This is a genomic window from Nostoc sp. DSM 114161 (genome assembly GCF_052692665.1).
The window spans coordinates 1908160-2369532 of sequence record NZ_CP195141.1; the positions used below are offsets into that span (position 1 = coordinate 1908160).

The 461373-nt window shown below is 41.2% G+C and carries 385 protein-coding genes, 4 tRNA genes and 13 pseudogenes (2 of these 402 cut by a window edge); 214 read left to right on the plus strand and 188 right to left on the minus strand.

All coding sequences use genetic code 11. From position 1 onward, the window contains the following. A protein-coding gene (locus NSTC745_RS08075) for a PAS domain S-box protein (protein ID WP_445636690.1) crosses the window boundary here: on the plus strand, nt 1-3408 show its 3' portion. 342 nt of this gene lie to the left of the window's left edge; the window shows 3408 of its 3750 coding nt (coding positions 343-3750); its start codon lies beyond the left edge, outside the window; it ends in the stop codon at nt 3406-3408. Nucleotides 3409-3602: 194 nt separating this feature from the next. Further along, nucleotides 3603-3980, plus strand: a complete 378-nt coding sequence (locus NSTC745_RS08080; RefSeq protein ID WP_445636691.1) for a response regulator transcription factor — start codon at nt 3603-3605, stop codon at nt 3978-3980. Nucleotides 3981-4130: 150 nt separating this feature from the next. Here NSTC745_RS08080 and NSTC745_RS08085 read toward each other — a convergent pair whose 3' ends face one another. Next, nucleotides 4131-7079 carry a GAF domain-containing protein gene (locus tag NSTC745_RS08085; protein WP_445636692.1) on the minus strand — a complete coding sequence of 983 codons (2949 nt, stop codon included), beginning with the start codon at nt 7077-7079 and terminating at the stop codon, nt 4131-4133. A gap of 136 nt (nt 7080-7215) precedes the next feature. Between NSTC745_RS08085 and NSTC745_RS08090 the strand changes: the two genes are divergently transcribed. Beyond that, complete coding sequence (locus NSTC745_RS08090) at nt 7216-8178, plus strand: alpha/beta fold hydrolase (protein WP_445636693.1); 963 nt, start codon at nt 7216-7218, stop codon at nt 8176-8178. Between the two features lie 167 nt (nt 8179-8345). Continuing rightward, nucleotides 8346-9485, plus strand: coding sequence for a quinone-dependent dihydroorotate dehydrogenase (locus NSTC745_RS08095; protein ID WP_445636694.1), 1140 nt, complete (start codon nt 8346-8348; stop codon nt 9483-9485). A gap of 28 nt (nt 9486-9513) precedes the next feature. On the opposite strand, the gene NSTC745_RS08100 is transcribed toward NSTC745_RS08095, so the two are convergent. Next, nucleotides 9514-10236 carry a hypothetical protein gene (locus NSTC745_RS08100; protein ID WP_445636695.1) on the minus strand — a complete coding sequence of 241 codons (723 nt, stop codon included), beginning with the start codon at nt 10234-10236 and terminating at the stop codon, nt 9514-9516. Nucleotides 10237-10821: 585 nt separating this feature from the next. On the opposite strand from NSTC745_RS08100, the gene NSTC745_RS08105 reads away from it, so the two are divergent. The 3 genes from NSTC745_RS08105 to NSTC745_RS08115 all read left to right on the plus strand — a co-directional run bounded on the left by NSTC745_RS08105 (nt 10822) and on the right by NSTC745_RS08115 (nt 12774). Continuing rightward, nucleotides 10822-10951, plus strand: a tRNA-OTHER gene (locus NSTC745_RS08105). Between the two features lie 60 nt (nt 10952-11011). Further along, a tRNA-OTHER gene (locus tag NSTC745_RS08110) sits at nt 11012-11135 on the plus strand. 37 nt (nt 11136-11172) lie between these two features. Continuing rightward, on the plus strand, nt 11173-12774 hold the full coding sequence (locus tag NSTC745_RS08115; protein ID WP_445636696.1) for a TROVE domain-containing protein: 1602 nt from the start codon (nt 11173-11175) through the stop codon (nt 12772-12774). Between the two features lie 362 nt (nt 12775-13136). On the opposite strand, the gene NSTC745_RS08120 is transcribed toward NSTC745_RS08115, so the two are convergent. After that, nucleotides 13137-14981 carry a helix-turn-helix domain-containing protein gene (locus NSTC745_RS08120; RefSeq protein WP_445636697.1) on the minus strand — a complete coding sequence of 615 codons (1845 nt, stop codon included), beginning with the start codon at nt 14979-14981 and terminating at the stop codon, nt 13137-13139. 80 nt (nt 14982-15061) lie between these two features. On the opposite strand from NSTC745_RS08120, the gene NSTC745_RS08125 reads away from it, so the two are divergent. Both NSTC745_RS08125 and gorA read left to right on the plus strand, forming a co-directional pair. Then, nucleotides 15062-15328, plus strand: coding sequence for a hypothetical protein (locus tag NSTC745_RS08125; protein ID WP_445636698.1), 267 nt, complete (start codon nt 15062-15064; stop codon nt 15326-15328). 525 nt (nt 15329-15853) lie between these two features. Then, nucleotides 15854-17200, plus strand: coding sequence for a glutathione-disulfide reductase (gene gorA, locus NSTC745_RS08130; protein ID WP_445636699.1), 1347 nt, complete (start codon nt 15854-15856; stop codon nt 17198-17200). Between the two features lie 240 nt (nt 17201-17440). Here gorA and NSTC745_RS08135 read toward each other — a convergent pair whose 3' ends face one another. After that, nucleotides 17441-19792: a CHASE2 domain-containing protein gene (locus NSTC745_RS08135; protein ID WP_445636700.1), complete on the minus strand. Its 2352-nt coding sequence runs from the start codon at nt 19790-19792 to the stop codon at nt 17441-17443. Nucleotides 19793-20534: 742 nt separating this feature from the next. Between NSTC745_RS08135 and NSTC745_RS08140 the strand changes: the two genes are divergently transcribed. The 3 genes and pseudogenes from NSTC745_RS08140 to NSTC745_RS08150 all read left to right on the plus strand — a co-directional run. Continuing rightward, the gene (locus tag NSTC745_RS08140; protein WP_096535107.1) at nt 20535-21056 is read left to right on the plus strand and encodes a LabA-like NYN domain-containing protein; all 522 of its coding nucleotides are present in this window, start codon (nt 20535-20537) and stop codon (nt 21054-21056) included. 91 nt (nt 21057-21147) lie between these two features. Beyond that, on the plus strand, nt 21148-22752 hold the full coding sequence (locus NSTC745_RS08145) for a 2-isopropylmalate synthase (protein ID WP_445636701.1): 1605 nt from the start codon (nt 21148-21150) through the stop codon (nt 22750-22752). 194 nt (nt 22753-22946) lie between these two features. Continuing rightward, a pseudogene (locus NSTC745_RS08150) lies at nt 22947-23282 on the plus strand (SnoaL-like polyketide cyclase); the annotation flags it as partial. Between the two features lie 17 nt (nt 23283-23299). On the opposite strand, the gene NSTC745_RS08155 reads toward NSTC745_RS08150, so the two are convergent. Next, nucleotides 23300-23746, minus strand: coding sequence for a GNAT family N-acetyltransferase (locus tag NSTC745_RS08155; RefSeq protein WP_445636702.1), 447 nt, complete (start codon nt 23744-23746; stop codon nt 23300-23302). 147 nt (nt 23747-23893) lie between these two features. On the opposite strand from NSTC745_RS08155, the gene NSTC745_RS08160 reads away from it, so the two are divergent. Further along, complete coding sequence (locus NSTC745_RS08160; RefSeq protein WP_445636703.1) at nt 23894-25336, plus strand: RecQ family ATP-dependent DNA helicase; 1443 nt, start codon at nt 23894-23896, stop codon at nt 25334-25336. A gap of 369 nt (nt 25337-25705) precedes the next feature. Here NSTC745_RS08160 and NSTC745_RS08165 read toward each other — a convergent pair whose 3' ends face one another. Then, on the minus strand, nt 25706-26038 hold the full coding sequence (locus NSTC745_RS08165) for a hypothetical protein (RefSeq protein ID WP_445636704.1): 333 nt from the start codon (nt 26036-26038) through the stop codon (nt 25706-25708). A gap of 316 nt (nt 26039-26354) precedes the next feature. Here NSTC745_RS08165 and NSTC745_RS08170 point away from each other — a divergent pair, with 316 nt between their 5' ends. After that, nucleotides 26355-28244, plus strand: coding sequence for a S9 family peptidase (locus tag NSTC745_RS08170; RefSeq protein WP_445636705.1), 1890 nt, complete (start codon nt 26355-26357; stop codon nt 28242-28244). Between the two features lie 140 nt (nt 28245-28384). Here the strand turns inward: NSTC745_RS08170 and NSTC745_RS08175 are convergent, their stop codons facing one another. Both NSTC745_RS08175 and NSTC745_RS08180 read right to left on the minus strand, forming a co-directional pair. Beyond that, a complete protein-coding gene (locus tag NSTC745_RS08175; RefSeq protein ID WP_445636706.1) occupies nt 28385-28771 on the minus strand; it encodes a hypothetical protein in 387 nt (128 codons plus the stop codon). A 102-nt stretch (nt 28772-28873) separates the two neighbouring features. Beyond that, the gene (locus tag NSTC745_RS08180; RefSeq protein WP_445636707.1) at nt 28874-29194 is read right to left on the minus strand and encodes a DUF4926 domain-containing protein; all 321 of its coding nucleotides are present in this window, start codon (nt 29192-29194) and stop codon (nt 28874-28876) included. 209 nt (nt 29195-29403) lie between these two features. On the opposite strand from NSTC745_RS08180, the gene NSTC745_RS08185 reads away from it, so the two are divergent. Then, entirely contained in the window at nt 29404-29694 is a 291-nt protein-coding gene (locus NSTC745_RS08185) for a hypothetical protein (RefSeq protein ID WP_445636708.1), read from the plus strand. On the opposite strand, the gene NSTC745_RS08190 is transcribed toward NSTC745_RS08185, so the two are convergent. From NSTC745_RS08190 to NSTC745_RS08200, 3 genes are all read right to left on the minus strand, one after another. Further along, nucleotides 29650-30237, minus strand: coding sequence for a Uma2 family endonuclease (locus NSTC745_RS08190; RefSeq protein ID WP_445636709.1), 588 nt, complete (start codon nt 30235-30237; stop codon nt 29650-29652). The genes NSTC745_RS08185 and NSTC745_RS08190 overlap by 45 nt on opposite strands. A gap of 168 nt (nt 30238-30405) precedes the next feature. Further along, nucleotides 30406-31398 (minus strand): phenylalanine--tRNA ligase subunit alpha, encoded by a 993-nt coding sequence (gene pheS, locus NSTC745_RS08195; protein ID WP_445636710.1) that lies wholly within the window; start codon nt 31396-31398, stop codon nt 30406-30408. A gap of 13 nt (nt 31399-31411) precedes the next feature. Continuing rightward, nucleotides 31412-31546, minus strand: a complete 135-nt coding sequence (locus NSTC745_RS08200; protein WP_445636711.1) for a hypothetical protein — start codon at nt 31544-31546, stop codon at nt 31412-31414. Between the two features lie 160 nt (nt 31547-31706). Between NSTC745_RS08200 and surE the strand changes: the two genes are divergently transcribed. From surE to NSTC745_RS08240, 8 genes are all read left to right on the plus strand, one after another. Then, complete coding sequence (gene surE, locus NSTC745_RS08205; RefSeq protein WP_445638556.1) at nt 31707-32504, plus strand: 5'/3'-nucleotidase SurE; 798 nt, start codon at nt 31707-31709, stop codon at nt 32502-32504. Nucleotides 32505-32802: 298 nt separating this feature from the next. Further along, entirely contained in the window at nt 32803-33699 is an 897-nt protein-coding gene (locus NSTC745_RS08210; RefSeq protein ID WP_445636712.1) for an MBL fold metallo-hydrolase, read from the plus strand. A 190-nt stretch (nt 33700-33889) separates the two neighbouring features. Further along, nucleotides 33890-34969, plus strand: a complete 1080-nt coding sequence (locus tag NSTC745_RS08215) for a bifunctional riboflavin kinase/FAD synthetase (protein WP_445636713.1) — start codon at nt 33890-33892, stop codon at nt 34967-34969. 139 nt (nt 34970-35108) lie between these two features. Further along, a complete protein-coding gene (locus tag NSTC745_RS08220; protein WP_445636714.1) occupies nt 35109-36017 on the plus strand; it encodes an AAA family ATPase in 909 nt (302 codons plus the stop codon). A 260-nt stretch (nt 36018-36277) separates the two neighbouring features. Then, nucleotides 36278-37075, plus strand: a complete 798-nt coding sequence (locus NSTC745_RS08225; RefSeq protein ID WP_445636715.1) for a class I SAM-dependent methyltransferase — start codon at nt 36278-36280, stop codon at nt 37073-37075. Between the two features lie 358 nt (nt 37076-37433). Next, nucleotides 37434-37691: a type II toxin-antitoxin system RelN family antitoxin gene (locus NSTC745_RS08230; protein WP_445638557.1), complete on the plus strand. Its 258-nt coding sequence runs from the start codon at nt 37434-37436 to the stop codon at nt 37689-37691. Further along, a complete protein-coding gene (locus NSTC745_RS08235) occupies nt 37681-38043 on the plus strand; it encodes a type II toxin-antitoxin system RelE/ParE family toxin (protein WP_445636716.1) in 363 nt (120 codons plus the stop codon). The genes NSTC745_RS08230 and NSTC745_RS08235 overlap by 11 nt, the downstream gene beginning before the upstream one ends. 199 nt (nt 38044-38242) lie before the next feature. After that, nucleotides 38243-38839 (plus strand): cytochrome C, encoded by a 597-nt coding sequence (locus NSTC745_RS08240; protein ID WP_445636717.1) that lies wholly within the window; start codon nt 38243-38245, stop codon nt 38837-38839. Between the two features lie 50 nt (nt 38840-38889). Here the strand turns inward: NSTC745_RS08240 and NSTC745_RS08245 are convergent, their stop codons facing one another. After that, on the minus strand, nt 38890-39075 hold the full coding sequence (locus NSTC745_RS08245; RefSeq protein WP_445636718.1) for a hypothetical protein: 186 nt from the start codon (nt 39073-39075) through the stop codon (nt 38890-38892). 102 nt (nt 39076-39177) lie between these two features. Between NSTC745_RS08245 and secA the strand changes: the two genes are divergently transcribed. Then, complete coding sequence (gene secA / locus NSTC745_RS08250) at nt 39178-41970, plus strand: preprotein translocase subunit SecA (protein WP_445636719.1); 2793 nt, start codon at nt 39178-39180, stop codon at nt 41968-41970. Between the two features lie 137 nt (nt 41971-42107). On the opposite strand, the gene atpC is transcribed toward secA, so the two are convergent. The 4 genes from atpC to NSTC745_RS08270 form a co-directional block, all read right to left on the minus strand. After that, nucleotides 42108-42521 carry an ATP synthase F1 subunit epsilon gene (atpC, locus tag NSTC745_RS08255; protein WP_445636720.1) on the minus strand — a complete coding sequence of 138 codons (414 nt, stop codon included), beginning with the start codon at nt 42519-42521 and terminating at the stop codon, nt 42108-42110. A 227-nt stretch (nt 42522-42748) separates the two neighbouring features. Continuing rightward, nucleotides 42749-44197 (minus strand): F0F1 ATP synthase subunit beta, encoded by a 1449-nt coding sequence (gene atpD / locus NSTC745_RS08260; protein ID WP_445636721.1) that lies wholly within the window; start codon nt 44195-44197, stop codon nt 42749-42751. A 277-nt stretch (nt 44198-44474) separates the two neighbouring features. Then, the gene (locus NSTC745_RS08265; RefSeq protein ID WP_445636722.1) at nt 44475-45173 is read right to left on the minus strand and encodes a PEP-CTERM sorting domain-containing protein; all 699 of its coding nucleotides are present in this window, start codon (nt 45171-45173) and stop codon (nt 44475-44477) included. Nucleotides 45174-45518: 345 nt separating this feature from the next. Continuing rightward, nucleotides 45519-45758 carry a hypothetical protein gene (locus NSTC745_RS08270; RefSeq protein ID WP_445636723.1) on the minus strand — a complete coding sequence of 80 codons (240 nt, stop codon included), beginning with the start codon at nt 45756-45758 and terminating at the stop codon, nt 45519-45521. A gap of 538 nt (nt 45759-46296) precedes the next feature. On the opposite strand from NSTC745_RS08270, the gene NSTC745_RS08275 reads away from it, so the two are divergent. After that, nucleotides 46297-47121, plus strand: coding sequence for a SirB1 family protein (locus NSTC745_RS08275; protein ID WP_445636724.1), 825 nt, complete (start codon nt 46297-46299; stop codon nt 47119-47121). Between the two features lie 87 nt (nt 47122-47208). On the opposite strand, the gene NSTC745_RS08280 is transcribed toward NSTC745_RS08275, so the two are convergent. Next, nucleotides 47209-47652 (minus strand): SRPBCC family protein, encoded by a 444-nt coding sequence (locus tag NSTC745_RS08280; RefSeq protein WP_445636725.1) that lies wholly within the window; start codon nt 47650-47652, stop codon nt 47209-47211. Nucleotides 47653-48346: 694 nt separating this feature from the next. Between NSTC745_RS08280 and NSTC745_RS08285 the strand changes: the two genes are divergently transcribed. Continuing rightward, nucleotides 48347-50005 (plus strand): mechanosensitive ion channel, encoded by a 1659-nt coding sequence (locus NSTC745_RS08285; protein WP_445636726.1) that lies wholly within the window; start codon nt 48347-48349, stop codon nt 50003-50005. Nucleotides 50006-50222: 217 nt separating this feature from the next. Here the strand turns inward: NSTC745_RS08285 and NSTC745_RS08290 are convergent, their stop codons facing one another. Continuing rightward, nucleotides 50223-51677, minus strand: a complete 1455-nt coding sequence (locus NSTC745_RS08290) for a GTP-binding protein (protein WP_445636727.1) — start codon at nt 51675-51677, stop codon at nt 50223-50225. A gap of 38 nt (nt 51678-51715) precedes the next feature. Further along, complete coding sequence (locus tag NSTC745_RS08295) at nt 51716-52180, minus strand: hypothetical protein (RefSeq protein ID WP_445636728.1); 465 nt, start codon at nt 52178-52180, stop codon at nt 51716-51718. Nucleotides 52181-52277: 97 nt separating this feature from the next. On the opposite strand from NSTC745_RS08295, the gene NSTC745_RS08300 reads away from it, so the two are divergent. From NSTC745_RS08300 to NSTC745_RS08330, 7 genes are all read left to right on the plus strand, one after another. Then, nucleotides 52278-54407, plus strand: coding sequence for an SPFH domain-containing protein (locus NSTC745_RS08300; protein ID WP_445636729.1), 2130 nt, complete (start codon nt 52278-52280; stop codon nt 54405-54407). An 87-nt stretch (nt 54408-54494) separates the two neighbouring features. Continuing rightward, complete coding sequence (locus NSTC745_RS08305) at nt 54495-55109, plus strand: hypothetical protein (protein ID WP_445636730.1); 615 nt, start codon at nt 54495-54497, stop codon at nt 55107-55109. Nucleotides 55110-55188: 79 nt separating this feature from the next. Then, the gene (locus NSTC745_RS08310; protein WP_445636731.1) at nt 55189-56529 is read left to right on the plus strand and encodes an ATP-binding protein; all 1341 of its coding nucleotides are present in this window, start codon (nt 55189-55191) and stop codon (nt 56527-56529) included. A gap of 193 nt (nt 56530-56722) precedes the next feature. Then, nucleotides 56723-62068, plus strand: coding sequence for a WD40 domain-containing protein (locus NSTC745_RS08315; protein WP_445638558.1), 5346 nt, complete (start codon nt 56723-56725; stop codon nt 62066-62068). Between the two features lie 47 nt (nt 62069-62115). After that, nucleotides 62116-62829: a Uma2 family endonuclease gene (locus NSTC745_RS08320; RefSeq protein WP_445636732.1), complete on the plus strand. Its 714-nt coding sequence runs from the start codon at nt 62116-62118 to the stop codon at nt 62827-62829. Then, nucleotides 62830-63444, plus strand: a complete 615-nt coding sequence (locus NSTC745_RS08325; protein WP_445636733.1) for a hypothetical protein — start codon at nt 62830-62832, stop codon at nt 63442-63444. Between the two features lie 213 nt (nt 63445-63657). Further along, the gene (locus NSTC745_RS08330; protein WP_445636734.1) at nt 63658-64560 is read left to right on the plus strand and encodes an alpha/beta fold hydrolase; all 903 of its coding nucleotides are present in this window, start codon (nt 63658-63660) and stop codon (nt 64558-64560) included. Nucleotides 64561-64634: 74 nt separating this feature from the next. Here the strand turns inward: NSTC745_RS08330 and NSTC745_RS08335 are convergent, their stop codons facing one another. Next, nucleotides 64635-64997 carry a BON domain-containing protein gene (locus NSTC745_RS08335; RefSeq protein WP_445636735.1) on the minus strand — a complete coding sequence of 121 codons (363 nt, stop codon included), beginning with the start codon at nt 64995-64997 and terminating at the stop codon, nt 64635-64637. Between the two features lie 273 nt (nt 64998-65270). Here NSTC745_RS08335 and ilvN point away from each other — a divergent pair, with 273 nt between their 5' ends. From ilvN to NSTC745_RS08385, 10 genes are all read left to right on the plus strand, one after another. Next, entirely contained in the window at nt 65271-65789 is a 519-nt protein-coding gene (gene ilvN / locus NSTC745_RS08340) for an acetolactate synthase small subunit (protein ID WP_096535064.1), read from the plus strand. A 706-nt stretch (nt 65790-66495) separates the two neighbouring features. Continuing rightward, a complete protein-coding gene (locus NSTC745_RS08345; protein ID WP_445636736.1) occupies nt 66496-68535 on the plus strand; it encodes a polysaccharide biosynthesis protein in 2040 nt (679 codons plus the stop codon). A 53-nt stretch (nt 68536-68588) separates the two neighbouring features. After that, nucleotides 68589-69575 (plus strand): glucosamine inositolphosphorylceramide transferase family protein, encoded by a 987-nt coding sequence (locus tag NSTC745_RS08350; RefSeq protein ID WP_445636737.1) that lies wholly within the window; start codon nt 68589-68591, stop codon nt 69573-69575. 166 nt (nt 69576-69741) lie between these two features. Then, nucleotides 69742-70611: a hypothetical protein gene (locus tag NSTC745_RS08355; protein WP_445636738.1), complete on the plus strand. Its 870-nt coding sequence runs from the start codon at nt 69742-69744 to the stop codon at nt 70609-70611. Between the two features lie 3 nt (nt 70612-70614). Then, entirely contained in the window at nt 70615-71976 is a 1362-nt protein-coding gene (murJ, locus tag NSTC745_RS08360; protein ID WP_445636739.1) for a murein biosynthesis integral membrane protein MurJ, read from the plus strand. Between the two features lie 53 nt (nt 71977-72029). Next, complete coding sequence (locus NSTC745_RS08365; protein ID WP_445636740.1) at nt 72030-73154, plus strand: glycosyltransferase family 4 protein; 1125 nt, start codon at nt 72030-72032, stop codon at nt 73152-73154. A 294-nt stretch (nt 73155-73448) separates the two neighbouring features. Next, nucleotides 73449-74597 carry a hypothetical protein gene (locus NSTC745_RS08370; protein WP_445636741.1) on the plus strand — a complete coding sequence of 383 codons (1149 nt, stop codon included), beginning with the start codon at nt 73449-73451 and terminating at the stop codon, nt 74595-74597. Then, nucleotides 74598-75755 carry a glycosyltransferase gene (locus NSTC745_RS08375; protein WP_445636742.1) on the plus strand — a complete coding sequence of 386 codons (1158 nt, stop codon included), beginning with the start codon at nt 74598-74600 and terminating at the stop codon, nt 75753-75755. After that, nucleotides 75727-76947, plus strand: coding sequence for an O-antigen ligase family protein (locus NSTC745_RS08380; RefSeq protein ID WP_445636743.1), 1221 nt, complete (start codon nt 75727-75729; stop codon nt 76945-76947). The genes NSTC745_RS08375 and NSTC745_RS08380 overlap by 29 nt, the downstream gene beginning before the upstream one ends. Continuing rightward, the gene (locus NSTC745_RS08385; protein WP_445636744.1) at nt 76944-78098 is read left to right on the plus strand and encodes a glycosyltransferase family 4 protein; all 1155 of its coding nucleotides are present in this window, start codon (nt 76944-76946) and stop codon (nt 78096-78098) included. Before NSTC745_RS08380 ends, NSTC745_RS08385 begins: the two co-directional genes overlap by 4 nt. Nucleotides 78099-78226: 128 nt before the next feature. Here NSTC745_RS08385 and NSTC745_RS08390 read toward each other — a convergent pair whose 3' ends face one another. The 3 genes from NSTC745_RS08390 to NSTC745_RS08400 form a co-directional block, all read right to left on the minus strand. Then, nucleotides 78227-79675, minus strand: coding sequence for a PQQ-dependent sugar dehydrogenase (locus NSTC745_RS08390; protein ID WP_445636745.1), 1449 nt, complete (start codon nt 79673-79675; stop codon nt 78227-78229). A gap of 234 nt (nt 79676-79909) precedes the next feature. Beyond that, complete coding sequence (locus NSTC745_RS08395) at nt 79910-81259, minus strand: hypothetical protein (RefSeq protein WP_445636746.1); 1350 nt, start codon at nt 81257-81259, stop codon at nt 79910-79912. Nucleotides 81260-82138: 879 nt separating this feature from the next. Continuing rightward, nucleotides 82139-83956: a hypothetical protein gene (locus NSTC745_RS08400; protein WP_445636747.1), complete on the minus strand. Its 1818-nt coding sequence runs from the start codon at nt 83954-83956 to the stop codon at nt 82139-82141. 1106 nt (nt 83957-85062) lie between these two features. Between NSTC745_RS08400 and NSTC745_RS08405 the strand changes: the two genes are divergently transcribed. The 6 genes from NSTC745_RS08405 (at nt 85063) to NSTC745_RS08430 (ending at nt 91459) form a co-directional block, all read left to right on the plus strand. After that, complete coding sequence (locus tag NSTC745_RS08405) at nt 85063-86706, plus strand: glycoside hydrolase domain-containing protein (RefSeq protein WP_445636748.1); 1644 nt, start codon at nt 85063-85065, stop codon at nt 86704-86706. 176 nt (nt 86707-86882) lie between these two features. Continuing rightward, nucleotides 86883-87482 (plus strand): hypothetical protein, encoded by a 600-nt coding sequence (locus NSTC745_RS08410; RefSeq protein ID WP_445636749.1) that lies wholly within the window; start codon nt 86883-86885, stop codon nt 87480-87482. A 112-nt stretch (nt 87483-87594) separates the two neighbouring features. Further along, nucleotides 87595-89382: an OmpA family protein gene (locus tag NSTC745_RS08415; RefSeq protein ID WP_445636750.1), complete on the plus strand. Its 1788-nt coding sequence runs from the start codon at nt 87595-87597 to the stop codon at nt 89380-89382. 18 nt (nt 89383-89400) lie between these two features. After that, nucleotides 89401-89901 (plus strand): Rab family GTPase, encoded by a 501-nt coding sequence (locus tag NSTC745_RS08420; protein ID WP_445636751.1) that lies wholly within the window; start codon nt 89401-89403, stop codon nt 89899-89901. After that, complete coding sequence (locus NSTC745_RS08425; RefSeq protein ID WP_445636752.1) at nt 89902-90291, plus strand: hypothetical protein; 390 nt, start codon at nt 89902-89904, stop codon at nt 90289-90291. It begins immediately after the preceding gene. 46 nt (nt 90292-90337) lie between these two features. Further along, the gene (locus tag NSTC745_RS08430) at nt 90338-91459 is read left to right on the plus strand and encodes a sensor histidine kinase (RefSeq protein WP_445636753.1); all 1122 of its coding nucleotides are present in this window, start codon (nt 90338-90340) and stop codon (nt 91457-91459) included. 119 nt (nt 91460-91578) lie between these two features. Here the strand turns inward: NSTC745_RS08430 and NSTC745_RS08435 are convergent, their stop codons facing one another. Further along, a complete protein-coding gene (locus NSTC745_RS08435; protein ID WP_445636754.1) occupies nt 91579-92766 on the minus strand; it encodes a chromate transporter in 1188 nt (395 codons plus the stop codon). A 141-nt stretch (nt 92767-92907) separates the two neighbouring features. On the opposite strand from NSTC745_RS08435, the gene NSTC745_RS08440 reads away from it, so the two are divergent. Further along, complete coding sequence (locus tag NSTC745_RS08440) at nt 92908-93333, plus strand: fused DSP-PTPase phosphatase/NAD kinase-like protein (protein ID WP_445636755.1); 426 nt, start codon at nt 92908-92910, stop codon at nt 93331-93333. A gap of 137 nt (nt 93334-93470) precedes the next feature. Here NSTC745_RS08440 and NSTC745_RS08445 read toward each other — a convergent pair whose 3' ends face one another. Beyond that, nucleotides 93471-93773 carry a PadR family transcriptional regulator gene (locus NSTC745_RS08445; protein ID WP_096535044.1) on the minus strand — a complete coding sequence of 101 codons (303 nt, stop codon included), beginning with the start codon at nt 93771-93773 and terminating at the stop codon, nt 93471-93473. Between the two features lie 627 nt (nt 93774-94400). Here NSTC745_RS08445 and NSTC745_RS08450 point away from each other — a divergent pair. The 10 genes from NSTC745_RS08450 to NSTC745_RS08495 all read left to right on the plus strand — a co-directional run bounded on the left by NSTC745_RS08450 (nt 94401) and on the right by NSTC745_RS08495 (nt 105976). Further along, nucleotides 94401-95681 carry a nucleotide sugar dehydrogenase gene (locus NSTC745_RS08450; RefSeq protein WP_445636756.1) on the plus strand — a complete coding sequence of 427 codons (1281 nt, stop codon included), beginning with the start codon at nt 94401-94403 and terminating at the stop codon, nt 95679-95681. 10 nt (nt 95682-95691) lie between these two features. Further along, a complete protein-coding gene (locus NSTC745_RS08455; protein ID WP_445636757.1) occupies nt 95692-96753 on the plus strand; it encodes an NAD-dependent epimerase in 1062 nt (353 codons plus the stop codon). Further along, nucleotides 96753-97910, plus strand: a complete 1158-nt coding sequence (locus NSTC745_RS08460; protein ID WP_445636758.1) for a glycosyltransferase family 4 protein — start codon at nt 96753-96755, stop codon at nt 97908-97910. Before NSTC745_RS08455 ends, NSTC745_RS08460 begins: the two co-directional genes overlap by 1 nt. 207 nt (nt 97911-98117) lie before the next feature. Continuing rightward, complete coding sequence (locus NSTC745_RS08465) at nt 98118-98753, plus strand: sugar transferase (protein WP_445636759.1); 636 nt, start codon at nt 98118-98120, stop codon at nt 98751-98753. Between the two features lie 45 nt (nt 98754-98798). After that, nucleotides 98799-99680, plus strand: a complete 882-nt coding sequence (locus NSTC745_RS08470; RefSeq protein WP_445636760.1) for a hypothetical protein — start codon at nt 98799-98801, stop codon at nt 99678-99680. Nucleotides 99681-99765: 85 nt separating this feature from the next. Beyond that, nucleotides 99766-100626, plus strand: coding sequence for a hypothetical protein (locus NSTC745_RS08475; protein WP_445636761.1), 861 nt, complete (start codon nt 99766-99768; stop codon nt 100624-100626). Between the two features lie 48 nt (nt 100627-100674). Beyond that, nucleotides 100675-101748 (plus strand): FemAB family protein, encoded by a 1074-nt coding sequence (locus tag NSTC745_RS08480; RefSeq protein WP_445636762.1) that lies wholly within the window; start codon nt 100675-100677, stop codon nt 101746-101748. A 56-nt stretch (nt 101749-101804) separates the two neighbouring features. After that, complete coding sequence (locus NSTC745_RS08485) at nt 101805-102983, plus strand: DegT/DnrJ/EryC1/StrS family aminotransferase (RefSeq protein ID WP_445636763.1); 1179 nt, start codon at nt 101805-101807, stop codon at nt 102981-102983. A gap of 319 nt (nt 102984-103302) precedes the next feature. After that, nucleotides 103303-105501, plus strand: a complete 2199-nt coding sequence (locus tag NSTC745_RS08490) for a GumC family protein (protein WP_445636764.1) — start codon at nt 103303-103305, stop codon at nt 105499-105501. Next, complete coding sequence (locus NSTC745_RS08495) at nt 105446-105976, plus strand: hypothetical protein (protein WP_445636765.1); 531 nt, start codon at nt 105446-105448, stop codon at nt 105974-105976. Before NSTC745_RS08490 ends, NSTC745_RS08495 begins: the two co-directional genes overlap by 56 nt. A gap of 10 nt (nt 105977-105986) precedes the next feature. Here NSTC745_RS08495 and purT read toward each other — a convergent pair whose 3' ends face one another. The 4 genes and pseudogenes from purT to NSTC745_RS08515 all read right to left on the minus strand — a co-directional run. Further along, on the minus strand, nt 105987-107150 hold the full coding sequence (purT, locus tag NSTC745_RS08500) for a formate-dependent phosphoribosylglycinamide formyltransferase (RefSeq protein WP_445636766.1): 1164 nt from the start codon (nt 107148-107150) through the stop codon (nt 105987-105989). Between the two features lie 177 nt (nt 107151-107327). Then, nucleotides 107328-107807 (minus strand): pentapeptide repeat-containing protein, encoded by a 480-nt coding sequence (locus NSTC745_RS08505; RefSeq protein WP_445636767.1) that lies wholly within the window; start codon nt 107805-107807, stop codon nt 107328-107330. 286 nt (nt 107808-108093) lie between these two features. Beyond that, nucleotides 108094-109854: an ABC transporter permease gene (locus NSTC745_RS08510; protein ID WP_445636768.1), complete on the minus strand. Its 1761-nt coding sequence runs from the start codon at nt 109852-109854 to the stop codon at nt 108094-108096. A 45-nt stretch (nt 109855-109899) separates the two neighbouring features. Next, nucleotides 109900-110817: pseudogene (locus tag NSTC745_RS08515) on the minus strand (ABC transporter ATP-binding protein); the annotation flags it as partial. Between the two features lie 112 nt (nt 110818-110929). Between NSTC745_RS08515 and NSTC745_RS08520 the strand changes: the two are divergent. Beyond that, the gene (locus NSTC745_RS08520; protein WP_445632291.1) at nt 110930-112237 is read left to right on the plus strand and encodes an NF041680 family putative transposase; all 1308 of its coding nucleotides are present in this window, start codon (nt 110930-110932) and stop codon (nt 112235-112237) included. Nucleotides 112238-112681: 444 nt separating this feature from the next. Here the strand turns inward: NSTC745_RS08520 and NSTC745_RS08525 are convergent, their stop codons facing one another. From NSTC745_RS08525 to NSTC745_RS08540, 4 genes are all read right to left on the minus strand, one after another. Further along, nucleotides 112682-113536: a mechanosensitive ion channel family protein gene (locus NSTC745_RS08525; protein WP_445636769.1), complete on the minus strand. Its 855-nt coding sequence runs from the start codon at nt 113534-113536 to the stop codon at nt 112682-112684. 325 nt (nt 113537-113861) lie between these two features. Further along, a complete protein-coding gene (locus tag NSTC745_RS08530) occupies nt 113862-114251 on the minus strand; it encodes an alr0857 family protein (protein WP_445636770.1) in 390 nt (129 codons plus the stop codon). A gap of 150 nt (nt 114252-114401) precedes the next feature. Beyond that, nucleotides 114402-114602, minus strand: a complete 201-nt coding sequence (locus NSTC745_RS08535; protein WP_445636771.1) for a hypothetical protein — start codon at nt 114600-114602, stop codon at nt 114402-114404. Between the two features lie 80 nt (nt 114603-114682). After that, the gene (locus NSTC745_RS08540; protein ID WP_445636772.1) at nt 114683-114931 is read right to left on the minus strand and encodes a hypothetical protein; all 249 of its coding nucleotides are present in this window, start codon (nt 114929-114931) and stop codon (nt 114683-114685) included. 71 nt (nt 114932-115002) lie between these two features. Here NSTC745_RS08540 and NSTC745_RS08545 point away from each other — a divergent pair, with 71 nt between their 5' ends. From NSTC745_RS08545 to NSTC745_RS08555, 3 genes are all read left to right on the plus strand, one after another. Continuing rightward, entirely contained in the window at nt 115003-115338 is a 336-nt protein-coding gene (locus NSTC745_RS08545) for a hypothetical protein (RefSeq protein WP_096535028.1), read from the plus strand. A gap of 876 nt (nt 115339-116214) precedes the next feature. Then, on the plus strand, nt 116215-118233 hold the full coding sequence (locus NSTC745_RS08550) for a GAF domain-containing protein (RefSeq protein WP_445636773.1): 2019 nt from the start codon (nt 116215-116217) through the stop codon (nt 118231-118233). Between the two features lie 8 nt (nt 118234-118241). Further along, nucleotides 118242-118844, plus strand: coding sequence for an SRPBCC family protein (locus tag NSTC745_RS08555; RefSeq protein ID WP_445636774.1), 603 nt, complete (start codon nt 118242-118244; stop codon nt 118842-118844). 92 nt (nt 118845-118936) lie between these two features. On the opposite strand, the gene NSTC745_RS08560 is transcribed toward NSTC745_RS08555, so the two are convergent. Continuing rightward, nucleotides 118937-119009: transfer RNA gene (locus NSTC745_RS08560), tRNA-Glu, on the minus strand. A 327-nt stretch (nt 119010-119336) separates the two neighbouring features. Between NSTC745_RS08560 and NSTC745_RS08565 the strand changes: the two genes are divergently transcribed. After that, nucleotides 119337-121256 carry a cation:proton antiporter gene (locus tag NSTC745_RS08565; protein WP_445636775.1) on the plus strand — a complete coding sequence of 640 codons (1920 nt, stop codon included), beginning with the start codon at nt 119337-119339 and terminating at the stop codon, nt 121254-121256. 134 nt (nt 121257-121390) lie between these two features. Here the strand turns inward: NSTC745_RS08565 and NSTC745_RS08570 are convergent, their stop codons facing one another. After that, nucleotides 121391-121987, minus strand: coding sequence for a cytochrome b N-terminal domain-containing protein (locus tag NSTC745_RS08570; RefSeq protein WP_445636776.1), 597 nt, complete (start codon nt 121985-121987; stop codon nt 121391-121393). 102 nt (nt 121988-122089) lie between these two features. Continuing rightward, the gene (locus NSTC745_RS08575; protein ID WP_445636777.1) at nt 122090-122785 is read right to left on the minus strand and encodes an esterase/lipase family protein; all 696 of its coding nucleotides are present in this window, start codon (nt 122783-122785) and stop codon (nt 122090-122092) included. Nucleotides 122786-123398: 613 nt separating this feature from the next. Here NSTC745_RS08575 and NSTC745_RS08580 point away from each other — a divergent pair. From NSTC745_RS08580 to NSTC745_RS08595, 4 genes are all read left to right on the plus strand, one after another. Beyond that, nucleotides 123399-125012, plus strand: coding sequence for a hypothetical protein (locus NSTC745_RS08580; protein ID WP_445636778.1), 1614 nt, complete (start codon nt 123399-123401; stop codon nt 125010-125012). A gap of 257 nt (nt 125013-125269) precedes the next feature. Further along, nucleotides 125270-125473: a hypothetical protein gene (locus NSTC745_RS08585; RefSeq protein WP_445632650.1), complete on the plus strand. Its 204-nt coding sequence runs from the start codon at nt 125270-125272 to the stop codon at nt 125471-125473. A gap of 19 nt (nt 125474-125492) precedes the next feature. After that, nucleotides 125493-125765, plus strand: a complete 273-nt coding sequence (locus tag NSTC745_RS08590; protein WP_445632651.1) for a winged helix-turn-helix domain-containing protein — start codon at nt 125493-125495, stop codon at nt 125763-125765. A 52-nt stretch (nt 125766-125817) separates the two neighbouring features. Then, nucleotides 125818-126354, plus strand: a complete 537-nt coding sequence (locus NSTC745_RS08595) for an IS630 family transposase (RefSeq protein ID WP_445632652.1) — start codon at nt 125818-125820, stop codon at nt 126352-126354. Between the two features lie 228 nt (nt 126355-126582). On the opposite strand, the gene NSTC745_RS08600 is transcribed toward NSTC745_RS08595, so the two are convergent. The 5 genes from NSTC745_RS08600 to NSTC745_RS08620 form a co-directional block, all read right to left on the minus strand. Further along, nucleotides 126583-127305 (minus strand): M48 family metallopeptidase, encoded by a 723-nt coding sequence (locus NSTC745_RS08600; RefSeq protein WP_445636779.1) that lies wholly within the window; start codon nt 127303-127305, stop codon nt 126583-126585. Nucleotides 127306-127374: 69 nt separating this feature from the next. Next, entirely contained in the window at nt 127375-127980 is a 606-nt protein-coding gene (locus NSTC745_RS08605) for a hypothetical protein (RefSeq protein WP_445636780.1), read from the minus strand. A 17-nt stretch (nt 127981-127997) separates the two neighbouring features. Next, a complete protein-coding gene (locus tag NSTC745_RS08610; RefSeq protein ID WP_445636781.1) occupies nt 127998-131129 on the minus strand; it encodes a type I restriction endonuclease subunit R in 3132 nt (1043 codons plus the stop codon). Continuing rightward, nucleotides 131126-132439, minus strand: coding sequence for a restriction endonuclease subunit S (locus NSTC745_RS08615; protein WP_445636782.1), 1314 nt, complete (start codon nt 132437-132439; stop codon nt 131126-131128). Before NSTC745_RS08615 ends, NSTC745_RS08610 begins: the two co-directional genes overlap by 4 nt. Before the next feature lie 24 nt (nt 132440-132463). Then, nucleotides 132464-134011 carry a type I restriction-modification system subunit M gene (locus tag NSTC745_RS08620; protein ID WP_445636783.1) on the minus strand — a complete coding sequence of 516 codons (1548 nt, stop codon included), beginning with the start codon at nt 134009-134011 and terminating at the stop codon, nt 132464-132466. A 338-nt stretch (nt 134012-134349) separates the two neighbouring features. Between NSTC745_RS08620 and NSTC745_RS08625 the strand changes: the two genes are divergently transcribed. From NSTC745_RS08625 to NSTC745_RS08675, 11 genes are all read left to right on the plus strand, one after another. After that, a complete protein-coding gene (locus tag NSTC745_RS08625) occupies nt 134350-135333 on the plus strand; it encodes an AAA family ATPase (protein WP_445636784.1) in 984 nt (327 codons plus the stop codon). Between the two features lie 48 nt (nt 135334-135381). Beyond that, nucleotides 135382-137862: a S8 family peptidase gene (locus NSTC745_RS08630; protein ID WP_445636785.1), complete on the plus strand. Its 2481-nt coding sequence runs from the start codon at nt 135382-135384 to the stop codon at nt 137860-137862. Between the two features lie 364 nt (nt 137863-138226). Beyond that, nucleotides 138227-138523 (plus strand): hypothetical protein, encoded by a 297-nt coding sequence (locus NSTC745_RS08635; protein ID WP_445636786.1) that lies wholly within the window; start codon nt 138227-138229, stop codon nt 138521-138523. A gap of 253 nt (nt 138524-138776) precedes the next feature. Next, nucleotides 138777-139088, plus strand: coding sequence for a hypothetical protein (locus NSTC745_RS08640; RefSeq protein ID WP_445636787.1), 312 nt, complete (start codon nt 138777-138779; stop codon nt 139086-139088). Then, complete coding sequence (locus NSTC745_RS08645; RefSeq protein WP_445636788.1) at nt 139081-139365, plus strand: helix-turn-helix domain-containing protein; 285 nt, start codon at nt 139081-139083, stop codon at nt 139363-139365. Before NSTC745_RS08640 ends, NSTC745_RS08645 begins: the two co-directional genes overlap by 8 nt. A gap of 104 nt (nt 139366-139469) precedes the next feature. Beyond that, nucleotides 139470-140777, plus strand: a complete 1308-nt coding sequence (locus NSTC745_RS08650) for a hypothetical protein (RefSeq protein ID WP_445636789.1) — start codon at nt 139470-139472, stop codon at nt 140775-140777. A gap of 679 nt (nt 140778-141456) precedes the next feature. Next, the gene (locus NSTC745_RS08655; protein WP_445636790.1) at nt 141457-142017 is read left to right on the plus strand and encodes a Tn7 transposase TnsA N-terminal domain-containing protein; all 561 of its coding nucleotides are present in this window, start codon (nt 141457-141459) and stop codon (nt 142015-142017) included. Then, nucleotides 142010-144181 carry an integrase gene (locus NSTC745_RS08660; RefSeq protein WP_445636791.1) on the plus strand — a complete coding sequence of 724 codons (2172 nt, stop codon included), beginning with the start codon at nt 142010-142012 and terminating at the stop codon, nt 144179-144181. Before NSTC745_RS08655 ends, NSTC745_RS08660 begins: the two co-directional genes overlap by 8 nt. A gap of 2 nt (nt 144182-144183) precedes the next feature. Then, nucleotides 144184-145389: an AAA family ATPase gene (locus NSTC745_RS08665; RefSeq protein ID WP_445636792.1), complete on the plus strand. Its 1206-nt coding sequence runs from the start codon at nt 144184-144186 to the stop codon at nt 145387-145389. After that, nucleotides 145379-146944 (plus strand): TniQ family protein, encoded by a 1566-nt coding sequence (locus tag NSTC745_RS08670; RefSeq protein ID WP_445636793.1) that lies wholly within the window; start codon nt 145379-145381, stop codon nt 146942-146944. The genes NSTC745_RS08665 and NSTC745_RS08670 overlap by 11 nt, the downstream gene beginning before the upstream one ends. Nucleotides 146945-146965: 21 nt before the next feature. Continuing rightward, entirely contained in the window at nt 146966-148345 is a 1380-nt protein-coding gene (locus NSTC745_RS08675) for a TniQ family protein (protein WP_445636794.1), read from the plus strand. 186 nt (nt 148346-148531) lie between these two features. Here the strand turns inward: NSTC745_RS08675 and NSTC745_RS08680 are convergent. From NSTC745_RS08680 to hisF, 3 genes are all read right to left on the minus strand, one after another. Then, nucleotides 148532-148604 (minus strand) — tRNA-Ala (locus NSTC745_RS08680). 92 nt (nt 148605-148696) lie between these two features. Beyond that, nucleotides 148697-148888 carry a hypothetical protein gene (locus NSTC745_RS08685; protein ID WP_096535022.1) on the minus strand — a complete coding sequence of 64 codons (192 nt, stop codon included), beginning with the start codon at nt 148886-148888 and terminating at the stop codon, nt 148697-148699. 99 nt (nt 148889-148987) lie between these two features. Then, the gene (gene hisF / locus NSTC745_RS08690; RefSeq protein ID WP_445636795.1) at nt 148988-149761 is read right to left on the minus strand and encodes an imidazole glycerol phosphate synthase subunit HisF; all 774 of its coding nucleotides are present in this window, start codon (nt 149759-149761) and stop codon (nt 148988-148990) included. Nucleotides 149762-149984: 223 nt separating this feature from the next. On the opposite strand from hisF, the gene ruvB reads away from it, so the two are divergent. The 3 genes from ruvB to NSTC745_RS08705 all read left to right on the plus strand — a co-directional run bounded on the left by ruvB (nt 149985) and on the right by NSTC745_RS08705 (nt 153408). Beyond that, complete coding sequence (gene ruvB, locus NSTC745_RS08695) at nt 149985-151085, plus strand: Holliday junction branch migration DNA helicase RuvB (protein WP_445636796.1); 1101 nt, start codon at nt 149985-149987, stop codon at nt 151083-151085. Nucleotides 151086-151226: 141 nt separating this feature from the next. Continuing rightward, nucleotides 151227-152036, plus strand: coding sequence for a tetratricopeptide repeat protein (locus NSTC745_RS08700; protein ID WP_445636797.1), 810 nt, complete (start codon nt 151227-151229; stop codon nt 152034-152036). Nucleotides 152037-152124: 88 nt separating this feature from the next. Further along, nucleotides 152125-153408, plus strand: a complete 1284-nt coding sequence (locus tag NSTC745_RS08705) for a glycosyltransferase (protein ID WP_445636798.1) — start codon at nt 152125-152127, stop codon at nt 153406-153408. A 47-nt stretch (nt 153409-153455) separates the two neighbouring features. Here NSTC745_RS08705 and NSTC745_RS08710 read toward each other — a convergent pair whose 3' ends face one another. The 5 genes from NSTC745_RS08710 to NSTC745_RS08730 all read right to left on the minus strand — a co-directional run bounded on the left by NSTC745_RS08710 (nt 153456) and on the right by NSTC745_RS08730 (nt 159118). After that, complete coding sequence (locus NSTC745_RS08710) at nt 153456-154226, minus strand: phytanoyl-CoA dioxygenase family protein (RefSeq protein WP_445636799.1); 771 nt, start codon at nt 154224-154226, stop codon at nt 153456-153458. 95 nt (nt 154227-154321) lie between these two features. Next, nucleotides 154322-154846, minus strand: a complete 525-nt coding sequence (locus NSTC745_RS08715; protein ID WP_445636800.1) for a cupredoxin domain-containing protein — start codon at nt 154844-154846, stop codon at nt 154322-154324. 86 nt (nt 154847-154932) lie between these two features. Beyond that, nucleotides 154933-157632 carry a M16 family metallopeptidase gene (locus NSTC745_RS08720; protein WP_445636801.1) on the minus strand — a complete coding sequence of 900 codons (2700 nt, stop codon included), beginning with the start codon at nt 157630-157632 and terminating at the stop codon, nt 154933-154935. A gap of 358 nt (nt 157633-157990) precedes the next feature. Continuing rightward, complete coding sequence (locus tag NSTC745_RS08725; RefSeq protein WP_445636802.1) at nt 157991-158419, minus strand: VOC family protein; 429 nt, start codon at nt 158417-158419, stop codon at nt 157991-157993. A gap of 189 nt (nt 158420-158608) precedes the next feature. Then, a complete protein-coding gene (locus tag NSTC745_RS08730; RefSeq protein WP_099068094.1) occupies nt 158609-159118 on the minus strand; it encodes a TIGR02652 family protein in 510 nt (169 codons plus the stop codon). A 301-nt stretch (nt 159119-159419) separates the two neighbouring features. On the opposite strand from NSTC745_RS08730, the gene NSTC745_RS08735 reads away from it, so the two are divergent. The 3 genes from NSTC745_RS08735 (at nt 159420) to NSTC745_RS08745 (ending at nt 161875) form a co-directional block, all read left to right on the plus strand. After that, nucleotides 159420-159947 (plus strand): gamma carbonic anhydrase family protein, encoded by a 528-nt coding sequence (locus tag NSTC745_RS08735; protein ID WP_445636803.1) that lies wholly within the window; start codon nt 159420-159422, stop codon nt 159945-159947. 250 nt (nt 159948-160197) lie between these two features. Next, a complete protein-coding gene (locus tag NSTC745_RS08740; protein WP_096535012.1) occupies nt 160198-160323 on the plus strand; it encodes a photosystem II protein Y in 126 nt (41 codons plus the stop codon). Between the two features lie 211 nt (nt 160324-160534). Continuing rightward, the gene (locus tag NSTC745_RS08745; RefSeq protein ID WP_445636804.1) at nt 160535-161875 is read left to right on the plus strand and encodes a bifunctional folylpolyglutamate synthase/dihydrofolate synthase; all 1341 of its coding nucleotides are present in this window, start codon (nt 160535-160537) and stop codon (nt 161873-161875) included. 426 nt (nt 161876-162301) lie between these two features. On the opposite strand, the gene NSTC745_RS08750 is transcribed toward NSTC745_RS08745, so the two are convergent. Continuing rightward, complete coding sequence (locus tag NSTC745_RS08750; protein WP_445636805.1) at nt 162302-163600, minus strand: ABC transporter substrate-binding protein; 1299 nt, start codon at nt 163598-163600, stop codon at nt 162302-162304. A gap of 201 nt (nt 163601-163801) precedes the next feature. Here NSTC745_RS08750 and pilM point away from each other — a divergent pair, with 201 nt between their 5' ends. The 4 genes from pilM (at nt 163802) to NSTC745_RS08770 (ending at nt 169296) form a co-directional block, all read left to right on the plus strand. Then, nucleotides 163802-164908 (plus strand): type IV pilus assembly protein PilM, encoded by a 1107-nt coding sequence (gene pilM / locus NSTC745_RS08755; RefSeq protein ID WP_445638559.1) that lies wholly within the window; start codon nt 163802-163804, stop codon nt 164906-164908. Nucleotides 164909-165059: 151 nt separating this feature from the next. Further along, nucleotides 165060-165836 carry a PilN domain-containing protein gene (locus NSTC745_RS08760; RefSeq protein WP_445638560.1) on the plus strand — a complete coding sequence of 259 codons (777 nt, stop codon included), beginning with the start codon at nt 165060-165062 and terminating at the stop codon, nt 165834-165836. Beyond that, on the plus strand, nt 165833-166600 hold the full coding sequence (locus NSTC745_RS08765) for a pilus assembly protein PilO (RefSeq protein ID WP_445636806.1): 768 nt from the start codon (nt 165833-165835) through the stop codon (nt 166598-166600). Before NSTC745_RS08760 ends, NSTC745_RS08765 begins: the two co-directional genes overlap by 4 nt. A 248-nt stretch (nt 166601-166848) precedes the next feature. Continuing rightward, nucleotides 166849-169296, plus strand: a complete 2448-nt coding sequence (locus NSTC745_RS08770; RefSeq protein ID WP_445636807.1) for an AMIN domain-containing protein — start codon at nt 166849-166851, stop codon at nt 169294-169296. 143 nt (nt 169297-169439) lie between these two features. Here the strand turns inward: NSTC745_RS08770 and NSTC745_RS08775 are convergent, their stop codons facing one another. From NSTC745_RS08775 to NSTC745_RS08805, 7 genes and pseudogenes are all read right to left on the minus strand, one after another. Then, the gene (locus NSTC745_RS08775; RefSeq protein WP_445632652.1) at nt 169440-169976 is read right to left on the minus strand and encodes an IS630 family transposase; all 537 of its coding nucleotides are present in this window, start codon (nt 169974-169976) and stop codon (nt 169440-169442) included. A gap of 52 nt (nt 169977-170028) precedes the next feature. Beyond that, nucleotides 170029-170301: a winged helix-turn-helix domain-containing protein gene (locus tag NSTC745_RS08780; protein WP_445632651.1), complete on the minus strand. Its 273-nt coding sequence runs from the start codon at nt 170299-170301 to the stop codon at nt 170029-170031. Between the two features lie 19 nt (nt 170302-170320). After that, entirely contained in the window at nt 170321-170524 is a 204-nt protein-coding gene (locus NSTC745_RS08785) for a hypothetical protein (RefSeq protein ID WP_445636808.1), read from the minus strand. 144 nt (nt 170525-170668) lie between these two features. Next, nucleotides 170669-171229, minus strand: a complete 561-nt coding sequence (locus NSTC745_RS08790; protein ID WP_445636809.1) for a hypothetical protein — start codon at nt 171227-171229, stop codon at nt 170669-170671. Nucleotides 171230-171446: 217 nt separating this feature from the next. Continuing rightward, entirely contained in the window at nt 171447-172670 is a 1224-nt protein-coding gene (locus NSTC745_RS08795; protein ID WP_445636810.1) for a type II secretion system F family protein, read from the minus strand. A 124-nt stretch (nt 172671-172794) separates the two neighbouring features. Next, nucleotides 172795-173925, minus strand: a pseudogene (locus NSTC745_RS08800) (type IV pilus twitching motility protein PilT); the annotation flags it as partial. Nucleotides 173926-174058: 133 nt separating this feature from the next. Beyond that, complete coding sequence (locus NSTC745_RS08805; RefSeq protein ID WP_445636811.1) at nt 174059-176071, minus strand: GspE/PulE family protein; 2013 nt, start codon at nt 176069-176071, stop codon at nt 174059-174061. A 164-nt stretch (nt 176072-176235) separates the two neighbouring features. On the opposite strand from NSTC745_RS08805, the pseudogene NSTC745_RS08810 reads away from it, so the two are divergent. The 12 genes and pseudogenes from NSTC745_RS08810 to NSTC745_RS08865 form a co-directional block, all read left to right on the plus strand. Further along, a pseudogene (locus NSTC745_RS08810) lies at nt 176236-176346 on the plus strand (IS982 family transposase); the annotation flags it as partial. Between the two features lie 235 nt (nt 176347-176581). Next, nucleotides 176582-177793 (plus strand): RNA-guided endonuclease InsQ/TnpB family protein, encoded by a 1212-nt coding sequence (locus tag NSTC745_RS08815; protein ID WP_445636812.1) that lies wholly within the window; start codon nt 176582-176584, stop codon nt 177791-177793. A gap of 203 nt (nt 177794-177996) precedes the next feature. Continuing rightward, complete coding sequence (grpE, locus tag NSTC745_RS08820) at nt 177997-178746, plus strand: nucleotide exchange factor GrpE (RefSeq protein WP_445636813.1); 750 nt, start codon at nt 177997-177999, stop codon at nt 178744-178746. Between the two features lie 322 nt (nt 178747-179068). Next, a complete protein-coding gene (gene dnaK / locus NSTC745_RS08825) occupies nt 179069-181027 on the plus strand; it encodes a molecular chaperone DnaK (RefSeq protein WP_445636814.1) in 1959 nt (652 codons plus the stop codon). A gap of 640 nt (nt 181028-181667) precedes the next feature. After that, on the plus strand, nt 181668-182798 hold the full coding sequence (gene dnaJ, locus NSTC745_RS08830) for a molecular chaperone DnaJ (protein ID WP_445636815.1): 1131 nt from the start codon (nt 181668-181670) through the stop codon (nt 182796-182798). Beyond that, nucleotides 182798-183055: a sulfurtransferase TusA family protein gene (locus NSTC745_RS08835; protein WP_096534996.1), complete on the plus strand. Its 258-nt coding sequence runs from the start codon at nt 182798-182800 to the stop codon at nt 183053-183055. Before dnaJ ends, NSTC745_RS08835 begins: the two co-directional genes overlap by 1 nt. After that, nucleotides 183052-184188: a small ribosomal subunit biogenesis GTPase RsgA gene (gene rsgA / locus NSTC745_RS08840; RefSeq protein ID WP_445636816.1), complete on the plus strand. Its 1137-nt coding sequence runs from the start codon at nt 183052-183054 to the stop codon at nt 184186-184188. The genes NSTC745_RS08835 and rsgA overlap by 4 nt, the downstream gene beginning before the upstream one ends. Nucleotides 184189-184238: 50 nt before the next feature. Beyond that, the gene (locus NSTC745_RS08845) at nt 184239-185021 is read left to right on the plus strand and encodes a Uma2 family endonuclease (RefSeq protein WP_445636817.1); all 783 of its coding nucleotides are present in this window, start codon (nt 184239-184241) and stop codon (nt 185019-185021) included. Nucleotides 185022-185115: 94 nt separating this feature from the next. Next, nucleotides 185116-185853 (plus strand): annotated as a pseudogene (locus tag NSTC745_RS08850) (Uma2 family endonuclease). Nucleotides 185854-185898: 45 nt separating this feature from the next. Then, the gene (locus NSTC745_RS08855; RefSeq protein ID WP_445636818.1) at nt 185899-186468 is read left to right on the plus strand and encodes a Uma2 family endonuclease; all 570 of its coding nucleotides are present in this window, start codon (nt 185899-185901) and stop codon (nt 186466-186468) included. Nucleotides 186469-186836: 368 nt separating this feature from the next. Next, on the plus strand, nt 186837-188426 hold the full coding sequence (locus tag NSTC745_RS08860; protein ID WP_445636819.1) for a glycoside hydrolase family 57 protein: 1590 nt from the start codon (nt 186837-186839) through the stop codon (nt 188424-188426). 74 nt (nt 188427-188500) lie between these two features. Then, the gene (locus tag NSTC745_RS08865; protein WP_445638561.1) at nt 188501-188605 is read left to right on the plus strand and encodes a DUF6888 family protein; all 105 of its coding nucleotides are present in this window, start codon (nt 188501-188503) and stop codon (nt 188603-188605) included. Nucleotides 188606-188765: 160 nt separating this feature from the next. Here NSTC745_RS08865 and NSTC745_RS08870 read toward each other — a convergent pair whose 3' ends face one another. The 4 genes from NSTC745_RS08870 to petC form a co-directional block, all read right to left on the minus strand. Beyond that, the gene (locus tag NSTC745_RS08870) at nt 188766-189452 is read right to left on the minus strand and encodes a Uma2 family endonuclease (protein ID WP_445636820.1); all 687 of its coding nucleotides are present in this window, start codon (nt 189450-189452) and stop codon (nt 188766-188768) included. Nucleotides 189453-189468: 16 nt separating this feature from the next. Next, complete coding sequence (locus NSTC745_RS08875; protein WP_445636821.1) at nt 189469-189828, minus strand: cupin domain-containing protein; 360 nt, start codon at nt 189826-189828, stop codon at nt 189469-189471. A 125-nt stretch (nt 189829-189953) separates the two neighbouring features. Further along, on the minus strand, nt 189954-190955 hold the full coding sequence (gene petA / locus NSTC745_RS08880) for a cytochrome f (protein ID WP_445638562.1): 1002 nt from the start codon (nt 190953-190955) through the stop codon (nt 189954-189956). 119 nt (nt 190956-191074) lie between these two features. Continuing rightward, nucleotides 191075-191614, minus strand: coding sequence for a cytochrome b6-f complex iron-sulfur subunit (gene petC, locus NSTC745_RS08885; protein ID WP_190955442.1), 540 nt, complete (start codon nt 191612-191614; stop codon nt 191075-191077). 229 nt (nt 191615-191843) lie between these two features. On the opposite strand from petC, the gene NSTC745_RS08890 reads away from it, so the two are divergent. After that, nucleotides 191844-192152: a DUF3067 family protein gene (locus NSTC745_RS08890; RefSeq protein ID WP_445636822.1), complete on the plus strand. Its 309-nt coding sequence runs from the start codon at nt 191844-191846 to the stop codon at nt 192150-192152. Between the two features lie 76 nt (nt 192153-192228). Here NSTC745_RS08890 and NSTC745_RS08895 read toward each other — a convergent pair. Together NSTC745_RS08895 and tatC are read right to left on the minus strand one after the other, a co-directional pair. Continuing rightward, a pseudogene (locus tag NSTC745_RS08895) lies at nt 192229-192564 on the minus strand (tRNA-binding protein). A 105-nt stretch (nt 192565-192669) separates the two neighbouring features. After that, the gene (tatC, locus tag NSTC745_RS08900) at nt 192670-193464 is read right to left on the minus strand and encodes a twin-arginine translocase subunit TatC (RefSeq protein ID WP_445636823.1); all 795 of its coding nucleotides are present in this window, start codon (nt 193462-193464) and stop codon (nt 192670-192672) included. A 401-nt stretch (nt 193465-193865) separates the two neighbouring features. Here tatC and NSTC745_RS08905 point away from each other — a divergent pair, with 401 nt between their 5' ends. From NSTC745_RS08905 to NSTC745_RS08920, 4 genes are all read left to right on the plus strand, one after another. Continuing rightward, nucleotides 193866-194093 (plus strand): hypothetical protein, encoded by a 228-nt coding sequence (locus tag NSTC745_RS08905; protein WP_445636824.1) that lies wholly within the window; start codon nt 193866-193868, stop codon nt 194091-194093. A gap of 157 nt (nt 194094-194250) precedes the next feature. After that, nucleotides 194251-195111: an SDR family oxidoreductase gene (locus NSTC745_RS08910; protein ID WP_445636825.1), complete on the plus strand. Its 861-nt coding sequence runs from the start codon at nt 194251-194253 to the stop codon at nt 195109-195111. A 411-nt stretch (nt 195112-195522) separates the two neighbouring features. Further along, a complete protein-coding gene (locus NSTC745_RS08915) occupies nt 195523-196854 on the plus strand; it encodes a P-loop NTPase fold protein (RefSeq protein WP_445636826.1) in 1332 nt (443 codons plus the stop codon). After that, entirely contained in the window at nt 196830-201995 is a 5166-nt protein-coding gene (locus NSTC745_RS08920; protein WP_445636827.1) for a WD40 domain-containing protein, read from the plus strand. The genes NSTC745_RS08915 and NSTC745_RS08920 overlap by 25 nt, the downstream gene beginning before the upstream one ends. Before the next feature lie 6 nt (nt 201996-202001). Here NSTC745_RS08920 and NSTC745_RS08925 read toward each other — a convergent pair. Continuing rightward, nucleotides 202002-202232: pseudogene (locus NSTC745_RS08925) on the minus strand (hypothetical protein); the annotation flags it as partial. 386 nt (nt 202233-202618) lie between these two features. Between NSTC745_RS08925 and NSTC745_RS08930 the strand changes: the two are divergent. Continuing rightward, a complete protein-coding gene (locus tag NSTC745_RS08930) occupies nt 202619-205474 on the plus strand; it encodes a tetratricopeptide repeat protein (protein WP_445636828.1) in 2856 nt (951 codons plus the stop codon). Nucleotides 205475-205531: 57 nt separating this feature from the next. Here NSTC745_RS08930 and NSTC745_RS08935 read toward each other — a convergent pair whose 3' ends face one another. Beyond that, nucleotides 205532-206197, minus strand: coding sequence for a hypothetical protein (locus NSTC745_RS08935; RefSeq protein ID WP_445636829.1), 666 nt, complete (start codon nt 206195-206197; stop codon nt 205532-205534). Nucleotides 206198-206522: 325 nt separating this feature from the next. Between NSTC745_RS08935 and NSTC745_RS08940 the strand changes: the two genes are divergently transcribed. Then, on the plus strand, nt 206523-206723 hold the full coding sequence (locus NSTC745_RS08940; protein ID WP_445636830.1) for a hypothetical protein: 201 nt from the start codon (nt 206523-206525) through the stop codon (nt 206721-206723). Nucleotides 206724-206999: 276 nt separating this feature from the next. Then, nucleotides 207000-207125 carry a hypothetical protein gene (locus NSTC745_RS08945; protein ID WP_445636831.1) on the plus strand — a complete coding sequence of 42 codons (126 nt, stop codon included), beginning with the start codon at nt 207000-207002 and terminating at the stop codon, nt 207123-207125. Here NSTC745_RS08945 and NSTC745_RS08950 read toward each other — a convergent pair. The 5 genes from NSTC745_RS08950 to NSTC745_RS08970 form a co-directional block, all read right to left on the minus strand. Beyond that, nucleotides 207112-209496 carry a single-stranded-DNA-specific exonuclease RecJ gene (locus NSTC745_RS08950; RefSeq protein WP_445636832.1) on the minus strand — a complete coding sequence of 795 codons (2385 nt, stop codon included), beginning with the start codon at nt 209494-209496 and terminating at the stop codon, nt 207112-207114. The genes NSTC745_RS08945 and NSTC745_RS08950 overlap by 14 nt on opposite strands. Nucleotides 209497-209614: 118 nt before the next feature. Further along, entirely contained in the window at nt 209615-210256 is a 642-nt protein-coding gene (locus NSTC745_RS08955; RefSeq protein ID WP_445636833.1) for a GNAT family N-acetyltransferase, read from the minus strand. Between the two features lie 157 nt (nt 210257-210413). After that, complete coding sequence (locus tag NSTC745_RS08960) at nt 210414-211214, minus strand: PD-(D/E)XK nuclease family protein (RefSeq protein ID WP_445636834.1); 801 nt, start codon at nt 211212-211214, stop codon at nt 210414-210416. A gap of 59 nt (nt 211215-211273) precedes the next feature. After that, on the minus strand, nt 211274-211507 hold the full coding sequence (locus tag NSTC745_RS08965; protein WP_445636835.1) for a hypothetical protein: 234 nt from the start codon (nt 211505-211507) through the stop codon (nt 211274-211276). Between the two features lie 115 nt (nt 211508-211622). Beyond that, nucleotides 211623-211862 carry a hypothetical protein gene (locus NSTC745_RS08970; RefSeq protein ID WP_445636836.1) on the minus strand — a complete coding sequence of 80 codons (240 nt, stop codon included), beginning with the start codon at nt 211860-211862 and terminating at the stop codon, nt 211623-211625. Between the two features lie 938 nt (nt 211863-212800). On the opposite strand from NSTC745_RS08970, the gene NSTC745_RS08975 reads away from it, so the two are divergent. Then, nucleotides 212801-216346, plus strand: coding sequence for a WD40 domain-containing protein (locus NSTC745_RS08975; protein ID WP_445636837.1), 3546 nt, complete (start codon nt 212801-212803; stop codon nt 216344-216346). 63 nt (nt 216347-216409) lie between these two features. On the opposite strand, the gene NSTC745_RS08980 is transcribed toward NSTC745_RS08975, so the two are convergent. Then, nucleotides 216410-216613, minus strand: coding sequence for a hypothetical protein (locus NSTC745_RS08980; RefSeq protein ID WP_096534973.1), 204 nt, complete (start codon nt 216611-216613; stop codon nt 216410-216412). Nucleotides 216614-216623: 10 nt separating this feature from the next. Next, nucleotides 216624-217187 carry a peptide deformylase gene (gene def, locus NSTC745_RS08985; protein ID WP_445636838.1) on the minus strand — a complete coding sequence of 188 codons (564 nt, stop codon included), beginning with the start codon at nt 217185-217187 and terminating at the stop codon, nt 216624-216626. Nucleotides 217188-217436: 249 nt separating this feature from the next. Here def and NSTC745_RS08990 point away from each other — a divergent pair, with 249 nt between their 5' ends. From NSTC745_RS08990 to NSTC745_RS09000, 3 genes are all read left to right on the plus strand, one after another. Next, a complete protein-coding gene (locus NSTC745_RS08990) occupies nt 217437-218339 on the plus strand; it encodes a cell division protein FtsX (protein ID WP_445636839.1) in 903 nt (300 codons plus the stop codon). Nucleotides 218340-218427: 88 nt separating this feature from the next. Further along, a complete protein-coding gene (locus NSTC745_RS08995; RefSeq protein ID WP_445636840.1) occupies nt 218428-219234 on the plus strand; it encodes a DUF3598 family protein in 807 nt (268 codons plus the stop codon). A gap of 100 nt (nt 219235-219334) precedes the next feature. Then, nucleotides 219335-219550, plus strand: coding sequence for a hypothetical protein (locus NSTC745_RS09000; RefSeq protein ID WP_445636841.1), 216 nt, complete (start codon nt 219335-219337; stop codon nt 219548-219550). A gap of 68 nt (nt 219551-219618) precedes the next feature. Here the strand turns inward: NSTC745_RS09000 and NSTC745_RS09005 are convergent, their stop codons facing one another. Both NSTC745_RS09005 and aat read right to left on the minus strand, forming a co-directional pair. Then, a complete protein-coding gene (locus tag NSTC745_RS09005; protein ID WP_445636842.1) occupies nt 219619-219777 on the minus strand; it encodes a type II toxin-antitoxin system HicB family antitoxin in 159 nt (52 codons plus the stop codon). A 44-nt stretch (nt 219778-219821) separates the two neighbouring features. After that, nucleotides 219822-220397: a leucyl/phenylalanyl-tRNA--protein transferase gene (gene aat, locus NSTC745_RS09010; protein WP_445636843.1), complete on the minus strand. Its 576-nt coding sequence runs from the start codon at nt 220395-220397 to the stop codon at nt 219822-219824. A gap of 86 nt (nt 220398-220483) precedes the next feature. Here aat and NSTC745_RS09015 point away from each other — a divergent pair, with 86 nt between their 5' ends. Beyond that, complete coding sequence (locus NSTC745_RS09015; protein WP_099066465.1) at nt 220484-220813, plus strand: hypothetical protein; 330 nt, start codon at nt 220484-220486, stop codon at nt 220811-220813. 97 nt (nt 220814-220910) lie between these two features. Here NSTC745_RS09015 and rpsN read toward each other — a convergent pair whose 3' ends face one another. The 6 genes from rpsN to NSTC745_RS09045 form a co-directional block, all read right to left on the minus strand. After that, nucleotides 220911-221213 (minus strand): 30S ribosomal protein S14, encoded by a 303-nt coding sequence (gene rpsN / locus NSTC745_RS09020; RefSeq protein WP_445636844.1) that lies wholly within the window; start codon nt 221211-221213, stop codon nt 220911-220913. Between the two features lie 205 nt (nt 221214-221418). Beyond that, entirely contained in the window at nt 221419-222117 is a 699-nt protein-coding gene (gene nth, locus NSTC745_RS09025) for an endonuclease III (protein ID WP_445636845.1), read from the minus strand. Next, complete coding sequence (gene rseP, locus NSTC745_RS09030; protein ID WP_445636846.1) at nt 222114-223214, minus strand: RIP metalloprotease RseP; 1101 nt, start codon at nt 223212-223214, stop codon at nt 222114-222116. The genes nth and rseP overlap by 4 nt, the downstream gene beginning before the upstream one ends. 184 nt (nt 223215-223398) lie before the next feature. Beyond that, entirely contained in the window at nt 223399-224679 is a 1281-nt protein-coding gene (gene serS / locus NSTC745_RS09035; RefSeq protein ID WP_445636847.1) for a serine--tRNA ligase, read from the minus strand. A gap of 161 nt (nt 224680-224840) precedes the next feature. Next, a complete protein-coding gene (locus NSTC745_RS09040; RefSeq protein ID WP_445636848.1) occupies nt 224841-225041 on the minus strand; it encodes a hypothetical protein in 201 nt (66 codons plus the stop codon). Nucleotides 225042-225286: 245 nt separating this feature from the next. Continuing rightward, the gene (locus NSTC745_RS09045; RefSeq protein ID WP_445636849.1) at nt 225287-225865 is read right to left on the minus strand and encodes a DUF3611 family protein; all 579 of its coding nucleotides are present in this window, start codon (nt 225863-225865) and stop codon (nt 225287-225289) included. A 793-nt stretch (nt 225866-226658) separates the two neighbouring features. Here NSTC745_RS09045 and NSTC745_RS09050 point away from each other — a divergent pair. Together NSTC745_RS09050 and NSTC745_RS09055 are read left to right on the plus strand one after the other, a co-directional pair. Further along, a complete protein-coding gene (locus tag NSTC745_RS09050) occupies nt 226659-227006 on the plus strand; it encodes a PadR family transcriptional regulator (protein WP_445636850.1) in 348 nt (115 codons plus the stop codon). A gap of 52 nt (nt 227007-227058) precedes the next feature. Beyond that, a complete protein-coding gene (locus tag NSTC745_RS09055; protein WP_445636851.1) occupies nt 227059-227589 on the plus strand; it encodes a cofactor assembly of complex C subunit B in 531 nt (176 codons plus the stop codon). Between the two features lie 448 nt (nt 227590-228037). Here the strand turns inward: NSTC745_RS09055 and NSTC745_RS09060 are convergent, their stop codons facing one another. After that, the gene (locus tag NSTC745_RS09060; RefSeq protein ID WP_096534956.1) at nt 228038-228355 is read right to left on the minus strand and encodes a DUF3155 domain-containing protein; all 318 of its coding nucleotides are present in this window, start codon (nt 228353-228355) and stop codon (nt 228038-228040) included. 287 nt (nt 228356-228642) lie between these two features. Between NSTC745_RS09060 and NSTC745_RS09065 the strand changes: the two genes are divergently transcribed. Next, complete coding sequence (locus tag NSTC745_RS09065; RefSeq protein ID WP_445636852.1) at nt 228643-229992, plus strand: GAF domain-containing sensor histidine kinase; 1350 nt, start codon at nt 228643-228645, stop codon at nt 229990-229992. Between the two features lie 69 nt (nt 229993-230061). Here the strand turns inward: NSTC745_RS09065 and NSTC745_RS09070 are convergent, their stop codons facing one another. Together NSTC745_RS09070 and NSTC745_RS09075 are read right to left on the minus strand one after the other, a co-directional pair. Further along, nucleotides 230062-231303 (minus strand): S-layer homology domain-containing protein, encoded by a 1242-nt coding sequence (locus tag NSTC745_RS09070; RefSeq protein WP_445636853.1) that lies wholly within the window; start codon nt 231301-231303, stop codon nt 230062-230064. A 456-nt stretch (nt 231304-231759) separates the two neighbouring features. Beyond that, the gene (locus NSTC745_RS09075; protein WP_445636854.1) at nt 231760-232443 is read right to left on the minus strand and encodes a conjugal transfer protein TrbI; all 684 of its coding nucleotides are present in this window, start codon (nt 232441-232443) and stop codon (nt 231760-231762) included. 499 nt (nt 232444-232942) lie between these two features. Between NSTC745_RS09075 and NSTC745_RS09080 the strand changes: the two genes are divergently transcribed. Both NSTC745_RS09080 and NSTC745_RS09085 read left to right on the plus strand, forming a co-directional pair. Next, nucleotides 232943-233122 (plus strand): hypothetical protein, encoded by a 180-nt coding sequence (locus NSTC745_RS09080; RefSeq protein WP_445636855.1) that lies wholly within the window; start codon nt 232943-232945, stop codon nt 233120-233122. Between the two features lie 2 nt (nt 233123-233124). Further along, on the plus strand, nt 233125-233412 hold the full coding sequence (locus NSTC745_RS09085; protein WP_445636856.1) for a hypothetical protein: 288 nt from the start codon (nt 233125-233127) through the stop codon (nt 233410-233412). Nucleotides 233413-233586: 174 nt separating this feature from the next. On the opposite strand, the gene NSTC745_RS09090 is transcribed toward NSTC745_RS09085, so the two are convergent. Then, nucleotides 233587-234030, minus strand: a complete 444-nt coding sequence (locus tag NSTC745_RS09090; protein ID WP_445636857.1) for a hypothetical protein — start codon at nt 234028-234030, stop codon at nt 233587-233589. 151 nt (nt 234031-234181) lie between these two features. Here NSTC745_RS09090 and NSTC745_RS09095 point away from each other — a divergent pair, with 151 nt between their 5' ends. Then, on the plus strand, nt 234182-234379 hold the full coding sequence (locus NSTC745_RS09095; RefSeq protein ID WP_445636858.1) for a hypothetical protein: 198 nt from the start codon (nt 234182-234184) through the stop codon (nt 234377-234379). Between the two features lie 64 nt (nt 234380-234443). On the opposite strand, the gene NSTC745_RS09100 is transcribed toward NSTC745_RS09095, so the two are convergent. Then, nucleotides 234444-235409, minus strand: a complete 966-nt coding sequence (locus NSTC745_RS09100) for a class I SAM-dependent methyltransferase (RefSeq protein WP_445636859.1) — start codon at nt 235407-235409, stop codon at nt 234444-234446. 28 nt (nt 235410-235437) lie between these two features. Between NSTC745_RS09100 and NSTC745_RS09105 the strand changes: the two genes are divergently transcribed. Both NSTC745_RS09105 and sbcC read left to right on the plus strand, forming a co-directional pair. Beyond that, complete coding sequence (locus NSTC745_RS09105) at nt 235438-235707, plus strand: hypothetical protein (RefSeq protein WP_445636860.1); 270 nt, start codon at nt 235438-235440, stop codon at nt 235705-235707. A gap of 340 nt (nt 235708-236047) precedes the next feature. After that, nucleotides 236048-239074, plus strand: a complete 3027-nt coding sequence (gene sbcC, locus NSTC745_RS09110; RefSeq protein WP_445636861.1) for an exonuclease subunit SbcC — start codon at nt 236048-236050, stop codon at nt 239072-239074. A gap of 62 nt (nt 239075-239136) precedes the next feature. Here the strand turns inward: sbcC and NSTC745_RS09115 are convergent, their stop codons facing one another. The 10 genes from NSTC745_RS09115 to NSTC745_RS09160 form a co-directional block, all read right to left on the minus strand. After that, complete coding sequence (locus tag NSTC745_RS09115; protein WP_445636862.1) at nt 239137-240540, minus strand: peptidoglycan-binding domain-containing protein; 1404 nt, start codon at nt 240538-240540, stop codon at nt 239137-239139. A 242-nt stretch (nt 240541-240782) separates the two neighbouring features. Continuing rightward, a complete protein-coding gene (locus tag NSTC745_RS09120; protein WP_445636863.1) occupies nt 240783-241292 on the minus strand; it encodes an SH3 domain-containing protein in 510 nt (169 codons plus the stop codon). A gap of 252 nt (nt 241293-241544) precedes the next feature. After that, nucleotides 241545-243056 (minus strand): AAA family ATPase, encoded by a 1512-nt coding sequence (locus NSTC745_RS09125; RefSeq protein ID WP_445636864.1) that lies wholly within the window; start codon nt 243054-243056, stop codon nt 241545-241547. A gap of 499 nt (nt 243057-243555) precedes the next feature. After that, nucleotides 243556-244077 carry a YceD family protein gene (locus tag NSTC745_RS09130; protein WP_445636865.1) on the minus strand — a complete coding sequence of 174 codons (522 nt, stop codon included), beginning with the start codon at nt 244075-244077 and terminating at the stop codon, nt 243556-243558. Between the two features lie 182 nt (nt 244078-244259). Further along, nucleotides 244260-244775, minus strand: coding sequence for a Jag family protein (locus NSTC745_RS09135; protein WP_445636866.1), 516 nt, complete (start codon nt 244773-244775; stop codon nt 244260-244262). Continuing rightward, the gene (gene yidC / locus NSTC745_RS09140) at nt 244772-245992 is read right to left on the minus strand and encodes a membrane protein insertase YidC (RefSeq protein ID WP_445636867.1); all 1221 of its coding nucleotides are present in this window, start codon (nt 245990-245992) and stop codon (nt 244772-244774) included. Before yidC ends, NSTC745_RS09135 begins: the two co-directional genes overlap by 4 nt. Before the next feature lie 202 nt (nt 245993-246194). Then, complete coding sequence (locus tag NSTC745_RS09145; RefSeq protein ID WP_445636868.1) at nt 246195-246587, minus strand: PH domain-containing protein; 393 nt, start codon at nt 246585-246587, stop codon at nt 246195-246197. Further along, nucleotides 246574-246996, minus strand: coding sequence for a ribonuclease P protein component (gene rnpA, locus NSTC745_RS09150; protein WP_445636869.1), 423 nt, complete (start codon nt 246994-246996; stop codon nt 246574-246576). The genes NSTC745_RS09145 and rnpA overlap by 14 nt, the downstream gene beginning before the upstream one ends. A gap of 17 nt (nt 246997-247013) precedes the next feature. Continuing rightward, nucleotides 247014-247148, minus strand: coding sequence for a 50S ribosomal protein L34 (gene rpmH, locus NSTC745_RS09155; protein ID WP_073642693.1), 135 nt, complete (start codon nt 247146-247148; stop codon nt 247014-247016). A 218-nt stretch (nt 247149-247366) separates the two neighbouring features. Continuing rightward, nucleotides 247367-247879, minus strand: a complete 513-nt coding sequence (locus NSTC745_RS09160; protein WP_445636870.1) for a DUF2808 domain-containing protein — start codon at nt 247877-247879, stop codon at nt 247367-247369. Between the two features lie 760 nt (nt 247880-248639). Between NSTC745_RS09160 and NSTC745_RS09165 the strand changes: the two genes are divergently transcribed. The 3 genes from NSTC745_RS09165 to NSTC745_RS09175 all read left to right on the plus strand — a co-directional run bounded on the left by NSTC745_RS09165 (nt 248640) and on the right by NSTC745_RS09175 (nt 251675). Then, the gene (locus NSTC745_RS09165; protein WP_445636871.1) at nt 248640-249815 is read left to right on the plus strand and encodes a Re/Si-specific NAD(P)(+) transhydrogenase subunit alpha; all 1176 of its coding nucleotides are present in this window, start codon (nt 248640-248642) and stop codon (nt 249813-249815) included. Between the two features lie 163 nt (nt 249816-249978). Continuing rightward, a complete protein-coding gene (locus NSTC745_RS09170; protein WP_190955495.1) occupies nt 249979-250272 on the plus strand; it encodes an NAD(P) transhydrogenase subunit alpha in 294 nt (97 codons plus the stop codon). After that, nucleotides 250269-251675: an NAD(P)(+) transhydrogenase (Re/Si-specific) subunit beta gene (locus NSTC745_RS09175; protein WP_445636872.1), complete on the plus strand. Its 1407-nt coding sequence runs from the start codon at nt 250269-250271 to the stop codon at nt 251673-251675. Before NSTC745_RS09170 ends, NSTC745_RS09175 begins: the two co-directional genes overlap by 4 nt. A 125-nt stretch (nt 251676-251800) precedes the next feature. Here NSTC745_RS09175 and NSTC745_RS09180 read toward each other — a convergent pair whose 3' ends face one another. From NSTC745_RS09180 to NSTC745_RS09200, 5 genes and pseudogenes are all read right to left on the minus strand, one after another. Then, nucleotides 251801-252433 carry an alpha-ketoglutarate-dependent dioxygenase AlkB family protein gene (locus NSTC745_RS09180; protein WP_445636873.1) on the minus strand — a complete coding sequence of 211 codons (633 nt, stop codon included), beginning with the start codon at nt 252431-252433 and terminating at the stop codon, nt 251801-251803. 198 nt (nt 252434-252631) lie between these two features. Next, nucleotides 252632-252919, minus strand: coding sequence for a hypothetical protein (locus NSTC745_RS09185; RefSeq protein ID WP_445636874.1), 288 nt, complete (start codon nt 252917-252919; stop codon nt 252632-252634). A gap of 172 nt (nt 252920-253091) precedes the next feature. After that, nucleotides 253092-253190 (minus strand): annotated as a pseudogene (locus NSTC745_RS09190) (type II toxin-antitoxin system PemK/MazF family toxin); the annotation flags it as partial. A 230-nt stretch (nt 253191-253420) separates the two neighbouring features. After that, a complete protein-coding gene (thiS, locus tag NSTC745_RS09195; protein WP_445636875.1) occupies nt 253421-253633 on the minus strand; it encodes a sulfur carrier protein ThiS in 213 nt (70 codons plus the stop codon). Nucleotides 253634-253792: 159 nt separating this feature from the next. Further along, nucleotides 253793-254857 (minus strand): thiamine phosphate synthase, encoded by a 1065-nt coding sequence (locus tag NSTC745_RS09200; RefSeq protein ID WP_445636876.1) that lies wholly within the window; start codon nt 254855-254857, stop codon nt 253793-253795. Between the two features lie 1249 nt (nt 254858-256106). On the opposite strand from NSTC745_RS09200, the gene NSTC745_RS09205 reads away from it, so the two are divergent. Together NSTC745_RS09205 and NSTC745_RS09210 are read left to right on the plus strand one after the other, a co-directional pair. Continuing rightward, complete coding sequence (locus tag NSTC745_RS09205) at nt 256107-258044, plus strand: DUF1565 domain-containing protein (RefSeq protein WP_445636877.1); 1938 nt, start codon at nt 256107-256109, stop codon at nt 258042-258044. Beyond that, the gene (locus tag NSTC745_RS09210) at nt 258045-258254 is read left to right on the plus strand and encodes a hypothetical protein (protein WP_445636878.1); all 210 of its coding nucleotides are present in this window, start codon (nt 258045-258047) and stop codon (nt 258252-258254) included. Here NSTC745_RS09210 and NSTC745_RS09215 read toward each other — a convergent pair. Next, the gene (locus NSTC745_RS09215; protein ID WP_445636879.1) at nt 258239-259468 is read right to left on the minus strand and encodes a TetR family transcriptional regulator; all 1230 of its coding nucleotides are present in this window, start codon (nt 259466-259468) and stop codon (nt 258239-258241) included. The genes NSTC745_RS09210 and NSTC745_RS09215 overlap by 16 nt on opposite strands. Before the next feature lie 172 nt (nt 259469-259640). Here NSTC745_RS09215 and NSTC745_RS09220 point away from each other — a divergent pair, with 172 nt between their 5' ends. From NSTC745_RS09220 to NSTC745_RS09235, 4 genes are all read left to right on the plus strand, one after another. Then, nucleotides 259641-260510, plus strand: coding sequence for an acyl-CoA desaturase (locus tag NSTC745_RS09220; RefSeq protein WP_096534925.1), 870 nt, complete (start codon nt 259641-259643; stop codon nt 260508-260510). Between the two features lie 194 nt (nt 260511-260704). Next, on the plus strand, nt 260705-261514 hold the full coding sequence (locus NSTC745_RS09225; protein ID WP_445636880.1) for an Rpn family recombination-promoting nuclease/putative transposase: 810 nt from the start codon (nt 260705-260707) through the stop codon (nt 261512-261514). A gap of 115 nt (nt 261515-261629) precedes the next feature. Next, the gene (gene dusB, locus NSTC745_RS09230) at nt 261630-262685 is read left to right on the plus strand and encodes a tRNA dihydrouridine synthase DusB (protein ID WP_445636881.1); all 1056 of its coding nucleotides are present in this window, start codon (nt 261630-261632) and stop codon (nt 262683-262685) included. A gap of 50 nt (nt 262686-262735) precedes the next feature. Further along, the gene (locus tag NSTC745_RS09235; protein ID WP_445636882.1) at nt 262736-263290 is read left to right on the plus strand and encodes a Uma2 family endonuclease; all 555 of its coding nucleotides are present in this window, start codon (nt 262736-262738) and stop codon (nt 263288-263290) included. A 15-nt stretch (nt 263291-263305) separates the two neighbouring features. Here NSTC745_RS09235 and cydB read toward each other — a convergent pair whose 3' ends face one another. From cydB to NSTC745_RS09250, 3 genes are all read right to left on the minus strand, one after another. Continuing rightward, a complete protein-coding gene (gene cydB, locus NSTC745_RS09240) occupies nt 263306-264319 on the minus strand; it encodes a cytochrome d ubiquinol oxidase subunit II (RefSeq protein WP_445636883.1) in 1014 nt (337 codons plus the stop codon). A gap of 128 nt (nt 264320-264447) precedes the next feature. After that, the gene (locus NSTC745_RS09245; protein WP_445636884.1) at nt 264448-265893 is read right to left on the minus strand and encodes a cytochrome ubiquinol oxidase subunit I; all 1446 of its coding nucleotides are present in this window, start codon (nt 265891-265893) and stop codon (nt 264448-264450) included. Nucleotides 265894-266654: 761 nt separating this feature from the next. After that, on the minus strand, nt 266655-267476 hold the full coding sequence (locus NSTC745_RS09250; protein WP_445636885.1) for a DUF1838 family protein: 822 nt from the start codon (nt 267474-267476) through the stop codon (nt 266655-266657). A 196-nt stretch (nt 267477-267672) separates the two neighbouring features. Here NSTC745_RS09250 and NSTC745_RS09255 point away from each other — a divergent pair, with 196 nt between their 5' ends. Beyond that, nucleotides 267673-268944, plus strand: coding sequence for a HEAT repeat domain-containing protein (locus NSTC745_RS09255; RefSeq protein WP_445636886.1), 1272 nt, complete (start codon nt 267673-267675; stop codon nt 268942-268944). A gap of 66 nt (nt 268945-269010) precedes the next feature. Here the strand turns inward: NSTC745_RS09255 and NSTC745_RS09260 are convergent, their stop codons facing one another. The 5 genes from NSTC745_RS09260 to NSTC745_RS09280 form a co-directional block, all read right to left on the minus strand. Next, nucleotides 269011-269796 carry an FHA domain-containing protein gene (locus NSTC745_RS09260; protein WP_445636887.1) on the minus strand — a complete coding sequence of 262 codons (786 nt, stop codon included), beginning with the start codon at nt 269794-269796 and terminating at the stop codon, nt 269011-269013. A gap of 55 nt (nt 269797-269851) precedes the next feature. Next, the gene (locus NSTC745_RS09265; protein ID WP_445636888.1) at nt 269852-271627 is read right to left on the minus strand and encodes an ATP-binding protein; all 1776 of its coding nucleotides are present in this window, start codon (nt 271625-271627) and stop codon (nt 269852-269854) included. Beyond that, nucleotides 271624-272688: a substrate-binding domain-containing protein gene (locus NSTC745_RS09270; RefSeq protein ID WP_445636889.1), complete on the minus strand. Its 1065-nt coding sequence runs from the start codon at nt 272686-272688 to the stop codon at nt 271624-271626. The genes NSTC745_RS09265 and NSTC745_RS09270 overlap by 4 nt, the downstream gene beginning before the upstream one ends. A gap of 282 nt (nt 272689-272970) precedes the next feature. Next, the gene (locus NSTC745_RS09275) at nt 272971-275670 is read right to left on the minus strand and encodes a PAS domain S-box protein (protein ID WP_445636890.1); all 2700 of its coding nucleotides are present in this window, start codon (nt 275668-275670) and stop codon (nt 272971-272973) included. A gap of 541 nt (nt 275671-276211) precedes the next feature. Then, the gene (locus NSTC745_RS09280; protein ID WP_445636891.1) at nt 276212-277387 is read right to left on the minus strand and encodes a DNA double-strand break repair nuclease NurA; all 1176 of its coding nucleotides are present in this window, start codon (nt 277385-277387) and stop codon (nt 276212-276214) included. Nucleotides 277388-277479: 92 nt separating this feature from the next. Here NSTC745_RS09280 and NSTC745_RS09285 point away from each other — a divergent pair, with 92 nt between their 5' ends. Further along, nucleotides 277480-278175: a Uma2 family endonuclease gene (locus NSTC745_RS09285; protein WP_445636892.1), complete on the plus strand. Its 696-nt coding sequence runs from the start codon at nt 277480-277482 to the stop codon at nt 278173-278175. Between the two features lie 69 nt (nt 278176-278244). On the opposite strand, the gene NSTC745_RS09290 is transcribed toward NSTC745_RS09285, so the two are convergent. Next, the gene (locus NSTC745_RS09290) at nt 278245-279030 is read right to left on the minus strand and encodes an HAD family hydrolase (RefSeq protein ID WP_445638563.1); all 786 of its coding nucleotides are present in this window, start codon (nt 279028-279030) and stop codon (nt 278245-278247) included. A 402-nt stretch (nt 279031-279432) separates the two neighbouring features. Between NSTC745_RS09290 and NSTC745_RS09295 the strand changes: the two genes are divergently transcribed. Further along, nucleotides 279433-281121: a peroxidase family protein gene (locus NSTC745_RS09295; RefSeq protein WP_445636893.1), complete on the plus strand. Its 1689-nt coding sequence runs from the start codon at nt 279433-279435 to the stop codon at nt 281119-281121. An 81-nt stretch (nt 281122-281202) separates the two neighbouring features. Here NSTC745_RS09295 and NSTC745_RS09300 read toward each other — a convergent pair whose 3' ends face one another. From NSTC745_RS09300 to NSTC745_RS09315, 4 genes are all read right to left on the minus strand, one after another. Continuing rightward, nucleotides 281203-281739: a hypothetical protein gene (locus NSTC745_RS09300; protein WP_445636894.1), complete on the minus strand. Its 537-nt coding sequence runs from the start codon at nt 281737-281739 to the stop codon at nt 281203-281205. Between the two features lie 21 nt (nt 281740-281760). Then, a complete protein-coding gene (locus NSTC745_RS09305) occupies nt 281761-283041 on the minus strand; it encodes an acetyltransferase (protein ID WP_445636895.1) in 1281 nt (426 codons plus the stop codon). Nucleotides 283042-283349: 308 nt separating this feature from the next. Next, the gene (locus tag NSTC745_RS09310) at nt 283350-283571 is read right to left on the minus strand and encodes a hypothetical protein (protein WP_445636896.1); all 222 of its coding nucleotides are present in this window, start codon (nt 283569-283571) and stop codon (nt 283350-283352) included. 403 nt (nt 283572-283974) lie between these two features. Next, complete coding sequence (locus tag NSTC745_RS09315; RefSeq protein WP_445636897.1) at nt 283975-284907, minus strand: hypothetical protein; 933 nt, start codon at nt 284905-284907, stop codon at nt 283975-283977. A gap of 34 nt (nt 284908-284941) precedes the next feature. Between NSTC745_RS09315 and NSTC745_RS09320 the strand changes: the two genes are divergently transcribed. After that, a complete protein-coding gene (locus tag NSTC745_RS09320) occupies nt 284942-285448 on the plus strand; it encodes a hypothetical protein (protein WP_445636898.1) in 507 nt (168 codons plus the stop codon). A gap of 7 nt (nt 285449-285455) precedes the next feature. Here the strand turns inward: NSTC745_RS09320 and NSTC745_RS09325 are convergent, their stop codons facing one another. Together NSTC745_RS09325 and NSTC745_RS09330 are read right to left on the minus strand one after the other, a co-directional pair. Beyond that, nucleotides 285456-286301, minus strand: coding sequence for a metal ABC transporter permease (locus tag NSTC745_RS09325; RefSeq protein WP_096534908.1), 846 nt, complete (start codon nt 286299-286301; stop codon nt 285456-285458). Nucleotides 286302-286385: 84 nt separating this feature from the next. Beyond that, nucleotides 286386-287213: a metal ABC transporter ATP-binding protein gene (locus tag NSTC745_RS09330; protein WP_445636899.1), complete on the minus strand. Its 828-nt coding sequence runs from the start codon at nt 287211-287213 to the stop codon at nt 286386-286388. A gap of 185 nt (nt 287214-287398) precedes the next feature. Here NSTC745_RS09330 and NSTC745_RS09335 point away from each other — a divergent pair, with 185 nt between their 5' ends. The 3 genes from NSTC745_RS09335 (at nt 287399) to NSTC745_RS09345 (ending at nt 289715) form a co-directional block, all read left to right on the plus strand. Next, nucleotides 287399-288322, plus strand: coding sequence for a metal ABC transporter substrate-binding protein (locus NSTC745_RS09335; RefSeq protein ID WP_445638564.1), 924 nt, complete (start codon nt 287399-287401; stop codon nt 288320-288322). 170 nt (nt 288323-288492) lie between these two features. Further along, on the plus strand, nt 288493-288825 hold the full coding sequence (locus NSTC745_RS09340) for a hypothetical protein (protein WP_445636900.1): 333 nt from the start codon (nt 288493-288495) through the stop codon (nt 288823-288825). Between the two features lie 152 nt (nt 288826-288977). Beyond that, entirely contained in the window at nt 288978-289715 is a 738-nt protein-coding gene (locus tag NSTC745_RS09345; protein ID WP_445636901.1) for a hypothetical protein, read from the plus strand. 81 nt (nt 289716-289796) lie between these two features. On the opposite strand, the gene NSTC745_RS09350 is transcribed toward NSTC745_RS09345, so the two are convergent. The 3 genes from NSTC745_RS09350 to NSTC745_RS09360 all read right to left on the minus strand — a co-directional run bounded on the left by NSTC745_RS09350 (nt 289797) and on the right by NSTC745_RS09360 (nt 294331). After that, nucleotides 289797-293612, minus strand: a complete 3816-nt coding sequence (locus tag NSTC745_RS09350) for a beta strand repeat-containing protein (protein ID WP_445636902.1) — start codon at nt 293610-293612, stop codon at nt 289797-289799. A gap of 160 nt (nt 293613-293772) precedes the next feature. Then, complete coding sequence (locus NSTC745_RS09355) at nt 293773-294054, minus strand: type II toxin-antitoxin system RelE family toxin (RefSeq protein WP_445638565.1); 282 nt, start codon at nt 294052-294054, stop codon at nt 293773-293775. Nucleotides 294055-294058: 4 nt separating this feature from the next. After that, complete coding sequence (locus NSTC745_RS09360) at nt 294059-294331, minus strand: type II toxin-antitoxin system prevent-host-death family antitoxin (protein WP_445636903.1); 273 nt, start codon at nt 294329-294331, stop codon at nt 294059-294061. 592 nt (nt 294332-294923) lie between these two features. Between NSTC745_RS09360 and NSTC745_RS09365 the strand changes: the two genes are divergently transcribed. Then, complete coding sequence (locus NSTC745_RS09365; RefSeq protein WP_445636904.1) at nt 294924-295109, plus strand: hypothetical protein; 186 nt, start codon at nt 294924-294926, stop codon at nt 295107-295109. A 34-nt stretch (nt 295110-295143) separates the two neighbouring features. Here the strand turns inward: NSTC745_RS09365 and NSTC745_RS09370 are convergent, their stop codons facing one another. Continuing rightward, nucleotides 295144-301392 carry an ATP-binding sensor histidine kinase gene (locus NSTC745_RS09370; protein ID WP_445636905.1) on the minus strand — a complete coding sequence of 2083 codons (6249 nt, stop codon included), beginning with the start codon at nt 301390-301392 and terminating at the stop codon, nt 295144-295146. Between the two features lie 450 nt (nt 301393-301842). On the opposite strand from NSTC745_RS09370, the gene NSTC745_RS09375 reads away from it, so the two are divergent. Beyond that, nucleotides 301843-303198, plus strand: a complete 1356-nt coding sequence (locus NSTC745_RS09375) for a GTP-binding protein (RefSeq protein WP_445636906.1) — start codon at nt 301843-301845, stop codon at nt 303196-303198. 330 nt (nt 303199-303528) lie between these two features. Beyond that, nucleotides 303529-303789: a Calvin cycle protein CP12 gene (locus tag NSTC745_RS09380; RefSeq protein WP_445636907.1), complete on the plus strand. Its 261-nt coding sequence runs from the start codon at nt 303529-303531 to the stop codon at nt 303787-303789. A gap of 160 nt (nt 303790-303949) precedes the next feature. On the opposite strand, the gene NSTC745_RS09385 is transcribed toward NSTC745_RS09380, so the two are convergent. Continuing rightward, on the minus strand, nt 303950-304768 hold the full coding sequence (locus NSTC745_RS09385) for a TlyA family RNA methyltransferase (protein WP_445636908.1): 819 nt from the start codon (nt 304766-304768) through the stop codon (nt 303950-303952). A 70-nt stretch (nt 304769-304838) separates the two neighbouring features. Beyond that, nucleotides 304839-305282 (minus strand): DUF29 family protein, encoded by a 444-nt coding sequence (locus NSTC745_RS09390; protein ID WP_445638566.1) that lies wholly within the window; start codon nt 305280-305282, stop codon nt 304839-304841. A 369-nt stretch (nt 305283-305651) separates the two neighbouring features. Here NSTC745_RS09390 and NSTC745_RS09395 point away from each other — a divergent pair, with 369 nt between their 5' ends. Then, nucleotides 305652-305885, plus strand: a complete 234-nt coding sequence (locus NSTC745_RS09395; protein WP_445636909.1) for a Nif11-like leader peptide family natural product precursor — start codon at nt 305652-305654, stop codon at nt 305883-305885. Between the two features lie 390 nt (nt 305886-306275). Here NSTC745_RS09395 and NSTC745_RS09400 read toward each other — a convergent pair whose 3' ends face one another. Further along, nucleotides 306276-306689: an ISAs1 family transposase gene (locus NSTC745_RS09400; protein WP_445636910.1), complete on the minus strand. Its 414-nt coding sequence runs from the start codon at nt 306687-306689 to the stop codon at nt 306276-306278. Nucleotides 306690-306841: 152 nt separating this feature from the next. Between NSTC745_RS09400 and NSTC745_RS09405 the strand changes: the two are divergent. Beyond that, a pseudogene (locus NSTC745_RS09405) lies at nt 306842-307186 on the plus strand (cation:proton antiporter domain-containing protein); the annotation flags it as partial. A gap of 28 nt (nt 307187-307214) precedes the next feature. On the opposite strand, the gene NSTC745_RS09410 reads toward NSTC745_RS09405, so the two are convergent. The 6 genes from NSTC745_RS09410 to radC form a co-directional block, all read right to left on the minus strand. Continuing rightward, nucleotides 307215-308894: a patatin-like phospholipase family protein gene (locus NSTC745_RS09410; RefSeq protein ID WP_445636911.1), complete on the minus strand. Its 1680-nt coding sequence runs from the start codon at nt 308892-308894 to the stop codon at nt 307215-307217. A 111-nt stretch (nt 308895-309005) separates the two neighbouring features. After that, entirely contained in the window at nt 309006-310946 is a 1941-nt protein-coding gene (locus tag NSTC745_RS09415; RefSeq protein WP_445636912.1) for a GMC family oxidoreductase, read from the minus strand. Nucleotides 310947-311122: 176 nt separating this feature from the next. Beyond that, on the minus strand, nt 311123-312034 hold the full coding sequence (locus NSTC745_RS09420; RefSeq protein WP_445636913.1) for a hypothetical protein: 912 nt from the start codon (nt 312032-312034) through the stop codon (nt 311123-311125). A gap of 136 nt (nt 312035-312170) precedes the next feature. After that, the gene (locus NSTC745_RS09425) at nt 312171-313934 is read right to left on the minus strand and encodes a peroxidase family protein (protein WP_445636914.1); all 1764 of its coding nucleotides are present in this window, start codon (nt 313932-313934) and stop codon (nt 312171-312173) included. 149 nt (nt 313935-314083) lie between these two features. Beyond that, the gene (locus tag NSTC745_RS09430) at nt 314084-314215 is read right to left on the minus strand and encodes a hypothetical protein (protein WP_445636915.1); all 132 of its coding nucleotides are present in this window, start codon (nt 314213-314215) and stop codon (nt 314084-314086) included. 469 nt (nt 314216-314684) lie between these two features. Beyond that, complete coding sequence (gene radC, locus NSTC745_RS09435; RefSeq protein WP_445636916.1) at nt 314685-315416, minus strand: RadC family protein; 732 nt, start codon at nt 315414-315416, stop codon at nt 314685-314687. A gap of 171 nt (nt 315417-315587) precedes the next feature. Here radC and NSTC745_RS09440 point away from each other — a divergent pair, with 171 nt between their 5' ends. The 3 genes from NSTC745_RS09440 to NSTC745_RS09450 all read left to right on the plus strand — a co-directional run bounded on the left by NSTC745_RS09440 (nt 315588) and on the right by NSTC745_RS09450 (nt 317177). Next, nucleotides 315588-316160: a hypothetical protein gene (locus NSTC745_RS09440; protein WP_445636917.1), complete on the plus strand. Its 573-nt coding sequence runs from the start codon at nt 315588-315590 to the stop codon at nt 316158-316160. A 562-nt stretch (nt 316161-316722) separates the two neighbouring features. Further along, entirely contained in the window at nt 316723-316917 is a 195-nt protein-coding gene (locus NSTC745_RS09445) for a hypothetical protein (RefSeq protein ID WP_445638567.1), read from the plus strand. Continuing rightward, complete coding sequence (locus NSTC745_RS09450; protein WP_445636918.1) at nt 316914-317177, plus strand: ParE family toxin-like protein; 264 nt, start codon at nt 316914-316916, stop codon at nt 317175-317177. The genes NSTC745_RS09445 and NSTC745_RS09450 overlap by 4 nt, the downstream gene beginning before the upstream one ends. Nucleotides 317178-317247: 70 nt before the next feature. Here NSTC745_RS09450 and NSTC745_RS09455 read toward each other — a convergent pair. From NSTC745_RS09455 to NSTC745_RS09480, 6 genes and pseudogenes are all read right to left on the minus strand, one after another. Continuing rightward, nucleotides 317248-317394 (minus strand): annotated as a pseudogene (locus tag NSTC745_RS09455) (phosphoribulokinase); the annotation flags it as partial. Between the two features lie 385 nt (nt 317395-317779). Then, nucleotides 317780-318715, minus strand: a complete 936-nt coding sequence (locus tag NSTC745_RS09460; protein ID WP_445636919.1) for a phosphoribulokinase — start codon at nt 318713-318715, stop codon at nt 317780-317782. A 365-nt stretch (nt 318716-319080) separates the two neighbouring features. Then, nucleotides 319081-319500 (minus strand): CoA-binding protein, encoded by a 420-nt coding sequence (locus NSTC745_RS09465; RefSeq protein WP_445636920.1) that lies wholly within the window; start codon nt 319498-319500, stop codon nt 319081-319083. Nucleotides 319501-319577: 77 nt separating this feature from the next. After that, nucleotides 319578-322310 carry a tetratricopeptide repeat-containing S1 family peptidase gene (locus NSTC745_RS09470; protein WP_445636921.1) on the minus strand — a complete coding sequence of 911 codons (2733 nt, stop codon included), beginning with the start codon at nt 322308-322310 and terminating at the stop codon, nt 319578-319580. Nucleotides 322311-322383: 73 nt separating this feature from the next. Beyond that, nucleotides 322384-322902, minus strand: a complete 519-nt coding sequence (locus tag NSTC745_RS09475; RefSeq protein ID WP_445636922.1) for a COP23 domain-containing protein — start codon at nt 322900-322902, stop codon at nt 322384-322386. Between the two features lie 156 nt (nt 322903-323058). Continuing rightward, on the minus strand, nt 323059-324450 hold the full coding sequence (locus tag NSTC745_RS09480) for a protein kinase domain-containing protein (protein WP_445636923.1): 1392 nt from the start codon (nt 324448-324450) through the stop codon (nt 323059-323061). Nucleotides 324451-324793: 343 nt separating this feature from the next. Here NSTC745_RS09480 and eno point away from each other — a divergent pair, with 343 nt between their 5' ends. Next, entirely contained in the window at nt 324794-326083 is a 1290-nt protein-coding gene (gene eno, locus NSTC745_RS09485; RefSeq protein WP_445636924.1) for a phosphopyruvate hydratase, read from the plus strand. Between the two features lie 192 nt (nt 326084-326275). Here the strand turns inward: eno and argC are convergent, their stop codons facing one another. Then, nucleotides 326276-327334: an N-acetyl-gamma-glutamyl-phosphate reductase gene (gene argC / locus NSTC745_RS09490; RefSeq protein WP_445636925.1), complete on the minus strand. Its 1059-nt coding sequence runs from the start codon at nt 327332-327334 to the stop codon at nt 326276-326278. Between the two features lie 53 nt (nt 327335-327387). Next, nucleotides 327388-327543 (minus strand): hypothetical protein, encoded by a 156-nt coding sequence (locus NSTC745_RS09495; protein ID WP_445636926.1) that lies wholly within the window; start codon nt 327541-327543, stop codon nt 327388-327390. 114 nt (nt 327544-327657) lie between these two features. On the opposite strand from NSTC745_RS09495, the gene ribBA reads away from it, so the two are divergent. The 3 genes from ribBA to NSTC745_RS09510 all read left to right on the plus strand — a co-directional run bounded on the left by ribBA (nt 327658) and on the right by NSTC745_RS09510 (nt 331499). After that, on the plus strand, nt 327658-329331 hold the full coding sequence (gene ribBA, locus NSTC745_RS09500; protein ID WP_445636927.1) for a bifunctional 3,4-dihydroxy-2-butanone-4-phosphate synthase/GTP cyclohydrolase II: 1674 nt from the start codon (nt 327658-327660) through the stop codon (nt 329329-329331). 192 nt (nt 329332-329523) lie between these two features. Then, nucleotides 329524-330828, plus strand: a complete 1305-nt coding sequence (locus NSTC745_RS09505; RefSeq protein ID WP_445636928.1) for an AAA family ATPase — start codon at nt 329524-329526, stop codon at nt 330826-330828. Between the two features lie 5 nt (nt 330829-330833). Then, a complete protein-coding gene (locus tag NSTC745_RS09510; protein WP_445636929.1) occupies nt 330834-331499 on the plus strand; it encodes an RloB family protein in 666 nt (221 codons plus the stop codon). A gap of 101 nt (nt 331500-331600) precedes the next feature. Here the strand turns inward: NSTC745_RS09510 and NSTC745_RS09515 are convergent, their stop codons facing one another. Next, nucleotides 331601-332470, minus strand: coding sequence for an N-acetylmuramoyl-L-alanine amidase (locus NSTC745_RS09515; RefSeq protein WP_445636930.1), 870 nt, complete (start codon nt 332468-332470; stop codon nt 331601-331603). A 442-nt stretch (nt 332471-332912) separates the two neighbouring features. Between NSTC745_RS09515 and NSTC745_RS09520 the strand changes: the two genes are divergently transcribed. Continuing rightward, the gene (locus tag NSTC745_RS09520; protein ID WP_445636931.1) at nt 332913-333554 is read left to right on the plus strand and encodes a class I SAM-dependent methyltransferase; all 642 of its coding nucleotides are present in this window, start codon (nt 332913-332915) and stop codon (nt 333552-333554) included. A 184-nt stretch (nt 333555-333738) separates the two neighbouring features. Then, a complete protein-coding gene (gene htpG / locus NSTC745_RS09525) occupies nt 333739-335721 on the plus strand; it encodes a molecular chaperone HtpG (protein WP_445636932.1) in 1983 nt (660 codons plus the stop codon). On the opposite strand, the gene NSTC745_RS09530 is transcribed toward htpG, so the two are convergent. Continuing rightward, nucleotides 335711-335833 (minus strand): hypothetical protein, encoded by a 123-nt coding sequence (locus tag NSTC745_RS09530; RefSeq protein WP_445636933.1) that lies wholly within the window; start codon nt 335831-335833, stop codon nt 335711-335713. The genes htpG and NSTC745_RS09530 overlap by 11 nt on opposite strands. Nucleotides 335834-335924: 91 nt before the next feature. Between NSTC745_RS09530 and rpmB the strand changes: the two genes are divergently transcribed. From rpmB to NSTC745_RS09550, 4 genes are all read left to right on the plus strand, one after another. Next, the gene (gene rpmB, locus NSTC745_RS09535; RefSeq protein ID WP_099071802.1) at nt 335925-336161 is read left to right on the plus strand and encodes a 50S ribosomal protein L28; all 237 of its coding nucleotides are present in this window, start codon (nt 335925-335927) and stop codon (nt 336159-336161) included. A 555-nt stretch (nt 336162-336716) separates the two neighbouring features. Then, on the plus strand, nt 336717-336893 hold the full coding sequence (locus tag NSTC745_RS09540; RefSeq protein ID WP_445636934.1) for a hypothetical protein: 177 nt from the start codon (nt 336717-336719) through the stop codon (nt 336891-336893). 2 nt (nt 336894-336895) lie between these two features. Then, nucleotides 336896-337408 (plus strand): flavodoxin FldA, encoded by a 513-nt coding sequence (gene fldA / locus NSTC745_RS09545; RefSeq protein ID WP_445636935.1) that lies wholly within the window; start codon nt 336896-336898, stop codon nt 337406-337408. A gap of 185 nt (nt 337409-337593) precedes the next feature. Beyond that, nucleotides 337594-338349 (plus strand): alpha/beta fold hydrolase, encoded by a 756-nt coding sequence (locus NSTC745_RS09550; protein WP_445636936.1) that lies wholly within the window; start codon nt 337594-337596, stop codon nt 338347-338349. Between the two features lie 88 nt (nt 338350-338437). On the opposite strand, the gene NSTC745_RS09555 is transcribed toward NSTC745_RS09550, so the two are convergent. Together NSTC745_RS09555 and NSTC745_RS09560 are read right to left on the minus strand one after the other, a co-directional pair. After that, the gene (locus NSTC745_RS09555; protein WP_445636937.1) at nt 338438-338716 is read right to left on the minus strand and encodes a DUF2442 domain-containing protein; all 279 of its coding nucleotides are present in this window, start codon (nt 338714-338716) and stop codon (nt 338438-338440) included. Nucleotides 338717-338722: 6 nt separating this feature from the next. Continuing rightward, nucleotides 338723-338983 carry a DUF4160 domain-containing protein gene (locus tag NSTC745_RS09560; RefSeq protein WP_445636938.1) on the minus strand — a complete coding sequence of 87 codons (261 nt, stop codon included), beginning with the start codon at nt 338981-338983 and terminating at the stop codon, nt 338723-338725. Between the two features lie 271 nt (nt 338984-339254). Here NSTC745_RS09560 and NSTC745_RS09565 point away from each other — a divergent pair, with 271 nt between their 5' ends. After that, nucleotides 339255-339485: a DUF433 domain-containing protein gene (locus tag NSTC745_RS09565; RefSeq protein WP_096535342.1), complete on the plus strand. Its 231-nt coding sequence runs from the start codon at nt 339255-339257 to the stop codon at nt 339483-339485. A 74-nt stretch (nt 339486-339559) separates the two neighbouring features. Here the strand turns inward: NSTC745_RS09565 and NSTC745_RS09570 are convergent, their stop codons facing one another. Further along, nucleotides 339560-340915: an ABC transporter ATP-binding protein gene (locus NSTC745_RS09570; protein ID WP_445636939.1), complete on the minus strand. Its 1356-nt coding sequence runs from the start codon at nt 340913-340915 to the stop codon at nt 339560-339562. 158 nt (nt 340916-341073) lie between these two features. Here NSTC745_RS09570 and NSTC745_RS09575 point away from each other — a divergent pair, with 158 nt between their 5' ends. The 8 genes from NSTC745_RS09575 to NSTC745_RS09610 all read left to right on the plus strand — a co-directional run bounded on the left by NSTC745_RS09575 (nt 341074) and on the right by NSTC745_RS09610 (nt 349840). Then, a complete protein-coding gene (locus NSTC745_RS09575; RefSeq protein ID WP_445636940.1) occupies nt 341074-342330 on the plus strand; it encodes an FAD-dependent oxidoreductase in 1257 nt (418 codons plus the stop codon). A gap of 34 nt (nt 342331-342364) precedes the next feature. Then, a complete protein-coding gene (locus NSTC745_RS09580) occupies nt 342365-342538 on the plus strand; it encodes a hypothetical protein (protein WP_445636941.1) in 174 nt (57 codons plus the stop codon). A gap of 298 nt (nt 342539-342836) precedes the next feature. Further along, the gene (locus NSTC745_RS09585; protein ID WP_445636942.1) at nt 342837-343400 is read left to right on the plus strand and encodes a single-stranded DNA-binding protein; all 564 of its coding nucleotides are present in this window, start codon (nt 342837-342839) and stop codon (nt 343398-343400) included. Nucleotides 343401-344174: 774 nt separating this feature from the next. Next, a complete protein-coding gene (locus NSTC745_RS09590) occupies nt 344175-346061 on the plus strand; it encodes an ABC transporter ATP-binding protein (RefSeq protein WP_445636943.1) in 1887 nt (628 codons plus the stop codon). A gap of 1074 nt (nt 346062-347135) precedes the next feature. After that, a complete protein-coding gene (locus NSTC745_RS09595) occupies nt 347136-347324 on the plus strand; it encodes a hypothetical protein (RefSeq protein ID WP_445636944.1) in 189 nt (62 codons plus the stop codon). Nucleotides 347325-347840: 516 nt separating this feature from the next. Then, the gene (locus NSTC745_RS09600; protein WP_190959630.1) at nt 347841-348353 is read left to right on the plus strand and encodes an inorganic diphosphatase; all 513 of its coding nucleotides are present in this window, start codon (nt 347841-347843) and stop codon (nt 348351-348353) included. 183 nt (nt 348354-348536) lie between these two features. Next, a complete protein-coding gene (panD, locus tag NSTC745_RS09605) occupies nt 348537-348920 on the plus strand; it encodes an aspartate 1-decarboxylase (RefSeq protein ID WP_096535350.1) in 384 nt (127 codons plus the stop codon). Between the two features lie 11 nt (nt 348921-348931). Beyond that, nucleotides 348932-349840 carry an MBL fold metallo-hydrolase gene (locus NSTC745_RS09610; RefSeq protein WP_445636945.1) on the plus strand — a complete coding sequence of 303 codons (909 nt, stop codon included), beginning with the start codon at nt 348932-348934 and terminating at the stop codon, nt 349838-349840. A gap of 29 nt (nt 349841-349869) precedes the next feature. Here NSTC745_RS09610 and NSTC745_RS09615 read toward each other — a convergent pair whose 3' ends face one another. The 3 genes from NSTC745_RS09615 to NSTC745_RS09625 all read right to left on the minus strand — a co-directional run bounded on the left by NSTC745_RS09615 (nt 349870) and on the right by NSTC745_RS09625 (nt 353759). Beyond that, nucleotides 349870-350664 carry a class I SAM-dependent methyltransferase gene (locus tag NSTC745_RS09615; RefSeq protein WP_445636946.1) on the minus strand — a complete coding sequence of 265 codons (795 nt, stop codon included), beginning with the start codon at nt 350662-350664 and terminating at the stop codon, nt 349870-349872. A 287-nt stretch (nt 350665-350951) separates the two neighbouring features. Then, nucleotides 350952-352175: an HhoA/HhoB/HtrA family serine endopeptidase gene (locus NSTC745_RS09620; protein WP_445636947.1), complete on the minus strand. Its 1224-nt coding sequence runs from the start codon at nt 352173-352175 to the stop codon at nt 350952-350954. A gap of 261 nt (nt 352176-352436) precedes the next feature. Further along, the gene (locus tag NSTC745_RS09625) at nt 352437-353759 is read right to left on the minus strand and encodes a D-alanyl-D-alanine carboxypeptidase (RefSeq protein ID WP_445636948.1); all 1323 of its coding nucleotides are present in this window, start codon (nt 353757-353759) and stop codon (nt 352437-352439) included. A gap of 745 nt (nt 353760-354504) precedes the next feature. On the opposite strand from NSTC745_RS09625, the gene NSTC745_RS09630 reads away from it, so the two are divergent. Next, a complete protein-coding gene (locus NSTC745_RS09630; protein ID WP_445636949.1) occupies nt 354505-355119 on the plus strand; it encodes a Uma2 family endonuclease in 615 nt (204 codons plus the stop codon). A gap of 77 nt (nt 355120-355196) precedes the next feature. Here NSTC745_RS09630 and NSTC745_RS09635 read toward each other — a convergent pair whose 3' ends face one another. Both NSTC745_RS09635 and NSTC745_RS09640 read right to left on the minus strand, forming a co-directional pair. Further along, nucleotides 355197-356267 carry an LOG family protein gene (locus NSTC745_RS09635; RefSeq protein ID WP_445636950.1) on the minus strand — a complete coding sequence of 357 codons (1071 nt, stop codon included), beginning with the start codon at nt 356265-356267 and terminating at the stop codon, nt 355197-355199. Nucleotides 356268-356803: 536 nt separating this feature from the next. Next, nucleotides 356804-358573, minus strand: a complete 1770-nt coding sequence (locus NSTC745_RS09640; RefSeq protein ID WP_445636951.1) for a pentapeptide repeat-containing protein — start codon at nt 358571-358573, stop codon at nt 356804-356806. Nucleotides 358574-359074: 501 nt separating this feature from the next. Here NSTC745_RS09640 and NSTC745_RS09645 point away from each other — a divergent pair. The 3 genes and pseudogenes from NSTC745_RS09645 (at nt 359075) to NSTC745_RS09655 (ending at nt 362969) form a co-directional block, all read left to right on the plus strand. Continuing rightward, nucleotides 359075-362065 (plus strand): zinc-dependent metalloprotease, encoded by a 2991-nt coding sequence (locus NSTC745_RS09645; protein WP_445636952.1) that lies wholly within the window; start codon nt 359075-359077, stop codon nt 362063-362065. A gap of 161 nt (nt 362066-362226) precedes the next feature. Beyond that, a pseudogene (locus NSTC745_RS09650) lies at nt 362227-362646 on the plus strand (XisH family protein). Continuing rightward, entirely contained in the window at nt 362634-362969 is a 336-nt protein-coding gene (locus NSTC745_RS09655) for a XisI protein (protein ID WP_445636953.1), read from the plus strand. Before NSTC745_RS09650 ends, NSTC745_RS09655 begins: the two are co-directional and overlap by 13 nt. Before the next feature lie 19 nt (nt 362970-362988). On the opposite strand, the gene NSTC745_RS09660 is transcribed toward NSTC745_RS09655, so the two are convergent. Further along, nucleotides 362989-363534: a histidine phosphatase family protein gene (locus NSTC745_RS09660; protein ID WP_445636954.1), complete on the minus strand. Its 546-nt coding sequence runs from the start codon at nt 363532-363534 to the stop codon at nt 362989-362991. Between the two features lie 107 nt (nt 363535-363641). After that, a pseudogene (locus NSTC745_RS09665) lies at nt 363642-363830 on the minus strand (DUF1995 family protein); the annotation flags it as partial. A 144-nt stretch (nt 363831-363974) separates the two neighbouring features. On the opposite strand from NSTC745_RS09665, the gene NSTC745_RS09670 reads away from it, so the two are divergent. Continuing rightward, the gene (locus NSTC745_RS09670; protein WP_445636955.1) at nt 363975-364415 is read left to right on the plus strand and encodes a BP74-related protein; all 441 of its coding nucleotides are present in this window, start codon (nt 363975-363977) and stop codon (nt 364413-364415) included. Nucleotides 364416-364478: 63 nt separating this feature from the next. Here NSTC745_RS09670 and NSTC745_RS09675 read toward each other — a convergent pair whose 3' ends face one another. Continuing rightward, complete coding sequence (locus tag NSTC745_RS09675; RefSeq protein ID WP_445636956.1) at nt 364479-365213, minus strand: DUF1995 family protein; 735 nt, start codon at nt 365211-365213, stop codon at nt 364479-364481. 136 nt (nt 365214-365349) lie between these two features. On the opposite strand from NSTC745_RS09675, the gene NSTC745_RS09680 reads away from it, so the two are divergent. Beyond that, nucleotides 365350-366024 (plus strand): DUF1294 domain-containing protein, encoded by a 675-nt coding sequence (locus tag NSTC745_RS09680; protein WP_445636957.1) that lies wholly within the window; start codon nt 365350-365352, stop codon nt 366022-366024. Nucleotides 366025-366042: 18 nt separating this feature from the next. Here NSTC745_RS09680 and NSTC745_RS09685 read toward each other — a convergent pair whose 3' ends face one another. Together NSTC745_RS09685 and NSTC745_RS09690 are read right to left on the minus strand one after the other, a co-directional pair. After that, the gene (locus tag NSTC745_RS09685) at nt 366043-366261 is read right to left on the minus strand and encodes an antitoxin (protein ID WP_445636958.1); all 219 of its coding nucleotides are present in this window, start codon (nt 366259-366261) and stop codon (nt 366043-366045) included. Between the two features lie 341 nt (nt 366262-366602). Further along, complete coding sequence (locus NSTC745_RS09690; protein WP_445636959.1) at nt 366603-367772, minus strand: cysteine desulfurase family protein; 1170 nt, start codon at nt 367770-367772, stop codon at nt 366603-366605. 215 nt (nt 367773-367987) lie between these two features. Here NSTC745_RS09690 and NSTC745_RS09695 point away from each other — a divergent pair, with 215 nt between their 5' ends. Then, nucleotides 367988-369412, plus strand: coding sequence for a phospholipase D-like domain-containing protein (locus NSTC745_RS09695; RefSeq protein WP_445636960.1), 1425 nt, complete (start codon nt 367988-367990; stop codon nt 369410-369412). A gap of 524 nt (nt 369413-369936) precedes the next feature. After that, nucleotides 369937-371355, plus strand: coding sequence for a sensor histidine kinase (locus NSTC745_RS09700; protein ID WP_445636961.1), 1419 nt, complete (start codon nt 369937-369939; stop codon nt 371353-371355). 187 nt (nt 371356-371542) lie between these two features. On the opposite strand, the gene NSTC745_RS09705 is transcribed toward NSTC745_RS09700, so the two are convergent. Then, entirely contained in the window at nt 371543-372124 is a 582-nt protein-coding gene (locus tag NSTC745_RS09705; RefSeq protein ID WP_445636962.1) for a hypothetical protein, read from the minus strand. Between the two features lie 583 nt (nt 372125-372707). Here NSTC745_RS09705 and NSTC745_RS09710 point away from each other — a divergent pair. Then, nucleotides 372708-373382, plus strand: coding sequence for a response regulator transcription factor (locus NSTC745_RS09710; RefSeq protein WP_445636963.1), 675 nt, complete (start codon nt 372708-372710; stop codon nt 373380-373382). A 364-nt stretch (nt 373383-373746) separates the two neighbouring features. Here the strand turns inward: NSTC745_RS09710 and NSTC745_RS09715 are convergent, their stop codons facing one another. Together NSTC745_RS09715 and NSTC745_RS09720 are read right to left on the minus strand one after the other, a co-directional pair. Beyond that, nucleotides 373747-374403: a pentapeptide repeat-containing protein gene (locus NSTC745_RS09715; protein WP_445636964.1), complete on the minus strand. Its 657-nt coding sequence runs from the start codon at nt 374401-374403 to the stop codon at nt 373747-373749. Between the two features lie 198 nt (nt 374404-374601). Further along, nucleotides 374602-375096, minus strand: coding sequence for a hypothetical protein (locus NSTC745_RS09720; RefSeq protein WP_445636965.1), 495 nt, complete (start codon nt 375094-375096; stop codon nt 374602-374604). 1105 nt (nt 375097-376201) lie between these two features. On the opposite strand from NSTC745_RS09720, the gene aroF reads away from it, so the two are divergent. After that, nucleotides 376202-377074, plus strand: coding sequence for a 3-deoxy-7-phosphoheptulonate synthase (aroF, locus tag NSTC745_RS09725; protein ID WP_445636966.1), 873 nt, complete (start codon nt 376202-376204; stop codon nt 377072-377074). 114 nt (nt 377075-377188) lie between these two features. On the opposite strand, the gene NSTC745_RS09730 is transcribed toward aroF, so the two are convergent. Both NSTC745_RS09730 and NSTC745_RS09735 read right to left on the minus strand, forming a co-directional pair. Continuing rightward, the gene (locus NSTC745_RS09730; RefSeq protein WP_445636967.1) at nt 377189-377689 is read right to left on the minus strand and encodes an MAPEG family protein; all 501 of its coding nucleotides are present in this window, start codon (nt 377687-377689) and stop codon (nt 377189-377191) included. A gap of 189 nt (nt 377690-377878) precedes the next feature. Further along, nucleotides 377879-379186 (minus strand): NF041680 family putative transposase, encoded by a 1308-nt coding sequence (locus tag NSTC745_RS09735; RefSeq protein ID WP_445632291.1) that lies wholly within the window; start codon nt 379184-379186, stop codon nt 377879-377881. Nucleotides 379187-379349: 163 nt separating this feature from the next. Between NSTC745_RS09735 and NSTC745_RS09740 the strand changes: the two genes are divergently transcribed. From NSTC745_RS09740 to NSTC745_RS09750, 3 genes are all read left to right on the plus strand, one after another. Then, on the plus strand, nt 379350-379970 hold the full coding sequence (locus NSTC745_RS09740) for a helix-turn-helix transcriptional regulator (RefSeq protein ID WP_445636968.1): 621 nt from the start codon (nt 379350-379352) through the stop codon (nt 379968-379970). A 629-nt stretch (nt 379971-380599) separates the two neighbouring features. Beyond that, the gene (locus NSTC745_RS09745; protein ID WP_445636969.1) at nt 380600-382003 is read left to right on the plus strand and encodes an efflux RND transporter periplasmic adaptor subunit; all 1404 of its coding nucleotides are present in this window, start codon (nt 380600-380602) and stop codon (nt 382001-382003) included. Between the two features lie 74 nt (nt 382004-382077). Further along, nucleotides 382078-385434, plus strand: a complete 3357-nt coding sequence (locus tag NSTC745_RS09750; RefSeq protein WP_445636970.1) for an efflux RND transporter permease subunit — start codon at nt 382078-382080, stop codon at nt 385432-385434. A gap of 237 nt (nt 385435-385671) precedes the next feature. On the opposite strand, the gene NSTC745_RS09755 is transcribed toward NSTC745_RS09750, so the two are convergent. The 3 genes from NSTC745_RS09755 to modA form a co-directional block, all read right to left on the minus strand. Beyond that, nucleotides 385672-386973 carry a sensor histidine kinase gene (locus NSTC745_RS09755; RefSeq protein ID WP_445636971.1) on the minus strand — a complete coding sequence of 434 codons (1302 nt, stop codon included), beginning with the start codon at nt 386971-386973 and terminating at the stop codon, nt 385672-385674. 148 nt (nt 386974-387121) lie between these two features. Next, nucleotides 387122-390346 (minus strand): PAS domain S-box protein, encoded by a 3225-nt coding sequence (locus tag NSTC745_RS09760; protein WP_445636972.1) that lies wholly within the window; start codon nt 390344-390346, stop codon nt 387122-387124. 31 nt (nt 390347-390377) lie between these two features. Next, the gene (gene modA / locus NSTC745_RS09765; protein ID WP_445636973.1) at nt 390378-391163 is read right to left on the minus strand and encodes a molybdate ABC transporter substrate-binding protein; all 786 of its coding nucleotides are present in this window, start codon (nt 391161-391163) and stop codon (nt 390378-390380) included. A gap of 344 nt (nt 391164-391507) precedes the next feature. On the opposite strand from modA, the gene NSTC745_RS09770 reads away from it, so the two are divergent. After that, nucleotides 391508-391738, plus strand: coding sequence for an MbtH family protein (locus NSTC745_RS09770; protein ID WP_445638568.1), 231 nt, complete (start codon nt 391508-391510; stop codon nt 391736-391738). 578 nt (nt 391739-392316) lie between these two features. Here the strand turns inward: NSTC745_RS09770 and NSTC745_RS09775 are convergent. Further along, nucleotides 392317-393276: an aldo/keto reductase gene (locus NSTC745_RS09775; protein WP_445636974.1), complete on the minus strand. Its 960-nt coding sequence runs from the start codon at nt 393274-393276 to the stop codon at nt 392317-392319. A 90-nt stretch (nt 393277-393366) separates the two neighbouring features. Between NSTC745_RS09775 and NSTC745_RS09780 the strand changes: the two genes are divergently transcribed. Beyond that, complete coding sequence (locus NSTC745_RS09780; RefSeq protein ID WP_445636975.1) at nt 393367-393960, plus strand: DUF1802 family protein; 594 nt, start codon at nt 393367-393369, stop codon at nt 393958-393960. Nucleotides 393961-394118: 158 nt separating this feature from the next. On the opposite strand, the gene NSTC745_RS09785 is transcribed toward NSTC745_RS09780, so the two are convergent. Next, nucleotides 394119-395345 carry a calcium-binding protein gene (locus tag NSTC745_RS09785; protein WP_445636976.1) on the minus strand — a complete coding sequence of 409 codons (1227 nt, stop codon included), beginning with the start codon at nt 395343-395345 and terminating at the stop codon, nt 394119-394121. Nucleotides 395346-396012: 667 nt separating this feature from the next. Between NSTC745_RS09785 and NSTC745_RS09790 the strand changes: the two genes are divergently transcribed. Next, nucleotides 396013-396804, plus strand: a complete 792-nt coding sequence (locus NSTC745_RS09790) for a hypothetical protein (protein ID WP_445636977.1) — start codon at nt 396013-396015, stop codon at nt 396802-396804. Nucleotides 396805-396899: 95 nt separating this feature from the next. Here NSTC745_RS09790 and NSTC745_RS09795 read toward each other — a convergent pair whose 3' ends face one another. Further along, complete coding sequence (locus NSTC745_RS09795; RefSeq protein ID WP_445636978.1) at nt 396900-397292, minus strand: hypothetical protein; 393 nt, start codon at nt 397290-397292, stop codon at nt 396900-396902. A 209-nt stretch (nt 397293-397501) separates the two neighbouring features. On the opposite strand from NSTC745_RS09795, the gene NSTC745_RS09800 reads away from it, so the two are divergent. From NSTC745_RS09800 to NSTC745_RS09810, 3 genes are all read left to right on the plus strand, one after another. Next, entirely contained in the window at nt 397502-397636 is a 135-nt protein-coding gene (locus NSTC745_RS09800; RefSeq protein WP_445636979.1) for a hypothetical protein, read from the plus strand. Nucleotides 397637-397996: 360 nt separating this feature from the next. Next, nucleotides 397997-398290: a DUF433 domain-containing protein gene (locus NSTC745_RS09805; protein WP_445636980.1), complete on the plus strand. Its 294-nt coding sequence runs from the start codon at nt 397997-397999 to the stop codon at nt 398288-398290. Next, a complete protein-coding gene (locus NSTC745_RS09810) occupies nt 398287-398655 on the plus strand; it encodes a DUF5615 family PIN-like protein (RefSeq protein ID WP_445636981.1) in 369 nt (122 codons plus the stop codon). Before NSTC745_RS09805 ends, NSTC745_RS09810 begins: the two co-directional genes overlap by 4 nt. Before the next feature lie 173 nt (nt 398656-398828). On the opposite strand, the gene NSTC745_RS09815 is transcribed toward NSTC745_RS09810, so the two are convergent. Then, complete coding sequence (locus NSTC745_RS09815) at nt 398829-403301, minus strand: NB-ARC domain-containing protein (RefSeq protein ID WP_445636982.1); 4473 nt, start codon at nt 403299-403301, stop codon at nt 398829-398831. A 168-nt stretch (nt 403302-403469) separates the two neighbouring features. Between NSTC745_RS09815 and NSTC745_RS09820 the strand changes: the two genes are divergently transcribed. Both NSTC745_RS09820 and NSTC745_RS09825 read left to right on the plus strand, forming a co-directional pair. After that, complete coding sequence (locus tag NSTC745_RS09820) at nt 403470-403697, plus strand: hypothetical protein (RefSeq protein WP_445636983.1); 228 nt, start codon at nt 403470-403472, stop codon at nt 403695-403697. A 102-nt stretch (nt 403698-403799) separates the two neighbouring features. After that, nucleotides 403800-404414, plus strand: coding sequence for a hypothetical protein (locus tag NSTC745_RS09825; protein ID WP_445636984.1), 615 nt, complete (start codon nt 403800-403802; stop codon nt 404412-404414). A 188-nt stretch (nt 404415-404602) separates the two neighbouring features. Here NSTC745_RS09825 and NSTC745_RS09830 read toward each other — a convergent pair whose 3' ends face one another. The 3 genes from NSTC745_RS09830 to NSTC745_RS09840 all read right to left on the minus strand — a co-directional run bounded on the left by NSTC745_RS09830 (nt 404603) and on the right by NSTC745_RS09840 (nt 408260). Next, nucleotides 404603-406534 (minus strand): ABC-F family ATP-binding cassette domain-containing protein, encoded by a 1932-nt coding sequence (locus tag NSTC745_RS09830; protein WP_445636985.1) that lies wholly within the window; start codon nt 406532-406534, stop codon nt 404603-404605. Nucleotides 406535-406729: 195 nt separating this feature from the next. Next, a complete protein-coding gene (locus NSTC745_RS09835) occupies nt 406730-407143 on the minus strand; it encodes a DUF1824 family protein (RefSeq protein WP_445636986.1) in 414 nt (137 codons plus the stop codon). 268 nt (nt 407144-407411) lie between these two features. Further along, a complete protein-coding gene (locus NSTC745_RS09840) occupies nt 407412-408260 on the minus strand; it encodes a prohibitin family protein (protein WP_445636987.1) in 849 nt (282 codons plus the stop codon). 226 nt (nt 408261-408486) lie between these two features. Between NSTC745_RS09840 and NSTC745_RS09845 the strand changes: the two genes are divergently transcribed. From NSTC745_RS09845 to NSTC745_RS09865, 5 genes and pseudogenes are all read left to right on the plus strand, one after another. Beyond that, nucleotides 408487-410307: an ABC transporter ATP-binding protein gene (locus NSTC745_RS09845; protein ID WP_445636988.1), complete on the plus strand. Its 1821-nt coding sequence runs from the start codon at nt 408487-408489 to the stop codon at nt 410305-410307. A gap of 37 nt (nt 410308-410344) precedes the next feature. Further along, entirely contained in the window at nt 410345-410773 is a 429-nt protein-coding gene (gene ccmS / locus NSTC745_RS09850) for a beta-carboxysome assembly chaperone CcmS (RefSeq protein WP_445636989.1), read from the plus strand. 175 nt (nt 410774-410948) lie between these two features. Beyond that, nucleotides 410949-411194, plus strand: coding sequence for an AbrB/MazE/SpoVT family DNA-binding domain-containing protein (locus tag NSTC745_RS09855; RefSeq protein ID WP_445636990.1), 246 nt, complete (start codon nt 410949-410951; stop codon nt 411192-411194). Further along, a pseudogene (locus NSTC745_RS09860) lies at nt 411181-411590 on the plus strand (PIN domain-containing protein). Before NSTC745_RS09855 ends, NSTC745_RS09860 begins: the two are co-directional and overlap by 14 nt. Beyond that, a complete protein-coding gene (locus NSTC745_RS09865; RefSeq protein ID WP_445636991.1) occupies nt 411587-411727 on the plus strand; it encodes a hypothetical protein in 141 nt (46 codons plus the stop codon). The pseudogene NSTC745_RS09860 and the gene NSTC745_RS09865 overlap by 4 nt, the downstream one beginning before the upstream one ends. 594 nt (nt 411728-412321) lie before the next feature. On the opposite strand, the gene NSTC745_RS09870 is transcribed toward NSTC745_RS09865, so the two are convergent. Then, on the minus strand, nt 412322-413947 hold the full coding sequence (locus tag NSTC745_RS09870) for a protein kinase domain-containing protein (RefSeq protein ID WP_445636992.1): 1626 nt from the start codon (nt 413945-413947) through the stop codon (nt 412322-412324). 414 nt (nt 413948-414361) lie between these two features. On the opposite strand from NSTC745_RS09870, the gene NSTC745_RS09875 reads away from it, so the two are divergent. The 3 genes from NSTC745_RS09875 to NSTC745_RS09885 all read left to right on the plus strand — a co-directional run bounded on the left by NSTC745_RS09875 (nt 414362) and on the right by NSTC745_RS09885 (nt 415900). Further along, nucleotides 414362-414562, plus strand: a complete 201-nt coding sequence (locus tag NSTC745_RS09875) for a type II toxin-antitoxin system VapB family antitoxin (RefSeq protein WP_445636993.1) — start codon at nt 414362-414364, stop codon at nt 414560-414562. Continuing rightward, on the plus strand, nt 414559-414969 hold the full coding sequence (vapC, locus tag NSTC745_RS09880) for a type II toxin-antitoxin system VapC family toxin (protein ID WP_445636994.1): 411 nt from the start codon (nt 414559-414561) through the stop codon (nt 414967-414969). Before NSTC745_RS09875 ends, vapC begins: the two co-directional genes overlap by 4 nt. 193 nt (nt 414970-415162) lie before the next feature. Next, nucleotides 415163-415900, plus strand: coding sequence for a DUF3598 family protein (locus tag NSTC745_RS09885; RefSeq protein ID WP_445636995.1), 738 nt, complete (start codon nt 415163-415165; stop codon nt 415898-415900). A gap of 118 nt (nt 415901-416018) precedes the next feature. On the opposite strand, the gene NSTC745_RS09890 is transcribed toward NSTC745_RS09885, so the two are convergent. Continuing rightward, entirely contained in the window at nt 416019-418112 is a 2094-nt protein-coding gene (locus NSTC745_RS09890; protein ID WP_445636996.1) for a BamA/TamA family outer membrane protein, read from the minus strand. 635 nt (nt 418113-418747) lie between these two features. Here NSTC745_RS09890 and NSTC745_RS09895 point away from each other — a divergent pair. Beyond that, entirely contained in the window at nt 418748-420109 is a 1362-nt protein-coding gene (locus NSTC745_RS09895; RefSeq protein WP_445636997.1) for a lipid-A-disaccharide synthase-related protein, read from the plus strand. A gap of 131 nt (nt 420110-420240) precedes the next feature. Here the strand turns inward: NSTC745_RS09895 and NSTC745_RS09900 are convergent, their stop codons facing one another. Next, entirely contained in the window at nt 420241-420966 is a 726-nt protein-coding gene (locus NSTC745_RS09900) for a response regulator transcription factor (protein ID WP_445636998.1), read from the minus strand. A gap of 1626 nt (nt 420967-422592) precedes the next feature. Between NSTC745_RS09900 and NSTC745_RS09905 the strand changes: the two genes are divergently transcribed. After that, nucleotides 422593-423927, plus strand: a complete 1335-nt coding sequence (locus NSTC745_RS09905; protein WP_445636999.1) for an ATP-binding response regulator — start codon at nt 422593-422595, stop codon at nt 423925-423927. 36 nt (nt 423928-423963) lie between these two features. Continuing rightward, a complete protein-coding gene (locus tag NSTC745_RS09910) occupies nt 423964-425100 on the plus strand; it encodes a hybrid sensor histidine kinase/response regulator (protein ID WP_445637000.1) in 1137 nt (378 codons plus the stop codon). A 95-nt stretch (nt 425101-425195) separates the two neighbouring features. Here the strand turns inward: NSTC745_RS09910 and NSTC745_RS09915 are convergent, their stop codons facing one another. Continuing rightward, the gene (locus NSTC745_RS09915) at nt 425196-425654 is read right to left on the minus strand and encodes a response regulator (RefSeq protein WP_445637001.1); all 459 of its coding nucleotides are present in this window, start codon (nt 425652-425654) and stop codon (nt 425196-425198) included. A gap of 3845 nt (nt 425655-429499) precedes the next feature. On the opposite strand from NSTC745_RS09915, the gene NSTC745_RS09920 reads away from it, so the two are divergent. The 3 genes from NSTC745_RS09920 (at nt 429500) to NSTC745_RS09930 (ending at nt 431915) form a co-directional block, all read left to right on the plus strand. Beyond that, nucleotides 429500-430369, plus strand: coding sequence for a CmcJ/NvfI family oxidoreductase (locus NSTC745_RS09920; protein WP_445637002.1), 870 nt, complete (start codon nt 429500-429502; stop codon nt 430367-430369). 321 nt (nt 430370-430690) lie between these two features. Further along, the gene (locus NSTC745_RS09925) at nt 430691-431224 is read left to right on the plus strand and encodes a GNAT family N-acetyltransferase (protein WP_445637003.1); all 534 of its coding nucleotides are present in this window, start codon (nt 430691-430693) and stop codon (nt 431222-431224) included. Next, nucleotides 431205-431915 carry an HAD family hydrolase gene (locus NSTC745_RS09930; RefSeq protein ID WP_445637004.1) on the plus strand — a complete coding sequence of 237 codons (711 nt, stop codon included), beginning with the start codon at nt 431205-431207 and terminating at the stop codon, nt 431913-431915. Before NSTC745_RS09925 ends, NSTC745_RS09930 begins: the two co-directional genes overlap by 20 nt. Here the strand turns inward: NSTC745_RS09930 and NSTC745_RS09935 are convergent. Both NSTC745_RS09935 and pyrE read right to left on the minus strand, forming a co-directional pair. Continuing rightward, entirely contained in the window at nt 431840-433267 is a 1428-nt protein-coding gene (locus tag NSTC745_RS09935; protein ID WP_445637005.1) for an amidase, read from the minus strand. The two genes, NSTC745_RS09930 and NSTC745_RS09935, sit on opposite strands and share 76 nt — an antisense overlap. Before the next feature lie 30 nt (nt 433268-433297). After that, the gene (gene pyrE, locus NSTC745_RS09940) at nt 433298-433849 is read right to left on the minus strand and encodes an orotate phosphoribosyltransferase (protein WP_445637006.1); all 552 of its coding nucleotides are present in this window, start codon (nt 433847-433849) and stop codon (nt 433298-433300) included. Between the two features lie 215 nt (nt 433850-434064). On the opposite strand from pyrE, the gene NSTC745_RS09945 reads away from it, so the two are divergent. Continuing rightward, the gene (locus NSTC745_RS09945; RefSeq protein WP_445637007.1) at nt 434065-434766 is read left to right on the plus strand and encodes an HAD family hydrolase; all 702 of its coding nucleotides are present in this window, start codon (nt 434065-434067) and stop codon (nt 434764-434766) included. Nucleotides 434767-434776: 10 nt separating this feature from the next. Here the strand turns inward: NSTC745_RS09945 and NSTC745_RS09950 are convergent, their stop codons facing one another. Continuing rightward, nucleotides 434777-435394, minus strand: a complete 618-nt coding sequence (locus NSTC745_RS09950) for an arsinothricin resistance N-acetyltransferase ArsN1 family B (RefSeq protein ID WP_445637008.1) — start codon at nt 435392-435394, stop codon at nt 434777-434779. A gap of 216 nt (nt 435395-435610) precedes the next feature. On the opposite strand from NSTC745_RS09950, the gene NSTC745_RS09955 reads away from it, so the two are divergent. Then, nucleotides 435611-436501 (plus strand): DUF1932 domain-containing protein, encoded by an 891-nt coding sequence (locus tag NSTC745_RS09955; protein WP_445637009.1) that lies wholly within the window; start codon nt 435611-435613, stop codon nt 436499-436501. A 32-nt stretch (nt 436502-436533) separates the two neighbouring features. Here NSTC745_RS09955 and NSTC745_RS09960 read toward each other — a convergent pair whose 3' ends face one another. Beyond that, entirely contained in the window at nt 436534-437973 is a 1440-nt protein-coding gene (locus NSTC745_RS09960) for an RtcB family protein (RefSeq protein ID WP_445637010.1), read from the minus strand. A gap of 349 nt (nt 437974-438322) precedes the next feature. On the opposite strand from NSTC745_RS09960, the gene NSTC745_RS09965 reads away from it, so the two are divergent. From NSTC745_RS09965 to NSTC745_RS09975, 3 genes are all read left to right on the plus strand, one after another. After that, entirely contained in the window at nt 438323-438517 is a 195-nt protein-coding gene (locus NSTC745_RS09965) for a heavy-metal-associated domain-containing protein (protein ID WP_099071202.1), read from the plus strand. A gap of 165 nt (nt 438518-438682) precedes the next feature. After that, the gene (locus NSTC745_RS09970) at nt 438683-441007 is read left to right on the plus strand and encodes a heavy metal translocating P-type ATPase (RefSeq protein ID WP_445637011.1); all 2325 of its coding nucleotides are present in this window, start codon (nt 438683-438685) and stop codon (nt 441005-441007) included. 23 nt (nt 441008-441030) lie between these two features. Beyond that, entirely contained in the window at nt 441031-441264 is a 234-nt protein-coding gene (locus tag NSTC745_RS09975; protein ID WP_445637012.1) for a hypothetical protein, read from the plus strand. An 89-nt stretch (nt 441265-441353) separates the two neighbouring features. Here the strand turns inward: NSTC745_RS09975 and NSTC745_RS09980 are convergent, their stop codons facing one another. Together NSTC745_RS09980 and NSTC745_RS09985 are read right to left on the minus strand one after the other, a co-directional pair. Beyond that, entirely contained in the window at nt 441354-442472 is a 1119-nt protein-coding gene (locus tag NSTC745_RS09980) for a hypothetical protein (protein ID WP_445637013.1), read from the minus strand. 270 nt (nt 442473-442742) lie between these two features. Beyond that, nucleotides 442743-443174 carry a nucleoside deaminase gene (locus NSTC745_RS09985; protein WP_445637014.1) on the minus strand — a complete coding sequence of 144 codons (432 nt, stop codon included), beginning with the start codon at nt 443172-443174 and terminating at the stop codon, nt 442743-442745. Between the two features lie 20 nt (nt 443175-443194). Here NSTC745_RS09985 and NSTC745_RS09990 point away from each other — a divergent pair, with 20 nt between their 5' ends. Then, nucleotides 443195-444118, plus strand: a complete 924-nt coding sequence (locus NSTC745_RS09990; protein WP_445637015.1) for a nucleoside hydrolase — start codon at nt 443195-443197, stop codon at nt 444116-444118. A gap of 29 nt (nt 444119-444147) precedes the next feature. Here the strand turns inward: NSTC745_RS09990 and NSTC745_RS09995 are convergent, their stop codons facing one another. From NSTC745_RS09995 to NSTC745_RS10005, 3 genes are read right to left on the minus strand one after another with little or no spacing between them, the layout of a single operon-like run. Beyond that, complete coding sequence (locus NSTC745_RS09995; RefSeq protein ID WP_445637016.1) at nt 444148-444408, minus strand: hypothetical protein; 261 nt, start codon at nt 444406-444408, stop codon at nt 444148-444150. A 19-nt stretch (nt 444409-444427) separates the two neighbouring features. Continuing rightward, on the minus strand, nt 444428-444751 hold the full coding sequence (locus NSTC745_RS10000) for a flavoredoxin (protein WP_445637017.1): 324 nt from the start codon (nt 444749-444751) through the stop codon (nt 444428-444430). Between the two features lie 24 nt (nt 444752-444775). Beyond that, nucleotides 444776-445327: an NUDIX hydrolase gene (locus NSTC745_RS10005; protein ID WP_445637018.1), complete on the minus strand. Its 552-nt coding sequence runs from the start codon at nt 445325-445327 to the stop codon at nt 444776-444778. Between the two features lie 117 nt (nt 445328-445444). Between NSTC745_RS10005 and NSTC745_RS10010 the strand changes: the two genes are divergently transcribed. Both NSTC745_RS10010 and NSTC745_RS10015 read left to right on the plus strand, forming a co-directional pair. Beyond that, nucleotides 445445-446497, plus strand: coding sequence for a dipeptide epimerase (locus NSTC745_RS10010; protein ID WP_445637019.1), 1053 nt, complete (start codon nt 445445-445447; stop codon nt 446495-446497). Further along, complete coding sequence (locus tag NSTC745_RS10015) at nt 446481-447527, plus strand: DUF1611 domain-containing protein (protein WP_445637020.1); 1047 nt, start codon at nt 446481-446483, stop codon at nt 447525-447527. The genes NSTC745_RS10010 and NSTC745_RS10015 overlap by 17 nt, the downstream gene beginning before the upstream one ends. 249 nt (nt 447528-447776) lie before the next feature. On the opposite strand, the gene NSTC745_RS10020 is transcribed toward NSTC745_RS10015, so the two are convergent. Beyond that, on the minus strand, nt 447777-448922 hold the full coding sequence (locus NSTC745_RS10020) for a glycosyltransferase family 4 protein (RefSeq protein WP_445637021.1): 1146 nt from the start codon (nt 448920-448922) through the stop codon (nt 447777-447779). Nucleotides 448923-449046: 124 nt separating this feature from the next. Further along, nucleotides 449047-450216 carry a glycosyltransferase family 4 protein gene (locus tag NSTC745_RS10025; RefSeq protein WP_445637022.1) on the minus strand — a complete coding sequence of 390 codons (1170 nt, stop codon included), beginning with the start codon at nt 450214-450216 and terminating at the stop codon, nt 449047-449049. A gap of 449 nt (nt 450217-450665) precedes the next feature. Here NSTC745_RS10025 and NSTC745_RS10030 point away from each other — a divergent pair, with 449 nt between their 5' ends. Together NSTC745_RS10030 and NSTC745_RS10035 are read left to right on the plus strand one after the other, a co-directional pair. After that, the gene (locus NSTC745_RS10030) at nt 450666-452855 is read left to right on the plus strand and encodes a hypothetical protein (RefSeq protein ID WP_445637023.1); all 2190 of its coding nucleotides are present in this window, start codon (nt 450666-450668) and stop codon (nt 452853-452855) included. A 178-nt stretch (nt 452856-453033) separates the two neighbouring features. Further along, nucleotides 453034-453489 (plus strand): hypothetical protein, encoded by a 456-nt coding sequence (locus NSTC745_RS10035; RefSeq protein WP_445637024.1) that lies wholly within the window; start codon nt 453034-453036, stop codon nt 453487-453489. 192 nt (nt 453490-453681) lie between these two features. On the opposite strand, the gene NSTC745_RS10040 is transcribed toward NSTC745_RS10035, so the two are convergent. After that, the gene (locus tag NSTC745_RS10040) at nt 453682-454560 is read right to left on the minus strand and encodes an aspartoacylase (RefSeq protein ID WP_445637025.1); all 879 of its coding nucleotides are present in this window, start codon (nt 454558-454560) and stop codon (nt 453682-453684) included. A 289-nt stretch (nt 454561-454849) separates the two neighbouring features. On the opposite strand from NSTC745_RS10040, the gene NSTC745_RS10045 reads away from it, so the two are divergent. From NSTC745_RS10045 to NSTC745_RS10055, 3 genes are all read left to right on the plus strand, one after another. Beyond that, nucleotides 454850-455758, plus strand: coding sequence for a LysR substrate-binding domain-containing protein (locus NSTC745_RS10045; RefSeq protein ID WP_445637026.1), 909 nt, complete (start codon nt 454850-454852; stop codon nt 455756-455758). Nucleotides 455759-456081: 323 nt separating this feature from the next. Beyond that, on the plus strand, nt 456082-457260 hold the full coding sequence (locus tag NSTC745_RS10050; protein WP_445637027.1) for an AGE family epimerase/isomerase: 1179 nt from the start codon (nt 456082-456084) through the stop codon (nt 457258-457260). Between the two features lie 64 nt (nt 457261-457324). Then, a complete protein-coding gene (locus tag NSTC745_RS10055) occupies nt 457325-457912 on the plus strand; it encodes a Uma2 family endonuclease (protein WP_445637028.1) in 588 nt (195 codons plus the stop codon). Nucleotides 457913-458002: 90 nt separating this feature from the next. Here the strand turns inward: NSTC745_RS10055 and NSTC745_RS10060 are convergent, their stop codons facing one another. The 5 genes from NSTC745_RS10060 to NSTC745_RS10080 form a co-directional block, all read right to left on the minus strand. Further along, on the minus strand, nt 458003-458644 hold the full coding sequence (locus NSTC745_RS10060; RefSeq protein WP_445637029.1) for an MOSC domain-containing protein: 642 nt from the start codon (nt 458642-458644) through the stop codon (nt 458003-458005). Between the two features lie 178 nt (nt 458645-458822). After that, a complete protein-coding gene (locus NSTC745_RS10065) occupies nt 458823-459203 on the minus strand; it encodes a type II toxin-antitoxin system HicB family antitoxin (RefSeq protein WP_445637030.1) in 381 nt (126 codons plus the stop codon). Then, nucleotides 459169-459444: a type II toxin-antitoxin system HicA family toxin gene (locus tag NSTC745_RS10070; RefSeq protein WP_445637031.1), complete on the minus strand. Its 276-nt coding sequence runs from the start codon at nt 459442-459444 to the stop codon at nt 459169-459171. Before NSTC745_RS10070 ends, NSTC745_RS10065 begins: the two co-directional genes overlap by 35 nt. 111 nt (nt 459445-459555) lie before the next feature. Beyond that, nucleotides 459556-460884: an ATP-binding protein gene (locus NSTC745_RS10075; RefSeq protein WP_445637032.1), complete on the minus strand. Its 1329-nt coding sequence runs from the start codon at nt 460882-460884 to the stop codon at nt 459556-459558. 457 nt (nt 460885-461341) lie between these two features. Then, a protein-coding gene (locus NSTC745_RS10080) for a tellurite resistance TerB C-terminal domain-containing protein (RefSeq protein ID WP_445637033.1) crosses the window boundary here: on the minus strand, nt 461342-461373 show its 3' end. It continues 1303 nt past the right edge of the window; the window shows 32 of its 1335 coding nt (coding positions 1304-1335); its start codon lies off the right edge, out of view; its stop codon occupies nt 461342-461344.

Below are 461373 nucleotides of genomic sequence, written 5' to 3' on the forward strand. Positions count from 1 at the left end.
ATTAGCGACCTCAAGGGTGTCCACCAAGAACGCCAAGAGTCGGAAAAAATCTTGAAACGGAGCGAAGCACGATACCGTTCTTTAGTAACAACTAACACCCGAATTATTTGGGTCAGTACGCCAGAAGGAATTTGCTTTGAACTGGCAAGCTGGATTGCTTATACAGGTCAAAGTTTAGCGGAAGCTGAAAATGGAGGTTGGATTGATGCAATTCATCCTGGCGATCGCGCCCACACCGCCCAACTCTGGAGTGTTGCCTTCGCCAACCGCAGTATTTATGAAACTGAATACCGAATTCGTGGCAAAGACGGTAATTATCGTTACTTTTGGGTCTGCGCTGCCCCGGTGATTGAAGAAGACGGTAGCATTCGGGAGTGGATTGGCACCTGCACTGATATTCACGATCGCAAGCTGAAAGAAGCTGAAAATCAGCGTATTAAAGAACGATATCGTACTTTAGTAACTACCACTTCACAAATCATCTGGGGGGCTACTCCAGATGGGCTGGGAATCAGTAGTGAAATGCTCACTTGGATAGCCTACACAGGTCAGACGGAAGAGGAAGTCGGAGGTTTGGGCTGGTTAGATCCAATACATGTTGATGATCGCGCCCACAGTGCAGAAGCTTGGAATACCGCTGTGGCAAACCAAGGCATCTACCAAACCGAATACCGACTCCGCGGCAAAGATGGTATATATCGCTACTTCTCTGTTTGTGGTGCCCCTGTCCTAGAAGAAGATGGTACTATTCGGGAATGGATTGGTACTTGTACTAATATTCACGATCGCAAACTAGCAGAACAAACTTTGCAACAGAGCGAACAACGTTTTCGCTCTCTGGTGACTACTATCTCACAAATTGTCTGGGTCGCTACACCTGACGGATCGGGAGTTCCCAGCGAAATGCTCAGCTGGATGGCCTACACTGGTCAAACTGAACCAGAATTTCAAGGATTGGGCTGGCTCGATGCTATTCATCCCGATGACCATGCCCATACCGCAGAAGCTTGGAATACGGCTATGGGAAACCACAGCTTATATCAAACCGAATTCCAATTACGTGGTAAAGATGGTACATACCGCCATTTTTCTGTTTGTGGTACCCCTATTTTGGAACCAGACGGCAGCATCAGAGAATGGATTGGCATCTGCACTGATATCCACGATCGCAAACTCGCAGAAGCGGAAAATCAACGGCTGATGGATATGTTGAATCATTCCAGTGATGCCATCATCGTCCGCGACATGACAGATAAAATCTTGTACTGGAATCAAGGCGCACAAAAGCTTTACGGCTGGACGCGTGAGGAAGTTAAAGGCCAATACATTCACACATTTTTGAACACCACTTTTCCAAACCCTTTAGAAGAAATCCTGGCAGATTTCTTACACCAAGGGAATTGGGAAGGAGAACTCCAACACATCACCTCCAATGGAAGACTCATCGCGGTTCAGAGCCGATGGACTTTGCAACGGGATACCTTCGGCGAACCCTGCGCCCTGCTGGAAATTAATACCGATATTACTGTCCGCAAACAAGCAGAAATGGCTCTGCGACAACTGAATCAAGAACTAGAAGCCAGAGTTGCAGAACGGACTGCTGCCTTGGAAAATACCCTAGCAGAAGCCCAGGGTTTAAATGCCATTTTAGACAACCTAGCAGATGGTTTGTTAGTCACAGACATCACCGGACAAATTAGCCACTTCAATCCTGCTTTTTTAGCTATGTATGGATTGACAGCCAACGCGGTCAAAGGTAACTATCAAGAACTACCGATATTTGGTTTAGCAGATTTAGTAGAAAAAACTCAGTCCCATCCCAGCGATGTGTTTGCTGCTGAAGTTAGCTTAGCAAAGGAACGTATCGGTCAGGCAGTAGCCACCGCCATCTTTAAAAGAACCACTGACAATGAACCTCAAGCCTGCTTTGGTTCGGCATTGCTGATTCGAGATGTGACTGCGGAAAAAGAAATCGACAAGATGAAGACCGATTTCATCTCTACAGTTTCCCACGAACTGCGGACACCGCTAACTTCTGTTCTTGGTTTTGCATCCATTATTAAAGAAAAGCTAGAAACCGATGTGTTTCCTATGCTTACTAGCGAAGACCGCAAGCTTCAGAAAACAATCAAAAGGGTAGGTGACAATCTCAACATTATTGTGTCTGAAGCAGAACGGCTGACATCTTTGATTAACGATGTTTTAGATATTGCCAAGATGGAAGCAGGGAAAGTGGAATGGCAAATGCAACCCCTCGATCCAACTGAGTTAATAGATTGGGCAACTACTTCCACGGCAGCGTTGTTTGAAACCAATGGCTTAGAGTTAATCATCGACATTGAACCAGAATTACCTCAAGTAATAGGCGATCGCAACCGTCTACTGCAAGTCTTGATCAACTTGATTTCCAATGCCATTAAGTTTACCGAATCCGGTTCTATCACCTGCCGCATCAAACAACAGAACAGCGCCATTTGCATTAGCGTTATCGACACAGGCCTTGGCATTGCGCCCGAAGACCAGCCGAAAGTGTTCGAGAAATTCCGGCAAGTTGGCGACACCCTCACCGACAAACCCAAAGGCACAGGCTTAGGACTGCCCATTTGCAAACAAATCGTTGAACATCACGGCGGTAGAATCTGGGTAGACAGCGAACTTGGCAAAGGTAGTACATTTTCGTTTATCATTCCCATTTACACCAGCGATCGCAAAAGCAGTGCCAAACTGAATCTAGATGCTTTAGTAAAACAGCTCAAAGAACACGTCATCACCACAGCTGCTGTACTCAACGAAAATCGCAAAACCATTTTGGTGGTAGATGATGATGCCAACATTCGAGAATTACTGCGTCAACAGCTAGAAAACGAGGGCTACAACGTTCGGGAAGCCAAAGACGGTATGGATGCGATTCATCAAATCAAAACAGATCGTCCCGATTTGATTCTTTTGGACGTGATGATGCCTCAAATCAACGGCTTTGACGTAGCAGCTGTACTGAAAAACGATCCGCATACCGCAGATATTCCCATCATCATTTTGTCGATTATTGAAAACAAAGAACGCGGTTACCATATTGGCATCGATCGCTATCTCACCAAACCCATTAACACAGAAAAACTCCTTGTTGAAATTGGCTTGCTACTTTCTCAAGGCACTTCTAGTAAAAAGGTATTGGTAGTTGATAAAAATGCCTCAACTTTAAAAACACTATCAGATGTGTTACAAACTCAGGGATACAACGTAATTGAAGCTTCTAATCCTCAAGAATGCATCCATAAAGCTTTGTCAGTTAAACCTGACATGATCATTATTGATTCTATATTTTCTCAAGAAGCCGATTTGGTGAAAACCCTACGCTTTGAGAAAGGCTTGGAGAATGTATTCTTCATCATGCTGTCCGATCGCTAATTAAGGGAATGGGGAGATGAGGGGCAGGGGACGCAGGGGAAAAGGTTAAAGGGAAAACGAATAAATTTAATCTTTCCCCTTTTCCCCTTACCCCTTTCCCCATACCCCATGCCCCATGCCCAATACTTCTCTGCGAGAGGCTGCGCCAACGACTTCGCTCAGTACAAATGCCCAATGCCCCAAACTCCAATCCTATGACTCAAAAAATTCTCATTGTTGACGATGAACCCAATATCTTGATTTTGATGGAACAAGCTCTAGAAGATTTAGAAGATGAGGGCGTTGAACTTTTAACTGCTAAAAATGGTGAAGAAGCTCTGGAAGTTATCAAAACTGAAAAACCAAACCTGGTTTTTCTCGATGTAATGATGCCCAAAATGAATGGTTTGAAAGTTTGCCAGATTGTAAAACACGAACTACAAATGACTGACATTTATATCATAATTTTGACAGCCAAGGGACAGGAATTTGATAAACAAAAGGGAATTGAGGTTGGTGCAGACTTATATCTAACTAAACCATTTCGTCCTAAAGAAGTACTTGAAAAATCAATGGAAGTGTTGGGTTTTTGATAGCCAGATAATTCAGAATTCAGAATCAATAAGTGGGAATTTAGATACACTTCGTTGACTGCTGACGGTTAACTGTCAACTGTTAAAAATCTCAGGCTATGCCAAAGAATGTAGAAACCCCTGGCTCAAACGAAGTTAGCCAGGGGTAGTTCATGAGTCATTACTTGCTAACGGCAAAAGCAATCGACTAACTACCCGATTATCGGGTAATTGATAAAAATTCAACTCTCCTCCTAGTTCCTGCATGAGGTTTTGGCAAATTAGCAAGTGTAAGGCTGGTGGTTGGTTCAGGTTAGAGGTAGCAAGGACATCTTTGAGTGGATTTTTATTTAACTCTGTTAGTAGCTGTGGTTCGATCGCACCATTGTGTGTAATCGACAGTTCTAGGGATGTCTGATGAGTAGCACCTACTCTCACACCGGAATCTAGCCGAAGTTCCGATGGATTTTTCTTTGGTTCTGTGGGTTGATTATCAGTTAAACGCCGACACCAAATGTCAATTCTGCCGCCGCTTGGAGAACGGTTACAGGCATTAACCAACAATTCATGGATTACCAATTCAATTTTCATGATATCGCCTGCGATCGCCATTGCCGGTTGAGCGTTGGCGTTAGGAGCATTTCTGGGTAATAAACAGCTTTTTGGCGATTCTCCATCCTCAATTGGTTGTCCCAAACCATGCACGCCAATCCAGAGTTTTTGTTGTTTGAGTAAATTGTCGATGCGTTCGAGCGATCGCTTTAATAAACTGGCTATGGGCATAGTTTCCCAACTCTTATGTAGTTGCCATTGCTCTAGTTTTAGCAATCCACTCATGGAGGTGGCTGTGTGGTCTAACTGTCGTAGCAGCAACTGGTAGCGCATCTGAGCTAGTTCGTTTGCAGGAATGCCTAAATCGCGTATTTGATTGAGAGACACCGCTGTTATTCTTTGGATTTCTTCTAGGCGGCGATGTTTGTACCAGTTAAGTTGTCGTAATTCCTCGGTTGTGGACTCTAAAAGTTGATTAATTTGCTTTTGGCGACGCCACCAAGCTAATTGAGAAATCAAAGTTGCTGTGGTATTCAGGCTTTGTTCTGACCAGCGCCGCTCTTGAGTGTCTGCCAACAAAACTACACCTGTGGTTGCATTTTCAGTATTAGTACGTAAAGCCATAATAAAAATTTGACCTTTATCTGGCACATTTAACCATTTCCGAGTTTCTGGTGGTAGATCGTCAACTTTCAGCGACAGGTAACCTTCTGTATCGAGTGCCCAGTGAATTAGTGCCTCACTACGGGTGGAAATTGATGCACCAGCAAAAATTCCGAATTTGCTACTGGCTGTTACTCCAGGTATAATTTCTGCCCAATCTTCACCAGGCGACCAAGAAAAGAGTACCGCTAGCGGACAGCCCAAAATTGTTGCTATTTGTTCTAGTACCGTAGATTCTAGCTCCTTTTTTCCACCCTCGATTTTTCTGTTGTAAGATTGTGGCAAAATCTGTAGGCATCGCTCAAATGCTTGGGAAATTTTTTGCTGGTGCTGGGTGCGGTTTTGCAATTGCCACTGACGAACAATTACACCTATTTGTTGGCTTACAGCCCAGAGCAATTCTTTTTCTTGAGTTGTCCAACACCGATGGCTGTCGTGAGCGATGATTAAAATTACTGGTGGTATTTGACCCTGGAGGCATTTACAAATAAGTAGCGATCGCATCCCATTTTCTAATAACAAAGCACGCCAATTAAAGAACCGTAAATCTTCGTCTAAGTTTTCAATTTCTACCGCTTCATTTGAACGTTGTAAAAGTTGTCCATCTAGTTCTTTAAGAGGATCGAGGACAAATTTGAACGGTCGGCGATTATGGGGCTGACTTTGATAAATAAATTGATAATTATTCTGTTCTGAGTCATACTGCAATAGCAAAAATCGGCTAGCAGAGAATCTAGCTAAAACTTTTTTGGCACAAGTTTGTAAGGTTTCTTGAAGCTCATATTCGCTATAAATACCTTGGGCAACCTGACTAGTAAGTTCAGCATCTTCTTGAATTTGTTTGATGGTGGTTTCGCTGTTTTCAGTGGGAGCAATTAACGAGATTAATCCAGCTGCACCTTGAACAAAATTTTTATCTGTTTCTGTCCAGATGCGGGGTTCATTACTTTCCACTGCCAAAAAACCCAGCAAATTTTTTTGCCAGATAATTGGAGCAGCCAAGAGCGATCGCACTTTCAAACGTTGTAGCAATTTTGCTGTAAAATGACTTTTTAAGGAACTGCGGGCATCACCAATGGAAACAATTTGGTTAACCGACAAAGCATAATAAAAATCGCTCAATTCCTGTACTGTCATTCCTGCTGCTGCCTGAGTACTAGAATTAGGATCGATTTTTACAAGTTGATTGCTCATCCGACACCAAAAATAGCGTCCTTCCCGCTCAAACCAATAGATATTTGTACGGTTGGGAGAAACAAATTTATGGGTTGCTTGCACCGCTGCTTCTAGTTTTTGATTTAATTTACTGAGGTTGCGTAAATTTTCTAGCAATTCTAATAATGGCTCATCAGTTCGCTTTGCTTGCTTTTGCTGCAACTGTATTTCATGTTGATAAAGCACTGCCCCAAGTTCGCCTAAAACCATCATCAAACGCGCTTTTGCTTCCCCTGCCAGCAGGTAGCCCCAGCGTTCTGAACCCATTAACAGCAAACCTAAGCAACGGTCTTTATAGCGAATAGGGATAATAATCGTTCCTTGAATTTGGAACTTTTCTGCAACTTTTCGCCATTCAGCAGCGCGGGTTTCATCTCGCAAATCAGCTACGCCCAAGGGATGCTGTTCAATCACTACTTGCTCTAATAAATCCCCAGGACTAATAACAAATTTTTGGTGTAGAAAGCTTGTATCTTTGCTAGGAATTATACCGCCTTTCCCAAATAATACGTGATTCAGGCGATCGTAAAGAGCAATCCAAATTAGTTTGTAGTCAAACTGTTCTTGAAGATAAGAAATAATAATTTCAATCAGAACATCAACATCATCTTCTTCCCTGAGGCTCTGAAGGACGCGCCCCAATGAAAGGATCTGCTGTTCAGCGGCTATAGTTTTTTGCGGCTGCCCCATCTGATTTATCGTTTTACATAACTTGTAATATATAAGATGCCCAGAAAAGCACTCTGAATAATATTGGCACAGGTATTAAACTAGTTACGAAACCAGTTATTAACAGCTTAATAGTGAAATACAAAAGGTTTTAATTATGAAACAACGTAACTTTCGTACTATCGAGACAAACGGAGTTAGTCTGAGGACAGTTGTTGAGGGTGAAGGGCCTCTAGTAATTTTGCTTCACGGTTGGCCTCAATGCTGGTATTTGTGGCGTCACCAAATCGACCCCCTTGTGGAAGCAGGCTTTAAGGTGGCTGTTCCCGACCAACGAGGTTATGGTGGTAGCGATGCCCCAGAAGAAGTCACCTCTTATGACATCATCCATTTAACTGGAGACGTTGTTGGCATTGCTGATGCCCTTGGATATGCAACCTTCACTGTTGTCGGCCATGACTGGGGTGCGCCTGTAGCTTGGAACACAGCATTGTTACACGAAGAACGAGTAAATGCCGTTGTTGGTATGAGCGTCCCCTACTCTCGTTACCCAGTGGGAGCATTGACGAAACAAGAAAATTTTGGAGATAACTTTTGGTACATGGTATATTTCCAAAAGCCTGGGATTGCCGAAGCTGAATTTGAAGCCGACATCCGCCGTTCGCTGCGAATGATTTATGGTATTGGTAGTGGCTCTAATGCTCAAGAAATTTTCTTCAAACCTAAACCATCAACCTCCGGTTTTCTAGACGGGTTAATCGATCCTGAGGAGGAACCTTCAGGGGTAACCCAAGAGGATCTAGATTATTATGTAGAGCAATACAAACGCAGCGGTTTCCGTGGGGGATTAAATTGGTATCGGAATATTGACCGGAACATGGAAGTTACCCCTCAACTGGAAGATAAAAAGATATCACAACCCGCATTGTTCATTGCTGGTGAAAAAGATGTGGTACTCAAGTTTCCTGGAATGAATCTCGACGAAATTAGCAAGTGGGTTCCTAACTTGAAAAAACAAATTATCATTCCTGGTGTCGGTCACTGGGTAAGCGTAGAGTCTCCCGAAGTAGTTAATGAAGCCTTACTGAGCTTCTTAAAAGATTTGCGTTCTCAAAACTAAATCCTTTAAAACCGTAACTGATTCCAAACAAATTGCTACTTGGGTGAGGTGAAGACGCGATTCATCGCGTCTCTACAAGATGGTGTATTTGTCGCATTGTAGTTTTTAAATTCGTATAAATTCAGAATTCAGAATTCAGAATTCTGAATTCTCTCTAAATAAAGCTAATGGATATTTATCAATTTGCAATTCGTCCACTATTTTTCAATCTGGTAAAAGCAGACCCTGAGTGGTTACACCAGCAGACAATTCGCAGTTTGAATTGGCTATCACAAACAGGGACTTATCCGCCTGGAAGTTGGGTAAATCATCGTTTAGAAAAATCTTTGTGTTTGTATGATTCACGCCTAGAACAAAATTTGTTTGGGCTAAAGTTTCCCAATCCTGTAGGTTTAGCCGCTGGGTTTGACAAAGATGGCGTTGCTGCTAAGATTTGGCCTAGCCTGGGTTTTGGCTTTGCAGAATTGGGAACTGTAACTTTTCATCCCCAGCCAGGAAATCCTCGCCCCCGTTTGTTTCGCTTGCCGTTGGATAAAGCTGCTCTCAATCGTATGGGCTTTAATAATAGCGGTGCAGCGGCAATGGCAGCAAGATTGTCACTAGAAAAACAGGAGCTAAGGTTAATACCCATAGGAATCAATTTGGGAAAATCTAAAATAACTCCTCTGGAAGCAGCCGCACAGGATTATCTTGATAGTTTTCGCCTACTCAAGGATTTGGGAGATTATTTTGTTGTTAATGTCTCTTCCCCAAATACTCCAGGACTACGATCGCTCCAAGATGCTGCCATGCTCGGTGCCATTTTAGAATTATTACAAACAGAAAACACTTCACAAAAACCGATTTTTGTCAAGATAGCGCCAGATTTAGAATGGGAAGCGATCGCTGACATTATAATTCTTGCTAAAACCTACCAACTAGCCGGAATTATCGCCACTAATACTACTATCAGTCGCGATAAACTCAAAACTCAGGTAATCGAGCAAACTGGGAAATCACCCCAGTCAGAAGCTGGCGGAATTAGCGGCGAACCATTGCGCGATCGCTCTACTGAAGTAATTCGTTTTATTTGGCAGCAAACTCAAGGAGAAATCCCTATTATTGGCGTTGGTGGCATTTTTTCCCCAGAAGATGCTTGGGAAAAAATTATTGCTGGTGCTAGCTTGATCCAAGTTTATACAGGCTGGATTTATGAAGGCCCACTGATGGTAAGCCGGATTCTTAAAGGTTTGCTTTCCCATTTAGAACAAAGCGGATTAAATTCCATCAGCGAAGCTGTGGGTTTAGAAGCAAAAAGTAAAGCTTGAAACTTCTTTACTTTTGCCTTTTGCCTTCCTATTCTTCCAGAGGGAAAAACTCTTTAGTTTTTTCGGAATACGACCAGGCGATACCATCAGGGTCTCTGCTACGACTCCACTCTGGAAATTCCGGGTCATTTCGGCGTTTATAAACTGTACTGGAATAAACATTTAGCCGCTTGGCTAGTTCAGATTGAATCAGAGAGCCAAAAACTAATTGTTTTTCTAGCGTTCGTGTAACTTCGTTATGGGTTGGCTGTGGGGGTGCTTCAGTTTCTGGTTCTTCCTCCTCTGCTATGGGTGGCGGTGGTGCTAAAAGCGATCGCGCAGTTTTGGTTACTGGTTGGGCAGGAAGTTGCTTGACAGGCTCACTACTGTCAAGAATATTGCCCAAAATACTGCCAGTTATAAAGTAATAATACTGACTATCGTCTTCAGAATTTACGATACTAGCGCCAAATTCCTGAGCTTTAGAATCTAAGTAGCGTTTTGCCGTTGCTCCAGGAAAATTACCTCTGATTGCCAAGTCCATTGGCGTCAGTTTGCCCTGATTTTCCCGAACCAACTGATGAAAAATGGGGTTAACTCGACGAGTCCACTGTTGCCATTGATATTCCTGCCAAAGCCTGAAGCCAATTACCAGCACAATTGCTGCTAGTAAAATTCTCCACGTGGCAACCAGGAAAATAATCAAAAACGAGAGGGGCAAAAGTATAACGAGAAAAGCCTTACCGTTACCTTCTATGGATTTTTCACTCATGCCGATTTTTGCCAAGTGAATTTTGGAAAATTAATACTATCTATCTTGGCAAAAATTTGGACTTTTTTTGTATCCTTTGGCAAATTTTTTGGCAAAAACTTTCTTTGATAAGTGTTTTAGTTACCAAAACCCGGCAAATCGAACGCTATAAGTGAAAAATCCGGCAAAAATTGTTTGCCTGATGTAATGAAGTGTGGCGATGCCTGCGGTGGTCACTGAGCTTTGCCGTTCGCGGAGCGTCTCGTAGAGAAGTGCGGGCTACGCTTACGCACCTGGGTAGACTAATACAAATAAATTAGTTTGCCAAACACTTGACATCCTATAATACAAATACTACATTAATAATACAAGCGATGTTCATCAAGGAGTTAGCTTTCCTTAGTAGTGGATAGCTCAAATAATAGAGCGCCCCCCTTGCCTGTAAAGGCCGACACATCGAGAGTTATCGCATACATATAACTAAAACACCCTTGATACAACTTCTGGAGATGCAGGTGAAAATCCTGCTCCGCTACACCAAATCTAGTGCTGAAATTTAAATTTTGAATACTTCGGCTACGCTCAGTACAAGTTTTCAATTTTTATGTGGTGGATAGCTCAGTGGATAGAGCACCTAAATATCCTTATTCACCCCTTGCCTGCAAAGGCCGACGAATTGAGGGTTATCGTTTGCCAAACGGGAGGTCGCGGGTTCAAATCCCGCTCCACTACACCAAATCTAGTGCTGAATTTTGAATACTTCGGCTACGCTCAGTACAAGTTTTCAATTTTTATGTGGCGGGTAGCTCAGTGGCAGAGCGCTAAAACATCCTTGTTCACCCCTTGCCTGCAAAGGCCGACGAATTGAGGGTTATCGATTAGGGTTCGAGAGGTCGCAGGTTCAAATCCTGCTCCGCCACCTTTCATTTTTGCCTGCAAAGGCCGGGAGATGAAGCGATGAATTACAACTTTTTTACTAAAAAGAAAACAACTACACCACAAAATCAGCCTATCCCCGGACGGGAAGCCGAGATGATTCAAGGACGTTCCGGCGGTTGGATGTTTGATGCTGGCATTTGGAAAATGCTGCGCCGTTGTCTTTTGGTTGGCACAGCAAAAAGCACTTACTATGCTGGGAAACAAGAATTAACTGACGATTTTGTGGCAGTTGTCAGACAAGCTGTTGCTGAAAATCCCAGCCGTGTGGCAGAAGAAATTCTCTATGCCAGCGATGGACGCGCCATCAATAACAGTGCGCCTATCTTAGCTTTAGTTTTGCTGTCAATGGGTGAAACACCAGAAGCAAAACAAGCATTTGGTGAAATTTTTCCCCAAGTTGTCCGCACAGGTAGCCACTTCTACGAATGGCTGAACTACACCAAATCTCTGCGGGGATTTGGCAAAGTCGTGCGTGAAGCTGGTAAAACTTGGCTCTCACGGGAAGATGTCAAAAGTTTAGCTTATCAACTGTTGAAATATCAACAGCGTCAAGGCTTTACCCACCGAGATGCATTGCGGTTATTCCACGTCAAACCGCCTACAGAAAATCACCGTCAACTATTTGAGTGGGTGGTTAGAGGCTGGGAAGAATTGCCAGCAGACATTCCCTCAGAAGCGTTGGCGCAGATTTGGTGGTATGAGTGGCTGAAGCGAAACCCTACCCAAACCCATCAAGCTATTTTGCAAGGACGCCTAACCCACGAAATGGCTGCACCCGTAGGCAAAATGGACAAAGCTGCTTGGCAGTTGTTATTTCAGGAAATGCCAATAGGTGCAATGTTGCGTAACTTGGGTTCTTTGACCGAACTGGGTGTGTTGCGAACTGACGAAACCGCCAATTTAGAGCGAGTGCAAGCAGTTCTCAACAACAAAGAACATCTGCGTAAAGGTCGTATTCATCCGATTGATGTTTTGAAAGCACTCAAAACATATCAATCTGGTGGTAGATTAGGACGCAGCCAGAAGACTTGGAACCCAGTTTCTCGAATTGTGGACATCTTAGAAAAGGCGGTTGAACTGTCTTTTGATGTTGTGCAACCCACAGGTAAAGTCTTCATGCACGCTGTAGACGTTTCTGGTTCTATGGGTAGCTTAGTTGCAGATATGGGACTGAGTTGTTGTGAAATTGCCACCACAATGGCATTAGTAACAGCAAAAGCAGAGAAAAACTACATGATTCGCGGCTTTGCTACGGAATTCCGGGAATTGAATATCACAGCTAAAGATAGTTTTAGTTCTGCTGTAGCGAAAGCTAGGAATCAGAACTTCGGCGGAACAGATGCCTCTGTGGCTTACGACTGGATGATTAAGAATAAGTTCAAAGCAGATGTTGTCTGCTTTTGGACTGACAGCGAGTCATGGGCTGGCTATAAGCATCCAAGTCAAGCACTGAAGGAGTACCGCAAAAAGGTAAATCCTCAGGCTAAGGCGGTGTATGTCACCCTGACACCTTACCAGATTACCTTGGTAGATCCTGAAGATCCACTGTCTTGGGATTTGGCAGGATTCGATCCGGGTACGCCTCGCATTATCCAAATGCTGGCTACAGGTGAATTGTAGAGATTGCTGGAGGATAAAGGAAAACTTTATCCTTCATTATTTCATGGCGGGTTACCCTTGTTCGCAACTTGCCTTTCGGGGACGATGAATTGAGGGTTATCGGTTACATCTCCACCATTTTGGGGATTAGCGGGTTCAATTCCCGCACCCGCCTTTGTTTTTTCGCACGATTCCCAAACGAATGGAATTCGCAGCTATACAAACGAAGCCTGCCTTCGCAAGCAAGCTACAGGACGATCGCGCAAGCTAATCTTAATAAACAGAGTTATCGCCTTACTAAGATTATGTAGTCTGAAACTCCATTATCTATATTTCTAAGCTTATACATAGTAGTATTCAAACTCACTCAAGAAAATATTGGTTTAATTTCCTAATCTATCTAATTTAAATTCCACAGCAATAGATAAAGCTTTTCGCATCAATTTCTGGCTAGCTTCTAAACATCTTTGCCAATATTCAAATCCCTGTTTACTTTGTTGAAAATTAAATTCCATCTGATCAATTAATGCTATTTCAAATGTAGACTTTCCTAATTCATAAATGCTTTTAGATAGGTTTTTACGCCATTCAACACACTCAAAAATAAGTTGCACAAAAAATAATATACCGGAATTATCTGAAAGGCTTGTCTGTAGAATTAATTCTTCTAAAGAATCTAAATTATGCAAACATAATAAATGATAAAATATTTCAAAAGCTATAATTTCTTCTGGGTAGTTTTCCTCTTTAGCAACCAATTCTAAATAATCTATGAGCAAATATAAATATTCTTCATAGCTTTTTACTTGATTTAAATCTATCATTTGAATTTTTAATTGTTCACTTTTCACTATTTGTGAAAAATTTATACTCCAAAAAGAAGCTGCTTTTTCGTGAGTTTCCCTCCATTCAAATGTTTGCTTGAGTCTTTTGATTGCCTCTGAGCAAATCATAGGATGTAACCAGTATTCTCTATTTTCACACTCGACTAAAGACCTATCTTGCAAAGATTTAACCACCCTCCACTGCTGAGATTCTGGTACATCCCACAGCAAACATAAAAGTCCTTCGATGCTTACAGAAGGAAAAGTTTGATAGCGATAGCATCCCAAACGGTAGAGAAGTCGATACGCATCACGATCAATTTCTTCCAAACGCTCGAATTGACTTATAACTAAATCTTCTAAGCTTTTATCCTTTAATAGTTCACTCTGATTTTCTTGCCAATACTCCTCTAAATTGCTTGAATAATCTTCTTTGATGATACCGCAGAGGATTTCCATTACTTTGGCATTGCCACCGTAGGCGTTGTGCATTATACTCAGCGAAGAAGTGTCTGTCTTAATGTAGCGGCTGTTAAAAAACTCCTGCCATACTTCGACAGCTAAACCTTTTAAGCGATAGTCATGAATTTTGACACTAGATTCATGCAAGCGATCACGGCTAGTAATTAGCGTAACAGATTTCACTCCTTCATCAGCTAAAACTCTCAATAGCTCTACATAAGAGCGATGAGCCTTAATAAATTTACCATTCCCATCTAAGGCAGGTTCAAGATTATCAATCAACACCCCAATCCTTTTACTTGAGTTTCGCAGATGCTGCCTCAATCGTTCTAGGGTAATGCTAAACTCCTGCCCTGGATCTTCGTTAAATTTTTGCCTTAGCCATTCCTCAATAATGCTGTTAGCTGAACAGATATTTTGAGTTTCCTTTGCCATCCGAAGTTCTAGCACCAAGTCGAACTGCTGGATGTACTCCCAGGCTAGCTTTGTCTTACCAATACCACCTTTTGCATAAATCAGGATTATCTTCACACCTTGCTTAATCACGTTGTTGAGGTGTGCGATCGCTTCCTCACGCCCCACAAAATCAGGATTTGTGGATATTGGCATATTAGAGATTGACTCTTGAGGCTTAGGGTTTGCGGCTGCGTGCTGAGATTGTACATTTGATTGAGCAAATATCCTTGTTAGTTCACCCAGTTCAATCTTTAATACAGTTGCTATCTTTGCAAGTGTTGTTGGTTCAGGAGCAGCAATTTCACCACTGGCAATCCGGCCAATATGATCTCTACCTAGACCCGTTTCTTTTGCCAATTTGTACTTTGTGATTTTTTTTTGTATAAGTAATTCGTTAAATGCTTCTCCAGCTTGCTTGTTCTTTTTAGCTCTTGCCACTGTGAATAAACCTCTATGTTCAACGGTTGCACGTTCAACTAGTTGCACAACTACAACTATTCAAATTTTAGAAGACAAACAAAACTAGTTAATAGCAACTAAATCCATCAGTTTAAGGAAGATTTGATATGAGTCACAATAACTTACAGCAAGAAGCAATTCAACTTGAGTTACTTAAAAAAACTTTGCACGGTTGGCAGCCAGCTTTTCCAGTAGTTGAAAGCTATGAATGGTCAACCGATCGCCTAGAACATCACTTCGGCATTTCACGCCAAGAGTTATACAAAATCAGGAGTCAACCCCATCCTTGGCGTTCCTCAACTTTGATTTTTTTACATCTTGGAAAAAATAAATGGCGGGTTTACAGCCTCAACCCAATACAAATTCCGGGATAAGGTAAAAGTCGTTGCCTAAAAATGCGATCGCATTCTTCTTTGTGGAATTAAGCGATCGCCCTTCTCATAGATTTAATGTATAAAAATATACTAAAAATATAAATACAAAAATCTTTATTAAAAATTCCGAAGTTTTAGTCAGAATAGGTTATCCGTAATTTGAGTAATATTAGTAACAGCATTTTTTGAAAATGATTTTGAAGATAAGGCTGTTATTTCTTGTGGAGGGGATAGGCTACGCCTTGAGAAAAGCGATCGCCAACATCGACCTCTTGTAGAATGAGTATGTTGTCTGTTCCACAACAAAATGTCATGTAACTTAGCAATAATGGGGCGATGCCTAGGTTGGGCTGCGCCTACGCTGTTATTTTTGTAGTAATTGCAGTTAAAGCGGCAATCTGCTACATATTAGCGTGTTTCAGTATCGATTTGTCCACCCAAAGACAGTAGATCAAGTTTTGTCTGAATAACTATAAGGGATTAAATAGCTCTGCTTTCCAAAAAGTTGAAAAGGAACAGATTTTTATGACATTTGATTATGATTTGTTTGTCATTGGTGCTGGGCCTGGGGGATTGGCAGCAGCTAAAAAAGCAGCTAGTTATGGCGTGCGTGTTGCCATTGCCGAACAAGAAGCCCTTGGTGGAACTTGTGTAAATCGTGGCTGTGTTCCCAAAAAACTGATTGTTTGTGCTGCTGACTTCGCGCTGCAAAATAAAATGGCGCAAACTTATGGGTGGAGTGATTGTCCAACATACTTTGACTGGACATTATTTATTAAATCTGTATACAAGCATGTTGACAGCATCAACGAATCCTATTTTCAGCAATTGCACAAAGCTGGAATTGAAATAATTTCTGAACGTGCCAGTTTTATCGATGCCCATACTATCAGTGTTGGTGGACGCCAAGTTACAGCAGACAAAATTTTAATTGCTGTGGGCGGCCAACCCCTCAAGCCGAATATCCCCGGTATAGAATATGCCATCACATCCCGTGAGATGTTTCAGCTACCCTATCTGCCGAAACGTTTGACCATAATTGGCGGTGGCTACATTGGTGTAGAATTTTCCAGCATGATGCACGCTTTTGGCTGTCAGGTGACGCTAATTGAAAAAGAGAAGATGATTTTATCAGGGTTTGATGATGGCATTCGCTCTAATGTGCAACAGGCTTTGAGTAAACGCCCAATTAAGTTATTCACCAACACCACCGTTCAAAAAATCAAATATTCAGAAGAGTGTTTGTTGTTGACTATTAATAGTGAAAGCCGAGAAATAGTTGCAGCAGATACCATCCTAGCTGCCACAGGTTACGCGCCAAATACTAAAAATTTAGGCTTGGAAAATGCCCATGTCGAAGTTGGCGAACATGGTGCAATCAAAGTAGATGAATACAGCCGCACCAACCAAGAAAATATCTTTGCTGTCGGTGACTGTACCAACCGCATCCAATTGTCTCCTGTGGCTAAGGCAGAAGGTATTGCCTTTGCAAATACAGTTTTTGGTAACAAGCCACAAAAACTGAATTACGATTATGTCCCCTCTGCTGTTTTTTGTCGTCCAGAAGCGGCTAGTGTGGGGATGACTGAAGCCAAGGCACGGGAAAAATTTGGTGAGTCTGTAAAATGCTACTACAGTGAATTTCAACCACTGTTTTATCAGCTAACTGAAAAAGATAAACAGGCAAGCATCAAGTTAGTAGTAAATGGTGATTCTGAGGAAGTTTTGGGCGCTCATATGGTAGGTGAAAATGCAGCAGATATCATTCAAAGTCTTGGCGTTGCAATTCGCAAGGGCATTACTAAGCAGGATCTAGATGAAACAATAGGCATTCATCCCACGGCAGGAGAAGAATTCTTTTCTTTGAATTGAAAAAGAGGTTTAAAACAAGAATTGAGAATCAATTAGTAAATCTTAAGTCTAGTAGGGTGCGTTAGGCTAAAGCCGTAACGCACCGCCATAGCATACAAGATGGTGCGTTAGACGCTCATATCATATTTTTCGTGACAAATAATGTCGAAATAAGCGCCCAACACACCGGACAATAATCATATTTTTACTTTGTAAATAGTCTCTCAATCCAAAATCTAAAATTTAAAATCTAAAATTCCTTCAAGTTGTTTCTGACGATTTTGCTGGGTAAGATTTTGTCGTCACGTTTAATTCGTCTAAAGTACTCATCGATGAGTCATGTTGTAGCATCGGGTATCCGCTGTGGGGATTTAGCAAATCGCCACAAGCAATAATTTCCACAGCTTTGAGAGCCTCTAATGCAGACTGATATCGCTGTCTGAAGTCATCTTGCACCATTTTACTGAGAATCTGAGCTAAAGGCTGACTCACCTGCACTCGATCGCTCCATTTTACCTGTCCATCAGCATCTCTCTCTAACTCGCGCGGTGTGATACCAGTTAAGGCTTTAATCCCAAGCATACCCACTGCATAGATATCACTACTGTATTGTGGACGACCAAAACATTGCTCGGTTGGTGCGTAACCTTGAGTCCCAATACCGATGGTAAAGGCAGTTTGGTCTTGAGGTTCTAATTGTGTGGCGGCAACTTCTTTAACTGCGCCAAAGTCAATTAGTACTAGTTTTCCGTCTGAGTGTCGCCGGATGATATTGCTAGGTTTAATATCTCGGTGAATCACGTTGTTTTCATGGACAAATGTTAATGTTTGCAATAAGTCTTTGATAATTTTGATGACTGCAATTTCTTCAATTGCTCTGCCTGGTGGCAATTCGTGGCTCAGAGGATGACCAAGTATGTATTCTTGTACTAAATAAAATTCTTCATCTTCTTCAAAATACGCCAAAAGTTGCGGAATTTGAGGATGAGTTCCCAATTTTTCTAGTGTTTGTGCTTCGGAATTAAATAAACGTCTGGCAAGTTGCAATCCTCCTGGTTTGGTGTTGCTTGGTTTTAGTTGCTTGACAACACATCGCGGGTTACCAGGACGTTGGGTATCTTCAGCAATGTAGGTTTCACTAAATCCACCTGCACCAAGAACTTTCACAATTCTGTAGCGTAGAGCCAACATTTTACCTGATAAAGCTAAATCTCGTTCATCAATTAGGTCTTGCAGGTCATCTTGTTGGCTGATAATTTCTTGGACAACAGGAGAAGTTTTATATTTCTGAAATATGTCTACTAATTGGCGTTTTCTAATGTTTTCTCTGAGTGCTGAAGTTCCCAGGTAACTCAATCCGCAACAAGCGATCGCCACCATTGGTATGCTAGTAGGAAAAATTAACCCATCGTGGACAAATACCCCATAGCTAATTCCTAACCAAGTACCAGATAAAACTAAACTATAAAGAAATCGATTCAAACTATGCTTATTTCTACTAATAATTAATGCTGAAGTACCTACTAAAACTAACACAAACAAACCACGCAATGGTAGAGTTTGAATTTCTTCAGCGATCGCTTTACCTGTCATTAAAGTTGCGATGGCATTGGCATGAATTTCTACCCCCGACATTGGTTCGGGACTCTTACTAGCTGCTACTGCATAATAATCATTGTTTAACTTATCTGTTGAACCGATCAAAACAATCTTGTTTTTGAATACTTTTCCTTGCTGTAAATAAGTGTTCCAATTTTCTGGATCGAGTACGTGCCAAAAGGGTATTTGTTCAAACGTTCCCGCAGGGCCCCAAAAATAAATGCGATCGCCTTTTGGTCGCGGATAATTTATTTGTGCTGCCCTCAATGCTGCTTCATCAAAGGAAGGTAGCCTATTTGTAAATAAATTTTCTTCATCTAATAATTTGGGAAACTCACTTGCCAATCGATGAACTTTACCATCCACCTCCACAGGAAAATTAACTGAACCAATGGACACCGATCCTATGTGAAACATCTGTTGTGGCGGTGTCAGTTGGGTAAACGACCCTTGGTGCGTCTCGAAATTTTCATAAAGGGCTGCTAAAGCAACTTTGCTACCATATTTCTTCAGTGCTGCTTGCAGTTGGCGATCGTCATTAGGCCCATAACTACTCGGTGTATCAAAAACAAGACCTACTGCTACAGAACGAACGCCTGCTTTCATTAATTTTGTAATTACCTGGGCATATGCAGCACGTTTATAAGGAAAAGATTTCAGTGTTTCTAGGTAGGCATACTGTTGCGGATCTGTTTTATAGTACTGTTCTGGAACTGATATTGACTGATCGTCTATTGCTAAAATTACGATGTCTTCTGGAGGAACAATCGGCCCGCGCACTTCAAAAAAGTGAGAAAGTACCTGATTCTCCATCAATTGAACTAAATCGCAACCAGAAGCAGTTAGTAATGCTGCGCCTATTGCCCAAGTGCCAGCCAGTACATGACCTAAGCGAACTATCCACCTAGACTGTCGTGCCGCTGCTGTAGATGTAACTTTCGTAGGTTTACTGGGTAGTCTGTTGGCAGCAGAGACAGGGTTTTTGGTTAAGGTAGATGTAGATTCTTCTGCCATATCGTGTTACTGATTGATTTAAGTCCAACATTTTTATTTATTCAAACCACCTTCTTACTACAAGCACATTGAAATAAGACTTAAAATGTTAATCTTATACATTTGTAAAGTATCTTCTATTATTCGAGAAACTTCGCTTGGCAAAGTTAGCCCCCAAGAGATTATTTCTCAGGCACTGCCTAAGTTATTTCTCGTCTGTTGAGTGAGTTATAACTAGTGATTGTCCCACAGATCTGAACTAATATACTCTGCCTGTACACTTTTTTGCTGTGAGATTTTACTCCAACCTAACCAACAGGTATACTTTCAACTGGTTGCTTTACCAGAAAGTGTTACAAGTCTGTCTTCTGCCTTTAGCGCAACTATTAGTATTCTCTAGAAAGTATGTCCTGATACTAAAAGCTTTACTTATAGATAGGTATCAACTTATATTCTCCCATGAGCTTATGCCATACCTCTTTAGGAGTAAACTTTAGTGTTATACAGCTATGAATGCTGTTAATGGGACAATTTTATTGGTAGATTTTGATTACAGGGTGGCTCTTGCAGTACCGGAGGTGAATAAGGCTTAGCACCCAAGTTCTCAACTCTAATGTTGCAGCCGTTTTTATGCTTTGAAACAGGTAGCATTAAAGCTATAGATGAAAAGCTACTTTATAGATATTAGCAAACAAGGGATTTGAAAATTGCTATAATCTATTGTTCCATCTAAATTCATTTATATTATTAGGTGTAAATTTGTATGGGTTCTCCAATGAATCGTCTGTCTATTTTTGTAGACGGAAACAATATGTTCTATGCTCAACAAAAAAATGGGTGGTTTTTTGACCCGCGACGAGTCTTAGAATACTTCAAACACGAGCAGTCAGAAACAACATTAATCAATGCATTCTGGTACACTGGCTTAAAAGACCCACAAGATCAACGAGGTTTTAGAGATGCTCTAATTAGTCTGGGATATACAGTTAGAACTAAAATTCTTAAAGAATACTATGATGATACTTCTGGTCGTTACTCGCAAAAAGCTAATTTAGATATTGAAATTGTTGTCGATATGTTCAATACAGTAGACCAGTACGATCGAGTGGTATTATTTAGTGGTGATGGTGATTTTGAAAGAGCAATAGAACTATTACGTTCCAAAAATACACATATTACAGTAGTATCAACAGAAGGAATGATCGCGAGAGAACTACGGAATGCTACGGATAGATATATAGATTTAAATGATATCAGAGATCAAATAGAAAAAACCGATGGCTAATAGATTTAACAATTATTTACAAAGGTAAAGTAAAAATATAAGTTTGAAGATATTTTGCTCGATAACTAAAAACTAAACAAACAAAGTGCAAATGACAACTAAAACTGATAAAATCCTGATTTTTGACACTACATTGCGAGATGGAGAGCAGTGTCCAGGAGCAACCCTGAATATAGACGAAAAATTAGTCATTGCCAAGCAATTGGCAAGGCTGGGTGTCGATATAATCGAGGCGGGGTTTGCCTTCGCCAGTCCTGGAGATTTTGAAGCAGTTAGCAAGATTGCAGAAATTGTAGGAACAGAAAATGGGCCTGTAATTTGCAGTTTGGCAAGGGCCATTAAGGCAGATATTGAAGCTGCTGCCCAAGCATTAAAACCAGCAGCTAAAGGTAGAATTCACACATTTATTTCGACTTCAGATATTCATTTAGAATATCAGTTGCGGAAGTCACGGGCAGAAGTTTTAGCGATCGCCCAAGACATGGTAGCTTATGCTAAATCCTTCATGGCAGATGTGGAATTTTCGCCGATGGATGCAGCTCGTTCCGATCCGGAATTTCTGTATCAAGTTTTAGAAGCTACCATCGCCGCTGGTGCAACAACAATTAATATCCCCGATACAGTTGGTTACATCACACCCAGTGAATTTGGAGCGATTATTAAAGGCATTAAAGAAAATGTCCCCAACATCGACCAAGCGATTATTTCAGTTCACGGTCATAACGATCTAGGCTTAGCAGTTGCTAACTTTTTAGAAGCCGTAAAAAATGGCGCACGGCAACTAGAATGCACGATTAATGGCATTGGCGAACGCGCCGGAAATGCATCACTAGAAGAATTGGTGATGGCGTTGCATGTGCGGCGACAATATTTTAATCCTTATTTGGGAAGACCAGAAGAATCCCAAGAATCCCTGACAAATATTGACACCCGTGAAATTTACAGAACTTCACGCCTAGTTTCTAATTTGACAGGAATGCTAGTGCAACCAAATAAAGCGATCGTTGGTACAAATGCCTTTGCCCATGAATCAGGCATTCACCAAGATGGCGTATTAAAAAATAAACTCACCTACGAAATTATGGATGCCCAATTGATTGGCTTAACAGACAATCAAATAGTTTTGGGCAAACATTCAGGCAGAAATGCTTTTCGTACCCGATTAAAAGAATTGGGTTTTGAATTGTCGGATAGCGAATTAAATAAAGCATTCGTTAGATTCAAAGAAGTTGCAGATAAAAAGAAAGAAATATCCGATCGCGATTTAGAAGCGATCGTTAACGACGAAATCCAACAAGCGCCAGATTTGTTCCGTGTAGAACTCGTGCAAGTTTCCTGTGGTAGCAACGCCCGTCCCACCGCTACAGTTACCCTGCGTACCCCAGAAGGGCAAGAATTAACCGATGCAGCGATCGGTACCGGGCCAGTGGATGCAGTTTACAAAGCAATCAACCGCGTGGTGAATGTGCCCAACGAATTGATAGAGTTTTCTGTGCAGTCAGTAACAGCAGGTATTGACGCCATTGGCGAAGTGACAATTCGTTTGCGTTATGAATCGAGAGTGTTTTCTGGTCATGCGGCGAACACAGATATCATCGTCGCATCAGCGCAAGCTTATGTAAATGCCTTAAATAGGTTGTATGCAGCATTGCAAACTCAACAAAAACCAGAAGAAGTATCTGCACAGAAAGTCTAAAAAACTTCTGTCTTGATTTGCAGTTAATTGAAAAGCGTAAATAGGGTAGCACAGTTAGCTGTGCTACCCTAGTTATTTTATGTATCCTGAATTCCTAGCTATTATGAATATTCTTTAATTTATATATTTTCTGATTTATTTAATATCCAGAGAATTTTATTCTAAAAAGCGATGTTTATTATCAATCAAATTGTATGGTTAGCGAGAAAACCCCAGGATTGCCACTTTGGGTACAAGATAGAGATGTAGTCATTGCTAATGATGAAGAAGTACAGTGGCGAGAAGGGAAACGTCCAGATTATTCCCTCAGTAATGAAATTCTTGAACAAGAGAAAAAATTTCACCATCCCGAAGGTTCTTTAGAAGCGATCGCTCAAAATTTAGTCCGCACTTTTGAAATGGAAGCTTCCCATAAATCTAATCCCCAACAGTGGCTTTCTATTGTTATTGATAAATTTAAAATGAGTAGTAATGGCGGACAACAATACACTGCTCAAGATGTTGCAGAACAAGGTACTTATAACTTATTTTATTGGTATAAGCCTTATTAATTCTGGCTTCTGAATTCTTCCTTAGGATTTAAACGCATCATGATTCTTTCCGGCTCACTCAAATTTTTAAACCCGTAACGCCGATAAAGTCCATGAGCATCTCTTGTACCTAACATCCATCTTTGAACATCTTGCAATTCTGGGTATTCTAAAATATATTCTACAAACCATTTGCCTAAACCCTGTCCTCGGTAAGGCTCCAAAATAAAAACATCTTTTAATAACGCAGAAGTCGCATAATCAGTAATGACTCTTGCAAAGCCAACTTGTTGTTCGCCTTCATACAATCCAAAACATAAAGAATTTTTGATTGACTTTTCTACAATCGCTAATGGGATGTTTTTAGCCCAATAAGAAGTTTGTAAAAAATCATGAATCATTTGAATATCTAATTTAGTCTTATCAGTATTTATATAAAACCTATGTTTTAAGTCTTCGTTCATATCTGACTCTAGTAAATAAAAAATAATTATAATTTATTGTTGCCCTCAATGGGTTGCACTATTCAAATGATGAAATTACTGAACCATTAGCTGTAAAACAAAAGCTATATTCAGTGTTCAAACATATGGGTGCATCTAGTATTGATTATGAATCAGCCAACAACAAAATCTTGGCAAGAAGTTCTCGCTACTTTTAAAAAAATTTGGGGTTATGAAGATTTCCGTCCGCCACAGGGAGAGATTGTCAGCAGTTTATTAGCCCAAAAAGATGCGCTGATTATTATGCCCACAGGGGGAGGTAAGTCGATTTGTTTTCAACTTCCCGCACTCCTACAAACAGGATTAACTTTGGTAGTTTCCCCCTTAGTGGCGTTGATGGAAAATCAAGTACAAGAATTACGAGAAAACCACCAAAAGGCAGCACTTTTGCATAGTGAATTACCTTCATCTCAACGCCGTGCAACTCTGCAAGCTTTGGAACGCCAGCAGCTAAGATTACTGTATTTATCGCCAGAAACGTTGTTGAGTGCGCCAGTTTGGGAAAGATTATCTCATCCGCAATTGCAAATTAATGGTTTGATTTTGGATGAAGCCCATTGTTTAGTGCAGTGGGGTGATACTTTTCGCCCAGCTTATCGCAGATTAGGGGCGGTACGTCCGGCGTTGCTAAAATCAAAACCACCAGGAACAAAAATCTGCATTGCAGCTTTCACCGCTACTGCTGACCCCTTGGCGCAAAAAATTATTCAAACAGTTTTACAATTACAGCAACCAGAGATTTTTCGGTTGAATCCATACCGTTCAAATTTGCATCCCAGCGTTCGCATTGCTTGGACGCCACGAAGCAGGAAACAACAATTATTAAAGTTTATTCAAAATAGGCCGCAACAATCGGGCTTAGTTTACGTTCGCACTCGGCGAGATAGTGAAGATTTAGCCCAATGGTTAGCAGACATGGGTTATGCTACAGCGAGTTATCATGCAGGTTTGGGCGCAACAGAACGCCGTGCAGTGGAAGCTAGCTGGTTGAGTGGGAAAATGCCGTTTGTGGTTTGCACCTGTGCGTTTGGGATGGGGATTAACAAAAGTAATGTTCGCTGGGTTGTTCACTTTCAGCCGCCACATCTGCTTTCAGAATATGTGCAAGAAATCGGCCGCGCCGGAAGAGACGAGAAACCAGCCGAAGCGTTAACCCTGGTGAGCGAACCTACGGGGTGGTTAGATCCTGAAGATAAGCAAAGACAGCAGTTTTTTGAACAACAAATGCGATCGCAACAACAAATGGCGCAGCAACTTATGAAAAAATTACCAAAGCAGGGAGAAGTGAACGCAGTAACTCGACAATTTCCCGAAGCCGCCACAGCCTTAGCTTTACTCCACAACAACGGTCAGTTAAACTGGCTTGACCCTTTTCATTACACCATTGAGGAAAAAGCGAAAAATCAGTCAACGACGCAATTACACGCCGCCAAACAAATGCAACAATATTTTACAAGCAAGCAGTGTCGCTGGCAGTTTTTACTAAACGCCTTTGGTTTTGGCAAAGAAGCAGCCAACTGGCGTTGCGGACATTGCGATAATTGCCGCTAGCCTAGACTTTGTTTTGTGCCGCCTATCCAGCGCTTGGTTGAGGGTTGCTGTTATAAAGTTAATTACGATTACTAAGAAATTAATTATCCAATCTTGTGGGGTGGACATCCTGTCATTGGTGTCAACTTAAGTTAGAACTGGCTTAACTGTTGGCTTCCTCACCCGCCTAGAACTAAAGTTCCAGGCTAAAAGTTAAAGTCATCTAAAGATGACTAAAAATTTTTGGGTATACCCAGTCATCTTCAGATGACTTTCGCTATAAGCAAGGAACTTCAGTTCCTTGCGGGACATCGGTTCTACGTTAAGTTGACACCAATGGCGAGACGCCCACCCCACAAGAAAAGCTGAATATTTTTTTATTTAGAAGTGTCATAATTTACTATTCACGAGTATCAAAGACTCATCGCCGAGTATCAAAGACTCGTTCACGAGTATCAAAGACTCATCGCCGAGTATCAAAGACTCGTTCACGAGTATTAAAGACTCGTTCGCGAGTATTAAAGACTCGTCGCCGAGTATCAAAGACTCGTTCACGAGTATTAAAGACTCGTTCGCGAGTATTAAAGACTCGTCGCCGAGTATCAAAGACTCGTCCGCGAGTATCAAAGACTCGTTCACGAGTATCAAAGACTCGTCGCCGAGTATCAAAGACTCGTCCACGAGTATTAAAGACTCATCACCGAGTATCAAAGGCTCATTCACGAGCGAACGACTACGTTAGACTTGACATTATAATGCCCACCCTACAAACAATTCATCTAAATTTAAAGATACAAATCATTTTTCCATCTTTGTTTACCTCTTTTATTTCCCAGCTAGGTTCATCCAATAGGATGAATTGTCATTTTCAGCAGCAAGTAACAATGGGGTAGTTAGCATAATTCGTAATTGCTACCTCACTGATAAATCCGTTTCCTCGAAACTAGGAAAAATATTTGTCTTTTTCTCTAAATTTATTTAGAGGCATGAAACCTGAATAAATTAATTACGAATTATTCACTCAAGTAGAGGATCAAATATGCCATCTGCAACAGCAACCTCATTGCCACCACTAATTCCGCGTGAAATTCTCTTTGGAAACCCCGAAAAAACTAGCCCAAGACTATCGCCAGACGGCAAATATTTGGCATACATCGCTCCCAACGAACAAAATGTCTTGCAAGTATGGTTGCGAACTGTGGGACAAGAAGACGACCAAATACTAACTGCGGACAAAAAACGCGGTATTCGCGTTTTCTTTTGGACTTATAACACCAACGAGTTGATTTACATGCAAGACTCAGACGGTGATGAAAACTTTCACCTCTACTTAGTTAATATTGAGTCAAAGATTGTCCGCGATTTAACACCATTTCAGGGTGTAAAAGTAGGCTTTGTAGATATAGACCCTAAATTTCCAGACCAAGTACGGGTAGGCTTAAACTTAAACAATCCGCAAAAGTTCGACGTTTACCGTATTAACTTAAAAAATGGTGCGGTGGAGTTTGACACTGACAACCCCGGTAATATTATTAGCTGGACAGCTGATGCTGATTTCCAAGTACGTGCAGCAACAGCTAGCACCCCTGATGGTGGTTACGATTTGTTATTACGGGAAACCACAGATAAAGAATGGGAAATTCTCCGCCACTGGGGGCCAGAAGAAGAAGGAAGTCCTGTTAGCTTTTCAGCTGATGGCAAAACACTTTATATCGAAGCCAATCACGATGCTAATGCTCAACGTCTGCTAGCTGTGGACTTAAACACCCGTCAAGAAACTGTCATTGCCCAAGATGAGCAGTACGATCTTGTGGGTGTAGTAATTCAGCCAGTGACGCGAGTTATTGAAGCAGTTTCTTTCTACAAAGACAAACAGGAATGGCAGATAATTGACCAGAGTATTGCTGCTGATTTTGCAGAAATCGCCAAGGTGCGTCCTGGGGAGTTCTCCTTAGTTAGCCGCGACTTAGAAGATAAAAACTGGCTAGTGGCTTATAACACTGATGATGGCCCAGTTTATTACTATGCTTACAACCGAGAGTCAAAAACTAGCACTTTCCTGTTTAGTAACCAACCCAAACTCGAAGGCTTGCAGTTAGCTTCAATGCAACCGATTTCCTACGAGGCGCGGGATGGTTTGACTATCCACGGTTACCTGACTACCCCTGTGGGAATACCTAGCCAGAATTTACCAACAGTACTGCTGGTTCATGGCGGCCCTTGGGTGCGCGATACCTGGGGTTTAGATCCGGAAGCGCAATGGCTAGCTAACCGTGGTTACGCTGTTTTGCAAATCAATTATCGGGGTTCCACTGGTTATGGTAAGGCTTTCGTGAATGCTGGAAACCGGGAATGGGCTGCCAAAATGCACGATGATTTGATTGATGGTGTTAATTGGCTAGTGGAAAAAGGTATTTCTGACCCGCAAAAGATTGCAATTATGGGCGGTTCTTATGGTGGTTATGCGACCTTGGTGGGGTTGACTTTTACACCAGAAATTTTTGCTGCGGGTGTGGATATTGTGGGTCCTAGTAACTTGATTACTTTAATCCAAACTATACCGCCTTATTGGGAACCACTTAAGGCAATGTTTTATCACCGTGTTGGTAATTTAGAAACAGAAGCAGAGTTTTTGAAATCGCGATCGCCTTTATTTTTCGCTGACAAAATTCAAAAACCTTTACTCATCGGTCAAGGTGCAAACGATCCGCGAGTCAAACAATCAGAAAGCGACCAAATTGTCAACGCAATGCAACAAGCTGGTTTACCAGTAAAATATGTACTTTACCCCGACGAAGGACATGGTTTTGCTAGACCAGAAAATCGCTTGCATTTTTTTGCGATCGCTGAAGAGTTTCTCGCTCAATATTTAGGTGGAAGATTTGAGCCTTTGACAGAGATTCCAGGTCATTCAGGAATAGTTAAATAAAACCTCATGCATGGTGGTTAGTGTAATTCACCGACCACCTGAATATTTTTAATTTGGTAAGCACAGATACGAAAGAAGTCACTGTGGCAAACACCACGGTTAGTCATTTATATTTTGTGAAATTGGCTGCGATCGCAATTTTACGAAATCCAATTTTCTCGTTGTTCGCCCTGAATTGACTGTAGAATTCCAAACCTTTCTTCAATTTTGCGCGGCAGAGTATGTATACCAAGAAGATAAACGCAAGATTCTTCCGGGTGGTCTGTCAAAACACGAACTCTGGCTTCGTCATCTTGCAAACGCTCGATGAGAATAGATGCACAAATTTCAACATCTTCAGGAATCTCATATACTTCCTTTGAAAATTTGAATCTCTTCTCTAAACTCTTTGCAATTTCGTCAATAATGTTTTGTTCAGGCAATGTATTAGTAAAGCGATAAAGGTATGTTCGGCAGCACTTTCCATCTTCTAGCTGCTCTAATTGAGGGATATTTATCACCTTAATTTGACTCGCATCATACTTCATTTAGTGTCACCATTAACCTGAAAGCACTATCGATAAATAGCTTATTGAGATGTTGAACTACAAATTAAAAAAAGTTAAATAATTTTATAAAATAGACTCATGTTAAATCTGATGTTCAAATTTTTCCTGTTGTAAGAGAAAATCGAGATACTCTTGTAATTGCAACAGCCTTGCTCCAGATAGCTGCCGTAACTTAGCTAAAATCATTTCTTCTTGCTGCCACTGGGCAATGGGGATAATTTGAGATGATACTTCGATCGTCACATGGGGTAAATCAAAACCTTCCAGACTATACCCGTCCTCTTCCCCTTCAGGCATGGGGTAATGTTCCACAATTGTTGCAATATCCCCTCGTTTTAGGTTGTATTCTGGTAAATCCTGCGTTAAGGCAACTTTGGAGAATAGGGGGTGTTGTACCTTCATTAGTTGGCTCCTCGATCTGGCACTGGGGTGACAAATTTGGTTATATCGTTGACAACCATCCAAATAGTTAAAATATTAAGTTCAACGCCATTAATCCCTCACAGACACGCACGAATGGCATATTTTTGTCCATAGCGAGTTGTTTCGATTGCCTCGGCAGGTTGCGTTAAAACTTGAGTGCGTAGATCCCGTTCCAGTTGTTGCCAAGTGTGTACCCAGCCATAGCCAAAAATTTAGATTTATCGTCTTTTGGCAACGGCATAAACAGATATTTGGTTAGCTTTTCTTCTGCTATTATTGCATCCTGCGGTAAAAAGTCCATCGCCGAATGGCATGAATTTTGGCTAGTAATTATTGACTACATTTTACTCTGGAATACTGGTCGTCTAACTGTTCGAGATGATGAAAGTTTTGATAGCGATCGCACCTCTCAAATCTCTTCCTCTATCTACCTTTTAAATATTACTTTCTCCAACATGAAGTACTTGCTCTGCGGTTAGCTGTAATTCTGGGAAGATAGTAGATGCGATCGCAGTATTTCCTGTAAATCTGGTTTCTTCATAAAACCCGTCAACTAATATTAATACAGTAATTATGTTCCTTTGTGGATCGACAATCCAATATTCAGCAATTCCCCTTGCGGCATACTCGGAACGTTTGTAGCGATAGTCCCGGTCTTCGTTAACTTTGCCAGGAGAAACAACTTCAACAACTAGTGCCGGGGGTGGCATATCTAAAGTGATTGTCGATCGCGTTGCGCCTTCTAAGATTGTTGCAAGTTCATCTGTCAGCACAACTAAGTCAGGAATGCGAGTTGTCGCACGAGAACCAGCAACAACAATTTCAACTTTATTACTCAACCAATTAATGGGAACAAACTTCAGGAAATTTACCAGTAAAAACAGAGATATCTGAACATTTTTTGGGCTTTCAGGTGGCATTGCAACTAACTTACCTGCTACCAGTTCATACTGACTATCCGTGCCATCGTCATACTTTAAATATTCCTCAAGCGTTAGATATTTGCCAGCGATCGCAGTCATATTACGTCAACAAAATTTACGTACTGATAGTTTACCAAATTCATCAATCCTAATTTATTATTTAAAACCACAGATAATTCATCAGTATTTATCTGTGGTTCCATTTTCATCCTATTAGCTATTGCAATAGCTGTAGTAAGTGCTTGATTATTTAAAGCGATCGCTTACTTAAAATTGTTGCAAAAATCGCAAATCGCTGGCATACAAACGACGAATATCATCGATTTGATGTAATACCATTGCAAAGCGTTCTACACCAAATCCGGCAGCAAACCCAGTATAAATTTCTGGGTCATAGCCTACGGCTTTGAGTACATTTGGATCGACCATACCGCAGCCCATTACTTCCAGCCAGCGCCCATTCCACTGCAAATCTACTTCAGCGGAAGGTTCGGTAAAGGGGAAATAACTGGCGCGGAAGCGAATCGGTAAATCGCCAAATATTGATTGTAAAAATACCTTAATTGTGCCCTTGAGGTCTGTAAAAGTTAATCCCTCATCAATGGCTAAAAGTTCTATTTGATGGAAAACTGCTGAGTGGGTGGCATCTACATTATCTCGCCGATAAACTCGCCCTGGAGCTACAACCCGAATTGGTGGTTCCTCTCTTTCCATGTAGCGAATTTGCACTGAAGATGTATGAGTCCTCAAAAGATTGCCGTCTGGCAGGTAAAAAGTATCCTGCATATCACGCGCTGGATGGTCGGGCGGAGTATTCAGCGCCTCGAAGTTGTAGTAATCTGTTTCCATTTCTGGCCCTTGAGCTACGGTGTAGCCCATACCAACAAAGATATCCAGCGCCCGATCGATGATGCCATTTAGAGGATGAATGCGACCTTGGGGGCGGTAAATTCCCGGCATAGTGACATCGAGAGTTTCAGCCTCTAGCTGGGAACGGATTTGCGCGGCTTCCAAGGCGGCGCGTTGTTGGTCTAGACTAGTTTGCAGGGACTCTTTGACTGTATTGGCGATCGCCCCAATTTTCGGTCGTTCCTCTGCGCTCAGCTGCCCCATACTCCGCAACAGCGCCCCCAGTTCCCCTTTCTTGCCCAGATAGCTAACTCTAAGTTCTTCTAGACGTTCTAGGGTATCAGCGGCGGCGATCGCTTGTTCTCCTTGGTGCCGCAGTGCTAAAAGTTGAGCTTCTAAATTGCTAGTCATTAGTTATTAGTCATCAGTCATTGGTCATTGGTGAGCCAGTGGGATCTTGGGGGTTTCCCCCATGAGCAACTGGCGAACCCGAAGGGTCATTAGTCATTAGTCTATAGTCAAAAGCTGTGAACTGCTCGATAAATAAAGTTATACCCATACATTAGCTCAACCAAACAAACCAAACCTCTGTCTATTACTTCGAGAACATAGGATAAATAAATGTGTTTTTTTGCTTGATACTTGTGACGACTGTCATTGACAAACGACTAATGACCAATGACAAATGACTAATGACTAGTGACCAATGACCAATGCCTATGAAATTATTAATTAGCAACGATGATGGTATTTCTGCTATGGGTATTCGTACCCTAGCTAACTATTTAGCACAAGCAGGGCATGATGTGACAGTAGTTTGCCCAGACAGAGAGCGATCGGCAACTGGGCATGGATTAACTATGCACCAGCCAATTCGCGCGGAAATTGTGGAATCATTTTTCGATCCGGCTGTGAAAGCTTGGGCTTGCGATGGTACACCTTCAGATTGCGTCAAATTGGCGCTGTGGGCTTTGCTAGATACTCCCCCAGATTTTGTTCTCTCTGGCATCAATCAAGGCGCCAATTTGGGAACTGAAATTTTATATTCTGGGACTGTTTCCGCGGCAATGGAAGGTTTAATTGAAGGCATTCCCAGTGTCGCCATGAGTCTTACCAGTCATACCTCAAAAAACTTTCAACCTGCTGCTAAGTTTGCCAAAATTCTCTTAGACCAGTTAGCCCAAAAACCACTACCAGATTTGATGTTGCTTAATGTCAATATTCCTGCTGTTGAGTGGGAAGAAATTGCTGGAGTGACTCTCACGCGTCAAGGAGTGCGGCGTTACATAGATGTATTCGATAAACGAGTCGATCCTCGTGGAAAAACTTACTACTGGTTAACTGGAGAAGTCATTGAAGATGTGGAACCACCAATGGGGTTAAATTTACCGGAAAATGTACCCATAGATGTACATGTTGTACGTAATAACTACATCAGTATAACTCCCTTACAGTACAATCTGACCTACGCAACTGGACTAGAGAAATTATCTCAATGGGAATTCAAATTTCCCTGAATCATTGAATTATTAGGAAAGAATTGGAATTAATTAAATGCATCACATGAAAATGTAGGCTATAACTTAGGGGCACCCTTGAGATAACGGATACACATACATCTGAAAAAGTTAAAAATGATAGCTTAGAGTACCTCATCGATATTTACACAATCAGCCGGAAACAGGGTATGCTGTTTTACCAAGAAATATTACCTTCGATCGTCTCGCTAACAAATTCGGCCAGACAGCATAAACTGAAACCACACAAGTAACAATTTTTTCATTTATCGCCCGCTCAGTCCAGCAAGCAACACCCATGTCTAGGATAGAGAATCAATTTACCGTGCAATTTTGGGGGGTTCGCGGCAGCATCCCCAGTCCAGGACCACACACCGTTCGCTACGGCGGTAATACCCCTTGCGTTGAGATGCAAGTGGGCGGTAAACGCTTAATTTTCGATGGTGGCACGGGACTACATGTATTGGGGCAATCTTTATTGCGCCAAATGCCGTTAGAAGCTCATATATTTTTCACCCACTCCCACTGGGATCACATGCAGGGTTTTCCCTTCTTTGTTCCAGGGTTTGTGAGGGGGAATAACTTTCATATTTACGGCGCGATCGCTCCTGATGGTTCTACCATAGAACAGCGCCTCAACGACCAGATGCTCCACCCGAATTTTCCCGTGCCTTTACAAATCATGCAAGCCAATTTAAGTTTCCATGACATTCGATCGGGGCAACCAATAGATATCGATGATATTACCGTGGAAACAGCACCTTTAAATCATCCAGGTGAAGCCGTAGGATACCGCGTCAACTGGCGCGATGGTGCTGCTGCTTATATTACTGATACCGAACATTTTCCCGACCGACTCGACAAAAATGTGCTTTGGCTGGCTCGTAATGCTGACATTCTAATTTACGATTCCACCTACACCGACGAGGAATATCACTCGCCAACATCCCCGAAAATCGGCTGGGGACATTCAACCTGGCAAGAAGCTGTGAAAGTGGCACAAGCAGCTAATGTCAAAACTTTGGTGATTTATCACCACGACCCAGCCCACAATGATGACTTTTTGGATCGTGTAGGAAAACAAGCAGCTGCAAAATTCCCTGGTGCTATCATGGCACGGGAAGGAATCGTACTCCAAGTTTCCACCTCAGCTTCCTTATCAGAATCTTTTCCTGTTAGCAAGTTTTCTGTCTAAAGGTTGCGATTGCAGCAATTGTAGATTTTAGATTAGATTGGCGATCGGAAGCTATCAGCAGGAAATTATATTGGGCATGGGGCATGAGGCATTGGTTATTCACTTTGGACTAATGACCTGTTTGACTAATGACCAATGACCAATGACTAATGACTGATAGCTAAAATAAACCTAAAATCTCAAAATCCACGTGCTAAATTTGTCTCAAAATGGGTGTTCTGTGTGGGTTGCTTCTTCCAGCGAAGGGCTACTAACGCCGACTGCTGTTGCACTTGGCAAATTTGATGGCGTACATCTTGGTCATCAAAGGGTAATTGAGCCAGTATTGCACGGTGGTGGTCAGTTGTCAGTAGCTGGTAGTCCACAGTCTAATGAAAGTCAACAACTGACAAATCAACAACATATTTACTCGACAGTTGTCACCTTTCATCCCCACCCACAGGAATTTTTTACGGGGCAACCCCGGACTTTGTTAACGCCACTCGATGAAAAAGTCCAGCAATTGCGATCGCTTGGAGTAGAACAACTGGTATTATTACCCTTCGGCAAAGAATTATCTGCTTTGACTCCTGAAGAATTTGTCGAAAAAATTCTCGTCGAGCAACTTCAATGCCAGCGAATTAGTATTGGGGAAGATTTTTGTTTTGGCAAAAAACGCAGTGGTACTGCTAAAGATTTGCAATTCTTCGCCGCCAAATACAATATTCCTGTCACCATCGTTCCCTTACAAACTTATACAGGTGACTCACCTACCCAAAGCAGTTTCACCAGTGATGCTTCAAGTCAGGATGCCCGCATTAGCACTTCATTCATCCGGCAAACCCTTGAATGTGGGGATATCGAAAACGCAAATCTGCTACTAGGACGCCCCTACACTCTCCTTGGTTTAGTCGTTCAAGGACAGCAACTAGGCAGAACCATTGGTTTTCCTACCGCTAACCTCCAGCTACCAAAAGAAAAGTTTTTGCCCCGCCAAGGAGTTTACGCTGTGCGAGTTTTCGCTCTCAGTGAAACACCAGATGTATCTCCAAGTAAGAACTTAGGCGTTATGAATATCGGTAACCGCCCAACTGTAAACGGTGTTTCTCCATCCGTGGAAGTACACTTGTTCGATTGGTCTGGTGATTTGTATGGTAAAAAACTGGCTGTAGAACTAGTCAAATTTTTACGTCCCGAACAAAAATTTCCTTCTCTTGAAGCCCTGAAAACACAAATTCAACTCGACTGTATAACAGCTAGACAAGTTCTTAGTGCTGAGTGGGAACAATAGATAGGGCATTGGGCATTGGGCATTGGGCATTGGGCATGGGTTATTAATTCATCTGTTCCACTTCCTTATCTCCCCCACTCCTCACTTCCTATTCCCCATGCCCGATGCCCGATGCCCCATTCGCCATTCCCCACACTGCATGAGAGAAAAAATTGACGCTTTAACACAAAATCTGACTCTTACCATTGTTGGTAAAAGTGAGGCAATACGCTTAGTGCTAGTAGCGCTGTTAGGTGGTGGCCATGCCCTTTTAGAAGATGTCCCTGGCGTTGGCAAAACCCTGCTTGCTAAATCTCTAGCTCGTTCAGTTGATGGTAAGTTTCAACGGTTACAATGCACTCCCGATTTATTGCCAACTGACATCACTGGTACAAACATTTGGAACCCAAAAAGCGGCGAATTTAGTTTTTTACCTGGGCCAGTGTTTGCCAATGTACTACTTGCTGACGAAATCAACCGCGCCACACCCCGCACTCAGTCGGCTTTGCTGGAAGTTATGGAAGAACATCAAGTAACAGTCGATGGTGTCTCTCGTGTAGTTCCCCAGCCGTTTTTTGTGATTGCTACTCAAAACCCTATCGAGTATCAAGGCACTTTTCCTCTGCCGGAAGCGCAAATGGACAGGTTTATGCTGTCGTTGAGTTTGGGCTATCCTTCCGAAGCAGAAGAACTCCTGATGCTGCAAAATCTCCAAAATGGTGTCAAGGTTGCTGATTTGCAGCCTTGTATTACTTTGGCAGAAGTACAAGAATTGCGTAGTCTTTGCTCGCAAGTCAAAGTGGCAACCTCTTTGCAACAATATATCCTCGAATTAGTGCGGGCGACACGTCAAGATGAGGAAATCGCCCTTGGCGTTAGTCCCCGTGGCACTGTAGCATTACAACGAGCTGCCCAAGCCTTAGCTTTTCTATTAGGGCGCGATTATGCCATTCCCGATGATGTGAAATTTCTTGCCCCTTATGTTATTTGCCATCGGCTCATTCCCAGAGGAGGGCGTAATTCTAGAACTGTTGTTGAGCGATTATTGCGTTCAGTTCCTATTCCTTAAAAACAATTCTACAGATACCTTTGTAACTGTATTTATTGGTGTGAAGGATATTTATTTGCGCTACTTCATAACAGTCATCCTTCGCACCTTGTTTACCAGGAAAAGCCAGCTACAAAATTGCGATCGCTTTCATAATTTACCGATCGCCTTTAGATTTGAGCGTGTTAGGATCTCTTACACAATGAGGTGGACAAGAGATGAAAGCGAACAACTGAGTATAAAATATTAAACACAGCAAATTATGGTATGACAACCAATTCATGACAGATGATAGAAGTCAGTTAATAACCACTTTTAATCAAGTGGCGCTGCTGTACGATCGAGTACGACCAGGATATCCAGAAGCGCTTTTTGATGATGTGGTGTCTCTATCAAGAATCAATCCAGGAGGAAGGATATTAGAGATTGGTTGTGGTACTGGTCAAGCAACTGTACCTTTTGCACGTCTGGGTTATCAAATAGTCTGCATTGAGTTGGGTAAGAATCTCGCTACAGTTGCCCAAAAAAACCTGGCTGCTTATTCGCAAGTAGAAGTGCGTAACACCGCTTTCGAGGATTGGGTAATAGAAGAAAATGCTTTTGATTTAGTGATTTCGGCAACTGCTTTTCATTGGCTTGACCCAACTATTGCTTACAAAAAAACCGCTCTTGCCCTCAGATCTAAAGGAGCGATCGCGCTATTTTGGAATGAACATGTATATAGTGACGCTAGTAATGGCTTCTTTGAAGAAGTACAAAAGCTATATCAAAGTTTAGCTCCTGAACTGGTTAAAGACGATGAGCCTCCTTTGCGTGAGAAGAAAGTTCCTAATAAAACAGGTGAGATTGAGCAAACAGGTTTGTTTGGTGAGGTAACATATCGCTCTTATCAATGGGATGCAACGTATAACACTGCAAATTATCTCAACCTTTTAAATACTTACTCAGGTCATTTAAATTTAGATAGCCTGAAAAAGGAGCGTTTTTTTGATGCGATCGCCCAATTAATTGATACTAAATTTAATGGTGAGATTACCAAAGGTTACTTAACTACTTTATATGTAGCTCATCGATTGTAATCTTATTAAATACTAAATCATATTTGCAAATATAAATATCTTAAAATAACGGAAAAAGATACTTTTTTATTTGGACGATTCGCTCATTTTCGAGGTGGCAATCATTCAATATTAATATCCAAAAAGGTAAAATTTATGGTTATCGATTAATTTATAAACTTGAATCATCTACAAGTATTTTGCTATTAACAATTTATTGCAAGTCTGACAGAGAGGATATTGGTATAAATGAAATCCGAGAGATTTTAGCTAGTTTTGATAATGAGATCGAGTTAAAAACTTGATGAAAACTTTGGTTTCCGCATCGTGCTTAAATTTAGGCGTGTTAGAATTTCCTACAAAATCAGGTGGACGAGAGATGAAAGCGATCGAAGTTACTGGCAAAATTGACTCTCAGGGAAACTTAGTTTTAGATGAGCCGATTCAAGGAACGAATTATCCCGATCGGGTTCGGGTAATTGTGTTGGTTCCAGAAGCAACAGACCTAGAAGAAGTTGACCCTGACGATACGCCTATTGAAGAGATTAAAGCTAGTTTGAGAAGAGCCTTGCACCAAGCAAAAACGGGGCAAACTAGACCAATTAGTGAGCTATGGGACAGGATTGATGCAGAGTAATAATCCGGTTTCAATTCGATTTGCTGATGAATTTGAAGAAGAACTTTACAGACTTTCCAAGAGATTTCGCAATATTCGCTCTGATGTTCAGCCAATTATTGAGCAATTACAGCAAGGAAATATTCTTGGAGATAGAATTGCTGGTATCGGCAAAGACTATGTTGTTTATAAGGTCAGAGTTCGCAATAGTAATATCCAAAAAGGTAAAAGTGCTGGTTATCGATTGATTTATCAAGTTGAGTCAGCTACAAGTCTTTTGCTATTAACGATTTATTCCAAGTCTGATAGAGAAGATATTAATGTAAATGAAATCATAGGTATTTTAGCTGAATTTTCTAGCGAGTCAGGTTAAAACTACCAAGAAATTTTTTATTGCATAATCAGCAGTAGTATGCTCTAGAAAAATTTATATTAAATTTGATGTACCCCAAAAAAAGCGATCGCTATATTCCTGAGCAAAACTACTTACACGTAATTTGAAACACTTCTAATACTCCGTAAGTCCTATGATTAACACAAGCGCCACTTCTAAAAATCTGGGAATGTGAGGAATGTCAATTTTTGTAAAGCAGAAATCTCGTGATGGCGAAAAGCGATCGCCAAAGAGCGATCGTCAAGTGCTAAGACAAAGCGCCGAACGCGAATTCAAACGTCAATTTTTCGGTTTACTTTTGGTAATTATCACCTGGAGTTTAGCTATGGGCTGGCTTTTAGCGTTGGTAACTAACGCCCAAAGTGCCACTCCTCCCGCCGAAATTGGCACAGTTGATGTCATACCTCCACAATATCAACTGGGGCAAGAACTGTATTTAGAAAATTGCTCCACATGCCACATTGCCTTGCCACCATCCGTTTTTCCCACCCAAACTTGGAAAAATCTCTTAGAAGACTCCCAACACTACGGCGCACAACTCAGGCCTTTGGTCGATCCGCCTCGAATTTTAGTCTGGAAATATCTTTCGACTTTCTCACGCGTTAAACTCAACGATGAAGAAATACCCTATCGCCTGAATAATTCCCGTTATTTCAAAGCTTTGCATCCTGGAGTTAAACTACCACGCCCTCTCGAAATTGGTAGCTGCGTGAGTTGTCATCCCAGTGCTAGCGACTACAATTTCCGCCGCCTTAGCCCAGAGTGGGAGAAATGAGGCGGATGAGGAGTGTGGGGAGTGTGGGGAGTGTGGGGGGAAAGATTTTTTCACCATCCTCCCACACCTCCCACACCTCCCACACCTCTGACACTTCCTGTTTGCCCAATCCCCAATGCCCCATCTGGAGGCAAAATGATACTATGAAGAAAGAGTAAATATAAGATAAGAGTTAAAACCAATCGTTTAAGAAACTGATTGATTAGTTTTTCTCCTGTTTTTGAGCGAATTCTCATTTTATACCCATCCACAACTAAGACTGTTGAGTGGGTTAAATGTTTATAATCAATGCCAAATCTTTAATTGCCATCCCCTTTGATTCAGTTCGATAACCTGCCATGCTAAAACTTTTGTTGGGCGATCCCAACGCTCGTAAGCTGAAAAAGTACCAGCCTTCCGTTACTGAAATTAACCTTTTAGAGGAAGAAATTAACGCTCTTTCTGACGAGGAGTTAAAAGGTAAAACCGCAGAATTTAAACAAAGACTCGCTAAAGGCGAAACTCTGGATGATATTTTGCCAGAAGCTTACGCCGTTGTCCGAGAAGCAGGACGCCGAGTCTTAGGCTTACGGCATTTTGATGTCCAACTACTTGGCGGTATCATTTTGCACGTAGGGCAAATTGCTGAAATGAAAACGGGTGAGGGTAAAACATTAGTAGCCACCTTGCCGAGTTATTTGAATGCCCTGACTGGTAAAGGCGTACACGTTATTACCGTGAACGATTACCTGGCTCGTCGGGACGCTGAGTGGATGGGACAAGTGCATCGCTTTTTGGGGTTGAGTGTGGGGCTAATTCAGGCAAGCATGACTCCCACCGAACGCCAGAAAAACTATAACTGTGATATCACTTATGTGACGAACAGTGAAGTCGGCTTTGACTACCTGCGGGATAATATGGCCACAGATATGAAAGATGTGGTACAGCGCCCGTTTAATTACTGCGTCATTGACGAGGTAGACTCGATTTTAATTGATGAGGCGCGGACACCTCTGATTATTTCAGGACAGGTGGAAAGACCTACAGAAAAATATCTGCAAGCTGCTGAAATAGCACTGACCCTCAAAAAAGATGAGCATTACGAGGTGGATGAAAAAGCTCGTAACGTGCTATTGACAGATGAAGGGTTTGCAGAAGCAGAAAATCTTTTGGGAGTGACAGATTTATTTGACCCGGAAGATCCTTGGGCGCATTTTGTTTTTAATGCCATCAAAGCCAAAGAACTTTTCCTCAAAGACACAAACTACATTGTCCGCAATGGAGAAGTGGTGATTGTGGATGAATTTACCGGTCGGGTACTACCCGGACGGCGCTGGAGTGATGGACTGCACCAGGCAATTGAAGCTAAGGAACACGTAGAAATTCAGCCAGAAACTCAAACTCTAGCGACAATTACTTATCAAAACTTGTTCTTGCTGTATCCCAAATTGGGTGGAATGACGGGAACGGCAAAAACTGAAGAACCAGAGTTTGAAAAAATTTACAAACTTGAAGTTACAGTAATTCCCACTAACCGCGAACGAAGACGCGAAGACTTGTCTGATATGGTCTTTAAGAAAGAAACAGGCAAGTGGGGAGCGATCGCCAGAGAATGTGCCGAAATGCACGAACTCGGTAGACCAGTATTAGTAGGAACCACGAGTGTAGAAAAGTCTGAATATCTCAGCCGATTACTGAAACAGCTAGAAATTCCCCACGAGTTACTTAATGCCCGACCAGAAAACGTGGAACGGGAAGCAGAAATCGTCGCCCAGGCGGGACGGAGAGGTGCTGTAACTATTGCGACCAACATGGCAGGAAGAGGTACAGATATCATCCTGGGTGGGAACTCCGAATACATGGCGCGTCTGAAGTTGCGCGAATATTTGATGCCTCGCATCGTGATGCCAGAAGATGAAGATGCATTTGGCGTTCAAAGGGCAGCTGGATTGCCTACAGGACACGGCGGCGGTCAAGGTTTCGTCCCTGGTAAAAAAGTTAAAACCTGGCGGGCTTCACCAGAAATTTTCCCCACCCAGTTGACAAAAGAAACAGAACAGATACTCAAAGACGCAGTAGAAGTTGCAGTGCGCGAATATGGCGATCGCAGTTTATCGGAACTGGAAGCTGAAGACAAGGTAGCTGTAGCCGCGGAAAAGGCTCCCATCGACGACCCCGTAATTCAGAAATTGCGGGGAGCTTATAAGCGTGTTAAGCAGGAGTACGAACAATTCACCGAGCGAGAACATAATGAAGTGGTAGAACTCGGTGGTTTGCACGTCATTGGTACAGAACGCCACGAATCGCGGCGGATTGATAACCAATTGCGGGGACGCGCTGGCAGACAAGGCGACCCCGGAACCACAAGATTCTTCCTCAGCTTAGAAGATAACTTACTGCGGATTTTCGGTGGCGATCGCGTTGCTGGATTGATGGAAGCCTTTAACGTCGAAGACGATATGCCCATTGAATCGGGGATGCTAACTCGCAGCTTGGAAGGCGCACAGAAAAAAGTTGAAACCTACTACTATGACATCCGCAAGCAGGTGTTTGAGTATGACGAGGTGATGAATAATCAACGTCGTGCTATTTATGCCGAACGCCGTCGGGTGTTAGAAGGTCAAGATTTGAAAGAACAGGTAATCAAGTACGCTGAAAAAACGATGGATGACATCGTTGACTACTACATCAACGTAGATTTACCTTCCGAAGAGTGGGAGTTAGAAAAGTTAGTTGAAAAAGTCAAAGAATTCGTCTATTTGTTATCAGATTTGCAGGCTAGTCAGTTGGAAGATATTTCTGTGACTGAGATTAAAGCCTTCCTCCACGAACAGGTACGAATTGCTTACGACCTCAAAGAAGCGCAAATCGACCAAGTTCAACCAGGACTGATGCGTCAAGCCGAACGTTTCTTTATCTTGCAACGCATTGACACACTCTGGCGAGAACACCTGCAACAAATGGATGCTTTACGCGAATCAGTGGGGTTACGCGGTTACGGTCAAAAAGACCCGCTGATTGAATACAAGAGCGAAGGTTACGAGCTGTTCTTGGATATGATGGTGAATATTCGCCGAGATGTGGTGTATTCGTTGTTCATGTTCCAGCCGCAGCCGCAACCAGTGGTACAGACTTCCTCAGAGATGGTGTAATTAAGAGCGTAGAGACGGCGATTTATCGCGTCTCTTGATTGATTTAACGCACAAAAGACGCAGAAGCAGTAAAAATGCTTTTGCGTCTTTGTTTTTTATTACTTTGGATTTTGGAACAAATCTTAAATCCAAAATTACTAGATCAAACCGCCAGCGGCTTGAAAGCGAGCGCGGGCGCGTTTGAAGGCTTGAGTTGCTTGGATTTGTGCTTGGCGATCGTCTGCTGCCACTTGGCCCAGACGTGCTTCTGCTTGGTTGTAGGCAGCACGGGCTTCTTCAAGGTTAATTTTGTCACCGCGTTCTGCACCATTAACGAGAATAGTGACTTCATTCTCTTCCACTTCAGCAAAGCCACCCAAAAGAGCGATCGCTTCCCAATTTTGGTTTTTAGCAGCACGAACTCGCATTACACCTGTATCCAGGGCAGTCAACAGAGGTGCGTGTCCAGTTAAAATACCTAACTGACCGGTAGTACTAGGCAAAACTACTTCTTCAGCTGGGGCATCCCAGACTGTTTTATCTGGGGAAATTACGCGAACGGTTAATGTCATTTGTCTTTTGTCCTTTGTCCGTTGTCTTTTGTCTTTTGTCTGTTGTCATTTGTCCTTTGTCTTTTGTCCATTGTCAGTTGTCATTCGTCCTTTGCCTTTTGCAATTGCCATTAGTCATTAGCAGTTAAACTAATGACCAATGACCAATGACTAATGACTAATGACTAATGACTAATGACTAATGACCAATGACCAATGACTAATGACCAATGACCAATGACTAATGACTAACCTTTGAGTTTTTCAGCTTTGGCGATCGCTTCGTTAATATCGCCCACCAAGTAGAAAGCCTGTTCTGGCAGGTCATCCAACTCACCAGACAGAATCTTTTGGAATCCTTTGATGGTGTCTTCCAACTTCACGTATTTACCAGGAGAACCGGTGAATACTTCTGCCACAAAGAACGGCTGAGACAAGAAGCGCTCAACTTTCCGCGCCCGTGCTACCACTAAACGGTCTTCTTCAGATAATTCATCCAGACCGAGAATGGCGATAATGTCTTGCAGTTCTTTATAACGTTGGAGAGTTGATTGCACAGCGCGGGCAGTATTGTAGTGTTCTTCACCTACAATTCCTGGCTGTAGCATGGTGGAAGTTGAACCCAGGGGATCTACCGCTGGATAAATTCCCTTAGCAGCCAAACCGCGAGACAGTACTGTTGTTCCGTCCAAGTGAGCGAAGGTGGTTGCAGGTGCGGGGTCGGTGAGGTCGTCCGCAGGTACGTAAACCGCTTGAATTGAGGTAATAGAACCCTCTGTAGTGGAGGTAATCCGTTCTTGCAGTTCGCCCACGTCAGTACCTAATGTAGGCTGATATCCTACCGCTGAAGGCATCCGACCTAGCAGCGCCGATACTTCCGAACCTGCTTGCACAAATCGGAAGATATTGTCAATAAACAGCAGCACGTCTTGTTTGTTGACATCGCGGAAGTACTCTGCTACTGTCAAGCCCGACAGACCAACCCGCATTCTTGCTCCGGGTGGCTCGTTCATCTGACCGTAAACTAGAGCAATCTTCGATTCGTTGAGGTTGTCTTTGTTAATAACCCCAGATTCAATCATTTCGTTGTAGAGGTCATTGCCTTCACGGGTACGTTCGCCCACGCCAGCAAAAACTGATACTCCACCGTGCTGAGTAGCGATGTTGTTAATCAACTCCATCATGATCACGGTTTTACCAACACCAGCACCGCCGAACAGACCAATCTTACCGCCGCGTCGATAGGGAGTCAGGAGGTCAACAACTTTAATCCCAGTCTCAAATACCGAAGGTTTGGTTTCCAGGTCAGTGAATTTGGGAGCAGAACGGTGGATGGGTAAGCTGGCCTCAGCATTTACAGGCCCTCTATTGTCCACGGGTTCGCCAAGGACGTTGAAAATCCGACCCAAGGTGGCTTTACCAACTGGTACGCTGATGGGAGCGCCTGTATCGACGACTTCCAGACCGCGCACTAAACCATCTGTGGAACTCATAGCAACAGCCCGCACTTGGTTGTCGCCCAGCAATTGCTGTACTTCGATGGTGAGGTTGATTTCCTGTCCAGCTTCGTTGGTGCCTTTGATGGTCAAAGCGTTGTAGATTTGAGGCAATTTCCCGCCGGGAAATTTAACGTCTACAACTGGACCAATGATTTGGGTAATGTAGCCTATGTTTGTTTTTTCTGCGGTTGTGACCATGCTGCGCCTAATGATTGAAGCTATATTTCAGATAAGGTCGTTGAAGACATAAGAATAAGCAATGTCATCTTTCAGGTTAGCACTGAACGCCCCCCCTCTACGCCATAAATTGATTCTTAAGACTGAGGTTGGGGATCGAGAATTCGCCTCGGTTGTAAAAATGGTTCGGAGTGGACAGAAAATACTTGAGATTGCAACTTTTTTAAGTATGAGAATCAAAAATGCCACGTCAACTCACTATTGACATGGCAGCGATTAAATTAATTTAACGATAAATTTATACTTTAACTGCGGGTTGCTGTTGTTTGCGCTTGCAAACAGAGGTAACGCCAAAAGCACCTAGTCCTAGTATACCAATGAGAGAAGCAGGTTCGGGAACCGACTGACTTGCAGGAGTAAAGGAAAGATTGTCATACACAAACGCATTATCCTCTCCTATTCCAGTGAGGACGACTTTGCTAATGTTACCTAAAGATGAAGAAAAGCTCAACTGTCCCCACTCTGCAACTGCTGTAGTAATAGTGTCAGTACCTAGTAACGAGTTGTTGATATCAAATGCTTGTAACTGGAAAGTATTAGGTTCACGTCCTCCAGAAGCAAAAATAGAAAAATCACTTATCAGGTCAGTAAAAGTGACTGTTTCTGGATCTGTGGGTATACCACCGTTTGATAATATCGCATCGCGATTGAATGCTAGAAAGTTAGAGCCACTGAGTGCGTTCACTCCAAAATTTCCAGACTGATCTGCTATTGAGCCACCGCTCAGTTGACCTGGGCCACTAAAGTTTACACCCAAGGGTGCATACAAGTCAGTGAGGGCAGTGCTGTCAATGAATAATAAACCATTTACAGCATTGCCATTGGCATCAATGTCAAAGTTAATGAAGCCAGCCTGCGCCGCACTAAAGGTTCCCAACGTTATGAACCCTGTGGCGATGGTAGCTATTGATAACTTCATTACAGATAAGGTAGCCATAAAACTTATTTCTCCAAAAAGGTGTATCTCAACAGTCAGTAAGCTCCAAACTGCCTAAGCAGAGATCAAAAACGAAATTGCACATGAAAATTCTGCTAAGACTGTCTATGAGTAAGGCAGTCACAGCGATCGCACATACAAGCAATAATGGAAATAATTTAATTCTTGAATTTCGCTCTAATTAGCAGGTTGATAGCATTTTACTACCCTGATTTTATTGTCTGGTATAATTACGAGTATTATTATGAAATACAATTAAGAAAATAAATATTATTACTTAAATTTATCTAAAATTCACAATAAAAGTTTGTATACGCTTATACATAATATTTTAAAAATCTCATTCTATATACGTCGTATCGCAACTGTTAAGCTATCAGATTCATAATCAGAATCAAAAACTGTATGAACTTTTAGTAAAGTTATATACAAATATATAAGTATTGTGTTGTATGCTTTGCGTAGGCGCAGCCCGTCACAGACATCGCAAACACAGCAGTCTGGAAAGTTGGGATTAACCCGACTTAAATAAAAAATCTGCCCTTCCCAGCGATCGCCACAAAGAGCAGTACCATGCCATTTCATTTAAATAGTTAATACAAATGCTCTCAATCCCGTTTCGGAATTGAGTAAATCAACAATTGATAATTTTTAGTTTGATACTATAGCCTGTCCTTGTCTGCTGAGGTACAAATCTCTGCGTACCTCTGTCTTGAAAAGTTCCGATCGCCGGAAGCCGGCGCTCAGACTTTTCGCTGTCCTTTACTCCGCGTTCCTGGAGCGTTTCAAAATATTATCTGTAACTTACTTAACTGGGAATTGCTATATACATTTTTATACTGAAAAAAACATAGTTAGCATAAATACTTACTATGAATATGTATTTTAGTCAATAGTAAAGAACTATACTAAATTATTTTCATACCTTCGATAGATCGATTTCGTGAAATCTATGTACAAATTACATTTCCAAATTTCGTGAATATTCATAAGATAAAAATATGTACAAAAAGCGGAAAGTCCGAGCAACTGGCTTTTGGCAAACATAACTTTTCAAGAAACTGTTTTTAGTTCAGCCTAGCCACTTTCGCTTCATCCCCACACCTCCACCGAGCAATAGCTTATGAATTTCTCGTTAGCGCGACAATATTTTTATCAAGAGATTCAGCAGTCTGACGAGGAAATTGATTTAGCAAAAGCAGCTTTGTTGATTGCACAAGAAGAATATCCAAACCTAGACCCAGAGGAATATCTCAACGCCCTTGATACAATGGCATGGGAACTGCAAGAACGTCTGCCTCAAGAGCGATATCCTCTGCGGGTGATTCAAACTATTAATCAATATTTATACGAAGATTTAGGATTTTCTGGTAATAAAATTGACTACTACGACCCACGCAACAGTTTTTTGAATGATGTAATTGATAGAAGATTGGGGATTCCCATTACTTTAGCGTTAGTTTACTTAGAAGTTGCGCGACGGATTGACTTTCCGATGGTGGGTATAGGAATGCCGGGACATTTCTTGATTCGCCCAGATGTTGCAGATATGGAGATTTTCGTCGATGCCTTCAATGGTGGTGAAATAATATTTCCCGAAGATTGTCAAGAAAGGCTATCTCAACTTTATCAGCAACCGATAACGCTACAACCAGAATTTTTAGCTGTGGTAACTCATCGGCAAATTTTAGCAAGGATGCTAACAAATTTAAAGTTTATTTATTTAAAACAACAAGAGTTAGAAAAAACACTAGGAGCAGTTGAAAGAATTTTACTGTTGTTTCCCGATTTAACTTTAGAATTGCGCGATCGCGGTTTGATCTATTATCAACTAGGCCACTATCCCCAAGCCACAAACGACTTACAAAGTTATTTAGTAAAAGTTCCTGATGCCAAGGATGCACCAGTGATTCGGCGGCTACTTGCGGAGTTGGGAAAGGATGGGTAGGGAGCACAGGAGGCAGGGGGGCAGGGGGGCAGAGGGGCAGAGGGGCAGAGGAGAAATGACTAATGACTAATGAGTAATTACCAATGACTAATTTTGTTCTTCTGCGACTCGTTTGAGGCGGCGTAACTGAGCTTCCATGTCTTGTTTTGTCCAAGATGCAGCAAAGGTTTTAAAACCCCAACTTACTAGGGGGTTAGGAATATCGAACTCAAAGCGATTGAGTAGGAGTGTTCCTTTTTGTGTTGGTTGACATTCCCAGCGATCGCGCCCTTGAAAAAATCCCTCGAATTTCCAGACTACCAAACCCGGCTGTCGTTCTACAACTACGCTTTTCAAAGTTGGTTGGAGTAGAGGAATTTGAATGATAAAACGACTTTGACTGCCTACATCCGTACTCCAGACTTCGCCCACAGGTTCGCAACGAAGGACAGGGTTTAGCCAACGGTGCATAAGTGCTAAATCGGTAATACAGCGTTCGACTACCGTGGCTGTAGCGTTAATTTGAATCGATTGTTCCAGTACTTGGGACATTCCAGATTTTTTAAGCTGTTGCTGCAATTAGAGTAACGCAATTCAGGGGGTATTGGGCAAACAGGAGGTGTGGGAGGGGTGGGAGGTGGGGAGATGGGGAGATGGGGAGATGGGGAGGTGTGGGAGGTGTGGGAGGATGGGGAAGAAATCTTTCCCCGTCTCTCCCCACACTCCCCACACTCCCTTGTCTCCCCTGCTCACCCTGCCCCTCTACTCGCCACTTACTTTTTGACATTTTTTTTGAAAAAACCAAAAAATTTTGACTATATCAAACAGACAGTGAGTTTACGGGTAATTTGCTGGTAAATTGATAAGCAAAACACTAGTAAACTTACTGGGATGCAGAATTATGCAACGGGTGACGCCGATTTCGTCCCAATTTCAGTACAACGAGTTGGGGAGGAATGGGCGTTATGGAGCTGGGTATTGGCTACTGGGTACTGGCGAAGAAATTGTTTTACAGTAATTTTCAGTAAATACACCCCGCTTACTGTAGGGGCACAGCATTGCTGTGCCCATACAACAGATGTGGTTTAAATACATGAAAACTACTGTCAGGTTTGGTTCAGATAGAAATCAACATACTTATTTTCACAGTACCTAGTCCCCAATTCCCATTCCCTAGTTCAAATCTAGCCTCCCGATAAGTATTTCAAGCGTTTTTGGCGAATTAAAAGCTTAATACTGGAAAACCATGAACACAACTTGGCAAGGAATAACCCAGTTGATAGATATTGGTTTATCGATGAGGGGACAGCAATTTTTGGCACAATCGCCCAGTCTGCAAACAAGTCAAGCAGTAAACGAAGGCGTCGCTAATGTGCAAGGAATTGTCGAACAGTTGATTTTGTTTATGCCCCGCGTGCTGGGGGCTGTGGTAATTTTGTTTGTAGGTTGGCTAATTGCAGCGATCGCAGCCACAGTAGTACAGAAAATCCTCAACCGCACAAACATAGATAACCGGATTGCAGCAGGCATAACTGGTCGTCAGGATGTTCCTCAGGTGGAGAAGATAATCTCCGACTTGGTTTTTTGGAGCATTATCTTACTGACGGCGGTAGCTGTTCTACAAACACTGAATTTAGAGATCGCATCTCGACCGCTAAATACTTTTCTTGAGCAACTGGTTGGCTTTTTGCCAAAGTTAGTTGGTGCTGGAATCCTTTTGGCAGCTGCTTGGGTATTAGCCAGTATTGTCAAAATTGTTACTCTGCGTTTATTACAGACATTTAATCTGGATGAGCGTTTGAATCCACAGCCTATTGATAGCGCCCCAAGTCTCAATCAATTGTCTCTAAGTGAAAGCATTGCCAATGCTCTGTATTGGTTTATATTTTTACTATTTCTGGTTCCGATTCTGGATACTCTCGGACTCAGAGAAGCTCTACAACCAGTACAAGCTTTAATTACAAAGATTTTGGTAATTCTGCCAAACATTTTAGCAGCAGTGGTGATTGCCGCAGTTGGCTGGTTTATAGCTAATGTGGTGCGGCGAATTGTGACGAACTTGCTAATAAGTACTGGTGTTGACAATTTAGGTAATCGATTTGGATTATCTTCGACTGCGGGAGTGCAATCTTTATCGAGTATCATCGGTACGATTGTCTATGTTTTGATTTTGATTCCTGTGGCGATCGCAGCCCTTGATGCTTTACAAATTGCTGCTATCTCGCAGCCGGCGATCGCTATGTTACAACAGGTTCTCAACGCTGTACCTGCCATCTTTACAGCTATAGCAATTTTGATTATTGCCTATTTCCTGGGACGGTTTGTAGCAGATTTGGTTACAAGTATCCTGACTAATTTAGGCTTTAATAACATTTTCACTGTATTGGGTTTGGCAACACCTACTAGACGAATTGTCATTTCCACAGAATCAACAGAATCAACACCTCCTCCAATTCCCACCCGTACTCCATCAGAAGTTGCAGGCATTGTTACCTTAGTAGGTATTATGCTATTTGCAACGGTAGCGGCGGTAAATATCTTGAATATTCCAGCCTTGACAGCCTTAGTGTCTGGTATTTTGGTTATATTTGGGAGGATTTTGGCAGGTTTGGTAATATTTGCCATTGGTTTATTCTTGGCAAATCTGGCTTTTAACATTATTACCAGTTCTGGCGATCGCCAAGCACAGATTTTAGGACAGGTAGCGCGGATTTGCATCATTACTTTAGTATCAGCAATGGCACTACAACAAATTGGAGTTGCTAGTGATATTGTGAATTTAGCCTTTGGACTGTTATTAGGTGCGATCGCTGTTGCTATTGCCCTAGCTTTTGGTTTGGGAGGTCGCGATATTGCCCGCGAACAAGTTCAAGAATGGCTCAATTCTTTCAAAGGTAGAAACTAAAATTTGATGAAGGCGCAATTTCGTCCCGTAAGTATCAATAGTGGAGAAAATCTATCGATAATTTTGGCTAAAAGGTTGAAAGTTAAAGTTTAGAAGCTCGGAGTTTGAGTGTAGAACTTGAGATTTTAAGTTCCACACTCAAGTTCCGAAGAAATTGTCCGGCATCTGCAATTATTGGCGTTGCGCTGTCGCAGAGCGCACCCTACATTTCAAGGCGTCACTTTCTGAGTTTTACTTTGTGGAGTAATTCATCTTTAATGCGGTTGAGAATTGAAGTTTCATCAAGGTTTGTCAAAATCCGATTAATTACTGCTTTTGGCCCATCAGGCCCCCAAGTCGCACCGTTGGCTAAATAAACTTTGGTAACTTGTCCAATACCGTAAGAAGAAACACCAGCGACTCCTGCTTGGGTGAGTGCTACGGATATATAAGGAGCAAGGGCAATACCAGCGGTAGCAGTTGCAGAGATGCCAAGTAAAGTTTTTAATCCACTCAAACCCAAGTTTGCTAAAAGTTCGCTGGCTCCGATGCCGCCCATACTGAGGGCGATTTTTTGTAGTAATTGTACGGCTCCTGCTTCGGTCATGGAGAAGCCATAGAGTTTAGATAAACCTAAAATTAGAGCAATATCAATTACAACACTACTAAGAATATCTACCACAGTTACGGGATTAAGAGCGATCGCCACCGCCTTAGCCATCACTGCTCTCCAAATCAATTGATTGGCATTTTCCTCACGAATCATCAATTTTCGCTCTATCAATTGCTCATTTACGGTGTCAGCATAAAGCATAGTATTGAGAGCAACTAAGGCTTTACCTTCACGGTGCAAAATCTCCAATATTTTCAGCTTCAGTTCCTCGACTTGGGCATTACCCGGACGCAATTGTATGCCCCTAGTACCATCAGGGCGAACAACGGCCGTCTTCACCATTGGCGATGCTGCTGCCATGACAATTTCTAAAGGTGTGAGTAATTCCCGCACCCTTTCATCGCGGATTTTGTGATAAATTGCCATGCGATCGGCTTCTGGATATTGGTCTACTTTGTTAAATACCAGAATTATTGGTTTACCCGCTTCCCGCAATTGAGAAAGCGCAATGTGTTCTATTTTTGTCATATCGCCGGATATAACAAACAAAATCAAATCCGCTTGTTTGGCAATCTGTTCAGCCAGTGCAGCGCGGGTTGCCCCGTCTACCTCATCTAAACCAGGAGTATCAATTAATTCCACTTGTGATTGACCAACACCAGGGAGGGTGACTCGCAAAGCGCGTTCAGTTTCCCCAACCGCTTCTTCGCTAATAGTCCAATTCACTCTTTGTGCAGCACGGGTAACACCATGCAGCGGCCCGGTTTCAAATACTGTTTGTCCAACCAAAGCATTGAGTAGCGAAGACTTACCACGTCCCACCATACCAAAAGCCGCAATCTGCACTACCATGCGGTCTAACTTGCCCAGCATGGTTTCCAAATCAGTAATCTCCACCTCCAGCCCCGCTTTTTCTTGGGGACTGAGGTCAAGATTAGTCACCAAATTTCGTAGCGCCGTTTGTGCTTGTTTATAATTCAGTTCCGTTTGAATATCTTCAAAACTGAAAATGGCACTATCTAGTTCTTCCTCCCAACTGGGTGAGTTGCTGTGATGAGGTTCGGGCAATGTGGAAGCCATAATTTAGATTCTTGGTTAACCTCGCTATTCGATCCTAGTTATTTTTTACAGGGAATGGGGAATGGGGCATTGGGAATGGGGCATTGGGAATGGGGCATGGGGCATTGGGCATTGGGTATGGGGTATGTGGAAAGGCGAACTCTATTAATGAGTATCCAAGACTCATTCACGAGTATCAAAGACTCATTCACGAGTAATAAAGACTCGTCGGCGAGTATTAAAGACTCATTCACGAGTATTAAAGACTCGTCGGCGAGTATTAAAGACTCATTCACGAGTATCAAAGACTCGTCGGCGAGTATTAAAGACTCATTCACGAGTATCAAAGACTCGTCGGCGAGTATTAAAGGCTCATTCACGAGTATCAAAGACTCGTCAGCGAGTATTAAAGACTCATTCACAAGTATCAAAGACTCATCGGCGAGTATCAAAGACTCATTTTTGCATTCTACAAAATATATCTCCCATCCCTCATGCCCCATGCCCAATGCCCCATGCCCCATACCCCATACCCAACTTTTGAAGCCAAGTTTAAGAAATCGAGGTCTGGGTTGGTGAAGTGTTAACTTAGCTAATTAGTTGCCCAAGTGGGCAAAAAATATGAAAAGTCTTCAATCTTGCCTTGGTAAGCGTAAACAGAATAAAATAGCGCGTTTTGCAGCATCTGTAGCAGCAGCGTTGGCGATCGCTGCGCCAATGTCTTTGACAAACGCAGGCAGTATTAATTATGCCAGTGCTACTCCCATAAAAATCACTACTGCAAAAGAATTAACTTCGACATCACCCCATTTAACTCCAACTAAACCAAGTATTGCCCAGTTACAAACTAATCAAACTCAATATCAAGCTGCTGGAATCGATCCTTTTGTACTGGTTCCCATCGTACTTGTTGGTGGTTTAGTTATATTTGTCCCTCTGTTCTTTGGCGGACTGGTGGTCATTGGCGAACGGGAAGTTGGTATTGTTGTCAGAAAGTTTACCCTTTCTGGACGCGGGCTTCCGGCTGGAAGGTTAATTGCTCTCAACGGTGAAGCTGGCTTACAGGCAGATACTCTTGCCCCTGGCTGGCACTGGGGCTATTGGCCTTGGCAATACTCGGTTCGTAAAGAATCTGTAGTTGTTGTTCCCCAAGGTGAAATCGCTTTAATTGTCGCCGCAGATGGCGAACCCAACCCACCGCAGCGCATTCTGGGGAAAATTGTCGATTGTGACAATTACCAAGATGCGCGGAAGTTCCTCACCCAAGGTGGTGAAAAAGGTCGGCAAATGGGTTTTCTCACAGCTGGAACTTACCGGATTAATACTGCTCTGTTTAAAGTTATCACCGCTGCCAATGCTACAACTCACGGCATGACTCCAGAACACTTGCGGGTTTATAGCCTAGCTTCTGACAAAGTTGGCATCGTCACTACTTTAGATGGTTTACCAATTTCCGACGGTGAAATTGCAGGGCCGATAATTGAGGGACACAACAACTTTCAAAATGGTCAGAAATTTATTGATGGCGGTGGACGACGAGGTTTACAAGAACAAATTCTACTTTCTGGTTCTTGGAATTTAAATCCCTGGTTTGTTCAGGTGGAACAAGTGCCAATGACAGAAATTCCCATTGGCTATGTAGGTGTGGTGATTTCTTTCGTGGGTAAAGCGCATCAAGATGTCAGTGGCGCTGCTTTCACACATGGTAACTTGGTGAATCAAGGACACAAGGGCGTGTGGGTGGAACCACTGTATCCTGGGAAGCACCCGATTAATTCGCGGATCATGAAAATTGAACTGGTGCCGACGACCAATATTGTATTAAACTGGTCAGACCGCACCGAACGTCACAGTTATGATGCTCAACTAGCATCCCTGACAGTCCGATCGCGTGATGGATTTGCCTTTGATTTAGAAGTAGCGCAAATTATCCATGTGGGTGCTTTGGATGCGCCGAAGGTAATTTCCCGCGTTGGCGCAATGCAAAACCTCGTAGACCACGTACTAGAACCAACTATTGGTAACTATTTCCGCAACTCAGCCCAAGATTATACAGTACTAGACTTTTTGACAGCTCGCAGCGAGCGACAAACTGAGGCTGCTGAGTATATTAAAACAGCACTGCGGGCTTATGACGTGCAAGCGATCGATACCCTGATTGGTGATATTCAGCCACCAGCGTCGTTAATGCAGACACAGACAGACCGGAAAATTGCGGAAGAAGAACGCAAAACTTATGAAGTCCAGCAGTTAGCGCAAACCCAACGCCAACAACTTGTTCGGGAAACAGCCTTGGCTAATATTCAGCAAGAAATGGTGAAATCAGAGCAAAGCGTACATATAGCTGACCTGAAAGCCCAAGCCCAAATCAAGGAAGCCACAGGTGAAGCCGAGGGAATAAAACTCCGGGCAATTGCGGAGGCTGAAAGTATTCGCGCCACAGGTAACGCCAAAGCTGAAACCTACCGCACTGGTGTGGAAGCCTTGGGTTCGCAAGGTTATACAGCAATGCAACTGATGCAAATTATCGGCGATCGCCATGTCCGCTTGATTCCAGATGTTCTCGTTGGCGGTAACGGTAGTAATAACGGCTTAGTAGATGGTTTACTATCTTTGATTTTATGGAATCAAACTGGTAAAAATGGCGATTTAACAGCAACGCCTTTGCATCCACAACCGATAGCCCCAACCCAACCAACCTCAGAAAATGGTATTCCACCAATAATTGTGAATTTTCCGACAGATAAATAACATAATCTCACAGTAGGGGCGTACAGCTGTACGTCCCTACCCATACATCTGTCGCATTCTTATTATTTGCTTGATTGGAGGAATTCAATGAGCCGCCCACCATTGTTAGATCCAAATCGCTCCTATACTTTTAGTAATTACTTTGAATTAGGGTTTCCAGTTGATGATTTAGTAGCTGAATTTGGTTATTCATTCGAGCGAAAATTTATTGAATTCCCACAATATTCAGGCACATTAGATAGGCTTGCCGACCTGAAACAACGGATTGAAGAAGTATTACCTTTTGTAGATTTAGAGAATGAAGCTACACGTAGAGAAATTTTAATTGCGCCGATTGTGACTGATTTAATCCATTATTCACACGCTAAATTACGAATAGAATACAGTATTAAAGTTGATAACAAACTCCAAGGTAATTTAGATTATTATCTGCGAACAACAACCAACTTAATTGTGATTGAAGCCAAGCAAGCAGATATAAATAGGGGATTTATACAACTAGCGACTGAGATGATAGCCCTTGATAAATGGACTGACTCTACTCAATCTGAAATATTGGGAGCAGTAACGACAGGTAATGTTTGGCAATTTGGTATATTATACAGACAAAAACAAAGTATTCAACAAGCAATTAACCTTTATCGAGTGACTGAAGAATTAGAAGTTGTGGTCAGAACAATGCTTGCTGCACTGATGAATTAATCGGTAACTTGATATAAAAACTTGTTGAATTTTGAAATGCGATCGCATTGCTATAAAAGATAATCATATTACTAGCTTTATGTCTATAGATTTACGAGCATTTTTTCAGGCCACAGACCCCAGTAGAACCCTGTTCGCCAACAATCTGTCAGATGTCAAATACTACATTGATTTTTCTGGGGTGCGAGGCGGAGATATTATTGGTAAGCTGAAGCAAAAAATTACTTTTTTCAAGCCAAATGAAGCTACCTGCACCCTGTTTACTGGTCATATTGGCTGTGGAAAATCGACGGAACTATTAAGGCTACAGGCAGAACTGGAAAGATCCGGCTTTCATGTGGTATATTTTGAGTCCAGCGAAGACTTGGAAATGACTGATGTAGATATTGCTGATGTGCTGCTGGCGATCGCTCGTCGCGTCAGTCAAAGTCTGGATAAAATTACACTGGAGGAAACTAGTAAGTTTAACGATCTACTCCAAGGTGCGTGGAAGATCTTAAACTCCGAGGTGACGGGGGCAAAACTCAAGCTGGGTGGTGTCGATGTTGGTGTTGACCAAGAAAAGTTGTCTTTGGCTTTTGGTATTGGCGAAATCACCACCAAAATGAAAAGCGACCCGACGCTACGCACAAAACTTAATCAATATCTAGCGCCGCAGAAAACTAATTTATTAGAAGCGATAAATCGGGAATTATTGGAAACAGCGATCGCTAAACTAAAACAGCAGGGTAAACAAGGTCTAGTAGTAATTGTAGATAATCTTGACCGGATAGATAATCGTGCCAAAGCTTGGGGTCGTCCGCAGCAGGAATATTTATTTGTAGACCAGGGTGAATTTTTGACAAAGCTGAATTGTCATTTAATTTATACCATGCCTTTATCTTTGAAATTTTCTAACGATTACGGAATGCTTACCCAGCGTTTCCCCGAAGACCCCAAAGTATTGCCGATGGTGCCACTACAATGGCCTGATGGTAGCGTTCACGAACAGGGAATGGCACTCATGAAACAGATGGTGCTAGCTAGAGCCTTTCCTGACTTGGAAGCAGATGAACGTTTGAGTAAGATTACTGAAATTTTTGATAATCCCGCCACCCTAGACCGCTTATGTTTATTGAGTGGCGGTCATGTGCGAGACTTACTCAGACTGCTGAACACTTGGATTATGGAAGAAATGGCGCTTCCTCTTACCCGTGAAACTTTAGACCAAGTTGTTCGCGCCCGCCGTAACGAAATGATGATGCCAATTTCCGATGAAGAATGGCAACTGCTACGTCATGTCAAGCAAAACAAAAAAGTCAGCGATGACCAAGGATACCAGAAATTAATCCGCAGTCGCTTTGTTTTTGAATATCGCGACAGCGGCGAATCTTGGTTTGATGTCAACCCGATTTTGGCAGAAGCCAGAGAGTTGCAGTGAAGTTTTTGCTTATCCGCTCACCCGCCAAGGATTAAAATCCCTGGCTAATAGCCAAAGTCCTCTAAAGAGGACTAATAATTTAGCTCCAGTCCACTTGAGTGGACTTTAGCTATTAGCCTTGCACTTGAGTGCAAGGCGGGATATGTTGACTCAACGTCAAAATCTGCACACAACTCTAGATTTATGTCAGTTTATGACAGACTCGCAACCGTTAGAAGCTCGCCTTGTAAACAACGATCGCTCTTTGCAACAATTAGCATGGGCGATCGAATCTTCCGTAGGACAATTTAAGCTGATTTTGGCACGGTGTAATTATGCCAAACTGCGCGATCGCTTAATCCAAAAATTGCAGGAAATCTGCCAAGTTGAAATTCATCTGTTGGTAGTGCAGCAATCTCACAGAACTCTTTATACAGCCATTCGGGACGAATTTGGCGAGAACCTACAAGGCTGTGTCATGGTTGTGGGTTTAGAGACAGTGCCAAATATAACTGCGATGTTGACTTCTGCTAATCAGGTGCGCGAAGAGTTTCGCAAGAATTTTGCTTTTCCTTTGGTGTTGTGGATTGATGATGAAATTTACAAACAATTGATGCAAGTAGCTCCAGATTTGGAGAGTTGGGCTACTACGAGAAATTTTGCGATCGCTCAGGATGACCTAACTAATTTACTTCAACAACTTGCACAGCAATACTTTAACAATGACCTCGATTTAAGTTTAAATGATTATGGAATTTTACAAACAGAATTAGCAGCAGCCCAGAGAGATTTACCACGTGAATTCCAAGATTCTCATCTAGAAGTCAAAGCTAATTTATCATCTTTATTAGGTTTGGTCAAACAAGTTAATAATCAAATCGATGTAGCTTTAGAACATTATCAACTAGCTTTAGCGATTTTTAAACAACTTAATTATATACAACAGCAAATCAAAATCCTTGGCGATATTGCATTTTGCTATTATCTCAAAGCCTTTAAAACTCCAGATGTTAATCATCCAGATTGGCAAAGCACTAGGAATTATATTCAAAAATATATCAGTTTAATTGGGGAAAATAAAAGATTAATTGCAAATTCGATATTTAAATTTGGTGTTGTTCTGCGCGATTTACAAGAATGGGAACACCTAAAAAACTTTGCCGAACAAGCATTAAAAATACATCAGGCTGATAATCAGCCAACAGAAATAGCAAAGGATTACGGCTTTTTAGCTGAAGTTGCTTTAGCTCAAGAACACTGGCTTGAAGCAAATAAATTCGCACAGCAAGCCATAAATATTGTAGGGGCGCACAGCCGTGCTACCCTACCACCACAACAGGTTATTCTATCAAATGATTTGAGTCTCTATCGATTTATTTTGGCTCGTTCTCAATATCATTTAGGTGACTATCAACAGGCAATTTCTAACTTAGAAACTGCAAAATATATCAGCAATCCGCAGGTAGATTTAAAGCTTTATCTCAACATTCTCGCTCATTTGCAAAAGCTTTACTTTGAGCAAAAAGCATATCTCGCAGCATACGAAACCAAACAGCAACAGCGTTCAGTGGAACAACAATTTGGTTTGCGGGCGTTTATTGGTGCTGGGAGATTACAGGCGACAAAACAGTTAGCAGCCACAGGACTTGCACCCCTGCGGGTTGATAAGAAAGATAGTATTGCCCCAGAAATTGCTGCATCTGGTCGTCAATTGGATTTAGAACGTTTAATTGAACGCATTGGTCGCCCAGATAAAAAGTTGATTGTAATTCATGGGCCATCAGGTGTAGGTAAAAGTTCGCTAATAAATGCGGGACTGGTGCCAGCTTTAAAGAATAAAGCGATCGGTATTCAAGATAATTTACCTGTAGCCATGCGGGTTTACACCAACTGGGTAGAAGAGTTGGGGCGGGTTTTGGGGAGGTGGGAAGATGGGGAGGTGGGGAGATGGGGAGATGAGGGAGAGTTAGAAAGTCAAAGTTCACTCTCAGAAGGTCAACGTTCATCTTCAGAAGGTCAACTTTCATCTTCAGAAGGTCAACGTTCATCTTCAGAAGGTCAACGTTCATCCTCAGAAGGTCAACTTTCACCCTCAGAAGGTCAACTTTCATCCTCAGAAGGTCAACGTTCACCCTCAGAAGGTCAACTTTCATCCTCAGAAGGTCAACGTTCACCCTCAGAAGGTCAACTTTCACCCTCAGAAGGTCAACATTCACCCTCAGAAGGTCAAACTACGCAATATTTTGTATCCAGATTCAAAGAAAACGAACGGCGTAACCTCCGCACGGTGTTAATTTTCGATCAATTTGAGGAATTTTTCTTTATTTACACCGAACCAGCGCAAAGGAAGCAATTCTTTGAGTTTCTGGGAGAGTGTCTGAATGTTCTATCGCTGAAAGTTATCTTATCGCTGCGGGTGGATTACATCCATTACTTGCTAGAGTGCAATGATTTGCCCAGCCTGAAGATTATAGGCAATGACATTCTCAGTAATAACGTGCTTTACAAGTTAGGCAACTTCTCGCCTGATGATGCCAAGTCAATTATCCAGCGTTTAACTGAAAATACTAGTTTTCGGTTGGAACCTGGTTTAGTGGAACAACTGGTGCAAGATTTAGCCGCAGAATTGGGTGAAGTGCGTCCCATTGAGTTACAGGTTGTAGGGGCGCAGTTGCAAACTGAGAACATTACAACTCTGGCAGAATATCAGCAACGCGGCACAAAAGAACAACTGGTTAAGCGTTATTTGGATGAAGTTGTTAATGATTGCGGCGTGGAAAATCAGCAGGTGGCTGAATTATTACTTTATTTGCTGACAGATGGCAAAGGAACTCGCCCGCTAAAAACTCGTGCTGAATTGGAACGGGATTTACAGGAGTACTTTTCGGAGATCCCCCCAATCCCCCTTAAAAAGGGGGGCTTAATTTCTTTCACCCCCTTATTAAGGGGGTCGCCGAAGGCGGGGGGATCGGAATCTAGGGCGGAACAAGCCTCTCAAACCGGCAAATTAGATTTGATTTTAGAAATTTTTGTCCAATCTGGCTTGGTGGTTTTGTTACCAGAAAACCCAGCTGACCATTATCAACTGGTGCATGACTACATCGCCGGGTTTATCCGCCAGCAACAGGAACCGAAGTTAAAGCAGGTGATGGCGCAACTGGAAAAGGAACGAGAACAAAGAAAAATTAGTGAGACGAAACTGAATAAGTTTCTTAGACGCGCCCTTTTTGGTTCCGTCGCCGCAGGTTTAGGATTTGCTGCTTTAGCAGCGGGAACATTCCAGTGGGCAGTAGAGGCAAATGTTAGTCAAATTAATGCCATCAATAATTCTTCAGAAGCGTTTGCTATTTCCGGACAATATCCAGATGCTTTAATAACAGCCTTAAGGGCAAGTAGCAAACTCAAGCATACACTTTGGGCACAGCACGAAAACGATACTCTAATGCACGCTGTGTTAACTTTACAGCAAGCGGTTTATTTAAAGCCAAATGAGAAGAAAGAAAATCGAGCGATCGAGGTTAATTCCTTAGAAGGGCATAGCAGTTCGGTCATTAGCGTCGGCTTCAGCCCCGATGGCAAGACACTGGCTTCTGGCAGTTTTGACAAGACCATCAAACTCTGGGATGTCAGCACGGGCAAAGCCATCAAAACCCTGACTGGGCATAGCAGTTCGGTCATTAGCGTCGGCTTCAGCCCCGATGGCAAGACACTGGCTTCTGGCAGTTTTGACAAGACCATCAAACTCTGGGATGTCAGCACGGGCAAAGCCATCAAAACCCTGACTGGGCATAGCAGTTCGGTCATTAGCGTCGGCTTCAGCCCCGATGGCAAGACACTGGCTTCTGGCAGTTTTGACAAGACCATCAAACTCTGGGATGTCAGCACGGGCAAAGCCATCAAAAACCTGACTGGGCATAGCAGTTCGGTCATTAGCGTCGGCTTCAGCCCCGATGGCAAGACACTGGCTTCTGCAAGTTTTGACAAGACCATCAAACTCTGGGATGTCAGCACGGGCAAAGCCATCAAAACCCTGACTGGGCATAGCAGTTCGGTCAGAAGCGTAGTCTTCAGCCCCGATGGCAAGACACTGGCTTCTGCAAGTGATGACAAGACCATCAAACTCTGGGATGTCAGCACGGGCAAAGCCATCAAAACCCTGATTGAGCATAGCACTTGGGTCATTAGCGTCGGCTTCAGCCCCGATGGCAAGACACTGGCTTCTGGTAGTGCTGACAAGACCATCAAACTCTGGGATGTCAGCACGGGCAAAGCCATCAAAACCCTGACTGGGCATAGCAGTTCGGTCATTAGCGTCGGCTTCAGCCCCGATGGCAAGACACTGGCTTCTGCAAGTTTTGACAAGACCATCAAACTCTGGGATGTCAGCACGGGCAAAGCCATCAAAACCCTGACTGGGCATAGCAGTTCGGTCAGAAGCGTAGTCTTCAGCCCCGATGGCAAGACACTGGCTTCTGCAAGTGATGACAAGACCATCAAACTCTGGGATGTCAGCACGGGCAAAGCCATCAAAACCCTGATTGGGCATAGCAGTTGGGTCATTAGCGTCGGCTTCAGCCTCGATGGCAAGACACTGGCTTCTGGTAGTGCTGACAAGACCATCAAACTCTGGGATGTCAGCATGGGCAAAGCCATCAAAAACCTGACTGGGCATAGCAGTACGGTCATAAGCGTAGTCTTCAGCCCCGATGGCAAGACACTGGCTTCTGGCAGTTTTGACAAGACCATCAAACTCTGGGATGTCAGCACGGGCAAAGCCATCAAAACCCTGACTGGGCATAGCAGTAGGGTCTATAGCGTCGTCTTCAGCCCCGATGGCAAGACACTGGCTTCTGGCAGTGATGACAACACCATCAAACTCTGGGATGTCAACACGGGCAAAGCCATCAAAACCCTGAATGGGCATAGCAGTTCGGTCTGGGGCGTAGTCTTCAGCCCCAATGGCAAGACACTGGCTTCTGGCAGTTTTGACAACACCATCAAACTCTGGGATGTCAGCATGGGCAAAGCCATCAAAACCCTGACTGGGCATAGCAGTACGGTCATAAGCGTAGTCTTCAGCCCCGATGGCAAGACACTGGCTTCTAGCAGTGATGACAACACCATCAAACTCTGGGATGTCAGCACGGGCAAAGCCATCAAAACCCTCACTGAGCATAGCAGTAGGGTCTATAGCGTCGTCTTCAGCCCCGATGGCAAGACACTGGCTTCTGGCAGTAATGACAACACCGCGATTTTATGGGATTTGGATTTCGATAATTTATTACTCAGTGGTTGCAACTTGCTAAATAATTACCTCATTGCCCATGCAGAAGTGTTAGAAGAGTTGCAATCATGCCAAACTCCAACGCGGTTGGTGCAAGGGGCGACAGTGTTAGTCATCCAAGGTGAGAACTTAGCGCGAAAAAATGATATTGATGGCGCTGTTGAAAAGTTCAACAAAGCACAGCAGTGGAATAATAAATTAAAGTTTGATTCCTACGCGAGGGCAAAAGAGTTGGCGAATCAAGCTAACCTCGAATCGCAGTCAAACTCACGCTAAAAGGGCGGTTAGGGACTTCCAAATAAAAAAATATCCAATTAACTCTTGTGGGGTGGGCATCCTGCCCGCCCTATGGACTGGGCGGACAAGATGTCCACCTCACAAGTAGTATTAATTTATTTGTTGGAAATGCCTTATTGCATAGAATAGCTGTATTGAGTCATCAATTTGCTATGACTGCAACCACTAAAAAACTGACTTTTGCAGAGTATCTCAAATATAAAGATGGCACGGATACCCAATATGAATTGGTAGATGGAGAATTAATCCCCATGAGTCTTGGCACTGGCAAGCACGGTGGCATCTCCAAGTTTTTAGAACGCAGCTTTGATGACGAAAGTGCAAAAATGGGCAGCCATTGGACAGCACAAAAGTTTTCTGTAGGAGTCCGTTCCCCCCGCTCTGGACGTTGGGACACTTCACGAATTCCAGATGTGGTAGTATTATTTACACAGCAATGGGAAGCACTTTCTAATAGAGAAGCTGTAATAGAACTCAACGAAACTCCTCCCATATTAGTAGTAGAAGTGGTCAGCGAATCTACACAAACCACAGACTACCGCAGTAAACGTTCTGAGTATGCAGTTCTCGAAATTCCTGAATACTGGATTGTTGACCCGATTCAAGAGGTGGTAACAATATGCACCTTAGTAGAAGGGTTCTATGATGCTGTTGCATTCCGAGGACAAGAACGCATTATCTCTTCGATTTTTCCAGACTTGGATTTGAGTGCTGAACAAATTTTGGCAGGACACAAGTAAATGGCATACAGCGATTTTAGTCTCGCTAAGGTCAAAAAAACTTTTAACTTAACCCTCGATGAAACTCGGAATTTATTTGTTGAGACAAAACCTATTACACCATCAGAAACTCTGAGAACAATTTTAATAGATTACATTCCTTTAGCAACTGCAATTTCAACTGAAAAAGCTAGATCGGAGTTTTTAATTGCACCAATCCTGGCAGAGGTAAGACGATTATTAAATAATCAAATCTCACTGTTTTCTGGCAACGAATTTAATGTTGATGCAACTCAAGGCTTGCAAGGCTTTTGCGATTACATCATCAGCAATTCCCAGGAGCAATTATTTATTTCTGCGCCAGTAATGTTTATTTTTGAGGCGAAAAAAGAAGATATTATCGGCGGTCTTGGTCAATGTGTAGCCGCCATGATTGCAGCGCAGTTGTTCAATCAAAATCAAGGTAATGAAGTCGGGCGAATTTATGGCTCGGTTACTAGTGGAACTAACTGGAAATTTTTATTTATAGAAGAGACGACTGTTTATATAGATTCCACGGAGTACTATATTAAAGAAGTTGATAAAATTTTGGGTATTTTATTGCAACCTTTCCAGCCTGTTTTAACTGCTGTTTAAATAGTCATTCTGCATTGCAATGTAGAGACGTTGCATTGCAACGTCTCTACAAGGATTTTGATATCATACACATTTCGGTAATTTTTTTATAATAGTATTTCAAGGCTAAAAAATTACAGATAACTGTGACCAAAAACAAAAAAGATACAAGCCTCATTATTATTCGAGATTATTAATTTTAAATTTTGAATTTTCAATTCGGAGCGAAGCAACGTGACCACTACACTACACTGGCAGGAAAGAGTTGGTAATCAAAGAGATTGGGTTTGGCGGGGCTGGCAAACTCGCTATACTTATATTCGCTCTGCCAAAAATGACGAAAAAACACAACCTCTAATTCTGTTACATGGCTTTGGCGCTTCCATTGGTCATTGGCGACATAATTTAGAGGTGTTAGCCGAACATCACACAGTTTACGCCCTAGATATGCTGGGTTTTGGCGCTTCGGAAAAAGCCGCAGCTAATTACAGCGTGGAACTTTGGGTAGAACAAGTTTACGATTTTTGGCAAACGTTTATCCGCCAACCAGCAATATTAATCGGCAATTCTAACGGTTCGCTGATTTCTCTAGCAGCGGCGGCGGCTCATCCTGACATGGTGCAGGGTGTGGTGATGATGAGTTTACCAGATCCTTCGCTGGAACAAGAAGCAATTCCTCCTGCGCTGCGACCGGTGGTGAGAGGAATCAAAAATATTGTTGCTTCGCCGTTTATTCTCAAACCTGTGTTTAACTTTGTGCGTCGTCCGGGGGTGCTGCGTCGCTGGGCGAGTCTCGCCTACGCTAACCCAGAAGCGATAACCGACGAATTGATAGAAATTTTAGCCGGCCCTCCCCAAGACCGGGGTTCGGCGAGGGCGTTTAGCGCTTTATTTAAAGCGACAATTGGAATTAATTTTAGTCCGAATGTCAAGGAGTTATTACCAACCTTAACAATTCCCATGCTGTTAATTTGGGGACAAAAAGATCGCTTTGTTCCGCCAGCTTTGGCTAGCCAATTTGCCCAATATAACGAGAAATTGGAAGTGCTGAATTTAGAAGACGTGGGTCATTGTCCCCATGATGAATGTCCCGAACAAGTCAACCAAGCGATTTTAGATTGGATAAATAGGAGTTAGGAGTTAGGAGTTAGGAGTTATTTTCCTTGTCTCCCCATCTCCCCATCTCCCCATCTCCCCATCCCCCTGATTGCCTAGCCGACGGTAGTTTGGCTGCTGTCAACGTTTGTGGCGCCGTTGACAGTACGGGCGACAGAAATCATTCTGTCGAGGATTTGTTGGTTGGGAACTTTACCTTTTAAGACTACAGTGCTGCCTGTTTGAGCAACCCAAAGGGTATTAACATCATCAAGTTGGTCGTCTTGGTCGAATGCTAACGCTACTCGTTTGGCTAGACCGCTTTGGTCATATTCTCCATTTAATCCTAGACGTTCTGGCGGTATTGTTTGTGTAGCGGTAGGCGCAGCAGTAGGAGTTTGGGGTATTGCCTGTGGAGTAGGGTTTACTTCAGCATTTTGAGGTTTTTCCATTCCAAATAGTCTTTGTAACCAACCCATAACAACTTATCTCCGATTAAATGTTCGATCGGATTTTAATATATAAGTTTTGCCAACGTTTAACATCTGCCGATGAAAAGAGATGCGATCGCCGAGAATGCTGCTTGCGAAATAATTTCTGGACAAATTATCTCTATCAATTGAAATGAGTGCGGCTATTAAGTTTAAAATAAAAGGTCTCACTTATTATTTTTTAGTGGAGCAGTACGTCTAGCGTAGTCTTTAGCTAGTGTCTGCGTTACTCAAATCCTGCTCTAGCCTCTGTTGGCGAAGATGAAACATACTCTTTCTGTTCTCGTAGAAGATGAGGCGGGTGTTCTGTCCCGCATTTCTGGTTTATTTGCCCGTCGTGGTTTTAATATTGAAAGCCTTGCTGTTGGCCCGGCTGAACAGGGAGGTGTTTCACGAATTACGATGGTTGTACCTGGTGACGATCGCGTCATCGAACAACTCACCAAGCAATTATACAAGTTAGTCAATGTCCTCAAAGTACAGGATATTACCGAAACTCCTTGTGTGGAACGAGAATTGATGCTGTTAAAGGTGAATGCTACTAGCAGCAATCGTTCTGAAGTTATCGAACTGTCTGGGATTTTCCGGGCGCGAGTTGTGGATGTGGCGGAAGATTCTTTGACTTTAGAAGTTGTGGGAGATCCAGGTAAAATGGTGGCGATCGTGCAGGTGTTACAAAAATTTGGTCTTAGAGAAATCGCCCGCACTGGCAAAATCGCCCTAACTCGTGAATCGGGTGTGAATACCGAGTTACTCAAATCTTTGGAAGCAAAGGTTTAGGAGTTAAGAAGAAGTCAGAAGTCAGAAGTCAGAATTCAGAATTCAGAATCCAGAATCCATGAATAGGTAGTAGGTTATGGTAGCTGTGCTACCTTGCTGTAATTTAATCAATTTCGTTTTGGACTAACGAAAAATTTTAACCCGCGCAGGCGGGTTTTGTTTATTTAGCTCTGAATTTTATTCATCAGGGCTTAAGTTGGACTTTGATTTTCTTTGAAGTTGCAAATTTGACGTTGTTGAGTAGCAACAATTACTAACATACAAATAAGCATAGGCTGTTATGTCTTTTTATATGCACAACTTACGCCAAGTTGGCATGACGCAACAACTTAAAAACTGCTACAAAATGGTTAGAAAGATAAAACATTAAAAGCAAGTTTTCATAGTCTTATAATCTGACTATTACTTGTTATGAAGTGTTGAATTAGAAAAATCAGTGTATTTATTTAGAGCCAAAATACTTTCCTGAGATAAATGATAATGCTCAATAATATATACACTCAAGTGTGAAATTGAAAAAATTAATTTTCTAAACAATTAATACTTTAATGTAAGTTAGGCAACCGCTTACATTCCCAAACTACTGAAATTTTGATTTACAGGGTAACTCTACACTATACAAATCCTTTTTTGAGGATAAACGGCTATATTTGATTGTCTAATGGAACCGATGATTATTTAGATTATTCTAGAGGTTTTGACAGGCATGAATTTATCATTGTTACTTGTTTCCAATTGGCTACCTCAAAAATTAATTAGCAAAATATTAAATACTTTGCTGAATATCAGAAATAGGCATTTATTTGTTTTTGATATTATTGTTTTTTTGACAACAACTTTATTAGCTTTAAACCTATGCCTAGATGGGAAATTGTTCCTCGAAGAATATAAATTACAACTAGGAACTGTCACAATAGTTTTTTTATTAGTCAAACTGACTGTATTGTGGAATTTTGGTTTTTATAGACTTTACTGGCGCTATGCCAGTATTGAGGAACTTTTATATATAACTATACTGATGGGGATTGCGGTATTAATCCAAGCTGTATTCTTTGATGGTATGGGATTTTTAGCATATTTAAGATTGGATATACTGCCGCGATCGCTACCTTTAATCGATGGTTTACTTTCGTGTATTTTCATTGGAGGATTGCGTTTTAGTATTCGGATTGTAGAGAGAATTAGTCAGCAGCGTCCAGTATTTAATCCCCAAGAACGCGTGTTGATAGTTGGTGCTGGAAATGCTGGAGTTTCTCTGGTACAAGAAATGCAAAGAAATCCGCAATTAGGGTTTTATCCTGTTGCTTTTATTGATGACGATCCTCGCAAATTTGGAGCATACATACGTGGGATTCGTGTAGTTGGCGATCGCTATCAAATTCCTGATGTTTTAAAATCTCTGCAAATCCATAAAGTTATCATTGCTATGCCGACAGTTGCAGGTGCAGTTATTCGAGAAATTGTAGATATTTGCAAAGCAACCGGCACTCAAACTAGCACTTTACCAGGTATACATGAAATCCTCAATGGTCGCGTGCGAGTTGACAGCATCAGGGATGTGAGAATTGAAGATTTGCTCAGACGAGAACCCGTACAAATAGATTTTGAAAAAGTTTCCCAATTTCTTCAAGGTAAAACAGTATTGATTACAGGTTCGGGTGGATCGATTGGTAGCGAACTTTGCCGCCAGATTTTTAAATGCAATCCTGCCAAAATGATACTTATGGGACATGGAGAAAACTCCGTTTTCAATATTCAACAAGAATTAGAACAACTCGTTCAACTGCTTGAAAACGAAGGCAAATCATCAATTAATCCTACTGAAATTTCTAGCTTTATTGCTGATATTCGCTTCAAATCTCGATTAGAACATGGATTTGAAACTTTCCAACCAGATGTAATTTTTCACGCTGCGGCTCATAAACATGTCCCACTAATGGAATTAAATCCAGTAGAAGCAATCACGAACAATGTAATGGGAACAAAAAATTTATTAGAACTAGCCTTGCAATATGATGTAAAACATTTCGTGATGATTTCTACAGATAAAGCAGTTAACCCTACTAATGTGATGGGTGCTAGTAAAAGAGTTGCTGAAATGTTGGTGCTGCAAGCTGCGAGAGAAAGTGGGAAGCCTTATGTCACAGTGCGTTTTGGCAACGTTTTAGGCAGTCGAGGTAGTGTAGTTCCTACTTTTAAAAAACAAATTGCAGCAGGCGGCCCAATAACAGTTACTCATCCAGATATTTGTCGTTATTTCATGACTATTCCCGAAGCAGTTCAACTAGTTTTGCAAGCTGCGGTACTTGGTCGTGGTGGCGAAGTTTTGATGCTGAATATGGGTAAACCTGTAAAAATTGTTGACTTAGCAAAGGAATTGATTCGCCTTTCTGGATATGAAGTTAACCAAGATATTGATATTGTATTTACTGGTTTGCGTCCAGGAGAAAAACTATTTGAGGAATTATTTATTCCTGGCGAAGAATATGAACCAACCGAACACCAAAAACTGTTAGTAGTAAAAAATGCTAGTAAGATTATTCCAGAAAACTTGGATGTTACTGTGGCTACTTTGTGCCAAGCAGCAGTGAAAAATGATATTAGTTTTATTCTATTTTTACTAGAACAATTAGTACCAGGATATAAACCCAAACATTTAAATAATTATCTGGCATCAAGTATTTCTAGCAATACTTCACTCAGAGTTAAGCCAAACATGAATATGCTCGCACAGGTGAAATCTTAAAAAACACCATCAGCTTGAGTAATTTAGCATCTACCTTAATTTCAAGAATAAATATGTACAAAACCTCTAATATCAACAGTATTTCGCAGGTATTCGATAGAGTTTATAGGCGCAATAATAGATATTTGGCTGGGATTAAAAACATCGTCAAGGTTTTTGTCACCAGAAGAAGTGAGTGGTCGATTGGAATTTATATAGGCGAATCTCCTTTTGATTTGGTTTCTCCAGACAAAATTATTAATCCAGTATTAACTGCCAAAGACATAACAGATGTTCCAGCACACTTTGTTGCTGACCCATTTATGATTTGTGAGGACGGCATTTGGTATATGTTCTTTGAAGTTTTGAATGGTCTACAAAATAAAGGAGTAATAGGACTGGCAACTAGCAGTGATGCATATAACTGGAATTACCAACAAATTGTACTTGATGAACCGTTTCATTTATCTTATCCGTATGTATTCAAATTTCAAAATGACTATTATCTGATTCCAGAAACTTCTGAAGCTAGTTCTATTCGTTTATATAAAGCAATTAATTTTCCAACACAATGGTCTTACGTCAAAAGTTTATTAACCCAAAGTGATTTTGCAGATACTAGTATTTTTCAACACAATAATTTTTGGTGGTTATTAACTGCAACATCAGAATCAAGAAATACATTACGTCTTTATTATTCTGAAGGTTTAATGGATGGTTGGGTTGAACATCCGAAAAGTCCTGTAATTCAGGAAAATAAAAGTATAGCAAGGCCAGCGGGTAGAGTTATAGTATTCGATGACAAAATTGTGAGATATACCCAGGATTGTGAGCGAATATATGGTCATCAAGTTCGAGGGTTTGAAATAACTGAATTGACAACAACGAGTTATGAAGAGAAGGAAGTTAAAAATAATCCAGTTATTAAAGCTAGTGGAATCGGTTGGAATCAAATAGGTATGCACCATATTGATGCTCACCAAATTGATAAAAACAAATGGGTTGCATGTGTGGATGGAAAGCGTTATCGATTAGTTTTTGAGCCAAGATTCAATAAGTGAAAGTTTGGTTAAGGCTAATTTGATTTTGATTTGTGAAGCTTTTTACGTAGACGCGCAGCGGCTTGCCGCAGGCTACCGCAGAGACGCAGAGTACGCGGAGAGAAGAAGATGCGAGCAATCAAACTTCAATAAATTTATTTGAATAAAATAGCGAGGAATAGAAAAGATGTTAATTGTTACAAAGAAGTTTATCTTTTCAGTAGGAGAAGTCTGGTTTGATGAAAATTCAGAAAAATTAAGCAATGTCGATGTAGTGCATTATAGGCAATTGTTACACCCCATTAAAGGCGGTCAGTCTGATGAATTTTACACGAGATTGATTAATTTAACTAAAAGTCAAGATGAACTTTGGGAATGTATCAGCAGTAATGATAGATACAAAATTAGACGAGCAGAGCAAAAAGACCATATTATTTATGAATATTGGGAGAAAATTGACTCTGATACTCTAAATAATTTTTCTGATTTTTATGATTCATTTGCTTCACAGAAAGGTTTGACTAAAATTAATAGGATTCAACTAAAAAATCGTGCTGATGCTGGTGTAATTGATATTTCACGAGTTAAGTTAAATGATGAGTCTTTAGTTTGGCATGTTTATTATCGGACTAAAAATAGAGTTCGTCTTTTACATTCTGCATCTTTGAAAAAGAATGATGATACTTCTTATCAATCAATTTTAGGACGAGCAAATCGTTATCATCACTGGCAAGACATTGTGAGATTTAAAAATTTGGGTCTTTCCATTTATGATTTTGGCGGTTGGTATACCGGAAATACAGATCGGGAAAAATTGGGTATTAATCAATTCAAAGAAAAGTTTGGTGGAGAAGTTATCAAGAATTTTAACTGTGTTTATGGAATTACTTTGAAGGGAAAATTATATTTACGTTTGCTGAATATATATATGAGGTTATCTCAATTATCTTTACTGCGTAAACCTTACTTTTTCTCTCACACACCGACGCACTCGAAAGTCGAAGCGCCAGCTTCCAGCGAAGTTGAATTTTCAATACCAGAAGCGCAGAGAGAGTGAGAAATGCAAAGCTTAGTTAATCGCTGGAAGAAGCTGACAAGTGGCTCTATCAATCGCCAAATTTTTGGTGCGGCGATGATAGTTGGTTTATTGACAGCGTTAGTTAAAGTGGCGGCTGTTGGTAAAGAATTAGTTGTTGCTCAGAGGTTTGGCACTGGCGATGACATCGATGCTTTTTTTATTGCTTTGCTGATTCCTTCTTTTATTATTAATGTCATTGCTGGTTCTTTTAATACTGCTCTCATACCTACTTATATGCAGGTACGAGAGCAGGAAGGTAAAAAAGCTGCTCAAAGGCTTTTATGTGGAGCCACAACTAGTGGCTTGGGACTGTTAACAATTACAACAATATTGATGGTAGTTCTAGCACCTTTTTATCTACCACGAATTGCGACGGGATTTAGTTCTGAAAAATTAGAGCTAACTTTTCATTTGCTTTGCGCGATCGCACCTTTTATTCTCTTAAGTGGAATAATTGTTATCTGGGGTGCTGTATTAAATGCAGGAGAGCGTTTTGCTTTAGCAGCATTCTCACCAATTATTACTCCTACTGTTACCGTCGTATTACTTTTAACGCTGAAATCTTGGGGTATTTTCGCTTTAGCTGCTGGCTTAGTCTGCGGTGCAGCACTAGAAATCATTCTGTTAGGAATAGCATTGCACCGACAAGGCATTTCATGGCTTCCTAAATGGTATGGATTTGATAGTAATCTGCGTCAAGTTGTTCGCCAGTATTTCCCCATGATTGCAGGGGGACTTTTAATGTGTAGTACAAATTTGGTAGATCAATCTATGGCAGCAATGTTGTTACCAGGTAGTGTAGCAGCACTCAACTACGGGAACAAAGTAATAGCATTTCCCATGTCTCTGGCTACTACAGCATTGAGTACTGCTGTGATTCCTTATTTTTCTAAAATGATAGCTGCTAACAATTGGATAGAAACGCGTCGCACGCTTAAGCGATATATACAAATTATCTTTGTCACAACTATTTTGCTATCAACATTTTTATTTATCTTTTCTGAATCTATAGTCAGAATACTCTTTCAAAGAGGTTCATTTACGGCTGATGATACTCGTTTAGTAGCTCAAATTCAAAATTGTTTTGCTCTGCAAATTCCTTTCCACGTAGCAGGAATTTTGGTTGTACGTTTAATTTCAGCAATGCAAGCCAATCATATATTAATGTGGGCTTCTGCCTACAATCTTATCAATAATATTGTTTTAAACTATTTATTTCTCCACTATTTTGGCGTTGCGGGTATTGCTTTATCAACAGCCTGTGTTTCTGCCTTAGCATTCTTATTCTTATCATATTTCGCTCATAAAAAACTCAAACAAAACTCTCTTACCTTAACAATCTAATTTTCAAATCGCTCTTATTTGCGTCTCTGCGTGGTTTTAAATATTTGCACGCTATGAAAATAACATTAATCATTCATTCCCTTACCTATGGGGGTGCTGAACGTATTATGTCAATCATGGCAAATTACTGGTCAGCTAAAGGATGGAAAATTACTCTACTAACATTTGATGACAATAAAATAACGGACTTTTCTTTAAACTCCGATATAACTTACATTCCCTTGGCTATAGCTGAAAAATCTCTCAATGCAATGATTGGCATTTGGAATAATTTAAAACGTATCCAAATTTTACGAAATGCAATTATTAATAGCGACCCAGATGTTGTAATTAGCTTCATGTCTAGAGTTAATATCACTACTCTATTAGCAACGCGGTGGTTGAACATCCCAGTAATAGTTTCTGAACGCAGCAATCCTGAAAAAAGCTATTTAGGTTGGAATTGGCAACAACTACGAAAATGGACTTATTCATTTGCAGATAAAATTGTTTTTCAAACTCAGCGAGCAAGAGATTATTTTCCAGTAAAACTGCAAAATAAGAGTTGTATCATTCCTAATATGGTTATATTGCCAGCAATAAAAAAGCAGTCAGTAGAGAAATTTTCAATAGAGCGATCGCTCATTGCTATGGGACGTTTTGTACCAGAAAAAGGCTTTGATTTATTGCTACAAGCTTTTGCCAAACTCAAAGATAATTACCCACAATGGACATTGACGATATTAGGAGACGGAAAACTACGTCCAGAATTAGAATCTTTGCGTAACGAACTCGGATTAAGCGATCGCGTTTATTTTCCAGGCATGGTAACTGATATTTATGCTTTTTTACAACAAGCAGATATTTTTATTATGTCTTCTCGATTTGAAGGTTTTCCAAATGCTATTTGTGAAGCAATGGCATGTGGTTTACCAGTTATATCCACAGATTGTCCTAGCGGCCCGCGAGAAATTATTCGTGATGGAATAGATGGAATTTTAGTTCCCAATGAAGATGTTTCAGCATTAGCCGCAGCAGTACAAAGGCTGATATCTAACGAACAAGAACGCAATTCTTTAGCTGTTCGTGCAATAGAAGTAACCGAACGATTTAGTGTCAAAAAAATCATGGAAATGTGGGAAGACGTGTTAATTCAAGTTACTCAAAAAGAATTCAGAATCAAAAGCAGCAAAATTTAAATTATTGAATAGGACGAGAAAATATATTTATTTCTTGGCGCTCTTGGCGCTCTTGGCGGTAGCCTGCGGTAAGCCGCTCCGCGTCTACGTTTTTTCATAACCAAATATTTAACAATGAACATCAGAAAACATCTTTACTTCAGTTATGCTTATTGCCGAAAATATAATTTTCCTCAATTTTATAATAAATTTCTCAAAGAAAGTTCGTCTAATATTTCCATTGATACGACTAGAAATTTACTAAAAAAGCTACTACTTCACTGCAATAAATCTGTTCCATATTATGCAAACTTAATGAATAACTTCTCCATTGAGAGAATTATCCATGAAAAACGAGAGCTATATCTTTATCAATTACCAATCCTCACAAAAGATATTATTCGTGCCAACTTTGAACAGCTAAAATCTCTAGACTTAGCACGGCGTCATTGGTATTTCAACACATCAGGTGGTTCAACAGGAGAACCAATTGTTTTAATTCAAGATGCTGAATATAACGATAAATCTACAGCAATTAGCTTACTTTTCTCTTATTTAGTTGGACGAGAACTAGGAGAGCCAGAAGTGCGTTTATGGGGTTCCGAAAAAGATGTTTTTGATGGCACGATGGGATGGAAGGCAACCTTTTTTAATTTCTTGAGAAATACCACATATATGAATGCCTTTCAGATGACTCCTGAAAGAATGAGGGATTTTCTGAAATTGCTGAATAAAAAGCCACCAAAGTTAATTGTTGCCTACGCTCAAGCCATTTATGAATTAGCAAAATTTGCTGAAGATGAAAAAATTACACTTGTTCCTCAAAAAGCAATCATAACTTCTGCTGGGACACTTTATGCTTGGATGCGGCAGAAGATTGAGAGTGTATTTCAGTGTAAAGTATTTAATCGTTATGGTTCTAGAGAAGTCAGCGATATCGCTTGTGAAAGACCAGGAGAGCAAGGATTATGGGTAGCTCCTTGGGGTAATTATATTGAGATTGTAGATGACGATAATAATCCTGTGCCGGCAGGAGTTGAAGGTAATATTTTAATTACTTCTCTAACAAATTTTGCTATGCCATTGATTCGTTATAAAATTGGCGATCGCGGCATTTTATCTCCTGAATATAAATCTGGACAAATACTTGAACAAGTTTCCGGTAGAAATGTCGATATTTTTAAAACTCAAAGCGGAACTTTAATAGATGGAGAATATTTTACTCATCTTCTCTACTTCAAAGATTGGGTACATAAATTTCAAATCATCCAAAAAAGTTACCTAGAAATCACCATCAAAATTATTAAATCTAATTCTGATTGTCTCACTGAAGAACTTGATGATATTGTCAGCAAGTGCAAGCTGATGATGGGCAAAGATTGTGTAGTTAATTTTGAATTTGTCGAGCGTATTCCTGTAAGTAATTCTGGTAAATATCGCTATACGATTTCTGAGGTTATTTAAATGAAGAAAAAAATTGTATTTTTGATTCGAGATTTGAATTATGGAGGAGCAGAAAGACAATTAGTCACACTTGCAAAAGCTCTAAATAAACAATGTTTTGATGTTACAGTTTTATGCTTTTACGCTGGTGGTTCATTATCTTTAGATAAAGATTTAAAAGATAATGACATCCCAATAATTTATTTAGAAAAACAAGGAAGATGGCATTTATTGAGCTTCTTTTGGCGTCTTGTTCAGCATCTCCAGCGCATACATCCCGATGTCTTGCATGGATATGGTGGAACGCCAAATTTACTGACTATTTTTTTAAAACCGTTTTTCCCCTCAACCCAGATAGTTTGGGGATTACGTAATTCTAATAGTGATTCTAATTTTTATGATTGGCTAGGACGTTTAATCTTTCGCTTAGAGTGTATTTTAGCTAACTTTGCTGACTTGATAGTGGTCAATTCTTATGCTGGAAAAACATACTATCTCAATCATGGATTCCCCGCTAAGAAGATGATGGTAATTTCTAATGGTATTGATATCGAACTTTTTCAGCCTGATTTAGAAGCTAGGAAAAAAGTGCGATCGCACTGGGGAATTCCCCACACTACAATTTTAATTGGTTTAGTGGGACGGTTAGATTTAAGAAAAGACCATCCGACATTTTTGAAAGCAGCAGCATTACTGTGTAAAGATAGCCAGAATGTGCATTTTGTTTGCATAGGTGGTGGTTCAGAAAACTATGCACGGGAGTTGGATCGACTAGCTTATCAACTAGGAATTTCTGAAAAAGTTATCTGGGAAAAAGCGCGTGCAGATATGCGTGCAATCTATAACGCATTAGATATTGTTGTTTCTTCATCTTATACAGAAGGATTTCCCAATGTAATAGGAGAAGCAATGGCCTGCGGTGTTCCCTGTGTAGTGACAGATGTAGGCGATTCAGCTTTGATTGTTGGTAATCCAGATGTAGTAGTACCTCCTAAAAACCCAGAAGCTTTGAAAACTGCGATGGAGAAATTAATAGAAAGATTGAGTATTAATGGTTGCGATCGCACTGAAATTAGACAGCGAATAATTGACCATTTTTCAGTAGCTGAATTAGTCTTGAAAACCGAAGTTGCTTTACTTGGATTATGTCATGAATCAATCAATAAATGCAAATTTTGATTTTCTCTTTTATTATCAATGTGCCCTAGCCGTAGCTGCTATTTTGACATTTTTTACAGATATTAATTCATATTTATATACATCAGGTATTGTTTCTCAACCTCCTTTATTTTGGATTTTAGGTTTTGCTGTAGCTTCTATTCCCTTAGCTTTTTCACGATCCAAGTACATTCCAATATCTGTAATTCTTTGGTGTTTTGGTTTTATTTTTGTCTCATTACTGTGGTTTGTACTATTTCCCTCATCTGGAGAACTTGCTTTTGAAGAATTAAGAAAACGGCTTTTAGCATTGATTTTTATCATTGCAATGACTTTAATCTTTTCTGGAAATAAAAAAATTCATTACTTAGCTAGGTGGGCGATATTTTTAGCAGTATTAGTTACTGTATTTAACAGCATTTATGAGTTTTTTAACCCTGGTGCTTTTAATGCATTAGGTAATGGCGGCCGAGTGACTGGATTTTACTTGAACCCGAACAGTAATGGCTGTGCATTGATACTTGGGATGATTTTTAGCGTTACTATATTACAGCCAATATATCGTTTACCTTTCGTCTATCTTGTCGGTATTGGAGTTTTCTTGACATTTTCACGAGGTGCTATTCTTGGCTGGTTAGTTACAGTTATTATTTTTACCATTACCCGCGTGCTTCATTTCAATAAATTACTTTATTGGATTTTTGGTATAGGAATTTTTATTATCGCTCTAGGCTCACAATGGTGGGAAGAATTATTGCAAAATTTTGATTTGAATGCCAACTCATTAGAAAGAATTGCATGGTTTCAAAACATCTCAACTTCTGATTCAGAAAATTCCGCGGATTCGCGTTTAGAAGTAGCTCAATTAGCTTGGCAGATGTTTATGAAACATCCATTTTTTGGCAATGGAATTGGCTCAACTTTAATTTGGAATCTGGAAATATCTACGCACAATATTTACTTATATTATATGGCAGATCATGGAATTATCGGTGCTTTCATTCTACCTATATTAGTATATGCAGTGACACAGCACGCGCGTGGAGAAACTAAATATATTGGCTTGGCTTTTGCTGTTTTTATCCTTTTGTGGGGACTATTTAGCCATAACGTTTTAGAAGAACGTTATATCCTCATTACGTTTTCATTCATGGCAGCCATGACTGGAACAAGTCGATTAGAGCAAAAGTTAAAATTAGGATATCAATTATGAAAATTGTTTATATCATTACCGGACTCTCCACTGGTGGTGCTGAAGTCATGCTTTATAAACTTCTTTCTAAGATAAATAGACAACGTTTTAGTCCGGTTGTTGTTTCTTTAATGGATCGTGGAACATGGGGCGATCGCATTGCAAATTTAGGCATTCCTGTTTACACCATCGGTATGAAACCAGGAGCGCTTAAACTAACTAATATTTGGCCAATAATTCACATAGTACGCCAACTCAAACCTGACTTAATCCAAGGTTGGATGTATCATGGAAACTTAGCTGCACAGTTTCTTAGGTTTTTTATATTTAGACAAATACCTGTTTTCTGGAATGTACGCCATTCACTTCATTCTTTAGAATTAGAAAAGCCGAGAACAACTATTATTATTAAACAATGCGCCATATTTTCTCACTTGCCGACAAAAATTATTTATAACTCTCAGAATAGTTCTAAACAACATGAAAAAATTGGGTATTGTCTTGAGAAAACCTGTGTAATTCCCAACGGTTTTGAAACTGAAAAATTTACACCGTCAACACAAGCTCGTCTCAGTGTCCGTTCAGAACTAAATACCCCTGAAAATGCATTATTGATTGGCTTAATTGGTCGTTATCATCCCATAAAAGACCATTTTAATTTTCTTCAAGCTGCGGCATTACTACTCAAAACTTATTCCAACGTCGAATTTGTTCTTGTTGGCAATAAAGTTGATTGGGAAAATCAAATTTTATCCGAACTAATCCATGAATTAGGGCTTGTCAAGCACATACATCTATTAGGCGAACGTCATGATATACCCCGTTTAACTGCTGCTTTAGATATCGCCTCTTCCTCTTCATCTGGAGAAGGATTTCCCAATGTAATTGGCGAAGCTATGTCTTGTGGTGTTCCTTGTGTAGTCACAGATGTGGGAGACTCAGGCTGGATTATCGGTGATACCGGAAAAGTCATCCCCCCAAAGAATCCAGAAGCCTTAGCTAATGCTTGGCAAGCATTAATCGATATAGGAAAAGAGGGCAGAGAAATGTTAGGAAAAGCTGCACGCGCAAGAGTCATAGAATGCTTTTCTTTAGACTCCATTGTGGCTGAATACGAGGCACTGTATGACAATATTTTGGCTCAAAAAAATACTAGAACTCATATATTGTAATTTTAATAAGTATACATATTGGTAGGGGCACAGCAATGCCGTGCCCTTACACAAAATCTCTATGTCTCAGAGTTTTAGTGAAATGATATTACGAGCCATAATTCAAGATTCAGAACCCCAAAATTGCCTCACTTAGCAGGTATAGTAACTTCCCAAATTCCTTGATTTCCACCGTATTCCAAAACATAAATTTTATTGCCGATAATTTCAGCATCAATAGGATTGCTGAAACCTTGAACAATGCGTGTAGCTTCAAGTTTATAATTGGTAGTTCCTACTTTAGTCAAGTTTAAATGCAACAGATCTTGGCTGGGGTCTTTAAAAGGGCCTGCTACTGTTTCGCCAGTGGCATCGCCTGGAGTCCAACCCAATACAAATCCATCTCTGTTGAATTCTGGACTCATTGCTCCTTGGGTGTCAAAAACTAAACCTAAAGGAGAACGATGTGTTGTAAAAGTACTCACACTTTGTCCAAGAAAGCTAGCATCTTTGATTTGGCCATTTTGAGGATCGCGGTAACTATCTGCATCCGGCCCAAAATTAGGAATTGGTTCGGTCAAGGTGGTATTAGGCTTAGGCGGAAAGGTCGGGTCGTTATAATAATAGCCTTTTGTAACTGCGCCAAATTTGGGATTTAATAAACGGTCATTGGCAGGATTATAATTTGGGTATTGTTGTGGATTATCTGTCCCGCCAATACGCCAAGGAAAGCCGTAATTAAAACCTTGACGCAGCCAATTTAATTCTTCTGACATATCCCTATCTGGCCCATTTTCTGTGCCAAATAAATCTCCATTAGGCGCGAAAGCCATATCAAAAGTATTGCGTATTCCTTCTGCAAAAATATAGCCAGCGCTCTTTAAAGTTGCTCGATTGTTTGCAAGAAATAAATTTTGTCCATTAGTAGGAAGACGAATTATACAGGCCGTTAATCCTACTTCGCGAGTATTGGGATATAACCCGCCAGCAGTTTGAACTTCACCATGATCTGTACGAGAACCGCTATTTATATAAATATAATTACCATCTAGGCTAACAACTACGCCGTTGAAACGATGGTCGTAGGCTGTTTTGCTTTTAGGATACGCTGCACTTTTAGCCAAAATAGACCAAATTCGCTGTCCTGTACTTGGATTAATTACACCTTTAACAATAACTGCTTTGGTCTGATCGTTTGCAACGTTTCCATTACCAACTAAATAAATAGTACCGTTAGGGCCAATGGCCATACCTTGAGTTTCACTGACCTTATGATTATTAAAGTTGTAGACCAGTGTAGTAGTAGATGAAGCTAAATTAACTCGATAAATCTCACCATTACGTTTGAGATAATAGAGCGTATTATTTCGCGGATCTTTTACAATCCGAACAGAAGGAGAAGTCGATTGAGTATTTACAATATTCCGAATCTTAATATCAGAACGCAGGGCTTCAGGTGCAGCATGAACTACTGTAGTTCCATAATTTAATAGAACTATTGTTAATAAAAGCGTTTTTGACCAAGAAAAGCAGCTTTTGAGAGCAAATTTATAACTAAATTTGCGTTTAGCTGGCTCAGATAATTTAATACTACTCATTATTTTCTCCATAAACAAAGTCAGATGATTTTTCTCGAAATCTTCTAAATTAACAAAAAAACAACAGATGAATTCACAAAATTCTAAATACTAAGTAGGTGGACACAATTATTTATAAGACGCATTTCGAGTTCGCTCAATGCTCGATAGCTTGACTCAAAGAGGGTTGAGCGAAGTCGAAACCCGGCAATGTCAAGTTAGGTTTAATTTAGTCCTTCTACTTATTATTCGTCCCTATGCCAAACTAACTTCTAAGGTATAAGGAACGGAGAGGGTGTCACTTTCGCCAGAGAAAGTTCCACCATTTTGAGGAAACAAAGCATATTTACTCACTGAAATCGAGTATGTCCCCGCACCTAGCGAAGCGGTAATTAATGACCCAAAATCTGATTCATTCCCACTATCATCATTAAATTGCAGCAAAGTTCCAGCATTGTTAAACAGACCGAGAATCGTATCATCAAGTGTCACTGTTTTGATAGTTACAGTTGCTGAATTTGCTATGGAAAATTTAAAGAAGTCAAAATCAGGATTATCTCCAGGTTGAACTGATACTAATTCGCCTGAAATATTCACATCTGACCCTGATGATAAAGAACCTAATCCTTCTGCGCTGGACAGTGTATTATTTGTAGCTTGTCCAGCATTTTCTCGCTCATAGAAAAGGAAGTCGTCACTATCAAGTCTGAGATTGGTTCTTCCCTGTACAATACCTACGATCTCATCTGGTTCTGTTCCCGGTTTGTCTAAGAATATTTGTGTGTTCCCTGCAACAACTTGCAGCCGATAGTTCTGTACAGATCCTTTGAGTTCAATTCGATCTTCACTAGAGTTGAAGTCAGTAATGGTGGCTAAATCTCCAAAACCTGCGTTGTTAGTGTTGTTATCGTCGTAGAAAATATTTGTAGCGTTCCCAAGAACAAATCTATCTACCCCAGTCCCACCAGTCAGAGTATCAATCTCTCCCGTTCCTGCTGAAAGCAGATTACCAGGGAAAACACCAATCAAGACATCGTTTCCAGATCCTCCATTGATTCTGTCATTACCAGGCCCGCCCTGTAGGCTATCATTACCATCCTCACCATTAAGGATGTCATTGCCCAAATTGCCGTCTAGGGTGTCATTGCCTGCTCTACCATTGAGAGTGTTGTTAGCACTATTACCAAAAAGGAAGTTGCTAAGAGTGTTACCTGTGCCATTGATGGCGCTAGTTCCTGTCAGCGTCAAATTCTCCAAATTCGCTAGTAATGTGTAGCTGATAGAAGACCTGACGCTATCTGTGCCTGAATTAGCAGCTTCGGTAATAATATCAGTAACGCTGTCAATTATGTAAGTATCGTTACCTAAACCGCCGTTCAATGTGTCAGTACCGATACCACCATCAAGAGTGTCGTTGCCATCTCCACCGATTAGACTGTCGTTTCCCGTCCCACCAAACAGATTATCGTTACCAGCCGCACCATTTAAGGTATCGTTACCGGATGTACTACTGGCATTACCGCCATTAGCCCAACCATATATCGTGTCATTTCCCGATGTTCCGTTTCTGATATCAGAACCTGTCGTGCCGAAAATAACTGCCATATTTATTATTTCTCCTGAATTTTTAACTAATGCCTAAGAGTTGTTTGAAAAGTCATTTTGAATAGTCCGTTTCTCGCTTTTAGGAGTAGGGAGTGGGAAAAAACAAAATCATTGATACTTTTCAAACATTCTTTAACTTTGACATTAGCCAAATAACTCTTTATCAGTTAGATATAGATTACTTACCATTTGCGTAATCCGATTTTGGAAAATAGAAATACAAATATCCAACCGCTGATTGTAGCTGGGTTAAAAGCCATTCCTCTGGTTAGAGGCAACGAGGCGATCGCCATACAAAAACATTAGATAATTTATTTTTTTTAATTTCCTTAATCGATTACGCAAATGGTAAGTAATTGGCAAAAAAATTTATTTATCTTGGTTGATTTGGTAAATTTTTATCATTGCCATAATTATTAATTATCATGAGTCAAAGTATACATGCTATGCTTTAACAAATCTTCAAAATGCCAATCTATGCCATTTATAATAGGTTGACCAAAAATGTAAATCTTAATGAAGCTTTTTTTCAAAAAAAATAATTTTTTTAGTAAAACTTGCGATCGTTTTTCCTGAAAAGCATCATCTTGGTTAAGTTACGTATCAAGATCGGATATTTTGTAAAAAAAACTATTATTTTTAACTACAAAAAATACTTTTAGATTAAAGCAATCTTTTGAAAATTGGATAAGTTAAATTGATATATCGAACAAGAAAAGTTTTGTGCTTAATAGAAGTTAAACTTTACATAAATTTTATCGACGCAGCATTCAGTTGGCTGTTGCAGTATTACTGGCTGGTGAATCAAGAGTAAAACATCACCAAATCATTGATTTAGTGATGTTTAGATATCAGTAGTTTATCAAGTTAACAAAGCCCTTAAGCAACAGTGACTTTGAGCGTATAAGAAAAATCAGGATTAGATACGTCACCTCCTGAGAAAACTCCGCCATTTTCAGGAAAGAAATCAAATTTACTCACTGCGATCGAGTAGGTACCTGCACTTAGAGAAGTACTGATGAACGAGCGTAAGTCTCGGCCAAAATCATCATTAACTTCCAGTAAAGTTCCAGCATTGTTAAACAGTCCGAGAACTGTGTCTTCTGATGTCAGCGTTTCAATAGTGACAGTTCCTGCATTTGCTAAAGAAAATGTAAAAAAGTCAAAATCAGGATTACTTCCTGGCTGAATTGTTGCTAACTGAGCTGAAAGATTAACATTCGATCCTGATGATAACGAACCCAATCCTTCAGCGCTGGCTAGTGTATTGTTTGTACCTTCTCCAGCATTTTCCTGCTCGTAGAAAAGGAAGTCGTCACTATCAAGTCTGAGATTCGTTCTTCCTTGCACAATACCTAAGATCTCATCTGGTTCTGTTCCTGGTTTGTTTAAGAATATTCGTGTATTGCCTGCAACAGATTGCAGCAGGTAGTCTTGTACGGCTCCTTTGAGTTCAATTCGATCTTCACTAGAGTTGAAGTCAGTAATAGTAGCCAAGTCACCAAAACCAGGATTGATAGTGTTGTTATCGTCGTAGAAAACATTCAAAGCGTCTCCCAGGATAAATCTATCCACCCCAAGTCCACCAGTCAGAGTATCAATTTCTCCTAATCCCGGTGGAAGCAGACTGCCAGGGAAAGTACCGTTGAGGATGTCGTCTCCAGATCCTCCATTGATTCTGTCATTACCAGGCCCGCCTTGTAGACTATCATTGCCGTCCTCACCATTGAGGATGTCATTGCCCAAATTACCGTCTAAAGTGTCGTTGCCTGCTCTACCATTAAGAGTGTTGTTAGCGCTATTACCAAACAGGAAGTTGTTAAGAGTGTTACCCGTGCCGCTGATGGCGCTAGTTCCCGTTTGCCTCAGATTTTCCACATTAGCAGCGAGTGTGTAGGTAATAGAAGACCGGACGGTATCTGTGCCGGAATTAGCAGCCTCGATAATAGTGTCAACAGCACCGTCAATGATGTAAGTGTCATTACCTGCTGCTCCATTCAATGTGTCAGTACCTGAACCACCATTGAGTGTGTCATCGCCATTTCCACCGTTTAGACTATCGTTGCCACCATTACCCGATAATTGGTTGTTTTGGTTGTCACCAACAATGGTGTCATTTGCGTTTGTGCCGATGACGTTATCAAAGTTAATTGCAGTAAATGATAATGTTCCCAAACCAGGAACGTTATTAGCAGCCAAACTTTGAGTTTGGAGGTTAACGGTAATAAATACCCCAGCCAAAGATGCAGATGCATCTATGGTGTTGTTGGCAACGTTAGCATTAGCAATAACTTTTTCTACTTTAAAAAGTTGATCTTGTCCCAACGCTCCTTTTTGAATGGTTCCGACACCTGACAAGGTAATGGTTTGATTTAGTTGACTGTAGTCTGCGGTATCAATGCCATCTCCACCATTAATGCTGTCGCTACCCTGGCTACCTCTGAAGGTGTCAGTACCTGCACTACCTATGAGAGTGTCGTTTCCTGTACCCCCATCAAGTGTGTCATTGCCATCTCCACCTATCAAACTGTCGTTCCCCGTCCCGCCTGCGAGGGAATCGTTACCAGCTGCACCATTTAAAGTATCGTTACCAGAGGTACTATTGGCATTACCACCAAGGGCCCAACCAACTATAGTGTCATTTCCTACAGTTCCAGTGAGACTGTCAGGATTTGTGGTGCCGAAAATAGATGCCATGTTATTTCTCCTGAATTTATGACTAATACGTAAGTTCAGCCTCAGCCAAAGAACTATTTATCAGGAACTATTCATCAGTTGAATGTCGATCGCTTGCCATTTGCGTAGTATTAAGTTAGAAAACATTAAATTGTTTGCTTAGAAACTTCTAAACAAAAAATATCCAACTAATTATTGTCGGCAAGCCACAAAAGCCTGCCTTAGATTGTGCGCTAAGCAGACGCCTACTCTACAAAATTAGATAATTTATGTTTCTAAAAATTACTTAATTACCAAATGGTAAGTAGTTAGATCGATAATTTTGATTTTTTGTAAAATTGTCAAATTTTTTGAGCCAAGCTGTAACTATTTACTTATCACGAACGATAGGTTAACGAAATTTCTTTACAAAATCTTTAAAATTTTGATCGATGCCGCTAATAATAGATGGTAATGTAACTATTAATTTTAATTAAATATTTTTTAACCCTGAGGATTTTTTGGCAAACGTTAATAGCTTTTTTAGCTTAAAAGACTTTTAGTTATTAACTTATGTTTCAAAAGCGGTTTTTTTTGTTAAAAATAATTTTTTTTATTTACGATCAAAACTTTTGTAATACAGATAAGAATTCAAAAAAATATAAATTAAATTTATATTTTGACTGTAAATTTTTTACCTTAAAAAACCTTTAAGCTTTACATAAACTTTATATAGTTAGCTGAAAAATTTTCGGTACAGTAGCAGTTAATACAAATATTAAATACATTACTGAGAAAAATTTTTCCACCTTTTGTGGATTTAGGGGGATCTAAAAAGTTAGGAGGCTAAACAAATAGTTTGAAAACACGCCCTACGCCCCGCCGGAGGAGATCGCACATCTCTAAAAGCGTCTAAGTAAATAATAGACCTCTTGCATAAATCGAAAATAAGAACCCCAAAGAGCCTTTCGCTAAGCTTTGTCTCCCCTCCCCAAAGCATCGGGGTGGGATGTTAGGGACTTTTGCAAGTTGCATAGCTCTTAGAGAAAGCATCATGAAATGGTAAATTGATATTTCAGGCATTTAATAATCTCCAAGTGTAAAAGTTATCTCTCGCTTCAAGAAGATTTGAATCAGGAGAATTTGAAGTGTCTTTTTTAAATAGAAAGCTCAGGTTTGTTAACAAACTCAAACTTATCTTTGGGATATTGGGGACAGTATTTACTTTATTTGCTTGTTCAAATATCGGATTATTAGCTAATAACCCATCCTTAGGCGATCGCCCTTTTGTATGGGTAGCTCCAAGCCTAGAAAGAATAAAGCAAACAGACCCACCAGGAAATAAAACCGAGATTGATTTGTATGCGGCGCGGGGAGAATATGAACCTTTTCAGATAGCAATTCGCGCACCTAATAGCGGTCTTAAAAATGTAAATGTTGTAGTTTCAGATTTGTCTGCTGCAAACAATCGAGTAATTTCCAACACAAACATTACACTCTACCGCGAACATTATGTTCGTGTCACCCATTCCAGCCCTAACAAAAAAGGTAGTAGCAATCCATCTTTAGGTACTGGATGGTATGCTGATGGACTAATTCCGTTTATTAATCCTGAAAGCAAAAAAGATATTATAGGTGCTGAATTAGACGCTGTTCCATTCACCTTAAAAGCTGGGAATAACCAACCTATTTGGGTAGACATTTTTGTACCCCGCAATGCCGCGGCTGGTGACTATCGAGGTACTTTTACTGTTAGTAGCGATCGAGGGGCGATCGCAGGTAAAATTCGCTTGAAAGTTTGGAATTTTGAGTTACCGATCGAACCATCGCTGAATTCTGAGTTCACATTTTACGAACATGAAGATAAAAGCGAAATGATCGAACTTCTCAAACATAAATTAATGCCTGACGCTCATTTTAATCCCGCATATGAGCCAGAGTTAATGAAGCAATGGGGGTTGCGTTCTCGGAGTCTTCCTTTTTGGAGTGGCGCTAATGTTAGTACTTGCAAAATGGCTCCAGCACCTTCTATTAAAAAGATAAAAACTATTGCTGATAAACATGAATCGGGTTTATTTCTCTACGCCAGATATGCTGATGAAATTGATAACTGTTCAAATTTAATTGAACCAGTAAAAGAATGGGCGCGAAATTTTCATCAAGCTGGAGTTGCAACCGCTTTAGCAATGACTCCTACACCTGCACTTTATGATGATGGTTCTGGAACTGGACGTACAGCTATAGATATATGGATAGTATTGCCAGAAGTCTATGATGAAGCTCGCGATCGAATTAATGAAGTTTTGCAAAAAGGAGATAAAGTTTGGTCTTACAATGCTTTAGTGCAAGACGGATACTCTCCTAAATGGCAGATAGACTTTGAACCAATAAACTATAGAATTCATCCAGGTTTTATTAGCCAAAGTCTTGGGCTAACGGGGATTTTATACTGGCGAGTCGATCTATGGACAAAAGATCCTTGGAAGGACGTTCAAACTTATTTTCAGAAGAAATACAAACACTATTTTCCTGGGGAAGGAATGTTGTTTTATCCAGGGAAACAAGTAGGCATCAAAGGAGTTGTTCCTTCCATGAGGCTAAAGTGGCTTAGAGAAGGGGTAGAAGATTACGAGTATCTGGAAATACTTAAAAATCGCAGTCGGCAACAGTGGGCGCTTTCATTAGCTCGGCGTGTCGGACTTGACTGGCAGCACTGGACGCGGGATACAACTGTGCTGGAATCAACCAGGCGACAGTTGGGCGAGGAAATACATAGACTCTCTTCTCAATAGGTTATTGAGAAATTCATCATTACTTTGACTAAAATTTAGATATTTTTTAATATATCCAAGTGGATATATTTTTTTAATGTATAAATATCCTTTATACTTAATTATTGTCTAGACTATGAATATAGTATCAAAGCTAACAACCAAAGCCAGATTTATTTTGAAAAGGAATTAAAAATATGAACCCACCAGAAGAATACATCAATCATAATTCATTTAAAGTAGAACAAGATGTATCGAATTCAGCAAGCAACGATCTCCAATTTAGTAATGGGATTAGCGAAAGTAGGAATTTAGATAAAGTTAGAGAAATTCTTGTTGGAAATCAAATTCGAGATATGGAAAAAAGATTTACCCGCTTAGAAGAACGATTAATTCAAGAATTTAATACCGTGCGAGATGAAAATAAAAAACGTTTAGATGCTTTAGAAAATTATGTAAAACAAGAAGTTGATTCCTTAACACAACGTCTAAAAAACGAGCAGCAAGAACGCGATATTCAGGTGAAAGGAGTTGCAGAAGAAAATAAAAATATAAATATATCTCTAGAAAAGAAGTTGACTCAAATTGACGAACAAGCTACCAATAGTCAACGAGAGTTACACGAGAAAATTTTTAACCAATCTAAAAACTTACAAGATGATATTCAAAAAAAATCTCAAGAAATTTTAGTTTTACTAGAGCGGGAAGTTCAAGAGCTTCGTAGAGACAAAACAGACCGTTCTAATCTTGCAGCTATGTTCGCAGAATTAGCTGTGCGCCTGAAAACAGAAAACTAATCTTAAACTCAAAATTTAGGAAACATAAAGTTGATTGCTTGAGCGTTAGCACAGTTCTTCTGTTAACAAAAAATGTTACTTCCTAGCAATTAGGGACTAAGGGATTTTGGTAATGAGTGACTCTCCGATTAATCAAATACCAAAAGTGTCTCCTGAAGGTTTGAAAAGCAATAGCCAAACCTCCGAAATCAAAGATGAATTAATTTTACTCCGTAGTTTGTTGCTAGATATTGAGCCGACTAAACTTGAAAGACTTTATGAGCGACTAGAAAATCCCGAAATTCAACCAGAAGATATTAGCAAAATGCTTCCAGAAGCTGTTGTTCTGCGCTCAAAGCAAGATAAACAACTTGGAGAGGTAATGGTATCAACTGTTGAAGAAGCCATTCAAGTTTCTGTTAAACAAGACCATAATGTGTTGGCAGATGCATTATTTCCAATAATTGGGCCAGCTACGCGTAAGGCGATTTCTACAGCTCTTGAAGAAATGATTCAATCTTTGAATCAAACCCTAGAACATAGCTTGTCTCCACAAAGTTTTCAGTGGAGATTGGAAGCGCAACGCACGGGAAGATCGTTTGCAGAAATTGTGCTGCTACGGACGCTAGTTTACCGAGTGGAACAAATATTTCTGATTCATAAAGAATCTGGATTATTACTTCAACATTTAGTAACAAAGCAGGTTACGATTCAAGATCCAGATTTAGTAGCTGCTATGTTGACAGCTATCCAAGATTTTATCAAAGATTCGTTCAACGTTCAAAAAGGAGATGGGATAAAAAGTTTACGTTTTGGAGAAGTCATAATTTGGATTGAAGAGGGGCCGCAAGCATTAATAGCGGCAATGATTCGGGGAAATCCCCCCCAAGAATTAAGGTTAGTTTTACAAGAAGCGATCGAAAAAATTCACCTGAAGTTTAGTAGAGAAATTAAAGATTTTGCCGGAGATACAGAAGTATTTGATGTCAGTAAGCCTGATTTAGAAGATTGCTTGGTAGTTAAATATAAATCTGCTGCTAAAAAAAATTATACCTATGCTTGGATTTTCTTAGGTGTAATGGCGATCGCTTTTGGAACTTGGGGCTTTTTTACTATTAGAGAACAACTCCGTTGGCGGGCCTATCTCCAAAAACTCAACTCTCAGCCAGGAATTGTTGTAACTAACTCCCAGCAAAGTTTTGGCAAATACTTTATTAGGGGAATGCGCGATCCTCTAGCAGTAGATCCTAATACACTTATACAACAAACAAATCTTAATCCCAAAACAGTAACCAGTCAGTGGCAACCTTACTTATCTTTAGAACCACAATTTACTACCAAAAGAGTTAAACAATTGTTACATCCACCCCCAACTGTATCACTACAAGTCGATAAAAACGGTATTCTCAACGCCACAGGTTATGCATCCCGTCAATGGATTTTACAAGCCCGGAAATTATGGAATTTTATTCCCGGAATCACTCAATTTCAGGATAAAAATATTGTAGAAATAGAACTTAGTCAATTGGAGGAGTATAAAAAACAAATAGAACAAAAAATATTGTTTTTTGTTGAAGGTAGAGTTGAACTTAGCTCTGGTGAAGTTACTAAGCTACCTAATTTAACTATGTCAATACGCAATTTTCTGAATATTGCTAAATATTTAAATATAGACGTGCAAATTCAAATTATTGGACATACCAATAACACAGGGACAGAGCAAACAAATATGCTCCTCAGTCAAGCTCGTGCTGAGAAAATTTTATCTTATTTCAAATCCCAAGGAATCAATACAAAACAACTTCAACCAATAGGTGTAAGTTATAACCAACCTTTGCAGCCACAAGTAACACCAGAAGCTCAAAATCTTAGTAGCCGTCGAGTATCTTTTAAAGTATTTATAGCTAAGAAATCTGACTAAAAATATACTAATTTATTTATGGTTTTTCAAAAAAAAATTTGTATGATAGGTGCATTTGCTACAGGTAAAACTAGTTTAGTATCGAGGTTTGTTCGCAGTATTTTTTCTGAAAAATACCATACGACTGTAGGTGTAAAAATTGACAAGAAAACTATAGATATCGAAGATAATAAGATAAATCTGATTCTTTGGGATCTTTACGGAGAAGATGAATTTCAAAAAGTGCGAATGTCTTACTTACGTGGTTGTGCTGGTTATTTATTAGTCGCAGATGGTACGAGGCGTAATACTTTAGAAAAAGCTTTCGATCTACAAACAAGAGTAGAAGATGCTATTGGCAAAGTTCCATTTATTTTGGTGATGAACAAATACGATATTACAGATGAATGGGAAATTGAACCTACTGAACTAGACGAGGTGATACAAAAGGGTTGGACTGTGATTAAAACAAGTGCTAAAAATGGACTCGGTGTAGAAGAAATTTTTCAAACTCTTGCTAAGAAAATTTTGGATTCCTAAATGCTAGATGTCCCTAATTCTGTGATTACTTATCTTATAAATTTTCTAACAGCAGAACGTTCTCTTGCCTATCTGTTGGTGAACAAAGATGGTAGCTTATTGGATTGGGGAGGTAAATTGGCAGAATATGGAATTACTAACCTCACTAAAGGAGAAAATATTAAAGAGCAAGTTTGTTTTCTAGAGGGTTTACTACCACTGGATGATACTTCTGTATTTCTACCATTTATAAAAACAGAGTATGGCAGCTGTGCAGATGTTCATATGTTCCCCACTGAAGAAGGAGATTGGGTGTTATTGTTAGATAGTACCTCCGATGAAAGCTATCTCTTTGCTACTCAACAAAAAGCTAATGAATTTAGTCTTTTACAAGAAAAATTAAATAAATAGTTCTATTAGTCAGGTGAAATCCAAATTAATCGTCCAGAATGAAAATATGAATACATCTATTACAAACGATGTGCTGGCTGCTTTAAACATTTTAACTCTAGAGTATATTAATACAGGCTTATTTAAAATTATTGGTAATACTCCTGATTGGTTAAATCAATTTTGCGATCGGAAATTAACCTCAGGTATGAATATATCAGTACCACACGAAACATTTTGTTTTTTAAAAAACTTTTTAATTGATGCTGAAGAATTTTGGCTGAGTAATAGCGGTAAAAAACTCAGTTCGGGTTTATGGACTGAAGTAGATACAAATGGACAAGAATATCAATTTGAAGCTTATGCGCTTTTTGTAAAAAATAAAAAAATTTTATTGATTGAGCTTTTAGAAGAAACTTATCAAGATAAGCAATATCTTATACAGAAAGGTAGAGAATATGAATTAATTTATTATCAATTACTCAAAGATAACCAAAAAAAAGATATTTTGCTCCATTGTATTATGCATGATGTAGCAGGTCAATTAAGTGCTATAAATGGCTGTTTGTCACTACTAGAATATGAAAATTTAACGCTCAAGGGAAAAGAATATTTAGAAGTTGGCAGACAGCAATGTTTAAAGCAGCAGGAACTAATTAAAGATATTTTAGATATTTTCTCTACTGAAGTAGTATCATTAGAAAATTCTAGTACTGATATTCAAGAATTACCTAATATTTTAACTTCTATACAAGAAGTAATTGAATTTTTAAAACCCACTTTTTCCCAGAAAAATATCCAATTAGAGCTTGGTAACCAAATTGACACCAAAATAGACTGGAGAGTTATCGGAGAAAAATCTCGTTTAGATAGAGTGATTTCTAATTTAGTAGAGAATGCTTATCGTTATAGCGTTGAAAATTCTATTGTTACTATTAGTCTCCAGTTAGATGGAGAATATGTTTTAGTTAATGTAGACGATCGCGGTTCCGGCGTACCACCAGAAATGGTCAAAAATTTATTTCAAAAGTTCTCCCAAGGCAAAGATAAACCAGGCAGAGCCGGTCTAGGCCTTTATTTTTGTAAAATCACACTAGAACGCTGGGGAGGTAGCATTGGTTATTTACCCCGCGCCGAAGGTGGTTCTAGATTTTGGTTCCGCTTGCGAAGAAGGGCGATAAGGGGATGAGGGAGTGTGGGGAGATGGGGGGATGGGGGAGTGTGGGGAGTGTGGGGAGTGTGGGGGGAAAGATTTCTTCTCCATCCTCCCACACCTCCCACACTTCCCACACCTCCCAATGCCCAACACTATATGCGTGAAACAAATCCGATCGCTCCCCCTGCTAGCACTAACCAAGCAGAGTTTATTTTGAATCGAAACACAGCGATCGCGCTTACAATTGCCAGAGTAATTGTTAACCAATCCACTAGTGCGGCTCGTCCTAATGTGTAGGTAACTCCTGCCATTAATCCTAGAGAAGCCGCATTCACGCCATCTAAAAATCCGCTTGCCCAAGGAGATTGGCGCAACTTAGAAACCCAAGGATTAACTATCCACACCAGCACAAAAGCTGGTAAGAAAATACCAATTGTACCGGCGATCGCTCCCGCATTTCCCGCTAATAAATAGCCGATAAATGTGGCGGTAGTAAAAACGGGGCCTGGTGTAAATTGCCCGATGGCTACAGCATCTAAAAGCTGCTGTGACGTAAGCCACTGATTGCGCTCAACTAATTCTCGTTGCAGAAATGCCAGCAATACGTAACCACTGCCGTAGAGAACACAGCCAATTTTGAGAAAGAAGAAAAACACATTAATCCAACTAAGTGATGTGACTGCTGTGGTACTACCAACCTGAGCCAAAACACCTGAAAATGGCAATAGGAATGCTCCGGTTATATTTCCTCTACTTTGCCAATTTTTCAGTAGCATCACTGCCACACCTAGCAAAATCAGCACCAAAATTTCATTTAGTCCAGCAAAGTAGGTGGCGATCGCCCCAACTCCAGCAATAATTGTCGGTACATCTTTGGCTGCCTTTTTTCCCAGATTCCACACAGCCTGAAGCACCACAGCAATAATTACAGGTTTAATTCCATAGAGCAGCCATTCCACCTGGGGAACAGTTTGATAGCGGGCATATATGGCGGCTAATATCCATACGATCGCCATTGCAGGGAAAATAAAACAAGTGCCTGCAACGAGTAAACCACGCCACCCGGCTCGTTCGTAACCAATGTGAATTGCTAATTCCGTTGAGTTGGGGCCTGGAATCAAATTCGTAATTCCTAGTAAATCTAGCAATTTCTCCCGGCTCATCCACTGACGGCGATTCACCACCTCATTGTCCATCATGGCAATATGGGCAGCAGGGCCACCAAAGGCGATCGTCCCCAATCGCAAAAACACCATTGCCAGTTCCGTTAATCGCTGCTTCTGCTGTCTGGGAGTCAGAGCATTTTCGGATTTTTGGATATCCTCAGCTTCCTGAGTCACTCTGATTTTCCTGATTTAATGATGTTGATAGCATCAATATATCGAATTTCGATATCGTAAATCTATATATTAGAAGTTAATTCATGCTACCATGCCTTTGATTGATAAATACGGTAAATCAATCGATATTATGGAGTATATATGAGTGATATTAAAAAAGTAAGCGATGAGTATTCCGCAGGTGGACAGCCAACCCCAGAGACATTGAAACAGCTTGCAGACGAGGGGTATAAGTCCGTGGTTAATTTGCGATCGCTTGATGAAACTGGAGCATTAGCAGACGAACAGCAACAGGCTCAAGCCGTAGGGCTTGAATATGCCAACGTTCCACTCAAGCCAAGCCAAGCAAACGACAGCTCAACTGCAAAAGTTCTCTCAGAACTACAGCAATTGCCGACTCCGGTATATTTTCACTGTGGTGCAGGCGGACGAGCCAGCGCCCTAGCACTCATAGCCTTTGCAACTCAACATCAACTCAACCGCGAACAAGTTTTAGCAAAAGCAAAAGAACTTGACATCAATTCAGAACAAGCTCATCTCAAACAATTTTTAGAAAATTTGGAATAGGGCATTGGGCAGAAGAGGCGGAGGGGCAGAGGTGCGGAGGGGCAGAGGGGCAAAGGAGAAAGAACTTGTACAAAAACTCTCCTCTGCTCCCCTGCTCCCCTGCTCCCCTGCTCCCCATCCCCCCATCTCCCCATACCCTACTCCTCAAACAACTCCCCAAATAATTCTCGTACCTTTTCTTTAGCATCCTCTAAGGTCATTTTTCCCAAATCCGTAGCTCTGTAGAGTCGTCGGTTTTGGCGTCCCGATCTTTCCTCGACTGAATAGAGATATCCCTTACGCTCCATATCGTGCAGCATTGGGTAGAGCGTACCAGCACTGAGTTTATAGCCGTGACGTGCCAATTCTTCAATGATGCCCAGCCCAAAAATTGGCTCCTGAACTGCATGATGCAGAATGTGAAGTCGAATTAAGCTTGAGTAGAACTCTCTTCCATCCATTGGCCAAGGCTTTTGCAATACTTATTTTGAATTTTAGATTTTGCGGAACACCAATGCTTCCTCCGTGGAAACTAAAAACACTGCATTGGCTTGGTTAGATATAAATTTAAGTGTACAGATTTTTTTAAAAAATTAAATAAAAATCCTATATAAGAATAACTACTTTCAGACAGTTACGTAGATGTGGTTATGTCTTTTTATTTGTATAAGCTGCGCCAAATTGGCATAACTCAAACAAGAAAACAGTGCTACAAAAGTGAGATAGAAATCAAAAAGCAACAATAGCTAATATTTAAAATTAGCTAATACCAATTCTATATGAAGATGCACAGAATATTAAACGAACCGCCAAGTACGACAAGAATAGAAAGTTACTCATTTAGTGCAGCTTCACATTAAAGCGGTATAAAACACATATTGATTGCACAATTACTCAATTTCAGAATTCAGGAGTCAGGAGTCATGATTCAGAATAAATATAGCAATTTTCTAGAATTGCTATATTTATTTATCAAATATTTGTCTAAATTTTTAACTATTCTGAGTTCTTGTGAATTGTTACCAAAAAATTTGCCAAAGACAGAAAAAAAGAATAATGACATATTCTAAATCTATTCCTATTGAAATATGAGCAACCGTATTGCAGTTATTGGTCTTGGCTACGTTGGTCTACCTGTTGCCCTGGCATTTGCTAAAAAATTTCCTCATACCATTGGATTTGATATCAATTTAGAGAAAGTTAAAAGTTTAAAGCAAGGCATCGATCGCACCAATCAAATTTCCAGCGAAGATTTAAAAAATTCAAGTTTAATCGTTACTTCGGAACTCTACGATTTAGTAGACGCAAACTTTTTTGTAATTGCTGTACCAACACCAGTTGACCGCAACCATAATCCCGATTTGAGTTTACTAGTTAAAGCTTCTGAACTTGTTGGCAAAGTGTTACAACCTGGAGCGATCGTAGTATATGAATCTACTGTTTATCCAGGAGTTACTGAGGATATTTGCAAAACAACTTTAGCTAAAGTATCAGGCTTGCAACCTGGTATTGATTTTAAATTAGGCTATTCTCCAGAACGGATAAATCCGGGTGACAAAGCTCATACACTAGAAAAGATTGTCAAAATAGTAGCTGGGGAAGATGCAGAAACTCTCGAACGAGTTGCAAGTGTCTACACAGCGATTATTGATGCTGGCGTTTATCGCACCTCGTCAATTAAAGTAGCTGAGGCTGCCAAAGTCATTGAAAATACCCAGCGAGACTTAAATATTGCTTTGATGAACGAACTCGCGTTAATATGCGATCGCCTTGGTATCCGCACCCATGATGTTTTGGCAGCTGCTGGTACCAAATGGAACTTTTTACCATTTACTCCAGGACTTGTTGGTGGTCACTGCATTGGAGTTGACCCTTACTATCTAACTACCAAAGCAGAAGAATTGGGATATCATCCCGAAGTCATCCTAGCTGGTCGTCGAATTAACGACAGTATGGGTACTTACCTCGGTCAGCGTTTTGTCAAACTCCTAGTTGAAGCTAACCTCTCGATTAAACAAGCACGGGTAGGAATTCTCGGTCTCACCTTTAAAGAAAACGTACCCGATATTCGCAATAGTCGCATACCAGATGTGGTGAAAGAGTTGCAGCAATTTGGTATTGAACCACTCTTACACGATCCTCTGGTAGATCCTGACGAAGCACAGCAAGAATATGGGATTGATTTAGTTGATTGGCATAACCTATCTGATTTAGATGGGTTAATACTTGCAGTCAGCCATCAGGCCTATTTAAATATGCCTTGCGAACAACTTCTTAAGTGTTTGCGTCCAGGTGGAGTATTGATGGATATCAAATCTATTTTCAGTCAAACTACAATACCATCCCATATTCATTACTGGAGCTTATAGGAGAAACATCATGGTCAAGGTTTTAGTGACTGGTGCTGCTGGCTTTATTGGATTTCACCTCAGCCAACGTCTATTGACCAGAGGCGACGAAGTTGTTGGTCTAGATAACCTCAATGATTACTACGATGTCTTTTTGAAAAAAGACCGTTTAGCTCAATTACAAGAAAGACCGGGTTTTAGTTTTTATCAACTGGACTTGGCAGACTCGGTAGCTATAGCCCAACTCTTTGCCGAACAACGCTTTGATGTGGTGGTTAACTTAGCAGCACAGGCTGGCGTTCGATACTCCATCAAGAACCCTCATGCATATATAAACAGTAACTTAGTGGGCTTTATTAACATCCTCGAAGGTTGCCGTCATTCAGGCGTTGAGCATTTAGTATTTGCTTCTTCTAGTTCTGTTTATGGCGCTAATACTAAAATGCCTTTTTCTGTTCGCGACAATGTAGACCATCCAGTTAGTTTATATGCTGCTACTAAAAAAGCTAACGAATTAATGGCTCATAGTTATAGCCATTTATATAATCTACCAACAACTGGACTCCGCTTTTTTACTGTTTATGGGCCGTGGGGTCGTCCTGATATGGCGATGTTTTTATTCACTAAAGCAATTTTGGCAAAGCAGCCGATTGATGTGTTTAATTACGGAAAAATGCGCCGAGACTTTACTTATATTGACGACATTGTAGAAGGTGTTGTGCGAGTTATGGATAAAATTCCTGAGTCAAATCTTGCTTGGTCAGGAGATGCACCAGACCCAGGAACAAGTAAAGCTCCCTATAAGATTTACAACATAGGTAATAATCAACCAGTTGAATTAATGCGCTTTATAGAAGTATTGGAAAATTGTTTGGGAGTAAAAGCACAAAAAAATTTACTACCCCTGCAACCAGGTGATGTCCCTGCTACTTATGCAGATGTTGATGATTTAGTCAAAGATGTAGGCTTTAAACCCAGCACACCTATCGAAGTAGGAATTCAACGTTTTGTAGCTTGGTATTGTTCTTATTATCAAAAAGCTAGTCATAGAACACCCCAAAATTCTGGGGTGAGGGTAGGGATTAGGGAATAATGAAAATACTACATATTTGTGCAATTGGTGGCACTGTTGAGGCGCTTTTACGACCTCAAATAGATTATTTTTTGTCTCAGAACCTATCAGTTGAAATAGCTTGTTCTCCAGGTGCAGAAGTTGAAAAGCTCCAACAACAGGGTTATATAATTCACCCAGTTCAAATTGACCGCCGGATTTCTCCTTTGAGCAATTTGAGAAGTATTTATCAACTGACACAATTGATCGGGCGGAATCAGTATGACCTCGTTCACGTACACACTCCTATTGCTGCTGTCTTAGGTCGGATTGCTGCTAAATTAGCTGGTGTGAAAAGAATTGTCTATACTGCTCACGGCTTTCCCTTTCACGATCGCTCTTCACCTCGTGAATATCGTTTTTATTTTACCGTTGAGAAACTGACTGCTTTGATAACTGATTTGATTCTCACCCAAAATTATGAAGATATTGCCACAGCTAAAAAATTAAATCTTTGTCCGCCGGCAAAATTGCGTTATTTGGGTAACGGTGTAGATATTAATCGCTTCCAACGCGATCGCCTCAATCCCACTCATCAAATTGAATTACGAAAATCTTTAGGTATACCCGATTATACCGACTTAATCATTGGCACAATTGGACGTTTAACTCATAAAAAAGGTAGTGGATATTTAATTGAAGCCGCAGCCAAACTACTTCCTTATTTTCCGAACTTACAAGTTTTAGTAATTGGCTCTCAACTTAGTAGCGATCCTGAGCCTTTCCAAAAAAAATTAATTCAAAAAATTCATGAATTGGGAATTGAAAAAAATGTTATTTTAACAGGAGAACGCCAAGATATTCCGGAAGTTTTAGGGTTATTAGATATCTTCACTTTGCCTACATTCACTCATGAAGGATTACCGCGTTCTATCCTTGAGGCAATGTCAATGAATTTACCAGTCGTCGCTACAGATATTCGCGGCTGTCGAGAAGCAGTAATTCATGGAAAAACAGGTTTAATTGTACCACCTAAAAATAGTGAAAAATTAGCTGAAGCTTTGGGAATATTATTGTCTAACTATCAATTGCGACAAAATTATGGTCAAGCTGCTCGCAAACGTGTTGAAGCTGATTATGATGAAGAATTAGTTTTCAAACGGCTGAATAAGTACTATCAAGAGTTAGGAATTTATTGATTATAGGGATTCGTAGTTAAGTGAAATAGAGATATTAGGCTTCTTGCAAAAGTCATTCTTTGGGTACTATTCTCTGCGCCTCTGCGTGAGACAAAAAATATTTATGCAAGAGGTCTAATGTTTTGAAACGCATAGGGACGCAAAATAAAGCGCAAAGGTACGCAGAGAGAAAGAATGAGAAGGATTTTGAGATTGGAGGGTGTACCGATGAATGGTAATAATTTTAAGAGATATAGTAGAGGAATTAAATTTCTATTGGATAGAGTTGTGGCAGCGATCGCCTTAATTTTGCTTTTCCCTTTACTCTTGGGTGTCGCGATCGCCATTTATTTGCGGATGGGTAATCCAGTGATTTTTATCCAACCTCGTCCTGGTAAAAATGCTCGGATTTTTAACTTTTACAAATTCCGCACTATGACGAATGAATGTGATGCCCAAGGCAATCTTCTTGCTGATGAAAAACGCCTCACAGGCTTTGGTAAATTTCTACGTCAAACGAGTCTTGATGAATTACCTCAACTTTGGAATGTCTTGAAAGGAGACATGAGTTTTGTTGGGCCTCGTCCATTATTAGTAAAATATCTTGACCGCTACACACCTCAACAAGCACGTCGTCATGAAGTGAAACCGGGTATTACTGGCTGGGCGCAAGTTAATGGTCGCCGCACATTAGATCGGTTTTGGGATAAAAAATTTGAGTTGGATGTTTGGTATATCGATCGCTGGAGTTTGTGGCTTGATTTGAAAATTTTATTGATTACTATCTGGCAAGTAATTCAGCGAAAAAGTATCAGCCAGGAAGGTCACGTTACTTCAGAAGAATTCACAGGTCAAGTTAAATAACAATAGGGTTTCCATTGGCTATAAAAGCACAGGAAATAAAAAAGTATGAGTCTTCAACAGACAGCAGATGTATCCGCTGCGGTGTTAACTTCCATGACAGAAGAAGAATGCGCCAATTGGTACTTACAACGCGGAATACATGTGATTTGCCATCGCGATCGCTACTGGAAGGAAACAGTACGGGGTTTTTATCAACCGTTGCATTGGTTAGCGCGTTTGAGTGCCCAACAAGCAAACTCCCCGACGCCCTTATCTTGGGGATTCCAAACAACATTATCTGAAGTTGATGCAACCGCGGCTAATGCTTCAATGCCAATTCATTGGTTACCCAACTTAGAAAACTATGATTTCCACAGTCTGACATCAAATCGCCGAAATCATCTGCGTAAGTGCTACAAGCGAGTCAATATCGTGCATCTAGATAAACCTAGGCTTTTGCAGCAGCAGGGATATGAAGTCTTGATGTCAGCATTGAAGCGAACAGCTTATCGTCAAATACCCTCAAAAAAAGATTATTTAAAAGGACTTGCCGATTATCCTACTCCTGAGAGGCGATTGATTCTTGCAGGTGTCAACGGCGAACAGCTTCTCGGCTATATCACAGGATACGCCGTCAACAGTATTGCTTATATTGATGAAGTAATCATCGCTACTGAGGCATTGTGTACCAATATCGGTACGGGATTGCTATTTGAATTTGCACAAGTCTGTCGTCGGTCTGGGTTAATTCGCGAACTTGTTAACGGTCTGCACTCACGAGAAGATGAAAACCTCTGTGTCTTCAAAGAAGGAATGGGTTTTCAAATCAAGCATATTCCTGCAAAGGTGCAGATTAACCCCATCGTCGAGCAATTCATCCAGTGGCGATATCCACATAAGTATTATCGCTTAGTCGGTTGTCAGTTGCGTAGGCGTAGCCCGTCGTAGCGGCGGCTTCCGCCGATCTGAACTTTTCAAGACAGACATCGCACTAAATTTTCACCAGTACTCAAAATACAAACAGTAAATGAGTATGAGTTTTCAACAAATGCGAGATGTATCTGAAGCACTGCTAACCTCAATGACTGAAGAAGAATTTGCCAGGTGGCGCTCCCAGGAAGGTGCAAACGTTGTCTTTCATCGTGGGTGCTATTGGGAAGAACGACGTTTTGGTTTCTATCAGCCAATCCATTTGTTAGCTCGCTTACAGATTCAACAAGTAACTCGTCCGCTGCAACTTTGCTGGGGATTCCTAGCATCTTTGTGTGAAGATGATGCGGTCAGTGCTAACGGGTCAATTCCTATTCATTTATTGTCTAATATTCCAAACTACGATTTGTATAGCGTCAACAAAAACAGCAGACAAAATATCCGCAAAAATCGCCATCTGTTTGATATTGTGGAGTTAACTAACACACAGCTACTACAAGAGCAGGGATATGATGTTTTTCTCTCAGCAACTACACGAACGCGATGGAAATCATCGCTTTCTAGAGAGAAATATCTGGTGAATCTTGTAGACTATGTTGTGCCAAAACGTCGCCTAATTCTTGCAGGACTTAGCGATAAAAAACTTTGTGGTTATATCACAGGTTATGCTATCAACAGCACTGCATACGGAGAGGATCTCTACATTACAACTGAGGCATCAGAATACAATCTTAACAGGATATTGCTTTTTGAATTTGTGCAAGTTTGTCGTCGTTCTGTTGGAATTTATGAATTTGCCATCGGTCAGCACTGGCGGGAAAAGCCGGGAGTAGTGGAATTCAAAAAAGGAATGGGTTTTCCTATTGTATATATACCCGCCAAAGTGCAGATCAATCCCGCCGTTGAGCAATTTATCCGTTGGAAGTATCCACATCAATACTATCGCTTAACGGGGCACGATTGAAATTGAAGAAATGTCCATTGAACTAAATATTCAATATAGGGGAAATCAATGGATTATAAAATAATTAGTTTGTCAGATCGCTTGTGGGTGCAAACTTTAAATCAATTAAAACATGATATTTATCATCTACCGAAATATGTAGATTTAGAAGCTAAAAGAATTAATGCAATTCCAGAAGGTATATTAATATTTGAAAATGAAAAAATATTTTTTTTACCTTATTTATTACGTTGTGTCAATAATTTATTTGAGACCAAGATTGAAATTCCATTGATTTGGGATATTGTCTCTCCTTATGGCTACCCTGGAATATTATTGAGTCAAGCCGCAGCAAATACGCCGGAGTTTTTGCAATTGGCAGTAAATCAGTTAATATTCGCATTACGCGATCGCCAAATTTGTTCGGCATTTTTAAGGCTACATCCAATACTAAACCAAGGATTAAATGAAGTTTTACCCTTTGGCTTATGTCAAGTCAGTGGAGAAACTGTGTCGATAGATTTAAGCCTATCTACATCAGAAATTTGGCATCAAACTAGACCAGAACATCGCAATCATATCAATAGATGTAAACGTCATGGTTTTACCGCCAAAATGGTTAGGTTAGAAGAATATATAGATAAATTTATGAGTATATATCATGAAACAATGAATCGTGTGGAAGCAAAAACGTATTTTTATTTTGATTATAATTATTTTGATAATTTAGCCAAATTACATAACAATATTTATTTATGCCTCATAGAGTTGAATAATCAAATTGCTTGTGCAGGAATATTTACCGAATGCTGTGAAATAGTGCAATATCACCTGGGAGGTACAAAAAGCGAGTTTTTGAAACAAGCTCCTAGTAAGTTAATGTTTGATTACGTTAGATTTTGGGCTAAAGAACGGGGAAATAAATTTTTGCATTTAGGTGGTGGTGTTGGTTCAGCTAAAGATAGCCTTTACAATTTCAAAGCAGGGTTTTCTAAACAAAGACATCTATTTTTAACACTACGGTTAATTACAGATACAGAAAAATATAATTCTTTAGTTGAATTACGAGCAAAATCTTTAAAAACCGAAGCAAAAAATTTATTTGAGTCAAATTTTTTCCCTGCTTATCGTTCTTTGAATTAAGTGGAAACTAGCAAATCTGCAAGTTAATCAATAGCAAACCGATTCAGGTAATGTGCATGAATAAACCAATTCTGCTTTCAACACCCCACATGGGCGATCGCGAACTAGAATTAGTGAAAGAAGCTTTTAAAACAAACTGGATTGCTCCTGTCGGCCCCCATGTTGACGCTTTCGAGGAAGAATTTTGCCAAGTAATTAATGCTCGTTATGCTGTTGCTTTAAGTTCGGGTACAGCGGCTTTACATTTAGCTTTACGATTAGTTGGTGTTGAGGCTGGAGATGAAGTTTTTTGCTCTACCTTAACGTTTATTGCTAGTGCTAACCCAATTATTTATTTAGGAGCAAAACCAGTATTTATTGATAGCGATCGCACTTCGTGGAACATGAATCCCGAATTGTTAGCAGAAGCATTAGATAACCGTGCCAAAATAGGTAAATTACCTAAAGCCGTTGTACTTGTACATTTATATGGTCAAAGTGCAGATATTGAGCCAATTTTGCAAGCTTGTAATCACTATGGTATTCCTTTAATAGAAGATGCTGCGGAAGCTTTAGGAGCCACCTACAAAGGACGTGCTTTAGGAACTTTTGGACGCATTGGTATTTATTCATTTAATGGTAATAAAATTATTACTACTTCTGGCGGGGGGATGTTAGTTTCTGATGATTTAGAATTAGTAGAAAAAGCACGTTTTCTCGCAACCCAAGCACGCGATCGCGCTCCTCATTACCAACATTCACAAATAGGCTATAACTATCGTCTTAGTAACGTTTTAGCTGGTATTGGTCGCGGTCAATTAAGTGTTTTAAATGAACGAGTAACAGCTAGACGATGTAACTTTGAAATTTATTCCCAGGCGTTGAAAAACTTACCAGGAATAGAATTTATGCCAGAAGCTAATTATGGATATGCTACTCGTTGGTTGACCTGCATAACAATAGATCCTGAAGCTTTTGGTGCAAACCGAGAACAACTCCGCCTAGCACTTATTGAACAGCAAATTGAATCTCGTCCCGTCTGGAAACCTTTGCATATCCAACCGATTTTTGCTGAGTGTGAATGTTTTGGTAGTGCAGTCGCTGAAGATTTATTTACACGCGGTCTTTGCTTACCTTCTGGCTCTAATCTCACAAATGAAGATTTAAAAATAGTAATTACCCAAATTCAAAAATTCCATTATGAAAATCTAAAAAATAATACAAAACTTTTCAATTCTTCGCTTGCCATAATTTAGATAAATAATTACGAATAAATACAAAATTTTTTCTAATTTTTGCTGAGTGAGCCAGTTTAAGACAAACATAACTCCTGAATTCTTTTTTGAATATATAGCAGCCCTAAATCATTTTTGAAAATTATATATCTCTTTCTTCTTTCTTACTTTGCGTCCTTCTCTAACGAGACGCTGCGCGTTCGCGAAGCGTTCCGCAGGAAAGGCGTTCTTCTCTTCTCTACGAGACGCTACGCGAACGCGTTGGCGGAAGCCTCTCGTAGAGAAGGCGGTTCGTTATTCTCAACCTCAAATCCAAAACCATCTAAGTTTTAATTATTTTATGAAAACACAAGAGTCTTCTATAAATTTTGATAGCTATTGGCAAGCTATAAAGCGCCGTTGGCCTGCTGCCTTAAGTGTTTTTGTTTGTGTATTCATAATTTTACAGATAGCTACATTTTTCAAAAAACCTTACTACTTGGCAGAAGGAAAACTAAAATTCCAAAGAACAAACACTACTTCTTCTTTAACAGGGGTAGGAACAGAAATTGGTAAATTAGAACCATTAGTGAGTGATAAAAGTAATCCTCTCAATACAGAAGCAGAAGTTATTCGTTCTATTCCAATTGTTAAAGCTACTATCAATCAACTCAATCTCAAAGACAATAAAAATCTACCTTTAACAACCAAACAATTTCTGCAAGATCTGACAGTTAAGGAAACAAAAGGAGCCGATATTCTGAGTGTTGCCTACAAAGATACAAATCCAGAAACAGCTGCACAAGTTGTTAATACTGTAATAGAAATTTACTTAGAGAACAATATATCTGGTCATAGAACTCAAGCTGCCACTGCTCGTAAATTCATAGAAAAACAACTACCAAATGCAGAATTAGTAGTTAGACAAGCAGAAGCGGAACTAGCAGTATTTAAAGAAAAAAATAAAATTGTCTCTCTACAAGAAGAAGCAAATAAATCACTAGAACTTCTCACTGCATTACAACAGCAAATAAGTGAGGCTCAATCTAGGTTTGCTGATACTGAGGCACAAAGTCAAGAAATCAAAAAACAGTTAAAAATGAACTCTCAGCAAGCTATAATTATGACTTCTCTGAGCCAAACCTCAGGGGTGCAAGATATTCTTAAAGAAATCCAACAGTTAGAATCACAGCTTGCGGCTAGGCGGACTGTTTTACAAGATAACCATCCAGAAATTATTAATTTGGTATATAAATTAGAGTCTTTAAACAATTTACTACAACAACGAATAAAAAATGTTGTAGGAACAAATTCAGTACAGCCAGAAAATAATTTGCAACTAGGAGAGTTAGAGCAGCAACTTTCTGCAAGACTTGTAGATTTAGAATCAACTCGTCTGGGTTTAGCAAGCCAAATCACCACTTTATCTAATTTACAAGCTGCTTACAAACAACGCTTGAACAATCTCCCAAGATTAGAACAGCAACAGCGACAATTAGAACGTAAAGTACAAGCCGCTCAATCTACCTACTCGCTTTTATTACAAAAACTCCAAGAAAGCCGCATAGCAGAAAATCAAAGTTTAGGTAATGCTAGCGTGATATCCCAAGCTGAAGTTCCAGAAGAGTCAATTTCTTCTCCAATGTTTTTGTATTTGAGTACAGGTTTATTGTCTAGTTTAGCTGCTTTGGCAATTGTATATATTTTGGAAAAAATAGATAAATCAATTAAGACCACTGAGCAAGCCAAGGAATTATTAAATTTTACTTTATTAGGAGTTATTCCTGCTTTCAATAAGCCGAAAAAGTCTCTTCGTGGCAATGAAGAAATGGAGTTATATAGTAACAGGCTTATTGTTCGAGATGCACCGCGATCGCCTATTAATGAAGCATACAGGATGCTGCGGGCAAATCTCAAGTTTCTGAGTGCTGATAAGGAACTAAAAGTTATAGTTATCACTAGTTCTGTACCCAAAGAAGGCAAATCCACAGTAGCAGCTAATTTAGCGATCGCAATGGCTCAAATGGAGCGAAAAATCTTATTAGTCGATGCAGATATGCGCCGTCCTGTTCAGCATAAAATTTGGGAATTAATTAATAATGAAGGTCTTAGCAATTTGATTGTTGGGCAAGTTGAAATTAATACAGCTATCAAACAAGTAATGGATAATTTGTATGTCCTCACTTGTGGAGTTATACCTCCTAATCCGGGTTCTCTCCTTGACTCCAAAAAAATGGCTGCATTAATTCAAACCTTTTCTGTTTACTATGATTTCGTAATTATTGATGCTCCATCATTAAACGTTGCGGCTGATGCTGCTACTCTAGGGCAAATGGCTGATGGTGTATTATTTGTGGTTCGTCCGGGAGTAGTTGATTGTGTTAGTGCCATTATTGCAAAAGAGCTTTTAGAAAAATCTGGTCAAAATGTCTTGGGACAAGTTGTCAACGGAGTTGTTCCCCAACACGAACGCTACAGTTATTACTACTCTAATGAAGAAAATAATGAAGAATTTACAACCAAAAAATCACCTGTCAGACTTCAATTACCTGGTTCATAGCTCACAACAAAATAACACTCTTAATTTCAATAATTTTCCGATTCCAAACGAACTATTAACTAAATTTAGCTTAATATCCAGTGATGAAAACCAAAACAAATATTATCAATTAAATGCTACCTTTAGCTATCCAACCATTGTAAACATTACAGCTACAAAAAAATGCGCGTCTCAATTTGGAGACATTGGTGAGTTTGTAATTACTCGTAATGGCGATCCAACTCAAGATTTAATAGTGAAGTACAACATCGAGGGAACAGCTAAGTATGGAGTAGATTACCAGCCAATTGCTAATTTTGCGATCGTTCCGGCTGGAGAAAATGAGGTAGCAATTATAATTCAACCCCAAAAAAGCGACTCTCAGGGCACAAAAACAATCTTGCTAAGTTTAGAAAATTTACCCCATAGTAATCGATATATGCTTGGAAAAAATTTTCATGCAGTGGTAAATATTCTTGATTCCTCTACTTTTTAAGATTCCAAAATTAAATAATTTGAATTTTACTTGCAGCTTTTGTAGCTTTTTCCCTAGCCTCTTTGACATTCACACCTTTTGCTAAAGCTACTCCCATTCGTCGATATGGATGGGCATTAGGTTTGCCAAATAACCGAATATCTACGTCTTTTTCTGACAAAGCATTAGCGACGCCAGCAAAAGCAATAGAATCAGATTTTTCTAAAGCTAAAATTACCGCACTAGCTGATGCTCCTAATTGTTCTATATGAGGAATTGGCAAGTTTAAAATAGCTCTTAGATGTAATTCAAATTCGTTGAGATTTTGGGAAATTAATGTCACCATACCTGTGTCATGAGGTCTAGGAGAAAGTTCAGAAAAAATTACTTCATCTTTGGTAATGAAAAACTCAACACCAAAAATTCCGGCTCCTCCTAAAGCGTCAGTGACTTTAATAGCTATTTCTTGGGCTTTTAATATTTTATCTTCAGAAATTTCTGCCGGTTGCCAGGATTCTTGATAATCGCCTCTTTCTTGGCGATGACCAATAGGAGAACAGAAAATTGTTGGGGCACTCCACTGTTTAATAGTAAGTAAAGTTATCTCGATTTCAAAATTAATAAATTCTTCTAGAATTACCTTTTGACTATCACCTCTAGAATTAGCGATCGCATAATTCCAAGCTTTCTCCACCTCAGTCTTATCCTGCACCACAGATTGACCTTTTCCTGATGATGACATCACAGGTTTGACAACATTTGGAAACCCAATTTCATCAGAAACAGCAATCAATTCTTCTAAACTTACTGCATAACCATATTTAGCTGTTCTAATGCCTAATTTTTGATGTGCCAGTTCCCTAATTCTGTCGCGGTTCATTGTATAATTAGTAGCAGCCGCAGTCGGTATAACTGTAATCCCCCGCTGTTCAAATTCGATAAGTTTTTCTGTTCTGATTGCTTCAATTTCTGGTATAATAAAATCAGGTTGATGTTTATCAACTATAGCTTCTAAATCATAGCCGCTAAGCATAGAAATCACTTCAAAACAGTCAGCAACTTGCATCGCTGGAGCATTAGGGTAACGGTCAACAGCAATGACATAATTACCAAGACGCTGAGCAGCGATGGTAAATTCTTTGCCTAGTTCCCCAGCACCAAGCAACATCAATTTTTGGGGCAGTTTAATAGTCATTAATTTATCCAAGTTAATTTCAATCTCATAATTTTATAACTTTTTGTATTTGAATTATCTTTTTTTCAAGATACATCAATGAAAGTTCGCGCTTGGGAATGCAAACATTTATCCCACATTCCCCACTCCTTACTCTCGCACAGACGCGATTAATCGGGTCTCTACTCCCTTTTCCAGCTAATTAAATTTAGCTCCACGCAATTGTAAATCTTGCCGTTGCAAATGAGTTAAACCAGTACCTGCACCAAACTGGCATCTATCTACTAAAGTATCCAACCAAATAGTCTCATTCAAAGTTGCACCTCTCAAATCTGCATTCCTCAAATCAGCTTTTGTCAAATTTGCAAATAAGAGGTCGGCATTAACTAAACTGCTACCTTGCAAATTGGCTGCTGATAAATTTGCTCGAATGAAATTGAGTCCATCTAAAATTAAACCAGATAAATCTGCTTGTTGAAGATTAGGAAATTTTAAGCTGCTTGGATATTTTAAAAACCGCATTATACAAATTATATTTGCTTCATTGAGACGTATTTTAGTTAAAACTTCATAACGAGCTATGCCCAATTCCCTGAGAATTTGCAGACGTTGTGGAGGGCTTTGTTCTAAAAACTGGATAGCTATACAGCGTAGGTCTTCGGCAGAAGGATCTAGCATGATTTTTAAATTCTCTACTAGTTATATTGATGAAAAATTTCAAATTATTTAATTAAATTCCTACTACAGATAGATGAAGAAATATTGCAGACTATTTATTGCCAATATTTTTGAAAATGCTACGAGTTTCGATGCCAGCAACTAATTAATGATATAGCAGAAACAAGATCCCCAACTTATCAAATAAGTCGGGGATCTAACGCGTATAAATTAAGCAAACCCCAGCTATAAACCGTATTTTACTTGTGAATTCAGAATTCAGAATTCAGAATTCTGCTTTATCAAACTAACGTCCTGCTAACAATGCTTTTGTCGCAGATTCGCCTGCTAATCTCACCTGTTTTCTTAACTGTAAGTTTAACAATGCAAGCACACTCACCTGGGCTAGGAATGCCATAAAAATTGTTGTCGCCTCAGAATTTGATATCGCTGACCACGGAAAAGTTGAAAATAGCCACACAGTGGGATTTTTCGACGAAGGGATACCGAGCAATTCTAAAATGACTGGAGGTAGGAACATTACTCCACCAACAGTTCCAATTGCCCAGAAAGAACGTTTAGGAGTTTTGAGCAACAAAACCAATTGAGCGATGGTAGCATAAATCAAAATCATGCTGATAGACAAAGCTAGGGCTAAAAGAAATTTCAACCTATCAATATTGTCACCCGTCCAATTTGGCGTAGTGTCTGTATTGAAAGTAGATGTAAGTGAAAGCCAAACTACCCAAGGGATACTAACGATTATAAGATTAATGGCGATCGCCACTAATGCAGGACTTTTTTCGCTCGCTATTAAATCCCACCAAATACTCTTCTTGCTATCTTGATGTCTATATCTTGCCCAATCTTGTACAGTTTGACGATGAGGCGTAAGAATTGCAATCAAACTTACAAGCAAGCCCACATTATATAATGCCATCAAAGAAAAATTTTGCTCAATCTGTCGATCTAAATCAAAAATTTTGCCACTATGTTGCAAGGTAAATCCCCATATCATCAACTGGGAAAAGGCTACTATTATATAACTTTGTCCCTTGCTGATTACTGTAGCTTGAGGATTGTGGAAACAACGTTTCAGTGCTTTGAAAATTCCATAAGTACACACACCATAGTTGAACAAATGGAAGCCGACAACGCTCACAATATTTGTTCCCAATGGTATATAGAAAAACTCCAAGCTTTTCAACGGAGAACCATTGTGTACGCGGAACAAGTTCGGGAACAAATAATTGGTTACATCCCAAGGATTAAAAAGTCTCAACCAAGCGCCTGAATAATTTAAACTGTTGCCATAATACGACGCTATTAGCATCGTCATAAACAAGAAAAATAAAACAGTACCGCTACCTAACCACGGCTGAAAACCACTGAACCAGCGAGTAACTAATCCAAAGAGTAACGCACCACTGTAGAAGAACATACAGCTACTAACAACAATAGCGTAGTAACTAAAAATCTGACTAAAAGCTATGTTGGCAGAACGTCCAGCCCACAAATGTAAAGGAAGGGCTACTAAGATTATGAGATAAATAAAGCTCGGAACTCCTAGCAATTTGCCAGTCAATATACTTGTTTCTGATTGTGGACTCAGACGAATGAAATTCAAAGTACCGCGACGTTCTTCTTTGGCTAAATCATTAATCAGTAAATAAGTTCCTGCAACTAATAGTGTAAATATAAAAATTACACTCAAAGACAGGAATATATATTCCCAATGGTCTCGCCACCACAACTGCCAATTAATTTGGTTTTCGGGGCAGAAATTATTGGACAGGAAATTACTGAATTCATTAATTATAGATTGGTTTGATTGCCGATAAACCTCTCTTTGTCGCTGTTCATATATTGGACGCAAAACACAGTATGTGCCAGTTAGCGAATATGTATCATCAGGAAATTCGCGAAACTGAAATAAATAAACTACTAGTTGCAGTAGGAGGGAAATTGCAACAGCGATCGCCACATTAAAAAATTTCAGGCGTCCTTTTAATTCCCGCAATAGTTGGGGATTTGCATCGCCGATTTTGTCTATCAAATTGAGCATCATAGGAAAAAAATTCTCCAAAAATGGGGAGCAATAGTTATTGACGAATCAAGATGCTTGTTTGTGACCTAGTTTTAAGAAAATGGTTTCTAAGTCTTCTTGCGTGCAGTGGAAATCACTCAAAGGAATGCCTGCTTGAATGAGCGATCGCAAAAGATCCGCACAATCTTCCTGCGTTCCTGCAAAATTCACCCGCACGCTGTTTTTTCCTGGTATTACCTCCCACTGTTCTACTAAAGGATGATGTTTCAATTCACTCAAAAGTGCCTCTATTTTTCCCAAAGTAGATAACACAATTTGTTGGTGCGAAAGACGTTGATAAAGTTGCTGTAGGGAAGTACTTTCTACCAAAAAGCCAAGTTCCATAATTCCCACAGAAGTACACAATTCCGCTAAATCGCTAAGAACGTGGGAAGAAATTAATATAGTCATCCCAGCTTCTCGTAAAGCCTTAATGATTTCGCGGAAATGCATTCTCGCAATGGGGTCGAGTCCAGAAACAGGCTCATCTAGTAATAGTAAAATCGGTTCGTGGATAATGGTTCGCGCTAAACTCAAACGCTGTTTCATCCCTCGTGAGAGAGTAGAAATCATGCTGTGGCGTTTGTTACCAAGTTGAATTAATTCTAAAACTTCATGTAGCCGTTGGGTGCGGCGGGGTTCCCGCAAGCGATACAAACGCGCAAAATAATCTAAGTAGTCCCAAACTGTTAAATCTTCATACAGTGGATAGTCATCGGGTAAGTAACCAAGACGACGCTTGAGTTTCGGGTTACTCTTATCGCGTAAAAGGCGATCGCCATTAATATAAATCTCACCCGTAGTTGGTTCCTCAGCAGTCGCCAACATGCGGATGAGAGTCGTTTTACCTGCGCCATTGGGGCCAATTAGTCCATATACTTCACCCGCCTGGATTTCTAAATCAACATCATTGACAGCAACATGTCGGTCAAATTGCTTAGTTACTGGAGTTTAGACTAAAGAGCCGACCTCAAAGGAAAAAATAAGGGGTGTGATTGAACACAGTCCCCCTATTAGCAGAAGCTGAGAGAAGAACCACCAACTCTCACCTGCCAATATGAAAAGTGCCTTACTAGAAGAATTTCGTCAAGCAGCGTACAGATATCTAGGTAGAGCGCATGATGTGACTTTTGAACTGACGGATGCAATATTGCTGACTCGTAACGCCTACAGTTTGGCAGATTTATCGCTATCACCAGTATTTAGACGTAAGTGGCCAAGCATCTACGAGGCATTACAAGATAGCAGACCACAGCGACAAAAATTGATGCAGTTATACATCAAACAGATGCCAACGCAGAGCCGTCCGTTGTTAGCAGGCGACCACACAGCTTGGTCACGCCCAGATGCGGTAACTTTGCAGGAGAGGACAATTGAACACAGCAGTGTCACCATAGCCGGAAACAAACCAATTACTGTTGGTCAGGGATATAGTACCATTGCTTGGATACCAGAGGATTCGGGCAGTTGGGCGTTACCTTTGAGACATGAGCGAATTAGCAGTTGGGAAAACCCGATACAAAAGGCAACCTGGCAACTACAGCAAGTGTGTGAACATTTACCAACTAGACCAATTACAGTTTGGGATAGTGAGTATGGCTGCGCTCCTTTTGTGTTGAAGACGACCAATATCAAAGCAGATATTCTGGTACGTTTGCGTTCAAATCTTTGTTTATGGGGCGCACCACCACCATATTCTGGCAAAGGGCGACCCAGGAAACATGGTGACAAATTCAAACTCAATGAACCACTCACATGGAGTGAAGCCAATGAGAGTATAGAAGTCAACCATCCTAAACTGGGACGGGTGAAGGTGAGCTTGTGGTTTAATTTACACTTTCGTCAAACTGCGACACGCCCAATGTCCCTGATTCGAGTTGAGCGTCTGGATGCAGAAGGCAACCTACGTATATCAAAACCTTTATGGTTGGCTTGGGTGGGGGAAGAAATGCCACCACTAGAAGAAGTTTGGCAACTCTACCTCCGACGTTTTACTGTTGACCACTGGTATCGTTTTTTGAAGCAACGCTTGCACTGGACATTACCTAAATTGAGTAGTCCCAAGCAATGTGAGCGTTGGAGTGACCTCATGCCTGTGATGACTTGGGAATTGTGGTTGGCTCGTGATATCGTTGCTGATAACCCTTTACCTTGGCAGAAATCATTAGATAATTTGACTCCTGGCAGAGTTGCTCAAGCAATGGGGAGCATTTTTGCGGTGATTGGTACTCCTGCCCGTTCGCCTAAACCTCGCGGAAAGTCTCCAGGCTGGAAACCAGGAAAACCACGACAACGTAGAATTCGCTATCCCGTAGTCAAAAAAACTACAACTAAGCCCCGCAAAAAGCAACCAGAATCTGCTTAGTACCTTAGATTTTCATCTTTAAAGCCTGTTTCTTTTCAACTCAGCGTTGCTGGGTCGTTTCTTGTTGCTTAGTCTAAACTCCAGTTAGTTAGTCCGCGAGTGCAAATTGCTAATTCTTTTACCATCGCTGCTGGGGTGCCGCTTGTGATTAACAGTTAAGCTAACCTTTTTCTACACCATTTGTCAGGCTGGTTTCGGAAATTGAAACTGGTTTTTCCGAAAATTTACGATATCAAAAAGTAGCTAAGGCATTTCCCCTAACTACTTTTTAATTTTGACATTACATTTCCACAAAAGCGAATTACACAACCAAAGTCTTGCAGAGGTGATTCATGGCGTCTCTAGATAAATACTTTTAGGCTGAACTAAACTGTATTCAACTATAAACCCTCTTTGAATTCATGAATCCTGACTCCTGACTCCTGAATTCTGAATTCTGATTTGTTAAGTGATTTCCGATAGTGGTGGGATAACATTACTAATCTCATTGCCAGATGAAGCGCTAATTGCATAACGGTATTCGGGAATTGGATACCCAGCTTCACCGAAGGTTTCACGTATAGTTTTATTAGTGTCGAAGTAAACCTGCCAGTAGTGGTCATTATTGCAATAAGGACGTACTGCTAGTACAGGCCCTGCAAAATTAAAATCCAGAATTTCTATGTCCGGTGCTGGATTTTGCAGAACATTTGGAATTTGGCTAATTTTCGCTTTCAAAAGTGCGATCGCTTCATTATGTTTGACATCATGATGGATTTGAGCCACCAGATCGACCCGACGGTAAGGGTTGGCAGAATAATTCTGAATATTATCAGCAAATATCTTGTTATTTGCAACAATCGTTAACACGTTATCGGGTGTATTGATATTGGTTGTGAACAGTCCAATTTCTGTAACAGTGCCCGTGACACCTCCAGCTGAGATAAAATCACCAACTTTGAAGGGTCGAAAAACTATTAAAAATGCGCCTGCTGCAAAGTTCGCCAGTAATCCACCCCATGCTGCGCCAATTGCCACACCAGCCGCTGCTAGCAATGCGGCAAAAGAAGTTGTTTCAATGCCGAAAAAGCCAAGAATTGCCACAATTAGAACAATTCTCAGCGTCACCCCAATGATATTCAGAAGATAGTTAATTAATGTCGGATCGACTTGTTGGCTTCGGAAAGCACGCCGTAGTAGCTTTAATCCAAAATCAATCAAGCGTTGAGCAATCAGCCACAGAGCGATCGCACCTAAAATTTTCAGTCCAAACAGAGTTAAGAGTGAACTAGCAACCTCACCAATCTGCTTAAAATCCATAATTTTTTTGATTGTGAATTATTAAACACAATCAACATACAAGAAATTGAATCAAAACCACATATCAATACTTTTTTTTAATTTTTATTTGATTCTGCCTTGAAAATAGGGAGTAAAGAAAATAAATTTTTATTACTTAAACACCAAACTGACCAATTTGTGGGAATTCCCAAACTTTGAGAAATATAGCAGTTGCCAAGTAGATTAGGACATCAACCTAGCCTAAAACCCAAACACAAAAAGATTTTCAAGCCTATTGCCTATTGCCTCTTGCCTGCTATAAAACAACAAAGGGCAAGAAATTTAACTCACCCTTTGATTGCATTTATTCACTCATCACAGAAGCACAAGCTTGAGCTTCCTGCCAAAGTTTGTGCAAAAAGAACTCAGCGCGATCGCTCATTGTGGTAATAAACACACCCGCAGCATCCTCAGACCCATCTGATAGCCAAGAACCCCGCAAGGTGACTTCCACATATTCCGAATCGCAGACAGACAAAGCAATAATTTCTCTGTCATCTCTTTTCACCTCAGCCTTCAACACTTCTACTCCCCGTAAATCAACAGGAAGCAAAAAGGAAGCTGTACTGGGTTCAACGCTCAGAGTTTGGCCGACTCGCAGTGCCAAAATCACTCGTTGCGCTACCCATTCTTCTAGCGACTGAGTGAGAAATTCTAAATAAAAGCTGTTTTCAGTGTAAGTTAATTTCAGCATTCCTTATGCTCTCCTGTTGTTCCAGGTTTGCTTGCACATCTATCCAAAATTCAGCCTGTAGATCGCGGTATCAGATAATCTAAAGTTAAATGTCTGCTGCTACCGCAATCTTGGTAAATGCAATCCCCTTGTGGTAATGCTTTACGCCAATTAGCTGCTGGAAGTTTCCACATCCGCTCCCAGGTGGAGTGAGTGAATTAGGCATTCACTTCCCGTGGTAAAACCCAGTGCAAGAGTTAATTTTGTTACTAATAAAACAATCGCCCGCTTGATATTGATCTGACATAGTGGTAAATAATTCTGATAAAACATCACTACGGATTGCTCTAACACTTGCCTTGCAGTCGTCACAGCTTCACTCCTTATAAAAAACCCCCGCTTCTTCTTTACCTGAAGCGGGGGTTGGAAATTGACCGAAAGTTTTTCTGGTCTTATATCGGTACAGAATTCCTTCGCCTGTACCCCCCGCTTTCTTTATCTAGTTGTGGTTTTGCGATCGGCCCACTAATGCTCAGATATCTAAACTCATGATTACCCTCTGTGATTTGCCCATGATTTCGGCTACTACCGCCCATAAATAAATACTCCACTCCCACAGCAGCTGATTCCCAATCGGCTCGGCAATTGGTAGCGCATAAGGAAGTAGAGATGGGGTAAATGGATTTCACAGAAAATTTCACCTATTGAACATTCCTTTAAACATACTACACTTGTATTACTATCCTGTCTATACCTTTAAGGAGAAAAAGTCATGCATACAATCGCTCGCACCCCAACCACCGATATGGAAGTTACCAGCATCCGCCTAGAACGCGAACTCAAAGATAAACTCAAAGAAATCGCTGGCAATCAGGGATATCAAGCTCTGATCCGAGATATTCTTTGGAACTATGTCCAGCAAAAATCAGGTGAGTGGAAGCCGCGATTTTCGCGATCCGATATTCGAGCTAGCATAGCGGCCACAGCCCAGCAAGAAGAACGTTGTGTCCTCACAGGTCAACTCATCCAACCCCAACAGCCGATGTTGTTAGGACTGACGAGAAATGGCGATATGGTTCCTCTGAGTGTCGAAAGTTTGGCTGGATAGCCTTATATCCAGGCGAATGCAGCTCGGTTCTTTTGATTAAAATCATCGGGCTGCATTCAAAATTTAGCTCTATTTTCTCTGGCGATTCAATACATTGTTAAAGCTTATAGTTTATTTATTTATCTTTATTTATAGTTATAATTGGGAAGTTGGTAATGGATAACCGCCAATGTTTAATAATTTCTTTCCAATTACCAAAACCAAAGGCTACACTGCCTGATATACACTGAGACTTTACTGAAAACTTGGGCGATCGCTCTGAAAAAAACGAAGTTTAGCGATCGTCCCTAAGTGTTGTCAAAAGTTACCGTTCAAGATCCCATCTCATAGAAAGCACTTTGCGTCTAAATTCCACTTTGCCGGATTCTGCATGAGAGCTTTAGGATCGTTTATATGTCTATTTTTTATAGCTTTAGCTTTTGTATATCCTTTTGACACTAACACAGAGTCAAGGACAGCTTGTAAATATACTAATAATTAAATAAATTTTACAAATAAGTTAAATTATATTAGGTAATCTTACGGGTAAAACTACCGATAGTAGGGGTTTGATTCCAGAGAAATTACGGTTTATGTATACTTACAGACAGGATATTCTAAGTCAAAGTTAGTTAATCATATCAATATAAAGAAAGCAAAAATAATCTGGCTAAGGGATTTTAGCATATCTTAATTATCTAAGTATCCATGTAGCAATTTGCTTAATATATTTGGAAACTTGGCCATCTGCCATAGAAAAGGGCTATAACAGGTGAGAGAAAGTATTCATACAAAATTTGTTAATTATCAGGGTGGAGCAACACAACTAACGGTGAACAATATGCCAAAAGGTTGGGTGCAAAAACAGCGGATTTATTATCCAAGGGCGTGCCAAGAATGAAAAAGCCTTTATCGTCGCCGCCACATTACTTAAATGATGTCGATCGACTACAACCTTACCAAGCGAAGCTGATGCAGCATCAGGAAGAACCAGCCCGCCAGTTGGTACACAAAATTAACCAAATCATTGCTAATAGCTCGGCAACGGCATTGATGCTGCAAGATATTGCCCGATTGCTAGGAGTTACTTTTCAAGTAGATTGCTGTTGCTTGGTTTCAGTAACAGGCGAGATCTCCGACGAACCAACTGCTACTAATTGGTGTGCTGATGATTATTTAGGGTTACCACACCCAGAAGAGATATTTTCGATGGAACAGTTGCTGATGCACTCCCCAGTGCTGCAATGTGCTGCTGAACCATTGACTATTGAAGATATTTCCATCATTCAGAACAGTCTGGTAATTGGGTGTCAATATCTGCCACTACCGATAAAAGCAGTTTTGGCAATTCCTACGCGGTTTGGTGGCAATAACAATGGAGTGATTTGTCTGATTAAATTCCAACCATATGATTGGAGCGAATCAGAAAAACAACTGCTCAAAGAAGTAGAGTCATCTTGCGCCATCGCTTTTTCTAGAGCCGCACAAGCCCAGCTAATTGCTAGTCAACAACAAGATTTGCAAAAAAGCAACCAGCATCAAAACTTGATCAAGCAATTAACTATATTAAGTCGCAGTAACTTGGAACTTAATCAAATGTTCCAAGTAGTTATTGCCTCTACTGCTGAATCTCTACAGGCAGATCGGGGGTTGCTGATTTTGTTGAAATATACAGATCCACTATTTAGAACTCAAGCTAAGAAACAAATACCCAAAGCCAAAGCTACGGTAGTTGGGGAATGGACAAAGGTAACACAAAATTCCCGCACCAGTAAACCAGAGATCTTAAACCAGTCTTTTTCGCTTTCCGAGTGTGGTTTATGCCAGCGTGCCTTCATAGATTCTGGAAAACCAGTAATTTTCGATGACTATACAGCCCAAAACGATATTTCCTGTGGTGTTCCATTATTTGCACTAGAGGAATTGCCTGCGGTACTGTTAATGCCACTAGAAAGTCAAGGTAAAATCTTAGGATTTTTGGTATTACAGCAATCTTTTACTCGCAGTTGGCAGCCAGCAGAATTAAACCTTGTGGAAATGGTTTGCGCTCAAGTGAGTAATGCCATCATCCAGTCACAGACTTTGCGTCAAGTGCAAACTTTGGTGGATGAGCGAACGGCAAAACTACAGAGCAGTCTAGAACTTCAAGCAAAGTTGCATGAAAGAACCCGGCAATATGTTGAGCAGTTGCGGCAGCTTAACGAACTCAAAGATGAATTTTTGAGTAATATGAGCGATCGCCTACGCTACCCCCTGACAAACATGCTACTGTCAATTCGCAACTTACGTTTCCCAGGAATAACACCAGAGCGTCAGGTGAGATATCTGGATATTCTAGAACAGGAATGTACAAAAGAAATTAACTTAATTAATGACTTGTTGACACTCCAGAAGCTAGAGTCGCCTCACGAAGCTCCACAATTAGAAACTATAGATTTAAATAGCAGAATTGAGCATATAGCGGCATCTTTTGAGAAAAAACTTGCCGAGAAGGGATTAAACATTTCCTTAGAGTTACCACAAGAGTCGCTAAGACTGCAAACCGAACTAGAAAGTTTTGACCGCATTCTCCAAGAATTGCTCACCAATGCATGTAAATACTCAGAGCATGATACTATAGTTCACCTACACGCCTTTCATCAAGTCGATGAACAAATAGATCGAGTTATCATGAAGGTGAGGAACATCGGACGTGCCATCTCTGAAGAAGAAGCGACCTACATCTTTGACAAGTTCCGTCGCGGAAAAGGGCGCTGGACTCCGGGAACGGGCTTGGGACTTGCTTTAGTCAAGTCTTTAGTGCAGCATCTCAATGGAGCGATCGCAGTTGAAAGTCTACCAATACCGGATTCTCAACAGAGCGAAATTTGCTTCACTCTGAATCTGCCGCAATTTTCTGACGAAAGCAAACCATAATTCGGAAAGTGACTCAAGAATACAACACAACAGAGAACCTCGATCTTCAGTCTTCCACTGATGACACTAACTTAGAAGCTGATTTGTCTGCTGATGCACTTGCCTTATTGGCTAAAGTTGAAGTTCAAATTGAAAAACTAGCACAGCGGCAACGACAAATCAGTGCTAAAGTTCAAATTCCCCAGCCAGTGGAACAAATTTGGAAGGTTCTGACTGATTATGAAGCTTTGGCTGACTTCATTCCCAACCTTGCCAAAAGCCGTCTTATCGAGCATCCTGATGGCGGTATTCGACTCGAACAGGTAGGCTCCCAGCGTTTTTTAAATTTCAACTTTTGTGCGCGGGTGGTTTTAGACCTGGAAGAATACTTTCCTAAAGAAATTAATTTCCGCATGGTAGAAGGAGATTTTAAAGGCTTCTCTGGTAGCTGGTGCTTAGAGCCTTATTCCCTTGACGAGCATATAGGAACCAATCTCTGCTACACAATTCAAGTTTGGCCTAAGCTCACTATGCCAGTGTCAATTATTGAAAACCGCCTGAGTAAAGATTTGCGGTTGAATCTTATGGCTATCTACCAACGTGTAGAAGAACTAGCTATTCAAAAAAGTTGAATTTCAGTAATCTATCATTCAGAATTAATTCTGAGTGATAGTTGTTACTAAAAATTTCTCTTCAAAAACATCTTTGATTTTCGCTTTTTTAGTACCCCCAGGGGAATTCGAATCCCCGTTACCTCCGTGAAAGGGAGGTGTCCTAGGCCTCTAGACGATGGGGGCATCGGACTCAGACCTTTTATAAATTAACGAATTTTCTCAAGGATGTCAATAGGTTTTGCCAAAAAAAGTTGGTGGCGGCTAAACTGGGTGGAGGCGAAAGTTTGAAAAGGATACACAGATATGGATACACAAAAAAAAGTCCGTAGGCCCTTGTCCGGCTTTGGGCAGAGTGGCTCAACGTTCAGAGCAGCCAATTCTAGTGGATGCCTAAATAGAAAAAACGCAAAATTCGCCAAAGGAGAAAGGGTATGATGTTGTACCCTGTAGAGTTAATACCTACAGTTTTTTTACAAAAGATTTTGAAATAAATGGCTCAAAATCTACAACATGGAAGCATCTTTTGAAATCACTCTCCAGATGGCGATCGCTGTGCTAGCGGGTATTAGCGCCCAAGTCTTGGCTGCATACTTGCGAGTACCCAGCATTGTCTTGTTATTGCTATTGGGCATTCTGTTTGGCTCTGATGGTCTAGGGCTGTTGCACCCCCATCTGCTGGGTACTGGGCTAGAAGTTATTGTCGCCCTAGCAACGGCAATTATTTTGTTTGAAGGTGGACTGAATTTAGATCTGCGAGAGTTAGGCAGAGTTTCACTTAGCCTACAATTGCTCGTCACTCTTGGAACCCTAATCACACTGCTTGGTGGGAGTATGGCTGCTCACTGGCTGGGTGAATTCCCTTGGAACATAGCTTTTCTCTATGCTTCCATAGTCGTGGTTACAGGCCCGACTGTCGTTGGCCCCCTGCTCAAACAAATCAATGTAGACCGACAGGTGGCAACACTTTTAGAAGGCGAAGGAGTTTTAATTGACCCTGTAGGGGCGATCCTGGCTTTCGTTGTCCTCGATACGATTTTGAACGGCGATGCTCAGCCAATCAATGCGATGGTTGGTCTACTGATGCGGTTGGGTGTTGGTGCGGCAATTGGCGGCGCTGGCGGTTATCTGATGAGTTTAATTTTTAAACGCGCCAGTTTTCTGTCATTCGAGCTGAAAAACTTAGTGGTGCTGGCGATACTTTGGAGCCTGTTTACCTTATCGCAAATGATTCGCAGTGAATCGGGAGTAATGACGACAGTAGTCGCCGGAGCGGTGTTTGCTAACTCCTCAGTTCCAGAAGAACGTCTGTTAAGAAGCTTTAAGGGTCAGCTGACAATTCTCAGCGTTTCGGTACTGTTCATCCTATTAGCAGCTGACCTATCTATCGCCAGTGTGTTTGCTTTGGGCTGGGGTAGTTTACTCACTGTTTTGGTACTAATGTTCGTCGTTCGCCCAATTAATATCCTGTTCTGTACCTGGAACAGTGACTTAAACTGGCGACAAAAATTGTTTTTGAGTTGGGTTGCTCCGAGAGGAATTGTTTCGGCGTCTGTTGCTTCTCTATTTGCGATTTTGTTAACACAGCGGGGTATTAATGGCGGTGACTCCATTAAAGCTCTAGTATTCCTGACAATTATCATGACTGTCGTCTGCCAGGGGCTAACGGCTGGGTGGGTTGCTAGGTTCCTAGAAATTACCTCAAAAGATGCAACTGGAGCAGTAATTGTAGGTTGTAATCCCTTGAGTCTTTTGATTGCCCGATTCTTTCAAGAACGGGGGGAAAATGTCGTGATGATTGATACTGACCCCCAATGTCTTCTGCAAGCCGAGTCCCAAAATCTCCGGGTGATTGCTAGTAGTGCCTTGGATGCGGCTGTTTTGGAAGAAGCTGGACTTGCCTCGATGGGTACTTTTTTGGCAATGACAAGTAATGGTGAGGTGAATTTTGTTTTGGCTCAACGAGCAGCTGAGGAGTTTAATCCGCCGCGTGTGTTAGCAGTTTTTCCCCGCGACCCCCAAGCGAGTAGCTCAGCCCATAATAAAGTTAATCAAGCTTTTATCCCAGATTTAGCCATTAAGACTTGGAATGAATATCTCAATGATGGGCGAGTCAAGCTGGGAACAACGACGCTTAATGAGTCGGAATTTTCCACTCAATACGATCGCATTCAAGAGAAAATTCGGACTGGGGTATTAATACCCTTATTGGTAGAACGAGAAGAACGCTTACAGGTAATACCAGCTAACCAAGAATGGGAAGTAGGCGATCGCATTATCTACCTTTTGCATGACCCCAGACCTAGCCTTTTAAAACGTTTATCCGGTGTCACCCAATCCACTCCCCTATCTCTAGAAAAGTTACCAGAAGTTGAAGACTTACCTCTGGCGCAATTATCTGAGCTTTCCACCACTGAGAGTGCTGGCAGATGAGGGAAGAGGAAGAGGGGCAGGAGGGGGCAGCGAGTAGGGGGAGCAGGGGAAAAGGTTAAAGGGAAAAGGAATACATTTAATCTTTCTCCTTTTCCCCTTACCCCATGCCCCATGCCCAATGCCCAATGCCCCATTCAACATTCAACACTCTGTTGCCGCTCTTGCCACAGTAAAGCAGATAAATGCACTATGGCCAGAATTAGTGTTGTTGTAGCAATCAGATAAGTGTGTATTGTGTAAAGGTGTTCAACAGTAACTGTGCTAATGGCTCCACCACCCGTGAGGATGTCTCGCAGATGCCCACCGATTAGAGGAATCGCTTCGATGGTTCCTAGCTCAATGCTAAAACGCCAGTATCCTTCTTGAGTCCAGTCTAGAATCATCCCCGTCCAATCTAGCCCGATGGCACTGAGGGTCAACAAAATCCCGCTAATCCAAGCAGTCAGCCAACTCTTGCGAAATTGGCGACTCAAAAACATGACTACAAGTTGAATTAAAGCGATCGCAATTATGCCGTTACCAGCAAGCTCGTGGGATCTCCAAAACAACCAACCGTATGACAGTTGTGTATTAATCGTCTTCAAAGAGTTATAAGCACCGCCGGCTGTCGGCTCGTAGTAAAAAGAAAGCAAAACTCCGGTAGAAACGTAAACTAAGCACAAAGTCAGAATTACAACTGATAATATCGTCGCTACTCGTCGCAAAATCCTATCGAACTGGGTGCTTTGCATGGCTCACCCCTCCTGTTCTTAAGTAGGTATTTATTCTTATACGATTATTTTAGCTAAGAAATTTTAAGAAATTTTGCTTTTCTTATATAAAAATAAAGTTTTTTAAATTAAATATTGTACCCAAGTTTTCAATGGTTCTGGTGAGCCATACCAGATTCCAGGGCTTCTGGGAGAATGCTTTACACCTTCAATCACTAGATTTTCTGCACCTTCCAGGCTAGCTGCTTCGATGGGTGTGATTCCATCTCCCCAAGTGTTACCTTTACCACAGGTTAATTTGTAACTACTGTAAGCAAACCAGCTACCACGCCGCCTTTCTCCAAAGATAGTTTTGCCCGCCACGCAAACGTAACGAACATTTTTATAAAAAGCTCCGGGATAGTTATTGGTGACAAAATCGAGATTGAAGCGCGTCCAGCGTTCTTGGCTAATGTGGGGTGTACCCAAGGTGATGAGAGTTGCAACCAAGGGGTGAGCTTGCCAGAGGAATGGCTTGACATCGCCACGTGCCAAATAGGGTTTTTCTCCCATGTAGATACGCGATATCCAACCGCCAGCTGAGTGACCAATCAGATTAATTTGAGTAGCGTTATATTGCTGCAATATCTGTTTGACAGTGCGATCGAGTTGTTGCAAAATCGGCGTTACAGGTCTGCCGCCAATGGTGGGTAGCCAGTCACGGCGTCGTAGTGGTACTGTGACGGTGGGAAAATTTAACTGTTGTAAAGATTGTTCTAGTTGGCGGTAAGCGATCGCGCTTTCTAGATAACCAGGGACAATAACTGTCGGTAACGGCATTTAAAATTTTGGCTGCAAGGACTTAAAGTTTAGAATTTTTTAACAAAGAAATAGTCAGAGTTAGAGGCTAAACCTAGCCATTGTTTGACTCAATTTTGGAAGCCCCAAATACATGTTGATGGGTTTTAGGGCCGCAGTGTCAAGAAAATGGTACATTTCACAACAGTTTTAGGGTCGGCTGATGTGGTAACATTGTCACAAAGGGAGTAATCTATATCATTTCAGCGTGCCATTTTTTACGCGATCTTTGTAAAAAAAAGGCAGTATAAAAGACCAAAAAATAGATCGAATGTTCCGAATCTATTGGAAATTATCAAAAAGATGAAATTGATAAATCTCCGAAATATTACTTTTAAGAGTGCGCTTTATAACAATAAAAAATCAAAACTAGCAATTGTTTAAAAATTTTTTTAGCAAGCCCAAGTTAACAATATGATAGAGCATCATTAAGAAATTCAAAAGTTAAAGAAATGGTAATCTTGGCGTCTGGATTGCCAGCATAGGAAGTAATTATTTCCTTAGAGGGACGCATCTCTTGGAATATATTGCAATATAGTCACCAAAGAGAAAATTGTCAGCCAACTGCAACTGAGTCGAGTGAACGATAACAGCCATGTCTTACGTCTCCCTGCTGAAAAATATACCAGAAATTATTACCCAGCCAATTGGGATAGCGGCTATAGCTTCTGTTGGTATCCACGGTGCGATCGCCATGATTGTACCATTGATGCCCATAGACTCTAGCAAGCCTCAGGAAACGGCATCATCAAAAACGGTGGGACTTACGGAATTGAGTCAAGCCGACCAAACCCGTTTGCCCCAAAGCACACCCCAAAGCCAAATAGGTTTACAACAATTAACACCAATAGCGCCACTTTCCGCACCGAATTTTAACGCCCAGACTGTATTACCTCCATTGGGAGCGCCGCCAACAAGTCAGCTAGTACTGCCTCCCCTACCTCCATCAGCTAACAGCTATCGGGTTTCCTCTGTGCCTACAAGACAGTCTCTGCGGAGGATTCCCAATTATAATTTTGGGTTTGACGCTTCTAAATTTGACAGTTCTAAATACAATAGCACCCCGAAATTCTCACCATCAGTTCCTCCAGCTCCTCGTTTGAGTCAAAGCGCGAGCAAATACGAGTCACCTCAACCGCTGGCTGTAAATAGGTTGCCACAATTGCAATCGCAGAACATACCTGATGATATTCTGCAAAATGCCCAATCTCGCAACCTTTCTGATATTCCCCCCGTTACGACACCACAGGAAAATTTAACTCCCCAAATGACGCAACCAACTGATAATGCGTCTAGAACTACTCAAAACTCCTTGATAAGTTCTCTAAAACAAGGTCGAGCAAATAGCAATACTTTAATGGGAACTAGGGGAATTGTATCGCAAACAAGCGATTTATCCGCCAAAGGAACTCAACAAACAATCGCACAACTGGATTCTTATGATGCTCTCAGAAAAGAAGTCCAGAAAGAATACCCCAACGCACAACAAAAACCAGTTATTCGGCAAACAGTAGCTACAGATAAGCAGAATGTGGAAGGGGCTGTTTTGGGAGTATTAGTGGTAGATCCTGATGGCAAAGTCTTAGATATCAAGTTCCAAGACAAGTCACTCTCCCCGGAATTGCGGACAAAAGCAAGGGAATACTTTAATAAACAATCCCCCAAGGGAGATAAAAAGATTAGTTCTTATCCATTCAACCTAGTCTTCCAAAACAACGGTAGCAATACAATTGGAACGACTCAAGACCAAAAGCCCTTTCCTTTAGCACCAGCAGGTAACAGCAATCAGCTAACACCATCGCCAGCGACTAGTTCTAAACCATTTTCACAAGCACCAATCAGAACTAATCAGTCTGCACCTTTACCCGCACGTACTCTCAAACCGTTAGTTGTGCCAGGAGTCAATAACAACTCACCGACGGATGATGCAAAATCATCATCAGAAGTGCAAATCAAGAATAATCAGCCTGCTTCCTTACGCACAAATACCCTCAAACCATTAGTTCTGCCAAAAATAAATACCAATCAAACTCAGCCTTTACCAGCAGCTACTTCTAAAACATCATTACCAGCAGCTAGTAATTCTTCTGAACCGCTATTAACGCCAAGAGTTAATAAAAATCTGCCGACTCCTGAATCGGAGCAAGAATTACTACAAAAGTTACGCCAAGTAAAGGGAGACAGACAAAACTCTACTCCAGAAAAATAGCCGCTTCTTTGGCATAGTAAATTTAACTCTGGTTAGTAAATTCGCAATTACAAGTTTGAGCAATTTGTCTCGTAGGTTGCTAGGGCTAGATAAAACACCAGTTAAGGTAAATCCAAAGAAAGATAAATCCCAAGTGAAACTTTTTCACTTGGGAAACTCCAATAAATAAATTATCTTTCTTAAAGTTATACCAATTCTGTATGAAGATGCGCCAAACTAGGTCAAACTTATAGATGGGTGCATTGAGTAACTTTGTGATGAGTCGTCCATTCCAAATTGAGATTTCAGAAAGCCAAGAAGAATTGGAGAAAGCTGTCAAACATGCCACCACGGCAAGCAGTAAAGAAAGATTACAAATGCTCTATTGGCTCAAGAGTGGTCAAGTTAGCAGCAGGCGATCGCTTGCAGAACGTTTAGGACGCTCTGGTAGCAACCATAACTCGTTGGGTAAGGAAGTATAAAGATCAAGGAACAAGGGGCTTGCTTGAAGTCAAACATGCACCCGGAAAAGCTCCGAGCATTATTGGTTCAGACTTAGAACGCTTGGAACAGCGGTTACAGGAGCCATCTGGGTTTACTAGCTATGGCCAAATTCAACAATGGCTCAAGAGCGAATTAGGGGTTTCACTTGCCTACAAAACAGTCTATGAAATTGTTCGCCAGCGTTTGGGTGCGAAGTTAAAAGTGCCTCGTCCTCAAAGTACCAAACAACACCCACAAAGTCTATCTCACTTTAAAAAAAACTGCCTTTAGCATTCAAATTCTTGCAGGAGGAATTTGGAGCGGGGAAACGATTGAGGTACTTGTGCGGAGCCGGAGACGCTCCGCCTCCGGTCAGGATGAAACACGTTTAGGATTAAAGACAATTGCAGGACGTTTGATTACAGCTAGAGGAGTTAAACCTGTGGGCTTAAGTCAATGGCAACGTGAAAATTTTTATTTATACGGAGTTGTAGAACCTCTAAGTGGATACAGCTTTTTCTATGAGTTCCCCTACCTGAATGCTGATTGTTTTCAACACTTTTTGAAGTTGCTATCTGCTGATCTTGGTGATGATATTGCGGTTATCCAGTTCGACCAAGGATCTTTCCACAAAGCTAAAGCTCTCGATATCCCAGATAACATTATCCCGATTTTTCAACCTCCTCACTCTCCTGAACTCAACCCAATTGAGCGGTTTTGGGAATTTCTCAAATCTCAACTCCAATGGGAAAATTGTAAAACTCTCACACAACTACAGCACAAGTTAACTGATGTCCTCAAAGAAATTACACCTTCGATGATTGCCTCTCTCACTTCTTACGACTTTATTCTTGAAGCCTTATTTAGCGCAGCTTCATAAAGAATTGGTATTACTGACAGTTGACTTTCAAGCCACAAACTGTCCCTGGAACCATAATATTTCCGTCACTGGAAGCATAAGCTTTCCGTCAACAGTGCTATAAGCCTTATTTCCACGTTAGGCGATCGCTACCTTAATTGGGATACTGGAAGCATAATATTTCCGAAAGTCCAAATTGGAAGCATAAGCTTTCCGTAAGTCATTGTTAATTTTTATAAAAATTTTCAGCTAAGATGGCAGCCAATCAGCTTCCCATGACTCCAGAGTAATCTTACGTTCTCTCCAATCTGGCATTACAGTACCTAGCACTTCCCAAAAGGCATCACCGTGATGGCGGTGTAATAAATGGACTAATTCATGAGCAACTACATATTCCAGAACTGCTACAGGAGCATCAATTAATTGCCAGTTAATGCGGATTATCTTGTCTTGGCCACAACTTCCCCAAACACGCTTTTGCTCATAAAGTTTAATATCGACTGGCTTGACACCTAACTTACGGGTATAAACTCTGGCGAAATGCTGAATGTCCTGTAAAACGCGATCGCGTTTCCAAGCAATTAAAGCCTGCTCAATCGCATCTTGTTGTTCATCTTTGCTCAACTGCTGTGGTACTTGGATATAAAAGCGGCTTTTGCAAGTAATCATTACCTGTTCTACGTCGGCTGACTCTACCTGCAACATTAAGCGTCGGCCTCGGTACATCACTTTTGCGCCACTCACGTAACGCTGGGGAATTTCTGGGGGATGCTTTGGGCGACAATCTTCTACAGCATTAAATAACCAGCGCCTTTTGCTATCGAGAAAAGCGGTAATTTTTTCAGAGGGAGTATCGGGTGGTGCGACAACTTCTACAGCTTCAGGAGTAACAACGATGCGCTGGTTTTTGATGCCCTTACTATAGCGCACCGTGTAGGGGATGCTGGTTTGACCGATTTGTAGGATAGGCATAACAATTAAAGGCAACAAACCGGAGGCTGCTAGCGGTTAGACAGACTCAAACCCTTTATTATTAGCATTTTAAGAGCAACCCTTCTTCCTGATGCAAGAAGAATTTGTTTTTGGGCGAATGCAAGTTTTACCTACCTCGGCTGAAGAATTAGCTAACACCTTTTTGTAAATGCACAGTAAATTTTCTAGATGATCGCCGCTTAACTTGTTAAAGGGTGCCGGAAATTCTTCTACAGGCATGATATCTCCATCCTTGACATTAAAGCCTAGAGCGCGAGCGCCAATTGTAACACCTTTATGAAGATAGACTTCCTGAAGTTCTAAATCCAGATATTTAGCAATACGGAGTGCGACATCATAAGTGGCTAATGGGCCGAAGTGTTTTACTTCAGCACTAACAGACTCAACAAATTGGTGAATGGTATCAAAGCTGTCAAAACTGCTGATTCCGAGATTATCAAATCGTTTTAAAGCAATTTCAGTCGCTTCAGCTAAACACGCCCGACCAACAAGGCATTGATGACTATTGACTTTTCCGCATTCGTCTTCACTGCGGAAGGCTTTCTTGACAGCATCTCTTAAATTATCAGCTTTCTTATACCAAGAATATTCCTCCTCTGCATGGGGATAAACATCGGCCATATAGTCTTTATATACGTCGGTGTAGGATTTCATACCTGTAAACTCATCACTCAAGTTCTGCTGTAATGTTTTAGAGCATACTCATCAACCTTACTAGGTATATCTTTCCAATTTTCCAGCTTTAAATTAAACACCAAAGTACGAATTTTTTGCCGCAGTTCTTTACGTAACTGTTCTTTCAAATGCCAGCCAGGAGGCGCAGTTTCATCACTTGAGTAAAGTTCGTCAATCGCTTGTGCTGCTTTCTCTAGGGGATTTGGCTCATTATCAGAGTCAGCACTGTGAGAATCACTCTGGCTGCTATGGCTTTCACCCTGATTTTCTGGCAAGAAGGCTTCTAAAATTTTGAGGACACCGTAAGCTTTCTGGTTCAAACTCGTTTGTTTATGGGCTTGTTCCGCCGCTTGCATATCGCACACAATTTCCTCATATCGCTTGAGGGTTTCGGCGGCTTCCAGTTGACCTTGTTCAAACTGGCGTAAAACTTCTAAAACTCTCTCAGAAAACGTGCCGTAATATAAGGGATTTTCATCAACTTTCTGCTGCATGACTTTGCGGAGTTCTGCACTTTTGCGTACCGCCGCAGTTTTTATTTCTGGTTCGGGCTGATTTACTGCAAAATCCTTCCAGAAATCTGGGTCGGTGATATCATGTAACTTGCAAAGTGTGGTGATGCCTGTAATATCCAGGTGTTCGTTGAGCATTTCTCGGATTTTGGCACTGACATCACGAGTTAGGGTAGATTCTTGTTTCTCAAAGGTCAGTTTTCCCAAAGGTAAAAATCCAGCTACCCATTTTAGGTCATTTCTGTAATCCAGAATCAACGGGTCAGGGCTAAGGGCATCGTAAGCTTTAATAAAGGTTCTGGCGAGACGGTGAAATTCGTACCATTTATCCTCACTTCCCAATTGTTGAATCAGCGTGTCGTATTCTTGGCGGATGTCTCCTGTGTTGCGGGGGATAGGTTTAATAATTTTCATCACCTCAGAGTGGGCGGCTTTGAGTTGGTTGCGTTCCACATCTAGGTCTTTCATGGCGTTTTTCACGTCAGCTTGGCGGTAGGTGGCTAATGCTTCGGTGAGGTTTTTGGTAACGCCGATGTAGTCAACAATTAGCCCAAATTCTTTGTGAGAACCATAGACGCGGTTGGTTCGCGCGATCGCTTGCAATAAGTTATGTTCTTTTAAGGGGCTATCTAAATACATGACGTTTTCGCGGGGTGCGTCAAACCCAGTCAGCAGTTTGTTGCAAACGATGAGGAAATGCACAGGCGGTACTTCCCGACTCTGAACTTTGGCTTCGTAGTCGGCATTTTCCCCCAGAAATTTATTAATTGCAGCCACTTCGCCATTTTTATCCAATGCGTATTTTCTGAGGTCTTGGCGCAGTGCATCAATATATTTATCTTCGCTGGGTTTTGCGTCTTCTTGGTTGCTGGAATAAATGGGGACACTCATCGCTTCCGCCCAGGTTTGTGCTGTGTCCGGGTCAAAACCTTGTTTGGTTAAGCTTTTGGCAATGATTTTATCTAATGCCCGTTTGTAGAGAATTATTGCTTCCCGGTCGATGGCGACAATTTGTGCTTTAAAGCCTTCTGGGGCTGCATGATAGGAGAAATGCACCCAAATGTCATAGGCTAGTAGTTCGATCCGATCGCGGTGTTTGACTAAATCCTCAACTTTTACGCCTCGCGCTTTGATTTTGTGAACAATTTCTTCTGGTTCATTCTCAAACCAACGGTCAAAGAGGATATCTAGCTTTTTCTCATCTACTTGCCATTCTGCTTTGCGGCTGGTGTAACGGATGGGAACGGTAGCACCATCTGCCACCGCGTCGTCTATGCTGTAACGGTCGAGATAGTCTTCACTGGGAAGGCTGAAGTTTTGATAAGTGTCTTTGTCTGTGGTTTGGATGGGTGTACCTGTAAAGCCAATAAAGCAGGCATGAGGTAGAGTTTTTTCTAAATATGCACCTAAATCTTTTTCTTGGGTGCGGTGACATTCGTCTACCAAAATAATCCAGTTGTGGCTGTTGGCTGCGGCTGTGGCTGACTGGTCAAATTTAAAAATGGTGGAGAGTAAAGTTAAGCCGATAGGGTTGCGGTGGATGGCTGTTTGTAGTTCCTCACCAGAGGTAATGTGAGTGGGGTTAGGTAGTCCGCAGGCTTTAAAAGTTTTGTCTATTTGCTCATCTAAGTCGATGCGATCGCTCAGAACTAAAATGTTAGGATTTTCTAGAACTGGGGAGTTGAGAGTTAGGTGATTTTTGAGTTTGAGGGTTGCAAACACCATTGTCAAGCTTTTACCTGAACCTTGGGTATGCCAAATCAGTCCTTTGCGATATTTGCGCTTTGGGTTTTTGGGGTCTGGTTTGAGGGGTGCAATTACTCGGTCTACAATTTTGTTGACAGCACGATATTGCTGATAGCGACAGACTTTTTTAATGACTTTCTGTTCTCGTTTCTCGAAGATAATGAAGTGTGCCAGGATGTCGAGTAGGCGAGAAGGTTCTAGTAAATACCAAAGTTGTTTCTCTAATTCGTTTCTAAAGGTGATTGTTGCCGTTTTCTCCTCTTCGTTCCAGGTTCCCCAATAAGCTGAGGGTGCGCCTGTTGCACCGTAGAGAACATTTACCCCATTGGTGATGATGTTGAAGGCGTTGGAGTAGAACAGGCGGGGAATATCCCGTTCGTATTGTTTAATTTGCTCAAATGCTTCTCCGGTTTTGTCCTTGGCGGTAAAGGGTTTTTTGGCTTCGATAACGACGAGGGGAATACCGTTGATGAAGATGACAATATCAGGTTTACGGGTTTGCTGGGATTGAACTGTAAACTGATTGGTAACTGTGAAGGTGTTGTTTTCGGGGTGGAGGAAGTCTATGAGGCGGATGGTTTTTTTGGTGGCTTCACCGGGAACGTTACGGCTATAGTTTCCCCGCAGCAGGTTTGTCCATTGTTCATTATCGGTGACTGCCAGCATATCCTGGTAGGTAGCGCGGGCGACTTCTGGGGGGATATTGTTGATGTGTTGGATGGCGGTAATGAAGATGTCGCGTAAGATGACTTGGTTTAAGCTGTCTCTGGCGGTTTGGTTTTGTTGCGGTGATAGCCAGGTGTAGCCGAATTTTACTAAGGCATCTATGCAGGGTTTTTCGACTAGGGTGTATTCGGGGCCTTTGTTCATGGCGTAACTCCGACACGAACGCGACCTGTGAGGAGGTCTTGCATTAGACCTTGTTTAACATTTACAAGGGACAAGAGTGATTCATTCTCTGTATGAATTTGAAAATCTATCGACTCAAGATGTTCTACAATTTGGTATTGTTCCGATAAAGATGGTAAAGGAACTGGTAGTTCATTGCATAACTGAAGAGTTAAGTTTTGTTGGCTTGTAGTTTTTTTGGATCTGCACAGAAACCAATCTAGTACCTGTGGTGTTTGAAGCCAATATGCTAGTAATTTATTGTTGTAATTAGAAGAAGTTCTAAATATGGCAATTGCTTGATTAATATTCCATTCTGGATATTCTGAAGTCACCATACTAATTTTTCCCAAAGGTGGGCCGACAATATTAATAAGAACATCACCGGGAAATGTTCGAGAACGTTTTAATTCTCCATTATGTATTTCACTGCTAATAAATGCTGGGTTGACATAAAAATTTAGCCTCCCGTCAAATGTTAAATTTTGAACTCTAAGATAAGGCACATCTCCCAATTCTTTTGAAAAATTACCGTCACGAGGCGTTGTTCCTTTTGTAATTAATTGGCAAACTTCTCCAGCAGTTTTTACTTCCCACGCTTCCGGAATTTGACCGATCGCACTCTCTTTAAACCGAGTATGACCAATACCGCAAGTGAGGAGTTGCTGGAGTAGTCCCTGCTTGACTTTGCGGGTTTGGTCGATGACTGCTTGAGTGGATGCGATCGCTTCATCCACACTGCTCAAAATTTCAGCAATTTTCTTTTGTTCAGGTAGAGGCGGTACAGGAATTTTTACCTGCTTCAAACCTCCAATTGGAATCTCACGAAGTGCCGAACCATTAACTCGAAAAAGTATTTCTGAACGAACCATTGGAGAGCGAATTGCCCAAAGCAAAAACTTAGGTTCAATCTTTTCATTAGGTGCAATCAGAGCAACTCCTCTAGTTAGATTTGCACCAACAAGGGATTTATCAGCTATAACAACATGACCAATTTCTCCTCGAAGTGCAAAAATAATATCATTCTCTTGAAGAACAGTGCGGCGATAGCTTGAGCTAATTTCTGGTGTTGTTGTAATTAAATCCTCAACCGAAATTTTTGGTTTGACGATATCCACAACTCGGATGCAAGGAATACCTTTTTCTACAGGCTCTCCAGTCTGAACAATTCCATATGATATTCCTCTATTAGGTTGTACAACTTCTGCCAGGTTACGCACCTGCCACTCTTCTGGAATTTTGCCAAGCTCAGTTTGTTTAAAGCGGGTATTATTTTTTTTAATTTTAGACATAAATGACACACCTTGAGAAACTGCCTACTCATACCCAAGCTCTTCTAAAAATCCCAACATCTTCGCTTCAGCGAGATTCCGTTTCTCCAACAACTCCTTTAAAACCTGCACTTCCGCCACCACATCAATCTGATCCTCTTCCTCAGCCGTCTGCACATATCGGGCAATATTGAGATTAAAATCATTCTTCTCAATCTCAGCTAAATCAACCACCCGCGCAAAACGTTCTTCATCCGCAAACGCCAAAAATGCCTTAGCCAACTTTTCCACATTCGCCTTAGAAAGAGTATTTTGGTTTTTCCCCTCCACCATTTCCTCAGCGCCATTGACAAACAGCACCTTACCCCGCCGCTTGGCTTCTTTCTGCTTGTTAATAATCAACACACAAGCCGGAATACCTGTGCCATAAAATAAATTCGGTGCTAACCCAATCACCGCCTCAATCAAATCATTTTTCAAAATTCCCTCGCGGATTTTCGCTTCCGCACCCCCGCGAAACAGAATCCCGTGCGGTAAAACTACGCCCAACTTACCAGTTTCATTCAAACTAGCAATCATGTGCTGCACAAATGCCAAATCACCATAGGATTTTGGCGGACAACCATAAGTATCTCGGCTAAATTTATCCCCGTTTTTCCAAGCTTCATCTCCCCAATTCTTCAGAGAAAACGGCGGATTTGCCAGCACTCGGTCAAATGTTCGTAATACCTTACTTCCCTCCGCCACTAAATGCTTGGGTTCCCGCAAGGTATCACCCCGCAAAATAAACGCATCATCAATATCATGGAGAAACAAATTCATCTCACAAATAGCCCAAGTGTTGAGGTTCATTTCCTGACCGTACAACTGCAACGACTTGGGATTTTTCCCCTGACGCTTGAGATAATTCACTGCCTCCAGTAACATACCCCCAGAACCACAAGTAGGGTCATAAATGCTCATCCCCTCATCTGGTTGTAAGCACATCACTATTAAGCGAGTCACCATCTTGGGAGTGTAAAACTCGCCTCCCTTCTTCCCCGCATCATCCGCAAATTGAGAAATGAGATATTCGTAAGCATCCCCCAGAATATCCGCCTCAACATCACAATTCCGCAGGCGATGCTTGCTAAAGTGCTGCAACAATAACTCTAATGTCGCATCGGGGAAGCGTTCTTTATTGTTAAAGTCCACATCCTGAAATACTCCCCGCAGCCGAGTATTTGCATCTTCAATTGCCCGGAAAGCAGCGTTAAGATGTTCACCAATATTCGTGGAATGCTTCCTGATGTCATTCCAAAACGCCCCAGGTGGAATGTGAAAGCGATGTTCCTCTGGATCGGCGGCTAATTCTGCATCTTGATAAAGTTTCAGCCGTTCCTCATATTCTTCTTCCCAGACATCACACAACCGCTTGAAGAACAACAAGCCAAAAATATAGTGTTTGAAGTCTGCTGAGTCAATCTTCCCGCGTAAAATGTCCGCCGCATCCCACAGATGCTTTTCTAGCTGCTGCTGGGTGATTTTGCCAACATAGGTCAGGGGTAAATTAATAGAGGTAGCAATTTCAACCTTGGATATTTTTCGACTCACCTTTGACGATTTCTCCGAGACTTCAGACACGTAAACTTACTTTAGAGGTAATAACTATTTATACAGCAATTAAACTCTTTTAGTACAAGTGATTTTCTTTAAAAAACCAATATAAACCAAAAAATGATTTCAGAATGATTTCAGTAAGCGTAAATTATTTTACATACATTAGTAATATTCCAAAATTAGTTAGTTAGTAGTACAATTGTTCTTACAAGGACTTTATAAAACTATTGTGCGTAATATAAATCTCTACTACAGGCAACTTGTAAAGTTGTAAAGAGAGATATTGACTTTATAAGAAAGAGTTTAAAATACCTGTCCAGATTAAATGCCTTATGTCAACAGCCCGCCATGTTATTGCGCTCTTAAAGAGCTATCTGGAAGGTGAGGAGCAGCAATTTTTCTCAGTTGCGCTTCAGATGGCTGCACATGAAGCACGGCAAGGACACACCAAAGTTGCTCAAGAAATTCAAAATCTCATTGATAAAGCGAAAGAAAATAAAACTGTTATTGAGCGTAAAGCCTCCCCTGTACCACTCGTTCAACCCAAAGGAGAACTACTAAACCTTGTATCTGTTCGCTATTCAGATACAAGGCTGATTGATATGGTTCTTCCTCCAAACTTAGAAAAAAAATTACAGCGTATTTTAGTAGAACATATCAAGCAAAATCGGTTGGCTGAGTATAATCTCAAACCTCGCCGCAAAATACTTTTAGTTGGCCCACCTGGTTCAGGCAAGTCAATGACGGCTGCGGCTCTTGCTAGAGAACTACAACTTCCTCTTTTTACCGTTCTTTACACCAGCTTAATTACAAAATTTATGGGTGAGACAGCTAATCAACTAAAACTTATATTTGATGCAATGGCGGTAACAAGAGGTGTTTATTTTTTTGACGAATTTGATGCTATTGGTTCAGAACGTGCTGCTGCTAATGACGTTGGAGAAATTCGTAGGGTGTTAAACTCTTGCCTACAATTTCTAGAAAATGATGAGAGCCAAAGCTTAATTATCGCTGCGACTAATCATCCTGATTTATTGGATAAAGCTCTTTTCCGACGTTTTGATGACGTTATCGAATATGAGCTACCAAATCAAAATCTTGTTCGGAAGTTACTGGAAACACGCTTAGTTTGTTTCGATATTCAGTGGCACAATTGGCAGAATATTATTGAAAGTGCGGAAGGTTTAAGCCATGCAGAGCTAGTTAGGGCAGCAGATGACGCAGCTAAAATAGCTGTGATCTCAGACCAAGACTCTATATCTGAAGAAAACATGATTTCTGCAATTGTAGAACGGAAAAACACCATTTTTAAGTAATTGAGTTATGCTCCTTTAAAGAGGTATTTAATGTAACTTCAGAGTCCAATGCCTGACAACCAACGAAATCTTCCTAATTTTTACATAACGGCAAATGGAGTTAGTGAAACTTACACACGTCCGCCAAAGGGTGGAGGGAACAAAACCTACCCACAAAGAAATCGCATAGAACACGCAGAAGCATTACGGCAAGCCTTTGAACAAGTTCTTGAAAACTATCAGCAACAAAAATTATTGCGCGAACCAGAACTTGCAATTGGAGAATCTGGTTTTTATGTAGAATTCCAGATACAAGAAAGTGAACTTGAAGCAGTTGAAAAATTAGAGAATAGCCCCAAGCACATTGAACTGGTTGCCGTTCGACCTTCCGATCTAGCAGATGAAACTGTACTAGCTACTGTATTTGTACCAGATAAGGCATCAGATTTTTTTCCATCAAAAATAGAAGCTTATCGCGATCGAGATACAGAAACAGGTAAACCTAAAAATGAATCTTTAATTACACGTCTTGATGATGTTCACTTGGCTACAGTGCGTTCTCTCTTCACGGACAATATTGCACTGTTTCCACAAGAAGACCAAATAATTTGGTGGGAAGTTTGGTTACGCCGCGGTCGTAGAGAAGATTTTATTCAAGTAGCTCAGATACTAAATATTCGCGTAGAAGACAATGTAATTTCCTTTCCAGAAAGAGAAGTCGTATTAGCATTAACTCATGTAACAAATCTTTCCAAGTTAATTAACAATACTGACATAATTGCGGAACTCCGCCTAGCGAAAGATTCACCATCCATATTCTTTGATCCGGATATGGATATGCAAGAACAGATAGCCTGGGTGAATGACCTCGCACAAAGAACAATCATACCACCGTCTGATGGTAATTTAGCTATTTGCCTGTTAGATAGCGGCGTTACTCGGATTCACCGTTTAATTGCACTAGCACTAGCCCCTGAAGATATGTTAACTTGCGATCCTACTTGGGGGGTTGCAGACAGTAAATATTGGCATGGGCATGGTACTGAAATGGCTGGTATCGCACTCTATGGCGACCTTTACAACGCATTAGCAACGTCAAAACAAGTACATTTAACTCACATATTGGAATCGGTCAAAATACTTCCAGACACAGGAGTAAATGATCCTAAACTTTATGGAGCAATTACAAGGGAAGCTGTTTCTCGTATTGAGATTAACAAGCCTAAGCGTCAACGTGTATTTTGTATGGCTATCACTAGTGGGGTAGATACTAATGCAGGCAAACCTTCGTCTTGGTCAGCAGCAGTAGATCAAATTACCATTGAGTTTCAGCGACTCATGGTGATTCCAGTTGGAAATATCAGAGATGCTATTATATGCGATCAGTACCTCGATCTCAACGACGTAAGTGCTGCTGAAAATCCATCTCAAGCATGGAATGCGATCGTTGTTGGGGCTTATACCGATAAGGTAAACATAGTTGATCCCAAATATACAAAATGGCAAACTGTTGCGCCTGCTGGAGACCTGTCCCCTCGAAGTAGAACTTCTATTTTATGGTCTGAGCAATGGCCAGTTCGACCAGATGTAACATTTGAAGGTGGCAATCTAGCAACAGATGGTCAGTCATCGGCATTAGAAATTGATGATTTACGGCTTTTGACAACTTACTTTCAACCCAATGTTAGACAATTTAATATATCTGGCGACACGAGTGCCGCAACTGCTTTGTGCTGTAATATGGCAGCACGTATTTGGGCTAAACACCCTAGATATTGGCCGGAAACAGTTCGCGCCCTCATAGTCCACTCCGCAGAATGGACTCCTGCTATGTACAGTCGCATACCTAAAAAAGCTTCACAAACTCAAAAGCTATCTATTTTATTACGTCGCTATGGTTACGGTGTTCCTAATTTGCAGAGAGCGCTCTTTAGTAGCAAAAATGATTTAACTATAGTATTTGAAGACCAGTTACAACCTTTTCATAAAGCTGATGATGGCAGAATAAAAACGAAAGAAATGAACCTTCATGTGCTTCCCTGGCCAAAAGAAGAGCTGGAAAATTTACGTGAAGCAAAAGTAGAAATGCGAGTCACACTCTCATATTTTATTGAACCTAACCCTGGAGAACGTGGATGGCAACGTAAACATTCTTACGCCTCACATGGTTTAAGACTGGCCGTTAAACGTTCTTTAGAAAATTTACCTGATTTCAGAAAGCGCATTAACAAGGAAGCACGAGAAATCGAAGAAGATAAAGCTTCTTCAAGTAGTTCAGAAACCGGATGGTTTTTAGGAAGCAAAATATGGAATCGCGGTTCCATCCATTCTGATATTTGGCAAGGAACTGCGGCTGAATTGGCGGAAAAAGATGCGATCGGTATATATCCTGTTGGGGGTTGGTGGAAATATAATCCAAGTTTAGAAGGATGGAATAAAACCTCAAGATATGCTCTAATTGTTTCAATTCGAGTGTTAAGTGAAGTCAATGTTGATATTTACGCTCCAATTGCCAATAAAATTCAGCAGACTGTGCCTATTAATATGTAGTTAAAAAAACAAAAAAATAAACTTGCTTATTTTTGTTTCATTGTTTACTGCCCCTTACCTCTAACTGTACGCAAAAGTTATTTTGTTTAAAACAGTCTCTAAATACTATTTACCCAAAAAGTCTGTATCCGGGTTAGTAAATCTCTAGCAAACCCAGCATTCAATTATTTCTTCCAAACTCATTCTACCTGAACACCGTAATTAATAAACAACGGAGGATAGAGATATGTTTAAGGCATTTATGAGCTTGTCAATGGTTTCCAGCAAAGGAAAATTTGTTTGAATAAATACCATTTTAAATGGGTATTTTTAAGGCACTACAGGCGACAAAATCATTAATTGACGTAATCAGAAGAAACCGTCAATGGAACCATTGGAATACTGCCGTTTGTACGTCAAAAGCCCAAAGCCAGAAAAAAGAGGGTATAGAGCTGCGTGCGTGCGAACGCTCACACAAGCAACCTTTGGGGTCTATTCGTACCAAACAATAGATAAGAACTGGGGTTCTCAATTTGAGAAACGACCAGATACAGTGCTACAAATTCTCGAAGTCGCTCATACCATTAACGTTATAGCCATCAGGTTAGAGGAAATTCAACCAGCAATTACAGAGCTTTTAGAACAAGTATCAGCAGTAGCGCCCTACAAGAAACATAAGTAAATCATAAATTTCCATGTATATAGCTAGAGTTTACCATTAAAAACGAGTAAACTATGATTGGTCGCAACAAGCAACTCTAGTATTGACTTGCAATCAAGCTAACAGGGCTTAGTTTAGCGCTCTAAAAAAACAGGTAAGATTCTAAGCTTGGCATGGGTAATTATTTTTCACCATGCTGGTAAATTTCCATTTACAAAAGGGAATTCTCCCTATTTTTGCTGTTCTTGGTTAATCTGCAACTAAGTAGATTTTTATGCCTGATATTTTTCCTCAAATACCACCAGTAGCAATGCCAGAGGTTATTCCCAGCGAATTACCTCAACAAAAATTTCGTCTCGGTGAATGGGTACGCTGGTTTCAAGTACCCAACGGTGACTTTGGCCGTGTCATCGGAGTCATCTACACACAGCAAGCTAGTTGTATTGCTACTGGTTTACACTATTTAGTTTTTTTAGATGAGCGCAGCCCCTCTCGTGACACTTGTACCTACGACTTCGCTTTCGAGGAAGATATCGAAATCTTAGATAAATTATCTTTGGAAAGGCTTCAGGACAATCATGCCTGAAGCTCAAATACCTGAGCAGTTACTAGAACTGCATAACCAAATGTTCATGTCCCCCCAGGACTTTAGTTACCGTTGGGGATTGGGTTACGAAGAATTAGCAAAAATCTGTGCCATCTCTAAATCGACAGCTTATCACTGGTTAGGCGGACAAGCTAGCCGCCGAGAAGCTGGATTACCTTACCAGAGAATTATGGCTGTGGCTGATTTTCTTTTCGCCAATGCCGAAGTAATTAATCCCCTCTTGGAACAATGGCATAATTCTCAACCACGAAATTAATTCTTCAGTTTTTGCAAATTGACAAAACTTTTCTCCATCACCTTGACCCACATAAAAAATAGGTAGTAGGGTGCAATTTATCGTCACCAGCCTATTTACTGTTCATGAACCCCTCCACTGATGACTCCTATTACCTACCCTCCAATATTGAATTAACCCAAAGTCATGTCCTAATTTATCGCTTGGCAATCCCTCTCAAAAATGGCATCAGCTACTTACAACAATTTCCTCAGTCAGAATACGAGGATATTTGCCTGGATGCTTTTGAGCTAGGATTTCTTTGCTTGCAAACTGCTCAAACTCGTCATGGCAATGAATTAATTAAACAACAGATGGAATCTTTACTAGTGGAGTTTCAGCAAGCAGTCAAAATAATTGCTGAGTCTTTTGGGCAGGAATTAATTAATCAAGTAGGGACAGACAATGGACAATTATTAGCTCCACTGCAAACTCAAATTAATTTGACTTCAGCCGTCCTCACTGAAAAACTGAATAACGTCAGCACCTTACTGACACAGGAAATAGATCCTGCCAGGGAAACTTCTGTTGTTGGCCGCTTTCTAAATTCATTACGTCAACTCTTAGATGCCAAACGTTCTGATTCTATTCAGGGGGCATTTAAAGCAGCATTAATAAATGCCACTAAGGAAAATGGTACTTTGGCTGCGGCAGTTAAAAATGTGGTTTCCGATTCGGTCAAACCGCTAGCAGAACAGGTGGAAAAACTGACCAGGGAAATTCGAGATCAACAGGTAAGACAACAAGTACTTGAGCAGACAACTGCAAAAGGCATAACTTACGAACAATTAGTTGTTGCTGAATTACAACACTGGTCGAAGTTAAGTGGAGCAGAGGTGGAGCATCTTGGTCAGGATGGAGATACTGGCGATATTCTGGTTAAGTTAACTAATAAATCCCTTGTAGCAATAGAACTGTCAATAGTGATTGAAGTTAGAAGCCGACCCTCAAAACCTTTTGGTCGTCAAGCAATCGCTCAACATTTACAATCAGCAATGCTACGGCGTTCTGCAAATTCGGCAATTTTTTTAAGTTATTCGCGTGAGGGATTAGCCCAGGAAATCGGTGATTGGGCAGAGGGAGTTTCTGAGTCAGGTTATTGGATAGCCACAACTCATCCATTTTTAATTATTGCTATCCGGTTTTTGGTCATCCAGCAAAGGTTGAATAAATTGCGTACCTTTGAATCAGAAATGGATGTGGCTGCTGTTGAACAACAGATTCAGCAAATCCGCACAGCTTTGGGACGAATCAGAACTATCAAAAAATCTCTGACAGAAATTGGGAAGGGTGTGTCTGTAATTAAAGTTGAGGCAGAGGCGCTGAGTGGAGATATTCAATCTGCACTGAAATCAATTGAGCAAGCCCTGAGTGTTCTTTCAGCCACAGGCTAGTTCAAAACACAGCAATGCCAGTTAACAATTAATATTTGGTTGGTATCCATTAAATATTATTAGCCATAATCATATAAATAAACAAAATATGAATAGATTAATATGAATTAACTTAAAGTTTTATAAGTTTATATACATTGTTTTCAATTAATAAAATTAGGGAGGTATATCGTATGGCAGTATATCATTTCTCTGTTGAAATGATATATTTTTCTATAGAAAAACAAGACTATATCATTTAAATAGAAAATATACAAACTGTTTTTAATAAAAAAATATATCGTTTTAACCAACAAATAATAACCGTATTAGCTTTGTATTTATTATGAAAGTTTTTTATAAAAAATCCAGTATTTTTCCTCTATGCAACTGTAATTAGATGCTTATTTAATACTTTTATAGCCGAAAGTAAAAGGAGAAATAATTTATTTGGGACTTGAACCGAATTTTTGTAAAAAAACCTTTTACGTAGGTTATATTTGCTAGATTTATTTAGATATACTAAACAATACTAGGCAATAAATTTAGCTATTTAATCTTGCTATATAGCTTACTGGGTAAAGATTTACTTTATTTTAAATAATTTAATTTATCAGCGTAATATATTGTGCTTGCTAATGATAATTGCTCAATTTTAGAGCGTTCTTGGTTGGCATAAAAAATCAAACAAGGAGCTTTAATGCTTACTGATGAAAAATTTAATGAATGGTTTTATAGCCTTAATTTCTCTGAACAGTCTCGAAAGGTTTTAGAACAAATCCGATCCTCTGAACCATCGCGTCGTGTAGGAGGAGGTAAAAAGAATGTTTCTGGTCGCTATCCTAGTCGCAAGATGGGAGTAACAATCCAATTTGAGTCTCACAAGGTCGAGCTTCCTTTTATTTACCAGGTGGAACATGATGAAGATGTCTTAGAGTACTACGATCAACCACCTTCTATCAAGATTAGCTATCAGTCAGACAAGGGACGTAATTTAGCTTTTTACATAACTCCAGACTTTTTTATTATTCGTAGAAAATCGGCTGGTTGGGTAGAGTGTAAAACTGAAATTAAACTGCAAGAACTGGCTAAAAAAAGCCCTAATCGGTACTATCTAGGAGAAGACGAACAGTGGCACACTCCGCCTGGAGAAACCTATGCCAAAGAATTTGGGTTTTTCTTTAGACTTTGGTCAAATGCAGAAATTAATTGGATTTTACTTCGCAACATAGAGTTTTTAGAGGACTACTACCGTGCTTGATATATGTCCAGTTAAAAAGTCTGTACAAAATACGGTTTTGTCTTTAGTATCTGGTCAACCTGGAATTACTTTGGCTGAGTTAATTCATCATGCAAAGGGAGTTACCCCAGATGAAATTTACTTTATGATTACTCATGAAGTAATTTATGTTGATTTAGCTGCTGTACCCTTAGTTGAACCTAAACGTTGCCTTGTATTTGTTGACCAATTAACAGCCAAAGCTTATATCTCTTGTGAGGAATCACAAGCAACAGATAATACCATAACTTCACCAGTGATAGATATTGTCCCTGGCACACAAGTTTCTTATGATGGAAATACTCTAACTATTCTTCTAGTTGGAGAGAATTCTATTTTGCTTGAAACTGAACAAAAAGAGCAAGTTGAATTTGAGTGGAATACTTTTGAAAAGCTAGTACGTTTAGGAAAACTAAGCAATATTAGAAACGAGTTTAAAATTCAGTTGCGCGTTGAAGAAATAGAATTATTGAGTAAAGCAAGTGAGCAAGATTTAAAAGATGCTAACGAACGTTATTTGAAAATAAAGCCCTATCTGAATGGACAGCCAATCACAGCAAATACAGAACAAGAACGTTCCTTAAGAAATTGGATTAATAAATATCACAATGCTCAACAAAAATATGGTTATGGATATCTGGGATTAATACATTTTACAAATCGGAAGGGCAATCGAACTCGCAAATTAAATGAATTCCTAATAAACAAAATAGACGAATTTATTACAAAAGACTACGAAAATAATAAACAAAAGCAAAAGCAAGCAACTTATGATGCGTTTGTTAATTTCTGTTCCAAAGCTGGAATTACTGAGAGCCAAATTCCTAGTTATAAGACTTTTATTAGTGAGATAAAACGGCGTTCAGGTTATGAACAGACTCAAAAGCGTGAAGGTTCCCGTGCTGCTTATCCACTGGAGTCTTTCCACTGGGAATTAGAGTTAACTACTCCTCGTCATGGAGACTTTCCCTTCCATATTGGTCACATTGACCACACTGAATTAGATATTGATCTTAGGTGTTCTCGTACAGGTCAATATCTTGGGAGACCTTGGGTAACATTTTTAGTGGATGCCTTTATTCGACGTATTTTGGCCGTGTACCTCACCTACGATCCACCTTCATATCGTAGTTGCATGATGGTATTGCGGATTTGCGTCAAGCGTTATGGAAGAATACCTCAAATTATTATCACTGATAATGGCAAAGAATTTCACAGTACTTATTTTGAGACTCTTATGGCTTTGTGTGAATGCACATTAAAGCATCGCCCAGCAGGTAACCCAAGGTTTAGCGCAATCTGTGAACGCTTGTTTGGAACAGCTAACACTCGATTTGTTTATAGCTTGCAGGGTAATACTCAAATTAAAAAGAAAGTCAGACTTATGACTAAATCAGTAAATCCTGAAGAATTATCTTTGTGGCCATTGGGACTTTTTTATTTATATATTTGTGAGTGGATTTATGAAATTTATGATACTACTGAACACTCAGCTTTAGAAGGACAAAGCCCACGGGAAGCATACATAGCAGGAATTGCTCAATTTGGCAGACGTGACCACAAGAGAATACCCTATGACGAAAATTTTCGTCTTCTTACGTTACCAACTACAAAACGAAGAAAAGCTAAAGTTCATCCAAGTAAAGGAGTGAAAATTAACTATAAATATTACTGGGCTAATGCCTTTCGAGATCCCGAAGTAGCCAACACTTATGTCAGTGTTCGTTTTGAACCTTTTAATGCTGGAATTGCTTATGCCTACGTTAGAGGAATGTGGGTTGAATGTATTAGCGAATATTATGCTCTTTTTCAGGGACATTCTGAAAAGGAGATTGAGCTTGCTAGTGCTGAGTTGAGAAAACGTCATAAAAATTATGCCAGTAAATATAAAATCCGAGCGAGGCATTTGGGAGAATTTATCGCTAGTGCAGAGGCTGAGGAAAAATTGCTAAAACAACGTTTGCGTGATGAACAAAACCAAGAAGTATTTCGGGTGATGGAAGGTGGATTACCAAACCTTTATCCATATAATAAATCGCAAGAAGCTCACGAAGATATTGACTATGAGAGCAGCCAATTGCCTATTGAGTCAGTATTTAACCAGCCAGTTGATCCAAGCAAGCTTACACTCTTTAAAAGCTATTAATTATGCCTCAGAATAGAGAATTTCCAGAGGAATTACTCAATCAATCCAAAGACGAACGGCTTAATTTCTTTAAGAACGAATATTTCATACCCCATCCGCATCTCGATAATGCTTTTACTAGTTTGAAACGACATATCCAGTGCTGCGGAGATTCACGCATAGTTTTAATTACTGGCCCAACTGGAGTAGGTAAGACAACATTACTAGAGCTTACAAAAAATTGGGTAAATGAAATGGCATTACCAACTTTAGAAGTTGATAAAGGATGTATTCCGGTTGCTGATGTTGAGGTAACTCTCCAAAAATCTGGAATTTTCAATCCTAAAGATTATCTAAAACGTTGTTTATATGCTCTCCATGAACCTAAAAATCTTATTGAACATAAAATTAATTATGGTGTTCGCGGTATTTCTCGAAATGAAAAAGGAGAAATTGTTATCGAGCCAAAAATTATAGAGACCGAACTGGGATGGGCATTAGAACAAGCACTTAAACAACGACATCCTCATATTTTCCTAATTGACGAGGCACACCATCTGCTTTCAGTAGGTAGTGGACGTAAACTAACTGATGTGCCAGAAGCCATTAAGTCTTTAGCAAATAGAACAAAGATTTTACATGGATTATTTGGAACTTATGAATTGCTAACTCTACAAGATATTGGGGATCAATTAAGCCGACGTAGTGTATATATCCACATTCCCCGATATCGTGCCGAATTTATAGAAGATATACAAATATGGCAGAGTATAGTTTGGAGCTTCCAGCAGCATATTCCAACTCATGAAGAGCCTGATTTTTTATCTCATTGGAAATATCTGTATGAACGCAGCCTCGGATGTGTAGGAATTTTAAAAAATTGGGCTAGTAATGCTCTTGGCGATGCTTTAAACGACAATGCTAAGACTATTACACTCAAACATTTAGAACAGCGCGCGCTATCAGTAGGTCAATGCCAAAATATACTCAAGACAATTACACAAGGTGAAAAAAGATATTCATATATAGAAGGAGATTTAAATCAATTACAAACAAAACTGGGTTTAAAAGACAAACCCCAATATAGAGCTAATTTAAAATCACCTACATCTGATGGGGCAGAAGCAGCACAAGAACAAGAAACTACAAAACCACAAAAAAGTCGCAAAAGTGCCGGTCAGCGTAATCCTAAGCGAGATCCAGTAGGAGTTCCAAAAAATGCTGAATAAAGAAACTTTAACTATTTACAAGCCGTTGAATTTGCAAAAGCCTGCTATCCCGCCACGTAGTGACTTATATTCCTTAGAACCTATTGGTGTAGGAACGCCTTATATTGAAAGTTTAACTAGTTATATTACCCGCCTTGCAGAAGCTCATTGTGTTCCTACAGGCCGCTTAATTTCTGCTGTAATCATTTCACCTTATCGAGAAGAAGATTTGTCGAATACCAAACAAAAAAATACATATAATTTAATAGGTTCTCCTCAACACCATAGAGCTTTAAACGGAATTGGCATAATAGCAAACCGCTTAATTGATGCTTTGGAAAGCCTAACGTTACGTAGTGACTTACGCTTCTTAACAATGGCCACTTGGAGTGAGGTAATCTCTAATCGCAGTTTATTTCGACCTTCTAGGGCTTGGTGTCCAATATGTTACGAAGAATGGCGTGAAACAGGAAAGTTAATATATGAGCCTTTAATTTGGGGACTAGAACTAGTTAAAATCTGCCCAATTCACTATCAATTTTTACAAATATTGTGTCCTCATTGTGGCAAAAAACTATTGTCATTAGAGTGGCACTCTCGACCAGGATACTGCTCAAAATGCCAAAAATGGCTGGGAATTAACTCAAAATTACAATTCTCTATCAATAACGTTTTATCAGAAGAAGAATTATTTTCGCAACAATCAGCTATATATAATATAAAAGAATTAATTACTAATGCACCTGAGTTTTTATTTCCTGTTAATAAAGAAAGGATAAAAAATTTCCTAACAACCTTAATAAAAAATTTTTTTAATGGGAATTTACAATTATTTGTAAATGATATTGGAATTTCTTATGTCACGGTATATAAATGGTATAAAGGCACTACTGTTCCTGAAATTAGCTCTATTTTAAAAATTTCTAATTTTCTTGGCATTTCTCTTTCTGATTTTTTAATTAAAGAGTTAAATGCAGTTAATTTTACTAGTTTTACACAAAAGTATAAACAAAAACAATTAAAACGTTCTTATAATATAAAATCTATTGATTTAATCAAAATGCAGCAATTACTAAATAAAGCCTTAAATGAGTATCCACCACCAACGTTACAAGATTTAAAACTACGTTTAAATATTAAATTAACAAAATATTTTTATCAATATTTTCCTACCTTGACTCTTGAAGTGTTAGCTCGACATCACCAATATAAAATAAATAATTTAGAAAAAAGATTATTAAATTTTTTGATAGAGCAAGAGAAAAACAATAATCCTCCATACTCCATCACATCAATTGCAATCCAACTAAAAATTTCTCCGAAAACTTTGTATAAATATTTTCCAAATATCTACAATGATATTGCAAAAAAATATATACAGTATAAAATTCAAATATTAGAAAAAAACCGTCGTCATATTCGTGAGGCAGTACTTGAACTACACAATAAAGGTATTAAACCAAATAAATTTAAAGTAGAAAAACTTATTGGTAATCCAAAGATATTTTGCAATCCTATTAATTGTTTAACTTTAAAAGAAATTTGGCTTGAACTGGGTTATTTAGAATTACTTTAAAAGAACTATTTATAATTAAGTATGCAAATTGAAGGACTAACTATATATAAATATTGCAAATTAAAAAAGCCCCTTATTCCATTACGCAGCTATCTTTACTCACTGGAACCTATTGGAAGTGGAACACCATTAGTAGAAAGCTTAACAAGTTATATAGCAAGATTGGCAGAGGCTCATTGTGTAGCCCCAGGAATTTTGATGGAAAGGGAGTTAGCCTCAGTAGTTAATAAGGTTTACGGAGGGGCAAACTTACATAGAATATATTCTTTTACACGAGCATTTAATGGCACAGGTGTAATGGCACACGATCTAATTCAAGCTCTCCAAAGCCTGACCCTGCGTGATGACCTAGAGTTATCAACGATGATAAGTTGGTCTGAGATATTCCCGTCTAGAAATCTACTTCGTTGTGTTAAAGCTTGGTGTCCATTTTGCTATGAAGAGTGGCTTACAAGTGGACAACAAGTTTACGAACCTTTGCTGTGGTCACTAGATGTGGTTAAAGTTTGCTCAGTTCACCAGCAACGCTTAAGTCAGAAATGCCATCACTGTCATCAAGAAAATATTCCGTTAGCTTGGAAATCTCGGCCAGGATACTGCTCAAAATGCGGACAGTGGTTGGGCTACTCAAGCAATACTAAATTTTCAGATAAAAATAATGTAGGGGAGCAGGAACTAGATTGGCTTTTATGGGCAGCAAACAACGTTGGGGAGTTGCTTGCTGCTTCCTCAGACTTAAAGTTTGTACCCTTGAAAAATACAATAGCAGCATCTTTAAGAAATTACGCGGACTATTTCGCTCAAGGAAATATCGCTGAATTTGCTCGTTATCTTGAATTACCTCGAAATTCGCTTTGGCTTTGGTGTCAAGGTACAAATCAGCCCTCTTTAAACACACTTGTTAGAATTTGCTACTACTTACAAGTATCGTTACTAAATTTTTTAACACAACAGGAATTGTTTTCAGAGCAACCTCAAAAAACGGCTTTGTTTCCAACAAAACTTTTACTTAAACCAAGAGCGACTATTAAACCATTTGAATTTAATAGAGTGAAATATTATTTAGAAAATATATTACTAAGTAATGAATTTCCACCACCATCAATGGAAGAAGTAGCAAGACGCTTAGGTTGCGATAGGCGCACTATTTACAATCACTTTCAGGATTTATGTAATTCGATTTCAGACAAATATGTTAGTTACCGGAAGGCAAGGTATTTAGAAAGCGTAGCTCAATCCTGCAAAGAGGCACGAGAAGCTGCTCTGAAGTTACATCAAAATGGTGAATATCCTTCGGAAGCCCGTGTTTTAAAATTAATATCGAAACCAGGATTTTTTCGATATAAAGAAGTTCGTGCTGCTTTAAGCGAAACGCGACGCGAACTAGGTTTAGATTCTTGATCTATTAAATTTTATTTAATCAGAGGTATGAGACGCCCGTAAATGTATTACTTTATGGTAAATTTGTCAAGCCCGAAAAATTGGAAGCATAATATTTCCGAGGTGTATTGGAAGCATAAGCATTCCGTCACGGAAAAGTTATGCTTCCAGTGACACAAACTGGTGGGTAGATTTTGTGAATTTAAATGGAGCTAAGCGGGTTCGAACCGCTGACCTCTGCAATGCCATTGCAGCGCTCTACCAACTGAGCTATAACCCCTTAACTGCCTGAACTAGTTTAGCCTAGTCGTAGCTGCTTTGTCAATATTTTGAGATTAAAATTTAATTATCTCTCATATTACTGAGCAATGGTTAAGATACTTGCAACAAATAAGCCATACAGTGACCCATTAAAAAGTAAACTACTAACATAGCAGCCGCCGCTAGTGCGACCAATGTACCAGCCAACATCAAAGAAAATTCTTTATTCTCGTAGGCTCTTTCCATGAGGTGCAGCGACCATGCAACTAGGGCTACATCAAAAATTAAAATAGGAAGCAACATATTTCTTAATATTTATTAATAGATGTAAACTTATATTAACATCCTTTTGTGGAACTGTGTCTAACTAAAGATAGATGCAATTGATAGATAAATACGCACTTATTGAAACAAACGTACTGGCACCTGGCGATCGCGTAAATAATTTTTGATTTGAGCTACGCTTAGTTGACCGTAATGTAAGAGCGATGCCAGTAATGCCGCTTCAGCTTTGCCTTGGGTTAGCGCTTCGTATATATGTTCGCAATTACCTGCGCCACCAGAAGCAATGACTGGAATTTCCACAAGTTCAGCAATTGTCCGGGTTAACTCTAGGTCATATCCGGCTTGGGTTCCATCAGCATCCATACTTGTGATTAGCAGTTCTCCGGCCCCCCGTTTTTCAACTTCTTGTGCCCAGAGTAGGGCATCTAAGCCTGTATTTTCCCTGCCACCGCGGACATAAACGTCCCAGCCTGGATTTTCTGGGTTAACTCTGCGTCTGGCATCAATGGCAACAACTATGCATTGATTACCAAAGCGATCGCTTGCCCGATTAATCAAGTCTGGTTCGCGCACTGCCGCAGAATTAATACTAACCTTATCTGCTCCAGCTCGTAACAAAGCTTTAACATTTTCTAAGGATTGAATACCACCACCCACAGTCAATGGAATGAAGACTTGTTCGGCAGTGCGGTAAACAACATCTAAGATTGTAGCTCGGTCTTCATGAGTGGCTGTAATATCCAGAAATACTAACTCATCAGCACCGGCTTCGTTGTAAACCTTTGCCAGTTCTACAGGATCGCCTGCATCTTGCAGATTAACAAAATTAACTCCTTTTACAACCCGTCCCGCCTTCACATCTAAGCACGGTAAGATTCTTTTAGATAACATAGTAATTTTTGTACTTCTAGGTAATTGACCGGAATTTAAATTTTAAATTGGCGCGGGTATTCGCAAACGAAAATTTTCAAATATGGGGAATGGGGCATGGGGCAAGCGGGGAGTGTGGGAGGATGGGGAAGAAATCTTTCCCCCCACACTCCCCACACTTCCCCCTCTCCCTTGTCTCCCCAGTCCCCAGTCCCCAGTCCCCTAAAAAGTAGACAGCTGAATTATGGCGATAATCTCCTCGAAAAAACAGCCTCCAGAACCCAACGGAGAACCAAAACAGCGTCGGGAATCGGCGAAAGCAGCATCGACGAACAATATTTTGCAGCCTGAAGCTGCTATTGATGAGCAAGACAGACAGGAAGAAAGTATTCGACCGCAGCGATTTGCCGATTACATTGGGCAAAAAGATTTAAAGGATGTACTAGACATTGCCATCAAAGCAGCTAAGTCTCGTGGTGAAGTGCTGGATCACTTACTGCTTTACGGGCCGCCAGGATTGGGTAAAACCACAATGGCAATGATTTTAGCATCGGAGATGGGGGTAAATTACAAAATAACTAGTGCGCCAGCCCTGGAACGTCCGCGAGATATTGTCGGGCTACTAGTAAACATGAAACCAGGTGATATTTTATTTGTCGATGAAATTCATCGGCTCTCCAGAATGACAGAAGAAATTCTCTATCCGGCGATGGAAGATTATCGGTTAGATATTACTATTGGTAAAGGTTCGAGCGCTAGGATTAGAAGTTTGCCGCTGTCAAAATTTACCTTGGTGGGAGCTACAACCCGCGTAGGTGCTTTAACTTCACCACTGCGCGATCGCTTCGGCTTAGTTCAAAAGTTACGATTTTATGAAGTTGATGAACTGAGTAAAATTGTACTGCGAAGCGCAGAATTACTTAAAACCCCAGTTACAGAAGATGGTGCCGCAGAAATAGCCCGGCGATCGCGCGGAACACCACGTATTGCTAATAGACTACTGAAGCGAGTACGCGATTATGCGGAAGTAAAATTATCTGGAGAGATTACTGAAAGCGTTGCATCTGAGGCATTGCAACTATTCCAAGTAGATCCTTGTGGTTTAGATTGGACAGATCGTCAGATGCTCAGTGTAATCATCGAACAATTTAATGGGGGACCAGTGGGGTTAGAAACAATGGCAGCCGCAACAGGTGAAGATACCCAAACAATTGAAGAAGTGTACGAACCTTACCTGATGCAAATTGGTTATTTAACTAGAACTCCCCGTGGCAGAATGGCGACAAAAGCAGCATACAAACATTTGGGATTTACGCCGCCTAGCGAACAATTATCGTTATTGTAATTACGATAAATTGGGCATTGGGCATTGGGGATGGGGCATGGGGAGCACGGGAGAATAACTCCTAACTCTTAACTCTGCACTCCCGATGCCCAATTCCCCATGCTCCATGCCCGACTCTCGACTCACTTACGGTAAATCCAGATGATGAAGTTGATTTGTATTTTTCTGAGTTTGTTACTTATGTTTGGCTGGGGTACGCCAGCAGCGATCGCAGAATCTCAATTGCCAAGTATTACTCAAGAGCAATTAAAACAAGGTGATGAGTGGGCAAATCAGGCTTTTATTGCTACAAATAAGGGTGATTTTGCCACGGCTGAAACATATTGGACAAAGATTATTGAGCAATTTCCCACCAATGCGGGGGCGTGGAGTAACCGAGGAAATTCGCGCGTGAGTCAGAATAAATTACAAGAGGCGCTGGCTGATTATAACAAAGCTATAGAACTTGCCCCAAATGCTACAGATCCTTATTTGAATCGGGGTGCGGCTTTGGAAGGATTGGGAAAATGGGATTCGGCGATCGCAGATTATAATCGTGTCATAGAACTCGATCCTAACGATGCGATGGCATATAACAATCGCGGTAATGCCGAAGGTGGTTTAGGAAAATGGGATGCGGCGATCGCTGATTATAAAAAATCAGTGGAAATTGCCCCAAATTTTGCCTTCGCCCGCGCTAATTATGCCCTGGCGGTTTATGAGACTGGTCAAATAGACCAAGCAATCAAAGAAATGCAAAATATCGTCCGCAAATATCCCAAATTTGCTGATATGCGTGCTGCCTTGACAGCTGCCTACTGGGTGAATGGAAAACAAGGCGAAGCTGAAAGTAACTGGGTGGCAGCTTATGGACTGGATAGCCGTTATAAGGACATCAACTGGGTAAAAAATATCCGTCGTTGGCCTGCGAGTATGGTAGTAGCTTTAGATAAGTTTTTGAAACTCCAGTAGGCAATTTAAAGTCAATAAAATTCCGTTTTTTTGCTTTTATGTACTGTTTTCTGGTATACATCATTGTAATTAACCAGAAGCAGGAATTATGACTCATTTTGGCCTGATTTGTCCAGCATCAACTGGCCATCTCAATACTATGCTTCCCCTTGGTAAAGAACTACAAAATCGGGGTCATAACGTTACTTTATTTGGCTTTTGTGATGCTCAACCACAGACACTAGCGGCAGGATTAGAATTTAGAGCGATCGCCGAATCTGAATTTCCTTTTGGAGAAAGGACAAAATCCTTGGCTAAGTTAGGTCAAATGAGTGGACGTGCAGCATTGCAATACACCGTCAATCTCCTCAAAGAAGGGGCAGATGTTCTACTCAGGGATACACCGCGAGCAATAAAAGAAGCGGGTGTGGAGGCACTTTTAGTAGATCAAGTAACGCCAGAGGGCGGAACTGTTGCAGAATTTTTAGGAGTTCCCTTTATTAGCGTTTGCAGTGCTGTAGTACTTAATCGAGAAGAGAGTCTCCCCCCATTTATGACAAACTGGGGCTATAACCTAGCATGGTGGGCACAACTACGTAACAGAGTGGGTTATCAGTTGTTGGATAGGATTGCCAAACCCATTAGAGAGGTAATAAATGGCTATCGCCGAGAGTGGAACTTACCGCCACACTTTACTGCCAATGAAAGCTATTCCCCACTAGCACAAATTAGTCAACAACCTGCCGAATTGGAATTCCCCAGACAGAATTTGCCCAAGTGGTTTCATTTTACAGGCCCTTATCATAGTCAAACTGGTCGGCAAGTTCCTGATTTTCCCTATGAAAAATTGACAGGGCAACCATTAATTTACGCTTCAATGGGGACTGTACAAAATCGTCTGCTAGGAATTTTCAAATCCATTGCAGAAGCTTGTAATGATTTGGATGCCCAACTAGTAATTTCGTTGGGTGGTTCTACAAGTCCAGAATCTTTGGGAAGTTTGCCGGGAAATCCTCTAGTTGTTGGTTATGCGCCTCAGTTAGAATTGCTGCAAAAAGCCAATCTCACCATTACCCATGCGGGAATGAATACCACTTTGGAGTCCTTAAACAATGGAGTACCAATGGTTGCCATTCCCGTTGCTAACGATCAACCAGGAATAGCAGCCCGTATCGCTTGGGCTGGGGCTGGCGAGGCCGTACCCCTGAGTCGTGCAAATGTTGCAAACCTGCGAACTGCTATCCAAAAGGTGTTGACGCAAGATTCTTACAAAAAGAATGCTTTGAGACTACAACAAGCAATTCAACAAGCTGGAGGTGTGAATCGAGCCATTGATATTGTTGAACAGGCTGTATCTAGAGGTAAGCCTGTCTTGTCTCAAATATCACAATAAATAGCTTTTTTGCGATCGCGACAAATTATTCTGTGGCTGATGCCTAGTTAATTCCAATTTCCTGAACGAATTCTCTGGACATCTGCAAAAAGGGCTGACTGAAATTCAAACCCCAGTAACTGTTTAAGTTTAGGGCTAGCACGATCTAAAACTTCCTGCTGTATATCATACAATGGGTTTTCTAGGGGACGGACATACTTAGGAGCATAGTTCCCAAGGATTGACACTCTTGGCTTATCGCTAGAATTAACCGAGGTATCATGCCAGCAAAGACCGTGAGAAATAACCACTGAACCAGCTTTGCCAGTAACTTTTTCAGCTATTTGTGAAAATTTTTCTAAGTCAGGCGGGCTGCAAAGCTTTTGACTGCCCGGAGCAAAGACCGGAGCGCCATTATTTTCCGTAAAATCCTCAGCCATCCAAATTACTTGAATTTCCATCACTGGATAAGCTGGAAAGGGTGGTTTCATAGTCCAATAGGGATAATCTACGTGTACTCCCATATTTGTGGCATCAGGATTAATAATATGAGCCGAAAAACCACCGAGAGTCGCATCTTTACCCAAAATGGCTTCAATGATTGCGATGACTGTTGGGTGCTCTACCATCAACTCAAAAATTTCACCCTTGTACACTAAGCCATAGACTCGCTCTTTGAGTTCGTCAAGCAAAACTTTTCCTTGCAACTTCTCCTTCTTTGCAAGTTCGAGAACAAGCGATCGCACTTCATGTGCTTGTGTTGGATTTAACACTTCAGGAATCACAACATAACCTTTTCCTGCAATAATTTCATCTACTAGACTTGCAACATTTTTCATGGTAAATGCCTCTGTAGCAATCGCTATTGAAAATTTGGTGGTCTACAATCACCTGTAACGATCGATCCCGCACTGATTAATTTTGAATTCTTCTTCTAGTTACTAATAACAATATCCCCAATCATACCCGCTTCTGTATGTCCAGCTATTGGACAACGTAAACCATAAGTGCCAGATTTCAAAGGCACAAATACCCACTCTGCCTCGGCACCTGGCTTAAGTTCTACTTCGTGAATTGCTCCTTTAATTTCTACTTTCCCTGCTTCAACTTTTTGTGTCCAGATTCCATCGGCAAAATCTTTAGCAGTAAAATAATGTTTGAGTTGGCTGGGATTGGTTAGCCGTAAATTGTAGCGTTTGCCAGCTAGCAATTCTAGATGATTTGGTTCAAATTTGAGTTCGTTAGCTGCATTACCCAAGCTAACTTTAATTTCTGTAGCTGGTTGCTTGAGCAAATCATTAGACAAATTCGCCGCAGCTGCTGGAGTTGCATTGATGAAATTCAAGCACAAAAGCAAAGTTAATATTACGAAGTTTCGCTGTGGTGCTTGTAGGCAAGCAGAAGCAGTGAAAGCCAGAATTGTTGTTAAAAATTGGTATAAATATTTGCAAACTTTCATTGGTAGTTGTTAAAGGTAAAGGTAATGATGGCGATCGCCAAGCCAATAAATATAATCGGATAATTCAGCGAATAATTTACCTACGACTAAATACTTTGCTTTGCCAAGACAACAGGGCCAACACTGACAACTACAATCTTATCGGGGTGGATTAACTCTCGCGCCGCTTGATTTACTTCCTCAAGGGTGACTTGCTGGATTTTTTGAGTAAAGGAGTGCAATTCTACTCGGTCTAGTCCGTAGACTTCATTCATCAGAATTGTATCTGTTAATTCCTCTGAATTTGCTAAGGAAACATTATAGTTACCGATGAGGGTGCATTTAGCTGTTTCTACTTCTAGCTCAGTGACGCCTTGGTGATGGATTTGTTGCAATATTTGGCGGGTACTGGCGATCGCTTTAATGCTATCTTCAGGACTAGTTTGCATTTCTATTAAAAATGTCCCCGCATTTTTACCGACTAGGAAGTAGCTATAAATTCCATAGCTCAAACCTTGGCGATCGCGCACTTCTGTTCCTAGTCTACTGGATAGAGTATCGCCTCCCAAAATTTGATTTACCAGCAAAACTGCATAAAACCGAGGATTGTAACGGTTAATACTGGGATGGCCTATATAAGTCACAGCTTGAGCCTTATCTGCTAAGACTCGGTTAACACTGACTATTTTTTCTGGCAGTGACACTGTAGGATATTTTAATGTCGGTGGTTGACCGCTAACTTCCCAGTCAGCAAACTTCGACTCAATGAGCGATCGCACTGACTCCACCTCAAAATCTCCTACTATTACCAGCACCATTGTGTCAGGACGATAATATTTGGCTTTGAAATCAATCAAATCCTGGCGTTTAATCCGCTGTAAACTCTTCTCTGTAGGAAAGGTGTTTAGGGGGTGTTTTTGCGGATAAATTGACTGAACAAATATTCTTCTAGCTACTTCTGATGGTTCGTCTAATTCTATTTGCAGATCTATTAAAGTTTGTTGGCGATGCAGTTCTAATTCTTTGACTGGAAATGTACTATTTTTCAGAACATCTGCTAAAATTTCGATGAGTATCGGCAAGTCTGGTGCTAAACTATCACCTTCAATCTGCACGCCTTCGGGATATGCATGAAAATCTAGACTTGCACCTCGTTCTGCCAACGTTTTAGCAATTGTTAAGGCATCTTTCGTTTTTGTGCCACTAAGCAAATTTTCTGCCACAAAAGCAGCTAGTCCAGCTTGCTCATTTGAATCAAATTCTGTTCCCGCTTGAATGTAGCCGCTCAGGGTCACAGTAGGAGTGCTACGATCGCTTAACATCAATAGCCGCAGCCCATTGTCAAATTGGAATTGCTGTGGTAGTGTTTGGGCGATGTCTTCTCCACCAGAGGCTTGGCCGACCACGGCAAGCAACCCATCTCTTACCAAATCCACATTTGGTAAGTACTTTACCACTTCAGTAACAAGTACAGGTGCGACAGCAGAGAAATTTTCTGTGGTTTGGGTTAAATCTGGTTTATGACCAACTTCTGTTGTTTGCTTGTGAGTTGGTTCAAAAAAGCCGACTGTACGTGCTTCTTTTGTCAGATATTTATTAATTACAGCGACAACATCCGTTGGCTTAACCAAACGCACAGCGGCTAAATAGCGGTCTGTATAGCGATAATCATCAGCAGTGGTTTCATCGTGACCTAATTGCATCCCTTGAGAAGTGATATCACGGTTACTCAAAATGACATCTGCTGTTAATTGAGTTTTGGCTCGTTCCACTTCTTCTAAAGTCACACCTTTTTTTGCTACATTGGCGATCGCACTATTAAGCGTTGAGTCAATTTTTTTCAAATCTTGTTTAGATGCAGCCGTCACAAACACCTCATACCAGCCAAATTCCCGCAAACTGGTAACTGATGCTGTAACTTCACGAGCTAGACCTGATTCTACCAAAGCCTGATAAAGACGAGAATTCCGCCCCTCAGTCAAAATATAATCCATCACATCGAGGGCTGGTACATCCGGTTGGTTCACATCTGGTAATGGATAAACCGCCTGCAACAAACGCCCTACTCCTGGTTCTCGTAATATTATGGGACTGGAAAGTGGGGAGTGGTTACTAGGGAGTGAGGGAAATGAAGGAGAAATAAATCTTGCCTCTTGCCTGTTTGCTAATTCCCCAAACACTTCTTTAACCATTTCCAGAGTATTTGCAGTTTGAAAATCTCCAACAATTACTAAGACGGCATTATCGGGAGTGTAAAAATCGCGGTAATATTTCTCTACTTGCTCAAGTTCAAATTTTTCAACATCTGCCTTCATACCACCTACAGGCAATCCATAGGCATGATTGGGAAACATTCCTTGCATTACAGCGCGATTGAGGCGATATTCTGGGCTATTTTCGTAACCTTGCAGTTCCGAAATTACCACCCGCTTTTCGCTTGCTAGTTGCTCTGGTTCAATCTGGGAATTTTGCATTCTGTCCGCTTCCAGCACCAAAAGTGCTTTGAGCTTGCTTCGTTCCACAGTACCGTAATATGCAGTTTGGTCATAGCTAGTAAAAGCATTAGAGTCACTACCCAAAGCACTAAACAAACGTCCAAATTGAATCGGACGATTTTTTGTGCCTTTAAACATCATGTGTTCCAATTGGTGAGCAATACCATTGACTCCCGGTTCTTCGTTGCGCGAACCAATCTTATACCACACCTGCACCGTTACTACTGGCGCAGTATGCACTTCCTTGGTGAGGACAATTAAACCATTTTCTAATACTGTCTTGCGGACGTTTTCTGTCAGTGTTGAGGTCATTATTATTTTTGCTAGCAAGCAAGAATTATAATTTGAAATTTTATATTTTAGATTTTAGATTGATAATTTATTTATCTTAAAAGCTTTTGTTAATTTATTTGTCGCAGTTAGAGCAGCAGGCAAGAGACAGAAGGTAAAACTATTTCTAGCATTCACACTTTAAAAATGTCCTAAGCTATGTGACTACCGTTATATTTTTTAAATTGATATTATTTTGTATGACGACATAAGTTGAATTTGGCAAATAAATCTTTTTGCTCGTCAACATTATAAAAATTCAAGCACACTTTAAGACATAAACCACTTATAAAATCCCTACATTCACAAACTTTCTTTGACTATTGCCTATTGCCTTAAATTATGAAAGTTTTGCTAAAACGCGAATCAATTCCAAAGGTAAGCCATCGGTATCAGCGATAAAAGCGACTTCATAAATGCGATCGCCTATTTGCTGTTGTGTTGGTTCTAATAATACCTTTAACGGTTGCAATTCTTCTGCTTTTGATACACGTTCTTGTAAATTTGTCAACCATTTAGGTAGATCTGCCGCGATCTCGGTTAAGTCAAAAGAGAGATGATAATATCCCACATAATGTTCGTCAGCAAAAGCATCTGGCGCTGGTTTTGGTTCGGGAATTTGGATCAGTTCAATTCTGCCGCCCAATCCTTCCATCCAACAAGCTAGGGTGTAGCCTGTAGTAAAGCGTTCTGAAATTGTAAACCCCAAATGTTCGTAGAAAGCGATCGCTCGATGAATATTCGCCGTCCGAATAGAAGCGTGGTGCATATTTGTCCTTTGTCCTTTGTCAGTTGTCCTTTGTTACAAAGTTCTGATTGGAAGTTTCCGACCATCAGAACTTTGTACTTTGTCCTTCGTTGTTAGCTAATGACAAATGACCAATGACCAATGACCTTTGTGCTTTGTCCTTCGTTTTTAACTAATGACCAATGACAAATGACCAATGACAAATGACCATTACTCAAATAACCTGAAATAAGGGTAGCGTACAGGGACGCCAGGTTCTTTTTCCAAGTCAAAATTAATTACTTCCCAGCAGGGATCTTCTGGAGGGTCAGGACTAAACTCTACCGGTAAACCGTAGAGTCGCGCGGCTGATGCTTCCGGTTGTCCAGACCGCCAAGGAGTACTGCGTTCCAAGTAGCCACTCATCAATTCCTGATAGCGTCGAGCAATAATAACTCGTGTTGCTCGATAGCCTTGGGTATACAGCTTGTCTAATGCTTCATGGATTTCAAACCGGATACCATCAGGATGAGTATGCTGTCTATACCATTCATTATTCCACCTCCGCCAGTGACGCCCAGACTGTAAATGGATTAACTCTCCATTTTTCGGGTTAGCTTCAAAAGCGCCATGACGCGGACATAAATAGGTATCTGTTAGTGTCAACGCCGGAATAGTCTGGCGACAATGGGGACACTGTATTTCAGGGCCAAATATTGGGTACTGCAAGCCTGGATTCATCATGAAGTGCGTACAAACATAATTTTGCTTTACCAGCACTAGGCACTAGTAGGTTGGGTTATACACTTCGACTCCGCCACTTTGGGATATTTTCTCACTGCTAACTCAACAAGTAAGTTCTGAGTTATGAGTTTTAAGTTTTTCATGAAAAACTCTCCTATAACTCAACACTCATAGTATTTAGTTAAGCACTCAGCACTCGTGAATTTAGAGGCTTGACGCTGTGATATCCTGGTTGTGCAACCAGCCTCAAAGGTTGGAGTTTCTCCAGTGTTCCTGGGTACCATATTAATATTCTATCGTGTCTACCGCTTCTTACTGGACATCTGTCGATTTTTCTCAAGCTGCCTTCATTGCACCCAACGCTGTTGTTATAGGTTCGGTAAACATAGCAGCAGGAGCAAGCATTTGGTACGGGGCAGTGGTTAGGGGAGATGTTGAACGCATTGACATTGGCGAATGTACGAATATTCAGGATGGCGCAATTTTACATTGCGATCCTGGTTTTCCCACAATCATAGAAGATCGTGTCACCGTAGGGCATCGTGCTGTGGTACATTCTGCTTACATTGAGCGTGGAAGTTTGATTGGCATTGGCGCAGTAATTTTAGATGGTGTACGAGTGGGCGCTGGTAGCATTATTGGCGCTGGCGCAGTCGTAACTAAAAATATACCCCCCTTATCCCTGGTTGTCGGTATTCCTGCCAAAGTACAACGCCAAGTAACAGAAGTTGAAGCCGCAGAACTCATCGAACACGCCAAGCGTTACGAAAAGTTAGCTTTAGTTCATGCAGGTAAAGGGACTGATATCGGCTTTAGTAAGGGTTAGGGAGTGGGGTATGGGATGAGGAGGCTCTTGAAGCAAGGGAAAAGGTTAAAGGTTAAAGGGAAAAGGAATAAATTTAATCCTTCCCCTTTTCCCCTTACCCCTTTCCCTTTCCCCATGCCCTGTTTGCCCCATGCCCAAAATTTAAACATTCTTTACATATAAGCTAGGAAAAATTGCCCACTTCAGCTAAAAATAAAAATGAGAGCAGTTGACAAAACTTTAATTTCTTCTTAAAAGAGGGGTTCTAGATATGGATATCGATTTTCGTTTAGCGATCGTTTTAGCTCCAATTGCTATTGCCGCTGGCTGGGCAGTGTTTAATATTGGTGCTGCGGCTTTAAGACAAATTCAAGGCTTTTTGGATAGAGAAGCCTAATTTAGGCTTAATATCATTACTTTTCAACCGACTGTTTCTTTTTGCTTAGGACAGTCGGTTTTATTCTTATTGAGCATTGAGCATTGGGCATCGGGCATTGGGCATTAGGCATTAATTATCTATTCTGTCTTCCCCTGCTCCCCTGCTCCCCTGCTTCCTTGCTCCCCTGCCCCCTTGCTTCCCCTGCCCCACACTCCCCACTCCCCTCTTTGTGGATATCGATTCTGTAATCCAACCTCTTCAACGCTTTGGCGTCCATCTCGGACTCGATCGCATTCTCAATCTCTTGGCAAATCTTGGCAATCCCCATCACCAAATCTCAGTAATTCACGTTGCTGGTACTAATGGCAAAGGTTCAGTTTGTGCTTATCTTTCCTCGGTACTTACTGAGGCTGGTTATCGTACAGGACGCTACAGTTCGCCCCATTTAGTTGATTGGACGGAACGTATTTGTCTCAACGAACAACTAATTTCTTCTGAAGAATTAAGCCAATTATTTCAACAAGTACAAGCGGCGATTCCTCCCGATGAACAGCCAACTCAATTTGAAGTAATTACTGCCGCAGCCTGGTTATATTTTGCCCAAGCTAAAGTCGATGTCGCAGTGGTAGAAGTGGGACTAGGGGGGCGCTTGGATGCTACCAATGTCTGTTTGGAACCTTTAGTTACGATTATCACTTCTATCAGCCGGGAACATTGGCAACAATTAGGCCCCACTATCGCTGACATTGCCAGAGAAAAAGCAGGTATTCTTAAACCGGGGTGTCCCGTTGTAGTTGGGCAATTGCCACCAGATGCCGAAAACGTGGTGCGATCGCGTGCCTTAGAATTACAATGCCCAATTTTTACGCCTCAACCTGCCCGCCAAATCGCTACAGGCTGGGCGGAGTATGGGGGAGATGGGGAGATGGGGAGATGGGGAGACGGGGGGATGGAAGAATTACCTCATAAGTCCATTAAATATCCTTTGCCGTTAGCGGGGCAAATTCAGTTACATAACTCAGCTTTGGCTTTAGCTGCTTTAGAGATTCTCCAACAACAGGGGTGGCAGATTTCTGAAGCAGCCATAATTAACGGCATGGCGAAAACTAAATGGCCGGGGCGGATGCAGTGGGCTAGTTGGAACAATCATAAATTACTAATTGATGGCGCTCATAACACAGCAGCAGCCCAAGTCCTCCGCCAGTATGTTGATAGCTTAGACACAGTAAAACATAAACCTGTAAATTGGATAATCGGAATGTTTGCTGATAAAGATCATGCCGATATTTTTGTTGCTTTATTGCGCCCAGGCGATCGCCTTTTTTTAGTCCCAATACTAGTAGAACCTTGGCCTGGTAGAACTTCTGCTAATTTAGACGAACTAGCCAATTTAGCTTACAACGTCTGTCCACAATTAAGCGATCGCCAAATATATCCAGACTTATTCACAGCCCTAGAAACCGCAACCTCAACCGCCACCAAAGACGATTTAATTGTTGTGTGTGGTTCGCTTTATTTAGTCGGCGATTTTTTGCAAAGGCGAAATAGGGAGCTAGGAGTTAAGAGTTAGGAGTGAAGAGTTAGGGATTTCCAAGAAATAAATTACTACTACTCGTGGGGTAGGCATCTTCCCTGCCCTTGATTATGGAGCTATACAGTTCAGTTGACCAATAAAACCCTCATGTAGAGACGCGATTTATCGCGTCTTCTGTTGACCAATTATCTATACCAATAACCCTCAAGTGAACCTTATTAGATTATGGGGGGCGAGACTCCATCCCACAATAAATAATTGGATATTTTTTGATTTGGAAGTTTTTAATTCCTCACTCCTCACTCCTCACTCCTAATACCAATTTGAAAAAAGAATGCAACAGATGGGTAGGGGCACAACATTGTTGTGCCCTTACGGATAATTGATGTGTCGCAAACATTATTTGAATTGGTATAACTCCCCACTCCTCACTCCCCACTCCCGACTCCCCACTCCCCAAATTTACCTTTGATCCCACTGTTGCGCGGCATCTTCTACAGCTTTATCTACTGTTTTTTCGCCTAACATTGCTGCTTGCAAGTTCTCGTAAATTGCTTTTTGCAATTTATTAGAATCCTTCAAAGTAGGAGTTAATATTTCTGCTTGTTGGAGTTGTTTGGCAGTGATAACTCGCGCTTTATCTATGGTTGAAGCATTAGCTGGAACATCTTTAAAGTAGCTGTCAGACAATGCTTTCACTGTAGAAGGTAGAACATTTGCGGCTTTTGCAAAGGCTAACTGATTTTCGTCATTGGTGACAAATAAAGCAAACTTTACGGCGGCGTCTGGTTGTTTGCTGTCACGGGGAATAACTATGTTCATCACTGCGACATTTTTCTTGCCTGTGTCGCCGGTGAGTTGGGGTGCTATTTCTGAAGCTTGAGCAATTTTCGGGGCATTATTAGCGATCGCTTTGAGAAACTCTGGCCCAGAAGCGAGAAAAGCCGTTTCTCCAGATTGGTATAAATCGATCGCGTGCCGATGTCCTTGAGTCAATGCCTCTTTAGGCAGCAAACCTTTTTTATACAAGTCTACCCAGTATTGAAACGCTGCTTTGCCTTGTGGCGAATTAAACGCGGCTTTACCTTGAGCATCTATTAAAGTCACTCCCATTTGCACAAAAGATTCCAACACTTCCCCGGAATCTTGCGGTACAAATGTCACAAAAAAGGCATACTTCCCAGTCTTATCTTTAATTTGTTGCGCTGCTTGTGCCAATTCTGCGTAGGTTGTAGGTGCTTTATTTATACCTGCCTGTTTTAATAAATCAGTGTTATAAATGGTTAACCTTGTGGTGAGATACCAGGGAATTCCAAAACTCTTACCATTAAGCGTGCTTGCTTTCCAGATATTCGGTAGATAGGAGGAACGTAGATCATTTGACACCTTTGTGTCCAAATCTAACCAAGCATTTCGCCCTGCAAGTTGAGAAGCAAAACCGGGATTGAGGTTAACAACATCAGGTGGCGTTTTCCCAGAGACAGCTGTTAATATTTTGTTCTCCATTGCTGCCCAAGGTACATCAACCCAGTTAACCTTTATACCTTGATTTTGTGATTCAAAATTCGCAATCAGGCTTTTGAAGTAGTCAGTAAATTGAGGTTGCAGTTGCATCGTCCAAAACTCAACAGTTGCTACTCCTGAAGTAGTTTGTTTTGTATTTGTGCCAATATTACCTGTACCACAACTTACAATCCAGCTAGTTAATAAGCCAAGTAGTACTAAAGCAGTAAGTTGTTTAAATTTTCGCAATTGAATCATCTTCCCAGTATTTTTACGCTTGTTCGTGGTGAAAATCTTATGCAGAATTGACGAGATTATAGGCTAAATCAATTACCAGTAGTAAACATAACTAGGCAATAGGGAATGGGGAATAGGGAATAGATCGAAATGCCCAATGCCCAATGCCCAATGCCCAATACCCAATACCCAATTCAATTTAGCAGTCCAGCGGGCACAACTGTGGTGAAAAGCTTCAATAGTCTGTTTGGCAAATCAAATAAAGGGATCGGCATTGAACTTGCTCCCGAACGAATAAATGTAGTTCAGCTACGCAAACAGCGTCAAGGCTTGAAACTAGAAATTTTGACATCGGTAGCAGTTCCCGAAGGTATAGTTACCGATGGTCAAATCACCGACCCTCCAGCAATGGCGCAGTTAATTCAACAAGCGCTAGCCCAAAGCAAAATCAAAGCTTCTCATGTTGCTACTGGTGTACCAGGGCGAGATTCTATCGTCCGTTTGATACCAGTGCCAGCAGAGTTAGATGACAAGGAACTGCGGGAAATGGTACTAAACCATGAAGCAGGTCTATATTTACCCTATCCTCGTGAAGAAGCTGATGTAGATTATCAGAAACTTGGGTACTTTGTAGATGAAGATGGCATTGAAAAAGTACAGGTACTCTTAGTTGCCACCCGCAAGGAGGTAACAGATACCTATATCAGTACATTCGAGCAAGCAGGATTACAAATCGATGTTTTAGAAATTAACAGTTTTGCTCTCATTCGGACTATTCGCGACCAATTGCGACAATTTGGTCCGCAAGAAGCAGCAGTACTAGTTGACATAGAGTTCGACAGCACAGAAATTGCCATCATTGTTAACGGTGTACCGCAATTTTCCCGCACGGTACCCATAGGAACTTATCAAATGCAAACTGCCCTCGCTAGGGCAATGAGCTTACCTGCATCACGAGATCTGGAAATGTTATATGGGATGGTCATTACCCCAACTCCCATAGACGGGGGCAAAACTGGCGTCACCGAACTCAATCCTGGGATGGCAGCCATATTGAGAGTATTGGGCGAACTAACAGATGAACTGCGCCGTTCCATCGATTTTTACCTCAATCAAAGTGAAAATTTGGAAGTAGCACAGATTTTATTAGCTGGGCCCGGAGGTGGACTCCAACAGCTTGATGAATTCTTTACTCAACGATTAAGCTTGCCAACTGTCCAAATAGATCCAATCGGTGCTTTGTCTTTGGAAGTTGACAGCAACAAATATCCACAAGTACAACGCTCTGGGTTGGCAGTCGTACTTGGTCTAGGAATGCGGGAGGTCTAACTAATTTTGGATTTTGAGAAAACTTTGAGCTAGGGCTTTATTAGATCGAAGCTTTTCAAGAAGGATTTTAAATTTTGGATTGTCTGTTTTGACAGTCACGCTGTTTGAGAGTTCTCAAACCAGAATATTTATCTCTAGTTGGTGTGAGAAAATGTACAGTTTGGATGTTAACTTTCTTAAAGACCGCCCAGCATATCAGAAAAAGCCTGACAAAAAGGGAAAAGTATCCCTTAGCCTTCCTGGAGGGAATTTAACACCAATATATGTGGGAGTTGCACTTGGTGTAGGTTTGCCAGGTTTATTAGGAGTCGGTTGGTGGTTGTTGCAAGGGAAGATCGTTGAGCTAGATGGCACAATAGCACAACTAGATCAGGAAAGCAAGAGGCTAGATACAGAAATCGGAAACTTGAATAAAATCAAAGCCGAGACTAGTGCAGTTAAGGGGGAAACCCAAGCTTTAGTCACTGTATTCGATCAAATTCGCCCTTGGTCAGCAATGCTGCAAGATTTACGCGATCGCATTCCCGTAGCAGTGCAAATTGAGAACATCAGGCAAATCCCACCTATTACTGTGGCGGAAGGTAAACCCCCAAGTAATCCAGCAGGAGGATTAGAAATTACCGGATTGGCTCGTTCTTTTAACGATGTCAATGATTTTTTATTGAGCTTGCAACAGTCCCAGTTCTTGAAGTCTTCAGAAAGCAGAATTATTACCGCAACGTTAGTAGATGCTCCTATAAAATCAGGTGCTACTCAATCAGTTTCTGGTGTAACAATTAAGCCTCCACAAGTCGTTAAATACACCATTCAATCGGCCATGAATGATGTTCCTGCTTCGGAATTAATTCGAGAGTTGGAGAAAAAAGGCACAGTGGGACTAGTGGCTCGAATTCGTAGTATGCAACAAACGGGAGTCATTTCAAAATGACACTGAGTGATGATTTAAATTTTGCCGACCAAGCCGGAGAATTCGATGCAGCAACCCCAGCGCATCCGGTACTATTTGGCATCGCTTTCACACCAAAAATCATTGGTATTTTGGTAGGGGTAATTGGTTTAGCAGGAGCAGGTTATATAGTATTAAACCTGTTGATGCCAGCTTGGGAAAGCTATCAGCAACAGCAAGCAAAAGTCTTAGAACTTCAAGGGCAAATAGACCAAAAGAAACTTAATATCAAACAGATTGACAAAGTTAAAGAGGAACTAGCACAGGCAAAACAGCAAAAAATTCAAGTTTTAGCTTTATTTGCTAACGAGAAAAGTTTGGATACATTGCTGTTGGATCTGAACCGCTTAGTCGAGTCTGGCAATGCTCAAACTCCCATTAATGGAGTCAGAGCCAAACTCAATAAGTTCGTGCCAATTTCCCAACAACCAGAACCAATTATTGATGGAAGTCTAGGAAAACAAGTTGATGGCAAACTGCAACGCAGCAGTATCAGTGCCGAAATTACAGGAACCTATGAACAAACTCAATCGATAATTCGTAACATTGAGCGTTTACAACCTTTGTTGATAGTTAAAGATTATCAATCAACTTTAGCTCCAGCTGAGTCAAGATCCGCAACAGATAAAACACCCGTAAGAGTTGGGCCACCAGGTATTAATACATCATTTCAATTACAGGTATTGATGCCACTAAGTCCAGAACAAGTAGCAGCCGCAGCAGCTAAAGCTGCGCCGAAAAAGTAGTTATGAATTATGAGTCATGAATTATGAGTTATGAATTATGAGTTATGAATTATGAGTTATGAGTTATGAATTATGAGTTATGAGTTATGAGTTATGAGCTACTATTAACTCCTAACTCCTGACTCTTAACTCCTAACTAATTGCTCTTAACTCCTCATTCCTAACTAATTGCTCTTAACTTCTGATTTTTTAACTAACTACTCAAAAATTGATTCTAAACAAGGTTTTATTTAGGTGAGGAATGAACTGTGAAACAGGTTCACGGTAATAGTCTTATATTAGGCACTGCTGCTTTTGTGTTTTTGGCAGCTCAACCAGTTTGGGCGCAAATTGCTCAAGTTACTAACGTACAGTTAAATCAAGCTAATGGTGGAGTTAGCGTTGTTTTAAAAACTTCTTCAGGGTCGCGTCCCCAAGTTTTTACCACTAAAAGAGGTAAGGCTTTAGTTGCAGACATTATTAACACTCAATTACGCTTGCCACAAGGTAATAGTTTCCGTCAAGATAGTCCAGCACCGGGAATTGCTTCGGTAGAGGTTAATCAACTTGATGCCAATAGTGTTCGGGTGACGGTAACTGGCAGCAATAATGTACCTGGCAGCGAACCGATAGTGCGATCGCCAAATGGAATTACACTCAGCTTTAGCCCATCTGCTGGCACTAGTGCATCAACACCCACGCCAACAACGCCAACATCCACAGCGACAGCGCCCCCTGCTTCTACTCCCGCCCAAACAGGTCAAAAGCCAGACGTTCTCGTTCCCAACCCCCAAGTCACCATCGACGGACAACCAGCACAAGCAGCTGGGCCGGGTCAGCCCGTGAGCCAAGCTCCACCTTTCTTACCGAGAGCCGTTGCTCCACCAGTGGGAGATATTGCTATTTCTGCTACCGATGCTTCTCCTAGCACCATCGACTTAGCAACACAAGAACGCGTACCCCGTTTAGTACTACGAGATGCACCGGTGCGTGAAGTTTTGTCATTGCTTGCCCGTGCAGCTGGTTTGAATCTGGCTTATGTAGGAAGCGAACAAGGTGGTGCGGGTCAGCAAGGTGCTACTGCACAAGCAGCCTCTCAAACAATCTCGTTAGATATAGAAAATGAGCCAGTGCAAGATGTGTTTAACTACGTCTTGCGCCTGAGTGGTTTAGAAGCTAACCGTAGTAATCGCACAGTCTTCGTAGGGCCAAAATTACCCAATGCGACCCGTGACATGGTTATGCGTAGCCTCAGACTCAATCAGGTAACGGTAGGAGTCGCCCTGAATTTTTTAGTCGGCTTGGGGGCAGAAAGCGCCGTCAGCCGAGAACGACAAGTTACAAGCGTTAGTGCTGTTCCTGTGGGTAGTGGAGCTGCCCCAATCACCCAAACTCAGACGACTACAGAAACCAGGCTTGAAACTCAACGCGCTGAATTTAAAGACTCGAACCCATTACTCAGAGGTTTACAGGCATTGGGAGACGAGCGCACCAATTCTCTGACTTTAATTGGGCCTCCCAGACTAGTTGAGATGGCAATGTCTCAACTAACTCAGTTGGATATCCGGCGTCGTCAAGTGGTAGTCAACGTCAAGATTATCGATGTTAATCTGTTAAATACCCAAGACTACAACACGAGCTTTTCTTTTGGGATTGGCAACAACTACTTTACAAATGATGGTGGTGCAGCATCCCTTAATTTTGGAGGTTCGAGACCAGCTACTAGAGCTGAGGCCTCAAGTAGTGTGACTAGTACACCAGTCATCCAAAATCCTGTAACAGGAACGCCTTTTCTTGACCCGAACAGTAGCGTAGCTATTCCAGGAACAACTCCAGGTACAGTAGTAGTAGATGCAAACGGCAACATCACTAGAGTTGCAAATCCAGGAAGTGGCAATTTCTATCAACCGGTTGCACCTAGTAATACAAACCCCCTACAACCAGGTTTCACTAATATCACTCCAGCAACCGATAACATCATTACTAGGAACGCAGATGGTACATCAAGTATCACACAAGGTACTCTTGGAACAGCTACTACAGCTTTGCCTTCTCTTTTCCAATTCCCTAAACGTCTGCTCGCTAGCTTGCAGGCTCAAGTCCAAAATGGCAATGCCAAGATTTTGACAGACCCAACCTTAATTGTCCAAGAAGGTCAAACCGCTAATGTTAACCTGACTCAAGAAGTTGTAGGCAATATTAAAAGGGAAATCGTTCGCGATGATAATCTTGCTACAGAAACGATTTCAGCGGAAAAAGACCGAGTAGGTTTAACCTTAGCTGTCAAAGTCGAACGGATTGACGACAATGGCTTTGTGTCCCTATCAGTAGCTCCTGTCGTCAAGGCGCCCCAAGCTCCAGCTACTATCAATGTTGGAGGTGGTGGTAGTCAACAAATATTCTTGGTATCTGAGCGCTCTCTCAATTCCGGCTCGATTCGCTTGAGAGATGGTCAAACGCTAATTCTCTCAGGTATTATTCAAGATTCAGACCGGACAAGTGTCTCAAAGATTCCTATTTTAGGAGATCTGCCGTTAATTGGTTCGCTGTTTAGAAGTACAAACAGATCCAACCAGCGCAACGAGGTAATTGTGTTGCTCACTCCTCAGATTATGGATGACTCTGAGAACTCCTCCTACGGCTATAACTACACCCCCAGCCCACAGGTACGCCAAATGCTTGAGCGTCGAGGCTTGAAGCTTCCTAGTGGCCAGTAAAAAGCATAATACCCAAGGTGAGTCACTTCTGGTAAAGGCTCAGCTCCCCGATTTCTTTAAGAAGTCGGGGAGCTTTTTGTTCACAAGTAAGATTAAATGTAATTCTAAGTTTCTATTTTTGATTTATTGGTAATACCAATTCTTTATGAAGCTGCGCTAAATAAGGCTTCAAGAATAAAGTCGTAAGAAGTGAGAGAGGCAATCATCGAAGGTGTAATTTCTTTGAGGACATCAGTTAACTTGTGCTGTAGTTGTGTGAGAGTTTTACAATTTTCCCATTGGAGTTGAGATTTGAGAAATTCCCAAAACCGCTCAATTGGGTTGAGTTCAGGAGAGTGAGGAGGTTGAAAAATCGGGATAATGTTATCTGGGATATCGAGAGCTTTAGCTTTGTGGAAAGATCCTTGGTCGAACTGGATAACCGCAATATCATCACCAAGATCAGCAGATAGCAACTTCAAAAAGTGTTGAAAACAATCAGCATTCAGGTAGGGGAACTCATAGAAAAAGCTGTATCCACTTAGAGGTTCTACAACTCCGTATAAATAAAAATTTTCACGTTGCCATTGACTTAAGCCTACAGGTTTAACTCCTCTAGCTGTAATCAAACGTCCTGCAATTGTCTTTAATCCTAAACGTGTTTCATCCTGACCGGAGGCGGAGCGTCTCCGGCTCCGCACAAGTACCTCAATCGTTTCCCCGCTCCAAATTCCTCCTGCAAGAATTTGAATGCTAAAGGCAGTTTTTTTTAAAGTGAGATAGACTTTGTGGGTGTTGTTTGGTACTTTGAGGACGAGGCACTTTTAACTTCGCACCCAAACGCTGGCGAACAATTTCATAGACTGTTTTGTAGGCAAGTGAAACCCCTAATTCGCTCTTGAGCCATTGTTGAATTTGGCCATAGCTAGTAAACCCAGATGGCTCCTGTAACCGCTGTTCCAAGCGTTCTAAGTCTGAACCAATAATGCTCGGAGCTTTTCCGGGTGCATGTTTGACTTCAAGCAAGCCCCTTGTTCCTTGATCTTTATACTTCCTTACCCAACGAGTTATGGTTGCTACCAGAGCGTCCTAAACGTTCTGCAAGCGATCGCCTGCTGCTAACTTGACCACTCTTGAGCCAATAGAGCATTTGTAATCTTTCTTTACTGCTTGCCGTGGTGGCATGTTTGACAGCTTTCTCCAATTCTTCTTGGTTTTCTGAAATCTCAATTTGGAATGGACGACTCATCACAAAGTTACTCAATGCACCCATCTATAAGTTTGACCTAGTTTGGCGCATCTTCATACAGAATTGGTATAAGATTTTATTGCAGAGCGATCGCCTTTAGTCTGAAGTGGAGTTAGTTGGCGATCGCCTTATAGCCAATTATGATTAAGCTGGTGGAGCTTCTCGATAAAAAGCGTCTGTAGAATTCTCTTCAAATAAAAAATTTGATGCCTGGATGATAAATGGAAGTTCTGCTCCTACAAGACCCCGTTGGATGCGTTCTGATGTCTCAGGAAAAACGACAAATAAAGGATATATGCTATTAGCTCCCTCGCTCAAAATATGGCTGTGGCGGAGAGGCATCAACCATTCATAATCATTGTCTAAAATAACTTGGGATTGTCGCCAACGTCCTAACAAATCAGAAAAGTCTTCATGGGGACGATGGATAAAGATTAAAATCTCTACTCCCGTTTTAATTTTCCACTCTGGATCGCACATCAAAATTGCCACATCGCAAGGCAGAGAAATTGTTTGTGAAACTGTTGTAGCAGTCTGACGAAGACGAACAATTGGTAAAGGTATAGAGATTACACTGTCATCTGGACGCCTTAGACTCGGAATCATTTCCAAGTATGGACGGTGTTGTTTTAGTAAGGCGATCGCAGCCTGATGATTACTGTACTCTGCCAAGCTCGCTTCGTATTGAGATTTTTGCACAGTCATAATAAATTAGTTAGGAGACGCGATGAACCCTTGTCTATACAAGAGTAAGGAGTGAGGAGTTAAGAATATAAAATTAGTTAGTTTATAGTTGGAGTTGAAGAGTTAAGAATAAAATTAATTATTTAATAATTAAAAATCAGAAATTAAGAGCTTTAACTCTTAACTCTTGTACAGACGCGATTCATCGCGTCTCTCCTAACTCCTAACTCTTAATCCCCTATCCCAGTTTTTCAAATACTTTAAACATCGGTAAATACATTGCCAGCAAAATTGTACCAACCATTCCCCCTAGAACCAAAATCATAATTGGTTCTAAAACACTGGTAAGTGCTTTTACTGCTTGCTCAACTTCATCTTCATAAAAATCAGCAACTTTCATCAACATTCCATCTAATTCTCCAGTTTCTTCGCCGATGCTAATCATCTGAATTGCCATAGCTGGAAAAACTTTATCTCTTTGCAAGGCAATACTAATCATGCCTCCTTGTTGAATCTCTACGCGGGCTGCATCTATAGCATTAGCAATTACTTGGTTTCCTGATGTATCTCGGACAATTTCCAAGCAAGTTAAAATTGGCACACCCGAACGAGTCAAAGAACCAAAAGTCCGGCTAAAACGTGCAACAGAAGATTTTTGAATCAAGTCACCAAATAAAGGCATTTTCAGAGAAAGGCGATCGATTGTTTGGCGACCAACAGGAGTTTTAGCGTATCGTGAATAAGCAATTTTCAATCCTACAAGTCCACCGATAAGTCCGAAAACCTTAGGACTTCTCAAAAAGAGACTAGCATCCATCAAAAATTGGGTTAGAGGTGGTAATTCAGTTCCGATTTCTGTAAAAATCTTTGCAAAAACGGGAATAAGAAAAATGGTCATACCGAGAAAGATAGCAACTGCTATAAAACCCACGACCGTTGGATAAGATAACGCTGATTTAATTTGGTTTTGTAAGCGAGCAACATCTTCTAACAACTTGGCTAAACGATTTAATACTTCGTCTAGAACACCGCCAACTTCGCCAGCTTGAATCATACTCACATATAATCCATCAAAGCACTCAGGATGCTTCCGCATTGCTTCTGAAAGATTCATTCCAGTTTGAACATCGTTACTAATCTCTACAAGAGCTTGTTTCAGTTTAGTATTACTACACTGTTCAGAAAGTACTCCCAGACTTCTAACGATCGCAACTCCCGCATTCATCAAAACAGCAAATTGACGAGAAAAAACTGCTTTGTCTTTAACAGACACTTTCACAAAGGAGTTTTGGAATTTCTTTATATCCAATCCTGCTTGAAAGCCTTTAGATTCTTTAAGTTCTTGGACTACAAAACCTTGTTCTCTGAGACTAGTACGAGCTTGCGCCAAGGATTCGGCACTAATTTTTTCTGTTCGAGATTTTCCTTGAGAATCCCGAACACGAGCAACAAATGTTGGCATAAACAAATTCAAAATAGTTGTTAGTGATTGGGTGTTGGGAGTTAGGAGTTAGGAGTTAGGAGTTAAGAGTTATTCTCTTTGTCTCCCTTGTCTTCCTCATTTCCTTCATCTCCCCATCCACCGATTAATGTGCTTTAACAGCCCCGGCTCCTGGTTTTGCACCTGCTGGTGGTGGTGTTGAAGTACCAATGAGACGTTGGATTTCATCTGGTTTGGAAGTTTTAGACATTGCTGCTTCAAAGGAGATTGTTCCTGCTTTGTAATAGTCGGCCAAAACTTTCTCCAGAGTTTGCATACCCAATTTCCCGCCCGTTTGAATAGCTGAGTAAATTTGTGATGTTTTGCCTTCTCGAATTAAGTTAGAAATAGCTGGAGTAACAATCAATATTTCTTGAGCCATCACCCGACCATATTCGCCGGGTTTTGGATTTTTCTTAGGTACTAATGTTTGGCTAAATACTGCTACTAAAGAGTTTGATAATTGCACCCGCACTTGGGTTTGTCTTTCATGGGGAAAAACGTCGATAATCCGGTCGACAGTTTGTGCAGCGGAACTAGTGTGTAGCGTACCGAATACTAAGTGTCCTGTTTCTGCTGCGGAAATCGCCAACGAAATGGTTTCCAAATCCCGCATTTCCCCAACCAGAATAATATCTGGATCTTCCCGTAAAGCTGCTTTCAAAGCATTAGCAAAACTCTTGGTATCTTCGCCCAATTGCCGTTGGTGAACCAAGCTTTTAATTGGTTCGTAAACGAATTCAATGGGGTCTTCTACTGTCAAAATATGCTCTGCTTTAGTGCGGTTAATTAAGTCAATCATTGCCGCCAGAGTTGTTGTTTTCCCGGAACCCGTAGGGCCTGTCACCAAAATTAGTCCTCTGGGCTTATCGGACATTTCCCGCACTACATCAGGCAGACCTAATTTTTCAAAGTTAGGAATCTTAGAACTTAATGCCCGTAAACAAGCAGCATAAGCACCACGCTCTTTATAGACATTCACCCGGAAGCGAGCCAGACCTTTAACACCATAAGAACAATCTAATTCCCAGGTTTGCTCTAAGGTTTTACGCTGGGTATTGTTGAGCATACTAAAAATCAGCCTTTGACACTGATCTGCTGTCAATACATGCTCACCTATGGGAGTGAGTTTGCCACTGATGCGGAAGTAGGGAGGTAAACCTGCGGATAAATGCAGATCTGAACCTCCCATTTCAATCATCTGCTCCATCAAGTCTTCAATCATCATTTCCATAGTTTTGCTTCCTTTTAATCTTTGTTATTTGTCTTTTGTCATTTGTCAGTTGTCCTTTGTCTTTTGTCATTTGTCAGTTGTTTTAAGTTACTAAGCATTAACCAATGACTAATGACTAATGACTAATGACGAATGACTAATCTTGAAAACGAGATGTCAGACAGTAGGGACAATCTAGCCATTCTGGTTTCAAGGTGGCATCACAAGTCCGACAGGTAAGGCCTGTCTTGCGTTTGGCTTTTAATTCTGCTTCCAAACCCGTATCTGTAAAGGTCACCCGTTCTACTTCTTCGAGGGTAGTGGAGCCTTGTCGTACTAAGTCCAGACTGTAAGCCAGCAAAGTTTTCATGCCTTCTTCTACCGCCACTTCTTTGATACGTTCTGTGGGTGCTTCTTCGTTGATTAGGGTTTGGAGGTTTTCGGTGACTCGCATGACTTCATAAACGCCACAACGCCCTTTGTAGCCGACACCATTACAGGTTGGGCAAAGCTGATTTTTGGTTTTGGCTTCTGCGATCGCTTCTAATGTCAAAGTGTTAGCTTTGTAGAAAGTGACTTCCACTTCAGAGGACGCTGACAGACCATAACGTGCCAATTCCTCAGTTGTGGGAGTGTAGGGAATCCGACATTCAGAACATACCCGCCGTACCAAACGTTGAGCCAAAACGCCAATTAAGGAACTAGAAACCATGAAAGGCTCAATCCCCATTTCTCCCAAACGAGCGATCGCTCCTGGGGCATCATTGGTATGTAAGGTAGTTAATACTAAGTGACCGGTTAAAGCAGCCTCAATCGCTGTTTTTGCTGTTTCCTTGTCCCGTGTTTCACCCACTAGTAATACGTCTGGATCTTGTCGTAAGAAAGCCCGCAATGCTGTGGCAAAATCCAGCCCTTTTTCTCGAATCACCTGTACTTGAGTAATCCCTGGAAGACTGTATTCGATCGGGTCTTCTACAGTACTAATATTAATTCCGGGATCGTTCTTTTCCGCCAGCGCCGAATACAGCGAGGTTGTTTTACCGGAACCAGTCGGCCCAGTCACCAAAATTAGACCAAAGGGACGGCTAACCATATCCTGGACAATGTGTAAAGTCTCTGGATCGGTGATTAATTTATTCAATCCGAGTTGGGTAGAAGAATTATCCAAAATCCGCAGCACCACCTTTTCCCCGTAGCGACTGGGTAAGGTATTTACACGAAAGTCTACTTTGCGTCCCTCAAACATCCGGCGGATGCGTCCATCTTGGGGTAAACGCCTCTCGGCAATGTCTAGATTGGAGATAATTTTAAACCTAGCTGTCACTGCCGGGATGATTTTTTTCGGCATCAGCGGGAAAGCTTCACGCAGCACTCCATCTTTACGAAAGCGAATGCGTAAGCTTTCTTCTTGTGGTTCCACATGAATATCGGAAACTTTTTCATGCAGCGCTTTAGCTAGGATTCTGTTGACAAGGTTAATAACTGGGGCATCTTCAGCGCCCTTCATCGCTGCCCCTAGATCCGCCTCCATCTCCTCAGGGGCATCTTCAATGTCGAGATTTCCGAGATTTTCTAAATCCTGACTAATATCTGTAGAGCTTTCTCGTTCTAAGTGCTTTTGCCGAACAGCCAGGTCATCCAAATATTGGTTGATTACCTGTTGATAATCTTCCTGTGTAATCACCATCCGCTGCAATGCCAAGCCTTGGGGGCGCAAGATGCGATTCAGATCGTCGCAAGCCTCCAGATTATCTGGAGCAACCATCGCCACTAAAACTGAAGGCGGGGTTTGGTCTTCGTGTTTGGAAAGTGGCACCAAACGATGGCGACGGCAGATATCCACTGGAATTAAGGTATCAATCAGGTTGCCCACCATCGTACCGGCAAAGGAGTTGACTTCTGGATCGAGGAACTCAACACCGTAGAGTATTTTTAGTTCAAATAACTGTTGTTTTTTGTATTGCCTGAGCAGTTCGGGTGATAGTTGTTGGCCAGTAATTGACTCTAATACTTCCGTTAGCGGTCTACCGGATTTACGGCTTTCAATTAGTGCCTGTCTCATCTGTTCGCTATTAACATAGCCAGATTGCACTAGCTTGTTGCCAAAGGGCGAAAACTCTGTTCTAGTAGTTAGAGCGGTACTGCGCCGTTGTGGTGACGATTGAGTCATAAAGGGAGCAATTGATTTGGGAAAACCTCTGGTTAGAGTATTCCCAGCATGTGAGGCAGAATTCTCATCGCTCAAAAAACTTCTCACCAGAAGAAGACAAGAGAATGGAATTTCATGTTGATGGTTGACTATTGACGATTAACTTGAAAATATTGGTTCTTTGCGATGGCTTTTGTGTACACATTGCTGCCAAAATTGCATCTCACACACTACGTTTATTGCTTCGTCGTCGTTTTGGTATTAATGTTCTCACTTTCCAATCTCAACCTATTTAATTCACATTAGGTGTGAATCGTTAAATTTTAAGTAGTAACCCATTAAAAACCCGATCCATAAATTCATAAGAGGGGTGAATCAAATTCAGCGCCACTCTTGCAAAATACTTACTCCCGGAGTTACCCTAGCGAAAAACTGGGGTTAGAGCCTCGCCCGCTTACGGGGGATTTTATTCTACTAACCGAGCAAGCGATTTTTAGAATTGTAGTAAAATAGAGTCAGGAGGCAACAAGCGTGTTTAACCTGACTTACGAATTCAAGCTCAAACCAACACAAAAACAAATATTACTGTTTGAAGAATGGATAGAAACTCATAGACGGGTTTACAACCATGCTTTAGCTGAACGCAAGGACTGGTATAAGTCCCGTAGTTGTCAGGTAAACGCTTGTAGCCTCCATAGCTGCCATATCATTCCTGCTGAGGCATCGCGCCCAACATTTGCAAGCCAGTGCAAATCTTTAACTGCTGCACGTCAAGAAAATGAATATTTAAAACGAGTTAATGCTCAGTCTTTACAGCAAACATTGAGGCGACTTGAAAAAGCTTTTGTGAGTATGTGGGAACAAAATCATGGGTTCCCAAGATTTAAAAAGCCAGGACGGATGCGGTCTTTTTGTTTCCCGCAATTAGGGCAAAATCCGGTAACCAATGGTCAGGTAAAATTGCCTGTAATTGGTGCTGTAAAAGTGCGTCAATCACGAAGCATTCCTGATGGTGGAATCATCAAGCAAGCGCGTGTGGCAAGAAAAGTTTCTGGATGGTATGTGATGTTAACCATTCAATGGGATGTATCCATACCAAAAAGGTTGCCACACGGGGAAGCGGTAGGAATTGATGTAGGTTTAACTAATTTTGTTGCAACTTCTAATGGTCTTTTAGTTAAACGTCCAAAGTTTTTTGTTGATGCCGAACGCAAGCTTAAATTGCTGCAACAGCGCATTAACAGAAAATGTATAGGCTCGAACAATTGGCGTAAAGCCCAAACGAAAGTTGCTTCACTGTATGAATACGTTGCCAACTGCCGCAAGGATTGGCACACAAAGCTATCTCATCAAATTTGCAACGATAGTGGGATGGTTTTTATTGAGGACTTAAACCTTGTCGGGCTATCCCGTGGAATGTTGGGCAAGCACTGTCTAGATGCAGGATTTGGGCAATTTTTCAGTATTTTGGATCGGATTTGTTTTAAGCGTAGTGTCTATTTTCAAAAAGTAGATGGCCGTAAAACAAGCCAAATCTGCCCAAACTGCCAAAGTGTGACAGGCAAAAAAGATTTATCAGAGCGTATTCATAATTGCTCAAATTGCGGCTATACAACCCATAGGGATGTCGCCGCTGCACAAGTAGTTCTCCAGAGGGGACTTGCAGCCGTGGGGCACACGGTCAAGATGCTTGCTGAGGGTAAATTCGTCGGAATCCCTGTGAAGCAAGAATCCCTAGCATAATGGCTCAGGAGTGTCAATCGTTCGGGTTACCGCACTAGGAGTGTTTCAACTAGCGCGTTCACCATTTGTCACAATAAGATGACGGTGACATAACTCCAGGAACTTGTTGGCAATAAAATCAGCCTCAGTTGCAAGTCGTCAATGACGACAGTTGCAAACTATGGGGATGTAGTGCCATAAAAAGCATCTGGAATCATTAGACAATGATGGATGAAAATAAACAGATAAACAATACAAGCCAGCAATTGGGTGAACCAACAGAGGTAAAGCAAGCAATGAAAAGCGACTCCCCAGCCCCAATCAATTCCAATGAATCTGGCAGCGAAGTTAATGAGCAAGTGGCAGCCCAAACCAATGTAACGGTGGATACGGCTACTCTTGATCGAGAAAATGGCGTCGCTACCAGTGAGAAAGCTGAACTACAAACAGCAGCTTTGGCAGAACTGACTCAACAAATCGAGTCTCTCAAAGCACAAGTAGAAGAACGTAGCACTCAATATATGCGGATTGCCGCTGATTTTGAGAATTACCGCAAACGCACTAGTAAAGAAAAAGAAGAACTAGAGGCGCAGATGAGGCGGAACACGATTCTGGAGTTGCTGCCAGTGGTCGATAATTTTGAGCGGGCGCGATCGCACCTCAAACCGCAATCCGAAGGCGAGATGACTATCCATAAAAGTTACCAAGGTGTTTATAAACAATTAGTAGATACCCTGAAACGCTTAGGTGTTTCACCAATGCGTCCTGAAGGTCAAGAATTCGATCCCAACCTGCACGAAGCAGTAATGCGGGAACCTACGGATGAACATCCTGAAGGAACAGTGTTAGAAGAGTTAGTGCGCGGATATTACTTGGGCGATCGCGTGCTGCGCCATGCAATGGTCAAAGTAGCTGCTCCCAAGGAAGATACACCTGCCGCACCAGACGATCAGTCGAGTCAAGCCTTCAGTTAAACTGTAACCGCTCGCCTCGCTGACCAAAAGTGCCAGGTTCTAGCAGAGGCGAGCATCATTACTGAGTATTGGAAGATGAGGGGAATGAAGAAGCAGGGGAGTGTGGGGAGTGTGGGGAGTGTGGGGAGTGTGGGGAGTGTGGGGGGAAAGATTTTTTCACCATCCTCCCACACCTCCCACACTTCCTGTTTGCCCCATGCCCTATGCCCAATTCTCCATTTCAAGATGCTGAAGTTTTGAGCTAGCCTTGGTTCGGAGTAACAAAAATTAATCCGCAACATCATAATTACAGCATAAAAACTCAGTAAAAATACTGGTAAATATGGGAAAAGTTATTGGGATCGATTTAGGCACTACTAACAGTTGCGTCGCAGTTTTGGAGGGCGGTCAACCACTTGTAATCTCCAATTCTGAGGGAGGACGAACTACTCCAAGTATTGTGGGATTTGGCAAGAGTGGCGATCGCTTGGTCGGTCAACTGGCAAAGCGCCAAGCCGTAACCAATGCTGAAAACACAATTTATAGTATTAAAAGATTCATCGGGCGGCGTTGGGAAGATACTGAAGTAGAACGCGATCGCGTACCCTACAACTGTGTCAAAGGTCGAGATGATACCGTTGATGTTCAAATTCGCTCAAAAAATTTTACACCACAAGAAATATCTGCCATGATCCTGCAAAAGCTCAAGCAGGATGCGGAAAACTTCTTGGGCGAAACTGTCACTCAGGCAGTGATTACCGTACCAGCATATTTTACAGATGCCCAAAGACAAGCAACTAAAGATGCCGGTACTATTGCTGGATTGGAAGTCCTGCGAATCATCAACGAACCAACGGCTGCGGCTTTAGCTTTCGGATTAGATAAACAAGAGCAAGAGCAGTTAATTTTAGTCTTCGACTTGGGAGGAGGCACCTTCGACGTGTCGATTCTGCAACTTGGGGATGGCGTTTTTGAAGTTAAGGCAACTTGTGGTAATAACCACTTGGGTGGAGATGACTTTGATAATGCGATCGTGCGTTGGATGATCGAACGCTTCCAGCAGCAGGAAAAAATCGACCTTTCCCAAGATAAGATGGCACTCCAACGCTTGCGGGAAGCAGCAGAAAAGGCAAAAATTGAACTCTCCAGTATGGTCAATACCTCCATCAATTTGCCTTTTATCACCGCCGATGAAAGCGGCCCCAAGCATCTGGAGATGGAACTGAGCCGATCTAAATTTGAAGAACTTTCAGGGCAATTAATCGAAGCTACCATCGAACCGATGATCCAAGCCCTCAAAGACGCAGCTCTCAAACCACAAGACATAGATCGAATTATTTTGGTAGGTGGTTCTACACGCATTCCCGCAGTCCAAAATGCGTTGATCAAGTTTTTCAATGGCAAAGCTCCCGATCGCTCTATCAACCCTGACGAAGCTGTGGCACTAGGAGCTGCTATCCAAGCAGGGGTATTGGGTGGTGAAGTCGATAATCTCTTACTATTGGATGTCACCCCCTTGTCTTTAGGGATTGAAACCTTGGGTGAAGTATTCACTAAAATCATTGAGCGCAACACCACAATCCCTACTAGTAAGTCACAAATATTTTCCACAGCCGTTGATGGACAAACCTCGGTAGAAATTCACGTCCTCCAAGGCGAACGGGCAATGGCACGAGATAATAAAAGTCTCGGTAAATTTCTCTTGGCAGGAATTCCCCCGTCACCCCGCGGTGTACCGCAAATTGAAGTATCTTTTGAAATTGATGTCAACGGCATTCTCAAGGTTGGAGCGCAAGACAAAGGCACAGGTAGAGAACAAAGTATCAGGATTACTAATACAGGTGGTTTAAGTAATAACGAAGTCGAACGGATGCGCCAAGAGGCGGAATTGTTTGCCGAAGAAGACAGGAGACGTAAAGAACTGGTTGAACTCAAAAACCAAGCAGATAACCTGTTGTTCAGTTACGAATCCACCATCAAGGATAACGGAAACTTTATCGGCGAGCAGATGAAAACCTTGGCTAGTGAAAAAGTAGCCCAACTCCAATCAGCAATGATTGACTCCACTATCTCCACAGCGGAATTTAAGCAGCGCTTAGACGACTTCCAACAAACCCTATTTGCCATTGGCGCTGATGTCTACAACCGAGCTAACAGCCAAAGCGACGAAATTAGCGAACCTTCAACTAGTGCATTTACCCCAGAAATAGACTCAGCTATGAACGGTACACTCATACCCCAATTCAACTTTGATTTTGACGAAGAAAGTACCGCACAAGCTGATTATGAAGCGATAGATTAAAAGTTGGGCATGGGGCATGGGGCATTGGGAGTTATGAGTTATGAGTTAGGAGTTAGGAATTTTCCCCTCTCCCTCATCTCCCCAATGCCCAATGCCCACTCCCTAATTTTGAGATTTTTATTAAAACGCTTTAATATATCTGAATATATTGATGCTAAATTTAGCGAAGTTTCACAAAATCCCAGCAGTTTGCTAGATTGTAGAAGCAAATTAGTGTGGGCTAAACGGTGTGCTAGTTGAGATGCGATCCAAAGCATATGGGTGGTTTTCCACACCTGATGGTGCGGCTAGCCCCTCTGGTTGATGAGCGGGGTTTTCCTCTCCTACGTAGCACAATTGTAAAAGAGACAGCAAACTCGGCAGTCAGAAGTTTGAGCAGGGTTTTCTCTGTTTGCAACTATTTCTGTAATTTTTGTCGTCTCACACGAGGAAAGCGCCTGTTGCTCAAGATTTGTCGGTGATTTTTGTAAAGGGTAAAGGGTAAAATCAATTATTAACAAAAATTAATTTTACTTCTGCCTGTCCTCCGGCAAGCCGCCCTCCTAAAGACGCTTTGTAGGCAAAACTTTTGTAGGGTAGCAAGTAACCGTAACGTTCTACTGCCTCCTGCTTTGTTCCTTCTAACTTTTACCTTTGCTATATGGCCCGCGACTATTATGAAATCCTGGGTGTCTCTCGTGACGCCGACAAAGAAGAAATTAAACAAGCTTACCGCCGTTTAGCCCGGAAGTATCACCCAGACGTGAACAAAGAAGCCGGGGCGGAGGAACGCTTTAAAGAAATTAACCGCGCTTATGAAGTACTCTCGGAACCAGAAACCCGCGCTCGTTACGATCGCTTCGGGCCAGAGGGTGTGTCAGGAGCCGGTGTAGGCTTCCAAGATATTGGCGATATGGGTGGCTTTGCCGATATTTTTGAAAGTATTTTTAGTGGGTTTGCTGGGGGTATGGGCGGCCCGGCGCAACAACAAAGACGCCGCAGCGGTCCCGCACGAGGTGATGACCTACGGCTAGACCTGAAGTTAGATTTTCGGGAAGCAGTATTTGGCGGTGAAAAAGAAATCCGCATTTCCCATTTGGAAAATTGTGAAGTTTGTAACGGTTCTGGTGCAAAACCAGGAACGCGTCCGCGTACTTGTTCAACTTGTAGCGGATCGGGTCAAGTCCGTCGCGTTACCAGAACGCCCTTCGGTAGTTTCACTCAAGTCTCGACTTGTCCCACTTGTAATGGAACAGGGATGGTAATTGAAGATAAGTGTGATGCCTGTGATGGTAAGGGCGCAAATCAAGTCACAAAGAAACTCAAAATCACCATTCCGGCTGGGGTGGATAATGGCACGCGCTTGCGGATTTCTAATGAAGGGGATGCCGGTCAACGTGGTGGCCCTCCTGGGGATTTGTACGTTTACTTGTTCGTCAATGAAGACGAGGAATTCCAACGGGATGGCATCAATATTCTCTCGGAAATAAAAGTTAGCTACTTGCAAGCAATCTTAGGTTGTCGGTTAGAGGTCGATACGGTAGACGGCCCAGTGGAACTAATCATTCCTGCGGGAACCCAGCCAAACACGGTGATGAAGTTGGAAAATCGCGGTGTACCGAGATTAGGAAATCCCGTAAGTCGGGGCGATCATCTGCTGACAGTATTAATTGATATTCCCAATAAGGTGACACCAGAGGAGAGGGAATTGCTGGAGAAGCTGGCTAAAATTAAAGGAGATCGTACTGGTAAAGGCGGTTTAGAAGGATTCTTGGGAAATCTGTTTAAGTGATGAAGTCCTCTTCTGTTTCAACTCCTGATGCTCAACTTGATTTACGCGGCACCCCGTGTCCAATTAATTTCGTGCGGACAAAACTACGTTTAGAGAAAATGCCATTGGGGAGTTTGCTAGAAGTCTGGCTAGACCCAGGAGAACCAATTGAGCAGGTTCCCGATAGTTTAACAATGGCAGGTTATCAGGTGGAAAAAATTACAGATTGTAGTAGTTATTTTTCCCTGTTAGTGCGTCGTCCAGTTAATAACCAATGACAGCGGAAAGTTTTGCCGCAACTGGACAGTTATTGGGCACTGTGCTGGCCGTGCAGGCTAATTTTTATCGGGTACAGCTAGATCGAGAGGATGGGGAGCAGAGGAGCAGGGGAGCAGAGGAGAAATTAGAGTTAAATACTCCCTTGCCCTTCTGCCCCTCTGGACCTCTGCCCCCCATGCTACTTTGTACTCGCAGAACGCGGCTAAAAAAAATCGGACAACAGGTGATGGTGGGCGATCGCGTTGTTGTAGAGGAGCCAGATTGGGCTGGAGGACGGGGAGCAATTGCTGAGGTTTTACCCCGCGAAAGTGAATTAGATCGTCCGGCGATCGCCAATGTTAACCAAATTTTATTAGTATTTGCTGTTGCCGATCCACCTTTGGAACCTTATCAATTGAGTCGGTTTTTGATTAAGGCTGAGTCTACTGGTTTGGATGTGCTTTTATGCTTGAATAAAAGCGATTTAATTTCACAACACGAACAACAGCAAATTAGCGATCGCCTGCTCAGTTGGGGTTATCAACCGTTATTTATCAGCGTCCAAAATGGCATAAATATAGATCGAGCAGCCAACTATCTCAGCAATAAAATTACTGTAATTGCTGGGCCTTCCGGTGTGGGCAAATCTAGCCTGATTAATTGGCTAATTCCCAACGCCAACCTGCGAGTGGGGGAGGTTTCTGGCAAATTAGCTCGCGGTCGTCATACTACCCGCCATGTAGAATTATTTGAATTGCCCAGTGGTGGTTTATTAGCAGATACTCCGGGTTTTAATCAGCCTGATATGGATTGTAATCCAGAAGAATTAGTACATTATTTTCCAGAAGCAAGAAAACGGTTAGCAGTTGCTAAGTGTCGGTTCAGCGATTGTTTGCACCGAGATGAGCCTGAGTGTGCAGTGCGCGGAGATTGGGAACGATACGAACATTATTTGGAATTTTTGGATGCAGCGATCGCTCGTCAAACACAGCTTCACCAACAAGCCGGCCCTGAATCTACTCTCAAGTTAAAAACTAAAGGTAAAGGGCAGAGTCAATACGAACCCAAACTGGAAACTAAAAAATATCGTCGTGTTTCCCGAAAGACTCAGTTACAGGACTTGCAACATCTCTATCAAGAAAGCGAAGAATAGGAGAACAAGCTGTCACGATAGCATAGATAGAAATAAAAAGATTCTGTTGTATGTCTCAGCCCCTTGCCACCACCCCTAGTGTAGAAGATGTCACTGAGAGTATAATTTTCCCACCAGGTGATATCTATAGTGACGAACCTCCCTTGGAATCTGATTTACACCGCGAACAAATCGATTTACTCATCCGCTTGATAAAGTGGTGGTGGCGCGATCGCAACAATTTTTATGCTACTGGCAACCTGACTATTTATTTCAGCCCTAACCAAAAAAAGTCAGAAGAATTCCGAGGGCCGGATTTTTTTGTAGTTTTAGATGCAGAAAAAAAAGACCGCAAAAGCTGGGTTGTGTGGCAAGAAGATGGCAAATATCCCAACGTGATTATAGAACTGCTATCTGATTCCACAGCCTCAGTTGATAAAGGTTTGAAAAAGCAAATATACCAAAATACGTTTCGGACTCCGGATTACTTTTGGTTTGACCCAGTGAGCTTGGAATTGCGAGGATTTCACTTAATTGATGGTCAGTATCAAGACCTTGCGCCCACTGAGTCAGGTAGGTTGTGGAGTCAGCAATTAGAGCTTTATTTGGCAGTATATTTGGGCAAATTACGCTTTTTTACACCAGATGGGGATCTCGTAATGTTGCCAGAAGACGAAGCCAACCAGCAACTAGAACAAACAAGCCAGCAACTAGAGCAAACAAGCCAGCAACTAGAGCAAACAAGCCAGCAACTAGAACAAACAAGCCAGCAACTAGAGCAAGAACGTCAACGAGCTGCAATATTAGCAGAACGCTTGCGAACCGCAGGTATTGACCCTGAGCAAATATTCTAAAAATCAAACTTTATCCTTGTTAAGGTGCATTAGCGTAGCCCAACCCAGGCATCGCTCAGTCACGATAGGATAAAGACAAAAAAGTGCGAACGCTATGTCTCAATCTCTTGCCACTGCTTCTACTGCCGATGTCACAGACAGTATAATTTTTCCACCAGGCGATATTTATAGTGACGAACCCCCCTTGGAATCTGATTTACACCGCGAACAAATCGATTTACTCATCCGCTTGATAAAGTGGTGGTGGCGCGATCGCAACAATTTTTATGCTACTGGCAACCTGACTATTTATTTCAGCCCTAACCAAAAAAAGTCAGAAGAATTCCGAGGGCCGGATTTTTTTGTAGTTTTAGATGCAGAAAAAAAAGACCGCAAAAGCTGGGTTGTGTGGCAAGAAGACGGCAAATATCCCAACGTGATTATAGAACTGCTATCTGATTCCACAGCCTCAGTTGATAAAGGTTTGAAAAAGCAAATATACCAAAATACGTTTCGGACTCCAGATTATTTTTGGTTTGACCCAAATAACCAAGGATGACAGGGATTTCACTTAGTTGATGGACAATATCAAGAAATCGAAGTTACTGCTAAAGGCTGGTTATGGAGTCAACAGTTAGGACTGTATTTAGGAGTTGAGTCTGGAAAATTGCGCTTTTTTACACCAGATGGGCAATTGGTAATGTTACCAGAAGAAGAAGCAAACCGACAGTTACAGCAAGCTAACCAGCAGTTACAACAAGCTAACCAAGAACTAGAACAAGAACGTCAACGAGCTGGAATATTGGTAGAACGTTTGCGAGCCGCAGGTATTGACCCCGAACAAATATTCTGAAAAGAGAGAATTTTATTTCTCAACTAAGCATGAACAAATAGTGTTATGAACCAAACAATACCTGATAGAGTTCGTTGGACAATCTCAGATTTAGAATTACTCGCAACTGATGAATGGAAGCGCTATGAGATTATTGACGGAGAACTATTTGTGACTAGAGCGCCTCACTGGAAACATCAGCGAACTGGTGGTAATGTTTATTTGGAATTAGAAATTTGGTCTCGCTCCAGTAAACTAGGTGAAGCGATCGCAACTCCTGGGATAATTTTTACAAATGCTGATAATGTCATACCCGATATAGTTTGGATAAGTAATGAGCGTTTAGCACAATTGCTGGATGAAGAAGGACATTTGAGAGGAGCGCCAGAACTTATTGTAGAAGTGCTTTCTCCTGGGACAATCAACGAACGTCGAGACCGAGAGGCCAAACTTAAACTTTACTCATCGACAGGAGTACAAGAATATTGGATTGCAAATTGGCAATTACAGCAGTTAGAAGTTTATCGCCGAGAAACTGCCCAATTAAAACTGATAGTGACTTTGTTGGCTGATGACGAAATTACATCGCCACTTTTGCCAGGTTTTAGCGTTCGAGTTCAACGCTTTTTTGTATAACTTTGATTTTGGCGTAGGCGTAGCCCGCCTTAGGCATCGCTCCTGAAATTCAACCTCACCAAACAAAGTAAAAGTAAAATTTTTCTGGAGGCAGATACTAACGGCATCTGGTCAAAAAATAATTACTAAACTCCAAAGGCAAAAAGTTTACAAAAGGATTGTAAGTGAGAAACCCGATTTTTGTGCTGCAACAAGTCAACCCACAACCGGAGTAGGAATGGCCAAGAGTTCAAATATTGGTACAAAGCTTTTAAATTAATTGAAAACTCCTATAAACCTAACTGACGATCCCCATAAAGTCTTAAAATATTGTTAATTTCTGGCAAACCCCTCCACCTTCAACTTACAAGTATCACCCCAAAATCACTATGGCTATTGGCTATGTCGCGCTTGTCCTTCATGCACATCTGCCCTTCGTTCGTCACCCAGAAAGTGACTATGTGTTGGAGGAAGAATGGCTCTATGAAGCCATCACAGAAACTTACATCCCATTATTGAAAGTATTTGAAGGCTTAAAGCGAGACGGTATCGACTTTAAAATCACGATGAGTATGACACCACCTCTAGTGTCGATGCTTCGTGACCCTCTGCTGCAAGAACGCTATGACGCCCACTTAGCGCAACTAGAAGAACTTATAGAGATGGAGGCCGAGCGTAACGTCCATAATGGACATATTCGCTACTTGGCCGAACATTACGCCACTGAGTTTAACGAAGCGCGTCAAATATGGGAACGCTACAAAGGTGACTTGGTGACGGCTTTTAAGCAGTTCCAAGATAGTAATAACCTAGAAATTATCACTTGCGGCGCTACCCACGGCTACTTGCCATTAATGAAAATGTATCCGCAAGCAGTGTGGGCACAAATTCAGGTAGCTTGCGAACATTATCAGGAAACTTTTGGACAAGCACCCAGAGGTATTTGGTTACCTGAATGCGCTTATTACGAAGGTGTAGAGCGAATGCTGGCAGATGCTGGTTTGCGTTATTTCCTCACCGATGGGCATGGCATTCTTTACGCCCGTCCCCGTCCGCGCTTTGGTACTTATGCCCCGATTTTCACAGAAACTGGTGTTGCTGCCTTTGGGCGAGATCATGAATCTTCTCAACAAGTATGGTCTTCTGAAGTCGGCTATCCTGGCGCGGCGGAATATCGAGAATTTTACAAAGATTTGGGTTGGGAAGCAGAATATGAGTACATCAAGCCCTACATTATGCCCAATGGTCAACGAAAAAACACGGGCATTAAATATCACAAAATTACTGGACGTGGTTTAGGGCTGTCAGATAAAGCACTCTATGACCCTTATTGGGCCCGGGAAAAGGCAGCGGAACACGCCGCTAACTTTATGTATAATCGGGAGCGGCAATCGGAACATCTCTATGGTATAATGCAACGTCCGCCGATTATCGTTTCGCCTTACGACGCCGAGTTGTTTGGACATTGGTGGTATGAGGGACCTTGGTTCATTGATTTTCTATTCCGTAAGTCATGGTATGACCAAGGAACTTATGCGATGACTCACTTGGCGGATTATTTGCGATCGCATCCAGTACAGCAAGTATGTCGTCCTTCCCAGTCAAGTTGGGGTTTCAAAGGTTTCCACGAGTATTGGTTGAACGAAACAAACGCCTGGATTTATCCACATTTGCACAAAGCTGCTGAGCGAATGATTGAAATATCTCACTTGGAACCAGAGGATGAATTGCAGTGGCGAGCATTAAATCAAGCAGCGCGCGAGTTGTTATTAGCACAATCTTCTGACTGGGCTTTTATTATGCGGACGGGAACGATGGTACCATACGCAGTGAGAAGGACGCGATCGCACCTAATGAGGTTTAATAAACTCTACGAAGATGTGAAAGTTGGCAAAATTGACAGCGGCTGGCTCGAAAAAGTCGAGGTAATGGATAATATTTTCCCTAGCATCAACTATCGCGTCTATCGTCCGTTGTAGTAGTAGGGTGGGCAATGCCCACCTTATATTATTAGTAGTGAGGAGCGTTTACTTCGGCAAAGCTCAGTACAAGTATTTTACCAACAACAGAGCAAGCCTTAGCCTGTGTACGGGTTTGTCAAATGTTGTCAAATTTGTATAAGGATATCCGCTTATTTCGATTTGACGAGAGAACTTGACAAATTTACATCCTAGCTGGAGACGAACTCCAAATCAAAAGTTGCAATCTATCCACGGGTGTGTATGCCGATAGACTAAGTACGGTATTCCACACTGAAGAGTACCAAGTGGTGAGTATTGACTCAAACAATAAGATGGAAGTAACGCTAAACTAATATGTTAGAGGCTATCTGGGTCAATATTTAATTCTCGGAGTTTAGCAGCTAATCTTTGCGCCTTTTCTTCTGCGGCTTGTCTTATCGCTACTTCTTCTTCATGAGTTAGAAGTATTCGATCTGTAGCTGGATCGTAAAAACGCAATTTCCCCTGTTCTAAACGCAACTCCAGCCCTAAAACTTCGCTGGGTAGGGATACGGTATCATTTGATAAGTTATTGGTTGGTACTGGAAAATAATTGTTTTCGACCAAACGTAAACCTTGGAGTCGCGGATTAAGATAATCGCCTGTAGGATCGTACTGAAAATATTCACGCACCCCTAGAAAGGCGTAGATTCCTTTTTTTGCACCTTGGTCTTTGCTACGGGTGGTTTTTGAGGTAATCTCTAGAACAAAATCTGGGATTTTGTCGTTTTCTTCCCAGGTTTTGTAAGAACCGCGATCGCGTTTTTCTACTCCAAACACCACGAATACATCTGGTGCGACAACTGATTCCGGATTACCTTTTTCGTAATAGATAAATAAATTACCAGCTACGTAGACATTTAGACGATTTTGGAAATAAATATCCAGCACAGTGGTAGCGTATACGAGACACTTGCGCTGTAAATCACCTTCAGTCATTGGCTTACCGTCTTCATCTGGATATTCAATTGGCGTAACGGGGATATACTCAACTGAGGCTGTCATGGGCAAATCCCTCAACTCAACTAGGGCTAGATTCAATAATATCGCTCAAAATTCTGTCGCCATGACTAGGAGGCTGTGAAATCACCAAAAATTCCAAATTATCTGGAGATTCATTGAGTATCTGATGAGGAATATTAGGCGCAACTTCTACACCTTCGTGTTGATAAATTACTTGACGGGAACCATCGATTTCTAAAGTTGCTTTTCCAGATAAAATAAAGAAAAACTGGTGCGATACTTGGTGATAATGTTTAACTTCAAAAGTCCCTGGTGGCATTAGTTCGTGAATCACACTCAATTCTGGTTGCTTAACAAGATGCCAACCATGACAATTATTACCCCATATATAATGCTCGGCAGTTTCTTTACTAATCATTTGGTGTGCGGTTTAAGTTTTACTAGCGTTAGCTATATTTAATCGCTGTTTAATCCTCATAATGCCTTTTAAAAAAGACAGGCAAGATGCCTGTCCTACAAACAATCAATAATTTAGCAAAGAATTTAGAAATTCATCTCAGCAGCTTGGACTCTCTCAACCTGCTTCTTCTTCAGCACTAGCATAACTTGAGCCAGCATTACAAGAGCGATGAATGCAATTAAACCTTTGACTCTGCCAGCATCTTGCAGTACGATCTCTGCATCTTTTTGACCGAATCCGCCGACGTTGGGGTTATTGGTCAAAGCATCACCAGACTTAACAGCTTGTCCTTCGGAAACAATCAATTCTGGGCCTGCGGGAACTGTATCAACGACAACATCGCCAGACTCTGGTTGGATGTTAACCTGATATTTGACGTTACCGTCTTCATCTTCCTCCTTGGCAATTTTGGTAATTGTGCCAGTAGCGGAAGCATTGTAAAGGTTGTTATTGCTCTTTTCGCCGGTGGGATAAACTTGTCCGCGCCCGCGATTACCACCTACGTGAACTGAATATTTTCCGAAGTGGATGTTTTTGTCGGTTGCGGGGTTAGGAGAAAGAACTGGGAAGACGATTTCTTGGTACTGTTCGCCAGGTAACGGGCCGACGATGACAATATTTTCTTTCTCTTCGCTGTAGGGTTGGAAGTAAGTATCGCCGATTTCTTCTTTAAGCTCCTCGGAAATGCGGTCTTCGGGAGCAATCTTAAAGCCTTCGGGTAACATCAGCACAGCACCGACGTTTAAGCCGGTTTTAGAACCATCAGCACCAACTTGCTGAACGCTGGTATCGTAGGGAATTTTCACTACAGCTTTGAACACAGTGTCAGGTAGCACCGATTGGGGAACTTCCACTTCTGTCGGCTTGGCTGCTAGGTGACAGTTCGCACAAACAATCCGCCCGGTTGGTTCGCGGGGGGTTTCAGGATAGGTTTGCTGTGCCCAAAATGGATAGGCAGCAGCAGATTGGGGAAGGGCGAGATCGCAACTGAAGTAGAATGTCACAGTGGCGATCGCTATGAGCAATGTTTTTACAATTGCTCTAGCACTGCGAGTTAACCTCGCTGTTACAGAAGCATTTCTCATCTCTATAAGGACAATGATTGAATTAGTCATTGGTCATTGGTCATTGGTCATTAGTCATTAGTCATTGGTCATTAGTCGAAAGACTAAGAACAAAGGACAGATGACTAAGGACAAAATTATTAAGTCCACCAAGGTGCATCGCCGGTGCGGAAGTCGGTTTCAGTCCAAGGACTTAAGACAATTTTGTCGTCTGTTGTGCTGGCGTGGGCTAAAGCCAAAGACAGTGGTGCTGGACCCCGAACAACTTTACCAGTTGAGTCATACTGAGAACCGTGACAAGGACACTTAAATTTGTTCTCAGCAACATTCCAAGGGACAACGCAACCTAAGTGGGTGCAAATAGCGTTAATGCCATAATCTTTGATGGCTTCTTTGTTTTCTACCACAATATAGGTGGGGTCACCCTTGAGTCCTTGAACTAAAGTGCGATCGCCTGCGTTACGGTTTTCCAGAAATTTGGCGAGACTGACATCGTTACCCAACTCGTCTTTTGCTGTGGTTCCACCACCAGCACCACCGCTAGCTGGTGGAATAAAGTACTTGACAACGGGATACAATGCACCCAGAGCTACTCCAGTGACAGTCCCAAAAGTGAGCAGATTCATGAACTGACGACGCCCCATATCTGGCACGTCTGCTGATTCCGAAAATTGAGCCATAATCTACGCGCTCTTTGTGTATTTTGTTAAGCATTTTGACAAGAGTACTTGTACTTGAGCAACTCTTGTCTAAGTCGAAATGCTAACGCTTACGACGATGCCATATTTCTCTGTTCCAAGATATGTTTAGCATCTTTTCTGTTAGCATTACATTTCTTTATATCCTTATCATACTGGAGTTACGGAACTTAACATCATAACTAAATGTAAAATCTGATTGAGAAAAGCTATGACAGGACAGGAATTACGTCAACTGCTGGTTGAGAAGTGGGGATACTCTTACGATGTCCAGTTTCGGCGGACACAGGGCAAGATATTTTTACAAGTCATGTGGAAATATCTGGAGCAAGCTTCTTTTCCCTTAACTGAGGCAGAGTACCAAGAGCATCTTGATAGCATCGCTAATTATCTTCATGCTTTGGGTGGAACAACGCAAGTGCAAACATTTATCACCCAAACACGCGATCGCCCCCGACTCGGCAAAGCTGTTAGTATTCCTCTAGATTTGGGCGATCGCGCTTCAGAATGGATCTTATGACCTGTTACTAGTTGAATATTAATTTCTCAGTCATTACATTTTTTGTATATAAATAAGTTTATGGACTAAAAGTATGCTATAAAATTCTCTTGCCAAGGACTGCATCTCTATTTGGCTGAATTAACACAACCTCTCCATCGTCTAAAACTACTCCCAAGACTAAAACTGCCGAAATGAAGTCCGCAATTCTATCGGGTAGAAAATTAGTTACAGCTAATATTAATCTACCGATTAATTCGGTTGGTTGATAAAGTTTTTTAATTTGGGCACTAGATTTTTTGATGCCCAAATTACCAAAATTTATCCACAATTTATAAGCAGGCTTTTTAGCTTGAGTAAATTATTCAAACTTGATGATTTTGCCAACATGAATTTCAACTTTTTCAAAATCGTCAAAGTTAATTTGTGGCATTTAATTTTGGATTTTAGATTTTTAATCCAAAAGCCAAAATTAAAAATCTAAAGTTCGGTGAGTTTGGATTTAAATATTTTAATTTTTTATTCAGCTTGGCGATCGCTATTTTCCTGTGAGCTTCACTAAACCAATGCCGCCAAAGTAGAGTCCCAGCACTGCACCAGCTAGAAGGCTTTGGGTTAAGGGGTCAGTAGAAGGTGTGAGAACCGCTCCTAAAACCACTGCTCCCATAATCACGTAACGCCAACCAGAAACCATCTTCTCAGAAGATACAATATTCAAGTTACCGAGTAATAGTTGAATGATGGGAATTTGAAATGCTAAACCAGTGCTGAATAAAAGTAGCAGCACAAATTCAAAATATTTGTCAATTGACCAAAGTTGTTCGACGACATCTGCTCCGTAGCTGATGAAGAACTTCAAAGCTGCGGGAATGAGAAGTAAATAAGCAAATACTAAACCTGCTGCAAATAAAACACTCGACCCTAAAACCACAGGCCCTAATAAGCGGCGTTCGCGGCGAGTCAGTCCGGGAAGCACAAACTGGATAATTTGGTAAAGAATGAAAGGGCTAGAAAGTACCACGCCAGTGTAGGCTGCGACTTTGAGGGAGACAAAGAAATATTCTCCAGGTGCAAGTTGAAGAAATTTGACTCCCTGTGCTGGAACCTCAAGTAGTTGGACAATGGGCTTAACGGCAAAGAAACAACCGATAATGGCTATTGCTACAGCAATTAGCGAATAAAAAATTCGTTGTCGCAACTCTTCTAGATGGTCGAAAAGTGACATTTCGACTTCACCTGGCAACTCATCTAAAGGATCGGTTTGGGAGTTGCCATCTGCTTCTGTATTTATATCAGGAACGTTTACAGTATCTACGTCTTGTGAAGGCGTCATGAGTCAGTTAGTAGGCAACATTTATAATATGGTTATGGGGCATTGGGCATTGGGCATTGGGCATTAGTTTTTCTTTGCGTCCACGCGTCTGCCTCATCTGCTTAGTCAGCATTGTTAACTATTTTATCTGGCGATCGCAGCCACCAAGATATGTTTTTGAATGCTGGGAGTTTTTTGTCCTGTTTTTTTAGGGTTGCATGTGCATAAGTTAGTAGGAAGCCATCTTTAGGCAATGCCTAACCTAAAATGGGTGGAACCGATAATTTGTAAATCACGTCTCTGCGGCTATTAGGACTGAGTAACTCAACACAACATCAATATACAATGCTCAGTTTTTCAATTCCGGTTCATCAAGGTGGCATCTAAGTTTAGCGTATTTAGAAATTTTTAGCTGAGGTTGTATGAACCGGACAATTTGCATTGGTTTGATGGCATTGCCCATGTATTTATCCAATGCTGAGCTAGGCAATGTTTATAGTAATGTGTCGATTGTCAAAAATCAGCTTTCTACCGTAGCTGCTCTGATGGTTTACAGCACAAAAGCTCCCTCAGATATATTGCCGTGGGATATATCAGCTAGAGATGACCAAACCGAAGATTGTCTTCGTTCTGGTATCTGCAAGGATTGATACTAAGTTTGTCATTTGTCATTTGTCATTTGTCATTTGTTTTTTAGTCATGATTAATGACGGTTTTGAGGACAAAATGCAACATTTAGGTGCGTTGGCTTAATTTAATTAGGACACATAGAGAAATATTACAGCAGTTTCATAATCAAAAAAACTAATGGTTGTAGGAAATTATCAAGGTACAGTCCTGATTACAGGAGCGTCAACAGGAATTGGTCAGGCCTGTGCTTTGCTTTTAGACCGATTGGGATTTTCTGTTTTTGCTGGCGTGCGTCAAGATATTGATGCTCAAGCACTCCAACAAAAAGCTTCACAAAGACTGATTCCAATTTTTTTAGATGTTACTGATGCTGAATCTATCGCTTCTGTAGTTGATAAGGTAACAAATACAGTGGGTGATGTTGGAATTTCAGGTTTAGTAAATAATGCCGGAATTGCTGTTCCCGGCCCTTTAGAATTATTACCGATCGCAGAATTTCAACATCAGATGAATGTGAATGTCACTGGACAATTAGCGGTGACACAAGCATTTCTTGGTTTATTACGCCAAGGTCGCGGTCGAATTGTCAATATGGGTTCGATTGCTGGTAGAAGTCCTACCCCATTTTTGGGCGCTTACAATGCTTCAAAGTTCGCCTTGGAAGCACTCACTGATGTGATGCGTATGGAGTTAAAACCGTGGGGAATTTCAGTTTCAATTATTGAACCTGGTTCTATTGCTACGCCTATTTGGAATAAATCTCTAACTCAAGCTGAAATCGGACAAGATAGTTTACCAGAATCGGCACTGGATCTTTACGGTCAGGCGATGAATACTGTACGTCAAAAAATGCAGACGATCGCAGCTAGAGGAATTTCTGCGGATATTGTCGCTCAAGCTGTTGTCCACGCGCTGACTGCAAAACAACCAAAGACACGCTATCTGATTGGACAAGATGCCAAAATCCAAGCGGTGCTAAAACATATTTTGCCCGATCGCCTCCACGATCGCCTAATTTTATATTCAATGGGTTTGTAGATTATACGATTTGGGATTTTGCATTTAATTCACCAGAGATTAAACCCCCGATTTAAAGAAGTCGGGGATCTCTACACCACGAATTCTCACCAGTCAAATAGAATTGCTATATGTTCAAAAACACTACAAAATTGTACTTAACGGTACTTTTTTTGTATGGGATATTTTTAATATTGATAAAAGTAGCTTATTTAATATTAGATTTTATAGTTATTTATACTTATAAGAGTATTTCTGCTTAGTTAAAATTAAATATCAGCATTACGGTGTGCTAGATGAAACGTAGATATGAAAAATCAAGCGGAATGCTGTTAACTTAGTTAGTAATTTAAGTCAGATGTACTTAAATTAACTGATAAATTCCCAAATATAAATTTTGTCATCCCTATTCGTGAATGAACTCGATTAGTTATGCTCCTAGATTTAGAAAGATTTTATCAGGCTTGCAATCCCAGTAGACCTCTAATGATAGGAGATGCAAGCGATCGCCGATATTATATCGATTTTGCAGCGGTGCGGGGTGGCAAAATCATTGAGGCTTTGCAGCGCACCATCACTCGCATATCGCCAGATTCGCCAACTTGTCAGCTTTTTACGGGACATCTCGGCTGTGGAAAATCGACGGAATTGTTGCGCCTGAAAGCTGAGTTGGAAGTGCAGCAATTTCATGTGGTTTACTTTGAGTCCACCCACGTCTTAGAAATGGCAGATGTGGATGTGACTGATGTTTTATTAGCGATCGCTGGTCAAGTAAGTGAAAGCTTGGAGGCGATGAAAATTAAACTCAAGCCTAGTTATTTTACCAAATTATTTGGCGAAATTGTCGATTTTTTACAAACACCAATTGAACTGGGAGTTGAAGCCGAGTTATCTGTGGGGATTGGCAAAATTACAGCTAAAACCAAAGAAAGCCCCCAATTGCGGCGGCGGTTAAGGGACTATTTGGAACCGCGAACGGCGAATATTTTACAGTCAATTAATCAAGAACTATTAGAACGCGCCAACAAAGAACTTAAAGCCAGGGGTAAAAAAGGACTGGTAGTAATTGTTGATAATTTGGATAGAGTAGCAATTCGACCTTTACCATCGGGGCGATCGCTACCAGAATACTTGTTTATTCAACGGGGCGAACAGTTACGCAAACTAAATTGTCATGTTGTCTATACTATTCCCCTAGCTTTAACTTTCTCCAACGATAGCGCCGAACTTCAGCATCGTTTAGGCGGAGGAGTAGCACCAAAAGTTTTACCGATGATACCTGTGCGTTTGCGCTCTGGAGAGGTTTTTCCCCAAGGGCTAGCATTGATGCGACAAATGGTGCTAGCGAGGGCTTTTCCCGACATTTTACCTAGCGATCGGTTAGGCTTAATTACAGAAGTGTTTGATAATTTGGAGACCTTAGATCGGTTGTGTTTGATTAGTGGCGGTCATGTGCGCGACTTGTTGGGGTTGCTGTTTGATTGTTTGCGGGAACAAGATCCACCCTTCGAGCGGGAGTGTGTCGAATTGGTGATTCAAAGACAGCGGGATTACCGAGCTAATGCCATTGACCCGCATGAATGGGAACTCATCTTTCAGGTGGTGCAACAACAGAGGGTCAGAGGTGATATTGAATACCACACTCTATTGCGGAGTTTATTTGTATTTGAATACCGCGATCGGGAGGGGGCTTGGTTTGCCGTCAACCCGGTTTTAGCAGAAACGCAGAGATTTAAATCATGGTTGAACGACAATCACAAGTAGATATAAGAGCAAATAACGAGCGGGCGTTGAGGACTTTGGGGAGAGCGATCGCACTTTCTAACGGTCAATTTTCCCTAGTTTTAGTATCCTGCAATTATCGAGTTTTGCAAGAGGAAATGTTGCAACGACTTGAAGAAGTTTCTTCAGGATTATACCACATTCAAAAAGTAGTTTTACCGCATAACGCCAGAAGTCTTTACACAACTATTCATTTACAATTAGTTACCGAAAATCAACCGCCATCGGCGTTGATGATTTTGGGTTTAGAGTCCGTAGATGGGCTGGATGATTTCTTAAGGTCTATTAATCATATTCGTGATGAATTTCGCAAGCGCCATCCATTTCCGATAATTGTGTGGATGAATGATGAAGTTTTGCAAAAAGTGGTACGTTTAGCGCCAGATTTTGCGAGTTGGGCGGCGACACCGATTCATTTTGAAATGACAACTAGTTCGTTGCTGCAATTTCTCCAACAAGAAACTGATTCTTTGTTTGCTAGAGTTTTACCCAAAAATAATGCACAATCCCAAACATCGAAATTTGCAGAAAATTATTCTACTCTAGGGCAAGTTTGGGAACATAACTACGAACTCCACTTTGCCATCAGAGAATTACAAGATCGTGGTATTACTTTAGAGCCAGAATTGCACGCGAGTTTAGAATTTGTTTTTGGCTTAGATAATTATGTTAGCGATCGCATTAATCCGGCTTTAATTCATTTTCAGAAAAGTTTACAAATTTGGCAGAAATTGGGGGACAAGGGAGATGAGGGGATGGGGAGATGGGGAGATGGGGAGGAAGTTTCACCCCATCTTCCCAGCGCCCCACCATCCCAACACCCCAATACCTCCTTATCTCCCTTTTCTTCCTCATCTCCCCCATCTCCGCCATCTCCTTTATTTTTAAGACAGGGAATTTTGCTGTTTTATCTAGGGTTATGTAGTTGTCGTTTAGCTGAGCAAAATCAAGTAGAAAATCGCCGTCACTGGTTAGCAGCAAAATCTTATTTTCAGCAATGTTTAAATATTTTACAAATAGCTGGGTGTCTAAATATAGTTGCTGAATTTATTGGTCAACTGGCTGAAGTTTTGCAAAACCTCCACGACTGGGAACAATTGCAAATTGTTGCTCAAAGGTCTTTGGAGTTGCATCAAATTTATGGCAATCAAATTCAACTTGCTTGCGACTACGGCTTTCTTGCTCAAGTAGCGGTACAACAATCGCGTTGGGTACAGGCGAGTATCTTAGCGCATGTATCGCTGCTGAAATTAGCTGAGGCGCAAAAGCAAAATGACCCTTATGACTGTTTATTTCCTTTATTATTGGCGCAAATTTATTATTTGATATTAGCGAAAGCACAACGCAATATAGGCGAGAAAGAAGTTGCGCGTGAATATTTAGAAAAGGCGGCAAAAGAACTGCCGGAAGCGTTAGAATACAGCGCTCATCAATATGATGCCCATCGTTATATTCGCTTGTTGCGGACATTGCGATCGCTTTATTTTGAAGAAGGACGATATTTAGAAGCTTATTACATTCGTCAAAAACGCCGTTCTGTGGAACAGCAATATGGTTTTCGGGCTTTTATCGGTGCAGGACGTTTGCAACCCCAAAGACAGGTAACAAACCCAGCATTAATGTCACCTGCTGGGAGTAGTAGTGTTGCTTTAGAAATTGGGGCTTCTGGCCGAGAACGAGATATTAATGATTTAATTGGCAGAATTAGTCGTGCTGACCAAAAGTTAACAGTAATTCACGGTCAGTCGGGAGTTGGTAAGAGTTCTACGGTAACTGCGGGTTTAGTTCCAGCACTGCAAAATAGAGCTATTGGCGATCAAATTGCGGTGCCTGTGGTGCTGCAAGTTTATAGCGATTGGGCTAAGGAATTAGGTAAATCTTTAAGTGAGGCCATGTCTCAGATTAAAGGAGAAGCAGCCATTGAGCCGGAGGTTTTACCTGAGTCGATTACGCCTAGCACCATTGTAAATATTTTACAGCAATTAGAAAAAAATGCTGATAATCATTTGATAACAGTTTTAATTTTTGACCAGTTTGAAGAATTTTTCTTTGGATATAGCGATCGCCATCAAAAGCAAGCATTCGATAAATTTATTAGCGACTGTCTTAATATACCTTTTGTTAAAGTTATTCTTTCTTTAAGAGAAGATTATTTACATCGTTTATTAGACTTCAAACATCTTTCTTCACTAGAAGCCATTAACAACAATATTCTGGATAAAAATATCCGCTACCAGTTAAATAACTTTTCGCCAGAATATGCAAAAGCAATTATCAAAAAATTGACAGAGCGTTCCCAGTTACACTTAGAGCCTGCTTTAATTGATGCCCTAATTGCAGATTTATCCACAGAATTTGGAGAAGTCCGCCCCATTGAATTGCAAGTTGTGGGAGCGCAAATTCAAGATGAACGAATTACCACCCTGGAACAATATCAGCCATATAGACCCAACAAACTAATTGAGCGATATATCAAAGAATTAATCAAAGATTGCGGCCCAGAAAATGAACGAGCCGCTTTACTCGTTTTATATTTGTTAACAGATGAAAGCAACAACCGACCTTTTAAAACTCGCGCTGAATTAGCGGCACAATTAACAGAGTTAGAAGATGCTAGCAAACTAGAATTAATTTTAGATATTTTAGTCCGCTCTGGGTTAGTAGTTCTTTTTCCCGACGTACCAGAACGCTATCAATTAATTCACGATTATTTAGTAGACTTAATTCGCTATTTGCAACAACAGGAATCAAGCTTACAAGTCCAACTCAACCAACTACGCCAAAAAGTAGAACAAAGTCAAGCTGAAATTGAGCGGCTCAAAAGCGAACTCAGCCAAAAAAAGCAGCCAACAAAATTAATAGATAGTCATCCGCAACAGGGATTGGGTTTATTAACAGAATTGCGGGAGTTACAAAAACGCGAAGAATTAAGTCAGTTAGAAATTGAGCAATTGCGAGCTGAACTCAAAGAAAAAGAGTTAACAGCTAAACTAGCAGAAAGCCAAGAGAAACAAAGACTCAGCGAAGCTAAATTAAATCGTTCTTTAAAAATTGCTTTGACTGCTTCTGTTTTGGCGATATTTGGTTTAAGCGTTTCCATCGTTACAGCAATAGATAGCGAAATTAAAACTTTGAGCGTATCCAGTGAAGCTTTATTTGCCTCACAAAAAGGTATTGATGCTTTAAAAGAAGCTTTAAAAGCAGGGAAAAAATTACAACAAACAATCTGGGTAGATTCTAATACTAGAGAGCAAGTACTGACGGCTCTTTATCAAGCGGTTTCCGGGGTAAGAGAATATAATCGTTTCGACGGGCATATATCTGGGGTAAATAGTGTTATATTTAGCCGCGATAGCCGTTTAATTGCCTCAGCCAGTGCAGACACTACAATTAAAATCTGGGGTCTTGATGGTAGCGCGATCGAAACTTTGTCAGGACATGAAGATGTAGTCAATAGCATCAGTTTTAGCCCCGATAGCCAAATTATTGCTTCCGCCAGTCAAGATAAAACAGTGAAACTGTGGAACCTTCGGGACGGTCAACTCCTAGCCACTCTATTAGGACATCAAGCTGTGGTGAATAGTGTGAGTTTTAGTCCTGATGGTCAACTTATTGCTTCAGCGAGTACAGACAAGACGATAAAACTTTGGACTCAGGACGGTAAATTACTCAAAACCTTAGACGGACATAACAGTGCGGTTTTGGCTGTTGCTTGGTCGCCCGACGGACAAACCATTGCTTCCGGGAGTGCTGACAACACCATCAAGCTTTGGAGTCGAGACGGTGAGTTGCTGAGAACCTTTCCAGGTCATGATGATGCAGTTTTAAGTGTCGCTTGGTCGCCTGATGGTAAAACAATAGCTTCCGCTAGTTTAGACCAGACTATCAAATTGTGGAGTTTAGAAGGTAACCTCCTGAGAACCTTATCAGGGCATAGTGCAGGAGTTACCAGCGTTAGTTTCAGCCCCAATGGTAACATCATCGCCTCTGCAAGTACCGACGAAACCCTCAAACTTTGGAGTACTGAAGGTGTGTTGCTCGGTACCCTTAGGGGACATAATAATTGGGTGAATAGCGTTAGTTTCAGCCCAGACGGTCGCACCCTCGCTTCTGCAAGTCGGGACAAAACCGTCAAACTCTGGCGTTGGGACGATGTGCTACTGCAAAAACCCAAAACCGATAACAACGATTGGGTGACTAGTATCAGTTTTAGCCCTGGAGGTCGCACTTTAGCCGCAGCCAGTCGAGACAAAACTGTAAAACTTTTCAATCGAGAAGGTAAATTATACCGTACTTTCACTGGACATCAGAGTCAAGTTTGGGGTGTTAGTTTTAGCCCTGATGGTAAAATAATTGCCTCAGGGAGTAAAGATAAAACAGTAAAGTTGTGGAGTCGGGCTGGTGAATTGCTCCATACATTACAAGGTCATACTGATACAGTATTGGGTGTAGCTTGGTCGCCTGATGGTCAAGTAATTGCCTCAGCCAGTAAAGATAAAACGGTGAAGCTTTGGAGCCGTAACGGTATACTGTTGAACACTTTGCAAGAACATCAAGATGCAGTGAATTGGGTAAGTTTTAGTCCTGATGGCAAATTCCTAGCCTCGGCTAGCGATGACAAAACAGTGAAACTATGGAGTAAAGATGGTAAATTGATACAGACATTAGCCGGACATAGCCGTCGAGTAAATGGGGTAGCTTGGTCGTCTGATAGTCAAATTCTCGCCTCAGTTAGTATTGATAGCACAGTCAAGATTTGGAATCGAGGCGGTGAGTTGCTAACTAATCTTAGTGGGGATGGTGATAGTTTCATCAGCGTCAGCTTTAGTCCAGATGGTAAAACTTTAGCAGCCTCCAGCGATGACAAAGTGAGAATTTGGAACCGCGATGGAACATTGTTAATTGCTTTGAAAGGCTATAAAGACGAGTTAACCAGCATCAATTTCAGCCCTGATGGCAAGACTTTAGCTGTGGGAAGTGCCAATGGTACGGTGATTTTCCAGGATTTAGCAGATATCAAACTAGATAAATTGCTCGCACGGAGTTGCGATTTGCTGCATGATTATTTGCAGACTAACCAGAAAGTGATGAAGGGCGATCGCGCTTTGTGTTCTGATAGGTAATGCTTAGGAAAACATTCTTTGTGCAAATGTTTCTTTTGATTTAGCCTGAATTTCAACATGAATCAATAACCAAATTTCTTCTCCTTGAATTTGCCAAACTTTAACTAATTTATCTGCGTATCTCCGTCCAATTTATGCATTGCGGTCTATTTGTTGGAATTCCTTATCCAGAAATTCATGGGGACGTTCCCAATCAATTAATGCAGCAGTCTGAGGAAAGAAGAATTCCATTGCTTTGAATTGGTAGATGGTACTGATGTTTTAATTATCAAGCTTAGTGCCATCGCACCTAGCACCAACCTGAATGAAGTGCGATCGCAGGCGAAAACAGTACAAGGTTACTAGGCACAGCAATATTGCTTTTTACAATGAAAAGTTAAATATTTATTTTATATGGTGAAATATAAAATATTAAGATATAAACTTTTTCTTAGCTCAATTATGTTTATAAAAATATGAATCTTTGTAAACGGATACAGTCTTTTTTTTATGATTTGCGATCGAGTAAAGATTCAGATACTAAAAAGCTTACTAAAAGGCAAGTTCACGATTTACTGCTACTTTCAAATTTGACAAATCCTAGAAAAAACTCTAGAGAACTTAAGAAGATCCTCAATCAGTGTTTGAATGTATCTGATTCTGAAGATAAAAAACAAGAAATAAATTATGTGATTGAAGAGTTAGGTAATCGATTAGAAGATTTAATTGCTCACTACATTTCTGTAAAACGAAAACAAGAAACTATTAAAAGATTTCAAAATTTTAGATCTTTTGGTATTTTATTTTTGTCGGTAGTTATTGTATTAATAGCTAGTCAGTTTTTAATTGGTGATATCAAATGCGAGCAACCAACAGGGTGTTTAGAATTTGCACCATGGGGAGTAAAATGGAAAATTCCAGGCGAATCCTTAACTATTTCTCTTATTTTTTCTGCCATTATTGGCATATTTCCACTATCATACATTGCTTACAGTTACTATAAATCTGAAATTCAAAAAGAACGTTTAGCAGATGATTTAAAATTATTAGGATTAGTTTCCAAGGAAAATATTGATGAAATTTATCAACTTTATAATACAGTGTATAATCCATTTCAATTTGGGGTTTATATAATTTTATTTGTATTTTTGTCATTTATTATTTTTGTTTCTTACTACAAAGTTAGTACTGGTACTGAATACACATTTATCCAATCAAGTACGGTTAGGATTATTTTTTATGCCTTTCTTGGCTCTTACTTCTTTGGGATTCAATTACTTGTTAGAAGATATAATACTTTTGATTTACAACCTCAAGTTTACAGTGCTGTGATACTGAGAACTCTGTTATCAGCAGTTATAACCTTTAGCATAGCATCATTGATTGGTGGTATTACTACAGAGCCTCTATCATCTGAAAAATCAAGCAATTCGCCGACTTCTCAAGCAACTTCTTCATCATCTGAAAAATCAAGCAATTCGCCGACTTCTCAAGCAACTTCTTCATCATCTAGCCCTTCAAATAAAGATGTATATAAATCTAATGATAAAAGTTCGATACCTTGGCAAGTACTAGCTTTCCTAATTGGGATATTTCCAACAAGTGGTATTAGATGGATTACTTTTGTGACTAATCGTTCACTAAGCGCACCAATCGATCAATACAATGAAAGTCCCTTGAAAAATATTTCAGGTATAAATACATGGCATGAAGCTCGCCTGTCTGAATTAGGTATTGACAGTGTTCAAAGTTTGGCTACTACCGATATATGTAAATTACTTTTATCTACTCAATTTGATACACAGCAAATTATTAACTGGGTCGATCAAGCTATCCTATACATGAAGTTAGGCTCTAAAACACCTCGCTTACAAGAAATCAATATAAATACTTTTCATGAAATGCAGATATCTTTAAATAAATTGCAAAGAAGTCAAAAGACTTCAAATAAATTACAATTAAACCAAAATTTGTTACAAAATAATTGTTCTCCTAATTCTAATGATGAATATAGTCGAATCTTAACTATTCTTGGGTTATCATCAGCTGAACAAATAGAATTTTTAAAAGACTATTCTAATTATCCAAACTATACTCATATTCAAGCTTATTATATGAATGCTGCTGAAAGAGCTCGTCAAAGGGCAGATGAAGGTAGACAATCTGTATTAAACTCAGGAAAACAGTTTGCTCTTCCGGATAATCTTTTGGCTCAAAATGAGGAAGAGGAATCAGAATCTATATTTAATAAGAATATTGTAACCCTAAATATTCTAAATCAAGAAATTAAAGAACTTGAGATACGTTTAAAATTTAAACCTAATGCGAAAGACTATGTTAATTTAGGGACTGGTTATTATCTAATCTCTTGTATGGAAGATGCTGAAGAGGCTTATGATATGGCTATTAGTTTGGATCGAACTCTAGCAGAAGCTTATAATAATATAAGTGTTATATTTATATATAAAAAACAATATGAATTAGCACTTAAAAATATTGGGGAAGCTTTGAGAATTGATTCTAATTTTGTTGAAGCTTTGTTGAATCTAGGGCTTGTTCATTTACGTGAAAATGATGTGTCATCAGCAATTGATAGTTTTAGTCAAGCTCTCACTATAAATCCTCGAATTGGGGCAGCATATTGTAATCGAGGCATCGCTTATAATACTATATCCAAAGGTCCAGATGAATTTAAAAAAGCTGTTGCAGATTTTGAGAAAGCATATTTGCTGGGATATGATGATAGCGTAGCTTTGTGGAATGCTTGGGGATTGTCTCTCAGTGGCTTAGAACGATACCAGGAAGCAATTGAAAAATATGACCGGGCGATACAACTTTCACGGAACAATTCAGCTCTGCTACATGCTCGACGTGCTCATACTTATGCATCCTTAGGTAGAAAGTACTTTGTTCAAGATAATCAAACAGAAGTGATAAATTGTTATTTAAGAGCAGATTCTGACTTTATAAAAGCTACCAAAACTGAAAACACGCCAGCTATTGTATTTGCTAACTATGGGCTGCTTAAGGTATCTGAAGGTGATTTTAAATCTGAGCAGGGAAGAAATGATGAAGCTAAAAGACTATATGAAAAAGCTATCGAACAATATCTAAAAGCTAAAAATATTTTAGAACCGCAAGATAAAAATACTCAGAATAATTTTTCAACTTCATCATCAATTGAAACAAATTTTTTGTCATCAATTGAAACAAATTTAGCAGGAGCTTATCAAAGAGTAGGAGAACATGAAAAAGCCTTAGAATGCTTAGAAAGTGCAATTAAGTATGGGGATAATTCGGTAACAACGCTTTACAATTATGCTTTTTCTCTTTATGTAACAGAAAAAAACCAAGATGCGCTTAAAAACTTAGAACAAATCAAAAAATTGCTAGAAGTTATAGAGAAAAATTCACCTGTAAAAAAATTGGAAATAAAAGTTGAAGAGTTAATTACGAATATTCAAACAAAGATGAATCAAAATAATACCGCGCCTCAATAATGACTAACTAATAAGCAAGAAAACAATTATTAGAAGTATAAATTACAATCACCTCAGTTAAAGTACTGTATCATCGTGCTTGTTACTTTCCACTTCGTTTGGATTTATGCTCAAAATTTGCACATCTTCGATAGGGAACCCATTGACTTCACTTATTTCTCCTAATTTGAAACGAGATATCAACCGTTTTATACCTTCTTGAGAAACTTCTACGGTTAATATAACACTGCCTTCTTTAATATCAGTAATTACTATCGTATCACCTGAAAAATTTTCTAATATTAATTTTAGAGATACTAATAAATCATTATTAATTGAGTTAATATCACCTTTTAAGATGATAACAGCTTTTCTTGTTTTACTTTGTTTATCTATTACGGTCACTTGACGACAAAGCGGTTGAATTTTTTCTACTTCCTCATTAGTATTAGAGTTAGTGCAATCTTTTTCTTTTAGTCGTTCCAATTGTTCTTCTGGTATTAGCGCAATTTCTCTCCAATCTAACTTTAGTGCTTCGCATATTCTTTTAAATGACTGAAGCTGAATAGGCTGACCCTGAAAAAATTTTGTAACTGTAGTACGAGCTAAAAGTTGAGAATTAGCAAAGTTGGCTTTTGACCCAAATCCTAGTCTTTTTAAAGCCATTTCTGCTATATTTATAGCTTCTGGAGAAGCTGTGTAAGTTATTTTCTTTTTTTTTATTACTTGGTCAGAGTCTGCCATGTTTTGGTTAGGTTTGTTTGTAACCGATATCTCTACAGTCAAAAGTTAAGCATAAATCTATCATAAAAAATTCAAAATAGCGTTGCAAAAGACAAGCCAGTACCAGTATTAATTACCTAGCTCAATTTTACATACAAACATAAATTAGTCATAAAATAGCCAAAAAACAATCATAAAGTAGTCAATTATATGGTTATTTAACCGTAGATTTAGATTAAATGGGGCAAAATATGTCTTGAATAAAGAGTAACTATGAAATGAATAAGTGTTAAGTATGAAAAATGAAAAAGCTAAAAATCCGTTTTATTCAACCGTAGAAAATACAATGAGTGTAGGTGTATCTACGGTTATCGGTACTTTGGGATTTTCAGACATGTACAGCACGAATAAACATCATGCAACTAGTGTCGAAATCCCGAATGGTATTTACGTTGGTGGCGATGTTGCCATAGGCGGGGGTGAAGTAATAGGTATTGACTCTTGGGTTGCTGGTGGTGTTTCTCGTAAAAAGACAGCTAACTCATAACTTGCAAGCTATTTTGAAAGGACAGGTTTTCTAATTAACGTAATCAGGAAGACAAAGGTGGATGAACAAACAACTTCAAAACTGGCAATGTGAAGTTAAGTTGATTGTTCCTCGTTGTCTGTTTGAAGTTCTGAGCGCACAAAGGCGACGCTCAGACTTTTTTTGCACCTTTTGACCATCAGTGGGTCGCTAGATGATAGTTGAATTGTTAACGATGCCGTACCTCAGCAGTAATGCACCCTAGATTTAAGTTTTCTAACATAGCTTGAAATATTAGTGCCGACTTACTTAGAGTTAGTTAATGGTACTAAAAGCTGCTACCAGTTCAGGACTAGCGATCGCACTTCAAAAAATCCTAACCTGATAAATATTAAAAGCGATCGCCGCATTACTGACTATTAATCATGGCAACAATGGTAGATAAAGGCACCTCTGCAAAGTAATTTTGCTGGAATTGTTCTTCGCTAACAGCGGCTACAAATTCTCTAACAGCCGCATCACCCTTAGTTTCAAAAACATTACTAGGATTCCACGTAATTTGCAAATCGCGGTTTTCTCTTGTAACTGTAAATCCGTAATATTTTAAAGCTTTGATTCCTAAAAATAAGGTGCGATCGCTAATCCCAAGTTTATCTAAAAGTTTTACGCGAGTAACTAATTGATTGGTACGGCTGAGATATTTGGCAACACCAACCAAGGTCTGCCAAATTTGTTTTGGTGATTGGTGGTTGGGTTTAGACCAAGCGATCGCTAGTTGTTTTTGGTTATCAACGCTACTATTTAAACATCGTCGCAACCATGCACGTAAATCATCCCAGTTCGTCGGACAATGTTCAAGCACGAGTGAGGGAGTGGGGAGTTGGGAGTGGGGAGTTGGAAGGTTACGGCAGTCGAGGATGAGTGGTGAATATTGAGTACTGAATGCTGAGTTTTCACTTGGACGGACGGCAATTAATCTAATTTCATAGCGTTTTTTAAAGGTGTTGTAGTCGAGTTCTGCGATACAATCACACCTGCCTATAGGCAATTCATCTTTGTAGTGTCCCCACCAAATACCAGGAAAGGGACTTCTAGTTGAATCATCCCGAATATCAAATTCAGTTTTAATATACTGTACCTTTTTTCCTCGCCAATCTTGCTGATTGCGATGCCAACTATTTTCAAACCAACAGTTTTGAATTAGCAATTTGGGCACGGGGTTACCCATTCCACAAGGTTCTAACAATTTCAGTTCTAAAAATAATTCTTTCCCTAAATCTGCAACTTTTACCACTATGTCTGCTTGCACCGTTGGCGTGAGAGTCGTACCGCCTAAAGATTGCCGTAACTGCTGATTAATTGCTGCTGTAAATAAAGGAATATTCTCAACAGGCAAACTCAAACCCGCTGCAAAGGGATGTCCGCCAAAGCGGTGCAACAGATGTGCTTGATCCTTCACCAGTTGATACAAATCGACGGAATTCACCGAACGGGCGGAACCCCTTGCAAGCGCGGGGGATGAGGGGGACAAGGTAGACAAGATAGAAAAGGTAGAATTTTCTCCTCCCTCTCCCTTGTCTCCCCCCAGCCCCTCTGTACTCAACAAAATCGTCGGGCGTCCTGTTTCTTGTGCTACTTGTCCGGCGACTAAGCCCAAGACACCGGCAGGCCATTGGGGATCTTCCAGGACAATGACGCTGGTGGTTGATAAATCTAATTGAGTAAGTTTTTGTGCTACTTGGGCTTGTACATCTTTTTGCAAGGATTTGCGGCGAGTGTTTGCCAGTTCTGTAACTTCGGCTAATTCGTTACAACGTTTGCTATCGCGACTGGTTAATAATTCGACGCAGAAACTAGCATCGCCTTGGATGCGGCTAACGGCATTGATTCTAGGCCCCAAACCGAAGGAAATATCTGTGGGGCGATCGCCACTTTTTTGGCACAATTCTAATAATCGCCCGACGCCCGGTCGTCGTCGCGCTGTCGGTGGCTGTTGAAAATCTGCTTGCAGTCGTTGAATTCCCAACTGTGCCAAATAGCGGCAATCTCCACTCAACTGCACTAAGTCGGCAATTAATCCTACTGCTACTAAATCTAATAAATCCTCTAATGGATGTTGGGGAATATCAGGCAAACTTTGATAAAGTGCTTCCACCAATTTATAAGCTACCGCCACCCCAGAAAGATTAAATAGCCGATGTTCCTTTGGCAGATATCGCGGATTAATAATTGATATTACTGGCGGGCGTTCTTCAGGTAATGTGTGATGATCGGTGACTATGACATCGATACCTAATTCTTTAGCATAAATAATTTCGTTAATATTTGTGCTGCCCGTATCGCAAGTGACTATTAATTTACAACCTTGTTTTGCTAAATTCTCAATTCCTCGATCGTTCAACCCGTGAGATTCTTTTAAGCGATTGGGAATGTAATAACTTAACTCGATATTTTGAATAAAAAACTCTCCCAATCCATCCCAAAGTACGGCGGTGGAGGTAATCCCATCAGCGTCAAAATCTCCCCAAATCGCAACTTTTTCGCCAGCTTTACGCGCTTTTTGTAAGCGGGCGATCGCCAGATGCATTTCTTGTCCAAACTCAAACGGGCTTGCTGCTTGATAAGCTTTATGGTAGATAAAAGCTAATAATTGCGATTTTTCTTTAATTCCCCGTTGCCACAACAATTGTGCTGCATACACTCCATTTGATGCAGGCGTATGCTGTTTGACCGCTTGGACGAACCACTCTGGCGGTTGTTCTGTTGTTGCTAGAGTCCACTGTTGTTCTGGCATATAAAGAAGCTCAGGAAAGTAATAAATTAAGTTTTATAGTTTTTTAATTTGTGTTTTGTTGAAAGCAATTTCTCTGTTAAATCTTGTAGATACGCGATTAACAACGTCTCTAGTTTTATTAAATTGGCGATTGATCTTCCGTGGTTTGAGATTCATTCACTAAGGGATTAAGTAATATTTCATTAGCAGCACTATCGGGTTTACGGGCGCGAATTGCTGGACGCGATCGCCTGTAACCTGCTCTTTCTGCTTTTTGATGTTCGTAATCAATTAATCTGCCATAATATTCATGTTTGCTTAAATTCATCGACAAGAAAATATGCTGACGAATATTACCAAAACCTTTGCGATTAAAAAACTTTAATGCTGAAACATTGGTGGGGTCAGTATCTACTAACATGAACCGCGCCCCATCTTCAATCATGCGGGCGACGACTTTATCAACTAACTTGTCAGCTACTCCCCGACGCTGAAATTTAGGACTTACTCCCAGCCATAAAATATAACCATAAGTCCAAGATGCTTTGGTAATTATGGTTCCCAAAACAAAGCCTGCTAGTTCTCCGTCTCTTTCAGCCACCAGGCAATATTCTGGATCTGTATTGTAAAGTCCAATTACTTCCCATTCATCCCAAGTGCGGTATAAATAAGGATATAAATCACTGGTAAATAATTCTTCACCCAAATGATAAACGGGAGAAATGTCATCAATTCCTAATTCGCGAACATAAATCGCTTCAGTTTCGTCAAAGCTGGACATACATTTAGAAGTTGTAATTTATTTATATTAGATGATTCCGAAATTTTAGCTAAATAAACCAGGACTTTAGATTTAAAAAATGATATATTAATTTTTAATTTTCCCACATCTACAATTATTAAGAATATATTTTAGCAACACAATTGTGCAGATAAAATCAAAGTGATACTTCTTGAATGCTATCAATATTTGGCAAAGAATCGTTAGTAGTTTCTTCAGTGACTCCTGTGCGATCGCATCGCTTGACGAACGTACAATAATTACAACTTTTACTACCCTCCGCAACTTGCGGAAACTGTATGTTATTTTGGTAATCTTCCAACCAATTAGTTAATTGATTTAACAGTTGATTAAGTTTTTTTGCTATTTTTGTATGTTGAGCAGTATTGTAATTAAATTTAATATTTTGTGGCTTGCCTTCAGATTGCACAAACCAGTAAGTCATGGAAATATTTTCTGGCGAATACGCGCTGGTTTCAGCTAAAACATACATATAAAGCCGTGTTTGCCAGTTGGATTCTAACTTGCGTTTATGAGGTGGTTTCGGATAAGTTTTCCAGTCGAGAATTTGTGCTTGTTGGTTATCTGCAATCAATAAATCATAGACAACCGTCAACAAATAGTTCTGAACTTGCAGAGTGCGGTAGTGTTCGCTTTCACGAAAAGTTTGATTGTCAGTTGCAGACATTAAAATTTCTGGTGCTGCATCAGCAAAACCAGCCATCCAGCTTTGTAGTTGAGGATCTGCTTGGAGGAAACTATCAATTGGCAAACCCATTTCTCGCTGCTGCATCAGCAGGTGAAAGCGACTACCTAAAGTTTGCCGTTCTTCGTGTTCGGGATTTGTCGGCGAATTGAGTTGTTCTAAGTATGTGTGTTGGAATTTACGCGGACAAGCTTCTAGTAAATTGAGTTGTCCTTGAGAAAGTCGTAGTAGTTGAGTGGTAGTTGATAGCATCCTTCTATTGTAGAAGCAATGTTTAACAACAACCCACTCCAAATTCAACTTTTATAGAGTTATTTTTTACTACCGTCCTCATCGTTCTCCAAATCGTTCTGCTTCTCAGAATCTTGAGTTTTTCCCTGAGATTTAATCGAGCCAAAGCTATAGGCCATAGCTATTTTAACTATGTCGAAATATGCAGGGTGATTATCTTTGTTAATAATTGCTAAAGAAATTGACCCTGCGACTAAGATGACTAAAACAGGCGAAAGAGTTTCTTTTAGACTGCTGTTGCTGTTGTTTGGCATGGTATAATTCCCTTTGAATAAGCCTTTGGCTAAAGTAAAAGATAGCCAAAGGCAATTGATTAAGTTCCAACATGAGATGCGATTCCTACTGTTTCCTAAATCAGAAAGTAAATAATTAACGCCAAGATTCGATAATCATGGCGATCGCAAACAAACAAAACAAAATAACTGCTATCCGAAACAACCATTGCCATAAAGCTGCGGATAAAATTATCCCTGCGATGGAGACAGCGCCAAGCACCTTAGATAGAATCAAGGCAATTCCCAAACCTAGTAGAGTATAGAGAAAAAACCTCAGCCCTTTAGTAGCCCACTTAAATAAGCGGTTTTCATCGTTTTTGAGATTGGTATTCATAGTTTTTGTCCTTTTTTGACAGTTGAATCTTGCTAGCCAACACATACCCGACTTCAGGAGCGAATAGTTATAAAATTGCTCCTAGCAAGTTAAGGAAAACTACGGCCATACTCCTAAATCGAGTTAGCTTGGTATTTGTAGATAATGAAAATTAAGCCCTGAGATTAATACAGGTGAGTCAAGGAAATTTATGTTTGAAGGCAAGTAGAGAGAAAAAAGGTTAATCTCAACGCGATTAACTTTTATACCATTTCTCTATGAAGTTGAGCTTAATTCTACCCCCCTGTAGTCCCCCCTTGGTAAAGGGGGACGCCGAAGGCGGGGGGTAATCATTAAGCGCATTGTTGCAGAGAATTGGTATTAGATAAATTGCAATGGCAATTTGAAAATTCATATTAGGCGCTAAATGCTCGTGATGGCGCAGAACGCAGATTACGCGCATCAAGCCCTAGAATGACAACATACTTGGAATACTTGCCTTTTTGACAATATTCAGAATCGAGGCATTACTCACTAAGTTTCATGGAGTTACCTGTAAACTTACTAAGTTACTCAATTAACTAGTGTTAAACTCACTATAAAGTAACTTAGTTACTTAGTCAAGATATAAAGTGAGAAAATTGTCAAACAATCACCAAAGTTTAGCCGTAGCCACATAGGTTAGGACATAATGACAAGCGTGAATGCTAGGAATGGTAATAGTTTTACCTCCTGCCTCACTTCGGCTTCGCGGAAATCGAGCGTACCCCTCCGGGGAAGCAAGCTACGCGTAGCGTCTCGTAGAGAAGTCGAGATTCAGTGACCCACCTGCCTCCTGCCTTCTGCCTCTGGCCATAATAGACAGGAACTATAGACAGTTAGCTTAACCGTCCTGTTTGAGAGATTGGTTTCTCACATAGTGAGCTAACATTGGGAGTGTAGTTTGCATTGGTGAGAGCATGAGTGCGATTCCCCAAGATTTTGTCGTGGCTTTAGCCCAAGAACGAGGCGTATCTAGCAGCGAGCTAGAGGTGTTGTTAGGTGTGGTTGAGGATAAATCGCCAAACGCGATCGCTAAAGAATTGAAAATTAGCGCCGAGGCAGTACGCAAAAGATTAAGCGAGGTTTATAAAAAATTTCATGTCAGCGGTGTCGGGCCGGGAAAGCTCACTAAGTTACAGCAAGTAATTGAAAGTGAGTATCGAGCATCTTCAGTTAGTCTGCACATTGCCAGCAAGCCTCCAGATTGGGGTGAAGCACCTAGTATCAGTGGTAGCTTCTACGGACGAGGAGTAGAACTGTCTCGCCTCAAGCAATGGATTGTCCAGGATAAATGCCGATTAGTAGCATTATTAGGCATGGGAGGAATTGGCAAAACCACTTTGTCTGTAAAGTTAGCTGAGGAAGTGCAATATGATTTTGAATACCTGATTTGGCGATCGCTCCGCAATGCCCCACCTCTCAAAGAACTTTTGGCTGAGGCGATCGTATTTTTATCTGATGAAAAAGAAATTGATTTACCAGAAACTGTAGATAGTCAAATAACTTTACTGATTAAATATTTACGAAAACAGCGTTGTCTTTTAGTTTTAGATAATGCCGAAACGATTTTGCAAGGAGGAGAGCGTGCCGGAGAATATAAAGAAGGATACGAACCTTACGGCCAACTACTCAAACGAATCGGGGAAGAAGCGCATCAAAGTTGTTTGGTATTAACTTCTCGCGAAAAACCCAAAGAATTTGCACCTTTAGAGGGAGAAACATCACCAGTCAGAACATTATTATTACCTGGCTTAGGCGAAATAGAAGGGCAAGAAATTCTTAAAGATAAAGGTATATTTGGCTCAAAGCAAGATTGGACAAAGCTAGTTGAAAAATATTCAGGTAATCCCTTAGCACTAAAGTTAGTTTCTGAGCCGATTCGGGAGCTATTTGCTGGTGACATCGCCGCTTTTCTCAATGAAGGAGAAATAATTTTTGGCGACACCCGTAATTTATTAGAGCAGCAATTTGAGCGTTTGTCAGAGCCAGAAGCAGAAATTATTTATTGGTTAGCAATTAAGCGCGATCCTGTTTCTTTAGAGAAATTGTTAGATGATATTGTGCGTTTACCAAAAAGAGAATTACTAGAAGCACTAGAATCTCTACGACGGCGTTCTCTAATTGAAAGAGCTACAGAAGGAATTAATTCTGTTGCTACTTTCACACTCCAACCTGTAGTAATGGAGTATATAACAGACCGTCTATTAGAAGATATTTGTCAAGAAATTGCTAATGGGCAAATTGCAATATTTAAAAGCCATGCTCTCATTGAAGCTACAGCCAAAGATTATATTAGAAATACTCAAATTAGTTTGATACTTAAACCAATTTTAGATAGGTTAAAAACTATTTTTCTCAATCCTAACGATCTAAAAAACCAATTAATCCAAATTGTATCGAAACTCCGAGAAACATTTCCACCAGAACCGGGCTATACAGTCGGAAATGTCTTGAATATGCTTTGTCAATTACAAGTTGATTTGAACCGTTATGACTTTTCTGGTCTGATTATTTGGCAAGCATATTTGCAAAATGTAAATTTGCAAAATGTTAATTTTACTGGTTGCAATCTTGCTAAATCCATTTTTGCCGAAACCTTGGGTAGTATTTCATCGGTAGCATTTAGTCCTGAAGGAAAACTTTTGGCTACGGGTGATGTTGATGGTAAAACTCAGTTATGGCAGGTTGCAGATGGTAAATCACTTTTGACTTTGATAGGGCATAGCAGTCCAGTATGGTCAGTGGCCTTCGGCCCTGATGGTCAAATCGCTAGTGGTAGCGACGACAAAACGGTGAAATTATGGAACATCCATGATGGGAAGTGTCTCAAAACCTTGCAAGGGCATACTAGTAGGGTACGGTCAGTTGCATTCAGTCCCGATCGCCAAATTCTCGCTAGTGCCAGCGAAGATCGAACAGTGAAATTATGGGATGTTCGTAACGGCAAGTGTCTCAAAACCTTGCAAGGGCATACTGGTTGGGTATGGTCAGTCGCCTTCAGTCCTGATGGTGAAATTCTCGCTAGTAGCAGCGACGACCAAACGGTGAAGTTATGGCATGTTGGCGACGGCAAATGTTTTAAAACTTTCCAAGGGCATAGCAATTGGGTACGGTCAGTTGCTTTCAGTCCCAATGGTAAAATTCTCGCTAGCGGTAGTGAAGACCAAACGGTGAAGTTATGGGATGTTCGTAACGGCAAGTGTCTTAAAACCTTGCACGGGCATACCAATCGTGTCTGGTCAGTTGCTTTCAGTTCTGATGGTCAAACTCTTGCTAGTGGCAGTGACGACCAAACGGTTAAGTTATGGGATGTTGCTGGCGGCAAGTGCCTCAAAACCTTGTACGGGCATACCAATCGGGCATGGTCAGTTGCCTTCAGTCCTGACGGTCAAACTTTGGCTAGTGGCAGTAAAGACCAGACGGTGAAGTTATGGGATATTCGTGATGGCAGATGCTTTAAAACTTTGCAAGGGCATACCGATAGAATACGGTCAGTCGCCTTCAGTCCCGATCGTCTAACTTTGGCTAGTGCTAGTGAAAACCAAACGGTGAAATTATGGGATGTTCGTGACGGAAACTGCCTTAAAACCTTCCAAGGACACACTAATCGAGTCTGGTCAGTTGCTTTCAGTCCTGATGGTGAAACTTTGGCTAGTTGCAGCGAAGACCAAACAGTGAAATTATGGAATGTTCGTGACGGAAACTGCTTCATAACCTTACACGGGCATACTCATCGAGTGCGTTCAGTTGCTTTCAGCCCCGATGGTCAAACTTTAGCTACTGGCAGTGACGACCAAACAGTGAAATTATGGAATATTGCTGACGGAAATTGCCTCATAACCTTTGAAGGGCATACTAATCGGGTGTGGTCAGTCGCCTTTAGTGCTGATGGTCGAACTTTGGCAAGTGGCAGTGACGACCAAACAGTGAAGTTATGGGATATTCGCGAGGGTAAGTGTATCAAAAGCTTGGAGGAGCATACCAATTGGGTTTGGTCAGTCGCCTTTAGCCCTGATGGTGAAATTCTCGCAAGTGGCAGTGAAGACCAAACGGTGAAGTTATGGAATGTCCGCGATGGTAAATGCCTAAAAACTTTACAAGAGTATACCAATCGGGTACGGTCGGTAGCCTTCAGTCCTGATGGTGAAACTTTGGCTACTGGCAGCGAAGACCAGACAGTGAAGTTATGGAATGTCCGTGATGGGAAATGCCTCAAAATCTTGCACGAGCATTCTAGCTGGGTAAGGTCGGTAGCCTTCAGCCCTGATGGTGAAACTTTGGCTAGTGGCAGTGAAGATGAGACGATTAAATTGTGGGATATGCACACTGGTGAGTGCTTAAAAACACTGCGATCGCCAAAACTCTACCAAGGAATGAAGATCGCTAAAGTCACAGGCTTAACGGCAGCACAGTTGATGACGCTCAAAGCCTTGGGAGCAGTAGAAGATACAGAACAAAAATAAAAGGTAAAAGGATGAAGTTAGTACTCTTAGTTCATCCGTTTACCTTTTTTATGTACCTGATGCTTATTTCATGTTAGCCCTTGCGTCCCTCACTGCGGCAAAGAAAAATAAACCTGTGAGTGGAATGCTTAATGCGAGGATAATTGCTGTGGTTGTGACGCCGAAATCTGGTTGTCCGTAACTGAGTTCAAAAATCGAACCGACAGCTGCGATCGCACTTACACAACAAGCACCCAGAAACAAACCGCTTTTTGGAGTTAAATACACTACTAGCCCCCTATGCTACTGGTTTCACCGCTTGATACGAGAAGCCATTTTTAGATAGCTCCTGGGCCAAAGTCAAGGAGTTTTCTACACGGTCTACAAACACCACGCCATTGAGATGATCCATTTCATGCTGAATGCAGCGTCCCAATAGGTCGTTAGCCTTTAAACTTTGGGGACGACCATATTCGTCTTTATAGGCGATTTCCACGACTTCAGGGCGCTTTACATCCAGGTATACATTGGGAATACTTAAACAGCCTTCTTGGGCAACGGAGATGTCGCGGCTGACTTGTTTAATTATGGGGTTGATCAACACCAAAGGTTGATTCGCTGCGTTGTCTGGTTCCAGGTCAATGACAATTAATTGTTTGTGAATTCCCACTTGGGGAGCAGCCAAACCAATGCCATCTTTACTGTACATAGTTTGCAGCATTTCGCGCACCAGTTTGCGGAGTTCGTCATCAACTTTAGAAATCCGCTTTGCACCTTGACGCAGCACGCGATCGCCTAAATAATGAAGCTCCAAAGGTGGATTTTTTAACTTTTTTTTCTCGACAGCAATTTCAGAGGGCATGAGTCTTGATGGCTAGATGGTGAAAATTCCTACTTCAATTCTATCAACCTGGGGAGTGGGGAGTGGGGAGATGGGGAGGTGGGGAGGTGGGGAGATGGGGAGATGGGGAGGTAGGGAGTGCTGAATTCTAAATTCTGAGTTATAAATTCTGAATTCTGACTCCTGAATTCTGACTCTTGAATTCTGACTCCTGAATTCTGAATTCTGACTTCTGACTCCTGAATTCTAACTTTTTGCCTGGGGTGATTTGTGTTGAAATCTCTCACGAAACTTGACTATCTGCTCAAAGAAACTTTCCTTGGTTTACTGCGGGGAGGTTGGATGAATTGGGCAGCTGTCAGTACTGTGACCGTATTGTTATTTTTATTCGGCTTGAGTTTGCAAACTTCTTGGCAAGTCGAAAAACTTCTCTACCAGTTCGGTAGCCAGCTAGAAGTATCAGTTTATCTCGAACCGGATATGCAAGTTCAAAGCATTGAGCCTCTGATAGCAAAAATGCCACAGGTAACAGCGATACAAACAATTACTAAGGAGGAAGCCTGGAATAAGTTAGTTAAGGAAATGAGAATTTCGGATATTGAAGGTGTTACGCAACAGCTAGGCGAGAATCCTTTAGTTGATGAAATTAAGGTGAAAGCGCGTAATTCCCAAGTCGTACCAACTTTAGCAACCCAGTTGGCTAAGTTACAGGGAGTTGAAACGGTGCAGTATATCGATGAAGCAGTCAAACGAATTGCCCAGTTGCACCGGGGTTTGAACTGGATTACTTTAACAATTACAATTATTTTGACTGTAACAGCGATCGCCGTGACTACCACTACAATTCGCCTGATTGTCATGGCGCGACGCCAGGAAATTGAAATTATGCAACTAGTCGGAGCAACTTCTATTTGGATTTATCTCCCGTTCATTTTACAAGGAATTACTTTTGGTTTAGTCGGTGGTGCGATCGCTTGGAGTTTCATTTCTCTGATTCAACAGTTTCTCAGTAAATTGCTAACCAATCAACCTGAGTTTATTCAAGTAATCACTAACGGAATACAACTCACTCCAGCCCAAATTTTATTATTGCCTCTAATTCTCTTGAGCTTCGGTGCCACGGTAGGATTAATTGGAAGCTTATTTGCTGTCAGACGTTTTGCTAAAGGATAGTCATTAGTCATTAGTCATTAGTCTTTTGTCCTTTGACCAAAGAAAAATAACAAATGACCAATGACAAATGACAAAGGACAAAATCACTATGAAATCACAATGGGAATGTTTTTTAGAAAATCTCGGTGTTTGGGAAGGTTCATTCACTAATTTTTCTCCCCAAGGTACACTTTTGAGTGATACTCCTAGCCGTCTTTCCCTAGAACAATTGAATGGTAGCCAGAAAGTGCGTTTAACTCTGAGCCGTTCGGGACGAGATTTAGTCAGAGAATTTAGTTCTGTGGGAGGAGGTTTGCTGTTTTTTGAAAATGGATCGTTTTCTGAAGGTTTAATTCAGTTAGGGCCATTTTCCGAATTCGGTGGAGAACTCGCTTTTGTTCGTGAAAATCGCCGCTTGCGTCTGGTGCAACTATTTGATAAAACAGGTAATCTCAGCGAACTAACCCTCATTCGAGAACATCTAGCTGGAACCCCAACAACAGAACGTCCACCTTTGCAGTTAGATGACTTGTTAGGAGAATGGCAAGGTCAAGCAGTGACAATATATCGAGATTTGCGATCGCCAGATATTTACTCTACAACTCTCAAATTACAATTAGATAATACTGGGCGATTAATTCAAAATACTTCTTTTGCAGAACGCACAATTACCTCAACTGCTACGATCAAAGGTTCCATTGTTCTGTTTGATGAAAATCCCGAAAAGCAGATACAAGTATTATTCCTACCTGATGGTGCTTCTGCAACTTCACCACTCAAAGTGCAATTACGTCAACCTTTATTTTTAGAAGCCGGTTGGTTAATCCAACCAAACCTCCGCCAGCGAATGATTCGCAGCTATAACGACAAAGGCGAATGGGTTAGCCTAACTTTAGTTACCGAACAAAGGGTGTAAAGGATTTGTTCTGCATCGCCAATCAAGCTCATCTAACCACAATCAATGACGATTGCCAATAAACTAGACTAATTAACAGCCTTTTCATTCAGCATCCGCTATGCAAATTAAAGATTTAACAACTGATGAACTCAAAACCTTGATTCGAGAAACTGTGATGGAGGTTATACAAGAACTTCTACCAGATCCAGATGAAGGTAAGACAATCAATGAGAATTTAAAACAAGAACTGTTAGAGATTCAAAAGCGCAGGGAAACAGGTATTCGAGGTATTCCTCAAGAAGAAGTTATGCGACGGCTGGGTTTGGATACCTGATGAGTTACTTTGTCGAGTATGAACCAGTAATCATTTATTTTATAAATTCAAAAATTTTACAATAATAATTAGGCAATTTCTAATGTATTGGGTTCTGGGATAGATTCACCTTCTAATTGCCAAGCTTCCAAGTACATTTCAATCACTTCTTCACCATTATGAATAGCTTCTTCACGAGTTCTGCCGTGAGTGCAAGGCATAATAACGCGATCGCTAAACTTAAACATTATTCTTATACAGCAGAAAAAACTATGTTAAAAAGTTTAAAACTTTATACCAAATTACAATGACGGTGCAAAGCTTTATTAAGTAAACCTTGATATTCTTCATCCCCAACCCGATAAGCCCCAAACCTTTCTAAGTGCGGATTCATCATTTGGGCATCAAAAAAGACAAATTTCTTCTGGCGCAATCTTTCTACCAACTTAACCATCGCTACTTTTGAACCATCGGGAATGCGGTAAAACATTGACTCGCCAATGAAAGCACCACCAATAACAATTCCCAAAATTCCGCCAGCTAGTTCGTCACCTTGCCAAGTTTCAAAACTATAAGCATAACCAGTCTGGTAAAGTAGCCAGTAAATATCTTGCAATTCTGGTGAAATCCAAGTTACTTCGCGGTTAGCACAGCCAGCCACCACAGCTTGAAAATCCCGATTAACCGCCACACTAAAACGTTCTTGATTGAGAACGCGCTGTAAAGATTTGGGGTAACGAAACCTCTCATCCAAGGGAATAAAAGTCCGATCGCGACTTCCGTACCAACTCAGGCGATCGCTATCATCAGCCATGAGAAAATAGCCTTGAGCATAACCTTGAACAATAGCAGCGATATCATATTGCATAAATATAAAAAATACAAAAAGAACGCAATTTGATACTAGCAGTCATTCTCTGCGTTCCCTTGTAATCCCCTTTGCGTATAAAAAATATGACTGAACCAATTCCAGCAATTACTCTACCACGCCCTCAAAATCCGCAACTCGAAGGTGAATGGTTGCGAGAACGTCTACTGCGGTGGCTAGATACAGAATTTATCCCCGAAGCAGTTAACCAAAAGATTGCTCAACGAGCCGCACAGATTTTTGTGCGTCAACGCATGGAAGGAGAAAACGACCTTGGTTCTCTGGTAATTGCCATTGTCACAGAGATGCAGTCGTATGATTTTTCCAATAGCTTTTATGGAGAGTTTGCGATCGCCAACGCTGTTAGCGATCTACTCTTAGAAAGTCTGGGAATTGATAAGTGTTGCGGTCAATAATATTTGTTTTTTGTCTTTTGTCATTTGTCCTTTGTTTTTTGTCAGTTGTCCTTTGCATAAAACTAATGACCAATGACCAATGACCAATGACCAATGACTACCAACTAGACTTAACTACTCCAGGCAAAAGGCCTTCATGCGCCCATTCCCGCAGCACATTCCGAGATAACCCAAAATCGCGGTAAACACCTCTAGAACGACCAGTCAACCAGCAACGGTTACGGCGGCGGTTGGGCGCACTGTTCCGTGGTAGCTGTTGAATTTGCCGATGGATTTCTAGCTTATCAAGGGGAGATTCTGTAGCTCTAAACTCTTCCAACAGAGCTTCCCGCTTCTGGGCATATTTTTCTACCAATCTGGCGCGTTTTTTCTCGCGCTCAATCATGCTCTTTTTTGCCATATACTCTCTAACTTACATTTAAAGACAGCATTTTCCATTCTACAGTCTTCTTTTCAATTCTAGATTACTTGTGTTCCCCACTAGTCTGTCAAATTGAAATTTATAAACACGGAAAAGGACGCGAGGACATGGGAACATGGGACAAAGAAGATTTTTCTTTGCGTCCCCGCGTCTTTCCCTCTTTGCGTCCTCTTCTTGACCAACACTACCCTACGACCGTTGGCTTATTTGCAGAAGGACATAAATCCGCTAGTTCGCAAGCAACGCAGACGGGAGAACGGGCTTTACAAATGGCACGACCGTGATAAATCAGTCGAATTGACCAGTTTTCCCAATCTGGTTGCGGTAATAAAAGCATCAAATCTTTTTCAATGCGAATGGGGTCTGTATGCTCAGTTAAACCCAAACGTTGACTGAGGCGGCTAACGTGAGTATCTACCGTCACGCCAGCATTAATGCCATAACCATGAGCGAGGACTACATTTGCTGTTTTCCGCGCCACGCCTGGAAGTTTTAACAACTGTTCCATTTGGTTGGGAACAACAGAGTTAAACTCGCTAACAATCATCCGACAGGCGGCTTGAATATTCTTGGCTTTGTTGCGATAAAATCCTGTGGAACGCACCAAATTTTCTAACTCATCTAAGTCGGCGATCGCTAAACTCTCAGCATCAGGAAACCGACTAAATAATGCTGGCGTTACTTTATTTACTCGCTCATCAGTACACTGAGCCGAGAGAATCGTTGCCACCAACAATTGTACTGGTGTTGAGTAGTTCAAAGAGCAAGTCGCATCTGGATAAAGACGCTTCAGGCGAGAGAGAATTTCTACCGCCCGTTGCTTTAAAGATAAAACTTTCTTTTCCCTACTCCCCACTGCCAATTCTCCACTCCCTACTTTCACTGGAGTAACTTTTGTACCCACTCTAATTGACTAGTTAATTGGGTAGTTTCTTTCACTATTAGAAAAATCCCTAGTCCTAAGAGTAGCACCAAACCTGTTTGCATTACACCTTCTTGAATTCGAGGAGGCACAGGTTTACCGCGCAGGCCTTCAATTAGTAGAAAAGCGAGTTGTCCGCCATCCAAAGCTGGTAAAGGCAAAATGTTAATAATCGCCAAATTAATGCTAATAATTGCCGCAAAAGATAACAAATTTGTGCTATTATCAGCAGCTAATTGTGCCCCGATTTTGACAATATTAACTGGGCCAGAAACTTGTCCTACAGTTTGTTGAAAATTGGTAATTAACTGGCCAAAACCGCTGAGTGTTCCCACAAATAATTGTTGAAACCTGTTAGCAGCAATGCCAAAAATTTCAAAAGGACTATTAGGACGACGATAAACGGCTGTAGCATTTGGGCTAAGTGCTACACCTACAACACCTTTACCATCTGCTCCTAGTTTTGGTGTTAATTTGAGCGATTGTTGTTGATTTTCGCGCTGAATTTTGAGTTCTATTTGCTGATTGGGATGAGTTTGAATTTCTTTAGTCAGCAAAGCAGTTGATTTATCAGAAGCGGGAAGTTCCTGACCGTTGACAGCCAGAATAATATCTCCTTCTCTAATTCCTGCTTGGTAGGCAATAGATTCTTGATTAACAGGCTGTACGATGACACCAGCTTTATAGTTTAATTTTTCAGGAATACCCACAATACCCAATTGCAGAGCCAGTACTAAGTAGGCAAATATTAAATTTGCGATCACCCCGGCACTGATGACGATCGCCCGGTCTAAAATTGGACGGTTACGCAGCAGATTTGGGTCATTGGGTGGAACATCGCTATCTGGGTCATCATCCGGGAAGCCCACAAAGCCACCCAAGGGAAAAGCGCGGACAGCATATTCAGTTTGCGATCCTTGATACTTAAAAAGAACCGGGCCAAAACCCAAAGAAAAACGGTTAACGAGAATACCTTGAGAACGTGCTGCAACAAAATGTCCCAACTCGTGTACCAAGATCAGAACAGCCAAGACTGCGATCGCTGCTAAAACTGACATAAAGCAAATTAGTGAAGATATTAAGCTATGGTTATCTCCATTCTAATTGGGCATTGGGCATAGGGCATGGCGCGGAGGAGACAAGGAAGACAAGGGAGACAAAGGAGACAATAACTCCTAACTCCTAACTCCTAACTTAGAACTCCCCATATCCAATGCCTAATGCCCAATGCCCCATGCCCAATTACAGCACTTCCCGCCCCAAGTACGGTTGCAGCGCTTCTGGTATCCTCACTGTTCCGTCGGGTTGTTGATAATTCTCCAAAATTGCTGCCATCGTTCGTCCCACTGCCAAGCCCGAACCGTTGAGAGTATGCACAAACTGGGTGCCTTTCTTCCCCGCCTCTTTGAAACGAATATCAGCCCTTCGCGCCTGAAAGTCTACAGTATTAGAGCAGCTAGAAATTTCACGGTATTTGCCAGAAGAAGGCAACCAAACCTCTAAATCGTATGTTTTAGCAGAAGCAAATCCCAAATCTCCACTACTGAGATTCATCACTCGATAAGGCAAATGCAAAGCCTGTAAAATTGATTCTGCACTCCCCACTAATTTTTCTAGTTCATCAAAAGAACTGCTGGGTTCGACAAATTTCACCAGTTCCACTTTGTTGAATTGATGCAGGCGAATTAAACCCCGCATATCGCGCCCATAACTACCAGCTTCCCTACGAAAACAAGGCGTATAAGCACAGTGGTAGATAGGCAAATCTTCAGCGGTGAGAATTTCGCCCCGATAGAGGTTAGTAACTGGAACTTCGGCTGTAGGAATCAGCCACAAGTCGTCATCAGCACATTTAAAGCTTTCTTCTGCAAACTTAGGTAACTGACCAGTCGCCGTCAATGAGTTGGTATTCACCAACAGCGGTGGACTAATCTCCACATACCCAGCTTGAGTATGAACGCGCAGCATAAATTGAATTAATGCCCTCTCCAGCGCTGCACCAGCACCTATCAATGTCACAAAGCGGCTTTGGGCAACTTTCACAGCTCGCTCAACATTGAGAATACCTAGCTTTTCAGCTATTTCCCAATGAGGAAGAATATTCGGATTTTGGGGAAGATACTCATCACCCCAACGCCGTACTTCTACGTTATCTTGTTCACTCTTGCCAATGGGTGTAGAGTCGCTTGGTAAGTTGGGAAGTGCTAAAACAAGCTGGGCAATTTCAGCTTTGAGGTCTTTTTCTTGGGGTTCTAGTTCGCTCAATCTAGCTTTGACAGAGTTACCTTCATCGCGCAAAGCTTGGATTTCTGGGTCTTGAGCATTGATACCAGACTTGAGCTTTTGCCCGACAATTTTACCAATTTCGTTGCTACGGGCTTGCAGTTGACTGCGCGTCCCCTCTAATTCCCGTTGTTGTCGGTCTAACTGTAATATCGGTTCAATGTCGTATTTACCACTACGACTGTTCAATCTTTCTTGAACTAATTGCGGATTTTCCCGTATTTGCTTGATATCCAGCACAGATTTTTCTCAGTTTTTAGCCTATTATCTTCATGCCAACACCCCAGCATATACTGATTTTGCCTTGCCATGAGCAGAAAAGCAAACATAAAAATTTTGCCCTGCCAATCTTGCCAGGGCAATAAAAATTTAAATCCAAAATCTTAAATCCAAAATTAGTGTTAATCCTCTGATTTTCTAGACTCCCCAGCACTGGCAGGTGAAGGTAGCCAGTAGGCAAGTACACCGGATAAACCACTCCAGTACACTGCTTGGTTTTGGCTATTCTGGCGCTCCATAAATATTAGGGAACTACACAATCCAATCATTAGGGTACTAAAAAATACTTGTATGCCAAATTTCCAAATTTCTAATCTTTTCATAGTGCAAGACTTCCAATCCAGATTAATTTCATCCGATCGCAGTTCAGATATCATCTTGTAGGTGGATGTTAATATGAGCAACTGGTGTTAGTCTTCACGTTGTATTTTGAAAATTTCGGAAAAGCACTAGGAATACATTTGAATTATTTGGTATGTAACCTCCTAAGAACGGAAGAAACTCATATAAAAAATTAGTAAACACGAGTATGGATTTTTAGCTGAATTTTTGGTATAACTCGCCTCGATTACGGTTTGTTGATGCGATTAAGTAGCCAAAGGGACGCCACAAGACCTGCAAAGTGGGCTGAGACAGTGTTAGTGTTTGCCTGTACAACAAGCATATCTAGACCGCTAATAATTCGAGTTGGGTCAAAAAATTGGGTAGTTATCGCTTGGGGAGATATAGATCTTGCCACCAGCGTCCCAACAATAGCTTGCGCCCCCAAAAGAGTCACCAGCGTTCCCCCTAAATTCACCCACAGTCCTAAGCGTAACACTTGCACAGTCTCGCTTTTCCGAGGGCGGTTGCTGGGATTGGAGGATTCCAGTTGCCTACCAATTCTGGTATAACGGTAAGCTAAGTAAATTCCCACACCTAAAATCACCAATCCACAAACGGCTAAAAATACGCCAAAGCCAGTCCCAGGATTATTACTAGGACTGCCAGCTCTTTGACTAAAGATGCCAAACAGCAGCACAATTATGCCAGAAACAACACCTAGTACTAGCTGAATCCAAAAGCTAATCCAACCTGCAAGGCGAAAGGTTTGGGCAATTGCCCTGAGATTAGAGGAAGAAGATGGGGTATCAGGAGTTTGTGACATACTAAATCACCAATGTGCTAGGTGCTTTTAAAGAAGGCAGGGAATAGGGAATGGGAAAGTAGGGAGATGAAGGAGCAGGGGAGCAGGGAGCAGGGAGAAAAGAGGTCATTTACGACGAAATATCAAGAATTATCCGTCCTCTAGAGATGTTGCAATGCAACGTCTCTACAACTAATCCACATCATGCATAATTTTTAATTCTTCCCCTTGCCCCCTGCACCGTCCCTCTGCCTCTTGTGCCTAATACCCAATGCCCCATTTTTTTTAAGGAATTTACTATCACATTTACCAGATACCGCAAGAGGATCTCAAGCCTAAAAAATTATTAATAGTTACTACCCAGGTATGTTTACAAATTTAGGAGTTTGAACTTAAACATATCCTCTAGCTGAAGTTTTTAAAATTTGCATTGGGAAAATCACTGTAAAAAAAAGTGTTTATTAAGTTCTACAGACAAAATAGCATTTTACCTGTAAAATTTCTTCGATGGCATCTTATTGCTTAAGCAGTTCTAATAAACTCGGCATCGCTTAACACCAAAACAGTGACTTCCCCACTGTCTGTTCCCTCCTCACCATACCTGATTTAGCTTGGGTCGGAGCATACTATCTTGTACCCTGAAACTCACGAACTATTCCCACAACTTTAAAGGCGTGGGTAATTATTTGGTGTTTTCGCTTTGGAAATCTAGCTTAAGTAGCTTTATATATTACTCATTTAAGAGTAGCAGTATATACTGACTACGAGGATTGTAGACCTTACCCTAAGGCATTTTTTTAGCCATTCCCTAACCATGAAACTTGAGGATATATATCAATTCTTTGAAAATCCTCCGCCAACTTACCTTTGTCAGGAATTAGCAGTTTGTTACATACTGTCTATTTTGTTAGAAGGTGAATCCTACGGCACCGAGTTAATTCAACGATTAGAAACTGAATATCCTACCTATCGGCTTTCGGATACTGTACTTTACAGTGCAATCAAGTTTCTGGAAGACGAAAGGGCAATTAATGGATATTGGAAAAAACTCGAAGGACGGGGACGCCCCAGGCGGATGTACCAAGTTTCTCCAGAATGGCAAGTTCAAGCGCAGAATTTAGCTTTTCTTTGGCAAGACTACATCAACGGGCGAATAAAGTAACGAATCATTGATAATGAATAAGTCTCCTCCAGTCAAACAATAACAATTAGTTATGGATACTCCTATTCTGCCATCTACCTTGCTGCTAACCTTGTTGTTATCGGTTGGGCTGTTTTTCTTTATTCGTGCTTCGACTAAAGACCGTACAGAGACAGCGCACTTAGTATCCGAACAAGACGAAGCAGCTTTCATGTCTCAATTAAGAGAGTATTTTCGATCGCGGTCTTACCGAGTGGCAGCGGTAGACCGAGAACAAAACCAAGTGACTTTTGAAGGTAATGTTCGCCCTAGCTGGTTCTTAGCTATATTTCTCACCCTACTGGCAGCTACTGGTATTGTTTGCCTGTCACTAGTGGTATACCTACTTTTTCCTAACCTGAGTAGGTTTATTCTAGCTCTGGTGCTGCTGTCACCTTTGAGTGGTGTTTTTTATTGGAAAAAATCTGGAAGACTTGAGAAGGTGTTGCTCAAAGTGGAAACAACTCAGAGCGAACAAACCCCCTCAAGTAAGGTTACTGTAGTTGCCCATCGAGATGAACTCACCCAGTTACGGAGGACTCTACAGTTAAAGGCTGGTGAATAATTGTTGGTTTTTATGACCATCTCTTAACTTATGAGGTGTTCCCTTTCTGACCTGACCTACTCTTGAGGCAATGAAAAGTGGTAAGGAGTAAATCAAGAATGCTGCTTTGCCAATTTTATCCATAACTTGTGTTGTGGCTAAAAATTTGAATTCATTTCAATTCTTTGACAGAGCTTGTCTTCCAATGTATTTGGATAAGAGCGCAACTTCACTAGCGCTTTTGGATGCGCTTGGCTCTAATATCCGCTCCTGCGTACATCTTTTAAACAAGTACCAAACCATGCAAACTAGCGTGGTTTGACACATATTGACTTTTCAAATGCCCAGAATAGGTTGACTGGCAAATCACCTACAAACTAAAAAAAAATTAAATTTTGCATAAACTTAGCAATTTTGCCAGTTAATTAATAGTCAAGGGCCACATTCAATGCCTGAGATGACCAATTTCTTATCGAGCAGTTAAAGCAAGGGTTTCTTGACCTGTGGGAGCCTCTAAAGTCCTCAGGCTAGGAAACAAGAAATGGTTTTCCTCTACGTATTGGGCACCAAACAGTCCCTTTTCTGCCCAGAAATAGCGGTCTGTGGTGTGTTCGTTTCGCTTTACGAGTAGAAGTGCCGGTGGCAAGATACCTTCAGCTTGAATGAACCTTCTCGCTGCTGTCACAGGTTTTTCTTCACCACTCTCGATGCTATATTGAGGCACATGTTCCAGAATGCGCCGTCCTTCCTGACGACGACGACTTTTTCTTTTGCGTCTCCTTGCCAACCTATTGTCCTCCTCTTTCAAGCTATAGATTGTAGTGATAGCTACAAAATCCGTCGTAATTATAGAAGTTCTAGTTCAAAAAATCAATAGTTTTTTAACTTTCGAGCCAATAAAATTAATATCTTTAGAGGTATAGATAAAACAAAAGTTTCTCAGGATAATAATCCGCTGGTACAAAACATCACTCAAAAGATTTCAGTTAAGCTGTATTAAAACAATGAGGTAAAAACTAGCCATCCTCTCTTAATCATGCCTCATAATCTGTAATCTTGAGCAAAAGCTAAAAAATGTTAATGTCTGCCAGTTCTGATTTTCTTGCTCTATGCCGAGAGCAAATAGCACTGCTGGCCCAAGGGCTGGGAGCAACTTTAAGTATTGTGTACCTAACACAAGAATTAGTAGAAACTCCCTCTGGTGAGGCAAAACTGATTCCTGTAATGATTTATCCGGAAACAGCATTATTACCACAAGCAGAGGAAAGTGCCGCCACATTACCTAAGCAGCTTCGAGTTGGTAATGCATTGGTATTACCCAACGATCGCCAAAGGTTATTAACACCAGGATTGGATTCTTCAACTTCGTCGCCGGAATATGAGATACCGGATGCGTCCGGGCCTCATTTACAAGAGGAATATTTACTCAGTGGCAACCAAATTGTTTTACCTTTGGTCTATGAAGGTGTGATGATGGGGTTGCTAGTAACTGGTAGAAAAGACCGAGAATGGAATGAACGCGAGCAAAGTCAGATTCAACACATAGCCCAAACACTAGCGATCGCTTGCATTTTAGATCAGCGACGAGCATGGTTACAACACCAACTCCACGAACAACAAATTCTTCAAGAAAAACAACAGGATTTGTTAGATAACCTGTTGCATCAGTTTCGTAACCCATTAACAGCATTACGGACTTTTGGTAAACTTTTATTAAAGCGATTGCGACCGGCAGATACTAATCGGGATGTGGCAAGTAGCATCGTGCGAGAAAGCGATCGCCTACAAGAATTACTCCAACAATTTGAGCAAGTAATTGACTTAGCAGGCACAGATTTAGAACCACTACATCTGCCAGATGAAGTATTTTTAGAAGCAACTGTGCAAAAAGATGCCAAGCCGCCCCTTTTATTGCCGGGAACCGGAGATAAAGCTGTTGATTGCTCGGTAGCAGATATATTAGAACCATTATTAATATCAGCTAAAGCAATAGCACAAGAGCGCAAACTAAAACTGATAACCGAATTTAAGCACAATTTACCCTTAGTACGTGCCAACATCAAAGCATTACGAGAAGTGTTAAATAACATCATCGATAATGCATTGAAATACACTCCTAGTGGTGGTAGAATTTTGATTCGGGCTGGCCAACAAAAAGGTAATTTTCAAGGAATTGTTATCAGTGACAACGGCCCTGGCATTCCGGCTGAAGATTTAGAGCATCTTGGAGAACGACATTACCGGGGCGTACAAGCGCAAACAGAAATTCCCGGTACAGGTTTGGGGTTAGCGATCGCTAAACAGTTAATCGAACAAATGCAGGGCGAAATCGAGGTTTTCAGCCCTGCAATCAACTCTAAATTAACTTCACCGAATAGGCCGGGAACTACATTTATTATTTGGCTACCAGAAGTTGAGAGTTAGTCGTTTGTCCGTTGTCCGTTGTCATTTGTCCTTTGTAAATACTAATGACCAACGACTAATGACAAATGACTATTTGAGTGAAACCAACAAGTTTTGATTGATTGTCATTTGTAAATCGGTATTTGGGTCGATTGCGATTAAGTCAACACTATTTCTACCGAAGAATAGACCAATCAACGCACCGATGCCAGCACCACCCAGAACTTCTTCTGTGGCGATGGCGCGATCGCCCGTGACAGCAGACACCGCAGCGGCGGCTCCTGCGCCCAAGACAGTATCCTTAATAATCGATCCGGCACTAGTACCCTTTTTGACGGTTTCAGTCTTGGTAATCACTTCAGAACTAGCGTTAAGTTGATATTCTTGACCTGTGGTCAAAACTAGTTTTTCAGCAACGAATTGAGAACCGCCTGTAGCAGGTTTGAGTTGACCGATAACTTGGCTACCAGCAGGAATCACCACAGATCCATCTTGGGTAACCACGCTTTGGGATACAGTCAGCGTCAAAGGTGCTGTTTCGTCCTTGGTGACCAGAATTTTTTCTGCCTTGTCATACTTAACAGGGATAGCAGTTCCTTGAGGAATGGTCACAGATACAGGCGTTGGGGTAGTATCTCCAAGAGCTACGATGTAGGGCGAGTTAATTGCTGAGGCTTGATTAGAACTAACCAATGCTTGGTAAATAAAAGCTGCTACTTGGGCGCGAGTCGCGGTTGCAGTTGGATTCAGGAACTTCACATTTGGATAGTTGACTACGATTTGCTTCTCAGTTGCCGCTGCAATTGGGCTGCGGGCGTAGCTAGCAATGTTAGAAGCATCGTTGAAGTATTGCAGAGTGCTTTCGGTATTACCGCTAGCACTATATTCCAAACCGTTAGCGAGGGAAACTAAAACCTGTTGGCGGGGAATAGCTTGGTTAGGCTCAAAGCGATTGCCGGGATATCCTGATAAGAAACCAATGGTATAAGCTTGCTGAATGGCGCTGTATGCCCAATAGTTGCTAGGCACATCAGTAAAGCTGATTGGCGATCGCTGTTGTGATTTTTGGAAAGCTTTGTTCACCATAGCAGCAAATTGAGCGCGTGTTACTGCTTCTTCAGGGCGGAAACTACCATCAGGAAATCCGGCAATTACACCTCGTTGTGATAATTGTTGAATAAATGGTGCTGCCCAGTAATTAGATGAAACATCAGAAAAAGTAGTTTGAGCAAAAGAAGGTGCAGCTGTCACAAAGGGTGCTACAGTTCCAACTGTGACGCTTAAAGCCATAAGTGCTGCTGTTCCAGATTGCCAACGATTTAAAGTAAACATTGCTTTTTTACTCCATTAAATTTATTTTTTTACTGTTAATTTATTAGACAATTTCTGAAGTTTGATGTTCCCATTAATTTAGATTTTTTCTAAACAATATTCCTTGAATAATACGACTAAAATCAAAAAGATCTGTCAAAATATCTAGACAGTAGATAATAGACTAATTAGCCTTTTAGCTATTAGCTCCGACCGCTAAAGCAAGTTTCAACGAAGTGAAGTATACAACGGTTCGTCTGAGATGTATGTGGAAAGCTTGTTTAACTTCTAGAGCCTGAATTATGCTGTAATTAGTCCCAAAAGTCTAGATAGTTGTTAAGACGATGCAGAGATAGAATAGTTGCACGGAAATAGATTTTTTGAGGTTAAAAATGAAGGCGATCGCACACTATAGTTAGAGTGGCGATCGCCTATTGATTGATGATTAAATTCACAACTTAAATCAAGTTAAACCTATTAACGGTATAAGGTTAAGTTAGAATTCAGCGTCAGCCTCAAATCTTGTGCAGGTCTAATAACAAACGCATTCGTTTCTTTTTTCCGCAACAGGACGCTTGCTCCTGCACCCGCAGCCGCACCAATCACAGGTTTTAAATCATCAACTCTGTTATTACCAGTAATTAGTGAACCCAAAAGACCAGCACCCGCACCAATACCTGCATCAGTTAACACTTGACCTGTGCTAGGCCCTTGTTTCACTCTTTGAGTTGTGGTGTATGTCCGAGAAGTTGCATTAATCGACTGACGGCGACCATTAGAAAATTCTAATTCTTGGGCTACAAATCGCACGCCTTTTCCTTGGTTATCATCATCTCTTGAATAACCATCTAAATCGACAGGTTCTAGGCGTCCAATTACTTTGGTACCAGCGGGAATTAAGACGTTTCTATTCCTGTCAGTAATGTTAGAGCTGATTCTCAAGGTTATAGATTTACTTTCTCCAGGAGCAATAGTAATTGTTTCTTTTTCGTAGTTAACAGGAAGATTCACTCCAGAAGGAATTGTCACGTTTCCATATTGCCCAACATTGTATTGTGCATTAGCAGGAGCAAAGGGAATCATTGGGGCAACGACGGTGGTGGTAACAGCCATTGCCATGAGTGCAGCAGTTCCAGATTTCCATCGATGTAGATGAGCCATAGGTGAGTTGACCTTTATGTATGTGATATGTGTAATGACGAGGGTTTACTGAGTTTGTTTCAGACTATTCTTGAACATGACTTTAGTCATATTCCGAAGGTAAAACCACTTAATTTGACTAGAAGTATGTGCGTAAGCGTAGGCATTCGGAAGTGTAAATTGTCATAATTTTTACTCTCCTAATCTGCGTTACTAAGTAGGAGGCAAGATACTCTCAATGACGCTAAATTAGTTTAATTGTTTCCCGACTTTGTTTTATTGCTTACGTCCAGATACTTAACGCCATTGCGAACTATTACTTCCATTATATAAGACTTGTATTTGCTTTTTTATCACTCGAAAAGCTTCTTTTCCATTCCCTATTTCCTATGACTTACTCGCTACTAAGCCAAGCAAGCTCAAAAATGAAAGCCGATTACTATATATTATTTACTAGGGCGTGGAAAATACTTTCTCTTTCCTTTAGAATTGCGAGAGCCAATTTGTAGAGTAATTCCTGATGGAACCGAGTCAAGCGCAATATTTAATTATTAACGCATTGACTACCCTAGATTTACTCGGTAATAGATTCTATGATGAAGATAGTGGCAATTGGTATATAAATACGCCCACCCAAGTCTTGCCGATTGCTATGATTTTGCAAAATTGTGATATTGTTCCGACTAATTGGGACTTGTAATTATGGCAAATTGGACTGAAGAGCAAAAACAAAAGTATGCAAGGTTCCAAGAAATTTTAGAAATTGGTAAGCAGCGTTATGTAGAAGCTGGTGGTAATCCTAGACATTATCGAGCAGGTTTCAAAGGTCAGGATTACTTGACAGATGAAGAGAGGAAAGAAGCAACCAGAATCATGCGACAAATGTTTGGTATCTCTATCGCCAATGGTTATGTTTATTGTCAAGGGCGTTCTTGGCAGTTACCTGAGAATTTAGCATTAGATAAAAAGCAAGTGGAAGCTGATTCTTAAATTAGTAGTTTTAGCAACTGATGTAATACTTGAATTATCTGTGAAAGACAAAAATAAACTATCTGCTAAATGAGTGTTTAAGATAGCTGCTGGCGCTGTTTAATCTCTGCGATCGGTAATAGCAAAGTATCTTCTATTTTTTGTCGCACTTCACGGCTAACATAACAATCACTATTACTGTTGCAATAATTCATCTATTCCCAACCTTTGTCGCCCAATGATTTTTTCCAAAATATTAACGCTAGTGTAAATGTCATTCAAGCCGATGGGTTGAGCCATATCTAGTACCCGCATCGCGCCGCACCGTTCTTGAATGCTAGGTTTTATCTTTTCGCGTACTTTTTGGACAATCGCATCAATATTAATGCTCTTCTCTTGATTTACCTCTGATTCACTGGCTGGTTCAGCAACTATTTCTTCCCACTCTAAATCTAGCCTGTCACAAATTTGGATAAAGAGATTGCGGTCAACAGGTTTACCTGTAAAGAATTTTCCTACTGGCTGGCGAGTTACTTCTAGCTCATCAGCTAATGCTTTTTGAGTTAAGGAATAACGAATTAAAGCTCTTTTTGCTTTTTGGATACCTTCTGGAGAACAGCAAAGCGATCGCCCACTCATAACCTAACAATTACACTTTTGCTGATTTTAACTGCCAATTTGGCAATTCATCCTCATCGCATACACAATTCACTCATTTTGCAAGCTTGTAAGCAATCAGGCGGCTGCAAAGATACTGGTGTGACAATTCAAATAATTTGGGGAATCTATAATGTTGTCTAAAAAATTTCCTTCAAGAGATGAAGTACTGGCTGCTGTGACTTTGATTATGGTAATTGGCTCTCTAACACTTGCAGTCATTGACGAAAAGAGTCGGCCACAATTTTTAGATTTAACAAAACTTGCTGTGGGTACGTATATTGGACTGTTGATACCTCGATCTAGGTCAAGCGATCGCGATCGCCATTAACCACTTCACAACAGTAGGACGGGCGATTTACCCATCCCATCAAGATATTCTTAGGATTTGCTAATCAGTAGCGTTCCTGGGGTTTCTTTTTGGCGATCGCCTGTTTTAACATTTGTGGCAGCCAAGAAAGATAATAATATAGTTGGTCTGCGTGACTATACAGCGATAATAACTTTCCTTGATTTAATAAAGTATTTGCTCGGACTGATTTGAGTATTTTTCCAGATTTATCTTGCGTCCAATTTGGGATTGAACCGCTAACAGAATACTTTTGTAAATGTGGAGGTAAGCGCCAGTTAATTTCAGGATCTGGTTGATGTATTACCGGTTCAACATTTCCCCGCCATGCAACTCCCATGATTTGCATAGTTTGATATACCATTGTCTTCCAGCCTTTGTTTTTCAAATAGTCCAATCCTTCACCAACATCGGGAGAAGCTAAATCGTGAAATAAAATTAATGCATCTGGTTCGGCAAATTGTTCGCAAATCATTACATCATTGAGTGGTGCTGGTGTTTCGTGGTGACCATCTATAAATATCAATGACCATTTACGTTGAAATTTATTTGCTAATTCTTCTACTGCTTGGGGACTATATCCTGGTATGAGATTTACAGATTCCTTGACGCCGGCCGACTTGAGCGAATCTGTGACGCTTTCATAAAATAATTCTGTGGATAGCATCGGATCGATAACATCTAGCTCAACTCCTCCTAAAGCTAGATGACAAGCTGACCAACCCATCCAACAGCCTATTTCTAAAGCTTTCTTACCCTGAAATTTTAAGGCTGTATTGTAAAGAATATGAGCTTCATCTCTGCTAACAAATCCTGTACCCGGCTGTCGCCGATCTACGTACCAGTTGTGAGGAATATCACGCCGCAGATAAAACCAAAAACTATCGTATGTATTTCCCAAAATCATATTAGGAAAACATGAATCTGGCTGAATAATGGAAAATCCTGGTGAAACATAATCTCCCTCTGGCAATAATTCGCCTTTTATTACTTTTACTGTTTTTTCAATCATCGGATTACTGCCTGAGCTTTTGAAATTTTTGGATTTTTACGCAATACAACTTCACCAACTTCTCGAAAAGCAAACGCAAAACGTTACTAATGATGTGGCTGGTTTAGCAACTTGGAAAACAGCAAAGCGATCGCCAGGATATCATCTCAGCACTACATTTGTGCTGATTTTTACTGCCAATGCGGCGATTTATCCCCATCGCATATTGAGCTTCCTCATTGCTCTAGGTAAATATATTGGACTGTTGATACATCGTCAAGTAATAGTTAAGGGAGTTGGAAGTAGGGAACCCAGTTGAGAACGAGTTAGTTCAAAAATCAAATAGAAGTTCCATATACTAAGTTGGTTCAGATATAGCATCTAGCAATAAAGAATATGGCTAACTAATATCCTCCTTATCTCTTGATTTTTTATTCTCCGTCAACACGAGAAAATAAAGGGGAGTTTCCAAGACTGTTTAATTTTTTCCGAATAGAGCAAAAATTATTCATGCAACAAGAAAAATTCACTCATAAAATTGTAAATTTTTGTAAATTTGATGTCTTCAGGACTAGAAACCTGATATCTAGATAGCTAAACTAACAAACAGTGCATCTGTACTCTTAATGATTAAAAGTAGATGTGGCGCCATAGCGTGAATGATCCCAGTACAACTTATCCTCAAAAACTTCCTTAGTTACCGTGATGCAACTTTAGATTTTCGTGGTTTGCATACGGCTTGTATTTCTGGTTCCAATGGTGCGGGTAAATCTTCTCTTTTAGAAGCAATCACTTGGGCAATTTGGGGTGAAAGCCGCGCCAGTGCTGAAGACGATGTTATTTATTCTGGTGCGAAAGAAGTCCGAGTTGATTTTATTTTCCAAAGTAACCAGCAAACCTATCGGGTGATTCGCACTCGAATTCGGGGAGCTAGTAGCGTCCTGGAATTTCAAATAGAAACACCTTCTGGATTTCGCCCGCTCACCGGCAAAGGGGTAAGAGCAACCCAAGATTCGATTTTAGAACACATTAAGCTCGATTACGATACTTTTATTAATTCCGCCTATCTGCGTCAAGGTCGTGCAGATGAATTCATGCTCAAACGGCCTACCGAGCGCAAAGAAATTTTAGCAGAGTTGTTGAAACTCAATCAATACGATGATTTGGAAGAACGGGCAAAGGAATCTTCTCGTCAATTCAAAGCACGGGCGGAGGAATTAGAGCGTTCTTTGGATTCGATTAAAATTCAGCTGCAACAACAAAAGACAACCGAGGCGCAAAGAGAACAGTTAGAAGCTGAACTCAATCAATTACAACAAGTACAAGCTTTTGACAATATTCAATTACAAAGTTTGCAAGTTGTCCAGCACCAGCGCCAAAACTGGGAACAACAACTGAACTTTGTCAAGCAGCAATATCAAAATCTTAATCAAGATTGCGATCGCCTCCAACAAGAACAGTTAGCGGTTGGCTCTCAGCTATCACAGATAGAAAAAATCTTACATCAAGAAGCTGAAATTAAGGCTGGATACGCCCAATATCAAAGTCTGCAATCTCAAGAAGAAGCGATGAGCGCCAAATTTGAAGAATACAGCCGCGCTGGGCAAAGTCGCCAACAAAAGCAACAACAGCTTACCAAACAAATTCAGGAAATCGAACGCCAACTGCAACAAGCCCAAGCCCAACTCGAAGCTTTGCAGCAACAAGAGCGAGAAGTTCAGCAAACTCTCACCAAATCCGGTGAAGTTGAAGCTGCTTTATCCCAACTAGGCGCAGCACGTCAGCATCTCGCTCATTTAGACCAGTTGCAAATGCAGGTGACTCCTTTGTTGCAACAACGAGCAGCTTTACAAAGCCAATTAGATCGGACTCATGTCGGTTTAGTGGCACGGCTCGAACAATTGCAAAATACAGAAAACCAATTGCAACGCCAGCAACGACGCCAACCACAATTGCAACAAGCGGTGATGGATGTCGCAATCCAAATTGAAGAATTGGATAAAAAGCGGGTTTATTTGCAACGAGTCCAGGAAAAAGGGCAAGAAAGGCGTCATTTTCTCGAACGTCTGCAAGCTCATCAACGCGATTATGAAAAACTGCTGGGAGAATTAGAGCAAAAATTGCAAATGCTCCAAAATCCCAATGCTCTTTGTCCCTTGTGCGAACGTCCACTAGACGAACATCATTGGAGCCGGGTGGTAGAAAAAACCCAAAATGAGTTGGATGATACTCAAGGGCAGTTTTGGGTCGTGCGGGAACAAATGGCTGTTTCAGATAAAGAAATTCAGGTTCTCAGGCAGAAATATCGGGAAATTTTGCAGGAATTGGCGATTTATGACGGTTTGCGCGAACAAAGGGGACAATTGGCGGCACAGTTAGAAGCGACAACTGATGTCCAACATCAATTAGAACAAATTGCCGCTGAAAAACAACATTTAGAGCGATCGCTACAAGCTGGTGATTACGCTCCCGAACAACAAGCCGAACTGCGAAAGTTAGACCAATATCTGCAACAAGTTAATTATAATGAACAAGACCACGCCCTAGCTCGCAGCGAAGTTGAGCGCTGGCGTTGGGCGGAAATTAAACAAAGTCAGATTAAAGACGCTACTAAGCGACAAGCACAGCTAGCAGCCCGGAAACCAGAAATACTAACTAGTATTGCCGAATTACAAGCCAGAATTCAGCTAGAACAAACTAACTCTGAATGTGCCAAACAAATTGCGGCTCTGGAACGGCACATTGTTGAAATTGGCTACAGTTCGGAACTGCACAACAACCTCCGTATAGGTGTTAAGCAAGCTCAATCTTGGCATTTGCGGTATCAGCAACTTTTAGCAGCCAAGCAGCAGTATCCCCAACTCCAGGGGAGATTGCAAGAACTAGAAGAATCTAGAGGTGTCAGAATAACGGAGCGACAAAAACTTGCCAACCAAATCGAAAGCATAATCGAGCAACTACAAGCAACAGCCAACCCATCTGTCCAAATTCAAGCCCTAGAGCAGCAGCTAGCAATACGCAGGCGCCAACTCGACGAGCAAATTGCCAAGTTGGGGCGTTTAGAACAGTTGGCGCATCAACTCCAAACGCTGCAAATTCAATACGAACAACAGTACAAACAATTACAATCTTGCAAGCACGAACAGCGCGTTTATCAGGAATTAGCGCAGGCTTTTGGTAAAAATGGCATCCAAACATTGATGATTGAAAATATCTTGCCGCAACTAGAAGCTGAGACAAATCAATTACTTTCGCGTTTGAGTGCGAATCAATTTCACGTACAATTTATTACTCAAAAAGCTGGGCGTCATGGGAAATCAACTAAGAAAAATGCCAAGTTAATAGACACCTTGGATATTTTAATTGCCGATTCCAGAGGAACGCGGGCTTATGAAACTTATTCTGGTGGAGAAGCTTTTAGAATTAACTTTGCTATCCGTTTAGCCTTGGCGAAATTATTAGCGCAACGGGCGGGGGCGGCGTTGCAATTGTTGATTGTGGATGAAGGTTTTGGAACGCAAGATGCTGAAGGATGCGATCGCTTAGTTGCAGCGATTAACGCGATCGCTTCTGATTTTGCTTGCATTCTCACTGTCACCCACATGCCCCACCTCAAAGAAGCTTTCCAAGCTAGGATTGAGGTGAATAAAACTCAGCAAGGTTCGCAATTAAGTTTGTCAATTTAATTGGTTGACTGTTGACGGTTGTTAATGCACTATGCACTTGATTTTGAATTCTGACTCCTTCTTCAATTGTATTTAACTCGTGCATCCAAACCATAGGAGCGGAGAATTTTTGTTACTCTTTCGGCTTCGGCGCGATCGCTATATGCTCCAGCATTCACATAATCTCCCAGGTTTGATTGCTCTGCCACAGCATGAGGTATATATTGTTGTACTTTAGTGAGAGTATCATTACTGAAAATTGGCACGATAACTGTATAGCGAGGGTTACCAGCTAAGATGTTACCGTTAGTTTCAGATGAGAAATAGCCATTAGTAACGGGTACTACATTGCGGTTGGTTTCAGTATAATTACTTACATTTGAGTTATTCAATCCTAATGCTTCCCAAGTTTGCCAATCTACATTTCCAGTAGAATTGAGCCGAGAAGATTGCTGGAATGCCATTACAGAGTCTCTAGTACGATCGCTGTAATAGCCATCAGAATTGGCATCAAAAAAGCCCAATTGCCATAAACGGTCTTGAACTAATCTGACATTATCAGAGCGATCGCCAACAGTGAGATAATTTCTTGCTGGTTGTTGAGTAGCATATCCACCAGCTGAGGCTCTACGTACTGCTGCCAAAACTTGGGCATTGGCTGTGCCATTGACTGGTAGTTTATAATCTTGTTGAAAGTTGGCGATCGCTTCTCTGGTAATTGGGCCAGTAGTCCCGGTGGGATTAGCTTTAAAATAACCTAGTTGTCGCAAACGCTCTTGCAGTTCTCTGATTTGTTGAGCCGAAAGACTCGATTTAGCTTGAGTCTGAGAAGAACCTAGTAGTGCGTTCCAAGTTTGCCGATTAACAGTTCCAGTAGCAGATATACCGGCATTCCGCTGGAATGCAATCACAGCATCTTTAGTAATTCGCCCAAAATTTCCTGTAGGATTAGCATTAAAATAACCGCGCTGCTTGAGACGCTGTTGCAACTTGGTCACGGCTGCACCAGTGCTACCTTGAGAGAGAGTAGGATATTGATTTACTGCCGATGGCGAATTTCGACTAACATTCCTACTAGAGGTTTTACTCTGACACGCTCTTTGCAACGCTCTTTGAGTACTAGGCCCTATAAACCCAACAGCAGGTAATCTATTGGCTTGCTGAAATTTTATGACAGCATTCTGAGTCAAAGTAGCAAACTTGCCTGTCACCGGGCCTTTAAAGTAGCCTAACTTTTTTAAACATCTTTGGCTATTGGCAACTTGTGAATTATTACTTCCAATTTTCTGAACTGCTAAAACTTCCCCAGCAACGCTAATAATTCCCATAGCCAATGCTACAGACAACAGACGCATCGCAGCAGAGCTAGGTAAATTTTTCCAATTCAAAAATTTTAAAATAATCGGCAGATGAACAACCTTGATACTTTTAGATGCCTCAAAGGCTGAGGCTCGCTCAGTTAAAGAGCTATCTACCCCTGTTTTCACTTGTTTTGTTCAAGTTATGACCATACAAGATTATACCATTTACTCTGTGTAATATTTATTTTTGTATGATTCTTTACAACTAATTGATATGGGGAGTGGGGAGTAGGCAGTGGGGAGGTGGGGAGACAAGGGAGACAAGGGGGACAAGGTGGACAAGGTAGCCATCTTTCTTCCTTGTCTCCTCCCTCTCCCCTGTCTCTCCATGTCCCATGCCCCATGCCCAATGCCCAATGCCCCAATACCTATTGTTCATCAGTTTTTTCAGTATTACCTGCTTTCACCCAACCTTCTTGTCCGCTATCTTCCAAACGGATTTTTTGCCAAGCTTTATCTTCGCTTTCTTCCAAGACAATAATTTTTTGATTAAAAGCAACGCCACCAATGCGTTCGCCGTCTTGATTTGGTTGTGCCCGCAAACTTAAACCTTCAGCCCAGCTCACACGCCCTCGGTAAGCTCCTGATGGCAATGGTGTTGGGGATGGGGTAGGTTTAGGTGATTCAGTAGGGGTGGGTGTGGGAGTTGCACTGGAAGGTGATTTAGTGGTGCTTGGTGTAGGGGTGGGTTTACCTCCAGGCTCAGTTGCTTTTGGAGCTTGGGCTTTCACCGAAGGGCTGTCATTGGAGAAAATCGGTTTGGCAGGGGGTATGCCGGTGCGATTCATGAAATAGAGTGCAACTGCAACACCACCACCAATTAATACAGCGATCGCTAAGAAAAAGCCAAGTATATACTTTATCAAGCCAGAAAACATAATTAATACCTGATTATCTAGGGGTCAATCAATTTTAGATTTTGGATTTTGGATTTTGGATTGTAAAGAGACCACAAAGGGATGCAGTGTGGTCTATTCCAATCGATTATTCTAGCTGCCACTCTGTTATACCAATTTGCAAAATGAATGCAACAGATGGATTGATAGAACCCTTTAATACAGAGAAATCCCTAATCCAAAATCGTTCGACTGAGCGTAGCCGAAGTCTAAAATCTCAAATCCAAAATCGCATCAGCGTAGCTTGCCGAAGGTATCGCTTAAAGGACTGTGTTTCGATGCTAAACGCGCTCTCCCCGCAGCAGCCCATTCTTGAAGTTGCTGAATTTGCTCTACAGCGGTTCGTGCTAAGGGGATAATTTGACTGGCAGCCTCTAAAATATCGTCTTTAGTAAAATCGCGGTTTTGGCTAAATCCAATGTGCATAGCTTCAATTAAAGTTTGCTCAATTTCTGCCCCAGAAAAATCCGGTGTCTCATAAGCTAACCTATCGATGTCATAACTTTTTAAGTTGTGGGGGCGCAAGCGAGATAAATGAACGTTAAAAATTGCTTTTCTCTCTTCTTGGGTAGGCAAACCGACAAAGAAAATTTCATCAAATCGACCTTTCCGCAGCATTTCTGGCGGTAGGGCTTGGATATCGTTGGCGGTGGCGACGACAAACACAGGTGAGGTTTTTTCGGCTAGCCAGTTAATAAATGTGCCAAACACGCGGCTAGTAGTGCCTGCATCACCTTTGCTACCAAGCCCCGAAAAGGCTTTATCTATTTCATCAATCCATAAAATACATGGGGCAAGGGCTTCAGCTACCTGAATCATTTGGCGGGTGCGAGATTCCGACTCGCCCACCAAACCACCAAATAACCGCCCGACATCCAGACGTAGCAGGGGTAAATGCCAGTGATGAGCGATCGCTTTTGCTGTTAACGATTTGCCAGTTCCCTGAATACCCACCAACATTAAACCGCGGGGGTGCGGTAATCCGTACTGCCTTGCCCGTTCGCTAAATGAGCCTCCCCGACGGATCAGCCAATCTTTCAAGTTATCCAGTCCGCCGATATCAGAAATTTGCTCTGTGGCGGGGTAGAAGTCCAGGATTTGGGTTTGGCGGATAGTTTGGCGTTTTTCTTCCAAAACCAGATCTACGTCTTCTGGCTGCAATTCTCCGTGGCTAGCGATCGCTCTTGCCAAAACCCGCCGAATTCGTTCCATCGAAAGTCCTTGACAAGAGCGCACCAAGTCATCTAAAACTTTTCCAGAAAGTGAGTTCCCAGTAGCTTGCAGCAAGCGTTCTACCTCAGTTTTAATTTCTGGGGCATTGGGTAAGGGAAATTCGACGACTGTCAGCACTTCGGTTAAATCGTCAGGAATGGCGATGCGCGGCGACAGCAGTACAATATTTTTTGGTTGCGACTTCAGGAGTCGGGCGAGGTTGCGGAGTTTGCGGGCGATCGCCACATCTTCTAAAAAGCGATGATAATCTCGTAAAATCAAGACTGCTGGTGCTGAGGCTGGTAATTTTTCCACAAATTCCAAAGCTTGCAGCGGATTACGCCGCCCAAACCCCGCATCATTAGGATTTCCCTGGTAACCATCGACAAAATCCCAAGTATACACTGGGCGATTGCCTTGGTTTGCTGCTTCTTCTCGGATAGATGCTTCTACTCGTTCCTCTTCGTATGTAGGAATATAAATCAAGGGGTAGCGGGCGCGTAGTAGTAGTTTAAACTCATCACGGAAACTCATAGACTCACTCCTATCAATCTGATGGACTCCAGTTTTTTAAAATTTAAAAATAAAATACAAAAGTTTTTTCAACTTTAATTACTGTACTAATTCCTACTGTCTCTATTGTTTAAATTTATCCAATAATTTACCTACACAAGAAAACCCTCCAAATAGGAGGGTGTGAATTAGAATTTACCGATTTAACAAGCTTATTCCTGGTCTCAGTGTAAACCAAAAGCTTTCCAATCAGTATGACTAAACTGAAAATGTCAGATAAGCTAAACTGCGTCTACTTTGAAACCTCTAGTTTTTCAGAATCGGATTTTATTCCCAAATCCTACACTTTTCCCTGTTCCCTCAACTCTATTGCCTTTTAAAAAACTTCAGTTCTTTGGATGAGGTTTAACTTCAATTATAAAAAAATAATTTGCAAAAACATAAATTAGAAACCCGATTTCTTGAAGAATTCGGGTTCTATATAAATCTCATGAATTAATTGAGAAAAATATTAGATAACTTACTGTCCGGGAAGTTGCTTTTTCAATGCTTCCAAACCAGCCCAACGATTATCAACTGGAGTTTCAGAAGTATCACAACTATCAACAATAGTACTTGGAGGAATACCTGGACAATTGCGATCGCACAATTGGCGTTGAGGTATTGCTAGGCACATCTGCTCGTACAGCCATTCGCTGGGATAAAAATAACCATCTGGTGGTAAACTTTCTACCAAATCTTCCATAGTTACTTCCCTTTCTAAAGGCAAGTCTTTTACCTGATTTGCAGTTTCATCTAACCAGATGATTTCTTTAGTATCAATCCCCAAGCGTTGATTATATTGCTGCAAACAGCGGTTGCAGGTACAAGTAATAATAGTTTCTGCCTGACCTGACACTTGCAAATAATTACCATGATGCTGCACGCGTACACGACCGCGAACTGGCGTCAAAGTTTCCAGACCAGGCAGAAATTCCTTAACTTGAACTTCCTCTGTCCGCTCCGATGCTCTAGTTAGCTGCGGAATATAAATTGCGTCCATAGGATTTGTGAGACATCCTCACGAAAATTTATCTTGATTATCAGCAATTGGTCTGATAGTACGTTTTTTATTTTATCTCTTAGGGATAATAGAAATTTTGAAATTATGTCGTTAGAGTTCTCGATTAACTCCTAACCCATGTACAGACGCGATTAATCGCGTCTCTACTCCTAATCCCTAACTTACTCCAACGCAGCCGGACGCACAACCAAATGACGATGTGGTTCTTTTCCGCGACTGAAGGTTTCCAAATCTCCAAAGTCTTTCAAGAAAGTATGAACTTGACGCCGTTCCGCAGAACTGAGAGATTTAATTTCCACTTCTCTACCAGAAAAGCGCACTTCATCGGCTGCTGCTTCTGCTAATGCGCGAATTTCGGCTTGTCTTTTGACACGGTAGCCATTCAACTCAATGGTGTAAGATGCTTGTCCTTCCTGGGATTGGCTCAAGTTGAGAACCGAATTTGCTAGATACTGAATTGCATCTAGCGCAGAACCATCGGGGCCAATTAATACCTGGATTTGTTCTGGCGTCAAATTCGTTTCATCAATTGTCAACCAGTAACTATCTGATTCTGGTAAATCATCGTCTTGAGGTTGGGCAGCTTCTAAACTACCGTGAATCTCAGTAGATATCCCACTGAGTTCCAGCAGTGTTTTTAACCACTGCTGACCTCGCTGCATGGAAATATTGCTCATGAACCCCCTGTAGCCTTTTTCTTAGAACTTTTCGGCTCAGTTTTCTTAGAACTTGCTGGCTCAGTTTTCTTAGAACTTGTCGCCTCAGTTTTTTTGGAACTTGTCGGCTCAAACGGCAATGCTTTTTGTTCTTTACCTGCTTCTTTTTCTTGAGCGTCTACGATTTTTTGCAGTTCTTCTGGTAATGGTTCGCGGGAGAGAATGTAGGTTTGCAATGTCTGGAAAATATTACCAATCACCATATACATCAGTACCCCAGCTGGTAGGGGGAAGAACAAAAACATTCCAGAAAAAATGACTGGAGTGATTTTGTTAACTGTATCCTGGTTGGGATTGCCACCGCTGGAATTTTGCCCGGAAAGCATTTGGCTGACATAAAGGCTGATTCCAAAGAAAACAATCATGGCGACGATATCCCAGTGGATTGTGCCATCTGGATCTTGTGCGCCAACTCTACCTAAAGCATCAATAAATAAAAACCCTTTATCAGCTGCTAGCCCAGGAATTGTTCCTTGAATGGTCACTTCTCCAGGCTGCAAGGCTTCTAAATTGCCTTGGGCATCGATTTTTACCCTTTCTTCGCCTTTGGTGACTTTCCACTCAGGAATCAGCTTAGTTTCTGGGTGTTCTGCTAAAAGTACCTGAAATGGTTTGCCCTCAACGGTCTGATATTGTATTTTGGTTTGTTCGCCCACAGCGAGTTTGTTACCGCTGGGAAGAATTGCAGTTACCTTAACGTGTTCGCCATCAGCAATGTAGATATTTTGAGGAGGAGTGGCAAAGGCTTGCGGTTGAATTTGTTCGATTTGTTCTGCGGGAAAGACTTGCAAGTTAACGCTGTAGTTCGCACCTGCAAAAGGCGAACCGCGCAAAGTGGCGAACAGCGCTAATAAAACTGGCATTTGGATCAGCAACGGAAAACAGCCAGCCAAAGGATTGCCAAATTCTTTTTGGACATTGACCATTTCTTCCTGCTGCTTTTGCGGATCGTCTTTAAAGCGCTCTTTGATTTCTGCCATCCGCTTTTGCATCAGAGGTTGTACAATTCGCATCTTCCGCATATTGCGAATTGAGCCAGCACTCAGGGGATAGAGCGCAAAGCGGACTATCAGTGTCAAAGCAACGATCGCCAATCCATAGCTAGGAAAAATACCATAGAAAAAATCTATGATTGGCAGCATCACGTTGTTCGAGAGAAAGCCGATACCAAAATCCATTATTCTGAATTTAACCTGAGTTACTGTAAACTGACTGAATCTAATTTATCTAAATCATGACTTATGTGCGACTGTCCTTTGCTACGGATAGCCGCACAATTTTTTTGGGCATTGGGCATAGGGCATTGAACATAGGGCATTGGGCATTGATTATTCCCCGCGTCCCTGTGTCTCCCCATCTCCCCATCTCCCCATCTCTCCATCACTTATTAGCAGCAGCGCTATATTGGGGATTTTTCGCAGCAATTTTTTCATTAATGTAGTCATACACTTCCCGAAAATTGGGAATCGCACGCAGTTCCAGACGGCTGCCATTTTTCAGGGTTAGTACCATATCTCCCCAAAGACCTATGCCGCGTGGGACTTTGACAACTTTGACAATTTCTGAGTAAATTACGTCAGTGCGATCGCGTCCCTGCCAACCTCCTGTTACGGTAACTCGGCGATCGGTGATGCGGAAGCGCAGCCATAATGCTCTGACAATTGCCCCGACTGTCAAGGGTATGCCAACAACGGTTAGCCCAATTAGCAGGTTTATAATTAGATCCCCAATATGGGGGCCGCCTTCATAATAAACTTCTTCACGAATGCCCATCGAACACCTCGGCTTGTGCCAACAACTGCTCTAATTCTTGCAGAAATTGTGGGCTTACGCACTTAGATTCTGCTGCTGTAGGTTTAACAACCACCACTAACCGCCATCCTGGTGACAATTTCGGCAGTAAGTCATACAAAGCAGCAGTAATTTGCCGTTTTATCCGGTTGCGAACCACTGCTCTTTTGCTGACTTTTGTGCTAATCGAAATGCCAATTTTTATGCTGGCAAGATGCCCTGAGTCAATTGCTTGTTTAGTCTCAGTGGCGGCATCCAAAGAAGGATTTATTAAAGATAAAGGTTTTAAGGCTCTCAATGTTAAATAAGAGCCATGACGCCGAATTCCTTCGCGGAAAACTGCCTGGAAATCTTTTCGGGATTTTAACCGATTTGCTTTGGGCAAAGCCACAGATACTGTATACCGCCCTAAACGCTCAGACGATGACGCCCCTTTCTTCTCCTAGCCCTGATTACATTTCTGCCATCTGGTGTCCGCATCCGAGCGCGAAAACCAGAGGTTCTTTTTCTCTTGCGACAAGTACCGCCCAGCGTTCTTTGCATACTATCCTCCTGTTGGCTGATTTTTAGAAAAACTCACAATCTCTAATTTTATCACTTTAACAGGGAATGGGAAATAGGAAATGGGGCATTGGGCATAGGGAGAGGGAAAGGGAAAGGGGAAAGGGGAAAAGTTAAATTTATTCCTTTTCCCTTTAACCTTTAACCTTTTCCCCTGTCTCTCCTGTCTCCCGTGTCTCCCTTCTCCCTACTCGCCAAAATTAACTGATACTCAAAATCCAGGTTCCCATGTATCGCAGTAGTGGAACGTCGCCAGGGGAGAGAACTTGGCAATTGAAATAATACATCCCACCAAAGGAGGGGTTTTTGACGTTAGAAAAAACTAACTCAACTCCACTACCTGCTGGTACAGGTTCTTCGGGAAAAATACTAATTAGCTTACCTTCTTTGTCCCACTTGACCTCAGAAAGCTTAACTGATTTACCTTTGACTCGCACCTCAATTTTTTTGGGGTCAAAAATTCCTTCGTAATAATCAGGATAGGTGATGGCAAATTGAGCAACTGCCAATTTCATTCTTTGACCTGGAATCCTCAATCTATAACGATCCCAACCATTAGTTTGTCCGCCAAAATCTAACCGGAAGGGCAGCTGATTTTCCCCTTTGACACCGCTAAAGAGCGTAAATCCAGGTAAGCTTTGTGCCAAACTCACAACTGGAAATCCAGTTAGCAAAAAGCTAGTTACGGCTAAAGCAGAAAGTAAACGTCGCATATTTAAGCTCCCTCCACCAAAATATAAACTCTGTTATCTAAATAACTGTATGTTAGTATTCTTTACTAAACTTTACTACGGACTTCCTGACAATAGACGTTGAATAGGAAAAAAAGTGCCATTTTTGGTGACTTTTAGCTAAAAGTAATTTTGCTTAGTCAGATATTTAACTTTAAATCAATTCACTTCATTATTCTTACAGAGACTTGGTTTGATTGCTAGGTTAGTCGAATTTGAAACTAAATGAAAACACAGCTGAGATGAGATTGTGTTTCCGAATATGTATAAGTGTATCTAAATTTAAGATTTTTGTTATAAAAATTGAGCCGTATGATTAGCGATCGCCAGTGAACTTGAGATAAATTGATTAAAATAAGCTTGAACGAAAGTCGGAATTATTAAAATTTGATTTGAAAATTATCAAGCTTCCAAAATTTGGTCAATATTACTCTATAAGAAAGGATATAGCCAATTTCTGAATCCCGAAAATAAGCTGAAGATAAAGATGCAAAATTTGGGAATTAACTTAGCATGTGCAATACGTAACCCTATTTGCAAATATCTGAAAATGTAACATCTGCAAGCCGCAAAGTGAGGCTTTGCGCGGAGAACGAAGAGTGGGAGAGGAAAGATTCAAGGTTCAATCTACTAGAAAAAGTCATGGCTGATGTTCCTGCCTCAGTATTAAAAGTGCGAAATATCCCTCATCTGAGCGATCGCTTACTTGGCAGAGATTAAGTATTTATCTTCAGGAGATTTCATGAGAATAGCAGTTGCTAAAGAAATTGAAGTTTGCGAACGTCGTGTGGCATTAATTCCTGACGTTGTTGCCCGATTGGTAAAGCAAGGCTTAGAAGTTTGGGTGGAATCGGGTGCGGGAGAACGATCCTTTTTTAGCGATCCTGCTTATGAAGCAGCAGGAGCCAAAATTATTAGCGATTCTGTCAAATTATGGAGCGAAGCAGACATTTTGCTCAAAGTCAGCCCACCCCAAGAACGAGAAGATGGACGTTCAGAAGTTGATTTGTTAAAGGAAGGAGCTGTATTAGTAAGTTTCCTGAATCCTTTAGGAAATCCTGTGGTGGCGCAGCAATTGGCAAATCGCAAAGTCACAGCCTTGAGTATGGAAATGATTCCCCGTACCACCAGGGCGCAAAGCATGGATGCTTTGTCCTCGCAAGCTTCACTAGCAGGTTATAAATCAGTATTGATTGCCGCAGCTGCATTACCAAAATATTTCCCGATGCTGACAACAGCCGCAGGCACCATTGCCCCAGCGAAAGTATTTATTATGGGTGCTGGCGTGGCTGGATTGCAAGCGATCGCCACCGCTAGACGCTTGGGAGCAGTGGTAGAAGCCTTTGATATTCGTCCGGCTGTGAAAGAAGAAGTGCAAAGCTTAGGGGCAAAATTCGTCGAAGTCAAACTCGAAGAAGAAACCGTCGCCGCAGGTGGCTATGCCAAAGAAATTTCTGAGGCTAGCAAACAACGTACCCAAGAAGTTGTCGCCGAACACGTGAAAAATGCCGATGTGGTGATTACCACTGCTCAAGTACCCGGCAAAAAAGCACCACGACTCGTGACAGAAGAAATGGTGGCACAGATGAAACCCGGTTCAGTAATTGTAGATTTAGCCGCCGAACAGGGTGGTAACTGCGCCTGCACCGAACCCGGCAAAGATATTGTCTGGAATGGTGTGACAATTATCGGCCCCATCAATTTACCATCCTCGATGCCAGTCCACGCCAGCCAATTATATGCCAAGAACGTGACATCGTTAATCCAACTGCTGATTAGCAAAGAGAAAGCTTTGCAAGTGGACTTTAGCGACGACATTGTTGAGGCAGCTTGTGTTACCCACGCAGGTGAAATTCGCAATCAACGAGTGCGTGAGGCGCTACAAGCTTTGAATACTCAAGAACCGGCGGTTAATTAGGGACTGGGGACTGGCGACTGGGGACAAGGGAGACAAGGAAGTGTGGGGAGTGTGGGGAGAGAGGGGGGAAAGATTTCTTCCCCATCCTCCCACACCTCCCACCCCTCCCACACTTCCTGCTTGCCCAATGCCCCATTCCCACTTACAAAAGGAGTTTTATTTCATGACAGAGGCCTTACTTGCTGCTTTGTTTGTATTTGTTCTGGCGTCTTTTATCGGCTTTGAAGTGATCAACAAAATACCACCGACGCTACACACACCTTTAATGTCAGGCTCAAACGCAATTTCTGGCATTTCGGTACTTGGGGCAATTGTGGCCTCAGGTGCTAGAGAAACTAGCGTGTCAGTGATTCTCGGTTTAATTGCTGTGGTACTGGCTACAGTCAACGTTGTCGGTGGGTTTCTCGTCACAGACAGAATGCTGCTTATGTTCAAGAAAAAGGAGATTAAGGCGTGAGCGACTTTTTACCAACTGGCATTCAGCTGACATATTTAGTCGCTGCATCCTTATTCATTTTTGGTTTGAAAAAGCTGGGTTCGCCAGCGACAGCACGGAACGGTAATGTCATCGCAGCGGTGGGGATGCTGCTGGCAATTGTGGCAACAATGTTGGATCGGCATGTGTTGAACTATGAAATGATTTTGTTAGGCTTGGCAATCGGATCGGGAATTGGTGCGATCGTTGCCTACAAAGTCCAAATGACGGAAATGCCCCAAATGGTGGGTTTGCTCAACGGTTTGGGCGGTGCAGCTTCGGCTTTAGTCGCCGTTGCCGAATTCTGGCGGTTATTGGATTCTGGCGCACCCGTACCCCTAGATGTGAACATTTCCATGCTGCTGGATGTGTTAATCGGTGGCGTTACCTTCACGGGTAGTTTTCTCGCCTTCGCCAAATTGCAAGGTTTAATCAGCGGTTCCCCGATTACATTTCCATTCCAGCAACCATTTAACTTGGTGCTTCTGGGTGCTTACGTAGCTGGCAGTGTTTACTTAATCATCACACCAGATAGCCTACCCATATTCTTAGGAGTAGTTGCTGTTTCCTTGGTGCTGGGTGTGATGTTCGTCATCCCCATTGGTGGTGGCGATATGCCAGTGGTAATTTCGCTGTTGAACTCCTTGTCAGGTGTAGCGGCTGCTGCTGCTGGTTTTGTGGTGATGAACAATATGTTAATCATCGCTGGAGCGTTGGTGGGAGCTTCTGGTTTAATCCTCACCGAAATTATGTGTAAGGCAATGAACCGCTCCCTCTTCAGCGTGCTGTTCAGCGCTTTTGGTACGGGTTCTACCTCTGGCGGTGGTGCTGGTGGTGGTGGTGCGATCGATCAAACTGTCCGCAGTATCGATCCCGAAGAAGGGGCGATGATGTTGGGATACGCTCGTTCCGTGGTAATTGTACCTGGTTATGGGATGGCAGTTGCCCAAGCACAACATAGCGTCCGCGAATTGTCAGATCAACTAGAACGGATGGGCGTAGATGTCAAGTATGCCATTCACCCCGTTGCTGGAAGAATGCCGGGGCACATGAATGTGTTGTTGGCTGAGGCAAATGTGCCTTATACGCAGTTGTACGACATGGATGATATTAATCCCCAGTTTGAACAAGCTGATGTGGCTTTAGTAATTGGGGCAAATGATGTGGTAAACCCTGCGGCGCGGAGCGATGCAAATAGCCCGATTTATGGAATGCCGATTTTGGAAGTAGATCGGGCAAAGCAGACAATTGTGATTAAGCGCGGGATGAGTACGGGTTTTGCCGGTGTGGATAATGAGCTGTTCTACAAAGATAAAACTACGATGCTCTTTGGTAGCGCCAAAGATATGGTGTCTAAGTTGGTTTCAGAAGTGAAGCAACTTTAACGAACCGCGAAGGACGCTAAGAAAAATTTAGAGAGTTGGCTTGCTTTGGGAGTGTGATGCTTCTAGAGCAAGTTTTTTTATGTATTTTATCCCTATTAATTGATGTTTTTTATATAAAAATACAGTTATTTAATTTGTCTAAAAGTAAGATTTATTCTTGATTGTGTAAGTTTATTTTTTTTAGGTATTTGATGTTGCCAAAAGTGCTGTGTAGTTCCCTTCATCATTAGTAAGCTTCCATGATTAAGTTGAATTTCGTAGTTTAATTCTTTTTGTATTTTATGTCTAAACACAAAACGACGATTAGCTCCGAAACTTACAGAAGCAATTACAGGATTTTCTCCAAGTTCTGGTTCATCATCACTATGCCAAGCTACGCTGTCTTTACCATCACGATATAGATTGAGTAATACACTATTGAATTTAATTTTAGATAAATATTCAATTTTAGATTTAATATTGATTAATACAGGAGTCCATGAAAAAGGTTGCATTGTGATTTTAGAGTAAGAATAAGATTTTCCCGGATCTCCATACCAAGCTGTAAGTCTTGGTAATTTAATTTGTTTACCAAAGACTATTGTAGATTCTTGATTCCAAGAAGTAGTTTCATATAATTCAATAAATAATTGGTTACTTTCGTTACCATCAAATAAATTTTGGTAATAGATTACTTCAGCATTTTCCATAGGTAGCTTTTCACCCTGATGCCTACTCTCATCATTTCCCTCTTCCCAAATAGATAATTGATTAAACATAAAATAATTTCAATTAATATCTATAATTTGTCTGGCTATGTATGGTCAATGATATCATCACATTAAATAGCAATTCTAAATGAGTCATGAACAAGACACGTTTTTACGAAAGTTAAAAAAATCAAATTTTTATACCACATAACCTATTACTAATACTATAGTACAAAAATACTAACTGAATTCTCAAGCTAAATGTTTTTAGGGGTTGTCAAAGCAATAGTACTTGATTCCTAATATATTAATCTGATTCTGCGTCAAACGTGAATCCACAAGTAAATTAGCATTTTTCAGAGACAAAAATGCTTGGTTATCAGGATTGTCCGTGCTGCGGACGATAGGATACAAGCATAAATCAGCAATTTGCATGATTGCGTTTGCCTTTGTTTTACTATCTATTCCACATAGTAGATTTGATAAATCCTCAGCAGATAAAGGTGAATATTTATCATATCTATTAGCATCAAAAGGATTTCCTTTTGCTCTCAAATCATCAAAGTATTGCTTCAGTAGGGTATCTTCCTTTGCATCTCTGCGCCTCTGCGTGAGATAAAAAAGCGATCGCCCCTCAAATCTCCACAGTGCGATCGCTTGGTTTTTCTTGAAATGCGATCGCCTAATTCATCTTCATAATAAAATCGATCTCTAAATTTTTATTGAAAATAGCATCATCATTGACTATGATACAAGGACGTTTTTTGCTAATTTCTGTCCCTACTGTTGGATCTAAATTAACTAATCACACTTCACCTCTGTAGATAATTTTTTGAGTTGTGTAAGTCTTCATCTGGATAGTCGCAAAAATCTTCTCCCTCTAAGTCAACACTATCAGGTGCATAGTCTATCGCGATCGCCAAGAAAATAAAAAGCGCCTTCAAAGTAAAATCAAGTTGAACGGCACAGAATTAGTACAGTTTGTTGCACGTGTAGTAACCAAATATTTAGACCGACCAACCATTGTTCTAATTGAAGTTTACTGGCCCAAACTAATTAACCACCACCAACAATAGTAACTACTTCTAGACGATCGCCCGATCGCACTTTTGTTTCTGGCCAAAACTGGCGGTGTAAAATTTCGCCGTTATACTCCACCGCCACTAAACGGGGATTGAAACCCAACTGTTGGAGTAAATCAGGTAAAAGGGTTTCAGACAAACAGCTACGACTTTCACCATTTATCTCAACCGTAATCTCATTAGACATAAATTTGGGGAGTGGGGAATTGGGCATGGGGCATGGGGCATGGGGAATTGGGCATTGGGGACTAGGGGAAAAGGGCAAAGGGCAAGGGGCAAAGGTAAGATTCACCCTTTTCCCTTTAACCTTTTCCCTTTTCCCTTTTCCCTACCCGAAGGGTTTTGACTAATTACTAATAACTTCTGGTTTAATACGATTGAGTTGGGAAAGCAAATATTGGGTTACTAAGGTAGGCTGTTCAGCTTGCATGAGCGATCGCACTACTGCGACGCGTTCGGCTCCTGCATCGATGACATCATTAATATTATTTGCATCTATTCCCCCAATAGCAAACCACGGAATTGAACAGTTTTTCGCTGCATGGCTGACATATTCTAAGCCTGTTGCTGCCTTACCCACTTTCGTGGGAGTTTCATAAACCGGCCCCACGCCAATGTAATCCACACCTTCAGCAATTGCACGTTGCATTTCTTCTGGATTTGTGGTAGATAGACCTATGATGCGCTGGGAACCGAGTAGTTGCCGAGCAATGCTGATAGACATATCTTGTTGTCCCAAATGCACTCCATCGGCATCAACGGCTAAAGCTAAATCTACGCGATCGTTAACGATAAATAAAGCGCCGTAAATGTGGCATAACTGCCGCAGTTTCCTGGCTTGTTCTAGACGCAAAGAATCATCAGCGGTTTTCTCACGGTACTGTACGAGGGTTAATCCGCCTTTGAGTGCAGCTTCTACAGCGCTGAATAAATTTTCACTAGGCGAAGTAACAAGATACAAACGCGATCGCCATAACAATTGATGGCGCTGATAACCCATTAAATTACTTTCTAGGGTGTAAACTTGATAGCGCATTTGCTTACAAGCTTTAGCCATACTTTGGTGGTAAAGTTTGCCATATTCTTCCAGCACTCGCAACGCTTCTTCTATCCGACAAAAGTTAGCCTGCAACACCGATTTTATACTAGCTCGTTCTTCCTCCTGAGGATGGGTTAACTCAGTCCCAGGATCGCCTGGTGTATCTCGCGCCGCCCGCAATTCGGGGGTATGCCATTTGGCTACTTCTTGGCGCAAGCGCTTACATTCAAGAGCCAACTGAGCATTATTTAAACCAAAGCGGCACCATTCCTCAATAATTCGCAAGCCTTCACGAGCGCGGTCTAAATTAGCGTCTAAAATCCGGTAAACAACTTGCTGTATTTGTTGTTTTTGGCTGTATGGCTCGACCATTACCACAACCCCGTTAGTACTTTCATCGAAATGTGAATTATCATATGTCCTAGTAACCATAAGTTAATTAATTTACTTTTTTTGACTCAATTTTGACTAAATATACGCAAAAAAACCTAGAAATAAAGGTTATTTTAAATTATCCCATGTTCCCATAGGCAGCGATCGCGGTAGTTTGAGGCTACAGTTTAGCACTAAGGTTAGTCAAGTATTTTCTGGTAGACTACAGGCTTACAAAGAACAGGGAAAAGCGGATACAATAGCAAATCCGCACTCCCCAGAGCAATAGCCCAGGAACTTCCAAATCAAAATATCCAACTATTCATATCACATTACTTATTTTCTGGTGGATGCCTCTCTCAAGGCAAACGTATTTCATTTTTTTATTTACTAATAAAAATTTCAAACATAATCTCTGGTTATTATTAGTCAATCCTACTGCTAGTGAAGGTCACAAAAGGAAAATGAAAAGTATTAAGAATCATTGAGGTGTTGTTTATGTATTATTTATCACAATCTTTCTTTAAAGGGAATTCAAACTTTTGGAAGGTTTGTGCAAATTATGTAAGCGCTAGGATTGCAGCAATTAGGTTTGATATTATCTTCTGACTTATTAGCCCCTGAGCGATCGGGGGATTTTTTTTTAGTACTTGAATTGCCCACAATATAGATTGATTGCACAAGATCGAAGATTTTGGGGCGTTACTGATTTCATATTAAAATTCAATAAAAATTCATAATATATAATTGCTGAATTCATAAGACTTTGACACACAAGAGGCTTACAGCAGATTGCAAAGGAGTGAGGTACAGATAATCGTAGGAAACATATAGGATTCATATTTGATTTCTGAAATACAAAGGGTGTGTTACGCCGTAGGCTAACGCACCAAAGCCCAAAATACGGTGCGTTACACTTCGTGATAAGGCACCCTACACATACTTAGATTTTTTCAAGAATCAAATCGGATTCCTATATTCACTAGCCGCGTACTTCATTTATCTGAAAAAATACGCTTTATAAAAATTAATAAGTTCTAACACGCTCGACTTTCCAATGTGAAACAGGGGACAACAAGACAAGGGGAATAATTCAGTCAACAGCCAACAATCAACGCTCCTTGTTTGGCCAATTGTCAATTCCTTGTTTTATTAGTCGTCAATAGACCAATATGTGGGTAATATTATCGGCATAGTAGTGTCTAAGAGTATAAGAATTTATTGATACTTTCGAGGAGTTATGTTAAATATGATTCCCTATTTTCTATTTTCCACGTACCGCAGTATAAATGCTTTGCAACCAAAGCGAAACTTTCTGGAACCTACAAAGCTTTTAATTTTGAGTTTTTATGTTCTAATTTTTACCTTAACTTTCAAACTAACAAGCGTGGATAGTGCGATCGCTCAGATGCCATCGGCACAAGATTCCGCACCTATAGGGGGAAAAAACAGTTCTCAGGCGAACGTGCTGTTTGTCAACCCTAATGCAGGAGACGACGTTACAGGTAATGGCAGCCAATCCACTCCTGTAAAAACTATTACCCAAGCGCTGCGATTAGCTAATCCTAATACTGTAATTATGCTCTCTCCAGGTACTTACAGTACTGAGACGGGAGAGGTATTTCCTTTAATGCTCAAACCAGGTGTTTCTATTCAAGGAAATCCGGGCGATCGCGGCAAAGATATCATCATTCAGGGAGGGGGCGATTACCTAAGTCGCAGTTATGGCGGTCAAAATGTAACAATTGTTGGGGCAGATGAAGCAGTGCTAACTGGGGTGACGCTGACAAACTCAAACCGTCGTGGTTATGGTTTGTGGATTGAATCTAGCAATCCGGTAGTTATGGAAAATACCTTTATAGGTAATATGCAAGATGGGATTTCCGTCAGTGGAAATGCTGCACCCACCATTAGCAAAAATTACTTCGATGGCAATGGCGCTAATGGCATCACAATTGCTGGGAACTCCCGCCCCCAAGTCAAGGAAAATATTTTTCATGAAACCGGCTTTGGCATCAATATTGCCCAAAATGCTGCGCCTGTGGTTATAGCCAATCAAATTCAGAATAATAGATCTGGAATTATAGTCCAAGCGAATGCTCGCCCGATTTTACGGAATAATATTATTCAAGGTAGTAAAGAAGATGGTTTAGTAGCGATCGCCCAAGCAATGCCAGATTTAGGCAATGCATCCGAACCTGGGGGTAATAAATTTCAAAATAATGGCCGCTATGACATTAATGCCAGCGCAGCCAAGCAGGTAATTTCTGCTGCTGGCAATAACCTGCTGAGCGATCGCATCGCTGGTAATGTAGATCTCAACGGTACAACAGCCCTAGCAACCGAAAATTCTCAACCCTCCCCTGTAGCCAACAATATGGCACAAGAAACACCAGCATCTAGGGAAATCAGTTTTTCGGCTCCTGGAGTCCCAGAAACCACCAACACCCAAACCAGCAACAGCACTTCAGCAGATAATCTCGTTCCCAGACAATTAAACAGTCAAACCACCAACAGTATTTCAGCAGATAATCTCGTTCCCGGACAATTAAACAGTCAACTGCTGCCATTGCAACCAGCGAGTGTCTCGCTTTCGCCAGCCACATCCAATCAACAACCACCTACCTCTAAAGTTGCAGGTTTTCCTACTCCTAGCAGCTTGCCAGGTAGACAAACATCAACTAACACTCAAGTTGCAAATTCCACACCAACACAGCCGCCTCAGACACCCCAGTTTAATTATGTGCAGATCGATCCGAGCGCGATTGAATTTAGTGCGCCTCAGTATCCGTCGAGTTCTCTAGCACAGCCAGCAGTTTCCAACACTGCTAATCAAACACAGCAGTCATTACCAAAACTAGAGCCTACTACTTTGGGCAATGAACCACCCTTGCCACTTCCCGATGCTCCCAATCAGGCAAAAGTACCAGTTACAAATTCTACAAATATCTCCTACAGGGGAGAATCTAGGACACAGTACGGTATACGTTATCGGATAGTGGTCACATTAATAACAGATAAAGACCGAGATTTAGTGCGATCGCTTGCTCCTGGTGCCTTTATCACAGTCTGGCAAGGTCTCAAAGTGATGCAAGCAGGAGTATTTGACAGTGAATATAACGCGAAAGAAATGCTCAAAGCACTTTCTAGCAAAGGCTTAAGAGTCATTATGGAACCGTTGAATTGATTGGGCCAAACAGGAAGTGTGGGAGGTGTGGGAGGAGAGGGAGGTGTGGGAGGTGTGGGAGGAGAGGGAGGACAGGAAGGACAGGGAAGCATAAATTCTCTTTCTCCCCACACTCCCCCATCCCCCCACACTCCCCACACTCTCCACACTCCCCACACTCCCCACACTCCCCTTGCCCCCTACCCCCCACACTCCTATCCCGGTTTATGATCTAAACGAGTCGCCTGCTCTAGGGCGGCTTTTTCTTTGGCTCGGCGGGCATAGGGTTGTAATTGGGCGCGATCGCAACCTGTTAAAATACTCAAGTTTTCTAAGCTAATTCCCCGCATTAACATTTCTACGCGCCAGGTTTGTTGTGCTTGGGCGATGACTGGCGGTTGTCCTTGGGGAGTTAATAATCCCTGACTCCATATTTGCCAACGTACCTGAAGTTCTGATTCGGAAATTGGTTGGCCTGTTTCATTAAGAAACATTGCTGTTTGATTATCTTTACGACTTTTCACCCATTTAATTAGAGGATTATTAGTGTAAGTGCCGTAGCGTTTGCCTAAAATCCACTGATTTACAGGTACTTGCCGCACAAATCCGGGAATTGTAATTTGCAGGAAGTGTCCTTGAGTATCCGAGATTTGGTGCGATCGCTCTAAGCTTATTATTTCTGTGGCGGATAACCCAGCACCAAATAACACGTAAGCCAAGGCATAATCTCGTATCCCTGATTTCCTGGCTTGTTGCAGAATTTCATAAACCAAATTAGCAGGTAAATCAGCTATTTCTGTGCCGGTCGCATTTCCTTGTAAACAATTAGTGGCTGATTCTGCTGAGGATGACATCGCTCCATGTAAAAACAACTCTACTAAATTCTCTAGAAAATCATCCCGATCTTCCCAAAGTTCATGAAATTCACTAGTAAATTCAATTACCGCATATCCCAAAATCATCCCATTGAGCAAACTGGCTAATTTCTCTGCGGGTAGATACGTATTAAGGTGTCCTTGCTGGATGATAGTAGCTAAGTATTGCGCCACATAACGGTTTGCCTCTGTTACTCCCCTGCCTAAGGCGCGGCGATTTTCTGCCGGGAATTGATCGGCTTCCCCCACCACAGAGCGAACAAACTCTGGCACTCGTTCTAAAGCATGTAAGCTGTCACTTGCATAATCTTTTAGAGCTTGGTAGACATTACCCGGAGGAGTTGCCCGCCTTACTAAAGATTCACCGAGATTTTTAAAGGCTGCTGACTCTTCCAGCACAGCCAAAAGCAGCCCATGTTTATTACCAAAATTCCGAAATAGAGTCACTTCGTTGACTTCAGCTTTTTCAGCTATTTGGCGGGTTGTGGTAGCACTGACTCCTTGAGCAGTAAATAACTCAAGTGCAGCTTGGATCAAGCGTTGACGAGTGGAAATCAATTGAGAGGACATATAAAAATGCAAGTGACACTTGCAACTGAACCATAGTATTGCTACGATAAACATGTAAGCGATACTTGCTTGACTCTACTGTAACGAACTGGTGTAGAGATTGGGAAAATCCCTTGGGGGATGGTATCCGAGAAAACGCAAATCGCTTGCTCGTTTATCAACAGGAATTTTTATGACCGCAAATTTTGGAGCGCTTGGCAAAGACATTATCCCTGAGAAAGGAAATCCGCCCCAACTCAGCTGGACTAATGTAGTATTTTTTACTACATTTCATGTTTTAGCACTTCTAGCTCCTTGGTTTTTTTCTTGGTCGGCATTAGGTTTGCTGGTGTTTCTCCACTGGTTATTCGGGAGTATTGGTATTTGCCTGGGATATCATCGACTACTGAGCCATCGGAGTTTCCAAGTTCCCAAGTGGTTAGAGTATGCGATCGCCACGATCGGAGCGTTAGCTTTGCAAGGCGGGCCAATTTTTTGGGTGGGCGGACACCGCCAGCATCACGCCCACACCGAAGATATCAACCTAGACCCATACTCCGCCCAACGAGGATTTTGGTGGAGTCACATGCTGTGGATATTCTACCCGCGTCCAGAGTTTTTTGACTGCGAAACCTATCAAAAGTATGCCCCCGATTTAGCAAGACAACCTTTCTATCGCTGGTTAGATCGCTACTTCTTACTGTTACAAATTCCCTTCGGGTTGTTGCTGTATGCCTTAGGAGGATGGTCTTTTGTCATCTACGGAATGTTTGTCAGATGCGTCTTGCTTTGGCACTCAACTTGGTTTGTGAACTCTGCATCACATCTGTGGGGTTATCGCACCTTTGATGCCAATGATGGCGCTCGTAATCTGTGGTGGGTATCCCTTGTCACCTATGGAGAAGGGTGGCACAACAACCATCATACTTATCCCCACATGGCAAAATCCGGCCTATCTTGGTGGGAAATTGATATTACTTGGTGGAGTATCAAAGTTTTGCAGACTTTAGGTTTAGCCAAAAAGGTTGTTTCCCATCCTCCTCAAAGTGCAACTCGCGGCTAAATTGTAACTGAAATTATCATCGATTTGTCATGCCGACGGTGCGATCGCGCCGTCGGCTTACTAAGCTGTTATGCAATTAAAATGCATATTTACATAGCGATCTTCTAAACTTCGCCCGTCTAATTGAACAAAAAGTGTTAGTACCCATTTCAGGATAAAATCACAACGAGGCAAATCTCAGCAATACATCGAGCGTGAAAACTGACAGCATTTTTTATCGTCTTTTTCAAGAATTTCCTGATATCTTTTTTGAATTAATTGGCAACCCACCCCAAACCGCAGAAGGTTATCAATTCTCTTCAGTAGAAATAAAACAAACTGCATTCCGCATAGATGGCGTTTTTCTACCAACACAAGGAGAGGAAAATCCAATTTATTTTGTTGAAGTTCAATTTCAAACCGATACAGAAATTTATTCGCGGCTGATTTCTGAAATTTGTTTATACTTACGTCAAAATCAACCTAAAAATTCTTGGCGAGGAGTTGTTATCTATCCGAATCGCACTTTAGATACAGCAGACATCAAGAATTACAGTGAATTTTTTGCCAGCCAGCGCATCAGTCGTATTTATCTAAATGAATTAGGTGAAACTACATCGTTACCAATTGGAATTGCTACGATAAAATTACTAGTCGATAATGAGGATACAGCAATTACATCCGCCAGACAGTTAATAGACAGAACCGAGCAAGAAATCAATATTGAACCACGGCGACGGCAGTTATTAGAATTAATAGAGACAATTTTGGTTTACAAATTTCCAACTATGAGCCGAGAGGAGATTGAAGGAATGTTTGGATTAAGCGATTTGAAACAAACACGAGTTTATCAAGAAGGCAAGCAAGAAGGCCAACGAGAAGGAGCGCGTCAAGAAAAATTGAGAATGATTCCTTTGTTGTTGAGGTTGGGATTGAGTTTTGAAGAAACAGCAAAAGAGTTAGGTTTAAATTTAGAGGAGGTACAGCAAGAAATCCAAAAACACCCTCCTACTCAAGATACTTAAACAAAACTAATCGGTTATGAGGAAATTTAGAGGATGTAATTAGCAGTAACCGTAAATAGTCTTAAATACCTTAAAAATCTTTGGCTTACACAATTTTGAATTTTGAATTTTTTGTATGATTTCCCTATCTCCCACTCTCCAAGCTAGACTCTCTCAACCTTTAAAAATTGGCTCCTTCGAGGTCAAAAGTCGGGTTCTCCAGTCGCCTTTATCTGGCGTCACAGATTTGGTATTTCGCCGCTTGGTGCGTCGTTATGCACCCGATTCCATGATGTATACCGAAATGGTCAATGCTACTGGTTTGCATTATGTGAAACAATTGCCCAAAATCATGGAGGTAGACCCCAACGAACGCCCAATTAGCATTCAATTATTTGATTGTCGTCCAGATTTCCTTGCAGAAGCAGCAGTCAAAGCAGTTGCAGAAGGGGCTGATACTGTTGATATTAATATGGGTTGTCCGGTAAATAAAATTACTAAAAATGGAGGCGGTTCTTCTCTATTGCGGCAACCGGAAGTTGCAGAAGCAATTGTGCGAGAAGTGGTGAAAGCTGTTGACGTACCTGTGACAGTAAAAACCCGTATTGGCTGGAATGACAAAGAAATTACTATTCTCGACTTTGCCAAGCGGATGGAAGATGCTGGGGCAAAAATGATTACAGTACACGGACGCACTCGCGCCCAAGGATACAATGGCAATGCGCGTTGGGAATGGATTGGGCGTGTAAAAGAAATACTTTCTATTCCAGTAATTGCCAATGGAGATATTTTTTCCATTGAGGCGGCGGTGAAATGTTTAGAAGAAACTGGCGCTGATGGTGTGATGTGTTCTCGTGGAACTTTGGGTTATCCGTTTTTGGTGGGAGAAATCGATCGCTTCTTAAAAACCGGAGAAATATTACCGCCACCCAACCCAATACAACGCTTGGAATGTGCAAGAGATCACTTACAAGCTTTGTGGGAATATAAAGGCGATCGCGGCGTTCGTCAAGCCCGCAAACACATGACTTGGTACGCTAAAGGTTTTGTCGGTGCTGCTGAATTAAGAGGACAGTTAAGTGTAATTGAAACCGTAGATCGGGGTTTAGAAATGATTGACCAAGCAATTGCTAAACTCGCTAATGGTTATGAATTAGAAGAAGAGACAGAAGATGATTTGGTAATGATTTAAAAAAAATACCCATACATTGTATATTTAATTAATCAAAGTGGAGGCTTCCAATGTTAGTTTCCAAACATGACGAAATTGTATCGATTCCCGGAATCCATTCTTTAGAAGATTTCATGGCAAATCCTCCAGATGGGATGGAATGGGTAGATGGACAACTAGTTGAAAAAACAGGGATGACATTAAAACATAGTGAAATTGAACTAAATCTTGGTTTTTACTGGAGAACTTACATCAACTCCAATCAACTAGGTGGCAAAGTTTACACAGAAGTACCTTGTCGCACATACAAACAAGGGCGTCGTCCTGATGTGGCTTATCTGACGCCGGATTTAGTAGCCCAATTTGGCAATGTTCCCACATTGCCACAAAGTTTTCCACTAATTGCAGAAATCGTTTCACCCACCGATTTAGCTGAGGAATTATTTTTAAAAGCCCAGGAATATTTACAGTCTGGTTGCGAGGAAGTTTGGCTAGTATTTCCTCAAAGTCAGTTAGTTTTGGTCGTGACTGATAATCAAGTTTTGGGGTTTAAAGCTGGTGATGTAGTTAGGACTCAAAAAGTATTATTAGGTTTTAGCGTAGCGGTAGACGAATTGTTAGCTTAAAAAAGGAAAATTTCTCTATTTTCCATAGCCATCGCCAGTCACCTTACCTCGAAAAACAATGTATTGGTAAAGGTTATAAAACAGCATTACGGGAATGAGAAAGCCAATAAAAATCAGCATAATTACCAAGGAACTGGGGTCGGCTGCTGCTTCATAGATAGTAATTTTATTAGGAATGATGTATGGGAAAACAATTAATCCCAAGCCAATGAACGACAGCACAAACAGCAGAATTGTCCAGACAAAAGGCGCTCTTTCTTCTTTGCGATCGATACTCTTCAACAGTTGCCAAATCAACCAAATTCCCAACAAGGGAATGACTGCAAAGATATAAACTAAAGGTTGCTGAAATAATTTTAAACGAGCGTTTTCATAAATTATCGGTGTTGTAATTGTAATGAAAATTGCACCAATTAAAGTCGTCCAAGCTGCAATTTTGGCAGTTTTGTAGTGAGTTTCCTGCAATTCTCCTGTAGTTTTCCAAATCAGATAAGTCGAACCAATTAATACATATCCTTGAATTAAAGTTAAAGCCACCAGCACCGATGGAATATTTAACCAGTCCCAAGTTTTACCAATAAAGTGTCCCGTATTATCAACAGGAATGCCCGCCAGCACAGCGCCAAGGGCGAATCCTTGACCGAGTGCAGCAGTAAAACTTCCAGCACCAAAAGCGAAATTCCAAAACAATTTGCGGTTTGCTAATTCTCGAAATTCAAACGCTACACCACGAAAGATAAACCCAAATACCATTAAGAAAACCGGAATATATAAGGCGTTTAAAATTGTGCCATAAGCTAAAGGAAATGCACCAAAAAGACCCCCTGCCATCAGAACTAGCCAAGTTTCATTAGCATCCCAAATATTGCTTAAACTGGTCATCAAAATACTTCGGCGTTCTTCATCTGAGGAAGTAAGAGATAATATCCCCACTCCTAAATCAAATCCATCTAGCATTACATAAAGGAATAGAAAAAGAGCTAAAATTACAAACCATACTTGCGGCAGAAAATACTCTAAGGTTTCCATACAATCTCCTATTAAATAAGGGCATTGGGCAAGCAGCAGGTGTGGGAGGATGAGGAAGAAATCTTTCCCCCCACACTCCCCACACTTTCCATCTCCCCATCTCCCACCTCCTCATTTTCAAAAGCAACTCACTGCTGTGCTTCTACAGGGCGTTCATCTGGAACAAACTCACCAGGAGTAGTATCTACTGCGGGTTTTGCGATCTCGGCACCTGGAATTGGTAAGTCGAGGTTTGGGCCTCTGCGGAGAATACGGCTACCAAAGTACAAAACTGCGATAAATAAAAGGCTGTACACTATGGCAAAGCCTGTTAGCGAGATTAAGACATTACTTGCAGGTAGGCGAGAAGCTGCATCAACTGTGCGAATTTGGCCGTACAGCGTCCACGGTTGTCTTCCAACACAGCGCACAATCCAGCCTGATTCTACGGCAATGTATCCTAAAGGAGCTGACAATATCCAAGCCCGCATTAACCACCGCTGTTGAGTAATGTTTTCTGCTGAGAGTTTACCGCGTAACCATTGCAGAGTACTTAATAACATTAATCCAGCGAAGAAAAACCCAATGGCAATCATTGTGCGGAAAGCGTAGTAAATTAAACCTACTAAATGGGGACGATCCTCACTTTTCCACTCTTTCAAGCCGCGTACTGGTTCGGAAAGATTCTTTTTGAATTCGAGAATGTATCCTAGTGCATTGGGAACAGTAATTTCCCAATCATTTTTCTCGGCTTTTTCATTGGGTATCGCCACAAGACTCCAATCTGCTGGCTGTCCCGCAGGTGAAGATTCCCATTGCGCTTCCATTGCTGCGAGTTTTGTGGGCTGATAATGATAGACTTGTTCGCCGCTCAAATGCCCAATGTATATTTGTAATGGTGCAACTGCGATCGCAGCTGCTAAAGCAATCTTCAATGACTGGGAAAAGAAAGCTGGATGACGTTGTTTGAGAATATACCAAGCACTAATTCCACCAATCACAAATAGCGAAGTTTCTAGTGTGGCAAAGAACATGTGCAGCACACTATTAAGCATGAACGGATTTAAAATTGCTTGAAAATAATCGTGGACAATAAACTTGCCATTAACTAATTCCCCACCCGCCGGAGTTTGCATCCAGGAATTTGCTGTCAAAATCCATACGGTTGATAGGTTAGCACCAACGGCAACTAAAATTGTTGAAAGATAGTGAATAGTGGGATTAACGCGTTCCCAACCGAATAACATAATACCTAAGAAAGCAGCTTCCAGCATGAATGCCCAGGAAGCTTCAAAGCCAATGACACTACCAAAAAAGTTGCCCGCAGCTTCCGAAAACGGTGCCCAATTAGTGCCAAACTGGAATTCCATCGGGATACCCGTTGCAACACCAATCCCAAAATTCAACACATAAAACTTAGACCAAAAGCGGGCATGGAGGTAGTAATCTGGATTACGGGTCTTTAGCCATACTCCCTCGACGATAACCAGATAAATCCCCATCCCTGTAGTCAAGACAGGCCAAAGCATATGGAATATGGCAGTCAGCGCAAATTGCATCCGTGATAACACTACGGAATCTGATAAAAATTCCATGCTTGTATTCCTCTATTGAAATTCCCTGTATTTGTTCGTTTTAGTCCAATACGGTTCGGTTAAAGTGTTTATTCCTCGAAGATCCCCCCAACCCCCCTTAAAAACGCTTGCTCACAACCTTCTTTTACCCCCTTTTTAAGGGGGTCGCCGCAGGCGGGGGGATCTTAACCAAACCGTATTGCATCTTAGTCCACATTCAATAGCCAAAAATAATTTTGACATGCAGATTCTCAAGCCATACAATTTTAATTGTTAACTATTGAATATTAATTGTTGAGAATTATTAAATGATATATTATTACATCATAGTGAAAATATATCTACCATTGGGAATGATTAAAAAGTTTTGCACTATAAGTATTTTTGAGTTTTATCAAAACATAATTCAGAAGTCAGGAGTCGGAATTCAGTATGAATTGGAGTCCGAGTAGCGGATGAATATCGCGAGTATCAATCTACATTTTTTCACTAAACTGTATTCAATCAAAAAAACATCTCTCTCTAGATAGGGAATACCGTTTCACTTTAAGTTTGATACATTTAGGCAAGCAGAGGGGCAGGGGAGCAGAGGAGAAATTATTTGTGTCTTGAATTTGGTGAAATGGTAGAAGGTATTTTAATTGTGAGTCAATTTCCGATCTGTGTCAAAAGACGGGATGTCAAAGTACACGGGTAGGGGCACAACATGTTGTGCCCCTACGATTATCTGTACTTCACTTTTTTGCAATCTGCTGTAAATAGGATTGCTATCTGAAAACCAATCAAGAGGTTTCCTCTAATGGGAAAATATCGCCGCGCAAGTAGGAATCAAAGTGTTTTTTGAAGTACTGAATACTCGTCATATTAGGTTCATCGCTTTCTATCGGCGTGAATTCATAAATTGGCACTTTTTCTCTCACTAGTTTGACCAATTTAGGATCGAGTTTCTCAAAAGCATCTACTCTGAATATTGTGGTTTCAAATCTTAATTTGGCTGGATGAGCATATCCTAATTTCATCCAAGGCATCCAAGGACAATCTCTTGCCCATTTAGCAGGAGGAACTTCAGTTACATCGGGTCGGCAGGCATTTGATATAAAATATTCAACTCCCTTAAACTTTTCTCCAGGGCAATAATCTAAGTATTTACTATCTCCTGCCAAGGGATGGGGATATTCTAAAGGAATTTCCATCACAGAGGTAAGATATGGTTTTCCTTTTGGGATAATAAATTTCTTCGGTTTAACAGAGCCTTGGACGATTCTGTTAGCTATATGTACTACTGGTACTGGTTGATTTGCTATTGGCGATCGCCAAAAATGTAGCATTTCTTGAGTATCTGGGTCACAAAATAGACCTAATTCTCTATTGATGCGATATCCGACTTCACCATACTCGGAATCGGGTTTGATAAATACTTTGGTCGCATTCATCCCAATAATAGAGAACAATTTTTCTTTTGGTTTCTCTGGTGTCTCTTGCCACCAAATTCCTCCAGACCAATTGTAATAAAGCTGTAATCCATGATTTTTTTTGTAAAAATCAAGATTATTAAGTTCGTAATCATCTAAATAATTATTCATATTGATTTTGTCATTTGTCATTGGTCAAAACCCTTCGGGTAGGGAAAAGGGAAAAGGTTAAAGGGAAAAGGGGGGATTTTACCTTTGCCCCTTGCCCTTTGCCCTTTTCCCCTAGTCACCAGTCCCCGCGTCTCCTTCATCTTGCTCATCTCCCTGCGTCCCCACTCCCTAGTACGATGGTAGACGTGATAATTCTTCTCAGCAATTAACAAATCTAATGGATAAACGGTTTTTTAGCATTTTTGGGCTAACAGAAGAACAAGCCATCGCCATTATCGATACACCTTTAGAACAACTTGAAGACGCTTCTGATAAATACATTGCTGTTTCGCATTTGATTAATTTTCCTACAGAACAATCGATCGCAGCTTTGGTGCGGGCGATTGAAACCAGTAATCCGGCTGAGTTAGACCACCGCATTGTTCGACGCAAGGCTGTAGAAAGTCTGGGACGATTGCAAGCTGAATCAGCTTTACCTGTGATTCGCCAGTGCCTGAAGGATGATGATATTTATACTGTGGAAAATACTGTATGGGCAATTGGGGAAATTGGAACTAAAGACCCGGAAATTTTGGAAGAAGTAGCACAATTACTAGATAAACCAGGTCAAATTTATCGAGTAATTATTCATACTTTAGCTCATGCTAATTATCAACCATCTTTGGAGCGCGTGCGGAAATTTACCCAAGCAGAGGACGAACCTACCCGTAGTGCAGCGATCGCTACAGTTTGTCGTTTTACGGGTGACTATTCCCAAATAACTGAGGTAATCGCATTGTTGCAGAGTCCCAATGTGAATGCACGACGCGGTTGTATTCAAGATTTAATTGATTCGCGCTATTACAAAGCTATCCCAGAAATCGCTCGTTGTCCTGTATCTTTGGTGTTCCGATTGCGAGGATTGCGGATGCTTTTAGATGCAGGTGTCCCATCAGGTGAAATTACTTTTGCAGAAGTTAAACCTTACTTAGAACAAGTGTTGTACGATCGTCCCGACGACATTGATTTAGTACATGAATATGATGTTACGCCTGTATTGAATTTTGTCATTGAAGAACTTTATCAAACTGATTTTGGACGGTGTTATTTAGCAACAAAAACTTTATTAGATATCTATCACCAGGAAGCACCAGCAGCACTTTTAGCGACCTATGCAGATAAAGCGTATAACGATTATGGCGCTCATTATCATGTGATGAAACTATTGGGTTGGCTAAAATATGTTCCTGCTTATGACTTGTTAGTAGAAAATTTGCACAATCGCGAACCGCAATTTCAAAAATCTCGTGCTGCATCTGCGATCGCTCTTGGTGAATTGGGTAACCCAAAAGCAATTCCCGAACTCAAAATTTGCCTAAATTCGCAAATTTGGGATTTGAAATATGCTTGTTTATTGGCGCTAGACCGCTTAGGAGATTCTTCTGGTCGGGAAATCGGCGCTAAGGATACTGACTGGTTAATTAGAGCTAAAGCAGAGAGCAATAATTAGTTAATAACCAATCAATTTTGGATTTTAGATTTGAGGAAAAATCCAAAATCCAAAATTATCGATGGTTTATTTTTTAATTAAATTCTGGAGCGATCGCAATTCATAATTCAATATTTTTCCAGTATTTAATAGTTGACATCCGGCGAAAAACAAAGCAGAAGCTACTACAATAGTTAAAAAGTTAGCTGAGACGAATACACTCCCAGTCAAAGCGATCGCTACAATTCCTAACGCTAGTAAAATCCATCCTAAATTAGGGTCTATCCGCCGCTGACAAAGGATCAAAATACCGGAAATGCATAGCAAAAAGCCAGGAATTCCAAAAAATATACCAACTCGAATATTGGCAATTAAAATTACGATCCCTGCAACTATCAAAGCAAAACCTACAAATTTTATTGTCCGATTTGTTGGAGTTTGTCGGTTTAGAGGATCGATTTGAGTTGGTATTTCTGTGGAATTTAATGGAGTATAAATATTTTGTTGATGTGGGATTTTATTTTGAAATATAAATGTTACTTTTTCACCCTGTCCCAGATGAATTTTATCTCCTAAATTAATTTGATAAGGTTTTCTCGGTTCTAGCTTAATATTATTCACAAATGTTCCATTGGAGCTTCCCAAATCTTCAATAAAGTAATTATTAGTCTGTATTTGAATTTGTGCGTGAATTCGAGAAACTATATTAGCATTTGGTAAACGGGAAACATCAATATTTGGCTTTATTTGGTCATTGGGCTTACCGATATGAAACACTGTACAATTGGGTGGTAACTCAAAAGCAGTGTTGGTTTGGACGTGAAACAATTCTAAACTCAGCCCTATGGTGTTTGATGTATTTGAGTTTTGCATCGCTTGTTTTTTAATAAGCAATTTATCTAATTGATAAAATCTTAAATTGGCACAGTTAATAATTGCTCTGCACTATTGAACCTTGCCAATCACTAGGCAATTTTAATTCATGAGAATTTATGAGTTTTTGGTTCTGATGCAAAGGAATCTCAATCCAAAACTCAGTTCCTTTGCCTAATTGTGATTCACATTGCAGTACTCCTGAGTGTTTTTGTACAATAATTTGATAGCTAATCGATAAGCCTAATCCTGTTCCCTGACCGACAGGTTTAGTCGTGAAAAACGGATCGAACAGTTTTTGCTTAACTTCTTGGGTCATACCTGGCCCGTTATCTGCGATTTTTACTACTACGCGGTTATTATCAATAATTTTAGTACTAATTATAATCTGGCTAGGATTGTTCTGAATCTCTTGCTGCGATCGTTGAGCATTCCATGTATCCAGAGCATCGATGGCATTATTAATCACGTTCATAAACACTTGATTTAATTGCCCTGCATAACACTCTACCAGAGGCAATTTGCCATATTCCTTGAGGATTTCAATTTTTGGGCGTTCTGGCTTGGCTTTGAAGCGATTCTGTAAAATTAGCAGCGTACTTTCAATTCCTTCGTGAATATCAACTTCTTTCATATCTGCTTCATCGAGATGAGAGAAGGTGCGTAAAGACAAGACAATCTGCTCGATTCGCTGCGCTCCCATTTTCATTGAACTGAGGGTTTTAGGCAAATCCTCTACTACAAATTCCAAATCAATATCATCAATTTTTTCCTGAATTGTTTGCCTGTAATTAGGAAATTCTTCTTGATAAAGCTGTACTAATTCTAGAAGTTGTTGTGTGTATTGGCTGACGTAAGTAATATTGCCAGAAATAAAATTAACGGGGTTATTAATTTCGTGTGCAACACCTGCCACAAGTTGCCCCAAACTAGACATCTTTTCAGTTTGAATCAGTTGAGCTTGGGTGCTTTGGAGTTCTTGTAAAGCCTTTTGAAGTTCTAACTGTGCCTGTTTGCGTTCGGAAATTTCCAACTCCAGGCGTTGGTTCATGTGGGTTAATTGAGTGTTTTTCATCAAAGTTTCACGAGACTCAGCTAGCTTCATTGCCATATAGTTAAATGCATCGGCAAGATCTTCTACTTCATCTTTTGTATGAATATCTAGACGGTAATCTAAGTTCCCGGCTGCAATTTCTGACGTTCCAATTTGCAAATTTTGTAATGATTTGACTAGTGGACGCCAAATCAACATAAATTTGCTAACAAATAAAATTATAATTACTTGCACAACTGCAAAGGAAATAATTCTCTGCACTTGATATAAGTTCTCTAATTGTTCTTCAACTATAATATTCTGCTGATTGGCACGTTCAACCAACTGAGCGAGAAATAATTCAATATCTCTGTCAAAAGAATTAATAGCTCTAAAATACTGCTGGGAATCCGCTACAGAAGTGTCGGTGACATTGCGATGAGTTAATTGATTTGCCAACTGGGTAAGAAACTGGTGACGGCGACGAATAATTGAGATTTCCTTAGCATTTGGCATCAATTTTTCTAACTTGTTGAGAGAGTCGAGAAACTGGGTTGAAGAGTTAACCATTGCCGTATCTGGACTCTTAAGTAAAACGATATCCTTGAGTTCGATAATTTCAGATTTTAAAGCATTTTCGGCAGTCAGAGCAACTTTAATAGTTTCGGTAGTTCGATTGCTTTTCTCGCGGATAGTCTGCTTAATTTGCTGGACAGCTACAGCATTACCAACAAGAATTGCTACTATCAGTCCGACAGACACAACGGAACCTGTAAAAAATTTGGTAGAGATTTTCATTTTGTCGGAACAGAAATTAAGTTGAGTTCTTTTCGGAGTTGCTCAATAGAAGCGTAATCTGAAGGGGTAACAAGGGTATATCCGGCTGATTCAATTCCTAGAATATCCTCAAGACCTTCTGGGCTACTAATAAAAGCCTGCTTTAGTCGTTGAATTAACTCTGGTGGTAATTTTTTAGATACTACTATTGGAAAATTGAGTATAGGAGCAGATTGCCAAAGTACTCTAGAGTTTTCAGGTGTTAATTTACCGATTTTTTGTTCCTTTAAATAAGAGGAAATATTAGTAGCTGCGGCATCAACAATCCCATCTTCTAATGCAGCCAAACTTTTGCTATGGCTACCACTATAAATAACTTGGGCAAAATCGCGTTTGTAATCAATTCCTAGTTTTTTAAAAGTAGCCAATGGCATCAAATAGCCAGAGGTTGATAATTTGTCTACCAAGGCAATGCGCTTACCTTTGAGGTCTTTTAAGCTTTTGATGGGGCTATTTTGTTTGACAATAATACACGCACGATACCAGGGTTCTCCTGTATGTTTATCGATCGCAGTAACCAAAGGTTCAATTTTAGCACCCCTGTCCGCTGCTTCCAGATAGCTCAAAGGCCCCAAATAAGCCATATCTAACTTATCTTGCACCAGCAAATCAGTGATTTCCTGGTAACTTTTGCCAATTTGGAAGTCTAGGGAAATTGCGATCGCATTTTGTCTTTTTTGAATTTCTTGTGTGTTTTGTTTTGTCTGTCTCCCTATTGTCTTTGATTGCGGCTCAATTTCAACACCTCCCCCAATCGATTGCTCTAAATATTCTTTGAGCGCTTTAATCATTCGTTCTTGCTCTATTGGATTTTCTGTAGGAACCACTCCAATTTTTAATTTGTATAAATTCTGCTTATAATTAATTGGAAGCTTATCCACAGTAGAGTAATTATTTTTAGATACTATTCCACTACAACTTGTAGCCAGTAGCGCCATGATTACTACTAAAATTAAAACTCTATTTTTACTGAATAAATAATATTTGGCAACCAGCCACAGCGATACTAAAGATTTCTGCATAATGAAATTTAGGAGTGGTGAGTGGAAAATAGGGAGTAGGGAGTAGTGAGTTTGGCATTAATTAATACTTATTAGTTCGGGTTTAGGAGTTAGAAATTAATAGTTAATATTTATTATTACACTTATTAGAGAAGCCGGGAAAAGGGGGAAAGGTTTGGTATTTTCGCTTTCCCCTTTAACTTTTTCCCTTTTCCCACAAAAGTGCAAAAAGCAATTGATTGCAAGAGTTATATTCTACTCTCTGCTCCTTTGCCCCTGCACCGCTCATCTCCCCATTCTCTTTTAAATTGGAATTTGAATCCAGAATTCTGTACCTTGTCCTTCTTCTGATGTACACTTCAAAATTCCGCCATGTTTTTCTACTACAATTTGGTAGCTAATTGACAGCCCTAGTCCTGTTCCTTTACCAACAGGTTTGGTTGTGAAAAATGGATCGAATAAGCGGGTTCTTACTTCTTCTGGAATTCCGCCTCCATTATCAATAATCCTAATCACAACAAAATTCTTCTCGAAAATTTCTGTCCGAATTATAATCTGGGGTTTGTTTGTTGTTTTTGCTTTAATTTTTAACTCTTCTAATGCATCGATCGCATTAGTCAAAATATTCATGAATACTTGATTCAACTGCCCTGGATAGCAATCAATCAAGGGCAAATTACCATATTCTTTGATGATAGATATATCCAGTCCAATTCCGCTATTTTTCCAACGGTGATGCAAGATTAATAAAGTGTTGTCAATTCCTTCATGAATATTAACTTGCTTTTTCTCAGCTTCATCATGGCGAGAAAAGTTTCGCAATCCTAAAACAATTTCACGGATACGAGTAGTACCCATTTCCATTGACGATAGGAGCTTGTAGAGGTCACTAGTAATAAAATCTAAATCAATTTTTTCAGCAAAATCTTCAATTTCTATCTCAGGCGTAGGATAGTATTGCTGGTAGAGGCGCAAGAGAGTTAGTAATTCTTCAAAATATTCATGAGCATAACTTAAATTGCCGTGAATAAAATTAACTGGATTGTTAATTTCATGAGCAACACCAGCAACTAACTGTCCCAAACTAGACATTTTTTCATGTTGAATTAGTTGAGATTGAGTTTGCTGTAACTGATACAAAGTTGTGGTGAGTTTTTCGGCTTGAGTTTGAGCAGCTAAGGTGGCAGAACGACTTTGAGTATAAAGTTGTGCGTGATCTATGGCGATTGCTAGTTGGTCGCAAACAGCTTGTAAGAGACTAATTTCACTATTACTCCAAATGCGATCGCCACTACAATGACTGCAAACAATTGCCCCAATTTCCCCAGAATTACTTTTAACTGGTAGCACTAGTTTAGCTGTAATACCAAACTCAGTTAAAAGCTCTTGCATATCATCGGCAAGATGTGAACGATTAGTATCGTCAATACAAATGAACTCTTGAGAAAGAAGCATTTTCGTCAAAAAATTGCTTTTTTGCTGGGGAACAGCACCTAACATTGGGAGTAAGTTAGGAGAATTGGGGTTGCGTGCTTCAGAGGTAATAGTCAGGCTTGGCTGAGATTGCTGCGCTGAATAAGAAATAAAGTAACAACGATCGATTTGTAATAAACTGCGAATTTCATTAACAGCAGTTTCGAGGATAATATCTAAGTCAAGGGAACTGCGGATTTGGCTAGCTAAACGCAGTAATAATGCTTCGCGACGGCTGAGAAGTTCTTCTCTAGCCCAAATTCGGTCAATAGCTACAGCAATATTATTCGCAATCCAATTTAATAAATTATGAGTTGGTTCGCTAAATAAGTGCTGGCTAAATAAAGCTATGATACCGATTAACTGCTGTTCTACTATTAAAGGATAGGCAGAAAAACGAAAAATAGAAAATTTAGAATTTAGTAATAATTCTGAATGATTAATTGTTAACTCTTGGTTGAAAATCGCTTGATGGTTTTGCGTCATTAAGCCAACAATGTTATTGGCTAAAACCATGTGATTGGGAAAATCTTCACTATTGTTCAAAGCACTACAGGTAGCCTCTGTGCAATGAACGCCAGCCTGTAATTCTAACTGGTTTGTCTGTCGTTCAAAAGTCCAGATACAAACAAAGGCGAGCTTCAAGTATTGTGAAATCGTATTTGTACAGTTTTGAAGAATTTCTGCAAGTGTACCACTTTGAGATAATGCTAAACTAACTTCTGCACTCAATAGTGATAACCGCGATCGCTCCAATAAAGCTAACTCTGAAAGTTTGCGCTGGGTTATATCAGTACGAATTGATACATATTGATAGGGATTTCCATCGGAATCTAAGATTGGGGTAATCAGAGTATCTACCCAATAAAAAGTTCCATCCTTGGCTTTATTTTTAACTTCTCCCTTCCAAATTTGACCTTTGCTAATAGTTTTCCACAAATTTTCAAAATATTCCTTTGTATGATGGCCAGAATTAATAATTCGATGGTCTTGTCCTAAAAGTTCTTCTCTAGAATATTTAGAAACCTGACAAAATTGGTCATTAGCATAGGTGATTCTGCCTCTTTTATCAGTAATAGCTACTAATGAATGAGTATTCAAAGCAAATTTTAAAGCTTCCAATTCTCGAATAACTCTTTGTCGGGCAATTTCATTCTCTTTATTCGCAGTAATATCACGAGCTACGGCATAAATTAATTTTTCTTCTATGAAGCTTGTTGCATTCCATGACAGCCATTTATAGGAACCATCTTGACAAAGATAGCGATTTTCAAAATAAATTGCATCAATAGATTGTGTAATATTTTGGGCTGCTAGAATAGTTGATTCCCGGTCTTCAGGGTGAACAAATTCGATAAATGGTTTAGCACACAATTCCTGTGTTGACCAACCTAGCGTTCTTGTCCATACTGGATTTAAATACATGAAATAACCATCAAAACTAGCAATACACAGTAAATCTATAGAAAGTGAGAAAAATCGAGAATATTTTTCTTCCAATTGTTGGAACTCAGATTTAGCTAGTTTCATCTGTTTTTCAGGTATTAAGATTATTTAATATTTGTCAGATAAGTTAATATATTTTTCGTAAATTGAATAACCATCCTCATCGGATATTGTCTAGCTGGCAGCTATCTAACTTTTATGCCGATGAGGGCTATTTGATAAACGAATAAATACGTAATTAACTTGAGGACAGAAGTTAAAAATATAGCTTTTGTCTAATAGATAGAATAGCTTGCTGTTAACTCAATCCTCTATTGATATAGGTTTCCCCAAAAAAGTATAAAGTAAACATTTGTATTTTATATTTAAGATAAGAAGTGTTATTTTACGTAAACTGAACTCAGAAAACGCTACAAAAAAAATGTCCGCGCCAATAATTTGCTTGACACAAGCACAGCTAAACAGCTTTGTTGACTTGATACAAATACCTTGGTAAGGGTTTTACAGCTGTAAAGCCCCTACGGTAGATCTATATGTATCTTCGTGAAATGGTATTAGGACATAAACTGCTCGTCAAACTCCAACGCCAAGAAACTTCTAAGCCTCTTGCCTGTTCTGCTATACTTCAAGCAATACTTCCTCGCTTTCTAGCTTCTTTGTAGGAAGTTCCAACATTTTTTAAACCAGCTTTAATCATTTGTTGTTCGAGGAGAGCAAAAAACCGCGCTTTATCTCCACCTTTTACCACTGCTTGATTATGAGCTTCAGCGATCGCTACTGGGTATCCGTACCCTTTTTGTACTTGCGCTAACATCAGTCCCAGTGCTTGGTTTAACATAGCAGTATTTTGCGCTACCCATGCTGGAACTTCAATTCGGGCAATTTCGGTGCCAACGTGGACATAGCAAAAGTAAATAGTTTGGTCGCCGTAGAGTTCAAGAATCTGATTATTACTGCGCCATAAGGCACTGCGTTGTCCTGGTTTGAGTTGCGTTGCCCAAAGGGTAGTATCTCGTAAATCATCAAACTTTTTACAAGGTACTTTTTCTAGTTGATTTGGGCAATAAGTTTTACAGTCTGGCACTTTATGGGGACAAGCCAACAACCGTAAAAAATTCGTGCCTTCGACGTTGCGGGAGGCGCTAAGATAACCCATCAAGGGAATTTCAGCATCGCGCATTTGCTCCCAAGCTTGCAGAATTGGGGGTAAAATGCGATCGCGTGCATCCATCGGTAACTGTTCCAAAAACCAGTATATTAAAGAACCATCTACCATTGCCAGCGTTGGTGCTTCTGCTTTGGCTACACAGGCTAATTCTGCTAAAACCGTTGTTTCGGAAGCGGTGCGGCGAAAACTCATCCATTCCTCAGTACGGATTCCCCATTGCCGAGACATGTATAAATCCTCTGGACGATAAAATACCTCTGGCAAACTATCGAGTAGGGGATGGCGATTTTGTCCGTAATGCAAAACGACTCTGCCAATATTTAACAGATAACAATAAGCAATTTCGTGATGATTGGGGGCAATTTGAGAACCATCGGTAGCGATGACAGTGTGAATTTTTGGCGGAACTGGGATATCAATGCAGGTTTCTAGCGGCTCAACTGGTGTAGCATTAGCAAAGAGAATGCGATCGCGCCATTTTTCCTGGCGATCGATTAAATCTTCTTGACACTCATAAGCATTGTTTAAATATTGTTGTGCCATTTCTAAACGCTGGCGGCTAGCAGCAGCTTCTAAAGAAAGATGCTGGCTTAAACCCTGCATTTGTCGCGCTAGTTTTGTAAGGTCAAGCATAAATTTTTAAACTTTATTCGCCCTAGTCAAGCTGTTGATTTTACAGCATAAAATAAAATTCAAGGTACACAAAATCTAAAACTACATTAGATATGGTACAGTTTGAATCTTATCCTACTCTACCAAGCAGCACTGAATTGCCCTGTTCTGACGATACGCCAGTGGATAATGAAGACCAAAATTTCATACCAAATTTGTTGTTATTTATCCTCGAATCTATTTGGGCAAATCGGAATGACTGGTTTTTCGGCATAGATATGGGCATTTATCACACAACTGGAGTAAGTCATTTAGTACCATTGGTTCCAGATGGTTTTTTGAGCTTGGGAGTTGAGCGACGAAAGGCAGGGAAATCACGCTTTAGCTACGTAGTATGGGAAGAACAAGGTATTGTACCGATTTTTGTTTTGGAAGTGGTTTCTAAAACCCCAGGTGATGAATATGACAATAAGCTTAACATCTATGCCAAATTAGGAGTTTTATACTATATTATTTACAATCCGCAATATTGGCGACGCGATAGACATCAACCATTTGAAGCTTACAAATTGATTGATGGCGAATATCAACTTCAAATTGGGGAACCATTTTGGATGCCAGAAATTGAATTGGGAATTGGACGATCGCACTACACATCCGGAACCATTCAACGAGAAGTATTGTATTGGTATGACCAAACTGGTAATCGTTATCCAACTTCTGAAGAAGTTGCTCAAAGTGAACGACAACAACGCCAAAAGTTAGCAGCAAAACTCAGAGAGTTGGGAATCGATCCAGATAACATTTGATGCTTAGACTGTTGAGTATTGAGTGTTGACTGTCATCAGTCAACACTCAATACTACATACCTTCATTATTTAATGCCAAGCAGAAAAATCCTTAGCAAACTGAGACAGCGATAACAGATGAATTCGCGGATCGTGTTGGGCAGATTCCCTTTCTGTTTGGGTATTATAGCCCCAATCTGCAAGTATAAGTTTCACATCTTCAAGGTCTGTTTGCTGTTGAACTAAATGCAAAGTCTTGAGCCTATCTTCTACAAACCAGAGACTAACTGATTTGTCCAGTTCTGCCTGCTTTAATTCTCGTAAAATTTCATATTTAGGACGCTTTACTTCTTTGCCAAAAATTGCTGCTGCTGGTAAAGTCACTCCTTCTTTTTGTAACAACTGCTGTACAAAACGTCCTTCTTTAGTTGTCACAATATATAGCTTAACTCCATCAGCAACAGTTAATTTAATTTTTTCGATTACACCCGGATAAAATCTATGCAAACTTAGCCAACCGTCTAAATCTGTAGCAATCCATTCATCTCGGATATTGTCTAATTTTGCACCAATTTCTCTTGCCTGTAGTTTATCGTCTAACAATATTTGTGGAGCAATACTTACCCACTCATGAAGAATCTTTTCATCAGAAATTCCATTCATCAAGGCTTTGATTAAAACAGGCATTTCCCAACCTGTTTCAATCACAGGGCGCAGGCGATAGAATCTCAAAGCTAAATCATCTGGCGGTGTGTCGTTAGCGGGAGACCAAATTTCACAATAGGTGCGCCATGCTACCTCAAAATATTCAATTAGTCCGTCGCAAATCACTCCATCAAAGTCTAGGGCTAAAATCGTGGGACTACTTGGTGTCATTGTTTTGAGGATGAAAACTGCTGTTGTCAGCTTAACTGAACTAGCAATAATTTTTTGTATCAAGACTTTAGCATAATTGCAAAGCGGCTTGACTTTTTGCTTGCGGATAGTACCCACAGGGGTACTATGACTTTGACGAGCAAAGTGTCATCATTTTTATATAAATTCCTCGGTGTAAATCTACTGACTGCTACAAAGTAGGGTAAATGCATCGCCCCCTACGTGCCCTAATTGAAGTATAAGCTTTTACCCTATTAAATTGCACAGTTCAGTTACTCATACTGTTAACAGTTAATAGTTAACAGTCAATACAAGAATCCTTGCAACATAACCAATCGCTTCTAGGGACGTACAGGGCGTTAGTCTTCAAGACAAGAAAGAATTTAACCAAAGGAAAAAACTATGTCAAATCTCCCTTTTGAATTTACCCACGGCGGATATATCAAGGAAGAAAGTCTGCGAAAGAGAATTGCCTTACGTCCGCCAACGACTGAGGCAGGAATTGATGTAGAGACAGATTTCGATTACCTCTTCCCAGATCTTGCTAGAAACCCAGACAGTCTGCTTCCGGCAGACAACAACCAAGATATTATCGCCAAACTTAAAGATTTAGGCGAAAAAATAATTGATGCAAACCAGCCTGAGCCTGAGGTCACTAACTCAAACATACCTCCGGTTTATACTTACTGGGGACAGTTTATCGACCATGATATTACCGCCAATACTGACCGGGCTGTTACAGACCTGCAAACTGATATTACCAAAGATGATTTCACGCCTCTATCACCCGACTTCGTAATCGATAAGCTCAAGAATCTGCGTCGTCCCACCTTCGATCTTGACAGTGTTTATGGTGACGGGCCAACTCTAGACCCGAAAAACCCTACCGAAGCTAAGGACTTTTATCAACAGAACGACCCAGTAAAATTAAAAATTGGGCAAAACGCCGAACAGAATGCTAACGGCGGCACAATTCCTGGAGTTAAAATTCCGCCAGAAAACGATTTATCGCGGGACTTGCCACGCAATAACAGAATAGCTGCGATCGCCGACAGTCGCAACGACGAAAATCTAATCGTGGCACAGTTCCACACTGCTTTTCTGCGTTTCCACAATGCAGTAGTAGACTGGGTGCGGAAAAATGAACCCTACAATGCCAAAAACAATAAAAAACTATTTGTCCGATCGCAAAATCTGGTTCGTTGGCACTACCAATGGCTTGTCATCAATGATTTTCTCAAAACAGTAACTACACCTGGAACAGTAGATAGCATTCTCCGCTACGGGCCGAGATTCTACTATCCCCGCAATGGAAATGTTTTCATGCCTCTAGAATTCTCCGTGGCAGCTTACCGTTTTGGACACAGTATGATAAGGGCTGCTTATGACTACAACCGCAATTTTACAGACCAACCAGGAGCGCTGACAGACGCAACATTCGGGTTATTGTTTTCCTTTACAGGAAAAGGCGATATTGGCGGCCGACCCCCAGGCCCTGGCCCGTCCAACACTCTGCCTTTTAACTGGATTATTGAGTGGGATAGGTTTGTTGACAAACAAAAGGCTGCTAGAAGGCAGAGAAATTCTGCACGAAAAATTGACACGCATCTTGCATTTCCTTTATCAGATCTAATCAATGAAGGCAACGATGAACAACCTCCTATTCGAGAACTTCTCAAGCACCTGGCAAAACGCAACCTACTGCGTGGATATTTCCTTAGCATTCCCACCGGACAGAGTTTAGCTAAGAAGCTAGGTGTCACACTACTGACGGTGGAGGAACTTAAAAAAGGTAATTCAGAAGAATTGAATAAAGCTCTCGAACATTTCCTAGAAAAGACTCCAGCGTGGTATTACGTCCTCAAGGAATCTGAGGTTCGCGCTAATGGAGACTCTTTGGGCGAAGTTGGTAGCCGCATTGTTGCTGAAACCATCATCGGTCTAATTAAAAATGACCCATCCTCGTACATCAACAAGCGCCATTTTTTCTTTGAAGTTTGGAACCCTTCTTTAGGTGTCAAACTACCAAATGGCGCTCAAATTCGCACAATTAGTGATTTTCTGAAGTTTGCCGGAGTACTGCCAGCATAGCAAACGCCTGTAGAGACGTTGCAATGCAACGTCTCTACAGGCCAGAAAATTCCTTTGATTCAAGGTAGAAACAAAATTGTTCTATTCAGACACAGTAGTTGCGCCAACTGCCATGACTGGAGACCATTCACTCACACGGTTGTCATCTAAGACAGCTCGTACTCGATAACCAAGCTGAATCTTATGCATCAACAAGATTAGTTCGCGGTTGAGTAATCCTTGTGATTTTTGGTTTTCATTGGATGCAGCTTGGATGCGAAAACAGCGATCGCTTTGACGTTGCAATTTCGGAGATTTGCCTTCCATCAACACCGCTTGCAGTTCGTATTCTTGAGCTTCGGGATACGGTTCCCAACAAAGTTGCCAGTAAGTTGACCAACGAATTAACTCTGCTGGCAATTCCTCAACTTCATCTGACAATGTAGAAACAAGTCCGGTGACTGGAGGTTGTACTAGCTGAGGCTGATTGGAGGTAATGTCAATAAATTGAGGTTTTGCAACCTGTTGTGCGGCTATAGATGAACTACCATCAAAACTTAGTATCAGTCCAAATATCACAGCGAACAGCACAATCAATCGTAGGCATTGTAATGGCACCCACAAGATTTTCAGATTCATAATCATGCAAAAGTTATTGGCTTACCACTCCACAGGTGAAATGATGTTGCCGTTGTCGGCATAGATTGTTTTAGGACGGATATACGTTCTGGAAGGTACTGTAGAATTGAAGACTGCACTTTTTGACCCAACTGCCGATTTACTGCCAATAACTGAACGGAATATAACGGAGTCCTGTGCTAGCCCTACAAGATCGCCTATGCTGGTTTCAGGGCCATTAGCAACACCATTGACAACCTGCCTACCGCCATGAACTAGAGCGCGAGGCCCGTAGCCAACAATATCGCCTATAGTCAAACTAGTTGTTTCTAAAGCGTGAAAGACAACATCGTTTGCCATACCAGCAATTTTCCCGATATTAAAAGGTTGACCTTCATCAGCACGTAGGGAAATTCTATTACCTATTTTGAAGTTGAGGATTGATAAAGGATCTTCTAGAACGATATTGCCGATGATGCGGTTACGGAAGTTGGGATTGCGAGTGACATTCCCACCTATTTGCGGCAGACCTCCAGGGTTAAAAGAGGTGACTGGTGCGTAATTTATCCCTTTTACGTTTGACAAGTCTGTTCTAGCTAATTCTGTGTAACCTTTGGCAAATGCTTCATTGACTTCAATGATGGCTTCCATTAATGCAACGTCAGCTTGTGTGAGGTTTGCCACCTTGCCCAAGCTATTACTACTAGCTTGGAGGTTAGTTGTGACCTCTTTACCTGGCAGGACGACTTTACCTGCTGGTAAAGTCACACCAGGGCCAACCCGCGAGAGAAAGTTGACTACGGTGTTTCCTTCTATGGTTGCACCATCTATTTCACAGTTGAAGGCGAGAAATGTCTCTGGAATAGTGTTACTGAACTGAGTATTTGTAGCTGGGTCAGTAAAAGGCCCGGTTGAGCCTTGAGTACCGATTTTAGCTGCACCTTTGATGGTGGCCATGTGTGCCATAATGACTCGCGGCCCAATCTCCACTCCCGTTCCCGAAGCTATAATTCTCACTTGGTCTTGGACGTTAGAATCTTCAGCGATGGTAATGGGGGCTGTGGTGGCGTTTAACTGGGCAAATGGCGCGACGTAGACTCTTTCGCCCAAACTAATATTTGTGGGATTGGTAATTATCGCAGTTGGGTCAAGGAAAGTAGCTGAGTCTGACGGTGCTGTACTCGGACATATAGGTAGGTTATTCGAGGTTGGATTACACCCACTTCCAGAAGCAATGGCGGGTTGTTTATATATCTGTGTACCGATAACAAGGGCTAGGATAATTGCGATCGAGGCGCTAAAAATTGCGCGAGGTTTGAACATAGAAAAAACTCCTCACGGGTTATGGTATTTGGCTATGAGAGAATCTGCGTTAACTGCGTTAACGAGTAACAGATATAGTCAAGCGATCGCTGACGATGAGCCAAAGGCGATCGCACGCACAAAAATTAGCAACAAATCAAATTGCCAAAGTTCCTTAGCTGTTACACATTTAAAGCAGCACATTGTTTCGTGTTGACTGTTAATGGTTAACTAACAACCTTCAACAGTCAACAACACGAATGACCGTACAATTTAAAAGCGTAATAGCTGATTTAGACTTTTGCTGTGTTTGCGTATGAGGCAGAAGGTTAACCGCCCCAAAAACCTGCCAAGTTGAGGAATTTTAGCAGGCTAAATAATACGGTAAAAATCGTAACTGTAACTGTGTTTGTTGCTCCGGCAACTGCCTCATTATAGACAGTCTCCCAAGCTTCTGGGCCGGTAGTGGATTGTCCATAGACTTTTGTACTAACGGCCAATGTTAAGCCAAGCACAGTTAGACCAGCTAGTATTGTGCGACGTTTAAGCATTCTTTCCCAATATCTAATAGTTAGCCAACTTTCTGTGGCACAGTAAACTGAAAAGTTTAGGTTTTGTTTCCTTTAACTTTTCGGATTACGTGACCCAATAACCGACAAATTTAAGCTAATGAAGCACTAATCGCTACAGGCGCTAATTAACATCTTATTTTATTCTTATCTGCTGCTTTATACTAGAGCTTTTGATATTGAGAAAAACTATGGTGGTGATAGAAATTTTGGCAAACTTAAAAATTTACTATAAATAAATTATCTATCTTAGGGTAGATGTTTTCGTCATACTTGATTTAAAATAGCTGTTTACATAGCAATCCTATGTGATTTCTGAGAATTCACGGTGTTTAGATCCTCAATCTCTTAAAGAAATCGGGGATCTTGTTTCGGTTAGGGGGGATCAATCAATCTTGCCACATATATGACCATAAGTAATATCAAGAATACCTGATTTTGTATAAATCCGAACTGGAAGTGTTTCTAAATCTCCACAGTCTCCAGAACATGCATTAATAAATGCAGTACCTTTTTCACCTATTACCTCAAGAAATAAATTAGTACTGTTCCCAACAAAAACAAATGTTTGATAACTTCTACCCTCAGCCAGAGCATATGCTTTTTTACCCCCAATATAGTCTTCTAGTTGTTCGCATTTTTGAATTTCATTGATTATATTTTTATAAGACCAACCAAACTGATTAAGTCCCACAGTATTACGAAATTCAATTGGTAAAATTAATCCTGGTGTAAGCTTAATCGTAGCTGCAATAGTATATGGAACTATAATCACAGCTAATAAAGGAATTATATATATAATTCGTCTACGAATAGAACGCGGCTTATTTTGAGGAGCTTGGGTATATAAACATGACAAATAAATAAATATTAAAGGAATTGCTATTAAAAAGCTATAGAATATACTAATTATTGTAATTAATATTGTCAAACTAGGTATTTTGACAATACCTATTAAAAATAAAATAAAAATTATTAAAATATTAATAGGAAAAGGAATATACAAAATATATAATAAAATATTAAGAAGACATCCACAGAAAATAGCTAATATTACAAATAATAGATTAATCTCTTGTTGATTATTTCTTATAGCCCATAAAGTAATTGTACTACAAGATAAAACTACAAATAGAGCCATTGAAAAGCTAAATGGATAGTAACCGGGTGCTTTTAACCAAAAACCAACAAAATTATCCCGAAAAATTATAATTGATAAACTTAAGCATAGCCAAAAGGGTAGGCTGTAAATGGCAATTAGTAAAGTTGTTCTAACTGCAATCGACTTGACTTGTGGATTGCTTTGCTTTATTTGCATGTTATAACTAGATTTTATTTATAGTATCTAGAATATGCGATCGCCATACGAATCACAAGTTTTATCTGCTATCATCAATCATTCAATGAAGAAAGAAGATTTCTTAGTTGAAATGTCTAATAGTTATCTAATAACTCAAACTTCTTTGAAGCCAGATATTTCGTGGGAATTTCTGCGGATTCCGGAAATCTTTATTCATGGAATGAGGATTGTAGGTTTCCCGAATCTTCAAAAAGAGACTTACGATAATTGGATTTCAATTAACAATCAACCTTGCTTATTAACTCAATTTCTGGCAAATCCTCAAATCAGTCTCATTTCCGAGGAAGAGTCCGATAAAATTTCAAAAGGCTACGATTATAGATGGTCTATTATATATACTTTAACTCGCCCAGGATTATCTTTAGATTTTTCACAAGCATTAATTCAAATAACAGCCCATTGTCCAGCGGGGCCACCCCAGTACGGAAGTTTACTCTATTTGGAAAGAACTGGCGAACAATGGGCAGTTAAATCATCTTATGGGCTGTACAACCAATAGGAAAAATCTATTTTTTATTCCCGCTTGGTATCAAAACTCCATGTTTGGGACTAAATAATAACGCTAACAAAAATAATCCCGAAACTACCAAAACAATTGCTGGCCCAGAAGGCAAATTATAATAGTAGCTGAGATACATCCCGCTAATACTAGAAATTACGCCAATTACCGCACCCAAAATCATTACTTGGTTGAGACGTTTCACTAGTAAATAAGCAGTGGCTCCTGGTGTAATCAAAAGTGAAAGAACTAAAATTACGCCTACAGTTGTCATGCTAGCGACAATTGTTAAAGCAATCAATAGCATCAATCCAAAGTTAAGCAAATTGACTGGCAAACCTGCCGCTTGAGCGCCTAATGGGTCAAAGGTGTAAAATAAAAGTTCTTTGTATATCAAAAAAACTACTGTGAGAACAATAGCTGCGATAATCGCAGTATGGCGCACTTCATCAACAGTAACGCTGAGAATATTGCCAAATAAAAAGTGATTCAGGTCGATTTTGTTATCTTTTTGAATCACAGTAATTAAAGTGATACCAAGGGCAAAGAACGCCGAAAAAACTATGCCCATTGCCGCATCTTCTTTGATTGGCGATCGCACTCTAATCCAGGCGATGGCCATTGTACTGACAACTCCGGCAATAAACGCCCCGATATATATATTGGCTCCCAACATAAAAGCGATCGCTAGCCCTGGCAAAACCGAATGACTGATTGCATCGCCCAGCAATGCCAATCGCTGCACCATCAAATAACTACCAACCACCGCACACAACAAACCAACTAAAATCGCGATCGCCAGCGCCCGCTGCATAAAGCCGGAGCTTAACGGCTCAATTAACGCTTCTAACATATTTTGTCACTAGTCATTAGTCATTGGTCATCGGGCATTAGTTATCCTCCATCTCCCCATCTCCGCACCTCCCCATCTCCCCATCTATGCCGCATCAGAAAAGTACATTACTTTACCGCCATAAGCAAGATTGAGATTTTGTTCTGTGAGTACTTGTTGGCGGGAACCTGTGGCCACTAGTTCGCGATTTAGTAATATTAAGTCATCAAAATGAGCGATGGATTCTCCTAAATCGTGGTTGACTACTAGGACGATTTTGCTATCGGCTGCGAGTTCATGAAAAACTTCAAAAATAACTGATTGCGTTTTTTGATCGATGCCTACCAAAGGTTCATCAAAACAGAAAATTTCTGCTTGCTGGGTTAAAGCACGAGCTAAAAATACCCGCTGTTGCTGTCCTCCTGATAATTGTCCGATGGGGCGATCGCAATATTCAATCATGCCAACTCTTTGGAGGGCATTTTTGGCTACCTGACGACTAACTGATGAGAAGCTACGCAACCATCCTGTTTTCTTCACCCTTCCCATCATCACTACATCCCAAACGGTAGCGGGGTAAGTCCAGTCAATTTGGCTACGCTGTGGTACGTATGCAACTCGATCTAATTGTTGCATTAAGGGTTTACCCTGATATAGTACTGTGCCACTAGTTACTGGAACTAAGCCCAACATTGACTTCATCAACGTACTTTTGCCTGCACCGTTGGGGCCAAAAATACCCGTCAGTCTTCCTGGTTTGATAATACAGTTAACGTCCCTTAAGGCTTCTTGCGTGCGGTAATGTACCCCTACATGGGCGATGTTAATTGCTGCTGTGGAACTCATATCAGAAGCCTTGATAGTTTTTGCCGATAATTCTGGCGTATTTACTGGAAAGAAAGGAAATTTAGCTGTAAAAGGGACGTTTTTCATAACTGCTTTTAAATATTCATTTCTTGAGCTTACTATAAAAATGAGAGAAATATGAAAAAATCTATAAATAGATGTAATATCCGAGATAAATGAAACTAATACCACAGACAGAAGGCAGTAACCTTGGTAGCAAGGTGATTAGCAACACGAACAAGAAAAAAATTCTTTTGCGGGTTTGTTTGGGAATGCTTGTGCCTTTGGCTTTATTTAGTTGTACCGAGAAAGACTCTAACCGCGACACTGCCAAGGGAGAGAGTCAGCCACGAGTGGTTGCAACTAGCACTATCATTGCCGATTTGGCACAAGAGGTTGGAAGAGACGAAATTCAAGTAGGTGGAATACTTAAACCGGGTGCCGATCCGCATGTTTACGAACCAGTACCAGCAGACACTAGGGTTTTGGAACAAGCGGATTTAATTTTATATAACGGCTACAACCTAGAACCGGGATTGATTAAGTTAATGAATGCTTCTGGTGAAAAGGCACGGAAGTTAGCGGTGGGGGAAGCTGTTAAATCTTTGCAGTTAGACAAAGGCAAAGGCCAAGTCGTGCCAGATCCTCATGTTTGGGGTAGTGCGGAAAATGCGATCGCCATGACTAATGCCATTCGAGATGCTTTGATTGAATTATCGCCTGAAGATAAAGAAGAATTGACTAAAAATGCATTGCAACTGACTAATGAATTAAAACAGTTGCATAGCTGGATTAATCAACAGATTCAAACTATCCCACCAGATAAACGCAGACTAATCACAACTCACGATGCATTCCAATATTATGGACGTGCTTATGGAATTGCGATCGCAGGTACTTTAATAGGCATTAGTACTGAAGAACAGCCAAGCGCACAAACAGTCAAGCGATTAGTAGAGTCAGTTAAAAAAATCGGCGTTCCCGCAATTTTCGCTGAAACTACAATTAACCCAGCTTTGATTAAAACCGTTGCCCAAGAAGCAGGAGTGAAATTAGCACCAAATCAACTTTATTCTGATTCAATTGGTGCAAAAGGAAGTGATGGAGATTCCTACATCAAGATGATGGAGGCAAATACCCGTACCATCGTAGAAGCATTGGGGGGAAAATATACACCCTTTAATCCTAAGAAGTAAATTAGTTATTTCTAAAGTCAGAGGTTTATAAATAACCTCTGAATTAATATCTAACTTAAGACATGTAGTTTTCAAATCTATTCTTAAACTCTTTCTAGAGAAAGAACTCTTTATGGCTTTGATTTCCTAGAGTGTTACTAGTAGCACATTTATTAGTACCTGAAAAAGCCATGACTGATAATAAACATGAAAAAAATCAAATTAATCAACCAGTAAGCGAAGATTGGCATTCTCGTAAAGAGCCGACTGCAAAAGAAAGAAACTTAACTGCAAATCCTGGAGATAAAATTGATGACTCTCAATCAGTTGAAGAAAAGGCTCAACAGGTTGCTGTAGATTCACCAGACATCACAGGAGACCATATTACAGTACCCACCTACTTCGTTGTGGATGAACCCGACGGTGAAAAGAAAGCACTCCACCACGTTAAAGATGCTGAAGAAATTTCCGACGTAATTCGTCAAGCGAGAGTTGACGAAAATGGAAATCGAGTTTGGTGGTAGTCGGCCATTGAAAAAACGAGGGGATTGGGAATTGTAGAGACGCGATTAATCGCGTCTCTACAAGATTTAGGAATTCTCCCCACCTCCCTACCTCTGCGTTATCCTATCTTTTTGTTTTATATTATTTGGAAATTCTCCAAGGATGGGCTGTAATGGGAAATATTACAACTTCCAAAGAATTAACATCTTGGAGTACGGCAGAAATTAAAAATCATATTATAGAACTTGTTAAAGGCCGGGATTTAGACCCATTAAAAGCCAAAGTAGAATTTTATCAAAATGAATTAGCGCCATATTGTGCAGAATTAAGTCAACGTAACCCCTTTTTGAAAGTTGCAGAACAAGTAGCGATCGCTATTGGAGTTTGGGTGCCGATATGGTCTACTATTCCTTTTCAAGACATTTTACCTGGTAGGATACACGAGCAGTCTTACCAAATTTTTCATAATGATGGATACTATGCCAATATAGCCCGTTATGCACCAGGACATCAGTCTGGTTTTTGGCGAAAATTTGTATCAAAACTACCAGCTTATGACTTAATGATATTGCAACAGTATTCAGTTGAAAATGAGCAATGGAATATTAAAAATGTTGGCATATTTCAGGCATTGGCGAATCGAGAAGTTCCGTTAAGTATTGAGGATGCAGACAACTGGTTTACAAAAAATGTCGAATCTAAATTGAAAAAATTATCCTCAAAGATAGATTTACAGCAAGAAATAGACTTAGAAAATATGGACAGAAATACTGTCAAAAAGTTTGAAAAAGCCTACCTAGCTACTTCTTTTCTAGAACATTTATATATAGATAATGACTTTCGATTGGTTAAAAGTCGGCGAGAAGCTAAACAGCGATCGAGTTATACAATTGCTGTTCGCAGAGGTTGAACTAAATTGCGGTATGAATCCAGATGTAGAGACGTTGCAATGCAACGTCTCTACATGAATTTTGATATCATACACAATCGTTCATTTAGAACATTCTCGACTCAATAGCAACTCCCCATTTTTGGTTCGATATAATCCTTGCGGTTCGATAATTTGGTCGCCTTTCTTCCAGGAAACGGATGTAGTTTCGACACCTCTCACTTCTCCAGTTGTGTAGGTAGAAACCGAAACACTAGGACGACTATTGGACAAACCGCCAGAACCTATGACGGTAAAAGAGTTTTCTTGTCGCTTCATACCGCGTGAAATGCAACTATTGGCGATAAGTGCGTTGGTATCGATGAATGAGAATAATTCGGTGAAGCTGTTTTGGATGAAACTATTGTCAGGTATGTTGATGTCGATCTCACCTGCAACCCCTTGTTCCGAACTGGCGGTAATATCGCTTTTTTCGGTTGGTTTTGGACGCGACTCAATACCGAAGATACCTTGCGAATTAATTTTGACGTTTCCACCTGTTCCTGTAAAAGCATTGGCTGTAATGTCACTGTTTTCTTGAGGAATGGCGATGATAAATCTGGAATTGATATCGATGTTACCACCATCGCCACTTGATTGGGCTGTACCTGCGGTGGTGGAAATTTCGCTACCGCCGCGCAATAGTAAAAGACCGTCGATAGTTAAATTAATATTTCCACCATTACCAGAGTTGGTTATTGCTGCAATAAATCCTTGATTGTTAAGAGTTGCGGAATCAGAATTAATATTAATATCCCCGGCTTTCCCTTGTCCTACACTGCTTGAACTGATTAACCCGCGATTTAAAAATAAAGAACTTGTTGTTAGGTTAATATTACCTCCATTGCCTACACCTTCTCGATTGACTGCACTAAAAATGCCGCTAGAAAAACCTGTGGTGCCAACAGCGTCAATTAAAATGCGATCGCTTGCATCAATGGTAATATTACCCGCATTACCTGTAGAAGAAGTACTAGCATTGACTATTCCACCATTGGTTAATGTTAGCGTCCCTGTTTTAACCTGAATATTTCCACTATTCCCGCTTCCAGCAGCAAAGGTATATGCCCCACTTAGCACATTTTCACCATTGCTTCCGTCAAAGGTAACGGCATCGCGCGTATCGATAAAGATATTACCACCATTACCTGGACTACCACTAAAAGCGCCGAGTATAGCACCATTTTTTAGAAATAATTCTCTGGCGTTGATGCGGATATTCCCAGCGTTACCCGTGCTAGTCCTTCCCGCATCACTGCCTACGTCAGTAGCTAAACCATTTTTTCCACCATCAAGAGTTACTGTATCACGGGCTTTGATGGTGATATTACCTCCATTTCCCTGTCCACCTGTGCTTCCAGAAATGGTTGCACCGTTGGTAACGGAAAGTGACCCTGTTGTAATTTCAATGTCACCTCCTTTACCTTCACCATTTAGTAAGGAACTGAATAAACCGCTACTTATATCAAGTTTGCCAACATTATAAGTTACATCCTTTAAGACACCATCAATTATGACGGTATCACGAGCATTAATGGTGATATTTCCACCATTACCCTTTCCTTCAGAAACTGGGGAAGATATCCTACCACCATTTGTTAAGAACAGTGAGCCTGTTTCAATTTGAATATTTCCGGCATTACTATTGAATGCTTCCGTATCAACGCCACTATATGATAAACCACTACCAGCAACTCCATTAATAGTAATAGTATTGCCAACATTTAGAAAAATATTACCTCCATTTCCTTGTCCGCCGTTGATAGAATTTAGTCGTCCGCCATCTTTAAGTAATAAATTACTCGCCGTGATGCGAATATCACCACCATTACCTATTGCGTTAATAACACCTTCAGTTGACACTATACTGCCATTTTTTGCCCTACCTCCAAAACCTGAAAACGTTATATTATCGCGGGCATTAATAGTAATATTCCCTCCATTACCAACACCAGCAGTAAAGCTAGATATTCCAGCACCATTAGTAACAGAAAGCGAACCTGTGGTAACTTGAATGTTTCCTGCATTCCCGACACCTCCAATATTTAAATTGCTTTTTAAACCACTGGACTGATCGTAATCCAAGTCATTCAGGAAAAACTTCCCCGCGTCAATGAAAACGCCATCTAGCTTGACATTACCAGAGGCTTCAATGGTAATATTTCCAGCATTACCTCGCCCTAATACATTTGTTGATATTTGACTACCGTTAGTTAACGAGAGGAAACCTGTTTTCAGATAAATATTTCCTCCGTTACCTACTCCTACCCCCTCATTAAAAACATCACTACTAGCGGTGCTATTAGTATCAAAGACTATGTTATTCAAGGCGTTAATGCTGATATTCCCACCGTTTCCTTTGCCACTTGTACCGCTACTAATAAAGGCTCCATTGGTAATTTTTAGGGTACTTGTTGTGATTTGAATATTACCTGCGTTACCTTCAGCAGTGGGTTGCACATCATTAATAATCCGGCTAAAAATATTACCGCTATTACCATCTAATGAAATATTATTACGAGCATTAATGATGATATTACCAGAATTACCTTTACCATAAATGTTACCTTGAATTTCCGAACCATCATTTATTTCTAAATAATTGGTATTAAGCGTAACGTTACCACCATTACCTATAGCGTTTTCATTTACCTTGACAACAATTCCGTTAGCTTCCTCTGGTCTTGAGTTACGAAAACTGATATCACCTTGAGCATTAATATTTACATTTCCTGCATTGCCTTGTCCGTAGAGATTAGCATTAATTAGTCCAGTCTTTTCTAACGTCAATGTCCCAGTTGTAATATTGATATCGCCAGCATTACCAAATGCTCCTTCTTGCACTACGTTAGCGATCCCACTTTCATCTATTAATGTTGTATCTGCTGTAGCATTAATACCAATATCTCCACCTTTACTATTTGGCGTACCTAAACCTGTATCTATTCCTGCTCTTAATATACTTCCCGCAACTAAATTTACATTTCGAGCCTGAATTGTGATATTCCCACCACCCGCACCGCGAACATTAACTTCTGCACCATTACTCAGCGAAACATCGGCGCGTTCTACATTTTCAGGTATTACTAAACCAAAATTATCACCTGCAATATTTAATCCTACATTTCCCGGTGCAGCCAAACCTGCTAACTCAACATTCCCCCCATAAGCGCGAATTCCACCACCATCAATATTGATGTTTCCACCAACAAGCAGCAAACTTTTACCATCAGCAACTCGCAAACCCGTAACATCATCACCGATAGGATTAACACCTGCGGGTGCTTGGGATTGATTGATAATTCCTCCATTTGCTTGGATTTGATTAAATAGCAATACTGAAGGATTAATCGTCAACAGTGGTGCTGCTTGGGGATTTGTAGCACTAAAAACACCTTGATTGCCAAACTGTACAGCGTTGGCTGTTGTCCCCACAAATGAACCTTGCACATCTAAACTGGCATTTTCACCAAACACAATTCCATTGGGATTTATCAAAAATATATTAGGATTAGAACTACCAAATGTACCCAGCGTCCCCAATATTTCTGAATGGTTATTACCTGTTACTCGTGCCAAAATATTTTGAATATTTGCGCTAGGACTGAAGAAATAAGCCCCACGTCCCTCGCTAATATTAAATTCTTGAAAGCTGTGAAAAAGATTGATTTGGCGAGTTGCACCACCTGTAATTACTTCTATCGGTAGCCCCTGAAAATTATCTATAACTTGAGAAGACTCAGCGCCAAGTGTGTTATCGGGTACGATATTGCTTTGCTGCGCTTGGGTTTTAGGAGTGAAGAGACTGATACTTAGCCAGCCTAGCAACCCTGGCAATGCGAACTGCAAACACCTGTTTAATCCGTATTTTCTCGTCATTAGGGCGGTTTGATATGGATTACTTGAGTATCTAATAAAACTACGCCTGTTAGACGACAGACAAGCAGATATTTATCAATTGTGCAGTTTTCTGCAATCTGGCATTGCATTTTGGTTTTTGAGGAGTGCGATCGCTAAGCTAGACTAAATAAGTTTGCTTTTAGCCTAATAAGCGCTTAAGTTGCTTGTAAACTTGGTCATCATTACGCTTTCCCACTAAAATAACCTCAACCAAATCCGCATCAGCATCAAAGCGGTAAACAATGCGGTATTCTCCAGAATCTACACGATAGTACCCTGCATAACCAGCCAATTCCTTGTAATCTGCTGGTAAAGGGTCAATATTCAAAGACATTACTTTTTTGGCAATTTGAGCAGCAATTTTAGGCTGTAATCCTTTGAGAAAATCAAGAACTGTTTCCAGACCATCGAGTTTGGGCATCTTATCAGGTATCATCAAGCGCAGCCAAACGCTTGAGTTCTGCTGTAAAAGTTTCTGTACCAACCATACGGGAGTTAGAGAGTGCAGTTTGAGCTTGTTGACCTATAATTAAATCTTCCAATTGAGCAAGTCGGTTGATTAATTGCTCGTAATTTTCGGCGGACATAATCACGTAACTAGGTTGGGATTCTTCTGTTAGTAAAACAGGCTCAATAGCAGCTTGGTTTAAAACTTCACTATGAGTATTTTGGATTTCTGTAACAGAAAAGCGCTGCATTATAACAACTTTCCCAAAAAATTCTAACTATATCGTAACGCGCAAGGCGCAAATGGGTGGTAATCCAACCCAAGCACCTACCTGAAAAATCTTCCCCTGTGAGTATTTCATAGAGCAAAGGATGATAGGCACAAGTCACGGAAAATTCTTGATGCAAAGCCGCTTCCGCTCAATTGTTCAGTATTTACCCAGAGACAAGAGCCACCACTTCAGCATATTTTCATTAAAAATATTTTTTAGTACCCAAAGATTAAAATTTCTAAGAAGTCTTGATTTACACCTTTGACATTCAAGTATATAACTCCAATAATCTTATTACGTAAAAATTCGGAATTATATAGAAATCTGACTTGCCTCTTGCTAAGTATACTGAGAGCTAAAACCTGTCATGGCTAGCTCTGAGTCAGCTTGGCTTGGAAAAAATCAAATTGATTTTTATATAAACTGGCATTAACAGGGTTGTAATATGCTTTTCTTTAATTCAAAACCAAGCTTAAAAATCAGTCAAAAAAATAAAAATCCAAGTTTTTATACAACTCAAAAAAACATAATACTACTCATTGCATATTTAATTACTTTACCAATTTTTACTTTGATAACTTTATCCTTCTTAGTGCCATTATTGTCTGTATTCACTATTAATTTATCTACTTCCGCAGGAAACTTTCATCACTCTACATCAATTCCTTGGATAGATGATGCATCTGAATGCGAAGATACTGGCAGAGACTGGCGCGATCGCAAGTGTTGGGATAACGAACACAGTCCCATGTTCTAAGCCAATTTGCTTTTCGGATAAATTTCCCTCTTTCTTATCGAACTGGAATGAAGATCGCAAATTCTGTACCTTGACCGGGAGAAGACTTGCATTCGATAGAACCGCCGTGTTTTTCTACTATAATTTGGTGGGCGATCGCCAATCCTAACCCCGTCCCTTTTCCTACAGCTTTCGTAGTAAATAGATGGTCAAATATTTTTTGTTTAACTGACTCGCTTATTCCCCGACCATTATCAGCAATGGCAATTTTAACAAAATTATTTTCCACTGAAGTGGTAATTGCAATGCAGTTGGGATTGGCTTTAATATCCTCAAAACTGCGTCCGGTATTTGATTCTTCTAAAGCGTCGATGGCATTAGCTAAAATATTCATAAACACCTGATTTAATTGTCCAGGAAAACATTCAATTTGCGGTAAATTTCCATATTTTGCGATCGTTTCAATTGCTGGGCGTTGTTCGTTAGCTTTGAGGCGATGCTTCAAAATTAAAATTGTGCTATCGATGCCTTCATGAATATTAAATGTCACTTTGTAATCTTTATCAGCACGAGAAAAAGTGCGGAGACTGGTACTAATATTTTTTAATCTCTCGCAAGCTATTGTCATGGAATCAAGCATTTTTGGCAAGTCTTGTAAACTATATTCCAAGTCAATTTCTTCGGCATGGTCGATAATATCGTCGCTTTTGTTGGGGAAACTTTCTTGATAGAGTTTTAAGTGTTCAACAATATCGGCAACAGTGGGTTTAGCTTGTTTAATACTGGCAGCGATAAAACCCAAAGGATTATTCATTTCGTGAGCCACACCAGCAACTAAATTGCCCAAAGCAGACATTTTCTCACTTTGAATCATTTTTAATTGTGCTTGTTGGAGGTTTTGTAAAGCAGTTTCTAGCTCTTGGGCTTTTTGTTGAAGTTGGGCTTCGGCAAGTTTGCGTAAGCGAAGTTCTTCGTAGACATCGGTCATATCGTCTGCCAGGGAAGCAACTCCAATTATCTCGCCATCCGCAGTCACAAGCGGACTATTATACCAAGCACAAATAATAATTTTGCCATCCTTTGTTATATTCTCATTGATGTTATAATAACCGCCCTTCTGCGATATGATATCGCCGCTAACTTCCTCTAATTGTGCTTGAATCGTTTGAGGAACGATGAATTGGAAATGATGACCCAAAGCCTCCTGTTTAGTGTAGCCAAACATGCGTTCTGCTGCTGGGTTCCAGTCAGTAACCTGAAAATTGTTATCCCACTCGATCACTGCTAGTGGAGTTTGTTGAACTAATAGTTGGAGTCTTTGTTGGGATGTTCGCAGTTGGTTTTCAGCTTGTTTGGTTTCGCTAATATCTAATAAGAATCCATCCCAAACTACAGTTCCATCTGCTTTTTGTTCGATTCGAGCTTGGGCGTGAATCCATTTCATAATCCCAGATGGTGTAATAATTCGCCCCGACCACTCAAAAGGAGTTAGGGTTTGCATCGAATTAATGACACACTGCTGGTAACTTGCGGCATCATCTGGATGCATTGTTTCTATGAGCAACTGCACATTAGCGATCGCTTGTTCGGCTGTGATTTCGTATAGTTCATAACATTCTCCACTGATGTAAGTGAGAGACATTGCACCATCAGCAGATATCTGGTACTGATAAACAATCCCAGGAACATTATCTACAAGTTTCTCAAAGCGAGAGTTACTCGTACTCAATTCGGCAAGCGATCGCTCTAACTTTTGGGCATATTCTAAGGAACGTTCGTAAAGTCGGGCATTTTCTAGGGAAATGGCGGCTTGGGTGCAAATAAAATTCAATAGTTCAACGCGATCGCTGGTAAACGCTCCCTTTGCTAAATTATTTTCTAGATATAAAATCCCCATCAATTTCCCTTGATGCAAAATCGGACTGCACAAGATACTCTTAGGCTGCTGGCGAGCAATATACGGGTCACTGGCTAAGGTAGGATCTGCCATCGCATCCACCAAGACAACAGTCTGTTTGTTGTGCTTGACTTTGTAAATCAGCTTCAAGGGAATTTCCTGGCTGTCTTCAATGGGAAGCCGCTGCAACACGACTGGCTCTGTTCCCTGGATAATTGAGCCTTTAATTAACAAGCGATTGTCTCGCAACAGCATTAACACGCATTTATCAGCCCCTGCATCTTCGATGACGATAGAAAGCAACGATGACAGCAGTTTTTCAAGTTCGATTTCACCTGAAATAGTTTGGGAAGCTTTGAGAATAGCTTTTAAATCTAGGATATGTGAGACACTGCTGCTGGAACTGCCTGAAGAGGTGCATGTAACACTCTCAAATGGGAAGATAGTTTCGTTAATGGAAAGGGGAGAACGGATTTGCTGTAATATCGGCGCAAGTAGTTGGGGATAGCGTCTTTCTAAGTCAGCGACTTTGGCTTTTGCACCCCAGCGAGCATAGGCGTAGTAGGCTTGAGTAATATACTCCTGAGCAATCCGCTCCTTACCCCATTCGATGTAAAACTTTGCTGCTAGTTCGTTGGCGAGTGCTTCAATTTGGGTATAGTGATTTTCTTTGGCTGCGGTAATGGCAGCATCGTAAGAAGCGATCGCCTCTGCGTAGTTACCAGAAACTCTGGCCATTTCAGCCGCAACCAACAGCGATTGATGCAAAAAGTTCTCCGGACAGGTTTGCGTCCAGGTTTCTAGAACCTGCCGATGCTGCTGCATTACATCCCAGTAGTGCTGCTGATTCTCTGGTGTTGCTTGTGGATAAAGTGCGGCTAAACTAAGCGGGTAATAGAAGTGAAATAGAATGATGGGAAACAGACCAAGATTAGAAGCCAGGGTTTTTTCAGCAATAGCAGCAACTTCCACGGCATCGGCATAGCGACCATACAAGTACAATAGCTGGATTTTCAAGAAGCAATACCAATTGATACCGGCTTCAAAATTATTCTTGTGCCAAATATCGAGGCAGAGAATGTGGCGATCGCTCTGATTAACCAGTAAATCGGGTTCTGCCAACAAACCTTGCAAGTGTAAAACAAATTCCTGCTGTAGGTAAAATGTATGCGTCATATTGACGTTATTTACTTGTTGCACGTAGCTCAAGTATTTCTCGGTTTCCGCATACACCTCTAATAAGTAATCGCCCTTCAAGAGCATTGTCCAAATCAGACATATTACTGCCCAGATACCAAACCCAATGTCACCTGTTTCATAACTGGCCTGAAGAGATTGTTGGTAAACTGCTAGGTTTTCCACCAGCGGCCTATTGTAAGGATTGATTGTATGACCAAAAACGTTATTGGTTTTAGGAATGAACTTGGTGCTATTGAAATGGCGATCGAGTTTTCGCCCCAACGCCCCAAATTCATAAGCACTTCGATAGTCTCCCTGAATTGTGAGCATCATCCCATACAAACAGTAAGCACAGCCCGAACTTTCGGCATTGCCATAGGTTAATGAAGTACGAACCATTAACAGGATGCTCAGAATTGTTAGTGCTTGATTGCCACCGACATAAGCAGCCCCCCAGAGATCGGGCAGGATTGACATACATACTTTTTTCGCCGGATCGGTCATCTCAGGCAGATCGAATACATCTGCGGGTTGCACGGTTTCCAATTTGGCATGGATCTCCTGGAGTGTGGTGGCAATCAGCGCTTGCTGACCTTCTTCGGTTGCCGGAATGCTCATGCCCATAACGCTCAAGGCGCTCAGTGCAGCCTCATAAGCTGCGGGTAGATTGACTCCCTGATTGGATCTCAGAGCTAGTTGCAGCCCATAAATCTCTGCTAGATCGAATTTATTTTCAGTGTATTGTAATGCCTGATGAAAAAGCCGTTCTGCTTCGGCAAAGCGTCCTGTAATGTATTCGCACTCTGCACATTCCCGATAAAGCTTAAATGTAAGGTTGTAGGCAGCCTGCCAGCTATCTTCGGGAAGCATTTCCATGCCGATAGCACAGTATTTAATGGCTGCTTTATAAGCTGTGGAAACTTTTGCTTTTTTGCCAGCAATCAGATTCAACTGAGCTAACTCATAGCGATCGCTGATTCCATCGATTAGAGCAATTCCATTGTTCAACTGATTAACAATATCAAAAATATTCAGTTCTACAGCTTCAGGTGCAGTATTTTTTAACAATAATTGCCCAATTTTGAGATGAGTGGCTTGCTTTTGGCCGTCAGGAATCAGAGAATAAGCAGCTTGCTGGACGCGATCGTGTATAAATTTGTATGTAACAGTCTCTTGATTTTTTAGAGTACTTGCTTGAGTTTCTTGTCCAACATAAAACTTATAAATATCACCAATTGGTAAAATCAACCCTTCTTGTAATGCTTTCCACAAACTAGCAGCCGTTTCAATTTGTGATTGTTCCGAAACAATCGCTAAAGTTGCTAAATCAAACTGATTGCCGATACAAGCACCTAACTGCAATATCTGTTGAGTTGATGGCGGTAGTTTTCGTAATTGCAATGCCATAAAGGCAACAACGTCATCTGTAACCGCTTGAGTAGTCACTTGTGCAATGTCAAATTGCCACCCTCCCATAGCCCCCCCTTGATAAGGGGGGGTTGGGGGGGTGAATTGAATGAGATTTTCTTGATGTAATGCTTTGAGAAACTGGGTTGCAAAAAACGGATTTCCTTTGGTTTTCTGATAAATCAATACAGAAAGATTCCATGCCAAATCTTCTTTACATTTTAGGGTATCTGCAACTAAATTATTTACTTGGACTTGACTCAATGGTGCTAAAGTAATCGTATTAATCGTTGCTTGTGATTTGCTAATTTCATCCAAAGTCAATATTAATGGATGCGATGCTTGGACTTCGTTATCGCGATATGCACCAATAATGAAAAGATGGCTGGCATCAACCATTAATAGCTGCATTAAATTTAGTGATGCCGAATCCGCCCATTGCAAATCATCTAAAAAGATGACTAACGGATGATCGGCACTGGCAAAGACTTGAGTAAAATTTTGAAACAATAAATTAAATCGAGTTTGTGCTGCCATTCCTGATAACTCTATGGCAGATGGTTGTTGACCAATAATTATTTCTAGTTCTGGTATGACTTCAATGATTACCCGTCCATTTTCTCCAACAGCATCTAATATTTTTTCTTTCCATTGCTGAATCTGGGCATCACTTTCTGTTAACAATTGTCCCATTAAATCGCGGAAAGCTTGCACAAAGGCACTAAAGGGAATATTCCTTTGAAATTGGTCGAATTTGCCTTTGATGAAATAACCGCGTTGCCGAACAATGGGTTTATGGACTTCGTTGACGACTGCGGTTTTTCCAATGCCGGAAAACCCAGCTACCAGCATCATTTCTGTTGTCCCAAGGCTGACTCGCTCAAATGCTTCCAGGAGGCTTGATACTTCGGTTTCTCTGCCATAGAGTTTATCAGGAATGATGAAGCGATCGCACACATCCCTGCACCCAATTTCAAAACTCTCAATCGAACCTGTTTCTCTTAGCTGCTGTAAACAATTTTCTAAATCAAATCTCAATCCGAAAGCACTTTGATATCTATCTTCAGCATTCTTCGCCATTAATTTCATGACGATCTCTGAAATTACTTGCGGAATCTCTTTCTTGTTCGCTAAGGCAATTGGCATTTTGGCAATATGACAATGCAGCAATTCCATTGCATCGTTGGCTGTAAATGGTAATTCTCCGATAAGTAATTCGTAAAAAGTTACGCCCAAAGAATAAAAATCAGTGCGATAGTCAATCCCCCGATTCATTCTGCCTGTCTGTTCTGGAGAAATATAAGCCAGCGTCCCTTCTAGCCCATTGGGATTGACAAGAGCTTGAGTTTCTCTTGCTAGTAGTGATGCAATACTAAAGTCAATTAATTTAACTTGTTTAGTTTCGGGATTAATTAATATATTGCTGGGTTTAATATCTTTATGAATAATCCGTTCGCGGTAGAGTATATCTAAGGTGTTGGAGAGAGCGATCGCAATTTCTAAAAATTCATCTATAGATCCAACATTATTGTTAGCAAAATAATCTTTAAGGGAAATTCCCCCACAGTCTTCCATCACTAACATATAGCCATTTTGGTAAGGTTCGAGGCTATAGGTTTGGATGATTCCGGGATAGTTGAGATTTTTGGCGATAGTATATTGATTGCGAAATTGTACAAGTTCGCTAAAACTAGGATAAGGATTCTTCAGCAGCTTAATAACCACTGGTAATGAATCAATCTCTCGAACAGCCCGATAAACTACCGTTCTGGAACCATCATAAAGTTTTTCGCTCAGGTCATATCCAGGAATGTTAATCATAAATGCCAAATCTTCAACACCAAATTTAGTATTCCCAAATTCAGATTTGATTTGGGAATGGCTAGATTGCTTGTGCAAAAAATTTAGTATTATTTTTGTAAAAACCAACTAATGTGTATCTATTAGAGTGCAATACTTGTCGGGTTTTGGGAAAAAGGGGAAGGGGAAAGAAAAAACCTTTAACCTTTACCCTTTAACCTTTTCCCAAACCCAATGCCGAGTTAAAAATGGTTAACCGAGCAGTATTGTATTGGAGTGTTACTCTAAGAACTTTAAAGATATTAGGATAGACATAGCCTTTTATTCTCTTCCTTCATTGGAGGGCGAGCATCAGTTGAGCATGAATACTGAGTATGAAAATATATCAAAAAAACATGCTCAAAGGGTGAAAGTAGAGTAAATGAGCATTAAAAGAGCATTAGAGAGTGAAGGCTGAAAGTATTAGGTAATATGTCGAGTTCGCGTAACCTGCAAGAAACTCACTTAAACCGTGCCCGCGCTAGTCTCAGACAGGCGCTATCTTGGTATGGATATCTTCGTAAATCAGGACAGCTTTCATCTAACCCAGAATTGGCAGGTTTGCTGAAACCAGAATTAGAAACTCTTAACTCCACACTCAACAAACTAGACTCTAACGTGATTAGAATTGCCGCCTTTGGTTTGGTGAGTCGTGGTAAGTCAGCAGTTTTAAATGCTTTGCTGGGAGACAAGATTCTCCAAACTGGCCCCTTGAATGGTGTCACCCAATGGCCTCGTTCGGTACGCTGGCAACCAGGAAATAAAGTATTAGTAGAGTTAATCGATACACCCGGATTAGATGAAATTGAGGGTGAGTCACGGGCAGACATGGCACGAGAAGTTGTGCGTCAAGCCGATTTGATTTTGTTTGTCGTGTCTGGCGATATCACGCGCACTGAGTATCAAGCATTGCTGGAATTAAGGCGATCGCAAAAACCCTTGATTTTGGTGTTTAACAAAATAGACCTGTATCCAGATACAGACAAAGCCGCGATTTACGACAATTTGCAACAATTGGGCGCGGGACATTCCCCAGCAAAACCCCTACTACCAGATGAAATTGTTATGGTGGCGGCCGAACCAGCACCAATGGAAGTGCGGGTTGAATGGCCTGATGGTCGCGTCACCTATGAATGGGAAACACCACCACCCCAAGTTGACGAACTCAAGCAGACAATTTTAAATATCCTCAATCGCGAAGGGCGATCGCTTTTAGCTTTAAATGCACTCGTCCAAGCACGAGACGCAGAAGAGTCCATCGCCCAAAAAACCATCGACTTACGCCAACAAGAAGCCGAAGACATCATCTGGCAATTTACCAAATACAAAGCTTTGGCAGTAGCCTTAAATCCCATCGCCTTTTTAGATATCCTTGGCGGAACTGTTGCCGATTTGGCTTTAATTCGCGCTTTGGCACGCTTGTATGGCTTACCCATGACTAGTTATGAAGCAGGGAAAATTCTCAAAACGATTTTATTGAGTTCTGGTGGCTTACTTTTGGGAGAATTAGGTAGTAGCTTGCTGTTAGGTTTGGGCAAGAGTACAGCTGCCATCGCCAGTGGTGACAATCCCACAAATATTACAGCTTTTGCTGGTAGTGCGATCGCCCAAGCTGGTGTCGCCGGTTATGGTGCATACTCCGTTGGCAAAGCCGCTCAAGTCTATCTAGAAAAAGGCTGCACCTGGGGACAGTTGGGTGCTAGCAGCGTCATTCAAGAAATTCTCTCTCAAGTTGACCAAAACACAATTCTGTATCGTTTGCAACAAGAATTAGGCATGAAGTATTGAGAATAAATAATAATTGTTTCTCATTTGTTGCCCTTTATAAGCGTTTATCAACTTCTATCAAACTCTTCTGACAATCGATACTCAATTTCCGATCCCCGTGCAAGATTTAGAACATGACCATCTTTGCTAGTGGCTGCAACTAATAGAAAATGCCATAGCTTTTTCTAGCAAAGATCGCCAGAGGGTTATCCTCACTCAAGTTTGCCCAAATGATGACGGTGTTTACACCACTTGATTTTGGCAAGCATATCTAAACTGTAAATGTGAGCTTTCTAAGGTCATTAGAATCTCTACCGTTGATTTATATCTCTGAAAACATAAGGTGACGATATGACAACAACCTTAAACGTAAATCAAGCTACTGTAGCTACAACTCTTGAGCAAACCATTTTAGAAGCCATTAGTGAAGCTCGTACAACCTGTGAGTTAAATGGTAGCGATTCTGCTAATTGCGCCGTAGCTTGGGATATCGTTGAAGAATTGCAAGCTGAAAAATCTCATCAACATCAAGCAAAACAAAACAAAACCTCTTTGGATAACTACTGCGATCGCCATCCTGATTCTGTAGAGTGTCTAATATACGACGTTTAGGAAGAAAGAATTCAGGAGTCAGAATTCAGTATGAATTCTGTATGACTGATAAATATGTAAGTTTTAATCTCCACTAAATCTTTCGCGCAGCATTCCGCAGTCAAGATTTAGTGGTTTTCAATTTATTCTGAATTCTGAATTCTGACTTCTGATTTCTTCTTCAACTTTTCCGCAAATCAACTGTTGCTGATTGCACGACGTTTTTAATGGCCTCTAAATCAAGCGATGATGTTTCACTTTCCATTGCCAACCATAGAAGAAATTCGATATTTCCAGCCGGGCCAGTAATCGGCGACCAAGTTAAGCCTTTGTATTTCCACCCTAATTTTTGAGCCGCTTGCGATACTTGGAAAATAGCATCAGCTTGGTCGTTAGGATCGCGCACAACTCCTTTTTTCCCCACACGAGATCTACCGACTTCAAACTGTGGCTTAACTAACAATATAGCTTCCCGGCTAGGTTGAGTTAGCTCCCATAAAGCAGGTAGAATTTTAGTTAAGGAAATAAACGACACATCCACCACCGCCAAATCAGGAATCGGATCGTTTTCACCATACAAATCATTTGGCCGTAGCTGTCGTAAATTGGTGCGTTCGCGCAAAATTACCCGCGAATCATTTCTTAAGAGCCAGTCAACTTGTCCATAACCGACATCAATACCGTAAACTAGTTTCGCCCCAGCTTGCAACAAACAATCGGTAAAGCCACCCGTAGAAATTCCACCATCTAAACAAACGCGTCCAGCCACGGGAATGGCAAACACTGTCAAAGCTTTGGAGAGTTTTTCACCACCTCTAGAAACAAAAGGCGATCGCTCTTTAATATTTATTTGAGCCGTAATATCAACTTCTGTACCAGGTTTATCAACTAAGACCTGATTAACAGTAACTTCCCCCGCCTGAATTAACCTCTGTGCCAAAGCGCGAGAAGAACATAAATTTAAATCTACTAATAATGTATCGAGTCGTTGTTTAACCAATTGACACCGAAGTAAAGGGGACTGGCGACTGGGGATTAGGGATTGGGTGCCAAATCTAAAATACAAATTGCTAACTATTATAACTTGATTCTTCTGGTAATATTAAGCTTAAAGCACTATTAAGAATTTCTTCAGCATTAATCAGCTTTTCTAACTCTTGGACTTCATAACGTCCTTCTTCCACTTCTAGAGAAGCCTCATCAATAGCATTTAAATAAGCTTCTTCTAAAGTTTCCCTTAATTCTTCTTGTGTGAGATAATAACCACCAGCTTTACGCCGCTTATTTTCTCGCTGAATTTCCCGAATTGAATTCCGAATTGAGACTTCCCAAGAGCGAGTCGTGCGATTTTCAGCTTGTTGTTTAATTAGATGTAACAAGAGAATCACTGCATAGCTACGAATCGTCTTGATTATGTCATTTCGGCTCATTTCCTCTAATTCTTCCACTATCAGCAAAGCTGCTTGAATATCGCCTTGAACAAGCAAGTCTTTCAAAGTTAATAATTCTTCCATAATCACCGCGTCAAACATCGGCAACTTCCATAGCAATCTTAAATCATTGGCGAAAAGTTAGATCCCCGACTTGTTTAAGAAGTGGGGGATGTAGAGTTGGACAAGTCAAGACTTTTCGCCAAATCCCAAATGTTACAAGTTCTGCTAAATAATGCTACTGTCTGAGGACTGAATTTTACAAATAAAATGTTAACTTTTAGCCTAAAAGTTATATTTTTTTGTCAAAATCAACACCTTTTTGTTTTTTGTTTCTAAGATGAAACTTAATATGCTGAATTGGAAAGTTATTTACAAAATTTTGTGAAGGCGCAGGAATCAAATTACTGCATTCAATTCAAACCTGATATTTAAAACAGGAGATGGGCTAACATGGCACAGCAAAATGCTGCCCGACTTTTTGAAGCCGTCAAGCGAGATCAAGCATTACAAGAGAAGCTCAAAGCAACAGCTAATCCCGAAGCTTTTATCAAGATTGCTCGCGAACGTGGCTATGAATTCACCCCTGAAGAACTAGACAGAGAAATCGACAAATTGTCAGAAGAAGATTTAGCCAACATCGTCAATCCAGGATGGGGAACTAGACGCCACCTTAATCCTAGATGATTCCTACTTTAGAAAACTTAAAGTATAGGAACAACTGAATTTTCTAAGTAAGTTATAAATCAAAAAAATAGCATGGTTGTTGAGTATCAACAGCTATGTTATTTTTTTAGGATTTACGCACTGAAGCCTGAAACCTCGATCCCCCCTAGACCCTTAAAAAGTGGGGAATTTCTAAAGCCCCCTTTTTAAGGCAGGGCTGTTTCATTCTACAAGTGCAAGTATTTTGTCAATGTTATGAGAGAGAAATCTTTGGGCAATTGTGATGGAAGCAGAACCATTTCGACGAAGTATATTAAGAGCGCTCGCTCGCATAATTGAAAGATTTGCAGGAGCCTTAGCCATACTTATAGTTGAATTATCTTCATTCAAAACTACATCCTGAAACGGCAGTCACCTCAAGTCGGGAAACCCGCCCACAGCGCTGCCTCCCCAATGGAGGCGATTTTCGATACCCCAATGTCCGCGAATACCATGAGGAAATTCTTTCGCTGTGCCAACTATACTACTGATATAACAGACAACCTGGCGATATGCTTTACGCGTGCGGGTTCCGACTCTTTCAACCCCGATTAAAGACTTAATACCCGTCCAGTGGGAATCGATCGAAGTCAAATCATCAAAAACTTCGACGGTACGTGTTGTAAACTGATTTCTAGTTTTTTCAGTTTCGATATGACGGCTGACTGGCTTTTTGAGTGCAGCAATGCGTTTAATATGACGATGTAATATTGGCTGGTTATCTTTAACAGCGATGGCATAGTCGTTGCCACTACTGATAATTAGCTTGCAAGTTTTTTCTGACAATGCAACGAATCAAAGCTAAATACCGCGGCTTTTATATCCAATGTTGTAATTAAATTTTGTACGATTAGAATTTCACTTTCTTTTTTGTTGTCATGGTGTCATCTGAAAATAGTCAGATGAGCAGAAGTACAAAATTCTACTAGGAATTTCTTATGGTACTTGAAGGTGCGATCGCCGAGGAAGTCATCACAAACAATCTCAAACAATTTCTGTTGGTACTTTCGGTGTCTTTGGGTGTAGCGACACTACCGCAGATATTTAGCTAGTTTCGCCAGATACCTTACACTTTACTATTGGTGATTGTTGGCTTAGGGTTGGCATTTGTCGATGTTCGTTTGGTGGTTCTTTCGCCCAAATTAATTTTATTTATTTTTTTGCCACCGCTGTTGTTTGAAGCTGCATGGAATTTGAAATGGTCGGAACTGAAGCGGGAGTTAGTACCAATTTGCTTGTATGCAATTTTGGGCGTAGTGATAACAATAGCAGGTGTGGCGATCGCGTAACGCACCACAAGTATTTAAATTTCTATAGCTGATCGTATTTTCCTAAATTGTCTTTAATTATATTTCGTAACATTTTAGCTAAACTTCCACGTTTGAAAAACCAAAGAATATTGAGAGCACTACGGGTAAAAGAATCGTTGATAAATTGATTAATTAACCGAGGAACAATAACCTGAATACGTTGTTGTATTTGTTTTTCAAGAGATTTAAAGTTTTCTTTTTTATATTTAGGCCAAGGTGGTAAATTAACTTCTTTTTTTGCCGAACCAACCAGAGGAATTATTGGTAGAAAGATATCTTGTTCTCCTTCCTTTTCAACTTGCAATTGCGGGTTGTTTCTCAGTGCTTTTGGCCACGAATCGAATAATGGATTAGAAGCTGGTAAGACAAAATATTTTTGAAGAAATCTTTGGCAATTACGACGACCAAGTATATAGTCGTGATGGCGAAATTCCTGTGATAGGAAACCACCAAAAGCATTGAGACTACCGCAAGCTAAAGGTTTTTTAAGACCGTTATCGCTACGTTCGGGAGCAATCAAAAAGCGGCTGTAAACATCTTCATCCAAAGCGAGAATTAATTCATCTGGTTTGAATCTATTTTGATTGATAAAACTCTGAAATATTCGCGATACTACGTTGAGTAAATTATTTTTTGGATTCATTGCACCCACATCATTGGGAAATGGATCTATTAACAAAGTAGCTCGGTTTGCTTGCTCCCCATCGCGGGGATTTCGCTGTTGATTACCTCGCAGCGCCAAGCGAACTAATTCTATCGGTTCGTTGCTAATAATCCCGCCATCTACTGTTACAAAATCATAGGAACCTTGGGTTAGTAAATCTTTATCAGGACTGATACAGCGATACTCCGAACACGTCCCCGTTAGCGTTGGGTTACGAACAGGTATTTCCCACTTACGTTTTTCGTATTCATCGATACTACTTCGTTTAAGATCGCGAGGAGGAAACCCCACAGGAAAAGCGCTGCTGGCTAATGCTGACTCAACCAACAGTTTCCAATTACCGATATCAATTTTATCAGGATTTAGAGCGATCGCACCTTCAACCTCATCACTTTTGTCACCAATGGCAAAATGCATGAAATCTGCATGTTTAACCATACAATGTCCTTTAATGCTGGAATTTGCTCCTTGAGATTTAATTACATAAGGAACACCACGCAAATTAGTAATACACAAATAAACTTCAAATGGATCGTCAATATAAGGTCGTTTTTTACCTGTAGATTTTAACTTGATAACTTCTTCTCCAAGCTCGTCAAGAATAGTAGGATCTAGAAAAGACAAAACAGGAGCTTTCGGATTTTCTAAATCCTGAGTTTTTAAAAGTTCGGAGACATCTATTCTTTGTACCCAACTTTCATAAAGCTTATTCCTTACCGGATTATTCAATGGATATCCAACTACAGGGGTAATGTCACTATATAATGACGATGCTGTAATTGCAGCAACAATCGCACCTGCGGATGCTCCAGACATCGCTTTAATGAAAACATCATGGGGTGGAATTTCCCATTGTGAAAAATCATCGCCATACTGCTGTTCTTGCTTTGATTTTTGTTCGTACCATTGATCTAAAGCTTCAAAAAGAAAGTCAATTACACCAGAAGTGTACGCACCGGCTGAAACAGCGCCAGCCATGACTAAACCAATTTCAAAATGTGGTAATTTATTTTCCATATATAAATTCCTTATTTGTAAAGTTTAGAATTCAGAATTCCGAAGAATTAAATAATCAGGATAAAATTTGATGAATGAATATAGTCCTACTAAATAATTGGTGAGAAAAATCTATTGTTTATTAGCGGCATGTTGCAAAATAACATCGCTTGCTTTTTCACTAATCATGTAGATTGGGGTAACTATAAAGAATCCAGGAATAAAAGGAAACACAGATGCATCTACCACGCGTAAATTCTGTGTTCCATAAACTCGGAAATCGCTATCTAAGACTGCCATTGTGTCATCTTTGCGTCCAATTTTACAAGTACCACAAGCATGGTGTCCCCAAGCTTCATCTTTGATAAATTGCTTGATTTCATGTTGTTCATCTATACTTTTTCCTGGTAACATTTCGGCTTTTGTAAACAACTGAGTTCGTTCTGTCAAGCGTCTGACAAATTCGACTCCTTCGACAACAGATAATAAGTCTTGTTCGCTGACATCATTACCTTCATCAAAATATTTAAAATTAATTTCAGGAACATCTCTAGGGTCAGTTGTTTTCAGCGTTACCGAACCGGCTGTGTTATTGGTATGAGCCTTAAGTACAGCCCAGGTAAACAGGTTTTTATATTTACCAATGTCTTCAGAATATTTGAGAAAATAACCTTTGAAAAAAGCTGGTAATCCAAAAATAAATAAGTCAGGTTCTGGCCTATCTGTATGTGATTTTTTGATAATTCCTAAAACTGCTCCATTAGTTACATATACACCTGATTTAGAACGATTCCATTCTAATAAACAAGTATCATTAATTTTCTTTCCGGGTTCTGGTTCGGTAAATGTACAGTTATCGAGGATGCTAAAGTTTTGATTCATTTCACTTACGACGCCGACTTCGTAGCGATCCTGTAAATTCGTACCAACTCCCGGAAGATCCACGCGGACTTCTATTCCTAAATTAGTTAATTCTTCTTTCGGGCCAATTCCAGATAATTTGAGGATTTGGGGAGTATTAAAAGCGCCTCCAGACAAGATAACTTCTCTTTTTACAAATACTGTTTGGCTATTTTGGGAGTTATTTTCTGTTTTCTCAGCTTGAGGATCGGCACGATATATGTGTTGACCTTCAAGATACTCTACACCGATCGCAGTATTATTTTCATCAAATAAAACCTTGGTTACCAATGCATGAGTTTTCACTATCAATTTATCGGGAAACTGGCGTTCGGTTTCGCGAATATATTCTCTCGTACCAGTACGTTTTCCATCTTTAACAGCAAGTGGAACAGAAAAAACACCTTCCCCGCTGACTTTGGTAATTTTCCAGTCATTCGGGTCTAAAAGTGTATCTAAAAACTCCAGAGGATCTTTTTGCCGGAGTTTGAGAAAAGCTAATATATTAGCCAAGAAACTCTTAAAAATGACCTTAATAACTTGGGGTAAACTTTTACCCTGTTCTCCTAAAGCTTGAATCGCAGATTTAACGATAACTTTTAGGAGTTGGCGATCGCGCACAACTAACTTAGGATCTGCTAAATTGGTTGTTAGCCAGCCATCAAAGCCGTGGCGAGTAGGATTATCATTGAGATTAATGGGGCGATCGAGATAATTGCAGCGCTCTAGCCTTTCAAAATACTTCCGCATATTATCGCTATTCCAGGAAGCATCTCCTGTAATTTCTGCAATTTTGTCCCAGTCGCTATTGTGAGGATACACCGTAATCATCGCATTATGAGCAGTGCATCCCCCCAACGTCCCGGCTCGCGGATACAGAATACCCTGATGCTCTGGGCTAAACTTAGAATCACGTTTTTGCTGCTCCTCATTGGAGTAGTGCTTAACAAAAAAATCCCACCTCAAATCGTTATCTTCCGTCGCCCGCGCATGAAAAGCTGGTACTGAATAAGTGTACCGTTCCTTATCTTTACCCTTTTCATCGCGTAACGGATCTCCACCTGCTTCTAATAGCAAAACCTTGTAACCTGCTTTTGCTAAATTCGCAGCTACCGGGCCTCCTCCAGCACCGGAACCAACAACAATATAGTCGTATTCAGCTTCTTTATTCATAATTTTTGTTAATTCAAATATATCAAAAAATTTTGGATTTCAGATTGTTGATTGACTCTATAGTTTATCAAAATCTCAAACTCACTTTCTCTTTTTTAACTCTTCTCTCTGCGCGATCTAATCATTCATTGCCTAAAGACGCGATTTATCGCGTCTCTACAAAAGTGCTGTTTCGATTAACGATTGCGGAATCTTTGATGTCTAAAAAATAGTTGGCTATCCCCATAAAATGATGATAAAAATTCCGACGTAGTTTCAATGTGTCCGATAACTTTAGCTTTTTGACGATTATTCTTTTCCTCCGTAGCATCTTCTGGACTAACGCCATAGACAGTATATAAATATGTTCCAGTTGAAATTGTAGCCAGGTCATTCCTAAAGTCATGTGGCGGACTTTCAGCAAACTTGATATTTGGGTTAGGAACAAGAAATACTTGTGCGGGATAATAAGCTTTACTTTCTCTTTGACCGTGTTGGTCAATTTCTCCCAAATCTTCTAAATACAGTTTGGTGGGATATCTGGTAACTCGCGTAAATATTAAGTTGGTGACAATCGGGCCAAGACTTTTAGCTATGGGAACGATATTTGATAATTCATTTGCAAAGAAATTATAATTTTTGTCTTGCCCAACTAAAGATACCAAAGCTGAGAAATTACCAGAAGGATTGCCATCTACAAATAACTTGAGTGCTAGACCTGGAGCAAAACCGCGATCGCTCGGATCTCCAGTAACAGATAATCGCAAAACTCCGTAGTCTGCTCCCTTAAATAAACCCGAAAATGGAGTATTATTTGTCGGAATAAACTTGATTTTCGCCACACTTCCGTGGGCGTGAATCGCTTTCTTCCAATTACTAGGAGCTTCGTCTAATTGACGATCCATCTTAGTTTTGAGAGCAGTGAAAAATAAACCAACAATATCAATTTTTCTCAACGGCGGAAGTTCGTCATATTTCGACTTGAGAATTCTAGAATTCCATAAAAAATCTTGTTTTTGAGCAGCTTTCCAGGACTGATAATCATCAGGCAAAGAACCCAAATCCTGAGCATTAGGCCAAAATTTCTGAATTTCTTCTAAGTGTTGCATGATGTTTCTGTGATTGGGGAATGAGGAGATGAGGAGATGGGGAGATGGGGAGCGGGGGAGCAGGGGAGCAGGGGTGTTGTACAAGTGCTTTCTCCTCTGCCCCTCTGCCCCTCTGCCCTTCTGCCCCATGCCCGATTTAACCGACCTTTCTCCAAGGTTTAAAGCCGTTGCTGACGCCGAAGAAAGCAGGTGCTAGTTCGGGATAATGACGGCGGAGGATTGTTAAGAAGGTGTTGTTGTCAATCCAATCCAATCCAAATTGAGTGTAAACTTCAGCTGTGTAGTCTTTGGTAAAAAAGCGATCGCTTTTCAGTCTTCGAGATGCCATGAGAATAAACACGCGAAAAGCGGTATCGCTAAAACCAAAACCCTCTGGGAGATCTTCTGCAAATAAACCCACCATCAAATCTACGCTGTCAATGTCGTTGTTATAGACTTCGCGTAATTCTTTAACCCATTGTTTATTACTTGTAATCTCTTCAAAAGAATTAACTTTACCCCGACCCAATAATTCACGAAAACGGTTATAGCGAGGAACGCCTCTTTCTCTGTCCCGCAAAATATCAACAGCAGCTAAATCGAATGCTGGCGTGTCGTCTCCTAACAGTTCTCCTGATAGCTGCCGCAAAAAGCGGGGATAATTATGCAATCTCACTGCACCAGGGTAAGAAGTTCCAAAAGAGTAAAACAAATCTTGCATGGAAATTTCTTTTAAAGTCCCACGAGTGTTTTTACCAGCAATTTCAGGAAATTGTTTTTTGTGTAACAATTTGCCATTCTTAACTGCGTGGAACTCCAAGTCATCTGGAATTAGAGGATGCATCCGATATACAGATACGAATTCTTGGGTGAGGTAATAGGGAGCGGTATGATGGTCAGTTGGAGAACCAACAATTCCACTCAACAATTCACTCTCACCAATGCGACCCCAACGCTTTTTAAAATCCTCTCCGAGTAATCCCCACCAGTTGGAATTTAAGGCAATGTCCGTGGCAGGATGTGGCAGGATGGCAGGAGTCCATTCAACAGTATGAATTTTAGCTGTCAAAGCTGCGACAATTAGGCGGGCATGGTCGAAAAGTTCGTCATCCGTCCACTCAGGATATATTCTCTTTAAATGGTCGCAGACCGTATTATGTTCTTTCACAAATAAGGTGTGCAACATGCTTAAGCCGACCCACCAAGCACCCGCAAAGCCTACCTTATCAATGCCGTTTTCTGCGTGAAATGGTAATAAGCCGTCTTCACCAATCAGCATTTTTCCGTCAACATGAGAGCGCAGTGCGTTAATGGTTTCTTGATTACTGCCATAAATTTGTGAAGCATCCCACCAGTGAGTAACTTCATTAATAAAACTGGGAGGCTTGTTAGTATCTCCGGTACGGCTTTTGTCTTCTAAGGTTTTGTTGATTGTCAGCCGCCCGTGTTCTGTTGACCACGGGTCATTCTCCTCTATGGGAATTTCAAATTTTTTATCGCGCTGGTTCCCGCCATGACTGAACCAATCATGTGTTTGAAATTGAATCCATGAAGCAGCGAGTAAATTCAAGATTGTCGCAGGTTGGAATTCACCTCGTGCTAATAAGACTCGGCTGACAGTGCGCGGATTTGGGGTAAGTACGTTTTTTTCATCAAATTTGGCATCTTGCAGCGGCACATTGCGCCCGAACCGAGTTCCAGCCATACCCATTTCTGGATGCTCAAGGTCATTGTAACTGCCATCTGCGCTGCGAACTTTCAATTTGCGATCGTCTGCGATGGGAGCAGGCTTAGGTAGCTGGTCGCTATTCGGTAGTTGCGAAGTATCGTGGAGGTTTTCTTTTCTTAGCTTTCCACGGAATTGAACTAATTTTAAAAGTGCAAAGGGAGTTGGCAATTTATGCCACGGAATTCCAGACATGATTTCATCTCCTGGCAAATTATTTCAAATTTCGTCAACCCTAGATATCAAGGCTATTTGATGTTAAAAGCTTCCTTGATGCCTACAACAAAATAACAAAATTACTGGAATTGCCCCATACTTTTAAGAGGTAATTTATAAAGAAAATCTTAAGCTTTTATGTGCATTAAACTAATGTGATGCACAGCCATTAATGGTGTGTTACGGCGTAAAAATTGGTAAATTAATTGAGCAATTACACCTGAAATTGCGCCTAACACAACGGCAGTGATAAGTGGCATAAGCCATTATTCATCTTGCTTTACATCGTTGGACTTTAATATTTACTTTACAAATGGACTCTAAAATAGATGGTCGTGATAATAAATTCAGTGCAAAATTACAAGCAGCAATAAAAACTTGCAGCAAGTAGGGCAGTAATTTTTATCTTCGGTCAATCCTGCTCCCGATTTCCATCATCAACACAGACGATCCCCACTAATGTGGTTAATTGAATGATGCAATATAATTTTTATTTTATCAACTGAATTTTAGTAACTTAACATCTGAAGTTAAGAGATATTTTGTAAATGTTTGTGAAGTAAAAAAATGTTATTTTTTGGACAATTTAAATCTTAAAAATAATGGTGAATAGGGCATTGGGCATTGGGCATGGGGAAAGGGAAAGGCATTGATTTTTAATTATTCTCCTCTGCCCCTCTGCTTCCCCTGCCTCCCCTGCTCCCCCTGCCTCCCCATCACCCCATCCCCCTAGTCCCCCTGCGGATGCTCATCCCACAAGGTTGTCATTTCTCGTAAACTTTGATGATTGCCATTACCCAAAATGAGATGATCTAGTAGGGGAACGCCTAAAAACTGTGCCCCTGCTAACAACTGGCGCGTCAATTCTATATCTTCTTGGCTGGGTTCGAGGTTACCGGAAGGGTGGTTGTGGGCAACTATTACTCGCGTTGCGCCTTGGCGAATAACTTCCCGAAAAATTTCACGGGGAGAGGCTAGGGTTTCGGTTGCAGTGCCAATAGTAATTACTTGCGTACCTAGCAAACGATTTTTAACATCTAACAGTAAGACTGCAAAACGTTCTTGTATTTGCCACATCAAATCTTGACTGAGGGTAGCAGCAGCAGCAAGCGGACTATCAATTAATGTCCCTTCTGAGGGTCGAGATTGAAAAGTGCGTTTGCCTAATTCAATTGCTGCTAAGATACTTGTCGCTTTGGCGGGGCCAACACCGGGAATTTGCATCAATTCTGCGGGTGAAACTTCTCGCAATGCTGCCAAAGGATCGCGCTGATGTTTGCCCAATTCACTCAAGATATATTGTCCCAAACCCACGGCTGACAGTTTCCCTGGCCCTTGACCTGTGCCTAATAGAATTGCGATTAATTCGGCTGTGCCTAAAATTTTGGCACCATGCGTCATTAGCCGTTCGCGCGGACGCTCATCTAAAGGTAGGTCAGCAATTCTTAGGCAATAGGTCATAGAAAACTCAGGGAATAGTCACCAAAGATGGAAGTATCTTTAGTTATCCCTTGTTTGCTTTGCAAATTATCTTTATTTGAGAAAATCTTTAATTTTGAGGATTTCTAGGGTCACCTGATTTGCAACTTCCTCAGGGAATACTAAAAATATTATGATTTTTTGACGATCGCTATGTTTGACGAGCTATTCAACAATCTCCAAAGTTTTATTGGGTCTAAAATTCAAGAAGTCGGAAAAGAACTGGAAAAACGCTTCGGTGTTCCGGAAGCCGCAGAGCCATTTGTGCTGATTCGTCGATTCACTACTGCTGATTCTACAATTACCAGGGGAGGCATTAAAACTGTAGGAGAAACCTGGGAAATTGAAGCTTATGACGATAATACTCAGCGGTTGATAAGCAGTGTCGATCCTTTGCGAAATGTCATCTTGTTTGAAGTTGCAGAACCCGATGTCCAAGAGTGTGTTTTTGCTTGTCAATTTAACGCGAAAGCTTTAAACACAGAAAAACCAATCAAAGTAAGCTTAGGTTTACGTAAGCCAGGACAGTGGGGTGCAATGACAACAACTTCATGGTGTACAGGAATTTCGCCAACTCAAGATTTTCAGCCTTACGAAGTGCGTGCCCATTTTAAAAAAGAAGCGGATGGTGCAAAAGTTCAAATTAGCGTGCAATTTGAGAGTAGTGGCATTCTTGAGATTAGAGACATTGAACTGCTGCAAGCCCCTGTTAAGCCACAATCATAAGTAATATTTCAAGTTTAATGCTACAGGCTGCGCCTAACACGGAAGCGTTAAGGCGGAAGCTGCTACAGCTTGCGCGGAACACGCAAATGTGAAGGCGGAAGCTCTTACAGGGAAGGCAGAAGGTCTTACAGGGTGCGCGAAACACGGAAATGTCAAGGCGGAAGCTCTTACAAGGAAGGCAGAAGCTCTTACAGGGTGCGCGAAACACGGAAATGTCAAGGCGGAAGCTCTTACAGGGAAGGCGGAAGCTCTTACAAGGAAGGCGGAAGCTCTTACAGGGAAGGCAAAACAGAAAAATTTGTTGGTATATGCAGGATTTTACTGTTTTACCTTCCCTACTTTGTTGATTTGGATTTGAGCGATATCTGCGACAAGCCGCTAAGAGCGTCTACGCTGTTGAAGCTTTATTCTTCTGAGTTTGAGTTATCCAAACACTTCACCCAAAATTCAACTAGTCTGTAATTGGTGCTAGCTTTGATAAGAGAATTTTATATGGAAGCAGCACACTATGTCATCCCCGGCGTAGTTTACCGCCGTAGGCATCGCCACTGTAGTCAAGATGATGGAGTCTTTGTCTATTGAGGCACAGGATAAAGTCGCAGAGCATCTTCGAGAATACATTAATGACTTGCAAGATGAAATCCAGTGGAACGAATCCTTCCAGAGAACACAACAAAAACTTGTAGCTGCTGCACAACGCGCTAAACAAGAAATTGCTGAGGGAAAGGCTAAGCCACTGGATTATGACCAACTATGAAGTCCGCAGTACTTCCCTCATTTTGGGTTGAATATAGGCATTTAAGCGACGATCTAAAGCAAAGCGCTAGAAAAGCTTATCGTTTGTGGGCAAAAAATCCATTTCACCCCTCTTTGCATTTCAAGTGTATTAATACCCAAGAGAATATTTGGTCTGTCAGAGTAACAAGAAGTTATCGAGCAATTCGGGTACTAGAAGGTGATATGCTTACATGGTTTTGGATTGGTAGCCATGATGACTATGAAAAGTTCTTTTCATAACTTGTCAGTAGTCCAATATTGTGATGTTACGGCTAGTCAAAATTAAAAGTTATGTTTGACCAGTTGTATTTTACATAAACATTTGCGTTGCTTTGAGCATGTGGTAAGTAATTATTAACTGGGTGAGAGCTAGGTGATAACTTTGGAGTGTTTCCCCAGTTGTACCAGCAATTTTGCCAAGTTCTGGATTGCTTTGGCGATCGCAAATACTTCTTATACCAATTCAATTAATGATTGCAACATATCTTTGGGTAAAGACGCGATGAATCGCGTCTCTACAAATGGTCTATTTGTTGCATTATTTTTTGAAATTGGTAAGTAGAAGGACTAAATTAAACCTAACTTGAGGTTGCCGGGTTTCGACTACGCGGAAGTTGAATCTCGACTACGCTCAACTTCCGCGTAGTCGAAACTCAACCCTCATTTTCTCAAGGTTGGAGCATTGAGCGCAGCGATGCCCTGAGCTTGCCGTTGGCGAAGCCTCTCGTAGAGAAGGGTCGAAATGCGTCTTCTAAATAATTATGTCCACTTACTTATTAGGACATAAACATAGCGTTAAACCTCCACATCAAGAGATTTTTAAGCCTATTGCCTGTTCCCTGCTATATATACATTTGCGTTGCTTTGAGCATGTGGTAAGTAATAATTAACTGGGTGAGAGCTAGGGGGTAACTTTGGAGTGTTTCGCCAGTTGTACCAGCAATTTTGCCAAGTTCTGGATTGCTTTCGCGATCGCAAATACTTCTTAAATGCGGCATATCAGAACAGATAATATGCTCTAACTTATTCACCTGTTCCAAGGTGGCATGACCATCAACTTCTAAGACATCTACAGGTTTGCCCATATCCCTGTCTAGTCCCAGGCGGATGGCTGAATCGGAATTCCCGCCAGAGTTGGTAATTGTGGTGAAATCTGGGTGAGGAATTGTTGGACGCAGTACCAAGCGCACATTTAGATGTCCGTTGGTTTCATCTTCTTCTTCGGTGGGTGGGTAGAAACTAATAACAATATCAGACCATCCCCGCTGGGGACGGATAAATTCTGCTGAGTCTGGTTCGCGCTTTTCTAGTTCTGCCAAGACTTGTTCGGGAGTGTAGCCCCGCTTTTGGGTGTCTCGTTTGACTTTCCACTGAGCGCGTATATTTTCGGGAGGCGCTAGGTAAACTTTTACGTCATAAGAATCGCGGGCGGCACGGGTCGAATAACCGAGTAATCCCTCAATAATCACGAATTTATTGGGCTTGATATACTGCGGTGGCTCGAATGTGCCTGTTTTATGGCTGTAAACTGGCTTGAGAATCGGCTGTCCTGTGCGTAGTAGCGACAGGTGTTGCTGCATAATATCTAAGTAGTTGCAGTCTGGGTGGAGGGCGGTGATGCCAATTTCTGCACGTTGTTGGCGATCGTAACGGTGGTAATCATCTGTGCAAATCAGCGTTACATTTTCCGGGCCGAGTACTTGAGCGATTCCTCGCGTTAGTGTTGTTTTACCAGCTGCGCTGTCGCCTACAATACCAAGAATTATTGGACGGCTCATCCTTCCTCCCACAATAAAAACTAGCTTAGTAATAAAATTTTCCCGTAATAGTTTTAATTCTAGAAGGGTTTAAGCGAGTAACTCAAACAATGACTTGGTATGCAATATCTCTACACATAGGAGAATTCAGAATTCAGAATTCAGAATTGGCAAGTAAAACATGGCTTGATGTTTGCTACCAGATAAATGTTGTTGTACTTCATCCTTGCTCAAATCTGTTTTAATGATAGATTTTATGTTAAATAGACCTCTTGCAAAAGTCCCCTAACACCCCACCCCCAGCCCCTCCCCGCTCACGGGGAGGGGAGACTTTGACGTAAGTCAAAGGCGGGGTGGGGTTCTTTTTTTTGATTTATGCAAGAAGTCTAATCTACTTTCAGCCGCAGATACTCAATTTTGATACACGCATCCATTACAATGTTGAGTCCTGCATTTAGAGCTTTTTGTGCTGATGGTTGATGCGAGATGCCCAATTGTGCCCACACGGTTTTAGCGTTAACGGCAATTGCTTCGTCTACAATTTCTGGCAAGTATTCAGAACGGCGAAATACGTTAACAATATCCACAGGTTCTGGTAACTGCTCAAGTGCAGCATAACTGGGCTTGCCGTCAATTTCTTTAACTAGCGGGTTGACTGCATAGACTGTGTAGCCGACTTGTTGTAAGAATTGGGCGATTTGATAGCTGGTGCGATGGCGTTTATCAGAGTGACCGACAACAGCAATAATTTTGGCTTGGCTCAACACCTCACGCAGGGCATTATCATCTTCTTTCAAGTTTGGCATGGTCTTATGGCAAGGGAGCGACGCTCCTTGATAGTCTTATTGTCGCAAGTAGGCTTCACCACGAGTTTTGATAGCATCTAATTTCCTGATTTTGAGTCTCGCAAGCGAGTAGCTGCGGTCAGAATTTGTTTGCTTTCAGCATCTTCAGGTTTGAGACGAAGTGCTTCATTCAAATCTGCTACCGCGCCTTTGTAGTCTTTTTGTATGAAACGGAGTGACCCGCGAGCTTTGAGAGCTGGAAAGTTTTTCGGTTCGAGCCGAATTATTTCGCTAAAATCTGCTAATGCCCCTTGGTAGTCTTTCTGTTGAAAGCGAACTCCTGCCCGTATTTGCATAGCCTCAATATCTTCAGGTTTGAGAACAAGTGCTTCATTCAAATCTGCTACCGCGCCTTTGTAGTCTTGCTGTATGAAACGCAGCGAACCACGAGCTTTGATAGCGTCAAAATATTTAGGTTTGAGTCGAATTGCTTCGTTAAAATCGGCTAAAGCTCCTTGGTAATCTTTCTGTTGAAAGCGAATTTCCCCACGATTTTTAAAATTGCTGGCATCTTCTGGGTCGAGACGCACAGCTTCATTTAAATCAGCGATCGCTCCTTTTAAATCTCCCTGTGTACCGCGGATCAAACCCCTAAGTGAGTAGGCTGTGTCTTCTATGTATTCTGGATTTAAGCGAATTGCTTCATTTAAATCAGCCAGCGCTCCTTTTAAATCTTGTACGCCAAAACGTCCCGCACCACGAGTAAAGTACGCCCAAGAACTAGGATTTTTTTTAACAACTTGATTTGATAGTTCTAGTGCTTCTTGAAAACGTCCTGTTCCAAATAATATCAAGCTCCGAAAAATCTGAACGCTAGTATCATCGGGGTCTAATTTTGCTACTTGGTTAAAGGATTCTAATGCTTGTGGTAATCGTTCTAAGCCAAGAAGTGTCAGCCCATGAAAGCGCCAAGCGGAAGTAAAATTTGGTTCTATTTGTTTAGCGCGATCGAAAGATTTTACGGCTTCTTCGTATTCTTTACTAATCATCAGCACAAAGCCGCGTAAATACCAAGCTTGATAAAAATTCGGCTGAAGTTCAATTGCTTTTTCAATACCTTTGATTGCTTCTTTTCTTTCTCCTTCTCCTATGGTTCCTTCTTGAGAGTTTCGTGCGATTTGCCAACCATAATTGAGCCAATCAATGGCATCTGCATTATTTTTGGGTTTTTCGATTTTCAGTAAAGCTTCTAGAATTGAATTTGTTTCTTGGGCAGTCAGTGGCGGTGGTAAAGTATTCTCGACTCGCAATACAGGAGTCATACCAGCTGACTGGGCCCAACGGACAAAGCTACGGATGGGAACTCCCCAACTAAAACCCAATGTAATTAAACGAGGCTGACCATTTTTGTCAGTAATTTTTTCTAGTTCTGCTGTTCCGTGAATGCCAATGACTCGGCCGCGAGTATCTAATACTGGGCCGCCACTCATGCCTTGCTCAGTCAAATTTGTATAAACTAATTCATATCCATAACTCAAAGATAAAGAGTTCTTGGCTACAATAGACGCAAATATTTTGGATGCTACGTTTCCGGTTGTCAATTGGCGTTGTGTTTGAACATTTCCAGGTTTTTGTCCTTGCCATCCGGAAACGAAAATGAAGTTTTTATCTTTAACTATGTCGTAGTTTGCTATGGTGGCAACGCGGTAATCTTGTTCGCTAGTAAACTGTAATATGGCTAAGTCTGTGTCTGGCACAGTTTTGAGATTATTGTCATTCACCCGGATTTGATGTTGTTTGCCATCAGGGGTGATTATCTCTAGAACGGTGCGATCGCATTTTTGAGATCCTCGAACGACGTGTTCTGCTGTCAGGACGCTGTAGGTATTTCCCTGTTTGGCAATCATTACTCCCGATCCGCTACACTCGCGTAAAGTCGGCACATCTATTCGCACCGTAATTTCTTCGGCGATGTTGTTAACTTCATTGGCGATGGGAGGAAGGCTTGGGGTTGAGGGTGCGTTAGCTGCGGGTAAGGTTTCTTTGGTAGTATAACTAGGAGCTAACCGAGCAAATGTTTGGATGGGAATTCCCCAACTATAACGACTCATTAAATCTCGTAAAGCTTCGGTCGGTTGGGAACCATCTTCATAAACGTAAGGGTTTCCCCAAAGCGGATAGGCATGGATACCGTTGATACCAATTACTTGTCCGCGACGATTCAGTATCGGCCCGCCGCTCATACCCTTTTCAATTTCGTTGCTGTAGCCTATTTGATATCCTTCTTTAAAAGCTCGGTCTGGTACTAACAAGATTTGGCCTGCTTTGAAGACAAACCCCTGGGACTGAGATGGATTCCCCTCAAAGGGAAATCCGGCTGCGTATATTGGTTCGTTAACTGCGATGGTTGATAAATTTCCCAGAGGGGCTAAGCTATAGTTTCCAGTAGCGCGGAACTCCAATAAAGCCAAATCCTTGCCTTGGAAGTTTACTCCTTTAACCAAATTGCCTTGGTAGATTTTCCCGTCTGCTGTTTGAATTTGAACGGGTTTGCCGGATTCTAAAACGTGTTGATTGGTGATAACCGTATAAGTTTGACCTTGCTTTTTGAGTAAAATCCCTGAGCCTCGGTTTTCACCAGATAAAACCTTTACGGTTATGGTTCTCGCTAATTGTTTGATTTGTTCTGGCGATCGCTCAGAATTTGCCTGTTGAGCATAAACTGTTGGGGAAAAAATGCTCAGATAAACAGTTTGTATAGGCAACGTCAACAGTATGCCCATCCAGGCGATCGTAGCCCGCGAGCGATTGAAGATTAATTTTTGTTTCATGTTGCTTTTACCGCTTGCAAATTTCTATACAAATATGCTTAACGAGCATTCCGCTACTTAACTAAACTGAGTATTAGTTTTGCCCCTCTGGCGCTTTTTCACTCAGTAACATGCTCATATCGATGTATATTTGAGAAGAAGCATCTTCAGATTGCAGAATTGGGCCGCGAGCGCGATAACCAATTTCTACAAGGCTTTGCAATACTGAACTTGCGTCTTTATGAGATTTGAGTGTGAAGAGTAATTGACTGCAAGGGCCGCCGTATTGGCTAGCAGCGCAGATCACGGCTTGATTGCCAGAAATACCAGAGGTCAAGTAGTTCAAGATACCTTTTTCATAGGCACTCTGAAATCTAGAAGATACTTCTTGGCAGCGTATTTTTGGAGTGTAGTTGCCTAAAGTTTTAACCCAGCGAATCACGGGAATCTTCTTATTGTTGTAGTTTTTCGCGTATGTCGTCCATACGCCATCGTTACTTTTTTCACAAAAGTAAGTTTTAGCTTGAGCAAAACTGGGTGGAGTGGTGCTAGCAATGCTACCCAGAGCAATTGTACCTGCTGTCAGTACTTGCAAAAATAGCTGGGGTTTCATCGTTGGTAGTTCTCACTAAGATATGAGGAAAGCATAAATACTATGTATTTACCACAAAACCACAACAATATTACATTGTAAAATAATGTAAAAAATTATTCACGTATAAACCAAGCTATTGATTAAACCCCTAATCGGACTTATACCATTAATTTACTAATTAATTTCTAAGGAATTAATCATAGCTTGTGCTGTTTGTAAATATTTTGAATATTTAGCAACATCAGCCGTATAAGTCATAATATAAGCTTTATTATTTTTGACCATCCAAACTTGCAAGCGTTGAATTTTTACTCCTTCCTCTTCAAGAGTGTAAATTACTTGATAGGCAGGTCGGTTTGTGAGTTGAGTTTTACCCTGTTCTAAAATTTTTGTATTTGAATCTGACTGTTGAATTTCATCCAAATAAAAGTTAGTAAATTGTTCTAATTCTCTCCGCTCTTCTGGTAAATCTTGAATAATTAAATTAACATTTTCTAAATAGCCATCTGTTGCAGATTCTTTGGGAGAAATAAATTTCACCACATTGCCAGTAATCCGGTCAGGAGTTCCAGTATGTTCCCAATTTGCAGGATATTTGATGGCGATCCCATAAACAGCATTATTATAATTTTCAAGATGATTACGCGGAATGAAGATAAATAAAAAGGCAATAGAAGTAGCTGCGATCGCTATTCCTAAACCAATAAAAGTTTTTCGCAAAACTGATTTTTGAGGATGATGAGCTATCTTCAGTTGTTGCAGGGCTTGTAATACTTCTGTTGCCGAGTGATATCTTTGCCGAAAGTCATATTTGACCATCTTATCGATAATTTGCGCCAATCCAGAACTAACTTTTGCTTGGTCGCGCCAGATGATTTCACCTGTAAGATGATCTCTGGGTAATTGCATAGGATTTAAATGAGTAAGAGCTTCGATCGCAATAATCCCAACTGCATAAATATCACTGCATAATTTGGGTTGACCTTGGCTTTGTTCGCTGGGTATGTAACCGGGCGTACCAACCACAACCGTTGCCGTCATTTGTCCCTGAATATTCATGCCTTGAGAACTGATTTGTTTGACTGCTCCAAAATCAATCAGAACAATTTTCCCATCCTCTTGACGCCGCATTAAATTCGAGGGTTTAATATCTCTGTGAATGACATTATGCTGATGGAGGAATTCTAACGGCTCTAAGATATCTTGCAACAGAGCAATTACCTTTTCTTCACTCCACTGTTTGTTGCGATTGATTTCCCGACTCAAGTCGTACCCGTCAACAAATTCTTGAACTAAATAAAACTTTTGGTCTTCTTCAAAATGTGCCAACAAACGCGGAACCCGGTCATGATTACCTAAGCGGTTGAGTACTTTAGCTTCCGTCTCAAATAGCCGTCGCGCATGAGACAAAGTATTGATATCCGTTGCTTTAGGCGAAAAGTGCTTCACAACACACTGGTCTTTATCAGGCAATTTCCTATCAATAGCTAGGTAAGTAGCACCAAAACCACCTTCTCCCAGTTTGCTGATAATTTCGTAGCGCCCATCCAGGATTTTGCCTATCATCAGATTTACCAGTGTGTTCGATTCACCTGAAATTTTGACATGGAATATTATTTCTTGATAATACAAATAATTGTAACTATTTATATATTTAATATACAGAAAGCGAATTTTCTACATAGTAAGTAGTGCCAAATTTTACTCAATTTTAACGATTGGCTGAGAAAATCCGGAAAATGAAAGTAATTTGTATTGAAAGGAGAAAATTCAAAATTCATTGACAACATCTCTGGAAATATTCTTTAATCTCAGCCTACAAAGCTCCTTAAACGCCTATGCTAACGATTGGGTTAGGCCGCTGGACTATATGCGTAAGTAAAACAGTCGAACAAAGGACAAAGTGTAAATGAGTAACATTCTAGATACTGCCATTGAAGCGATCGCAGCTCGTGAAGTTCTTGATTCACGGGGTAGACCGACAATTGAAGCCGAAGTGCATGTAGCCAACGGTGTCGTAGGACTAGCGCAAGTCCCCAGTGGTGCCTCCACTGGCTCTTTTGAAGCCCACGAACTGCGCGATGGCGATAAAAGCCGTTATGGCGGCAAAGGAGTCCTGAAGGCGGTACAAAACGTCAAAGAGGTATTTGCCCCAAAATTACTTGACTTGGATGTTCTCAACCAAGAACTATTAGACCGCACAATGATTGCGATCGATGGTTCTCCTAACAAATCCAATTTGGGGGCGAATGCGATTTTGGCGGTTTCCCTCGCAGCAGCCAAAGCCGGCGCCGAATCTCTAGCAATTCCCCTGTATCGCTATTTGGGCGGCCCGCTAGCAAATTTACTGCCAGTACCGTTGATGAATGTGATTAACGGCGGCGCACACGCAGCAAACAACGTCGATTTTCAAGAGTTTATGATTGTCCCAGTTGGGGCGACTTCCTTCCGCGAAGCCTTGCGCTGGGGTGCCGAGGTATTTGCTACCCTCAGCAAGGTATTGGATGAGAAAGGTTTGCTGACTGGCGTAGGCGACGAAGGCGGCTTTGCCCCTAACTTAGAATCCAATCAGGTAGCTTTAGAATTGCTGGTTGCTGCGATTGAGAAAGCTGGATACAAGCCAGGTGAAGAAGTAGCTTTGGCGTTGGATGTAGCGGCTAGCGAGTTTTACAAAAACGGTCAGTATGTTTACGATGGTAAACCTCATGCCCCTGCTGAGTTTATTGATTACCTCGGACAGCTGGTTGACCAGTATCCCATCGTCTCAATTGAAGATGGTTTACACGAAGAAGATTGGCAAAGTTGGCAATTGCTCACCCAGAAATTAGGTTCGCGGGTGCAATTGGTGGGAGATGACTTGTTTGTGACCAATGCTACTCGCCTGCAAAGAGGCATCCAAGAAAAAGCCGGTAACGCCATTTTGATTAAACTCAACCAAATTGGTTCGCTCACTGAAACTTTAGAAACAATTGACTTGGCAACTCGCAACGGTTTCCGTTCAGTAATCAGCCATCGTTCCGGTGAAACCGAAGACACAACCATCGCCGATTTAGCCGTAGCCACCCGCGCCGGTCAAATTAAAACAGGTTCCCTATGTCGCAGCGAACGCGTAGCAAAATATAACCGCTTGCTGCGAATTGAAGATGAACTAGGCGATCGCGCCGTGTATGCTGGTGCTGTAGGCTTAGGGCCGAAGTAGACAGTAGGGGGAGTAGGGAATAGGGAGTAGGGAGTGGGGTAAGCTAATACGCATTTAATTTGCATATTGTTGATTTTGTAGAAAAAGCATCAATCCTTCTCCCCCGCACCTCTGCCCCTCTGCTCCCCTGCTGTCTAAATGTGCAAATTAAGTGCTTAACAGCTTATTTCCCCATTCCCCACTCCCCATTGTTCACGGATAAAATCCCAACTTCGGCAACCCCAAGGTTTCATCCCAGCCCATCATCAGGTTTAAGCACTGAATCGCTTGACCCGCTTGGCCTTTAATCAGGTTGTCAATTGCGGAAACGACAATCACGCGACCTGTGCGCTGGTCAACTTCTACGCCGATGTAACAAAGATTGCTGCCGTTAGCCCATTTGGTTTGGGGGTAAACGCCGCTACCGCAGACTTTTATCCAAGGAGAATTGCGGTAGAAGGCAGAGAATATTGTAATCAAATCGTCTCGCACGAGGCCGGGATCGCGCATTGTGGCGTATACGGTTGCCAAAATGCCGCGCACTATTGGGACGAGGTGTGGTGTAAATTGAATCGTTAATTCGTGACCTGCTAAATCACTGCAAATTTGCTCAATTTCTGGGGTATCGCGGTGACGGCCAATGTTGTAAGCTGCGATGGAGTTGTCTGCTTCAGCTAGTAATAAATTAGTTTTGGCTTGCCGTCCGCTGCCGGATGTGCCAGACTTGGCATCGATTATCGCTGTTTCCGGCACGATTAAACCTTGCTTTAACAGTGGCGAAAGTGCAAGCAAACTCGCAGTGGGATAGCAACCAGGACAGCCAATAAGTTGAGCTTCGGCAATGCGATCGCGGTATAGTTCTGGTAATCCATAAACAGCTGTCATAGCAGTAGAGCGATCGTTTCTTTCAATACCATACCAACTTGTATAAGTTGCCAAATCGCTAAACCGATAATCTGCACTCAGATCCAGTACTTTACATCCTTTCTCCAACAGTGTGGGCGCAATTTGGCAAGCCAGACCATCTGGTAAAGACAGGAAAACTACTTCACAGCGTTGAGCAATGATTTCTGGTTCTACCGCCTCTATTGGCAGATTAGCTGTATGAGCCAAGTGAGGGTAAAGATCCCCCAAGGATCTACCGATACTGTTCTCACCACCTAAATAAACCAGCTCGACTTCTGGATGATCCATCAACAGCCGTACTAACTGTACTCCGCCATAGCCCGACGCGCCAACAATCCCAACGGGTACGCGTCTAAAATTGCCCATGATCCCAAATCCTTATCCCATGAATGGTTAATTCTTTCCCAGCCATCAACATATCAGCCACCACATGCAGATGAGGTAGCAGGGGGAGCAGGGGGAGATAAGGGAGAAAATACTTCTCGATCTCCCCATCTCCCCATCTCCCCATCTCCCCATCTCCCCATCTCCCCATCTCCCCATCTCCCCATCTCCCCATCTCCCCATCTCCCCATCAAAAATTGCCATGTTATCAAATCATTGCTAGTCTACTTCTCTGGCTTATAAAGGAGCTACAATCTAAAAGAAGAAATTGTTAAAAAAATTTACGTTAGGTAGCTGGAATTTCTGTGTCACAGCCTAAGACTACCCAAGTTTTTCAATTTGATACAATTGATGCCGCCTTGGCAGACCTCAAAGCCGGTCGTGTCATTGTGGTGGTAGATGATGAAAATAGAGAAAATGAAGGCGATTTGATTTGTGCTGCCCAATTTGCCACACCCGACACGATCAATTTTATGGCGGTGGAAGCAAGAGGGCTAATTTGTTTGGCAATGACAGGCGATCGCTTAGACGAATTAGACTTACCCTTAATGGTGAGCAATATTACAGATACTAACCAGACAGCCTTCACTGTTAGTATCGACGCCGGCCCGCATTTGGGTGTGACAACAGGCATTTCAGCCGAAGACCGCGCCCGCACTATCCAGGTTACTCTCAATCCAGCTACAACACCTACCGATTTACGTCGTCCCGGACATATTTTTCCCATTCGGGCGAAAGCTGGAGGCGTACTCAAACGCGCAGGACATACAGAAGCAGCTGTAGACTTAGCTCGGTTAGCAGGGTTATACCCAGCTGGGGTAATTTGTGAAATTCAAAACCCCGATGGCTCAATGGCGCGGTTGCAGCAGTTAATTGAATATGCTAAACATCACAATTTAAAAATTATCAGTATTGCAGATTTAATTAGTTACCGCCTCAAACACGATCGCCTAGTGTATCGTGAGGTTGTTACTAAGCTGCCAAGTCAATTCGGTCAGTTTGAAATTTACGCTTATCGCCACACCTTGGACAATACAGAACACGTGGCAATTGTCAAGGGCGATCCAGCTAATTTCAAAGATGAGCCGGTGATGGTGCGGATGCACTCAGAATGCCTAACTGGCGATGCTTTGGGTTCTTTGCGTTGCGACTGTCGAATGCAGCTGGTTGCGGCACTCAAAATGATTGAAAATGCGGGTCAAGGTGTCGTTGTATACCTGCGGCAAGAAGGGCGGGGAATCGGCTTGATTAATAAACTCAAAGCCTATTCTTTGCAAGATATGGGGCTGGATACAGTAGAAGCCAACGAGCGTTTGGGATTTCCCGCCGACTTGCGCGATTACGGTATGGGGGCGCAAATGCTCATGGATTTGGGCGTTAAAAAGATTCGTCTAATTACCAATAATCCACGTAAAATTGCTGGAGTTAAAGGTTATGGATTGGAAGTAGTCGATCGCGTGCCATTATTAATTGAGGCCAATGACTACAATTCGTATTACCTAGCAACAAAAGCTAAAAAGCTGGGTCACATGCTGTTACAGACTTATTTGGTAACAGTGGCAATTCACTGGCAAGATGACCCGCAGTTGGTGACAAAACGCTATGAACGTCTAGAAAAACTGCGACATTTGGCGAGAAGTCACGATTTATTATTGCAGGAAGAGGCGCGTCCGTTGGCGATCGCTTTATTTGACGAACCATCTTTAACAATACACTTAGGTTTCGATCAGCCAAAAGTTGCTAGCTGTGACTGGTATCGCCAAAGCGGTCATCCTTACCTGCAAGCAATCTTCCAGATTCTAGATAAACTCGTAACTTTACCGTACATCCAAAAACTAGAATTTCTGATTTCTTCTGGTAGCGATCCTTTGAGTAATTTACAAGTTCAACTAGATCGACAGGTGTTCTCGGATGGTACACTGCCTTCATCGATTAGCGATCGCTTGGAGACACAGCAAATTTACAGCTTTAGCAAATAGGGACAAACTATGTCCTCATATTCGTAGCATTTATCTAAATTTGTAATCTAGCTCTAGCCTTTTGGCTAGAGCTATTTGTTTATTATGCTTGTATGCTTAAATTAATAATTCGGTCTGAAAATAGTACTTATAACTTTTGCTATTTTCAATAATTTATATTTTATGCGAACATAACTAATTAAGATTACAGTTATGCTTATTGAATTCAGTGTAGAAAATTATCGTTCGATACAGGAAAAACAAACATTGAGTCTGGTGGCATCTGAAGATGAAAAGATGCTACATACTAATAGTTTTATGATGCCGAACACTGATAAACTACGCTTACTTACCAGTGCGGTAATTTATGGCCCTAACGCTTCAGGTAAAAGCAATTTGCTGCGGGCTATGCAAACGCTAAGAAGACTAGTAATGAACTCGGCTACTAAAATGCAAGTTGGTGAAAAGTTACCTATTGAACCATTTAAACTAAATAGCGAATCAATAAAAAATCCTACTAATTTTGAAGTAATTTTTATTTATCATGGTACTCGTTATGAATATAGAATATCTCTCAATCGAGAACGGGTATATGGAGAGTGGTTAATTGCTTATCCACATGAACATCAACAAAATTGGTTTTCTCGCCAATATATACCAGATAATCCCAAATTTCAAGCAGATGAAGGATACAAATGGTCTTTTGGCAAAGGACTAAAGGGAGAAAAATTACGTATTAAAAAATTTGTGCGTTCTAATTCTTTGTTTTTATCTCATGCAGCACAAAATAATCATCCTCAGTTAACAGAGATATTTGAATGGTTTCAGGATGAAATAAATATTCTTAACCCAAGTTCTCATGCTATGGGATTTACTCTGAGCATATTTGATGAAGATGAGAATTTTAAATCAAGAGTTGCTAAGTTGTTGAGTGAAGCAGATATCGGTATTTCAGGAATCAAAATAGAGCATAAACCGATACCTGAAGGACTATCTTATTTATTAAACCAATTGAACCAATTTTTTAAGCAGGAAACTGAACAGCTAGAAAAATATGTTATTGATGATATCCAAAAAGTAGATGTGATAACTCTTCATAAAATGAATGATTCTGATAAAGAAATAGAATTTGATATGGATGATGAGTCTGATGGTACACAACGTTTATTTGAAATGGCTGGGCTGTGGTTATATGTATTACAAGACGGAGAAGTATTGTTGGTAGATGAATTAGATAGAAGCTTACATCCAGTCCTTTCCAAAGCATTACTTAAAATGTTTAACGATCCAGAAATTAATAAAAATAATGCTCAATTAATATTTACAACTCATGACACTATACTTTTAGATGCAGAAATATTACGGCGAGATCAAGTTTGGTTTACTGAAAAAGATAAAAGTATGACTAAGCTATATTCATTATTAGATTTTGAACCTCGTGAAGACGAATCACTACAAAAAGGTTATCTACGAGGCAGGTATGGCGGAATTCCTTTTATTAATGGCCTAAGTATTTAAGGAATATGCCAAAAGGAAAATCTACTAATGATTTAAGGCGACGTTCAGGAAATAAAAAACCTAGAGACAACTTTTTAATTGTAGTTGAAGGGCAAGAGACAGAATATAATTATTTTAATGCTTTAAAACAAAACTTAAAGTTATCAACAACAGACATTAGAATAGTTTCTGCTTCCGGTGGTGACCCTCTCAAAATTATAGATAAAACCTGTAGCTTAGTTCAAGAAAATAAATTAGAAACTGAAAAAGGTAACCAACTCGAATTTGACCGAGTTTTTTGTGTTTTTGATGACGATAATAAAATTGAAAAGTTTAAGCAAGCGCTTTTAAAAGGTCAGGAAAATAATTTTATCAGTATAACATCAATCCCTTGTTTTGAATTTTGGTTTTTAATTCATTATCTTTACACCACTGCTCCTTTTGCTAACTATAAGGAATTATGTCCAAGGCTAGAGGCAGAAATGAGAAAAGCAGGCGTTCTGAAAACAAAAGAAAATTATGATAAAAGTGATGTAAAACTTTACCAGAAACTTAAGCCAAAGCTAGAAGACGCACTTAAAAATTCCGCGAAATTACAACAAAATCACCCCAACGAAGACGGATGTACTAACCCATCAACTAAAGTACATATCTTAGTTCAAGAACTTATAAAGCAAAAAGAATTTAAATGATTTACTATAGCGTTAACTGTTGATTGTTGGTTGTTGACCGTCAACACTCATCAGTCAACAGTCAACGCGAAACTTCTTTTAAGAGGTGAGATGAGCTTAATTTATCTATAAATAGGTCTGACCTGACGGTAAAGACTTAGTAGCTTTAGAAACTTGTTCCCATCAAAATTAATGGGGTCAACTTTTTTACTCGAACGGTCTACTAGTTTGTGAGTAGTGATGCGATCTTCTGGAACTTGACTTTGAGCAATTAACCAAGCAAGAGAATGATATTGAGCTTCTGTGTAGCCACTATGGGTTTGTGCGCTACCGCTGTCATAACTATCTGGTGGTGTTTCTAAAGAAACGTGATAAGCAAAATTATTCACAGACGGAGGCAAATTTGGATTAGTTTGCACAGTTTCCACACCCTCCGAACCGTCAAATACTGAGTTACCTGCACCAAAAGCTCGTTTGTCTGGGGGTACTAAATAAACCACCGTCCCGTCTAACTTGATTAAAGCGTGGTAGCTTGCTTGTACATTTTCATCAGTATGAGCGACTTGAAAAAAATTAATCGCGCTGGAAGCAGAATAACCAGTTTCATGGAGGACGATAATTGGTTGGTTGTTGAGAGGTTTACCATTAACGTCTGTGGTGTAACGTTCGCCGTAGTTACTTGGGTCAACTGAGACAATTTGATAATTAGGCCTGTACTGTGCAAAAGCTTGAGTGGTTATGTACCTTGCTAGAGGTTGATTTGTCTTGACTGGGGATTTGATAACAGCCTGAGATTTCTGTTTTGGTTCTTTGGCTGATTGGAATTGCGCCTGCGGATATTGACTCCAAGCTGTAACCTCTGGTTTTGATGTATTAGATGTAATTGTATTATTTTCTACTTGCACCCCTCGTCCAATCAGCAGCACTATAATTAGAGCGGCGAACATCAGCGAGATGAACATTACTCTAGTCGCCCAGTCTGTAAACCTCATTTTTCTTATACTCGTACAACGATAGATATTACTGATAGCTAAACTGAATTTTTCACGAAATTTGAAACACTTCTCTGGAAACCTTTCCACCACAAGAGCTATCTAGTAGTTTCTTTGCGAACAATCTGGAAATTCCTATGAGGTGCATGAAAGTTAGACAGCCAAATTGGCTTGCTTTTGTAAGCTAGTATAGCCAGCCGTACTACCCCACCGTCTATGGTATCCAAAGCAGAATTGCTATGTACCTTGATTTTAGTGAAAAATACGTTACTAGTATATGTTGCAATTCTAAGTAATTGTTGTACAAACTTCTTATGCGTATAGAAATATTTAATACACTCAAAATCATGGTGCTGTTATTTTCGCTATTTTTCTGGGAATCCTGTAGTTGTATGCTCACTGCATTTGTTTGTTACTCCATCACTTTAGGTAAGCATTATCTATGCAACTCATCACCTCCTTAGATATTAGAAATTCAGAATATTTATCAAAAAATCGGCTTATTAGTTACCACCATCAGTTGCGCTTAATTTTTTCCCTGGGTAATCAGGTAAAAAATGTTTTGGAAATTGGGATTTTTAACTCGCTATTAACAGACCTCTTAAAAAACAATGGATACAACGTTAGCACTGCTGATGTTGACCCCAATCTTAAGCCAGACATGATTTTGGATCTGACAATGGATTTTTCTTTGCCAAAAGATAAATTTGATGCGATCGTCTTATTTCAAGTGCTGGAACATTTCCCCTACGAACAGTCAGAACAAGCCTTAAAAAAACTTGCACAAGCAACAAACAAATTTTTGGTGATTTCAATTCCTTATTGCACTCAATATTTGTCATTGCAAATCAAAACTTCCTTCTCAGGTAGACCAAGGCATTTATTACTGAATGTGCCAAAATTCTGGAGTACAACGCCAGTGTGTGACGAGCATTACTGGGAAATGGGTCTGAAAGGATATCCCAAGAAGCGGATTTTAGACTCCGTTACGAAAGCTGGGTTAACTGTCAAACAAGAATATATCGATCCTACCTATCCATACCATTATTTTTTGGTATTAGAGAAAAATTCTCACAGTATTTAAGGGGGGAGTAGGGAAATCCGAATCATTAAATGGGGGCAAACAACGCTCAAGCAAGCAGCGATCGCTTAAGTTATGCTTTTAAAATCCTAATTGGTATCATGCTCTCATGTATTCTCCGGGTTTATCCCTGAAAGCAGAGGGCGATATCATCATTTCAGAATACTAACATCAAAGATTACTAATTATGTTAGAACAAGGCACTATCAGTATTCATACTGAGAATATTTTCCCGATCATTAAGAAGTCCCTCTACTCAGATCACCAAATCTTCTTGCGGGAACTGGTATCTAACGCTGTAGACGCCATTCAAAAGCTGAAAATGGTATCCCGCGCCGGAGATTACACGGGAGACATAGGCGAACCAGAAATCGTAATTTCCATTGACAAAAATAACAAAACCCTCTCGATCTCCGATAACGGTATCGGCATGACTGCCGATGAAGTTAAGAAATATATCAATCAAGTCGCCTTTTCTAGCGCCGAAGAATTTATTCATAAGTATCAAGGCAAATCCGACCAACCGATCATCGGTCATTTCGGTCTTGGCTTCTACTCCTCGTTCATGGTAGCGCAAAAGGTAGAAATTGATACTCTTTCCTACCAAGAAGGAGCGCAGGCAGTTCACTGGAGTTGTGATGGTTCTCCAGCATTCACTCTAGAAGATTCATCCCGGACAACTCGCGGCACCACTATTACTCTGAGTTTGCAAGGAGAAGAGGAAGAGTTTCTCGAATCAGCACGGATTCAAAATCTTGTCAAGACTTACTGCGACTTCATGCCAGTACCAATTAAGCTGGATGGAGAAGTATTAAATAGGCAAAAAGCACCTTGGCGAGAGTCTCCAAGTAACCTAACTAAGGAAGATTATTTAGAGTTTTACCGCTATCTGTATCCTTTCCAAGAAGAACCACTGTTGTGGGTACATCTCAATACTGACTATCCGTTTATCATCAACGGGATTTTATATTTCCCCAAAATGCGACCGGATGTAGATGTCACAAAAGGACAGATCAAGCTATTTTGCAACCAAGTTTTTGTTAGCGATAACTGCGAAGAAATTATCCCGCAATTTTTGATGCCGATGCGGGGTGTGATTGATAGCACCGATATTCCGTTGAACGTATCCCGCAGTGCATTGCAAGGCGATCGCACTGTGAAGCGAATTGGGGATTACATTGCCAAAAAAGTTGGCGATCGCCTCAAAGAACTTTTCCGCGACAACCGCGAACAATACGCTAGCGTCTGGAAAGACCTCGGCACGTTTGTGAAATTCGGCGCCCTCAACGACGAGAAATTCAAAAAACAAATCGAAGACATCATCATCTTTCGCACCACTGCCAAGCTGGCAGAACAACCTGCTGCCCAAACTCCAGCAGTTGAAGTACAATCTGCCGAAGGCGATGCTTGGCAAGATGTGACTCCTGCTTCAGAAAACTCAGCATCCACCACTCCTTACACCACGCTGAAAGAATACTTAGAACGCAACAAAGAACGCCACGAAAATCGGGTTTTCTACAGCACCGATGAAGCAAGCCAAGCTACATACATAGAATTACACAAAAATCAAGGCTTGGAAGTCCTGTTTATGGACTCTTTCATCGATACCCACTTCATTAATTTCCTAGAGCGGGAATACAATGATGTGAAGTTTACGCGGGTAGACTCGGACTTAGATAATACTCTGCTAGAACAAGACAAAGCACAGGAAATTGTCGATCCCAAAACCAACAAAACCCGCAGCGAAACCATCAAAGAGTTATTCGAGAAATCTCTCAATAAACCCAAAGTCAACATCCGCACCGAAGCCTTAAAATCAGACGATCCCCAAGGAACACCACCGGCGATGGTACTTTTACCAGAAATTCTCCGCCGCTTGCGGGAAATGAACGCTATGATGGCGCAGCAGACAGTAGATTTTCCTGAAGATCACATTTTGCTGGTGAATACTGCTCATCCGCTGATTCAAAATCTGGCGCATCTGAGCCAAGGTAATATCATTCAAGGTGATGGTCAATCGCCTACAGACCAGTTAGTAAAAATGATTTGCCAACACGTCTACGATTTAGCGCTGATGTCGCAAAAAGGCTTCGACGCTGACGGAATGAAATCTTTTGTTGAGCGATCGAATGAAGTACTTACTAAGCTGACGGAACAAGCTAGTAAATAATGGGGCAAGCAGGAAGTGTGGGAGGTGTGGGAGGTGTGGGAGGTGTGGGAGGATAAGGAAGAAATCTTTCCCCCCACACTCCCCACACTTCCCCATCTCCCCATCTCCCCATCTCCCCATCTCCCCATTCCCCTCTCCACTTCTGTTGTCTAAGTCCTAAAATGGAAAGGCTGTATTAAAATAACAATCTGGAGATAGTTGCTATGTCTCGTCGCTGTGAATTAACTGGTAAGAAGGCAAATAACGCTTATTCTGTTTCCCACTCCCACCGCCGTAATAAACGCCTTCAGCACGCTAATCTACAAGTAAAGCGTGTTTGGTGGCCAAGCGGAAATCGCTGGGTGAAATTAAAGCTTTCTACTAAAGCAATCAAATCCCTAGAAACTAAAGGGATAGAAGCAATGGCAAAAGAAGCTGGTATTAACTTGAATCATTACTAATTTATACCTGAGACTTTTGTAGAAGAAAATACAGGTGATTTGTAGGGTAGCACAGCAGTTGCTACCCTATTTTTTCTATTAGACAGTGGTTGATTCAGAGTATTCCAACTATGCTCTTGCAGAGTGCGGTAGTTAGCCTTAAAATAAAACTACGGTAAATCGATAGGATTATAGTAGTTTGTTCTACCGAAGGAGACGATCGCAAAACTCTCTCAAAACTGACTCTCTTTGCTGAAAGACTTTAGAAAACTTTACATTTAATAAATGAAACAAGTTTTCAATAAGTCTGGTAATATATCCGTGGGCTTATTGATATAGATATTCATTAAGCTTGTTATATATTTCAGCTAATTGCAAACTTTATCAGGAGATAAGATCGTGAAAAGCGTGACTGCTCAAAGATCAAAGTCGATTGCTTGGTGGGTAACCCTCAGGAAGACTTTGGGGCACTGATGTTGTTCATGCTGGGTTCATTGTCTTCTAGGTAAGGAGCAATGATAATGACTTTCTTCCGATCGCCAAATACGACTTTGCACAACCGATGTACAAGCAGGGATGCCTGATTTGGCAACCTTGGGATTTGGTGTTGGCGACGTTTGGATTCGAGATTTAAAATTGAGAATTTTTCTCTTAAATATTTCGATAAATCTAGCTGTCGCGATCGGGCTTCAAATTGGAATTAGCGATCGTTGCGGAAATTATTGCGATCGCAAAACTTTATATCAGGTGTAAACATGTCGAAAAAAATAGGTCTGTTCTACGGTACTCAAACCGGTAACACTGAATCTGCTGCCGAACAAATTCGAGATGAGTTTGGTGGTGATGTTGTAACACTACATGCGATATACGAGGCGGATGCTTCTACTTTTGATGAGTACGAATTGCTGATTATTGGTTCTCCTACTTGGGATATTGGTCAACTTCAAAGCGATTGGGAAAGCTTTTTCCCCGAACTCGATGAAATCGATTTTAATGGTAAGTTGGTCGCCTATTTTGGTGATGGAGACCAATTTGGTTATGCAGATAATTTTCAGGATGCAATTGGAATTCTGGAAGAAAAAATTTCCCAAAAAGGTGGTAAAACTGTTGGTTATTGGCCAACAGATGGATATGATTTTAATGAATCTAGAGCTTTGAGAAATGGCAAGTTTGTTGGGTTGGCACTTGATAACGGTAGCCAATCTGATTTAACAGAAGAGCGAATTAAAACTTGGGTCGCTCAGTTAAAGACAGAATTTGGTTTGTAGAAATTAAGGGCGTACAACTGTACGCCCAAGTCAGAAGTCAGAAGTCAGAAGTCTTAATACCCAAAATGAACAATTAAAAAAATCAAGAAATGATAGTAAACTTGATTTTCCAATTATTCTGAATACTAAATTCTGACTCCTGAATTCTTTTTGAGAAATTGATAATTGAGAACTTATAGGTATTTATGTCTGATTCATTTGATGTTTTGTGGTTAAGTGCTAGCTCTATTTTGCAGCGTTTCGATCGCCCATTAGTTCAATATTTATCCAGGCATATGAGAATTGCCCATTGGGAATACCAGCAAAGTCAAGATGAAGGTAGTTCCATAGACCAAGCTGTAGAGTTGTTGTATGAATTTTTAGAATACAGCGATTGCTCTGTGCATTTAGCTGGACACGGGATGGGTGGTGCGGTTGCTTTAAGCTTTGCTCGGCGGTATCCCCAAAAAGTGCGATCGCTAACTCTACTCGCTGTATCATCTCAACCCGCCAACACTTGGCACGCTCACTATTACTTTCAACGACAACTTTTTAGCATCAGCCGCGAACAAATTTTGGCAAGCAGCGCTCGCAGTCTTTTTGGCAATCAACCACCTCACACTGCTAAAAAGTTAGTAGCTGCCTTAGATAAAGATTTAGAACAATCTCCCACGCCACACTCTTTATTTAAGTTAGTTTATTTGCCCAAAGGTGGAGTTTCTATGCCAATGATGATATGTGGCTGCAAGACCGATCCAATTGTTAGCTCGCCTGCCTTGTATGACTGGTTAAATTGGCTCAAGCCAGAAGATAAACTCTGGGAATGCCCACAAGGATATCATTTCTTTCACTACTTTTATCCCCAAGAGGTTGGCGAACAAATGTTGCATTTTTGGGAACGCCACGATTTACATTTAGTGAAGGCATCTGCACTAACTTTTAGTAGTTCTATAAGTCAGTAATGAGAGTACGATCGCATTTATGAAATTGAGGTGTTTGGGGGGGCGTAGCTTGCCGCCGTAGGCATCGCTAATTAAATCTTTTTTACTGTCACACGCTACGACTTAACTTATAGTTAGGAATAGGCTGATTACTAATGATTGCATAGAGAACATCCGGATCGAGGTCGGCTCCCGATCGCCATTGGATTATTCCTAATTCGTGATTTAATTCAACCTGAGCAAAGTATTTTTTGTCTTGCAAAGGTGCAAAAACACCTGTAAATTTAATTAGCTTACTTATATCAACTATTCCTTCTACGTTGTCTTCAAAACGGATATATAGTTGATAGTTTTCTCTTGGTTCTACTGCAATAATATCTTTTAACATATTTTACTACTCCAATGGTAAGACGCTATTGAGGGTTTGATTGTCTCTCGCTAGTTCCCAGTTTTCCATTAATTCGCTTTGATGTAAAGTTGCCCATTCTGATATCAGTTTAAAAGCTCTAGAGCTAAGTTTCCCTTCTAAAATTTCTAAGGATTCAATGCTGATAATGGCTTTTTGCTGGTTGTATCTTACGTGAAAATGTGCGGGCGGATGGTCATTGTAATACATAGTGATAATCATCCCAAAAAAAGGACTAATTTCTGGCATACTTTATTCTCCCTTCGGGATCTCTTTTAAGATTAAGAATCAGTTAGCCTAAGTAGAAGGACTAAATTAAACCTAACTTGAGGTTGCCGGGTTTCGACTTCGCTCAACCCTCATTTTCTCAAGGTTGGAGCATTGAGCGCAGTCGAAATGCGTCTTCTAAATAATTATGTCCACTTACTTATAAGGTGATGAAAGTTCGATAATAAAAAAGATTGACACAGCCATTTTTGACTTTTCAATCTCATAACTTTACTCGCACTCTACAACAATTATGCAAAATCTTACTAGAATTACTCGCAATCCTGAAGTGATGGGCGGCAAACCCTGTATTCGGGGAATGCGTGTTACTGTTGGTACTATTGTCGGCTTAATGGCGTCTGGACATAGTAATAGTGAGATTCTCAAAGCATATCCTTATCTTGAAGAAGCCGACATCTATGAAGCACTTGCGTATGCTGCGTGGCGGGCTGAAGAGATTGAAGTTCCTCTCACAAGTGCATGAAAATTTTGATTGATATGAACTGTCGATCGAACCCAATCCAGAGTTCGTATTTTACCAATTAGACGCGGATAGTTTTAGGTAAATATCGCCAACTCAGTTTCAGGGTCAAAAAAGTGGATTTTCTCTGGATTTAAGGATAACCAAAGTTGTTCGCCAACTTGCACAAATCGCTCTGGTGGTATTCGCACTTGAAGATAGTTGTTTGTAGGACTAGGTTGAGAACCAGGTTCAGCAATCCTCACACACAGAAAGGAATCGTTACCTAAATTTTCTACTAAATCCACTTGCACTGGTAAATTTTTTGTAGCAGGTAAACTCAAATTTAAGTGTTCTGGACGAATACCTAAAATTAAAGTTTTCCCATCATATTTTTGTAAGGCTTTTGCCCAAATTTCTGGAAGCGTTAAACGAAATTGGGAATGAGTAATTAATAGCGGGGCATGAAATTTTACAGGAATAAAATTCATCGGTGGCGAACCAATGAACTCTGCAACAAAAAGGTTTGCAGGATGATTGTAAATTTCCAATGGAGAATCGACTTGCTGAATTTTACCCTCAGACATAATCGCAATGCGATCGCCCATTGTCATCGCTTCGGTTTGGTCGTGGGTCACGTAAATCGTGGTTGTCCCCAGTTGACGCTGCAATTTCACAATTTGGGCGCGGGTTTCTGCCCGCAATTTGGCGTCTAAGTTAGAAAGCGGTTCATCCATTAAGAATACTTGGGGATTTCGCGCGATCGCCCTTCCCAACGCAACCCGTTGCCTTTGCCCCCCTGATAGCTGCTTGGGCAACCGTTTCAGCAATGTTTCAATTTGTAAAAGTTGGGCAACACTACGCACCTGCTCGTCTACAGCCCGTTCTTTGTCAGAAATATAACGCAGTCCTTTAGGTAACTTTCTTGTCGCCCCGACGAGAAGATTTTCAGCCCACGTCCGAAAATAGGGAGTATTTTCTCCTCTGCTCCCTCCGAAGTTCCGATCGGAGGAAGCCTCCGCTCGGACTTCTCTCTGCTCCCCTGCTCCCTTGCTTCCCCTGCGCCGTAATCCAAAAGCAATGTTGTCATACACCGTCATGTGGGGATAAAGGGCGTAATTTTGGAATACCATCGCGATGTCGCGTTCTTTAGGTGGTAAATCATTAATCAAGCGATCGCCTACCCAAATATTACCTCCAGTCATCACCTCCAAACCAGCGATTAACCGCAGCAAGGTGCTTTTGCCACAACCAGAAGGCCCTACCAGCACCATAAATTCCCCATCTGGGATGGTCAAGTTAATCCGCCGTAAAACATTGATGCTTTCTGCACGTTCTCGGCTTGCATCAGTTTTTTCCCCTCCTTTGAGTGGGGATTGAGTTTTTGGGGTCGCACTTTCCCCTTGACGCGGGGAAAAACTTTTATAAACGTTTTCTAAAATAACTTCTGCCACAACTAATTATTTGATTAAGAATTGGGAATTGGGCATGGGGCATTGGACTAATGACCAATGACCAATGACTAATTATGTGAATACGAAAAGTTAAAAAAATAGCTTACACCATAAAAAGCAAACTACCCTGAATTTTAGGGCTGTCAGGAGGTGTTGTGATGACTACCCATATACCTGCTAATTCTTCTCAAGATCCAAACGTTAACTCTGCTCATGACATTGTAGACGTACAAACCACAGATTGTTGCATTGTCGGTGGAGGGCCAGCCGGGGCTGTATTAGCCTTGTTGTTGGCGCGTCAAGGGATTTCTGTGATGCTATTGGAAGCACACAAAGACTTCGATCGCGATTTTCGTGGCGATACAATTCATCCTTCGGTGATGGAAATTATGGAAGAATTGGGATTAAGTAGAGCTTTGCTACAAATTCCCCATACCAAAATCCGCCGCCTGAGTATTCAAACTCCTAAAGATGCTGTGACATTAGCTGATTTTAGTCATCTAAAAACCCACTACCCTTACATTACGATGCTTCCTCAGGTGAAATTTCTGGAGTTCATCACCCAAGAAGCTCAAAAATATCCTAGTTACCATCTAGTAATGGGTGCGAATGTCCAGGAATTAATTACCGAAAATGGCGCGATTCAGGGCGTCCGCTATCGGGGAGGCGGTGGTTGGCATGAAGTCCGGGCAATGCTGACGGTTGGTGCGGACGGCCGTCACTCGCGTTTACGAAACCTGGGTGAATTTGAGTCCGTTGAAACCTCGCCACCAATGGATGTTCTCTGGTTCCGCCTACCCCGTCAGCCACAAGATCCAGAGGGGGGAATGGGGCGCTTTGGCCAAGGACACATAATTGCTATGCTTGACCGTGGCGATGAGTGGCAAGTTGCCTATGTGATTCCTAAAGGCGGCTATCAAAAACTACGGGCTGCGGGTTTGGAGGACTTAAAAAAATCTATTGTTGAAGTGGTGCCGGAATTCCAGCAACGTATCGCAAATTTGCATGATTGGTCGCAAGTAGCCTTTCTCTCAGTCGAATCTAGTCGCGTTAAACGCTGGTATCATCCAGGATTATTACTCATCGGCGATGCCGCACACATCATGTCTCCAGTTGGCGGAGTTGGCATTAACTATGCAATTCAAGATGCTGTAGTGGCGGCGAATGTACTCAGCAAACCACTCAAGAACCGACAAGTACAACTTAGCGACCTCGCAAAAGTACAGCATCAACGGGAGTTGCCCACACGCATCATTCAGGCATTTCAAACTTTTGTCCAAAAGCGGGTATTTGCCCCTGTTCTTAGTTCAAATGAGACGTTTGTACCACCTGGATTTTTGCGCTTGCCCATTTTGCGCGACCTCCCAGCAAGGTTAATTGGCTTGGGTGTTTTTCCCGTTCGCGTCAAAACTTAATTTTTGCTGAGAATTTTTGATATGTTAGGGATGGATGGTACAATCATACTACTCAAATGCAGAATTCAATGCTCATCACAGTCAGGCGGAGGCGGCGAACAGCATACCTAATGCTGTTCAAGGCGATCGCTTGGCTTTTATGCTAAAAATGGAATTCAGAATTCAGAATTCAGGAGTCAGAATTGAATTTGTAGCTCCTGCTAAATGAATCAAAGGTGAAATACTAAACTAATTTTCAATTTTATGGTCTTTTAGGTAGCGAGTCCCAATCATCCATGAAGAGTAATTCTAAATTCTGTATTCTGAGTTCTGAATTCTTGTTCATATTAATTGGCACTATATAGAAAAACCCCTTCTTTTTGAAGAACCACTTTTTGCAATCAGTTATTTATGGGTAAATCCCACACACAACTCAACAAAATGAATCTTCCCGACTTTATACAGATGCGATTAATCGCGTCTCTACGCATTTCCCACTCCCTATTTTTCAGACAGGAGGAATTTTAATGAACAGCTGCGTTTTAATGGCGGAAATTATTAACGAGCCGCAACTGCGCTACACAGCAGATAATAATCTGGGAGTTACGGAAATGTTAGTACAATTTCCTAATTCGCAGAAACCAGAAGATCCGCCAGCTACACTGAAAGTTGTAGGTTGGGGCAATTTAGCAACAGAAATTCAGCAAAACTATCACCAAGGCGATCGCGTTATTCTCGTAGGGCGTTTAACTATGAATACTGTTGAGCGTCAAGAAGGTTTTAAAGAAAAACGCGCTGAATTAACAGTACAACAAATTCAATCTGTTGGAGCTAGTTTTAATACCACATCCTTCTCCTCAAACGCAACTCCATCATTTACCGAAACTCCACCACGACAACCATCACCATCTCGTCCCCCAGAGACAAATTTTTCCACTTACGAGTCACAACGTCCAGCGCCTACCCCAGCACCCGTTGGCGTTACTCCCCCAGCAAATTACGAACCCACACCCCAACCTGCAAATTACGAGCGAACCACTTACCCAGCGGTGAAACAAGAAGAACCAGACCCAGATGATATTCCGTTCTAAAATTCGTAGTTTTGGGTGTATTTAATTTGCTAAACATACGTAGCAGCAAGTATTACGATTAAATAATTTTTACAAATAGCCATCCTTGAGGATGTGCTATTTTTTTATCTGCGTTTGCAAAACTTCACTATAAATCCCTAGTAAGTAGAAGGACTAAATTAAACTTAACTTGAGGTTGCCGGGTTTCGACTTCGCTCAACCCTCATTTTCTCAAGGTTCGAGCATTGAGCGCAGCGATGCCCTGAGCTTGCCGTTGGCGAAGCCTCTCGTAGAGAAAGGTCGAAATGCGTCTTCTAAATAATTGTGTTCACTTACTTAATATCATGTCCGCCTAATCACTTGTGATTAAAATCTCTTTGCGTCCCTGCATTCGGTGTCTTTGCGTCAGTCTAAATAATAAGTCTTTAACCAATTTACGGATTTGCTCTCCTGGCTGTTTTGTTCGTGGTGGCAAGTGATGTAAACACTGAAATGAAAACAGAGGATACCATGAGGCGATCGCAATTTGGGCAAATTCTAAGCAGTTCTACATTGCAAATGCGTGTATATTAGACTTCTTGCAGAAGTCGGGAAAAGGGGAAGGGGAAAGAGGGAAAGGTTGGGATTTTCCCTTTCCCCTTTAACATGAGTCCCTTTTCCCATCTCTTGCAAAAAGCACTTTTGCAAGAGGTATATTGTGGAAAGTATGATGTCAGCAGTGGAAAAACTGACATACTCATCAAAACTACTGCTAAAATCCAAATAATTTTCAGTTAAAATCCCTACCCAACTCCTATGAGAGAAACTGTCCTAGAGGTTCGCAATCTCCAAGTTGAATTTCCCGGTGATGGCAATATCGTCAGAGCTTTGGATGGTATTTCCTTTGAATTGCGTCGAGGTGAGACTCTAGGAATAGTAGGAGAGTCAGGAAGTGGAAAATCAGTCACATCCTTAGCTGTGATGGGTTTGTTGCAGACTCCCGGTAGAGTGGCTGGCGGTGAAATCTGGTTTCGTCCTCAGGAGAACGGCAACCCCATAGATTTAGTAAAATTGTCGCCTGAAGAAATGCAGCTACACCGTGGCGGCGACATTGCCATGATTTTCCAAGAACCGATGAGTTCCCTCAATCCAGTTTATAACATTGGGTTTCAGCTCACAGAGGCGATTATGCGGCATCAAAATGTCTCAGCCGCAGAAGCCAAACAAATTGCGATCGCAGGTCTGCAAGAGGTAAAACTTTTACCTAGCGATGAAGATATCCAACAACAGTATATCGAAACTTGGCATCAAACCAACGCCAATTCATCGAAACCAGATACGCCAAAGTTGGCAAAGTTGGTTAAAGAACACAAAGAAGCCATGCTGGAACGCTACCCGCATCAACTTTCTGGGGGTCAGTTGCAACGGGTGATGATTGCAATGGCAATTTCTTGCAACCCATTAATATTAATCGCCGATGAACCAACCACAGCCTTGGACGTGACAGTGCAAGCCACAATTTTGGAATTGTTGCGAGAATTGCAGCAAAGCCGTGACATGGCGATGATTTTCATCACCCACGACTTGGGGCTAATTTCCGAAATCGCTGACCAAGTAGCCGTAATGTATAAAGGCAAAGTTGTCGAATCTGGTACTTCTGACCAAATTTTTAGCAATCCCCAGCATCCATATACTAAAGGCTTGATAGCCTGTCGTCCCACCCTTGACCGCCGTCCCCAAAAATTACTCACCGTTTCCGACTACATGAGTGTCCAAGAAACACCAACGGGACAACTAGTAATTCAGGCAAAGGAACCCATACAACCTCCACAGGTTACCAGCCAAGAGATTGCTGCAAGATTAGTAAACTTGGAGGACAAGCAACCCCTGTTGGAAATTCGCAACTTAAAAGTTGGTTTTCCAGTACGTGGGATATTTGGTGGTACAAAACGTTACAGTATGGCAGTCAATGGCGTTTCCTTTAATGTCAAACCAGGGGAAACGGTGGGATTAGTGGGAGAATCTGGTTGTGGCAAAACGACCCTTGGTAGAACTTTGCTGCGATTAATCGAACCGATGAGCGGTCAGATTATCTTTGACAAACAAGATATTACCAACCTCAAAGGAGAACGGTTACAAAAGCTGCGGCGGGAAATGCAAATAGTTTTCCAAAATCCTTTTAGTTCCCTCGACCCACGGATGAAAGTTGGCGATGCGGTGATGGAACCGTTATTAATTCACTCCGTTGGTAAGACAAAACAACAACGACGCGAACGAGTAGCCGAACTTTTAGAACGGGTGGGTTTAAGTGCAGATGCAATGAACCGCTATCCCCATCAATTTTCTGGCGGTCAACGCCAGCGAATTTGTATAGCGCGTTCTTTGGCATTAAATCCCAAATTTATTATTTGCGATGAATCAGTTTCAGCGCTGGATGTTTCTGTACAAGCACAAGTATTAAATCTTCTTAAAGAATTGCAGTCAGATTTTCAGCTGACTTATATTTTTATTTCTCACGATTTAAGCGTAGTGAAATTCATGAGCGATCGCATTTTAGTCATGAATCGCGGTCAAATTGTCGAACAAGGCACAGCCGAAAGCATCTACCAAGAACCCAAAGAAGAATACACACAAAAATTAATTGCTGCAATTCCTACTGGAAGTCCCGAACGCGTGCGAAATCGCCAACTAAGGGCGTTATAAGTACGACATAAATAATTGTAGTTGGGCTAAGGCAGGGGGCATACTTCGACTGCGCTCAGTAACCAGGAGGCAGAAGGCAGGGGAGGAAAAAAGCTTAACACCAAGGATATTGCCAGCTACCCTTCTCTTCTCTAGGAAACGCTAAAAGCGAACGGGAACCTCAAGGACGAATCGGCGTACACACTTTGCGGTGAAGCAGCGACGGGTACGTAGGGGGTTGCCGCCATAAGCGACTACCCGAAGGGTTTGCTACAGGCATTAAAGCTTTTCAAGACGCATTGAATTGCTTTCGGTGTATGGCTTGTGGGAATCCATCAGTCACATTCTTTTTTCAAATTTGGATTATGAGCCAATACGGTTGCATTAGAGACAAAAATTTTAACCTAAAATTAACCTAAATTTAAATCTATTACTTTTGATTTCTACCTAAATGTAGATGACAAATTTGCAGAGCTTAGAAAAATAATTAGGAATTTAAATTAGAAAATATTGATTTAGTGATATCACTGAATTTATCCTACATCAGACAGATGATATATCTGTATTTATTCGGTAACTATGAATAATGTTAAAAATTATTTGCTACCGTTTTTTCTCTGGTGTCAAATATTTTTACGTGTAACTAATATAGAACAATCGAAAACTACCAATATCTATCACTGTTTTCGGAGTTTTGTATCCCATATCACAAATTAGTAATTATATCAAGATAAACGGATCGAAGGCGTTGGAGGATGTTATAATTACGAAGTATCTAAAAGATAGGTTTATCTAATTAATCTTTAAGCAGCGAAAAAATGTAATCTATAATTCTGCTAGTAAAGACTATGCGTATGCAGTTAATTAGACAACATAGATAAAGAATTGAAAATATGGATCGCCAAATCCAACATGATGTATTTTTGTGTAACTTGGTATTAAAAATGAATGTATAAAATCGCTATTATGACAGTTATAAAAGTGGTTTAGCTACTTTAATGCCGCACATCCAACAGTTTAAAACTAGCTAAAATAACATCAAAACTCTGTTTTGAGAGTAAACCTACACAACGATCCGAATAACTTCAATATTGTATGAATTCAAATAGTCCGTCTGCCAGTTCTGCCGACACATACTCACACAGGTTGGCAGACATAGTGGGAACCGCGATCGCTCTGTTGACTCTTACCTTACCCGTATTTGTCATCGGGCACTATTCTTCAAATAATGTTCAAAATAACCATCAACCCGCGATCGAAAACCTACAACAAACTAAAGATTAACAAACAAAATGCAGCACTAAACAATGGGCGCTAATGTTTAACACTGTTTGACTCAAGCTCACTTTGTCCTAGTGTTGTATAGCAGGCAATAGGCTTAAAAGTCTGCTTGTCCTGCGATTAGGAGCGGTTTATGCCCTAAATGCTTTAACTCTTACAAAGCGTATATCCATAATACCTCTTGAAAAAAGCGTTGCGAAGTTTATTCGCAACGCTTTTTCCATTCTTTAAGTAAATGAAGGTATGGAGGCAGAGGCTTTTGAGGCAGGGGAAAAGGTTAAAGGGAAAAGGGAAAAGGAATAAATTTAATCTTTCCCCTTTTCCCCGGTTGGTGAGCTTGCCTGTCCTGAGCTTTGTCGTTGGCGAAGCCTCTCGTAGAGAAGGGTCGAACCATACCCCTTTCCCTTTTCCCATACCCAATGCCCAATCTCTTGGGAAGAGATCCATATTGCCCTAAAATTCTACACGGGGAGCGAAGCTGAGTGCCCCCATAATCTACCGTTATCAGAGGAGTTTTTTGTGGACTTATCTCGTATTCCTGCCCAACCAAAACCAGGCCTGATCAACGTTCTGATTGAAATCACAGGCGGCAGTAAAAATAAATACGAATATGACAAGGAACTGGAAGCTTTTGCTTTAGACCGAGTACTTTATTCGTCAGTCAAATATCCCTATGACTACGGCTTTGTACCGAATACCTTGGCTGATGATGGCGATCCCTTAGATGGGATGGTGATCGTTGATGAGCCAACCTTTCCAGGCTGTATTATTGCCGCCCGGCCAATTGGCTTTTTGGAGATGATTGACGGAGGCGATCGCGATGAAAAAATTCTTTGTGTTCCAGACAAAGACCCACGCTACGCTCAAGTCAAATCCCTTAAAGACATAGCACCACACCGTTTGGATGAAATTGCTGAATTTTTCCGTAGTTATAAAAATTTGGAAAAAAAAGTAACTGAAATTCTCGGCTGGCAAGATGTAGATAAGGTTGCAGCTTTAGTCGAAAAATCCGTCAAAGCTTATAAAGCATAATAGAAGAGTTAAGAGTTAAGAGTTAGGAGTTAGGAGTTAGGAGTTAAGAGTTATGAATTTTTATTCCTCACTCCTCACTCATAACTCCTCACTTCTGATTTATAACTCATAACTCCCAACTTCTCACCTTTGATAACTTTCGCTTTTTACAGCTCCTAAAACTGCCACCAACTCCAAATCAAAATGCAGCGCACTCTCCTTTTGGCAAAAATTCATAACTGCACCCTCACTGGGGCGAATATCAACTATGTGGGTAGTATCAGTATCGATCGCATCCTCTTAGAAAAAGCTGGCATCTTACCCTATGAGCAAGTGCAAGTGGTGAATAATGCCAATGGCGAGCGCTTTATTACTTATGCGATCCCGGCTCCAGCGCATTCAGGAGTAATTGAATTAAATGGGGCTGCGGCACGTCTAGGCATTATTGGCGATCGCTTGATTATAATGACTTACGGGCAGTTCACTCCAGAGGAGTTAAAAAGCTACTCACCTACAGTAGTCATTGTGGACGAAAACAACAGACTCTTAGAAGTGCGGCGCTATGATGACCTGCTCAGTAAGGTCTAATTTCAAAAAAAATGTCTAATTTTGAGTTGTCGGGTTCCCAGAGTTACATACCTCAAAAGTCAACTAGCCTGCTCAATAGTCCAGCAGGTCAGTTTCTAGTAAAATTCTGGGGTGTAAGGGGTTTAATTCCCACTCCCAGCGAGAACACCAGTCGTTATGGTGGTAATACCGCTTGTGTAGAAATGCATGTAGCCGGAAAACGCTTGATTTTTGACGGCGGTACTGGCTTACGAATACTTGGTAAAACTTGGCAAGAAGTACAAGAACCACTAGAAGCTTATTTATTTTTCACCAATTCGCAATCAAATCGTATTCAAGGGTTTCCGTTTTTTGCTCCCGCATTTATTCCCGAAAATTGCTTCCATATTTACGGCACAGCTGCATCAAATAGTGCCTCAATTAAACAATGTCTGTGCGACCAGATGCTCCAACCGCACTTTCCATACCCTTTACAGCTAATGCAGTCGGAATTACAGTTTTACAATCTCACTCCAGACAGCGACGTAAAGCTAGATGATGTGATTATTACAACTGCATTAATCAATCAAACTCAGCGGTCAATCGGCTACCGAGTTAGTTGGCAGGAATATAGTGTTGCCTACGTCACAGATTTACACCAAAATGCAGAACAAGCGGAACTAGAGCGGATTTTACAGTTCGTTCAAGGCGTTGACTTGTTGATTGCTAATGCCACCTACACCCCTCCAACATCTCACGACCATGACTCTGCTGATTTACTCTGGCAAGTTGCAGTCAATGTAGCTCTTAATGCTGGGGTTAGACGATTAGCCATTTCTCATCATCACCCAGATGACCATGATGATTTTCTTGACAAAGTTCAAGCTGATGTGAAATCTGCCTTTCCTGAAGCATTACTAGCTCGTGAAGGTCTAGTAGTGGTTGTTCGGCATAGGGCATAGGGCATTGGGCATTGGTTTTGAACTAATGACTACTTAATACATCGGATGATTCCATAAAGTCCACGAGCTTCTACCTGCACGCAGTCTGAATTGAACCCTGCTGTGAGTAAAATATGCCGGAGTTCGTCTACAGAAAAGAAGCGAAAAACAATGCTCGGAAATGGCTTGAGAAAAGTAGTCGCAAACAATTTGCCACCGCTACGCAACACTCGGTAAATGTTGCGAATTCCTTCTTCGGCATTAGGCCAGCAATGCATTGCGGCTCCAGCATAAATCGCATCTATAGAATCTGATGCCAAGGGTAGTGCTTCAACATCGCCACGAATGATTACGATTTCAGACGCTGATATGCCATCTCGTTTCATTTGTTGTTCTAATTGTGACAGCATTTTCTCCGAATAATCTACAGCAAGGATCTGCTTGCACTTGCCCAGCAGTGCTAAACGTCGTGCCATAATGCCTGTGCCACAACTAATATCTGCTACGATTCCAGGGTTTTCACCAAAAAATTCTGTACATTGGGCGAACTCTACATCAATACCGCCAAGGTTACGTAGTCCTGCTGCCCAAATTGGCGGTAGGATGCGTTCATAGAAAAAAGAAATTACGGGATAACGGAATAATTCTGTGCGTAAAGGTTTTGTTTTAATAGCATTGGCTTCTATCTGTTTATATGCCGCCTCAGGAGTTAGATCCATCAACAATGAAGGTGTTTTTTGGAGTTCGTTTTGAAAGTAATTTTGGCACGTATCACACTGCTGTGGAGTTTCAGCTAAAGGTCGATCGCAAAGAGGACAAGCGATCGCCTCTTTTAAAATGAACATAATTTGTTTAACTTAAATTTGATATAACAAACACGTTGTAGGGGCGCAGGGCTGTGCATTGGTGCCAACTTAACGCGAAACCCCAATCAAAACGTGATGAGCGAGTTCTACTCACTTACCATCAAGATCCGCGTTACCCCACCCCGGCTTTGCTGACGCAAAACCTCCCCTCCCCTTGGCAAGGGGAGGGGCTGGGGGTGGGGTAAAACGATTGTCGAGCAACAGTTTGAGCTGAAGTCGACACCAATGACGGCTGTGCGCCCCTACTTTAATTGAAATCGACTATCTTACCCTTCAGAAGCGTTTTGCAATTCACCTGTGCGTACTGAAATTTGCTGTGTCCGATCGCCTCGTTGTACTTTGACTTGTAATACTTGACCGAGGCGACTGTCTTCTACAAGATTTTGCAATTGTTCGGCGCTGGTAATTGGTTTACCATCGACTTGGACAATTATATCCCCGCGTCGGATACCACCAGATGCGGCTGGCGAATTGGGAATAACTTGCATAACAAAAACACCATTAATTTCTGGTATCTGAATAGGAGAATTGGGATCGGTGTTATTTTGCTTGGCAAGTTCTGGTGTCAAGGTCAACATTTGCACGCCTAAATAAGGGTGAGCAACTTTGCCATCTCGTTGCAGCGCAGATGCGATCGCTTTGGCTTTATCGATGGGAATGGCAAACCCAATACCCATTGCGTCAGGGCGAATGGCTGTGTTGATACCAATTACTTCACCTCGTCCATTTAACAGCGGCCCCCCAGAGTTACCGGGGTTAATGGCGGCGTCTGTTTGAATAAAGTCCAAACGTTTGTCGCTAATACCGACTTGGGCGCTGGAACGTTTGAGGGTACTGACAATTCCTAAGGTAACAGTGTTATCAAATCCCAAAGGATTACCAACTGCGATCGCCCAGTCTCCTACCTGTACGCTACTCGAAGAACCCAAGGGCGCCACTGGTAAATCGTTACCAGCGTTAATCTTAACTACTGCCAAATCGGTGACTTCATCAATCCCTTGAACTTTGCCTTCAAAGGTGCGCCCATCTTTGAGCCGGACTGTTACCTTATCAGCTTTATCCACCACGTGAGCATTAGTTAAAACTAACCCGCTCTTGTCAATAATGAAACCGGAACCTAAACCGCGCAACTGCTGTTCAGAAGGTATCTGTTGGGGCAAACCATCGCCAAAAAAGCGACGGAAAAAGGGGTCTTGAAAAAATGGATCGATGCGGCGAGTAATTGTACGCTCAGTGTCAATACGGACGACTGCTGTGCCCACACGATTTACTGCTGCCGTGACAAAGCTACTGCTACCGATGGCGGAAGTCGCTGGTGATTGTCGTTGGGCAATGATTTCTGAACTATCCACAGCAGGCGCAATGGGCGCAGGTTCGGCTTGGGAGGGCAACACCTGTAATGTGCTGATAGTGAGTATAACTCCTAGTGCGATCGCTAATACATGAGTGCCGAACTGACGCATAGACCTGGGTAATTTGGGAAATCGCATAATCACAACCTAAATTTAGAAGCTTAATTGTTACTTAGTCGTGACAAATCTATTTACGATTATTTTTACAAATTTGACTTGGCTTTTGTTTTGCTTGCTTGAGCCGCAATCAAGATTAGGGCATTTTGCAAGCTACTTTAATCAAATTAATGGAAAATTTACCCCAAAAGCTATTATGGGGATTTACACTTTACAAGTTCGGTTATCACCCAAGCAGGAAAATTCTGAATTCTGAATTCTGAATTCTGAATTCTAAATTAACTAACTTGGGAATAAAATCTCATTGCGACTGGTTGCGCCTAACTGGGGTAAAGAGTTGATGGCTGAGTGGGGAGTCAAAGCAGCGGGAACAGTTGGAGGTACTTGTAATTGCTGGACAACGCGTTGCAAGAGTTGGTCTTGTCCAGTACGTAAACCCCAGACATTTGTACCGCGGTTGATGATAGCAAACCAAACCAAACCGCGATCGCGGGTAGGCATGACTCCGGCCAAAGCGCTGACATCGCGGAGAGTGCCTGTTTTAATTACAGTAGCGGAGGGGATGTGTCTGGAGTGCAATGTTCCTCGGCGATCGAATCCAGACATGGGAAATAAGTCAGCTAAATTCAATTGATGAGTACTTGCTTCCCCTTGAATAGCCATGAGCATAGAACAAACAGCTCTAGGGGAAATACGATTTTCTGGCCCCAACCCAGAACCATTAATTAACTGAATTTCCGATTGCGGTACCCTAGCAAGATAAGCAGCAGTAGATTGTACTACAGTGGCTCCTCCCACTGACTCTGCCAGCATCTCTGCCATATCATTGTTGCTATAAACGTTCATTTCCTTAAGCAGCTGCTTCAAGGGTAAGGAACGATGGCGCACTAACAAAGTTTGTCGGGGGTTTGGTTGTGCCTCAAATTTCACAGCACCCGCAATTACGACTTTCGGCTTGGGCGTTCCCTTGGGCATGATTGAGTATATGTAATTAGCAGGGCGACCCCAAGTCGCAGAATTTAATGTTTGCTTGAGGATTAAACCAGCCAGCATCGGCTGACGTTGGAAATTCATGGCGAAATTGCCAGTAATTACCAAATTTCCCTTTACTTGCTTAATGCCCAATTTATTGAGAGTATTACCAAGGGCGATCGCTTCTTCCCAAACAAACATCGGATCGCCGCCACCAGTAATTACCAAATCACCTTGCACAACGCCATTTACCATTGGCCCGTTGACACTGACTAAAGTATCGAATTGGTGGTCTGGCCCCCAGGTTTTCAGTGCAACTAATGAAGTCGCAATTTTAGTTAAAGAGGCAGCTGGTAAAGCTGTTGTGCCTTGGTGATTTGCCATCAGCATCGGCCCTGACTGCATCCAAATCCCCTGACTCTCAGCCAGATTTTGCCCTACGACCTTGGTTGAGATTAATTCTTTGAGATATACCTGTACCGTAGTTGCCCCAGCTGGATTCGGATCGGGGGCAAGAACCAAGCCAGGGCTACTTTGCCAAGCCAATGCATCTAAAGCATCTAGAGGCTTGATGTGTACCCCAGCCATTTCTAGCCAAAGAGACACCAAACCTGAACCCAGTATTTCCAGCATATTTTATTCCTCTATGTTTGTTTAGGATGTTATGTATTATTTACTGTGCTAATATACACGCTTTTTTAGGTCGATCGGGATTGAGCCATAATAAACGGTATTATTCTCATTTGGAAGTAGGTTAAATTACCGTATTTTTGTCACGTCTTTTACCAAAAAAAGACCGACTACAAGAGTCACGGCTCTTGAAGCCAGTATAAAGGAGGCAGAGCGAATTGGATTGCCATATTGCATAATTTTTTAGGTTAATTTTGACAATAATTTATCTATAGTTTTTTTCTAAGTGCGATCGCCATCTATGAGAACAAGCAGCACGAATTAAAAAGTCGTGGAATAGTTGGTAATTTGTGGCGATCGTCTGCCCTACAATTTAACTTTTCACTAAATGTGGAAAAATGGGGATGGCTTCGCTACAAAGTCACCAATTCCATCTATGACTTACGCAAAAACTCTCTGAAACTCTTATTTCTTTGCGTCCTTTGCGTCCTTTGCGGTAGCCTGTGGCAAGCCGCTTTGCGTCTACGTTTTTTCTTGATTTTTGCGTAAGTCCTGCCATCATTAAGCAAACGATTTTGCGAGCAAATTAAACTTATTTGTTCAGCTACCATCTGTGCATAATTGAATTACAAAATTCTGAATTATTACTGCTAAATGTTTTGATAAAATTGCTATATTAAAACTTAATTAAATAGCAAAAAAATATTGTGAATTTTTTGATGATTAAAATAAATATGGAGGTCAGATTATGACCCAAGCCTTGCCTAAATCAGTCACCTTCGATGAATTTGTCGAATGGTATCCCAATGATGGCAAACGTTATGAATTGCACAATGGAGTAATTGTTGAAATCTTCGCCCAAACTGGACAGCATGAAAAAGTTATAGGATTTATAACCAGAAAGCTAACTGTCGAATTCGATCGTCTTAATCTACCCTACGGAATTCCCAAAACCGCATTAGTTAAAACTCCTTCTGCCGATTCGGCTTATTCGCCTGATGTGTTGCTGTTAAATCTTGATAATCTCGACAATGAACCCCTTTTTCAAAAACAATCAACAGTAAGCCAAGCAGCATCGGTTCCTTTGGTGGTTGAGGTTGTTTCAACCAACTGGCGAGATGATTATTACAATAAACTTGGGAATTACGAACAAATGGGAATTCGCGAATATTGGATTGCTGATTATGCTGCACTAGGCGCAAGAAAGTTCATCGGCAATCCCAAACAACCTACTATTTTTGTATGCGAATTAGTTGATGATGAATATCAAATGAATCCCTTTCAAGGGAACACCCCAATTTCATCACAAACCTTTCCCGAATTAAATTTAACTGCCCAGCAAATTTTTGATGCGGCTAACTAATTTATTTGAACCTACACAAATTTATTTTTCCAACGTTAAAAATATTGGCTTGGGGGTGGATTTTCCACCCATAAACCTTACTTTCTTTCTGGATGTGCTGCATCTTCTAGCGAAGGAGTACCCATCTGGTTAATTGCGGCAATCATCTGGTACAAGCGCCCTAAATCTCGTTGATTAAAGTACAAAATCAGCCGTGGTAGTCCAACAGTTTCATCTTGGGATTCTTGGGGTAACGCCTGACTTTTTTCAATCCGCCCTTGAATAATAATGTCGTTAAACTCAGTATTCAGTTGCTCGACTTGGGCATCAGATAAATCTGTCTTTAGACGAATGACTAATCGATTCGCTACGTAGCGGCTAGAATGGTAAACCTGGTAAAAACGTGTGATAGCATCGCAAGCCACATCCAAGTTGTCTGTCACCGTGTAAAGGCTGGGGTCATCAGGACTGACAAGACCTTTATTAACTAATTGCTTATCAATATATTCGCTCCAAGAGCGCCAGTAATCACCACCAGGGTGGTCAATTAAAACTAAAGGTACCGGGCCAAATTTACCAGTTTGGCTTAATGTCATACATTCAAAAGCTTCATCTTGGGTGCCAAAGCCCCCAGGAAACAAAGCTACAGCATCACTTTCTTTGAGGAGAAATAGCTTGCGGGTAAAGAAATATTTAAAGTTAATTAGCTTGGGATCGCCTTCTATAAACGGGTTGGCTTCCTGTTCAAAGGGTAACTGAATGTTCAAGCCAAAAGAATTTTCTCGGCCAGCACCTTCGTGACCAGCCTGCATGATTCCACCACCACCGCCAGTCATCACCATAAATCCCAATTTAGTCACACAGCGAGCAAACTCCAGCGCAATTTGGTATTCTGGTGTCTCTGGTGCTAGACGGGCAGAACCAAAAATCGTCACTTTGCGGACGTGTCGGTAATCATAAAACAGCTGGAAACCGCGCTCCATATCTGCTAGCGCAGACGACAAGATTTTCCAATCAAGACGCTCAATTTCAGTATCAGCAAGGCGAACAATGGTAGCAAGTGCTTGCTGAATAAATTGCCGATTTTTTAATGTCGGTAGACGAACAATTAATTCAGCGATATCCGCCTGTAAAGACTCTAACGTGTCAAACGACGCAGATGAAGTCATGAGAACTTCCGGAACAATGGCACTATATTTTACGTGAACGACTCACACTCTAGCAAGCGGGATATAGCCCTATGCTATGCAGTTAGCATTCTCAGAACTAGCTTTGAGGTAGTATTTGTCATTACTCAAGCTAAGATACCCATCTTTTGGTGTTGGAAGTAGAAAAATGGAGTTTGGAACTCAAAAGTTGTTGTTCTAAACCAAAGCACTTGTGTTGTGAACGAAAGTACTTGTGTTGTGAACGAAAGCACTTGTGTTGTGAACCAAAGTACTTGCGTTGCGAACCAAAGCACTTGCGTTGTGAACCAAAGCACTTGCGTTGTGAACCAAAGCACTTGCGTTGTGAACCAAAGCACTTGCGTTGTGAACCAAAGTACTTGCGTTGTTAACCAAAGCACTTGCATTGTTAACCAAAGCACTTGTGTTCTGAACTAGAAAATTCTTCTACGAGAATAACCAATTACAAAAAACGCAAAGACTAAAAATGCCCCCGCATCTCCCTATCTCCGCGTCCTCGCGTCTTCCTCATCCCCTTATCACTTCAACCCCAACTCTTCCTTCAACGCCTCTGGGACATTAACTGCTTTCTCAAGTCCCCGCACGCTTTCCCACTGCTGCTTTTGACCCCAGGTCATTTGTTCCATGTTGGCGTCGCTGAGGTCGGCACTTCCGAGAATGGCGCTGCTGAGATTACTATGGCTGAGATTTGCACCATTGAGAAGCGCACCGCTAAGGTTACTACCGCTGAGGTTAGCACTATTTAGGTTGGCATAGCTGAGGTCTGTGCCAAAAAGTATGGCATCGGTGAGGTCTGCACCGCTGAGGTCGGCGTCGTTGAGAATTACGCCGCTGAGGTCGGCTTCGTTGAGAGTCACTCGACTCAGGTCTACGCCGCTGAGGTCAGCGCCTAAGAACATGGCACCGTCGAGTCTGGCGTTGCTCAGCTTGGCGCCATTGAGTTTGGCGTAACTGAGGTCGGCAGCGATGAGAATGGCGCCCTTCAGGTTGGTACTGAAAAGAATTGTGTCGCTGAGGTTCGTACCGTTGAGGATGGCGTGACTTAAGTCAGCACCGCTGAGGTCGCCACGGCAAAGGTCGGCATGGCTGAGGTTGGTGTTGCTGAGGTTGGCGTCACTCAAATTGGCACCGAAAAGGATGGCGTTGCTGAGGTCGGCACAGTTGAGGTCGGTACTGCTGAGGTCGGCGCGGTTGAGGTCGGCGGCTTTTAGGTTGACACGACTGAGGTTAGCACTACTAAGGTCAGCACGGCTAAGGTTGGCGTGGTTCAAATTTGCACAGCTGAGGTTGGCACCGCTAAGGTTGGCGCTGCTGAGGTCGGCACCGCTAAGGTTGGCACCGCTGAGGTTAGCGCCGCTGAGGTTGGCATCTCCAAGGTTAGCAGCGCTAAGGTTAGCACCGCTGAAGTTGACTCCTGTTAAGTTGGCATCGCCAAGATAAGCACGGCTGAGGTTGGCGTTGCTAAAGTCTACCCCAGTCAGGTTGGCATCGCCGAGGTAAGCACCGATAAAGTTGCCGCCTTTGAGAAATTGCCCGATTATACTGCTAAAGTTACCAATTTCCAGAGCATCGCTATAATTCAGGATTCGCAACAGCTGGGATGTGAAAAAATTGTCTGTGTCTGGTTGAGCAGATGGATAGAAAATGATTTTTTGTTGGAGTCGATCGCGTGTTTGGGCGTAGCGGTGTAACTCTAGCAGTAAAATCAGCACGTTAAGCCCTGTATATATATCTATCTGTCTCAGCCCGATCGCAATATTTTTTGCTGCCAACTGTAACATTTTTTTCTGAGGTAGGTTATCCTCTGGTGTGGCATCAATAAACTCTCCCTGACACCAACGATGATAAAAATCTTCTAACCGCCAAAAAAGTACTTCTATGTTAATTTTTTTATCTGTAACCGCGAATTCCATCACATCGTTGACTATTTCGGGTTTCAGCGCACCGTTACCTAGTAAATCGTAAATTTCCTCGTGCATCTGGCGATCGCCCACTGCAAAACATAACCCAGCAGGTTGCCTAGTCAATATCTTTTCGTCTATCTTAGAATTCCAAGTGTTCCCTGTGAATGTCCATTTTTCTAAACTTTTTTGCAGTTTTTCAGACAATAAGTATTCTGGCAAATTATCTTGAACAAATTTAAGGCTTTCGTCTGGTTCTTTAATACTTTTTCTTAGAGGTAAAACTGCTTTTGTTTCCGCAGATGTACTTTTTGGCATCTCTTGGAACCTTGTACCTCTCACATAATTTGTCAGCAGCTTCCAGACTTGAGATAAATATGTTGACATTTCTGTGCCCGTTGATACATTTAATGTAATTGTTTTGATTATTCCGAACTAAAATTTTTTCTGTTGCTAGTTTGCTTTCCACGACCAAAATACTCGTATAAATACTTACTATTTATGCTTGTAAATTGGCGATCGCATTTGTTGAAAGCATTGGTATAAGGAGTTTTGAGCCTAAAACTGATACTGTTGATGTAAATAAATTGTCAAGTGAAAAATTATTGCAAAAATGGCATAGTTTTGCGGCGTTGGCGAATTCGTTATATTTTTTTCCCACGAGATTTACTACTCTGATGTAAAAATAATACTTACTCTTTGTGAGAGACGCAATTATTAGGAAAAATCCTACTGTAAAACAGTACAAAAAACCGGAAAAATGCCGATTAAAATTGAAGTCAAAGTTTGCTGCTTGATATAAAGCAGGTACTGAATCAACACAAGACGCACTGCGTAGCTTTGCAAAAGTTAAAACTTAACGAAAGATTGTTATTGGGGATGAATGCGATGACCAGATTAAGCTTTTATATGATTTTGTTACAAAGTTTATTTTTAGGAATTGTAACGACTAGCACCAAGTCATTGGCTGTTAATGTAGTTAATTCATTGTCTACCAACCATCAGACAGCGTTAGTCACAGATACAAGTAAACAAAAGTCTAATAGCTCCTCAACTATAAAAACTTCTTCAACCGAAACCTCTACCTTATCGCCACAAGAGATCGATACTCGTCCCCAACACAGGCTAGCAGCAGGGCAAGTTTGGGTACTCAATCAAAATAAAAAAGTAGAGCCTCAATCGTTTATGTGGGTAGTAAAAGACCCGAAAAAAGCACCACAGCAACCATTTTTGCAAGTTGCTAAACCGCCACAAAAACCGAATTCCAAACCGAATTCTAGTACTAAACCAGAGGCAAAGGATGATTTAGAGGACTTTGATGAAGTAGTCAAAGATACTGTCAAGCAGGGAGGATTATTCTCGCTTTATCGGAATAAAGAGAAGAATAAAATTTATTTAGAAATTAAACCAGAGCAACTGAATAAAAATTTTCTCGCTGCGGCGACCTTGGAATCAGGCATTGGCGAACGAGGTATTTACAGCGGTATGCCTTTGCAAGATTTTTTATTTTATTTCCGACGGGTGGACAATAATTTACAATTTGTAATTCGCAATGTCAATTTTCGGACTCGTGAGGGAGATCCGCAAGTGCGATCGCTTGCCCGTTCTTTTAGCGACTCTGTTCTCTACAATATTTCTATTAAAAGCATTCATCCGCAACGCAAAACCATTCTCATCGACTTGGGCGATTTGTTACTCACAGACTTAGCGGGATTATCTTTAAGTTTGGGAGTCCCAGGAGCCACAGACCAGTCATATTTCGGTAATTCTAAAGCTTTTCCCCAAAATGTAGAAGTTGAGTCAGTTTTAAATTTCTCTGGTGGTAAAGACAGTGAAACCCCAAGCTTTGCCTCACTAGCTGATAACCGTGGTTTTACGTTACGCGTCCACTATAGCCTCTCTCAACTTCCTGATAACAATTATCGCCCCCGGATTGCTGACGATCGCATCGGCTATTTTATCACCGCCTACGAAGATTTATCCAAAGACGATCGCGGCGATTCTTTTGTCCGTTACATTAACCGCTGGAACTTGGAAAAAGAAGACCCAAAAGCAGCAATTTCTCGTCCCAAAAAACCGATTGTCTTTTGGATTGATAACGCTGTGCCCTTAGAATACCGCGATGCGATCCAAGAAGGCATTCTGATGTGGAACAAAGCCTTCGTCAAAGCGGGATTCAAGGATGCCATTGAAGTCCGCCAAATGCCAGATGACGCTACTTGGGACCCAGCAGATATTCGTTACAACACGATTCGCTGGATTAACACTGTAGATGGATACTTTGCAATGGGGCCATCCCGCGTTAACCCGTTGACTGGAGAAATTTTAGATGCAGACATTCTTGTAGATGCTAGTTTTGTGCGGGCACTCAAGAATGAATATCGCAAAATTGTCCAACCCAACCAAGCACAAAATACCGCTACTTTATCGGCATTGATGCAAAATCGTTTACTTTGCGCCAATGGTTTAAATGCCAAAGAGAAAAATACGCCAGAACCATCCCAAGGGTTTTTGAGTCATTTGTCTAAAATGGCAGGCGAGTACGACTTGTGTTATGGAATGGAAGCAGCGAATCAGTTTGCCTTTGGTTCCCTGGCAATGTCACTGCTGCCAGATACCACACCCAATCAAAACCAGGTGAAAGAATACATCAATCAATATTTGCGTTTAATCATCGCCCACGAAGTTGGACATACCCTTGGCTTACGCCATAACTTCCGTGGTAGTACGCTGCTAGCACCAGAAGAGATGAATAATACGGAAATTACTAAAACAAAAGGTTTGACAACTTCCGTGATGGACTATATTCCCCCAAACATTGCTCCCCAAGGTACAAAACAGGGAGATTATTTTCCCAGTATGGTGGGGGTTTATGATGAATGGGCGATTAAGTACGGCTACGTGCCCATTGAAACATCAACTCCTGTAGCGGAAAAGTCAATTTTAGAGGAGATAGCTGCACTATCTTACAAGCCTGAGTTGAGTTATTCCACCGACGAAGATGTGTATGACCTCGATCCGACTGCTGACGCCTGGGATAACAGCGGTAATGTGCTGCTTTATTCTCAGTGGCAGCTGAATAATTCCCGTGTGATGTGGGAACGTCTTGATAAACGTTTTCCAATTGATGGAGATAGTTACAGCGATGTCAGCGAACGTTTTAGTACGGTATTGGGTAACTATTTTCAGCAAATATACTACACCACAAAATACATCGGCGGTCAGTCTTTCTACCGCGTCCACCCCAACGAAATACCGTCAGGAGTAGGGCAACGGCGATTACCATTTGAACCAGTACCAGTTGAACAACAACGTCAGGCTTTAGAAACACTGCAAAAATATCTATTTGCCGAAGATGCCCTCAGCTTTTCGCCAGAACTGCTGAATAAATTAGCACCTTCCCGTTGGCGACATTGGGGTAGTTCGCCACAAGTTGGTCGTTTGGATTATCCAATTCACGATCTGGTGTTATTGTTGCAGGGTTCGGTGTTGCGGGATCTACTCTCAGGCGATCGCCTTTCTCGTCTCAAAGATATCGAACTCAAAACCAAGCAAGAAAATGCGCTGACTCTTCCAGAACTATTTGACACATTACAGTCAGGTATTTGGACGGAAGTCATCAAACCAAAAGGTAAACCAATGAAGATTGCTAGCTTGCGCCGAGGCTTGCAGCGCGAATACTTAGACATTTTAAGCAACATGGTGTTACGCAAAGAATATGTTCCGGAAGATGCTCGGACTTTGGCATGGTATAAACTAAAACAATTGGATGATAAGCTCAAAGATGTTAATTCCGATGATGAATATACCAAAGCGCACATCCTAGAAACACGCGATCGCATTGAGAAAATCTTGAATGCGCCGTTGCAAGCAAATTAAAAAAGTACAGACGCGATGAATCGCGTCTGTACAAGAAAGACGCAATGAATCGCGTCTCTACAAGAGTTAGGAGTTAATAGTAAAATTCCTAACTCTTATTGTTACCTGAGTATTTTGGTAAAATATATATAGAATGCCGATATAGGCTGAGAAAAAAGTTTATGTCAGCTAAAGATAAATTTCATGATGTTGTGAAATCAGCATTAATAAAAGACGGATGGCGAATTACTGACGATCCTTTGCTAATTCGCATAGAAAATATTGTTGATATGTATATTGATTTAGGGGCAGAGAAAATTATTGCGGCAGAAAAAGAAGGACAAAAAATAGCCGTTGAAGTTAAGAGTTTTATCGGTACTTCAACTATTTCTGAGTTTCATACAGCGGTGGGTTAGGTTATTAATTATCGATACGCCTTAGAAGAAATAGGCTCTGAGCTAATTTTATATTTAGCAATGCCCTTAAATACTTATAACAGTTTTTTAATTAAACCGTTTATTAAAAATATTATCCAGCGAAGTCAAATTAATCTGATAGTTTATGATGTGGAAAAGGAGGAAATTCTCCGATGGCAGATTTAGAAAAATATCGGGAGTGTATTCGGAAATTAATCACAGAATATGCTCAGTTTACCTCATCTAATAATGAAATTGAACCTCAAACAATTTTTGACGTAGAACAAGACCATTACCAACTGATATATATTGGTTGGCAAAATAAACATCGAGTTTTTGGCCCTGTGATGCATTTTGATATTAAAAACGGCAAGATTTGGATTCAGTGGAATGGCACAGAAGAAGATGTAGGCGAGCAACTGGTGGCAATGGGAGTACCAAAACACGATATTGTAGTAGGATTTCACCCGCCCTATGTGCGGCAGTATACAGATTATGCTGTAAGCTAAAGGGTTGTTGCTAAAATACTTAGAAAAATATCATTCGCTCTAGGTGTGTTCCACTGTTGACAAACTGTAGGCGATAGACATCTGGATTGCTCAATTGTTGCCATTCGGCGTAACCGATGCCATCGTCAAAATGCTTGAGGATTAGCGCCATTAAATTACCGTGGGTAACGATCGCGATTGTCTCTGCTTTTTGCTGCAATGCTTCATCAATTACGGCTATTCCACGCGCCATCGCATCACGGCTTGACTCACCACCATCCAGACATAAATCGAGATTAATAAATGATTCAGCCAATCGTTCGCGCCAGTCAGCAAGCGGTGTTGCACACAGAACGCGTTCTGCAAGTCTGTTATCAGTCTCCACTGACAGACCCAGACGTTCAGCCAAGGGAGCGATAGACTGATATGCTCTAGTAAATGGACTGGAGATTACTCGCTCGATGCCAAATCCGAATAATAAACTACTAAGAGCGATCGCTTGTAGATATCCTTCTGATGTCAGCGCCGCCTCAGGTTCCTGTCCAATTGCTTGGCAATGTCGCAGAATATACAGGGTTTTCAACATTAAGTTTCTGTTTTAGCCCTAAATATATGGAAATATCCTGTATTTTACTTTAAAAAGACGTATAAGCAGCAGGAGATTAAGTTTCCTTCTGCTAGCTGTGCTTTCTGCTAACTACTCAACGCCTTTAAAAACCGTTGTAAACTCTTAAACACATTCGGTTTTCTTGCTGGGACAGCGTTGGTTGTTGTTTGAGGTTGTCCCTTCATCAAGATGATATCCAACTCATCACCCGATAGGTTTGTGGGTAAATCGGCAATTAATTGATAATCACCGCCGTTCTCTACCCAAATTTCCCACGTGCAAAAACTGAGTTTTCCGCACAATCCTGATTTTTTTTTAATAATTTTTTCTTAACTGTCTTAACTGTCTTAACTGTCCTTGTGTCACTTTCTCCATCGTGTTAGCTTACTCGCAACATTTTTACCTACATAGGGAAAATTATGATTGCGATCGCAAGAAAATTAATCCGTCGAGTACTAACTGTGTTGGCTGTTGTAGCTATCCTTGCTATGGGTTTTAGTTCAGCATCATACGCCGCTACTCCTGCCAGATTTGTATTTGAAACTCCACCTTATCGTGGTCAATTTGTTGTGGAACTTACTGATGAGAGTAAAATTCAACAAGCGAGGGATATACTCAGTGGAAAAGAAAAAGATACAACCCATATATACGGAAGAATCATAAAAAGACCAGCCGCATACAATCCAGGTTGGAGTTACCAATTAGACCCAGCGTCTATCAATTTCTTTCAAGTGGCGATAGAAGTTTGTGATGCTTCAATTGAATACACCGAAGACCATTTAGATGAGGCAGGCGGCCCATTTTTACCAGGTGGCCTCTGGTGTCCTTGGAGTTCCCGCCTAGTTAAGGAAATTTCATAGTAATAGAAAATTGACAATGAGGCAGCAGGCGATTAAGTTTTCTCCTGCTACCTCTGCTTTTTCCTAACTACTCAAAGCTTTTAAAAACCGTTGTAAACTCTTAAACACATTGGGCTTTCTTCCTGGCACAGCGTTGGTTGTTGTTTGGGGTTGTCCCTTCATCAGGATGAGATCCAACTCATCACCCGATGGTTTTGTGGGTAATTCGGCAATTTTTTGATATTCACCGCCGTTTTCCACCCAAATTTCCCACTGTCCTGGGTAGCAGCGATATAAGGCAGTTTGCTCGTCTATCGGGCGCAGGTAATAGGCGGATTCAATGGTATTAATGAAGCGATCGCGGACTTTTCTAGCTGCGTAACCAATGCCCACAGTTCCAGCATCTTCAAGGCGGGGATTTAAAAATACTAAAGGGCGATCGCCGATTACTTCACATAACTTTTCTAACTGCGGTACTTCTACAGCAGTGGGGGTGATGAATAAGAAAATTTCATCCTCTGGCTGAATTTTTGTTTGTAACGAAGCAGCCCTTCCTGTGCCGATATCCAAAATTTGAAATGGTGCATCAGCCCAATCGCGGCGGGCTAAGGCCGCAGCCCCAGCATCTGCAAAGAAAACTTTCAAGCGAGAATCATATTCAGCAAACAGTGGCACAAATTGTTCCGCCACAGGCATCAGTTTCAGTTCTGGGAACAGAAAATCAACTTGTAGGCGATTACAGCCATCAGCAAGGGCGGCTTTGACAGCTGTTTGAGATTGGGCGATCGCATCTTCAAGACTATTGGGAAGTTCACTCATGATTTATTATCTTGGTTTAGCATTACTTCTATTGTTCCAGCATTGGCTGTGATTTGAGCGTTGCTAAATTTGAATATGAATTATTTGATATTGATATGGGAACCTTAAAAATAAAGTATTGATACCAGGGTATTTCATGAAACCTGTTTTTCATAAAGGTAAATTAACAACATGGAAGGATGACAAGGGTTTTGGCTTCATCCACTCCAGTGAAGGCAGTCGAGACGTTTTTCTTCACATCACTGCACTCAAAGAAACAAATCATCGTCCACAAGTTGGTGATGTGATTTGCTATCAGCTAAAGGTTGATAAAGACGGAAAAGTTTATGCTTCCAATGCCTTCATTGAGGAGATTGTATCCAAACGTATCCCGAAAACCTCATCTTCTGGAATAAAGAAAGAAACATTCAAACCCAAAGCCAAATCTTCATTAATATTCGAGGTGTTGCTCTTATGCTTTTTGCCAAGTTTAGGAGCATTGCATTTTGCCTTGACGGCTTTCAACGCAATTCCTCTGATTCTCTATACTGTAATGAGTTTACTGACCTTTATACTGTATGCAGATGATAAATCTCGTGCAAAGCAGGGGCGTTGGAGAATACCAGAAAATACATTACATTTGTGTGAATTTATGGGTGGATGGTTGGGGGCATTTATCGCCCAAAAAACATTACACCACAAAAGTAGCAAAGCTTCATACCAAGCTGTTTTTTGGGTAATAGTAGTTATTCACATTATATTTTGGTGTGATTGGCTTTTCTTTGGAAAAAAACTGGTGGGTTTATTTTTCAGCAGTGTTTTTAAAGTATAAGAAAGTCGAGTTTATAAACTATTCGGTGTCAATAATTGACCGATCTCTGGTAGTCATATAGTCATCAGAAAAATTGTCTAGACTATCAATGAGGGATTGCCAGGGGTTATCTTTGGCAATAAGAACAATGGCATTACCAATTTTTTTAATATAAACTTCAGTGCCAGTGAGTTGAAACTCTTCGGGCAAAATAACGATTTGGTGAGTGCCATCAGTGGTAACTTTAGCAGTGTTCATGATGTTGTTGTCCTTAAATAAACAGAAAAGTTCATAGTAGTAAACACCAAGATACTTCACATACTGATTTTAGAGTGCGATTGCATGGGAGACACGCTCAAAATTATATTTATAAAAAACTGGTGTGATGCTTTTGGTCACAGTGAAATAAAGTGGAGCGATCGCCATTAGCAGTTCTGCTAAGGAATATTACAGTGGCGAAAGGAGCAAAGTGGTAAAGGCGGTCACCTATTGACGACGAACATTATTACATTTGACCCAAAATTTAGCTGATTTTAAAAGACTTGTTTAACCTAGAAATTACTCCAGCAAATGCCATATCCAAATTTTAGTATCAAGTACTAATGCTTAACTAGAGATAAATCCGGTGTCAGCCTTTCTAAAACTTGCTTCAATACCATCGCTGTCCAATCTATATCGGCTTCAGTGGTATCGCGCCCCAATGTGATGCGAATTCCGCCCAAGGCAGCTTTTTCGGAATAACCCATTGCTAACAATATCGGGCTTGGGCTGAGTTTTCCACTATGACAAGCAGCACCGGCACTGATACCAATGCCAGCAAGATTTAGCTGTTTTACTAAAGTTTTACCGGTGAGTTTTTCACCATCGGCGTATTCTAAGCACAGACTTACATGGTGAGGCAAACGATCGCAACTATCCCCTGTAGGAATTAAACCAGGAATTTCAGCTAACTGGGCAAAAGTGCGATCGCGTAACTGAATCAACCGTGGTGTTTCTATAGCCAATTCCTCTGCTATTAATTCAGCCGCTACACCAAACCCAGCAATTATCGGTACTGCTTGCGTACCAGAACGCAATCCCATTTCTTGCCCACCACCACCTAGTAAAGGCATCAATTCCACACCAGGACGGACATACAGCGCCCCTACACCTTGGGGGCCATAGATTTTATGGCTGGCGAGGCTAAGTAAGTCTACGGGGAGTTGTTGTACATCTATGGCTAAACGTCCCGCAGCTTGTACCGCGTCTGTATGGAATAAAGCACCATGCGATCGCGCAATTTTTCCTAATTCTGCAATTGGTTGTACAGTCCCAACTTCACTTTGACCGTAAATTACGGAAACCAACACTGTATTATGTCGTAACGCCGCCTGTAAATCCAAGGGATTGACTCTGCCTTTGGTATCTACATCTAAGCGCGTAACTTCCCAACCCCCTATTTCTAACAACCGTACTGTCTCGGAAATTGCGGAATGCTCGACGCTGGAGATAATTATATGTCGAGGAACGCTATATAAGCGAGCCACACCCATAATTGCCAGATTATTTGCCTCAGTACCCCCAGAGGTAAAAACAATCGATTCAGGAGTGGCGGCGTTAATTAACAAAGCAACTTGGACTCTGGCTTGTTCCACAACCGTTGCAGCCCGTTTTCCCCATTCATGTAAGCTGGAAGGATTACCCCACTGTTGAGTGAGGACTGTTTGCATAACTGCGATCGCTTCTTTGCGAGTAGGAGTAGTCGCGCTGTAATCTAGATAAATTTGCATATAACCGATAATGGAGAGAACACACGCTGGTAATAAGCTGCTGATTTTTTTAGCACTTACACTTTAGGGGGACAAATCTGACAAAATCTCTGTAATTTTGCATGTATGAGTGGGTTTTTCTTGCCTGGGAAAGCTATTTTTTTACTTCATTTCATAATCCTAAATTTTGGGAATGATAAATATATCCCCTCTAAATCCACTTTTAACAGATTACAGTGCAATTTTTATCTAGACAAAGGTTTTTTTTATATATCTTTTTACCGATCTTTCCTCTTGCTGCTTGTCAACGAATCCAGTCATCTAATAAACTTCTAGCAGCTTTACCACAAGATCCCTTAGTTAAAGTTTACTTTAACCATTCTCAATCTTCGGAATACAAAGAACCTTACCGCCAGCAAACTCGGCTGGGGGATGACTTAGAAAAACAGATTGTTGATACTATTTCTCAAGCTAAATCTACAATAGATGTTGCGGTGCAAGAATTACGTTTACCTAAAGTCGCCCAAGCACTCGTTGATAGACAAAAAGCTGGAGTAAAAGTCAGGTTAATTTTAGAAAATACCTATAGCCGACCTTGGAGTAGTTTTACACCTGAGGAAGTAAGTAAATTAGATAAAAGAGAACGAGAACGCTATCAAGAATTTCGCCAATTTATTGATATTAACCACGATAATCAACTAACTCCCGCAGAAATAAATCAAAGAGATGCTTTAATAATTTTACAAAATGCGAAAATTTCCTGGCTAGACGATAAAGCAGATGGTTCAGCGGGTAGTAGTTTGATGCACCATAAGTTCTTGATTGTAGATAATCGCATTGTAATTATTACTTCAGCCAATTTTACCTTGAGCGATACCTTTGGCGACTATACAAATCCTAGCAGTTTAGGTAATGCCAATAACTTATTGCAAATTGACAGCCCAGAATTAGCATCTTTATTTACACAAGAGTTTAATATTATGTGGGGTGACGGCCCCGGAGGTAAGCCAGATAGCCGATTTGGTCTACAAAAGCCACCGCGTTTCCCTCAACAAGTCACATTAAATAAAACCAAAATTACTGTACAGTTTTCGCCTACTTCTCCCACTCAACCTTGGACTAATAGTAGTAATGGTTTAATTGGCAAAACTTTAGATTCAGCAACAGAATCTGTTGATTTGGCTTTATTCGTATTTTCCGAACAGCGTCTTGCTAATATTTTGGAAAATCGACATCAACAAAATGTCCAAATTCGGGCTTTAATTGAACCACAATTTGCTTATCGTCCTTATAGTGAAGCATTAGATATGATGGGATTTGCTTTTAGTAATAAATGTAAATATGAAGTTGACAATCATCCTTGGCAAAACCCAATTACAACCGTAGGCGTACCTACATTACCCAAAGGCGATTTGCTACACCACAAATTTTCAGTTATTGATAACCAAACAGTAATTACAGGCTCTCATAATTGGTCTGATGCAGCCAATAATGGTAACGACGAGACACTTGTAGTCATTGAAAGTCCGATAGTCGCTGCTCATTATGTGCGAGAGTTTGCTCGTCTTTATGCCAAAGTTAAACCTGGCTTACCGCCAGCAATTCAGCAGAAAATTAAAGTCCAGCAAACAAAATGTCCTCAGATAAAAACGTCTTCCTAAAGTCAAGCCTTTGTGAAAATAGCGATTTTCAGAACCCTGACTTATTAGAGGATGTTTGAAAAGTCATGATTGATGTATCAAATATTTTTACCCCTCCCTAACCCTCCCCTTGTAAAGGGGAGGGAACCCCGGATTTTTCTTATTTCTCCCCTTTATAAGGGGGGACTAAGGGGGGTAAAAACGCAATTAAAATCACAGTCAACCACTTTTCAAACAACCTCTTAAAGAAGCCAGGGTTCTGTTTATTCAAGAAGTTCAGTTTATATGAAAAGCTTTCAGGGAATTCTCAGATTAAATTAATTTAATTTAGATAAATTACATATAAATTATAATTAGGGAGGATCTAAGAATTGAAAAAACAAATAAATAAAAACTAGCAATATTTTGCTATTGCTAGTTTTTTAGTTTAGAAATACAACAAAGCTATTTTTTCAAATTGATTATTCACAGTAAAATCTTAGATAAAAAATCGAAAAATAATGTACTTTACTCCCAAATACTCACTTTTCTAAAACATTAAAGCAGTGAAGCAAATCAAAAAAAATTGTCAAAATATAGACGTATTTTCATTACAGCTACGCCTAACGGTTGGTATTGGTGGCTTTTCAGCTTTAGTATTAGGCGCTCTTGCTACATGGACGAGTTGGAAAACCCAGGAAATTTTAATTGATAACCATAAACACAATATAGAGCAAATAGCTAAACGTTTGCCGCGAGATGTACAAATTTATAGTGAAATGATGCAATCCGAAAGGGGTTTACAGAAGGCTATTAATAATTTAGCGAATAACAATACATTATTATGGGTCAAAAATTCTGAAAATAAAATTTTGGTACAATCTAATGCTTTAACTTTTTTATCTAACTCTATGGTATCTGAGTTAATGTCTTTAACTAAAATGCCGATTAAACCACAAGTTTATAAAATTAATCAAAACTATTTTATTTTATGCGGTGGCTCTATAGAAGTGCAGGGTAAGTTACTTGGTGAATTATTTGTAGTTAAAGATATTACCCGCGAACAGAAAATCTTAGTCGGAATGGTACAGAGTTTAGTTATTATTAGTGTGTTAGCAATTATTCTTTTAACAGTTGCGATCGCCATTTATATCAAGCATTCCCTACAACCTCTCCGTCAGCTAAATCAAATGGCTGCTGTGATTTCCGCAGAAGATTTAGGACAACCACAGTTATATCTTGATAATGCACCCAGCGAAGTCAAAGAATTAGCTCAAACTTTAACTATGTTGCTATCGCGTCTTTCGCAATCGTGGGAGCAAGAAAAAGAATTTGTTAGTAATGTTTCTCACGAATTACGCACACCTTTGACAATTGTACATGGTTACTTACAAAGCGTTTTACGGCGGCAAAATAACTTAACCCAAACCCAACAAGAAGCTTTAGAAACTGCGGCATCGGAAGCAGAACGTACTATTCGTTTGCTACAAGATTTGCTAGATTTAGCACGAGCGGATAGCGGTTACTTGCATTTTCAAATGAAATCTTACGTTTTAAATGACTTAGTTGAAGAGATTGTGATGATGGCAGAAAAATATAGCGATCGCCAAATTAATATTGAGTCTACATTTTACCCAATTGAAGTCAAAGTAGACTACAGCCGTCTCAAACAAGTATTACTTAATTTGATTGATAATGCTATTAAATATTCTGAAGCTGGTACAGCCGTAATTTTTAAATTAGACCAACTTACAGATAAAGTAGTTATTCAAGTTTGCGACAATGGTTATGGAATTCCTTTACAACATCAAGCACGCATTTTTGAAAGATTTTACCGCGTGGATGAATCTCGATCTCATGCAACTGGAGGTTCTGGTTTAGGTTTATCAATTGTCAAGACACTTGTAGAAGGTATGGGTGGCAATGTGAGCGTACAATCAAAATTAGGGGAAGGAAGTATTTTTACAATTACTTTACCAATATAATTAAATAGAATTCAGAATACATATATTTAAAGTGCAGATTTTGTTAGCAAAATCCGCACTTTTACATATAGAACAGCGTGAAAGTTAATAAGGAACATCTTTTCAAATCAAGGGCCAGATAGAAACTAAATTTTACCTCTGGCTCCTAACTCCTGAATTCTGACTCCTGAATTCTGAATTCTCAATTCTAACCTTTATCTGGAATATCAATTCTGGCTGTACCAATAGGAATATCTCCATTTAATCCAACTCTTTTCGCAGTTACTCCATAGAGTAATATTCTTTCAGCTGGAACTCTTCTTTGTACGCCAATAAACTGTACTTCCACAGAACCACCAGAATTTACAGGCTGCTCAAAGGTGATTGACACGCGTTCTTTACTAGTCTCTGTTTTAGCTACAATTTCTTGACCAGATTGGTTTACAATCCTAACTTTATTAAAGCTTTCCATCTGGCTTGGTAAGGAAATCATCAAGTCTTCTATAGACATACCAACTACTGCTACTCTAATAAAATGAGTATCATTTCTGGCACCAGAGTTAGTAATATGGGGAACATTTACATTCAATGCTATTTGAGATACTGTATGTGTATCAGAATTGGACTGCTGATACATTACAGGTGTAGCTATAGCCGCAGCAGATGTAGTGAGTATTAGAGCAGATAAACTACCAAAAATTAAACCTTTCACGATCGAATCCTCGCTTTTGCAGGAAATAAACTTGTAATTAATAGATTGCTGCATCACTATGAGTTCTAGCTGATGCATAAATTAAAGTATTCTGAGATTAAAAGATTAATTTTCTTATAAAAATGTTTTCTCTGAGGCGGCGCAAAAAAAAGCTTGTAAGATAAAGCTTTACAGTTTTTTAAGCAAAAATTATAACTTTATTCAGGAAAAACTCATTTTTATTACACTTGTATATATTAAAGTGCGAACTACATATAAATAACTCATTATCTATTTCTGCAATTAAAACAAAAAGTTAATTTATGTCAATTAATCAATCAATAGGCAGTTAACTATGCACTATACTCTTACCAACTAAATTTTAATCAAACACGCAGGTAACTTAAAGTATTAACCTTGGTCTTGACTTGAAAAGATTATTAACGCAGTTAAACGAATAAAACAACACCAGCAGTTTTGCCAAACTGAGCCTAACCAATTTCATATACCCCTGAGTATGCTTTATGCATATCTGCAAAGAAGCTGAAAATGTAATTATTACCTAGCAAATTCTTGACAATAAATTCTAGAAAATACTAAGTATGTATCCGAATTTGATACTTAATCACGACTAAGTTACTTTAGCACTTTTATTTTAAAAAAATTTATTTAGGAGTAAAAAATGACAGCACATATCCTTTTAGTTGAAGATGAAATCAAACTAGCGCGATTTGTCGAATTAGAACTTAGCAGTGAAGGATACAAAGTTAGCATAGCCTATGATGGCATTACTGGATTGACTTTAGCGCGGGAGTCTTCCCCAGATTTAGCCGTTCTGGATTGGATGTTACCTGGACTCTCAGGTGTAGAAATTTGCCGTCGTTTGCGAGCGACAGGTAACTCAGTACCAGTAATTTTATTGACAGCGAAAGATGAAGTTAGCGATCGCGTGGCAGGATTAGATGCAGGAGCCGATGATTATGTAGTCAAACCCTTCAGCATAGAAGAACTACTAGCAAGAATCCGCGCTCATTTACGCCGCACTCAAGAAACAGACGAAGACTTATTACAGTTTGAAGACCTAAGCTTAAATCGCCGCACTCGTCAAGTATTTCGCGCTAAAAGAAGCATTGAGTTAACAGCCAAAGAGTTTGATTTATTAGAATATTTGCTTTCACATCCCCGTCAGGTATTTACCAGAGACCAAATTCTCGAAAAAGTTTGGGGTTACGATTTCATGGGCGATTCTAATATTATCGAAGTCTATATTCGTTATCTACGCCTGAAATTAGAAGAAAATAAAGAAAAACGCCTAATTCACACGGTGCGTGGTGTAGGTTACGCACTGCGCGAGTAATTAGAGGCAGGGGGAGCAGGGGGAGCAGGGGAGGCAGGGGGAGCAGGGGAAGCAGGGGAGGCAGGGGGAGCAGGGCAGGCAGGGGAAGCAGGGGGAGCAGGGCAGGCAGGGGGCAGGAGGAAAAGACAGTTTCGATAGGGGTTTTAAACTTTTGTATTTTATATTTAATTATGTCTGCCTACTTAATACGATTTTAGATTTTGGATTGGGAATAGGCTTGGTGAATCTGGGTTTAGTGAATTCATTATCAGAATCATTTTTCAAATTGGTATAAGCAACTCAAAAGTTAAAAGGATGAAACTGATTATTAAAGAATTTAGCTAACCTTCCCTGCCCGCGTCTTTCTGTCGCAGTATCTCCCCCATCACTGATGAATCTCGCCATCAGGCATGATTGCTCCAGCTAGGTTAGCGCCAATTAGTTTAACCAGAAGCCTTTCACCAGAGCGAATCCGCGCTCCTCGTAAATCGGCTCCTCGTAAATCGGCTCCGCTAAGATCTGCACCAATTAAATTAGCAGCACGTAAATTTGCCTCCCTGAGATCCGCTAAAAGTAGATTTGCTCGAAACAAATTAGCTTCAGATAAATTTGCTCCTCTGAGGTTAACTTTGTGCATAAAAGTATCGCTGAGATTAGCACCGCTTAAGTTGGCATAACTGAGATTTCTGCCAGATAAGTCTTTATTGCTCAAATTTGCTCGACTATAGTCTTTACCACTCAAATCTGGATTGTGCTTTGATGGTGCCTGGCTTGTTTGAGATGGTGTTTCATAGTGAAACGGCGATGACGATGGCTGCTTATGTGTGCTTTGATGTTTGGTTTTTACAGAGCGCAATTTTTCACGAGCTTCATTTATCGCTTTGAGCTTGTCTTGTGCCTTCTGCTGTAACCGGAGATTTTCCTTCGGAATGCGATCGGGATGCCAAACAAAGACTAAATCTTTATAAGCCTGGTTCACTTCCTCAAGCGTTGCCCCAGGCTCTAATTCCAAAATTCTATAGTACCGCTCCAGATCGCTCATACGCCATTTTGGTGGACAATCAACTTAATTATGAGTGATACAGCGGTCTATCGGCTGCATCTTTTATTATTTGGGCATTGGGCATGGGGAAAGGGAAAGGGGTATGGTTCGACAAGCTCACCAACCAGGGAGGAGAAAGGTTAAATTTATTCCTTTTCCCTTTTCCCTTTAACCTTTTCCCCTTGCCTCCCCTACCCCTCATCTCCCCATCTCCCCATTTCTCCATCGAGCGATCGCTCTTAAATATGCTGCAACTGGAATTTGATAAACTTCAATAAAAATCCAAACAATAATTGATAAGTGTGACAAAAAAGTTAATATTGTCCAAATATATGGCATCCAGGTTATCGGCTCATTGATATTAGGAGGAAAATAATAAGCTACTATGCCAATGAGAGTAGTAGGAAGGACTACAAAAGCAATAGCAGCTAGTCCATAACCCCAACCTAATTCCACGCCTTCTAACTGGGCTTCTGCCCAACTAAACCCATTCCAACGCCAAACCAAGGGTGGTTGCCTAGAAGGCATCTTGATTTGCTGTAGTTCTAGGTTCACCGTAAAAATCTCTTGGCAAAAGTCACAAGCCATAGCTTCCATCAATGGCATATGAGAAATCTTACCTATCCGACAGACTGGGCAGGGGTAAACTCCATGATAGTCAAAAGATTTGGCTAAGATTTTAGGACTGGGCATAATGAAACTGTTGATTCTAAAAAGTTGAGCTGCTGAATAAGGATTTGCGTAAGAATGATGTATGGCATTTCTTAATTGTCTGTAATCAGCTTTCACAAGGTAAAAACAGAAGTCAGGAAAATTAGATGTTTTGATTTTGGAATCCTAGCTTTCAGAATTTTTGAACGACTATGCCTCGGCTGTAACTTTTCTTTGATTAATGAAAATTGGCTGTATTTAATCATCTGAACTTTTAAATTTTTTCCCATTGGTTTTTGATTATGCACGCTATTTATTGAGTTATGACATAGCAATATTTGTAAAGTTATATCACTATAACAATGTCCGATCGCAAGCCGCTTTCTTCTAGGCAAACAAGCAACGAGAACTTCATGACACAAATTCTGAGAAATCGAGGGTAACAAAGCTTACAATTTAAGCATCTGAATTCAAAGAGAAATTTGAAACTTGTTTAAGATAGAATGCGCCACCTTTAAGCCTAGACGCGCAAAGGACGACTTGCCGTAGGCATCAGAACAAAGCGTGATGAGTGAATTTTGGGGACTCCTCTACAAAAACCAAGCTACGCCTAGCATCTCGTGGAGAAATGCTATAGTCTTGATTCCCCCAGTTGTACTGAGTCTATCGCTTTTTTAGCTGTTGTGGGGGTCTTGACACCACTAACCCTTCCTGTTAATGTTACTATACATAGGTTTATCTAGTTTCCTTAAATTTTTCAGCTAAAGCGCCTTGCAAATGTTTAACACAAATTCCTACTTTTATTTTTGGTTTAGGGTGGTTCACCGGGAGTGAATTATGTTTCCACATGGAAACCACCCGGTGAACCGCAGAGCGAACTCTGCGGTTTTTGTCTTTTAAGGAGAATTTCATTGTGACTTATTTGAGTAGTTGGTTTTACGGCTTTTACTTTTGGCCCAGAGTCAGTTCCGGGTAAATAGCGTTATGCCGATAAACCACAACGCGCCCGGAACTTCTCAAAGGTTCCGGGCTTTTTTCTTAATGAGGCCTAAAGACTGGGGAATGGATAATGAGTAAACTTTCAATGCCCAATGCCCAATGCCCAATACCCAATACTTAATACTTAATTTTTTAGGAGAATTAAATCATGATTAACGCTAAACTTGCTGCACAATCTCATCCCAATCACCAGACAATCGTTAAACTTTCAGAAAAAGTCGCTTTCGGCGGTGAAGAATTGGTAATTATCGGCGGCCCCTGTACCGTTGAAAGCTGGGAACAAATGGAGACAGTAGCGCAAAAGCTATCTACTGCATCAGTACAAGCTTTGCGTGGTGGTGTCTACAAACCCCGAACTTCTCCCTACGCTTTCCAGGGTATGGGCGAGTCAGGATTGGAAATTTTGGCGGGGGTGCGATCGCAGTACAATATGCCAGTTGTCACCGAGGTAATGTCAATTTCCCAAATCGAAGCAGTGGCCGCCCACGCTGATATGCTGCAAGTTGGTAGCCGTAATATGCAAAACTTCGATTTGCTCAAAGCTTTAGGACAAGCTGGTAAACCGATACTGCTCAAGCGCGGTTTAGCAGCGACAATTGAAGAATTCGTCATGGCAGCTGAATACATTCTCAGCCACGGGAATCCTGATGTGGTGCTGTGCGAAAGGGGTATCCGCAGCTTCGATGATTACACCCGCAACGTCCTAGATTTAGGCGCAGTTGCAGCACTCAAACAAATAACTCACCTGCCTGTGATTGTAGATCCTTCCCATGCCGTAGGTAAACGGGAATTAGTAGCGCCTGTAGCTAGAGCTGCGATCGCTTGCGGCGCAGATGGGTTAATAATTGAGTGTCACCCACAACCAGAAAAATCAGTTTCTGACGCCCGTCAAGCACTTTCTTTAGAAGATATGGTGGATTTAGTTAATAGTTTAAAGCTTGTAGCAACAGCCGTCGGGCGCAGCATATCGCAAACAAAAGGGGTGGGTTCTAAACCTGCCCCTTTTGTTTGCGCTGCTTGAACAAAATATAGTAGGGAATAGGCAATAGGCAACAGCTTTGAAAGTCTCTTGGTGTCAGGGTTTTAAGAAAAAACCCTTTCCCTTCTCTTGCAAAAATAGTTTTGCAAGAGACTATTAAAGAAGTCCTGTAATTCCGTAGTAAACACAAGCACCAGCACCAATAATATAGACAAACCAAGTTAGAAAAAAGCCGATTGCGCGGCCGGGTGAAGGGCCATAGATTGCGATCGAACCCCATGCATGAGCAATCCGCCCTACAGTCAGCGCACTCCCAATCAACCAGAGTATCCAAGGCGAGGAATGCATCAATTCTAAAGTCATGATAAACAGCAGTGCCAACGGTACATATTCTGTAAAATTTCCATGTGCGCGTGCTTTACGCTGAAGAACTCCATCATCAGCAGTTTTTGCGAGCAAAGATTTTTGAGTATAGCTTTCGACAAATGCCGCCCAAGGATTGGGATTTTCCAGATAATTTGGCTGGTTTATGACTTGTGCCTCAGTTTCTCCATGCCAAATTCGAGTTCTGGTACGCTCCATTACGACAATATAAGAAAGGGCAAACGCAATCAAGCCATTGAGTCCGACAAAAAATGTTGTAACAGGGATAGACATAGCAAATCTCAACTGCGGGTCAATTTTATAAAATAGAAACTTGCAGCTAGGTAGCCAAGTCCCCAACTGGGTATAAGTTTATGAAATTTGCTCCTTTGGTTGAAACTGGAGTTTAGACTAAGCAACAAGAAACGACCCAGCAACGCTGAGTTGAAAAGAAACAGGCTTTAAAGATGAAAATCTAAGGTACTAAGCAGATTCTGGTTGCTTTTTGCGGGGCTTAGTTGTAGTTTTTTTGACTACGGGATAGCGAATTCTACGTTGTCGTGGTTTTCCTGGTTTCCAGCCTGGAGACTTTCCGCGAGGTTTAGGCGAACGGGCAGGAGTACCAATCACCGCAAAAATGCTCCCCATTGCTTGAGCAACTCTGCCAGGAGTCAAATTATCTAATGATTTCTGCCAAGGTAAAGGGTTATCAGCAACGATATCACGAGCCAACCACAATTCCCAAGTCATCACAGGCATGAGGTCACTCCAACGCTCACATTGCTTGGGACTACTCAATTTAGGTAATGTCCAGTGCAAGCGTTGCTTCAAAAAACGATACCAGTGGTCAACAGTAAAACGTCGGAGGTAGAGTTGCCAAACTTCTTCTAGTGGTGGCATTTCTTCCCCCACCCAAGCCAACCATAAAGGTTTTGATATACGTAGGTTGCCTTCTGCATCCAGACGCTCAACTCGAATCAGGGACATTGGGCGTGTCGCAGTTTGACGAAAGTGTAAATTAAACCACAAGCTCACCTTCACCCGTCCCAGTTTAGGATGGTTGACTTCTATACTCTCATTGGCTTCACTCCATGTGAGTGGTTCATTGAGTTTGAATTTGTCACCATGTTTCCTGGGTCGCCCTTTGCCAGAATATGGTGGTGGTGCGCCCCATAAACAAAGATTTGAACGCAAACGTACCAGAATATCTGCTTTGATATTGGTCGTCTTCAACACAAAAGGAGCGCAGCCATACTCACTATCCCAAACTGTAATTGGTCTAGTTGGTAAATGTTCACACACTTGCTGTAGTTGCCAGGTTGCCTTTTGTATCGGGTTTTCCCAACTGCTAATTCGCTCATGTCTCAAAGGTAACGCCCAACTGCCCGAATCCTCTGGTATCCAAGCAATGGTACTATATCCCTGACCAACGGTAATTGGTTTGTTTCCGGCTATGGTGACACTGCTGTGTTCAATTGTCCTCTCCTGCAAAGTTACCGCATCTGGGCGTGACCAAGCTGTGTGGTCGCCTGCTAACAACGGACGGCTCTGCGTTGGCATCTGTTTGATGTATAACTGCATCAATTTTTGTCGCTGTGGTCTGCTATCTTGTAATGCCTCGTAGATGCTTGGCCACTTACGTCTAAATACTGGTGATAGCGATAAATCTGCCAAACTGTAGGCGTTACGAGTCAGCAATATTGCATCCGTCAGTTCAAAAGTCACATCATGCGCTCTACCTAGATATCTGTACGCTGCTTGACGAAATTCTTCTAGTAAGGCACTTTTCATATTGGCAGGTGAGAGTTGGTGGTTCTTCTCTCAGCTTCTGCTAATAGGGGGACTGTGTTCAATCACACCCCTTATTTTTTCCTTTGAGGTCGGCTCTTTAGTCTAAACTCCAGTTGAAAAGATCGCAACGGTATCCAATGAAGCTCAGTTGCGCTCTTACTTTTTGGAGTATGCAGGTGAATTAGTTGGAGCTAGTGCTTGGGGATTGGATTTGCTGGATAGCCGTTTTCAAGTGATTGCGTCAGACTTGTGGGGATTACCTGATACGTTTCGCCATCGCTATCAGGAACTTGGACGAAATGGCGATCGCGTCAGTCAAGTGATGATTCAGCATCAAATTCCAGTTCATACTCTATCAGTACACTCTCTCCAAGATTGGTATCAGAGCGAACTCTATCAATCTGTGTTCCGCATCTATGGAATCGAACATGGTATGGTTGCACCGCTAATCGGCATTGGTCGGTTGCTTGGTGGAATTTATTTTCTGCGTAGTAAAGAGCTTCCCGCCTTTAATGATGGCGATCTAATTCAATTGAGTTCTCTGTGCCAGCATTTATCTGTTCGTTTAGCAACTTTTCGCCTGGCGATCGCCCCATCTTTAGCCAATTGTCTAACACCACGAGAAGTTGATGTTGCCCAATTAGTTGCCCAAGGCTTAAGCAATCGAGAAATCGCTTTGAAGTTACATATCAGTCGCGATGCTGTCAAACAGCTACTCAAGCGGATGTTTCAAAAACTAGACGTTTGTGCCCGTGCTGAAATGGTTGCGAAGTTAAAGGAGTGATTTTACTTGTTTTTACCTTAAATTCTACAAAAAAACTGTAAATCTATGTGCTATATTTCTGCTATAAATTGACGACATTTTTTTATATTTTCAAATTTCAAAAATTAAATATAGATTTATATATTCTTCAAAATATACAAATTATATTTAATTTCTCCAGAAAAACGATACATTTTTATCTTCGATGCTCATTGTCTGTATAGCTATTTGCAAAAATAAAATAGTAATAATATATATAAATTTATGAGTTAATAGGAACCATAAATAATCAGATATTTGGAGTTGAATTATTCAAAATTGTCACAATATATTCATACGAAAGTCAAGCCAGCTTCACACAAATTTCTCTCTTAAGAGCTAGGCTAAAAAATAAATTATTTAGTATGCTAACAGTTAGAGGAACTAATATTAAATTACTCCACTAAAAATCGATCGCAACGATTCTGTGGAAAATACAATATTAGGCAACAAACCCTACCCTTCGGGGAATAGGTGAGGCTCATTGTGATAATTAACTACCAACTAAAAGCAGGCGATCGCTAATGCAGTTGCCTGGTTTCGGCTGACTTTAGTAAAACCAATAACATACCACTACATCTGTCTACTTTCCCTTTCCCCCGATCGTCGATATGCGTTGTTTAATTTCAGTTCAAACGACAAAACCTTTATCTTCAGTTGCTCAAAGCATTCCTCGTTTTTATGGCTTGATTTCAAGAGGACGGTTATGGATACTGGTGCTGGGTTTGACCTACTTGTGTGCTAGTTGTAGTGCAACTGACGCTCAATCAAGTGGCAAGCAAGGAGGTAAAAAGCGAGCTGTGCCGGTGGTGGTTGCCACCGCAACTCAAAAGACTATTCCAGTACAGCTATCGGCTACGGGAACAGCAGAAGCATATTCTACAGTATCTGTCAAGTCCCAAGTAGGTGGGCAACTGACTGGGGTTTATTTTCAGCAGGGACAGAACGTGAAGAAAGGAGACTTGTTATTTAAAATTGATTCTCGTTCCTTGGAAGCAGCGCTGATGCAAGCTAATGCTGCTAAAGCCAAAGATTTAGCCCAGGTGAAACAGGCACAGGCAAATGTGACCAAAGCGATCGCCCAAGTCAACCAAGCAAAAGCGAATGTAGCCAAGGATGTTGCCCAAGCCACAAACGCAGATGTCCAGGCCAAAAGATACAACAGCTTACTCAAGGAAGGGGCAATCAGCAAGGAACAAGCAGATCAGTTCCAGACGACAGCAGATGCTCAACGGGCAACAGTCAATGCAGATCGAAATGGAGTAGCAGATGCCACAGCAGCCGTAGCCGCAGCCCAAGCAGACGTGCAAAATGCCAAAGCAGCAGTAGCAGCAGATGAAGCTGCGATCGCCAATGCTAAAATCCAGCTTTCCTACAGTTCCATCTACTCACCAATTACCGGACGCACAGGTAGCCTGAAGCTCAATCAAGGCAACTTAGTAGAAGCCAACGCCGCCGATCCATTAATTACCATCAGCCAAATCCGCCCGATTTACGTTACCTTTTCCATCCCCCAAAGGTTGCTGCCAGATTTGAAGAAGTACAGTGCTAACGGCAAGTTAGAAGTCAGTGCCATACCTCCAAAAGATACAGGGCATCCGATACAGGGCGAACTCACCTTTGTTGATAGCGGACTCAATACCCAAACAGGCACAATTCAACTAAAAGCCACCTTTACCAACACAGATGAACGCTTAGTTCCAGGGCAGTTTGTCAACGTAGTACTCAAGCTAACCGAAGAACCAAATGTCATCACCGTGCCTTCCCAAGCAGTCCAAACCGGACAGCAAGGGCAATTTGTATTTGTAGTCACACCCGATAAAACAGCCCAAATGCGTCCAGTTACCGTAGGCGACACCATTGGCAACGAAACCGCAATCAAACAAGGGTTGCAACCAGGCGAGCAAATCGTCACCGATGGGCAATTCAATCTAGTACCTGGTGCCACAGTGCAGGTGAAACCGGGAGTAGGCAAAGGGGCAGGGGGCAGGGGGCAGGGTGAGAATAACTCTTAACTCCAGACGCGATTAATCGCGTCTCTACTCTTAACTCCTCATTCCTAACTCCTAACTCCTAACTCCTAACTCAGATGAACATTTCCCAGCTATTCATCCGGCGTCCAATCATGACAACCCTAGTGATGGTTGGCATCTTAATATTTGGGCTGATGAGTTATCAACAGCTACCTGTTAGCGACTTGCCCAACGTGGATTATCCGACACTCCAGGTAACGGCTAGCCTGCCTGGAGGTAGTCCAGAAACGATGGCTTCCTCGGTTGCAACTCCTTTAGAGCAGCAGTTTTCTAGCATAGCCGGATTGAGTTCAATGAACTCTACTAGCTCTTTGGGTAGCACGCAAATTACACTGCAATTTGACCTCAATCGAGATATTGACGGCGCAGCACAAGATGTACAGTCTGCTATTTCTAAAGCAGCGAGGCAGTTGCCGACTAATATGCCTAATCCCCCTTCTTTCCGCAAGGTAAACCCGGCAGATCAACCAGTTCTCTACATCTCTTTAAATTCATCTATTTTGCCGCTTTCAACTGTAGATAAGTACGCCGAAACGCTGTTAGCGCAACGTCTGTCGATGGTGGATGGGGTGGCGCAAGTGCAGGTGTACGGTTCCCAAAAGTACGCGGTCAGGATTCAGCTCGATCCGGAATCATTGAGTGCTAAAGGCATAGGAATCGATGAAGTAGCTGATGCGATCGCTAACGGAAATGTTAACCTACCAACCGGCACACTTTACGGGCAGCAGCAGAACTACACAATTGAAGCCAACGGTCAACTCAACGATGCTGCCAATTATCGCTCCTTAGTTGTAACTTATCAAAACGGCGCACCTGTGCAGTTAGGCGAACTCGGTCAAGTGCTGGACAGCGTGGAAAATGACAAGATTGCCAGTTGGTATTTTCCTACGAAGCAGGGAGTAGGGGAGATGGGGAGATGGGGAGATGGGGAGATGGGGAGACAAGGAGAGAAGTTGGAGCGGAGGTTTCCTCCGCTCCAAACTTCGGAGGACAAGGAGAATAATTCCTCGGTCAAGACTGCCAATGCCCAAATCCAAAATTCTGGCGTGCGGGCGATCGTTTTGGCAATTCAACGCCAACCGGGAACTAATACCGTCGAGGTGGTGGATGCAATTAAGAAACTGTTACCTAGCTTCCAAAAACAGATTCCGGCGGCTGTGAACATGAATATTCTCTACGATCGCTCTCAATCAATTCGCGAATCTGTAGATGATGTACAATTCACGCTGTTACTCACCATCGCTTTGGTAGTACTGGTAATATTTCTATTTCTTCGCAATATCTCAGCTACAGTCATTCCCAGTTTGGCAGTACCGCTGTCAATCGTAGCGACCTTTGCAGTTATGCTGGTGCTGGGCTTTTCACTCGATAACTTGTCGCTGATGGCATTAACTTTATCAGTGGGTTTCGTGGTGGATGATGCCGTAGTCATGCTAGAAAATATTGTCCGCCACATGGAAATGGGTGAGAGCCGCATGGAAGCAGCTCTGAATGGTTCTAGAGAAATTGGTTTCACAATTTTATCAATGACCATTTCCTTGGTAGCAGTATTTATCCCTGTACTATTCATGGAAGGCATTTTAGGGCGACTGTTCCGTGAGTTTGCCATTACCATCAGCGTTGCCATCTTAGTTTCTGGCGTCATTTCCCTAAGCTTAACGCCAATGCTGTGTTCCAGATTCTTGCGTCCACCTCATCATCAGGGGGATGAGGAGCAGAGGAGCAGAGGAGCAGGGGAAGCAGGGGAGGCAGAGGGAGCAGGGGAGGCAGGGGGAGAAATGCCCGATGCCCCATGCCCAATGCCCAATGCCCAAAAAAATTTCCAGACTCGTCTTTACAATATTTCGGAAAGCTTCTTTGATTTGTTGTTGCGGGGATACGATTGGAGTTTGAAGATATCGCTGAAGTATCACCGGACAACAATGGTGATTTCGGCAGCGATTCTTGTAGCGACGGTGTATCTATTTATAGTTGTGCCCAAGGGATTTGTTCCCAACGCTGATGTGGGACAAATTACTGCAACTACTCAAGCATCAGAGGATATCTCCTTTGATGAAATGGTAAAACATCAACAGGCTGTAGCTGCGATCGCTTACCGCGATCCTAATATCGATTCCATTAACTCTAGCGTTGGGGCTGGCGGCCCAAATGCCTCTGCTAATAGCGGACGACTTTTAATTGAACTCAAGCCCCGCCACGAGCGCCATCTCAGTGCCGATGAAATAGTTGAGGAACTGCGACCGAAGTTGTCATCTGTACCTGGAATCAAAGTCTTCTTGCAAAATCCGCCTGCGATCAATATTGGCGGGCAACAAACAAAAGCGCAGTATCAATTTACTCTCCAAAGTCCCAATATTCAAGAGCTTTACCAGTACGCTCCACTTCTAGAAACTCAACTCCGCAACTTGTCAGAGTTACAAGATGTCAACAGCGACCTACAAGTCAAAAATCCCCAAGTCAAAGTAGACATCAACCGCGACCAAGCATCGGCTCTCGGTTTGACTGCCAATCAAATCGAAACTGCCCTCAGTAATGCCTATGGTACTCGACAAGTCTCTACCATCTACGCCTCCGATAGCCAGTATCAAGTGATTATGGGCGTAGAACCAAAATATCAACAAAATTCCCAAGCCCTAGATTTGCTCTCGATTCGCGCCCCCAACGGACAACTCGTACCTTTAAATGCTGTAACAACTTTGACCAAGGATGTAGGGCCGCTCACCATTAACCATAAAGGGCAGCTAGCCTCTGTTACCTTCTCTTTTAACCTCAAACCGGGAATATCTCTAAGTAGTGTCACGGGAAAAATTGAAGAGATTGCCCGGAAAACACTACCAACTAGTATTAGTACAGCGTTTCAGGGTTCAGCCCAGGCGTTCCAGTCTTCAATTCAGGGTTTAGGAATGCTACTGTTGGTTGCCATTTTCGTAATTTATATTGTTTTGGGAATTCTCTACGAGAACTTTATTCACCCCTTGACCATTCTTTCTAGCTTACCTTCTGCTGGGTTTGGGGCACTGCTGACTTTGCTACTGTTTCAAGTTGACTTGAATATTTACGCCTTCGTGGGCATTATTTTGCTGGTTGGCATTGTCAAGAAAAATGGGATCATGATGGTTGACTTTGCAATTGAAGCTCGTCACAATGGCAAAACTCCTTATGATGCTATTTATCAAGCCTGCTTGGTGAGATTTCGCCCAATCATGATGACCACAATGGCAGCATTGATGGGCACATTACCCATCGCCCTTGGTTTGGGAGCCGGAGCAGATACACGCCGTCCCCTTGGTTTAGCAGTAGTTGGCGGGTTACTGTTCTCGCAGTTTCTCACACTTTATTTAACGCCGGTTTTTTACACATATATGGAATCGTGGCAAACAAAGTTACAAAAGCACACCTGGCAAAAACATTAAGGCAACTCCACGAAATCAAAACGGCCCTAGTGTTTGCAATGGGCTAAAGTGAGGAGTAACGAAAAACTAGGCTTTTCACTCCCCTTTCCTTGAATAGGGGCACAACATTTTTGTGCCCTTACAAATAATTAATGTGTCGCAAACATTATTTAAATCGGTATAAATTACTGAATAAAAATCAAAAATATAGTTAGTTTTAAATAATAATTATGAGAATATTGTTCGCATTTCAGCTATCTAAGATAGAGCTTGGCGAATAGGAATTTGGATTATGAACTTGGTTTTTATCCCCGGTGTAGACTCACAATAGATTTTGCCACGGTGTTTTTGGGTAACAATTTGATAGCTGATCGAAAGCCCCAATCCAGTGCCTTTGCCAATGGGTTTGGTAGTGAAAAAAGGCTCAAACAGACGAGAAGAGATATTTTCTGGAATGCCAGGGCCGTTATCGGCAATGCTGATAGCGATCGCTTGGTTTGGTAGGTGTTCAGTCCGAATAGAGATTGTGCTGGGATTGGCTAGGATATCTTCAAGGGTGCGCTGGCGATCGCGCTGTTCTAAAGCATCAATGGCATTGCACAAAATATTCATAAATACTTGATTGAGTTGGCTGGGATGGCATTCTACATTGGGCAATTGTCCATAGTCTCGTAAGATTTGAATTCCAGGATGCTCAGGACTTGCTTTGAGGCGATGTTGTAAAATTAACAGAGTGCTTTCGATACCTTCATGCAAATCAACTATATGCGTTCCTAATTCATCCAAGCGAGAAAAGTTACGTAAGGAAACAACGAGTTGCCGGATGCGATCGCTCCCCAATTTTAAGGAATTCATTAGCTTGGGCAAATCTGTTTGTAAATAGTCGATATCCACTTCGTCCATCCAGTTTTGAATTTGGGGATGAGGTTGAGGATGGCATTGACGATACAACTCAATAAAATTCAACAAATCCTCGATGTGTTCTTTAGCGGGAGCAAGATTAGAGTGAATAAAGGTCACGGGATTATTGATTTCGTGGGCGACACCTGCCATCATTTGACCGAGTGAAGACATTTTTTCGCTTTGGACTAGATGTACCTGTGTCTGCTTGAGGTTGTCTAGTGCTTGGGAGAGTTGGGCGGTTTGTTGGTGTAAAGATTTTTGCGATTCACGTAGTTGTAGGTGTACCCGAATTCGGGCTAAGGCTTCTTCATGTTGGATGGGCTTGGTAATGTAATCTACTGCACCCAAACTCAGTCCTTTTACTTTATCTACTGAGTCTGAAAGCGCAGTCATAAAAATTACCGGAATTTCACGGGTGGCACAGTCGGCTTTCAGGCGCTGGCAAGTTTCAAAGCCATCGATTCCGGGCATCATCACATCCAGCAGAATGATATCAGGGTGATAAGATTGGACGCGTTGCAGGGCAGCTTCTCCACTTTTGGCGATCGCTACCCGATAACCAATCTCACTCAACACATCGAACAACACTTGAATGTTAGTAGGGTTATCATCCACTACCAAAATGGTTCCGCTTGCGGCTGTCATCTCAACGGGCATACCTTAACTCCTCAACATGCGATCGATAAAAAATATTAAGTAAGCAAACATAATTGAAATGTAAAATCCAAACCAGCGAAACCTTTTACCATCCAGGTTTTACCCCCTGCCCCTCTGCCCCCCTGCCTCCCCTGCCCCTACCTCCTACTCAAATATGCGGTGCTAATAAATTGAGAATGGCTTCGTCGTCAAACTTCTGGCTGAGTTCCAGCAGCTTATTGGCAAAGGGGGCATACTGGGGATTGAGTTGCTTAAGGCGGTTAGCTTCTTGCTGGATATCACTCATAAAGCCATCTTGGGCTGCTTGATAAAGAGTAGCTAGTTCCTGCGATGACGGCATCACCAGATCCACTGGACTCAAAGCTTCAGCAGACACTTCTGCTTCTTGGGGCGTAGTTTCGTAAATCCATTGCAACTCTAGATGGCGTTGCAATTCCCCCAGCAAGCCAGTAAACTCGATTGGTTTTGGAAAAAAGCTGCTGCAACCGGCATCCATCGCTTGCTGCATATCCACTTGGGACAAGCTGGCAGGACAAGCAATAATGGGGGTGAGTGCAAAATCTGGTAACTGACGCAGGCGACGAGTCATTTCCAGCCCATTCATATTTGACATCATCACATCGGTAATAATCAAATCCGGGCGCATCTGGAGTGCTAAATCCAGTCCGGCTTGTCCATCATCAGCTTGGGCGAGTTTGAAGCCTAAAGGTGCTAGCATTCCCATGACAACAGCGCGGTTCTCTAGGCGATCGTCAATGACTAGGATTTTTTGCCGTTCGCCTTGGTAGCCAATCACCTTTTGATTACTAGATACAGGTTCGGCCAGCCAATCGCTAGCAGGCACATCCACCTCAAACCAGAAGTTGCTGCCTTTGCCTGGTGTGCTGTTAACTTGAATGGAACTACCCATCATTTGAACAATTTGCTGGCTGATTGCTAACCCCAATCCAGTACCTTCGCTGTTGCGATCGCGTTTTCCAGCCTGTTCAAAGGGCAAAAAAATCGATTGCAACTTTTCCTTGGGGACGCCGATGCCTGTATCTTCTACCTGGAAGCGAATTCTAGTTGATGTTTGGGTTGTTTGTTGATTTGCGACTGCCTCAACTGTAAACGTGACACTGCCAAAATCAGTAAATTTAACTGCATTGCCCAACAGATTCAGCAGTACTTGTCGCAGGCGTTTGTCATCAGCATATACGGCGGTGGGCAGGTGGGCGGGGTGGTAGTGGAAGGCAATACCCTTTTGTTCGGCTTTGATGCGGCAGATTTCTACTGTGGTAGTGAGGAAGTTGCCAAAGTGGAAATCCTGGGGATAGAGATCCATTTTTTGCGCTTCCAGTTTTGAGAGATCGAGAATGTCATTTATTAAGGTCAGCAGGTGAGAACCACACTGATAAATTACGCCTAATCCCTTGTGCTGTTTGGGGGTGGTGGCGGGGTCGCGCTGGAGGATCTGGGCATAGCCCAAAATGCCGTTGAGTGGGGTTCGCAGTTCGTGGTTCATGTTGGCGAGAAATTCGCTTTTGGTGCGATTGGCGGCTTCTGCTGCTTCTTTTGCCTGTAATATCTCTAGTTCTGCGGACTTGCGATCGCTAATATCGTTGTTAATTTCCAGTTGCCTATAGGACTCTCCTTTAGGATCGCGCTGTAGCGTCCAGCGACTTGCTACAATGATTTGCCGGCCGTCACGAGTGATGTGGTGTAGTTCCCCTTCCCAATGTCCCAGTTCTAAAAACTCGCTCAAGACCCTTTCTAAAGGTTTAGGAAATTCTGTTTGCAGGAATGTGTGAATGTACTGCCCAATAACTTCTTCTCTTTTCCAACCGTAGAGGATTTCTGCGCCACGATTCCAATAGATAATTCGGTCATCCATGTCTCGAATGATAATACTGTCGCTAGCTGAGTCGAGAATGTCTAAAGTTTGACGCAGTATTTGTTCGGCTTGCTTGCGTTCGGTAATATCTGTGTTAGCACCTACCCATTCTCGAATGCTGTTATCTGGATTCAAAATCGGTATGCCACGGACATTGAAGTAGCGATATTCACCGTCATAACGCTGAATCCGAGTCTCAGCTTCATAGATAATGCGTTTGGCAAGTGCTGTTGACCATGCTTTATGAGTGCGTTCTCGATCTTCGGGATGTATCATATTTAGCCATCCCCAACCCTGGATTTCTTCAACAGTCTGTCCTGTAAAAGCTCGCCATTGTGGTTGGTCTGTAACAAATGCGCCTTCAGCATCGGTAGTCCAAACAATTTGTGATGTTGCTTCAATTAGCGAACGGAATCGTTCTTCGCTTTGCTGTAGTACTAGTTCTACTTGTTTGCGTTCGCTAATATTGCGGAACACGACTACTCCACCTTTCAAGACACCATTGACATCTTTGAGTGGTCTACTACTAGCTGTCAACCAGACGCCCTCTGAGGCTTGGCGATCGCGAGCAAATATTTCCATATTGTCTACCTCTTCACCCCGTAAAGCCCGCACTAAGGGAATTTGCTTTGTTGGAATCGGAGTCACTCGATCGGGTTGAAATAGCCCATATTCTTCAGTCCAACTTTTTTGTTGAGCATTGATTATTTCGATGCCAAACATCTTTTTGGCAACAGGGTTAAAAATCACCAATTGACCATTTTCATCTGCAACAATTAGGCCATCGCTCATACTATCGAGGATTGATTGCATCAGATTAGTCTGGTCTTGGAATATCTGATTGCTCTTTTGGAGGTCAGTTTCTGCCTGATTCCGTTTTACGGTTTCTCTAACAATCAGGTGGTAAGTCCACATAATAATCCCCAGGTTGAGGATAATGCCTGCCAAAAATGTCATTATCGCCTGGATAGCGGCGCTGGTGGCAGCTTGTTGTTTCTCCCGCAACCCGACGATTTCGATCGCTTCTATCTCCTGGATGGGCAACGTTACTTCGTTGAGCAGTCGCGTTGGCGTTCGATCGATGGCGGCATCTAATCCCTTGCTTTGCCTGAGTTCAATGCCTTGCCGCAATTGTTTTAGACGAACGAAGATCGATGCTTTGAGTTTTTCAACGTGCGCTTGTTGGTTGAGATGATTTTGCAGCGAGGTTTCTAACTGCCGTATTTCTCGATCGACATCAATCATTCTCAGCCCAAACACGTTAACGGCATCTTTCTTGCCCGTCAGCAGGTATTGTCGCTGCATATTCTCAGCGTCTTTGAAAGCACTGTCCAAGGATTTGAGACTCCGCAGGTTTTCTAAATGTCGAGTAATTTGGCGGTTAGTTTCTAAAGTCCGGTTGGCGCTCCAAAATGCCACACCACTGACGGTCAAGGCAAAGAAGGTGGTTGCTCCCAATCCTCCAGCAACGCTTTTGAGAAAATTTGATGATTGCTTCATGGTTACGTCTTCTTGTCTAAATTCCTGCTACCTATGACACCAGAGGGCGTAGTCCATACTTTGGAAATGCTGCTTTGACGCGATCGCTACTTAAAAAGTCCAGGTAAGTCTGCATTTCTTGAGTATGGGTAGACCTTTTAACAACGGCGGCAACAGCTCGAATCGGTTTATAGAGATCGGTTGATGCGGTGGCTAATACCTTGACTTTGGTAGAAGTTTTGGCTTCGGAGAGGAAAGTGATGCCCACCTGTGCCTCTTGTCGCTCGACAGCTATTAACACTTCCCGCACGTCTACTTCTGTCAGGAGTGCTTTTGACTCCACAATCTGAGCAATTCCTAAGCGATTCAAAATATCGCGGGTATACTTGCCAACAGCCGGGCCCTTGCCGCCCATTGCTACAGTTTTGATGCGATCGCTTGCTAACTCTCGGAAGTCAGAAAGCTTCACGGCTGAATCCACAGGGGCAATGACGACAATATCGGTAGTCACCAATTCTTTGCGGCTTGCAGGCAGAATTAGCCCTTTGGCTTGCAGGCGATCGAGTGGGGGAATCTCTGCCAATAAAATCCCATCAAAGGCTTCTCCTTGCTCGATCGCTGTTTCGATCGCTCTGGTTCCAGCAAAGCTATAGTTGACTACGACATTGGGGTGTTCCTGCTGATACAGTCGATCCAGCTCCTCCACCGCACCGCGCATCATGCCTGCCGCAGCAAAATTTAAGTTAACTACCTGAGTCGGCGCGACAGAACAACTTTCCAACCAGAACACAAAAATCAACGATATCAAGCACAATGCCATCCACCGCAAGTGTTTCATACTATATTCCTGAAAACTTGCTATTTAGTATTCCCACGCAGGCAAACTGCTTAACAGCAACTCCCTTCTACTTAGGATTTATTCTTTAATTTTTATTAAAAACTTGCTTAACTGTCTTAACTGTCTTATCTGTCCTTGCATTTTAATAATTAAAGTCAGAAGATAACCTCAACGGTAAATGGTTCCAGTAAAAATACTGGTATCAATCAAAATACAAAAACAGTTGGATTATGAAGAATGTAATTATCAAACTAGTGGTTGTAGCTAGTGTTGTGCTGTCTGTTGTCTTTTCATGGCCAGTAACCCCTGCTTTTGCTTTTAATTTCAGCAGTGCCAATATCCTAATGACAACAACTACTGGTGAATCTGTAGATAATACAGTTTACAAAGTTGTAGTAAATTATGAGGAGATGTATTCGATATGGCCAGCTGATAGAGAACTTCCCCTTGGCTGGAAAGATGCTGGCAAAACTGGCTCGAAAGAAGAGTGTTTGGCTTACATCGAAGAAGTTTGGACTGATATGAGACCGCTTAGCCTTCGCAAGAGAATGGAAGAAGATGCGCGTAATTATTAAGGAATTTCCCACCTTATAATTCCAAATACTCACAATCCATCTACGCATTAACAGGTTTACGCACAAAATTGTTGGTAGAGACGTTGCAATTGCAATGTCTCTACATTTGTTTATTAAGTATAAAATATAACTATAAAAAACCAAAAACCTGGTCGGGGTTGACCAGGTTTTATCGAGTTTACAGGTTTCAAATTGTTAAACTAATTAACTAACAGAAGGTTAATAACTAAGGTGGACTAGATAACTAGCAAACTTCGCATTTCTACGTTTTTCCGTTTTAGGATTTGGCATTGTCTTTGACAATTAGACTTTTCGCCACTTGTATATTGATATGCGAAAATTTACTTGGGTTGATGACAGGGGACACTAAGTCATTACCCTTATTTGTTTGGTTTTGCTTTGTTTCGTGTCCTACTATTTAAGTTATCACTAAGTTCCTCAGTTGCAACCCTGAGTTTACTAAAGTTGACGTTTTGTTAGGTTTTGCAATCTGGTAGTGGAAGCTCGATCCCTAACGGTGTTTTTAAGAGAGTTAAAGGGATCTGCCAAAGTTAGACTTGCTAAATCGATACTGTATGTCAAAAATCCCACATAATTGGATTGTTATCTAAGCGATCGCTAACAATGCGTCCAATAGCATCAATTTCTGTCAATTCGTCAGCAGAAAGTTGAATTTCGGCGGCTAAAGCGTTATCTTGTGCTTGTTCGGGATAACGCGCCCCGCCTATAGCATTTGTTTGAGGTTGAGCAATTAACCAGGCCAAAGCTAACTGAGCAAGGCTACAATTATGAAGGAGGGCTATAGGACGCAGTTTTTCCAGCGCTTGTTGGGCACGTTCAAAGTTTTCGCCTTGAAACAGTTTATTCGCAGCACGGTTATCTGCCGGGTCAAATTTATGACCGCCCGCAAATTTCCCTGTCAGCAATCCCTGTGCTAGAGGCGAATAAGCAAGGATAGAAATATTGTGTTCAATACAATAAGGCTGTGCATCTTTTTCTACCTGTCTCCAAAATAGAGAATAAGGTGGTTGTAAGCTATCAATACGTCCATAATTTGCGGCTTCTGCTAACTGGGCGCGAGAAAAATTAGAAACCCCAATCGCTCGAATTTTACCTTGTTCTTTGAGGAAGTTGAGAGCGCTCATAGTTTCTTCGATGGGTACTATTTCACTATTGAAAGCGCCGGAGGGCCAATGAATTTGGTAAAGGTCGATGTAATCAGTTTTTAGGTTTGTCAGGGAACGTTCACAAGCCTCGATTACTTGTTCGTACTTGAGATGGTTGGCGAAAACTTTGGTGGCATATTCCACCTGATGACGGACATCAGATAAAGCTTCAGCTACAATCTTTTCAGAATGTCCTTGACCGTAAACTTCAGCAGTATCAATTGTTGTGATACCAGCTTCAAATGCTGCTCGAATTGTTTTAATAGAGTCAGCATCCTCAATTCCCACCCACATTCTTTTACCTGCTTGCCAAGTTCCCATAAGAATAGGTGTGATTTGTACTTGGGAAGTACCTAGCGATCGCTTTTCCATAACTGCTTCCTAACCTAATTCATTTCTCTGGACAGTTTCAATACTTTATCGGTCTTAGCTTGAAATTAAATCAGAATTACAGTAGATGTGATGGAATTGACTAGAACTTTTCACGCTCTCAAAGAATGGGCAACCGCCGTAAATGCCTTGGAGGCGGGCAAAACAATTATGTTGCTTCGCAAAGGCGGTATCCACGAACGAAATGGACATTTCCAAGTTGCCCACAAACAGATTTTGCTTTATCCTACTTACGAACATCAACAATCTTTCATGCTCAAAGCTGAGTATGCCAATGATGTTTATCCAGTAACGTCAGGCTGGCATCCAGAAACAATTCGCATCGGTAGTTGGGCTGAAATTACAGATATTTTGCCAGTTAGTGACGAGTCTATTGTCAACGCCTTACTTCCTTTCCACATTTGGAACGAGCATTTTATTAGCGATCGCCTCAAATGGAAACCACGTCAACCCCTATATATTCTGCTCTTACGAACTTATAAATTACATCAAGAGCAACAAATTGCCTATTATGCTAAATACGGCGGTTGTAAGTCATGGATTGATTTAGACCAACCAATTGATTTACAAGGAACAGAACCAGTTTTATCTGACTTTGCATACACTCAATTAGTAGAGACAATTCGGGGAATTGTTGGCGATAAATTGTATGCGCCATCGTTGTAATTAACCAAATTGTAGGCGATTGAGTACAATTTTTTCTGGAATGCGATCGAGTGCGACTGATAGCAGCATAAGAATGGATTTAGGAATCAAACCGATCCATTCAATTATTCTCTAAGTCGCTACTCATTTAATTAGACTTGGTAAATTAGTTGAGTCTATTAACCAGCAGGAGTTATAAAAATATTTGCTGCACTCAAAGCTAAACCTGAAGAAAGCTGTGCAAATTGGAATTGAGCCATATCGCCGGCTCCATCGTAATCAAAAGAGAGAATTCCTGTACTACTGTTGTAGATAAATCGGTCATCATAATCAATCGCTTGCGAACCTGTTACAAAGCGATCGCTGCTTAAAGTACCCCAAGGTAATCCAGAGCCAAATGGGGAGCTAAAATATATTGTGTCTTCTAAAACATTGAAATCTTGAATAGTATCAATACCAGCATCCGATCTATAGTAAAACTTAAAAGAGTCTAGTCCGCTTCCTCCAGTTAAAGTATCATTTCCACCTTGACCTTCAAGGTAATCGTTTCCTACTCCGCCAAAAAGTTGGTCATTACCACTTTGACCGTAAAGATCGCCATAAAGATTGTCATTGCCATCTCCTCCATCGAGATAGTCATTGCCTAATTCTCCAGATAAGATATCATTGTCTGCTTCACCATAAAGAGCGTCATCTCCATCGCCTCCATTAAGGGAATCAGTACCAAAGTATCCTAATAAAACATCATTACCTGCATCCCCAAAAAGTCGATCGTTACCATTCCAGCCATCTAAATTATCGTTACCAGATGCACCGCGAAGAGTGTCATCGCCGTTATCTCCAAATAAGAAATTGTTTGCTTCATTGCCAATAATTAAGTTATTGAGTTGATTACCATTTCCCCTAACAGTTAATCCTATTAATTGTAAATTTTCTACATTTGCTCCTAAGGTATAATCAACGTTTGCACGAACGGTATCAATTCCCTCGTTAGCATTTTCTATTACAATGTCATTGTTATAGTAAGAAAGACTAGAAACAATATAAGTGTCATCTCCGACACCCCCATACATATAATTGTAGCCATCGCCTCCATCAAGGTAATCATTGCCAGCGCCCCCGTAGAGACTATCGTTACCTCCTTCACCATAAAGGCGATCGTTTTGATCGCCTCCATCAAGAAGATCGTTTCCATACCAGCCAAATAAGGTGTCTTCACCCGATCCACCAAATAGCCGATCGTTTCCTTCGCCACCGTCTAACGAATCATTACCACCACCACCATTCAAGGTATCATTGCCGCTATAACCATACATTTGATCGTTATATACTGTTCCTTGAAGGTTATCATCACCAATTCTAATACCCCCAAATATAAACAGTTCAGAACCTTTAATAATTGCCATATTTAGAACTCTTAAACAACTTCGAGTTTGAATATAGAAATTAATCGGGTAAAACTAGGGTAAATGAAAAAATAAGAGATATCTAATGAAGATGAGCAACTGTTATATACTCATATACAAGTTTGTTACAGGACTTATGCACAGGTAATACCAATTCAAATAATGTTTGCGACACATCAATTATCCGTAAGGGCATAACATTGTTCATACATGTCAACTTAACGTGAAACGTTTGTCATGACATAGTTTTGAATTCACTCATTCAATATCACGATCCGCGTTACCCCACCCCGATTTTGTCTAAAGCCAAAATCACCCCTCCCCTTGGCAAGGGGAGGGGTTGGGGGTGGGGTAAAACGATTGTGAGGCAAGAGTTTTAGCTTAAGTTGACACTAATGAACAATGCTAAAGCCCCTACCCATCTGTCCCATTCTTTTTTCAAATTGGTATAACAACTCAAAAAAATAAATTATCCCAATTTCACAACTCTTCCTTCCCCTGCTCCCCCTGCTCCCTGCCCTTCTTAAAACCCAAAACCCATATTCCGCACATTGACTGTAACATGGGAAAAGGATGGTAATAAGAACACTTACATCCTATGAACATGTCTCAGAAATTCTGCTTTTGTACCTTGGCTGTGGGTGACAGATATCGTACTCACGCAAGGATGCTAGCTAAAGATATTCAGCAACACACAAATGCTACAGCTCTATGCGTTCTGACCGATCGGCCAGAGTATTTTAAGGAATTTCCTCACGTTCTGGCATTTAAGCACAGCCTTCAAAGCGTGAAAGGGTATCATGATAAACGCTTCGTCCTTGAAAAGGCTCTCTCACTATTTGAGAGTTGCATGTTTTTAGACTCTGATGTCCGAATTCTTGGCGCTGTAACCGGAAAAATGAATTGGCCCCCTGGAATCACAGCTAGAACTGGTTGTAATTTGCTGCAACACATGGCAAATATCAAGAACCCGAAAGAAATTCAAGTTATAGAAGAAGTAGCTGAAAAACTAAATATCGACCTTCACAAAGTGCAGTGGTTCCATGAATTCATGTTTGCCATGCGCGGACAGAATGGATTGGAAAGAAACTTTTTTCAGCTTTGGCAGACGATTTCTTACTTATTTGAAATCCGAGGAATTTATCATGGCGAAGGTTATGCTATGGGACTAGCTGCCGCGAAAGTGGGAATGGCGATCGCATTCGACCGCGAAGATAAATTCCCGTTTTTTAAGGACAATATAGAGCGAATCAGAATCAAAAAAGGACAATCGAATCCCCAGGAAAAACAAATCTATTTCGAGATTCACGAAAATATTGAATATCGAAATCGTTCAATATTGCGAAAAATCAGTGATAAATTGATTAAGAAATCTGTGTTTTTTTATAGGTTATTGCGCCTGAGAAAGGTTGCCAGGAAGGATTCTGATTTTCACAAGTTGTTTGAGGTAAATATATAGGTTGTGAAATGGCGATATTGTAGAGACGTAGAGACGCAGCAGTGCTACGTCTCTACAAAGATATCGGGGAATGCAGAATTAATTTATAGATAATGTCAACCTGCCTCCTGCTTATCTGATGCTCTTTCTGCAACATTTTTCAAGCGACTCGATCGCATTTTGCGGACGCGATCGCTATCTCGAACACCACCTGCTGTTTCATATTCAGCGCTATCTTTGCCGTACTTAATAGCAATTAGCATTAGCATCTTTTGAGAAAGTTTACTCAAATTCTTTTCCATCTGTTCAATTTCAGTTAGAGAAGAATCGGCTAAAGACAGAGCGTTATTATGAATGTCAAGTTTATTTTGTAACTGTTCAATTGACTCAATCAGTTTTTCGAGACTATGATCGTTATCAAATTTGATACTTGGGTCGATCAATTTTATCCCGGCTATTCTTGACTCAACTTTTTCTAAAACGCTGGATTTACGTTTTTTCAGAGCCATAAATTTACCCTTTTAAAATACTTCTAAAGCTAGCTTGCCTTAATTAAATCGAAATCTGGTTCAGCAGAAATCGCAATTTTTGATCGTACAATTTTCAGCTAATATCAGTAATATTTCGGTATTTAATTACTCATCTTAAGAAGGCAAGGCGCAAAAACAAGAGCTAGAAAACATTAGAGAAGCCGCTATTGGGTTGAGGATAGCCGCTATTGGATGAAGAAAAGCCGCTATTGGGTGAAGAAAAGCCGCTATTGGATGAACAAAAGCCACTATTGGACGAAGAAAAGCCGCTATTGGATGAACAAAAGCCACTATTGGATGAAACAAAAGCGGCTATTGGGTGAAGAAAAGCCGCTATTGGGCGAACAAAAGCCACTATTGGGTGAACAATAGTGGCTTCTGTTGTTTGTTGGGGAGTTTGCGATGCCTACGGCGGGCTTCTCTACGAGACGCACTCGCGTTCGCCTACGCAGATGAATATTTTGCTAGCTGGTGATTTCAGAGATTAATGTTATAGGAAAAGTTAGTTTAGATATGTTTAATGTAAATGCGATCGCTTAGTGTTTTGTAGAGTCGAAGAGTGATGGCTGCACCAGGTAAAAGGGACTGGCGATCGGGGAAGAGTTTTGTTAGTACCCAATACTCGTTAAAATCAGCATAATGGTGGAATTAGAGATAATATAGAAAATTTCGGAGAATAAGTTTTGACAACTATTACCGATATCGGCACACTAATTAACCATAATCCTGAAATACACGGCGGTTGCCCAATTATTGCTGGTACAGGGGTGACAGTCCGGCGCATCGCTATCTGGTATAAACAAGGTTACAGCGCAGAAGAAATTGCAGATCAAATTAGTCATTTGACTTTAGCGCAAGTTTATGCAGCTCTAGCTTATTATCATGCGAATCGTGAGGAAATTGATGCTGATATTGCAGCAGAAGAAGCAGAGGCCGACAGATTAGAAACACTGCATAAAAGCCAAAAGCTCTCATGAGCCGAATTAGATTGTACATGGATGAAGATTCTACCGCACGCTCTTTAGTTCTGGCTTTACAAAATCGTGGTGTAGATGTGATAACAAGTCTAAGTTTGAATAGGCTTGGTTATACCGATGAAGAACAGCTAAGATGGGCAACCGAGCAAGGACTTGTTTTATATAGTTCTAATATCAGAGATTTCTACCGTTTGCACGCTGATTTTCTAAGCAAGGAACAATCTCATGCAGGGATGATTTTGGTACAGCAGCAACGTTACTCAGTGGGGGAAATAATGCGCGGTATTTTGAGGTTAATTGCAGCTAAGTCAGCAGAAGAAATGCACAATCAGGTAGAATTTCTGAGTAGTTGGATTGATGAATAGTATCTAATACGCTTGGGTTAGAGCTAAAAACTGGGAAGCGCTATACGCTCTTCGACAGTTTAGACAATTTCTCTGATGATTTTATGACTAATGGCGATCGACCACTCATGTCTTAAATTACGAATTACGTTAGCGTAGCGGGGCGAAGCCCATTACGAATTACGAATTAAAAATTATTTCCACCATCGCGCCACATCTAGAATCGCACGAGCAATTTCTACCGTTGCTGGTTCACTACCTAATGCAAAGATAACTGGAAACAACGCTTTGATATCTTGCAGCAAATTAGGGCGAGTGCGAAGGGATAGTTCGTGAAGCGAATCTTGCCAAAGCGAAAAAAGTTCAGCAGCTGGCATTTGTGACAAACTAAAAGCTAAGGCACTCAAGGCATTGATACGAGAAGACTCATCCTGAATCACCTTGGCAGCAGCAAGGGCTTCTGGCAAAACTTTTGGCAGTTTCTCAGCTAAGGCTCTCAAGGCATAGGCACGAGAAGACTCAGACTGAATTGCTCTGGCAGCAGCAAGGGCTTCTGGCAATAACTCTGGTGGCAGTTTCTCAGCTAAGGCACTCAAAGCATTGACACGAAAAGGCTCATCCTGAATCGCCCTAGCAGCATCAAGGGCTTCTGGCAAAACTTCTGGCAGATTCTGAGCTAAAGCACTCAAAGCATTGAAACGAGAAAGCTCATCCTGAATCGCCCTGGCAGCATCAAGGGCTTCTGGTAAATTCTGAGCCAAGGCACTCAAAGCATTGAAACGAGAAAGCTCATCCTGAATCGCCCTGGCAGCATCAAGGGCTTCTGGCAAATTCTGAGCTAAGGCACTCAAAGCATTGAAACGAGAAAGCTCATCCTGAATCGCCCTGGCAGCATCAAGGGCTTCTAGCAATAACTTTGGTTGCAATTTCGGTGCTAAGGCAGCTAAAGCGTTGGCACGAGAATACTCAAACTCAATCGCTTTGGCAGCAGCAAAGGCTTCTGGCAATAATTCTGGTGGTAGTTTCTTTACTAAGGCACTCAAGGCATTAGCAAAATATCTGTCTTCCTGAATCGCTTTGGCAGTAGCAAGGGCTTCTGGCATTAACTCTGGTGGCAGTTTGTCAGCTAAGGCAGTTAAGGCATAGCTACAAAATTTCTCATGCTGAATCGCTTTAGCAGCAGCAAGGGCTTCTGGCATTAACTCTGGTGGCAGGTTCTGTGCTAAGGTACTCAAGACATACACACAAAATCCCTCATCATGAATCGCTTTAGCAGCATCAAGGGCTTCTGGCATTAACTCTGGTGGCAGTTTGTCAGCTAAGCTGCTCAAAGCATTGGCGCGAAAATGCTCATCCTGAATTGCCCTGGCAGCAGCAAGGGCTTCTGGCAAAACTTCTGGCAGTTTTTGTCCTAAAGCAATCAAGGCGTCGGCACGAGAAGACTCATCCTGAATCGCCCTGGCCGCAGCAAGGGCTTCTGGCAATAATTCTGGTGGCAGTTTGTCAGCTAAGGCACTCAAGGCATTGGCACGATGATATTCAGACTGAATCGCCCTGGCAGCAGCAAGAGCTTCTAGCAAAAGTTCTGGCAGTTTTTGTCCTAAGGTAGTCAAGGCGTCGGCACGAGAAGACTCATCCTGAATCACCCTGGCCGCAGCAAGGGCTTCTGGCAAAACTTCTGGCAGATTTTTAGCTAAAACACTCAAAGCATTTGCACGAGAAGACTCATCCTGAATCGCCCTGGCCACAGCAAGGGCTTCTGGCAAAACTTCTGGCAGATTCTTAGCTAAGCCACTCAAAACATTTGCACGAGAAGACTCATCCTGAATTGCCCTGGCCGCAGCAAGGGCTTCTGGCAATAATTCTGGTGGCAGTTTGTCAGCTAAGGCACTCAAGGCATTGGCACGATGATATTCAGACTGAATCGCCCTGGCAGCAGCAAGGGCTTGTGGCAAAACTTCTGGCAGTTTTTGTCCTAAGGCAATCAAGGCATCGGCACGAGAAGACTCATCCTGAATCGCCCTGGCCGCAGCAAGGGCTTCTGGCAATAATTCTGGTGGCAGTTTGTCAGCTAAGGCACTCAAGGCATTGGCACGATGATATTCAGACTGAATCGCCCTGGCAGCAGCAAGGGCTTGTGGCAAAACTTCTGGTAGTTTTTGTCCTAAGCCAGTCAAGACGCCGACACGAGAAGACTCATCCTGAATCGCCGTAATAGCAGCAAGGGCTTCTGGCAAAACTTCTGGCAGATTCTTAACTAAAACACTCAAAGCATTTGCACGAAAATTGTTATCCTGAATCGCCGTAATAGCAGCAAGGGCTTCTGGCAAAACTTCTGGCAGTTTGTCAGCTAAGGCATTCAAGACATTAGCACGAGAAGACTCAGACTGAATCGCCCTGGCAGCAGCAAGGGCTTTTGGCAATAATTCTGGTGGCAGTTTGTCAGCTAAGGCGCTCAAGGCATTGGCACGAGAATGCTCATCCTGAATTGCCCTGGCAGCAGCAAGGGCTTCCGGCAACAACTCTGGCAGTTTGTCAGCTAAGGCACTCAAGGCATTGGCACGAGAATGCTCATCCTGAATTGCCCTGGCAGCAGTAAGGGCTTTTTGCAGTGCTAATTCTTGAAGATTTGCTGGCAAATAATTGACTAGTTCTGCCAACGAGTTGACTTTCTCCTGCGGTTCTGGTTTTTGCAGGGCATAAGCTAGTCCTTGTTCGGGAGTCCACATCTTGTTTTTTACCAACGCCACCAGCAAATCTGCTGGTAGATTAGCTGCCAAACTATTCATTGATGCAGTAATCAAAGCATAACGACACTGCAAACTGATAACTTGAGACAAGACTGATTCAGTCCGAGTCGCTTCTGCTATTTCCCAGGCACGAGAAATATCTGTGATGTAACCGCCAGTTTGTGCCAATTGTTCTCGTACTTCATACCAGCCATTGTTTCCAGTTGCGGACTCCTCCCACAATAAGCAGTGAATCTCTTCTACCTGTCGAGCCTTTTCCAAATGCCAAACTAAACGCTGATGAATGTAACCATCATCGGGTAGAGTATGCCATAAACCATTCTGGGTTTTCTGCCGATACTTCTCCAACAAAGCAGCGTGAGCATCAGCAAGGTTTAAACCCAACCCAGCCAAATTTCCTTCGCGCTTTGGCACAGAGGGAGCAGTTAACAAATTACACGCTAAATCGTGGAATAAGTCATGTAAGCGATAGGTAAGCATACCATCAGCAAGCGGTACTCCTGTTAATAGCAATGCTTTATTCCGTAAATATTGCAACATCTTGGCAGCATCACGCTTATCCATTTGCCACAGTGTTGCCGCCATCATCTTATTAATGTTGACATCCTCCGGCAACACCCCTAACCAAGAGAAATGCTGCTGCTTTTCTGCTGGCATTCTCTTGACACTCAAATTTAAAGATGCGGTTAAACTCAGGCGTTTTAAACTAGCCTCATCGGTAATTTCTTCGGCTTCCGGTCGGTCAAAACTTGTTAATCTGGCTACTTCTTGCCGAATATCTCCCAACAGTTCATCCCAAGTCGTACCATAGGCAACTTCGGCGGCTGCAAGTTCCAATGCTAGGGGAAGATAACCAACACCTTTGGCTAAATTTTCTGCTGAGTGACGTTCTGTACCTGTAATCTCGCGTCTTAGTTTCTTCGTCAGCAATTCCATTGCCTGTTCTGGTTTCATTATATCCAGGCTGTAAGTGCTGGCTGCTAACGCATCGGCAATGTGGCCTTCACGAGTAGTTACCAAAACTTGACAACGCAACCCACCAACATTAAACGCTTGTGCATTTTCGATATTCCAAGCATCATCCACCACTAGTAACACAGCCTTGTCATAAAGCAGAGTCCGCAAATGGTTGGAAGTCGCTGTTACACTCGTAGGCTTAAAGCTATAGTCTCCTAATGCTTGCACCCAGCCACTAAGTAAAGCCAGCACATCAGGTTGTTGACCTAATGTTGCCCAAAGAATGCCATCACAAAACCGACATTGCACCTCTGCATCATGGGCTAAAGCCGCAGCTAAAGTAGATTTGCCCACCGAACCCAAGCCGTGAATTGCAGTAATTACCAAAGTGCGACTGTCAGCCGATGAACCATTTAAAAGACGAGTCTTTAAATCATCGCTGTACTCTGGGCGTTCTACAAAGTGTGCAGGTAAAGGTGGCGCTTGAAATACAGTAAGTTTAGTTTGGGGTGCAACAGCAACACCCTCATCTTGGGTGGAATTGGCTGCTAATTTTTTCGATTTGTTTGGTCTGTTATTTTCCCATACCTCATCAAACCGTTTTAAGTTCTTTTCCCTATCCCTTGACCATAGCTTAAGTGTAAAGCGCCATTCATCAACACCCTTAGTTTGCAAACGGTTATCTTCCAGAATCTTCAAGAAATCCTTGAGCAAATTCAAGGCTTCTCGAATTTGGTCTTTAGTTAACTTGCCAAGATATTTATCTTTTTGCGTTAGAAACTCTAAAGCTACCAGGGTTGTCTCAATAGTCAGCTTGGGGTTAGTGCTGTCTTCGTCTTTCCAGTCGTACTGAATTCTAAAGTCACCGTCCTCAAATTCTCCATCAGCGAAACAAAGCAACGCCTCCAACAGACGCTTAACTCGCTTTTTAGGTTCAGGACCGTAAGTTTGTCGCGGCATTGCATTTCAAAAATTGAGCAAGAACTTTGGGGCTACCCCAAATTGAAACTACCACCCCAAGCTAATTAAATCCTGATTTTAAAGCATTTTCCGCGAGTTTGGGGTATTTGCTTAGGGACACAACCCCAAAGAGAACCTGTATCTATCAACTCTTTGGGGTACAAACAAATGCAACGCAAGCGTCAAGATATTCTCGGTAAAACAATTGCTTTGTTGCTGACAATGCAACTATTCTTTATTGGTTTACAAGCTAAAATCCGAATTGACCAAGGTAACTCAAGCCTTGAGGCATTAAGCTGGATGATTCAACAGTATATTCCAGTGCTGGTTAAAATTCGCAGCTTGCAGGATAAAAAGGAGAAAAAGGATTCTCCAAAGATTAAAAGTAAAAGATGAAGTGGTAGGGTGTGTTAGGCGGAACGCTGTAACGCACCATTTAAAGAATTCTGTTAAGAATAATCGTAGAGTAATGTATGCCATCCACGCCAAAACTGCTGTATGAGTCGTCCCCGAATCATTCAACCCGGTCAAAGCTATACATTCAGCAAATATTTTGAACTACCGTTTTCTCCAGAAGATATTCTGGCTGAACTTGGCTGTTCTTATCAACGCGATCGCTTGCAATTACCAAAAACAGAATTCAACCCCAATCAAATCGCAGAATTACAGCGAACGATTGAGCGTAATCTCCGACGCGTCAAGCTACTTAGCGAAGACGCACGCAAGCAAGCAATTATCGCACCAATATTACTAGAAGTTTGTGAAATTGCCCAAACGCAATTGAGTATTGAGTATGCCATTAATGTTAGCGACCAACTAAAAGGTAGCTTGGATTATTACATTGATAAAGGTAAAGGCTTGTTGGTAATTGAAGCGAAACAAGCAGATTTAAGTAGAGGTTTTACTCAATTAGCAGTTGAATTGATTGCACTCGACCAGTGGATAAATTCTGAATTGCCAGTTCTTTATGGGGCAGTAACTACTGGTGAAGATTGGCGATTTGCAATCTACAACCGTCAAGAAAAACAGATAACCGAAGACATGAAATTATATCGAGTTCCTGAAGAATTAGTTGAGTTAACTCATATTTTAGTTGGCATCTTGAGCAATTAAAGATCCAAAAAGTCATATTGATGTATCAAATATTTTTTGACCCCACCCTAACCCTCCCCTTATAAAGGGGAGGGAACAGGATTTTATTATTTCCCCCCTTTATAAGGGGGGATTAAGGGGGGTAATAATTCAATTCAAGTGGCAGCCAACCAGTTTTCAAACATCCTCTAACGCACCATATTCACACATTAAGACTCCATCTCTGCTAATTCTAACCAGCGTTCAGTCGCTACATCGATCGCTTGTTTTAAAGATTCCACTTCTTCATACAATTTCTGCACTTGAGTATAATTCCCTGGAGGCACATTTGCGAGTGTTTTCTCAGCTTGTGCCTTATCAGCTTCTAACTGGGCAATTTTACCTTCTAACTGGTCAAATTCTTTTTTCTCCCAATTGGATAATCTGCGCCGCTTTTGATTTTCGTTATTCTTGGGTGAAGATGCACCATTTTGGGATTCGACATTTTTCGGCTTTTCTTTAGTACTAGCAGCCTGTTGCTGTGCTTCTTCTTCTGCTTTTTTGTAGTCCAGATAAACTGAGTAATTGCCTGGATATTGGCGCAGGTTACCGCCTTCTTCAAAGGAAAAAATTGTGTCGATGGTGCGGTCGAGAAAGTAGCGATCGTGAGAAACTACAATTACACACCCGACAAAATCTTCTAAATATTCTTCTAGTACTGCCAATGTCTGAACATCTAAATCATTTGTCGGTTCATCTAATATTAAGACATTCGGCGCACTCATGAGAACGCGCAACAGAAATAAACGGCGTTTTTCTCCACCAGAAAGTTTATGAATTGGGGCATATTGTTGATTTCCAGGAAACAGAAATCGCTCCAACATTTGGGAAGCAGTAATTTGAGTTCCATCGGTGATTTTGACAAATTCTCCTTCTTCTTTGATGTAGTCAATTACACGCTGATTTTCGTTTAAAGCTGTGAGCAATTCTTCAGAATGCTGGTCAAAATAACCGATGTGAATTGTAGTACCAATTTCTGCACTACCAGAATCAGGCTGAATTCGTCCTGTAATAATATCCATTAAAGTGGATTTACCTGCACCGTTAGCACCGATGATGCCAATGCGGTCTTCTGGACTAAATTCGTAGGTAAAATCTTTAATCAGGGTGCGTCCGTTATAAGCTTTGGAAACGTTATTTAATTCAATAACTTTCTTACCAATGCGACGACCAACTGTAGAGATATCAACTTTACCCTGAACTTGTTTAAACTCAGTATCTCGTAGAGCGTGTGCGCGGTCAATTCTGGCTTTTTGTTTGGTACTTCTGGCTTTTGGCCCTTTTTTGAGCCATTCCAACTCGCGCCGTAACAGGCCTTGATGTTTGCGTTGAGTGCTAATAGCAGATTCTTCCGCTAAAGCTTTCTTTTCCAGGTAGTATGAATAGTTACCTGTATAAGTGTAAATGTCGCCTCGGTCTATTTCGATGATACGATTAGTGACGCGATCTAAAAAATAGCGATCGTGGGTGATGAGAAAAAGTGCGCCGCGATAGCGATTTAAATAACTTTGTAACCATTCTACAGAAAGAGCATCGAGGTGGTTTGTTGGCTCGTCCATGAGTAGAACATCTGGTTCTGCTAGCAAGGCTGTGGCTAAAGCAATGCGTTTGCGATAGCCTCCAGATAAAGTGCCGATTTTGGCGTCAAAGTCAGAAATTCCTAATTTGGTGAGGATGATTTTAGCGTTGGTTTCTAGTTCCCAAGCATTACTTGTATCCATCCGTTGCATCACAGCCGAAAGGCGAGACATGAGTTGACTATCATCTGGATAGTGAGCCAATTTATCAGAAAGTTCTTCGTATTCACGCACTAAAGTCATGTGTTCGCCGCTATCAGCAAAAATTTGCTCTAAGACTGTGCGATTTTCATCTAAATCTGGCTGTTGAGGTAAGTAGATGATTTTAGAACCAGAGTTGATTAAAATTTGACCGCTATCGATGGGTTCTAAGCCGGCAATCATTTTTAGTAGGGTTGATTTACCAGAACCGTTAGTACCAATTAAGCCGACTTTATCGGTGGCGTCTAGGCTAAAGCTGGCATCTTTTAAAATTTCTTTTATGCCAAAGTCTTTTTGGATTGATTGGAGGGTAATGAGACTCATAGGATTTAGAATATAGGGGTTTTTTATTTGCACGCACGAGGCAAGAGAGGCGCAGAGAAAGAGAGGGAGGAGTAAGAAAGGAGGTATAGCAGTTGAAGCAGATGTTAGGAGATAAGCTAATCGTAAAATTTGCAAGCAAAGAGACTTTGAAAGCTGTTGCTTTTTGTCTGTTCTCTGCTTACCTATTGATGAATTTTAAATGAATAAATCCAAGGGGAGATGTCCATACATTTCGTTAATTCCAGCTTCGTTGAAAGATTGGCAAGATACTAAGACGCCGCGGTGATGTCCAGCATAGGAATCGACATAACACAAGCCGTTTTTGCCATTTAATTTGATATAAACCGGGCCTTCAGGTGTAGGTAAATTACTTGGTGGTTCATAACCAAAGGCCAGAGAATAGGTTTTCATGGCTAATATTCCTTCTTCTGCTGTATCAGCACAAATTCCTAAAATTTCATAGTCAGCAAGGTTAGCCATCAAAATTAAGGCATTACGAATTACATCTTTTTCACCTGGTTTGAGGACAGGTGCTATATCTAAACAGTTAAATTTATTCAGAATTTTTCTTGCTTCTTCGGGAGTTAGATGATGATTAGAATTTGCCATAATTTTACTTGATTATCCTGTTGGTTGTTCTTTAGGAGGCAGGAGGCAGAAGGCAGAAGGCAGAAGGCAGGTGGTTACTGAATCTCGACTTCGCTCGATTTCCGCGTAGCCGAAGTGGGGCAGGAGGGAAAAGCCAGTTTTTATTGGGGTTTTAAAATTTTGTGTTTTACATTTAATTATGTCTACCTACTTATTTGATTGTTGAGTGTTGAGTGTTGAGTGTTGACTGAAGACTTATTTTCCTTATCTCTCCAATCTAGAATTACTTTCACGGGTTATTTTCTACATTTCCAAGGTTAAAAATGAATGGTACGTTGCTTTTTGAATCACCACTCATAACGAGGACTTTTGGCATTTGAGCGCCGCCAGTTTTCCAAGCTTCAATTGCTTCTTTTTGCAGAACTAATTGCCCTCCTTGGGCTTTGAGTGTCTCTGCTAAAAGCCTTTGAGCTTCTGCTTTTCCTTTTGCTCGATTTACTTCTGCTTGTGCTTCTTGTTCGGCTTCTCGCGCTACATAAACTGCTCTTTGCGCTCGTTGTTCGGCAATTTGTTTTTCTTCGACTGCTTTAGCGAATTCTGGAGAGAATGTCAAGTCAACGACGCTAGTATCTAAGACAATTATCCCATATTTGTCTAGGCGATCGCCTAATGCATTATCAAAGTCTTCTTTCAATTCACTTCTTTTAGTAATTGCCTCTTCTACTGTTCTTCTCGCTGCCGCAATTTTAAATGCTTCTTGGGTTTGGGGAGCAATTATTTTTGATACTATATTCTCTAAAGTTCCTTGTTTTCTCCTTACCTCAACTACCTGTATCGGATCGAGACGAAAGTTAATTGCAAATCTCGCTGATAAGTTTTGCAAATCCTTCGTAGAACTTTCCGCTGGCACTTCAAATTTTTGCACTGTCAAATCATACACATCTATTACAGAAATAAAAGGTGGTTTGAGGTGGATACCTTCCAATAAAGCGCCATCTCTAGCTTTACCCAAAATGCTAATCACTCCTGCTTGCCCTGGGTTGATAATAATAAAAGAATTTAGCCCAACGATCGCTAATATTGCTAACACAATTCCCAAAACTGTGCTTTGCCAATTACCAAATTGTTGATTTTTCAAGTTCTTCTCTCCATGTAAGTGATGAGTATTGAGTACTAAACTCTAAGTTAGGAGTCACTAGGCAGAAGGCAGGAGGCAGGATTCTTCATTTTGAATTTTGAATGCGTGAATTTTGAATTGGTTGTCTCCCCCCTACCCATTCCTACATCTTTCCATCTCCCGATGTCGTCATTCTTCAGATTCAGGATTCAAAACTTGATTCCGTGGTAATATCAATTGCACGCAAATGCAAAAAGCCGTGGCTACCGTACTAAAATCTCATCAAGTCTCAAGAAGGCGTAAACATTCGACGCATCCTCTCCAGCGTTTGTTGGACTATGCACATCAGTATCGTAAACAAATTTGGCTAGCGACTACTTATTCTATCCTTAATAAATTTTTTGACTTGGCGCCACCTGGCTTAATTGGTGTGGCAGTAGATGTGGTAGTCAAACAGCAGGATTCCATAATTGCACAGTTAGGGGTACGCGATGTCTTTGGACAATTTTTGATTATTTCTTTCCTCACTGTCATCATTTGGATTCTAGAATCTGTTTTTGAGTATGCCTACGATCGCCTTTGGCGTAATTTAGCACAGAATATTCAGCATAACTTACGTTTGGATGCATATAAACATCTGCAAGAGCTAGAGTTAGCTTATTTTGAAGAACGCAGCACTGGCGGTTTAATGTCAGTCCTCAGTGACGATATTAACCAATTAGAGCGATTTTTGGATGTGGGGGCAAATGATATCATCCAAGTTGCCACAACTGTCATCATTATTGGCGGCGCTTTCTTTATATTGGCTCCTAGTGTAGCGTGGATGGCTCTATCGCCGATGCCATTCATTCTCTGGGGTTCGTTTGCTTATCAACGTCTACTCGCACCCCGCTATGCTGATGTGCGGGAAAAGGTAGGTTTTCTCAACTCGCGTTTGGCAAATAATATCAGCGGTATTACTACTATTAAAAGTTTTACCGCTGAAGTTTATGAAGCCTACCGTTTGGAAATAGATAGTGAAGCTTATCGTCGCAGTAATGCTAAGGCAATTGCCCTTTCTGCGGCTTTTGTACCGTTAATTCGGATGTTAATTTTGGTAGGTTTCACGGCCTTACTTTTATATGGCGGGATGGCAGCGGTTTCTGGAAGAATGTCTGTCGGCACTTACAGCGTGTTGGTGTTTTTAATCCAGCGTTTGTTGTGGCCTTTAACAAGATTAGGTCAAACTTTTGACCAATATCAACGGGCAATGGCTTCTACTAATCGAGTGATGAATTTGTTAGATACTCCCATTAATATTCATACAGGAAATACAGCGTTGCCTGTAGATGAAGTGCGGGGTGAAGTCCAATTTAAAAATGTTTATTTTGCCTATAAAGATAGATTTCCAGTAATTAAAAATCTGTCTTTGGATGTTCCAGCCGGAAAAACTATTGCAATTGTCGGTTCTACTGGTTCTGGAAAAAGTACTTTAGTCAAACTTTTGTTGCGGTTATACGAAGTACAAGCCGGAAGTATTACCGTTGATGGAATTGATTTGCAAAGTTTGAATTTAAAAGATTTACGCCGTTGTATTGGTTTGGTGAGTCAAGATGTGTTTCTATTTCATGGCACCGTAGCAGAGAATATTGCTTATGGTAGCTTTAGTGCCAACGAGCAAGAAATTATCACGGCGGCGAAGATAGCCGAGGCGCACGAATTTATTATTAACTTGCCCCAAGGTTATGAGACAATTGTGGGGGAAAGAGGACAAAAGTTGTCTGGCGGACAAAGACAACGGATTGCGATCGCCCGTGCAGTTCTGAAAAATCCACCCATCTTGATTTTAGATGAGGCAACCTCAGCGGTGGATAATGAAACAGAAGCCGCTATTCAGCGATCGCTAGAACGCATTACAGTAGATAGAACTACAATTGCGATCGCTCATCGTCTTTCCACCATCCGCAATGCCGATTGCATTTATGTCATGGAACATGGGAAATTAGTAGAATCAGGAACCCATGAAGAATTGCTAGAGCAAAATGGCATCTATTCCAGCCTTTGGCGCGTACAAAGTGGCTTGAGATAAAGATCCCCCATTCTTAATTACGAATTACGAATTATTTATGATTTTTGGTAATCCTCAACCGGAAACAGCAGATAACAAGTGGCGTCGCCAGTTGGATAAGTTTGTCAAAGCAAATCAAAAAGAATTGGCGGCACTTTTTTGGGGATTATGGTTAGCAAATGGCGACAGCAAGGGTACTGTTGGCATTGATTTGCAACCTACACCGCATTTTGTTTATTGTCCTCAAGAACAGATTGAAAATTTAAATAATAAAGTTGAAAATCGGCTGCAAGAAATTTTGGGAATTATAGAAAATCACAAGCCGGAAGTGGAAGTTGTGATGATTGGTATCGGTAAGGGTGAAATTAAGTTAATTCAATTTGCACCGGAACCTGCGCCAGCGATTTGTTTTGAGCAAGTTGGGAAGGATGTTGATGGTTTATTGGAATTGTTGGAAGAGAGGATGAGTGAGGAGATTGTTTTTTAACGCAAAGAACGCAAAGGTAAGCGCAGAGGAACGCAGAGAAAAGACTTTATTTAATAACAAGCTGATGTAGTGTTTGCGTCTATGCTGATTGTTCTACAATTTAAGTAGAGCGATCGCTGTGTTGATTTGCGAAGAAACGTTATATTTAAGTAAATAATTTATCTAAGAAAACGTAATGGCTACCGTCACTATCACCACTAAAGGAAAAGTAATTATTCCTAAAGAAATTCGGGATTATCTTAATCTTGATATAGGTAGTAAGGTTGATTTTGTCATTGATGAAAATGGGACAGTTAAACTAATTCCACTCAATGTTCCTGTTCAAACCTTGTCCGGCATTTTATATCGTCCGGCGATGAAAAGTGCGACTTTAGAAGAAATGGAAGTAGCAATCCAAAAATGTGCAAGTGATTGGAGTTGATACAAATATTTTAGTGCGATACCTCACAAAAGATGATGAAAAGCAGTGGAACAGGCAGCTGAAATTATCGAAGCAGGAGAGCAATGTTTTGTAGTGAATATAGTTCTTTGTGAGTTGGTTTGGGTTTTACGGGGAAAGCCCTATGAATTTAGTAGGGAAGAAATTAGCAACACTATAGAGTTAATGTTGCAATGTTCGGTGTTTGAGCTAGAAAATCGCTCTTTAGTTTATCAAGCATTACAGCGATTTAAGCAGGGAAAGGCAGATTTATCCGACTATTTAATCGGTGCGTTGGCGCAGCCCGCCGCAGGCATCGCTCAACATAATGATTGTAGTTCAACAGTAACTTTTGACAGAAAGTTAAGAAGCGAACAGGGATTTGATTTACTTGGATGATGCTTATTTTGCAATTGGCGATCGCTCTCCATTATCAACAAGTTCTACAATTTAAGTGGAGCGATGTATGCGACGGGCTACGGCTACGTCCTCATAACACCATCATTCCACCTCAGAATAAGAACATTCTCGTTTAAAACAGGAACGTTCTCACTTGAAACAAGAATATTCTCGTTTAAAACAGGAACGTTCTCACTTGAAACAAGAACATTCTCGTTTAAAACAGGAACGTACCCACCTGGAACAAGAACATTCTCGTTTAAAACAGAAACGTTCTCAGTTGAAACAGAAACGTTCTTATTTTAAACATGAAACTTCGAGTTCAGAACAGGAAACTTGGAGATAAAAGCTTGATTGATGAGGTTAGGAACTTAAATTTTACTGTAGTGAAGAGAGGCGATGCCTGCGGCGAGCCTCATCTACGCGCAAATATGCTAAACTTTCACGAACAATAATAGTATTAGGACAATTTAAGCCTAAGAGATCGTTTATAAAGTAAATCTTAAGTAGGGTGTGTTATGGCTTTAGCCTAACGCACCGCTATATAAGACGGTGCGTTAGGCGCTCATCTCATATTTTTCGTGACAAATAATCTCAAAATACGTGCCTAACACACCCTACTGGCGTGGCAAGGCAAAATGTTCCAATAGATTTTATTGTGGGATGGGTGTCCTCACCCGTCCGGGCGGGCAGGATGCCGTTGGTGTCAACTTATCGTAAAACCCACCAGCCTATTGCCCATTGCCATTATTCTCATCTGGCGTCTGTTTTTCTAACTTCTGTTCTTTTGGCGTTTGACTCTCAGTCGGGGAATTTTGCTTTTCTAATGTTGGTACTACTACAGCAGAAGGATCTGGGGGTCTGAATTCTCGCGGCAGTGTTTCTGATGGTGCGACTACAGAATTTCCAGGAGTTACAGGTTTAAGAGGAGCAGAATTTTGATTAGAGGTTGGCGAGTTATTATCTGGTGATGTTGGCGTCGAAGTTTTGCGAGATGAACGAATTGCCCGTAGTTTTTCCACTAGCGTCGGTGTAGGGGCAACGCTGGGCGAAGGCGAAGATGTTGATTGTTCGGAATTATTGCGTTGTGATTCTCTTGTAGAAGTGCTGCTAGAAGATTCTTCCTGAGAAGAAGGACGATTGCGCCGACGCTGCCTGAAATTAGAGACGGGTACAGATTCGGTTTTTGAGGTGGTGTTAGTCTCTGGAGGTGCAGAGGAAGATGTATTGCCTTTAGGTACTTTGGCGGCTGGTTCTTGAGTAGGCTGTTGAAAAAGCGGTTTGGTGGTTGGCTGCGGCTGGGATTTAGGTAACATGTTAGTGATGGCAAATCCAGTGGTGGCGGCAACCACAGCTACACCTATACCAAGAAATATTTTAGATGACTGCTGTTTTTGAAGGTGGGAAGTTTTCTTGGGGTTGATGCTAGCCTTGCCGTCAGGCATCGCTTTTTTGCGATTTTTGCCAATGAGAGTTTCTGGCGGTTGAATAGATAAATTAATAGTTTGCACCGCAGAAGTAGGTAAAGCTTGGGGTGTAAAATTCACCCCACTCCCCGGTAGCAATTGCAGCCACTCGGCAACAGTCGCCGGACGAAAACGAGATTCTATAGCCATACCGCGCATTACTGCTTGGTTGACAGCAGCACTCAAATGTGGTTGCAGTTCGCGGGGGGATGGCATTTGCTCGCGATCGCGCAATAATGCTGGCATGGGAACTTGAGCCGTTAACAGTGCATACAATGTTGCTGCTAAACCGTAAACATCGGTGGCGGGTGTGCGCGGTGCTTGGGTTAGGTACTGCTCAATGGGAGAATAACCTTCAGAAACTAAACCCGTATGAGTCTGTCTGACTCCGCCATTAAATTCCCTGGCAATGCCAAAATCAATCAACACTACTTCTTGGGTTCCTTGGCGCAAGATGATATTATCTGGTTTAATATCTCGATGCAGCAAACCGTTATTGTGTACTACCTGCAAGGCTGCACCAATTTGCTGGATATAATGAATTGCTGTAGCTTCCGGCAAAGGTATTCCTGGTAATACAAATGCATCGCCCAAAGTTTCCCCAGGAATGTATTCCATCACCATGTAAGGCAGTCCAGCTTCCACAAAAAAATCGCTGACTCGGACTATATTTGGGTGGATACAAGTAGCTAATCGTCTGGCTTCGTCTTGGAATTGGCGCTCAAACTTGGCAAAATCAGGATGTTGCCGCAGCCGTTCGTTGATGGTTTTCATCACCACCTCCTGACCCAAGTAGTGATGCTTTGCTTTGTACGTAATGCCAAAGCCACCACGCCCTATTTCTTGGATTAGGGTATATTTTCCATCCTGTAAAATTGTGCCTGCTAACATAGAGAGTCCTGATTCTTGAGTGAGCAGATAACTAGCGAGTCTTGAATCTTAAGGGATTGCTCAAAAATTTTCCCATATTTTTGAGATTGTAAGGTTTTTACTTGGCTATCTATGGGATGATTTAGTTTTTGAAATTCCCTCAGTGGGAAAACCTCCCCAGCGATCGCAACAGTTTTACCTTTTTCAGATGATAGCGCGAGAGTCAACAAATCCTTAACTAGGGAACATACTCAAGCTGTTTTCTACCTGGGCGATCTTAGGGAAGAAACCATTTTAGCCTTGTCACGCTACTAGGGTGCGTTCATGAAATGTAACGCACCCTGATTTGAGTGCGATCGCCCTTCCTTCTTCATCGAAGAAGGAAGAGAAAGTGCGATAACATTTATTTGATCGGTCGTTGGAGCAGGAGCGATTGTGGCTACACCGCTCAACATAAACCAAGCCTTGCTGCAAGAAGCGCTGGCACTTGATGACCAGCAAACCATTGATGCTGTGGTTGAAACAGCGCTTCGTGAATATATTCAACGTCGCAAGCGGCTCAAAGTGTTAGACCTCTTCGGCACTATTGATTATGACGAAGATTACGACTACAAGCAGCAACGTCAGCAGGGATGAGTGTCATTGTTGATAGCTGTGTTTGGTCACTGGCTCTGCGTCGGAGAACGCCACCCGATTCTTCTGGTGTCGTCACATTATTGCGGGATTTAATCACTGATGACCAAGTTACCTTGCTAGGCGCAATTCGCCAAGAAATCCTATGTGGAATTCGCAGTTCGGAACAGTTTACCCGCTTGCGGGATTACCTTCGAGCCTTTAGAGACCTAGAACTCGTCCCTGAAGACTACGAACTCGCCGCAGAGTTTTTCAACACCTGCCGCAGCAATGGCATCCAAGGCTCAAATACTGATTTTCTGATTTGTGCAGTTGCCCATCATCGAAGCTACAGTATCCTGACAACCGACAACGATTTTCAGAGTTTTCAAGCACACATTCCTGTTATTTTATCGATCGTTGAAGGTTAGTGCGATCGCCGACTTGTACCATGCGTTAACGAAGTGAGATGCACCGCCTTATCATTAATTCGGTGGATTATGCTGTTGCTAACCCACCCTACATTTCAGGTTGATATTAACTAAAAGTTTTTCATATATTATTTAATATTCCTATATGATAATTGCTATTCATAGCAAATAACAATCTAAATAATAGCTAACAATGAATTCAGACACCATAACAAATGCTCAACTTCAAAACTGGGAGAGTTTTTGCAGTCATATTGGAGACTGGCATGGAAGTTGGACGGTCTATAACTTGGAGGGTGAATTAATTAGGTCTCATGAATGTGTCAGAAGCTTTCATTTAAGCAGTGATGGCAGTCAAATGAATCATCAGAATTATTCTACTTATGCTGATGGAACAAACAAATTAGAAACCTACGGCCCGCATAAAAAACCCCATCTTAGATCCCTTCACGTTAACGATAGTTTTTCATGGGGTTCTCAAGAACTAAAACCTGGCTCAGCGTTCTTTTTTGAAACTGGTTTTAAACATCAAGACAGGCGTAGAAGCGCAGTCGCAAGATACAACGAAAATGGTACTTTAGATATTCTGATAATTTCGGAACATTTGGGAAGTAAAGTTAACGAACCTCCTATACCTCCTGCAAATCAATTTAGTGGTTGGCGAGGAATAGAAATTAAAATGACACCTGATTGCATAGTATCATCTCCAGCTCCAAGCTCGTGGGTACAATTAGAAGATTTAAATGAAAATTATCTTAGCTTGCACTTGAAAGATGGTGTATCAATCAGTATTCCCCAGGATATAAAGAGTGAAACAAAGTTTTTTCTAGCCGTAGAATGGCTTGTAAATCCTAATTTATTGTTTCGAGGTATTCGTCATTTTGACGTATCTAGATTTACAAGCTTTACCTTAGAAAAATTCCAGCGCTGATACCAAGCATAGATTCAGTCGTAAATCCTTCGTGAAAAATGCCTCCACTACTAATTTAATAGCTCAAATACAATTACTAATTCTGAATTCTGACTCCTGAATTCTGAATTCTTCTTTCTTAAAACCGCTGTCCTATACCTAAATGTAATTGGCTTTCTCCCTGGTCGTTAAAGCCATAATCAGCGCGAATTAAGCCCAAGGGTGAATCGATTCGCACTCCAGCGCCATAACCAAAACCAATCCCCGGTTTGTCTCGCACACCTGCTGGATTTCCCAATACAGTATTACCGGAACCCAAGTCAGAACCGAAGTCAGCAAACAATACACCGCCGACAATTGGTAAAACTGGGAAGCGATATTCCGCAGAAGCTAAGACATAACTGCGACCACTCCCAACTTCTCCAGAGTCGTAACCGCGCACTGAGTTGGAACCGCCCAAGTTAAAGCTTTCGTAGGGCGGTAAATCACCAATGACGGTACCAGCTTGGAGATTAACTGCAAATACTTGTGGCTGTTTGCTGTTAAATAATTGAACTGGTAGATATTGGCTGTAATTGGCTTTGAGACGATTCAGGGAAATATTACCTTGACCGATGGGCACAGATTGTTCTGTACTCAGACTTAAAACGGAACCTTTAGTGGGATTAAGGGGGTTATCTCGTTGGTCTTTGGTGGCGGTGAAGGATACGGTGGTGAGGTCATCTACACCGGTACCGCTGAAAGATAAAGGATTGCCCTGAGCGTCTTTTGGGGTAACATTACCTTGGCGATCGCGGATACTAGTCCGGTTATAGTTGAGTCCTAATGAGGTATTCCAGCCGTCTATTGGTTGCTGTAAAGCGATCCCGCCACCAATGTGACCTTCTTGGACTTTATCGCCGTTAGCTAACCGAATTTCATCGTCAAAGGTTTCAGAAACTTCCCGATTGCGGAAGACATTCACAGTGTAACCCAAGCGATCGGGGTTAGTTATTCGGTAGGGACTGATAAATTTGGTATTAAACTGCAAGTCGCGGCTACTTACCCCAACATTCAACGCTAAAGTATCGTTAACACCGCCAACGTTCCGGTCTTGATAGCTGATTGTACCTATTAATCCTTGGTCGGCGTTGTAACTACCACCCAAGTTAACGCCACGCGCCCCAGTTTCTTTGAGTTGATAAACGACATCAACTTTTGTCGCGTCTCCTTCTAAAGCAACATTTACACTTTGAAATAAGCCGCTGGCATATAGCTGTTGTATGTCTTGTTTAACTACATTTTCTTGGAAAATTTGACCGGGTTTGAGCTTGAGTTGCTGTTGGAGAAAATCTGGTTTGGTGCGTCCTCCTACCGGATTACCTTTACTATCTACGGTTTTGCCGTCCTCACCAACAAAGCGAAACTTAATATCACCCACCAAGCCTTCAGCAACATTCACAGTCAAAATTCCTTGAGGGCTGGGTTTAATTGATAGCACCCGTGCCAAGTTATAACCATTGTCAGCGTACCACTTGTTAATTTGTGCCACTGCTTGTTGAAGTCCAGCCGGACTGATAGCGGTGCCAATTTGAGATTGCAAACGTTCTTGTGCTACTTGGTAAGTCAGGACTTTTGCACCAGATAATTGCAGCGATCGCACAATCACTGGTTGCACCTGATAAACTACATTCAATCCAGCAGATGTACTTTGGCTATTTACAGTGGCATTACTAAATAAACCTGTATCCAAAATTGCTGCGACATCTTTTTGTAACTGGCTTTGACTCGTTTCTCCACCAGCTTGAGTTTTAATCACTTTGCGAACGATTTCTTGCAATTCTTGATTAGCTCCCACTATCTGTACATTTGTCGCTGTGACTACTAAATCGTTAGTATTACCAGGCTTTTGGGGAGAGGGAGATAAGGGGATCGGAAGTGGCGTTACGGAGGGGTTAACCTTGTCTTTTTGGTTTTGTATGATTGTGGCTGCTGGTTTTAAGATAACTGGGGAATTTTTGTTTGCAGTTGTTGAAACTGGCAGGGGATTTTGGGAAAATTGTTGTGCAACTATACTTTCTGGAGAAGCAATTGTTTCTACCCGTGCGGGAGTTTCTTCAATTATCGGCACTACCAAGCCATCGGGTTTTGCAGTTGGTGTAACGGTTTTAGCTGATGCAGCCGTAGCTTGCTGAGTAACATTGCCAGCAGCCAAAGTCGCTAAAGTAAAAATTGCGGTGGTAAAAATTTTCATAATATTTAACTTAATTAACTAAGATTTATACAATTTTGAATTTGAGATTTCAGATTTTGATTAAAAGTCTTGGCTAAAAGACTATTTCAGAAATTTCAAACAATATATACTTAGGGAATTTAGCGTTAGCTAAAGGAAAGTAAAGAAGTCAGGATAATACTAACTTCCCACTACTTTGCTAAATTCCCTATCGATCCTCTTACCCATATAGACAGTTAATTTTGATTTTTTGTTTCACAGCAGCTTTGCTGTGTTGTCTAGGATATTACAGCAGATGCTACTTTGCGAGGTGCAGATAATTGTAAGGACACAATATATTGTGCTCCTACCTATGTACTTCATTTACCTGAAATACGCTGTATCAGCATTAGAGAAGATAATTGAAAAAGGTTGAGTGTTTTTGATTTAGAAATACTTTTTGGTCTAAATTCAAAATATGCTGAAAAAGGCGTTACCATGTAGTACGCCTTTCCCTCTTTTACAATGATTCTTATTGTTAAATGAACTCTATTTGTTGTTTTTTTAGATAATTTATTTGTTGGAAGTATTTAAAAAAAACACAAAAGTTTAAAACCCCAATAAACCTGGCTTTTCCCTCCTGCCTCCTGCCCCCTGCCTCCTACATATAAAATTCTATGAGTAATGCATCCCGCTTATCCCCTTCTAATTCCCAAGCTGCAAGTTCTCGCTTGCGGTTACTTGTATTAAGTAACGGACATGGGGAAGATATAATTGCAGTTCGGATTTTGCAAGAACTTCAGCAACAATTAAACCCACCAGAGATATTTGCTTTGCCTTTGGTGGGTGAAGGACGTGCTTACCAACAACTGAATATTCCTCTCATTGGTTCAGTACGAAATATGCCTTCTGGTGGATTTATTTATATGGATGGCCGCCAATTGGCGCGGGATGTACGCGGTGGTTTATTGCAACTTACCCTCAGCCAAATTAAAGCGATTCGCCGCTGGGTAAGTTCCCAAAAAAAATTAGGTAACAAGAGAGCAATTTTAGCTGTGGGAGATATTGTGCCGCTGTTGTTTGCAGCTTTGAGTGGTGCTAATTATGCTTTTGTTGCTACGGCAAAATCGGAATATCACGTGCGAGATGAAGTTGGATTGTTACCAAAAAAATCCAAAGGTATAAGTTGGGAAAACTTTTCTGGTTCAGTGTATCATCCTTGGGAACGTTGGTTGATGAGTCGTCGCCGTTGTAAGGCGGTGTTCCTCAGAGATGCGCTGACGACGGAAATATTAAAACAATGGCCGATTCCAGCTTTTAATTTGGGTAATCCGATGATGGATGGTCTAGAACCAACCTTCTCATCCGCACAATTTTATAGTCTAGCTAGCCACCAGCAGGAAACGGTTCGGCCTTTTGTGGTGACTCTTTTGCCTGGTTCCCGTCCCCCAGAAGCCTACAATAACTGGGAAACCATCGCCATCGCTGTGTCTGCATTGCTAACTAGTTTTCAACAGCGAAATTCCATTTTCCACACTTCCGGCACGGTAGTGTTTTTAGGTGCGATCGCTCCCGGTCTAGATTCCAATATCCTATCTCAAACCGTACAATCCCAAGGCTGGCGAACCGCATCAGAATCTCCTATCCAAATTTCAGACCCAAATGTCTTGACATTTAAGCAAAGAAATGCATATTTACTGTTAACACAACAAGCTTATAATGACTGTTTGCATTTAGGAGATATGGCGATCGCGATGGCAGGTACGGCTACAGAACAGTTTATCGGTTTAGGCAAACCTGCGATCGCTATTCCCGGTAAAGGCCCTCAATATAACCCTGGCTTCGCTCAAGCCCAAAGTCGGCTTTTAGGCTCATCTTTGATTTTAGTTGAGCAGCCAGCGGAAGTTGCAAAAACAGTACAGTCTTTATTCAAAGATCCCGATAATTTGCAAATAATTGCCGAAAATGGTCTGCGGCGCATGGGAAAAGCAGGTGCAGCACTACGCATTGCCCAATGTTTACAAGAAAGGTTGGGATGAAGGGTATGGGGCATTGGGAAGAGGCGGAGGGGCGGAGGGGCAGAGGGGAAATATTATTGTCACTTCTCCCCATCTCCCCTGCTCCCCTGCTCCCTGCTCCCTGCTCCTCTGCTCCCTGCTCCCCAGTCCCCTCATGCTACCAACCCAGAACGCAAAGCCCTAACGGCAGCTTGGGTACGGTCATCAGCGCAGAGTTTATTCAGAATATTCCGAACGTGGGTCTTGACAGTGCCAACTGTAATGTAGAGTTTTTCGGCAATTTGCCCGTTGCTACACCCAGCGACAATTAACTCCAAAATTTCTAATTCTCGTTGAGTCAAGGGGTATGTTTCCAGAACTTGCTCGTATTCTGTGGCTAGGGCTTCGATTTTTACAGTTTTTGGTTTGTCAGAGGTTTGGCTTTCTCCGGGAATTCCTTGGCGCATCTTCCGTAATACCACATTGGCGATCGCGGGATCGATCCAAGAGTTACCGCCATAAGTTGCTTGTATAGCCTCAGTTAATTTACTGATACTTGTTTCTTTCATGTAATAAGAATCTGCTCCTGCCGCAAAAGCCGCAAGTACAGCATCCTCTGTATGATCCATTGTGAGGATGAGTATCTTGGTTGGTGGCTGTCCCCCAGTTTCAGCTTGGTAGCGTCTGAATTTACGGGTAAGCTCAATGCCATCCATATCAGGCAAGCCAATATCTACAACAGCTACATCTGGCTTTGCTGTTTCCAAAAGTTTTAATCCCTGAGTAGCGTTTGCAGCTTCGCCAATCACTTTTAATGCACTGTGAGACTGTAATGCAGCCCGTAGTCCCATTCGCGTTAAATCGTGATCTTCAATTAAAATAATGCTAATTTCACTCATCGCTACACTCACTGTTACGCTGTTTGCATCTTTAAAAGTATTACCTTTTGTAATTACTTTTTCTGTTAAGAATTTTAGGAGTCAAAATAGTTCAAGAATCACAAAAACGCTTAATGAATCAATAACTATAACTATTAGATTCATTCTCCATTATGACTTTTGAACGGCAGCTGGTACGCTGCGGGAACGCTAAGAGCTAACAAGTCAATAAACCTTCTTGACGCACTGCTTCATCTTGAGCGCCTAATTCTTACCTATATTTTATTTTCCCAAACCAAAGATAGATGATCTTTTGACAACTCTGCATCCACCGATAGAAATAATAAATATCTTATTTTTTGATATTTAGATAGAGTACAAATCTAGCCGGAGATATATGGTGGGTTGCACAAAAAGGATGAAATATTGATACGAATACTAAATTGCTCACTTTTGTCCAAAAATCAGCTTTTAGTTTCTACGATACCTTAGTTATTTACTATTATCTTGTACAAAGCCACGAATGAGGGCTGGGGAGATAGGGAGATGGGATCGCAGGAGCAAATGTGCAAGGGGCAGGGGGGAAAATTCCAGACTCAGCACTTAGCACGCGCCAATAAACAATCAATAGCCTTCGATCGCAAAAGTGCTTTTTGCACTCTTGCGGTCAAAGGGAAAATGGACTCATGTTAAAGGTAAAATACCAAACCTTTCCCCCTTTCCCCTTCCCCTTTTCCCGACTTCTGCAAGAAGTCAAATAGCCAATACTCCCAATAATTCAAGGAGGTTAAGATTCCTTAAAATTTACAAATTAAGTACGCCTAGTACTTCTTTATTTACTTCCTCCGAGCAAATGGATGGGTAAAACTGCTCAAGCCTATGGTACAAAATAATGGCGTGCAACTCTCACTAATGACTGACGACGGTTGTTAACTCACTCATTTAGAATTGTTTTAAGCTCTATAAAGTATTTTATTTTACTTTATACCGACCTTGTTTGCTGTCTTCATTTCAAGATTTTTCAGTTTGTTAATTACTAATTGTTTTTGAGGTATTGGTCATCAGCTAGCAAATTAGTCGCAATACTTACTAACTAACCAGATTCAGGATACAACAAGCTGAATTAAGTCTCAGGAAACACCTGCAACTGTGATTAGTATAGTCCTAATGGAGGATAAAGGAATTAAGATAATGAATGTCAAGCGTACATTCATGAAAATTAATATTTTTAACCTAGTTGACTTTACAGGTGATGAACTAAAGACAGTTAGAATTTTGCCCAGCTATCGCAGCTAGCCCCTTGAAGATATGCCAAATAAAACTTGCTTTTGCTGATAGTAGCAGAAATTAGCATCCCTTATGAGGCAGTCTGTTGATTTAGTCAAGAGAGCAGATGGCAACTGCCATTCTCAACTCAGAATCGATCGCGAGTCTACGATGATTGGTATACTGATTTGGGAAATGTTATTTTGATTTTTAAATTTTCCTGATTTTTGAATTTTTAACATAGTTGGATATAGTACAAAAGGCCTTAGTTAATTAAGTTACAGATTTTAGATATCATAAAATCTTACATTCTCTAATAGGATAATCTGAAAAAAGAAATGTTAGACATCAACCTATGTTTTACGGCGAAAATAAAAACCGATGGAAGAGACGCTGAAAATTTTGGTTGTAGACGATGACGAAGTAGACCGGATGGCAGTACGTCGTGCCCTGACAAAAGCGGGCGTGCAAATGGATCTGTCTGAGGTAGGCGACGGTAATGATGCATTGTATTCCTTAGGCACCACTACCTATGATTGTGTTTTCCTTGACTATCGCTTACCAGACCAAGATGGATTAACTCTCATCCAAAACATACGCGCTTCGGATATCAAAGTTCCTTTAGTAGTCCTAACTGGCCAAGGAGACGAACAAATTGCTGTTGAATTAATGAAAGCTGGTGCTACAGACTATCTTTCTAAATCTAGAATATCCTCAGAAATTTTGGCACGCGTTTTGCGGAATGCCATTCGGGTTTATCGTGCTGAAATGCAGGCAGCTTTGGCAAACCAGCAGCTTAGAGAAAGCCACGAACAGCTGATTCGTAAGAACCAAGAATTGGAAAGGCAACAGCAACAAATTCAAATCCAAAACTTCAAGTTATTGGAAGCATCGCGGCTAAAATCACATTTTTTAGCTACCATGTCTCACGAACTGAGAACACCAATGAATGCAATTATTGGTTTTTCGCAAATACTTTTGCGTCCGAAGTTCGGCCAACTAACGCACCAACAAACAGATATGGTTGAGCGCATTTTGAATAATGGTAAGCATTTATTAATGCTGCTCAATGAAGTTCTAGATTTCTCTAAATTGGAGGCTGGACGATTAGATTTAAAACCAGAAATATTTGATATTTGCAAGGTAATAAACGCCGGTGTAGGGGAAATGCATTCTCTAGCTGAGGCTAAAAATCTCTCATTGCTAGTGCAAACAGATTTACAAAATCCTTTGGGTTTTAACGATCCATTTCGTGTCAAACAAATCTTAATTAACTTGCTTTCTAATGCCATTAAGTTCACAGAATCTGGTGAAATTTGGGTTGAGGTTAAGGAACTACCCGCCAATCGAGTGGCAATTATCGTCAAAGATACAGGTATTGGTATAGCACCTAGAGATTTCAAACTTATTTTTGAAGCATTTCGCCAAGTCGATCAAACTATCACTCGTAAATATCCAGGAACTGGTCTGGGTTTGGCAATTGTAGATTCACTTGTACACATGATGGGTGGCAAAATTATTCTGGAGAGCCAATTAGGAATCGGTTCAATGTTTAGAATTGAATTGCCACGTCAAGTAACATTACCAAGTGTAGCAGTCGATCCTCCGAGTTTACATTGGGAAAAGGACGGCGTTTTTTGCTCTGCTCAAAATCCCCATCAATCATCTGCTCCAACAAGAAAATCACCAATAGGTTCTCCTAAATTTAAACTATAAATTACTGCTAAAAAAATTGATAAAAGTTGATAAATCATGTCTGTAGTTGAAAATTATAAAATCGATCGCATTCTTGCAGTTGATGATACGCGAGATAATTTAATTTTGGTACAAACAATTTTAGAAAGTGAAGGTTATGAAGTTGATTTAGCTTCAGATGGGATAATGGCTTTGCGAAAAATCGAACAATCTCCACCGGATTTAATTTTGCTAGATGTGATGATGCCGGGGATAGATGGTTATGAAGTTACGCGTCGGATTCGTAATAACCGTGCAATTAGTTATATCCCAATTCTGTTGATTACTGCTTTTCACGAATCCAGCGTTGTTGAAGGTTTGGATGCTGGCGCTGACGATTTTATTCGCAAACCGTTTGATACCGACGAACTCTTGGCAAGAGTGCGATCGCTTTTACGTCTCAAGCACAGTCTCGACGAACAACAAAAAATGGCCCGCCAGCGAGAAGACTTTGTTTCTCGTCTGACTCACGATTTGCGGACTCCATTGGTAGCGGCCGATCGCATGTTGAATTTGTTCGAGATGGAAACATTCTGCAAAATTTCGCCGGAAATGAAACAAGCGATCGCAGTGATGATTCGCAGTAACCAAAATTTGATGCTGATGGTGAACACTCTGTTAGAAGTTTATCGCTTTGAAGCAGGTAAAAAAACTTTAAATTGGGAAGTATGCGATTTGTCTGAAATTGCTCAAGAAGTGGCGAGCGAAATCACACCTCTGACTAATGATAAAGGTTTGATATTGAAAGTAGATACCAGTGGATTAGACCTCAAGGATAAAAATGCTGGTACAGTTATGGGCGATCGCCTCGAACTCAGACGAGTACTATACAACTTAATTGCAAATGCCATTAAATTTACAGACACAGGAGGCATAACAGTCCGCATTTTTGAAAAATCACCAAATTCTAAACATCAAGATTGGGTAACAATTGAGGTAGAAGATACAGGATATGGAATTTCGCCTGAAGACCAAGCGACAATTTTCGAGCGATTTCGTCAAGGCAGAAACAAACGTTCGGGTAGCGGTTTAGGACTACATCTATCCCACCGAATTGTAGAAGCGCACGCAGGAAATATTCAAGTAGCCTCTGAAGTAGGTAAAGGCAGTTTATTCACAGTCAAACTACCCAAAAATCTTGAATCTAGCAGTTGAAGCACAATTTAGGACAAATAGAGCGATCGTAAAACCCACACACCAAAAGACTTTCTATTTTGTTGCGTATTACCTATTGTTTGTTCGGCGCTACATTACAAATCTTGGCAAACCTCAAAAACTGAGTGAGGACTAAATTTTCCCTCAAGCGATCGACGAATTACAGCTTCTAAATCTTCAAGCATGTAGGGTTTGCTAATGTAATCATCAAAGCCAGCTTTCAAAATACGCTCTCGATCCTCCTTACCGGCTAAAGCTGTGACTGCAACCACTGGAATTTGGTAAGTTAGAGGTTCTTGCTTCAAATAACACGCAACATCGATACCGCTTATACCTGGTAACAAAATATCCAACAATATCAAGTCTGGTTGATATTCTTTAGCCACCAACACCGTTGCAGAACAATCTGTTTGACAAATGAATCTACAACCTATTGACTCTAGAGCATAGCTAATCAACAGAAGACTATCATTATTGTCTTCAACTACCAAAATCAAAGGCTGGTGAGAGTTTTGCTTTTTTTCATCACTCGTGAATGAATTTGCCAAATACATCTCTTCTCCAGAAGATTTTATTAGAATTCATTGTCTTTCTTGAGATATACAGACGAGGTTTCCTCAAAAGGATAAAATAATGGTTAATGAGGTAATTGTTTTGTTTTACTTCGGCTTAGCTGATAATTCTTGCCAACGCAAAAAAAGGCTGAGGTCAAAGAACCTCAAGCTTATAGGATTAGCAGATACTTTTCAATCATACGCAAAATTACAAAATATTTTCTTAATTGGTTCATAATAAATTTATATAGTAAAGCTCTAGAAACTTCAAATCATTATTTGCAATACATTGCTAAAAATATGCGTTTATAAAATTAAAAGATACATACAGTTAAGCAGTAACACCATTAGGTGTCAAATTACTTACTAAAGCTTAAGTAATAAATAGATTTTAACCCTTATCATTTATTCTATTCAGTTTCATGAATTTGGTTTAACTTTCTGACAAATGTAATAGAATATATTAGTCCAGAAGCAGTATTTTAACAGAGTTTCAAATTAGTAAAAAATAAGCTAAGTATAAAAGCGTGTTGGCAACCACAAGCATTTAAATATTGCTGGTTTACACTGCTCATTAGTCTACCATAAACTTGAAATAGAAATTTGTTTTTATAATGATTGCACTTATTTAACATGTTGTATGACGGTGCGTTAGAGACTTCCAAAAAATAAAATATACAGTAATAGCGTGTTAGGCCAAAGCCGTAACGCACCCAAATACCTGGCGATGCCGTACTCTCTGTGTTAATACACCGTACAAATTGGCTATTTTTTAATTGTAAGTCCCTGGGTTAAATGCAAATACAGCGTAGCAGATTTAATGATTATTCAACACATCCTAGAGGGAGATGATTATAATTAAGACCAAGTTTAAATTAATTTTGGTGTGTCGAATAACTGCTTTCTATGGAGGTTTAGCAATCAGCTAAGCCTTTTTTATTATTACTATAGGTATTTTAAAATAAATTTATAAAATATTTGTCTACTCTCTTTAGACAGATGTATTCGTCAGTTAAAATGACTAAATTCTCCTGATAGACTCTACTCTTACCTAAGGCTTGGTTAACAATCGAGCCTTTCTTTATTAATTACATTTGCTAAGTAGGCGGACACAATTATTTAGAAGACGCATTTCGACTTCTCCCAAGGGGAGACGCTACGCCAAGCAAGATCCCGTTCGCCCTTGGCGTTCCCGTTCGCGCAGCGTCTCCGTTAGGAGAAGGGTAGGGTACGCTCAATACTCGATCCTTGAGAAGACAAGGGTTGAGTTTCGACTACGCTCAACTTCCGCGGAGTCGAAACCCGGCAACCTCTTTTTTAGTTTAATTTAGTGTTTATACTCATAAACATCCGCTTTGATTTGCACAATTGACTCCTAATACCTTGCTAACGAACTAGTTTTATATGAACAATTCACAGATTCCAAAGGAATAATTGAGGAAACAGCTAACTAGCAAAACTTTATTATTTACGATACTCGTTTACTAAAAATCTATATAGTTCATATAGTAATTCTATTTGATTTGCTCTCCATCAGTGGGCTTCAGATCTCCGACTTCTTCAATAATTCGGGGATCTTTTTGTTCGTAACTCATTTATAACTGCTATATTAATCAATAATTTATTCAAGCTTGAATAAATTATTGATTAATTATACACGGTACTTATTTTTATATAAAAATATTTTTCAGTATATAAGATTTATATTTAATTTTTGAAAATTCATAAGGTCTATAAAAAATCATTTTTTATGTCTTGAAAATTTTCATTTCTCAACAGGTATTATAAACTTTGTAAACACACTATAGACAGATGAACTGAAATGAAAGTAATTTTAAATTAGCTAAGTATGGTAAACACTTGGTATATAGGAGGCGTGGCTTTTAGCCATGCCTTTTTCGTGACTAATTCTAAAAAAGTTTCTAACTAGCTAGTAAGATGCTTACTCAATCACCTTTAACGATAATTTAATTGCAATCAGAGATGGATACCAAGTTGCAATCTGTTTGATATCCTACTAAAGTAATAAAATAATTTCTCAAACCCCGCTTTTTAGTGTTATAAAATACTAGATAGCATAATTTAGAATTAAAATAGGCTTTGTGCCTAACTCTGAGACATAGATAACGTACTTCATGTTTCTTGAAATCTGCTGTATATAGATAGGTCATGCAACAAAAAAGCATATATATCATATATAGAGCAGTCTTAGTATCATTCTATAGATAGTAGAAATAACTATTTTCTAGAGTTAATATTCAGCCTGTTAATGCCTGAAAAACGTGTATGTACCCTGGAATAATACCCAGGGTTTTTTTTCAAATCTTAATATTAGCTCAAGACAGACTTTCAAATCTATCTGTTAGAAATCATGTTTGTCTTTAGCATTAGCACGGGTATGTATCGATTAATTTGCTTTAATTCTTGAACTTATTATGTGGTGCGGAAAGTACAGCACAAGCACGAGAAGCTAACAAGAAAATGAGCAACTATTCTCAAGTGGCATTGGTGAGTAGAGGGTGGAAATCAGACTTTTTAAGTTGAAGACGAGCCATTTAAAACTTAGCACTTAACCGCATAAACATTTAGTATAAAATACTTTATAGCTTAATGAAACATTTTCATCCTTAAGGTGTACGTAACTGTATATTTTTATATATACTGAAAAAAATAAGTTAATATTTTTACAAAAAAATAAATATCAAATTTCACAAGATTTCGACACATTCTCTAGGATGATGATCTGTAGAAAGAGTAGAACTAAATTAATTTAGTACGTTGTTAAGCACAGCAATTATTGAGGTTTGGTTTAAAGCCAAACCTTTTTTATGAAACACCCAGAAAATTGTATATCAGATTTCCAAATATTTGGACACAGCCTATAGGAAGATGAACTAAAGTAAGAGTGAGTCTAAATTAATCTTGGTGTAGTAAATGCTTGGTATATATAGAGGCTTGGTTTAGCCAAGCCTTTTATTATGGATTATTAAGTAATTGCTTAGCAGTTTTTAGAATATTTGGGCACAACCTATAGGAAGATGAACTATCTATAAACTCAGTCTAAATCAATTTGAATGTCTCTTTAAGCACCAAATATGTAAAGGCTTAGCTCAGTGCTAAGCCTTTTTACTGAGTTTTTGCGGTAATTGCGAGGTTGATTGCAAAATTATCATGGTTATGATGAAATTATTGCATGACTACTTATGTAGTATATCCAAGTAGATGCCATTCTAGGGTTAGGGAATAAAGATGGATACCCCTGGTGTTGACTTGACCAGGGGCTTTTTGATTATGTGTAAAATGTGGCGATGGGCTACGCCGAGATCGAGGCGATCGCATCGTTATCCATGCAGCAATTGTCCAGTAGTATGTTTTCACCAGACGCAAAGCGCAAAAAAACAGCGTCATCTTTTGAAATCCAGACTTAAAACTGTGGGTTTCCCTGTCCCCTTTGAACTTCTATTTATAGTGCGCGTAACAACGAAACTATACTTAGTAAAACTAATTATTAGCTTTATATAAATTTAAATAGCCGTATATTTTATTGTCGAAGGGCTTGAATTTTACCTATGCCCATGTAATACTCCTAAAATAAACACCTTAAAATCGGTAGATAAACAGTATTTTATAATGGGGAAAGTACTGTAAACCTAAACTATTCATATCTCCGCAATGATGATGCACAGATGCCTTCTGTGAATCGCATCTGTTGTTTGGTATTTGATACAAACAAATCTTGCAAATAAAGGGGTAAAGCTAGTAAGCGCCAATTTTTCCTTGTCTCCCCGTTCCCTGCTCCCTTTTTCAACTTAGGTTTAATCGCAAAATTACAAATGGTATGACTTATGAGCTTAAATAGCCAAGTTCTAAACAGACCGATTGTTGAGGATTTGCCATCTGTAGAGGCTAACCTCAGTTACCTGTTACCAACTACAGACAAGCTTTTTAGCTACACTTATGAACCACCATCAGGTGTTCTCCGTTCCAATGGCAGCTATCAGTCATACAAAGTACCAATTTACAATGCTCGTTCGATCGCACAGAATATCTCGCTAGATCGGGAAGGCTTCGCATTTACCGAGCATCATACCAACGTCGGTAACTTTTACGATGAAGAAGAGATACGCCAAGTTTATTACCCAGAAGCCAAACAGTTATTAAAAGAAGCGACTGGTGCAACTGAGGTCGCGATCTTCGATTACACCTTGCGTAATGCCACACTGATGAAGCAGGACATTAACAGTGGTATTAAAGAACCTGTGAAGCGCGTACATAATGACTTTACCACTTCCAGCGGACATATACGCGCACGCCGAGAGTTAGCTGCACAGGGTATAGATAACATTGATAGCCTATTACAACGAAGGTTTGCGATTATCAATGTTTGGCGAGGAATTGGCGACACAATTCAAGAATCGCCATTAACACTATGTGATGCCCAAACTGTTGCATCAACAGACTTGGTAGTTAACAATCTTATATACCGCGATCGCATTGGTGAAACCTACGCTGTCACTTATAATCCAAAGCATAAGTGGTACTACTTCCCGCAAATGCAAAGGAACGAAACAATATTAATCAAGTGTTTCGACTCCGCAGAGGACGCAAGCGCCCGCTTTGCACTCCATACAGGATTTGACGACCCCACCAGCCCACCGAATGCACCTCCGCGCGAGAGTATAGAGTTGCGGACATTCGTGTTTTTTCCTGAATAATTCAATACCAGAAAATGCAAAATTTTGAGTCCTAAATATTGACAATCTCCCGCTATAACGCTGCACATTTTAGCGGGAGATTTTTTGGTTACATCTTGAGCAGCTTTATAACCTGTGTAGCCACCATCTGATACCAATTCAAAATTTAAAACTTGTACTGAGCGTAGTCGAAGTATTCAAAATTCAAAATTAAGAAATCCATATTTTAAAAGGGTTCTCGATGCTTAACTTGACACCAATAGAAAGCTGTGCGCCCCTACGATGGAATATTTTTTTTGTTGGAAGTTCCTAATACAGCGATGCTAGAAAGATTACAGATGTATGGAAGTAAACAAGCCGAACTTAAGCCTATGCAAAAGTAAGGAAACTGACCTTGATTATATTCTGGGTGCTGAAACTAATGATGAAAATCGCCAGTATATAATTTCTTGGTCGCGCGAGCAACATTTCCAAGCTATGCTAAACCCTGATATTGCTCACCTAATTGTGAAAAAAGAAACAAGAGTAGGTTACGTTATCCTTGCAGGGTTACTTGATTCCAATCAAACCATTGAATTTCGTCGAATTATGATTACTGAAAAAGGAAAAGGTTATGGTAAAGCAACAATTGAAATAGTTAAAAAATTAGCCTTCGAGACTTATAATGCCCATAGATTATGGCTGGATGTCAAAGTACAAAATGAAATTGCCCAGGCTGTCTATAAAAAATCAGGTTTTGTAGTAGAAGGAACGCTGCGTGAATGTTTAAAAGTCGATGGCAAGTATGATTCCTTAATTATTCTGTCTATGTTGCAGCAAGAATATCAGAACGAGTGTCTAAATTATAGTAAATATAATGAAATTAGTAATGTTTGATATTGATGGCACTCTTACTGAGTCCAATAACCTGGATAATGAATCATATTTACAAGCATTGTATGAAGTATTTGGTTTTTCAGAAATCTCAAGTGACTGGACATCATACACTCATGTAACAGATGCTTGTATTTTAAAAGAAATCTTTCAAAGTAAACTCGATCGCATTCCTTCATCTAGAGAAATTGAGGCATTTCAACAGCGTTTTTTAGAATTACTCGTTGATGGTGCAAAAGCACATGGTGGAGTAAAAGCGATACCAGGTTCATCTAATATATTGAAAAAGCTACTTGCATCTGGTGACTATCAAGTAGCCTATGCTGGAGGAGCTTGGGCAGCATCAGCGATATTCAAGTTAAAATCTGCCGATCTTCCCATTGATAATATTCCTTGCGCTTTTTCAGATGATAACGAGTCGCGGGAGGGAATAATGGCGATCGCTCACTCTAGAGCCGAAACGTATTACAATCAGCTTTTCTCGGAAGTTATTTACATTGGGGATGGTGTTTGGGATATTCGCTCGGCTAATAAATCAGGATATTCATTCATCGGTATTGCTTCAGATAATCAAGCTCAAGCATTATTCAATGAGGGAGCGACAGATGTTTTTCCAAACTACGATGACTGCGAGAGTTTTTTAGTAGCCTTAAAAAAGGTTACAGGCATAACGAAAGGAGAGACATTTTCATAAGCTTTCGCTGCTTGCAATACTAGTAAATCTCTGTATTTAGCAGCGACAATTTGTATACCTACAGGTAGACCGTTTTTGGTGAAGCCACAAGGCACAGAAGCGGCAGGTTGTTGTGTCAAATTAAAAACATAAGAAAAAGGCGACCAATCTCGTTGGGGATTGTCAATATATGACTGGGGTCTGTTTTGTCCGACGGGAAAAGCAACTACGGGTAAGGTGGGAGTAATTAGCAAATCGTAGTTTTCATGAAAGCGTTGCAGATGTCTTCCTAAAGCTTCACGAGCATCTTGGGCGCTGAGATATTCTGGTAGAGTAAGGCGATCGCCTTCTCTAGCACTAGCCTGTAATCCTTCTTCAATTACAGCTCGTTGTTCTGGACTAAAGCCGCGCAGTAGCTTGGCTGCACCGACTTGCCAGAAGGTTTGGAAAGTACTCCGGGGATTAGCAAAACCAGGATCGACTTGCTCGACAACAGCACCCAGTTTGGCAAAAACATCGACTGCGGCTTTGACTAAGGCCGCTACTTCAGAATCGACATCGGCATATCTAAAGTTCGGACTGTAAGCAATCCGCAATCCAGCCACACCCCGATTTAAATTCAAAGTATAGTTTTGTTGCTCATCTGGTAAAGCATACCAATCACGGACATCGGGATGGGCAATAACATTTAACGTCACTGCTGCATCGGAAACAGTACGAACGAGAACGCCAATATGAAACAAAGTTCCAGTATGGGCTGATGGATAACCAGCCACACGCCCAAAAGTGGGTTTGAAACCAAACACCCCCGTTAACGCTGCCGGTGTTCTAGACGAGCCGCCGCCATCTGTACCGAGATGAAGTGTACCCATTCCTAATGCAGCAGCCACAGCCGCCCCGCCGCTACTACCTCCGGGAGTTAGTTCTGTATTCCAAGGATTGCGGGTAATACCAGTCAGGGGGCTATCGGTGACACCCTTCCAGCCAAATTCTGAAGTTGTGGTTTTTCCGAGCAGTACTGCTCCCCGTTCGCGCAAACGAGCCACCGCAGGCGCATCTTCTTCCCAAGGTTGATTGGCAATAATCGCTTTACTTCCGCGGCGTGTCGGTAAACCCTTGGTTAACAATAAATCTTTGGCAGTAAAGGGTATTCCATCCACCAAGCCAAGGGGATTACCATTGAGCCAGCGTACTTCAGAAGCCTGGGCTTCCACAAGAGCCGTCTTTTCATCGACGATCGCAAAAGCATTAACTGAGCTATTGTAAGTATCGATCCGTTCTATGGCGGCTTTGGTTGCTTCGACTGGTGACAACTGGCGATCGCGGTATAGTGATATGAGTTGAGATGCAGACAAATCAGCAATTTCTGACATATTTTGGCATTGAATAAGAATTAGCGATTTTTAGATAGGAAAGTCACGACGCTTGAGCAGAGAAAGCAGTGCGATCCCTTCAGCTAAGAGTTTATCAACAGCACCTTCCTGGCGATCGATAACGCAGAGTGCGTAATCAATTTCAGCCCCAAGTTGACGAAGTTGATGAGCTGAGACGACGATTTGACCGCCAGAAGTGACTACATCTTCTACAATCAGCACTTTCCGATTATTAATCTGTGCACCTTCCGCTAATCGGGAAGTACCATATTTTTTCGCCTCTTTTCTCACGAAAGCAGTAGGTAGACCAGAGTATTGCGATAATAGTGTAACTATTGAAATGCCACCAAGTTCCAGACCTGCAAGTACTTCGATATCACTTGGAATGAGAGTAACCATCTGCCTAACAATAGCATTAAGTAAAATTGGATCTGCCTCGAACTGATACTTATCAAAGTATTCGTTTGATATTCGTCCAGAACGAAGTTTAAAAGATCCAGTCAGATGCGAAACCGCATAAATTTGCTTTGCTAGTTCGCTTTTACTTATTTCGATTTCAACTTTTTTGTTGAAAGCTTCCATGTATTCAACCTTGGTTTAAAGACTTTACTATATCCAATTCAGCAGCTTGATATTTATCGAGTTAATAACTGTCTTCTAGCAAACCAACTGAACAATAAAACGGTTGTTGCTTACTGAAAACAATTTATGATAAGTTCCTATTTAAATAAAATACGGCAATTCAGTCAGTTTACTGTATTTTATTTGATAACTCAATCTCTTCACCCATGCCATACATGATTAAAGCTGTACTTTTTGACCTTGACGATACGCTTATCAATCATGACGCTGCAATTAGAAGTGCTGCTGGTGCATTGTTCAATAATCTTATATCCAATAGAGAAAATGATTGTCAGGCGTTCGTAGAACGGTGGATATCTTTAAACCGAGAATGGTATAAAAAGTTCTATGCAAAAGAAGTAACTTTTCAAGAATCAGCTAGAGGAAAACTGCGAGAAGCATTTTTGCCATACGGTTATGAGTTCTCAGATACGATTGCTGACACTTTGTTATCGGAGTATTGGGAACGGTATGTAAGCATGTGCGTGTTGTTTAATGATGTCGATGAGTGCTTTAGGCAGTTAGAACAATGGAAGGTTGGAGTATTAACAAATGGTCAAGAGAATCAGCAACTAGAAAAACTCAGACGATGTGGTATTCTCTCTGTTTTAGATTTGGTTGTGACTTCAGAAGCGGCGGGATTTCCTAAACCTGCGCCTGAGATTTTCCTCCATGCTTGCAACAAAATGGGAATACAGCCAAGAGAAATTATGTATGTTGGAGATAATTTAGAACTAGATGCGATTGCAGCTAGGAATGCTGGATTATTAGGAGTCTGGTTTGACCGTCATCACACAGATTCTCTGGACTCTCCTAGCGATGTCAAACGAATCAATCGACTTACTCAAATATACGAAGTTGTACAACAGAACTTGTGAAATTTTGTAGTTAAACTCGCAGCAACAACAATCCATTTGTTAAAGCTTCATCCCACAAAGGCGATTTCTGTATTTCTGACATAGAAAGGGGTGAATTTATCGGTTCATCGCCATCACTTAAGAAAGATTGCTGTGGCTGTAAAGATAATTGCCAGTAACCTACATCATGCCACTTACCAAATTTAAACCCGACTCGATGAAAAACTCCTACAGGTACAAAACCAACAGCTTCATGTACAGCCACACTGGGTTCATTGGGTAAAGCGATCGCAGCCACAACGTTATAAAATCCTTGCAGTTGGAGTAACTTAAACAGTGTCGTATACAAGGCTTTGGCAACTCCTTTGCGGCGATGGTTCTCACCGACGTACACAGATGATTCTACAGACCATTGGTAAGCCGCACGGGTACGATAAGGGCTAGCATAAGCGTAGCCTGCAAGTTCGCCATTAATTTCGCAAACTAACCAAGGCATCTTTTGTAGATAGCTCTGAATCCGATTTTGAAACTCCGTTTCGCTGGGTGCTTCTAATTCAAAGGAAATTATAGTTTTCTGAACAATCGGTGCATAAATTAAGAGCATTTGTGATGCATCGTTTTCTTCAGCTAGTCTGATTATCGCCTTCACTGCAATACTTCTGTTTTTTGAGTCATTCAATAGCTTGCTTCCTAAAAACAATTTGTGATAAGTTGCTATTTAGATAAAATACAGTAAATCAATCAATTTACCGTACTTTGTCTCATAACTCAATCTCCAAACCCTTGCCTAACATGGAGTACTGGGTGCAGAGATAAACGAAGCACACCAGTACTCTTTGAGTAGGAATTTGGAATCAAGTTTGCCATGCAAATTCAAACTGTTGGTATTTTAAGTCCTGGCGACATGGGGCAGGCGATCGCTGCCGTACTCAATCAACATGGATTGAAAACCATTGCTGCTTTAGATGACCGAAGCGATCGCACTCGACAATTAGCCGCCGCAGCTAACATTCAAGATGTCGGTTCGCTCAAACAATTGGTCATTGAATCCGATGTGGTGTTGTCAGTGCTAGTTCCCGCCGCCGCCACAGAGGCAGCCCAAGAAGTAGCCCAAGCAATAGCCAGCGTTGGTAAGAGTATTTTATATGTTGATGCCAACGCGATCGCACCCGAAAAGGTCAGAAGTATTGCCGAAATAATTGAATCAAACGGCGGGCAATTTGTCGATGCATCAATTATTGGCCCGCCTCCACGGATTCCCAATCGCACCCGCATCTATGCATCAGGAAAACAGGCCATTGAACTCGAACAATTGCGAGATTATGGATTAGATGTGCGGGTAATTGGCGATGAAATTGGTCAAGCTTCTGGGTTAAAAATGTGCTATGCAGCACTGACAAAAGGATTAACAGCGATCGGTACAGAATTGCTGATTGCAGCCCATCGCTTAGGTTTAGACCAACAACTGTGGGAAGAAGTATCTACTAGCCAACCCGAACTAGCAAAAATACTTACTCGCTCCCTACCATCCATGACACCAAAAGCACATCGTTGGGTGGGAGAAATGGAAGAGATTGCAGATACATTTCAAGCCTTAGATTTAACCGAACGCATTTTTCAAGGTGCAGCCGATGTTTATCGGTTAGTAAAAGAAACATCTTTGGGTAGGGAAACGCCGGAAGAGAACGATCGCGATCGTCCACTACCAGACATAATTACTACCCTTTCCCAAGAAACGTTGACTGTTGATGGTTGAGTGTTAACCGTCAACAGTCAACAAGCCAGCCTTTAGGCCTTAAACGTCAACACCGGACTCAACCGCGCCACAACATCAACCATTCCTGCTTCAACCTGGACATCAATTACAGACTGAATCGGTTTGTAAGCGGCTGGTGCTTCTTCAATGCGCCGTTCTTCACGCAATGTGATGCAGTCTACTCCTGTTAATCCCAATTCTGCTTCACTTTCGGATGCACCTCTGCGATTGAGGTCAAAGCGAGAACGAATTCTTCCCGCGCCGTGTGAAGCAGAATTACAAAATGCTGGGTTACCTCTGCCCACCATTAAATAAGAATAATCACCCATTGAACCAGGAACGATCGCTGGTTGCCCTGTATGGGCCGGACAAGCGCCCTTTCGCGTTACCCATCCTCGACCTTCTGGCAAAGTGATGTTGTGCGGTAAATCATAAACTAGAGGTGCTTCCACATCTTTGTATACTTCTCGCAAACGCAGACGTAGTAGTTCTGCCAACAGTAAGCGATTGACAAAGCCATAGTTAGCGGCTGTTGCTTCAGCTTGGAGGTAATTCGCAACTAGTTCGGGATGAGAAGAAGTTGAAAGGGGAAAAATCTGAGAATCGGGGTATTTCAAACCTTTTTGCCAAGCGGCTTTGGCTTTATCTCGCCACATTCCCCCGATGTACTTGCCCACATTTCGAGAACCAGAGTGAATCATAAAGGCCAGTTGTCCCTCGCGCACTCCCCAAGCGTGGGCAAGTGTGCGATTTTCGACTTTATCAACTCGCTGCACTTCTACAAAATGATTGCCGCCGCCAATGGTTGCCAGTCCGCCATCGCGTACTAGTCCAGCATCGGGAACCAATTCTTCAGGCGCAAGTTTCCAGTTACCATCCATCGAACCACCTAAGAAGATGGCATCGCTTTCTTTGGCAAGTTGTTGCAAATCAGACTTAACTACACTCCCCGTAGGCCGATCTAACATTGCATCTAACCAACCGGGAACTCCGTGCTGAAATAACGCTTGCATTGCTTGAGCAGTCATCGTTACATCACGCGTACCGAAGAAGTAATCGCCCTTCATACGTTCTACAAATTGGTCGCGCTTGGCGAGAAATTGCTCAATTGTCAAATCAGCTACATGTAAGCGCATTCCACAATTGATGTCAGAACCGACAGCACTAGGAATTACTTGACCTACAGTTTCTATGACTGAACCAATGGCTACCCCTGCATCACCAGGATGGAAATCAGGCGTAGCACAGGCACGACACACGCATCCACCAGACGGGTGGCTAACACTTGCTAAATTCGCTAACTGCTTGAGTGCCTTAGCTTCTACGGGGAAGCCTTCGGGCAGTAGTACTTCTGCTACAGGAACATCAGGAGAATTTGCTAGACGGACAGAATAAGTCTGATTATTATAAGTTACATCCAAACCCTGCCGCCCTAAAGCACGCAGGAGACGTTTTAAATTTTTTGGCTGCATGAAAACTCCAAAATCGAGTCTTAAAAAAGACCCTTTGTTGTGAAGAGGTAAGGAGACTTGGGTTCAGCAGCCACGTCTCAAGTGATGGGGGTTATTTTCCCGGAATTGTGGGGAAAACAACGGATATATCAACTTAATAGCACACAGTTTCATCTGGTGACAAGTTTTTGTAGCATATTGTATTTTTGAAACTTTGAAAAATCTCTAGACTCTCCAGCCAGCTGGAGAGTCTAGGATAAATTCAAGGCGATTCCTCAGCCAGAAATCAGAAATTTCTGGGGTGTAAGTATACGTCGTCCCAGTCATCCAGCTTGGCGTGGCGAGGTTGTTCATTTTATCCCGTAAATCTATGACATTCCAACTCACAGTTCCTAACATGGCTTGTTCTGCTTGTGCAAACACCATCACCAAAGCACTTCAGGCTGTCGATGCCAATGCTAGCGTTGAGGCCGATCCAACAACCAAGCTTGTCAGCGTAGAAACTCAAGCATCAGAAACAGCGATTAAGGAAGCGTTAGCTGCTGCTGGCTATCCAGTCGCGTAAACGGGGGCTCGGGAGATGGGGAGATGGGGAGGTGGGGAGCAGAGGAGCAGGGGAGCAGAGGAGAGTTTTTGTACAAGTTCTTTCTCCTCTGCCCCTCCGCACCTCTGCCCCTCCGCCTCTTCTGCCCCATGCCCCATGCCTCATGCCCAATTCCCAATTTCCAATATGGATACTCTCACACTCAAACTTCGAGGTATGAGCTGCGCCGCTTGTGCCAATAATGTCGAAAAGGCGATTCGTTCGGTTCGTGGGGTGATTGACTGCAACGTTAACTTTGGAGCTGAACAAGCCACCATCAATTACGATCGCTCTCTCACCAATTTAGAACAAATCCAAAGTGCGATCGCTGCTGCGGGTTACTCTTCCTACTCACTCTCCGAAGAAATCCTGTCTCAAGAAGATGATGCCGAGATAGCAACTAGACAAGCAAAACAACGCGAACTCTTTCTCAAAGTAACGGTGGGAGGTGCGATCGGCAGTTTCCTGTTTTTGGGATCGCTGCCAATGATGATTGGGGTAAATTTGCCCATAATTCCCAGTTTCCTGGGAAATCCTTGGCTACAGCTAGTGCTGACAACACCTGTCGTGTTTTGGTGTGGTGGAGCTTTTTACCGCAATGGTTGGAAAGCTTTTAAGCGTCATACAGCGACGATGGACACGCTGATTGCTTTGGGCACAAGTGCGGCGTATCTCTATTCTTTATTTATTACCGTTTTCCCTGGATTTTTTATTGCTCAGGGTTTGGTTCCTCATGTTTATTATGAAGTTGCTGCCATTGTCATTACCTTAATTTTGCTGGGGCGATTATTGGAAAATCGCGCTAAAGGACAAACTTCTGAAGCTATCCGCAAACTTATGGGACTCCAAGCTAGAGATGCTAGAGTCATCCGTAACGGTGTGGAAGTTGACGTTCCCATTGCGGAAGTCAAAATCAACGATGTGATTTTGGTACGTCCTGGAGAAAAGATTCCTGTAGATGGCGAAATCATTGCAGGGGTTTCTACGGTAGATGAAGCGATGGTGACTGGTGAAAGTTTGCCAGTCAAAAAGCAACCAGGAGATGAAGTGATTGGGGCAACGATAAACGGTGCGGGTGCATTTCAGTTTCGGGCAACACGAGTGGGAAGAGATACGTTTTTGGCTCAAATCGTCAAATTAGTGCAACAAGCGCAAGGTTCTAAAGCACCAATTCAGCGATTGGCGGATCGGGTAACGGGATGGTTTGTACCAGCTGTGATTGCCATTGCGATCGCCACTTTTATCATTTGGTTTAGCTTCACAGGCAACCTCACCTTAGCAACCATGACAACGGTAGGTGTATTGATTATCGCTTGCCCTTGTGCTTTGGGTTTGGCGACTCCGACTTCTGTCATGGTGGGAACTGGCAAAGGTGCAGAAAACGGCATTTTGATTAAAGGTGCAGACAGTTTAGAACTAGCACACAAAATTCAAACCATTGTTTTAGATAAAACTGGTACTTTAACTGTGGGTAAACCTACAGTTACAGATTTTGTCACTGTTAACGGCACAGCTAATGGTAACGAACTCAAGATTTTACAGTTAGCAGCAACAGTAGAACGAAATTCTGAACATCCTCTAGCCTCAGCAGTTGTTAGGTATGCCGAATCTCAAGAGGTGAGTTTAACAGAGGCTAACAACTTTCAAGCAATTGCAGGTAGCGGCGTGCAAGCAATTGTTAGCGATCGCTTGGTGCAAATTGGTACCCAACGTTGGTTAACAGAACTTGGAATTAATACTACAACTCTCCAACAGTATAAAGATACATGGGAAGCTGCGGGAAAAACAGTTATTTTGATTGCCATCGATGGCGAAATAGAAGCAGTAATGGGTATTGCCGATGCCCTCAAACCTTCATCCGCAGCAGCCGTGAAAGCACTGCAAAAGCTGGGTTTAGAAGTAGTAATGCTTACCGGAGATAATCAGAAAACTGCGGAGGCGATCGCCCAGCAAGTTGGCATCACACGAGTATTTGCCGAAGTCCGTCCAGATCGAAAAGCGGCGATTATTCAATCTCTGCAAGAAAAGATAGAAAAATTCCCTAATTCAAAATCCAAAATCCAAAATCGTTCGACTGAGCGTAGCCGAAGTCTAAAATCTAAAATTGTGGCAATGGTTGGTGATGGTATCAATGATGCCCCAGCGCTAGCACAGGCTGATGTGGGAATTGCCATCGGTACGGGAACAGATGTGGCGATCGCTGCTAGCGATATCACGCTTATTTCTGGAGATTTACAAGGAATTGTGACGGCAATTCAACTTAGCCGCGCTACTATCAACAATATTAGGCAAAATCTCTTTTTTGCTTTTATTTACAACGTTATCGGCATTCCTGTTGCAGCTGGAATTCTCTTCCCAATCTTCGGTTGGTTACTCAATCCTATTATCGCCGGAGCCGCAATGGCACTTTCTTCAGTTTCTGTTGTCAGCAACGCCTTAAGATTGCGTAACTTTCAACCAAAAACTATCTGATAAATTCTAAAGGAGTTGAGCAAATGTTCAGCAAAAAAATGCTTTGGGGAAGTTTGGCTAGTTTAGTCCTTTTGAGTGGAACATCAACCGTAGCCTTAGGAGAAATGCCAGTGCATTCAGAGCAAAATAGCCGATTTCAGCACATAGAGCAACCTTTGGGCTTGAAAGTTGGTGTGGCGATCGCTGGTTTAGCTTTAATCGGATTAGAGTTATGGTGGTTTCTTTTCTATGTAGCTGACGAAAGCGATTGCCCGTGAATATCTCCTCAAATACGACTCATCCACTCGTCAAACCACAGTGATAGAAAATCAATATTTTTGGTAAAAAATATTGTCTCGTCACGATATCACTGATTCCGGCGGACGTAGCTCACCCCATCAAGCCAGATGGCACTGTTGGGATCTTTAGGATCGGTAATCAAGATCCGGCGTTCACTGGAACCATCATCGTAATTGATGTACAGCGTCAGCCCTTCAACGCGATAGCTGCCGCGCTGATTAGGATCTACACTGCTTGTAACTACAGATGAGTCACCACCCTCTACGCGTCCACCTGCACCTTGACCGCGCACTACTCGGCCATCCGGCCAGAAACGATAGTCTTTCCAGACTGCGATCGCATCGTTACCACCAATCGCCACGTTACCCGTTCCAGATAGCGAACGAAATAACCCATTCAGCTTGAAGTTATTGGGCAGTTTTGGATATGTTGTTTGAAAACCTAAAGGTTCCCAGCCATCCTTTTGAGCAATTTGCAATTTGCTACCCTGTTTGCGCCAACGTGTCCAATCTTTGGGGTTCGCTTGTTTGTGGGCTGCAAGTCCGCCTGGGAAAGAAAGTCCTTCAACGTCGGTCAGTGCATCACCATTACGAAACAGAACAATCGGGTAAACATCAAGACCCACAAAGCCACCAATGCCGATACTTGAGCGATAATTAAAGCCGAAACTATCAATTTGTGCTAAAGTTGCTGCATTTTTTCCCGAAGCTACATTTGCAGGTTTTTGGGAAGGTGATTGTCCAGTTTTTTTAGGCGTTTTCGGCAGATTATTTACCGCCGTGATAATTTCTGGCGATATCTTGGCGAACTGTGCATCAGGTAGCTGTGACATTGTAACGGCCGCAACACACCCATCAATATTAGGTTGTTGTTTTGCAATCTCTTGAGTAATCGATGACAAAGCCTGGTCTAGTTGCTGCTTTTGGGTGGGGTATCGGTCAAACTCACGCAATCGCGAGCGGATTTGAGTAACGCCATTCTCCGTTTCCCATGCCTCAACTTTGGCGGTTTGGCTAGGGCTGAAACCCTGACCTTGCTTACATTTGGTAGCAAAATAGTCGAAAGTCATCACCGTCAAAGCGGCTCGTATGAACGCCTGACTCGTAATATCTGTGTTTTGTGCGTAAGCAGCCTGCACCCCAATCAGTGAAGCTACCAGAGTCATTGCCATAGCATTTACGCGCATACTACATTTCCGTATTCTGAAACTATCGCTTGAGTTAAACGGCACTAGATATATGGCAATCCTAAATGAGATCCAAAAAATCTGTTTCCCCTTCCCTCTCTTGAAGAATCAGTTTGCAAATCAAATAGGATGGCTATAGCAGTAATGATTACATCACGTAGAGAAGCAGTAAATACAGTTTAATAGTACTTATCAAAGAAAGGCAGAGGGCAGGTGCGATTCACTCACAACGAATCCCACCTGCCCTGTGCCTCCTGCCTTCTGCCTTCTTCAATTACCTATATCTTCATTCCAAAGTTCGGGGTTAGTTTCAATAAATTCACTCATAATTTGTTCGCATTCGTCAAGATTGAGATCGATTACTTCTACACCGTGAGATATCATAAAATCTTTGGCACCAGGAAAAGTTCTGGATTCTCCGGCAATAACTTTTTTAATGCCAAATTGTACCACTGCCCCAGCGCATAAATAGCACGGCATTAAGGTTGAATATAGTGTAGTACCTCTATAGTTACCAACTCTGCCAGCATTGCGGAGACAATCAATTTCGGCATGGGTAACAGGATCGCCATCTTGGACGCGTTTATTGTGTCCTCTGCCGAGAATTTTGCCATCCTTAACGAGAACCGAACCGATAGGAATTCCACCTTCTTGTCTGCCTTGTTTTGCTTCTTGAATTGCAGCCTGCATAAACTCATCCATTTTTTTTATTCTCCTTAAATATGTCAAAACAACTCGTATTAATGGATCATGATGGCGGTGTAGATGATTATTTAGCAACTATGCTGCTGTTGACAATGGATAATATCGAACTTCTCGGTGTTGTTGTCACCCCAGCCGATTGTTATATTCAACCAGCCGTTAGCGCCACACGGAAAATTCTCGATTTGATGGGATTTTCTCATATTCCGGTGGCAGAAAGTACTGTGCGTGGTATCAATCCGTTTCCCAGTCTCTATCGCCGCGATTCCTTTATTGTTGACCATTTACCCATTCTCAATCAAAGCGAAACCATCACTACGCCTTTAGTGGCCGAACCAGGACAAGATTTTATGATTCAGGTGTTACGTAAAGCATCAGACCCCGTAACCTTGATGGTAACCGGGCCGTTGACGACGGTTGCAGTCGCATTGGAGAAAGCACCAGATATTGAAGCCAAAATTCAGAAAATTGTTTGGATGGGAGGTGCTTTGAATGTTCCTGGTAATGTAGAAAAAAGTTTGGAACCAGGACAAGATGGTTCTGCTGAATGGAATGTTTATTGGGATTCAATTTCAGCAGCGCAAGTTTGGAAAACCCAAATTGAAATTATTATGTGTCCTTTGGATTTGACGAATAATGTTCCAGTAACATCAGAATTAGTGCAAAAAATGGGGCGACAACGGGACTATCCTATTTCCGATTTAGCAGGACAATGTTATGCATTAGTTATTCCCCAAGATTATTATTTTTGGGATGTTTTAGCAACGGCTTATTTGGGACATCCAGAATTTTATCAATTGCGCGAATGGGAAACTGAAATTATCACCACTGGTCTGAGTCAGGGACGTACTAAAGTTGTGTCTGGTGGGCGGAAGATTTATGCAATGGATAAAGTAGATAAAGATGCTTTTTATGCTTATATATTGGAGCAATGGGCGAGGTGAAAAACAGAAAAATTCGGTGGCGTGGATACTCAAGCTTGTGCCTGTACAACAAAATCCTCAACCTGTCTAATTCGATCCCAATTAATGGTAGCAACCCATAACTTCTCTTCTTCGGAGAACTGCACCACTCCATCAACTTCTAAATCTTCACTATATAGCGTTAGCAACTGCCCATTCTGTAACTCAATACTTTGATTTGCCAAGTCTTCAATCGTACCAATACAGTTTAAACGCAAACGCCCTTCAGCATCAGCATTGTGAAAATCTGCAAAAACTCTAGGATTAATCATTGCTAGGTGTCCTAAATTATTACTGCTTTGCTGGATTAAGAACAGTTGGTGTAAGGAGTTGACTGACTTGCTGTGGGCTTAAGCCCGTTAATGTTGCATGATTAGCACTTTTACCAGATGTTCGGATGACATCACCACCTGCTTGGCGAACCTCGCCAACTGTTGTTACACCAATTTGCCCATGAGGAATAGTCAATGCCAACTCTGCTAATGACAATCCTACTGCACATTCCACAGAAATCCCTGTTATGCCGCTGGGATGAGTACCTATTCCACGTCGAATATCCTCTGCACGATTACGCCCTCCCCGAACTACCAATGCTTCATCTGGAATTTTTGTCACAAGTGTAGTGTTTTTAATTAAAAATTAATAATTGATAAACTTTAAACCTAAAAACAAAGCTGCTACAGTTCCAGACACGGAAATTTCACCTTGAATAATTTTCTCTAAAACTGATTCTATGGGAATTAATATAATCTCAATTTCTTCTGTAATATCAAGTTGTTGCTCTTTAACCTTGATTACATTTTTCGCTAAAAATAAATGTATTTGATTGGTGTCTTTGCTTGGCTTATCGTATAAAATTCCTATCTTTTTCAATTCTTGAGCAATATAACCAGTTTCTTCTGTAAATTCTCTCATTGCTGCGATTTCAGGACTCTCTTTTGTAGGATCGAAACTCCCTGCGGGCAGTTCTATGAAAAATTCACCGACGGCGTGTCTGTATTGCCGGACGAAAATAATTTCTCGACTACTGGTAATAGGTAAAACCATCGCCACATCAGGCTTAATACTGACAAAATAATCATCAATAATTTTTCCATTGGGCAATTCTATTTCGTCTTGCCTTACCTTACACCAGTAACGATCTAAGACCATTTTTGATTTCAAAATTTTCCATTTCTTTAAGTTGCTCATAAATTAACTAACAAAACGAATCATACAGTCAATGTAAAAAAGTATAACGGATACGTCCGATAATCTAAATTTTGAACTTACACTGGCTTTTGCTTTAACATAATACGCTCTATATTTATGCAAATAAATGTAAATTTATTTACAGTTAATAAGAGATTCCCGTTGACTATCAGTCGGGGGACAACAGCACAGACTACGAATGTCTGGGTGAAAATTTCACAAGATGGTATCGAAGGCTGGGGTGAGGCGTCGCCGTTCGGTGTGGGTAATCATCGGCAATCAACTGATACAATTAAAGACGCCTTAGAGCAAGTTATACCACTGCTGCAACCGTTCAGTCCGTTACAGCGGCAGGAAATTGAGCAAGTGTTAACCCAAAACCAAGCTCCTTCTGCTGTAAAAGCAGCTTTGGATATAGCAATGCACGACTGGCTTGGTAAAAGGGTTGGGTTACCTTTATGGCAAATTTGGGGACTCGATCGCCACGCCATTGTACCAACTTCCCTGACAATTGGTATTAGTTCGCCAGAAGGTGCGATCGCCAGAGCCAAAGACTGGTTAAACTTTACTGATGTTCGTCTTTTCAAAGTCAAGCTGGGTAGTCCAGATGGCATAGAAGCAGACCAAAAAATGCTCCTAGCAGTACAACAAGCAGCACCAGAACCAGAATTTTTCGTCGATGCTAACGGTGGCTGGAGTTTAGAAGATGCGATCGCCATGTGCCATTGGCTGGCTGATTTAGGTATAAAGTATGTAGAACAGCCATTGCCACGGGGACAAGAAACAAGTTTGGCAAAACTCAAGGAAAACTCGCCTCTTCCTATCTTTGTCGATGAAAGTTGTTTTACAAGTTCTGATATTCCCCACCTAGCAAACTACGTCGATGGGATAAATATTAAACTGATGAAATCAGGGGGACTAACTGAGGCAATGCGAATGGTACATGTAGCCAAAGCCTATGGATTACAAGTAATGTTCGGTTGCTATTCTGATAGTTCCTTAGCCAATACAGCAGCAGCACAGCTAGCACCACTAGCTGATTATTTAGATTTAGACAGTCACCTTAACTTAATTGATGACCCATTTACGGGTGCATTGTTAAAACAAGGGAGAGTTTTGCCGAACGATTTACCAGGTTTGGGGGTACAACACAGTGCGTTTGCCACTTAATCAACGAGTAGCTATCTTACTTCATGAGGGAATTACCGGGACTCAAGGTAAAACAGGGCTAGCAATTTTACGTTATAGTGAAGCTCCAATTGTCGCAGTTGTCGATCGCGACTCCGCTGGTAAATCCTTACCGCAATTAACAGGTATCAACCGTGATGTACCAATTGTGCCATCTGTAGTCGCCGCACTGGAGTACAAGCCAGAAATCTTAGTAATTGGCATAGCGCCAGGAGGCGGCGCCGTACCAGATGATTATTGGCTGGAAATCAAAGAGGCTTTACAAGCTGGAATGTCCTTGGTGAATGGTTTACATACAGCAATGGCAAATATGCCAGATTTAAATGCACTGCTCAAACCAGGACAACTCATTTGGGATGTGCGGAAAGAACCGTCTAATATACCTATTGCCAGTGGCATGGCACGGACTCTCCCCTGTCGGCGAGTATTGACTGTGGGAACCGACATGGCGATCGGTAAGATGTCAACCAGCCTGGAGTTACATCGGGTGTCAAAACTGCGGGGATGGAGTTCTAAATTCTTAGCCACAGGTCAAACTGGTGTGATGTTAGAAGGCGATGGCGTACCTTTGGATGCTGTGCGCGTAGACTTTGCCGCCGGTGCTGTGGAACAATTGGTCATGCGCTATGGCAAAAGCTACGATATCTTGCACATTGAAGGACAAGGTTCGCTGCTACATCCTGGTTCCACCGCAACTTTACCCTTGATTCGTGGTTCCCAACCAACCGAACTAGTATTGGCACATCGAGCCGGACAAGTTCATATCCGCAATCATCCCCATGTAGTGATTCCACCTTTACGTAAGGTAATCCAGCTTTATGAAAGCGTCGCCAGTGCCGGCGGTGCCTTTGGTACTGTACATGTGGTGGGTATCGCTTTAAACACAGCCCATCTAGATGAATTTGCGGCAAATGAAGCGATCGCTCAAGTCACAGCAGAAACGGGGCTACCTTGCACCGATGTTGTCCGTTTTGATGCGAATGTGCTTTTGGATGCAGTGATGAAGAATTAAAGCAGGGGGGCAGGGGGAGCAGGGGGAGCAGGGGAGCAGGGGAGCAGAGGGGCAGAAAGGCAGGGGAGAAGGATTGACGCTTTTTCTCCAAAATCAACAATATGCAAGTTAAATGCGTATTAGCTTACAACAATCACCCACTTAACCAGAACTTACGCACTCAGATCCCCCAACCTCCCCTGCCTCCCCTGCTCCCCCTGCCCCCCTGCCCCTCTGCTCCCCTGCTGTCTAAATGTGCAAATTACGTGCTTAACAGCTTATTCTGTGGGACAGCAGTTGAGCAATTTGCTGATTAATAGTTGCAACATCAAAACGTTGACTAGCAGTAATTCTGGCATTCTTCGCTATAGTTGCAGTTATTTCTGTCTCTTGAAGACAGGTAATAATCGCTTGTGCAAGTTGCTGGGGTTCTTCTGGTGCCACCAGAAAACCATTCAGTCCGTGTTCTACTAATTCCATTGCACCACCATCTTTTGCTGCAATTACAGGTTTTTCGCATAGCATCGCCTCAACAATCACTCTACCAAAAGGCTCTGGAGAGGTGGAGGTGTGTGCTACTAAGTCACAAGCTGCCATTAATTTGGGAATATCCGAACGAAAACCTAAAAATTTGACGCGATTTTCTAGCCCCAATTTAGCAACTTGTTGGTGTAACTGTTGGACGTAATTTTGTTCGCCAAATAATGCATCGCCGACTAAAATTGCTATTACCTGTGGCGGACATTGAGCAAGGGCATCAATTAAAATATGTTGCCCTTTCCAAGGTGCAAGTCGGCTAAAATGTCCAATTACAAATTTTCCTTGTAATTCTAAATTTTGCTGCAATTTCTTGATGTCGGATTCATCAGTATAATAATTTTTTGGTTCAAAGCCGTTATAAACAACTTCAACGATATCTCTGCATCCCCCTGCTTCGATAAAAGCTGTTTTACTAGCTTGAGAATTAGCAATTATTAATGATGCAAAAGAATTAGCAAGGTTGACGGCTATCTGAAGATTAATTTGGCTAAAGTGTTCTGTAGAAAGAATATCATGTAAATGATAAACCAGAGGGCGACGACTAAAAAAACTCGCTATTGCTCCTACAACTAATGCCTTTTGGGTGTTGGCATAGATTAAATCGTATTCACGCGCTTTTTTAACTACCTTAATAATTAAAGGTATAAGTTGTCCTAAACTATTTAAACCCTGGAGCAAACCGCTTTCTTTGCGAACTGCGATCGCCTCATTTCTCAAAACTTCTACCGGAATATTATTTTGCTGTAGTAACTCTTTAAATGAACCATCAGCAAATAAAGCTACCAAAGAATCATGCCGATACGGTTTAGCAATATCTATTAAACACAATTCTGCACCGCCTGGTTTACCACTTTGGTCTAAAAAAAGAATTTTCATAAAACCTTTATTTCGTCAGATACTTCTATTCATGATGCACCTATTTTGGATAAAGACGCGATGAATCGCGTCTCTACAAAATTGTCTATTGGTGGAATTATCTTTTAAAAATCAATTATCAATTCTATTGTAATAAAATATTTCGTACTCGCTGGGCGATTTGATTCCAATCATAATGTGTGGTGGCGTACTGGCGACAGGCTTCTCGTGAAGGAATGGGAATATTTCCTAGTAGTATCTCTTCTAATTTTTCTGCAATAGCTGATGCTTCGATGGAAGTAGTAATTAAATCAGGTGAAAAGTCTGTTAAAATTTCTGGCATTCCGCCTACGGGAGTACATAAAACTGGAGTGCCAGAAGCTAGAGATTCAACTATTACTAATCCAAATCCTTCAAAAGATTGACTAGGGACTACAGTTAATTCAGCAGCTTGATAAGCTATCGGCAATTGTTCATCAGGTAGAAAACCTAAAAATTTGACGTTATCTTCTAATCCTAATTCTGTAGCCTGTTGTTCTAGTGATGCTTGGATGTGACCGCGGCCGGCGATCGCTACCCAAATATCTGGTATTCTGGGTTTAATTATGGCGATCGCTTGTAATAATTTATCAACTCCAGTACGATTTACCAAACGGCGTGATGTAAATAGAATTCGACGATTATTAGGCCAGCCTAATTGTCTACAAGCTTCTTGGGGTGATAAATTAGGTTGAAACCAATTAATATCAACTCCCCCAGGAATAACATTAATTTTGCTCCACGGTACTTGATATTTTTGATGTAAAATATTGCCAAAAGCTTTGCTGAGAACGATAAAGCGATCGCAACGATTATAAGTAGTTTGTTCTATCAGCCAATACTTGATTAAAAGACTGAGATTTTTATTAACCACTTCCTGCTTACTTTCAAAAGCCCAAGGCCCATGAAAGTTAAAAGTCACAGGTACTTTTTTTGGCAAAATATCTAAAATAGGAAAACTATATAATGCAAAGTGCAGATTAATTGCATCTGGTTTACTTGTTCTGGTTTTCTGGAAGTTTCTGCGAATAGACCATAACCTTTGACAAATATTAGTATCAACAGCAGCTAAGTTAGTCAGCTTAATTGGGTAATTGAGTTCAGTTTCAGGTAATCCAACTCCGCATAATTCAATTTCGTCTTGATTTGCTGCTAATTTATGAGTTAGTTCGTAAATATACCTTTCCAATCCTCCGGGACTTTTAGGAAACCAGCCTAGTCCCAAAGTAAGAATAGATGCAGATGTTGAAGTAAAATTTTCTTTTTGATGCTTCACGAATGTTTCTCCTATAAATGTATTAAAAAATATACAGATTATCAATAATAGTTTTTTAGAGAACACCACTTTATAAACTATTTATATCTTCACGTCAACAAGTAATTAAAACCTGTGTTTTAGTTAACTTTAGAATACCGAAAATGATAAATATAATACCAGTTATTAAAAAAAAGCTGAATCCCAGACAGTGAAAGGCTAAAGCCACGATAAATTAATAATTGTTTTCAAAATATGTATTAATATTTACTATTTTGCAACATTAAACCAGTAAATATTAATACCTTGAATGTATTTTTCAGTTTAGCTAAATTTTTTGTGCGGATTTGAGAAATGATGATTGTATATACAACTATCCTATTGAGATTGCGAACATAAAAGATCTCGCGCATAGTTGCTCTAGACGGAGAGAGAATTTTTGAGTTTTGTAGAGAATTAAATAAGATTATATGAAGAATAAATTAATGGTGCGGTTAGGAAAGCTATTTAATTTGAGATATTTGCAAAAAAATAAAACTTTCAAATTTTTAGTTAGTCTAATTGTTGGACTTTTGGTTACTACCGTTGGTATTACAACAGATTGGGCAACAACTGGAACATCTACACTCACCTATAAAACATCGTGGATAGGTAATAGTATTGGTAGCGGCAATCTACGGATACAAAACAATATCGAAGCAATGTATGTTACCCCTGATGGTACTGTCTATACTAACAGCCATTGGGATGAAGCGGGAACAGAAGCAGGAATATATAAAGATGGTAAAATTATAAATGCCCTTGGCGATACTCACGGTTGGGGTCGTGGTGGTGGCAAAGCTCTGACAGCTAATAATAAATATATTTACCTTGCCATGAGTCAAGGTTCAATTGGCAATACAAAAGAAGATTATCCAGCAGAGAAAACAGCTTGGCACTGCGTTAGACGCTATGATTTGTCTGGAAAACCAGCACCATTTCCTGGGGGACGTGGCTGGGATAAAAGTATGTTAATTGTCAGTAATAAAAGCGAAGTTTCTGGATTAGCAATTATTGGAAGTGAGTTGTATGTGAGTGATATTGCTACTAACCGGATTCGGGTTTTTGATACTGAGACAATGAAGGAACTTCGCGGCTTTAGTGTTGTTAATCCAGGAGCGATCGCAGTTGATAAGGAAAAAAATCTGTGGATTATTCAAAACAAAAATGGTAGCAATCCTGCGAAGATTTTACATTATTCCTCAAGTGGGAAGCAATTAGCCGAAGAGATTGCAGATATTGTAGAACCAACAGCGATCGCCATCAATCCTCAAGGTAAGCTGTTAGTGGCAGAAAATGGTTCGCGCCAGCAAATCTTGATTTATGACATTAAAGATAAACCTCTAAAAGTAGGCACTTTTGGCAATAAAAATGGTATCTATGCGGGAGTTCCTGGTGAAGTCTTAGATTTGAAACTTTATGGACTTACCGGAGTTGGCACAGATGCATCAGGTAATATCTATATAAATAGTAATGGTTTCAACAAATCAGGGACAGATTTGCGGAAATTTACGCCATCAGGTAAACTACAGTGGCGATCGCTAGGTTTAATATTCGTTGATAATGCAGACGCCGATCCCAAAACTGATGGTGTAGATTTATTCACCAAACAAGAACAATATCAAATGGATTATAGTAAGCCTGCTGGTAAGCAATGGACTTACAAAGCCTACACCTTAAATCCCTTCAAATATCCTCAAGATCCGCGTTTGCATACATCACCAGATGCAACCATTGTGCGCCGCATTCAAGGTAAACCGTTTTTGTTCCTCACAGATATGTATGGCAGCTTTCTGCAAATATATCGTTTTAATCCCGCCACAGACGGTAAAATTGCCATCCCAGCCGGAATGTTTGTTGGTACAAATGGCGCAGATAAACCATTTCTTGATGGAAATTGGCCGCCTAATCAACCACAAAAAGGCGAATGGATTTGGCGAGACAGCAACGGTAATGGCAAATTTGAAAGCAACGAATACGATACCAGCAAAGATTATCCATATATCGGCGGTTGGTGGGTAGACAGCAAAGGAGATGTTTGGAAAACTTTGCGAAGCCAAGACGGTATGGGTATCCGACATTATCCTTTACAGGGAATTGATGCTAAGGGGAATCCCATCTACAGCTATAGTTCAATGGAAAAGCAAACTACTCCTGAGATTTTTAACGATTTGCGGCGCATTGAATATTTCCCCCAAACAGACACCATGTATTTGTCAGGCTTCACAGTAGACAGTCCCGCATTTGGCGACGATACCGGAGTTGTGGGATCTGAAATTGCCCGTTTTGACAATTGGAGTAAAGGAAATCGCACTCCTCGCTGGCGGGTTGTAATTCCCCACGACACCACCGGCAAACGCGAAGTTTCCACAGCGGCCATGAGTGTGGCTGGAGATTATGTTTTTGCTGTCACAGTTAAAACCGCAGAAGTATATGTTTACAATGCAACCACAGGAGTGGAAGTACAAAAGTTAAAACCAGGCCCCGAAGTTGGTAGCGAAAGTGGTTGGATTGATATACCTTACGGTATCCGCGCGTTTCGACGTTCCAATGGCGAATACTTAGTATTTGTTGAAGAAAATTGGAAAGGAAAAGTGATTATGTATCGCTTACCAGGGTGAGCATTTATATCGATTCTCTCGCGGGCATGATATTATTTATGAAGGCTATGTTTTTCTTTCGATAAAAACAAGCCTTAATTTTTTGTTTCACTGCGTAATTCCTATTTAAGCCAGAGCTTGACATCAAATTGGCATTCCCTAGTTCAGACAGGGAACAAGAAATTAGGAGCGTGAAACAGTGTTTTGGAAATTTGTAATCAGTGTTTTATTGTTGCCCACTTGTCTGGGATTGGAAATAGCCGCGGCATCTGAAAAAAATGAGTTGCAGATGCTACAAAGTTCTGAAAAATTAAGCACCATAATTGTCCAGAAAGAAAGCAATCAAAATATCCTGAATTCTTTGCCAAATTCAGTTCCACAAGATTCAGAAGTTGATAGCGAAAAATTAAAACATCGAAAATACCGACGCTATCACCGCAGGCATCGTCGATATTATCGCCATCGTAGGTATTATCGTCAATTGCACAGAAATTATTACCGTCAAAGAATTTACTATCCCGAAGATATTTATTACCGCAGACGGTATCACCATCAATACAGAAATTACCATCAAAGGGTTCACGACCCCCTATACCGTTACTATCTCAGAAACTATGACTATCTGCATAGAAATTGCCACCGCCATTGCTATTAGGTAATTTAGTCATTAGTCATTAGTCCTTGGTCATTAGTACTGTAGGGTGCGTTAGGATGAAATCTGTAACGCACCATTCGTAAGAATTCGGTGCGTTACGCTAACACACCCTACGTATTGTAAATAATATTTTCACGCAATCAAATAGTAGTCCTATAATCTGGATTTATCACTTAAAAATAGCGAATTATATTAAACTACCTTTTCTTGCTTTTGAGTTAAATGCATCGCAACTCCTTTTTCATAATAAGCTGCTTCATTAATAAAAATCGGATAAACAGTAGATACTCCGTCATATAAAATATCTTTCCCTGCAAAAGTCCGAAATATTGGCTCACCTGGATTTAGAGGTTCGTAATCTCGAAACTGAAGCTGAGGATGAATCATCGCTTCAATTTCACCCCGTTCATCTCTGGGATAATCAATAGTTCCAATATATTCATAAAATGTCAGGGTATTGTTTATCTCTGGAATATTACCTTGATTGCACGATTCAAAATATTCTAAAATTGCATAAATTAGCTGTTCTGTTTGTTGAAATAATTCTGCATTTAAGACATTTTGAGCTACAGCGCCGACTTCAATTACAAAACCTAATTCACACAAAGAACGCAGGAAGCCACCTTCTTTTGATTGGGGATTAACATATACTCTCACTAAAGAATTTATTGAACTTAAATAGGCAGCTAACCGCAATAAAAAAGGATGCATATCACAAAAAATTAAACTTAGCCCCATGTTGGCGGTTGTGCTATGTAAATCAACGATCGCATCTACAAAAGGCTGATTTTGCGGTTGCAGTATTTGTTTTATTTCTTTCGCCCGCCTATCTTCATAATTTAAAAAATCTGAATTTTGTAAGTTTTGCTTGCTAAAGCAACGATTTAAATCTTTGTCAATATAACGTTTACCTTCTGCGATCGCTTTAGGATTACCAAGTAATACCAAAGTTTCTAGACTTGGTTTGTTAATTAAATTTGGATATTGTTGAAATTTTTTGGCTAAGTATACTCCTGTTAACTCATTTCCGTGAGTTCCTCCAACGATTGCCACTCGTTCAATCTGACTCATAAAAACCTCGCAATCAAAGCTTGTAGGCTAGACATTAGACTTCTTGCATAAGTCGGGAAAAGGGTAAGGGGAAAGGGGGAAAGGTTCTGCAAAAGTCCCCTTACCCTTTAACCTTTACCCTTTTCCCCCAAGAGTGTAAAAAGCACTTTTGCAAGAGGTTTATTATAATGCCTACCCTACTGTGGTTTATTGATATAAAACGGCTATAAGAATTAAAATAAACAAAATACTATTATATGTCCAATATTTATTGAACTCATACAATATATATTAAAGATATAATAGGTACATGATAGAACTTCGACATCTGCGATACTTTATCGCCGTAGCTGAAGAATTAAACTTTAGTCGTGCAGCTGAACGATTGCATATTGCTCAACCACCTTTAAGCCAACAAATTCAGGCGCTAGAAGCAGAACTAGGACTAAAATTATTTGAACGCAAGAAACGTCCCCTACAGCTAACTGCTGCTGGGCAAGTCTTTTTAACAGAAGCGCATTTAGTATTAACTCAGTTAGAACAAGCAATTACCTCTGCACAAAAAGTCAGCCGGGGGGAAATTGGACGCTTGGTGGTGGGAACTAATAGTTCCGTTGCTAACAGCGTTTTACCAGATATTCTGCAAACTTTTCATCCTCTATTTCCAGACGTGACATTAGTGTTGCGCGAAGTTAGTTCTTCCCAGCAGGTAAACCAACTGCGCGATCGCTACATCGATATTGCTTTTGAAAGACTACCCAATAATAATTTAAATGATAATTCTTTAAGTTTTTTACCGATTCTGCAAGAGCCTTTAGTCGTTGCTTTACCAGAAAAACATCCTCTAGCAGCCGAGTCCCAAATTCCACTCATTGCCCTAGCAGATGAACCTTTTGTTTTACCCCCAACCGACTTGGTACCATCATACAGTCAAATAATTAACCTTTGTCAGCAGGTGGGTTTTTCCCCAAAAGTAGTACAGGAAGCAACTTGGATGGTAACCGTACTCAGTTCCGTTGCAGGTGGAGTTGGAGTAACATTACTTCCCGCTAATGCCCAAAGTCTACAGCGAAAGGGAGTTGTCTACAGACCAATTCAAGGACAAAACTTAACTTCAGAATTAGCCGTGGTTTGGCGAAGCGATGATACATCCTTAGTTTTGCGCCAATTTTTAGAGGTGACAAAGAGTGTGGCGCAGAAAATGGGGAGTGGGGAATAGGGCAAGCAGGAGGTGTGGGAGGTCGGGAGATGGGGAGGTGGGGAGATGGGAAGGGGTGGGAGGTATGGGAGGATAGGGAAGAAATCTTTTTTTCCCCCCTCTCTCCGCACACTCCCCACACTTCCTTGTCTCCTCTGCTCCTCTCTCCGCACACTCCCCACACCTCCCACACCTCCCACACTCCCCACACCTCCCCATCTCCCCATCTCCCCATCTCCCCACCTCCCCACCTCCCCCTCCCCCTTCCCCTCTTTGCCTCTTTTTAACTAGTAACTTACGATGATTCTTAAGCACTTGCTCTTGGGAGAAAAGGGGGGAAATTTATGGAGTACAATTTTCAAGCGTTGGCTGAACTTTACAAAAACGCACTCCTCAACGATGTTCTCCCATTTTGGGAAAAACACTCCCTCGATTGGCAACAAGGCGGCTATTTCACCTGCCTCGATCGCCAGGGCAAGGTTTATGATACAGACAAATTTATCTGGCTGCAAAATCGCCAAGTGTGGACTTTTTCCATGCTTTACAACCAGTTAGAAAAACGCGAAAATTGGCTGAAAATCGCTAATAATGGTGCTAATTTTCTCGCGCAGCACGGTAGAGATAGTGATGGTAATTGGTACTTTGCCCTCACTCGTGAAGGAAAACCACTGGTTGAGCCTTACAATATTTTTTCTGATTGCTTTGCAGCAATGGCTTTTAGCCAATATGCACTCGCATCCGGTGAAGACTGGGCGACAGATGTGGCGAAACAAGCTTACAACAACGTTTTACGCCGCAAAGATAACCCCAAGGGCAAATATAACAAAACCTATCCCGGTACGCGCCCGATGAAATCATTGGCTGTACCGATGATTTTAGCCAACCTGACTTTAGAAATGGAATGGTTGTTGCCTAAGGAAACCCTAGAAAATGTCTTAGCTGAAACAGTCCGCGAAGTGATGACGGATTTTCTCGACTCAGAACGGGGGTTAATGTATGAAAATGTTGCCCCTGACGGTTCTCACATCGATTCTTTTGAAGGACGGTTGATTAACCCAGGCCACGGTATTGAAGCGATGTGGTTTATTATGGACATCGCCCGTCGGAAAAACGATACTAAAACTATTAACCAAGCCGTTGATGTGGTGCTAAATATCCTGAATTTTGCTTGGGATAACGAGTACAACGGCTTGTATTACTTTATGGATGCACTCGGTCATCCTCCGCAACAACTCGAATGGGATCAAAAGCTGTGGTGGGTTCACCTAGAATCTTTGGTTGCATTAGCGATGGGTTATCGCCTAACCAAGCGTGAGGCCTGCTGGGAATGGTATCAAAAGATGCACGATTATGCCTGGTCGCACTTTGCCGATTCTGAGTTTGGCGAGTGGTTTGGCTATCTTAATCGGAGGGGAGAAGTATTATTGAACCTCAAAGGTGGGAAATGGAAAGGATGTTTTCATGTTCCGCGGGCGTTGTATCTTTGCTGGCGGGAGTTTGAAGCGTTGCGATCGCAACCTTGATAAACAACGCAGTCAGTTTAATCTCTGCTAGCGTACAAATAAAACTAGAATCAGTGCGATAAAGATGAATGTTATCACACCTAAACGATTTACGATCGCTGAATACCATCAATTGATTGAACTCGGATTTTTCAAAGAGGGCGATCGGATTGAATTAATTCGAGGAGAACTGATTCAAATGACTGCAAAGGGAACACCTCATACAGTTTGTAGTTCTATTTTATGCCGTCAATTGGATCGGCTTTTAGGCGATCGAGTAGTCATCCGCGGACAAGATCCTATAACTCTTCCTAATCAAAGCGAACCCGAATTAGATATCGTCATTGCACGAGGAAAAGATGAAGATTATCTCGCTCATCATCCTTATCCAGAAGATATTTTATTGGTAATTGAAATTTCAGATAAAACTTTAGATTACGACCAAAAAACAAAGCTATCTTTGTATGCAGAAGCCGGGATTTATCATTATTGGATTGTGAATTTACCGGCTTGTCAACTTGAATGTTACAGTCAACCATATCAGAATGCCCAAACGCAGTTTAGCTATCGGAGCAAACAGATTTTTTTAGCGAATCAGTCAGTGGTTATTCCTGGGTTTGAAAATGTATTATTGGACTTGAATCGGTTGTTTCCACAAAGTTTTGGTGAATGATTTAGTAAGTGCGATCGCGTAAATATAGATAGTTTTGTGCGTGAAATGTAGGTTAAATTCGATTTGAAAACGATGACACAATCTACTTGCTTAATGCTCTGGTTCGATTTGCTTTTGAAAGTAAGTTCGTAATCCATCTGCCAAAGCTGGAACCTGAACAGCGCGGCGCACTAAATCGTCATCGGCTTCACGCACGTAGATTTGCACAATATCGGCAACTGTGACATTGTTTTCATCTCGACTCACCAGTTCGATCTCATCCCCTACACCAACTTCACCTTCAACGACTACTGAAAAGTAAATACCACTCAATCGGCTGTTAAGAAACCGTTTGACCATATCATCGCGTCCAAACTTAAGATTGAGCTTGAAGCAGGGAAACCGGGGCTGTGTCACCATTACAACAGCCGTGCCAATACGAAAGCGATCGCCAATATTCACGGCCGTTTCCGATAATCCCTCAATCGTTAGGTTTTCCCCAAACGCACCCCAAGGCAAATCCTCATCCGGTAATTCCTGCCGCCAGTAAGCGTAATGCTCCATTGGATAAGCGTAAACGGCTTTCTCGACACCCCCGTGAACGGTTAAATCTGCCTGTCCATCTCCGTCTAGATTGAGCGTTCGTAGCATCACTCGTTCATTTACGGGCTGCTTAAAAATGCCAGTTGTGACAGACTTTCCTTTCCATCTCATTTCACGCGGCAGTCCAACGCAAACAGAAATCAATTTCATAGCACAGCCTCAATAGTAATTGGAAGCAGACGAAGCCTTAAACTCAAACAGATAAATTATCTGTCTTTCACGCCTCTGATAACTAGCGTAGGCGTAGCCCGCCATAGGCATCGCTGTTTTTTCTTCCAATTCTCTTTATTCATTTTTTATCTCTCTTGTCAATGCCTAAGTCCTAAACTTATCCCGAAGAACTCAACAAAAACAGAATATACTGATTAAGGCTTACATTTTCTTGTTCAGCTGCCTCAGCTAAACGACGGTGTAAAGATTTTGGCATCTGTAAAACTACCTTACCACTGAAGTTTACATCTGTGCTAGGTAAAGGAATTTCATCTCCAGCTTCATAAGCTGTTTCAATCCACAATTCTCGTGCTTCGTTAATATTTACTATTGTTTCTTCTATCGTTTCACCTTGAGTAAGACATCCGGGTAAATCTTTAATTTGAGCTACATATCCTCCCTCTAAGTCCGGATAAAGTGTCACAGGATACTGAAGACTTAAATAATATTCTAAAGAAGGTTTTTCAATCTGCTTGTTCTTCTGGTTCAGTGTCTTCATCGCTCCACTCTTCTAGATTTAATAGCTCAATAATTTGCTGAACATAAACTCCTTTCACTTTCTGGCCACTTTTTTTAGGTATGGTCACAGTTCTACCTTGGGAATCTCGAAAACTATGATGACTACCCTTAGACCTTTTTTCCTCAAAACCGAAAGCTTCTAAAAGATAGCGCACATCCTCAAACCGTACTTCTGGCGGTCGATTCAAAAATTGCTCGACCAATTTTTTTAACTTGCTCATTGAGGAATACTATCACATATAGTATACAACGAGATTTTGGGCTTTTTGTGGCTTGGTATTTCAATAAATTAGTAAACAGTTTTAACATATATTTTTTCTACTGTTAATTACTCACAAACTAAATTCGGCTGCATTATCCTCATCCACATCTGCATCTTTACCCACAGCAGTCGGTTTAAATTTCGCGTCGTGAATTAATTCCCCAAATGATATTTTGGGATTTTGAAAAAGAATATTCAGCACACTCATAAAATCCCGCACAATTTCGCCTGGGGTTAATAATGCTTCTGCACCCAAGCGATTAACAATTTCTCGAACAAACTCTTTTAACTCCCGATTTGTCAAAGCTTGTTGATAGCCGAAATTGAGCGCATGAATTTCCGCTAAACGTTGCAAAAGCGTTAAAATTTCTGCTTCACTTAACGGGTTTAGGCGAACCACTGGCCCTAAAAGTTCTTGTACATTAGCTTGTGCGACAAAGCGACTTTCTTTTGTGCGTCTTCGCCAAGCTTGGTCTGCAAAAAGTCCTCTATTTGGATCTTCCAAAAATTTGGTTGTTCCACCAACAATAATACCAAGATGTTCTGCCTTACATTGCATGGTATCGTTAAACATTGCTAAAAGTCGGTTATAATTCTTTTCCCGCGTGACTGTGGTAGAGATTTGATATAAATGTACAGCTTCATCAACTAGAATTAATAGTCCTTTATAACCAATTTCAGCTACAAATTTAGCAAACAATTTGATGTAGTCATACCAACTATCATCATCGATAATCACCCGGACTCCTAAAGCTGCTTTTGCCTCAATTTTAGTAGTAAATTCTCCCCGCAACCAGCGCATTGCAGCATTTTTTAAATTATCATCATCCAATCGATAGCCGCGCCAATAAGCGATAATCACACTACCAAAATCAAAACCGTGAACTAAATCTTCAATATATTGAACTACTTCCCGAATTTTTGATTCAACTTGGTCATCAAAACCATCGTCATTGGGACGCAGTTCGGTTTCTTTAACCACCTCTTGTTGAATTTTATTAATCCATCCTTCCAAAATTGAGACTAAAGCGCCACCATCAGGACGAGTTTTTGTAGCTAGATGGCTCATTAATTCTCGATAGCTTGCTAAACCTTCGTTGTTACTTCCTGCTAACCGACGTTCGGGTGATAAATCAGCGTCAGCTACTACAAACCCTTGCTCCATCGCTCGGTTACGAATTAGTTGCAGTAAAAAGCTTTTCCCGGAACCGTAATTACCAATTATAAAACGAAATGCTGCTACACCTTCTGCAATATCATCGAGATTTTGTAATAGGCTTTGAAGTTCTTTTTCTCGACCTACTGCTATGTGTTCAACTCCCACTCTTGGTACTACCCCAGCACCAAGGGAATTAATCAAAGCAGTGGATATTTTTTTCGAGATTTTGAGCTTTGCCATGTATTACACTTCACTTTATTCTAAACGCAGAAGCACGCAGCAAGAAGGTAAGGTGTATTTTTACCTTATTAATAATTTTACAACGCCAGAAGCCAGGAGTCAGAATTCAGGAGTCAGAATTCAGTCGCCAGAATTTAAAAGATTTTAACACTCAAGTTTAATAATTTGGAAGAATCAACTGTGTTATTCAAAAATTAGCGTGAAGATTCCAGAATTCTTGAAGAATCAAGTTTGCTATATGTTATTAAATAGACCTCTTGTATAAATCAAAAATAAAGAACCCCACACCGCATTTGGTTAAAGCAAACGCTCCCCTTCCCTTAGCAAGGGGAGGGGTTGGGGATGGGGTGTTAAGGACTTTTGCAAGAGGTATAATTTATTCTAATTAATTATTAAGCTTACTCTCTAAGTCTTATGAATTCTGAATTCTGAATTCTGGATTCTGAGGACTTGATTCTTACATTTGAGTATGTCTAGCCATAAGATCGT

Coding starts and splice junctions, on each gene's coding strand:
- NSTC745_RS08080 (WP_445636691.1), top strand. CDS start 3,603: ATGACTCAAAAAATTCTCATTGTTGACGATGAACCCAATATCTTGATT.
- NSTC745_RS08085 (WP_445636692.1), bottom strand. CDS start 7,079: ATGGGGCAGCCGCAAAAAACTATAGCCGCTGAACAGCAGATCCTTTCA.
- NSTC745_RS08090 (WP_445636693.1), top strand. CDS start 7,216: ATGAAACAACGTAACTTTCGTACTATCGAGACAAACGGAGTTAGTCTG.
- NSTC745_RS08095 (WP_445636694.1), top strand. CDS start 8,346: ATGGATATTTATCAATTTGCAATTCGTCCACTATTTTTCAATCTGGTA.
- NSTC745_RS08100 (WP_445636695.1), bottom strand. CDS start 10,236: ATGAGTGAAAAATCCATAGAAGGTAACGGTAAGGCTTTTCTCGTTATA.
- NSTC745_RS08115 (WP_445636696.1), top strand. CDS start 11,173: ATGAATTACAACTTTTTTACTAAAAAGAAAACAACTACACCACAAAAT.
- NSTC745_RS08125 (WP_445636698.1), top strand. CDS start 15,062: ATGAGTCACAATAACTTACAGCAAGAAGCAATTCAACTTGAGTTACTT.
- gorA (WP_445636699.1), top strand. CDS start 15,854: ATGACATTTGATTATGATTTGTTTGTCATTGGTGCTGGGCCTGGGGGA.
- NSTC745_RS08135 (WP_445636700.1), bottom strand. CDS start 19,792: ATGGCAGAAGAATCTACATCTACCTTAACCAAAAACCCTGTCTCTGCT.
- NSTC745_RS08140 (WP_096535107.1), top strand. CDS start 20,535: ATGGGTTCTCCAATGAATCGTCTGTCTATTTTTGTAGACGGAAACAAT.
- NSTC745_RS08145 (WP_445636701.1), top strand. CDS start 21,148: ATGACAACTAAAACTGATAAAATCCTGATTTTTGACACTACATTGCGA.
- NSTC745_RS08155 (WP_445636702.1), bottom strand. CDS start 23,746: ATGAACGAAGACTTAAAACATAGGTTTTATATAAATACTGATAAGACT.
- NSTC745_RS08160 (WP_445636703.1), top strand. CDS start 23,894: ATGAATCAGCCAACAACAAAATCTTGGCAAGAAGTTCTCGCTACTTTT.
- NSTC745_RS08170 (WP_445636705.1), top strand. CDS start 26,355: ATGCCATCTGCAACAGCAACCTCATTGCCACCACTAATTCCGCGTGAA.
- NSTC745_RS08175 (WP_445636706.1), bottom strand. CDS start 28,771: ATGAAGTATGATGCGAGTCAAATTAAGGTGATAAATATCCCTCAATTA.
- NSTC745_RS08180 (WP_445636707.1), bottom strand. CDS start 29,194: ATGAAGGTACAACACCCCCTATTCTCCAAAGTTGCCTTAACGCAGGAT.
- NSTC745_RS08190 (WP_445636709.1), bottom strand. CDS start 30,237: ATGACTGCGATCGCTGGCAAATATCTAACGCTTGAGGAATATTTAAAG.
- pheS (WP_445636710.1), bottom strand. CDS start 31,398: ATGACTAGCAATTTAGAAGCTCAACTTTTAGCACTGCGGCACCAAGGA.
- NSTC745_RS08200 (WP_445636711.1), bottom strand. CDS start 31,546: ATGGGTATAACTTTATTTATCGAGCAGTTCACAGCTTTTGACTATAGA.
- surE (WP_445638556.1), top strand. CDS start 31,707: ATGAAATTATTAATTAGCAACGATGATGGTATTTCTGCTATGGGTATT.
- NSTC745_RS08210 (WP_445636712.1), top strand. CDS start 32,803: ATGTCTAGGATAGAGAATCAATTTACCGTGCAATTTTGGGGGGTTCGC.
- NSTC745_RS08220 (WP_445636714.1), top strand. CDS start 35,109: ATGAGAGAAAAAATTGACGCTTTAACACAAAATCTGACTCTTACCATT.
- NSTC745_RS08225 (WP_445636715.1), top strand. CDS start 36,278: ATGACAGATGATAGAAGTCAGTTAATAACCACTTTTAATCAAGTGGCG.
- NSTC745_RS08230 (WP_445638557.1), top strand. CDS start 37,434: ATGAAAGCGATCGAAGTTACTGGCAAAATTGACTCTCAGGGAAACTTA.
- NSTC745_RS08235 (WP_445636716.1), top strand. CDS start 37,681: ATGCAGAGTAATAATCCGGTTTCAATTCGATTTGCTGATGAATTTGAA.
- NSTC745_RS08240 (WP_445636717.1), top strand. CDS start 38,243: ATGTCAATTTTTGTAAAGCAGAAATCTCGTGATGGCGAAAAGCGATCG.
- NSTC745_RS08245 (WP_445636718.1), bottom strand. CDS start 39,075: ATGAGAATTCGCTCAAAAACAGGAGAAAAACTAATCAATCAGTTTCTT.
- secA (WP_445636719.1), top strand. CDS start 39,178: ATGCTAAAACTTTTGTTGGGCGATCCCAACGCTCGTAAGCTGAAAAAG.
- atpC (WP_445636720.1), bottom strand. CDS start 42,521: ATGACATTAACCGTTCGCGTAATTTCCCCAGATAAAACAGTCTGGGAT.
- atpD (WP_445636721.1), bottom strand. CDS start 44,197: ATGGTCACAACCGCAGAAAAAACAAACATAGGCTACATTACCCAAATC.
- NSTC745_RS08265 (WP_445636722.1), bottom strand. CDS start 45,173: ATGGCTACCTTATCTGTAATGAAGTTATCAATAGCTACCATCGCCACA.
- NSTC745_RS08270 (WP_445636723.1), bottom strand. CDS start 45,758: ATGAAATGGCATGGTACTGCTCTTTGTGGCGATCGCTGGGAAGGGCAG.
- NSTC745_RS08275 (WP_445636724.1), top strand. CDS start 46,297: ATGAATTTCTCGTTAGCGCGACAATATTTTTATCAAGAGATTCAGCAG.
- NSTC745_RS08280 (WP_445636725.1), bottom strand. CDS start 47,652: ATGTCCCAAGTACTGGAACAATCGATTCAAATTAACGCTACAGCCACG.
- NSTC745_RS08285 (WP_445636726.1), top strand. CDS start 48,347: ATGAACACAACTTGGCAAGGAATAACCCAGTTGATAGATATTGGTTTA.
- NSTC745_RS08290 (WP_445636727.1), bottom strand. CDS start 51,677: ATGGCTTCCACATTGCCCGAACCTCATCACAGCAACTCACCCAGTTGG.
- NSTC745_RS08295 (WP_445636728.1), bottom strand. CDS start 52,180: ATGGGGCATGGGGCATTGGGCATGGGGCATGAGGGATGGGAGATATAT.
- NSTC745_RS08300 (WP_445636729.1), top strand. CDS start 52,278: ATGAAAAGTCTTCAATCTTGCCTTGGTAAGCGTAAACAGAATAAAATA.
- NSTC745_RS08305 (WP_445636730.1), top strand. CDS start 54,495: ATGAGCCGCCCACCATTGTTAGATCCAAATCGCTCCTATACTTTTAGT.
- NSTC745_RS08310 (WP_445636731.1), top strand. CDS start 55,189: ATGTCTATAGATTTACGAGCATTTTTTCAGGCCACAGACCCCAGTAGA.
- NSTC745_RS08315 (WP_445638558.1), top strand. CDS start 56,723: ATGACAGACTCGCAACCGTTAGAAGCTCGCCTTGTAAACAACGATCGC.
- NSTC745_RS08325 (WP_445636733.1), top strand. CDS start 62,830: ATGGCATACAGCGATTTTAGTCTCGCTAAGGTCAAAAAAACTTTTAAC.
- NSTC745_RS08335 (WP_445636735.1), bottom strand. CDS start 64,997: ATGGGTTGGTTACAAAGACTATTTGGAATGGAAAAACCTCAAAATGCT.
- ilvN (WP_096535064.1), top strand. CDS start 65,271: ATGAAACATACTCTTTCTGTTCTCGTAGAAGATGAGGCGGGTGTTCTG.
- NSTC745_RS08345 (WP_445636736.1), top strand. CDS start 66,496: ATGAATTTATCATTGTTACTTGTTTCCAATTGGCTACCTCAAAAATTA.
- NSTC745_RS08350 (WP_445636737.1), top strand. CDS start 68,589: ATGTACAAAACCTCTAATATCAACAGTATTTCGCAGGTATTCGATAGA.
- NSTC745_RS08355 (WP_445636738.1), top strand. CDS start 69,742: ATGTTAATTGTTACAAAGAAGTTTATCTTTTCAGTAGGAGAAGTCTGG.
- murJ (WP_445636739.1), top strand. CDS start 70,615: ATGCAAAGCTTAGTTAATCGCTGGAAGAAGCTGACAAGTGGCTCTATC.
- NSTC745_RS08365 (WP_445636740.1), top strand. CDS start 72,030: ATGAAAATAACATTAATCATTCATTCCCTTACCTATGGGGGTGCTGAA.
- NSTC745_RS08370 (WP_445636741.1), top strand. CDS start 73,449: ATGAATAACTTCTCCATTGAGAGAATTATCCATGAAAAACGAGAGCTA.
- NSTC745_RS08375 (WP_445636742.1), top strand. CDS start 74,598: ATGAAGAAAAAAATTGTATTTTTGATTCGAGATTTGAATTATGGAGGA.
- NSTC745_RS08380 (WP_445636743.1), top strand. CDS start 75,727: ATGAATCAATCAATAAATGCAAATTTTGATTTTCTCTTTTATTATCAA.
- NSTC745_RS08385 (WP_445636744.1), top strand. CDS start 76,944: ATGAAAATTGTTTATATCATTACCGGACTCTCCACTGGTGGTGCTGAA.
- NSTC745_RS08390 (WP_445636745.1), bottom strand. CDS start 79,675: ATGAGTAGTATTAAATTATCTGAGCCAGCTAAACGCAAATTTAGTTAT.
- NSTC745_RS08395 (WP_445636746.1), bottom strand. CDS start 81,259: ATGGCAGTTATTTTCGGCACGACAGGTTCTGATATCAGAAACGGAACA.
- NSTC745_RS08400 (WP_445636747.1), bottom strand. CDS start 83,956: ATGGCATCTATTTTCGGCACCACAAATCCTGACAGTCTCACTGGAACT.
- NSTC745_RS08410 (WP_445636749.1), top strand. CDS start 86,883: ATGAACCCACCAGAAGAATACATCAATCATAATTCATTTAAAGTAGAA.
- NSTC745_RS08415 (WP_445636750.1), top strand. CDS start 87,595: ATGAGTGACTCTCCGATTAATCAAATACCAAAAGTGTCTCCTGAAGGT.
- NSTC745_RS08420 (WP_445636751.1), top strand. CDS start 89,401: ATGGTTTTTCAAAAAAAAATTTGTATGATAGGTGCATTTGCTACAGGT.
- NSTC745_RS08425 (WP_445636752.1), top strand. CDS start 89,902: ATGCTAGATGTCCCTAATTCTGTGATTACTTATCTTATAAATTTTCTA.
- NSTC745_RS08430 (WP_445636753.1), top strand. CDS start 90,338: ATGAATACATCTATTACAAACGATGTGCTGGCTGCTTTAAACATTTTA.
- NSTC745_RS08440 (WP_445636755.1), top strand. CDS start 92,908: ATGAGTGATATTAAAAAAGTAAGCGATGAGTATTCCGCAGGTGGACAG.
- NSTC745_RS08445 (WP_096535044.1), bottom strand. CDS start 93,773: ATGGATGGAAGAGAGTTCTACTCAAGCTTAATTCGACTTCACATTCTG.
- NSTC745_RS08450 (WP_445636756.1), top strand. CDS start 94,401: ATGAGCAACCGTATTGCAGTTATTGGTCTTGGCTACGTTGGTCTACCT.
- NSTC745_RS08455 (WP_445636757.1), top strand. CDS start 95,692: ATGGTCAAGGTTTTAGTGACTGGTGCTGCTGGCTTTATTGGATTTCAC.
- NSTC745_RS08460 (WP_445636758.1), top strand. CDS start 96,753: ATGAAAATACTACATATTTGTGCAATTGGTGGCACTGTTGAGGCGCTT.
- NSTC745_RS08465 (WP_445636759.1), top strand. CDS start 98,118: ATGAATGGTAATAATTTTAAGAGATATAGTAGAGGAATTAAATTTCTA.
- NSTC745_RS08470 (WP_445636760.1), top strand. CDS start 98,799: ATGAGTCTTCAACAGACAGCAGATGTATCCGCTGCGGTGTTAACTTCC.
- NSTC745_RS08475 (WP_445636761.1), top strand. CDS start 99,766: ATGAGTTTTCAACAAATGCGAGATGTATCTGAAGCACTGCTAACCTCA.
- NSTC745_RS08480 (WP_445636762.1), top strand. CDS start 100,675: ATGGATTATAAAATAATTAGTTTGTCAGATCGCTTGTGGGTGCAAACT.
- NSTC745_RS08485 (WP_445636763.1), top strand. CDS start 101,805: ATGAATAAACCAATTCTGCTTTCAACACCCCACATGGGCGATCGCGAA.
- NSTC745_RS08490 (WP_445636764.1), top strand. CDS start 103,303: ATGAAAACACAAGAGTCTTCTATAAATTTTGATAGCTATTGGCAAGCT.
- NSTC745_RS08495 (WP_445636765.1), top strand. CDS start 105,446: ATGAAGAATTTACAACCAAAAAATCACCTGTCAGACTTCAATTACCTG.
- purT (WP_445636766.1), bottom strand. CDS start 107,150: ATGACTATTAAACTGCCCCAAAAATTGATGTTGCTTGGTGCTGGGGAA.
- NSTC745_RS08505 (WP_445636767.1), bottom strand. CDS start 107,807: ATGCTAGATCCTTCTGCCGAAGACCTACGCTGTATAGCTATCCAGTTT.
- NSTC745_RS08510 (WP_445636768.1), bottom strand. CDS start 109,854: ATGATGCTCAATTTGATAGACAAAATCGGCGATGCAAATCCCCAACTA.
- NSTC745_RS08520 (WP_445632291.1), top strand. CDS start 110,930: ATGAAAAGTGCCTTACTAGAAGAATTTCGTCAAGCAGCGTACAGATAT.
- NSTC745_RS08525 (WP_445636769.1), bottom strand. CDS start 113,536: ATGGATTTTAAGCAGATTGGTGAGGTTGCTAGTTCACTCTTAACTCTG.
- NSTC745_RS08530 (WP_445636770.1), bottom strand. CDS start 114,251: ATGCTGAAATTAACTTACACTGAAAACAGCTTTTATTTAGAATTTCTC.
- NSTC745_RS08545 (WP_096535028.1), top strand. CDS start 115,003: ATGCATACAATCGCTCGCACCCCAACCACCGATATGGAAGTTACCAGC.
- NSTC745_RS08550 (WP_445636773.1), top strand. CDS start 116,215: ATGAAAAAGCCTTTATCGTCGCCGCCACATTACTTAAATGATGTCGAT.
- NSTC745_RS08565 (WP_445636775.1), top strand. CDS start 119,337: ATGGAAGCATCTTTTGAAATCACTCTCCAGATGGCGATCGCTGTGCTA.
- NSTC745_RS08570 (WP_445636776.1), bottom strand. CDS start 121,987: ATGCAAAGCACCCAGTTCGATAGGATTTTGCGACGAGTAGCGACGATA.
- NSTC745_RS08575 (WP_445636777.1), bottom strand. CDS start 122,785: ATGCCGTTACCGACAGTTATTGTCCCTGGTTATCTAGAAAGCGCGATC.
- NSTC745_RS08580 (WP_445636778.1), top strand. CDS start 123,399: ATGTCTTACGTCTCCCTGCTGAAAAATATACCAGAAATTATTACCCAG.
- NSTC745_RS08585 (WP_445632650.1), top strand. CDS start 125,270: ATGAGTCGTCCATTCCAAATTGAGATTTCAGAAAGCCAAGAAGAATTG.
- NSTC745_RS08600 (WP_445636779.1), bottom strand. CDS start 127,305: ATGCCTATCCTACAAATCGGTCAAACCAGCATCCCCTACACGGTGCGC.
- NSTC745_RS08605 (WP_445636780.1), bottom strand. CDS start 127,980: ATGAAATCCTACACCGACGTATATAAAGACTATATGGCCGATGTTTAT.
- NSTC745_RS08610 (WP_445636781.1), bottom strand. CDS start 131,129: ATGAACAAAGGCCCCGAATACACCCTAGTCGAAAAACCCTGCATAGAT.
- NSTC745_RS08615 (WP_445636782.1), bottom strand. CDS start 132,439: ATGTCTAAAATTAAAAAAAATAATACCCGCTTTAAACAAACTGAGCTT.
- NSTC745_RS08625 (WP_445636784.1), top strand. CDS start 134,350: ATGTCAACAGCCCGCCATGTTATTGCGCTCTTAAAGAGCTATCTGGAA.
- NSTC745_RS08630 (WP_445636785.1), top strand. CDS start 135,382: ATGCCTGACAACCAACGAAATCTTCCTAATTTTTACATAACGGCAAAT.
- NSTC745_RS08635 (WP_445636786.1), top strand. CDS start 138,227: ATGGAACCATTGGAATACTGCCGTTTGTACGTCAAAAGCCCAAAGCCA.
- NSTC745_RS08640 (WP_445636787.1), top strand. CDS start 138,777: ATGCCTGATATTTTTCCTCAAATACCACCAGTAGCAATGCCAGAGGTT.
- NSTC745_RS08645 (WP_445636788.1), top strand. CDS start 139,081: ATGCCTGAAGCTCAAATACCTGAGCAGTTACTAGAACTGCATAACCAA.
- NSTC745_RS08650 (WP_445636789.1), top strand. CDS start 139,470: ATGAACCCCTCCACTGATGACTCCTATTACCTACCCTCCAATATTGAA.
- NSTC745_RS08655 (WP_445636790.1), top strand. CDS start 141,457: ATGCTTACTGATGAAAAATTTAATGAATGGTTTTATAGCCTTAATTTC.
- NSTC745_RS08665 (WP_445636792.1), top strand. CDS start 144,184: ATGCCTCAGAATAGAGAATTTCCAGAGGAATTACTCAATCAATCCAAA.
- NSTC745_RS08670 (WP_445636793.1), top strand. CDS start 145,379: ATGCTGAATAAAGAAACTTTAACTATTTACAAGCCGTTGAATTTGCAA.
- NSTC745_RS08675 (WP_445636794.1), top strand. CDS start 146,966: ATGCAAATTGAAGGACTAACTATATATAAATATTGCAAATTAAAAAAG.
- NSTC745_RS08685 (WP_096535022.1), bottom strand. CDS start 148,888: ATGTTGCTTCCTATTTTAATTTTTGATGTAGCCCTAGTTGCATGGTCG.
- hisF (WP_445636795.1), bottom strand. CDS start 149,761: ATGTTATCTAAAAGAATCTTACCGTGCTTAGATGTGAAGGCGGGACGG.
- ruvB (WP_445636796.1), top strand. CDS start 149,985: ATGGCGATAATCTCCTCGAAAAAACAGCCTCCAGAACCCAACGGAGAA.
- NSTC745_RS08700 (WP_445636797.1), top strand. CDS start 151,227: ATGATGAAGTTGATTTGTATTTTTCTGAGTTTGTTACTTATGTTTGGC.
- NSTC745_RS08705 (WP_445636798.1), top strand. CDS start 152,125: ATGACTCATTTTGGCCTGATTTGTCCAGCATCAACTGGCCATCTCAAT.
- NSTC745_RS08710 (WP_445636799.1), bottom strand. CDS start 154,226: ATGAAAAATGTTGCAAGTCTAGTAGATGAAATTATTGCAGGAAAAGGT.
- NSTC745_RS08715 (WP_445636800.1), bottom strand. CDS start 154,846: ATGAAAGTTTGCAAATATTTATACCAATTTTTAACAACAATTCTGGCT.
- NSTC745_RS08720 (WP_445636801.1), bottom strand. CDS start 157,632: ATGACCTCAACACTGACAGAAAACGTCCGCAAGACAGTATTAGAAAAT.
- NSTC745_RS08725 (WP_445636802.1), bottom strand. CDS start 158,419: ATGCACCACGCTTCTATTCGGACGGCGAATATTCATCGAGCGATCGCT.
- NSTC745_RS08730 (WP_099068094.1), bottom strand. CDS start 159,118: ATGAATCCAGGCTTGCAGTACCCAATATTTGGCCCTGAAATACAGTGT.
- NSTC745_RS08740 (WP_096535012.1), top strand. CDS start 160,198: ATGGATATCGATTTTCGTTTAGCGATCGTTTTAGCTCCAATTGCTATT.
- NSTC745_RS08750 (WP_445636805.1), bottom strand. CDS start 163,600: ATGATTCAATTGCGAAAATTTAAACAACTTACTGCTTTAGTACTACTT.
- NSTC745_RS08760 (WP_445638560.1), top strand. CDS start 165,060: ATGTACAGTTTGGATGTTAACTTTCTTAAAGACCGCCCAGCATATCAG.
- NSTC745_RS08765 (WP_445636806.1), top strand. CDS start 165,833: ATGACACTGAGTGATGATTTAAATTTTGCCGACCAAGCCGGAGAATTC.
- NSTC745_RS08785 (WP_445636808.1), bottom strand. CDS start 170,524: ATGAGTCGTCCATTCCAAATTGAGATTTCAGAAAACCAAGAAGAATTG.
- NSTC745_RS08790 (WP_445636809.1), bottom strand. CDS start 171,229: ATGACTGTGCAAAAATCTCAATACGAAGCGAGCTTGGCAGAGTACAGT.
- NSTC745_RS08795 (WP_445636810.1), bottom strand. CDS start 172,670: ATGCCAACATTTGTTGCTCGTGTTCGGGATTCTCAAGGAAAATCTCGA.
- NSTC745_RS08805 (WP_445636811.1), bottom strand. CDS start 176,071: ATGACTCAATCGTCACCACAACGGCGCAGTACCGCTCTAACTACTAGA.
- grpE (WP_445636813.1), top strand. CDS start 177,997: ATGATGGATGAAAATAAACAGATAAACAATACAAGCCAGCAATTGGGT.
- dnaK (WP_445636814.1), top strand. CDS start 179,069: ATGGGAAAAGTTATTGGGATCGATTTAGGCACTACTAACAGTTGCGTC.
- dnaJ (WP_445636815.1), top strand. CDS start 181,668: ATGGCCCGCGACTATTATGAAATCCTGGGTGTCTCTCGTGACGCCGAC.
- NSTC745_RS08835 (WP_096534996.1), top strand. CDS start 182,798: ATGAAGTCCTCTTCTGTTTCAACTCCTGATGCTCAACTTGATTTACGC.
- rsgA (WP_445636816.1), top strand. CDS start 183,052: ATGACAGCGGAAAGTTTTGCCGCAACTGGACAGTTATTGGGCACTGTG.
- NSTC745_RS08845 (WP_445636817.1), top strand. CDS start 184,239: ATGTCTCAGCCCCTTGCCACCACCCCTAGTGTAGAAGATGTCACTGAG.
- NSTC745_RS08855 (WP_445636818.1), top strand. CDS start 185,899: ATGAACCAAACAATACCTGATAGAGTTCGTTGGACAATCTCAGATTTA.
- NSTC745_RS08860 (WP_445636819.1), top strand. CDS start 186,837: ATGGCTATTGGCTATGTCGCGCTTGTCCTTCATGCACATCTGCCCTTC.
- NSTC745_RS08870 (WP_445636820.1), bottom strand. CDS start 189,452: ATGACAGCCTCAGTTGAGTATATCCCCGTTACGCCAATTGAATATCCA.
- NSTC745_RS08875 (WP_445636821.1), bottom strand. CDS start 189,828: ATGATTAGTAAAGAAACTGCCGAGCATTATATATGGGGTAATAATTGT.
- petA (WP_445638562.1), bottom strand. CDS start 190,955: ATGAGAAATGCTTCTGTAACAGCGAGGTTAACTCGCAGTGCTAGAGCA.
- petC (WP_190955442.1), bottom strand. CDS start 191,614: ATGGCTCAATTTTCGGAATCAGCAGACGTGCCAGATATGGGGCGTCGT.
- NSTC745_RS08890 (WP_445636822.1), top strand. CDS start 191,844: ATGACAGGACAGGAATTACGTCAACTGCTGGTTGAGAAGTGGGGATAC.
- tatC (WP_445636823.1), bottom strand. CDS start 193,464: ATGACGCCTTCACAAGACGTAGATACTGTAAACGTTCCTGATATAAAT.
- NSTC745_RS08905 (WP_445636824.1), top strand. CDS start 193,866: ATGAACCGGACAATTTGCATTGGTTTGATGGCATTGCCCATGTATTTA.
- NSTC745_RS08910 (WP_445636825.1), top strand. CDS start 194,251: ATGGTTGTAGGAAATTATCAAGGTACAGTCCTGATTACAGGAGCGTCA.
- NSTC745_RS08915 (WP_445636826.1), top strand. CDS start 195,523: ATGCTCCTAGATTTAGAAAGATTTTATCAGGCTTGCAATCCCAGTAGA.
- NSTC745_RS08920 (WP_445636827.1), top strand. CDS start 196,830: ATGGTTGAACGACAATCACAAGTAGATATAAGAGCAAATAACGAGCGG.
- NSTC745_RS08935 (WP_445636829.1), bottom strand. CDS start 206,197: ATGGCAGACTCTGACCAAGTAATAAAAAAAAAGAAAATAACTTACACA.
- NSTC745_RS08940 (WP_445636830.1), top strand. CDS start 206,523: ATGAGTGTAGGTGTATCTACGGTTATCGGTACTTTGGGATTTTCAGAC.
- NSTC745_RS08950 (WP_445636832.1), bottom strand. CDS start 209,496: ATGCCAGAACAACAGTGGACTCTAGCAACAACAGAACAACCGCCAGAG.
- NSTC745_RS08955 (WP_445636833.1), bottom strand. CDS start 210,256: ATGTCCAGCTTTGACGAAACTGAAGCGATTTATGTTCGCGAATTAGGA.
- NSTC745_RS08960 (WP_445636834.1), bottom strand. CDS start 211,214: ATGCTATCAACTACCACTCAACTACTACGACTTTCTCAAGGACAACTC.
- NSTC745_RS08965 (WP_445636835.1), bottom strand. CDS start 211,507: ATGCCAAACAACAGCAACAGCAGTCTAAAAGAAACTCTTTCGCCTGTT.
- NSTC745_RS08970 (WP_445636836.1), bottom strand. CDS start 211,862: ATGAATACCAATCTCAAAAACGATGAAAACCGCTTATTTAAGTGGGCT.
- NSTC745_RS08975 (WP_445636837.1), top strand. CDS start 212,801: ATGAGTGCGATTCCCCAAGATTTTGTCGTGGCTTTAGCCCAAGAACGA.
- def (WP_445636838.1), bottom strand. CDS start 217,187: ATGCCCTCTGAAATTGCTGTCGAGAAAAAAAAGTTAAAAAATCCACCT.
- NSTC745_RS08995 (WP_445636840.1), top strand. CDS start 218,428: ATGAAATCACAATGGGAATGTTTTTTAGAAAATCTCGGTGTTTGGGAA.
- NSTC745_RS09000 (WP_445636841.1), top strand. CDS start 219,335: ATGCAAATTAAAGATTTAACAACTGATGAACTCAAAACCTTGATTCGA.
- NSTC745_RS09005 (WP_445636842.1), bottom strand. CDS start 219,777: ATGTTTAAGTTTAGCGATCGCGTTATTATGCCTTGCACTCACGGCAGA.
- aat (WP_445636843.1), bottom strand. CDS start 220,397: ATGCAATATGATATCGCTGCTATTGTTCAAGGTTATGCTCAAGGCTAT.
- NSTC745_RS09015 (WP_099066465.1), top strand. CDS start 220,484: ATGACTGAACCAATTCCAGCAATTACTCTACCACGCCCTCAAAATCCG.
- rpsN (WP_445636844.1), bottom strand. CDS start 221,213: ATGGCAAAAAAGAGCATGATTGAGCGCGAGAAAAAACGCGCCAGATTG.
- rseP (WP_445636846.1), bottom strand. CDS start 223,214: ATGTCAGTTTTAGCAGCGATCGCAGTCTTGGCTGTTCTGATCTTGGTA.
- NSTC745_RS09040 (WP_445636848.1), bottom strand. CDS start 225,041: ATGAAAAGATTAGAAATTTGGAAATTTGGCATACAAGTATTTTTTAGT.
- NSTC745_RS09045 (WP_445636849.1), bottom strand. CDS start 225,865: ATGTCACAAACTCCTGATACCCCATCTTCTTCCTCTAATCTCAGGGCA.
- NSTC745_RS09050 (WP_445636850.1), top strand. CDS start 226,659: ATGAAACTTGAGGATATATATCAATTCTTTGAAAATCCTCCGCCAACT.
- NSTC745_RS09055 (WP_445636851.1), top strand. CDS start 227,059: ATGGATACTCCTATTCTGCCATCTACCTTGCTGCTAACCTTGTTGTTA.
- NSTC745_RS09065 (WP_445636852.1), top strand. CDS start 228,643: ATGTTAATGTCTGCCAGTTCTGATTTTCTTGCTCTATGCCGAGAGCAA.
- NSTC745_RS09070 (WP_445636853.1), bottom strand. CDS start 231,303: ATGTTTACTTTAAATCGTTGGCAATCTGGAACAGCAGCACTTATGGCT.
- NSTC745_RS09075 (WP_445636854.1), bottom strand. CDS start 232,443: ATGGCTCATCTACATCGATGGAAATCTGGAACTGCTGCACTCATGGCA.
- NSTC745_RS09080 (WP_445636855.1), top strand. CDS start 232,943: ATGGAACCGAGTCAAGCGCAATATTTAATTATTAACGCATTGACTACC.
- NSTC745_RS09085 (WP_445636856.1), top strand. CDS start 233,125: ATGGCAAATTGGACTGAAGAGCAAAAACAAAAGTATGCAAGGTTCCAA.
- NSTC745_RS09090 (WP_445636857.1), bottom strand. CDS start 234,030: ATGAGTGGGCGATCGCTTTGCTGTTCTCCAGAAGGTATCCAAAAAGCA.
- NSTC745_RS09095 (WP_445636858.1), top strand. CDS start 234,182: ATGTTGTCTAAAAAATTTCCTTCAAGAGATGAAGTACTGGCTGCTGTG.
- NSTC745_RS09100 (WP_445636859.1), bottom strand. CDS start 235,409: ATGATTGAAAAAACAGTAAAAGTAATAAAAGGCGAATTATTGCCAGAG.
- sbcC (WP_445636861.1), top strand. CDS start 236,048: ATGATCCCAGTACAACTTATCCTCAAAAACTTCCTTAGTTACCGTGAT.
- NSTC745_RS09120 (WP_445636863.1), bottom strand. CDS start 241,292: ATGTTTTCTGGCTTGATAAAGTATATACTTGGCTTTTTCTTAGCGATC.
- NSTC745_RS09125 (WP_445636864.1), bottom strand. CDS start 243,056: ATGAGTTTCCGTGATGAGTTTAAACTACTACTACGCGCCCGCTACCCC.
- NSTC745_RS09130 (WP_445636865.1), bottom strand. CDS start 244,077: ATGGACGCAATTTATATTCCGCAGCTAACTAGAGCATCGGAGCGGACA.
- NSTC745_RS09135 (WP_445636866.1), bottom strand. CDS start 244,775: ATGAGCAATATTTCCATGCAGCGAGGTCAGCAGTGGTTAAAAACACTG.
- yidC (WP_445636867.1), bottom strand. CDS start 245,992: ATGGATTTTGGTATCGGCTTTCTCTCGAACAACGTGATGCTGCCAATC.
- NSTC745_RS09145 (WP_445636868.1), bottom strand. CDS start 246,587: ATGGGCATTCGTGAAGAAGTTTATTATGAAGGCGGCCCCCATATTGGG.
- rpmH (WP_073642693.1), bottom strand. CDS start 247,148: ATGCAAAGAACGCTGGGCGGTACTTGTCGCAAGAGAAAAAGAACCTCT.
- NSTC745_RS09160 (WP_445636870.1), bottom strand. CDS start 247,879: ATGCGACGTTTACTTTCTGCTTTAGCCGTAACTAGCTTTTTGCTAACT.
- NSTC745_RS09165 (WP_445636871.1), top strand. CDS start 248,640: ATGAGAATAGCAGTTGCTAAAGAAATTGAAGTTTGCGAACGTCGTGTG.
- NSTC745_RS09170 (WP_190955495.1), top strand. CDS start 249,979: ATGACAGAGGCCTTACTTGCTGCTTTGTTTGTATTTGTTCTGGCGTCT.
- NSTC745_RS09180 (WP_445636873.1), bottom strand. CDS start 252,433: ATGTTTAATCAATTATCTATTTGGGAAGAGGGAAATGATGAGAGTAGG.
- thiS (WP_445636875.1), bottom strand. CDS start 253,633: ATGTCTAATGAGATTACGGTTGAGATAAATGGTGAAAGTCGTAGCTGT.
- NSTC745_RS09200 (WP_445636876.1), bottom strand. CDS start 254,857: ATGGTCGAGCCATACAGCCAAAAACAACAAATACAGCAAGTTGTTTAC.
- NSTC745_RS09205 (WP_445636877.1), top strand. CDS start 256,107: ATGATTCCCTATTTTCTATTTTCCACGTACCGCAGTATAAATGCTTTG.
- NSTC745_RS09215 (WP_445636879.1), bottom strand. CDS start 259,468: ATGTCCTCTCAATTGATTTCCACTCGTCAACGCTTGATCCAAGCTGCA.
- NSTC745_RS09220 (WP_096534925.1), top strand. CDS start 259,641: ATGACCGCAAATTTTGGAGCGCTTGGCAAAGACATTATCCCTGAGAAA.
- dusB (WP_445636881.1), top strand. CDS start 261,630: ATGATTTCCCTATCTCCCACTCTCCAAGCTAGACTCTCTCAACCTTTA.
- NSTC745_RS09235 (WP_445636882.1), top strand. CDS start 262,736: ATGTTAGTTTCCAAACATGACGAAATTGTATCGATTCCCGGAATCCAT.
- cydB (WP_445636883.1), bottom strand. CDS start 264,319: ATGGAAACCTTAGAGTATTTTCTGCCGCAAGTATGGTTTGTAATTTTA.
- NSTC745_RS09245 (WP_445636884.1), bottom strand. CDS start 265,893: ATGGAATTTTTATCAGATTCCGTAGTGTTATCACGGATGCAATTTGCG.
- NSTC745_RS09250 (WP_445636885.1), bottom strand. CDS start 267,476: ATGACAAATGACAAAATCAATATGAATAATTATTTAGATGATTACGAA.
- NSTC745_RS09255 (WP_445636886.1), top strand. CDS start 267,673: ATGGATAAACGGTTTTTTAGCATTTTTGGGCTAACAGAAGAACAAGCC.
- NSTC745_RS09260 (WP_445636887.1), bottom strand. CDS start 269,796: ATGCAAAACTCAAATACATCAAACACCATAGGGCTGAGTTTAGAATTG.
- NSTC745_RS09265 (WP_445636888.1), bottom strand. CDS start 271,627: ATGAAAATCTCTACCAAATTTTTTACAGGTTCCGTTGTGTCTGTCGGA.
- NSTC745_RS09270 (WP_445636889.1), bottom strand. CDS start 272,688: ATGCAGAAATCTTTAGTATCGCTGTGGCTGGTTGCCAAATATTATTTA.
- NSTC745_RS09275 (WP_445636890.1), bottom strand. CDS start 275,670: ATGAAACTAGCTAAATCTGAGTTCCAACAATTGGAAGAAAAATATTCT.
- NSTC745_RS09280 (WP_445636891.1), bottom strand. CDS start 277,387: ATGCTTGACCTTACAAAACTAGCGCGACAAATGCAGGGTTTAAGCCAG.
- NSTC745_RS09285 (WP_445636892.1), top strand. CDS start 277,480: ATGGTACAGTTTGAATCTTATCCTACTCTACCAAGCAGCACTGAATTG.
- NSTC745_RS09290 (WP_445638563.1), bottom strand. CDS start 279,030: ATGACACCAAGTAGTCCCACGATTTTAGCCCTAGACTTTGATGGAGTG.
- NSTC745_RS09295 (WP_445636893.1), top strand. CDS start 279,433: ATGTCAAATCTCCCTTTTGAATTTACCCACGGCGGATATATCAAGGAA.
- NSTC745_RS09300 (WP_445636894.1), bottom strand. CDS start 281,739: ATGAATCTGAAAATCTTGTGGGTGCCATTACAATGCCTACGATTGATT.
- NSTC745_RS09305 (WP_445636895.1), bottom strand. CDS start 283,041: ATGTTCAAACCTCGCGCAATTTTTAGCGCCTCGATCGCAATTATCCTA.
- NSTC745_RS09310 (WP_445636896.1), bottom strand. CDS start 283,571: ATGCTTAAACGTCGCACAATACTAGCTGGTCTAACTGTGCTTGGCTTA.
- NSTC745_RS09315 (WP_445636897.1), bottom strand. CDS start 284,907: ATGCAAATAAAGCAAAGCAATCCACAAGTCAAGTCGATTGCAGTTAGA.
- NSTC745_RS09320 (WP_445636898.1), top strand. CDS start 284,942: ATGCGATCGCCATACGAATCACAAGTTTTATCTGCTATCATCAATCAT.
- NSTC745_RS09325 (WP_096534908.1), bottom strand. CDS start 286,301: ATGTTAGAAGCGTTAATTGAGCCGTTAAGCTCCGGCTTTATGCAGCGG.
- NSTC745_RS09330 (WP_445636899.1), bottom strand. CDS start 287,213: ATGAAAAACGTCCCTTTTACAGCTAAATTTCCTTTCTTTCCAGTAAAT.
- NSTC745_RS09335 (WP_445638564.1), top strand. CDS start 287,399: ATGCTTGTGCCTTTGGCTTTATTTAGTTGTACCGAGAAAGACTCTAAC.
- NSTC745_RS09340 (WP_445636900.1), top strand. CDS start 288,493: ATGACTGATAATAAACATGAAAAAAATCAAATTAATCAACCAGTAAGC.
- NSTC745_RS09345 (WP_445636901.1), top strand. CDS start 288,978: ATGGGAAATATTACAACTTCCAAAGAATTAACATCTTGGAGTACGGCA.
- NSTC745_RS09350 (WP_445636902.1), bottom strand. CDS start 293,612: ATGACGAGAAAATACGGATTAAACAGGTGTTTGCAGTTCGCATTGCCA.
- NSTC745_RS09355 (WP_445638565.1), bottom strand. CDS start 294,054: ATGCCCAAACTCGATGGTCTGGAAACAGTTCTTGATTTTCTCAAAGGA.
- NSTC745_RS09360 (WP_445636903.1), bottom strand. CDS start 294,331: ATGCAGCGCTTTTCTGTTACAGAAATCCAAAATACTCATAGTGAAGTT.
- NSTC745_RS09370 (WP_445636905.1), bottom strand. CDS start 301,392: ATGATTAACATTCCTGGATATGACCTGAGCGAAAAACTTTATGATGGT.
- NSTC745_RS09375 (WP_445636906.1), top strand. CDS start 301,843: ATGTCGAGTTCGCGTAACCTGCAAGAAACTCACTTAAACCGTGCCCGC.
- NSTC745_RS09380 (WP_445636907.1), top strand. CDS start 303,529: ATGACAACAACCTTAAACGTAAATCAAGCTACTGTAGCTACAACTCTT.
- NSTC745_RS09390 (WP_445638566.1), bottom strand. CDS start 305,282: ATGGAAGAATTATTAACTTTGAAAGACTTGCTTGTTCAAGGCGATATT.
- NSTC745_RS09395 (WP_445636909.1), top strand. CDS start 305,652: ATGGCACAGCAAAATGCTGCCCGACTTTTTGAAGCCGTCAAGCGAGAT.
- NSTC745_RS09410 (WP_445636911.1), bottom strand. CDS start 308,894: ATGGAAAATAAATTACCACATTTTGAAATTGGTTTAGTCATGGCTGGC.
- NSTC745_RS09415 (WP_445636912.1), bottom strand. CDS start 310,946: ATGAATAAAGAAGCTGAATACGACTATATTGTTGTTGGTTCCGGTGCT.
- NSTC745_RS09420 (WP_445636913.1), bottom strand. CDS start 312,034: ATGCAACACTTAGAAGAAATTCAGAAATTTTGGCCTAATGCTCAGGAT.
- NSTC745_RS09425 (WP_445636914.1), bottom strand. CDS start 313,934: ATGTCTGGAATTCCGTGGCATAAATTGCCAACTCCCTTTGCACTTTTA.
- NSTC745_RS09430 (WP_445636915.1), bottom strand. CDS start 314,215: ATGCCACTTATCACTGCCGTTGTGTTAGGCGCAATTTCAGGTGTAATT.
- radC (WP_445636916.1), bottom strand. CDS start 315,416: ATGACCTATTGCCTAAGAATTGCTGACCTACCTTTAGATGAGCGTCCG.
- NSTC745_RS09440 (WP_445636917.1), top strand. CDS start 315,588: ATGTTTGACGAGCTATTCAACAATCTCCAAAGTTTTATTGGGTCTAAA.
- NSTC745_RS09445 (WP_445638567.1), top strand. CDS start 316,723: ATGGAGTCTTTGTCTATTGAGGCACAGGATAAAGTCGCAGAGCATCTT.
- NSTC745_RS09450 (WP_445636918.1), top strand. CDS start 316,914: ATGAAGTCCGCAGTACTTCCCTCATTTTGGGTTGAATATAGGCATTTA.
- NSTC745_RS09460 (WP_445636919.1), bottom strand. CDS start 318,715: ATGAGCCGTCCAATAATTCTTGGTATTGTAGGCGACAGCGCAGCTGGT.
- NSTC745_RS09465 (WP_445636920.1), bottom strand. CDS start 319,500: ATGCCAAACTTGAAAGAAGATGATAATGCCCTGCGTGAGGTGTTGAGC.
- NSTC745_RS09470 (WP_445636921.1), bottom strand. CDS start 322,310: ATGAAACAAAAATTAATCTTCAATCGCTCGCGGGCTACGATCGCCTGG.
- NSTC745_RS09475 (WP_445636922.1), bottom strand. CDS start 322,902: ATGAAACCCCAGCTATTTTTGCAAGTACTGACAGCAGGTACAATTGCT.
- NSTC745_RS09480 (WP_445636923.1), bottom strand. CDS start 324,450: ATGATAGGCAAAATCCTGGATGGGCGCTACGAAATTATCAGCAAACTG.
- eno (WP_445636924.1), top strand. CDS start 324,794: ATGAGTAACATTCTAGATACTGCCATTGAAGCGATCGCAGCTCGTGAA.
- argC (WP_445636925.1), bottom strand. CDS start 327,334: ATGGGCAATTTTAGACGCGTACCCGTTGGGATTGTTGGCGCGTCGGGC.
- NSTC745_RS09495 (WP_445636926.1), bottom strand. CDS start 327,543: ATGGGGAGATGGGGAGATGGGGAGATGGGGAGATGGGGAGATGGGGAG.
- NSTC745_RS09505 (WP_445636928.1), top strand. CDS start 329,524: ATGCTTATTGAATTCAGTGTAGAAAATTATCGTTCGATACAGGAAAAA.
- NSTC745_RS09510 (WP_445636929.1), top strand. CDS start 330,834: ATGCCAAAAGGAAAATCTACTAATGATTTAAGGCGACGTTCAGGAAAT.
- NSTC745_RS09515 (WP_445636930.1), bottom strand. CDS start 332,470: ATGAGGTTTACAGACTGGGCGACTAGAGTAATGTTCATCTCGCTGATG.
- NSTC745_RS09520 (WP_445636931.1), top strand. CDS start 332,913: ATGCAACTCATCACCTCCTTAGATATTAGAAATTCAGAATATTTATCA.
- htpG (WP_445636932.1), top strand. CDS start 333,739: ATGTTAGAACAAGGCACTATCAGTATTCATACTGAGAATATTTTCCCG.
- NSTC745_RS09530 (WP_445636933.1), bottom strand. CDS start 335,833: ATGGGGAGATGGGGAGATGGGGAAGTGTGGGGAGTGTGGGGGGAAAGA.
- rpmB (WP_099071802.1), top strand. CDS start 335,925: ATGTCTCGTCGCTGTGAATTAACTGGTAAGAAGGCAAATAACGCTTAT.
- NSTC745_RS09540 (WP_445636934.1), top strand. CDS start 336,717: ATGCCTGATTTGGCAACCTTGGGATTTGGTGTTGGCGACGTTTGGATT.
- fldA (WP_445636935.1), top strand. CDS start 336,896: ATGTCGAAAAAAATAGGTCTGTTCTACGGTACTCAAACCGGTAACACT.
- NSTC745_RS09550 (WP_445636936.1), top strand. CDS start 337,594: ATGTCTGATTCATTTGATGTTTTGTGGTTAAGTGCTAGCTCTATTTTG.
- NSTC745_RS09555 (WP_445636937.1), bottom strand. CDS start 338,716: ATGTTAAAAGATATTATTGCAGTAGAACCAAGAGAAAACTATCAACTA.
- NSTC745_RS09560 (WP_445636938.1), bottom strand. CDS start 338,983: ATGCCAGAAATTAGTCCTTTTTTTGGGATGATTATCACTATGTATTAC.
- NSTC745_RS09565 (WP_096535342.1), top strand. CDS start 339,255: ATGCAAAATCTTACTAGAATTACTCGCAATCCTGAAGTGATGGGCGGC.
- NSTC745_RS09575 (WP_445636940.1), top strand. CDS start 341,074: ATGACTACCCATATACCTGCTAATTCTTCTCAAGATCCAAACGTTAAC.
- NSTC745_RS09580 (WP_445636941.1), top strand. CDS start 342,365: ATGGTACAATCATACTACTCAAATGCAGAATTCAATGCTCATCACAGT.
- NSTC745_RS09585 (WP_445636942.1), top strand. CDS start 342,837: ATGAACAGCTGCGTTTTAATGGCGGAAATTATTAACGAGCCGCAACTG.
- NSTC745_RS09590 (WP_445636943.1), top strand. CDS start 344,175: ATGAGAGAAACTGTCCTAGAGGTTCGCAATCTCCAAGTTGAATTTCCC.
- NSTC745_RS09595 (WP_445636944.1), top strand. CDS start 347,136: ATGAATTCAAATAGTCCGTCTGCCAGTTCTGCCGACACATACTCACAC.
- panD (WP_096535350.1), top strand. CDS start 348,537: ATGCAGCGCACTCTCCTTTTGGCAAAAATTCATAACTGCACCCTCACT.
- NSTC745_RS09610 (WP_445636945.1), top strand. CDS start 348,932: ATGTCTAATTTTGAGTTGTCGGGTTCCCAGAGTTACATACCTCAAAAG.
- NSTC745_RS09615 (WP_445636946.1), bottom strand. CDS start 350,664: ATGTTCATTTTAAAAGAGGCGATCGCTTGTCCTCTTTGCGATCGACCT.
- NSTC745_RS09620 (WP_445636947.1), bottom strand. CDS start 352,175: ATGCGATTTCCCAAATTACCCAGGTCTATGCGTCAGTTCGGCACTCAT.
- NSTC745_RS09625 (WP_445636948.1), bottom strand. CDS start 353,759: ATGCTGGAAATACTGGGTTCAGGTTTGGTGTCTCTTTGGCTAGAAATG.
- NSTC745_RS09630 (WP_445636949.1), top strand. CDS start 354,505: ATGACCCAAGCCTTGCCTAAATCAGTCACCTTCGATGAATTTGTCGAA.
- NSTC745_RS09635 (WP_445636950.1), bottom strand. CDS start 356,267: ATGACTTCATCTGCGTCGTTTGACACGTTAGAGTCTTTACAGGCGGAT.
- NSTC745_RS09640 (WP_445636951.1), bottom strand. CDS start 358,573: ATGTCAACATATTTATCTCAAGTCTGGAAGCTGCTGACAAATTATGTG.
- NSTC745_RS09645 (WP_445636952.1), top strand. CDS start 359,075: ATGACCAGATTAAGCTTTTATATGATTTTGTTACAAAGTTTATTTTTA.
- NSTC745_RS09655 (WP_445636953.1), top strand. CDS start 362,634: ATGGCAGATTTAGAAAAATATCGGGAGTGTATTCGGAAATTAATCACA.
- NSTC745_RS09660 (WP_445636954.1), bottom strand. CDS start 363,534: ATGTTGAAAACCCTGTATATTCTGCGACATTGCCAAGCAATTGGACAG.
- NSTC745_RS09670 (WP_445636955.1), top strand. CDS start 363,975: ATGATTGCGATCGCAAGAAAATTAATCCGTCGAGTACTAACTGTGTTG.
- NSTC745_RS09675 (WP_445636956.1), bottom strand. CDS start 365,213: ATGAGTGAACTTCCCAATAGTCTTGAAGATGCGATCGCCCAATCTCAA.
- NSTC745_RS09680 (WP_445636957.1), top strand. CDS start 365,350: ATGAAACCTGTTTTTCATAAAGGTAAATTAACAACATGGAAGGATGAC.
- NSTC745_RS09685 (WP_445636958.1), bottom strand. CDS start 366,261: ATGAACACTGCTAAAGTTACCACTGATGGCACTCACCAAATCGTTATT.
- NSTC745_RS09690 (WP_445636959.1), bottom strand. CDS start 367,772: ATGCAAATTTATCTAGATTACAGCGCGACTACTCCTACTCGCAAAGAA.
- NSTC745_RS09705 (WP_445636962.1), bottom strand. CDS start 372,124: ATGCATCAGCTAGAACTCATAGTGATGCAGCAATCTATTAATTACAAG.
- NSTC745_RS09710 (WP_445636963.1), top strand. CDS start 372,708: ATGACAGCACATATCCTTTTAGTTGAAGATGAAATCAAACTAGCGCGA.
- NSTC745_RS09715 (WP_445636964.1), bottom strand. CDS start 374,403: ATGAGCGATCTGGAGCGGTACTATAGAATTTTGGAATTAGAGCCTGGG.
- NSTC745_RS09720 (WP_445636965.1), bottom strand. CDS start 375,096: ATGCCCAGTCCTAAAATCTTAGCCAAATCTTTTGACTATCATGGAGTT.
- aroF (WP_445636966.1), top strand. CDS start 376,202: ATGATTAACGCTAAACTTGCTGCACAATCTCATCCCAATCACCAGACA.
- NSTC745_RS09730 (WP_445636967.1), bottom strand. CDS start 377,689: ATGTCTATCCCTGTTACAACATTTTTTGTCGGACTCAATGGCTTGATT.
- NSTC745_RS09735 (WP_445632291.1), bottom strand. CDS start 379,186: ATGAAAAGTGCCTTACTAGAAGAATTTCGTCAAGCAGCGTACAGATAT.
- NSTC745_RS09745 (WP_445636969.1), top strand. CDS start 380,600: ATGCGTTGTTTAATTTCAGTTCAAACGACAAAACCTTTATCTTCAGTT.
- NSTC745_RS09750 (WP_445636970.1), top strand. CDS start 382,078: ATGAACATTTCCCAGCTATTCATCCGGCGTCCAATCATGACAACCCTA.
- NSTC745_RS09755 (WP_445636971.1), bottom strand. CDS start 386,973: ATGCCCGTTGAGATGACAGCCGCAAGCGGAACCATTTTGGTAGTGGAT.
- NSTC745_RS09760 (WP_445636972.1), bottom strand. CDS start 390,346: ATGAAGCAATCATCAAATTTTCTCAAAAGCGTTGCTGGAGGATTGGGA.
- modA (WP_445636973.1), bottom strand. CDS start 391,163: ATGAAACACTTGCGGTGGATGGCATTGTGCTTGATATCGTTGATTTTT.
- NSTC745_RS09770 (WP_445638568.1), top strand. CDS start 391,508: ATGACAACAACTACTGGTGAATCTGTAGATAATACAGTTTACAAAGTT.
- NSTC745_RS09775 (WP_445636974.1), bottom strand. CDS start 393,276: ATGGAAAAGCGATCGCTAGGTACTTCCCAAGTACAAATCACACCTATT.
- NSTC745_RS09780 (WP_445636975.1), top strand. CDS start 393,367: ATGGAATTGACTAGAACTTTTCACGCTCTCAAAGAATGGGCAACCGCC.
- NSTC745_RS09785 (WP_445636976.1), bottom strand. CDS start 395,345: ATGGCAATTATTAAAGGTTCTGAACTGTTTATATTTGGGGGTATTAGA.
- NSTC745_RS09790 (WP_445636977.1), top strand. CDS start 396,013: ATGCTAGCTAAAGATATTCAGCAACACACAAATGCTACAGCTCTATGC.
- NSTC745_RS09795 (WP_445636978.1), bottom strand. CDS start 397,292: ATGGCTCTGAAAAAACGTAAATCCAGCGTTTTAGAAAAAGTTGAGTCA.
- NSTC745_RS09810 (WP_445636981.1), top strand. CDS start 398,287: ATGAGCCGAATTAGATTGTACATGGATGAAGATTCTACCGCACGCTCT.
- NSTC745_RS09815 (WP_445636982.1), bottom strand. CDS start 403,301: ATGCCGCGACAAACTTACGGTCCTGAACCTAAAAAGCGAGTTAAGCGT.
- NSTC745_RS09820 (WP_445636983.1), top strand. CDS start 403,470: ATGCAACGCAAGCGTCAAGATATTCTCGGTAAAACAATTGCTTTGTTG.
- NSTC745_RS09825 (WP_445636984.1), top strand. CDS start 403,800: ATGAGTCGTCCCCGAATCATTCAACCCGGTCAAAGCTATACATTCAGC.
- NSTC745_RS09830 (WP_445636985.1), bottom strand. CDS start 406,534: ATGAGTCTCATTACCCTCCAATCAATCCAAAAAGACTTTGGCATAAAA.
- NSTC745_RS09835 (WP_445636986.1), bottom strand. CDS start 407,143: ATGGCAAATTCTAATCATCATCTAACTCCCGAAGAAGCAAGAAAAATT.
- NSTC745_RS09845 (WP_445636988.1), top strand. CDS start 408,487: ATGCAAAAAGCCGTGGCTACCGTACTAAAATCTCATCAAGTCTCAAGA.
- ccmS (WP_445636989.1), top strand. CDS start 410,345: ATGATTTTTGGTAATCCTCAACCGGAAACAGCAGATAACAAGTGGCGT.
- NSTC745_RS09855 (WP_445636990.1), top strand. CDS start 410,949: ATGGCTACCGTCACTATCACCACTAAAGGAAAAGTAATTATTCCTAAA.
- NSTC745_RS09865 (WP_445636991.1), top strand. CDS start 411,587: ATGATGCTTATTTTGCAATTGGCGATCGCTCTCCATTATCAACAAGTT.
- NSTC745_RS09870 (WP_445636992.1), bottom strand. CDS start 413,947: ATGTTAGCAGGCACAATTTTACAGGATGGAAAATATACCCTAATCCAA.
- vapC (WP_445636994.1), top strand. CDS start 414,559: ATGAGTGTCATTGTTGATAGCTGTGTTTGGTCACTGGCTCTGCGTCGG.
- NSTC745_RS09885 (WP_445636995.1), top strand. CDS start 415,163: ATGAATTCAGACACCATAACAAATGCTCAACTTCAAAACTGGGAGAGT.
- NSTC745_RS09890 (WP_445636996.1), bottom strand. CDS start 418,112: ATGAAAATTTTTACCACCGCAATTTTTACTTTAGCGACTTTGGCTGCT.
- NSTC745_RS09895 (WP_445636997.1), top strand. CDS start 418,748: ATGAGTAATGCATCCCGCTTATCCCCTTCTAATTCCCAAGCTGCAAGT.
- NSTC745_RS09900 (WP_445636998.1), bottom strand. CDS start 420,966: ATGAGTGAAATTAGCATTATTTTAATTGAAGATCACGATTTAACGCGA.
- NSTC745_RS09905 (WP_445636999.1), top strand. CDS start 422,593: ATGGAAGAGACGCTGAAAATTTTGGTTGTAGACGATGACGAAGTAGAC.
- NSTC745_RS09910 (WP_445637000.1), top strand. CDS start 423,964: ATGTCTGTAGTTGAAAATTATAAAATCGATCGCATTCTTGCAGTTGAT.
- NSTC745_RS09915 (WP_445637001.1), bottom strand. CDS start 425,654: ATGTATTTGGCAAATTCATTCACGAGTGATGAAAAAAAGCAAAACTCT.
- NSTC745_RS09920 (WP_445637002.1), top strand. CDS start 429,500: ATGAGCTTAAATAGCCAAGTTCTAAACAGACCGATTGTTGAGGATTTG.
- NSTC745_RS09925 (WP_445637003.1), top strand. CDS start 430,691: ATGGAAGTAAACAAGCCGAACTTAAGCCTATGCAAAAGTAAGGAAACT.
- NSTC745_RS09930 (WP_445637004.1), top strand. CDS start 431,205: ATGAAATTAGTAATGTTTGATATTGATGGCACTCTTACTGAGTCCAAT.
- NSTC745_RS09935 (WP_445637005.1), bottom strand. CDS start 433,267: ATGTCAGAAATTGCTGATTTGTCTGCATCTCAACTCATATCACTATAC.
- pyrE (WP_445637006.1), bottom strand. CDS start 433,849: ATGGAAGCTTTCAACAAAAAAGTTGAAATCGAAATAAGTAAAAGCGAA.
- NSTC745_RS09945 (WP_445637007.1), top strand. CDS start 434,065: ATGATTAAAGCTGTACTTTTTGACCTTGACGATACGCTTATCAATCAT.
- NSTC745_RS09955 (WP_445637009.1), top strand. CDS start 435,611: ATGCAAATTCAAACTGTTGGTATTTTAAGTCCTGGCGACATGGGGCAG.
- NSTC745_RS09960 (WP_445637010.1), bottom strand. CDS start 437,973: ATGCAGCCAAAAAATTTAAAACGTCTCCTGCGTGCTTTAGGGCGGCAG.
- NSTC745_RS09965 (WP_099071202.1), top strand. CDS start 438,323: ATGACATTCCAACTCACAGTTCCTAACATGGCTTGTTCTGCTTGTGCA.
- NSTC745_RS09970 (WP_445637011.1), top strand. CDS start 438,683: ATGGATACTCTCACACTCAAACTTCGAGGTATGAGCTGCGCCGCTTGT.
- NSTC745_RS09975 (WP_445637012.1), top strand. CDS start 441,031: ATGTTCAGCAAAAAAATGCTTTGGGGAAGTTTGGCTAGTTTAGTCCTT.
- NSTC745_RS09980 (WP_445637013.1), bottom strand. CDS start 442,472: ATGCGCGTAAATGCTATGGCAATGACTCTGGTAGCTTCACTGATTGGG.
- NSTC745_RS09985 (WP_445637014.1), bottom strand. CDS start 443,174: ATGGATGAGTTTATGCAGGCTGCAATTCAAGAAGCAAAACAAGGCAGA.
- NSTC745_RS09990 (WP_445637015.1), top strand. CDS start 443,195: ATGTCAAAACAACTCGTATTAATGGATCATGATGGCGGTGTAGATGAT.
- NSTC745_RS09995 (WP_445637016.1), bottom strand. CDS start 444,408: ATGATTAATCCTAGAGTTTTTGCAGATTTTCACAATGCTGATGCTGAA.
- NSTC745_RS10005 (WP_445637018.1), bottom strand. CDS start 445,327: ATGAGCAACTTAAAGAAATGGAAAATTTTGAAATCAAAAATGGTCTTA.
- NSTC745_RS10010 (WP_445637019.1), top strand. CDS start 445,445: ATGCAAATAAATGTAAATTTATTTACAGTTAATAAGAGATTCCCGTTG.
- NSTC745_RS10020 (WP_445637021.1), bottom strand. CDS start 448,922: ATGAAAATTCTTTTTTTAGACCAAAGTGGTAAACCAGGCGGTGCAGAA.
- NSTC745_RS10030 (WP_445637023.1), top strand. CDS start 450,666: ATGAAGAATAAATTAATGGTGCGGTTAGGAAAGCTATTTAATTTGAGA.
- NSTC745_RS10040 (WP_445637025.1), bottom strand. CDS start 454,560: ATGAGTCAGATTGAACGAGTGGCAATCGTTGGAGGAACTCACGGAAAT.
- NSTC745_RS10045 (WP_445637026.1), top strand. CDS start 454,850: ATGATAGAACTTCGACATCTGCGATACTTTATCGCCGTAGCTGAAGAA.
- NSTC745_RS10050 (WP_445637027.1), top strand. CDS start 456,082: ATGGAGTACAATTTTCAAGCGTTGGCTGAACTTTACAAAAACGCACTC.
- NSTC745_RS10055 (WP_445637028.1), top strand. CDS start 457,325: ATGAATGTTATCACACCTAAACGATTTACGATCGCTGAATACCATCAA.
- NSTC745_RS10060 (WP_445637029.1), bottom strand. CDS start 458,644: ATGAAATTGATTTCTGTTTGCGTTGGACTGCCGCGTGAAATGAGATGG.
- NSTC745_RS10065 (WP_445637030.1), bottom strand. CDS start 459,203: ATGAAGACACTGAACCAGAAGAACAAGCAGATTGAAAAACCTTCTTTA.
- NSTC745_RS10070 (WP_445637031.1), bottom strand. CDS start 459,444: ATGAGCAAGTTAAAAAAATTGGTCGAGCAATTTTTGAATCGACCGCCA.
- NSTC745_RS10075 (WP_445637032.1), bottom strand. CDS start 460,884: ATGGCAAAGCTCAAAATCTCGAAAAAAATATCCACTGCTTTGATTAAT.